The sequence below is a fragment of the Spirulina major PCC 6313 genome, from assembly GCF_001890765.1.
GTDB lineage: Bacteria > Cyanobacteriota > Cyanobacteriia > Cyanobacteriales > Spirulinaceae > Spirulina > Spirulina major.
The window spans coordinates 3384343-3845715 of the sequence record NZ_KV878783.1; the positions used below are offsets into that span (position 1 = coordinate 3384343).

Sequence of the window (461373 nt, forward strand, 5' to 3'; positions counted from 1 at the left end):
TCAAAGCTGGTGAGAATGCGATTTTCGGGTAAATCGGCATAGAGGCCGTGGTCTAGATCGAGGGGAGTGACGGGGCGCTTGAGTTCTTGGCTGAGGTGGTGGGCGAGGGTTTCGAGGGTTTGGGTGCGTTGGTTGGGTAAGGGGGGCTGGGCGGCGGCGAGGGTAAAGGTGCGATCGCGCAATGCCTGCGGCTCCAACGGACTAACAATCTCAAACGTACTAAAACTATTGCGTAAAATATGGGCAAACCCCCGCCGGACTCGATAATCCGTACTCTCGCCTTCTAGCTCTTGTAATTCTGCATCGAGTTCCCCTTGGGTTTTGCCCACGCAACATTCAAAACATTCTAGTTGTTCTGTGGCTAGGTCAAGAATCGCCGCACTTAACGGCAAGCGTTTCGGAATCACCGTTTCCCCATTAAACCGATAACTGAGTAAATCACTCGGCAGCATGACAGTTAATCCCCCAGAACAGTGGCGATCGCTCACCCCCATCGGGCCAGCCAAAATTAATCTTAGATCGTGATCCCGCAGTTGTCAGACCCCGACCGATCCCGCTCAAGGCCCAACGACCCATGCAATCCCGCCCCATGACCCAAGCCTCACCATTTCTCCTCTTTGCCCAACATGGCTGGGCCGATACTCACCACGCTATCCAAGGCCTCGCCCAATCCCTCGCCCCCCACGCCACAATCATCGCGCCCGACCTCGGCTGGTGGAAAACTTGGTGGCGGATTCACCCATTGATCGCCACGGTTGAACAGGCCGCGCTCCAAACCCTACGCACCCACCCCGATCACCCGTGGCGGATTATCGGGCATTCCATGGGGGGTTTGATTTGGTTGGAACTGCTTCAGCGTCATCCGGATTGGTGGAGTCGGGTGGAGGCGTTGGTGTTGGTGGCTTCGCCGGTGGGGGGGGCGGATTTGGGGCGGATACTCGATCCCTTCGGGTGGGGGCTTGGGATTGCGGCGGATTTGGGGGCAAATCGTCGCGCGATCGCCGCCCAGATTGCGGCCCAGATTCCCACCTTGAGCATCGCGGGGGATGTGGATGGGGGCAGCGATCGCACGGTGTTGGTGCAATCGACACAATTCAACCACGCAACGCAGCGGACGTTACCCCACGCCCACGCCCCCCTGAAAAATCACCCGGACTTAATCCCGCTCATTCACCAATTTTGGGCGCACCCCACGATCGCCCCCCTCCCTCCACCCAGCGACCACCACAGCGCGATCGCCCACCTACGCACCGTCCCCGGCATCACCGACGCTCACCCCCGCGATGCCACCCGCGCCCCAATCCAGCACCGGTTTCCCGACGGCTCCACCCTGCGACTCTGGCACAATCCCTTCGGAGTGCTCCATGTCTTCGTGTTTGATGCTGATGGGGATTATCAATACGGCGGGTTTGTGGGAAGGCGCGATCGCGCTGCACTACTCGCGACGGTGGATCACCTCACCTCGCTTTAAAACTGATAGTCAAATCGTTCTAAATCTGCTTGATAAATTTTGCCAATAATCGCCTTTGTGCGGGCAGAATAATAACTGCGATAATCCTGATTTGCCCCAGCCTTGCGTAAGTGCGGCACAGCGATCGGCTCAATCTGAAGGACATTGGTAATCTGTTGAATATCCTCGGCGAGGGTTTCAACACGCCCAATACAATCCATCTCTTCGAGTCGATATTTAGGGGGTGCATCTCACTTTGGCGAATAGTTGATATGTACTTACCTAGTTTTGGGCATCAGCGGTTAAGCTACCTCCCATAGCTACTCCCTGATTCAGATGACCCCAGAACAAAAGCGCCAACTCAAAGCCCACACCGATGCCATCGCTGCTATCCTGCTCGCTGATGCCAAGGCCAAATGCCCCGAACGCCTAGAAACCCTCGAAGGCATCGAACTGACCGTCCGCCAGCAGATTCAAGCACACGTCAGTCCTCAAGTCGGTATTTTTTTATCGTCGATGGCAGCGGCACCACAGCCGGAAAATCCCGCACCTTAACCAGTATCCTAGGGGATTTGGTTTTGACGGCAAATCAAGCGAGCTACTACCAAGTCAAAGCCTACAGCCGTTGGAGTCCTGGCTTTGAGCGCTGTTGCCTGCTCCTTAGTGGTGCTCAGTCTTACCAACGCGCCGCAGCAGATGTCGAGATCTTGACTGGACTGAAGATGTCTCGCAGCACCCATCAACGCCTAGTTCAGCGTCAAGATTTCCCTGACCTTGAGGTGAGTGAACCCAGTGAACCGGTCGAAGAGATGAGCCTTGATGGGGGCAAGGTTCGCTTGCGCACCCCCGAAGGAGAAGCCAGTGAATGGCGGGATTACAAAGCTGTGAATCTCCATGGGCATGGGGTTGCCGCCTTCTTCGGGCAGAATGAGGATTTAGTGGCTTGGCTCCAAACTCAACTCATGGCAAGCCTAGTGGTTTGCCTGGGCGATGGTCATCCTGGGATTTGGAATCTATTTGCCCAAATTGGAGCGCAGCAGAACCGACTGGAAATTCTCGACTGGTATCACTTGATGGAGAACTTAGAGAAGGTTGGGGGTTCAGCGGCTCGTTTATCCCGAGTCAGAGGCCATTTATGGCGAGGAGATGTTGAGCAGGCGTTGGCTGAGTTTGATGATTGGCAGCATCCACGAGTGGATAATTTCAGGGTCTATCTCAAGCGTCATTGCCACCGGATCGTCAATTACGACTACTACCAGTGCGAGGGGATCTCCATCGGGTCTGGGGCGGTTGAATCCACGGTGAAGCAGTTCTCAGGACGGTTGAAGCTGCCGGGAGCGCAATGGAAGCGGGAGAATGTGCCCCAGGTGTTGAAGCACCGCAGTGCCTATCTCAATGGAGAGTTCTCTAGGATGCCGTGGCTGGCATGAGTATATCTACTCATCGCCAAATTGAGATGCACCCATATTTAGGGTTATGAAACGAACTACAGTGATGAATGGCATTCCCTATCGTGTGAATAAATTGCTCCGTGGGAATGTCTTCTGTCACGATATGATGATGCACATCAGACCATTGCAAAAACTCCACAAAATCATCAAAGGTGGGAAAGAGTGATTTCCAAATTTCAGTTTTAATAAACATGCGATAGGCTGACACAATCCGAGCGTAGGGATTCCGAACAAATGTGAATTTATAGGCCTGCCGTTGAATATCCTGGGGGATAGCTTCCCATCCCGTGCGGGCCGGAAAGTTGCCCGGCCGAGCCGCACAGGAAATCACTTCGGGAATGGCTTCAAAGGTATGAATCAGAGATGTCCCCGCACATTTATGAATGTGCATAAAAATCCCTCGGATACGGGATCGATTTTGAGCAATCACTTCACTGCCAAGGGGAGGTAATTCTGGCTCTGGTGACCATGATTTGACGACGGCGCTGAGATTTCGAGAGAGGATCGGGGGGGTGATTTCTTTGAGGATGGCTTTATAGTGCTGGAGTGGCATGGTGAATGATAGATCTCGTGTTCAAGGCTAGATACAGAACTGAGTCGTTAATCTAAGCTGGGTCAGGAACGTGGACTCCTTGCCCGAAAACATTTACGCATTTTAACGTAAATGCTTTGTGATATTTCTGACCGTTACCACTGAGCACAGGGAGGTAGTTAGGGCAGTGAGCGAGAAGCTCGCGCTACAGAGAATTACCGCAATGGTAGTAGTTAGGGCAGCGAGCTAGAAGCTCGCACTACAGAGAATTACCGCAATGGTAGTAGTTAGGGCAGCGAGCGAGAAGCTCGCGCTACAGAGAATTACCGCAATGGTAGTAGTTAGGGCAGTGAGCGAGAAGCTCGCGCTACAGAGAATTACCGCAATGGTAGTAGTTAGGGCAGCGAGCTAGAAGCTCGCACTACAGAGAATTACCGCAATGGTAGTAGTTAGGGCAGTGAGCGAGAAGCTCGCACTACAGAGAATTACCGCAATGGTAGTAGTTAGGGCAGCGAGCTAGAAGCTCGCACTACAGAGAATTACCGCAATGGTAGTGTGAGCCTCTGGCTCACTCATGCCAGATGTCAGATTCATGCCAGATGTCAGATTCACGCCAGATGTCAGATTCACGCCAGATGTCAGATTCATGCCAGATCTCAGATTCACGCCAGATGTCAGATTCATGCCAGATTAGCAATTTAGGTTATGTCTAGTCTGAGTACAGGACAAACGTTGAAATGTACGGCGGCATCTTGATTTTGATGGGGTGGGAGCATCCTGCTCCCTATTTTGTCTGATCCCAGCGGGCAAGATGCCCGCACTACAACAGACTATGGATTTTTAGGGAGCGTGTTGAGTTTTGCTATTGTTCCACCCAACTACGAAATCATCAGGGTTTCAGCCAAAGCCTGATTGTTTGTCCTGTACTCAGATGTCTAGTAGCCGTTTTAGAAGAAGGGGCGAGAGGATGAGGGCGATCGCGCTGCCTTGATGGTGGCGGTGGATCACCTCATGTTCTGTGGAAAACGGATCGTCACGATCGCGCCACATTTGAATTTTTCAAAATGAAAAAATTATGAAAATACAGCGCATTGATCTGGCTTAAAGATGAAAGAAATATGAAAGATAGAGACCACTGATTACCCATTTTTTCAAAATGAAAAGAATATGAAAAAGAAAGGCAATTCCAATCATTAGAATTCGATATAATTTGAGGCAAGTTCATAATTCTTAAGTGTTGAATTAATTGCATGGAAGTCCTAACATTGTCACTCCTTGGGGTGGGTCTTGCTGCTGATGCGTTTACCGTTTCCGTCACCAGTGGCTTACTAATTCAGCGGATTAAACTGAACAAAGCTTTAAAAATTGCGTTGTTTTTTGGTGGCTTTCAAGCCCTGATGCCAATTTTAGGCTGGCTGATTGGGCTGAGTTTCCGGGAGTGGATTGTTGAAATTGACCATTGGGTTGTGTTTGGGGTCTTAGGCTATATTGGCGGCAAGATGATTTATGAAGCGGTGTGGGGTGACGATGAAACTGTGGCTTTTAATCCGCTGGAATTCTATACATTGCTAGGATTAGCGATCGCCACCAGTATCGACGCTCTCGCCACGGGTTTAGGGCTGGCCGTGATTCACACATCTATTTTTATGGCCGCCGCGTTAATCGGGATAATCACCTTTACCCTGTCGTTGATTGGTGTCTTTTTAGGCCATAAACTCGGAGATATTTTAAGCACGAAAGCGGATATTGTCGGGGGGGTAATTTTAATTGCCATTGGAGCGCGAATTCTGTGGGAGCATTTGGGACTGATCGCCTAGATCAGTCCCAAAGGGTGCGGCAATTTAGCCGGGGATGCCGTGACATTGGCGGAGTTGGCGGTTGAGCGCGTCCGGGGTGATGGAGGCGGGGAGACAGGTGAAGCCTTTGCACACCAGGGCGATCGCTTCTTCAGGCAATTCCGTATCAAGGCGATACAGGGCCACGGGCCAAAATTGGCGATTGAGATCGTGGAGTTGCTCAGGGCGCGATCGCACCGTCGTCCCATAAAGCCACCAATCCAACGCCCCGAACAAACTCGGACAGGCTGACGGCATCTCCTGAAGCACACCACTGAATGCTAAAAGTCCCTGCTCGGCTCGGTCTAGGTAGCGTGTCTCTTCGGTTAACACGGCCAACCGCACCAAGTTCGCCAACGCCACCCCATTGGCCGCCGGGGTGGCGTTGTCGATGTAGCTCCGTTCGCGAATGATCAAATCCTGATCAGCCCCGACGGCGTTAAAATAGCCCCCACTTTCTTCGCACCAGAGGGCGCGATCGAACTCAGCTTGCAGTGCGATCGCCGCCGTTTTCCAGTCTTCCTCTTGGCGCACTTGGTAGAGATCCAACAGGGCTTTAATCGTCAGGGCATAGTCTTCCGCTTGGGCAGGAACCGAAGCAACGCCGTGGTAATTCAAGCGGTAAAACTGTCCATCGAGCCATTGCGATCGCACCAAAAACCCCATCGCCTCAATGGCCAATAACCACGCCTGCTCATCCTCAAACACCGCCGCCACCCGCGCCAACCCGGAAATCATCAAGCTATTCCAGGCCGCGATCATCTTCGTATCGGTGACGGCGGGGATGCGTCCCGGCCAGGGGTGGGTTTTAGCGGCGTGGTTATCCGCAGCCGGGGGGAAGGTGGTGACCTGTTCCGGCGTGGCTCCGTAGCGGACGGTGAAGAGTTTCGTTAACGCGGCTTCAACGCTGGGGGAGAGTTCGCCGCCGTCGAGGCGTTGGAGGACGTTGAAACCTTCAAAATTTCCGGCCGGGGTGATGGTAAATTGGGCGGCGAGGCTGGTTAACTCTTCAGCGGTGAGAATCTGCTCAAGGTCAGCGTAAGACCAGACATAAAACGCCCCTTCTTCCGGTTCGGCATCGTCGGGGGTGCGGAAACTGTCGGCATCTTGGGCGGCGTAAAAGTAACCTGCGGGGGCGGTCATTTCGCGGGCGAGCCAGGCGATCGCCCCTTGGATGGCGCGGTGATAGGCGGGGTCTTGATGACCACTGCTCCAGAGGTTGGCGAGGTATTCGAGGATCTGCCCGTTGTCGTAGAGCATTTTTTCAAAGTGGGGCACTGTCCAAGTGGCATCGACGGTGTAGCGATGGAAGCCGCCCGCAACGTGATCACAAATACCACCCAGGGCGATCGCATTGCCGCGATGTTGGGCAGCGGCGATCGCGTCCCCTTGGCCCGCCAAGCGGCTCCCACTGGCCACCACCGCAGCATAGGGAATCATCGGAAAACTGGGCGTGCCGGGGGGGCTGTTTTGGAGGATGCGGGTGCAGGTGGTGATGCCGTGGTGGAGGAGTTCGGGGGTAAGGGGGGTGTCGGTGGTGGGGAGAAGGGTGGATTTTTTGAGGGCGCTATAGATGCGGCCGGTGACGGTACTAAGTTTCTCTTTGTCGTCACGATAAAAGGCAAGCAGGGCATGGAGTAGATCGAAAAAAGCGGGGCGACCGTAGCGGGCTTCGACGGGAAAATACGTGCCGCCGTAGAAGGGAATGCGATCGCTCGGTGTCAGCCAAATATTCAAGGGCCAACCGCCTTGGCCGGTCATCATCTGGAGGGCTTGCATATAGATGCTGTCAATGTCCGGGCGTTCTTCGCGATCGACTTTAATCGGCAGAAAGTTTTCATTCATCAAGGCAGCGATCGCCCCATCCGAAAACGCCTCCCCTTCCATGACCGTACACCAGTGACAACTGGAATACCCAATCGAAAGAAAGATCGGCTTATCCTCTTGCCTGGCCTTGGTTAACGCCTCCTCACACCAGGGCCACCAATCAATCGGATTATCAGCATGTTTGCGGAGATAGAGGCTTTGACTATGGGCAAGGCGATTAGACATCAGAACTTTAAAGAAAATTTACATTGGATGGTTCCGTGTTGCTGAGTGTATCGCATCTGTCCTTAGTCCCGTTCAGCCTCAGCCGGGAGAGGATGGGCGAGGGTGTGGCGCAGGGCTTGGCGGTGTTCTGGATGGGTGTAGAAGGATTGGAGACCTGACCAAGTGGAAAGGGCCGCGGTGCGATCGCGCTCCAACTGTGCCATCACCTCCGGTAAATCCCGGCGGCAATGTTTCACCTCAGCGGTTAAAAATGCCTCCAACACAAACCCATCTTGGAGATTACCCAGCACCGATTGAATCGCTTTGATCCGTTTGAGGTGAGTGGTGTAGTCTTCGCCGTAGAGGGGCTGAAAGAGTTCGAGTTGATAGCGCGTTTCCTTAGCCTGTTTGCGCAGATCGTGGAGTTGTTCCACTTCGGCGAGGGCTTGTTCTAGGGGTAAAAAGAAACCCGGATGGATTAAAAAATGACTCACTTGGGGCGCAAGTAAATCCGCCACCATGCCATTGATCGGCTGGGAGGCCAGGGGGGAATAGGTGGGATGGTCTAACCAAGTTTGGAGGGCTTTGCAGAGGTTTTGGTATTTGCCAGGGCGGGTTAGAGTGTGGCGCACGGTTTTGAACTGTTTGCGGTGATGGTGGCGGGTGGTTTTGGCGATCGCTTTTAACACCGCCTGCTCTGCGGGGGAACTCTCGCGAGCATAGCGGAGGAGAATCTCATTGAGCACATCTAGATCCCGTAACCGACCTAACACCCGCGCCACCTTGCTTACTGTGCGCCGCTGCACAATCTTCGGCAACTGCACCACAGGCGCGAACCCCGCCAAGGCCGATCGCAGCCGTCGCATTCCCACCCGCATCTGATGCACCGCTTCGGGATCTTTGTCTGTGATGACACCGGCTTCATGGCTGCGAATCTTGGTGCAATGGGTTGCGATCGCGCCGTAGGCCCAATCTCCCACGGTTTGGGCTGGGGTTGAGGTTGAATCATGCATGAATTATCGTCCTGTTCCATGGCAGACTATGCACCTCATCCTAACGATGAACTCGACCTCATTTCTCACAGCCAAGGCTTTTGCGTTTTTCTGCCCGCTTGCCCCTGTGACCATTCCGCCAGATCACCTGTTTTCGCCTTAAAATAGAAGCTTGAACACACTCTATGGAGTATAAATTGGGAAGAATGAAAAAAGTGGGTACTCATCTGGTTCTCGAAGCCTGGCAAGCGCCGGAATCACTGCTCAATGATCCTGACTGTATTCGTGGTGCATTGCTTGATGCGATCGCGGCAGGTGAGGCAACGTTGATCGATCTTTGTGTACACCAGTTTAGTCCCCACGGCGTAACCGCAACGGCCACCCTGGCCGAATCTCACATCGCGATTCACACTTGGCCAGAATATGGCTACTTTGCGGCTGACTTTTTCTTCTGTGGACAGGGTAAACCGACCCAGGCCGCAGACGTGTTACGCACTGCCATGCAGGCCCAAAAGGTCAGCATCCAAGAAATTGAACGAGGGTTTCCCACAGCATTATCCCAAGCTGACGCATCCTTGCAACCCCTCCAACTCAGCCACTAACGCCCCATCCTCGGCATCACAATCCCCATTGCTGCGGTCATTGTGAGTCCGACCCAGACCGAGACAAGGCGTGATGAGGGGGTGTCTTTCCTCATTTTTTGCAGAATCATGGATGTTATCGATCACGAGCCAGATTAGCGATCGCACCTCACCACCTCATCGCTCACCTCGCCCCCCAATTCCCGCACCAATTTCGGCAGATCCTCTTTTAAAAAGACGGTGACTTGACCGCTGTAGTTGATCCCTGTTTCCGTCTGCGCCATATCGAGCCAAAAGGCATAGCGATCGCCCAATCGCACCTCCCCATAATTGCCCTCCACCCCTGGCAACCCCAGCCGCCGCGCCGTATCAATCACCTCCGCCCGTGGGTAGGCGTAGATCAACGCCCCTTGGTGATAGTCCTGATACACATCCAAGCCGTAGATCATCCGTAACCCCAACTCCAGACGCTCCACCGGCACACCATTAACAAAATCCCGCAACACAAACGCCTCGGAACGAATCCGACCCCGGCGCGTGGGCGTGGCACAACTCCCCCGCGAGGCCACCCCCGATCGCCGTCCAGGGGGAAAAATCGACGCGGCAAACTCAAAGGTTTGCGACCCGCCATTGCTACGCCGCACCGACAGCCCATCCCCGATGGAGCCTTGTAAGGCCCCATTGCCCAGAATCCAGGCCGCGACGATTTCTGTCGGTTGGCCAGGCAGAGCCGCGCTAGGTAGACCATGCAGGCCGAGGCTGAGACTAGCCGGGAGTAAAGCAAGGCAAAGGCGACGAATCAGCATAGGACGGGTGATGAAGCAGGGCGATCTAATTATAGGCGGGAGATTGCGATCGCATCATCCGAAGGAGCGGGCAGTGAGAGTCCAACTCAATGCATCCAGGCAACCCACTTGGGTTTAATTTTGCCCTGCTAGCCTCAGCGTTTTGAGCCGCCCTTCTGGACCCAATGACGCACCCCAATCCCCAGCATGATTCCTAGGATTAATACCAACCAAAACGCGAACCCCGGTACAGTTTCCCAGCCACTGATTAAATTCATGCCAAAGATGGACGCTAAAGCGGTGACGGGAAAAAATAGGGCGGCGATGATATTGAGGCGATCGCTCGCCCCCAACGCCGCCAAACTTAGCTCGGTTTGCTCCTCAGCCCGACGGGCAATGCTGTAATTCATCGCATTATTGGTACTTTCGTATAACAGGGCCAGACTGCGATTAATCTCATAGGCCCAATCCCGGAGATCGATTAGATCCGGATCATCGGGGATGCCTTCCCGTGCCGCCTGCAATGTGCTGTAAAGATTCTCACTGGCACGACGCAGGGGAACGATGGTTTCTAAGAGGTGAAAAAAGTCGGCGGCAGTTTGGGCCTGGGCATAGGCATCGCTCAGAGCGTTTTCCGCATTGCTGTAAGCCTGCAAATGCTTAATCAAAGGTTGTAATCCATAGTGACCCCCACTACTTTGCCAGTGGCCGGAGGGCGATCGCCAACAAAATACCGCTCGTCGCTCCGACTCCTGGGCTTGGGGTGCAGTATGGAGGACTAAGAGCAAATGCCCTGCGGCTACCATGGCCCGCTGTTTTCCGGCCCTGCGTTGGCCCAAGCGGTTTTTGATTGTCGTCGGTAAGGCCCAAGAACTAGGAAGTTTACTCATTTTGATTAATCAATTCTGGGGTGCGATCGCTCCTCAAAACCCCCCACAGCTTGACGAGTCGCGACAAGTTGTGGGGGGTTTCTGCTCCAGGAATGGCAGGGGAGTTATGCGCCGAGCACTCGCAGGGCTTCGCGCACCATTTGGTTGGTGTAGCCCCATTCATTGTCATACCAAGTCATGATTTTGACTAAGTTGCCATCCACCACTTGGGTCATGGCGAGGTCAATGATCGAGGCATGGGCATCGCCGATGATGTCAGCGGAGACAATGGGGTCGGCACTGGCGGCGAGAATGCCGTGGTACTTGCCGGCCACTTCTTCGGTAAAGATGGCGGTGAGTTCTTCAACGCTGGTATCCCGTGTCGTCACAAAGGTCAGATCCGAGAGAGAACCGACGGGGGTGGGCACGCGCACCGCTACACCGTCGAATTTACCAGCATAGTGGGGGAGGACTTTGGTGGTAGCGATCGCCGCTCCGGTACTCGCCGGAACGAGATTCACCGCCCCCGCCCGACCCCGACGGAAATCCTTAGGATCATGGCGATCCACAATGCTTTGGGTAGCGGTGTAGGCGTGAATCGTGGTCATGATCGCCTTGGCAACCCCAATCCGCCGTTCCATAATCTCTGCCACAGGGGCAATGCAGTTGGTGGTACAACTGGCGGTGGAAAACATCGTGGCATCGGCCGGCGCTTCCGTGACCCCATGCACCACCATCGGCACTTCGGGGCTTTTCGTCGGCGCGGAGAGAATCACCCGTTTCGCACCTGCATCGAGGTGCTTTTGCAGATCTTCCCCCTTGATAAAAAAGCCAGTGCATTCAAAAACCACATCAATATCCAATGATCCCCAGGGAATCTTTGCCGGGTCTCGTTCACTAAAAATTTTGACCTCGCGCCCGGCCACGGTGAGGCTGTTTTCTCCACTGCTCACGGTTTTGGCGTAGCGACCATAAACGGTGTCGTAGTTGAGCAGGTAGGCAAGGTTATCGGGGGGGACGAGATCGTTAATGGCGATCAATTCCAAGCTGGGGATGTCTTGGATAATTTTAAAGAGGGCACGACCAATTCGGCCGAGTCCATTGATTGCGACTCTTGCCATAGCGAAATATACTCCAGTGTTTCAACTGTTCTCCCTTTAGCTTGGGGGGAAAGGTTGGGGAAGGGGTGAAACTCTTGGATTTGTTTCAGATTTGAGGGGCAGAATCATGCAGAATAATCAAGATGAAATGATCATCCTGCATATTAGACGACATTTTGTAACTTGGATGACAGTCGAGGCACGGACTGGGGGAGCTTAGGGGAGGTTGGCGATCGCACTCACATTCACCCGATTGATCTCGCGATACTCCCGCTTAAACAAACCCGTCAATACATTACCGGGGCCAATTTCCACCACGGTTTCCACCTGTTTTTCCACCAACGCGGCCATGATTTCGCGCCACCGCACTGAGCCGGTCATTTGCTGACTGAGACGGGTTTTGAGGACATCGGCAGCGGTGGCGGGGGTGGGGTCTACGTTGGAAAAAACCGGAATTTGGGCCGTTTGGAAGGTCACTGCATCAAGGGCGGCTTGAAACTTGGCGGCGGCGGGGTTCATCAGGGGCGAATGGAACGCACCGGAAACGGCTAAGGGCACGGCTCGCTTACTTTTCACCGTGGCAGCGATCGCATCTACGGCCGCCGGAGTTCCGGAAATCACCACCTGGCCGGCACTATTGTCATTGGCTAGCACCACGTCCGGATTGGCTGCGATCGCCGCTTCGAGGGCCCCACGGTCAAAGCCCAGCATCGCGATCATCTTGCCCCCCTCCGTCGCTGCCATCAATTCCGCCCGCTGCTTCACCAACTGCAACCCACTGGCAAAATCAAACACCTGCGCCCCATAGAGGGCAACATATTCCCCCAAACTATGCCCCGCCACAAAATCCGCTGTGCCTCGTTCGCGCAGCGCATCGACGAGCAACGCCTCAACGGTATATAAACAGGGCTGGGTATAGCGTGTGTCGCTCAGTTTCGCCTCATCCGCGCAGGCATCGAGCACCGACCAGCCGAGAATTTCCTCAGCGGCGGCTAATTTTTCCTGGGCGGCGGGTTGGTGGGTGAGGTCTGCCACCATGCCGACTTTTTGTGACCCTTGGCCGGGGAAGATCCATGCTGTTGTTGTCATTGGTTTTGCTGTTAATTAGGGTTTGAATTAAAGTGAATTACAGTGAATTACAGTGAATTAAATAATACGAAAAATTCCCATTGCAATGGTATTCATGGTGTCATGAATGCTGAGGGTAACTGTTGATGTCAGGTGGATCAAGGGAGACTGAATCGGGATTCAACGACCCCATTCAAAAATCGCCGCGCCCCAACTGAGACCTGCGCCGAAGCCCGCGATCGCTACCACCTGCCCCGTTTGAATCTTGCCCGATCGCACCGCACCATCGAGGGCCAACGGAATCGAAGCCGCCGATGTGTTGCCGTACTCATGAATATTACTAATCACGCGATCGCTGCTCATTTTCATCCGTTGGGCCACCGCATCAATAATCCGCTGGTTGGCTTGATGGAGAATCAACCAATCAATGGCCGTTGCATCGAGTTCCGCCCGGAATAAAGCCTTAGAAATCACGTCGGGAACCTTCGCCACGGCAAACCGATAGATCTCGCGACCGTTCATCGTGATCGGTTGGTAGCCGCCCAAGTCAATGGAAAAATCCGGCGTGAGGGGGGTCGTTTTGCCACCAAAGCCGAGGTTTAGGGTGTGGTTGAGGCGGCCATCGCTACAGAGTTCAACCCCCCGGAGGCGATCGCGCTCCTCATCCGCCTGCATCACCACCGCCCCCGCCCCATCGCCAAAGAGCACACAGGTGGTGCGATCGGTCCAATCCACCCAGCGCGACAGGGCATCCGCCCCAATCACCACCACCGTCTGATACAGACCCGTGCGGATAAATTGTGCCGCCGTCACCATCCCAAACACAAACCCCGAACAAGCCGCCGTCAGGTCGAACGCCACCGCCCGCGTTGCCCCCAACTCCGATTGAATCTTGCCCGCACTACCAAACAGATCATCCGGGGTCGAAGTCGCCAACAAAATCAAATCCACCGATTCCGGTGCAACATCCGCCATCGCCAACGCCTGCGCCGCCGCCTGGGTTCCCAACTCACTCAACCCCTGACCCGGTGCCAAAATATGCCGCTCCCGCATCCCCGTCCGCGAATGAATCCATTCATCCGACGTTTCCACGATCGCACTCAATTGATCATTGGTGAGGATCGCGTCCGGTGCCGCCGCCCCACATCCCGTTATCGCAACCCCAACCCCGGCTTGTTTCAAAACTCGTTACCCTCCATCACAACACACTGACCCGATTCACCATCGCCGATCCTGAATCATCTCCAGCATTAGGACGACGGTGGCTCACTGCTCGCCACCTGCTCCAGCCGCTGACTGTAATAGTCATGAATGCGGGCGAGCACCTGATTACGAATCGCCTCCTTCGCCAAGCGAATCGCGTTAAACACCGACGGCGCTTCCGAACTACCGTGGCCAATAATGCACACCCCATTCACCCCCAGGAGCAAACCGCCCCCATGTTCAGCATGGTCGATGCGTTGACCCACCCGCCGCAAATTCGGCCGCAGAATCGCCGACCCAATTTGCCCCCGGATGCCGTAGGGTAATTCTTCTTTTAGGGTTTGGATCAACACCCCGCCGATCGCTTCGGCAAATTTCAACAACACATTCCCCACAAAACCATCACAGACAATCACATCAAATTGCCCCGACAGCACATCCCGTCCTTCGGCATTGCCCACAAAATTGATCGCCGTGTTGGCCGCGAGTAATTCATGGGCCCGTAGCGCCAATTCATTCCCCTTTGACGGTTCTTCACCAATATTGAGGAGGCCGATTTTCGGATTTTCCACCCCCAGGGCACATTGGCTATAGACCGACCCCATCAGGCCAAACTGTTCTAAATATTTCGGGCGAGAATCCACATTCGCGCCCACATCTAAGATAATGGCTGATTTTCCCGGTAATAACGTGGGGAAAATCGCCCCAATGGCAGGACGATCAATGCCTTTAATTCGGCCTAGACGCAGCAACGCCGCTGCCATCACTGCCCCCGAATGACCTGCAGAGAAGACCGCATCCGCCCGGTTTTGTTTCACCAAGTCCATCGCTACATTGATCGAGGCCTTGGGTTTCCGTCGAACCCCAGTGGCCTCGTCATGCATTGAAATTACGTCCTCTGCCGCCACAATCTCGATCCGATCCGATCCGCCATGGGCTGTCAAGCATGCTTGAATTTTTTCAGGATCGCCAACCAAAAGGATCTCGGCATCTAATTCTTCAGCAGCGCGGACAGCACCAGCCACAATTTCATCGGGGGCATGATCGCCGCCCATTGCGTCAACTGCAATTCTTTCCCGTGTCGATGATTTCATTGGTTGGGTGTGATAGAAACCGTAAAGATTTTACCAGATTCAGATCCGGTGAGGTGCATGATTTTGCCGAGAATGGGGAAGAAGGGGGTGCGATCGCCGTCGGAATTCACGACGGATCGCCGTTGGATTCCGGCGGATTCACGGGAGAATTTGTCCAGGGGAAGGGGCAAGATCTGTCTAGAATACAAGACGGTCTGTGATTTATCTGGTGTTGAATCTTAAGGAGTCGTTCATGGGTCGAGTGATGATGGGTCTGGGTAGTGTGGTGTTGGCATTAGGGGTGGGGATGGTGGCCTGCTCACGTCCATCGGATCAGATTACTCAGAGGTTGGCGTGGCAAGCGGCTCCGTTTTTTCAACCCCCGGCTGAACCCGATGGCGTGGCCGAGGACTTGATGGCGCAGTACCTCCAACGGTTGCGGCAGCGGGGCATCAGTGAGACGACCCAGGGGATTTATTTGCAATCGGGGCTGACCCGGTTGGCGGTGCATCAGGGCACAATACCCCAATCGGCGGCCTCGCTAACGAAAGTGGCGACGACCTTGGCGGCGGTGGAGGAGTGGGGCTTGGCCCATCGCTTTGCGACGACGGTGTATGGCACAGGTTCCGTGGAAAATGGGGTGTTACGGGGGGATTTGGTGGTGGAGGGGACGGGGAATCCGTTTTTTGTCTGGGAGGAGGCGATCGCCGTCGGGAATGCCCTCAATGCCCAAGGCATTCGCCAAGTGACAGGGAATCTGGTGATTGTCGGGCCGTTTTACATGAACTACAAAACCCAACCCGAACAGGCGGGGGAACTTTTCCGGGTGGCGTTGACCCCGTCCCAATGGCCCCAAGCTGCCCAAACGGAATACAACCGACTGCCCCCCGGTACGCCTAAACCTCAGGTGCAATGGCAGGGGTCGGTGGTGGTGGCATCAACCGTGCCTCCGGCGACGATGCTGCTGCGGCATCAGTCGGTGAATTTGGGGAATATCCTCAAGCAGATGAATATCTACAGTAATAATGTGATGGCCCAGGTGTTGGCGGAAGCAGCGGGGGGCGCAGCGGGGGTGGCGCGAATGGCGGCGGCGGCGGCGGGTGTGCCCCAGGACGAAATTCAATTGATCAATGGCTCCGGGTTGGGGACGGCGAATCGGATTTCGCCCCGCGCCACGGTGGCGATGTTGCAGCGATTGGAGCAGGATTTGGCGGCCCAGGGGGCGGGGATTGCGGATCTGTTTCCGGTGGCGGGGCGCGATCGCCAAGGGACGATGCAAGACCGGAATTTTCCGCCGGGGACGCTGATTAAGACGGGGACATTAAACAGCGTCAGTGCCTTGGCGGGGGTGTTACCAACGCGCGATCGCGGCTGGGTGTGGTTTGCGATCGTCAATAACAATGGGCCAACGGTGGAATTTCGGGCCCAACAGGATCGCTTCTTACAAGATCTCTCCCAAGCCTGGGGTACAGCCCCCCTCACGGCTCAAGCCGCTGGCATTGCCGATGAAGCCCTCGGCGATCCCCTGCGCATTCAAACCGGAGCCGCCCTCCAGCCCTAGAGACCTGTCTTCGCGCTCATGGACACGCTCGAAATTGTCCGAATGGGGTTAAGATTGGGGGGAAATTGACGCGCGATGTCCGAGCCGCAGTACCTTAAGCAGAATGTTGATGGTCGAAGAACCTAATCTCTTTTGGTTTGGCGTATTTCTCTGGGTGGGAGGAACAGCCTTTTTTTTGAGTTTGATCGGGGGAAAGTCCGCAACGGCCCCCGTCGTTGACTTGGACTGTCAGTATGAGTTTGATCCGCTGCTGAGCGATCGCCTCAAACAGGCCAATATCCTCAGTTGGGCCCTCCTCCAACGCAAAGCCGGTCTCACCCCCAAGCACCTGCGCCAGTTGCGCCAAGGTAGTCTCGATCTGCTCAGTTTTACAGAACTGAATCGCTTGGCCCGTACCCTGAATTGGACCCTAGAAGAATTGCTCCAGGCCTACGGGGTGACGTTCCCCTCCTTGGGCAGTGCATTCCAAGAAGTGGCCAAACTCCACAGTCAAGGGCAGCAACTCTATAACGAAAAAACTGAACTCCAAGAGCAACTGACCCGCGCCCAAGCCGGCCTCACGGTGACCACCAATGATCTGGTCGCGGCCCAAGAGCGGATTCAGTTGCTCGAAACGGAGCTTGAACGCCGAGAACATCACTGGCAAACCACCCTCGAAGATGCCAATAATCAGGTGCTGCAACTCCAACAACAATGCCGCCGCCTCCGCACCGAAGTCCAGCAACAACGGGATCAACTGACAGTGGAGTTTCAGTATCAAATGTTCGAGGTGTTGCAGACGTTGCTGATGAATTTCCCAACGGCGACGGTGATGGCGGAAGCCAAACCCACGTTACCAGCGCGGAATGTGGTGGCGCTGTTCTCACCGTTGCGATCGCTCCTCCAACAGTGGGGCTATCAAGCGATCGGCGAGGCCTGGGGGCAAGTGTTTTATGACCCGCAATTGCACCAGCCCGACAGCCCCGATATTCGGGAAGGGGAATTGGTCTATGTCCGTTTCGTGGGCTATCGAGACGGCGATCGCATCCTCTGCCCCGCGAAAGTGAGCCGCACCCTCCCTCGCACCTAGTCCCATGACCCGCAACCCCTGGCACCATCACCTCATCAGCTTCCTGTGTCTTATCGTGCTGGGGTGGTTTGGGGTGCAGTTACCGGCCTTCGCCGCCACCTGTCGCCCATGGCAGGGTCACGAAATCTGTATTCTCCGCCTCAAACGGAGCGCGAAATATTACTGGGAATATCGCGCTCAGATCAGCATCGACGGTAACCAGCAACCCCCCACCCGCTACAATTGCCGCGATCGCACCCAAACCCCCAAGGGTCAACCCACCACATCGTTTACTGCCGAGAGCGCGGGCGCGTTCGTCTGCCACCTGATGCAACGATAATCTTGCCAGACCTGAGATCATCGCAGGGCAGGGGAGCCGTGAGCCAGAGGCTCACAATACTAAGGGAGTGCGCTTGTGTCGTGCGAGCTAGAAGCTCGCGACTCTGAATTTCAGCACCAAGAGAGTGGGAGCTTCTAGCTCGCTACTACAAACAGAAAAAGGAAGCAGTAAGCCAGAGGCTCACACTACAAAAAAACGTTCTCTTGTGTAGTGGGAGCTTCTAGCTCGCTACTACAAACAGAAAAAGGAAGCAGTGAGCCAGAGGCTCACACTACAAAAAAACGTTCTCTTGTGTAGTGCGAGCTTCTAGCTCGCTACCTTTGTTCTAGCTCGCTACCTTTGTTCTAGCTCGCTACCTTTGATGTCAGCATCTCGGATCGGGTAGAAGATCAGACGCTGATTGAATTCGCCCAATCCTTCGCCCAGAGGAGGGTTTTTTGGACGGTGGGCATGTCGGCGGCTTCGCAGTAGAGGCGCAGGACGGGTTCTGTACCGGAGAAGCGGATCAGGAGCCAACTATCATTAGCCAGCCGGAATTTATAACCATCGATGGCGAGGCAGTCCGTAACGGCTTGGCCGGCTACTTCCGTGGGGGTGTTGGATTGGAGTTCGGCGAGGAGGGCATTGCGCACGGCCATGCTGGCAAGGGGGAGGTCAATGCGATCGTAGGTGGAGGTGAAGCCGACGCTGGCCTGTAGTTGGGCGTAGCGATCGCCAATATCTTGCCCCGATTCCACCACCGCTTCGAGGACATAGAGCGCCGACAGCAAGGCATCGCGCTCCGGAATATGCGTGCCGTAGCCTACGCCGCCGGATTCTTCACCGCCCACGAGGACTTCCGCCGTGAGCATGCGATCGCCGATGTATTTATAGCCAATCGGCGTTTCATAGAGGGGAATATGATTCAACGCTGCCAGTTTTGGAATCAGATCCGAACCGCTGACGGTTTTGACAATTTCGCCGGTAAAGCCCTTGGTTTTGGAGAGATGATCCACCAAGATCGGGATCAAGACTTGGGAACTGCGGAAATTACCCTGACCATCCACGGCGGCAATGCGATCGCTATCCCCATCAAACACCAGCCCCACCCGCAACACATCCGGTTGATCGTGGGCGGATTGGCGAATGGCGCGGAAAATTTCCGATAAATATTTCGGCAACGGCTCCGGAGCACCACCGCCGAAGAGGGGATCGCGATCGCCGTTAATTTCATCAATAGCAATTCCCAACAGCCGCTCCAGCCCCGTAGCTGCCGCCCCATGCATCACATCCGCAAACACCCGCAACCGATCCGTTGCGATCGCCTCCCGAATCCGCGCAATATCCACCTTGCCCTGCAACGCCGCGCAATAGCTCGTCCAGGGGTCAAAGGTCATCAGCGTGCCAGGAGTGCGATCGCTCGGCAACGCCTCCCCTAAGCGTGCTTCGATTTGGCTGGTAATTTCCTGCGTCACCGAGCCACCAAAACAGCCCTTCACCTTCAAGCCCAAATACTTCGCCGGATTGTGGCTCGCCGTCAGCACGATCGCCCCCAAAGCCTGCTCCGCCTTCGCCGCCCAAGAAAAGGCCGGCGTGGGGGCGTAGCTCTCTGAGAGCATCACATCAAACCCCATGGCTTGGATCGCTTCGGCTGCCACCTGGGCAAAATCCTCCGCCATAAAGCGGCGATCGTACCCGACAATCACCAAGCGGGGATTAGCCACATCTCCATAATTGGCCACCAACACCTCCGCCGCCCAAGAGGCCACCGTTACCACCCGCTCCATAGTAAAATCTGCGGCGATTACCCCTCGCCAGCCATCGGTTCCGAACTTGATGGGATTGAGCGTGAAAGCCATGGTGTCTATGTCCTGAAGCGCTTGTAGTCCCTCGATTGTAGCTTGAATTCTGGGGGCTATTTTTCGGGGTCGGGAGGAATTCCCATCTGCCAATCCAGATTCACCAGAAAGGCCTGTAACCGCATCCGTTCAATAAATGGCCAGCCGCCACTTTCCTCCATGTCCCGCAGCAGGTTCGCCAATTCGTGGCGGTTGCCGGGCAAGTTGGGCAAGAAAAGATCATCGCGAATGCGGGCGTGGGTGGCACTGAGCGATCGCAAAATCATCAGCGTCGCCAAACTGTCCCCCGCCTGCTGATCCGCAAGCTGGGAGAGTTCCGCCTGAATGCGAGACAGTTCCGCTGCCAAAAACGAAGGGTCAAAAGGGTGATCCTGCTCCATACCTCACTCTAGATAACAAAAACGACATGAGCTGCTGCTCACCCAAATGATACGCTGAAGCGGATCAGGTGCGCTGACGCGGATCAGGTGCGCTGACACGAATCAGGTGCGCTGACACGAATCAGGTGCGCTGACGCGAATCAGGAAACGCGACACGCCCGTGTACAATGTGCTTTATTAAGACTTGCAGCAATGCAACTAGGGTAGGGCATACCCGAAGTAACGCTTGGGGAGAGACTCACCTCTGGCTTAGACGACGCAAGGAATCTAGGTTAAGCGATCTCGATGAGCCAAGAATCCCCGTGCGTTCACGCTGGGGAGTGTCAATCAAACGCTTTGAACAGGTGTTAACAGCGCCATGTACCTAAGAAGTTCAGATCGTCAGAATTCCACCCAAAATCGGCACTGTTTGACCGTCAGTAGACGGAATTAACGCCGACCAATACTAATGTTGAGCTTGTCATTAGGGTTCTGTTGATTCCGGTGGCTGTTCTGACCCCAATGTTGATCTGAAATTCCCGCTATTTTTTTTTGACGCAGAGATTGACGAAAACGAGGTTAATAATGAGGTATTATCGCGGACTACTGATTGCATTTTTTGCCCTCTGCTTAGGGTTCTTAACAGCCTGTAGCGATGGACCAGCCAATGCAACCAGTCAACAGTTAACGTATGACGACATTGTGAACACCGGCCTAGCCAATGGCTGCCCAGAACTCGATGAAACAGCACGGGGATCAATCCCAGTCGTGGCTGGCAAAGAGTATCTGATTTCTGCCATGTGCTTAGAGCCGAAAGAATATTTCGTCAAAGAAGAACCCACCAACAAGCGGGTGGAGGCAGAATTCATCCAAGGGAAGGTGCTCACCCGCTACACTTCTAGCTTGGATCAAGTGAGTGGTACTTTAACCGCTAGTGCTGATGGAGTGCTGACCTTTAAAGAGGAAGCCGGGATCGATTTCCAACCGATCACGGTTCTGCTCCCTGGGGGTGAACAAACGCCGTTTATGTTCACCATGAAAAGTCTGGATGCTAAAACCGAAGCAGGGTTTGATTCGGTGAATACATCGACGGACTTTGAAGGGGAATTTTTCGTGCCGTCTTACCGGGGTTCTGTGTTCCTCGATCCGAAAGGGCGTGGGGTTGCCAGTGGCTATGACAATGCGATCGCGCTACCTGCTGGTGCTGACAGTGACAGTTTCGAGCGGGCCAATGTGAAACGCTATGAAACCGGCCGCGGTGAAATGTCGTTGCAGGTCACCAAAGTGGATAGCGAAACCGGAGAAATCGCTGGAACCTTTACCAGTATTCAGCCCTCGGATACGGACTTAGGCGCAGATGATCCCGAAGAAGTGAAAATCAAAGGGAGTTTCTACGCTCAGGTTAGCCCGAAAGCGTAAGGGATTGACCCATTCATCAAACGTGATGCTGTGAAGCGATCGCTCCTAGGGGCGATCGCTTCACCTTTGAGAGGGCGGTGCCGGTTCCATGGGTTTCGGATGACTCTAATGCACAGGGGTTAATTTTTGTGGTGATTTTTATTTCTGTGGGAAAAATACGGTTGGCATTCGTCCAATCGAACCTTACACTAAGGTGATCAGATCTCACGGATGAATGCCTGTCAATCATCATTCAACACAGTCTAGGGTTTTGATCCACCTGAACTATCACCCTCACCTATTTCCTCACCTAATATTTAAATTTGATAACTCTTTTTTTCACTGCCGCGAGGCGTTAAACCCATGCCAACTAGTTCACGCACCCTCAAAGGAGATAGCCTTTCTCTATTACGGGCCTATCGCACGAACCCCGACCTCCAAACCCGGAATCGGCTCGTGCATCTCAACATTGGTTTAGTCCGTCGTGAAGCGCATCATTGGGTTGAGCGTTGCCCGGAAAGTTATGAAGACTTGCTCCAAGTGGGCTGTTTAGGCCTGATTCGTGCCATTGAACGCTTCGATGTCACGAAGGGTAATGCGTTCAGTTCCTTTGCGATCCCCTACATTCGGGGCGAAATTCAACATTATCTTCGCGACAAAAGCACCCCGATCCGTATTCCTCGCCAATGGCAAGAGATCTGGCGACGGGCGATTAAGGTTACCCAAGCTCTGCGGGTCGAGATGGGGCGACAACCGAGCGATCGCGACATTGCCGCCGCCCTCAACATTTCCCAGGCCCACTGGCAAGAAATCAAACTCGCCCACCAAAACCGCGAACCCCTTAGCCTCGACTGTCCCCTCGGCAGTCCAGAGGACGGCTCCTTTAGCCTAGGGGAGTTAGTGCCCGATCACCACTACCGCAGTTTTCAACTGGCCCAAGACGATCAAATCCGGTTACAGCAAGCCCTCGTGCAGCTTGAGCAGCGCACCCGCGATGTTTTAGAATTTGTTTTTCTCCAAGACCTGACTCAAAAAGAAGCCGCCGATCGCCTCGGCATCAGTGTGATTACGGTCTCGCGGCGCGTCAAAAAGGGAGTGGCGGCCCTGAAAGCCCTGATGAACAAGGCCTAAACTGCGGAAAATTCGGAGTCAACCGCCAACCCTGGGAACAGGTGATTTATACTCAAAACAAGTTTGGATGAAGGGTGGGAGTATCCTAAAGGGACAGAGAATCATCATGCGTAGACAGCTAGTTATTACCGGATTCACCGCCACAACCCTACTCCTAGGGGGGTGTGGGGTTTTATCTTCGCTGCCCTTTATTGGCGGGGGTGAGGATGAGGCCGCCGTCCCGGAGGCTGTGCCCATTGCCCCCCAAGCCGCTGAAAATTTTGAAGATCCCCTCGTGGCGGAAGGCGAACCGCCGCCGCCTCCAGCCGCTGGAGATAATGTGGCTGAGGGGTTGATTCCCCTCGCGGATGCGGATACGGTGGCAAAGCTGGGACAAACTCGACAAGGGCGGACAGACCCCTTCTCCACGATTCCAGTCACCTTAGAGTCTGTGCAGGATGGAGGCACGGTGGCCGTGCAAGCTCCTCTCGAAGAGAGTTTACCCAGAATTCCGTCGCTGCCTCAACTGCCCAATCCCCTCATTCCGCAAATTGGCCCGTTTGAGCGTCCTCCAACACCACCGAATCCGCCCAGACCCAGCGCCGATTTTCCGATTCCTTCATCACCCCAAAATCTTCCTTCATCGCCCCAAAGTATTCCGCCGTCAGAACCCTTTGCGCCGGATTTACCGGATTTGCCGGAGCCGACCCTCGCCCAGGGCCTTAATGTGACGGGGGTGGTAGTGAAGGCCGATGGGACAAAGTATGCGATCGTGGAAACCTCTGCCGGCAAGAGTACCTACGTGCGGGAAGGGGATTTTGTGGAAAATGGTCAGGTCTTGGTGAAGCGGATTGAATCCCGTAAGGGAGGAACCCCGCGAGTCGTGTTTGAAGAATTGGGCATTGAAGTGACCAAGTCTTTAGGTGAAGGGGGTGGACAGCCCACGGCCATGAGACAATTGCTGTCTCCTTTGGTGTTGTCAAGGGATAACGATCTGGTTTAAACGATCTGATAACGATCTGATTTAGATGTCATGATGCAAAAACGAGTGAGTTGTGCGGCGTTGCCTCTCGCAGTCTATCAAGAAGTGGCGGCGCAGTTGCGACAGTTGCCGGGTGTGGTGGCGGTGGAGTTGGAGCCGCAGGGGTCAATTCCGTTTGATTATGCCCAAAGCCAGGTTGCGGCGTTGCAGGTGACTTGGGGGGACGATCGCACTCCGAGCAGCGATCGCCAATGCCGCAGGATCTTGGACTACTACGCCCAAACCTTCGGCCCATGGCAGGAAGACGAAATCCCCTCAGGCTAGTGATCTGAGGGGGTGAGCGATCGCACCTGCCGCTGATCTAGTTGGGCAAACGAGGCGGCCCACCTTCGATATCCGGTTGTTCGGGTTCTGGAATCACGCGGGGGGCCGGTTGTCCGAGTTGAAATTCTCCTTCATACACCCGTCCGTTGGCATAGCGCATCCGCCCGATGCCGTGGGGCACACCGCGACGCAGTTCACCCGTGTAGCGATCGCCGTTGCCGTAGGAACAGGAACCACTGCCGCTGAGGGTGAAATCATTAAACTGCCCTTGGCAGCTTGTGCCATTGGGAAACGACAGCGTCCCATTACCATTGGGTTGTCCAGCCCAGAAATTTCCCGAAAAGCGAATGCATTGGACTTGGCCATTACGGCGCACACAGACATCATCGGTATATGTACCTTGGCCATGGGGCACACCATTGCGAAACAGACCATCATAGCGAGCACAGCGCAAATCACCGTTATAGTCCCGACATTTCCCATAGACCATCGAACCCCGCCCAGAGGGTAAGCCATCGACAACGCCACCATAGTAGCGATTGGCATATTCCGGTTGATTCCATTCAATCGAGACTAGATAGGGTTCGCCGGGAATCTGTTCGGTGACTTCGGTGGGGTTGGTGGTGCGGAAGATGAACAAGCCTGTGCCGTTGGGTAAGCCATTACGTACATCCCCTTGGTAACGGTTGTCGTTGCCGTAGATGAATTTACCTTTGCCGTGGGGTAACCCGTTGCGGAATTCGCCGTCGTAGATGGTTTGAAAGTTTTCGTTACTGGTTTCGGTGTCGTAGTAGTAGAACACGCCGCGCCCGTGGCGACGACCGTTGAGAATGTCACCCCGATAGTAACCATCAGAATATTGACAGATGCCATTGCCGGTGTAGCCCCGAAATTGGCCTTCGCAGCGAGCGCCGTCGGGGAGGGTGATGATGTATTGAGCTTGGGCGGCGGGGGGAGCGAGGAGGGTGGCGATCGCTTGCAAGCCCAACGTCGCTGCAACCCCAATACCAAGGGTTGTCAGACGTTGCAGAATGCTTGTTGTCCTGTGGGGAGTGGTGACCATAAACATTCCTGAACTCATGAAAATCTGTGGGTGAAGCCCGTCAATTGAAACTGACGAAAGGAAATTCAACCCTAGTCTAGCTTGGAATTTCCCAATCGGAACAGAGAAGACCAATACGGTAAGATGGGAAGATTATGAACGCCTTTAGAATAGTTTGATCGCGCATGGATATTAAGACCTTTATGGAGCAATGTGTGGGCAAGTGGTTTGCCCAACGCACCTGTTATCAACTAACCGAGAACCAGTCAGAGAGTGCGAAAGCGGAAGTCACCATGGCCTGGCTTGCGACCGATGCGGCTCCCATCCAAACCCTCTGCGCAAATGCGGCGATCGCCCCGGAAACCGTCTGGGGTGGCCTTGATATTCACTGGGATAATTCCGTTGATCCGGGGCAACCGAAACAAGTGGGCGGTACGGTGATGGCCTTCGCTGCCCCGAACGCCCCCAGCCCCAGCGGCCAACTGCTCCGGGCTGATCTAGCGGTGGGAACCTATGACCTCAGCGCAGATGAGGCACTCACTCTGACGGTGCAGGATGGCCCGCGCCACTACGAAGAGCGGATTTGGTTTGCCAGTGAAAATTTACGGTTTCGGACGGTGACGATCCAAAACGATGGGGTGATTTGCCAAGCGGCGTTTTACTCTGAAATTCGACGGATGCAAAGCTAGGATGACACGCTTGGTTGTTGCGACGGGAAATCCGGGTAAAATCCCTGAAATGTCGGTCTATCTGGCGGATTTGGGGGTGGATTTGGTGATGAAGCCGCCGGACTTGGAGATTGAGGAAACGGGGACAACGTTTCTAGAAAATGCGGCGTTAAAAGCGTCTCAGGTGGCTCTGGCGGTGGGAGACTGGGCGATCGCAGATGATTCGGGCCTCGCCGTTAATGCCCTCAACGGTGCGCCGGGTCTTTATTCCGCCCGCTACGGCAAGACCGATGCCGATCGCATCGCTCGCCTTTTGGCAGAATTGGGGGACAGAGAACAGCGATCGGCACAATTTATCTGTGCATTGGCGATCGCGGCTCCCGATGGTGCGATCGCCCTCCAGGCCGAAGGCATCTGTCCGGGGGAAATTCTCACCGCCCCCCAAGGCACAGGCGGCTTTGGGTATGACCCGATTTTTTATGTTCCCGACGTGGGCCTCAGTTTCGCCCAAATGTCCGCCGCCCAAAAAGACGCAATCAGTCATCGAGGCCGCGCCTTTCAAACCCTCCTCGCCCAATGGTCAACCCTGCCCTTTTCTAAGTAACACAGCAGGCAAGGGACTTAATGGAGGTTAACTATTTAATCCGGTAATTGAAAAAGGCTCTAAACCTCTAGCGAGCAAGATGCTCGCATTACGGAATTACCGGATTATTTCCGTAAGTTTCATAAAGCCCCTTGTTGCTCAGGCTCACTGTGATGAGTCCGACGACAAACGCCAGCCGGATTTGACCACTTGCCGACTGCGGGCGATCACGAGGGCATCGTCGCCCACATCTTCGGTAACCGTCGAACCGGCCGCGATCGTCACCTGTTCCCCCAAAACCAAGGGCGCGACGAGGACAGAATTCGACCCCGTTTTACAGCCATTGCCGATAATGGTTTGGTGTTTGTTCACGCCGTCATAGTTGGCGGTGATTGTCCCTGCGCCGATGTTGACGCGATCGCCCAGGATTGCATTGCCCAGATAGGACAAATGGGCGATGTTCGTTTTCTCGCCCACCTGGGTCTGCTTCAGTTCGACAAAATTCCCAATCCGGCAGCCTTGGCCTAATTCCACATGACCCCGCAAATGGGCATAGGGGCCGATCCGCGTTGCCGCCGCCACGGTGCTATCGGTAATCACGGAATACATCACCGTCACATTCTCGCCAATCTGGCTATTTTCAATCAAACTGCTGGGGCCAATCCGACAGCCTGCGGCGATCACCGTGTTGCCCCGGAGATGGGTTTGGGGTTCGATCACCACATCGGGGGCAAGGGTGACCGTGTCGTCAATGGTGATGCTGTCGGGGTTAATCAAGGTCACGCCCGCCCGCATCCAATCGTCTTTAATCCGCCCTTGGAGCATATCGGCGGCCTGGGCTAGCTGACGGCGATCGTTAATCCCGGTAATTTCTTGGCTATCCTCCACATCAACGGCCATCACTTGCGCCATCATCGCAAACACATCCGTCAGGTAATATTCCTGTTGATCATTTTCGTTGGAAAGTTTGGGCAAAATGGCGGCCAGTTGGGGCCAGTGGAAGCAGTAGACCCCGGCATTGATGCGGGGGTTTTGGCGCTGGGCCTCGGTGCAGTCCCGGTCTTCGATGATCTGTTGAACGTAGTTTTCGCCATCGCAAAACACGCGCCCGTAGCCTTTGGGGTTGACGAGTTGGGCGGTGAGGAGGGTGGCGCTGTTGCGGTGGGTGCGGTGGGTCTGGAGGAGGGTGGCAATGGTTTCGGGGCGGAGGAGGGGCACGTCACCATTGAGGACGAGGAGATCATCGTCTAGATCTGCAAGGGGGCCGAGAAGTTGCTGGATGGCGTGGCCGGTGCCGAGTTGTTCGGATTGCTCGACGAATTCGATCCCCGGCAAATGCTCAAGGGTGGTGCGGACGCGATCGCTCTGATACCCCACGATCACCAATTGCCGCGTTGGTTCCACCGCACGACAACTTTGTAACACCCGTTCCACTAAACTTTTGCCGCCCAAGGTATGGAGTACCTTAGGTAAATCTGACTTCATGCGTGTGCCGCGCCCGGCTGCCAAAATTGCTACCGCTACCATAGTTTTATCAAGACGAAATTTTAGGTACTGTGAATTTAAATGATTCCAGGAATCATTCACCCCAGATCGGGGCATTGAGGGCGAGAACGACAGGAGCCGGGATGATCCGACCCGCTACCCATATTCCACCCTTGATCGCGATCGCTGCTGATGCGGAGGATTCCTGATCCCCACAGCAAAGACCGTTCCCATTGTCTTGAAAAATGGCCCAATCGCCTAATCATCGATGGCATATTCTGACCTATTGCGCCTGTCTCAAGGCCAACTCAACACCTTCACCCAATGTCCCCGCCGGTATCAATACACCTACCATGAGCAATTGGGACGGCCCCTTGATCCCAATCGCCAGGAGAGTTTGACCTGGGGAAGTCAGTTCCACACCCTGATGCAGCAGCGGGAGTTGGGGCTACCGGTGGAGGGGATGTTTGGGCCCGATGATCCCCTCGGTGTGACCTATCAGGCGTTGTTGGCGAAGCTGCCGGAACTGCGGGAGTCCGATCCGAATGTTGTCCGGGAGGCGGAACACCGCCGGGTTTTGCAGTGGCCCGATGTGGTGTTGACGGTGGTGTATGACCTGCTGCTGGTGACGGCACACGAGGCGACGATTCTGGACTGGAAGACCTATCGGGATCTGCCGCCTCGTGAACAGGTGGAGCAGAATTGGCAAACGAAGCTCTATCCCTATGTGTTGGCGGCTACGTCGGACTATACACCGGAACAGATTACGATGACCTATTGGATTGTGGGGGATGCGGAGAATGTGCGATCGCACACCTTCCCCTACAGCACCGCTGCTTATCTCGCCACCCAGAACGAACTTCGCCACATCGTTGCCCAGTTGCTCACCGCCGAGGAGCAGTACCGTAACGACAATGCTCCCTTTGCGCAAGTGCCGGAAGCGAAGGGCCTGTGTCGTCGTTGCCCCTTTGTCCAATGTTGCGAACGTCAAGAAACCACAACATTTGCCCCCACCCAATGGCGAGAAATGATTCATAATAGTCCAGATATCTGAAGCCTGTCGCTAGCATCTACGGCTTTTCTTCTCGGTTACGACGTTACGAAAGGGGCAAGGGCATTCCCATTGACCCAAAGCAGTGCGATCGCATCAGGAGCACGACTTCCCAAGCTCGACCCCCATTCGGCACGAGTAAAGCTTTAGATTTTGTTCAGTATCCAGAATTTTTAATGCCGGATACTGGTAATAAGAGAAGGATTATTTTTAGCTACTTACCCCTGCTCTTGCCGGACTACCCATGACCACTGCTCCCAATGACCTCAGAGTTCTGACCAGTCTGCAATTCATTAGTGCCCTGATCGCGATTCCGATCAGCTTCTTGATGGGAGTGCAAAAAATCGCCCTGATTGTACTTGGTGAGGCAGTCCAATCGGGCACAGACTTGATGACCAATGCGGCACTGCTGAACCAGGGTGCGATCGCCCTGCTCTCGGTGGTGACGTTTTGTATGGGCATTGTGGCCCTGTATCTCAGTCTGTCCATCCAGCACAATAACCTCCGCTTTGCCCTCTACGGCACGATGATCACCCAAGCAGTGCTCTGTGGTGCGGAGTTGGCGAAGTTTGGGTTGGGGGTGCGGGGGAATTTACTAACGATTTTGCTGGCGATCGCAATTTTGGGGTATCTCTACAAACCCCAGTGGGCCAGCATTGCCAAAAGTTTTCGCCAAGGCACATTCCGTTTTCCTCAATCCCTGCAACTCGACTCTGCCCAACCCAATCCCCCCCAGGTTCCCACCACCAGCGAGCCCCTTGATCCCGAACTTGCCCAACAGAATGATTAGCGTGGAGCGTTTCACCCGATGGAAATCCCGGCTTGGTTAATCATCGCGGGGGTGGGGATTGCGATCGCCGGCAGCATGAGTCGGCTTTCCCTGCGGGATGTCCAGTGGTTCATGCGCCTGCGCCGTCCCCCTTGGCTCACCTTTGAACGCTTCATTCCCCTGATTTGGATCACGATTTTAATTTGTGGCGGCTGGTCGGCCTATCTCGTTTGGCAAACCATCCCCGGCACGGCCCAGGCCTGGCAACTCATGGCCGGATATCTGTTGCTCGAAGTCGTCATTATGGCCTACACCCCGGTGATGTGTCGCTGTCGGCGGCTCCTCATTGGGGTTGCCATTGGGGGCTTTGGGGTCGTGGTGGGGGTGGGTTTAACCATTGTGACCTGGCCGATCTCCCCGTGGAGCGGTGGGTTACTCCTGCCCTATCTGCTCTGGAGTCCTATCGGCACTTGGGTGACCTGGAAAATGGTGGCCCTCAATCCCGGTCAAGGTTAGCCTTGTTTTGCCCCGATCCAGGGGGTGGTTTGCCCTAGAAACATCTAGCCGCATTCTGGGTACAAACTGATACAGTTCTTAACAAAGATACTCAGGAATCCGGAAACGGTTTAATCTAAAAACTGACTCAAAATACTTATTGAATTCGTTTAATCCATCGGCATTGCGCCACCTAAGACAAATCAATCAGGTGTAAACAGACCTAAACTTTCAGTCTGATCCGGTGGCTCACCCCACCGAACCACCGAGGCTGACGTTGATTGTTCCACTTGAGATTAAGCGGATTGTCATTAAATACACCTGTGTAAAACCGTGGATAGGAGATAACTGAGCAGACTATGACGATTACGGCAAGTGGTGGAAGTTCTCTAGCCCGCCCGCAACTATATCAAACGGTTCCCACGTCGGCGATCGCGCAGGCTGAACAACAAGACCGTTTCCCCGATATGCGGGAACTAGGCGAACTCAAGGCGTTTTTCGATTCTGGAAATAAGCGAATTGCGATCGCGCAAACCATTTCTCAAAACGCAGAAATTATCGTATCGCGGGCCGCCAACCGCATTTTTACCGGCGGCTCTCCCATGTCCTTTTTGGAAAAACCCCCCTCAGATGATGCCGAAATGAGTCCCGCCAGCGGCACGACTTCAGAAGGCGCAGACCCCGGCACGCTCACTTTCGTCGAAAGTGGCGGCGGCAACAGCGTCCTCGACAGCATCAAAAACCTGTTCTTGAGCACGGGGAATAAAATCGAAACGCCCACCGGGTTTCGCACCATTCCGATCAGCAAATACGGCCCCCGCAACATGCAAAAATCCCTGCGGGATTTGTCCTGGATGTTGCGCTATGTCACCTATGCGATCGTGGCCGGTGACCCGAATATCATCACGGTCAACGTGCGCGGGCTGCGGGAAATCATCGAGAACGCCTGTTCGAGTGCCGCTACGATCGTGGCGATCCAAGAAATGAAGGTAGCCGCTCGCAAATACTTCGCAACCGATGAAGATGCGATCGCCCTCGTCTCGGAATACTTTGACGTGGCGCTCACTGAGTTTAAAGCCCCCCTCCCCTCGGACAAACTCCGTCAGCGGGAATCGGCCGATCAGCAAGGCTTGCAACTGCCCCAAAGCTACTTCAACGCCGCCGAACGTCGTCAAAAGTTTGTCATGAAGCCCGGTCTCTCCGCCTTAGAAAAAGGTGCGATCATCAAGGCTGCCTATCGGCAAATCTTTGAGCGGGACATCACCCGTGCCTACAGCCAATCCATTTCCTACTTGGAATCCCAGGTCAAAAACGGCGATATTTCCATGAAGGAATTTGTGCGCCGGTTGGCAAAATCCCCCCTCTATCGCAAGCAGTTCTTTGAGCCGTTCATCAACAGCCGCGCTCTCGAACTCGCCTTCCGTCACATCCTCGGTCGGGGCCCCTCGTCCCGCGAAGAGGTGCAGAGTTATTTTGCGATCGTCTCCGCCGGTGGTTTAGGTGCGCTAGTGGATGCCCTTGTGGACTCCCAAGAATACTCTGACTATTTCGGGGAAGAAACCGTGCCGTACTTGCGCGGTCTGGGTCAAGAAGCCCAAGAATGCCGCAACTGGGGAATGCAGCAAGACCTGTTTAACTACAGTGCGCCCTTCCGCAAAGTGCCGCAATTCATCACCACCTTTGCGAAATACGAGCAGCCCTTACCGGATCAGCACGTCTACGGTGCTGGGAATGACCCGCTGGAAATCCAATTCGGGGCGATTTTCCCGAAGGAAACCCGCAACCCCAACACCCGTCCGTCACCCTTCGGTAAGGATACCCGCCGGATTCTGATCCACCGCGGCCCGGCCACCAATAGCCAAGTGAGCAATCCAGGCGCACGGGGTGAGTTCCCCGGTAGCCTTGGCGCGTCGGTGTTCCGCTTAGATCAGTTGCCCACTGGGAAGAAAGGCGTTAGTGTCAAATATTCCGAAAGCAGCACCCAAAAATTCCTGAATGCGGCCTATCGCCAAGTGTTCGGTCGTGAACTCTATGCGGGTCAACGTTTGACGGTGGCGGAGATTAAGCTGGAAAACGGCGACATCACCGTGCGCGAGTTCATCAAGGCCCTCGCGAAGTCGGAAGTGTTCCGCAGTCTCTATTGGTCGTCGATGTATGTCTGTAAGTCGGTGGAATATATTCACCGCCGCCTGTTGGGTCGTCCGACCTATGGCCGTCAGGAAATCAACGCCTATTTTGATATCTGCGCCAAGCAAGGTTTCTATGCCTTGATTGATGCGATCGTTGATAGCCAGGAATACACGGAAGCCTTTGGGGAAGATACACTGCCCTATGAGCGGTATGTGACTCCGGCCGGGATGCAAATGCGGATGGCGCGTCCGGGGGCGCTGAAGCCCGACTTTGCGACGCAGGTGACGGCAGAAACAACGCCGCGCTTTATCGAACTGGGTCAGGTTGCTGCGAACCGGACGGCACCGGATGTCAATTTCCGGGTCAACCAAGGGGTGACGGCGCAACGTCAACAAACAAAGGTGTTCAAGTTGACGAACTTGAACGACAAAGTGGCGTTGAAGAATGCGATCGCTGCTGCCTATCGTCAAATCTTCGAGCGCGACCTCGCCCCCTACGTGATCCAAACCCAATTCACCGCCCTCGAAAGCAAACTCGGCAACGGCGAAATTACCGTCAAAGAGTTCATCGAAGGTCTCGGTCGCTCGGAACTCTACCTCAAGGAGTTCTACACCCCCTACCCGAACACGAAGGTGATCGAGTTAGGAACCAAGCACTTCCTCGGTCGTGCGCCCCTCAACCAAAAGGAAATCCAAACCTACAACCAAATCCTCGCCACCCAAGGCATCAGCGCCTTCATCGGAGCGATGGTGAACGGGATGGAATACCTGCAATTGTTCGGTGAAGATACCGTGCCCTACCGTCGTTTCCCGACGCTCCCGGCGGCGAACTTCCCGAACACCGAGAAGCTCTACAACAAGCTCACGAAACAAGACAGCGAAGTGGTTGTCCCCAGCTTTGAGCCGGTCGGCATCCGCTAACCCAAAATTCTCGATTTAACTCTAAACCCCCTCACTCCGAGGGGGTTTTTTGGGCTTTAAATGGGTGCAATGTTTCTTAAACCCGGCCGCTATAATACAAATTAATTAACTGCCGCACTTCTCATGACCCCACCGAAGCCATCAGCCCCCCCATCCAACACACCCGGCCTCTGGGTTCCGACCCCACCCCCCACTAATTTGATCTTTGAGGATGGAGTCCCTTTGGAAAGTAATCGTCACCGTCTTGCGATGAACCTGCTCATTGATTCAGTTTATGCCGCCCTTGCGCCCCGTGAGGATTTTTATGCTAGCGGTAATATGTTTGTCTATTACAGCTTGGCACAAATTAAAAACCGCGATTTCCATGGCCCGGATTTCTTTGTGGCGCTGAATGTAGACGGTAAAAAAGAGCGGCAAGGTTGGGTGGTTTGGGAGGAAGATGGTAAATATCCCGATGTGATTGTGGAGTTAATGTCACCTTCGACGGCAAATGTTGACCTAACGGCAAAGAAAGAAATTTACGAGCAACGGTTCAGCGCCAGCCATTATTTTGTGTTTGACCCGTTTGATCCGCAATCATTACAAGGTTGGGCGCTTCAAAATCGCCAGTATGTACCGTTGCAACCCAATGACAAGGGGTGGTTATGGTGTGAAGCATTGGGGTTATGGTTAGGAACTTGGCAGGGTCAAGTGTTGCAAGAAACAACGGATTGGTTGCGGTTCTATTTCCCTAACGAACAGTTAGTTTTACTGCCAATGGAACAGGAACGGCTCCGGGCAGAGCAGGCAGAGCAGGAGCTTGTGATAGAGCGAGAAAAACAAGATGCTTTACGGGCAAAGTTGGGGGAGTTGGGGGTTGATCCGGATGCGGTGTGAGGGCGATCGCTCCTCTCTGAGAGTTTGCCGGTAAGACCTCTTTACCCTTGATGCTCCTTGAGCATGTATCTACAATGTAATCACATTCTGCTTTGGGAATTATTGAAGGATGAGCACAGTGATTAGAACCCGAATTGTTAAAATCGGCAATTCCCAAGGCGTGCGTATTCCTAAACTGCTCTTAGAGCAAAGCGGTATTCAGACCGACGTTGAAATTGAAGTGGAAGGGGATCATCTCACGGTTCGCACTGCACGACGGTTAAGGACAGGCTGGGATCAAGCCTTTGCTGCCATGGCGAAAGAACAGGATGATGTTCTTCTTGATCAAGTGAACAGTACTGATTGGGAGCAAAGTCAATGGGAGTGGTAGTCAACCGTTTTGACGTTTTTTTGGGTTAATCTTGACCCCACAGTTGGCAGTGAAATTCAGAAAACACGACCCTGTGTGATCATCTCACCGAATGAGATGAACTGTTATATTGCTACCGTGATTATTGCGCCAATGACGACAAAAGGGAAAGTCTACCCGACGCGAATTGCCTGTCAGTTTCAGGGTAAGGATGAAAAAAATTGTTCTAGATCAAATCCGCACCATTGATAAGACTCGATTGGTTAAGAAGTTGGGTCAAATTAGTTCAGATGAGCAAAGCCAAGTTTTGGATACCTTAGCGGAGATGTTTGCCGAATGAACCAAGCAGGAAGAGATCGCCTCCCCCCGATCACCTCAACCCCAAGGGGCGATCGCAGCTTCAGCATCCCTGAAAACGTCTATATCATCGGCACAATGAACACCGCCGATCGCTCCATTGCCCTCGTTCCTTTCACGGCTGCGGATTGTTGCGATCGCACCTATGACCGCCTCAACGCGGCCTATGAAACCCCCCATGCCCACAGCATTGATCTCACTATCTACGATCGCACCCCGCATCGAGCGATCGCCGTCCTCGACACCAAATATAAAACCCCCGAAAAACCCAGCCACACCGACATTAACCAAATCCTCACCTACGCCCACGTTGCCCAGGAGAGCGTTTGGCCAGCAGGCCGGGGGGGTGGGGTTAGTCGATCGCGAGTTCGGGGGCGAGGATGGGGGAGGCGGCGTAACAGCCGAAGATTTTGAGGATTTCGGTGTATTGGGGGAGTTCGTGGAGGGCGGTGTGGAGGGATTCGGTGGATTGGGGGGTGTTGTTGAGGTCGATGAAAAAGAGATATTCACCGAGCGATCGCTTTGTGGGGCGCGATTCGATCCGGCTGAGGTTGATGTGGCGATCGGCGAAGACTTGCAGCGGTTTGGCCAATGCACCGGGAAGATTCGCCGCCGCACTGAAGGCCAGGGAAGTATAGTCCCCCGGTTCTCCCGGTTCGCGCCCCACAACCCAAAACCGGGTGCAGTTGTCGGGATAGTCGTTGATGCGATCGGCGAGGATGGGCAGGTCGTAGAGATGGGCAGCACGGGCCGAGGCGATCGCGCCCACCGTCGGGTCAGCGCGGAGACCGGCGAGGGCCTCGGTGGTGGAATTGCTGGCCAACTGTTGCGCCTGGGGAAGGTGACATTCTAGCCACCGCTGACATTGCGCCAAGGCCTGAGGGTGAGAATAGACCGTTTGAATCGCCTGGAAATCCGCAGCACAGGACACCAACACATGATGAATCGGGAGAATGAGAGCCTGTTGGATTTGCAGGTGTTCCAACTCCCAGAGGGTATCGAGGGTGACAGCCACGCTCCCCTGAATTGAGTTTTCCACGGGCACCACGGCGAGATCCACCTGTTGGGCAGCCACGGCTTTGAGGGTTTGGGCAATGGTGGGGTAGGGGCAGAGGATGGCTTCATTGCCGGTGTTTTGTTGGAGGCGATTGCGATAGACGATGGCGGCCGTTTCTGCGTTGGTTCCGGGGGGGCCAAGGTGAGCGATGGAAGGGGTCATGCGTCGAGTTCAACGGTGGTGTTTTCAGTGTATTACGAGTGCAGACGTAAAGCCCCCGTTTTCTAAACGGAGGAGTCTGTCAAGTTCCATTGGCCGATCAACGCCATGATCGGAGGGGCGGGGTCTGAAAGCCTGATTTTCCGGAATCATTCACCGAGTCGATACAATGAAGAGCATGACTCTGTTTGGGTCACTGTATTTTTGTTACTTGTATCCTTGCCCATGAGTACCGACTTTCTGTCCCATCTGAATCCTGCCCAACGATGCGCCGTTGAACATTTTTGCGGGCCGCTCCTGGTGGTGGCTGGGGCTGGGTCGGGCAAGACGAGGGCCCTGACCTACCGGATTTTTAACCTAATCCATGAGCATCATGTTCATCCGGAAAATATCCTCGCGGTCACCTTCACCAACAAGGCGGCACGGGAAATGAAGGAGCGGATCGATCGCCTCTTTGCGGATAAATTAGCCCACAAGCACCACAACAAGCCCCTGGATGCCCTGGAACCGGCGATCCAAACGAAGCTGCGATCGCAAGTCTACAAAGAAGTCATCAAACCCCTGTGGATTGGCACGTTTCACAGTTTGGCGGCGCGAATTTTGCGGCTGGATGTGGATAAATATCAGGACGAACGGGGCCGCACTTGGGGCAAAAACTTCACCATTTTTGACGATGCCGATGTGAATGGGGTGGTGAAGTCGATCACCACGAAACAACTCAATCTAGACAGCAAAAAATTCGACCCCCGCAAAATTCGCTACGCGATCAGCAATGCGAAAAATCTCGGCCTCTCGCCTGCCGAATACGCCAAGGAAAACCCCGACTATCGCGGGCGCACCATCGCGGAGGTGTACGAACTCTATCAGGATCAACTGGCGGCGAATAATGGTCTAGATTTTGATGATCTGTTGCTGATTCCGGTGCGCTTGTTTGAGCAAAACGAAAGTGTCTTGGGCTATTGGCACAAGCAATTTCATCACATTCTGGTGGATGAATATCAAGATACAAACCAGATTCAATACGATTTTGTTCGGCTCTTGACCACCAATGGGGAGACTAACCCGAAGGCGTGGGATTGGCGCGATCGCTCCGTGTTTGTGGTGGGCGACGCGGATCAATCGATCTATTCGTTCCGGATGGCGGATTTTCGGATCTTGCTGGGGTTCCAACAGGATTTTGGCGATGGTTTGCCCGATGAGTCCACCCAAACCATGGTGAAGCTCGAACATAACTACCGCTCCCGCGCCACGATTCTCTACGCGGCTAACGAGTTGATTGATCACAATAGCCAACGCATTGATAAAATTTTGCGGGCGACACGGGGCGAGGGGGAGCCGATCTACATTGCCAAAACCGACAATGAACAGACCGAAGCCCGCTTTGTCCTCGACCAAATGCACGGTTTGCGCTCGGATCATCCGGAATTGACCTGGGGCAGTTTTGCGATTCTCTACCGCACCAATGCCCAGTCCCGCGCCTTAGAAGATGCCCTGCGGGGGAAAATTCCCTACACGATTGTGGGGGGGTTGAAGTTCTACGATCGCAAAGAAATTAAAGATATGCTGGCCTATCTGCGGGCGATCGCCAACCCCGCCGACACCGTCAGCCTGCTACGAATTATCAACACACCGCGCCGGGGAATCGGGAAATCCACCCTGGAAAACCTGCAAAACGCCTCCCAAGAGTTGGGCGTACCCCTCTGGGAAATCCTCAGTGATGAAACCTCTGCCCAAACCCTAGCGGGCCGAGCGGCGAAACGGGTGCTGGAGTTTGTGGAATTGATCAAACGCTATCAAGGACAATTAGCCCACGACATCCCGGCGTTACAGTTAGCCCAAGGGCTGCTCAAGGATTCGGGCTATGTGGAAGACCTCCAACAGCAGGACACGGATGAGGCTAACAACCGGATCGAAAACCTCAACGAATTACTCAACGCTGTCGCCGAGTTCCAGGAGGAAAACGAAACCGAGCGGCTTCAAGATTTTCTTGAAAATGCCTCCCTCGCATCGGATCTGGACAATCTCCAAGATGAAACCGAAGCGGTGACCCTGATGACCCTCCATGCGGCGAAGGGGTTGGAATTTCCGGTGGTGTTTATGGTGGGGATGGAGCAGGGGTTGCTGCCCAATGCGCGATCGCTCCATGACCCCGCCTCCCTCGAAGAAGAACGCCGCCTCTGCTATGTGGGCATCACCCGCGCCCAGGAACAGCTATTCATGACCCATGCCCAAATGCGTCGTCTCTGGGGCAGTTCTGAAAGCTGTGTGCCGTCGCAGTTCCTCAGCGAATTGCCGGAAGAGTTTGTCAGCCAACCTGATCGCTTTCACCGCCGCCGCAAACCCAAGGCCGTTGATGATTCCCCCCCGAAGATTGATAATAATCCTGACAATTGGCTGGTGGGCGATCGCATCGTCCATGACCAATTTGGTGAAGGGGAAGTCACCCATGTGTTTGGCACAAAGCACAAGGTTCACCTAGGGGTGAAATTCCCCGGCATCGGCAAAAAGGTGATGGACCCCCAACACGCCCCCCTAACGCGGGTTTCTTAGTTCATCACTGCTAGGCAAGGGGCTTAAGCCCCCTTGTTAAGCCCCTTGTTCGGATTTCCAGGGGTGGAGGTGGGTTTTGATGGTGTGATAGTTAGCGTCAAGGTCGGGTTCGAGGATGAGGATGGCGGCGAGGCGGCGGGCGGTGTGGATGACGTGGACAAATTCGTCTTGTTTAAGGGGACGATCGATAATTTTTTCGGCGCGATAACTGAGCCATTTTTTGATGACTTGATAGCCGCCCAGGGTGTAGTGCCAAACGCGATCGGGGATGTTGCACCAGTAGGCGCGATCGTTCAGGTAAATATCGTAGGTGTGTTCGCCGAGGCGGGCGATGCGCTCTGAGCCGAGGGTGTCGCGTTCGGTGGGGGTGTAGGGGCGTTGGATGGCTTTGCCTTTTCCGGGCATGGTGGGTTTGCCGTTGCCGCCGTAGCCCCAGTTGGCAGTAAGGGCGAAGTCTTCGGGTTTGAGTTTTTCGCCGTGGGTGGTGAGGGGAACGGCGATGATTTTGAGGGGGTCGCTGGGGGTTTGGGTGACTCCGGGGACGGGGGTTTCGGGGTCGAGAAGGGCGGCGAGTTGTTGGCCGAGTTGGGCGGATTGTTGGAGGTGTTTTTTGTGGTTTGGTAGTGGAATTCGAGGCCAGTCTTGTTTAAGTGCATCGCCGTTTTCGGTGCGATATTGCAGAGAATAGAGAATAGCTACGCAATGAAAAAACAATGCTTCTGATGTGATGTCTAGCGATAAGTTACGCAGGTAAGCAATCGCATTAGGCGAATAATTCATGGTGAATTCACCATCGCCTAATACATGTTCTGAGCCATTTTGAAATAATCCCCCCCACACATCAGGAGGCGTTTTCAAAGGAAATAAGTTGGCTCCACGTTCAATAACATGTCCGGAAGTGAGAAGGCCAGAAATGCAAGGCGGATCAAAGTCTCTTCTGTGTTTTTGTGCTGCGGCCAACCATAAATTTTGATTTGATCGTTGGACTTCAAGATATTCTGTGCGCTTACGATCTAATAAGTCTGTGTTTGGTTCCCAGTACAGCCAACGCTTATCAAAAGGTCGATAGAGATACTCGACAAAAAATCCTTCCTCTATTCCTTGACTCAAGAGAAACTTACGAACATCTTTGGGATTAAAGGTTCGCGTCTCTTTCATAGCAATAGGATATTTACGTTCGATTTCACCGTCACTCTTCGTGCGATCAAAATACTCTTGTATTTTAAGCTCAAGTTGTTTTTTGTCGATGTCAACCAGAAAACTATCGCGGCTTGTTTTAACGCCAGGAAATGAGATCGGTAAGAGGTCAGTTAACAACGGCCAATCGAAATAGGCGGCGGTGACAGTTTTGGGTTTGAGGGGTAGACCGAGGGTAAGAGATGAGGTGATTTCTTGATAATTGGGTTTGGATTCTGTCAAACTTTCAGCCATTGCCTTACACCGTTCTACCGCACGCGCCTGATCAAAATCTCGATAAAAAATTTGGCTCGCTTGAGATTTTTTACCCTTCATCAGTAATGCGATCGCTGTTCCCACTCTGATACCCGCTGAAAATCCTGGAATTGCGAAAACAGTTTCACTCGTGCGGCCATCCGGTGAATATTCTGAAATGATGCGATCGCCGTGTAAATTATCAATCCAAACCCGATCAAAAACCTCTAAATACCGTTCCCGCATTCCCGTAAACGACAACCCATCCAACCACGAATAATTAGAAATAAAACAAACAATGCCCCGCTCCGTTTGCTCCACAATTCGCCGCTCCGCCATCCGGAAAAAGCGCACATACAGATCATTCAAACCCTGACCCTGGGGACGCGGCGCGTGCTTCGTTTCCCGATACGCATCCGATAACTCCCGCTCCTCATCCACCGCAATCCCCGCAAAACTGTTGTACGGCGGATTGCCAAGCACCACCAAAATCGGCTTGCTTTTTTTCACACTTTCCGCCGCATCCCGCTCCCGTTCCAACGCCGGAAAATTCGGAATCGGCAACGGCTCACCCTGCCGCCAACCCGTCAACGCATTCGTCAAGAAAATCCCCACCCGCTCCTGATCCTTGCCGTACAGTAATAGCGACTCCCCAAACTTGTGTAACAACAAACTCACCTGTAAATGCGCCACCACAAACGGAGCCGTGAGGATTTCAAAGCCAAATACCCGCTTTAAAACAATCTCCTTTAAACTTTCAGATGTTTCTAATGATCCCAACCCAGAATCCTCAGACTTTGCCCGTAGCGTCGCCGCAATGTGTTCAATCACCGCCACCAAATACGCCCCCGTTCCACAACAGGGATCGAGAATATACACCTCCTCACTCGCCAACCCATCCGCACAATTCAATTCCTCCCGTAAGACCCGATCCACCCGCGCCACCATATAGCGCACCACCTCCGGCGGCGTGTACCATACCCCTAACTCTTTACGCAAATCTGGATCAAACGCTTGCAAAAACGGTTCATAGAAATATTGCACCGCCTGACTATCATCAAACGTGCTGAAAAATTCCGATCGATTCACCCGATTAAGCGCCGCCGTTGCCCCATCTAAAATCGGAATTAAACCGAGTAATTCCAACGTTTCTGGATCACTCAAACGATGGAACAACATTTGCAAAATCGGCACACGCAAAAACCGCCACGATCGCTCCCAAGCAAACTCACCTTTTGACCCCTCGCGATGCCACAACACCCACGCCGAAAAAATGCCATAAAACAGCGTTTGCACCAAGGTAGATCGAAAAAAGCGATCGCCCCGTTCCGCTTCAAAATGAATCCCTAACGCCGTTTCAAAACTCTCGCGGATCATCTGAAGCGCAGGCAAATCCGGCTGTTGCTCGATCCGTACCCTGGCATCCCGCGCATAGGAGGCGAGAAACCACGCCACATCTTCCGGTGAGGCGATCGCCGCCGTGGACAACATCGCCCGTTGCAAATATTCCGTTAACGATTGCCCCCACTGGGTCGCCAATGCCCTCGGATTTTCGGCCAATTGCCAAAATTCCGCCTCGGTTTTCGCCAAACTGAAAAACTCTAACTCGACCTTTTCCCCATCCCCATCACACCCCACCAGCAAAAATTCGCGAAAATTCGTCACCAACACCTGACGGTATTTCAGCCAATAGTTATGAACTTGGCTCGATCGCGCCGTTTTTCGCACATTCGCGCCGATGCCCTTGGCCTCAATCACGCCACGTTCCGGGTTCGTCGGGTCTTGGGGGCGATCGCCCTCCTGCTGCCGAAACTGTGCCGCCGTAAACAGCCCCCCATCGGGCATCCCCGCCCCTTGATTGCTCAGGCCCGTAATACAGCGCACCTTGGGCTTGAGTTCTGCCCCCAAGCCATCGAGTAATTTCTGTAACGCGGGGTAGTGGGTGGTTTCCGCCACCGTTGCCCCCGTGGCCCGGTTGGCTACCAAATCCCGGATATATTGCTCAACCAACGACATCAGCGCATCCTCTCGGTGGGGTGTTCTCAATCAAACCTACACGAAAATTTGAATTATCATTATCGGCAATGCCTTAAGCTGCGATCTCCATGACCATCAACCCCTATCAATGGACAATCGAGCGCTATCACTAGGACGCGGCGAGAAGGAGCGATCGCTCCCCTAGCCTTTCCCGACCTGACCCTCTCCGTTGCCTCACTGATTCAGTCCTCATCATTCCCTATCCCCGTGGCGATCGGTGGGGGCCGGGGGATGTTTTATGATAAGAGCTTGACCCTGTTTGCGATCGCTGTTTCCTATGCCCACCACTGCCCCTCGACTGAATACCAACTTTCCCCTCACCGCCGTTGTTGGCCAAGAAGCGATCAAACTGGCGCTGTTACTCACCGCTGTTGATCCGGGCTTGGGTGGGGTAGCGATCGCGGGCCGACGCGGCACAGCCAAATCCGTGATGGCGAGGGGGATTCACAGCCTCCTGCCCCCCATCGAAATTGCCCAAGGCTCCTATTGCAACGCCGCCCCCGAACCCGGCGACGACACCGAAATCATCCCCTCCCCCTTCGTGCAAATTCCCCTCGGTGTCACTGAAGATCGCCTCCTGGGTTCCGTCGATGTGGAGCAATCCGTCCAACAGGGTCAACCCATCTTCCAGCCCGGCCTCCTGGCCCAAGCCCATCGCGGCGTGTTGTATATCGACGAAATCAACCTCCTCGACGACCAGATCGCCAACCAACTCCTCAGCGTCCTCACCGATGGCTGCAACCGGATCGAACGCGAAGGCATCAGCATCGAGCACCCCTGCCGCCCGATGTTGATCGCCACCTTCAACCCCGAAGAAGGCCCCCTGCGGGAGCATCTGTGCGATCGCATCGCCATCACCCTTTCCGCCGATGGGGTGCTCTCCCTGGATCAGCGCGTTACCGCCGTCGGCCAGGTCACCGACTACGCCGACAATCCCGCCAAATTTGCCGAGCAATACCACAGCGACAGCGACGGCATGAAAACCGATATTCTCCTCGCTCGTGAATACCTCAAAGAGGTGACGATCAGCCACGATCAGATTAACTATCTGGTGGAAGAAGCGATTCGAGGGGAAGTGATGGGTCATCGGGCGGAACTGTTCGCCGTGCGCGTTGCCAAAGCCGCCGCCGCCCTCGAAGGTCGCGATGCAGTGGCCGCCGATGACCTGCGTAAAGCGGTGGAATTGGTCATCGTCCCCCGCTCCACCGCCGCCAACCGGCCCCCGGACGACGAGATGCAACCGCCGCCGCCCCCACCGCCGCCGCCGGAGGATCAAGCCGATGAACCTGAAGATCAAGACGAAGACGACGACGACCAAGATGAAGACGACGAGCAACAGGACAACACCCCGGAAATCCCGGAGGAATTTGTTTTTGATATTGAAGGGGTGATCCTCGATCCGTCGGTGCTTTATTTTGCCCAAATGGCCAATAAACAGGGCAGCAGTGGCTCGCGGAGTATGATTTTTTCCGACGATCGCGGCCGCTATGTCAAACCCATGTTGCCGAGGGGGAAGGTGCGCCGCATTGCCGTGGATGCCACTCTCCGCGCCGCTGCACCGTATCAAAAGTCTCGCCGTCTTCGCAATCCGGGGCGCACCGTGATTGTGGAGCAGGGGGATTTGCGATCGAAACGTTTGGCGCGGAAGGCGGGGGCGTTGATTGTCTTTGTGGTGGATGCGTCGGGTTCGATGGCGTTGAACCGGATGCAGGCGGCGAAGGGGGCGGTGATGCGGCTCCTCACTGAAGCCTACGAAAACCGCGATCAGGTGGCGTTGATTCCCTTCCGGGGCGAACAGGCGGAGGTGTTGTTACCGCCGACGCGATCGATCACGATGGCGCGGTTACGGATGGAAAAACTGCCCTGTGGCGGCGGTTCGCCCCTGTCCCACGGGTTAACCCAGGCGGTGCAGGTGGGCACGAATGCGAAGATGTCCGGGGATATTGGCCAGGTGGTGATCGTGGCGATTACCGACGGGCGCGGTAATATTCCTTTGGCAAAGTCCCTCGGTGAGGAACTGCCGGAGGAAAAGCCGGATATTAAGGCGGAATTGCTCAATATTGCGGGCAAAATCCGCGCCACTGGCTTTAAGTTGCTGATGATTGACACGGAAAAGCGGTTTGTCGCCACTGGGTTCGGTCAAGAATTGGCCAAGCAGGCGGGGGGGAAATATTACCGGATTCCCCGTGCGACGGATCAAGCGATCGCATCCATGGCCCAAGATGCGATTTCATCGATGCGGTAATGCGCCTACCCGAATCTCTCCGGCTGTGTCTCCTCCGTCCAAACTACTGCTGATCCACAATGTTCTAATCTTGACCCAGTCTGCGATTGATCCCTCTCTCCGTCAGGGCAGTGGGCTAGAAGCTCGCACTACAGAGAATTTCAGCAATGGCAGTGTGAGCCTCTGGCTCACTCATACTCGTTCCAGACTCCCTTAAACTCTTTCCAGTTCTAACCCTGATTAACGATGCAAATACCCAACGATTTCGCGCTTTATACTCAATGGCTGGCCTACGCTACCGGGGCTTTTTTCCTGCTGATGCTCCTGGCATTTCTGTTGAAATGGGGGATTCGGTTTCGTCTTGTGGGGGCGACGGCTTTCACGGCGGTGCTGACCATTGGGGCGTTTGGCCTGAGTTTGGGGCTGTTTAGTCACACGGACATTCCGGGAGCCGTGCGCTATAACTTAGTCTATGACGATGCTGCGGCCCATGTGGTGATTGTGGTTGACCCGACGGTGACCCCAGAACAAGTAGAAGCAACCCTCCAACAGGCTGCCCTCGACATTGCACCCTTTGGCCGGTTGGGGAATAATGCTCAGGCGGTAATGGTGCGGGCGCGGACAGTGCTCCACCCAGAACCGGGGATCTCTCTCCCCCTTTACCTCGGCGAAGCGGTTAAATTATCTCAAGACCCTGATGCACTTGGCCGTGGCCAAAGTGAAGCGATCGCCATCCAACTCTATTCCGAAAATTTCGCCCAACTGCCCCCGGCCCCTGAACCCACTGATACTTAATTGAGGTGATTTCTCCCATGACTGATCCGACCTTGCACGCTGCACCTGTAACCCCCACGACCCGAACGGTGACCCCGTTGGCGATCGCACCGGCCCAGGTGTTGCGGGGCTGGGGGGCGATCGCGCAATCCGGGTCAGTCTTCGCCGCCTTGGGTCAGCGACCGCTGGTGGTGGGGGGCGATCGTAGCCTCGCCGCTGTGGAATCCCACCTTTTCCCCACCCTCACTACCCATAACCTCACCGTCACCACCGCCACCTATCACCCCGACTGTTCCGAAACCAGCCTCGCCCACTTGGAACAGGCCACAACCAACCATCAAGCCGACCTGATCATCGGAGTCGGCGGCGGCAAAGCCCTCGATGCAGCCAAACTCCTCGCCCATCGCTGTCACCTGCCGATCGTCACCCTGCCCACCTCCGCCGCCACCTGTGCCGCCTGGACAGCCCTCTCTAATATCTATTCCGATGCGGGAGCCTTTCACTACGATGTGGGCTTGCACAACTGCCCCAACGCCTTGATCCTCGATTACGACGTGATCCACACCGCCCCCACCCGCACCCTGGTGGCCGGCATTGGTGACGCGATCGCCAAATGGTACGAAGCCTCCGTCAGTAGTGGCGACTCTACCCACACCCTGATCATCGCCGCAGTACAGCAAGCGCGGATTTTACGGGATATTCTCTTTCAAAAGGCAGGCAGTGCGATCGCCAATCCCGGCAGCCCCGACTGGTGCGAAGTCGTCGATGCCACCGTCCTCCTCGCCGGGGTGATTGGCGGTCTCGGCGGGGCGCAATGTCGCACCGTCGCCGCCCACGCCGTCCACAACGGCTTGACCCACATCCCCGCCGCCCATCCCGTCCTCCACGGCGAAAAAGTCGCCTACGGCATCCTCGTGCAACTCCGCTTAGAAGAACAAGTGCAGCGCAGCCAACTGGCCCACAGTTCCCGCCAACAGCTTCTTCAGTTCTACCGCGATCTCGGCCTGCCCCAAACCCTCGAAGACTTGGGCTTAGGACAAGTGCCCCTCGATCAACTCCGGAATGCCGCCGAGATTGCCTGTCATCCTGATTCTGACCTCCATCACCTCCCCTTTCCGGTCACGTCGGATCAACTCCTCGCGGCCATGGTGGCCACCACCACCCTGTCATAAATTGAGCATCATTCAACGCCCTTAACCGCCAACTGGGAGTCCTCACGCCGAACGTTGAGGCTCAGGTTTTTCCAAAAGCGGGCTGATTGTAAAGTGTGATCAATTCGCCCCCTTTCACAGAGCACGAATACCTACGTGCGAGAGAGGCTTCAGCCTTTGCCCCCGATCCATCACTACAGTACTAGACATGAATGTAATGCTGATGTGGGGCTGACGGTGCGATCGCAAACCCGCCCCAACGGAGGCCCCCCACCCCAGATCACCGCATCCTCCCCCAAAGGCTGAAACGCTCGATAGATCAGCGATCGCAACCCTAGAACCAGGGTCAAGGCTAGGGCGTGATCCCTCAGGGCTGACCCTGATTCCGAGAATTTTGATTGTTTAGGTATTCTTATTAGTTCAGGGGGTGATTTTCTCTACCCATGAGATGGAATTTGCTATAGTAGCTCTCAACACAAAAATCGAGTGTTTGCTAACGCAAATTATTAATTTTTGTGTATGATGAGGTGTTTGTGTTCTCTAGCAATCCATTAACAATTGAAGGAGATTAAGATGAAAGTCAGATATCTGTTGAGTCTTGCCACCGTTGCAACTCTTGGCCTTGGTTTAGTAAGCTGTGCTGCCCCTGAAGCCCCCGCTGACGACGCGGAGGTTGAAGAAACTGCACCGGCAGAAGATGAAACCATGACCGACGAAGAACCCATGGAAGAAGGTGAAGCCATGGAAGAAGGCGAAGAAATGGAAGAAGGTGAAGCCATGACTGACGAAGAGCCCATGGAAGAAGAAGCCGAAGCTACGGAAGAGGGCGAAACCGAAGAGTAATCCGACTCAACCCTTCCATCCGACGCTCCTCACCGCCAAACCATAATTAATCACACGGTTTAAAAGCGAGAGGCCCCTAGGGGCCTCTCGCTTTTTGCCATCACCAGTATGAAGCTCAGATCTAATCGAGTTTTAAGTCCCAGGGGATTTGGGCATCTTCGGCGAGGTGGAGTGTGACCTGTTGAGCGCCGTAGCGGTTCAGGTGGCTGGGATCAGAAAAATAATCGTATTCGGTCTCCCATTGAGTGCCCAAGTCCCGGAAGGTGATGTCAGTGCGACGGGCGATCGCAGTCATGTAGTCAATAAATTGCGCCTCATATTCCCCCCGAATCGGGTCGAGGTAGTCCTGGGTCAGGGGCAAATTCACAAAAATTACCTCCACATGGCGGCGGTCTAAATAACGGAGCAAGCGACTCATCGCTTCATCCTGCTGACCCCGTAACTCGAAATCTTGATAGTCGTTGTCATAGGCACCGCTGACTCTGGGATGGTCACGGTAGTAGGTTTTAGGGTTGAAGCGGAGATCCAAGGCGAGGAAACCATCAGCGGTAATCGGTTCCTGGGTGGCAAACACCGCATCGGGATCGGCATTCTCTTCCAGTTCCTGCTGCATCACGGCCACCGGTTCGGCGAAATGCGTCCGCAGCCAGTCCCCCATTTCAGCCCGGTGGGGATACAGCGCCGACAGGGAACCGACTTGATCTTGCAGCCATTGATTGAGGTCTTGGTATTGGTGACTCAGGTGTTTTTGGAGTTCGCGGGGGGAGACGGCGGGGCGAATCGGGGCGGCGTTCTCTGTTGTGGTCGCGTTGGGAGGGAATTGGCCGCGCTCGATTTGCCCGTAGCCTTCGGATTGGGCGATCGCTTCAAAGGTCTGATCCGGACGACCACTATTAAACGCCCGCGCCCCATCCGCCCACAGCACCACCTGCGGCAACTGCTCCGGGGTCAAAATTTGCTGCAATAACAGCGACACCACCCGCGCTGTGGCTCCATTAATCCCAAAATTGAAAATATCCAAATCTTGGGGGGCTTGGGGGTTGGCCGCCAACAATTCACTGAGCACTGAGGGATCGATCCCCCGCATCGCCCGTGAACTGCCCACAATCAGAATATCCGGGGGGCCGGACTGCTGCACCCGTTCTTGATAGAGGGCGAGTTTTTCATTGAGGAGCCGATTATTAAAATCCGGATTTTCGGCCCGGGCGGCGGCCAAGATCGCACTGCTCACCGCACTGTGATGGGTTCCGCTGGCGAGATCTGTCTCTAACGATAAAACCGTTTCGCGATCGGAATAGGTATCAGCCGTGACCTGCACCGATCGCCCCCACCAGCGATCCACCTGATGGGTGAGCAAGAGGCCCACCATTGCCCACAGCAGCGCGGCTTTGAGGCCCTGTTGACCGTGCCAGCGGGTGGGGGCGGGCTGCCAGACGGCATCGGGGTGGGGGAGAAAGATCCCCGTGAGACAGCCGGCCCGGTGGAGGCGCGATCGCCACCGTTCCCAGCGGCCACCGTGGCGCGTCGTGGCCGTCACCGGCGGAGATTCTAGCGCCAAGGGAACCGAATCCGCTGCCGCTTCTCCCGCCGCCATCGATTCAAAATTCACCGCCTGACTCCAGAGGGGCGACGACTGTCCCGCCCGCCGACCGTAAATCCGTACCCCGGTAATGCCGTGAATGTGCAGATCCCGAATAAACGGCCCGACAAGGCCCGCCACCAAGGTTTGGCGCGGACAAACCACTGCTTCCGTCATCACATGGAGCAAATGACCGCGAAAACAAAGCTTCACCCGAATCCCTCCTGTGGCGAGAAACCCCTCAATATTCGGGTTGAGCAAGCGTTGTAACAAGAAGGTGAGCGCGACGGGGGACTGCTGCTGGGCGAGGGTGTGGGGGGAAACCGCCAGATCGGGGTCATGGGAAGCCGGGAGGGGTAACCAATTCACCCAAGCGGGATCGGCCTGGAGATGTTCGAGGTCAAGGGGGCTGTGGGGCTGGAGGAGGGTGAGTTTATGCTGGGGAATGCCGTAAATGGCGGCGGCTTTAATGCCTTGGGGGCGGATGGTTGTGAGGCAGTGGCTCACGCCTTTGATCGCTGGGTTGGCGTGGGGGATGGCGGTGGGGAGATTTTCCGAGGGGTGGAGGATGCAGAAGACATGGAGGGTGCTGTCTTGGAGGATGGCCCGGACTTGCAGGCCATCGGCGGCCACCTGTTGATTGAGGAGTCGGTTAATTGCCTGTTCGTCGCCCCATTGAGACCAATGGTGCAGGAGTTCTTTGGGATGGGTGAGATCCACTTGCAGCACCCAGTCGGGGACGGCTTCACCGCTGACCTGGGAGCGGATCACGGCTTCGCGGAAGCCTTCGAGTTCGAGTTCGCGCAGTTGTTGGGCGATAGGTTCGGCGATCAGGGACGGGTCGGGGCTATAGTCACAGCTACAGATCACCCAGAGGCGACGATGGGCGGTTTGGGGGTCGGGGGTTTCGCTGTCGTCGAGGTGGGGCAGTTTTTGGATCAGGACTTTGACGCTGACCCCCAAATGGGAGAGGGATTCACTGAGGTAGCGGGCGATCGCTTCCGGTGCGCCGGTGCGGGCGAGGCTTTCGTTGGAAATCAGCGCCACATCGCCCGGATGTGCCGCCGAGGTGGGGCGATCGCTGCCATGGAGGTCGGCTAAGATAATCGATTCAATCCAAGCTGGTCGCTCTTGGCCGGTGGCGCGGCCATAGAGAATGATTTTGTAAACCGGGTCTGCGGTCTTTTGAAAAAAGCGGTAAAAACTATCGGCATCGGTTTGCAGGGCAGCGGTGAGGCGCGGTACGAGGTGATGGGAGTCCGGCGCAACCTTGTTTTCGAGCAGGAGGTGCAGATTATTCCCCCGGAGCCGAATCCGCAGCCGCAGGGTGGAATCTTGGATGGCTTGGTGGAACCATTGGGAGAGCGAGGGTGGATTTTGGTTAAGGCGTGGCTGCTGGACATCCCACATGCGATCGCGATCCGTCAAAAAAAGAATACTGACTAAACGTTCCCAAGGGGTGAATGGGAATTTTCCATCAATCCCTTAGTAAAACATAATGCGGCGCAAGACAATGGCCAAGACACTCACCCCACAAACCATCGCCACCTGCCCCGGCAACATCCCCAAGGAATATTGAGTCACCCCCTGCAACAGCGTCACCCCACTCTGACGACTCAAATTCACCACCTGTAGCCCCACCTGATAGCCAATCCCCACCACATGAATCACCACCAACCCCGCCCCACTACTGAGGGCTAAGGTTTCTAAACGGGGCGGCCACCGAAAGGCCAACAGACCACAGAGCCACGCACCAGGGATGAAGCCCAAAATGTAACCAAAGGCCGGTTCTTGTAAATAGTCCAGACCGCCCCCTAGGGTAAAAATCTGGATGTTTTGGATGTTGAGTAAACCGAGGAGCATATAGGCCAACTGAGACCCCGCCGCCGCCCAGGGGCCGCCTAAGCAGCCCGTGAGCAACACCGCCCCCACCTGCCAGGAAATGCCCAAAGAGAAGGTGTTTAGGGCCGTGAGTTCCGGCGAGGTTGGGGTGATGATGTAGGCTTCGAGGAATGTGCCGCCGATGGTTAACCCCAGACCAATCAACCCCCACAGCAATTGCTGGAGGGGGGAGACGGGGCGCGATCGCCGTCCCAAGCCCGATCGCTTTTTCTGGGCAGGCTGGGGGCGACGACGCTTACGCGACGGGGGAGTATTCACCAGGAATGGGAGCTTCACCACCCTCTAAACCCAGAGCATCGAGCATGGCGTGATCTGTTTCGGGGGGCTGGCCGAGGGTGGTGAGGTAATGACCAATCAACATCGCATTGATCCCCGCTTTCAATCCCAAGGCTTGGAGATCCCCCATCACCGCTTCTCGGCCCCCGGCATAGCGCAGAATTTGATGGGGCAAGAGGAGGCGAATCAGGGCGATCGCATGGAGTGCCTCGTAGGGGTCGAGGTGATTTTGTTCCCCCAAGGGTGTCCCTTCGCGGGGATTGAGCAGGTTCAACGGCACAGATTCCACCTCTAACTCTCGCAGCGCGAGGGCGAGATCGATCCGGTCTTCCCAGCGTTCCCCAAGACCTAAAATCCCCCCAGAGCAGGCTTGAATCCCGGCAGCTTTCAGGTTTTGGATCGTGGCGACGCGATCGCGCCAAGAATGGGTGGTCACAATCTCCGGAAAAAAGGCTTCCGACGCTTCTAGATTGTGGTTGTAGCGCGTCACTCCCGCATCGCGCAGTTGTTGCGCCTGTTCCGGGGTCACTTCCCCCAACGCGCAGCAGGGCTTAATTGCCGTCGTCGCAATAATTTCGCGCACCGTCGCCAGCACCTCGGCAAACTCATTGGACTTGCTGTATTTCGGCCCGCGACCTTGGCTCACCAAACAAAAGCGTTTCGCCCCCGCTGCCGCCGCTGCTTTGGCTTGGGCGACAATTTCCGCTTGGGGCTTCAGGCCGTAGATCGGCGAATCCTCGCCGGGGTGGTGGGCGGACTGGGCACAAAAGCCGCAATTTTCCGAGCAGCCGCCCGATTTCACATTGACAATGCTACAGAGATCTACAGTATTGCCGCAGCAGGCTTGGCGCACCCGATCGGCGGCAGCGCAGAGGGTGAGAATATCCGCCTCGCCCTCTAGGTGGGTTAAGGCGATCGCTTCATCCCGGCTGAGGGATTCTCCCCCGATAATCCGATCCGTAAGCTGCGCCAGATGCGCGACAAGGGCCTCCCCAGTGAGGCGTTTGGGTTGGGTCGCTGTTGACTCGATTGCTTGAACCACGGTGTATCTCTTTCTCGTATAGGGCCAGATGTCCGGTCTTGAATCGTGAACAATTCAGTGAAGTGCTTGCAATTTTATCATCTCCTGTTAGATGCCCTAACTGAGATACGACAAAACGTTACGGCTGGGATGATCTCAAGGGAGGTCAACGTTAGATTAAGGGCAGAGGGGATGCGATCGCCCCCCGGTTAACCCATTGCACCGGGCAGCAAGGTCTAACCCCAAGGCGATGGGACGGAAGCGCGATCGCCCCCCTCAGAATGTTTTTGATTTTTTCAAGACATTTACAAAATTTTATATTATGATCAGGGGTTATATTATTTTTAATATTCAAAAATATAGTCATCCTTGCTACAGTTTAGATTCTGCAATTTTTGAGTTTCATTTCACTCACCTATCGTCATTCATTCACCCATCACTGCCGTGGTTTCTTCTCTTTCTCAGAATTCATCCCCGACAACAACTGCACCCATCCGCTGCACCGGCGCTTACGCCCTGCTCGATAGCCTAGTTCGCCATGGTGTGAAGCATATTTTTGGCTATCCTGGCGGCGCGATTCTGCCAATCTACGACGAAATTTACCGCGCCGAAGCTCGCGGCGACATTCAACATATTCTCGTGCGCCACGAACAAGGCGCATCCCACGCCGCCGATGGCTACGCCCGCGCCACGGGCCAAGTGGGGGTTTGTTTTGCCACCTCTGGCCCTGGGGCGACGAACTTGGTGACAGGAATTGCAACAGCGCACCTGGATTCGATTCCCCTCGTGGCGATCACCGGCCAAGTGCCCCGCAGTGCGATCGGCACCGATGCCTTCCAAGAAACGGACATTTGGGGAATCACCCTGCCGATCGTCAAAAATTCCTACGTGGTGCGCCGCGCCGAAGACATGGGGCGGATTATCGCCGAAGCGTTTCACATTGCCCGCACCGGACGGCCCGGGCCGGTGTTGGTGGATATTCCCAAAGATGTGGGCCTTGAAGAATTTGACTATGTGCCCGTCGAACCGGCCTCGATTCGTCTGCCGGGCTATCGTCCGACGGTGAAGGGCAATCCCCGCCAAATTAATGCCGCCATCCACCTGATGCAAAAGGCGAAACGGCCGCTGCTGTATGTGGGGGGCGGTGCGATTATTGCCGGGGCCCATGCGGAACTGAAACAGTTGGCCGAACAGTTTCAAATGCCCGTCACCACAACCCTGATGGGGATGGGGGCGTTTGATGAAAACCACCCGCTCTCCGTGGGGATGTTGGGGATGCATGGCACAGCCTACGCGAACTTTGCGGTGAGTGAATGTGATTTGTTGATTGCGGTGGGGGCGCGGTTTGACGATCGCGTTGCTGGCCGCCTCGATACCTTTGCCTCCGAAGCCCAGGTGATTCATATCGACATTGACCCGGCGGAAGTGGGTAAGAATAAAGCCCCTGATGTGCCGATTGTGGGGGATGTGAAGGTGGTGTTGCAACAGATTCTTAACCGGGTATCGGAGTTGGCGGTGAATCCGGATGGGGATCAAACGTTGCTATGGCGCGATCGCATTGACCACTGGCGCACCGATTACCCCCTGGTTGTGCCCCACCATCCCCACAGCCTCTCGCCCCAAGAAGTGATCGTAGAATTGGGTCACCAAGCCCCCTACGCCTATTTCACAACGGATGTGGGACAACACCAAATGTGGGCGGCCCAGTTCATCAACTACGGCCCCCGGCGGTGGATTTCCAGCGCGGGCCTAGGGACGATGGGCTTTGGGATGCCCGCCGCCATGGGGGTGAAAGTGGCACTCCCCGATGAGCAGGTGATCTGCATCAGTGGTGATGCCAGTTTCCAGATGAATCTCCAGGAATTGGGAACCCTCGCCCAGTACGACATCGCAGCGAAAACCGTGATTATTAATAACGGTTGGCAGGGCATGGTGCGTCAATGGCAAGAAACCTTCTACGGGGAACGCTATTCGGCCTCGAATATGCAGCAAGGCACGCCGGACTTTGTCAAACTGGCCGAAGCCTACGGGGTGAAGGGGATGCGTATTCACGATCGCAGTGAATTAAAAGATGCGATCGCGGAAATGCTCGCCTATGACGGCCCCGTCCTCCTCGATGCCCATGTGAAAAAAGACGAAAACTGCTACCCGATGATTGCCCCCGGTCAATCCAACTCCCAAATGTTGGGTCTGCCCCAAAAAGACAGCATCGATCAAGCGGTGGGCATCATTCACTGTAGCCACTGTGGCGCGAAAAACGTCAGCACCAATCGCTTCTGCCCGGAATGTGGCACAGCCCTCTAGCTCACGATTGGTCTGCCATTGAGGGGATACCCCATGCAATAAAGAGGAGAGCGATCGCGATCGCTCTCCCCCGGTTTACGCCGATTTTCTGCCGCGTCGCCCACGATGGAGAGAAAATCTCGCTAGAATCACAACGGAGAATCCCCCCTACCCCACGCAATCACATCCTATGGCTTTCCTGCGCTGGCACTGGCTTTTTTTAAGCATCCTCATCCTGGGGGTGAGTTGTCGTTCCGCAGCCGACTCCTCCAACGCCACCGATGCCGATCAGCCCCCCTTTCCCGACGGCGATGTCCCCATTGTGAGCCGAGAGCCGACCCCCCGCCCCAGTCCGCCCCGCCCTCCCGGTTCCCCCAGCCCCCAAGTTAGCCCCAGTCCCAGCCCAACACCCAACGACGATCGCCCCTGGATCACCCTCAACGGCAACGGTGTTAGCCTGTCCCTGCCCCCAGACTATGACGGCGGTAACCCCAGCCAAGACTTTCAACAACTCCAGCAAAAACTCAACGCCATCAACCCCAGCTACGCCCGCCGTTTTGCCAGCATCCAAGACAATCCCGAAAGCATCGCGCTGTTAGCCTTTGATCGCAACAGTAAAGAAGCTGAGTTTTTAACCAATGTCACCGTGGCCGTTGAGCGCGTCCCGACGGAAGTCTCGATGGAACAGTATGTCCAAGCCGCCGGTCAGCAATTGTCCCAAGCCTATAAAATCGAAGCGCAAGCCTTGCTAACCGTTGGAACCTATCCAGCCGGACAGATTGTTGGCACCATCGTTGCGGATAATGATGTTCCCGTGAAGCAATTGTTTTATTTAGTGCAGGCGGAAAACCAATTTTGGATTATTACCTATGCCACCACTGCGGCGGAATTTGAACAACGGTTGCCCACCTTTCAGCGAAGTATCCAAAGCCTTAAACTGTCGTCCTGAGCCTTCTGCCTTTTTTCTTCTGTTCTGATGCAACTGAAACACGTCATCATCATCTATAAAGCGGGTCATCCCCTCAGTAAAAAATGGGCGGAAACCTGTGCGCGACAACTCGAAGCTTTGGGAGCACAGGTGCTCGTTGGGCCAAGCGGCCCGAAAGACAATCCCTATCCGGTGTTTTTGTCGTCGATTAATCAGCGGATTGATCTAGGGGTGGTGTTAGGGGGAGATGGGACGACGTTGGCGGCGGCGCGACATTTGGCCCCGGTGGGAACGCCGATTTTGGCGGTCAATGTGGGGGGGCATTTGGGGTTTTTAACGGAGCCGTTTGAGTTGTTTCGCGAGACGGAACAGGTGTGGGCGCGGTTGATTGAAGATCGCTACGCGGTGCAGCGGCGGATGATGTTGCAGGCCTATTTGCTGGAAGGCGATCGCATCATGCCCACGGTGATCAGTGAGCAATTTCTCTGCCTCAATGAAATCTGCATTAAACCGGCCAGTGTGGATCGGATGCCCACCTCGATTTTGGAAATGGAGGTGGATGGGGAAATTGTTGATCAATACCATGGCGATGGGTTGATCGTGGCGACCCCCACCGGCTCGACCTGTTACAACGCTTCGGCCAATGGCCCGATTGTGCATTCGGGGATGGATGCGATCGCCATTACGCCCATTTGCCCCCTCAGCCTTTCGACGCGACCGATCGTGATGCCCCCCGGCTCGGTGATTAGCGTTTGGCCCTTGGGCGATGTGGATCTCTATACCAAACTCTGGACGGATGGGGTGATCGCCTCGCAGATTTGGCCAGGGCAACGGGTGAATATCAGCATGGCGGACTGCCAAGCCAAATTTATCATCCTGCAAAGTGATCAATCCTTTTACCAAACCCTCCGGGAAAAACTCCACTGGGGCGGCACTCGGATTCACTACGACCCAGGGGCAATGAATTAATCCCTACGGTTAAGGCTACTGCTGATACACAACGTTCTAAGGTTGACCTCGCCTGCGTTTAATTCCCCTCTGTCGTCAAGGCAGTGCGCTAGAAGCTCACACTACAGAGGATTCCAGGCAGGATAGTGTGAGCCAGAGGCTCACACATGCCCCCTCCAGATTCGTAACTTGGGTTATGGATCAGCAGTAGCGGTTAAGGGGAGGCGGCTGGAGGCTTGGGCTGTTGAGAGAGCAGATCCGTAGCAGCAGCGGCGGGGAGGGGTTTTGACCAGAGGTAGCCTTGGCCGAAGTCGCAGTGGAGCGATCGCAACCGTTCCGCATCCTCTGGGGTTTCAATCCCCTCGGCAATGATATCCATGCCCAAGGTATGCCCCAGGTCAATAATCATCCGCACGATCGCATCATCTTCGGCACTGTCGGCCATGTGACGCACAAAGGATTGATCCACCTTGAGGGTATCGAGGGGAAACCGCCGCAATTGGCTCAGGGACGAGTAGCCCGTGCCGAAATCATCCAAACTGAGCCGACAGCCCAAGGCCTTGAACCGCAACATTAAATCAATTGCCACGTCCACATTGCCCATCACCATACTTTCGGTAATTTCCAGCTTGAGGCAATGGCCCGGCAGTTCAGCCGCTATGATCCATTGGGCGAGACGTTCCACCACATCCCCCTGATCAAATTGGCGACTGGAGAGGTTAATGCTCATGATTAACCCGGCGTGGGGAAAGGTGCGCGTCCATTCTTGAATCTGGGCGATCGCGGTCTGACCGATCCAATCCCCCAGGGGCACGATCAACCCCGTTTCCTCCGCCAGGGGAATAAATGCCCCCGGTGCAATAAAACCCCGCTGGGGATGAATCCAGCGCACCAAGGCTTCAAACCCGGCAATCCGGTCGGTGGCGAGATCCACAATCGGCTGATAGTAGAGGGTGAATTCTTCAGCGGCGATCGCCCGCCGCAAATCCGCTTCGAGGTTAAACCGCTGCACCGTTTCCGCCTGCATCCCGGCACTAAATACGGCATAGCTGTTGCTGCCTTTCGCTTGGGCGCGATACATGGCGGTGTGGGCATCGCGGAGGAGATCCGCAGGGCGGTGGGTCTGTTGTGCGTTGGGAACGGTGATGCCGATGCTGGCGGCTAGGGAGGGGGGAAGGTGGGTTTGGAGGGTTTCAGCGGTGGCGGTGAGGGCGGCGGGATCGGCCAGGGGCAGGGCGATCGCAAACTCTCCTTCGCTGATCCGGGCGATCTGCGCCGTTCGTGGCAGATGGGTGCGGAGGGTGCATTCAATGCGTTGCAGGAGGCGATCGCTATGGTGGGGATCAAGACTACGACTGATCAACATCCAATGATCCAACGCCATCCATAACACCCCCACCGGAGCCGCACGGCGTAAGCGGGCCTCAAGCTGCCGTAGGAATGCGGCTTCATTGAGCAGTCCGGTCACGGGTTCATGGTTGGTGGTGTAAAACAGGCGGTGAGCCATGGCGACTAGCAGCGCCGTCCAGAACCCGGCGATCGGTTCCGCCACGGGAATCCAGACCCCTTGTCCCCAACAGACCCAACCCACCCCGATGAGCAGCACCGTTCCCAAGGCCCCCACCCCCACCAACACCGCCGGATGGCGCAGATACCAGGCGATCGCCCCCCCAAACACCACCCAAGCCCACAACCCGATCCACTCCCCCAGCGGCGAACTCCCCCGCCACGGACTGACCCGCCCCGCCAAGAGATCCAACAACTGCCGCACCATCTGCCCATGAATCATCACCCCCGACATCTGCACCTTCCCGGAACCTGACCGGTAGGGCGTAAAGCGCGCATCTTTTAAACTCGGAGCCACCGAACCGATCAGGATAATCCGGTCGCGAATCAGGTGGGGATCAACGTCTGTGGTGAGGAGGGTGGTGAGGGTGATCGTCGGGGCAACGGGTTGACGGCCAGCATAGTCGAGGAGGATTTGATAGCCGCGATGGTCAATCTGTTGATAGCCGCCGCTGGTGGCACTGAGGCGCGGCAAGTACACCTCGTTAATTTGCAACGCCTCAGGGGTGACTTGGATCGCAGGAGGAGCTATCGCCCCTAAACCCACCCGCAGCGCAAAGGAATAATAGTCGCGATCGCTCCCCGCCACAAACAACAAATTCCGACGCACCACCCCATCGGGATCTAACACCAGATCATTAAACCCCACCCGCTCCGGGGGAACCACCGCCGGAGCCGGAATCCCGTTGCTATTGTCCGTAATCGCGATCAGGTTCGGAGCCTGTAACTGCGCTGTCAAGGCAGCCGTACCGGGCGGGTGGAACAAGTCACGATACAGATCTAAACCGATCACCGTGGGGTCATGGCGTTGGAGACGGCGCAGGGCTTCGGCTAGCTGTTGATCCTTGAGGGGCCATCCATAGCGTTGCAAATCCGTCTCAGTGATCGTGACGATCAACAGACGCGCATCTAGGGGCGCATCGGGTTCGGCTTGGACGAATCGATCAAAAATCGCCAATTCCAACGGTTCCAGCAGACTCCAACGCTGCACCCCCTGATAGCCCACCGTGATCACCACACTGGCTATCAACACCGAACGACTCGCCACCCCCACCATTCGAGGCCACACCGGCAGCCTCGCCCCGCCCCAATGAATCAGAACATCCGGGCGGCTCAGGTGCTGTCGCAGTTGGTCGATCAACTTCGCCCCAAACTTGAAAAAAGGTGACATGGGATGAACAAAAAAAAGCAGGGACGATGCACTATGTTGTCTTAACGCATCTGAAATTTATAGAACCTACTGGCGTGACCCATATTAATCGGTGGGTTACGGCGGATTGCTGGGTTGCCGTGATAGTAGGATTTTAATCCGCCTAACCCACCCTACAATAACTACAATAAAGTAGCATTTTAGCTGTGCCATGATCGTAGGGTGCTGTGGTAGGAACGGCTAAAGCAACGCACTGAGGGCATCGAGTCCCAGATCTGTGAGGAGTTGGTTCCACTGGGCTTGTACCTGGGGATGGTCGGGATAGGTTTGGTAGAGGGCGGCGAGAATCGCGATCGCATCACTCCAATGTGCCCCCGCTTGCGCGATCGCCGCCTGGTTTAATTGGGTTGGAATATCCTCCTCCTGGATCTCAGCCAAATCTTGCGACCCCGCCACCCGTTTAAGCCAGCCCTCCACCACCAGATCTTGAGAGGGATCAGCTTCATCACACAGCACCGCAAAATACCAATGATAGGGCTGCTCCAAGGCCAAAACCGCCGCCGGAATCTCAATCCCCACCAAGGTTGCTGCCACCGGAACCGCTCGCCGCGTTTCATACAAAATCTGCCCCTCATCATCCAACACCAATAACTCCACTAGATGCTCTGCACCCAAACTCGGCATCACAAAATACAACATCGGCTCTGTGGCCGCCGTCACTCCCAAATTCGTCACCGGATTCAAGGCAATCAAGGGCCGCACCCCCCGCGCACAGCCGCCCCTCGTGCCGCCCCCCACTCGTTGGCCGGGAAATTCACTGCCGCTATTGTCCTCTGCCCATGCTGCCGTGATCGGCTGGGCGATCGGGACGCGGGGCGCAAGGGTCGGCAACACCACCCCCCCGATCACACATCCTCCAACGATGCCCCCTAAGATTGTCCGAATCATCATGTTGTGGTCTCCACTAAAGGCCATTGATGCTATTTCTATTCTGACCGTCTTCCTCATTGATTGCCCAGCATCTCCTTGAGTTGAGGATGATCCTTCGGCTCCCGCAGCCTATCCCTAGGACTCAAATCCTTGCGTCTGAGGCAGCCGGTTGTAGGATCAAAACAGAATCATTAAACAATGGGGCTTATGGAGAGTCAGCAATCCGGTATTTCCTGCCATGACGATGATGTCATCGCCTTTGGTGACAACACCTTTAAGGTGGGAAAGTTTCGTAAAGCGGTGCAAGACTGCTTTGGACATGATATTGGGTATGGCTTAATGGCGTTGCTCAAGAGTGCGGGGGTGGCGATCGAGGCGAGGGCCGTGAGTCCGACGGGAAATAAAGAAGATTTTGCGCAATGGTTCACCCAGGGGATCGCCTGTGAATTGCTGCAAACGGATACGCCAGGCTGGAAAAATGCGCGGGTGAAAATCACGATTGATATTGAGGTGATGCCGGCGATCGCGCCCCCGTCTCGCCCCAATCCCAACCCCCAAGCCTTTGATGAGTTTGAAGACCTCGAATTTGAACGCGATGTCACCCTCCATGCAGATGTGTGGTCGGATGGCTAAGCATTTGAGGGAATCGAGGCAGTGAGGCCAAAGGTGAAGGAAAAAGCCGCATTCAGTCAACCTCACGTTATCGTTTCCCCATCGAAAAACCTTGTCCCCTAAAATGGACCGGACTGGCATTTTTACGCGATCATGATTATTGGTGATCCTCTCTGTGTGTCGCTAACCCATGGGCTATTGCCTCAATCCATATTGTCCCTCTCCTGACGATCCTCGCAACCTTGAGAACGTCACCTGCCGTCATTGTGGTTCAGATCTGATCCTGTGCGATCGCTACCGTGTTCGGGGTTTACTGAGCGATCACAGCGGTTTTGCGAAGATTTTTGAGGTGTGGGACGGTACAACGGTCAAGATCCTTAAAGTCCTCAAAGCGGAACACAACACCAGCGAGAAAATTGTCAGCCTCTTTAAACAAGAAGCCCTCGTCCTCAGCCAACTCCACCACCCCGGCATTCCCCGCATTGATGACCACGGCTATTTTGAATATTCTCCCCGCGACAGTGCCTATCCGCTCCATTGTTTTGTGATGGAAAAAATTGACGGGCCAAATCTCAGCCAGTGGATGCATCAACAGGGTAATTTGCTGATCAGTGAATCCCAGGCTCTTGATTGGCTTGAACAACTCACCACCATCCTGCATTTAGTCCATCAAAAAAATTATTTTCATCGTGATATTAAATTGCAAAATATCATGATGCGCTCAACGGGTCAGTTGGTGTTGATTGACTTCGGGACAGCGCGGGAAATGACCTACACGTACCTCGCGAAAGCGGGTCAATCTGGCAATATTACGCGGGTCAGTTCGGCGGGCTACACCCCCCCGGAACAGCAGCAGGGCCACGCTGTCCCCCAATCGGACTTTTTTGCCTTGGGGCGTACGTTTGTGTATTTACTGACGGGGAAGACCTTAGAGGATCGCGATATTTACGACCCGCTTGCGAATGAATTTCGCTGGCGACACCATGCCCCGGATTTATCCCCGGCGTTCATGGCGTTTATTGATCAATTAATGGCCCATCGGGCGGCGGATCGTCCCCCGGATACTCAAACCATGCTGCGGCAGATTGTGGCGTTGAAGCGATCGCTCTCCCAGCCCGACAACTTCTTAGTTTCTGCCACCCCCCCCGCAGATCTGACCCGACTTCCGGAAACGGCGCTGCAAGTGTCCCCCGAAAGCCCCACCGTGCCCCAGGAGTCCCCGGATCGCCGGTCTTGGCCCTTGGGGTTAGGGATTGCGATCGCGCTCCTGTTGGGAGGCTACGGCAGTTGGCAGGTCTATCAAGTTGTGCAGTTGCCGACGATTACCCAAACCCTCCCCAGGGGTTTTACCGGCCATCAAAGTTTTATCAACAGTGTGACGATTAGCCCCGATAGTCAAACGGTGATCACGGGCAGCGCCGATAAAACGATTAAGGTGTGGGACTTGGCGACGGGGGCGATCCTGCGCACCTTGACCGGCCATGACAGTTTTGTCAATGCGATCGCCCTCAGTCCTGATGGGCAATTTTTGATCAGCGGCAGTGCCGATAAAACGATTAAAGTGTGGCAGATCAACACCGGACAATTGATCCGCACCCTGACGGGCCACACCAATTTCGTCGATACCCTCATCCTCAGTGACGACGGCCAAACCCTCGTCAGTACCGGCGCAGATCGCACGATCCGGATCTGGGATTGGCAACGCGACGCACCCCCCCAAACCTTAACGGGACATCAAGGGTTTATTAATGCCCTCGCCCTCAGTAGCGATGGGCGGACACTGATGAGCGGCAGTGCTGACCATCGCGTCAAGGTCTGGGATTTAATCACGGGCAAGGTGCGCCATACCTTAGAGGGTCACACGGGGTTTATTAATTGCCTGGTGGTGAGTCCCGATGGCCAGTGGGTGGCCAGTGGCAGCGCTGATAAAACCATTCGCATTTGGGATGTGAAAACGGGGCGGGTGCTGAAGGTGCTCAACGGTCATCAGGGCTTTGTGAATGATCTGGCGATCAGCCCCGATGGGCGGTGGTTGGTGAGCGGCAGTGCTGACCACCAGGTGAAGGTTTGGGACATGACCGATGGGACATTACACCACACCCTCACAGGACATCTCAGTTTTGTGAATCGGATCAAAATTAGCCAAGATGGCCGCTGGATTGTTAGTGCCAGCGCCGATCAGACGATTCGCCTCTGGAATTTGAAGACGGGGGATGCGATCGCCACCCTCACCGGCTACCCCCACCATATCAATGATTTTGCCATTAGCCCCGATGATCAATTTGTGGTGACCGGTAGTGGTGCGAGTCAACTGGCGATCTGGCCCGTGGAATTGTGAACAACATCAAAAAACAGGACGAGAGTGAAACCATCTCGCCCTGTTTTGGGGTGCTATGACGGGAACCAGACCGCGATCGCTAAGGCATGGGAATGTCCACCACCGGGCGATCAATGGAAATACTCAGGTCACTACTCGGAGCGGGGAGCGTGGGAATTTCCACCACCGGTTGATTAACGGCAATCATGAGGCTTGAGGAGGATGCATCCAGATTGCCGGGGTCGTTATGGGCTAAGCGGGGTGACAAGGGTGAACCGGAAAAGAAGAGCGACAAAGCACCCACCGCCGCCGCTGCGATCGCACCACCACCCCAAGCCCAGCGCGACCAAACCCGACGATGATCTTCCGCCTCAAACACACCAGCCAAGAGATCCTCGGTGGATTGTTGAGGGGCAGGAATGGGAAGGGTTTGCAATCCGTAGCGCAGTTTTTGGAGACGACGGTGCAGGTGTTGGGCTGTGGGGTCATCGGCAAGCCAGGTTTGAACCTCCTGACGTTCAGCAGGGGAGACCTCACCGTCGAGGTAAGCGCTGAGCAGTTCAAAACGATCGCGTTGGTGAATATCCATGGGGGACTCGAAATCAGAGGAATCAGAGGGTAAAGAATAGCGGTAGTTGGCAGCAGGTCGATCGTTATTGGTTGTCATGACAGTTCACCCCATTAATGGCTTGACAAATCCCTGATAGCTTGGTGTACATTTTATCCCGATTAACAGGCGATCGCGAGAAGAGCACCCAAAATAGTTAATCATCCGTGAGATACGGTGTTAATTCATCTTGTAACTTCAACCGCGCCCGCGCAATACGAGATTTCACAGTACCGAGGGAAACCCCCGTCATTGCTGCGATTTCTTCGTAGGGTAAGCCTTGAATTTCCCGGAGCACGATGGTAGTCCGAAAGGCATCGGGCAGATCTGCGATCGCCAACTGGAGTTTTTCGTAAAACTCCCGCGTTGCCAACTGGTCATCCGGTTGGGGAGCATCACAGGCAATCTCCCAATTCATTTCCCCATCATCAAAACGACGCGGCGCATCGAGAGACAACGGCGGAGCATTGCGTTTCCGTTTGCGTAATTCATCGTAAAACAAATTAGTCGCAATTCGACCCAGCCAGCCTTTAAACTTGCTCGGCTCTTTCAGACGACCAATATTACGATAAACCCGAATCCACACCTCTTGAACCAAATCCGCCCGGTCTTGCCAGTCCGGAGCCAGATGATACAAAATCCGTTCCACATGGGGTTGGTAGCGGCGCAGCAACTCCGAAAAGGCTGCCCGATCCGGCTTCGATCCACGCTGACACAGCGTAATCAGATCATAGTTAGGAAGTTTGTTAAGCGACACCGATGCTGAGGATGAATAAGCCTCAGGGGCTGACCATGTTGCAGAAATGGATTGACTCATGGATCTTGGGGAGAAGTAACATCTTACCCTTCCCTCCTCCTAGACCCACCGGATTCAGGAATGTTCCCCTCAACCCTGCCCAAAGTTCCGCCAAACGACTGAATCACCCCAGAGTATGGATTACGGGAAATTAACGAGACCGGCCGTTTAGTTCGGCGAAGTCGATTCGTATTGACGGGCGTGGGATTGCAGCAAACTCGTGACCTGCTGCAAGACATCGCCATTTTTGAAGGCTTGGCGATCGGGATTCGGATCAGGAACCTGAAGATTCTGGGAAATCGCCTCGTTAATCTGTTCCCGAATCAAACCGTGAAGCTCTTCTTTGGCTTTCCGCCGCTGATAGGTCGCCCCTTCTTCCGTGGTGGCATAGAGCGGCGGCAAACGATTGAGGGCATAGGCAGCAATATCCCCCACATCTAGGGGTGGATCAATACTCGCATCGAGTTCCGCCACCCGACTAATGGATTCACTTAAGACTAATTCTTCCATCACATTGATGAACTGTTTTCGGGGTACGGCGACGACTTCCCCGGTTAATAACGCGCCCATTAGACGATCAAGCGCCATGTACTCTTCAATGGATAACTCCGAAGCCGTATCACAAATACGGCCTACTTCTGCCTCCATGGTCGGGGTCAGATAGCCATCGGATAGGGCTTGTTCTACAATTCGTTCTATACTCATAACGTTAATCTATGCTGCTATTGCCGGCGGATGGGGGGGCTTTTTTGGGGTTCCCAAACGTGTCACCAAAGAGGGACAACACTAGGGTTCGGGGGGTCGTGAAGACAGTCACGGAATCGTTCAACTAATCTCTCTACTCTAACCCGTCATATCGCCACGGAACGGGATCAACCGCGATTCCATTGACGTAGAGTCCCCAATGGAGATGAGGGCCCGTTGAGGCTCCGGTACTTCCGACCGTGCCAATGGTTTGGCCGGCTTGGACAAAGTCCCCTTCGCGCACGCTGATGCTGTGGAGGTGAATCATAATACTGAGCACCCCTTGACCATGATCAATGCCGACGGTGTTGCCGTGAATCCGGAAACCGTTGGCTTCGCGATCGACGAGGCGGATGTAGCCAGGGGCGGGAGCGACGACGGGCGTGCCGGTGCTGGCGGCGTAGTCTACCCCACGATGGTAGTAGTCTTGGGCGAATTCGCCATTGTAGTAGCGCCGCACGCCGAAGATGGTGGAGACGCGGCCGCTCGTGGGGCGGGTGAAGGGGATGCGGGCGTTCCAATGTTTTTCGGGGGAAACGATCGCTTTAAAGGCAGCGACGCGATCGAGTTCGTATTGGGTTGCGCCATTACCGCCGCCGCGTAGCCACAGGCGTTGGGTGGGAAAGGAGCGGTTTTGGAGTTGGAGGGGAACGGTGCGGGTTTCGCCGTCGCCTTGGATTTGGAGGGTGCGCTGTCCGGGGCGATCGAGGGGGGAGGTGGGGAAAAAGGCGCGGTAGCGATCGCCCCCCAGGGGGAAGGCGGGTAAGGCTTGGCCCCCGATGGTGATTTGAGGCGGCTGGTCGGGGTTATCCACTGCCACAACAATCGAGACCGTTTCGCCCAGTTTGGGTTGGGTGGGGGTCACTTGTACCTCAAGGGCAAGGGCCGGGGCCACCCAGGTGAGCAAACTTGTCCAAAGGCTGGCGGTGAGGGCAGGAACAGAAAGGCGGGAATTCAGCATGGTGGGACGCGATCAATCCGGTAACTTAATGGACTCAATGCTGCATCGTAGAATCATACAATCAGCCCAGGGTAAAGGGGCGATTGTGGCGTTAATGGCTCAGGTTATGATGTGGCTAAAGCCCGATGATAGGCGATCGCCTGCCGCCAAATCACGGTCTGCTGACCACTGGATTCCGTCAGGCAGAGGCAATGCACATCCTGCCAGAGAATTGATCCGGTGATCGTATCTCCCGTCACAACCTTGACTTCAATCGTCTGCTTGTCAGCCGTCCATTGTTGAAGTTGACGAACGCTGGGAAACCCAGTTTCAAATTCAGCCATAATTACAATAATCTAAGGGCTAGCCCGGAAACAGTTGGAAGGATTCCTATGGCAATTGAGTTTACAAAATATCATGGTCTTGGCAATGATTTTATCTTAATCGACCATCGCCACAGTCCGACGTTGACGATGACACCGGCGGCAGCGATCGCCTTGTGCGATCGTCATTTTGGCATTGGGGCCGATGGTGTCATTTTTGTCCTACCCGGTCAAGATAACACCGACTACACGATGCGGATCTTAAACTCCGACGGTTCCGAGCCAGAGATGTGTGGGAACGGGATTCGTTGCCTGGCCCGGTTTATCGCTGATCTAGAAGGACTCGAACCCGACACAACGAAAACCTACCGCATTCACACCTTGGCCGGGTTAATTTGCCCAGAGTTGCAACCCGATGGCCAAGTGACCGTAGACATGGGCGAACCGCGTCTCCTCGCGGCGGACATTCCCACCCAATTAGGCGAGGCGGAGGGAAAAGCGATCGCCCAACCCCTCACCGTCGCCGGGCAAGATTGGATCGTCACCTGCGTCAGCATGGGCAACCCCCACTGCATCACCTTCGTGGATGATGTGGCCGCCATCCCCCTCAGCGAGATCGGCCCCCAGTTTGAACATCACCCCGTCTTTCCCCAACGCACCAACACCGAATTTATCGAAGTTGTCGCCCCGGATTATGTCAAAATGCGCGTCTGGGAACGAGGCGCGGGGATTACCCTCGCCTGTGGGACGGGAGCCTGTGCCGCAGTGGTGGCAGGGGTGCTGAACCAGAAATGCGATCGCACCGCCACCGTCGAACTCCCCGGCGGCAACCTTCGCATCCAATGGCATCCAGAAACTCACCATCTCTCCATGACCGGCCCCGCCGAAAAAGTGTTTACTGGCACATGGAACCGCATAGAATAGCCCTAATGTGGCCATCACAGTCGGATACTCCCGATTTCAACCCCATTTCATCCCCAGGAATACCGTCAAATTCCTTGGATAACACGTTTTCAGACCGACATTTTTTAGCTATTTACGGACAAACACCATGAGCGGCGGGATCTATCTCATTCAAGGAGACAACCAATTGGTTGCCATGGAAGAAAAACCCTACGATTCAGAAGCCTTGCTGCAAGAACTCCTGGAGCAATACCCCAATCTCCTGGGGGTTGATCAGGCGAATCATCACTTCAGTTCGCAATGGTTATTGATTAAACGCACCGGCAATATTCCCACCGATGACATGGGGGTCGAACGGTGGTCACTCAATCATCTGTTTCTGGACTATCAGGCCATTCCGACCTTGGTGGAAGTGCAGCACGAAGGCGAACGCCGTCCCCGCCGCGAAATCATCGGGCAAATGTTAGACTATGCCGCCAATGCGGTGGCCTATTGGCCCGTTGAGTCAATCTTGGATCAGTTTGAAGGGAATTGTCGCCGCCAAAACCGCGATCCGGAGCAGGTTTTTGAAGACTTCCTGGGGGAAAATGCTGATGAAGAAAAGTTTTGGCAGCAGGTGAAAACCAACCTTCAGGCGGGTAAAATCCGGCTGGTGTTTGTGGCGGATCACATTCCTCCGGCGATGCAGCGGGTGGTGGAGTTTCTCAACAAGCAGATGGACCCGGCTGAAGTCTTGGCGGTGGAAATCAAACAATACATCAGCCCGGAAAATGGTTTAAAAACCCTGGTATCCAAAATCATCGGACAAACCGCCGAAGCTCAACAGAAAAAAGCAAGCACCACCCGCGAGCGTCGTCAATGGGATAAAGCCTCATTTTTGGGCGAGTATGCGGCTCGATATGGGGAGGATGAAATGGCGTTGGTGCGGGAACTCTACGATTGGATTGGCTCCCATGCGGACGATCTGTATATTCAATGGGGGACGGGGGATGCCTATGGTGGCTTTGCGGCTCGGCTGACCTTTGCCTCGCCCTTGGGGGAACTGTTTGCGGTGGGGATTAATGGCACGCTGCAAATCGCGTCGGAATTATACGCGGCTACACCTCCGTTTAATCAAGAGGCGGAATGGCATGAACTGCGCAATCGCTTGAGTGCGATCGGGCTGGCTTTACCGACGAATCCGCTGGAGCGACGGTTACCAAATTTTCAACTTTCGACGTTACCGGATGAAGATGCCCTTGATCCGGTGTTAGATATGTTTGATTGGGTCTTGTCCAAAGTGAAGAATGCGGCCAGTCGTTAAGGAACGGGGGGCGGGTGTTGCTGAAATCCCTCGCTGCGTGGATGATAATGGGGGTGAACTGATCAAGGGTTGAGGGTGATGGTTTTGCGATCGCGCCGACGGCAAGGCGTTAGTGTCTTGATTGGAATTTTGATCCTTTGGGCCCTCGTGGTGACCGTCACTGTCTTACGCCTTGTTGTGCCGACCCCTGTTGCTGTGAATTCGTCTCAACTGCTCACTGACCCCTTTTTACAATTGCCCACAGCGGACTCGGTGCGGGTGGTTTGGCTGACGGAGTTTGAGGGTCAGGATCATCAGGTGTGGTATGGCGATCGCTTCCAACACCACCAAATGGCCACCACCCAACGCCTCAGCCGCCTCCGAGAAGATGCCGACTCTCCCCTGATCAACCCCCCACCGCGCCCCACCTTCCGCCCTGTGTGGCGACATGAGGCGCTGATTACTGGGTTAACCCCCGGCCCAACCGTGCCCTACTTTGTTCACAGTCAGCGCGAAGATGGTCTGGAGATCAAAAGCGATCGCTACACCCTCGCCGCCGCTCCCAAGCCCGGCACACCCCTCAAAATTCTCCTCACCTCTGACCATCAACTCAAATCCATGACAGCGGCGAATCTTCAACAGGTCACCGCCACCGTTGGGCCCGTGGATGCCGTTTTTCTGGCGGGTGATCTGGTCAATATTCCCGATCGCGCCTCGGAATGGTTCGACAGCAGTGCGGGTAATGCCTTTTTTGCCTGCCTCCAGGGCCGCGCCCACAGTGTGATTGAGCAAACGAACGGCAGCACCGTCACCTACACCGGCAGCGCCATCATTCAAAACGCGCCCCTGTTCCCCGCGCTGGGCAATCATGAAGTCATGGGGCGGTTTTCCATGGAGCGATCGCTCAACGACCAATATAACGACCCTTTCCCCCGCCCCCAAGCCGCCGAATTCTTTCCCCCTCCCGACACCGAAACCACCCGCGACCCCCACCTCCAAACCGCTTGGCTCAAAGCCCACAGCTACAACAGCGACACCTACGAAGCACTCTTTACCCTCCCCGAAACCAGTCCCGGCGGCCGCAAATACTACGCGATCAGCTTTGGGGATATTCGCCTGATCAGCCTCTATGTCACCAATATTTGGCGGCGACCTACCACAAAAGACGGCCCCGTCAGCCGCTACCGAGAACCCAGCGAAACCGCCCCCGACCCCGCCCAATGGAGCTACGGTCAACATATTTTTGAACCGATCACCCCCGACAGCGAGCAATACCGCTGGCTGCAACAGGAGTTAACCTCCCCCGCCACCCAGCAGGCAAAATACAAAATCGTGATGCTCCACCATCCACCCCACAGCCTCGGCGATAATATCATGCCCGCCTTCACTGACCCGCAGCCGGTGATTGAGCGCGACGGGAATGGTGCGATCGCTTCAGTGCGTTACGAATATCCCCTCGACCAAGACCACATCTATCAACACCTCGAACCCCTCTGGAACGCAGCCGGCATCGACCTCGTGTTTTACGGCCATTCCCATCTGTGGAATCGGTTCCAAAATCAGGCAGGCGTTAACTTTCTCGAATCCTCCAACGTCGGCAACACCTACGGAGCCTATCTCCCCGGCGGCAAGAAACGCCCCACCCCCGCCAATTACACCGAAACCTACATCGCCCAAGGCGACCCCAACGGCCTCCAGCCCATTTTCCCCACCCTCGCCCCCCTCCTCGACCCCGAAACCCAGCAGCCCCTCCCCTACATCGCCAGCAACACAATCACCGTCTTCAGCATCCTCGATACATCCAATGGCGCGATCAGCAGCTACCGATTCGACACCACCGATGCAGCGAGTCCCGTGGTGAAATTCGACGAGTTTGCATTAACGCCATGACCCTACTGCCGTAACACAGCTAAAATAAGGCTTTATTGTAGGGTGGGTCGGGCGGCTTAAACTCCCACTATCACTGCAACCCAGTAATCCGCCGTAACCCACCAATTAACTTGTGCCACGGCATGACGAGAATTGTGCATCTCGTAGGGGCATGGTCACCATGCCCTCTGACTTGGACGGCTGAATCATTCAAACTCAAAGTTTGCCGGAATTGGCTTGACCGATGAACTGTTCTAACGGGCAGATCGTGACCCATGATTCATAATTGAGATACTGATTTAACTCGCCACTGAGATACCAATCCCTGAGTTTCCAACCAGAACCGCCAAGGACGAGATAGGCTTTCTGGAAGTCAGGATGTTGCCGCATCGCTGCCATTAAACAAATGTAAGGATTCAGGTACTTGAAACGCAGTCACAGCAAGGCTTTCAAAATCGAGGTGAGTTCTAAACTAACAGTTCATTCTCAATAATTACGCAAGACTAGGGGTTACAGCCTTGTTTATTGAGAATAATAAAATAGCTCAAAATAGCTGAAACCCATACTGAGCAGTGCTTACAGCCAAATCCTCATGACCTGAATGCTTACAAACAAATCACCTCAAAGGGAACTTTTTGCTCGGCTGTGCCGCTGACCTGTTGCCACTTTAAGGAAATCAAAATCATCGCCTCATCCTTGGCCGCCACCACATCAACGTAATGTTTCCCGCCCCCCGGACGATGACCAATATTCACCTGAGTTTCGTAACGATAGCCCCCTAAATCCAGGGAGGGCAGTACCATGAATTCGAGGACTTGGCCGGTTTTAGTGTTGCGAGTCATGATGATTTAGCGGCTCAGGGGTTGGATATTTTTAAAGGCGAGCATTTCCTGGGCTGGGGTGCGATCGCCCGTGCAATTAATCCGCCGGGGAGCGGCTAGGGTTTGATAGGTAAAGCCCAAGGATTGATAGAGTTCGAGGATGCGATCGGTGGCTTGATTTGAGACAATCACCGGGCCGGGATGTTGGGCTAACCAAGTGGCAAGCCGCCCTTGATCGTCCCAGGTAAAGCCCCCTTGTGAATATTGACGAAAGGGAACATCATAGGGGGGATCGGCATAAATAAAATCATCCGGTGCGATCGCAATTTCAGAAAAATCTGTGTTGGTGAATGTCCACGGGGCTAACTTGGGTTTGTAGGGTTGAAAATCTTGGGTGTAATTAATCGTTTTGTAGCGTCCAAAGGGGACATTAAACCCGCCTTTTTGGTTGAAGCGACAGAGACCGTTATAGCCGGTACGATTTAAGTAATAAAATAATTCTGCGGCCCGTTTGGTGTGGGCTTTTTGAGCCTGAATGAGTTGATTAAATTCAATGCGCCGCTGGTAATAAAAATCGGAGCCATTTTGCATCGGGTTGTCAATGACGAATCCTCGTTGTAAGTGGCGGTAAAAGTTAATCGCGTGGGGGTTGATGTCGTTGAGGATTGCTTGTTGAGGATGGAGACCGAGGGCGATCGCTAAACCGCCGCAAAAGGGTTCAACGAGGCGATGCTCAGGGTGGAGTTGCCAATAGGGGAGCAGGTGAGGGATCAACCAACGTTTGCCCCCAGCCCATTTGAGGGGGGGTTTGAGGGGAGAGGGAGCGGGGGGGGAAGGTTGCGATCGCGTCACGAGACTCTATAGATGAATACAGGCAGACAATATTAGTACAGAACGCCTATTGTAATGGGAACAGGAGAGCAACTTCAAACTCAAGCAATCCATAGTGATTGGGCGAAGCGAATTGAATAGAGCAGGAGAATGAGGCCGGAAAAGCTCACGACGACGCGGGCGAGTTTGGGGTGATAGTGGAGCCAGATGCCAACGGCGATCGCAACGGTGACAATGCCGTAGGTGTGGCGTTCGAGGGAAATGGTGCGGCCATGGCTGAGGATGCCGAGGAAACTAAAGAAGCCGTACAGCAGGGCCGTGGCAGGAATTTCGGCTCGGTAGCGCCACAGTAGAGCCAAGCTACCGAGCACCATGCAGAGATTCAACAGGGGATCGCCGGCAACGAGCCAAGCGAGGACGAATAACGCGCCGCCTGCATAGACTCGCCCCTGAACGTGCGATCGCGCCACAGCCATCCCCAACCCGATCAACACTAACACCACCAGAGGATAGACCGGATCAGTGAATCCTGCGTCTCCGATATTGCCAGGGCCGAGGAAGACTTCGCCGAACATAATCAGCCAGCCCTGTCCATAGAACTGATCCGGTACAGCCCAGGCTTGCTGCACGTTGAGAAACGCCAGGGGATCGCCAAACTGAAGCCAACAAAAGAGGCTATACAAACCGGCCCCCAGTCCGGTACAGAGGGCAGCGAGATAGGCCCACCCCGTCCGCCGTTGACACCAGGCGGTGATCAGCAGGGCAGGGACGAGGGCGAGACCGGGAAGGCGGGCGGCGGTGGCGCAAGCTCCCCAGAGGGCAGTTTGGAGAGGATCGCGGCGATCGCAGGCGGCGAGGGTGGCGATACTGAAGGCCAGAAATACCGATTCGGTATAGACCACCGTGCCGAAGAGGGAAAAGGGACACCAAACGAGGACAATCACCGCCCAGCGAGCGATCGCCTCTCCTTTCCGCCCTTGGAGCCAACGATAAAGCAGGATCACACTGATTAAAAATGCCCCGTTTGTGACCAGCACACCGGCCACCTCAAAGGGGAATCCCAGCACCATAACGCCCCGAATCAACAGGGGCAACATCGGAAAAAATGCCACATTATGACCCTGGCCGTCGGCGATGTAGCTGTAGCCGGTGGTGGCGATGCTTTCGTAAAAGGTGCTATCCCAGGCGGTGAAGGCTGACCAGTGAAAGAGGGCCTGTTCGCCGCCGGGCGGGGCTTGGAGGAGGGGCGCAACCCCTAATAAGCCCAGCAAAATCCAGAGGCGACTGAGGCCCCACATGGCGACGGGGAAGGTGAGGGGATGGGTTTGCCGGGGGGGTACGGGGAGATCGCGGTTCATGGCGTGGGGGGGATGCTGACGATACCCGACCATTGCACCTGTTTTTCGTGGGTGCGACGATAGGAAAAAAAGAGGTGGGGCTGTTGATAGGTGCAACAGGGGGCGATCGCATAATGCGCTGCCGGAATGCCGAGGTCGGTTAATTGTCGTCGGATGATTTGGCGCACATCGAGGCGGACGCGGCCCGGTTGGGAGTCGGGGAGGAGGGCGGGTTCTGGTTCTGCGAGCAGGAGGGCGATCGCCTCGTCTGGGGCTAATCCGTCACACCGGTTTAAACTCGCGGCCACCTCTGCCCCCACATGGGTTGTGACTTGATACACTTCCCCCGCAATAGCCGGCCCCAGGGCAAAGCGTAAATCTGTGGTCTGGCTTCCCATGGCTACCATCTGCGCCACCGTTGCCGGCACAATCCCCAAGGCTGTCCCCCGCCACCCGGAATGAATGGCAGCGGTGCGGCCCGTGGTGCGATCGCCAATTAACACCGGCGTACAGTCCGCACTGGCCACCCAGACCGATTGGGCCGGGGTTTCCGTCACGGCGGCATCTCCGTCGGGGCGGTGTTCCGGGTGGGCAGCGATCGCGGTGGGGGTTAATACGGCTTTCCCATGAACCTGTTTGAGGCGATAGGCCGGGGCCGTGGGGTGTAGCATCGTCACTAACTCGCTCGGCGGTTGGGGCGCAAACGCCGTCGTAAAAAAACCATGGGGCCAAGCGGACAGAACCTCAGCGGTAAGGTAAGGCTGTCCGGTGGCTATAGTCTGCCACTGCCAACCAGGGGCATCATGGGCGGGGTCAGAAAAAGGCATGGCAGCATCATTCCGTAATCAACACGCCCTTGATTCTACCGCTTCGGTTTCGGAATCTTGCGAACGCTAGAGATATTCTGAGGCAACGATCATCGAGCCAATGCCGGAATTGGTGAGGATTTCCAAGAGCAGCGCATGGGGAACACGCCCATCGACGATATGAGCGGCTTTCACCCCTTGGGCGAGCGATCGCACACAACACTGCACCTTCGGAATCATCCCCCCCGCCACAATCCCATCCTCAATCAACTGCCGCGCCTGTTGAATATCGAGCTTTTCGTAAAGGGTTGACGGATCTTGATAGTCATGGAGAATCCCGGCGGTATCGGTGAGCAAAATCAATTTTTCCGCTTCGAGAGCCGCCGCAATCTCCCCCGCCACCGTATCGGCATTGATATTATGGGCCTGGCCATCATCATCCGCCGCCACACTGGAAATCACCGGCACATAGCCCGCATCCACCAACGTCTTAATCAGGTTTGTGTTCACCGTGCTTACTTCCCCCACAAACCCCACATCCGCCGCGCCCACATGACGCGCCCGAATCAAGTCCCCATCTTTACCACAGAGGCCCACTGCCTTGCCCCCGGACTGATTCACTAAGGACACAATTTCTTTATTTACCCGACCAACCAGCACCATTTCCACCACATCCATGGTGTCTGCATCGGTGACGCGCAACCCATCTTTGAATTGGGGTTCAATGCCCAACTTTTCAAGCCAACTATTGATCTCAGGGCCACCACCATGGACGACAATCGGACGAACCCCGACACAGGAAAGAAACACAATGTCTCGCACCACTTTATCTTTGAGGCTGCCATCTTTCATCGCTGCGCCACCATATTTAACAACAATGGTGCGCCCCGCAAAGGCTTGAATATAGGGCAGGGCTTCACTCAAGACCCGAACACGGGTGGCTTCTTCTTGTTTGAGATACTCGCTGTCGTTGCTCATGAAATTATGTTGCACAGGGGTTAGATAAAACAGGGCTAGGCCCAAATGTAGCGTTTACCGTGGAATGGGTCAGCAATGCAGCTACATTAACTACAGAATGGCGGCAGCATCGCGTCAAATCCTGATCGAGCCAGGAATTATGCACCATGTCAACGCTGAGCATTCGTTCAAAGACACATACTTGTTCTATCGGTTTTTTGCTGATGAAGTCTAGTGTCTTGTCTAGCTTAAAAAGGTGAGTTGTTATCCAGAGGGGTGAGCGGAGCCGAACCCCGGAGCACCAAACTTCGACTTCGCTCAGTCTTCCAGTTACTTGCCATCTGAGGCTAGACAGTCCACTAGTGCAGAGTCAAGAGTTAAGCTTCGGATCGTCTTGAATGTCCAGCGCTCAAGGTGACGGTGCATTACGCTTCGCCAACAGAATCTTACTGCCGGGCACGATGGGAATAACGACCAACGGGCACAATGGGGATAACACGCAGCGGGCACGATGGGGATAACGACCAACGGGCACAATGGGGATAACACGCAGCGGGCACGATGCCCGCACTCCTTAAATCCTTGGATATGACTGGAGTGGGAGCGTCTCGCTCCCTAGTGGTTCAATCGCGTCTCGCTCCCTAGTGGTTCAATCGCGTCTCGCTCCCTAGTGGTTCAATCGCGTCTCGCTCCCTAGCGATTCAATCGCGTCTCGCTCCCTAGTGGTTCAATCGCGTCTCGCTCCCTAGTGGTTCAATCGCGTCTCGCTCCCTAGTGGCTCAATCGCGTCTCGCTCCCTAGTGGTTCAATCGCGTCTCGCTCCCTAGCCAGTAGGGTGGGTTGGGCGGCTTAAAATCCTGCCATCACTGCAATCTAGCAATCCGCCGTAACCCACCTGTTCAGATGTGTTTTGCCACTACGGGGTTTGGTTGTAGTAGTCTTGGGTTCCTTTTGCGTCGAGGGCTTGGCCGAGGCGGTTGAGGGCGTGGACGTAGGCGGCGGTGCGCATGGAGATTTTGTGATCTTGCGCGATCGCCCAAGTGGCTTTGGCTTCGGCGACGATGCGGGTGGCGAGGCGATCGCGCACTTCCTCCGCCGTCCAATACAAGCCATTGCGATTTTGCACCCATTCAAAATAACTCACCGTCACCCCGCCCGCATTGACGAGAATATCCGGAAACACCAAAACCCCGTGGGCATCGAGAATCTGATCCGCTGCGGAGGTTGTCGGCCCATTCGCCACCTCAAAAATGTAGCGGGCGCGGATATCCGCAGCATTGGCGGCGGTGATTTGGTTTTCCAGGGCAGCGGGGATCAGCACATCCACATCGAGCTTCAGCAGGTCTTCGTTGCTGATGATCTCCTGCTCGCCCATGTCGCAAACCGTGTCATGGCAGTAAAGAGACTGGATGCTTTGGCGATCGCGCTTATAGGAACGAATTTTCGGAATATCGAGGCCCTGGGGCGCATAGATCCCCCCTTGGGAATCGCTCACCGCCACAATGCGATAGCCCGCCCCATCGAGCAAAGAGGCCAACGCTGCCCCCGCCTTCCCAAAGCCTTGGATCGCCACGGTGGTATTACTGGGATATTGCTCGAACAGGGGCAACAGCGTTTTAATCACATTAAACGCACCCATGGCCGTCGCGGTGTCGCGCCCTTCACTGCCACCGAGGGCGAGGGGTTTCCCCGTCACCACGCCGGGACTGGCTTTGCGTTTGATAATCGAATATTGATCCATCATCCAGCCCATCACCATGGCGTTGGTGTAGACATCAGGGGCGAGGATGTCAATATCCGGGCCGATGAAGTCAGCGATCGCATCCACATACCCCCGGCTCAACCGCTCCAACTCCTGGCGTGACAATTCCTTCGGGTTGACCGTAATCCCCCCCTTCGCCCCCCCAAAGGGCAAATTTAACAACGCACATTTAAACGTCATCCAAAACGCCAAGGACTGCACCTCATCCAACGACACATTAGGGTGATAGCGCACACCACCCTTCCCCGGCCCCCGCGTATCGTCGTAGCGCACCCGATACCCCTGGAACACCCGCAGCGAACCATCATCCATCCGCACCGGAATCGAAACCGTCAAACCCGCCTTGGGATACTTGAGGCGATCGAGGGCATCTTTCGATAACGTCACATACTGTAATGCCTTTTCTAAACGGCTACTGGCATCACTCAATAACGATAAAGGAGTGGGGTGGGAAACCGGAGTGGGAATCGTCATAGCTGTCCGGAAGTGAAAGGACTATAGTTCTATTAGACACGAGAAAAACAGTATAAAAATATACAAAAAATAAAACGTAATGTCTTTTTTAGATTTGCAATTTTCCCGCATACCTGACAGTTTTTGAGGAACGCGCAACAATGGTTAGCACAGGTGTTGACGAAACAGGGTAATCTCGATGGCTCACACGTCTAGCCCCGACAGGTGAGGGGATCTAATCTGAACCCCTGTTCCGGTTTCTAGCCTTAGGATCATGAAAAGACGATCAGGTGTGTTTGGGTGGTTTGAATCACAGCGTTTTCTGGGTTGGGTTAAACGAGTGAAGCCCTATGATGATTTTGATTGGAGTGTTGGCGGCCCTTTCGGCATCCGCTGCGGCTGGGATGCGCATTGCGTTGCCGCTCTTGCTCATTGGTTTGTTGCGTGGAGATTTGTGGGATAACGTCCCGATCTTGGCGTTAGTGCATCCCCAGGTGGTGGTGGGGGTGCTGACGAGTTGGTCTTTGTTTGAACTGTTGGGGTCGAAAAAACTGCTCGGCCAGCGGGTGAATCAATTGGTGCAGTTGTGGTTTAGTCCGGTGGTGGGGGCCGTGATGGCGATCGCCGCCCTCCAACTGACCCCGATCGAGATTCAACCCCTTTGGCCGATTGCGATCGTTGGGGGTCTATTGGCGTTTGTGCTGAAGTTGGTGCAGGTGGGTTGGTTTTTCCGGCTGCGGGGTTTGCCGCTGTGGGCCATTTTGCTCGAAGATGCGCTCTGTGTGTTTCTGGTCTTTTTTGCCTTTAACGCCCCACAACAGGGGGGACTAATCGCGATGCTCTTACTCTGGCTCTCCGTGCGCAGTTCGAGTGAATGGTATCGCTGGTATAAGAACAAAGGCAATGATCAGGACAAGGCGCGATCGCGCCCCATCCCATAAATTCCCCTAGCCTGCTCAAGATTGGGAGCATGACTCCCTGCAACCCATCTGAACCTCACCCAAATGATTAGAACTTTCTATAGTCCAATCGACAGACCAACCGTCCATTCCTTTGCATTTAATTCTTCAAATGAGTAATTTAATTCACCCCGCCGCCCCACTTCAATCGCATAGAAGTCAGATTTAGGAATATCAGGAATTTCAAAACTAAACACACACTGAACTAAGGATTCCTTTTGTCCAGACCCAGTATTACCAGTGGCTAAAATATTACCTTGTCCATCTCGGATTGTCACAGACATATTCGCTTCAATATCACTATATCCTCCACCACCGTAGCAATACTCATCACTCCCCTCAATATCAGAATCCACGAGCGTGAGAGAACCTTTAATCGTGTATTTTGGATTGACCAAAGGAATAGAAGGGAGAGAAACACCTTGTCCTGATGTTGCAACTTGGCTTGAGCCTTGATTTGAATTAGGGCTAACAACATTCCAAAAAAAGGATGTTGCTAAAAATGTTGCCAAAACAATGATGATTCGTTCCCCGTTTTGAGTTTGGAGGAAATCGACAACAGCTTCTAGAACTTCAGCAATTGTAAAATCAGCAACTTTTTTGGTTTGAGTCTTGCGTTGTGTGGTTGAACGGGTATAGGTTGGGCGTGTTTTTGTTGTTTTCTTGCTTGTGTTGGGGTTTGGATGAAGGTCGACCGTTGGTTCAATGCTAGATGGTGTTGGGGGTGATTGTAGAGTTTCAATCAGGTTAAATGAATCTTGCCAAAGATTTATTGTTTGGTTTGATAATCGACCACGGATAATCACTTTAGTGATGTTTTTAGGCTTGACTTTGAGTAATCCTTTTTTGACAAAATCAACGATTAATGATTGAGTCGGCGCATGTTTAGATTCCGCCACTAAGATTAAACATTCAGTGCTGAGAGACGCTTTAACAGAAATCCCCTTAGGCTCTAGAGTTTTATTGATAAGGGTTTCAATGGCTTGAATATTGCCTGCTTTTGCCTGTGTGAGCAATGAGTTTGACTCATTCATTGTTTTACGGTGTTGAAAAAAAATGGGGTTACACTGATAGCCTATTGGGTGATGCGATCGCTAATCCAATTTATAAAATGATCAGGGTTTTTACGATTGCTTTTGATTAGGGTTAGAGTTCGGTTTTGAGGAAGCGTTTGAGATCGGCGGAAATGGGGAGGCGATCGATTTCGTTGAGGAGGTGGGCGCGGGGTTCGGATTGGGCGCGATCGCGATAGACCGCCAGTAAAAGCTGCTCAATGCCTCCTTTTGTCAAGGCCTCGGTAATTAACCCCGTCACCCCCAGCAGCGCAATACCGCCCAACATTCCCCCTGGGCCCAGAAATGCCAACGCCGCCGTAATCGCTGCTGCGCCGCCCACCCCCGTCGTTGCCATCGTAATTACCAAAATAATCCCCGGTAATCCCAACGCGGCTACTTTTCTAACTACCTCATCCATCGTCTATTTATCCCATGCATTGCGGTGACGAGTCGGCACGGCGGAGAAGATTAGCCCGATCGCGCCGCCCCATAGAGTTATCGGGGGGGATTGATGGTTTTATGCAATTTGTTCGGGGACAGGGCGCGAGGCTTGGTAACGCGCACAGGCTTGAATGAACTGCTGGGGAAGGTGGGGAGTCGTGCCCCAATGCATATGGAGGTAGGAGGCGTGGACATTGGCTAAACTCCAGCCTTCGGGTTGGGGGGTGGCGTGGGGTGATAAGCCGGTGGAGTGGAAGAGGTTCGGCAGTTGTGACGAGGCAAGTTTGGAGTGGTGAAACTCATGCCCCCGAACGATCGCACCGGCTGGCATCAACGGGCTAGAAACTTGGGCGATGCCTTGACGGTAGCCGAGGGTGAGGGCGGAACTCATTAAGGTCGTGGCGGGGAGAATGCCGAGCATGGGCCAGGATTGTCCTTTGAGATCGACGAGGGCATCGCAGAGATACATTAAGCCGCCACATTCGGCATAGGTGGGAAGACCGGCTGCAATCAGCTTGTGGAGAGAGTGGCGGGCGGTGTGGTTTTGCGAGAGGGATTGGGCGAACAGTTCCGGGAAGCCGCCGCCGAGATAGAGACCGTCCACGTCATGGGGAAAGGGTTCTACCAGGGGACTCCAGGGGATGAGGGTCGCGCCGAATTGTTCGAGGAGTTCAAGGTTGTCGGCGTAGTAGAAGTTGAAGGCGCGATCGCGGGCGATCGCCACCTTAACCGGGGTAGAGGACAATGCTATCGGTGGGGCGGAACTGGGCGACGAGGGTGAACATTGCAAGAGGGGTAAGAGTTGATCCCAGCGGAAGGATTCGGTGGCGAGTTGGGCGAGGCGATCGAAGGTGCGGGGCAGATCGGGCAGTTCATCGGTGGGGACGAGGCCTAAGTGTCGATCCGGGAGGGTGATTTCTGCATGGCGACGCAGAACCCCCAAAATAGGGATATTCAGCGGCGCGATCGCTGTTTTGAGCAGTTCAAGATGGCGATCGCTCCCCACTCGATTCAAAATCAACCCAGCAATTTTCAAAGTCGGATCAAAAGAACAATACCCATGCACAATCGCCGCCACCGACCCCGACAGCCGACTACAATCAATCACCAACACAATCGGCACATTCAACAACCGCGCCCCATGAGCCGTGCTGGCGTAATCATTGGGGAGCAGCGACGCATCACCTTCCCCCTGCCAATCGCTGCGCAGTTGTACCCCGTCAAAGAGTCCCATCACCCCTTCAATGACGGCATAGTCAGCGGTGGCGGCATGGCGATCAAAACAGGTTTTGACGTAGGCGGGGGAGGTGAGAATTGGGTCTAAATTCCGGCAGGGGCGATCGGTGATTTTGGCGTGAAACATCGGGTCAATATAATCGGGCCCGACTTTGAAGGATTGAACTATTTTTTGCTGTTGGCGTAAATAACTGAGGATCGCCAAGGTGATCGTTGTCTTGCCGGAGTTGCTGCGATCGCCTGCAATAATTAATGCCATAACTCTGAATGACCCATCACGCTAGAAATGTCTTGAAATCCAGATAAATTTTGTTGTTTCGACATCGTTTCAGTTTGATTTTAATGCACGCTTAGAAGTCTCAAACCCGGTGCTTTACAGTCAGAAAATATTGATCATAGTTGATCACATTTTGTGAGGTTGCCATTGATAACGGCTGAGACTAATTTTCCCGGCGGGGGTAAATTCAATCCCTTCTTGTTCGAGTAAATGACGCTGCAAATAATCCGTACCGTGGCGCAAAACAGAATGAGACACTTCTCCTTTGGCATTAATCACCCGATGCCAGGGGATATTCTGCTCTGGCGTAATTCGATAGAGGGCATAGCCTACGAGCCGCGCTTGGCGGGGATAGTCCGCCAGTTCTGCGATTTGGCCGTAGGTGGCGACGTGCCCATAGGGAATTTGGCGAGTGATGGCGTAGATGCGATCGTAGGCGGTCATAGTTAAGGTCGTTAAAGTAGGGTGGGTTAGGCGGCTAAAATCCAGGCGATGACTGTAACCTAGCAATCCGCCGTAACCCACCAACGCCAATGTGCCAACCTAAAATTGACCGCTCAACGCATTGACGCAGCGATCGCAAATTGTCGGATCATCCGCTGCATCGCCGACGGTGGTGGAATAGTTCCAGCAGCGATCGCACTTTTGGCCCGCCGCCGTCGTGATCCCCACCGTGACGAGATCCGTGGCACTGTGATAGTCCAGCGCCGTAATCGCGTCGGCACTGTCTACGAGTTCCACTTGGGACGCGAGGAAGAGATAACGCAGGGCATCCACCCGGATCGCGCCGAGGGTATCACTGGGATTCAAGGCGCTCAACTGTTGGCGAAGATCTGCATCGGGCACAAATAGCAAGACTTTCGCTTCGAGGGATGCGCCGATCACCTTCGCGCTGCGGGCCTGTTCCATCACCTTGTTTACCTCATCGCGCAAGGCTCGGAATCGTTCCCATTTCGTCGCCAATTCCGGCTGTTGCCAAGCTGGATCGGTCTTCACCCAACCCGCTGCAAACACCGATTTTTCGGGAGCTGCGTAGGGGAGCGATTGCCAAATATCTTCCGCCATGTGGGAGAGGACAGGCGCGATCGCTTTGGCCAAATTCTCTAACGCCACAGCCAGCACCGTTTGACAACTGCGCCGACGCGGTGAATCGAGGGCGGAAATATAGAGGCGATCCTTGGCGATATCGAGGTAGAAATTCGACAAATCCACCACACAAAAGTTTTGCACTGTTTGGAAGAACTTAAAAAACTGATAGCTTTCAAAGGCAGCGGTCACATCAGAAAAGACGCGATCGATACAGTGCAACATATAGCGATCCAGTTCGGGTAAATCTTCATACTGAACTGCATCGGTTTGAGGGTTGAAATCGTGTAGATTTCCCAGTAAAAATCGGGCTGTATTGCGAATTTTGCGGTACACATCGGAAAGTTGTTTTAAGATTGTTTTCCCGATGGGAACATCAGAGGAATAATCCACCGACGACACCCACAACCGCAACACATCAGCACCATAGGGCGGCTCTTGTTTTTGATTTTTACCGCCATTAATCACCAGCATTGGGTCAACCACATTGCCGAGGGATTTACTCATTTTCCGCCCCTTTTCATCGAGGGCGAAGCCGTGGGTTAACACCGTTTTATAGGGGGCAATACCGTTGGTGGCGACACTGGTTAAGAGGCTGGATTGGAACCAACCGCGATGTTGATCGGAACCTTCAAGGTAAAGATCGACGGGATAGGTTAATTCCTCGCGGCGATCGGCTACTGCCGCCCAAGAGGAACCGGAATCAAACCAGACATCCATCGTGTCCGTGCCTTTGCGGTAGGTTTTGCCGTTGTTGCGATAGCTGGGGGGGAGGAGTTCCTCGACGGAGAGTTCCCACCAGGCATCGGAACCGCGCTCGGCGATGATTCCCTGCACATGGGCGATCGTGTCGGCGGTGAGCAGGGGTTCGTTGGTGGCTTCGTCGTAAAAAACGGGAATCGGAACGCCCCAACTGCGCTGCCGGGAAATGCACCAATCGGCGCGATCGCTCACCATCGGTGTGATCCGGTTTTGTCCCTGGGCGGGAATCCATTGCACCGATGCGATCGCTTTTAACGCCTGATCTCGGAACCCTTCCACCGACGCAAACCATTGTTCCGTCGCTCGGAAAATCGTCGGTTTTTTCGTCCGCCAATCGTAGGGATATTTATGCACATAGTCCTCGGCGAGGATCAGGGATTTTGCCGCTGTTAAGGCTTCAATGATTGCGCCATTGGCATCCTTGAGCACATTCAACCCTTCAAAGGGCCCAGCTTCGGCGGTCAAGATGCCGTTAGCATCCACTGGCGACAAAATCGGCAACCCGTATTTTTGCCCGGTGATGAAATCCTCTTGACCATGGCCGGGCGCGGTATGCACCAACCCCGTCCCGGATTCGGTGGTGATATAGTCGCCGCCGATGACGATGGGACTAGTGCGATCGTAGAGAGGATGGCGATAGGTGCAATGCTCTAGGGCTGCGCCTGCGATCGTGGTTTTGACCGTTAAGGGGGTGGCAAATTTCGCCGCCAAGGTTTCCACCAAGTCCGCCGCGACGAGCCAATAACGATGGCCCGATAGCGGTTGCTCTATTTCTACCACCGCATAGGTGAGGGCACTATTCACCGCCACGGCCAAATTTCCCGGAATTGTCCAGGGGGTCGTCGTCCAGATTGCTACGCCGAGATCCGGGAGAAACTCCCTCAGGGATTCAGCGGTGGGGGCGAGGTGGGTGATCGTAAAGGCGGCGTAAATGCTGCGGGAGGTGTGGCCTTCGGGGTATTCGAGTTCGGCTTCAGCGAGGGCAGTTTTAGAGCTAGGACTCCAATGCACCGCTTTTAAACCCCGGTAGATGTAGCCATTGAGGGCCATTTTGCCGAATACGCCAATCTGGGCGGCTTCGTATTCGGGTTTGAGGGTGAGATAGGGGTTTTCCCAATCGCCCCAAACGCCGAAGCGTTTGAACCCATCGCGCTGGGCTGCCATGGTGGCGATCGCAAAGTCCCGCGCCTTATAGCGCAGGGCTAGGGGGGTCATGGTTTTGCGTTCTTCGCGGTCAATGGTTTGAATAACTTTCAACTCAATGGGCAAGCCGTGACAGTCCCAACCCGGCACATAGCGGACTTTGTAGCCCTGGAGCAACTTATATTTATTAATAATGTCTTTTAAAATTTTATTTAAGGCGTGGCCCATGTGGAGCGCTCCGTTGGCGTAGGGCGGGCCGTCGTGGAGAATGAAGCGATCGCGGGGATTTTCCACCGCCAAGGTTTCGTAAATGCGTTCATCGTGCCAAAACTGTTGCAATTCGGGTTCCCGCTGCACCGCGTTAGCCCGCATATTGAAGTCTGTTTTCGGCAGGTTGATCGTGTCTTTGTAGCTCTTCGGTTCGGTCATGGGAGGTGAACAATACGCCTGATGCGTTTCAGTATCCCTTTATCTTAAAGGCCCGGATGAACTCTCTGGAATTTCACGGCAATTAAAGGCACAAAAACTCTCAAACTCTCGTGTCATGGCGGAGCCATGACATGGCATTCGGGCGGCTCTGCCGCCGATGGGGTGAGCCAATGGGAGGCAGAGCCTTCCTAACCAGCATGACCCGGCAGAGCCAGGTCACGAGAAGACAGCATGAGAAGAACGCTAGGTCACGAGAAGAACGCCTGGTTACGAGAAGGCGAGCAGGCAAGGGGCTTAGGCCCCTTGTTGCATTGCGGAGCAGGTTTAACGGCCGCCTTTGGGTTGGTTTTTTGCCTGTTCGAGGGCGATCGCTTTCATATTTTCCAATTCGTTGCGATTGGCCGCCCCTTCAATCGCCTTCACCGCCAAGTCTTGCACCTGTTTCTGGGCCGCGACCAACTGAGCCGTCAGAGCTTGAATCCGCTCGGTTTGGGATTGGATCGTCGTCTCCAACGCCCCAATGCGCAGGGTGTAGTTGCGTCGCTCCCCTTCGATTTCTTTTTGGCGGAGATCAGCCCGCACCTTCGCGTTATAAGTGCCAATTTTCCGGCCATTTTCCTGGCCATTTTTCTTGCTTTTCTCCAGTTCAGCGGGGAAAGCCTCGACCTTTGCCTTGGCTTCGGCGTGGGCGCGTTCTTGGTCGGCGATCGCTTTCTCCCGCTCCTCCCAGGTTTTTTGCTGGGCTTGGAGGGCTTCAGTTAACGCCAGTTCCCGCGCTTGGCAAGCCTGTTGATAGGTTTCAAGATCTAAGGTGCGTTCGAGTTGGAGGGCGTAGCGATATTCTTGCTGATCGCGATCGCGGGTTTTACGGGCTGTTTCATTACGATCTTTAAGCTGGCGTTGATGCTCTTCCTGTTCCTTTTGCCACGCCTGACAGAGAGCCACAAATTCTTGCTCAAGGGTTTCTTGGCGATCGCGAAATTCCGCCGCCAGGGTTTTTTCTTGTTCGTCGTAGGTGGTCAATAATGTCTCTAACGTGGTGTCATCCACATCAGTTAAATCGTGCAAGGTAGCCAGTTGCGATCGCCGCTCAGCAATATCATCCTGCAACATCGCCAACTGATTCGCCTCATTCAGCAATTGCTCCGATAAATGACTCACCGAGCGACTAAACCCCACCTGCACATCCTGTAAGTTTTTGATCGTTTTTTCAATGGTCGAAGGGGTATTCTGCACCTTAGAAATCTGCTCCGGTGCTTTGGCCGGACTCGCCACCACGGGCGATTTGGCCTGCGCCTTCGCCGCCACCTGTTGCGATCGCTTCAACTCCTCCGCCAGCGCCGCCTTTTCCTGTTGCAATTCTTTAAACGCCGCCAAAATCTCAGCTTTCGTATTTTTCCCATTCACAGCACGAGCCATAATCATTCTCTCCAAATAATGAATATCTAGGGGCAAAAAATGCCCATGAACCAATCGTCAAAAACAGGTCAATTTCTAACTAAATGCCTGCGTTGCCAAGGCTTGAGCTTGTTGATTAATGGTTTGTAACTGCGCCATCAAGTCGGCAATTTGTTCATTTTGGCGAGCGATCGTGGTTTCTAAGGACGTGAGTTGTAATTCATAGCCCTGCTGTTCCGCTGTCCATTCTTTTTCGAGTAAATCGGATTGCACTTTAGCCGTGCGTTCAGCCTCTTTAATCGCTTCAACTTTAGCCTCCTGCTCGGCGGTTTTTAAGCGTTCTTCGTAGCCGGCAATTTCTGCCTGTTGGGTGGCGAAGGTGGGCGCATTGGCGGTTAAAATCGCTTCCCGTGCGGCCCAATCTTTGCCGTTCGCCGCAGTTTGATCGGCAATATCCCGCTCCTGTTGGCGTTGACGTTCGTTAAATGCATCGAGGGCCACTTGGCGATCGCGCTCCAACTCATAGGTGTAGTCCGCTTCGGCTTGGCTCCGTTCGGCCAGAATCCGGGCCTGTTGTTCCTGCTGCTGCTGCTCAAACTCCGCCGCCTCACGCTGCCATTCCTTGCGCGTCTGCACCTGTTCCGCCTGCACCTTGTCCTGCTGCGCTTGGATTTGGGTGGCCAGTTGGGTGAGTTGGGCTTGATGTCCCTGACGCAGGAGATACAGCGCATCGGCCACCAATCGTACATTTTGCAAGTCAGCCCGCTGCGTCGTGGCAACCGCGATCGCTGTTCGGATCGTGGCGAGTTTAGCCGCTTCCGACCCCAGGCGATCCGCCAGGGCCGTAATCGATGCGCCAAACTCCAGTTGTAAGGTTGCCGTACCGTTAACGATCGCATCCGTGGTGTAGGTTGCTGCCTGGGTTAACAGGGCTTGATTATTGGCTTTTTCGGCTTCTTCCTCTTTTGTGGCCAGGGGAGAGGGAGACTGTTTTTGTTGTTGGCGGAGCGCTTGAAAGTCTTTCAGGATCTGGGCTTTGTCGGTGGGAGGGGCGACACTCATAGATTGAATTTTAAATCAACTTTCCTCTAGTCTAACCGTTGGTTGAAGATTACGTCAAGAGATTTTATACTGAAGTCATAGATCACCCCTCACGACCACAACCGCCCATGATAAACAAGAAATTTGGTCACCTAATTCGCCAAACCCGCAAAATCAAAGGCTACAGTCAACGGGAACTCGCCACCTTAATCAAAATCGACTTTACCTATCTCTCGAAGCTCGAAAACAACCGCGCCGAATACGCCCCCAAAGAAGACGTGATTCGCGGCCTTGCCCAAAAACTCGACCTTGATCCTGAAGAACTGATCTTCCTCGCCGGGCGCGTTCCCCAACAACAGGAAGACCTCCTCAGCAAGCATTACAAGGATATGCCGATGCTGTTCCGCCGCATTCGCAGCAACCCCGAATTTGCCCGGCAACTGTTCCAAGAGGCTGAAGAGTTGGAGTCTTAGAGTTGGAGTGTTAAAGACTGCGTCATGATTCGTCCGTTTCGTTTTTTGTCCAAGCATGAGATTGAATGCCGGGCCCTGGATGTCTTGACGGCGATGGGGTTGACGGTGCAGGATTTCCCCCTTGATAGCAGTGTGGTGGCGGAATTTTTGGGCTTAGATGTGGTGTGGGATGTGATTCCCGATGATGGTCGGGGGTTGATTGCGGCGCGGATTTTGCCCTTGGAGCGGTTGATTGAGATGAATGAATCGTTGCCATCGTTACAGGGGGGGCTGGGGGAATCGACCCTGGCCCATGAGATTGGCCATTGGGTGCTGCATTTGGATCAAGGAGCGATCGCCCGCGCCGAACGCCTCGCCCAACGGGGTCTTCACCTCAAGATTTCCCCCTTTCTCTGCCGTAATGCCACCGAAGCCGAGGGCATTGAATGGCAAGCGCAATATTTCGCCACTTGTTTATTAATGCCGCGTTTTGTGATGGAGGCGCGATCGCACCCCCAAGACGTGCAGGATTGGCGATCGCTCTACCAGTTCGCCGACAATATGGGCGTGACCATCTCCAACCTGATCCACCGCTTGAAAGATCTCGGCTGGATCACCGATGTGCCAGAATCGACCCAAACCCCTATTTTGAAACAATCATGACGAATCCTTGGCGTGGCTTTACCAATCAACCCTGGCTGGAACTGGCGAAGATTGCCGGTGTGACGCTCTTGGCGGTGATTGCGATCGAGTGGTTTATGGCCGGCTTAATCAGCCTGCAAAATACCGTGATTAACAGCTTTTTTATGGCGTTATTGAACCCGCCCCTAGGGTTCCTTGTGCCCTTCCTCGCGGTGTTCGGCATCGGTGTATTGGGGGTCTATTTTAGTGAACGGTGGCGACAACCCCTCTATCTCAATTCCGGGACGCTTTGGGCGTTGGTGCTCTGTTTGGTGGTGGCGTTGGGGCTGAAAAGTCTGTTGCCCTTGCCGATCTTTCAAATCACCCAATTGTCTCAACCGGCTTTGATCATGATTTTGCTCGGTGTGTTTGTTAAAGGCCGCCCCTATTGGTAACGGGAGAAAAATCTCCTCAAGGCGCGTCTACGGTGAAATCAATACAGGGACAGGATCATGATCAAAGCAGTCTTGGGGGGCATTGGGCTAGGACTTTTGGCGCTGGGGTGGCTCGGAACGCCGCCCGCGCTGGCGACCTCAGATTGTCAGCGGATTCGGGAAATTCGCGCGATCGCAATTCTCATCGGTCGTGATAGCCATGAATTAGCGCGTTTAGAAGCTGAAGCCTGTGGCCGGGGGCGTGTCTATCGACGGGAACGGCGCGATCGCCTCTCCGATGAATGCGTCGAACTCAGCACCATCGCCCAACTCGCCCAAGCCGCCGAAGGCCGCAGCCCCCTCGCCAATGCCGTCAACGGAGAACGCCAAGTAGCCTGCTTTTTCCCCACCCAAACCCGGCGCAGCTTCTGGCGTTACGCCAACGGCCAACTCGTGCAGCAAGGCTCAATCTGGTACTATCCCAACGGTCAACAGGCCAAATTCGGCCAACAGTGGTATTATCCCGACGGTCAAGCCGCCACATTTGGCTCAACCTGGAACTATCCCAACGGCGCAAGGGCAGTGTGGAGCAATCAATGGTACAGCCCCAACCAAACCCGCACAGACTTGCGATCGCTCCTCAGTGCCGCCTGTAGCCGCGTCAGCACCGACACCTGCGAAACGGCTTTAGAGGCGATCGCCACCCACCCCGAACCCCTCGCCCAAGTCACCGCCCTCAGCCTAATCTGGCAAACCGTCCGTTAATCGCGTGGCGCACAAAAAACCCAGCGTTGCGGCTGGGTTTGGTAGAACGTGAATTGTAGAGAGACAAAGGCAAGGTTTAGGCGATGCTGAGGCGACCCCGGTGAACGGAACGGAGGATGCGGTCAATGGCGCGGCGTTCGTCGTCTTCAATGGTGTCGTCGAGGATGGCAGCAAGGAGACCGTAGCGATCGCTCTTTGTGAGGGTTTTGGTTTCAGCCGCGTCAGCGAGGATAGCGGAGATGGAGCCGGGGAGGAGTTGGAGTTGGGGCATGGGTCTTGGGGTGTCTCTCTACAATTACTAGTATCCCGGTTTTGCGAGATATCTTCGGTGATAGGGTCACACCCCTCGTTGTGAACCTGCATACCTGCGGGACTGATGACGGTAACAGGAAAAGAGCGATCGCGCCCTGATTAAATCGTGATCTAGATCACGATTCGACCGCAGCAGAAACCCCACCGCCCTATTTCACATCCAATAAACCCTGTTCCTTTAACTTAGGATTGAAGCGAATTTGCATCGTCACGCCCCTCTGTTCCAACTGGCTCAGAATGTCCGCTTCTACTCGTCGCGCCACTGTTTTGAGCAGCTTGATTTGATCGCGCTCTTCTTGTTTAGAGAAACGCTCTTGCTCCTCAGGGGTCATCGCTCCCTTGGTATCGATGGGATTATGCCAGCGTTCTGACTCGTGATCATTACCGGGGGGAATGGTGCCATTTTCCGTGATCCAGGCTTGGCGAATATCTTCTAGAATCGTGCGACTGGGACGGTTGATCATGAAGCCTTTGAGCCAGTGACATTGCTCCGGGCACCGGACAAGATGTTGACGGAGACTCAGATAAATATCGCGGGAATAGTCTACGAGTTGTAGGACATTATCGGCGTCAAAAATGGCATAGACACCAATTTTTTGCTGCCATTCGTTGGCAATTTCGCCCCTTTCAAGGTAGGGCATGTAGTCAAGGCTGGTCAGGGTGGGAAGTTCTGAAGTCATGGGCAAGCAACGGGTAACCTGTTGATTTTGGCATAGTGCCTTGCATTCTAGGCCTGTTCGTGGGTTGATAGCATGTTGAGATCTGCTATCAAATACACTTGTGAACTCTTCTGCTGCGCCTCCGGATGCTCCGCCCCTCATGCCGTTGTCCCCATGGGTGTTTAATCTGGGCGTGCCGCTGGGGTTTGGCGCGATCGCGCTTCTCCTGATGCCGCTAGCGACGATGTTTCAGTTCGATTCCGATGAAGGCCAAGAGATGGTCAAAGCGTTGCTCTATAACCAAGGCTATCCCCTCAGCACGATTTGGAGTGATCAACCGCCGTTGTTAACGGTGACGTTGGCGGCGTGGCTCCGGGTGTGGGGAGATTCGATTATGGCGGGGCGATCGCTCATTCTCGGTTTTTCGATGGTGTTGGTGTGGGCCTTTGCGCAAGTGTTGCGGCGGGCGGTGGGCGATCGCTTTGCCCTGCTGGGGACGGGGTTGTTAATCCTGACGGCGAATTTTCTGCGGTTGAGTGTGTCGGTGATGATTGGGATGCCGTCACTGGCCTGTTTGATCCTGTCGCTCTATGCGATCGTGCGCTATCACGAGTCGCAGCGTTGGTACTGGGTGGCGATCGCCGGTCTCACCGCCGCCCTATCCTTGCAATACAAAATGTTCACGATTCTGCTCTTACCCCTATGGGGGCTGTATCTCTGGGCTGGCGGGGCTGCATTATCCTGGCAAGCCTGGTGGGAGCACCACCGCTGGGGACGGCTGTTGCTGTGGGGTGGTTGTCTCGGTTTAGCATTTTTAGGATTGGAATGGCTCTGGGGAATGTCGTTAGATGATGCCTTTCTGTTTCATGTCCAAGGGGATTTAAAAGCGGCCTTTGTCCAGGAACATAGCCTGCGGGATGTGGCGCTTTTTTATGCCCAGGAATTAGATCATGTCGGTTTAGCCTGTTTTGGCATCATGGCGCAGGTGAGGCGATCGCGCCGCCAACCGGCCCAACTCAACACCCTACCGCTCCTCTGGCTGCTGTGGGTGACGGTGTTTTTAATCAACCACAAACCGATTTGGTATCACCACGCCCTCCTGATCACTCTGCCTTTGGTGTGGCTCGCCACCCTCGGCCTCAAAATTTGCTGGACAACCCTGCACCAGCGGGCCCAGGGTTGGCAGCAGGTGTCCTGGCCCTGGGTGGCGATCGCCTTTGTCCTCGTTGCCATTCCCGTTAAACTGACGCTCTTACACCTCAACAATCACGACCTGCTCCAACGGGGCGCAGCCTATCGAGGGGCGATCGCGCAACTCCAGGCCGAACAACCCGCCCCCGATGCCTGGTTTTTCACCGACATCCCCATCTACAGCCTCTACACCCACCGCAACATCCCCCCGGAAATCGCGACCCTCTCCCGCAAACGCATCGCCGCCCAAGACTTCACCGCCGCCCAACTCCGCGACCTGATCGAAACCTACGACCTTCAACAATTCCTGATCGGCCGCTTCCCCATCGTCGAAGATTTTCTCCGCCAACTGTATCCCGATCGCCTCACAACCACTGACTATCCCACCGTTCGGTACTATCACTTGCAGCGCGACCCGTAGGGACATGATTCCCATGCCCTCCCACTGAGGCGCGATCGCGTCGGTTGACTCGTGAAGGGTTTGGAGACCAAACCCCTACGCAATGCCCCGGTTTTGCATGGGAATTAGGTCAGGGCCACCAAGTCTTTGCGAATCGATTTGTCGCTTTCATTCATCGGAGCCGAGAGCGCCTCTTCTAACTCGCTCCGTCCTAAACGCTGTTCCAGAATCGCCATCACCTCGCGGCCAAAATCATTAGGGTTCTGTTGCCAGGCTTGCAAACACACTTCCCCGAAAAACGAGCCGAGGGGTTCCGGGTTCCAAAGCAGTTTCCGCGCTGTCCAGGGCATCATGCTCATCGGGTCATAGTTACGTTTGATAATGCCTTGGTTGAGGGCATAGCCTTCGAGGTGGGTATGGGGTTGGAGGCCAATGAAGAAGATCGCAGGTTCGACCTTATCCGCCCCGAAGATGGCTTCGAGTTCGCGATGGTAGGCGATCGTTTGGCGGATCGTGTCAAAGGTTTCATCGATGACGTTAAATGAGTAGTTCACCGAAACCATATCTTGAAATCCCGCCGCTTTGAGGTCGCGGCAGTTTTGCAACACGGTGCGGAGGTTGTAGCCCATGCGCATTTTGCGCACGAGTTCCTGAGAGCCGCTGGTGATGCCGATTTCAAAGTAGTTCATCCCGGTTTGTACCATCAGATCGCAGAGTTCCGGGGTGAGGTTATCGGCGCGGATGTAGGCGGCCCAATGGATATCGGTCATGCCGGAAGCGACGATTTTTCGGAGCAGTTCAATGGCATCCTCGATGTAGCGGCGGGCGGGGATGAATTGGGCATCGGTGAACCAGAAGTTACGGATGCCGCGTTGATAGAGTTGGCGCATTTCGGCCACTACTTCATCGGCGGGGTTGATCCGCACTTGTTTGCCTTCGACGACGGTGTAGACGCAGTAGCAGCAGTTATGGGGGCAGCCGCGTTTGGTTTGGACACCGATATAGAAGTCGTCGGCTTGGAAATAATATTCAAATTCGGGCCAGATGGTGGCGATGTAGTCGTAGTGGCAGGCGGTTTTTTCGAGGGGGGTGGGGGCTTCGTGGATCATGCGATCGCGCGGTTCCGTTTCCCCGGCGATGTAGCACCGTTCCCCGGCAATGGAATCCCCCCGCAGCAGTTTTTCCAAGAGGGTTTCCCCTTCTCCCACGGAAATGATCGTACCTTTCGGTAACCGGTGCTGCATCTGTTCGTAAAAGACACTGACCGCACCACCGCCCACGACGGTACGAATATTGGCGTTATAGCGTTGGGCCCGTGCCATTCCTCGTTTAATCAAACGGTTGTTGCGCCAGAGTTCGCCGTAATAAGCCAAGGTCACTTTCAAGCCGCCCATCGCCCCCCGCAGCCGCAGCAGCGGATTTTTTGCATAGTAAAATTCAAAAGCAGTTTGCAGGGGATTGCCGCCGCGCCCGCCCACCGGGGCGTAGATTTGGATATCCCGCCAGGAGAAGACGAGCAACGTGGGTTGAAATTCATCAATGACGGCATCGAGGGATTGATCGAACTCCAGCGGGGGAACCGTGCCGAGGTCAAAGATGCGCTGCTCAATGTTCGGGAAACATTTATGCATGTGATCCGCCAAGTACACTACACCGATGGGAAAAATGGGGTTGCAGGGCAGGCGGACGTAGAGAATTTTTTCAGTGGGGTTGAGAGCAGCAGAGTGGGACATAGTAGGGGTGTGAGTTGAGTCCATAGGGGAAAGCATCCTGAGGGTGAATCTGGATCTTTGCTGAATGGGAGAGGGCGATCGCTGAGAATCTTTTACATAACTTAATTTAACGGGTTCGCCCCATCTCTTACAACCTCCCACGGAATCGCTGAATTCCGTAGTACCACGATTGACAGGGGTTCGACGCTATGGGTGAATGAACATAGGGCATTTCTGTCCGTGAAACACTCTGTAACATACATGACTAGACTCGGTGACCAGAAGGTCGTTAGGGGTTCTGCTTGTTTTTTTATTGGTAGTCGTGTTTACAACAACTCTTCAACTGAGAGTGTTAACGTAGAAATGTTAATGAATAGTAAATCTCTATATAGAGGGCCTGAATCGTTATGGCTCAGATTTTTGATCCTGTACCGAGTAGTGTTGATGATCCGACACTCTGTTGTTACGTCAACGCCACCAGCCAAATTCAAATTGCTCGGATTACCAATATTGAAAATTGGTACTTTGAGCGGGTTGTCTTTCCCGGTCAAAGGCTTGTTTTTGAAGCATTGCCTGGCGCACTTTTAGAAATACACACCGGCATGATGGCAAGTGCCATTTTGTCAGACACGATCCCCTGCCATAAATTGCGGGTTCATGCGGAAGACGGCGTGGACGCTCCTCCAGCACCCAATCTTGAAGCGGAAGCGGCTCAAGGTTCTGACCATGCTAGCCATAGTAACGAAGAACCTCTAACGGTTTAACGTTATTGCTGGTCTCATAATTAAAACTGTTTTAAATACTGGATTGAGTCTAATTGCCTTAGTCCAGTTTTTTAATGCAGACTGACCTAAATGATAAGGTGGAGAGTAGTGCGAAACCTGTCACCGGAAAGAGGGTCAATTGTGGATTTACCGTCCTTTTTATGGCTATGGAAGATTGCCGCATGGTCGATGGGGTTGTCCTTGACGGCATATTGCACGCTGGGCCTGAGCGGCCTATGGATGCGATGGGGGCGATCGCATCCAACCGCGCCCCTGTGGTTGCGTCCGCTCCATCTCACGATTGGGATCACACTGGTTCTGTTAGTGCTGCTACTGCTGTCCATCGGCATTGTGGGCACGTTGGGACAGTATGGTTCCCTGGGTCATTCTTGGCATTTGGGGGCGGGGTTGATCGTGGTGGCGCTGGTGTTAAGTTCGGCGGCGACGGGGTTAAATGTGGGACGGCGGCCCTGGGTGCGCCCCTTGCATCTCAGTATTAACGGGGTCTTGTTCGCCGGGTTTCTCTGGGTGTCGTGGACGGGCTGGGCCGTGGTGCAGAAATATTTACCAGGATCAACACTTTAAATGCTGTACTCGACCGAATCGCGGAATCCTGGCCTAGGCTTCTCAGGCTTTGTTAAGATACCTTTACGGTTTATCGTTGTTCACAAACATTATGATGCAAGCAATGTTCGGGGTTACGGTGGTGTTGGGTGAATTGCCTCTTGCGTTTACCGCTGTTTATGTGGTGGGATTTATCGCAGCGGTGGGGATTGGTTCGATCGCTTGGTATAACTCCAAGCGTCCGGCGGGTTGGGAAGGGCGCGATCGCCCTGATTTCGTGCCGAAAGTGAACGAAGAGGACGAAACCGCAGAATAATCCTCCCCTCAACCTCGCAAAGGATAGAGATGTGCTAAATCCTCACCGTTGATCCGATAGGCGGCCCCAAATCCCATCACAAAGCGGCCGCCCTGGGGGGTGAGACACACCAGTTGAAAATCCTCTAAACTCCGTAGGGTTTTGACCATTGCGCCAAACCGCGCCTCAAATTGATCAGCGATCGCCTCCCACTCCGCCGCCTCTCGTTCAATCACTGTGACCGTACAGTCATAGGTCAAGCGGCGACGGGCAAAAATTTGTTGGCATTGGGCTTCATCCTCAAGCCACATCACACTCGCCCGTTGAGTCGTCAGCATGTTTTGAGTATGAATCGCCAGACCACTAATCAACACATACACCTGACGAGCGGCATTGATCACAAACGGCGCATAACTGGCATGGGGGACCCCCGCCCCGCTCACCGTGCTGAGTACCAGGCTTTGGAACTGGTGGGGAAAATCAAGATACAGGCTTTGGGGGTCATCCGGGGAGGTCATCACGACAACAACATTAGAGCAACGGCACAGATCAACGCATCACCCGGCACAGGGCCGGGGGTTATTCCTCAAGTTCGAGTTCATTTTCCTGCCAGACCAACCCCGCATCATCATCTCCCTCGGCATAATCGGGTACGGTGTGGATGATGTAGGGGAGCGATGCACCAGCTAACCCCCGCTGAATCCGTTCGGGCGTACCGGAAAAGACTACAAACAGGGGGTAAACCCGCTCTGCCCCTTCACTGATCACATCTTCATAGCGGTGTGGCATCACCCATTCATAGTCTTTATCGAGGTGTATTTGGGTATTGCGCCACCGCATTAAGAGTTCAGAAAAGTCTTCCTGGGGACGATGGATGAAGACCAAAATTTCCACCCCCATTTTGATTTTCCATTCCGGATCACACATCAAAATGGCCAGGTCACAGTCCAAGATGCGGGCGGTGTTGGGGGTGTATTGGATCGATGATTGATTGGGTTTGGGGTGGCGAATCCGAGCAATGGGCAAGGGCAGGGGAATCACACTGTCGTAGGGTCGCCGCATACTCGGAATCATTTCGAGGTACGGGCGATGCTGTTTGAGGAGTGCGATCGCTGCATCCCGATTGCTATATTCCGCGAGCAGGGTTTCGTAATAATACGATTTCACAGGCATAAAAACTCCATTCAATTAGCCAAGTTCATCAAACACAGCAAACATCGGCAGATACATCGATAAAAGAATCACCCCCACCAAAGCTGCCACCCCTACCATCATGATCGGCTCAATCACACTGGTGAGGGCTTTGACAGACTGTTCGACTTCATCTTCATAAAAGTCAGCGACTTTCATCATCATGGAATCCAATTCCCCGGTTTCTTCACCAATACTGATCATCTGAATCGCCAAGGGGGGAAACACCGCCTCTTCTTCGAGGGCGACGCTAATCATCCCCCCCTGTTGAATTTCGGATTTGGCCCGTTCGATCGCATTGGCTACCACTTGATTGCCTGCCACATCCCGCACAATGTCCATACAGTTCAAAATGGGGACACCGGAACGGGTCAGCGTCCCGAAAATCCGGCAGAAGCGGGCGACGGCGGTTTTGGTGTTCAGGTCACCAACGAGGGGTGCTTTGAGGAAAAAGGCATCAATTTGTAAATGTCCGGCGGGGGTTTTGTAATAGATTTTGTAGGCGGTGGTGATGCCAAAAATAGAACCGAGAAAGACGGGCCAAAACCACCAGTCGTTCGCATCGGGGATGAATAAGTTACTCAAGATCAGCATGATCTGAGTGAGCAGCGGTAGGGTTGTTCCGAGGTCTTCAAAAATGCCCGCAAAAATGGGAATCAAAAAGATCGTCATGGCAAAGAAGACAATCACCGCCAAGGAACCCACCGCCATGGGATAGGTCATGGCGGATTTGATTTGGTTGGTGAGGCGCTGCATGTTTTCGAGCAAGACCGCCAGACGATCGAGAACTTGATCCAGCACCCCACCGGTTTCACCGGCATCCACCATGGCAACATAGAGTTGATCAAAGCATTCGGGATATTTCCGCATTGCTTCGCTGATGCTGACCCCGGCCTGCACGTCGGCACTGATGCCGGTGAGGGCTTTTTTGAGTTTGGGGTTGGGGCATTGGTCTTGCAGGATACTGAGCGATCGCACCATTGCCACCCCAGCATTGATCATCACTGCGAATTGCCGTGAGAAAACCGCTTTGTCTTTGACGGTGACGGAGGTTAATTTTTCCGACAGTTCATTGAGGTCAAACCCCATACCCGATCGCTCAATTTTGCCAATACTGGAATATTGGTTTTGGAGCATCATCCGAGCTTGTTCGGCTGAGGTCGCTTTGACCTTTTCTTTCAGCTTATTGCCTTTAGAATCTTGAACTTCAGCAGTGAACTGGGGCATGGCAGTTAATCCAACTCGCAAGAGTGACAAGGGTAAAATCAACGAAAAAGAAGCGATCGGGTGGGGGTTATCTCCCTAAGAGCCGCTGTAATTCATCAGGCTTGCTGCATTTTCCGGCCGCTTCTTCAAATGTAACCTGTTTATCTTTGACAAACTTGGCGAGGGCTTGCTCCATGGTTTGCATCCCCATTTTCATCCCGGTTTGAATCGAGGAATAGATCATGGAGGTTTTGCCGTCACGGATCAGGTTAGCGATCGCCGGTGTCACGATCATAATTTCCTGGGCCATACAGCGTCCATATTCCCCCGGTTTGGGGTTCGCCTTCGCCACCAAACATTGACTAAACACCGCCAGCAACGATTGCGACATCTGAGCGCGAATTTGGGGCTGCTGTTCCGGGGGGAACACATCCAACAGTCGGTCAATCGTCCCTGCTGCCGAGTTGGTGTGCAGTGTTCCCATCACCAAGTGACCGGTTTCTGCTGCCGATACGGCGAGGGCGATCGTTTCTAAATCCCGCATTTCCCCCACCAAAATAATATCGGGATCTTGGCGGAGTGCCCCTTTCAACGCATTGGAGAAACTTTTGGTATCTTCCCCTTTTTGGCGTTGATGAAAGAGACTTTTGATGTTGGGAAACACATATTCAATCGGGTCTTCCACCGTCAGAATATGCTCAGACCGGGTGCGATTAATCAGGTCAAGCATCGCCGCCATCGTTGTGGTTTTCCCCGATCCGGTTTGGCCCGTGACCAACACCATGCCCCGCGGCCGTTCGGTCATTTCCCGGACAATATCCGGCAGCCCCAACATATCAAAGTTCGGGATTTTAGACGATAGCGCCCGCATACAAGCTGCCCAACACCCCCGCTCTTTGTAGACATTGAGGCGGAACCGGGCTAAGCCTTTCACCCCGTAGGATGAATCTAGCTCCCAGTTTTGCTCAAGCTCCTTGCGTTGCTTGTTGTTGAGCATGCTGAAGATCAGCTTTTGACATTCTTGGGGAGATAGAGGCTCATCTCCAAGGGCAGGTTGAAGGTGCCCACTGATTCGGAAATAGAGGGGAGCACCGGCTTGAATATGGACATCAGAGCCGCCCATTTCAACCAGTTGTTCAAGGACATCTTCGATCATTAATTCCATAGTGGATGCTCCTTAGGCAGTCATTAGATTAAGAGTGTGGGGTACTCCTCACAACGGAGTGTGCCCAGGTGGGAGGATTTTTGTATCCCTTAGTCCGAAAAACGCGGGGTCATGCAGTAGGGACAATCGACCCATTCGGGCTGTAGTTCAGCCGCGCAGGTTGCACAGGTTAGACCACTCTTGCGCTTGGCCTTGAGTTCGGCTTCTAACCCGGCATCGGTGAAGGTGACTCGTTCGACTTCTTCGAGGGTGGTGTGGCCTTCTCTGACCAGGTTGAGGCTGTAGGCTAGCAGGGTTTTCATCCCTTCTTCTACGGCGACTTCTTTGATGCGATCGGTGGAGGCTCCGGCGTTGATCAGGGCTTGGAGATTTTCGGTCATCTTGAGCACTTCATAGACCCCGACCCGGCCTTTATAGCCAATGCCGCCGCATTTTTCGCAACATTTGTTGGCTTTGCGGTCTTCGATCGCGATTGTATTGGCTTTGTAAATGGTGATTTCGCCATCGGCAGCGGCGGTCATTCCATAGCGGGCCAATTCTTCGCGGCTGGGTTCGTAGGGCACGCGGCATTCACTACAGACGCGCCGCATCAGCCGTTGGGCCAGCACACCCAGGAGCGCCCCGGACACCATGAACGGTTCAACGCCCATTTCATCAAGGCGAGCGATCGCCCCTGCCGCGTCGTTCGTGTGCAGCGTTGTTAAGACCAAGTGACCCGTTAGCGCCGCCTCAATCGCCGTTTTCGCCGTTTCCTTATCCCGCGTTTCCCCCACCAGGATCACGTCAGGATCTTGCCGCAGGAACGATCGCAAAATTGACGCAAAATCCATCCCCTTTTCACGGATCACCTGCACCTGCGTAATCCCCGGCAAGGAATACTCAATCGGGTCTTCCGCCGTACTGATATTAATCCCCGGATCATTCCGTTCGGCGAGCACCGAATACAAACTGGTGGATTTCCCCGACCCCGTCGGCCCCGTTACCAAAATCAAGCCAAAGGGGCGACGGGCCATCTCCCGCACCAACTCTAGAGTCTCCTCATCACTAATTAACTTGTCTAACCCCAACTGCGTCGAAGAGTTATCCAAAATCCGCAGCACCACCTTTTCTCCGTACCGACTCGGCAGGGTACTGACCCGGAAGTCAATTTTGCGACCTTGGTACACCTGGCGGATTTTGCCATCCTGGGGCATCCGTTTTTCGGCAATATCCAACTCCGCCATAATTTTGAAACGAGCGGCCACGGCCCCCGCCACCTTTTTCGGAAAGGGCGGGAACGATTGTTGCAACACCCCATCTTTACGGAACCGGACTCGCAGGGTTTCTTCTTGGGGTTCAACGTGAATATCAGACACCCCATCTTGGAGGGCTTTAATCAAAATCTTTTTCACCAAGTTGACGATGGGAGCGCCATTAATATCATCTTGGCTGAGATCCTCTTCTAGCTCATCGGGGGCTTCTCCAAGGGCATCAAGGTCGCCCACAATGTCGGACACGTCGGCAGCTTTGGCGGCTTCTTGTTCTTTTTCGCGTTTGACTTGCTCATCGAGGTACTGATCAATGAGACGTTGATAGTCTTGTTCGGTAATCACCATCCGCTGAAGCGTAATCCCTCGCAGCACCCGCTTGAGATCATCTTGGGCTTCGAGATCATCGGGGTTGACCATCGCCACGAGGACGGAGGGGGGATCACCCTCACTTTTGCGGAGGGGGACGAGTTTGTGACGACGACAGATATCATCCGGCACCAGGGTTTCGATCAATTCGGCCATCTGGTTATTTTCGATCGCATTCACTTCCGGATCGATCGAATCTACGCCGTACAGAATCTTAAGCTCAAACAGTTGCTGCTTCTTGTACTGGCGTTGTAACTCTGGGGTGAGTTGGCGACCGGTAATCGTTTCAAGCACGTCTGTGAGGGGTCGCCCGGAACGACGGGTTTCCGTGAGCGCCTGTTTCATCTGTTCGCTTTCGATGTAGCCCGCTTGAATTAATTTATTTCCGAAGGGAGAAAAATCATTACGAACAGTGAGGGCCCGAGAGCGCCGGGAGATTCTCGATGAGGATTGGGTCATAGCCGAGTTCCGCTACTGGATGAAGAATGTCGAGGGGCGAGGTGAGTAAGGTTTGGATGTTGACGCAAGGATAACTCACCTATCTTGTTTTCCATTAAACCGTAGATATTCCCTGATCGGTAAATTCTTTGCGTGTCAATTCAGCATTGATGCTGTGGTTTTGTCAATGCGAAATTGGCGTATTTTCCAGGCCAGGATGGTTCTGTGGCGCGGGGAAATTCCAAGAAAATCTTGGGGGTCGGTAGAATAGCACAGAGGCCAAACGGTATGATGGTTCAGTGAGATCTGCAAACCTTGCCGCGTTGTGGCTTTGCTGCCGGCGTTCAATGCTGTTTAAACGTGGCGGACTGCCTCTTGAAGTTGATTTTTGTTTAAGTTTACGAGACCTCCTATGACAAACGACCCCAACCAGCCTGATGTGACGCTAGACACCCCTGATGGTGCTGATCCAACGGTTGCAGCGGATCATGCCATAGACGAGTTATCAACGCCTCCGGAGGGGGCTGATGCTGTGGCTGATGAGTTAGAGTCGGTGGCCACAGAACCGAGCGATGATGCTGTGGCAACGGAGCCAACGTTGTCGAGTGATCAAGTGCAGGCTGTGGAAGCGATGCAGTTTGAACTCGAATCGTTACGCCGTCAGCTTGCCCAACAGGCTCAACAATTGGAATCCCATAAGACGCAGGCGTTGAGAATTGCTGCGGATTTTGATAATTTCCGGAAGCGCACCCAGAAGGAAAAAGAGGATCTGGAGTATATGGCGAAGCGGACGACCCTGGCGGAGTTGTTGCCGGTGGTGGATAATTTTGAGCGGGCGCGATCGCACATCAAAGCCGTCACCGAAGGGGAAGCCACGATCCATAAGAGCTACCAGAGTGTCTACAAAAATCTCGTGGATATCTTGAAGCGGCTCGGTGTGGCACCGATGCGGCCTGAAGGGCAAGAGTTTGACCCGAATTTCCACGAAGCGATGATGCGACAGCCGACGAATGAATATGCCGAAGGGGCGGTGATGGAGCAACTGGTGCGGGGCTATCTCCTCCATGACCGGGTCTTGCGCCATGCTATGGTCAAGGTTGCGGCTCCCCCGGAACCTGAAAGGGTCGAGGAAGAGGCGATCGCCAACGACAGCGACGCAGAAACCGAATAAGTCACCGCCCATCGAGTGGTTCCACGCCACTCATTCCACTGTCTAGAATCCTCTCCGTGCAAAAAACACTTGCACAGAAGCGGATTCCCATTAAAATCAACATAAAGAATCAAGCCATTGTTGCGGACTGACTTCTTGATTTAGCATCTTGCACACTTCTACTGCCCAAGTGTCATGGGAAAAGTTATTGGTATTGACCTCGGCACAACGAATAGTTGTGTGGCGGTACTCGAAGGCGGTAAGCCCATCGTCATCCAGAGCACAGAGGGAGGGCGAACCACTCCCAGCATGGTCGGCTTTGACAAGTCCGGCGAGCGCTTAGTGGGGCAGTTAGCCAAGCGGCAAGCTGTAACCAACGCCGAAAATACGATTTACAGTATTAAGCGGTTTATCGGTCGGCGTTGGGATGACACGTCGGAGGAGCGATCGCGCGTTCCCTACATCTGTGTTCAAGGCCGCGACAGCACCGTAGACGTGGAAATTCGGGGCAAAAGCTACACCCCCCAAGAAATTTCCGCCATGATTCTGCAAAAGCTCAAAGCCGATGCCGAACAATTCCTCGGTGAAACCGTCACCCAAGCCGTGATCACCGTCCCCGCCTACTTCACCGATGCCCAGCGCCAAGCCACCAAAGACTCAGGCACCATCGCCGGCCTCGACGTGATGCGGATCATCAACGAACCCACCGCCGCCGCCCTCGCCTACGGCCTCGACAAACAAGACCAAGACCAACATATCCTCGTCTTTGACCTCGGCGGCGGTACGTTTGATGTGTCCGTCCTCCAACTCGGCGACGGTGTCTTTGAAGTCAAAGCCACCTCCGGCAACAACCACCTCGGCGGCGATGACTTCGACAACGTCATCGTGCAATGGATGGCCGATGAATTTCAAGTCAGCGAAGGCATCAACCTCCGGGGCGACAAAATGGCCCTCCAGCGCCTCCGGGAAGCCGCCGAAAAAGCCAAAATCGAGCTATCCACCGTCGGCAACACCTCCATTAACCTCCCCTTCATCACCGCCGACGAAACCGGCCCCAAACACCTCGAATGTGACCTCTCCCGCTCCAAATTCGAAGAACTGGCCAACGAACTGATCAAAGGCACGATCCTGCCCGTCAAACAAGCCCTCAAAGACTGCGACCTCACCACCAACCACATCGATCGCATCCTGATGGTCGGCGGCTCCACCCGGATTCCCGCCGTCGGCAACGCCATCAAACAATACTTTGGCGGCAAAGAACCCGATCGCTCCGTCAACCCCGATGAAGCCGTTGCCCTCGGTGCGGCTATCCAAGGCGGTGTCCTCGGCGGTGAAGTCGAAGACCTCCTCCTCCTCGATGTCACCCCGCTTTCCTTGGGGATTGAAACCCTTGGCGAAGTCTTCACCAAAATCATCGAGCGCAACACCACGATCCCCACCAGCAAATCCCAAGTCTTCTCCACCGCCATTGACGGCCAAACCTCCGTCGAAATCCACGTTCTCCAAGGGGAACGGGCCATGGCACGGGACAACAAAAGCCTGGGTAAATTTCTGCTCACCGGAATTTTGCCCGCCCCCCGTGGCGTGCCCCAAATCGAAGTCACCTTTGAAATCGACGTGAACGGCATCTTGCGCGTCTCCGCCCAAGATAAAGCCACCGGCAAAGAGCAAAGCGTGCGGATCACCAACACCGGTGGCCTCAGTTCTGCCGAAGTGGAACGCATGCGCAGCGAAGCCGAGCAATATGCCGAGCAAGACAGACGGCGGATGGAACTCGTCGAACTCCAGAACCAGGCCGACAGCATCACCTACACCCACGAAACAACCCTCAAAGACAACAGCGACCTGATTCGCGACGACCTCAAACAGCAAGCGGAGGCCAAGCGGGAAGCCCTCGCCCTAGCGTTTAAAGATCCAAGCTCCACCGTTGAAGTGGTGAAAACGCGCCTTGAGGAGTTTAAACAAGCGGTGTTAGCCGTGGGGACGGATCTATATAACCGGGCTAATCAAGGTGTGAGTGCTGAATTTGAAACCGTTGATGATGTACCCGCCGAAGCCCCCACAACCATAGACCCCGCCGAGCCTAGCGAACAGCCCACGCAAATCATCGCAGAAGAAGAGATGGAAGCCAGCGACGACGATGAATTTCGCTTCGAGTTTGATGATGATGATGCCACCTTAGCGGCAGATTATGAACCCGTGGATTAGGGGGCAGTGGGGCCGCTAATTTGTTAAAGTTTTATGTAGCGTTTTTTACTCATTCACCCGACGGATCCGTACCCTATGGCAGGCGATTACTATCAGACTCTTGGGATTTCCCGTGATGCAAATCAAGATGAGATCAAGCGAGCCTATCGTCGGCTAGCTCGAAAATATCATCCGGATGTGAATAAGGAACCCGGAGCCGAAGATAAGTTTAAAGAAGTCAACCGCGCCCATGAAGTGCTGTCCGATCCAGAAATCCGGGCTCGCTACGATCGCTTCGGAGAAGCTGGGGTCTCATCCGGCGGGGCGGGGGGCTACTCCGATTTTGGCGATATGGGGGGGTTTGCCGATATCTTTGAGACAATTTTTAGTGGTTTCGGCGGCGGTGGCAGTGCGGCAGGGGGAACCCAAGCCCGTCGTCGTAGTGGGCCGGTACGGGGTGATGATCTGCGCCTCGATCTCAAACTGCAATTCCGAGAAGCGATTTTTGGGGGTGAGAAAGAGATTCGGATTCCCCACCAAGAAAGCTGCAAAGCCTGTAATGGCACGGGTGCGAAGCCTGGCACGGGGGTGAAAACCTGCGGAACCTGTAATGGGACGGGGCAGGTGCGCCGCGCCACACGCACACCCTTCGGTAGTTTTGCGCAGGTATCGGTCTGCCCAACCTGTAACGGTGAGGGTCATGTGATTGAAGAAAAGTGCGAAAGCTGCGGCGGCGCGGGCCGGAAACAGGAGACGAAGAAACTTAAAATTACGATTCCCCAAGGGGTGGACAATGGTACACGTCTGCGGGTGGCTCGTGAAGGGGATGCTGGGGTGCGGGGCGGTACGCCGGGCGACCTTTATGTGTATCTGTTTGTTGAGGAAGATGCTGAATTTAAGCGCGATGGGATTAATATCCTGTCGGAGTTGCAGGTGAGTTATTTGCAGGCGATTCTCGGCTGTCGGATTCCGGTACAAACTGTCGATGGGGATGTGGAATTGACGATTCCGGCGGGGACGCAGCCGAATACGGTGCTGAAGCTGGACGATCGCGGCGTGCCCCAGTTGGGCAATCCGGTGAGTCGTGGTGATCATTTGATTACGATCAAGATTGCGATTCCCACGAAGGTTTCTGTCGAAGAGCGTGAATTGTTGATGCAGTTGGCGAAGCTGCGCGGCGATGCGACGGAAAAGGAGGGGGGACTTGAAGGGTTCCTCGGCAAGATGTTCCGGGGTTAGGGGGGCGATCGCATGACTCCGAACCCTAACCAACCCCTCGCCGCGTCTTTAGATCTGCGTGGCACGCCCTGCCCACTGAATTTCGTGCGCACGAAACTCCGTCTCGAACAGATGGCGGCGGGGGAAGTCCTGGAAGTGTGGCTCGATCCGGGGGAACCGATTGAACAGGTTCCCGACAGTTTAGTGATGTCAGGCTATACCCTCGAAACCGTCGAAGAGCGTGACGGTTTTTTCGCAGTTCGGGTGTTACGGGCGGTGGATGCGGATGACCACTGACCCGTCGCCGCGTTGGGCGGGGATGGTCGTTGCGAAGCAGGCCAATTTTTATCAGGTGCGGCTAGAGGGGGCGACCCCAGCCACCCTCCTTTGTACGCGCCGATCGCGCCTCAAAAAATTAGGACAGCGGGTGATGGTGGGCGATCGCGTCCAGATCGAAGACCCCGACTTCACCGATGCCCAGGGGGTGATTTGTGAGATCTTGCCCCGTCGCACTTGCCTCGATCGCCCTCCGATTGCCAATGCGGATCAGATTCTTTTGGTGTTTGCGATCGCCCAACCCAGTCTCGACCCCTGGCAACTGAGCCGCTTCCTGATCCAAGCCGAAGCCACCGGCATCGCGACCCAAATTTGTCTCAACAAATGCGATTTGGTTCCCACCACCGAGCAGCAGCATTGGCAAGCTCGTCTACAAGCCTGGGGCTATGATCCCCTCGTGCTCAGTGTGGAGCATCAAATCGGGCTCGACCAACTGGCCACCCAACTGGCGGACCGGGTTACCCTCTTTGCGGGGCCATCGGGGGTGGGAAAATCGAGCCTGATTCGCACCCTAATCCCCGATGTGGAGGTGCGCGTGGCGGAGGTGTCGGGCAAACTGCAACGGGGTCGCCACACAACGCGCCATGTGGAACTGTTTGAACTCACCACCGGGGGCCTGTTGGCCGATAGTCCCGGTTTTAACAAACCCGATTTGGTCTGTGCGGCGCAGCAATTGGCGGGCTATTTTCCCGAAATCCGCGATCGCCTGGCCGCCAACCCCTGCCACTTTAACAACTGCATCCACCACAACGAACCGCACTGCGGTGTCCGAGGCGAGTGGGAACGGTACGAGCATTATTTAAAATTTCTCGAAGAAGCGATCGCCGCCGAAACCGTCCGCCACCAACAACCCGACAGCGAAGCCCGCGTCAAAGTCAAAATCAAAACCGACGGTCAACGCACCTATGAACCCCGTCTCGAAAGCAAGAAATATCGCCGCACCTCTCGCCGCCACCGCCACCAAACCTTAAAAGATTGGGAAACTGAACTGAATCGGGAGGATTTGCCACCCACCTAAGTCCGCTCGTCTGCCTGGTTTGCATACTCTTGTACTAAAGACTACACTAGAACTCAACCCCAACTATTCCTATTGTCAAGACATATCCTGAGGTATCGATGGCCGCCATTACTAAAAATTCCGATAAAGACAAAGCCTTAACCCTAGTCCTCAATCAAATCGAACGTAACTTTGGGAAAGGCGCAATCATGCGCTTGGGAGATGCAACGCGGATGCGGGTCGAAACGATCCCCACCGGTGCTTTAACCCTCGACATCGCCCTCGGTGGCGGTTTACCCAAGGGTCGCATCATTGAAATTTACGGCCCCGAAAGCTCAGGGAAAACCACCCTTGCCCTCCACGCCCTCGCCGAAGTGCAAAAAAAAGGGGGCGTTGCTGCTTTTGTTGATGCAGAACATGCCCTTGACCCGGCCTATGCCTCTGCCCTGGGGGTGGATATTGAAAATCTCCTCGTTGCCCAGCCCGATAACGGCGAATCCGCCCTTGAAATTGTTGATCAGTTGGTGCGATCGGCGGCGGTGGATATTGTCGTGATTGATTCCGTGGCGGCCCTCGTGCCCCGCGCTGAGATTGAAGGGGAAATGGGCGATACCCAAGTGGGGCTTCAGGCTCGGTTGATGAGTAAAGCCCTGCGGAAAATTGCCGGGAATATTGGTAAATCGGAATCAACGGTGATTTTTCTTAACCAATTGCGGCAAAAAATCGGGATTAGCTACGGGTCGCCGGAGGTGACCACCGGGGGGAATGCCCTCAAGTTCTATGCGTCGGTGCGCTTGGATATTCGGCGGATTCAAACCCTGAAAAAAGGATCAGAGGGGGAATACGGGATTCGCGCCAAGGTGAAGGTGGCAAAAAATAAGGTCGCACCGCCGTTTCGGATTGCGGAGTTTGATATTATTTTTGGTTCTGGGATTTCGCGCACGGGCTGTGTGATGGATTTGGCGGAACAAACTAGTGTGGTTGTCCGGAAAGGGGCATGGTATAGCTACAAGGGCGAAAATATTGCCCAGGGTCGGGATAATGCGGTGAAGTATCTCGAAGAAAATGAAGCGATCGCCCAAGAGGTAGAATCCCAAGTGCGGGCGGCATTGCAAACCGGGGTGGAAGTGGCCGTCAACTCCATGAAGGGCAGTACCAGCAAGCGGGCGAAAGGCAGCAGCGATCAAGCCAGTTCCGCCCCAGGGGAAGAAGAATAAACCCCGTAATCGGGGCGATCGCAGCCTCGGCTTATCCCTCCTTCGGGTTGCGATCGCCCCCATAGCCCAGAGCGTCCCCATCGAGATCCTCCGCTGGGACTTCATGATCGTGAACCCGTCCCACAGTTTGGGATTCAAAAAAGCGATCTAGAATTTTGGATCGCTGCTGGGGATTGAACGTCTCCGAGGCAGAGATACCCTGCATCGGTTGAGCCACATGGTTTAACGATTCCGCCAGTTGATTCAGAAAAAAATCAGTGGATTTGCTTTGGGATCGAGACTGTCCATCGGAGGGAGGCGATCGCACCTCATCCCGTGCCACCAGCGGCGGAGAATAGGACAGCGGCAAGGTTTTCGTCAGTGCCCCGGCCAACTCTGGCTGAATCGGTGCTGCTGTAATCGCCTGATCACAGAGAAAAAACGAAAAGACAGTCGTCCCAATCCGAATCAGATCCCCTTCTTTTAAACGGAGGGGAACCTGTACCCGCTCATGGTTCAGGTAAGTTCCGTTGGTGCTTTCCAGGTCATGCAAAAAGAATCCTTGGGTTGCAATATATTGAATCGCCGCATGGTGCCGCGAGAGATGATCATCCAGTACGCAAATGGCATTCGTCTCAGCCCGACCCAGAGTCCAGACCCACTGTGGCTGCTCCAGTTTTTGGGTCGTGGTATTGAGCACATTGGTGAGCAAATAAACCTCCTCCGTGTCAATCAACCCCATCAAATAGGGAGTGCGGGGGGCAAGACTCCCAGAGTTGAGGGAATAGTTTTCGAGGTGCAGTAACTCATTGAGGAGATCAGGATGATGATCATAGAGGTTTTGAAAAACGTGATACAGGTTGAGGCGATTTTCGAGTTCCATAACATCATTCGGGATGGAATCTAGACAGGGACAGCATTACGAACGGGGCGATTGCGACGAAGAGCGGGTTTGTTTTTGCTCCACTTTATTCTCGTAGCGCCACAGCCACACCATTAGCGCCACAAGGCCACATTGCAGGGCTAGGTTAGGGATTGCCGCCGGTTTGGCCACCCCAGCGGCTAGTTGCGTCACAAAAATAAACGCCCCAATCAAACCAGAGGCACCAAACCCAACATAGATAAATCGCCGTAACCCTCGATAGGGTGCTTTGGCTTCGGCTTGCAACTGGGCATATTTTTCAGGACTGAGCGATCGCGGCTTAGGCATAGGTATCACTTGAACAAACTGGGGGTATTTTGGGGCATCCGTCCTTAAATTCTAATCGTTATTTGCAATGCCTAAATTCCTGCTATACTTAAAAACGCCTTGCCGATGTAGCTCAGTTGGTAGAGCACTCGATTCGTAATCGAAAGGTCGTCGGTTCAAATCCGTCCATCGGCTTTCTTTTCACCCGTCGTCACTGGAATCACCCCCAGAGGCAGCGGGCGTTTAGGGTTAGGTCATATTCATATCCCGCTGACCCACAAGCCAGTAGGTGGACATTTCCCCTTTCCCCTTGACTTGCAACGCGCCCCGAAAATCAAAGGTAAATTGATCTTGGAGGTGTTCATAGACCGCCTGAGTCACTTGAATTTTACCCGGTTCGCCCAAAGACTCCATCCGTGAGGCCACATTCACCGCATCGCCCCACAGATCATAGATGAATTTCTTAATCCCAATCACCCCCGCCACCACAGAACCGCTGTTAATCCCGATCCGAATTTGGAAAGGCTTTCCACTCGTGGCGGTGATTGTTTCGATCACCTTTTGCATGGCAAGGGCCATATTGGCGATCGCCTCCGCATGATCCGTCCGAGGTTGAGGCAAGCCCCCCACCACCATATAGGCATCCCCAATCGTCTTGATTTTTTCGAGGCCAAATTGCTCCGTTAATTGGTCAAAGGTCGAAAAAATATAATTTAGAAACTCCACCAATTCAATCGGCTTCATCTGGGCCGATAGGGGCGTAAACCCGACGATATCCGCAAAAAGAATCGTCACATTTTCAAACTGTTCCGCCAGGGAACCCGGTTGCTGTTTCAGTTGTTCTGCGATCGCCACTGGCAAAATATTAAGCAGGAGTTTTTCCGCCCGTTCCCGCTCAATCCGGAGGCGTTGCTCGGCTCGCTTGCGTTCTGTGATATCTCGAAAGCCCCAGACCCGCCCCACAATCTCATCCCCCACTTTTTGCGGCCGACTAAACCGCTCCAAAACACGGCCATCCCTAAATTCTAAAAGTTCAAAAGACTCCGCCGCCGGATGATTGTGGAGGTCTTGGATACGTTGAATAAATGCCCCCGGATCAACGACCTGCCGCGCTAGAGGCATTAAGCGATCGCTCTGATTCGGACTCATCAACACCTCCGGCGCAATATTCCACATCTCCAAGAAATTTTGATTATAGGCAACAATATTATCGGAATAATCCACCGCAATCACCGCATCAGTAATCGATTCAAGCACCGCTTTTTGCAGAGCCAAAGACTTTTCCAACGCCGCTTTAGCCGCCTTCCGCTCTGTAATATCCCGAATGATCATCAGCACCTCATTTTCCCCACTCACCACCGTGCGGATTTCTTGTTGAAACACCTTCTGATCGACAGTAAACGACACCTCATCAACCTGCATCTGCTTCGTCACAAGGGCTGAATTAATTGCCCTCAAAAATGCTTGAGTCACCTCCAGCGGTAACACTTCAGAGACATGCTTCCCAATGCGCTCCACATTGGTGCGCAGTTGAGGCATGAAATCCGGAGCCACTAAATAATCTAAGTACACCCCGTCGCTATTAAATCGAATCATGAGATCCGGAATCGCAGCCAAAATAGCCCGATTCTTATCTTCACTTTCTCGGAGTGCGATTTCTGCTTGTTCCCGTTCTCGGAGTGCTGCTTTTTGTGCCGTGATATTGCGGATCATAAACAATACTTCATCATCCCCATAGGGAACCACTCGCACCTCTTCATCTTGCCGTTGCCCATCCATCAAGATCTGTTGTTCATAAATCTGAACTTGACCACTTTCTAATGCTTGCTGAATGTGGTACAAATGCCGCTCGGCCACCTCCGGCAATAAAAACGTGGTGATATGTTCACCAACGGGATCAAAATCGCTGGGCAGGAGATTTTTGACACCGTAACTTTGCATAAAACCAAGATAAATTCCATCCTGATTAACACGAAACATCAAATCAGGAATTGCAGTCAGAATAGCGCGATTTTGAAATTCGCTTTGGCGGAGGGAGGCTTCAGATTTTTTGTAGTCTGTGATGTCACGAGCGACCCACACCACGGTATCTAGAGAAATGCGCGAAATATTACCTAAGCACCAAATTGTTCCTTGGGGTAAATCAATTTGATATTCAAAGCTGACGGGATTACCCGTTTCTAAAACCATCCGAATTTGGTTGAGAAAATAGTCAGCTTGTTGTTTGGGAAAAAAGTCATGGAGAGTGCGCCCCAAGAGTTTGTCTTTGGTGTGGATGAGCAAGCGGAAGTTGCCCGACGGAATGCGTTTATAGCGTCCGTTGTAGTCAAAAACGAGGACAAGTTCGGTCATGGCTTCAAAGAGGCCGCGCAGTTCGGCTTCTTTGGTGGCGAGGGTGGCGGTACGTTCGGCGACTCGTTCTTCGAGATCGCGGTTGCTGCGTTCTAGAACACTGAAGGAGCTTTGGAGTTGCTTGGCCATCATGTTGAAGGTGATCGCTAACTCCCCCAGCTCGTCATTGCGCTCAATGGGGGTGGGCTGCGTCCATTCCCCTTCGGCTAACTGCCGTGCTGATTGACTCAGGCGCAGAATGGGAGACGTGACCCAACGGGCGGTTAGAATTCCCACTCCTGTAGCGATCGCGAGGGCCACCAGACACAAGATCACCGTCATCTGGTTACTCTGCTGAATTTGCGCCATAAAGTCCTGCTCTGGCACCACCATCACCACCAACCAATCCAAGCCATGCTCATCCCGCAGGGGCAACACATTCACAAAGTGGGGTGTATCGGCAATCTCAAAGCGCAATTGTTGGGGGCGATCGATATTGCGCCAATTGCCAAACTCCGCCGTCAACGAAGTCGCCGCCCCACGAATCTGGGAAATTTCACTCGTCGTCGCAGGACGCTGCTCCTCCGTGTTGGGGATAAACGGTGATTCCTCTGTAGAGGAGGCGATCAGTTTACCCGCCCGATCGACAATGAACACTTCGCTTTGCTCGCTCATGTCCAAGCCCCGCAAAAACTGACTCAGTTGATCCAACGACAGATCAACCCCCAGCACCCCTTTTAAATTTCCCACCTCATCGTAAATCGGTTGGCTAGCGGTAATGCCAGGGGTTTGGGTGGACACAAAGAGATAAATATCGCTCCAAGCAGCTTGGCGGGTCTCGCTGGCTTTTAAAAACCAGGGACGCTGACTCGCATCGTAGGTTTTTGTTTCGAGTAATTCTTGACGATTGGCGCGGCTGTCGGTGTTGTAACGATAATAGTTCCCCTGCTTAAAGTTTTCCGTGAGGCGTAAAAAGGGAAACCCCTGCTCACTCCGGCCGGCGAGGACAATGCCCCCCTCAGGATTGCCCACAAAAACGGCCGTGATATCGTCAAAGGTTTGCAGTTGTTGCCAAAATTGGTATTCCAGATCACGAGTTTCGTTGAGATCAAGCAAGCCTAAGCGAATCGATTGGGCATTGGTTTGATTGATCTGATGGGGAACACTTAGCGCGGTGATCACCTCTTGCTCAATGCGATTACTGAGTTCATCAATGACTTGATTGGCTAGATCAGCCACGGCTTTCTGACCATTCCGAAACGAAAGATACCCGACAATTCCCACTGCCGCGAAAAGCTGTAGGACAAAGGGTAAAACCAGAACAACTCGCAGGGGAAGATGCTTCAAGGGATAAGAGCCAACTCGCAATAGCATCCGCAGCATTGACGTTAAAACCTGGTGACACTATCTCTATGTTTACAGGGCTTTGGGAACCTAGTCCGTAAATCTACAAGAATTCATGATCTCTCAGGTTTCCGTTCTTCAGTTCTCCAGGCCCGACTTGCCATTCTGTCGTGATTTTAACCAATTCCCATTAGAATAGAGGCCATATATCAGAATCTGACAATTCTTACGTTAATTTTTGGTTGATTTTTCAGAGTAAGCCCATGAGTATCACCACGGCGAGTGCCACTATGACCACGGGGCCTCTACAAGCACCCGTTCAAGATCGGCAAGTTGTTCGGAAACCGTACCCGAATTTCAAAGTGATTGTCCTCAATGATGACTTCAACACGTTTGAACATGTGGCCAGTTGTCTTTTGAAATATATTCCGGGGATGACGAGCGAGCAGGCGTGGCAGTTGACGGAGCAGGTGCATTTTGAGGGGCAGGCGATCGTGTGGGTTGGCCCTCAGGAACCGGCGGAACTGTACCATCAGCAATTGAGCCGGGCGGGGCTGACGATGGCTCCTCTTGAGGCGGCGTAATGGTGAAACCCGATAAAGGCCGCTTGGTGTGGAATCATTCGACCCATGTGCCGGGGTTGATTCCGGTGTTGGAGCGATTGATTACCCATGAGGGGATTCAAACGGTAACGCCGGGGGTGATTGGGCGGGTGCGGGGCCATTCACCGCAGTTGAAGTTACGAATTTCGGTGCCGATTCGGGGTGGGTTTAAGGCGATCGCCCGCTACGGCAAAACGGTGCAAGAAGTCTTTATTCTCACCACCCTCGAACAGTCTGCCCTCGAAGCGTCAATTCAAACCTGCTTACGACGTTAGGCAGCAGGGGCGGGGTTTAACGCCAAGACCGGTACCAGCGGGCGAGACGCTGGGGATTGATGCCGCAGGCGTAGCCGAGGATCATCAGTTGGTTGATGCCGGTGGTTTTGACCACGCCGAGGCGTTGCCAGCGGCGGGCGGAGGTGTGGACGGCGGCGGGGGCGATCGCAATTTTGCCCCGTTTCCCCATCTGACGCACCCACACAAAGTCTTCCATAATCGGCAGATCGGGAAATCCTCCCCATTGTTCAAAACGGGCTTTGGTGATAAACAGGCCTTGATCGCCGTAGGGGAGGGCGAAATAGTGCGATCGCCACTGCACCAACCGCTCCACCCAGCGCAAGGCGGGCCGCTCGTCCGCAATCTGTAATTGAAACGCCCCGACGATCACCCCCGGTTTGGCTAAGGTCATCTCGACCCAATGGGGAAAGTCGGGCGGCAATTGGGTATCGGCATGGAGAAACAGGAGAATGTCCCCGCTGGCTTGGCTGGCTCCGTAGTTCAGTTGGTGGGCGCGGCCGGGTTGGGGGGCGGTGAATACCGTTGCACCGTAGGATTGGGCGAGGGCGACGGTGCGATCGCCACTGCCCCCATCCACCACAATTACCTCTAGATTGGGCATCGCCACCAGGGGCGGCACGGTGAGCGGTAGGGTCGTGGCTTCGTTAAAAACAGGAATAATAATAGAGATCATGGCCTGTTGCGGCTGATCGCAGGCGTTCACGCCGGATTCGTCCGAGGGGGGCGATCCCGCTGATCCACCTGCTGTACATTTCACGAATTTTAGACAATGGGTATTGATTTTGACTCGGTGGGGATTGAGCCGTCAGCGGCGGTGGTGCGGTGGCGCGATCGCCTCCGGGCTGAACGAGCGATCGCGGTGATTCGCGCCCCGGACTATCACATCGGCATCGCCATGGCCGAAGCGGTGATCGCCGGGGGGGTGGGCATGGTGGAAATTACCTGGCAGAGCGATCGCGCCGCTGAGTTAATCACCCACCTCCGCGCAGCGTTTCCCCACTGTTGCATCGGCACAGGCACGATTCTCACCCCGGAACACCTCCACACCGCCCACCAGGCCGGGGCCGAATTCGTTTTCTCCCCCCACAGCGATCGCACCTTGATCGATCACGCCCAGACCCTCGACCTACCGATCATTCCCGGTGCGCTCACCCCGACGGAAATTCTCCAAGCCTGGCAATGGGGGGCGGCCTGCGTCAAGGTGTTTCCCGTCCAAGCCGTGGGCGGTGTGGACTATTTCCGCGCCATTCGCACCCCCGTTTGTGAGCCGTTGCTGATTCCCACCGGGGGCGTGACCTTGGCGAATCTGACGGATTTTCTCGCGGCAGGTGCGATCGCTGTCGGTCTCGCGGGGGATTTATTTCCCAAAGTGGCCCTCAATGCCCAGGATTGGCCCGCCATTACGCAACGGGCCCAAAAGCTGCGATCGCTCCTCACACAATGGCAGCACCAAAACCCTGAAAACCCCAGTCTCTAAGCGATCGCGCTGCCGTACCCTGGAATCATTCCGTTAAGCATTGTTGCCGATTGTGATAAATCACTAAAAACCGATCGGAATACTGGGGATTTATGGCAAGATAGCAAAATCACAGATTTGTGATTGAAGCTGTTCAGGAGATGATGCTCTAATGACCTTACAACTTGGTGATACCGTACCCGATTTTACTCAGGACTCCTCAGAAGGAGAAATTTCCTTTCATTCCTGGGCTGGCGACAGTTGGGTAGTTCTCTTCTCACACCCCGCCGACTACACCCCCGTTTGCACCACCGAACTCGGTGAAGTCTCGCGTCGCAAAGCAGACTTTGAAGCCCGCAACGTTAAAGTCATCGCCCTCAGTGTCGATGATGCCGAATCCCACAAAGGCTGGATCTGCGACATCAACGAAACGCAGAACACCACCGTTAACTATCCCATCTTGGCCGACGTGGACAAAAAAGTGTCCACCCTCTACGGCATGATTCACCCCAATGCCAACGCCTCTTTAACCGTGCGCTCTGTCTTTGTGATTGATCCTCAGAAAAAACTCCGCCTGACGATCACCTATCCCCCGGCCACCGGACGCAATTTTGATGAAATCATCCGCGTTATCGATGCGCTCCAACTCACCGACAACTATCAAGTTGCAACCCCGGTGAACTGGACAGATGGCGATGATTGTGTGGTTGTACCCACCATCCCCACCGAAGAAGCGAAGCAAAAATTCCCGAAAGGAGTAACAGAAGTGAAGCCCTATCTGCGGATGACCCCTCAGCCCAACAAATAATTCACGGCCTCACACCCTGAATTGATCCGAAAAAAGCAAGGGATTTTCAGCCCTTGCTTTTTTGGATTTTGGCGCAGCTTTCTAGCCTAAATTCTTCATGACGCTATATCAAAGCTCTGAAACACTCATCTCTAGGCCGTAGCGGGCAAGATGCCCGCACTACAACTCAGAAGGCAGAATAGGCCTGCTTGATGAATAATCTAGGCTAGGACTGCACCGATAGACTGCTACCACCGTGGACGGTTTTCACCCACTTCAAGCGTTTGCGGCGCACAGCCATGCGGGCGGTGGTGGCGGGCATCACTACGAGCCAATGGAACATGTAGGTATAACCTCGGATTAATTGGGTGATTAATAAACCAAGATTAGCGATCGCCGGCCGCCCTTGAATCCGAGTTAACCCGGTCATCCAACCAATGCCGATAAAGGTAAAGACCAGAGCCGAAAGGGGACTCAACACCGGAGCCTGGTGGCGCAAAATCACCATCAACAAGTCCGGAATCGCAGCGGTGGGGAGGAGATATTGCAAGACCACAAAACAGAGGAGATCCCAGGTTTTCAAGGCCCCCATCCGGTTTTGAATAATCAACCGCCAATAGTCGAGATAGCGTTGGTAACCCCCTTCGGCCCAGCGACTGCGTTGATGCCAGAGGGCTTTTGCTTGGGTCACGCCTTCTTCTGCGATCGCGGGACTGAGACAAAACCCGATATTCCAGCGATCGAGGTGGAGGCGAATCGTCAGGTCGAGATCATCGGTGATTGTTTCTTCGTTCCAATTGCCACAGCGCACTAGGGCAGAACGGCGCACAAATTGACCATTACCCCGCAGTTCGCCAATGCCGCCGATCGCAATTCGCTGCTGTTGAAAATAGCTATCCAGGCACATTTCTAAGTCTTGGCCCTTCGTCCAGAAATTTTCTGAAGCATTGGCGATCGCTTTGCGCACCTGCACCGCCCCCATTTGCTCATCGGCGAACATTGGCATCACATGGCGCAACAAATCCCGCCCCACCAGCGCATCGGCATCAAACACCGCAATCACATCGCGATCAATTTGGGGGATGATTTGGTTTAACGCACCGGACTTACCGCCGCCCGCATTGGGGGGACGATGCACCACCTGGAGTTGAGGAATTTCCTGGGCGAGGCGATCGAGAATTTCCGGGGTGCGATCGGTGCTGGCATCGTCGATGATCCAAACATCGTAGTGGGTTTGGGGATAGTCCACGGCACACAGTTGACGCACCAGACGTTCTACCACTGCTTCTTCATTTTTGGCCGCCACCACCAACGCCACCGACGACGCAGTGGCGAGGTGGTCATCGGTTAAAGGTTGGGGCTGGGCTTGGGGTTTTGCCAAGGTGAGGCGGAGAATATTCACCCCGATAATGCCCGTGAGTGCCACCACGAGCCAAATGCCCCAAGACACCAAATGAAGTGCGATCACACTACCCCAGATCATCATCAGGGTGACGGCGGCTTTCTTGCGTCGGCCAGCATTACCCCGGAAAAAATCGCTGCGAAAGTCTTCTTCATCGCTGTCGGGGTCTGACCAATCGGGCAAGATTGCCGCGAGGGGATCGGAATCGTCATTGGAATCAGGGGTTTGCCAAGGGTGTTCTGCCATTGTTTAACGCAATAAAAGGCATGATCCGGCAGGTTGATTGATTCAAACATCAAGGCGGGTAGCCGGTTTTAATGTCTTATTGTAGCGAGGGTTGTTACAATTTCTAGCGAAATCTTACGATAGGTGGCGTTTAGTCTCGATTACTCTAAGGCGAAATTGAGGGCAAGTGTGGCGCGTGGAGTCCTGAACAATCACCGACGGGAGAGGGCGCGATCGCACCCTCTCTACCATGAATTTTTAAATACAAAACTATTTTGATGAGGATTTTAAAACAACTATGATGATCCAAACTTGGGTGTGGACGGGGTGTTTAGGAGTCGGATCAATCCTGTGGGTTGAAATCATCCGCGATCTTTACCATTGGCTCGCCCATCAATGGCAACCCCTGTATAAACTCCACGGCTGGCATCATCGGGTGTTTCGTCCGGATTTATCGGTGATCAGCCCTGAGATCTATCGCCAAGCCCATTGGTATAACGATCTACCGGAATCCTTGGTGATGTTGCTGTTCAGCCTTGCGCCTTGGTGGCTGGCGTTGCAGTGGGTGTTGCCGTACCCTTGGCTGGCGGGAGTGGGGTCGCTCTATACGGGGGTGTTTTTGCTGGGGGCGATCGCACGGGGTGCGGGGGTTGCCTATGCCGATGAACTCACCGATCTCACCCATCGCCCTGGCCCCTTTCCCACCCATCCCGCCCCCTGGTTCGTCAATCGCACCTACCATTGGCGGCATCACTTCGACGACCAAAATGCCTATTTTTGCGGCACACTCACCCTCATTGACAAACTCATGGGTACAGCACTCTCCCTCAAAGGCAAACGCATCGCCGTCACGGGCGCATCGGGAACCCTCGGCCGGGCGCTCTTGCTACACCTCAAAGCACGGGGCGCGAAAGTGATCGCCCTCAGTTCTGGCACAACGCCGATTACCCTACCCGGTGAGACAGAACCGTTGCCCCTGGTGACGTGGCAAGTGGGCCAAGAAGATGACCTGCAAGCGCATTTGGAGAAAGTAGATATTTTGCTGCTCAATCATGGGGTGAATGTTCACGGGGCGCGAGATCAAGGGGCGATCGCAACCTCCTACGAAGTGAATGCCTTTTCTAGTTGGCGCTTGTTGGAACTCTTTTTAACCACGGTGACAACGAATAAAGCGATCGCCACCAAAGAAGTCTGGCTCAACACCTCCGAAGCCGAGGTCAATCCAGCTTTTAGTCCCCTCTATGAATTGAGCAAGCGCACCCTGGGCGACCTGATCACCCTGCGGCGGTTAGATTCCCCCTGTGTGATTCGTAAACTCATTTTGGGGCCGTTTAAAAGTGAGTTGAACCCGGTGGGGGTGATGTCGGCGGATTGGGTGGCGCGGCAAATTGTCGCCTTAGCGGTGCGGGATGTGCGCAATATTATCGTCACGATTAACCCATTAACCTATCTGCTCTATCCCGTGAAGGAGGTGGCGCGATCGCTCTACTTCCGGCTGTTCACGCGGTCGTCTGGGTAGCCCGGTTTTGCCCTCATTCCCGGCCCTTCTCCCATGGTCTACTGTCGCGGCACAGCTAAAATAGTGCTTCATCGTAGGGTGATTAGGTAGGGTGATTAGGTAGGGTGATTAGGCGGCTTAAAATCCCGCCATCACTTTAAAATCCCGCTATCACTACAATCCGACAATCCGCCGTAACCCACTGTTCAAAATATGTCGTGACACAAAAAGCATCCTCATTCTGAGCATTGACGCTGTACTAGTGGACTGTCTAGCCTCAGATGGCAAGTAACTTGAAGACTGAGCGAAGTCGAAGTCTGGTGCTCCGGGGTTCGACGACCCTCACCCCTCTGGATAACAACTCACCTTTTTAAGCTAGACAAGACACTAGTTGAGATTTTCAAGAAAGGTTTGCACATCGCCACTTTGATCCAAAATCAGCCGAATCTCTGCGGATTTTACCCCTTGGAGGGGTGACACAAACACTTCTCCGAGGCGGGGCATGGGAGTGCGGTTTAAATAGTCAGCCGATGTGGGGCCTAAGGGAATTAAGCGTTGAATTGAACCGTCCGGGTTGAGGCGCAGACGGTATTCAATGGCTTGGTTGAGGGTGTCGGGCGGTTGCCAGCGGGGTTGAAAATAGGCGCGGACTTCGCCGACTTGGGGAATGTCGTTGAAGGGGAGGGAGGATGAGTCGGCATTGGGGGCGGGGTTGGCGCGACTGGTGGCGGGGCGATCGCTGGCGTTGCGATCGCCTTGGGCGGGTGCTGTGGCGATGGAAGGGGTGGAGGTTGCGCCGAGGGGGGGGAGGTTAGCCGGCAGTCTTGGGGGCGTACTGGGAACTGGAGGGGGCGGAGACGATGGAGAGCGTTGGGGTTCTGGGGCTGAGGTTGCGGTGGATGATGGGCTGGTGTTGGCTTCAGACTGTGGGGAAGCAGAGGGGGGGTTAGAATTGCTAGCGCGAGAGGGCGCGATCGCCGACGGCGGCAAGGGGCGAGGGGGGCGATCCACTCCCGTAGGGGGGAGAACGGTGGTGAGGGTGTCTAGTTCGCCGGGAAGAGTGGGGGTGGCAAGGGGAGACGGAGCCGGATCGGGCGCGGGGGGCAAGACATCGCGGTCTGAATCTGACGACGCAACTTCGGGGGCGGTGGGTTCGGAGGAAATGACCGTGTTCGGGGCTTGGGAGGCATTGAAGTAGAGGGCGGCGGTGGTGAGGGCGATCGCGCCCACGGCCACCGCTGCGGCAGTTTTTGTCCAGGCAGGCAACAGGGCATCATCCGAGGGAAGAATGGGTAACTGTTGGAGTTCACCTTGGAAGGTTTCCAGCACCGTCACCAAGTCCGACAACTGGGTCACATTCAAATCCACCACCGGCTGCGAACTTTTCACCGTTTCGTGACCCACATAAAACTGATGCTGCAAAAGACTATGGGGAGTCAGGGTGAGATCTGCGCCGGGCATGGCGATCGCCTTGTTTTCCAGAGACAGGTGATGGGGCGCACTGGCAAGGAGCGTTTCCTGGACATAGGTTTGCACAACCGTACAAATCTGTTCTAGTTGGGACCCGTTCCCCCAGATTTTGATCGGCTCCGGTTCAGGATTGCGCGGATCATCGAGTTGGAGTTCAAACTGGAGATCCGTCACCACGGGGCGTTTTTGCCAGCGCGAGAGGGGCGATCGCAACGCAGTGATCACCAACGTACAAGTGGGCAGCGGATAGCGGCGAGTAAGCTTCAACATAAGTAGTCTGGGCAAAACATCCCCTTAGGATGCGGCTTGGTCAAAGAGGGCGAGCCAAAGGCGGCGATGGCCATTAGCCGTACTGTAAAACAACAGATCAATCAGTAACTTAAACGCTAATTGCATCAGACTTTCCGGCGAGGGCAACACCGCTTCATCCATCCGCTCTTGATAGGTATTACTGAACTGGTCGATATAATCCCCCAACAGTGCCGCCCGCGTCGGGTCTTTGTGCTGCTGGGTCATTTGTTCAAGCAGGGAGACACCGCGCCGGATGCGGCTGTGGTGCAGCGTCGCTAAGTGACAGATGATCAGCACGAGCGATCGCGCCTCCTCCACATCTAGCTTCTTTCGCCCTCCGGAGCTTTTGCGCTGAGGATTGGCCTGGCGCAACCGCCACAGGGCAACGCGATCGCCCACCATCGCCGTCAACCCCAACTCCTCCGCCGCCCGCAGCGTATCCTCCGACCCTGCCCCCGTCAACGCCTCTAGGGCCAACAGCAACAGATCCAAATGGGTCTTCATGTTTTCCAACTCCCCGCCCGCCAACTCGCGGCACAGGAGTAAATCAGACGCAGCCGTGGACACCTTAATTTCGGACTTCACAGGCACAAAACACAGAGCAGAAATGAACGATGGGCAATCCTGAGAAGACCCATTAATTGAAGTCTAAGGGATTGGGGTATGGATTGTTCGCGTGGTATAGTTTCTATTGTCATACTAAGTGATGATTCAACACCGCCCAGATCTGCAAGCCAACACAGTTGTGCAGCTTGGTCTGTCCCCACGGACTCCTGAGAGCGGGCAAAAGTTTCTACAGCATCTTCACGCAATACCATCACAAACACTGAGTTTCCATGAATTTGGTTGTTAAGCCCTGGGACTCTTGTCCATTCTTTAACGACAGCGATCAGCATCGAGGTTCCGCACAATTTTACGGTCAACCTAGTTTTGGATTGAATCGTTACCCCCAGCGCTTAGGGAGTGGATCTCCCTGTGATCCTACCGGAGAGAATTCATGAGTCAGGCACGCTCCAAAAAACTAAAGTTGATGGTAGTAGACGATGAACCCGATAATCTAGACCTGCTGTTTAGAACGTTTCGTCGTGACTTTAAAGTCTTTAAAGCAGATGGAGCCGTCAGCGCTTTAGAACTGTTAGATACCGAGGGGGAAATGGCCGTGATCATCTCCGATCAACGGATGCCGGTGATGAATGGCACCGAATTTTTAAGCAAAACCGTCGATCGTTTCCCCGAAACCATCCGCATCCTCCTCACTGGCTACACCGATGTAGAAGACCTCGTTGATGCGATCAACTCCGGTAAGGTGTTCAAATACATCACCAAGCCCTGGAATCCGGAGAACCTGAAGACCGTTGTTCAGCAAGCCTCGGAAACCTATCAAGTCCTCAAGCAGCGCACCAACGAACTCCGCCGCGCTCTCCGCCGCGAAGAAATTCTCAACGTCGTCACCAGCAGCATTCGCGAATCCCTCGATTACCAAAATATGTTGCGGGCGATCACCAAGACCATTGGCGAAAACTTTGTGGCCGCAACGACAATCCTCCGACCCGTTGAGGCCGGGGCTTTGCTCAATGAAACCTATGAATATCCAGAAGGTGCGATCGCCAGTGACCAAGCTCAAGACCTAATCGCCAAAGTCATCGACACCGGCCAGAGCCAAATCCTCGACAACAGCGAGCAAGAATCCGTCGAACTCGCCATCCCCCTCACCGTTCAACAACAAATCCTGGCAGTCATTTATCTCCACCATCGTGATGGCGATCATCTCCCCACCTCCAACGATGTCCAACTCCTGGAATCCGTCGCCGAACAAGCTGCGATCGCCATCTCCCAAGCCCGCCTCTACCAGCGCACCCAACAACAAGCCGAAAAAATGCGCGCCGAACTCGAAGTGGCCCGCCAAATTCAGCACAACCTCCTACGCCAGAGTTGGGGCGACACCGGCAGCGTCACCGTCCAAGCGAGTTGCTACCCCGCCCGCGAAGTCGGCGGCGACTTCTTTGAAGTCTACGTCCACCCCCAAGGCGATGTCTGGCTGGCCGTCGGCGATGTCTCCGGCAAAGGCGTACCCGCCGCCCTCTTCATGGCCAGCGCAATTTCCATCCTGCGTCGCGAACTCGCCCAAGAGATCTCCCCCGAACCCGAAACTGTCCTGCGCAACCTCAACACCACCATGAATGAAGACCTATTCAGTACCAACTGCTTCATCACCATGGTCATCGCCCGCTACCGACCCGGCGAACAATGCCTCGCCTATGCCAACGCTGGTCACATTTACCCCATGATTTGGCCCCATCACCAACTTCAGACCGACCTAAACTCCAGCCTTGAGCCTAATTACCTCAAAGCGCGGGGCATCCCTGTTGGTATTCTTCCCCAGTGGAAGGGTACAGTAGGAGAAATCACCCTCAATTCTGGGGATGTTTTTCTGCTGACGAGTGACGGGATCACCGAAGCCACGGTGTCCAAAAACCTCAATGACCAGTCCGAGGCCACACATCAAGGTCAGATGTTGATGCAGGAAGGACTCTGGTCATTGATCAAACAAAGCTCAAGTGCATTCAACCTTGATAATCTCTTGCAGTGCTTCCGTGAATACACCATCCAAGTCCAAGAAGACGACCAAACCATGCTCTCGTTGGAGGTTCTGTAACCCATGAAAACAGAACTACACATCCCCAGTGATTTAAAATTTTTGACCGTTGTAGAGCGCTGGCTCCTTGACTGTCTGGAACTCGAACTCGGCGACTCCGTCGAATGGCCCCGCCAGTCTAACCGTCTCCGTCTTGCCCTGGTAGAAGCCTACTCCAACGTCGTGCGCCACGCCCACCGGGAACAATCTCAAATCCCCGTGCTCCTGAGGCTTGAACTGAAAGAGCGCGATATTGCCTTAGAAATTTGGGATCATGGTACTGGGTATGACCTTGACACCTATCTCCCCCCCAGTCCTGAAGATCGTCAAGAAGGGGGATACGGTTGGCTGATTATGAACCGACTCATGGATAAAGTGGAATATCGCCTCCAAGTTAATGGCCAAAACTGCCTGAAGCTTGAAACGAGCTTATCTGCTTAGTGTCCTGCCCAGATGAGGCCCATTAAATAGCGCGACCTCAACCCCTTGAATACGACCCAATCTAGAAGACTCCTTTGTGGTCAGGATAAGGAGACTCCACTTTAGCGTGGCTAACGCCCCAAGGCAGAGTTGAGATTGTCGTTCAGCGTTGATCCCCGTTTTTGCCAGATCTTCAAAAAAAGCGTAGAGATGCGACACCGAGGCGTTAACATTTAGCAAACTGGTGTTAACAATTAGCAATATGAAAATCCTCTTCGTTGCTGCAGAAGTTGCTCCCTTAGCGAAGGTTGGGGGAATGGGTGATGTGGTTGGGACTTTACCCAAGATCCTTCGTCAATTAGGACATGATGTACGGATCTTTATGCCGTACTACGGGTTTTTGAATCAGATGCTCGACATCCCCGATGAGCCTTTGTGGTGGGGTGATGCGATGCTGCAAAAATTCGCGGTCTATGAGACGAAAATGTTGGATGGTGATGTGCCGCTTTACCTGTTTGGGCATCCGGCGTTTGATCCCCATCGGATCTACTACGGGGATGATGAAGAGTGGCGCTTTACCTTCTTTGCCAATGGTGCGGCGGAGTTTGCTTGGAATTATTGGAAGCCGGATGTGGTGCATTGTAATGATTGGCATACCGGGATGATTCCGGTGTGGATGCATGAAACACCGGATATTAAAACGGTGTTCACGATTCATAACATTGCCTATCAAGGACCATGGCGTTGGAAGCTGGAGCAGTTTGCTTGGTGTCCGTGGTATATGCAAGGCCATAACACGATGGCGGCGGCGATTCAGTTTGCGGATGTGGTGACGACGGTATCTCCGACCTATGCTCAACAGATCCAAACGCCTGCCTATGGGGAGCAATTAAATGGTCTGATGTCGTTTGTGAGTAGTAAGTTACGGGGGATTCTCAACGGGATTGATTTGGAGAGCTATAATCCGGTCACCGATCGCTATATTGTGGAAAACTTTACCACCGAGACGTTGGATCTGCGGGTGGAAAATAAAATCGCGCTACAAGAGGAGTTAGGTCTGGAAATTAATCCGGATCGCTTTTTGGTGGGGATGGTGACGCGCTTGGTGGAGCAGAAGGGGATTGACCTGATTATGCAGGTGATGGATCGCTTTTTGGCTTATTCTGATGCGCAGTTTGTGCTGTTGGGGACGGGCGATCGCTACTACGAAACCCAGATGTGGCATCTTGCCTCGCGCTATCCGGGTCGCACCTCGGTTCAGATCTTGTATAACGATGGGCTGTCGCGTCGGATCTACGCGGGTAGTGATGTGTTCTTGATGCCATCTCGCTTTGAACCCTGTGGTATTGCTCAAATGCTGGCGATGCGCTATGGAGCGATCCCGATTGTGCGGCGCACGGGGGGCTTGGTGGATACGGTGAGCCATCATGATCCGATGGGCGAGGCTGGTACTGGCTACTGTTTTGATCGCTACGAACCCCTGGATTTCTTCACCTCAATGGTGCGGGCATGGGAAGGGTTCCGCTATAAAGAGCAATGGCGAGCTTTGCAACAGCGAGCGATGCGGCAGGAGTTTAGCTGGGAAAGTTCAGCGCGAGAATACATCAAGATGTACAAAGAGATTTTAGGTCTTGATCCGATGCAACTGTTACCAGAAGAAAAGGTAGCGATGGGGATTATTGCCCCCACGCCCACGCCTACGGCTTCTCCGCAATCTCTCGTATAGTTGGCTGCTCTAAAACGGTGCTGATCTTGGCAAGGTAGGGGGCGATCGCTCCCTACCTTGCCCTTGGGGGATGATGTCAATGGCTAGCCTCCAGAGTGGCTAATGGGGATGGAATGAGTCGCATCCTGAGTGGCAATTAAGGCGTTTAAGTCGAGGGCAGCTTGATTGAGTTGGCGTGTACCAACGCGGGTTTGTCGAATCCCGGCTGCGGTTTCTTGAACCCCTTGATTGAGTTCACTCATAAAGGTTGCCACCTGTTGCGTTGCGATCGCTTGTTGTCCAATATTGAGGGAAATTTGGCGATTATTAATCACAATTTGATTAATGGATTCAGACACCTTTGCAAAGGTGCTGGCCGTATTTTGCGTCACTTGAATACTCGTTGCTACGGTTTGCGTGCCTGCCTGGGTCACAATCACGGTGGAGTTTGCCGCCGTCTGAATATCGGACACCAATGTCCGAATATCCTCGGCGGACTGCTTACTTTGATCCGCGAGCTTGCGAATTTCAGTCGCCACCACCGTAAATCCTTTGCCTTGTTCACCGGCGCGTACCGCTTCAACCGCTGCATTCAACGCCAGTAAATTAGTTTGATTAGCAATATCACTCACTAACCTTGAAATATTACTAATTTGATGGGCTTTGTCGTTGAGATTCGTGATCTGAGTCGCGATCGCCAACACTTGATTCTGTAATTCATGCATTTCTTGGAGAATATTCTCCGCTGAATGATTCCCCTGTTCAGCTAACGTCTGCACTTCTTCTGCGATCGCCATCGCCTGATCCGCTTGCTGGCGGGACTGCTGAGAAGACGTACTCAATTCATCCATCGTGGTGGTAGTCTCATTCACCGAGGCGGCTTGTTGATTTGCCGTCCGTTCTTGCTGTTCAATGGTTGTAGCAATTTCACTGGAAGACGAAACAATCGTTTGAGTTGATTGCAAAATTACATCACTCACTTGATTAACAATCCACCAAGCGAGAGCAAGGGCAATTCCACCCAATAAAACAGCACTCAGGATTAGCCCCAGCACCAACTGATTCAGGGCTTGTTCCGCCTCCGCTTGATAGTCCTCAGTCATCTGACGGATGCTTTGATCTAACTCTAGATCGAGCTGGGTCAATTCCTCTGTAAGTTGACGGCTAGATTCTAAACGGATCAAGTCAATGGCTTCTTTTTGCTGTTCCGCTTGACTCAGGCGGATCATTTGGTCTGCCATTTGGATATAGTCCGTGGTCAGACGATCAATCATCTGAAGACGGCTTACCTGGTCGGGGGTAAAATACTGACTCTCTTGCAGGTTTGTAATAGACTGATTAAATAAACGTTTTGCCTCAGAGTACTGACTTAAAAATCGGGGCTCTTGAATTAATAAATACCCCCGCACCGTCTGAATCAGCTTAGAAGTTGAGAGTTCTAATCGGTCTGATTCTTGTAGCAGTGTATCGGCATCATGGATAATCTCAAAAACATGAAAAACACGCTGCGCACTCATCCACCCAAACCCAGCAGCACCAAACAAAGCGAATATGGGTAGAGCATAGCCCACTAAGATCTTTTGTCGAAAGTTCAAAGATTTCAACATACTAATGATTGTACTCCGTGCATAGAGAGCAAATTTTTTTTAAGAACTACAGGTTGTGCAATTGACATAATCATGACATTAAAATCGAAAAAAATGTTCTGATTGCAGTGATCAGGATTCAGGCGATAATCTGATGGCTAAAACCGTGATGTGTTGAAGGAGATCACGTTATGGTTGACTGAAAAATAGGGTGCTCAATGCTGTGTGAGAAAAGAGACATCCAAACGTTGTGATTCTCCAGACTCGTGAGCGTTAAGGTCTCATGAATCAGAATCGTAGACTTGAGATCTGGATCACTGAAATTTTGAATCACAGAAAATTTTGCATCCTAGGTAGACTACAGTCTTCATTTTCCGCATGAATGAATCCGGATTTGTTGAGCACGCTCTCCTTACAGGATTCAGCGTATGATGGGGAAACTGGCTCTACTTTCTCCTCATCCCATGGCGCTTTCTTCTGTTGTGCGGGCGATCGCTCGCTCCCCACTGACCCAGGATTTTGTACAAAAATTGCAAAATCAGCAGACCCCCTTGCATCTCAATGGAGCGTCTCGTTTACCGAAAGGGTTGGTCAGTAGTGCGATCGCGCAAACGACGCAACGTAACTTACTCATTGTCTGTCCCACCCTCGAAGAAGCCGGACGCTGGGCGGCACAGTTGGAGGTGATGGGGTGGAAAGCGATCCGGTTTTATCCCACCTCCGAAGCCTCGCCCTATGAGTCCCTTGATCCGGAGTCGGAGATGGTCTGGGGGCAGTTGGTGGTGCTCAGTGAGCAGGTGTATCCAGAGGATGCAGCGGAATCCTGGGTGATTGTGACCACAGAGCGGGCGTTACAGCCTCATCTTCCCCCGCCGGAGTTGTTAAAGTCCCATCTGTGTAATGTGCAGACGGGGATGACGATGACGGCGAAGGCGTTGGATCATCAGTTGACGCAATTGGGATATCAGCGGGTGGCGTTGGTGGAAAGTGAGGGGCAATGGAGTCGGCGCGGGGATTTGGTGGATGTGTTCCCGGTTTCGACGGAATTGCCGGTGCGCTTGGAATGGTACGGGGATGAGTTGGAGCGGATTCGGGAGTTTGACCCGGCGACGCAGCGATCGCTCGATAGCATCCCCCGCCTCACCCTCACGCCCACAAGTTTTACGCCCCTCCTGGCGGAAACCCTCCAGGATCATCCCGATCTGCCGGTGGAGGAGCAAGAGGCGATCGCAAATGGCGACTATCCCCTCGGTTTGCGCCGCTACCTCGGCCTCGCTTACCCAGAACCCGCCAATCTCCTCGACTATTTACCCCCGGAAACCTTGGTGGTGGTGGATGAACCCGATACCTGCGCGGCCCACTGTGCCCGCTGGGTGGAGTATGTGACGGTGCAATGGCACGCCCACCCGCCCCAAGTGCCGCCCCTCCATCGAGATTTCGCCACGATTAGCACGGCGCTCCACTCTCGATTTTCAGCGATCTATCTCTCCGAGTTAGTGGTTGATGGGGTAGGGGTGAATCTGGCCAGCCGTGCTTTACCCACGACACCGCACCAGTTCGGGAGCTTGGCGGAATTGCTCCGGGGTCAGCGGGATGCGCCTGGGGGATTAAGTCTGAAGCAATATAATCAATGGTTGGTGTCGGCTCAACCCTCGCGGGCGGTGTCCTTGCTGCAAGAGCATGATTGTGTGGCGCAGTTTATTCCTAATCCCCACGACTATCCAGCGATTGAGCGTTTGCAGACGCAACGGAGTGCGATCGCCCTCAAATATTCCGGCCTGGCGGAACTCGAAGGGTTCATTTTACCCACCTATCGCCTCGTGGTGGTCACCGACCGGGAATTCTTCGGCCAGCACAGCCTCACCAGTCCCACCTACATTCGCAAACGGCGGCGGGCGGTCTCGAAACAAGTAGACCTCAATAAGCTCTCGCCGGGGGATTATGTCGTTCACCGCAGCCACGGGATCGGCAAGTTTTTACAACTCGAAACCATCGAAGGGCGCGACTATTTAGCCCTCAAATATGACGATGGGACGTTGCGTGTTCCGGCGGATTCGGTGGATAGTTTGTCGCGGTTTCAGCATTCGGGGAAACGTCCCCCAGAACTGAACAAAATGGCCGGGAAAACCTGGGAACGCACTAAGGCCCGCGTCCGCAAGGCGATTAAAAAAGTGGCGGTAGATTTGCTCGAACTCTACGCCAAACGCGCCAAACAAACGGGGTTTGCTTATCCTCCCGATGAACCGTGGCAAGGGGAGCTTGAGGATTCGTTTCCCTACCAACCCACCCCGGATCAACTGAAGGCAACCCAGGATGTGAAGCGAGATTTGGAGAGCGATCGCCCCATGGATCGCCTCGTTTGTGGGGATGTGGGGTTTGGCAAAACTGAAGTAGCGGTGCGGGCGATTTTTAAAGCGATCGTCTCCGGTCATAAACAAGTCGCCTTTTTAGCCCCGACAACGATTCTCACTCAACAGCATTACCACACCCTCAAAGAACGTTTCGCCCCCTACCCGATCCAAATTGGCTTGTTAAATCGGTTCCGCACCGCTTCGGAAAAACGAGAACTGCTCCAGCGATTAAAAAGTGGTGAATTGGATGTGTTGATCGGGACGCAGCAAATTTTAGGATCAAGTGTGCAATTTCACGATCTCGGCCTGTTGGTCATTGACGAAGAACAGCGATTTGGGGTGAATCAAAAAGAAAAAATCAAAGCCTTAAAAACTCAGGTTGATGTGTTAACACTCACCGCAACACCGATTCCGCGCACCCTTTATATGTCTCTATCGGGAATTCGGGAAATGAGTTTGATCACTACGCCACCCCCGTCGCGCCGCCCGATTCAAACCCATCTTTCACCCTATAATCCCGACGTAGTGCGCACGGCGATCCGGAATGAATTGGATCGCGGCGGCCAGACCTTTTATGTGGTGCCGAGGGTGGAGGGAATTGAAAGCTTGGCGGCGCAGTTGGTGGAAATGTTGCCCAGTGCGCGAGTGGCGATCGCCCACGGTCAAATGAACGAAAGTGACCTCGAATCCACCATGCTCGCCTTTAACAATGGTGAAGCGGATATCCTCGTTTGCACCACGATTGTCGAATCGGGGCTTGATATTCCCCGCGTCAACACAATCATTATTGAAGATGCCCAACGCTTTGGCCTGTCGCAACTCTATCAATTGCGCGGTCGGGTGGGGCGATCGGGGATTCAAGCCCACGCCTGGCTCCTTTATTCCGCCAATCAAACCCTCTCCGACACCGCCCGCAAACGCTTACGCGCCATTCAAGAATTTACCCAACTCGGTTCTGGCTATCAACTCGCGACGCGGGATATGGAAATTCGCGGCGTGGGCAATATTTTAGGTGCGGAGCAGTCCGGGCAGATGGCCGCACTGGGGTTTGATCTCTATATGTCAATGCTGCAAGAAGCCTTACAAGAAATTCGCGGCCAAGAAATTCCCAAGGTGGAAGATACCCAAATTGACCTCAAACTCACCGCCTTTATTCCCGCCGACTACATTCCCGACCTTGAGCAAAAAATGGCGGCCTATCGGGCCGTTTCGTCGGCAAACTCGCAGCGGGAACTAGCCCAAATTGAAGAAGCCTGGTACGATCGCTACGGCCCCATCCCGAAACCCGCCCTCCAACTCATCCAAGTGGTACGCCTCAAACAAATCGCCAAATCCCTTGGGTTCTCCCGAATTAAGCCCGATGGCCCCCAACATATCGTCCTGGAAACCCCCATGGAAGAACCCGCCTGGCGTTTATTGGATGAACATTTACCGAAACACTTGCGATCGCGCTTCGTCTACAGCCCGAAAAAAGTCACCGTCCGCGGCCTAGGTGTCCTCAAACCCGATCAACAACTCAGCAACCTCATTGAATGGCTCAGTAAAATTCAAGGGGGATTACCCAGTCCCGACGCGATCGGGAGTAGTCGTTCCTGAATGGGGAAGTGCGATCGTTCATAACAGAATAAGTATCACCCAGCAAAAAAGGGAACTCTTCAAGAGTTCCCTTTCGCTTAGGCTTTGAATCATGAGAGAACTGATGCTAGTTCTCTCACTTAAAATCAGACCTTATTCGGCAACCGGAGCATCATCCACCAAGCTTGCCTCGGTATCATCAGCGGCAGGCTCTTCAGCAACCGGCTCTTCAGCAGCAGGTTCTTCAGCAGGAGTGCTGAGGGACTCGATTTCAGAGTTGATCGCATCAACTTCTTCATCAGAGAGGCTTTCTAAACCCGTGATAGCAGCAGGCAGTTCACCGTCTTCAGCATCAGCCGATTCATCATCAGACTCATCGTCATCAGAATCATCAGACTCATCGTCATCAGACTCATCGTCATCAGACTCATTGTCATCAGAATCATCATCATCAGCATCATCGACATCATCATCAGAATCAGCATCATCATCGACATCATCGGCATCACTGATTTCAAGCGTGTCGATCAACTCGTATACTGCTTCAGCATCTTCCTCCGACAATTGACGGGTTCCAAACAATCCGGGGAACATCCGGCTGCCGGGGCCCACTTGTTCAAACGCACCCACACCCACATCACCTCGCAGGGCAACAAAAATGCGACGACCACCACGCTGAACGAACTTCACTTTGACGCGGCCGCTACGGTTGGAGCGCACCTTCAGATTAAAACTCCGAGCCGCAACCAACTCAAAATTGCTTTCCGACGCACCGGAAAAGATACTGATGACATTGCTGCTAGAGTTCACAAATTGAACATCATTTAACAGCGCCGCAATCAAAGCTTGCACGGCACTAGCCGAGACAGAACTACTCGTTACAAAATTCTCGCTACCACTTTCATCTGCGAAACGCCCCGTTGTCAGGTTAAAGACAATATTGATATTGCCAAACTTGATTTTGTTGATGAATGCCGCTTCACTCACATTTTGAACAGCCGAGAATTCACTGCTGCTGGTCGCTGCACGGTAGGTATCAATTTGGTAATTGGTAAAGCCGGTGCTAATTGCCGTTCCATTACCCACACCCGAAGCAGCCGCTAAAAGTGTCACATTACCACCCCCAGCCGTGTTCGCTTTAAAGCCATTTTCACCTTGCTGGAATTCCATCGTGGTATTCCGGCCTGAACCTTGAGCCGCAATTTGACCCGGCGCGAAGAGAGCAAAGATACCTTCCGTTTGACCATTGATTTTGTAGGTCGTGGGGTCAGTATCGTTCAACGTCCCTGTGCCACTGGTGGAGTTAACCTGAACATTACCCAAGGTGATATCGAGGAAGCCTGAATCTGCTTTGAGTTTAAAGGAGGTGCTATTACCATCACCAAAGGTGGCAACTTCAAAAGCTTGGTTAGCTTGACCAATGAACTGAATTTCGTTATCCGTCGGGTCTAAATCCGAACCCGATTCCGGTGTAACATTGCTGCCTTCAAACTTGAACTTGAGGTTACGGGGCAAGCTGTAGGGCGTTTGAACGACCGGAGAGGAGGATGAACGGAATTGCACATCTGAAGGTAGATTAATCACACCCGCCGTGAGATTTGCATTCAAGGAACCGATGGACATCCCACGGCCACTGCTCACACCCGGTGTGATAGTAACTTCACTCGAAGATGAAGTAATCGTTTTAGCCGTAGGAATGAAAAGCTGCGGCAAGTTATTCGCAGAAATCAGAGATCCCACAATCGGGTTACCGATTTGAGTGAAGTTCCCCACGTTATACGCCAGGGCGGTGTCCACTTGGGAGAACGGGATTAAGGAGCCATTGGCACTAAAGGCAATCCCGGACAGTTTTCCGGTGATCAAACCTGTATCCCCAGCCGTTACCGAATTACTGGTGTCTGCGTCAACGAATCCCCCTGTAGCGGTGGGGATAAACAGCGGATTGGTCAGAACCCCGTTCGGGCTGACAATCTGCATGTTTTGAATTGCCAAGTCGAAGAGGCTGATGTTTCCTGAATCGGGGATGAAGAAGCCGGCTGCACCGGAGACATTACCACCCGTGACACGAACTTGAGCTTCTGCCGCAGGAGCGACAGCAACGGCAGCCAAGCCACCTAAAAGACCTAAAGAAAGAGCGGTTTTGCGGGCAAATTTAGACATCATAATGAAACAAACTCCACGAATGAGTGACGGAAAGAATAGCAAGGGCTTCAGAGAAATTTAGTGAAATTCAGTGAATGGCCTGAGCTTAAGAGAGAGTGCGTAATCTTACGGATAAGGGTGAAATGTCCAAGATGATAACGAAACGGTGTTATTCCAGAAGTACGCGGACATTTTTGCGTTGTTATGACCTCTGACCAGAAAGGGAACCCAAAGGTTCCCCTTGTCCAAAACTTTTTTTGAGATTTCCGGAAATACTAGAAGCTAAACGTTGTGCGGACTGCGCCGATCAAAATATCATCATTAGACCCGTTATGGAAAGGGCTAATGAGCCAGATTAAGCCCGGCGTAATGCTGATATTGTTGGTAAGTTGCCAACGATAAAAGGCTTCAAGATGGTAAGTGGCTCCTTGTTGCCCACCAGCTGGCCCGAGCAAATTCCCTTCGTTAATGAAACTGGGGACATTGCGTCCTGTTTCCAGGTTGCTGTAGGAGATGCGGGGGGGCTGTCCGAAGTAAAGACCGAGTAAGTTACCATCACCACCGAGATCAGGGAAGTTGAGGAAGGTCATCCAGTTAAAGGTTTCGATCGTCCCTTCGGCCGGCAGGTAGTCGGATACGGTGTAGCCTGTCCAGCCACCGAAGGTGATGCTATCGGATGCTCGCCATTCTAGGGTTAACCCGTAGGCATCGGTGCTGATCGGCGCACGTCCATTGTTAAAGTTGGGAATCACTAAGAGATCGTCTCCGATACCTGCGCCTAGACGACCAAAGGGGTTGTAGGAGTTAATGTATTGGAGCGATATGTCAATATCACGGGTTGGGGCAGCGACAACTTGCAAGCCGAAGGTTGTGATGTTGGTGTCACCGCCAAATAAGACGCTGTCGGTGAGGGGATCATTGGATGAATAGGTTCCTTGTAAACTGAAACTGGGGTTAATTTGCCAGTCAAGACCTGCACCTAAACCGCTGCCACCGGTGGCGATGATCGGGTTCCGTTGGGCAAAGCGGGAGAGGGAGCCGCTGCCTTCGTTTTCGATGCGGTTGGTGCCTCGGAAGACGTTGACGGGGCCGATGCCTTTGGGGCCGACCATGACCGCAAGGTTATTGGTGACTAGATGGCGATAGTTGAGGTCGGATACTTGAACTTGGTTATCGGTATCGCCTTCGTAGGCAAGGCCAACGTAGCTAGCCAAGCTGTCGGTGAAGCGATCGGTGGTGCGTCCGTTTCCGGCGTTGAGGGTGGTGAGGAGGAGGCTGCGGGGGCTGAATTGGGTGAAGAGACTCAGATAGGTGGTGTGGATAACGTTGATGTTGTTTTCGGTGTCTTCAAAGGTGTTTCCCCCTAGGTTGAAGCTGCCTCGGCTGCGGCCTTGGAGGCCGATGGTGGTTTGGCCGAAGAGTTTGGTGGTGGTGGAGAATTGGTTGTCTTCGAGGAATTGGACGCGCTCTTCGAGGTCGTCAACTTGGGTGCTGAGGGTGGCGAGTTCGGTTTCAAATTCTTGGGTGAGACGGCGGAGGGATTCGAGGTCTGCTTGGGTGGCGAAGCGATCGCCAATTTCTGCGAGGGTTTGTTCAATCACCTGCATACAGGCGTTGAGGGCGGCGGCGAACTCGTAGCGGGAGAGGGCGCGATCGCCTCGGAAAGTGCTGTCGGGATAACCCTTGATGCAGTCGTAGCGATTGACTAAGTCCCGCAAAGCGGCGTAGGCCCAATCATTGGGAGAAATGTCCCGCAGTTCAAAGACGTTATTGACCTGAGCCATGGGGTCAGTGTCCACGTCTGCGGCGATCAGGATGGGAGCGGTGGTTGCGGTCGTGGTGAGATCTTGGGGGCTGTGGTTGGAAGATGCGGTGAGTTGAGCGGAGCGAGCCAGGGTCAAAACGGATGGTGTGGAGAGATCTGCTGGTAAAACTCCGGGGCTTTGGGCATCGAAAGCTAAGGCATCCGCGTTGGACTTCTGAGCCGAGATGGCGGCGGTGAGTGCGTCAACTGCGGGCTGGGTGGTGAAGGTATCTGGTGTTAACTGGCTGGTGGGGGCTGATTCTTTGTGAGCAGATTTGACGGTTGATTCTGCCAAGGCCATGGGTGCGGCACCTGAGCTTAACACTGTCAGTAACAGCGTCAGCGAGACGGTTTGGTCTAATGATTGTTTGGGTTTCACAGATAAATAACTCCTCAAGACACCTTAGTTATTAGTTGATAGTAAACAGGTTGATCAATCTTTACGCAGTTTAACGACACACCAATGATGATCATGACAGACCGAGAGAGATAGTATTACCCTGTTCATCCATCTAACTCGCTAGTCTACTGTATTCAATAATGATCCGGATAGGGTGCAATTAATGGGGATACATTTCAGCCATTGTGCGGATTCCTTAATTAGAATGTTTAAGATGTTGCGGATCGATCGCCATATTTAATCAGTAGCGCGATCGCAACACTCACTGCAAAAATTAACACAACACTGAGGGCAGAACCAAATCCCCAATTACGTGCTGCACCGAGAAATTGGTTATAAATCAGCCGTGAAAGGGTCATGCTCGATGCACCGCCGAGGAGTTCGGGATCAACAAAATCGCCGAGGCCGGTGATGAAGACGAGGAGGGAACCGGCGGCAATGCCGGGGGCGGTTTGGGGGATGGTAACTTTCCAGAAGGTTTCGAGGGGGTTTGCACCCAGATCGGCGGCGGCTTCGAGAAGTTGACGATCAAGTTTTTCGAGGGAGGCGTAGAGGATGAGCACCATGTAGGGCAGGTAACTATAGGCCATGCCGACGAAAACGGCGGGGGTGCGGTTGAGAATCTCAAGGCCGGGCAAGCCGATCGTACCGAGTACCGTATTCATCACACCCGTGGGCCGGAGGATGGTAATCCAGGCGTAGGTTCGCAGCAGGGAGGAAGTCCACAGCGGGAGGATGAAGCCGAGGAGGAGAAGGTTACGCCATTTGGGGGGGGCGATTTGGGCCAGCCAGTAGGCGACGGGAAAGCCCATCAGGAGACAAAGGAGGGTGGTGCCGGTGGCGAAGAGGAGCGATCGCAATATCACTTGGAGATTCACACCATCGAAGACGCGCCCATAGTTGGCCAAACCGCTGGGATTGACCACGTCCCCCGGTCGAATTCCCGGCACGAGACTCAGTTCAAAAATTACCAGGGTGGGTAGGACGAGCAGAAGAACGAGCCAAAGTCCGGCGGGGCCAAGCAGGACGGAGAGACCCAGCCAAGGCGTGGGGGGGGGAATGGGGGGAGATGGGGGAGGAGATGATTCAGGCATGGATCTAGGCTGTCGAAAAACGGACAGGGTTCTGCTCTCAAACCATAGCGCACGGTTTGGGGCTTGGCGGGAGGCGGGCCACATTACCAAAGCCAAGGAGTGGAAATTTAGCCAAAAATTATCGGGGCGATCGCAATCTGGATGCTAGGATGGTAGCCCGTTCTAGTACAAGTGTTGCAGGGGGCTGGATGGCAATTATCGCGTTAAAGGCTTGGTATCTCGATGGGTACGAACCCATTTCGGAGATCGTCCAACGGCCCCATGATCTACGGTTGAGCCGGAATAGTTTGTTGAAGTCTGGGCTGCGGGCGGATTTTCTGGATGATATTGAACAGGTGCAGCAAGCGGACTGGTTTCAACGCTACCTCGAAGGGGCGGAGGTGGAATTTTATATTGAGGGCAGCGGTGGCTATGCGATCGCCAACATTGATCTGCTCTCCCAGGAAATTTACTTCACCAAGCAGGTGATTAATGCCGTCCTTGACCCCGTTATTTTGCTGATTCTCGATCCCGACCAAGACGGCTCCCATTGGTTAGACGATGCCGTGCAAGCCTATGTAGATCGCCACCAAGCACGGCTGCGCGTACCGCTGCGGGTCGAAGTGCTGCCCCGACCGCCCCATGGTCAACCCTTGACCCTCACCCCGGCCCACCTGCGCCAAATTCGCAACAGCCTCCTGTTGTTGGTGGACGTGACCCCCTTACCGGGTCAAGCCTTGAATGGGGCAGTGGCCTTGGAGTTGGGCTATGCGATCGCCACCAAACGCCCCAGCCAACTCCTCACCCTTCACCTTTCCCCCCAGAGCGCACAATTACCGTTTGAATTACCCAAGCCACAGCAAATGCAGATGCGCGATCGCGCCGAACTCGATCAAACCCTTCACCCCTGGCTCGATCAAAGCCTCCAGCGTCTCAACCTTTTCACCTAGACACAACGGGAGGGGAACTTTCCCCCTAAAATAGTTCCGAAACACCGATTGCAGGAAAGTTGAAGGATTATGCCTCGTACACCCGATGAGTTTGCCGTTCACATCATGCTCACGTCTGGACACCGCGAAGAAGTGCGCTTCGCCTCCATTCAAGATTTTCAAAAGTGGTACAGCACCGAACTCTTACCCAAAGCGAACGATACCGGGTTGATTAGCGTTCCGATTAAGAACTTGCAGGGCGAATACATGGTGTTGCGTCCTAGTTGTGTGGCGGCGATTCGTGTTGAGCCAGTCTTTGGTGGCAGCGTCGATCGCGACTTTTAAAACCGTGAGAGCCTCCTGCCTACCAAGTGGGAACAGTCACCGCTTCAATCGTTGGGGATTGATGGTGGTGATTTGTTTTTTGGCCGGGGGTAGGGTAACATTTTGTAAATTTTTGCCAACCGATCCGAGGTGATGACCACTGTGCGGTTGTCGGGCTGGCACATGATGGCGTGAACTCTGTCACGTCAGGCAGTCACAATCACTAACAATCTCCCGATAGCCCCGTTGCAAGCCAGAGTGATCTGGCGGTGTGGTGTGAGTTTCAGTATTGAACGGGGTCAAGACCGGCTGCGATCGCAGTTCTCAAAAAACACGATTGGTTTTCGACATCACTGTATTCAACTCCTCCAAAATTTGTATGAAAAAGTTAATTGCTGGGTTTGTCCTGGGTTTAAGCCTTGTTCTCCTCATTCCTCACCTTGCGGTACAAGCCCGTCAGTCTCCGCCCCTCGAATGGGTCAACCCCCATCGCCAAGTGTCCGATCTGGGGTTTGATGAACAACTCTGGCGCAGCTACTACGGTGCGGGGGATAAAAATGCGCTGATCGCGTCGATTAACCACAGCCTGCGCTATCTCGATACGCCTTCTGCGGTTGAAGATTATCGTAATTACCCAATTCGCTGGATTACTCGCGATCGCACCCGCCGCTCCCTCCTTCGCTTCCGTGAACTCCTGCAAACGGCCCAAAGCCCCGAAGCTCTGCAAGCCGCCGTCAAGCGCGAATTCACCTTTTACAAGTCCGTCGGTTTGGATAATGAAGGCACGGTCTACTTTACGGGCTATTATGAGCCGATCTATCAAGCTAGCCGCATTCGCACCGATGAATATCGCTATCCCCTCTACAGCCGCCCGGCTGATCTCGCATCCTGGACAATGCCCCATCCGCCGCGCCGTCAGATCGAAGGCGTTGATGGCTTAGGCACTGACGGCATTTTGCGGGGCAATGAATTGGTGTGGTTACGCGATCGCCTCGAAGCCTATCTCGTCCATGTCCAAGGCTCCGCCAAACTCAAATTTCCCGACGGCAGCACCATGAGCGTCGGTTACCACGGCAGCACGGATTATCCCTATGTGAGCATCGGCAAACTGATGATCGCCGATGGACTCCATCCCCGCGACGGGTTCACCCTGCCGAAAATGAAAGACATTTTCCAAGCTCAACCGGATTTACTCTCGCGCTATCTCCCGCAGAATGACCGGTTCATCTTTTTCCAAGATACCAACGGCTCCCCCGCCACCGGCAGCTTAGGCGTACCCGTGACCGCCGATCGCTCCATCGCCACGGATAAAACCCTGATGCCCCCCGGTGCATTGGCCTTAATCCGTACCCAAATTCCCTACCCCGACGGGCGCGGCGGCACTCAACCCCAGTTAGTCAATCGCTTTGTCCTTGACCAAGACAAGGGCAGCGCGATTTTAACCCCTGGGCGCGTTGATGTGTACATGGGTTCCGGTGATGTGGCGGGCCAACGCGCCGGAGTCATGGGCTACCGTGGCGCACTGTATTATCTGATGTTGAAGGGGGCATAAGTTTCATCCAACACTGAAGCCTAACCGCAAAAAAAGCGATCAATCGCCGCTCTTCTTGGTCGTGCCATTGATCGCTTTTCACGTTTTGCTCAATCTTGAATTAGTCTGAACTGCACTGTGGATCGGGTGCTCGTTTGCCGATTAAGGTTTGGATCTGAAAGGGTTGCTCGGCGTGATCCGGGCGCACAACAATTTCCGTCGCATCGGGGGGCGTTTGATAGTCTCCCCAGGCATTGAGTCGCCAGAGTTTAGGGGCGCGATCGCCGCCAAACTCTGCATCAAGACAATAGGGATTCGTATCACCATGGATCAGTAACATGGGTTGATCAAAGGTGGCGGCGGTGGTGGTGAGTTGTGCGCGAATCTCGGCATAGGCATCGCAGTCTTGGGTTAATGCTGCCGTGCAAGGAGTCGGCGTATCGGCATCGGTGATGTCGGCTTGGGTCACAACGACGATCGCATCTGTGGGCTGCTCGTCTGCTGCTGCCAGTGCGGCATCTAACCAAACCCGATTAGCGTGATCCCGTGCTTCAACGAGAGCGATCGCGGCCTCAGGATCATCGAGGAGAATATCCCGCCGACCGTTATTCGTACCCACAATGTGCAGCGTCACGAATAACACCGAGCCGACCCGCCAGCGCGTATTTTCAGGAAAAAGGGGTTGGGTTTGATAGTCCCACTCGGCCGGAATCGTTAACGGTTGCGGGAAAAAAAGCTGACGAATTTTTGCTAACCGTTCTAATTCTGGCAGAGGGTGGGTGAGGGAGGCGCGATCGCAATCCGTCCATTCATTATCCCCCGGCGTATAAAACACTCGTCCCGGCAGCAAACTCAAAATATCATTACGGCTCGTCGTCAGTAACGCATCCGTACAAGACTCCCCCCCACTTTTAAAATCGCCATAATGCACCACAAACGGCACATCCGCCGCCTGCACCGCTCGCCGTAATGACGTGGTCATCGCATCCTGTTCTGCATCGGAATAGGGCAAATCCCCAATCGCCAAAAACCGAATCTCTTCCGCTGCCAATGCGGCTGAGGCCGATCCTAAACCCAGCGACACCGCCAACAAAAGCACTCTAATTTTCATCCTGTACTCCTCTGCCCTCAATCAACATTGTTCTCAAAGACTCGACGTTTCACCATGAATCGAGTCCCTTAACCATAACCACGTTTCTATAATTCCTGTGGATGGCGCGGGGGCAAGACAGCGATCGACCAACAGCAAAGGCATCAGCAAAACCAAACAAGGCAACTTTAGCCCAACTCTGAGTTTCTTCACCCCATCAACCAAAAAGCCCCCTCACGGAATGTGAGGGGGCTTTCTGATTCAGTTATTCAACCTAGCTCAAGAGCGTGTCAATTAACCGTTAATCGCAGGAGCGGTCAAAGCCACAGGCGCAGACTCAGCAGAAGCCAAATCTAAGGGGAAGTTGTGGGCATTGCGCTCGTGCATCACTTCAAAACCGAGGTTAGCGCGGTTCAGGATGTCCGCCCAGGTATTGATGACGCGACCTTGGCTATCCAACACAGATTGGTTGAAGTTGAACCCGTTCAGGTTGAATGCCATCGTGGATACACCCAAGGCGGTGAACCAAATCCCAATCACGGGCCATGCACCTAAGAAGAAGTGCAGAGCGCGGGAGTTGTTGAAGGAAGCATATTGGAAGATGAGACGACCGAAGTAGCCGTGGGCTGCAACGATGTTGTAGGTTTCTTCTTCTTGTCCGAATTTGTAGCCGTAGTTTTGGCTTTCGATTTCGGTGGTTTCTCGCACCAAGGAAGAGGTGACAAGGGAACCGTGCATGGCGGAGAACAAAGCACCACCGAAGACACCAGCCACACCGAGCATGTGGAAGGGGTGCATCAGGATGTTGTGCTCGGCTTGGAACACCAACATGAAGTTAAAGGTTCCGGAGATACCCAAAGGCATACCGTCGGAGAAGGACCCTTGACCCATGGGGTAGATGAGGAAGACGGCGGAAGCGGCGGAAACGGGTGCAGAGTATGCAACACAAATCCAAGGACGCATCCCTAACCGGTAGCTCAATTCCCACTGACGACCCATGTAGCAGAAGATGCCGATCAGGAAGTGGAAAATCACCAGTTGGTAAGGACCACCGTTGTACAGCCACTCATCGAGGGAAGCGGCTTCCCAGATGGGGTAGAAGTGTAAGCCGATCGCATTTGAGGAAGGCACAACAGCACCGGAGATGATGTTGTTGCCGTAGAGCAAGGAACCGGCCACGGGTTCACGAATGCCGTCGATGTCCACGGGGGGAGCAGCGATGAAAGCGATGATGAAGCAGGTGGTGGCGGTCAAGAGGGTGGGGATCATCAAGACACCAAACCAGCCCACGTAGAGGCGGTTGTTGGTGCTGGTGACCCATTGGCAAAAGCGTTCCCAGATGGAGCCGCTTTGTTGTGCCTGAATGGTTGTGGTCATGGTTAGATAATTGCGGTATGTGATAAATGTTGCGGGCTAACGGATGATAATTTGCTAAGCCGCTGAAATTACTATAACTGAATGTAACGCTTTGTAACAAACTTCTCAGGATTAGAATTTACGATCGCTTTCATAAGTTCCGATTATCGTTAGAGGCATAGGAGTGGATCATCATGTCGGGAATCAATGCTCAGGGGCGGTTAAGGCAGAATGCCACGTTATTGGCAGGGACGGCGGTTTTAGGGTTGGGGGCGATCGCCACCATGAACATCCCTGCTTTAGCTATGGGCGCGGGTATCGCCCATGGATTGATTGCGGATAACCTTAAGGCCTTATGGGGAAAGTTACGCGAGAGCAGTGATGTCTTGCGCAATGAGGATATTGCGAAGGCGGCGGGGCGGACGGTGGCGCGGGCGTTGGTGGAGGAGGTTGCGCCCCAGTATCGGGAGATTCGGGGGGTTTTAGAGGATTTTGCGGATCAAATTGAGGGGTATTGGGTGGAGTGGGCGGAAGCAAATCAGGAGGTGAAGCTGTTTGAGACGCTACGAGAGGATCACTTGCATCAAATTTTTAGCCAACCTCCAGAGCAGTTTAATGAGTATGCGGTGTTACCGGAGGTGGAATGGCGGGAGGTTGTGATTTGGTTGTTTGAGCGGGGGCGCGGGGAAAGGGTTTTACCGGCGGATCTAGAGAGTTATGACGATGTTATCGCTGCTTTAACGAAGGAATTAGCGGCTCACTTTAATAAACACCTGCGCCAAGTCCTCAAGGATGATGCGAGCAAGGGCGGGCGGGCGTTTGTGGGGATGTTGTTTGATCTCCATGGGGCGACGTTGGCGAAAATTGACGCGATTCGGGATTATTTACCGAAGTTGGCGACCCGTGAGGATGTTTGTCGGGCTTTGCAGCAATTAGAAACGGGGGTGCGGGATGAGTTGGTGCAAATTCGTGAGCTATTGCAGCAGTATTTAGAACCCAATCAGGCGCGTTTGCCGATTCCTCAAGATTGTGCCGCGATTATTGAGGAGAAAACGCAGGATTTTGTCGGGCGGCGTTTTGTGTTTCAGGCGATTCAGGATTTTTTACGGGACAGTCCGAAGGGCTATTTTGTCATTGAGGCTGATCCCGGTGTGGGCAAAACTGCGATTATGGCGCGATTGGTGCAGCTTTTTAAAGGGGGATGTTTAACCCATTTTAATATTCAATCTCAGGGCATTGTCACCCCTGAAAAGTTTCTCAGAAATATCTGTACTCAACTGATTCAGAGTTTTCATTTAAATGATGGCCGTTTACCGGAACAGGCTACAGAGGATGGCAATATTTTAGGGCATTTATTGGCAGAGGCGGCGAAGAAGCTTGGGCCGGGTAAAAAGTTGGTGGTGGTGGTGGATGCGTTGGATGAGGTGGATTCATCTCGACAAACGAGGGGGAGTAATCTGCTTTATTTGCCGGATGCTCTACCGAGTCAGGTTTATTTCATTGTGAGCAAGCGTCCACAGTCTTTAAGATTGCCGTCGAGTGACTATCTTTTCTCGTTTGATTTGATGCAGTATCCGGCGGAAAGTGCTAAGGATGCGCGGCATTATGCGGAAAAACGCTATGGGCGAAGTTCTCAGATTCAGGGTTGGGTGACAGCGCGGCAATTAACATCAGAGCAATTTTTAACGAATTTGGTGGCTCGTAGTGAAAATAATTTCATGTATTTGCGCTATGTTTTGAATGATATTGAGAAGGGACTTTATGAGAGTGAAAGTCTGGAGAGTTTGCCGCGAGGGTTGAGGTCATATTATCAGAAGCATTGGGAATTGATGGGGATGTTGGCTGACCCGTTCCCGATTGATAAGGTGCGCACGATTTATGTGTTGGCGTTGGTGCGGGAGGCGGTGTCTCGGCGATTGTTGGCGGAGTTGACGGAGTTGGCAGAATATCAACTGCGGCCGATTTTGCGGGAGTGGGAACAGTTTTTACGGTTGCAGTCGGTGGCGGGGGATACGCGCTACACGATTTATCATGCGTCGTTTAGTGATTTTCTGCGGGACGAGGCTGAGGAGTCGGGGGTGAATTTGGAGGATATTAAACGCCGCATTGCTGACAATTTCAGTAAAGGAGCGCCGCTATGATCACGGCTTTGGGTGAATGGTTAAGGGAGCAGGATGCGGAAAAGCGTTTACATTTGTTGCGCCACCAGCCGAGTTATTTTGCGGATGTGGGGGAAGTGGAGCGGTTGCGGGCTTGGCTGACGGATTTTGGTTTTTTGGAGCAGAAGTTGGAGGGGGTGGGGATTGTTGCGCTGATTAATGATTTTGATTTGGCGTTACCGTTGTTGTCGGGTGAGGAGCAGGAAACGTTAAGTCTAATTCAGCAGGCCTTGCGGCTGTCGGCTCATGTTTTAGAGCAGGATAAAACCCAACTGGCGGGGCAACTACTGGGGCGGTTATTGTCCTTTGAGCAGCCCGAAATTGTTGCTCTCTTGGCACAGGCTAAACCAACCCAGGAAAATCCCTGGTTTCGTCCCCTCACTGCCAACCTCACCCCACCCGGCGGGCCACTCATTCGCACCCTCACTGGGCATTGTGACTCGGTAATGGCTGTGGCCATTAGTGCTGATGGACAATGGGCAGTTTCTGGTTCATACGATAACACCCTGAAAGTGTGGAATTTAGCGACGGGGGAAGCGGAACATACCCTCACCGGTCATAGTGCCTTGGTACAAGCCGTAGCCATCAGTGCTGATGGGCAAAGGGCCGTTTCGGGTTCAGGTGATAACACCCTGAAAGTGTGGAATTTAGCGACGGGGGAAGCAGAACGCACCCTCACCGGTCATCGTAACCAAGTATCTGCCGTAGCCATCAGTGCTGATTGGCAACGGGCGGTTTCGGGTTCAGGGGATAAGACGCTGAAAGTATGGAATTTAGTGACGGGAGAAGTGGAACACACCCTCACCGGCCATAGTGAGGTGGTAATAGACGTAGCCATCAGTGCTGATGGCCAACGGGCGGTTTCTGGCTCATGGGATAACACCCTGAAAGTATGGAATTTAGTGACGGGAGAAGTGGAACACACCCTCACTAGTAGCTCACTGACAGTCGTAGCCATCAGTGCTGATGGTCAACGAGTGGTTTCCGGTTCACATGATAGGACTCTGAAGGTGTGGAATGTAGCCCCAGGAGAAGCGAAACAAGCAAAACGCACCCTCACCGGTCATAGTAACTCGGTAAATACCGTAGTCATCAGTGCTGATGGGCAACGAGCAGTTTCCAGTTCATGGGATAAGACCTTGATGGTGTGGAATTTAGCTACGAGGGAAGTTGAACGCACCCTTAACCTCACCGGTCATAGTGGCTCGATAACAGAGGTAGCCATCAGTGCTGATTGGCAACGGGCGGTTTCCGGCTCAATTGACAAGACCTTGCAAGTGTGGAATTTAGCTACAGGAGAACTAGAACGTATTCTCACCGGTCATCGTAGATCGATAACAGCGGTAGCCATCAGTGCTGATGGGCAACGGGCGGTTTCCGGTTCAGGGGATGATGTGTCCGGGTTAAGTGATGATATGAAGGTATGGAATTTAACCACAGGGAAAATAGAATATACTCTCAAAGGTCATAGTGGCAAGGTAGACTACACGATCAGCACCAGTTTTTATGGTGAACAGAAGATAGTTTACGGTTCAGTATTAGCCGTAGCAATTAGTGCTGATGGCAAAAAAATGGTTTCCGGTTCAAATGATAGAACCCTAAAGGTGTGGAATTTAGTAACAGAAAAAGTGGAACGTACCTTCACCCGCCGCCAAGCCTTCAGAAGGATTCTAAAGATGTGGAATTTGGCTACAGAGGAATCAACTCTAGTAGAGGAAGCAGAACATACCCTCACGGGTCATCGTGATTTTGTAACAGCCGTAGCCATCAGTGACGATAAGCAACGGGCGGTTTCTGGTTCACTAGATGAGACTCTGAAGGTGTGGAATTTAGTGACGGGGCAAAATGAACGCACCCTCACTGGGCATAGTGGCATGGTAACAGCCGTAGCCATCAGCGCCGATGGGCAACGGGCGGTTTCGGGTTCAGAAGATAACACCCTGAAACTGTGGAATTTAGCCACGGGGGAGGAAATCGCCAGTTTTACCGCTGACGCAGGGCCTAATGCTTGTGCTATTGCACCGGATGGGGTAACGGTCGTGGCGGGGGATGAGTCGGGGCGGGTGCATTTTCTGCGGTTGGAGGGGCTGTGAGCAACCGGGTTAGATCAGCCTGGGAAAAACCGGCAACCCTCAGCAACCTGCTTTCTAGACTGGCGTGGGGGGAAAGCGTTTCCTTCCCTCCCTCCGCATCACCAACCTGACAGCTATAATGGCGAAAAAACAACTGTCTGAAGAACGTGATGCAAATCACCTTCAACAAAGAACAAGAAGAATTTTTACCCAGTAAAGGCGAAAAACTTTTGTGCCTCCGGCAGGCTTACGCCAACGCCCCCACACCCATCAAATCCATAACCCGATTCCTCAATTAAATTAATCTCTATGTGAGCCATCATGAGTTTATCCCTGACACCAGAAATTGAACAACGGATTGCCCATCAACTAAATCGAGGAGGCTACCAGTCAGCAGATGAACTGATATTAGCCGCCTTGGAACTCTTAGATAAAAGAGAACAATATCTAGCCGAACTGCGCCAGCAAATCGAAATCGGGGCAAGCCAAATTCAACACGGAAAAGTTACAGAGGGAGAACTTGTATTTAATCGACTGCTGAACCGCTTACAGCAACAAACTGAAGATTCCTGATGGGAAATTATTCATTCTCTGATGCTGCCCTAGCCGACCTAGACGAAATTTGTGCATCCCTGTCGGCAATAAACCCAGACGTAGCGATTAGATTTTTTGAAAAAGTTCGGGATAAGTGCCGTCAGTTTGCTCAATTTCCCAACATGGGCAAAAACTACAGTCACATCAAAGCAAATCTGCGAGGTTTGATTGTGGAAAATTACATCATCTTTTACCTTCCACGGCCTGACGGCATAGATATTGTTCGCATCATTAATGGCTATCGAGACCTAGAATCATTGAATATTTGAAAATCTGCAACCGGGTTAGATCAGCTTGGGGAAAAACCGGAAGCCCCCAGCAACTCGGTTTCTAGACCGTCGTAGGGCGCAAGCAACCTCTAATTTCGTTAGAATCACCAAAAAATCCGAACACATTCACCCATGAAAATCACCAAAATCTCCGAAACTGGACAAATTATCCTTCCCCCAGAAATGCGCAAAAACTATCACTTAGCAATCGGGACAGAAATCATCCTGACTGATACAGGAAAAGGGATTTTAGTTCAACCTAAACCCCCCTTTCCTCCCACCACATTAAACGAAGTAGCCGGATGTTTACGGGTTCACACGTCTCCCAAAATCCTAGAAAAAATAGAAGCCGCCATTAGCCAAGGTATTCGGGAACAATGGCATGATTAGCATTGACACCAATATTGTAATTCGGCTTTTGACCCAAGATGATCAAGACCAATATCAAAAAAGTCTAGAACTTTTTCAAAACCCAGAAACTTTCATTTCTAACACGGTTATCCTAGAAACTGAATGGGTGCTGAGATTTGCCTATCAGTTCAAGCCCAATCAAATTTGTTCAGCATTACGAAAACTGTTGGGACTTCCCAATGTTTATTTAACTGACCCAATGTTAATTCATTAAGCTCTGCTCTGGCATAAAAATGGCTTGGATTTTGCCGATGTTTTGCATCTAGCCCAAAGTCAAGATTGCGAGCAATTCTACACATTTGATGAGAAATTTATTAAAAATGCCAGAGAGCAAACCAATTGTGAAGTCAAAAAAACAGGCGATTAATCGGATTACCTATAGCCCGGCCTATACTCTGGTTCCCACCTATGAATGCTTTAACCGTTGTGATTACTGCAACTTTCGGGTTGATCCGGGGGGGAATCAATGGCTGTCGGTGGAAGTGGCACGCGATCGCCTCCTCACCCTCCCAGCCCAAGGCGTGATCGAAATTCTCATTCTCAGTGGCGAAGTGCATCCCCGCAGCGATCGCCGCTCAGCCTGGCTCGATCGCATCTACGACCTGTGCGAGTTGGCGCTGGATTTGGGGTTTTTGCCCCATAGCAATGTGGGGATTTTGAGCGAGGCGGAAATGGTGCGGTTAAAAGCGGTGAATGTGTCGATGGGGTTGATGCTCGAACAAATCACGCCGCGATTACAACAGACACGCCATCGCCACGCACCGAGTAAAGACCCAGCAACCCGACTGCGCCACCTCGATACTGCCGGGCGGCTTCAGATTCCGTTTACGACGGGGTTGCTGTTGGGGATTGGCGAAACCGAGGCGGATTGGCGGGAGACATTGGCGGCGATCGCAACCTCCCATTACCAGTGGGGTCATATCCAAGAAGTGATTTTGCAGCCCTATAACCCCGGTTCGGGGGAAACCTATCGCGGCTTAGGCATCTCTGGGGCGCAAATGATTCGGGCTGTGGAGTTGGCGCGGGAGATGTTGCCGCCTGATGTGCAAATTCAAATCCCGCCGAACCTCATTGATACGCCTGACACCCTCCTCGCCTGCCTTGCGGCGGGAGCGCGGGATCTCGGTGGCATTGGCCCGATTGATGAGGTAAACCCAGATTATCGCCATCAACAGCTTGACGACTTGCGCGAACTGCTTGCCCGCAACGGCTGGCACCTGACGCGCCGCCTGCCGCTCTATCCAGAGGGCGATCGCTGCTTACCCAATTCCCTTAAACCCGCTGTGACGCGCTGGCGTGGCGCGATCGCTGAAGATCAACTCGATGCTTCCTACCAACTCATGGCAGACGATCAAGAGCGTGAAATAGAGACTTTCGCATGGGCTGAGGCATTGATCGGGGACAGTGAAACGTGAACCATGGTCGAGGCATTTCGGCTCATTCGTGCGACTAGTCATTGGCGTAGCGTAATCGTTGATATACCGTCGCCAAACCCGTCGCATCGCCCACATTTCCCGGAAACAACACCACCGGCAACTTCGGAAATTGCGGATGTTCCGCGCTAGTCGTCACCATGGAGCAACCGGGGAGAATCTGACCCAATAAGCGAGCCGATCGCAACCCCAGACCCACACTCAGCACATCATTCGACGTAATCCCCCCCTTGCTGATTAAAAAGCGCAATTCCGGCGGCAACCCCTGCACAATATCCATCAACAAGCCCGAAACCGCCTTACCAAAGTCGAGGCGCTGCTGAATGCTGTCAAACTGCAATTCCTCACGACTGGTATAGATTACAGGCGTTAGATTTTGCGTAAATGCTGTGGCAACTTGGGCTAATGCCTCCTGTTTTAAAGTTGCGCTTTGGGTGAAATCTTCTCGCATCCGGGCCACATCCACTTCAATCGGTGCCACGCCGTCAGCTTTGAGTAATTCCATCAATTGCTCGGTGGTTTTTTTGACGTGGGAGCCGACGATCACCGCGCCAGGTTTTTCGGTGCGGCCGTAGGTAGCCATGGATTCGGCGGCGATCGGTTGGGGGCCGAGTTTGGCGAGGGACGTGAGGAGACTGGCGGCACTGCGGAAGAGAAAGCGTTTGCCCTCGGCGGCGGCGTTGAGGAGTTCGGTGGCAAAGCGGTCAAAATCGGCTTGGGTTTCGCCATCCACGGCACAGCAGACATTCCCGGTGAGATTCATTAAACGATCTTGGCAGTGCGATCGCACTGCCTCCAGGTCAAACCGCTCCACCTGATCCGCCGCAATCCGTCCCCCGGTTTTTTCCGCCACATAGTCTGGCAAAAATGCGGTGCTATAGCCAAACACCGAATCCTTGGCGAATTCCGTCTCATGTACCGGGGTTTCCACGCCATTGATCAGCAAGTAATGGGTGCTGTTGCGGGTAATCCGTCCCCCTTCAAAAAATGCCGGGGTGAGGAAATGGGCATCAAAGGGGCCTAGTTCATCAGCGATCGCATCGGTTTCCACGGGGTAATGACCGCGCAGGGTGGAATCGGAGCGGCTCACCACTAAAAATTCAGTGACCCCTTCTGCATCGAGGGCAAGGCGGAGATTGTGGCAAACCTCGCGGGTAATGCGGGTGGCTTCATCGGGAGCGAGGGCGCGGGTATTGGTGAGCACGAAAAAAATCGGAGCGGCATCAGCCAACCCCAAGCGCAACGTATCCACATCCCACTGCATCAACAGCAGGCAACTGTGAACCGTTTGGGAGCCGGTGGGATCATCGTCAAGGACAATAATTTTGGGGCGGTTGGCAGCTTGGGCAGACATAGCGATCGCTTCTGAGGAGGGTTAATGTTACTGGTTAGCCTAGCGCGGGATGGGGCATTACTCACGGAAAATATTAATTTTTCGTTAAATTATGAAAAGACTGTTGGGAAATGGGTAAGTGATCATCGTTTGGTTAGCGTTGGCAAGTAGTGCTGCTTGGTTACTGAGTAGCTTAATCGGGGGCGGCAGTCCCCTGATTTTGATTCCCGTGATTAGCGCGTTGTTGGGCCCGGTGGTTGTGCCGCCGGTTTTGACGACGGGAATGTTGTTCGGCAATGGGCAACGGGTCTGGATTTATTGGCGGCAGATTGAATGGCGGGTGGTGGTATGGTGTTTGCCGGGGGCAACGGTGGGGGCGGTGTTGGGAGCGTTTGTCCTGAGCCGGACTCGGATTGAATGGCTGAGTTTGCTGTTGGCAATCTTTTTGTTGCTGTCGGTGCTGGGCTTGTTGCGCGATCGCCCCGACTCCAACTCATCCACCCTACCCCGGAACAAAATGGCCGCCTGGATGTTTCTGCCCCTGGGATTTTTCTACGCCTTCTTTTCCGGGCTGATCGGTTCTACGGGCCCGATTTTGCACCCCTTCTATCTCGGCTACGGCCTCAACAAGGAGGAAATGCTCGCCACGAAATCCCTCAATGTGCTGGGGGTGCATCTGGTGAAATTATTGGCCTATGGTCTGTTTGGGATTTTAAGTTGGCAGACCTTTGGCTATGGGCTAGTGATCGGAGTTGCCGCGTTGCCGGGAAATTATTTAGGGCAATGGGTACTGACGAAAATCAGTGATCAACAATTCCGGCGGTTGGTGGTGATTTTTATCGGTGCGAGTGGGCTGTTTCTGTTTTGGCAACAGCGGCAATTTTTGGGGTTTGGGTTTTAATCGCGGTCTGTGCCGCAGTTCGGCGTAGTTTTCCCTAGGGGCGTGACACACTTTAATTAATGGGTGGGTTACGGCGGATTGCTGAATTTCAGATATAGCAAGCGTTTAAGCCGCCTAACTCACCCTACAATCAAGCCTGACTTTAGTTGTGTCGTGACACTTGTTTTATGCGCGGGATTCAGGGGGAATATTGTGCGATCAGTTGGCTCACCTTGGTTTTGATTTCATCCCGAACCCGTCGAAAGGTGTCTAAGGGTTGACCATCGGGGTCATCGAGTTGCCAATCGGCGAAGAGGGGCCGTAAGACCCATGCTTCGGGCAAATCGACCCCACAACCACAGAGGGAAATCACCCCATCGTAGTTTTCGGGATTAAACGCTGTGAGCGGATCGGAGGTTTGATCGCGGATGTCGATCCCCAATTCGGCCATGACGGCGATCGCAGTGGGGTGAACTCGACTGGCCTCTAAGCCGGAGGATGTGACCTGAAGAATGCCAGCACCGAGGGTTTTCGCGAATCCTTCGGCCATTTGTGACCGGCAGGAGTTGCGCTTGCAGACGAACATGATGGTTTTCATCGTTTGTTTTTGGGTTGGGTTGAGAATAACGGAGGCGAAATTTCATGCCTTGCGCAGGTAACGGGAGTTGAGCCAGATCTTTCTGTCCCCCAAAGTGAACCTAGCGATCCGGTAGGGCCGTGACACAACGGGGATCGCAGAGGGTGGCTTTTTCGGGTTCACGGGGAAACCAGAAGGCCGTTTTTTTGCAAAATTCCACCAAAAGCAGCATCACCGGCACTTCAATTAAGACCCCGACGACGGTGGCTAGGGCAGCTCCGGAGTTGAGACCGAAGAGCATCACGGCGGTGGCGATCGCTACTTCAAAATGATTACTCGCCCCAATCAACGCCGCCGGAGCCGCATCCTCGTAGGACAGCTTCAACACCCACGCCGCCACATAGGTCAAACCAAAAATGATCGTTGTTTGCAACAACAGCGGCACAGCAATGAGGAGAATATGCAGCGGATGTTGAATGATTAAATCGCCTTTGAGGGCAAAGAGGAGAACCAGCGTGATCAACAGGGCGAGGGTGGAAATCGGCCCCAGTTTTTTCAGGAAAACCTGATCAAACCAAGGGCGGCCCCGATGACGGAGAATCCAGACGCGGCTTGCCATGCCTGCCGCGAGGGGTAAACCTACATAGATCAATACCGAAAAGACAATGGTTTGCCACGGCACGCTTAAATCATTCACCGCGAGCAACCATTTTCCCAAGGGCGCGTAGAGAAAAAGCATCGCCAAGGAGTTCACCGCCACCATCACTAGGGTGTGGCCTTGGTTGCTGTAGGAGAGGTAGCCCCACATCAAGACCATGGCGGTACAGGGGGCAATGCCGAGGAGGACCGCGCCGGCGATGTAGGAACTGGCGAGGGGGGTTTCTGTACCGCGAATCAGTTCGGTGGTGGTGAGGAGGGGGCGGAAGAGATTGCCGAGGAAGAACTGGGCGAAGAGCACCATGGTGAAGGGCTTGACGAGCCAGTTGATCACGAGGGTGAGGGCGACGGGTTTTGGGGTTTTGGCGGCTTTGACGGCTTGGGAAAAGTCGATTTTGACCATGATCGGGTACATCATGGCAAAGAGACAGAGGGCGATGGGAATCGAGACGTGATAAAGACTGAGCGCGTCGAGGGCGATCGCAACGCCAGGCAACAACCGCCCCAAGAGAATGCCCGCCCCAATACAGAGAAACACCCAAAGCGTCAGGTATTTTTCAAAGCGGTTGAGTTTGCCCCCGGCTTGGATGGCGGTAGGGTTGAGGCTGGGTTGAGGATTCATCACGCTCACATCAAAAAAAGTTGATGGATATAGCGTAACAGAAATACATCAAAAAAAGTTGATGAACTATGAATCACAATAGCGAGCGGGTTTCGGCGCGGTGGTGGGGCGAAATTGGGCGATCGCGGTTTCGAGTTGCGCGATCGCCTCACCATCGAGGCGGTAATAAACCCAACGGCCTTGGGAGCGAGATTGAATGAGACCCGCCTCTTTGAGGATTTTGAGATGGAAGGAGAGTTTTGACTGGGCAACGGCGAGGCGATCGCACAAGTCGCACACACATTGCTCTTCATCGCGCAGGATGGCCAGCACCTCCAACCGCAACCCATCGGACAGGGCATGAAAGCGATCGCGCAAGGTCGCTAAGGTTTGGGGATCAGTGGTGTTGAGCGTCATGGGGGGTTAACCTATTCTGTTACAAATCTTGAAGGGATGTGTCACAATAGCGACGTTGTGATCCTGTTTCATGACCCACTGTTGCGGTCTGTTCTGTTTCGCAACAGATATGAGGAAGCGATCGCAACTCTGCCCCCCCATTCAGCACCTGTGCGGAATAGTCACCCTTACTACCGTAGCTTGATTTATCCCTCACCACTGAGACTAGAGCCATGATAGACACGATCGTCACTGCTGCTATCCTCTCTGTGTCCACCAATCTAGATAATTTAGCGGTGGGGGTTGCCTATGGCTTTAAACGCTTAACGATTGGCTGGCTAGCCAATGGTGCGATCGCCTCCCTTTCCGGGATTAGCACCCTTTGTTCCATGAGTTTAGGGAATGAGATCGCCTCCCTCATTTCGCCTCAATGGGCACAATCCTTGGGGAGTTCGCTGTTAATTGTCATTGGGGTGGTGGTACTGGTGCAGTTTTGGCGATCGCGTCACGCGCCGATCTCGCCTGCTGATGCGCCTCCCGTTAACAATGGCATGAGTCTCCGCGATGCAGTGCTTTTGGGGTTAGCCCTCACCCTCAGCAACATCGGCACCGGCATCAGCGCCGGGATGACCCACCTTGATGTAGCAACAACCAGCAGCTTAAGCTTGCTTTCCAGTTTGGTGATGATTGGGGGTGGCGTGTGGTTGGGGCGACTTTTGACCCACCAATGGCAACGGTGTCGCCTCGATTGGTTAGCGGGTTTAGGGTTAATTCTCCTGGGCGTTTACGCATCCTGGGCTTAATCCCTTGCGATCGCCACCCCTCAATCCGCCTCGCCAATCAGGGTAAAGGCGGCCCAGTTGCGCGGGTCGGGATGGGTTTGCATGGTTTGTAACATGGCTTGGTGCAGGGCTTGGGCATTATTCCCCAAGCTTTCGCGCTGTTGATAAAATCGGGTCATCAGGTCAGCGGTGGGGGCATCGGGGACTTGCCAGAGGGAGACTAAAACGCTAGGAACGCCTGCTGAAATGAACGATCGCGACAACCCCACCACCCCATCCCCGGTAATCCGTCCCCGCCCGGTATCGCAGGCTGAGAGAACCACCAGATCGGCTTTTAAATCCATATCGAAAATTTCCTCGGCGGTGAGCAGGCCGTTCACTTCACCCGGTCGGGCTTCAAAGTTGGAGTCTGGAGCAAGGGCGATCGCACTTCCCATGCCGCGAATATCATCGAGTAGGCCATGGGTGGCGAGATGAATAATTTCTGCATTTTGCATCTGTGCAACCATGTTCGACGAGGGTGGCGTTTTAAGCTTGGGCGATGCGTTGGATTTGGGCGAGGTTGGGGGGGTGGATCGTGGCGTTTGGGTCGTCGGGGTTGAGGCGGCGGTGGAGGAGTTCGACGAAGGCGCGGGCGCGACCGCGTTCGGCGGTTTCGAGGGCGGCGGTGGTTTTGTTTTGCACGATTTGGGCTTTTTGGAGTTGGCGATAGGTGGTGGATTGTTGTTCAAAGATAGAAACTTTGTTGGCATCGTTATCGCCGAGGTCAGCGCGGATTGATTCGTAGATTTTAGCTGCGACGAGAAGTTGTTGTTCAGCTTCGGGAGGGCGATCGAGGTTTTGCAATGCAAGTCCTAAATTATTGAGGGAGTTCGCTTCCCCTCGACGATCGCTGATTTCCCGTGCGATTTCCAGAGACTGTTCCTGAAAAGCGATCGCCCGTTGGAACTGACTCAGGGAATCGTAAGCCAGACCCAAGTTGCCAAAGGAGATAGCTTCCCCTTGCCGATCGCCAATTTTCCGATAAAGTGCCAGGGCTTGCTCCCAAGACTTTGACGCGACACTAAATTGACTCGTCCGATACTGCTGAATTCCCTGCTGAAACAGCCGATCGGTTTCAGCCTGCCGCTCCTCCACCGTCTGCGCGATCGCAACCCCAGCCAACCCCGTCACCCCACCCGGCAAGCCCACCACTAAAAAACCTGCGATCAAACCGCTCCACACCTGCGCCGATAACCGCATCACGCACTGTTTCCTCTAAAGAATCAATAGAATTTGGAGTTAAACCGTCTTAATCGTCACATCCGCCGCCGCAATCTCACGAATAGCCGGAGAGCGATAGCCCAACATAATGCACGATTCCGGCACACCAAAATTCATCAATTGGTACGCAATTCCCGGCTCCGTAAAATCCCGTTGAATCCAAATTTCATCCACCTTAACCTCCACATAAATCGCACAACCAAACACGCGATCTTCCTCCTGCCAACCCACATTTAAAACCAGGTATCGCCCCTGTTCATCATCAAAAACCACCTGGGTTTCAATCGGTTGCATTGTCTCCCCAGACACAGCATTAACATAATTCAAAATAATTTGCTTAATGAGTCCCTTATAATTTAATGCTTCCATTCTAAAATAACCTCCTTAGTGGGATGAAAAATAATCAGTTTTACGGCAAATTCTCTTAACGAAGACTGAATAAAAGTGTCCGTGAAAAAATCTTGGTAGGCATCTCTGGGAACGGCAAGAAATAAAACACGATCGGGTTTTATCGTTTTCAGAGCTAGGCGATAGTTGAGAAACTGACCCAGGGCGAGATGGTATTCATGCAAATTCGAGAGACCAATAAAACTTTTGATTTCAACTGCAATTTTTTCCTCTGCTCTCATTGCGCTGATCGTTTGATGAGCCGCCAAATCGATCAACAGTAAGGATTCAGGTACTTGAAACGCAGTCACAGCAAGGCTTTCAAAATCGAGGTGAGTTCTAAACTAACAGTTCATTCTCAATAAGTACGCAAGACTAGGGATTACAGCCTTGTTTATTGAGAATAACAAAATAGCCCGAAATAGCTGAAACCCATACTGAGCAATGCTCACAGCCAAATTCCTGATTGACGGACAAAAGATTCAGTCAGGGGAGTAAGAAAAAGAGCAAAACTGGAATTCAAGGCGATAAGAGCGTTGCCGATGCTGAGGACGAGAAGCCATAGCCGGTTCAGGGTCAGAATTAGAAAAGAAAGCAACAAGCCGAATCAAGCGCCAGCCCTCAAGGAGAGCAGTACGAATCCACTCAAGACCGATACGAAAATAGCTATTGCCGCGAAACCAATGGGGGTCAACCCAGCGACGCTTGCCCGATTGGACAACCTCAAGACCCTGAGCTGAGACATAGAGAGTCGCCAGAGCCAGAATGAAGCAGAGACGGGAAAGAACACAAACTGAGCGAAGTTGGGAAGATTGGAGGTGCCAACCCCCAGACTGGTCATCGAGAAACGCCTCCTCGATATCAAACCGGAGACCATACTCAGCAAAAGTCTGGAGGTGGGTCGGTTCATCACTGACAACCGCCCAAAACTCGCCATTGACATTGTTGCGACCGAAAATGACATGAACCGGACCATACCATTCACCTTTGTGAAGTTTGACGTTGTGCCAGCAGAGGGCTTCACCGGGTTTGAGATGAAACGCTTTTGGTTGGCTCCAGCCCTTGGCAGAGTGCCAAAGCCAGGTATTGCTTTTGATGCGGATGCGATAATGCCAGCCGAAGGTGCGCACCAGCGTCATAGTCTCCGTCTGCACAAAGCCACGGTCAGCCAGCAGCACCACCTTCACCCCTTGCGGTAGGAGTCGAGCGACATCTTGGAGCAGTTCTCGGTAGGTGTTGGCGGCAACCGAGGCACTGGGATGAGCCAACACACGCCAGCCTAGGGGTAAAGCACGACCGCGATGCACCACAGCCACCCGAATCAGACAATACTCATCCCAAAATAGTGAGGTGTCTAAGCTCAGGTACATCACCTCATCCTGCCAATCGGCTAAGGCGGCTTTGATGATGGGTTTGTAGAGTCGATGAATATTGATGCGGCTATTGCCCAGCCAGCGTCGGACTCGCCGCTGTTTACTTTGGGCAAACAATCCTCGACAGGGCAGATACGGCAGCCATTTCGTGAGGTTGACTGCTCCGGTTTGGATGACGGCGATGACCATCCAGATGCAGGTAGTCAGGTGGCTCAGATGCGCCCAGGGGATGTCTTGACCCAACCAGGTTTTCAGGGCATTGTAAATTTGGGAGTTTTTTTCACAGTTCTCCAGAGTTTTGTTGTGGTAACTCAATTCTAGAGGACTGACTCCCATTTCTTAATTCTCTGTATTTCAGTCAGGGCAACCTCTTTAGCTATCCCTACCACTTCTTTTGTCAGTCAATCAGGCCAAATTCTCATGACCTGAATACTTACGATCAACATCCCAATTTGTGGACTAACTCGTAAAAATAACGGGTCGTCTGTAATCGTCCATCCCTCTTTTTCTAGTGCATTCCTAACAATAAAATGAAATCGATCTTTAGCCATTGTGGATCAGGTGAATAATAGCTAGATTTTTGAATTAGGGCATATTGGGCTTGCCCTTAGGTCGTAATCTCGCGGAGGATCGATTATTCCCCCGATTCTAACCAAAATGGGTTAGAATCACCCCACCCGGCAACCCCACAACCAAAGACCCGACAACCAAACCGCTAGACCCATACCGTCAAACCCCTCCGTTGACACCAACCCACTGGGCGCAAGCGTTGCGCCCCTACCTTGCCATTGTTGGGCTTCATGCTTCAAACAAGCCTACAATCCAAACCTTTGTCCCGTACTGAAGATCCAGGGCAACAAAATCCGTGCCGCTCTCCACTTGCCCTAGTGCCCTCCCCCCCTCCGCACCGATGCAGATTGATGCCCACAGTCTGTAGATAGTCGGAGCCGGTAAAGATGCACGCCAAGGTCTGGTTGACAGGCTGACGATTCCATAACTGGGGGGTGTTGTTCATGATCAGAGCGCCGGAATTTAGTATAAAATGTCACCAAGCCTGTCCTTTGTCTGACGCTCAATCCCCAAATTTTTGCACCATCGTCCGGGATTTAATGCCGCCTCCCCTCCATCCGCCTGAACTCGCTAGACTAAAGCAAGGTTGAGTGATCCCTCTCGCATATTTAGCGATCGCCTCACCCACCATGCCTCATCCCCAGTACCTCTGTCGTCAGCAAGGAGAATCCCCCTTCGGTGTTGCAACGTTTAAAGCAAGACTTTAAAAATGACCTGATCGCCGGTTTACTGGTGATCATCCCCCTCGCCACCACCATTTGGCTCACCCTGACGATCACGCGCTGGGTGATTGCCTTTTTGACGGAAATTCCCAAGCAACTCAACCCCTTCCAAGGGTTGCACCCAATCGTGAGCAATCTCCTCAATTTGCTCGTCGGGTTGGCCGTGCCGTTGGGGTGTATTTTGCTGATTGGGTTAATGGCGCGAAATATTGTCGGGCAATGGCTCCTGAATGTGGGGGAACGGATTTTGCAATCGATTCCCCTGGCGGGTTCTGTCTACAACACCCTCAAGCAAATCCTTGAAACCCTCCTCCAAGACTCGAAAACAAAGTTTCGGCGGGTGGTGATGATTGAATATCCTCGGCGGGGGGTGTGGAGTATTGGCTTTGTGACTGGGACATTAAGCGCGGCGCTCCAAACTCACCTCTCGGAACCGATGCTCAGTGTCTTTATCCCCACCACGCCGAATCCTACGTCAGGATGGTACGCCGTGATTCCGGAAGCGGAGGTGATTACTCTGCCGATTTCCATTGAAGATGCGTTTAAAGTGCTCATTTCTGGCGGGATCGTTAGCCCGCGCACCACGGATACGGCAATTCCCCTAAACGCCAAGCCGGTCTCATCGCCCCAATACGGTTCGGTGGCGGTGGATGCGGCCAACACCGTTGAGGCGGAACGTTCCGTTCTATCCCGTGATGAAGAACTGTATTCGCCGGGATCATCGTGATCCGTCTAGTCTCAGAGTTCGTTTTTCGGTAAACTGATGGATCGCGCCTTTGGTGCGACCTCTGCCGTGCCTATCTCCCAAAACCTATGTCAGCCCGCCAACAGCCTCGCCGCACTGCTCGTGAACTTGCCCTCCTGGGGTTAAGCCAAGCCAGCGGTAACGATGAAAAATTAGCCCAACAGGATCTGAGTAATTTAATGTTGGCGGCGGTGCGTACGTTGGTGAGTGACGTGCGGGAAACGTTGGAAACGGCGGGGATGGAGGTGCGCCGGGGGAGCGATCGCCTCAATAAAAGTGAAGTGCGGGCCCCCGATGTCCATAGTGCGCGGGTGATGGTGCGCGAAGGGTTGACGCTGGCGGAACAGGCGATTAATCGCTTGGGGGCAGCGTTGGATTTGCCGGAATTTATTAATTTGGCGAATCAACAAGTGGTGCGGGACTATGCCTTTGCGTTGGTGGGGACGATTAAGCGTCGTCGGGCCGAAATTAGTGCGGAGTTGGAGCGATCGCTTGTGGATTGGTCGTTGAGTCGGTTACCCCAGTTGGATCGACAAATTCTGATGATGGCGGTGGCGGAGATGCGCTACTTGGACGTGCCGGAGCGGGTAGCGATTAATGAAGCGGTGGAACTGGCAAAACGTTACTCCGATGAAGAAGGGGCACGGTTTATCAATGGGGTGCTCCGTCGCGTCACAAGCCATAAATACCCCGTTGCCTTCAATCCGGCGGCCACCCCCCCCTCAGAACCCCAGGCGGCTGACCCCGCACCGCTTCCGGCTGCCATCCCCCAGCCTGACCCCGTACCGGATCTTCCCCCTGCTCCAGAGATTACCCCGGATGTTGAAGCTCCCCCAGAGGCGATCGCACCCCCCACCGCCTTCCCCAGCCCGGAGGTAAAACCGATCCGCACAACGCCCCGCGCTGTCCCGGAGGCTTCCCCAGAAGCGATCGCGCCACCCACCGAGGCCCCCAGTCCTGGGACGAAACCCAGTCAAGAAATCCTCCGGGTTGACCCACGGCCCCCCTCAACCACCAAACCGACCCAAAAACCGATTTTAAAAGCCACCCCCAAGCCTCAACCCGCCTCAATTCCTAACCCTGGGCCGGCTAATCCGGACATTGTCCCCCCCGCGTCCCGCCCGGAGTCGGTTCCGGACAGGGCTGATGCCCTGGATTTAGATGAACTGATTGTGAATGAGGCGATCGCTGATCAGTCCGCCGCGCTTGAATCAGGTGGGAGTGATCCGGATATCGGTGCGATCGCGCTTGAATCGGATTTAGATGAACTGCTTGTCAATGAGGCGATCGCGCCTGAATCGGATTTAGATGAACTGGTTGGGGATGAGGCGATCGCCGAGCCGGAATTGACAGCCCCTGCCCCAGATATCGAGCCAGATATCGAGCCAGATATCGAGCCAGATACCGAGCCAGAGATAGAATTATCCCTCGACGCTGAATCCTGGCCCGACTTGCCGCCGAGTTTTTAGGATACGATTGTCTGGGTTGAAATCCCCACCTAACCAGCAAAATTTTTGAGGTCAAGTCATGGGACAGGGTATCACGCGGCGACAACTACTCTGGGGCGCGATCGCCCTCGGCAGCACTCAATTACTACTCACCCGCCCCAGCTTGGCAGCACGGCGAGCCAGAATCACCGTCAGCACCAGCCGCGAACTGTGGGACGCGATCGGCAGCGATCGCACCATTACCCTGCGCCCCGGTGTGTATGATCTCGTCTCCATTGCCGACACCCTCACGGAATCATCGCCCCACATCGCCTTTGAAGCGGTTTACGATGGCATCGAAGCCGTGATCCGCAATGTGCAAAACCTCACCATCATCGGCCCCAAAGACCACAGTGCCAAGATCTACACCCAGCCCCGCTACGCCGATGTGTTGCGCTTCGACAATTGCCAAGACATCACCCTCAAACGGATTGAGGCGGGGCATTGGCCCGATGAGGGGGATTGTAACGGTGCTGTGTTGCAATTCACAGACTGCGATCGCATCGAACTTGATGATTTAAAGCTTTTCGGCAGTGGAACCTACGGCATTTGGGCCGCGCGGACGAACGAACTCCACTGTCAAGATAGTCAAATCTATGAATGCACCTACGGCATCCTCTACCTCACCGCATGCGAGGACATTCACCTCGAAGACTGTCAATTTTTGAACAATCGCCAATACAACCTCGTTCACGTCGAACGCAGCCGCCAAGTGCAATTTGAAGATTGCCAATTCCGCAATAATCAAGTCCTCGCTCAATGGGATGCCTTTTTTAATGTCGTGGACAGTCCTGCCGTGACCCTCGAAGATTGCCAATTCATCAACAACAGCAGCACCAAATTAATGAATCAGCCGGGAGTATTGCGCCTCGATGATGTGCGGTTTACCGATAATACCTTCACCGATGTGTGAGACGCTGTTCAAAAGTCAAAATGACACAATCAGTGGATTAAATAGGGTGTGTTAACAAATCACCATAGTTGAAGTGGAGGCTTGGGGAGTGTAGTGATTGCAAGCGGGCGATCGCGACGAAACTGCGGGTCAAGGGGCGATCGCATTTCAGAAAAGCTCAATTGGAGGGTTGCAGGGTGGAAATTTTCCCGCATAATAGCCCTAGCAGAATTGTGGAAATCAGTATGGCAAGGATGTGGCAACTGTGGCAACAGGGCAGTTGGTTTGCAGTGGGTTTAATGGTGGCGGTGTTTGTGGCCTGTAGTTCCCCAGCAATTACGGAAATTCGGATTGGTGCGATCGCTCCCCTCACCGGCGATGTGGCCACCACCTCCGGCCAGCCCACCCTTGACGGCATTACACTCGCCATTCAACAGGTCAACGCCCAAGGCGGAATTCCCATCGATGGCACCCTGTACCCGATTACATTAGTGACCGCCGACGACCAAGACAACCCCAACCAAGCCGTCGCCGCCGCCAACCGACTGATCAACCAAGAAAATATCATCGCCCTCGTTGGCGTTCCCCTCAGCCGGATTGCGACCCCCGTCGCCAGCGTCGCCGAACAGGCCCAAGTGCCGATGGTCAGTTCCAAATCCACCAACCTCGACACCACCGCCGGAAAACTCTACAGTTTCCGCGCCACCTTCACCGACACCTTCCAGGGGCAAGTCCTCGCCACCTTTGCCGCCCATGAACTCAACCTCCAACGGGCCGCCATCCTCTACGACGTTGCCAGCAATTACAATCAAGATCTCGCGAAAATCTTCACCGCAGCATTCACCGCACGGGGCGGCAAAATTGTCGCGTCAGAATCCTATGTGACGGGGGAAAATAATTTTCAAGCCCAACTCAAAACCATTCGCGCCGCTGATCCAGAAGTGCTGTTTTTGCCCAACTATCCGGCAGAAGTGATCCTCCAAGCCCAGCAAGCCCGCGAGTTGGGGATTGAGGCGGTGTTGATTGGTGGGGATGCCTGGAGTGGGTTGGCGGAGGTGAGTGAGCCGAGTTTGGCGGGAGCCTATTACACCTCAGATTGGGTGCTGGATTTGGGTACGCCTGCCTCTCAAGCCTTTGTGGCGGCTTACCAAGCGGAGTATCAGCGGCTGCCGACTTCGGCGGCGGCGTTGGGCTATGATGCGGTGCAGTTGGTGATTGAGGCAATTCGGGCGGCGGATTCCCTTGATCCGGTGAAGATTCGCGATCGCCTCGCCGCCATCCAATACGTCGGTGTGACGGGTACCATTAAATTTTCTCGCACCGGCGATCCGATTAAAGGGGCGGCCATTATTCGCATTGATGGGGGCGATCGCGTGTTTGATCGCCTCGTCACCCCCGATTAAGGACTATTCTTAAGGGGTGAATCGTTGAGAAGTAGGATCGTCTCCCATGGTGATGCGGCGTTTGTTTGTGCCTCTGGTGTGTGTGCTGGGTTTGGGGTTAAATAGTTGCCGGTTAGCGGCCCAACTCGCCCCCACCGTTTTACCCGCGGCCCAACGGCCCGCCCCCCTCCCCCAAGACCCCCAAATCCCCGTCTACTTCAACCACAACACCGCCCAAGGGGCCAACTATACCGACCCCTACCGTCAAATCGAGCGGCCGGGGGATGATCTAGAAGGGGTGATTTTGCAAGAAATTGCACAGGCGCAGCAGTCCATTGATGTGGCGGTGCAGGAGTTGCGTTTACCCCGAATTGCCCAGGCCTTGGCAGCGAAACAGGCGGCGGGGGTGCGGGTGCGGGTGGTGCTAGAAAATACCTATAACCAACCCTGGCCGGAGAGCGAGCGATCTGGCCCCGGTCGCAGCAATACCGATGCTGAGATCGCGGCCTTGGCGGATCAGGATGGCGATGGCCAAGTGACGGCGGCAGAACTGGCCCAAAATGATGCGATTTTAATCCTGCGCAATGCCCGCGTGCCACTGATTGACGACACCGCCGACGGGAGTAAGGGATCGGGGTTAATGCACCATAAATTTGTCGTGATTGATGGGGCGACGGTGGTGACGGGTTCGGCGAATTTTACCCCCAGTGGAACCCATGGCGATTTAACCATGGCCGTGAGTCGCGGTAATGTGAATCATCTGCTGGTGATCCGCGATCGCGCCCTGGCCCAAGCCTTTCAACAGGAATTTAATCTGCTTTGGGGCGATGGCCCCGGCGGCCGTCCCGATAGCAAGTTTGGCTTGCAAAAACCGATGCGACCCGCCCAAACTTTCACCATCGGAGCATCCCGCGTCACGGTGCATTTTTCCCCCACCTCTCCCTCCCAAGCCTGGGAAATGAGCAGCAACGGCCTAATCGCCCGCACTCTCAGCGCCGCCAATCAGAGCGTGGATCTTGCTCTTTTTGTATTTTCTGAGCAGGCGATCGCCAACACCCTCGCCACCCGTCACCAACAGGGAACCCAAGTCCGCGTTCTGATTGACCCTAGTTTTGCCTTCCGTGACTTTAGCGAGGGGCTGGATCTTTTGGGCGTGACGCTCCTCAAGCAAGACTGCCAAGCAGAACCCAATAACCAACCCTGGGCCGCCCCGATTACCACCGTCGGCGTGCCCGCCCTGCCCCCCGGCGACAAGCTTCACCATAAATTTGGGGTGATGGATCGGCGGGTCGTGATTACCGGGTCGCACAATTGGTCAGCAGCGGCGAATCACAATAACGACGAAACAGTTTTAGTGATTGACAATCCTGCGATCGCGGCCCATTTTCAACAGGAATTTGACCATCTTTTTAAGGGAGCACAACTCGGCATCACGTCAGCCGTTGAAACTAAAATTCAAGAAGCCGCCCAAGCCTGCGGCGGGTGATTATAATTCTCAACGCTTTAAAATAGACCCAATCTAGAGCCAGTCTGGTGATCAATTATGAGTGTGATTCATTTCAGCTTAAAACCCCTCGTTGAGCACCTTAGCCATGAACAATTTTATGAATTGTGTATGGCGAACAAAGATGTTGCGATGGAACGAACGGTCACAGGAGAATTAATTATCATGCCCCCGGTTGGTGGTGAAAGTGGTGAAAAAGAAGCGGAATTGATTACAGATTTAGGAATTTGGAATCGCCAAACGCAACTCGGAAAAGTATTTAGCTCCTCAACAGTGTTTAAATTACCAAATGGTGGCGATCGCTCCCCCGATGCGGCATGGGTTCAACTCGAACGATGGAACGCCTTAACACCAGAACAGCGCAAACAATTCCCGCCCCTCTGTCCCGATTTCGTCATTGAATTGCGCTCAGACAGCGATCGCTTCAAACCCTTGCAAGACAAAATGCAAGAATATCTCGCCAGCGGTCTCAAGCTCGGTTGGTTGATTAATCCTCAGGGGCAAACGGTGGAAATCTATCGACCGGATCAAACTGTTGAGGTGATCAATTTTCCAGCCACTTTATCCGGTGAAACCGTGCTGCCGGGTTTTACGTTGACCCTTGATTAGGGCTGTTTTCAGCATCTATCACGACAAGACCAAATCATCCAACTCGCGGTAGTCGGGGAGGGCGCGATCGCCCAGCAGATAAAGCCTTGCGGGGCGATCGCACCTTTTTTGAATTTTAAAGTACGGAGTTTAGAGAAGCACTGACCCTCACCAAGATCGCAAAAATTAGAGTATTCACTGACATTTTTGTAAATAATTAATACAAGAGTATTCACTGACATTTTTGTAAATAATTGATACATTGAATAAAATTAAAGTTTATATTCGTTTTTATAAATACTTTTGTACTAGCAAGCATTTGAGGTCATTCAGGCTATCCAGTCGGCTGTACAGCATCCTTGTTTCACCACAATTAATCACCGCAATTTTTTAATCAAACATGATGAATCTTTCTGCCAAAGCAATGGTTTTTGGGAGCGCGATCGCTCTGGGTCTGATGCCCATGGATGCGGCACAGGCCTTTAATCTCGATTTAAATGGCACAACCTACGAACTCAGTACCATCACCGGCACATTCGATGAAGTTGCCGACCAATTAGCAACACAACCCTGGTGGGGCGACCTCGACCTAGCGATCTCCGCCGCTGAACAAGTGGGATTGGAGCTAGGTTCTACGGATGTCATGGTGCAAAGTTGCGATGTGGGTTATGAGGTGTCTTGTGATGAATCGCTGTACCAACTTGGTAATCTGTTCGCATTTAGTTTAGATGACGATCAAGGATTTAATGCAAAACAGTACTCAAATGAGATTTGGGAATATACCATTTATGAGCCTCATCCCTGTCGAGGCGGCTACACCCATGGCTGTGATGAAATCGAATATGTTTTCAACTTTTCTGGTAATGATGAAACAATCATCAACTATGAATATATGTTTGGTTGGGCTAGTGATTCTGATGCCTTTTCCGTCTCTGAATCTCGCTACTATTCAGACGAACCTACTCCCGACTTGACCTGGACATGGACGATCGCAACCTCCCTCGAAGACGATCCCCAGCCTGTGCCTGAACCCGGCATGATTGTGGGCTATGGTGCGTTGATTGGGCTTGGGATTCGTCTACGGCGGCGAGCGTCGTAAAGGATTCACGACACCACTAAATCATCCAACTCGCGGTAATCGGGGAGGGTGCGATCGCTGGGTTTGCCGTGGCGGAGGACGAGGCGATCGTGTTGCGATCGCGCCAACAATTCGCTATACCATCGCGCCGTAAAAATCACCAAATCCGCCGAGCGACCCGGTTCTAAACGATTCGCCCCCAAGCCCATACTGTGGGAAGGCTGATCATTCACCGCACGAATCCAATCACCATAGGGATAGTCCAGATGGGCGATGCGCACCGACTGCGTCCAGACTTCGAGCATATCGTGATCCCCAAAGCCATAGAAGGGGTCGCGGCAATTGTCGCTGGCAAATGATAGTGCAATCCCGGCTTGGCGGGCTTCGTGGGCCAATGTCACCCCACGCCAGCGGGGGGTAGTGCCATCGGTGCGGCGATCCTGGAGGAACAGATTGCACATCGGCAAGCTGACCAGATCAATCCCGGCATCACGCACAAGATTAAGGGTTTTTTCAACCTCATCGGGGGGCTGCATCGCGAGGCTACAGCAATGGCCGCAGAGAATGTGACCCTGGAACCGATGGCGCAGGGCGGCTTGGGCAACGTGCCGCAAACTCATGGAGGTGGGGTCTTTGGTTTCGTCAACGTGAAAATCTAACTGTTGGATCTGGCGATCGCTGGCCAGTTGAAAGACGGTATCGAGACGGGCATCAAGATCGGGATGGGGATAGATCACAGCCCCTAAGACTGCGCCCAGGTCGGCAATTTGATCTGCGACGGCCACCCCGGCTGGAGTGAGGAAATCGTCTAGGCCGACGAGGGAAACGAGTTGCAGGGTGATGCGATCGCGCCATGCCTCCCGCAGTTGAACAGCAACGGGTAAGCTAATCTCCGCCTGACCCCTGCCACAGTCGATATGGGTGCGGATCGCCGTCGTGCCGTGGGCCTCGCTACAGCGCAGCCCAAATTCCATCCGTCGCCGCACATCCTCGTGATGCCAATGGGTGGCGGCATCGGTGCGAGTGGCATGGAGGGCGCTGGTAAATGTGCCGTCGGGATTGGGCGATCGCTCCCAAATATGGCCCTTGTCGAGGTGGGTATGGCTATCCACAAACCCCGGTAACACCATGCGCCGCTCTAGATCCAATGTGGGCAAAGGATCAGAGGGAAGCACTGCGGCGGGTTGGAGGGCGACCAGTTGACCATCGGCAATGCAGAGATTGACGGGCGTTAAGCCCGTGCGATCGCCCCCATCGGGCCAATGGGCCGGGAGCAGTGTGACCGGACAATGGGCATTGAGTAACCAGTACCGGTCATGGTGAAGCACCACAGGATTAAGCATAGTGGGTGAGATCTCGATGGGATTCCTAGGATGAGGATGAACGAGATGGAACCGGGATAGTTGCAGGGGTTGGTGTGCTGACAGAGGGATTTAACGCCGCGATTAACTGCTCTTCACACCAGGCCAAGCCTTGATTGAGAGTGATGAATTGTTGACAAGTGGCGCTAGAGTCGAGCGCGTCGCCCCGTTTTAGCACGGTCACGAGATCATCAGTGAGACCAATATAGACTAAGCGGATGTCCTGTTGGGTGGCGAGTTTACGAATTTTGGTGAAATTGAGCGTCGCTGAGGAATCAATGCCGCTGACGAGGTGAAAATCGAGGACAAGGTAGCGTAGGGGTGGGGTCTGCTCAAGGCGATCGCGCACTGCTTCTAACAAATGATTGGCCCGGCCGAAAAAGATAAAGCCATGGAGTTGCAAAATATGGATGGCTTCACCGTGGCGATCGAGGATTTCCTGTTCCTCTGGGGTACGGGCGATCGCACTTTGTTGATGAATCCCGGAAAATTGATCACGGGTGGCATGAATCCGACTGTAGTTCACCACAAACAGCACCACCGACATCACTAACCCCACTAACACCCCTTCGAGGAATCCCACCTGGTTAATCACCACCATGATCAAGAGGATGGTTAAATAATCCGCCAAGGGAAGTTTAAACGCCGATTTGTAGATCCATTGAATGAGTAAATCAATGCCCAAATAGAGGAGCAAACTGCCGAGAATGGGTTTCGGAAAATAGGCGAGAAAATCTGATCCTAAAATGAGAACGAGGAGACAGGGAACCGTTTTAAAGACCCCGGCTAAACGATGATTGGCCTGCATTTTATGCACCAGCAAGGTGCTAGGCAGGGCTTGATTCCCGGCCATGCCACAGCCTAGCCCGGCGGCAAGGTTGGCTAACCCCACGGCTTGGAGTTCTTGGTTGATGTCAATGTCTTTTTCGACGGCTAATTCAATGCCGTTGTTGGTGAGCACTAAAGACAGCAAACTAATAAACATCAGAGTTGCGATCGCGCCCCCTTGCCCCACAATCACACCCCAATCCACCTGCTGTAACTCTTGCCAACCCAGAGGATGCCACAGCCCCCCTTGGGACGAGGATTGCAACAACCAACCCGCCTCGCGGGCCACATCGACCGGCGTTTGCGTCACCCACAGCGCCCCGTAGAACGTCAGCAACATCAACACCAAACTCCCCGGCAAAATCAGGTAATGGCCAATCTGTTTCGTGACCCCCAGCAAGGCCACGCCGAGGAACACCCCTACCCCCCAATGCCAAGCCAGGGTTGGCTGGATCAATTGGGGCAGCGTCGCCAGAGTCACCGGGAGATCACTCATCACCTGCACACCCCCCCGCACCAGGAGCAACCCCGTCCCCGCCATGAACCCCCCCACCACGGGATAGGGAATAAAACTCACGGCTTGGCCAAGTTTCAACCGCCCCAGGATGCATAAAAAGAGGCCCGTACAGAGGGAGCCAATGGCGATCGCCGCCACCACCGTCAGCACCATAATTTGGGGATCGTCCGCTGCCATTTGCGCGGCGATCGCCGCCGCCATCACCGCAAGCACTGCCGTTGGCGCGGCGAGGGGCGTGGCGATCATCCCCGGCAGAGAACTAAACAGGGCCACCATAATACTGATGGCGGCGGTGCTAAAAATGGCAATCCCAACACCCACATTCAGGTACGGGGTCAATGTCCCTGAAAAAATGAGGGCGGCGTAGGAAATGCCGCGAATAATCCCAATCATGCCGGTGACACCGCCCGCGATCGCACTCGATAGCAGATGTTTGGGGCGTAGCTCTGTGGCGATTGGGGCCGGTAAAGACCAAGGCGAGGAAGACGAAGTCATTAATCTGACAGGTGCTGATAGCGATTGTAAACAGAAGATGTGTTGCGGTGGGACGGTGTGGCCACCATCACCCGGGGAATGGCTTGGAAGGCTGTTTTTAGGGTGTCTAGTCCTGATTCTAGTCCATTGATTTGCTCGGAAAAGGTAGCTAATTGTGCTAATTGGGCGGTAAGTTCGGCATAGTTTTGTTGCGTTTTATGATGATTTTGATGGGAGTCTGCTTGATATTGGTGCAGGGTTTGGGTGAGGGCGGCCTGTTGCTCCTTGAGGACAGTTTGAGCCTCTTGGCTGTGGGCTTGGTGGTCGTGAAACTGCGATCGCACCTGATCGAGTTGAGCTTGTAACTGCGTCAATTGCACCTGAAGAGTCCCCCGAATCTGATCAAGCTGTGGGGCTATGTCCTGAAACTGCTGCTGCTGGGCGGTGAGAGCCTGCTGGATAATGACTTGCTGCTGCTCTAGGCGGTGTTCCGTTTGTCGCAGGGTTTCCGGCAGATGAGTGGTAATGCTTTGGATTTGGTGTTGGAGATCGGTCTGTTGCTGGTGCAGTTGATTGAGGTGGGTGTTGGTTTGGGTCAGTTGGCGCAGCAGGGCAGTCGGGCTATGGTGAGGATCGCGGGCTTGAGCGGTGAGCGATTCCACTTGACCTTGAAGGGTTTGGAGCTGGGCGGTAAGGGACTGAAGTTCGGTGGTGGTTTGGGTTTGGTGGGTATTCACCTGACTAAAACGCCGTTGGTGATCGTGCAGTTGGGCGTTGTGGTCTTGGGCTTGTTGATCGAGGATGTCCAATTGAGGCGCGATCGCCGCCCCTTGTGCTTCAACCGCTTCAACCTCCCCTTGCAGATGCTGGATCGTCTCAGTAAGCTGCTCTAGGGCTTGGGTTTGATGCTCCTGCTGCTGATGGAACTCGTGGCGAAGCTGCTCTAGGGCTTGGCGTTGCTCCGTCGCCTGGGCCATGATCGCTGGGTCTACTTGCTCCTGTAGCTCTGTCGGATTCAGCATCTGTTCGACATGATTAAGGCGTTGGCTCATTTGGCTGAGGGTCGCCTCCAATGGAGCCATGGGATCAGGGTTTTGGGCGACGGGTTCGGGCGGGATCTGGGCCTTGAACTGCGATCGCAGTTCCTCTAATTCCTGCTGGAGAGAGGCGATCGCCGCCCAGGGCAGATCCGGGGCAGACTCAGGCGCGATCGCCCGCTGCCATTCCGGCAGTTGAGCGTCACCCTCCCGACCGTTGAGGGGCGACATCTCCCGCTGCGCCGTCAAGCGTTGCACCTCAGCCCGCAATTGCGACAGTTGAAAGAGAAGATGCGATCGTTCTTGATCCGCCTGGGTAAGACACCCCATGATCCACTCCATCGCATCCGACAACGGTTCCTCCGGCGGCAACTGCGCCACCGGCCCAGACGCTTTCGGCGACAACTGCGCCACCGTCGGTTCAGGCTCAGGCAATGATTGCGCCGCTTGGAGTTCTGCAATCCGTCGTTTTTGATGCTGAACCGTCGTCCACATATGCCGGGCCCACGCCTCAAACTGCATCAATGCAGTTCCAGAGAGTTTATGTTCGAGTCGCACCGGCCCCAGACGAGAGAACCCAGAATTTGACAGTTGCCAACCGCAGACATGGCAACGCTCTACCCTGCCCTTGAGGTATTGAGCTTGACACACCGGACATTCCGCCATTTTGTCTTCTCTCCCGCATTCAAGTCATGCTTCAGCACTCAAGTCAACAATTGACCGTATCTAGACCAAGATATTAAGTACAAATTGGCCCTCTAGTGTACCGTGATTTCCCCGTCAACCTGGGCAGTCAATAAACTTCTGTGAAGCCTGTTTAATCGAACCCTAATCGTGTTCCAACTCGGTATTCTTTCCCGTTCAACCGGATGATATGGGTGCATCCCAGTTATGCAATCCCAGTTATGCAATCCCTCCTGCAATCCCTCCTGCAAACCTCTCCTGATGGAGAGGGCTTTTGGCTCCTTTCGCCTGCGGGAGAAGCGATGCCCTGAGCGATGTCGAAGGGGGCGGGGGATGAGGGTGCTCCCTGGCAAGCCATGGGAATCTGCAAAAGTGGGATGCACCCGATTACCTCTACAGCAATTCAAAATATTTCTAGTGGATTTCTGCACCATCGGCTCCCAAAAATGGGACGATATTGGGGGACATTTTTTCAATACTAGATATCCTTCACCGGGCGATCGCCCCGGCTAAAGAGGAAAAGTCCCCCCATTCCATCGCTCTACAATGAGGCGAAAACGTGTTAAATCCCGGTCAACAACTCTATACCAAGCTACGCCACGAAGTAGCAGAAACGGGTGTCTTTAAACCCGACTGGAAGCATCTCTTGCGCCGTCTAACACTGTACGGCACGTTGCATATCCTATCGTATCTCGGTCTATTTTTCTGTGCAGATAGTGGGTGGCGTTGGGCTGCCATTATCGGCTTGACAATCAGCAATCTTCAGTTTTATTTCCTTAGTCATGATGCCGGACATTATTCCCTCTCCCGCCATCGTAAGGTTAACCTCTGGCTCGGTGAAATTGGTGATACGTTCATCGCTGGCGGTAGTTTTCGCTTCTGGCAATACAAGCACAACTTGCACCATCGCTACTGTAATGATGAAGCCTTAGATCCGGATATGAAAGGGGATTTCATCAAATTCTATGTTGATGATCCCACTGAGCGCCCGGCTTGGATTCGTTGGATGGTGCGGCAGCAGTCCTATTTGTTGTGGGTGTTGGCAATGTTTCATAACTTTGAGTTCCAGCGTATTAGTTGGCTTTACATGCTCAAAAACCCCAAGCAATGCCGCATTGAATTTTTGCTCATCCCGCTTCATTTTGTGGTGTATTTAATCATCCCGATCGCACTGCTGGGTTGGCCGATGGCGTTGGTCAATTACGGAATTGTGACGATGATGTCCGGTTTGATCTTGGCGAAACTCTTTGCTGTGAATCACATTGGGATGCCGTCGGTATCAGGTGACCATGGCATGTCGTTTATTGAGCAACAAGTTGTGACATCCCGCAATGTGATAATTCCGCGTTGGTTGGACGATTACTTTGGGGGATTGAATTACCAAATTGAGCATCATTTATTTCCTTGGATTCCGATTAGTCGCTATCGGCAGATTAGCCCTCTGGTGAAGTCATTTTGCCAGCAACATGCGATCGCCTATGTCGAAGAAGACCTGATCGCCTCCCTGCGCAGTGTGACCCGCCATCTCGATCGGGTGGGACAAACGGAACGCTAAGGCCTAGGGGAATCGGACGATTTGCACCGCCCCGGCCCTTTGGCTGGGGCGGTTTGCCGTGGGGCGATCAAGATCCGCCTGGGTTGTTCTACGATGTGGGACGATGGCCGGATAATGGTCTGGATTATGCAATCTCCAAAAATTCATCCCCCATGCTGTCTGATCTGCCCCCCCTGACGACCCAAACCATTTGGGACATTGTTAATGATGTGGTCGATGATGCGATCGCCAATCAACTGGTCTGGCAAGCCCTCGGCTATCGCTATGACCCTGACCGCCAAGTATGGGACACCGAGGCGGTTGACCCCAGTTGGCGCGACGACTACCCCGAACCGCCGGACTTCATCGCCCATCGTCCCCCCACCGTCAAGCTCACCCGCTCCATCCCCCAACCCGATAAACAATTACTGAAAGAGGAGTTGGGTTTTAAGGGTTACAAGTTGGGCGAATTTGGCCCGCGCCAAACCCGTCGTGCCACCATTGCCAACTGGTTACTGAGTTACCGAAAACAACAAGCCGAAGCGGGATAACAGGATGCAGCAATCAAGGCCCTGCGGGGTCTTTGCTGCGATCGCCATTGCACAATTTTCAGACAACTCGTAGCCAATCAGACAAGACGAAATTAGGATCATGCGCTACGGTGCAACTATTGTTACAACCTGAGCACCCTCCAGACCGGTCTAGTGGGTTGGTGCAAACGTTCGTTATTTTATGAAACCGAGATTATGGTGACTGTTGCCACAAAACCATCCATCCAGCTAGTTGAATCTGCAACCCATGAGTTACTCGCATGGGCCCACGCAGTTGATCATTCCTCCCTCACTATCTTTGAAAAAGGCTTAAAACTTGCCACTCGTCTCGGTGCGCATTATCGAGAGGATGGACTTGTGGAAATTGGCTTTTGGACACCGCAACTGATGGCCCAAGTGATGCGGAAACTCGAAATTTATTTTGAAGTCCTCACCCCGATCAGTCCCATTGATGTCAGTGTGCCGGAACAGGTGGTGCAATTTCGACGCGATCGCCTCAACCTCATGCAGCAGGGTGAATTTCACTGGGGCGTGATTGAAGGAATGACCCCCGGCAACCAGGATCAAATCGGCTCGTTTTATTGGTTACGCTACATCGATCAAAACGAACAACTCCAAGCCATCCGTGATCCCCTGGCCCATTCACTTCCCTACGGCATCTTCGCCCCGGCGGAACTCTACGATGTCAACGCCTTACAGCGCGATCGCACCGACCTCGACTACATCCGGCGCACCAGCGCCTCCGCCCTCCCCGAAAGCGAAGGCATTCACCTCTCCGCCGGCACCAACCGCATTCCCCGCGTCCGTGCCCCCCGCAATATCCTGCAATTGCACATCGGCACCGCCTCCAAAGAAGGCACCTTCGCCGGCCTCACCCGCATCTACCAAACCATCTCCGACAAACTCGCCCAAGGGGAAACCCTCTCCCCCGTCGAAGAAGCCTACGTGGGCTATGATGCGGTGCAATTTTTACCCACCGAACCCACCATCGAATACCGCGACGAATACAGCCCCGAAAGTGAATTTTTCTCCTTCATTGGCGAAGACGATGGCATCATCGACATCGAACTGACCAAACCCAACACCCAAGATTGGGGCTATGATGTCCCGATTCTCGGCTCTAGCACCACCAACGCCGCCTTACTCAGCAGCCTCCGCCCCAATGAAGTGATTGACTTGATCAGCACGCTGCATAACTTTTCCACGGGGCCCATTCAGGTGATTTATGACCTGGTGTACGGCCATGCGGACAACCAATCGGAATTGTTGCTGCCCCATCAGTTCCTCAAAGGCCCCAATATGTACGGGCAAGACCTTAACCATCAACTCCCGATGGTGCGGGCGATTTTCCTCGAAATGCAGCGGCGGAAGATCAACACCGGAGCCGATGGCATTCGGGTGGATGGCGGTCAAGATTTCCGCTTCTTTAATCCTCTGTCGGGGCGGGTTGAATATGATGATGCTTACCTGCTTGCCATGAGTGATTTGGTGCAGGAAATCGAAGGATGTCAGCGTCTATTGTTCACGATCTACGAAGATGGACGACCCTGGCCCCAAGAAGGCTGGGAAGAGATTTCCACCTATCGAGAACTCGTGGAGTTAAAACCGGAGGCTTACCAATGGGGGCCGTTAATTTTTGCCCACAATACACCGACGCTGAATGATGTCTGGGAAAAAAAATGGCGGCGCGTGTGTGAGGTGATGTACGAAGGCGATCGCTGGATTACCGGCTGCGCCAACCACGACACCGTCCGACGCGGCAATCAAGTGGACACCAATGCCGATATCAACTGGCATTTAGGTAAAACCCTGCCGGAAGTGCTGCGCAAAGCCTACGACAATCCCGCCGTGACGTTGTGGGTCTACGGGTTTAGTCCGGGGTTGCCAATGGACTTTATCAACGCCACCCTGCACGCTCCCTGGATGTTCTTTCGGAATACCGATGAACGCTACGGAGTGAAGGTGGTGTCGGAAGAGGCGGGCTTTTTAGATTGGCAGGTGACCCCAGATCTGTTCAAGCGCAAACATGCGTTTCGTCGTCTCAAGTCCTTGGGCTTCAAGCATATTGAAGAGTTGCGTGAGTTTAGCCAAGCTCTCAATACGGTCATGGAGGAAAAAGACTACAACATTTCTGAAGTGGTCGAGGCCATTCGCCTCTGTGTGGAAGGGCGCGGTGATAGTTGCGAGATGCCTAAAATCAGAGGGTTACGCCGTCCGGGGATGTTGCGTTTTCTCAGTAAGATGGATCTCGATCGCCTGAAGCAGTTTGCCCGCTGGTTTATGGAAGATTGCTATGAGGTGTGTAATGTGAGTCATTATCCCCGGATGGTGAATGCGGCACAGACTTCCCATAATCTCAGTCTCCGCCAGTTCCGCCATCGCTATCCGTGGCTGCGTCATAACCTGTCGGGGACGGATCGGTTTAATAAGATGAGCAGCGAGAAAACGACGGTATTTTATGGGGTGCGGAGTAATCCGGAACGCCCGGATGAGCAGATCGCGATGGTGGCTCATATGGGGGGCAGTCCGACACAGATTAAGCTGGGCGATTTGCTGCAATTGGAGGGCAAGGATTGGGAGATGGCGATCGCGTCCCCCGGCCTAGAGATTAAGAACCTCGATGCCTTTGAGTTACAGGATACCCAAGGGGTCTTGCTCACCCAAAAGGAGATCACTTAAACCATGAAGCGGGATTACACGCCGTAGCGATCGCTCAACTCCGTCACCCAAGTTAAGGCCTGGGCGGGGCGACTGAATTGGTCGGGAAACTGCTCTTCAAGGCGTTGGGCAATGTCCCCCAAACTGTCCCCCGCCGCCATGGCTGCGAGGGCGACTTGGGCCATCTGTCCCGCCCCGCTGAGGTTGGGGCGATGGGTGTGGCGACGTTTGGCGAGGCTGGTGGGGTTGATGGGGTCGGCGTTGAAGGTGGTTTGACGAAAGGTGGTGCGGCGATCGCCTCGCGCGATGGTGCTGTGCCATTGCCAGAGGTAGCGTTGATTGACGAGATTGGCGCGAAGCTGAAGGGTGATGCGATCGCCCCGCTGCAAGTCCAGGGGTTCCGGCCAGGGAAAAAAAGCCTGACTGTAGATCAACGGCGGTTGATCGGGCCCATTACTAAACCCCACCCCCGCCCATAGGGTCGTATCAAACCACAGCCCCACCCCATGACAGCGGCAATCCGTCGTGATGTCCCACTGTAGATCCCCCTGGACATCGGGGCTTTGGAGTTGGGGATAGTCCAGCGTTGCCCACGGCTGGGACGGGACGAGACAATCTTCCGGACGTAGCCGCACCTTGCGCCAGCGGTTGATCACGTAGCGTTGAGCAGCGGAAAAATCAAACCCGTAGGGCTGACTCTGCCAGGGCGCATGATAATACTGGTGGTAAATGTCCGGGAGATGCACCAGCGTCGCCCAGAGCCGATCTGCTTGGGGAATTAAGACCCCATTTGGTGCAAGGTGGCGATCGCGCACCTCGATAATCGTTGCCAAATGGGAGCCAAACAGCGGCAACACCCCCCGCAGATCCGACACCACCACGTCGATCGGTTCTGGAAAATGGAGCGATCGCACATCCGCCTGATAGTATTCAATCACCGCACCATAGCCATTGGCCGCCGTGATTTCCCGCGCAATATCCACCACGCCATCGGGTTCCACCCCATAGACCCGCCGCGCCCCCAACTGCGCCGCCATCAAACTATGAATCCCCGTCCCCGTGCCAACATCTAGCACTACCATCCCCGGCTGAACCACGGCACTCAAGGCCTGATGGTAAGGGCCCATCCGCCCCGCATCCATCATCATTTCGCCGTAGCCAAAAATGCTATACATGAAACCAGATATAACATGATTCCGTCGTTAAATCGGGTCTGAATCATGCCGGGCTGATCCTGCACCATTCCTCCTTGTTCTGTTGCCTAATCCTCTATGACTCGCCTGTACGAACTCTTTCTCAAAGGGGGGCCAGTAATGTACCCCCTGCTGGTGTTATCGGTTTTCACTCTCTCCTGTGCGCTGGATCGGGTGTGGTTTTGGCTGCGGTTGTTGCGCCAAGAGGATCAGGTGGCGCAGCGGATTTTAAAAACGGCGGCGGTGGATTTTAAGGAGGCGAAGGCGATCGCCCAACGTTCCGACAGTCTGCCCCTGGGTCGGTTTCTCCTCGCGCCGCTCCGGCTCAATCGTCCCAGCCCGGAAACCTTTCGCCTCGCCATGGAAGCCGCTGGGGATAAGGAATTCATCAAAATGCGTCAGGGGGAAAAGTTCCTCGAAACCGTGGTGGCGGTGGCACCGCTGCTGGGGCTGTTGGGAACGGTGACGGGGTTAATCACGACCTTTAATAACCTCAATATTGGCGGCGGCGGCAGTGCGGCGGAAGCCTCCCAAGCGGCGGTGGGGATTGGGGAAGCGTTGATCACCACGGCGGCGGGGATGATTGTCGCGATCGCTGCCCTGCTGGTGTTGCGGGTGATGGTGTCGCTGCAAACCCAGCAAATGGACTATTTTGCCGCCGTGGGCAGCGAGTTGGAATTGCTCTATCGTCAAGTCTGGGAATTGCAGGGGGATGAGGCGCGATCGCAACCCCACCCCGCCGATCCCCCCGCTGAAGAATTGTCCACCCCTACCCCCAATTGAACCTGAAAACGCTAGTCTAGAGGGAATGTATTCTTGACCTGTGAAGACCCGGTATTGCCATGACACGCCGTAGCCGTCCCACCTACGATCGCCCCCCCCAACGGAACTATGATCGCCCCCCCGCTGGCCGTCCTAGTGGTGGCGGCAACAAAAAATTCTTCCAGAACTTCAACTACGGCACAGTCGCCCTGCTGGGGGGAGTCTTTATCCTGGGCATTGGGGCCGGGATGGCGTTAAGCCTCTCCCCCGGCGACAATATCGCCAACGTCGCCTCTCGCGAAGTGATCGATCGCAGTGCCCCCAACGCCGACATTTGCCTGCAATACGGCGCAAGTGCGATCGTCACCGATATGCGGGTGTTTGTCACCCTCAACCCCTTCAACGTCTACGTCACCCAACCCTTAATGCAGCCCGGCTGTGTCCTGCGCCGCAATAACTGGTCCCTGCTCCAACAACGCAAACTCATTTCCAACGAACAGGTCAACGACTGCAAAAACCGGATGAATACCTTCGGCTTTACCGGAACCCTCGAAAGCAACTCACCGGACATCTCCTGCATCTATCAAAATGATGCCGCCGGTAATCTCTTCCTCAACAAACCCGGCATGGTCGGCTCACCCCAAGAAACCGAAAACTTCTAACGCGGCACAGATCAACAGGGAAATCAGGTCGTTGTGTCTGGCTTACATCAAGGCCAAAGGCGGATCAATATGTTTCCGTAGGATCAAGCAATTGTAATCCGGGGCCGGACGAACATACAGATATTCATCGGTGAGATTGTGAATCCACCGCAGGCCTCGGCCGCCCTCTTTACTAAGATCATCTTCCTGTTGAATGACCTCTTGGATTTTGCCCTTGAGATCAAACGGTTTGCCTTGATCCCAAACCCGCATTTCAATGTAGTTCGGAAACAGCGTAAACCCCAGGGGAATCGGAGTCTGTTTCGGCAGATCTTTGTGGGCATAGCGCACAACATTGGTGAACCATTCCACGAGGGCCGTTTGAGATTGCCAGTAAATCATCGAGGATAGACGCGATGCTGCAAATTGCTCGAACCGATCGAGGAGGTGTTCTACTTCAGCGAGATCACTTAGTAGGCAAAAATGCATTTGTTGAATGGGTTGTTGTTGCCTCACCAAACTAATATGCGTTAGACAGCACCACTCTTTTTGTTAAACAAAATTAATACGGTGCGGATGATCAACTTGACATCGTACCAGAGGCTCCATTGACTTTGATAACGTAGATCTAACTTAATCACATCTTCAAAGTTACGAATACTAGAACGTCCGTTCACTTGCCATTCACCGGTCATGCCGGGCTTCACATCTAACCGCTGCCATTCCGGGATTTGGTAAGCCTCGACTTCTTCGGGAGTGGGGGGACGAGTGCCCACGAGGCTCATTTCACCCCGAACAACATTGAGAAATTGAGGGAGTTCATCGAGACTTGTGCGCCGGAGAAAGCGCCCAACAGTGGTGACACGGGGGTCATTATCATTTTTGAAAAAGGCACCGCTGGCTTGGTTTTGCACCTGCCGTTTAAGACGTTCGGCATCGGTACACATGGAACGAAATTTCCAGATCCGGAACCGTCGCCCCATCCAACCACAGCGTACTTGTCCAAAGAGGATCGGGCCGGGGCTATCGCGCTTGATTGCGATCGCGATCGGCACAAACAAAATCGCCGTAATACTCAAGCCCACTAACCCCCCCACAATATCCATGGAGCGCTTCAGCCAAGACCGCACGGAAGGATGGGTTTCCGGAGGAAGACCGTGGTTCACCACTGGCGGCGGCGCACCCTCCGGACGCGATTCAGCTTCGATCGTCAAGACTTTGTCTAGACTGGTCATCGCTAAGACGGCTCGCACCGGGGGTCTCACATTGCGCAACACTAGTTGAGCACCCTGTTCAGTGGTGGCCTTGAGATTACTAACTAAGGCACCAACACCACTACTGTCCATAAATTGAGTGGCTGTAAAATCTAGAATAATCCGTTCCGTTTGAGGTTGATCCTCTAAAAGCTGCTGGTATTGGGTTTTAAAGTCCACAGCTTCCAAGACACTGAGGCGCGGTGGAATATAGACGATGGGCGTATTGTCGGTGAAGATAACAGTGAATTTATCTTCCGGTGAATTGCTAGCCATTAGCGTCCTACAGCGAGATTCGGAACAATGATGATGGCGGCTATACTCAGGTTCTCAGGAGCATGACCGTATCCGGACAGTTTAACTGTGCTAACCCTGAAAATGGATGAGGATAACGGGCCATTGAAAGCTTGAGAGAGTGATGCAAGAGGCTGCATCCGTTGTTAGATTGGAGATAATCTCATCGAATCCCCCAATTTTAACAAAAATGTTGCGAAATTCCCCTTCTTCGCTGGCGCAGGGAGGGGATGGATCGCAAGCGGCATCCTCCTGCCCGATTCATCGTCTATTTTTGAGGTAGGACAAATCCAATGCGCCAAAATGGGTGCTCAGGGCCACATGAATATTTTCCATCGACTGCACGAGCCAGGGCACGCCCTCTTCTGTGGATGATTCGTAGTGACTGAACAAGATGGCGAAGCGTTTTTCGAGCGATGGCTTGACTTGGTGGCAGAGGAGGGTGATTTTGAGCAGCAACATGATGGTGGGGGTTGCGCCTAAGTTGGTGACGAGATCCACAAACACGTAATGATTCGGGCGTTGGGGACTTTCCACCACTAGGAAATTGAGGAGATGGCTAGAGGTGCGCAGTAGTAGGGTGTTGTTGGGTTTTTGCAGGTCGTAACGGGACAGGGTGCTTTGGAGTTTTTCGTAGAGCTTGTCGTTGAATTTGCGCTTGCCGTACCGGGGATCAATTGACGCAATTAGATATTCGTAGAGATCGTCTTTGAAGGTGCGGAAGGAGGGGGCTTGGAGGCTATGGGTGAGGAAGCTTTTGGCGAGGTCATCGGAGGTGAGATTACCCTGCACTCGACCGACGAAATGCCTGAGGGCGTAGTCCAGTTCGCGATCGCTCAACAGGGTTGGATTTTCCACCGGGTGAATAATCCGACCGCGCTTGTTGGCCTCCTGGAGACGCAGTTGATAGGTAACATAGTGGGACAGATCAAGCTCAAACTGCATTTGCAGTTGATCGCGAATGTGGCGCACGGTTTGCTGATGCTCGTAGCCGCTGTCTTGACTCAGCAAACAATGCTCGTAGAGATAGGGATAGCGGTTGATCAGTTGCCCCACAAGACGCTCGTTTTCGGCTTCGGTGGGGTCGTAGGGGCGGGGCCGTAGTTTGCCCTGATTGTCGCTGGTGTGCTTAATCACCGTTGCCAAACGTTGCAGGGTGACATACTGCTCAGTCTTGAGAAAATCATGCATTAATTGCCGGAGTCGGCGCGGGCCGCGGGCGTAGGTGTTCCCGACGGGCGGCACGAGTTTGAGTTGCTCCACGAGTTCCGGAATCACCCAGCGGGTGTTCGGTTGGACTTGCCAGCGATTGATCAGGATGTGACAGCAGCGATTGAGAAAGAAGGGAAAGGTTTGATCTGCGCCTTTTTCGATGGCGATCGCTTCTAAGGCTTGGCGCACGTCGAGGGGCTCGTAATGCCGTCCGCCAATAAAAAGACGACGAAACCGGTCTAGCAAGCTGTCCGGAGTTTCGGTTTGCACAGCATACAGCAGGTGGTCACACACCACCTGTTCATGATCGCCTGTTGAGGTTGGATAGGGATTGATCAACGCTGTCACCGAACGTATTCCTCCCTGTCAGTTATAACAAGTTCCGCTGAATTTTCCGACCGATGTTGCACAGCAAATAGTGATGACCCCCCCATTACCTGGGGTAATGAGGGGCAAGGGGGTAATTTGATCATAACCTTGGTTGTTGTGAATTCTGCTCCGCGCAACCACTGAAACTCTAGCCAGAATCCCCAAAGAATGCCTATTATGCTGGGCGATCGCGTTCTTGCGGACACGGGGTGCTCTAAAATCAGAAACTATCAAATAAGGATTTTGAGTCGAGATAAGGTTATGACGGTGGATCTCGCATTACGTCAACTGAACGCGATTTTAAACACCACAGCCACGGGCGCGATCGCTGACCGTCCGATCACAGGCATCACCACCGATACCCGCACCCTCGCACCGGGCAATCTGTTCGTGGCGTTGCAGGGGGAGAATTTTGACGGCCATGGGTTTTTAGGGATAGCCCAGGAACGAGGGGCGATCGCTGCCATTGTCCAAACCCCCGCCCCCGATCTAACCATTCCGCAATTTCCCGTCCCCAACACCCTCACCGCCTACCAAACCCTAGGGCGCTGGTGGCGACAACAATTCACAATCCCGATCATTGGTATTACGGGATCAGTGGGCAAAACCACCACGAAGGAATTAATCGCCGCCGTTCTGGGCCACTCTGGCAACGTCCATAAAACCCAAAAAAACTACAACAACGAAATCGGCGTTCCGAAAACCCTCCTCCAACTCACCCCAGAGCATGATTACGCGGTGATTGAAATGGCCATGCGCGGCCCCGGCGAAATCGCCGAACTCACCGAAATTGCGATTCCCACTATCGGTTTAATTACCAATGTGGGAACGGCGCACATTGGCCGCTTGGGGTCGGAACAGGCGATCGCCAACGCCAAATGCGAACTCCTCGCCACCATGCCCCGCCACAGCATCGCCCTCCTCAACGCCGACAATGCCCGCCTGATGCGCACCGCCCCCCAATTTTGGCAAGGCGAAACCCTCACCTACGGCCTCACCGCTGGCGATTTACACGGGGAACTCCTCAACCCCCACACCCTCCGCGTCCAGGGCCAAGACTTCCCCCTCCCCCTACCGGGAGAACACAACGCCTCCAACTACCTCGCGGCGTTGGCGATCGCTCAACTCCTCGGCCTCGATTGGCAACCCCTCCAAGCTGGGCTAGTGGTTGAGCTACCCGGTGGACGCTCCAAACGCATCGACCTACCGGGGGATGTGACGCTACTCGATGAAACCTACAACGCGGGCTATGAATCGATGGTGGCCGCCCTCCAACTCCTCAAAGCAACCCCCGGATCGCGCCACATTGCTGTTTTAGGAACGATGAAAGAACTGGGCGACGCGGCCGATCGCCTCCATCGCCAAGTGGGCCAAACTGCCGCAGACTTGGGCATTGATCAATTAATCGTGTTGGTGGATGACCCCGACGCGCAGGGCATTGTTGTCGGGGCGGGGTCTGTTCCCTGTCAGGTGTGCCACACTCACAGCGAGATTATTGATGTTTTAAAAACGATAATTAAAGGGGGCGATCGCATCCTCTTCAAAGCCTCTAATTCCGTCGGTCTGAGCCAAGTGGTCGCCCAAGCGCAAACCCTCAGCCCAAACCGCTAAACCGAACTATTGCGATCGTCGGCGCTCACGATGGAGGTGAATTCCCATCATGATTAGGGTGAACAAAATACCGACGGACGGATGGATCAAACCAATCAGTAAAGACGCTAAGTTTTCCGCGATAATCTTTTGTTGGGGAGTGAATTGGTAACGCATTAAGGAGTGTTGAATTCGATTACTCCTGTTGTAAAATTGCGTTGATCACCTCATATAACCCCCCAGTTTCGGAATCGCTAGGATTGAGTTGGGGTGAGAATTCGGGGAGTTTCGGGGAGTGGATTTTGTTTCGGAATTTGGAAAAGTTCTGAAACGTTGAAGGTATTTATTCCGAATGGGGGGCGAAAAATATTCAGAATGGAATTGATTGCGGAATCCATCCCCAATGTAGGGGCGAAAAATTTTTCGCCCTGGCTCAGTGGTTCCGGGTAAAATTGAGAGCGATAATCCAGCGATTTAAATCATGCCTAAGAGTTACGGGCCTGCGCCCAAGTCCCGCGCTTGGGAGTTAATTGAGGCGATTTTGCAGTTTTTGGATGATGGAGTGAAAACGCCGCCGGAACGGACACCGGAACGCCTCAAGGTGGAATGGAAGCGGGGGAATCGGTTACAGGTGACGACGACGCTGGAGGATTTGGCGGTTCTGCTCTATGGGAAGGATTGGCGGCAGCAACCGGACAAGGTGAAGAAGAATCGGCAGAAGGAATTGAGTGAGCGGATTCGGCATTATTTAGGGGAGTTTTTGGAGATTTGCGATCGCCATGGGGGCGGCCCTGGGGTGGCGGATTGGTGCATCACGTTGCAGCTCTGGGGGCAGGATCTGAAAACGAATCAGAAGGGGTTTGACGCGGCATGGCAGGAGAAGGCTCCGCCCAAGTCTCCCAGTCGGGGGCGGCGGACGACGGTGACGGTGGAGACGGAGGAGTTTGAGCCGGAAGCATCGGAGGAGCGGGAGCCGCAGTTGATTTTTAGTGAGGGGTTGCGGGCGGTTCCGGTGTGGGAGGGGCGGGATGAGGTGTTGGCGCGGTTGGCGGCGTTGGTGCAGGGTGAGGGCGGGCCGTCGGTGATGGTGGTGGCGGGCCAGGGGGGGATTGGCAAGACGAGTTTGGCGGTGAAGTTGATTGAGGCGGTGGCGGCTGGGTTTGAGCGGGTGTTGTTTTTCCGCTGTCAGGAAGGGACAACGTTTGATGATCTGGTGGGGTTTCTTTTGGGTCAGGGGTTTGGGGTGGATCTGGCGCAGTTGACGACTCCGGGGTTACAGATTGGGGCGGTGGTGCAGTGTTTGGCGCAGCGGTGTTTGGTGGTGGTGGATAATGTGGAGTCAATTTTGGCGGCGGAGGGTCATCGAGCCGTTTCGGCGGAGTTGGGGCGGTTGTTGAATGCTTGGGTCTATCAGCAGCATGGTTCGCGGGTGGTGCTGACGAGTCGGGAGGTTCCGGCGGATTTGGGGAATTTACGCTATGACGATTGGGAACCTGATCCAGAGTTGGTACAGATTGAGTATTTAGATGGGGTGACTGTTCCCGCAGGGGTGAAAATTCTTCAGGGCTATCAATCGCGGGATAAACTCGCGGATTTGGAATGGATTTCTCAACGGGTTGGCGGCCATGCCCTAATTTTGCAACAACTCGCGGCGATTGGTCGCAAGCAACCTGGTTATTTACGCAAGCATCCCGAAAAAGTGACCCGAAAAATTGAGCCAATTTTAGAAGAACAGTTAAACCGCCAATCCGAAGCGGCGCAGGTTTTGTTACAGAAAATGTGCCTGTTACAGACGGCCACCGATTTACAAGGGCTAACGTTCCTCCGCTTATACTCTGATCAATTATTCCCCGCACTACAGCAAGCCAGTGAACGAAATGAGCGGTTAGCCTTTGCAGATGAAGCACTAGAAGAGACCGAAAAAATCGTAAAAGCACTGGTAGACAGTAGTTTAGTGCAATGTCAGTTTGATGAAGAACGGTGCGAGATGCTGTATAGCTTGCACCAACTGATTGAGGAGTTTTTACAAACGCTACCCGTCCAGTTATGCGACTTTTTCCAACAGGTAGACAGGTTCTACAAGGAAAATCCTGGCAGCAAACGGTTGAAATCCCCAGATGAGACTAATGTTTTTGCTCTTGCTGTGTTGTTCAATCTCAATGTCGGTAATGAACGAGAACTCGCGGCGTTAGCTGAAGAGTTAATGCGTCGCTTGCTTCAATGGGGGCATGGTAGTCAAGTGGAAAGCCAGTTGATGCAAAACCCAGCGATCGCCAATGAAAGCGATGAAGTCGATGCCCTATTGGGTATGGGTATGTTTCATCGTGATTTAGGGAATTGGGATGAGGCTGAACGACTGTTTCAACAAGCTCTAGACATTGCAACCACCAATCATAATTCTGCTGGCATGGCGACCTCTTGGGCAAGTTTAGGATATATCGAGAACGTCCGAGGGAACTGGGATGAGGCCGAACGTCTCTATCGGCAATGTTTAGCCGTGGAAGAGGAATTGGGGGATAAATCCGGCATGGCGACCTCTTGGGCAAGTTTAGGATATATCGAGAACGTCCGAGGGAACTGGGATGAGGCCGAACGTCTCTATCGGCAATGTTTAGCCGTGGAAGAGGAATTGGGGGATAAATCCGGCATGGCGACCTCTTGGGCAAGTTTAGGATATATCGAGAACGTCCGAGGGAACTGGGATGAGGCCGAACGTCTCTATCGGCAATCTTTAGCTCTGCGAGAGGAATTGGGGGATAAATCCGGGATGGCTACCTCTTGGGGGGTGTTAGGAGACATCGAGCGCAACCGAGGGAACTGGGATGAGGCCGAACGTCTCTATCGGCAATGTTTAGCCGTGGAAGAGGAATTGGGGGATAAATCCGGGATGGCTACCTCTTGGGGGCTGTTAGGAGACATCGAGCGCAAGCGAGGGAACTGGGATGAGGCCGAACGTCTCTTTCGGCAATCTTTAGCTCTGCGAGAGGAATTGGGGGATAAATCCGGGATGGCTACCTCTTGGGGGCAGTTAGGAGACATCGAGCGCAACCGAGGGAACTGGGATGAGGCCGAACGTCTCTTTCGGCAATGTTTAGCCGTGGAAGAGGAATTGGGGGATAAATCCGGGATGGCTTCCTCTTGGGGGGTGTTAGGAGACATCGAGCGCAAGCGAGGGAACTGGGATGAGGCCGAACGTCTCTTTCGGCAATCTTTAGCCCTGCGAGAGGAATTGGGGGATAAATCCGGGATGGCGACCTCTTGGGGGTGTTTGGGTGAAACTGAATTAGGACGTGGGAACTTAGACCAAGCGGAAACCTTATTGTTAGAAGCTCTTGAAAAAATGCAAGAACTGGGGATGACTTGGCATATTGCCGAAACTAACTTTGATTTAGCCCTTCTCTACCGCCAACGCAACGACCCCGATCGCGCCCAACAGCATTACGCGATCGCCCACCAACTCTATACCCAACTCGGAGCCGCCAAAGACCTCGAACGCATCCAACAAGAATGGTAAAACCCCACCTAACCCCCAAAAACCCCTTTCCCCTCGTTTCCCCTCGTTACTTGGCTCTGCCAAGTAACGCCCTCCCGGAGGCTCTGCCTCCACCAAGCGGCAGAGCCGCCCAATGGCCATGCCATGGCAGAGCCATGGCACGAGCTAACCCAATTGATCAAGAACTGATTCATAGTAAATCAGAAATTCAATTTACTAAGATTGCAGAAGCTGCCGAATACCGTAAAACCCTCGCCAAAGAAAGCGATCGCCAAGAGTAGTTAAGCGATACACCCAGAAACCTGGTTGAGTCAATTGGCTCATTTTTTGCCCAGATCATCCCAAAAACCCAGTTTCTTTCTCCAAATCTGGCAAAACCTTACCTAACCCAACATCCCCCCATGAACCAAAAACTAATTCAATCCCTAGCCCAAATCATCCTTTCTTTATCCGATGAAGAACGGCAATCCCTAGATCATGAAATTAGCAAATATTCCGTCAGCCAAGAAATTGCTGAAATAGAACAAAAATTACAGGAATTTGAACAAAAATATCACATGAAGTCAGAGCATTTTTTCCAACAGTTTCAATCAGGAGAACTAGAAGATTCAGTCGATTTTTTTGAATGGAACACTTACTACGAAATGCTCTCCAATGCAAAAATAAAAGTCTCCTAAAAATTCATGAATTTAGCGCAATATATGACAAAAATCAAAAACAAACTCTCCGCCAGCAAAATTATTGCTACAATTGAAATTGTTGATGAACGAACCTTACGTGATCGCGGCTATTTTCGCGCACGCTTAATTCTCACAAATAGCGACTTCCTAGAAATCGCTGAATCTTTCACCCTTGAAAACAATCAACCTTCAACCTTAGATTATCGTTATCAGTGGATGGATTCATCAAAACAAATACTGAGAAAACGATGGGATAGCGTTAAACACTTTCCCGATTTACCAAATTTTCCCCATCATATTCATATTCATTCAGAAAACAACGTCAAACCTGGAAAATCTCGCAATATTTTAGAATTTATCGATTTTATGGAATCTGAACTGCATTAAGCAAATCGAGTTTAAAAACTAGAAACCGGGTTGCGTTAATTAACTCGTTTTCTGCCCAAATTTCCCCAAAAACTCGGTTTCTTAACCCTCGGTGCGGGGGAGATCAAACCGCTTCAGAGCCGCGATCGCATCGAGCCGTACCTTCACATCCATATCTCCCATTAACCGCACCCAAGAATCGATCACCACCGGGTCTAACTGCTCCCAAACCCAAGTTAAAACCCGCAGATGAAATTGTGAAAGCTGTCAGGGAAGATCAAGCACTAATTCATAGTAAATCAGAAATTCAATTTACTAAAATTGCAGAAGCCGCCGAATACCGCAAAACCCTCGCCAAGGGAAGCGATCGCCAAGAGTATTTCAAACAACCCAATTTTCTTTCTGAAAATAACTGTTATGACATTATCTGACCTTCTACCATCCGTTCGTCAACTCTCAATCATCGAGAAGCTAAAACTAATTCGGATTCTAGCCGAGGATCTAGAAGCCGCAGAGGATATCTCGCCCTTGGAACCCTTCAAAGTTTATGATTTACCAACCCCCTACAACAGCTTCGGGGCTGGTGCTGCACTCATGCAAGCCGTAGATTCAGCCGATATAGATAACCACGCGACATGATTGCTTTATATTATGGATAGATTTGTCGATCTACTGAAATTACGCCAGGTGATGTCACCCTGTCACCAAGCATAATCTGAAATTGACCATTACCATAAGTTTGATCACCCCAATCTTTAATCATTTGTTGTTGTTCAGAATTCAAAGAACTCCACGATGAAGTCAAGATAAAGAGAGTAGGCTTTTGTCCCCATTGATCTATTTTTGGGCGGTAGCCAGAACTTTGACCTAAACTATCAAACAATGAATTAGCCTCGGTATTAATACGATTGAGTTCAGCTTGTTCAGCCGCCTGTTGTTGAACAATTTCTCGATCCTCTGCATACTGAATGATTGAACCCAACCCATACAGGAATAGAATTACACCGATAACAAGCCCACGCTCCAACCAACTACGACGCTTCCACCATTCAACGACACTTGATAAGTTCATGGTTTTACATTGATAACTAGACTATGCTCAATATAGTAAGGTAATCGGCATTTAAATTGCACCCTAGTTTTTCTAAGCCCCTTTGTACAAGGGTTTCAGCGCAACTGGCACAATGTAGTTTGAATGCCGATCAGCTTAGCACTGAAAAGATCCAAAGACACTACCATTTTGCCATGCCACGAGCTAACAAAAAACTTACCCATCAAAACAAATTAACGCCCTCCCGGAGGCTCTGCCTCCACTAGGCGGCAGAGCCGCCCAATGGCCATGCCATGGCAGAGCCATGGCACGAACTAACCCAATTGATCAAGAACTGATTCATAGTAAATCAGAAATTCAATTTACTAAGATTGCAGAAGCCGCCGAATACCGCAAAACCCTCGCCAAGGAAAGCGATCGCGCCCAACACCACTACACCACCGCCCACCAACTCTATACCCAACTCGGAGCCGCCAAAGACCTCGAACACATCCAACAAGAATGGCAAAACCCCACCTAACTACCTATCGCCCATAACAACAGCATGAGGTCAATAAAAATGCAACAAACAATCAAAGCAATCCATGAAAACGGCATCCTCCGCCCACTTCAAAGCTTAGACTTATCCGAAGGGCAAGAAGTCGAGCTAGTGATTACATCACCCGATCAAATCGATCCCCGCCAAATGCTTCAACTAGCATCCGCAGTCTATCAAGAATTTTCCCCAGAACAAATTGACGACATTGAAAAAATTGCTCTAGATCGTCAAAACTTTTTTAAAGAATCAGTGAATTCATGACAACTTCTCCCGTACTCTTGGATACAGATATCTTGTCATCTTGTCATCTTGTCATCTTGTCATCTTGTATCTTGTTGGGTGCATCTCAATTTGGCGAATAGTTGATATGTACTTACCTAGTTTTGGGCATCAGCGGTTAAGCTACCTCCCATAGCTACTCCCTCATTCAGATGACTCCAGAACAAAAGCGCCAACTCAAAGCCCACACCGATGCCATCGCTGCTATCCTGCTCGCTGATGCCAAGGCCAAATGCCCCGAACGCCTAGAAACCCTCGAAGGCATCGAACTGACCGTCCGCCAGCAGATTCAAGAACACGTCAGTCCTCAAGTCGGTATTTTTTTATCGTCGATGGCAGCGGCACCACCGCCGGAAAATCTCGCACCTTAACCAGCATCCTAGGGGATTTGGTTTTGACGGCAAATCAAGCGAGCTACTACCAAGTCAAAGCCTACAGCCGTTGGAGTCCTGGCTTTGAGCGCTGTTGCCTGCTCCTTAGTGGTGCTCAGTCTTACCAACGCGCCGCAGCAGATGTCGAGATCTTGACTGGACTGAAGATGTCTCGCAGCACCCATCAACGCCTAGTTCAGCGTCAAGATTTCCCTGACCTTGAGGTGAGTGAACCCAGTGAACCGGTCGAAGAGATGAGCCTTGATGGGGGGCAAGGTTCGCTTGCGCACCCCCGAAGGAGAAGCCAGTGAATGGCGGGATTACAAAGCTGTGAATCTCCATGGGCATGGGGTTGCCGCCTTCTTCGGGCAGAATGAGGATTTAGTGGCTTGGCTCAAGACTCAACTCATGGCAAGCCTAGTGGTTTGCCTGGGCGATGGTCATCCTGGGATTTGGAATCTATTTGCCCAAATTGGAGCGCAGCAGAACCGACTGGAAATTCTCGACTGGTATCACTTGATGGAGAACTTAGAGAAGGTTGGGGGTTCAGCGGCTCGTTTATCCCGAGTCAGAGGCCATTTATGGCGAGGAGATGTTGAGCAGGCGTTGGCTGAGTTTGATGATTGGCAGCATCCACGAGTGGATAATTTCAGGGTCTATCTCAAGCGTCATTGCCACCGGATCGTCAATTACGACTACTACCAGTGCGAGGGGATCTCCATCGGGTCTGGGGCGGTTGAATCCACGGTGAAGCAGTTCTCAGGACGGTTGAAGCTGCCGGGAGCGCAATGGAAGCGGGAGAATGTGCCCCAGGTGTTGAAGCACCGCAGTGCCTATCTCAATGGAGAGTTCTCTAGGATGCCGTGGCTGGCATGAGTATATCTACTCATCGCCAAATTGAGATGCACCCCATCTTGTTATCTTGTCTGCAATTATGCGTCAGGATGCTGCTGTTCTTCTCAACGCAGAAGAGTATTTAATCAATCACCAAAAATTCACATTTTCGATGATTACTCGCTACGAAATTCTGCGCGGACTCAAGGCTAAAAATGCAACAAAACAACTCATCGCATTTGATCTATTTTGTCGAGTGAATATTGTTTTACCCCTGACAGATTCAGATCATTGTCAAAGCGTCTGATATTTATGCAGTCTTGAGAAAGCGCGGTGAAATCATCGGAGATGCAGATATTTTGATTGCATCTACTGCATTGGTAAATCAGCTAACAGTTGTAACCAATAATTATCATCATTTTCAACGTATCCCAGAACTCAAAATTCACAACTGGCGACAGAATTAGCCCCTCTTTCCCCTGCCACTCAAACTCGCCCTGGGAGAGATTTCAAGCCGGTAAGTCATGCTTGGCCCGTAACTGTGCAAACGCCTCATCGAGGGGAACACCCTGATTGACTGACAAAAGATCATGTTTGAATCCCGAAACCCCTTACCAGGAAAGGGGTTTAGCGTTAGAGAATTGGATGCCCCTGATCTTGAGCCATCTCGGTGTTGAGTACAGATCGGCAAAAGCCTTACCAGTCCTTGGTTATGCTTGCTTGCTAGGGTGATCGCTGAAACACCCAGGGGGTAAGGATTTCCAAAGTTTTGTCAGTCAATCAGGGGAACACCTTGCCCCTGCTCAAACTCCGCGACACTCTGGCGAATTCCTGCGACCGACTCCAACAGGGCCACACGGTCAAGCAACTGTTGATAACTTTCGGCATCTTGAACGACCACCGCCGCCTTTCCATTGACCGTCAATACCATCGGCGCTTGTGTCTCTTTTAAGGTTGCTAAAAATGCCTTGGCTCCACGCTGAAAGTCTGAGAGCGGATGGATGTGCCGAAGATTAACAGTCATGGCTCGGTTGAGTGAAAAACAGGATAATTCATGTTAATTAACTGTAAATCATTTGTCAAAAGCTACCCCCACCCTCCCAAACGCCGATAAGACGCGATCGCGCCCCTCGCCACCGTCGCCGCGCAAATACGCCATAATAGAAGGCTGATTATTGTGTTGAATTCGGATCGGCAAATGCCATGAATAAGGTCGTAGTGGGACTTTCGGGGGGCGTTGACAGTTCTGTAACTGCGGCGTTGCTCCATCACCAAGGGTATGAGGTGATTGGGTTGACCCTCTGGCTGATGAAAGGGAAGGGGCAATGCTGTTCCGATGGGATGGTAGATGCAGCCGCGCTCTGCGAGCAATTGGGCATTCCCTACCATGTGGTGGACAGTCGGGAGGTGTTTGAAGCCGAGATTGTGAACTATTTAGTGTCGGGGTATGAAGCGGGGATTACGCCGCTGCCCTGTTCCCAATGTAATCGGGCGGTGAAATTTGGCCCGATGGTGAATTATGCCCAGCAGGAATGGGGGTGCGATCGCATCGCCACCGGCCACTATGCTCGGATTCAATACGATGCGGGGAGCGATCGCTACCAACTGCGCCGCGCCGTCGATCTCAATAAAGATCAATCCTACTTCCTCTACGACCTCAGCCAGGAAATGCTCGCCCATACAATCTTTCCCCTCGGTGAAGTCACCAAAGAGGAAACCCGCCGCCTCGCCGCCCAATACAACCTCCACACCGCCGCCAAACCCGAAAGCCAAGACCTTTGTTTGATCGAGGCCCACGGTTCCATGCAAACCTTCTTGGATCAATATATCGGCCACAGCGAGGGCGACATTGTCACCCCCGACGGCACTGTGCTGGGCAAACATACCGGCATCCATCACTACACCATCGGCCAACGGAAAGGCCTCGGCATCGCCGCCCCCCATCCCCTCTATGTGATGAAACTCGATCCGGTCCGCAATCAGGTGATCGTCGGTAGCCGCGAAGAAGCCACCCGCCCCACCTGCACCGTGAGCCACGTCAATTGGGTATCCATTGCGCCCCCCACCGCCCCGATTCGCTGCCTCGGTCGGGTGCGCTATCGATCGCCCGCTGTGCCCGTGACGGCGATCCCCTTAGAGAGCGATCGCCTCAAACTCGTCTTTGATGACCCCCAATTCAGCATCACCCCCGGCCAGGCGGCTGTGCTGTATGATGACGACCTCGTTTTAGGGGGCGGGATTATTGAGCGATTTATGGAAGATAGTGCGGTAACGGGGTGAAGTGCGATCGCGCATCCCGATGCCCACAAAAATGAGGAATAACATTACAAAATATTAACGATTCACAACGAACGTCAACACAATGCCGCAAAATAAATCCGGAAGGTTGCTGGTGAACTGATTCACAGCATCTCAACCGAATATATCAAGCCGGTTTTAATCGAACCTGGTTAATTTTTTGTTGGAGGAATCCAAAGAATGAGTATCGTCACGAAATCCATCGTGAATGCTGATGCAGAAGCTCGCTACCTCAGCCCCGGTGAGTTAGGCCGCATCAAAGCATTCGTCACCAGTGGTGAAGCCCGTCTGCGCATTGCTCAGACCTTATCTGAATCTCGCGAACGCATCGTTAAAGAAGCAGGCGACAAACTGTTCCAACAACGCCCTGACGTGGTTTCCCCCGGTGGAAATGCTTACGGCGAAGAAATGACCGCCACCTGCCTGCGGGACTTGGACTACTACCTCCGCCTCGTGACCTACGGAGTTGTTGCTGGCGATACCACCCCGATCGAAGAAATCGGTTTGGTTGGTGCTCTTGAAATGTACAAATCCTTGGGCACTCCCGTTGCAGCCGTTGCCTTGGGCATCACCAAGATGAAGGAAGTTGCTTCTGGAATGATGTCTGCGGACGATGCTGCTGAAGCTTCGGCCTACTTCGACTACGTTGTCGGTGCAATGCAATAGAACGATGACCGGCTAGCGAGCGAGGCTCTCTAGTTTCATCTATCTATTTCATTGAAAGACTCTTAACTTAATCGATCCAGACTTAGGAAACAAACGATGCAAGACGCAATTACTTCTGTTATCAATTCTGCTGACGTTCAAGGTAAGTACCTTGACGGCTCCGCAATGGACAAGCTCAAAGGCTACTTCGCGAGTGGTCAACTCCGGGTTCGCGCCGCTGGCGTAATCAGCGCCAACGCTGCTGGGATCGTCAAAGAAGCTGTGGCTAAGTCCCTGCTGTACTCTGACATCACCCGTCCCGGCGGCAACATGTACACCACCCGTCGTTATGCTGCTTGCATTCGCGACTTGGACTACTACCTCCGCTATTCCACCTACGCGATGTTGGCTGGCGATCCTTCCATCCTCGATGAGCGCGTGCTCAACGGTTTGAAAGAAACCTACAACTCCTTGGGCGTTCCCGTGGGTGCAACGGTGCAAGCCATCCAAGCCATGAAAGAAGTGACCGCTAGCTTAGTCGGCGCTGACGCTGGCAAAGAAATGGGCGTGTACTTCGACTACATCTGCTCTGGCTTAAGCTAATTCACCGCGTCCGAACGCAAGGTTCGGATCATTGAGTTCGAGAGCTTAGTGAGCGAGTGCTAGGGTGAAAAGCTTGTCTATCTGGCTCAGGATGAGTTTTAACGATCTAGTATTGGCTGACGACCTCTCGAACTTTGGTGTATCAACACTGCACTTCACCCCTTTAATACGGAAAATTTGACCTATGCGTATGTTTCGAGTGACGGCTTGTGTTCCAAGCCAAACCCGCATCCGGACTCAAAGAGAATTACAGAATACATACTTTACTAAGCTGGTTCCCTATGACAACTGGTTCCGCGAGCAACAGCGGATCATGAAAATGGGCGGCAAAATTGTCAAGGTTGAATTGGCAACGGGCAAGCAAGGCACCAACACTGGTTTGAAATAACTGAATTGGGAATGGACAATTTAATTCCCGATTATAGGACGACCATCAGAATTGATGGTCGTTTTAGCTTGGCAAGATTGGTGGGGTACGGGCGGGGCGATCGCATCCAATTCTCGCCCACTAACGGCTCAAAAATAAATATCTGCTCACATCTGCCGCGCTTCACCCCCAAGAGAAATGATAGAATGGTCAATCTCTGTTGCAGTTGATCATTCATTACCTTTTCGATAAATTCATGACCATTACCCAAGACCGAAAACAGCAACTCATCGTCGAATACCAAGCCCACGAAACCGACACCGGCTGCTCTGATATTCAAATCGCGGTGATGACGGAACGGATTAATAATCTCACCACCCATCTCAAAACCAACAAGAAAGACCACTCCTCCCGTCGGGGTCTACTGAAGCTGATTGGTAAACGTCGCCGCCTCCTCAACTACATCCAATCCCACGACTATGCCCACTACCAAGAATTGATTGGTCGTCTCGGTATCCGTCGTTAACCCTCATTGCAGCAGCCTAATGTCTGAAGATTCTCAACGTAAGACCCTCCCGTTTGAGCCTCGTCGCAAGCGAAACAAGGCCGCGAAACCTGCCGCCCCCGTGGTCACGCCCGAAAGTCGCCAAGCGGCTTCACTCTCGGCTATTCCCGATGTGGTGAGCCGCCGGATGATTCGGCGCATGGCATTGTTTTGTGGCGTGCCTTCGGGGTTGGGGGTGGCCAGCTTTTTTATTTTTTACTGGGTGGTGAGCCATGATTGGTTTGATATCCCACCCTATGCCGTCTTTGCGGCAACCTTGGGGCTGTTTGGCTTGGGGGTCGTTGGGTTGAGTTATGGCATTCTGTCAACTTCGTGGGATGAAAACCGTGTGGGTGGCTGGTTGGGTTGGCAAGAGTTCACCCTGAATGCAAAACGGTTATTTGAGGCCTGGCGTGAGGCACGTCGCAGTACCCGGTCTGCCAAAAATCCAGACCCCTCTTGATGGGTCTAGCTCGCAATAACTGAGGGACTGAGGGGGGGGAGGGATTGCGATCGCCCCCCAATCTCCACAGAGCCACCCGCAGCGGTAATTCTGTAAAGACTTGAAAAGTCCGCCCGCTCCTGAAATGAAAATGGCACAATGGGCGGTAGAAAACCTATTTATTCTTGAACTCCTAAAGATTGGAAGGACTCTTAAATGATTGTTGTTATGCGCATCGGTTCACCGGAAGAAGAAGTGAATCGTCTCTGTGAAGGATTTGAAGAGTGGGGCTTGACTCCCGAAAAAATCGTCGGTAAGCACAAAGTCGTCATTGGCCTCGTCGGTGACACAGCGGATCTTGATGAACAGCAGATTCGAGAACGCAGCCACTGGATTGAAACGGTGCTGCGCGTTGAACGTCCTTACAAGCGAGCCAGCCGCGAATTCCGCCATGGTGAAGCCAGCGAAGTCTGGGTCAACACCCCTGACGGCAAAGTCGCGATCGGTGAGCATCATCCGGTGGTGGTGGTGGCGGGGCCCTGCTCCGTCGAAAATGAAGAGATGATCATCGCGACGGCGAAAGCGGTGAAGGCTTCCGGTGCTAAATTTCTGCGCGGCGGTGCCTACAAACCCCGCACTTCCCCCTATGCTTTCCAAGGTCACGGCGAAAGTGCCCTCGGCCTCTTAGCCGCTGCCCGTGAAGCCTCTGGTTTAGGGATTATTACGGAAGTGATGGATACGGCGGATGTGGAAAAAGTGAGTGAAGTGGCGGATGTGGTGCAAGTGGGCGCTCGCAATATGCAAAACTTCTCGCTCCTCAAGAAAGTCGGCGCTCAAGATAAGCCTGTTCTGCTGAAGCGTGGCATGTCCTCCACCATTGATGAATGGTTGATGGCGGCGGAATATGTGTTGGCGGCGGGAAATCCGAATGTGATTCTCTGTGAACGGGGTCTACGGACGTTTGACCGCTCCTACACGCGCAACACGTTGGATATTGCGGTGGTGCCAGTGCTGCGATCGCTCACCCACCTGCCGATCATGCTTGACCCCAGCCACGGCACGGGCAGTTCTGCCTATGTTCCGGCGATGGCGAAAGCCTGTATTGCAGCGGGAACCGATTCCCTGATGATCGAAGTTCACCCCAATCCGGCGAAAGCCCTCTCCGATGGGCCGCAATCCCTCACCCCTGAACGGTTTGCCGCCCTGATGCAAGAGCTATCCGTGATCGGTAATGCAGTGCAACGTTGGTCTGTACCAGAAGCAGCCCTAGTGTAAGCGTTAACAAAGTCCCCACAAAGCCCCCGCATTTTTAAATGTGGGGGTTTTGCTTTTGTTTTGCTTTTGTTTAGGTTTGTTTAGGCTTGATTCGTCAGAATGCAGGCAGATTGAGGGGGAAGGGTAATTTGATCCTCAGTTTGGGGCGCACCATAGACCACAGGCCAATTTTGCATTGCGGTGGGGCGTGGCATGGCGATCGCCTCCCGTCCCACATTTACCGCGATCAAGAGTTGAGCGGGGCCAAGACTGCGGGTAAAGGCGTAGAGGGAGCCGTTAGCCTCGACGACACGATAGTCTCCGGTGCGAAGGGCGGGGAAGCGATCGCGCAGGGCAATCAACCCTTGATGCTGGGCGAGTAATTCCTGATTCCACTCGGACTCTGGCGGAAAAACGCGCCGACAATCGGGGTCCATCGCTCCACTCAAGCCCACCTCATTGCCGTAGTAAATACAGGGTGCGCCGGGAAAGGTCAACATCAACAGCGTCGCTAACTGGAACGCCTGGGCATCTTCCCCCAACACTGTCAGGGCGCGGGGCGTGTCGTGGCTATCGAGTAAATTAAGCTGGGTGAGTTGAATTTCCCAGGGATAGATCGCGATCAGGGCCGCCATTTTGGCGGCGTATTGGGCGGCATCAATGGGCGGATACACGTCATAGTCCGGCAGTTCCACAACGGCGGGGTCAATGCGATCGCCCCCCACAAAGGCCAACGTCGGCCCCGTAAATAAATAATTCATCACCCCATCAAACTGCGTCCCATCCAACCACTGCCGGGAATCTCGCCACACCTCCCCAACAATATAAGCCTCTGGATTAATCGCCTTGACCCGCTGGCGAAACTCCTGCCAAAACCCCGGTGTTGTCACTTCAAACGGCACATCCAACCGCCAGCCATCAATCCCTTGGCGCAACCAATATTCCCCCACCCGCATGATGTATTCCCGCACATCGGGGTTATCGTGGTTGAACTGGGGCAGGGCACGATTGCCCACCCAGCTTGCATAGTTGGCCGGATAGTTGCCATCGTAGGCAGACAGGGGCCATTTTTTGACCTTAAACCAGTCGAGCCAGGGAGAATGGGGGCCGTTTTCTAAAATGTCGTTGAAATAGAAAAAACCGCGACTGGCATGATTAAACACGCCATCCAAGACGAGTTTGATCCCGCGTGCTTGGGTTTCTTTCCGCAACGCTCGAAAGGCGGCATCCCCGCCCAGGAGGGGGTCAACCTGATAGTAATCATGGGTGTGGTAGCGGTGGTTACAGGCGGACTGAAAAATCGGGGTGAAGTAGAGGGCGGTGATCCCCAAGTCCTGGAGATAGTCGAGCTTTTCTAAAACACCCCACAGATCGCCCCCTTTATAGCCCTGATCAGTGGGTGGACTTTGCCAGAATTCGAGAGCGCCGCGCCAAGACGATTGATGAGGGTGTTGGCCTTGGGCGAAGCGATCGGGAAAAATTTGGTAGAAAACAGCGTGTTTAACCCAGTCAGGGGTGTGAATCGCGATCGTCATAGAACTGATGATAAAATCCTCGGCTTGACTAGGCCAATCTTAGGGGGTATCCGCCGTCTGCCCAAATTTTGCCGTGGAAATCCCCGAAGAATCGTGACGCGATCGCCCCCTAGACCCTCAAAAAAGAGAGGCTTGAGCAACAAACCCCTCTTTTTCCAGCCCACATCGAGCCATGACCGGGTGGTGAATTCAGTCCACCGTTAGCGATTGATTTCTGCAAAGATAGCAGCGAGAATTTCGCCCGCACCCTGTTCTTTGAGCATGGCTGCAAGATTTGCCCCCAGTTGCTCCGCTTGCTCCACAGGACCGCTGATCGTGTTTTTGATCAACTGTTGACCGTCTAAACTCGCCACCATACCGACGAGGGTGAGGGTATCGCCTTCAATGCGGCTATTCACCCCAATGGGCACTTGGCAACCGCCTTCGAGTTCCCGCAATAGGGATCGTTCCGCGAGGGTGCAGGCTTTACTGGGGGCGTGTTCGAGGGCGGCGAGAATATCGAGGATTTCTTGATCACCATCACGACATTCAATGCCTAACGCACCTTGGCCGACGGCATGGAGGGAAATTTCACCGGGAATGACTTGATGGATGCGATCGCTCATCTCCAACCGCTCCAACCCCGCCACCGCCAAAATAATCGCGTCATATTCCCCATTATCGAGTTTCTGTAAACGAGTATTAAGATTGCCGCGAATATCCTTGAATTCCAAATGGGGGAAATGGTGGCGCAACTGTGCCAAACGCCGCAGCGATGACGTGCCAATCACCGTACCTGGGGGCAACGTGGCCAGTTGCTTATCCTGATGCTGGGCATGAACCACCAGCGCATCCGCCGGCTCAACCCGTTCTGTCACACAGCCCAACATCAACCCATCGGGCAAGCGGGTCGGTAAATCTTTGAGGGAATGCACCGCAAAATCAGCGGTATTGTTGAGCAAGCCGACTTCGAGTTCCTTGGTAAACAGACCCTTATCCCCAATTTTGGAAAGCGCCACATCGAGAATCTTATCCCCTTGAGTACTCATGGTTTCGACTTCAAAGGTGATGTGGGGAAAATGCTGTTCAAGTTGTGCTTTAACCCAATAGGTTTGCACCAATGCCAATTGGCTTTTCCGTGAGGCGAGGCGCACAGTGCGGGTGGGGGTTGAGACGGATGCGGTCATAGACTGTCAGCGTGAATGCGTAAATTGCAGTTGAATATTTGAGTTGCCTAACCTAGAGTATCGCAGGGATTACCCCCGCTGAAAATAGATTCAGAAAATTCCGGGGCATGGAATTTGAAAGAACAAGGAAAGGAGGGTAGAGCGTGTTGAGAAATTATCATGTCCAGATCAGCAGCCCCTCGCCCCGTGGGAGAGGGGTTTAGGGTGAGGGTCCTGAGTGAAAAAGCTGTAACCGTTGCGATCGCCCAACATTCATCGTTCTTTTTGAATAAAAGTTACGAAAAACAAAGGAATGTAAACAGAGGCACTCATTCTGTAACGTTGTCAACGAGTCATGATGATTTTAGACGGCAACAGATGCAAAATTTCCTATCATAAAAAGGGATAAATACAGCAGCATTGGCAATTTCCGATCCGCTTCGCGATCGCATCAATAGGGGCATAGTTATTCCCCTGCATCCCTATTGATGCATTCTCGCACGGCTTGTCCTGTGTTTTTGATCGGTAACCCTTGGGCTTGGTCATGTATTCATCCGTTCAGGAGGATGGATTGTTGCGATCGCACCCTATAAATGCCTCACACCCATCCACATTTGTTGATCACCCGAATCTCAGGAGCAATACTGAACGATGCACCAATTTTCTGCCTTTTGCCTCGGCCTATTGAGCGTAGCCACTGCCTCACTGCTGGGATCTGCGGCTCAAGCACAATCCGTATTTCCCACCATGGAGCCCACCAATTTGCACATCTTTGAAGGGGTTGGGTACGGCAACGACACCGCAGAGACCAATTGGGTGAACGTCCTCGAACCGGAACAAATGGGTAACCTCCAATGTATCGCCGTGGGCAACACCAACCAAGTGCGCTGCTACGGCGAACAAGACTACAACTTGACCATCCTGCCCGCCACCGCGACAATGCCGGGCATTAGTGAATTCAAAATTGACGACAAAGACGTTCATTTCCGGTTTGGGCATTCTGACCGCATTGGCGCTATGCTCCGCACCCATCCCTCAGAATCCAACACCAGTGCCATCTTAGAACTCGGCATTCAACTCGATTGAATCGTCCACACCGCAGCTTGAGCGAAAATGAGATCTCACGTTTAGATCTCATTTCCGTTCGTAATCGTGCTATGATCAGCAATGCGATATTCGGCGGCATAGCCAAGTGGTAAGGCAGAGGTCTGCAAAATCTTTATCCCCGGTTCGAATCCGGGTGCCGCCTTTTCATCATGCTTAGACAGTCACCAAAACCATCCCATCGCAACAAGAATGTTCTATAATTGTTGCCTTTGGATGTTGGTTGTTTCCAATGGATTACATTTAATGTCTGCATTATTTGTTCAGGATAAATTTAGTCAAAAAACAGACTACACTGGACTGTCTAGGCATATTTCGGATTGGCATTGCGGGAGATTGAACACCCATGAAACACACATTATCTGTCTTGGTCGAAGATGAGGCCGGAGTCCTGACCCGAATCGCAGGACTCTTTGCCCGACGGGGCTTCAATATTGAGAGCTTGGCGGTGGGCCCGGCTGAACAACTGGGCATTTCTCGGATCACCATGGTTGTACCCGGTGATGATCAAATTATTGAGCAACTCACGAAACAACTTTACAAATTAATTAACGTTTTAAAAGTTCAAGACATTACCCAAACGCCCTGTGTCGAACGGGAATTAATGTTGGTTAAGGTGAATGCTTCGGCCTCCAATCGGGCGGAAGTGATTGAACTCACTCAGGTTTTCCGGGCGCGAATTGTGGATATTTCCGATGAGACCCTCACGATTGAAGTGGTGGGCGATCCCGGTAAGCTGGTGGCGTTGATTCAAATGTTGAATAAGTTCGGCTTGCGGGAAGTGTCCCGGACGGGCAAAATTGCCCTCACCCGTGAATCTGGGGTGAATACGGAATATTTGAAGTTGCTCGAAGCCAAAGTTTAGGGGACTTCGCAGCGGATGTTCCGCCACTATCCGTATCGATCGGCGCTGCATGGGGACTGTCCCAGTTTGGCCGCGAACCATTGGCAACAGTGGGCTGCTGCCGCTGATTGTACTGTTCGATCAGGTTTGGGGAATTGTGATGCTGCGGTTTGTGATTCCTGGGGGCAAGGGTTAAAGCAACCATTTTGGCGAGGTGAGCAGAACGAGTTCCGCGTTGCCGATGGGGTTGCCGGTGGGGTTGAGGCGAAGGCCAATGATGCCGGCTTTTTTGACGGTGAGGCGATCGCTACTCTTTCCCCAGACCAGTTGCTCGGCCCATTGCCCCAGATCCGGTTGATGGCCGACGAGGGCGATCGCATTCAACGATTGCACCGTATACCAATTGACCCACAGATTAAGATCCCCCTCCGGTGCTAACGGGGGAAACAGATCAACACTGGGGGCCAGTCCTGCCTGTTGGAAAATCTCCGCCGTTTGATGGGCCCGCACCAACGGACTAGAGAGAAGCACATCCACGGTGATGCCCAACTGGACGAGTCGTTGGGCGACTTGTTGGGTTTTTTTGCGTCCCTTCTCCGTGAGGGGACGTTCGGCATCCTGAGAATAACGGGCGCGATCGGCGGCTATCCCATGACGAATCAGGTAAAGACGCATTTAACTCCGTTTGATGGACACCGGCAGCGGTTCCGATGCCCAAGCGGGATCGATGGCTTCCGGTGTAGGCAAGGTGACATAAAAATACAACAATCGCGTTAGGAAGGGCGACAGTTCCACGGTCGGAACAAAGGTGCGAATCCCACTGCGAAAGGTGGGGTTGCGTTTAGGGTTGGGAAGGTCGAGGGTGGGACGGGGTTTCACCGTTTGGGGTTGGCTCAGGAGGAGCAGGTTAGCCGTGGGGGGCATGGCGCGATCGCTGTCCTCACCTTCCCCATCGGATGAGGGCGCAACCTGAGACGGGGTGAGGGCTTCGGATTCCGTGGCTGCTTCTAGATCAACTACCGTTAGGCTCTCCGTTGTACTCTCAGTATCCTGCACTGCGTCGGGGTTAGACTCTAAATCAGGGGTTAACTCGAACTCAGCCCCTAACGGAATATCAGCCTCTACCTGAATGGTTGATTCATCCATTAACCCGTGTTCAAGGTCTTCTAATTCAAGGTCTGATGGTTCGGTGCACTCAGGTTCAGCACCCAGCGCGGCTGTTGAGTCTTGCCCATGGTCTAACCCAGCCCCCCATGGATTCCCGTCTCCGTTAACAGCCTCGCAGTCAATAGCGCGATCCGCTTCACCCATAAGGGCTTCACCAGAGGGATCAACGTCTTCTGGACGATCGGCGATCGCTGCGATCGCGCCCTCATTCAGGTCTGCGGGTTCCATTTCTGAGGATTCGCTCGTCTCATCGACCGCAGTGGGGGAGACTTGGGGCGGGGCCGTAACATCAAGATAGGCAAACGATCGCAATCGAGCGATCATCCCTTCACCATTGGCAGTCCCTGGGCCAATCTGGGCTAACTGTCGCCACCGTTGTACCCCAGGGGTGACGGGGGGAAGGGATACCGGGGGGGCGGATGGTGTGGTCGTAAACACGGGTAACTCGGCCGCCGCTGGTTCATTCACCGCTGCATCCGATTCAACACTGCTAATGTTCATGTACCATTCCGGCAATTTGCGGCAAATAATCCGCTCAAAATCCCCGGTGAAATGAGGAGAGGGCCGCCCCCGCTTTTGCCAAAGACTGAGAATATGCTCTACAGAAACGGCTTTATACCGTCCTTGGTAGAGGGCTTCGATAATCGCGGTGCGAATCCAATCCGCTTCGTAAGCATCAAGCCAATGGCCCATCCGTTCCGCCGTCGTGTGGGGTTTGGTGTCAAACCCATAGTGACTCAGCAGCATGATGGCTTGCGCGATGAGTGTCCGTCTGGCAGAACCGGGAATTGTCATGGGTGTCAAAGGGAGGCTAGGCGAGCAATCAAAACGAGGAAGTTGTTTCTTCTCTTCATGTTATACGGTATCTTCAAGTTTCTAAAGTGACACTCCCCGCAAAGACAGCGACGGGGATTCTTGGTTCATCGACCGGACTTAACCGAGCCGGATTGCTCCAACCCCGCCAGAGGTCTAATCTCCCCAAGCGGATAACTTCCCCTGTGCCCCACGGTAGTTAGTCCTAGGCACAGGATACCAACCCGCTTCACTATCGACTCAACCTGATACCGATCCCAGACTAACCCTTTTACGAATGTAAAGCGTAAAGCCCCCGTTTTCCAAACGGGGGATATAAGCGAAGGGCTGAATTTATTCAGCCGTGATACCGAGGTATCATAGCAACCATGAAAACGCTCAAGTTCAAGCTCTACCAGCATAAGCGGAATAGATACCTCAAGCGGACAATCAATGCCGCAGGGCGTATCTACAACCATTGTGTTGCCCTCCACAAACGGTACTACCGAATGTGGGGCAAGCACTTGAACTGCGCCCGACTGCAAAAACACATCGCCAAGCTTCGGAAACGGAACCCCTGGTGGTTGCAGGTGGGTTCTCAAGCCGTACAGGATATCTGCCAACGAATTGAGAAAGCGTATCAACTGTTCTTCAAACACAACAAAAAAGGCGTTCGCCTGCCAAACTTTAAGAAGACCCGAAAGTACAAATCCTTCACCCTCAAGCAAGCTGGGTACAAATTCCTCGGTGGCAACCGGGTCAGGATTGGGAACAAAGTCTATCAATATTGGAACTCTCGCCCCATTGAGGGCAAGGTCAAGACCGTGACGATTAAACGAACTCCCTTGGGAGAACTGTTCATGATTGTCACGGTAGATACCCTGTCAGAACCCCAAGTCAAAACCGAGACAGGTAACATTGCTGGTTTTGATTTTGGACTTAAGACGTTTCTGACCTGTTCTGAGGGATTCAAGATTGATGCCCCCTTGTTCTTCAAGCAGTCACTTAACTCGGTTCGCAAAGCGAGTCGAGAGTTGTCCCGTAAGCAAAAGGGTTCAGCGAATCGAGAACGTGCCCGATTGAACTTAGCCCGCAAGCATGAAGATATTGCCCATCGACGGCGGGACTGGTTTTGGAAGTTAGCCCATCAACTGACGAATCAGTTTGATGTGCTGTGTTTTGAAACCTTGAACCTCAAGGCGATGCAGCGGCTTTGGGGGCGTAAGGTGAGTGATTTGGCGTTTCGGGAGTTTCTGCAAATCCTGGAGTGGGTGGCGACGAAGAAGGGGAAGCGGGTGGTCTATGTTGACCGCTGGTTCCCTTCGAGCAAGACCTGTTCAAGTTGTGGTCATATTTTGGAGCATCTGGATTTAGAGACTCGCCATTGGCGGTGTCCCAGTTGCTCGACAGAGAATGACCGGGATGAGAATGCGGCGATGAATATTAAAGTGGCTGGGGCTTCAGCCATTGGGTTAGGTGATGTCAGACAGGCGTTGCCTGCTATTGCTGTTTGATCCCAGAATCCCCCGTTTTCTAAACGGGGGAGTAAGTCAACGTAAAGTAAAGCTTGTTCAGAAATCACCATGTCCAGATTAGCAGCCCCTCGCCCACGGGGCCTACTGCTTATGTATCACTCAGGTTGCGAGTCTGGAGCGAGTATGAGTGAGCCAGAGGCTCACACGACCTGCCTGGAATCCTCTGGAGTGCGAGCTTCTAGCTCGCTGTCCTGACGGAGAGAGGGATCAAGCGCAGGCTAGGTCAACCTGGGAAAGTTGTGTATCAGCAGTAGCCCCGTGGGAGAGGGGTTTGGAGTGAGGGTGATCAGTGAACACGCTGTCACGAGACAAAAATCATGATTCTTGCAGACCAAAACTGATCTGCTCCGATTCATAGTCCGGCGGTTCGATGTGAATCAACACCCGCACCGGGCCAAACCGTTCATCTAGAGCCTGTTCCACCGCTTCGGTAATCTCGTGGGCTGTTTCCACATCCTGAGCCTCAACAATCATGTGCATTTCGATAAAAACCTGCCGCCCCAACAAACCCCGTGAGGCAATGTCATGACAGTTCACCACCCCCGGCACCGTCATGGTGACTTGATAAATCGCTTCTGGTGCGATCGCAATCTCATCCACTAACCACGGCAAATTATCCCGCAGCACCTCCCAACCACTGCGAAACACCAACAACGCCACCGGAAACGCCAGCACAATATCCAACCACAGCAACTGCGGCAGATCCCACACTCGACTCTGCCACAGCCCAATCATCCCCGCCAGCACCACGATCGTCACCCACACATCACTCATCGTATGCTTCGCATCGGCAATCAACAGCGGGCTATCCAACCGCAGCCCCACCCGCCGTTCATAGAACGCCACAAAAATATTAATCCCCAACACCAGCAGTAATAACCACAACTCCCCCCCCGACACATTCACCGGACTCGCCCCCAGCCAAAGCCGCGTCACCGCCGAGCGCAGGATTTCAAAACAGGTAATGCCCAAAAATGCGGCAATTCCCAGCGCCCCCACCGCCTCAAATTTTTGATGACCATAGGGATGTTCGCGATCCGGGTGTGGGGAAGACCAGCGATTCGCCACAAGACCCAACACATTGTTGGCGCTGTCCGTCACACTGTGGAGCGCATCGGCTTGTAAACTCAACGACCCAGTCCAAAACCCCAGTCCGGCTTTAATCGCCATGACCAGGAGGTTAAAACCGAGGGTGAGGATCAACACGTAACGAACTTGATCCCGTGGGGATTGCATTACCATGATAAATATTCTGATCCGAAGCCAGTTTGTTGAAAATTGTCGCAGACTTCTGGGTCGATTTGCCCAGTGGGTGGATTCTGTGATTTACAGACGGACGTGATTCATGTTGTAATTTCCCTAACTTGAGCGACACCGTTTGCCGTCCCATCGAGTTTCTCGACTGCTATCTTTGATCGCTACTTTATTGGTTTCCAATGCCCCAACTGAAAATTAATTTACTCGAAGGCTCTGTTTCGTTCACTTGCCCGCCGGAAACGGTGCAGGCAATTCAAGAGGCGATCGCCTCCCTCATGCAAGATCTCAGAGCCAGTACTGTCAACAGCAGTAGCCCAGGGAAGCGTCCCAAGTCCAAACCCCCCCTCGACTATTGCCACACAGGAGAGGTCTTTCTCGAACTGTTTTGCAATCCCAATATCTACCCCAGTCCGTTTGCTGCCAAGGTTTTAGTGACCCTCCGTGATGATCGTATCCGTCTGAGTTCAGAGGCAGAACTGACACGCCTGATTGAGGATCTGAATCAATATTGTGAGCAACTCGAAGCCTAGAATCCGATCAAGGCTAGGGCGAAGATGAGAAGAAGTCACGCCGGCGCTTTGATGGCAGCCGTGTGACTTCTCCAAGGGGGGATAATTGAGTCCAGCTTGGTTGGTACTGGGTTGGGCTTAATAACTCTTCGCTGGCATGGTGTTGCGATCGCTAGACAGGGTCTGTCGGAGAATAATCGGCATCCGTTCAGAACCCAGATTAGACCGGGAGCTTAATCGTTGTCCCAAGATTGTGCGCCGATCAAGTCCACGATGCGATCGCGCAGCAAATATTCACACTTCGCCAACTCGCATTCCACATACACCCATTCGCGGGCAGGAATATGTTGGCACAGCACATAAATAGGTTGTTGGCGGCTCACCAAGCCCCGTTCGACCAATTGACGAGCTTCGTCTTGCAGCATTGAAACCGAATAGTGGAGCCCAGCATCATACTCTGCATCTGGAGTGGGAGCCGTTAATGTATTTACACTCATAATTCACCTTTAATAAGCCTTAGCGGTGGTATATCTAGAGCTAATTGGGTGGTGTAGTACGGAAAATTTTAGGTTTCCTACCCAGAGAAGCATCCTCATTCAGTATAGAGAGTTACAGATTAATTGCCCAGCTAGATAAGAATTCTAAAACACTGCTTCAATTTCAGTTATCTGTGTTACGAAAAACCCACAAAACACCGAAACCGAAGCACCATCAACCCAATTGCCCCATTAACGTGGATTTTGACAGCAGCAAGATCCTAACGGGATGATCAACGCCGATTCCCGCTTTGATTTTTGCTCTATTTTGCAGCCGACAGCAGTTTTGCAGGTTGATTATTCAAGGTGGAGAGGAAAAAGGGTTGAATTATAGATTAAGAGAGATTATATAAATTCATCTCCAATGCCCTGAATCATTGAACGGGTTTGATTTTGAGACGGAAAGAGGGTCTCAAGCACCATATGCTGTGCGCTTGGCATCTGACCGTAGGTAAATGCCCAAGGAAATTGGGGTGGACAGTCTTTCATCAGCCATTGGGCCAGATAAGGACTACCGTAAAGGATCGCGGCCCCGATCTTTTGGTCTCTTAATAAACCCTTAAGTTGTGTTTGAATGGCGGGGGCAAGGCTAGCGGTGCCGCGAAAGGGATTCCCCCGGATGAAGAGTTGGAGCAGGCTGGGGGTGTGGAGGGTGTCCCAGGGAAATTCGAGGAGTTGTTCGGGTTCGAGGCAGCGGAGTTGGTAGCCGTGGTGCTGGGGCAGGGCGATCGCCGGGGCGGTGCGACTGAGGAAGTCGCAGGTGAACAGGGAATGGGCGACGACAAAATTGATCGGTTGAGCGGCGGGTTCGGGGGCTTGGTATGCGTCGAGGGCGTGGGTGTGGAGGGAGTGGTGGAGGATGGTGTGGACGGTGGTTTGGGCGTGGGGACTGGCGAGGGTGGTGAGGCGATCGCTGATCATCCCGGTGGGTGGGGGGGCGAGTTTGGCTTTGGCGGCGGCGATGCGATCGGCGGTGGCGGCGATCTGAGCGGCGGGAATGCGTCCGGTTTCAACAGCGGCAGCGATGGCGAGGATTGCGGCTTCGGGGTCGGCGGGCATCAGGATAATATCGGCTCCGGCGGCCACGGCTTGCACGGCCACTTCTGCCGGGCTGGCCCAATTGGCCACGCCGCCCATCACCAACGCATCGGTGACGATTAAGCCTTCAAAACCCAAGGTTTGCCGCAGTTGGCCGGTGAGGATCGGGGCGGAGAGGGTGGCGGGGGCGGTGTCGTCCCAGGCGGGGATCAGGAGATGGCCGGACATGACACTATCGACTCCGGCGGCGATCGCCGCTTGGAAGGGGGGAAGTTCGACCTGCTGGAGGCGATCGCGATCGTGGGTCAGGCTGGGGAGGTGGAGGTGGGAATCCGTTTGGGTATCGCCATGGCCGGGAAAATGTTTGGCACTGGTGAGGACGGGGTATTGATGGCAGCCTTGGATGAAGGCAGCGGCTAAACGCCCGACGGTGGCGGGATCTTCGCCGAAGGCCCGCACGTTAATCACGGGATTGTTGGGATTGTTGTTCACATCCACCACCGGGGCTAAAATCCAGTTCACCCCGATGCTGAGGGCTTCGGCGGCGGTGATCGCGCCCATCTGGGTGGCCAATGGGTCAGCCTGGGCGGGGTCGGCGATCGCACTCAAGGCCATGGGCGGTGGGAACCAAGTCGCGCCCGCAAACCGTTGCCCCACCCCTTCTTCAATGTCGGCGGCAATCAGTAGCGGTGTGTCGGCCCAGGCTTGCAATTGCTCGGTACGAACGGCCACTTCCGTCACCGTTCCCCCCAGGAGAATCACGCCGCCGATCTGCCAATCGGTAATCCAGTGATGAAGTTGGGCGGCGGTGGCTTCCCATTGGGGGTAGGGGATTTGGTGGTCGAGGAGATGCCCCGATGCCCGGACGACGATCATTTGGCCAATTTGCGATCGCAAGCGTTCCCCATCCATCACACCACACCTCCAACGATGGGGATCAGCCTATCACAATTACACCCCATGCCCTGCCCTAACGCCGTTGCCACCAAATCACCCCCGCCATCATGAACCCCAACGCCGGAAACACAATCACCGCTAACCAGCCCAGTAACCGCGATTGCTCCACCGAAAGGATGATGCGGCGATTTTCTAAGGTTTTCGGACGAATCGAGAGCAACTGTTCATCCTCATCGGCCAGCCACTTGACGGAATTTAAGAACATATCGCCATTGAGTTGCTGCTCAAACCAGCCATTGGTCGCAAAGGTGGCATTACCAAACACCACCAGCCGCGCTTCGGGTTCTGCATCATCCTCCTCGTCCTCTTCATCCACCGTCTCCGCTTCCTCCGGGGTTTCGTCCTCATCGGCCGTTGCCGCTGCGTCATCGTCGATCGCATCAGCCTCCGGGCCCAGTTCCTCCCCCACCTCCAGCGGATCATCCAGGGAGAGCAGATCATTGTCCCGATCTAGCTCGGCCAAACGTTCCGCCACCCGATCCGCCTCCACCGGTTGGGTGAGGGCTACGCCCAGGTTTAAGGGGCCTTCGAGATCTTCATCGGGGTCAAACTCCAGGGTTTCCGAGGAGACATTTTGTTCCGCCCAACTTTCAGCACTGGTGATCGCCAGGGGGGTGGCGATCACATCGTCGGCATCGTCGATCCGGATGGCTTGGGCGAGGGGATAGAAGGAAATGCCGTTTTGGAAATCGAGGGTGATCGGGTGGCCGCCGTATTGGGTAACGATGGGGGTGGCGGGGCCGAGATTGGCGGCATTGCCCGCCCCAGAGGCATCAATTACCAAGCGGCCATCGAGTCGAATCCCCCAATCCGCGAGGAGGGGTTCAAGGCCGGAGAAGGTTTCCGGGTCGAGGAGGACGAAGACGCTGCCGCCTTCATTGAGATAGGTGGCGATCGCATCCACTTCCCCGGCAAACAAGGCCCGCTCTGGACTAGCCACCACGAGCACCGTAGTATCTAGGGGAATCTGAGTTTCTACGGCGAGATCTAAGGGGCTAACTTGATAGCCTTTTTCTTCGAGGCTGGTGACGGCTTGATAGAGTCCGCCTTCCACGGGGTCGAGGGGCAATTCACCATGACCTTGGAGAAAATAAACATGGGGTTGGCGATCGCGCAGAATCTTTTCAATGCCGTTGGTGATTTGCAATTCCGCCAGGGATTCCTCTTGCCGCAAGGTTTGGATCAACAGGGTTTTACGCCCATATTCCAAATGCACTTCCCCGATCACCTCCACCCCAAACCGATTCGCCGCCGATACCTCCGTGGCCGGGTCAGCGTAGACATAGCGAAAATTCGGGTTTAAGCGGCTGTAGTTTTTCAGTAATGTTTGATCAATCGAATCGGGAACTGGTTCAAAAATCCAAACGGTGAGGGGTTCGGCGAGGGACTTTACCAAGGTTTCGGTTTGGGGGGAGAGGGTGAATAGCTGGGTTTCTGTCATATCGACTTGAACCCCGTAGCGGACCGCCAACACATTCACGCAGCCCAGAATCACCACCATCGCCACCGTGGCCGCGATCGCATTCGTCCCCACCTGAGCAGAACGCCGTTGGGATAATCGGGACACAATCCCAAGACGCTGTTCCACCGCCACCAAGGTAATCAAGCTCCCCACGCCCACAAACAGGCCCGCGAGCAACCGCGAACCCTGACCTAATCCCAGAATGACGAAACCGGTGGTCAAGAGACAGGGGCCAACCCAAATCAGCAGGGATCGCCAAACTTTATGCTTGAGAAAAACGGGCAATTTCATAGGTTGAGAAGGAGGGCCTGAGCAGATAATGCGATCGCGAGGGTCTGATTCCGTTTCCGCTGCATTCTATCTATTATTCTGAAAAAATTGATGATCAAACTTTATACTCAGCATCACGGTGGCCAAGCTTGGCTAGAGCAGCAGCGGGGCAAACGTCCCCATTTTGCCTGTATCTTGGGCTTTACAGCAACCGGACTTCACCCCGGCATCTCTGCCGCCGGGGCAACACCCCAGGATCGTCAATATACCGCGATCGCTGATGCCGAGTTTTTGATCAACGGGCCCCACCCCACTCCCGCCTTTCCCTTGCCGCCGTTGGAGGTGGGAGCTTCGCCGGTGTTAATTACGCGGGCAGTGGTGGCGGGGTTGGGGGTTCCCCTGTCGTTATTCAATGCCGGATTGCCCCAACCTCCCGCCGTCCCCGCGATTGATCTGAGGGGGCAGAGTGCCGCCTGTGTGGCCACCGGGGCGGCACTACCGCTGGAAACGGTGCGCCATCTGTTGGATCAAGGTATGGCTTGGGGGGCCCGCTTGGGATCGTCGGATCATCCGCTCTGGATTGGGGAATGTGTGGTGGGGGGGACAACCACGGCCCTGGCGGTGTTGATGGGGTTGGGAATTGCCGCCGAGGGCAAAATCAACAGTTCCCATCCCCACTGCAACCATGGGCAAAAAGAGCAGATTGTGCAACAGGGGTTAGCGATCGCCGCCCTTGGCCCTGACCCTGATCCGCTGGCGGTGTTGGCGGCCGTGGGTGATCCGATGCAATGTGTGGCGGCGGGGATGGCGATCGCTGCCAGTCGGAGCGGGGGGGTATTGTTGGCCGGTGGCACGCAAATGTTGGCCGTCTATGCCCTGGCCCAAGCGATCGCCCCCACTCACCACCTACCGTGGAACCCAGAACGGATCGTAGTAGGCACAACGCGCTGGGTGGCCGAAGATCCCAGCGGTGACACCGTTGGCCTCGCCCACGCCATTGGCCCTGTGCCCCTTCTCGCCACCCAACTCAACTTTACCCACGCCAAAACCCCCACCCTCCGCGCCTATGAGCAAGGCTATGTCAAGGAAGGGGTGGGGGCAGGGGGAGCCGCGATCGCAGCAACGCTCTATGGTCAATGGGACAATGAAACCCTTGTGGCCGCGATCGACGCGATCGCCCACCGCGAGCGCACCAAATCCTAGCCCATGGCAATGCCGGGCGCATAGGCTTCATGCACTACGCCGGTTTGCGTACAACTCAGCAAGAAATAGTCACAGTGTGGGCATTGAATCTGAGCCGTGTGGTGTTGCATCGAATACAGCTTTTCCGCGTGACTTCCACAGTTTGGGCAGTGGACTTGCTGAACTTTCGCAAATTTAAACGGCGGGGGCACGGTCTCTTGAGAGTTGGGGGTCAGTACGGTCGATAAATTCATAATGTGTTGCTACACGAACGTGTAACTAAAGAAAATTGTTATAAAGTGCGGCTCGTCATTGGGCTTAATCTAGTGATTGATGGTGGGGCATCCAGGCAAAGTTATCATGGTTTCGTTGATCCCCAGTGGGTTTTAGTCGAATTTTGGCAATTCTCTAGATATTTCTCATGGTCATTCACAACACGAGTGAATTGCAGGATTCTTAAGGTTCTCTTTAGCCTTGGCTTCCCTAGGGGGTTGGCGGTTGGCGTTGGATGGTTCAAGGGCGATCGCCCTTGCATGGCTAGGTTGGGAGGAACCCAACCATTGCCCATTTCAGAATATCCAATTTTCCTGACATAAAATATCCATCGGACGCTAGATCTTCAAACCGTTTTTTGAGAGATTTTCCCCGGCAATCTCTATCAAAAGAGGGATGATCCCCACCCTCCTGGGCCAACTCTCCGGTATCGTAGAAACGATTGAAAACCCCGAAGACGAACGGTGAGGAGACGGTATGGCGATCGCATGGCACATGGTGAAATCCTACGAAGATATTCTGTATCACAAGTCCGATGGCATCGCTAAAATCACCATCAACCGCCCCCATAAGCGCAACGCCTTCCGCCCCAAAACCGTCATGGAACTCTACGACGCATTTAGTAATGTGCGCGAAGATCCCCGCATTGGCGTGGTGCTGTTCACCGGAGCCGGGCCCCACACCGACGGGAAATATGCCTTTTGTTCCGGCGGGGATCAATCCGTGCGGGGCGAGGGGGGGTACATTGACGAGGCCGGTACACCCCGGTTGAATGTCCTCGATCTCCAGCGGTTGATTCGCTCGATGCCCAAGGTAGTCATTGCCCTGGTGGCAGGGTATGCGATCGGCGGTGGCCATGTGCTGCATTTAATTTGTGATTTAACGATCGCAGCCGACAACGCCATTTTTGGGCAAACCGGGCCCAAGGTGGGCAGCTTTGACGGCGGCTTTGGCGCGTCCTATCTCGCCCGCTGCGTCGGTCAAAAGAAAGCCCGCGAAATTTGGTTTCTCTGTCGTCAATACAATGCCCAGCAAGCCCTGGATATGGGGCTGGTGAACCATGTCGTTCCCCTCGACGATCTCGAAGCCGAGGGCATCCAGTGGGCCTCGGAAATTCTCCAAAAAAGCCCGATCGCCATTCGCTGTTTAAAAGCTGCCTTCAACGCTGATTGTGATGGTCAAGCGGGGTTACAGGAACTCGCGGGCAACGCGACGCTGCTGTACTACATGACCGCAGAAGGAGCCGAAGGGAAACAAGCCTTTCTCGAAAAACGCCCCCCCGATTTTCGCCAATATCCCTGGCTACCCTAGTGGACTGTCTAGCCTCAGATGGCAAGTAACTTGAAGACTGAGCGAAGTCGAAGTCTGGTACTCCGGGGTTCGACTCCGCTCACCCCTCTGGATAACAACTCACCTTTTTAAGCTAGACAAGACACTAGTACAGCATCAAGGCTAAAAATTAGGATGCTTGTCGTGACACGACACCTGTTAATCGGTGGGTTACGGCGAATCGCTGAATTACTAGTGATAACGGGAGTTGAAGCCGCCTAACCTACCCTACTACACTATTTCAGCTAAAATAGTGCAGTAGAATTTTGATGTTTTTTTTGCATTGTAGAGAATTTCAGCGATTTTCTAATACACAGCTTTAGCTGAAACAGTCCACTATAATAAAGTAGTATTTTAACTTTGCCACGCCAGTAGGGTGCTGTTAGCGAAGCGTAACGCATCGCCACGTTGAGCTTTGGACATTCAAGAGATTGGGGAGGATACCGACACATCCTGCCCAATCTCAACGCTTTAATCCATGACGGTAACTCGCTTATGTGTCGCAATCAAACACAAACACCAAGCCGGGTGTAGCGAACCCAACGTGGTGTTTGATCGTGTTGTGATTATTTACGATCGCGAAACACACAGTTCAAGCTAGCTTGACAACGACACAGAAGACTCTTCGGGAACTTTTTGGGTGATGGGCATAGATACCGGATCAGAGACAGTGCAGTCGAGGGTTAAGGCATGTTCCAATTGACCGATCTCAATTTCTAAGTTAGGTGCTGCCGCGTTGGTAAAGGGATGAGAAGCCAAGCTACAAGCAGACCAACACCCTTTCACAGGGACACCTAATTGTGAGCAGGAACCACCCCTGCGTCCTTCGTGTTGATAGTAGCAACAGCAGCGGCAAGTCGAGGTCAAAAAAGATTTTTTATTCATTGGAGTGTTGGGGGCTAAAGAGGGGCAATGCGAAAATGGAGAGTAGTTATATGATGGATTTCAGTTTTATAAAAATGTGGAGTTGTAATAAATAGATACACAAAAAATGTGCTCTTTGTTCTTTCGTAACATTTGGTTAATTGAATTGCCCTTGACTAGGGTGTTCATAGTGGGGATCAAGAGAAACACCATTTGTTGAACGAGAGTTTGGAGAATCATTTTGTTCCACTACATTTAGATTAATCGTTTGATCTACATCTATTCTCAATCTTTAATATTTTCTTTACTGTTATTTTTTTCGCGTTTGTGGTATGTGGCGATCAAAGATAATCACCTTTCATCAATGAACTCAAAAATCAGGGTCATCCTTAATCGAAAAATGGACGGCTGAATGTGATGAAAATCACATTTTTGAGACTTTAGTCGCACAACAGGGATTCAGTCTTTTCCTTTGTCCCTACGACAATCTGAGGAAGAGTCCCAGTTCAATCCCCAGGGCTTCATGGCGCAATTCAGCAAAAATTGCTCAAACTGGCTTGATATCCAAGCAATTCTCGTTCCCCCAGAGCGCAGCAGGGCTTAACCCCCTCGATGGGATTGAATGATGGTGAGGCGGCGGCGATCGCTTCCGGTTCCGTAGGATGGCCGGTCGCGTTGCTCTCACTCGCAACCTATGATGAAGAAAGAAAACCAAACCCCCGGACTCCAGCCGGGAGTGAGCTTACACAATCAGGGTGTAGCCTCCGGTGTTTTCTTGTTGCGATCGCAACATTCTCCCCCTCATGCCCGTATCTCCCGTTTGCCCTTGGCTTCGGCTCGCCCTTGTGGGCAGTAGCCTAATCACGCTCCAGTCTCCCCCTAGTTTGGCCCAATCCATCACCCCCGCTGCCGATGGGACAGGGTCAGTGGTGACCCAAAGTGGGGATCTGTATCAGATTACCGGCGGCACGCTCTCCGGAGATGGGGCCAACCTGTTCCATAGCTTGGAGCAATTGGGACTGAACCCCAACGAAATCGCCCAGTTTCTGGCCCAGCCTCAGATTCAGAATATTTTGGCGCGGGTGACGGGGGGGAGTCCGTCGGTGCTTCAGGGGTTGGTGCAGGTATTGGGGGGTGGGGCGAATTTGTATTTAATCAATCCGGCGGGGATCGTGTTTACGCCTACGGCTCAGATTGATGTGCCGGGGTCGTTCACGGCGACGACGAGCGATCGCATCCAGTTCGGCGATCGCGCCTTCAACGCCACCGGAGCCAACAACTACAGCACCCTCACTGGCAACCCCACCGCCTTTGAGTTTCTCAGGGCGGAACCGGGTGCGATTCTGAATGAGGCGCAGTTAAGCAATCTCGACGGGGATATTAACCTGATCGGCGGTACGGTGATCAACCTCGGCACCCTCGAAGCCCCCAACGGCCAGATTACCCTCGCCGCCGTCCCCGGTCGCCGCACCCTGCGCATCACCCAAGCCGGAACAATCCTCGCCATTGAAATTCCCCTCAGCCAAGATTTGGCCACCCTCACCCCGGCATCGCTCCAATCCTTGCTGCAACTGCCCAGCTTCCAATCGGCCGATCGCGTCACCGTCGATGATCAGGGCGTGGTGCGGATTAGCGGGTCGGATCTGACGATTACGGCGGGAGATACAGCAATTTTAGGGATTACGAAGGGAAAAATGGTGCAGATTGCCGGGGCTGGGTTGATCGTCCCTGACCCTGACGCGGTGATCACCGCTGGGGAGACCTCCGCACCCACGGTGATTCACTTTGCCGAAAATCCTGATGATCCCAACGCCTTGGTGTTTCTTGATGCCACGGTTGCGGACTACCAATCCTTGCTCTACAAGGGCAAACCCGGCACCACAACCGTCGTGGTCACCCCGGATCAGTCGGGGATCGCGACCATTACCAACACCCTCGCCCCCCGCCAAGGGGTGGATGAATTGCACCTTGTCACAGAGGGCAACGCGGGAGAAATTTGGCTAGGGCGGGACTATGTGAGCGCGGCGAATGTGGCGGAATTTAGCCAGCAATTGCAGGCCTGGAGTGCGTCCCTGAGTGAGGGGGCGGATCTGCTGCTTTATAGCTGTTTTACGGCGTTGGGTTCCGTGGGGGATGCGTTGCTGGCGAGTTTGGCGGCGGCGACGGGGGCGGATGTGGCGGCTTCGACGGATGTCACCGGGAGCGCGGCCCTGGGGGGAAATTGGACGCTGGAAAAAACCGTGGGGACGGTGGAGGCCGGTGTGGCGTTTGAGGGGGATGCGATCGCCCTCTATCCCCATACACTCGACAACTTCACCGTCACCACAACGGCCGACTCCGGAACCGGCTCCCTCCGTGACATGGTTGACCGTGCCAATCTAACGTCGGGGGTGGACACCATTCGCTTTTTAGCATCCGTTCTCGCCAGTGAGATTTGGCTTACCAGTGGCCCCGTCAATATCGATACCACCGCCGATGGCCTCACCATCACCAACTTTTTACCAGGATCAATGCGCATCCGACGCGCATCCGCCTCTGATTTTCGTCTCTTCAACATCACCGGCCCCAATCCCGTCACCCTTGAAAACCTCACTCTCCGCTTCGGCAACGTGGGAGGCTCAGAAAATGGCGGCGGCATCCAGAGTACAGGCGGCGGTTCCCTCACCCTCAATCAGGTTACTCTCGAACGCAACACCAGCGCGAATAGCGGTGGCGGCATTTTCTCAGATGGCCCTGTCACTCTCAACAACAGCACGATCAAAGACAACGCTGCCGGAAACAGGGGCGGCGGGCTCAACGCCCCCACCGTGACGCTTAACAACAGCACCCTCATCGGCAACCGCAGCACCAACGACGGCGGCGGCATTGCCACCCAGATTCTCACTGCCACCGATAGCCGCATCCAAGGCAACACCAGTGACACAGACGGCGGTGGCATCGCCAGCAATACCAGTGGGATCTTGACCGGTACAGTGGTGAGCGATAATCAGGCACTCGGCAGGGGCGGGGGAATCTATAACAGCGGCACGTTCACCCTCAGCACCAGCACGATCAGCAGTAATACAGCCACCCATGGGGGAGGAGTTTGGTCTGACGGAGATTTGAGTGTGGTTGACAGCACAATCAGCAGTAACACCGCCACCCATGGGGGAGGCCTCTACAGTCTGGGCGGCCCCTTAGCCCTGAACAACAGCACCGTCAGTGGCAATCAAGCGAGTCAAAACGGCGGTGGCATTACGAATTCCGCTTTCCTGTCCCTTATCCACAGCACGATCGCTTTCAACACAGCCGATGCCGATGGGAATGGGTTGGGGGAGGGTGGGGGCCTGTATCAGTCTGCTGGCACGGCAAACATCACCAACACCATTGTGGTGAACAACACCGGGCAGAATGGCAACCTTTCCACCTTGTCCGGTTCTTGGGGCGGCAGTACGATCCAGTCCAGTTTGCTTGATAGTGATGCGGGGGCGAATGGCCTAACCTTAAACACCGGGTTGAATCAAAACATCATTGGGGTTGACCCAATGCTGTCACCGTTGGGGAACTATGGCGGGCCAACGCAAACCCATGCTCTATCCCCGACGAGCGTGGCGGTGGATGCGGCCCAAGGATCGCAATTAACTGATCAGCGGGGGGCCAGTCGGGTCGGGACACCGGATCTGGGGGCCTATGAGTCAATGCTTCAGATTACCCAGGCGGGTGGGGATCAGAGTGCGATCGTGGATACGGCGTTTGGCGCACCGCTGACGGTGACAGCGCGAGATGCGTTTCAGTTTCAGGGGGTGGCGGGGCTGAGTGTGACTCTGGAAATCCCAGCGTCGGGGGCGAGTTTGCAGACGATGTTAACGGGGGTGACGGGGGCAGATGGGACGGTGACGTTTAATCCGGTGGCGAATACGATCGTAGGCTCCTACACAGTTCAGGCCAGCATGACGGACTTGGGAATCAGTCCGCTGCCCTTTTCCCTGACTAATACACCCGCCAGTGCAGTGGCATTTACCGTCCAAGAAAGTCTCACCACGATGACGGCGGGCACGTCCCAAGATGTGACGGTGACGGCGTTGGATCTGTTTGGCAATGTGGATACGAATTTTAGTGATCCGTTGACCTTGAGTAGCACTGATCCCACCGCGTCCCAAATTACCGGGGGAAATTTGACCGCTGGAGCCGGGACATTTGAGGTCACGTTGCGCACGGCGGGGAATCAGACGGTGACGGCTACCAGTGGCGCGATCGCTGGAAATTCGGGTCAAATTTCGGTCACAGCAGCGGCTCCGAGTCAGTTAGCGATCGCTAGCGGTAACAATCAATTCACCTCCATTAACCAAGCCTTTCCCCAATCCTTAACGGTCAAACTGAGCGACCTGTTTGGCAATCCAATCAGTGGAAATTCGATCGAATTTGCCGCCCCCACGACCGGAGCAAGCGGCACCCCCCTCCTCATTTCGGTGCTCACCGATGCCCAAGGAATTGCCTTCACACCGTTGACGGCTAATCAAGAAAGCGGGGCATTTCAGGTGACGGCCACTGCGATCGCCAGTCAGTTAACAGCCATCTTCTCCCTGCTCAATACCCTCCCGATCGTTACATCAGTTCTCCCGTCGCTTTCTGTACCCTCGCCCGCGCTGCTTTTCAATTCCCCCCAACTCGGCCAAGTGCCACAGGGATTCAATAATCCACCGCTCCCACCTGCGAGTCTCCCCAATCGAAGCGGGCAACCATCCCAAGCTCCCCCCCTCGCACCCGGAGCACAGCCTGGACAGCCCCCGCAACCAGGGCGAGGGCTGCCCCCTGTGGCCGTTGCCCTCGCGCCCGATGTGCGTAACGCCCCGCCCCAAGTGGAACAACTGGAACAAGGGGTGAATCAACCCTTTATCCAACATCTGAACCTGACCACGTTCCCCCCGCCGCCCACGCCGCAACAGGTGCAAAACACCCTGCAAACCATTGAAAGCCAGACCCAAGAAAAGCCCGCCTTGGTGTATGCCTTTTTTAAAGCGCCGGGTTCAGACCCTGAGCCAAAGGAGCAGGCGGTATTGTGGCGATTGGATCACGCTTATTCACCCCAAGGATTGGAAGAATTGGTCGCGCCGAGCGGTGATCCGCAGCCAACGGATGAATTGGAATTGGTGGTGGTGATGGGGAATGGTACGGTGTTGCGGCGGCGAGTGCCGGAGGCGGTGCGATCGCAGGTGCTCACCACAATGCGACAACTCCGACGCACGGTGATCAACCCCGACAGTCAAGGCTTTTTAGGCCATGCACAAGTCCTCCATCAGTGGCTGATTGACCCGATTACAGCAGAGTTAGAGGCGGCAGGGATCACGAATTTAACGTTTATTCTCGATCATGGCCTCCGGTCGATTCCCTGGGCAGCCTTGCACGATGGTGAGCAGTTTTTGATTGAAAACTACAGCCTGGCGATCATGCCCAGTCTCTCCCTCACCGATACCGCCTACCGTCCCTTAAATCGACCGGACATTCTCGCCATGGGAGCCTCTGATTTTCAAATGCAAGCCCCGTTACCCGGTGTTCCCACGGAATTAGCCGCGATTACGAACACGATCGCCCAGAGTCAATCGTTTCTCAATGAAGGTTTTACCCTGGCAAACTTGCAAACTGCCCGCCAAGCCGAGGCGTTTCAAATCGTCCATTTAGCAACCCATGGCGAATTTCGCCCCGGCAGCCCGGACAATTCCTACATTCAATTTTGGCGTGAACGGCTTCCCCTCAGTGATTTTCCCAGTTTGCAGTTTAATAATCCGCCGGTGGATTTGTTGGTGTTGAGTGCTTGTCAGACGGCGGTGGGTGATCCAGAGGCGGAGTTGGGGTTTGCGGGGTTGGCGGTGTTGGCGGGGGTGCGATCGGTGTTGGGGAGTTTGTGGTCAGTGAGTGATGCGGGAACGTTGGGGCTGATGACGACGTTTTATCAGGAGTTGAGTCAGTTGCCGATTAAGTCGGAAGCCTTGCGACAAGCGCAGTTGGCGATGTTGCGGGGCCAGATTCGGATTGAAGCGGGGAGGCTGATCACGCCGTCCAGTCAGATTCCCTTGCCGCAGGAGCTACAGAGCTTGGGCGATCGCACCCTGACCCATCCCTATTTTTGGAGTGCTTTTACGATGATCGGGAATCCGTGGTAAGGCGGTGAGCTTGGGTCTAAAATTAACAAGCACATCCTTCCGTCGTGATCACCGATTACGGACTTCCCCGAACGTCAAACCATGCTTGATATTAAACAGATCCGCGAAAATCCCGATTTTGTGCAAGAGCGTCTCCACCGTCGGAGTGGGGAGTATGCGATCGCAACCCTCCTCCACCTCGACCAACGCCAGCGCGATCTGCAAACCACCCGCAACAACCTCCAAGCCCAAGGCAACAGCACCGCCAAACGGATCAAAGAAAAAATCCAAAGCGGGCTAGATCCCAACGGCCCCGAAATCAGCGCGATCAAAGCCGAAGGCAGCGCGATCAAGGCCGAACTCGCCAAACTCGACCCCCAAGAAAAAGCCCTCAAAGCCGAGATTGACACCCTCCTCCTCACCCTGCCGAATTTGCCAAGCGATCGCACCCCCATCGGAGCCAACGAAACCGAAAACGTCGAACGCAGCCGCTGGGGTGACGAATACAAACCCAACCTCGACCACCCCAAAGCCCATTGGGAGATCGGCGAAACCCTGGGCATTTTAGACTTTAAACGCGCCGTCAAAGTCGCCCAAAGCCGCTTTGTGAACCTGATCGGTTCTGGTGCAGCCCTCGAACGCGCCCTGATTAACTTCATGCTCGATCGCCAAACCGCAGCGGGCTACACCGAAGTGATGCCCCCGGTGTTGATCAACAGTGCCAGCCTCACCGGAACGGGGCAACTTCCCAAATTTGCCGAGGAAAGTTTTCGGTGCGGCGACGATGACCTCTGGCTCACCCCCACCGCTGAAGTGCCCTTAACGAACCTTTACCGCGATGAAATTCTCGATGCGGAGCAGTTGCCGATCCACCATTGCGCCTATACTCCCTGTTTTCGCCGTGAAGCCGGCAGCTACGGCAAGGACACGCGAGGCCTGATTCGCCTCCACCAATTCAACAAAGTGGAAATGGTGAAGATCGTCCATCCTGACCATTCCGAAGCGGAACTAGAGGCGATGCTCGGCAACGCCACGGCAATTCTCGAAGCGTTGCAGTTGCCCTATCGGATTTTGGAGCTTTGCACGGGAGATCTCGGATTCACCGCGACGCGCTGCTACGACGTAGAAGTGTGGATGCCGGAGGCGGGGGCCTATCGGGAAATTTCCAGTTGCTCGAACTGCTCGGATTTCCAGGCACGGCGGGCCAGTATTCGGTTTAAAACGCCGGGCCAAAAGGGGACGAATTATGTTCACACCCTCAATGGTTCCGGCTTAGCGGTGGGGCGCACGATGGCGGCAATTTTGGAAAATTATCAGCAACCCGATGGCAGTGTGACGATTCCTGAAGCGTTGCGCCCCTATTTCGGACGGGAGGCGATCGCACCGGTATAACTATTTCATACTCAATTCACCTCGCACCCTCCCCAATGCGGAACGGGTGTCCGGTTGAACGCCATTACGGAAATTTCGGGCCATGGTTGAATTGTTGGGGTTGTTTTTGGAAATCTTAGGGGTGTGGCAGCGATCGCGCCAAGCCCGTGTCACACATCCCAGCATTGACTACGAAAAAGCCTCCCAACCCAACTGCGACCCCTGGCGATGGCGCATCCCTAACCCAGACCTCGGCCTCACCCTCGACGACACCCCCCACCGCAGCACCATCCATCTCAAAACCCGCCGCACGTTTGGGGAACGTCTCGTCGTGCTCCTGGGCTACGGAATGATCCTGATGGGGCTTTGGTTCAGCGTTGAGACGTTGATCAGCACGGGGGATCTGAGGGGATTGTTCCTGATCTGGGTGGTGTTTGGGGGCTTTGGGTGGCTGTTTTGGCTGGTGGGCAGTCGGGTGAAACGGCTAGAACTCACGCCCGATCGCCTCACGGTGGTGATGACGTTGGGGTTTCACGGGGAAATGAAACGCCGCTATCGCTGTCGCCCTAGCCTCCAGGTGACGGGAGCGTATCAAAGTATCTTGACAATGGATCGGGGTCAGGATCTGCCGGATTTTAATCTGTTGATCCAACGGGGGCGGTTCGGCAATCGGGCAAAATATATCACTGCCTGCAATCAAACCCAAGGGTCTTGGTTAGTGGCGGGAATTCTCTTCTGGTGCGATGGGTGGCAGTGCGATCGCACTGCTACCGATCGCACCGCTACCGATCACACCGCTACCGATCACACCGCTACCGATCACACCGCTACCGATCACGACGAAACCCATTCAGGATGACTTACGGATCTTGGGCGATCGCTTTGCGGTAAAGCTGCTGAATCGTTTTGAGGATGGATTCAATTACCGACGGATGATGAGCATGATCGGGGTCGAGTTCTTGCAGTTGCAGCAAAAAGCGGGCTTCTTGGGTTTGCACTTCGCCGTCGCTGTAGATTAAGGCGCTGATCGCTTCGAGGAGAGTTTGATAGTCGTCGTGGGTGTAGCGATCGCCCAAATAGCTTTTCACCCAGAGATAACATTCCTGGGGCTGCACCGGCTTCACTTCCGTCAGCAATGCCTTAATTTCGGGATCATCTACCAGGCTATTTTCCGTGGCCATACGGTGTAGATGGTTGCGTTCTTCCGGTTGAATGACACCATCAATCCAGGCTGCTCCGATCAAAATCTTGAGGAGATCTTTGGTGCTGTGGAGTTGAGAAGCAGAGGTCATGAGGGGGTCATTCTTGGTTACAACCAAAAGGCAAAATTTTCAGCCCCATTTTAGCACTGGAGCCTATCAGACTCTGGGCCAATTGACCCTGCACCATGGCTAATGCAGAGTCAAGACTTAATCTTCAGATCGTCTTGAATACCCAAAGCTCAACATGACGGTGCTGCTTCGCTAACAGCACCCTACTGGCGGGCAAGATGGGCATAACGAGCAGCGAGCAAGATGCCCGCTGCTCGTTAAATCCTTAGCGATGACTGGAGTGGGAGCGTCTCGTTCCCTAGTTCAATCGTGACGGTGCGTTACGCTTCGCTAACAGCACCCTACTGGCGGGCAAGATGGGTATAACGAGCAGCGGGCAAGATGCCCGCACTCCTTAAATCCTTAGTCGTGACTTGATTCTAGTCGTTGTCTTCGGCGGCGGGAATGTCGTCTTCGGGGGAGGCAGTGGGTTTAAGTTGGGTGAGGAGGGTTAAGACGCGATCGCCCCGCTCAATAGAACGATCTTCAATGAACTGGACATTGGGCGTGCGGCGCAGGCGAATCCGTTGCCCCAATTCCCGCCGGATAAAGCCGGTGGAGGATTCCAACCCGGCCATGGTTTGTTCCCGCACAGCATCGGAGCCGTAGATACTGACGAAAATCTTGGCATGTTGCAAATCCCCCGACACGGCCACATCGGTGACGCTGACCATGCCAGCGCCGACGCGATCGTCTTTGATTTCATGACCTAAGAGTTGGCTAACTTCGCGTTTAATCAGGGATGAAACGCGAGATACGCGGCGACTGGTAGCCATGAGGAACTCCTCTCCTACTGAGCTAAAAAAAATCCGGTGGATTAACCCTTTCCTATGTCACTATACGGGATTCAGTCCCAACATCGCGCGGAGTGTAAAGAAGATGAAGCCCGATAAGCCGATGAGAATTCCGATTAAGGCGGTCAGCCGGAGCGGACTGCTGAACATGGGGCGAACCCATTGGTAGAGGGCAAAAAAGACCCCTAGGGTAAATGTCACAAAATAGCGACAGTAGCGGAGCACATTCTCAAAAAATTCTTGCATGGTAGCGATCGCACAACAAAGATGGGTTCCCTTAACTGGTAGCATTATCCACGTAATTTCGACAAGCAACAACGTTCACAGAGCGGGGAATTTAATCGCGTGGAACATCTTGGGTTTTTAGTGGCGGGCGGCTTACTGTCGGGTCTGTTGGCGGGTTTGTTGGGGATTGGGGGCGGTACGGTGCTCGTGCCGATCTTGGTGGCGCTGGGCTACGGGTACGATCCATCCGTGGCCACCAGTAGTTTAGCGATCGTGATGACCTCCCTGTCCGGAACCCTGCAAAACTATCGCATGGGCTTTTTAGATTGGCGACGGGTGATCGTCCTGGCGATTCCCGCGATCGCCACCGCCCAAATCGGGCCCTTATTGGTGGGTCAGATTCCCAATTTCGTCAAAGAAGCCGCCTTTGGACTGCTGCTAATCGCCACCATTTTTCTCGTCATGCTGCGTAAGCGACTGATTGCCCAGCAGAGCAGCGATCGCCCCAACCCCGCCCCCAACCTCCTCATCCCCCGCCTCAGCACCGGAGCCGCCGCCGGCCTCCTAGCCGGACTCTTCGGGGTTGGCGGTGGGGTGATCATGGTTCCGTTGCAAATGCTCCTGCTCAACGAACCGATCAAAACCGCCATCCAAACCAGCCTTGGGGTGATCGTCGTCACCGCCATCTCCGCCTGTGCGGGCCATGCCATCCAGGGCAATGTGTTAGGCATACCGGGATTAATTCTCGGTCTTGGAGGACTCGTCGGAGCGCAGATCAGTACCCGCTACCTCCCAAAACTGCCCGATCGCATCGTCAGTATGAGTTTTCGATCGCTTCTTGCCCTGCTGTCGCTCTACTTCTTTTGGCGTGCGATCGGCAGCTATCCCACCTAGGTTATGACGATTCTGATTCCTCAACCCAGCCCATGGTTATTGATTAGAAATAATCATTAAACGTCCACAATCTATTCGTCCGATCTAAATGTAATTAAAGTTACAGAAAAAACTGACGTACCCCTCCAAGATCAACACGTTTCTGTCGTGTTCTTTCTAGTTAGCACACCAGTCTGAGTGAGTCTGGCAATGGACTGAACTCACGTTCATATAGTGTTCAGGACTAGACTTTTAGTAATGAATCCGGTACTTTTATAGACTCAGTAACGACTCAGGATGATCGGGTCTTCCCAGAACGCAAGACAGGTGCTCCGGAGTGCTTTCTGGCTTGGCGTTGAATCCCATTCAACACCCTGGGAACTCCATTCGATGACAATCCTGAGCATTCCAGAAAATGACTGTGTTTCTTTAGATTCAGGAAAGTTTTGTAGTGATGTCCAAATCAACTCTGGTCAATTCTTTCTCTGCTCGCGAGAGAAGGGAGAGAGCGGCAGCAGGAAATTTGAAACCTGTGCAGCAACTGTTGCGCTGGTTTTCACCCTATTGGATTGCATGCATTCCACTAGTGGCGATCATCCTTGTGGTGTGGGATTCCGCTGCGTTTGCCCAACATGCCCTTGACCTTGACGAGCTGGATTTTGCCGATCCGGAAGTCATCAAAGGCACTCTAGACACCGTATTCATCCTAGCTTCAGCGATTTTGGTGATCTTCATGAACGCCGGTTTCGCCATGTTGGAAGCTGGATTCTGTCGCCAAAAGAACGCGGTCAACGTGTTGGCGAAAAACTTGATCGTTTTCGGCATTGCGGCGATCGCGTACTGGGCGATCGGCTTTGCCTTCATGTACGGTCAAGGCAACGGCTTTATCGGAAGCACGGGATTCTTCCTCCTCAGTGAAGACCCCGCCGACTACGGCTTAGACCCCTTCCCGGCAGGCTTGCCCATTTCGGCATCGTTCCTGTTCCAAGTGGCCTTTGCAGCGACGGCTGCCACCATTGTGTCCGGTGCTGTTGCCGAACGGATTCACTTCGTGTCCTTCCTGATTTTCGCGTTCTTACTCGTTTCCGTGTCTTATCCCATCACCGGCCACTGGGTCTGGGCTGGCGGTTGGCTCAGTGAAGCGGGCTTTAGCGATTTTGCCGGATCGACAGTGGTTCACTCCGTTGGGGGTTGGGCTGCGTTGATGGGGGCGGCCTTCCTCGGACCCCGGATCGGCAAATATAACGACAGTGGCATCAACGCCATTCCTGGCCACAACATGAGCATTGCGACCCTAGGGTGTTTGGTGCTGTGGGTGGGCTGGTATGGGTTTAACCCCGGTTCTGAATTGGCCGCTAGTCCTAACATTACCTACATCGCGTTGACCACGACCTTGGCAGCGGCGGCGGGTGGTGTGGCTGCGACGGCAACCTCTTGGCTCAAAGATGGTAAGCCTGACCTCTCGATGGTGATCAACGGCATCTTAGCGGGTCTGGTGGGAATCACCGCTGGCTGTAATGCGATTCCTTACACTGGATCTGTGATTACGGGTGCGATCGCTGGCGTGATCGTCGTCTTCTCCGTATCCATCTTCGATAGCCTCCATATCGATGACCCCGTGGGTGCAACCTCAGTTCACCTCGTTTGCGGGATTTGGGGAACCCTCGCCGTGGCAATCTTCGGCGGCGGTAACTTCGGTGCGCAAGTGATCGGGATTCTCGCCATTGGTGGCTTCACCGTTGTCTTTAGCTCCATTGTGTGGTTGGCGTTGAAATTCACCATCGGCATTCGGGTTAGTCCGGAAGATGAATTACAAGGTCTGGATATTAGCGAACATGGAATGGAAGCGTACAACGGTTTCGTGACCGAAACGGATACCTTTGCCAGTGGCCAAGCCATGGGCATTAGCGGTAGTTCCGAAGCTTAAAACCCATTCGATTGAACCCGCTTCCCTTTAATCTAGATGCAAAATCTGCGACTCTAGGTTAAAGGGAAGCCTTCGTTTGAGGCTAAAATTCTGTATTGTGTTTACTCCCCTTTTATATCGTTTGCTCCAATCTGCTCACCGTTGGGCTGCTTTTTCCCTCGCAGCGAACGTCCTCTTGCTCTTTGCCCTGTTCGCCGTCACTCAACGTCCGGTTGAACCCAAACTCGCCCTTGCTTCCTTGGCGGGTAGCTCTCAGCAGCTCCTGGCCAAGACCCCTGTGCCCACTCCCCACGATCGCAGCCATCGCCAAGCCCTGTCCTATCAGCAATGGGTGGATCTGCTGGCCCAGGAAGCCAGCGCCGCCGCCCAGAATCAACCCAATGACTTGATGGTATTAATGGGAGATTCCATCACCCTCTGGTTTACCCATGACCTGCTGCCCCCCGGCCAGACTTGGCTCAATCAAGGTATTTCGGGGGAAAAAACCCTAGGACTTTTGCGGCGCTTGCATTTGTTGGATCAAACTCGCCCCCAAGCGGTGTTTATGATGATCGGGATTAATGATGTGCTGTGGGATGTGAGTGATGCGACGCTGTTGGCCAATTCCCGGCTGATTATGCAGGATTTGCGCCGCCAACATCCCCGCAGCCGTGTGGTGGTGCAGTCGATTTTGCCCCATGCTGGTGCGTCTGCCACCTGGGAGGGGCGCGATCGCCTCCTCGCCATTCCCAATGGCCGCATTCGCCGTCTCAACCTCGAACTCGAACGCATTGCCGCCCAAGAAGGAGCGACATTCCTCAACCTTTATCCCCTCTTTGCCGATGAGCGCGGTAATCTAAAAATGGATCTCAGCACCGATGGCCTGCATCTCAACCGGGACGGCTATCGCGTTTGGTCTACGGCCCTGCAACTGTTCATCGGCCTCGAACTGGATCATACCCATCGCAAAACGGATTAAATCGTCTCTTTCATTCATGGATACCAAAACCTTTAAACGCACCCTCAACCACTCTGAAAACTACCACCGGAAAGGCTTTGGCCATCAGGATGAAGTCGCAGGGGTCATGGATCGCGAATACCAAAGCTCGTTAATTCAGGAGATTCGCGATCGCAACTACCAATTCCAACGGGGCGCAATCACCATTCATCTCGCCGAATCCTTTGGGTTTTGTTGGGGAGTCGAGCGAGCGGTAGCGATGGCCTACGAAACGCGCCAACATTTTCCCACCGAACGCATTTGGATCACCAACGAAATTATCCATAATCCGGGGGTGAATCAGCGGTTACGGGAGATGAATGTGGGCTTTATTCCCGTCGAGACGGAGGTCAAGGACTTTAGCGTTGTCGAAGCGGGGGATGTGGTGATTTTGCCCGCCTTTGGGGCCAGTGTGTCGGAAATGCAGTACCTCAATGAGGTGGGCTGTACGATTGTGGACACCACCTGCCCCTGGGTGGCGAAGGTGTGGAATTCCGTCGAGAAACATAAAAAGCGGGACTATACCTCGATTATCCACGGCAAATATCAGCATGAGGAAACGGTGGCCACGAGTTCCTTTGCGGGTAAATATTTGGTGGTGTTGAATTTGGCTGAGGCGCAGTATGTGGCGAACTACATCCTCAACGGGGGCGATCGCGCCGAATTCATGGCCAAATTTGCCAATGCCCATTCTGACGGGTTTGATCCCGATCGCGACCTTGACCGCGTCGGCGTGGCCAACCAAACCACGATGCTCAAAAGTGAAACCGAAGCGATCGGCAAACTCTTTGAGCACACCATGTTGCAAAAATACGGCCCCGTGGATCTCAATGCCCATTTCATGAGCTTCAACACGATTTGCGATGCTACCCAAGAGCGTCAGGACGCGATGTTTTCCCTCGTGGAACAGCCCCTCGATCTCCTCGTGGTGATTGGCGGCTTTAACTCCTCCAATACCACCCACCTCCAAGAAATCGCCGTCGAACGGGGCATTCCCTCCTATCACATCGATAGTGGCGATCGCATCGGCCCCGGCAACCGCATCGAACATAAACCCCTCGACACCGAGCTTGTGGTCACAGAAAATTGGCTCCCCGCTGGCCCGCTCCAGGTCGGCATCACCTCCGGAGCCTCCACCCCCGACAAATCCGTCGAAGCCATCATCGAAAAAATCTTCGCCCTCAAACCCTAAGATCACCCCATGGAACCGAGGAGCTAGGGGACTTCGGCAGCCTAGCTCCTCGGCAGAATCGGACTAATTAAAGGGACGGAACGGATCATCCTCGCGATCGTCGCCGAGGAGAGACTCGATCGTCTTCGCCCCTAATTGATTACCCTGCTGTTCGTAGAGATTTAACGCCGACTGCCAAGCTGTGATCGCTTCACGGCGACGTTCACGGGATTGGAGGGCAATCCCTAGGCGGTGAAAGCCCACAGGATTTTCCGGAGCCAACTGAGTCACCCGCCGATAGGCCACGATCGCAGGCAAATACGCCCGCTTTTGAAACAAGATATCCCCGATGCCCAACTGCGCCTCTGGGGTATCGTCCGCCATCGCCACGGCGCGATAGAAAATCTTCTGGGCTTCATCTTCATTGCCCTGTTCTTGCAAGACACTGCCGATTTGAACCTGCACCATCGGATTCCGGGGATCAATGCGAGCAGCTTGGTTAAAGGCTTGCAGGGCTTCGTCCTGTTGATTGGTCATGCCAATCAGGAAAATCCCCAACTGCATCCACAGGTTGGCATTTTGGGGGTAGCGTCGGGACGATTGACGCAGTAAATCAATCGCTTCTTGGGGGCGATCCTGTTCAAGGAGGGCGGTGGCCATCATGCCGTAGACATTGCCGTCTTGGGGATCAAGGGTAGCCGCCTGTTGATAAACTTGATAGGCTTCCCGGTGGCGGCCTTGGCGCATCATCACCACGCCAAGACCGAGATAACTATTGACATGGTTGCGATCGAGTTGGAGAATGCGGCGATAGGCTTGCTCGGCTTCGGTGTTGCGGTTGAGTTGGGCATGGCAGAAGGCGAGGGCATAGAGAAACGGAACGTTATTCGGCTCCAGGATCAGCGCATACTCATAGGCTTGGGCGGCGGCGTTGTATTGGCCCTGGAGGGTGTAAAGATAGCCAATGCCGGAATAAATTCTGGGATTGGTGCGATCGATATAGACCGCTTGTTGGTAGGCTTCGAGGGCGCGATCGAATTCTCCGGATTCGACGAGATCCCGCCCTTGCCGGAGATAATTATCAAGCTGCTCGTTGCGGGGGGTTTGACTAAAACCGGGCTGGGGCAGGAGTGTTAGCCCCATGACTAGGGTAAGGCTTGCGATCGCACGTCCCCACTGTTTCATACTGGTTCGACTGGTTCGACTAATCTGTTTCATGACTCCTCAACGGGATGAGGAGCCACCAATACCCCCCATCCATAACAGCTATGGTTCACCCACTAGGCAGCATGCTGCCGGTACCATTCAATTGTATTCGCTAAGCCTTGGCGAAAGTCAGTTTGAGCAACAAAATTGAAGGTTTCTTTCGCCCGTTGGGTATCCAGACAGCGGCGCGGTTGACCATTGGGCTGATCCGTTTGCCAAACAATCTCGCCCCTGAACTCCATCAATTCACAGATCAACTCCACCAGATCCCGAATTGAAATTTCCGACCCCGTTCCCAAATTCACCGGTTCCGGCGCATCGTACCCTTGGGTCGCCATCACAATCCCCCGCGCCGCATCGACGGAATAGAGAAATTCACGGGTGGGGCTGCCATCCCCCCAGGCAGGTAGTTGGGTATCCCCCCGCTGTTGGGCTTCGTGGACCTTGCGAATCAGCGCCGGAATCACATGGGAACTCGACGGGTCGAAATTATCTTCGGGGCCGTAGAGGTTCACCGGCAGTAGATAGATGCCATTAAAACCATACTGTTGTCGGTAGGCTTCGAGTTGCACCAAGAGGGCTTTTTTGGCAATGCCGTAGGGGGCGTTGGTTTCTTCTGGATAGCCGTTCCAAAGGTCGTCTTCTTTAAAGGGTACGGGGGTGAATTTGGGATAGGCGCAAATCGTGCCCACGCACACGAATTTTTCCACGCCGGCCTGATAGGCAGCGTGGATCAGTTGCGCCCCCATCATCAGGTTGTCATAAAACAATTCGGCGGGTTTTTCACGATTGAGGCCAATCCCCCCCACATGGGCCGCCAGGTGAATGATGATGTCTTGGTTTTGGACGACGGATTCACAGGCGGGCATTTGGCAGAGGTCGTAGTCGCGCGATCGCACCACCGTAATCAAATCTGCCTGCGCCCCCGCCGCCACCAACTGGGCCACCACTTGCTTCCCTAAAAAACCCGCCCCACCAGTGACGAGGACTCGCTTTCCGCTCAGTTCTACCATGATTAATCTCTTGCCTAGATAACGACAGACGGATGACCCTGTATCGTCTTCATCCAAACACAGCCAGAGTCATCCTCAAATTCCACTACTCCGTAACTGCACTGAGGACAGTGTGTGTTTGAATCTACCGCAGGGCCGTTAATCCACCGTCATACGGTTGTGATGGAGATAGGCTAAATCGGCCTTGAGTTGTTCGGTCACAACCCCCGTCGGTGGCTCTAGACCCAATGCCGTTAGATCCGCATCGACCATTAATTTCACCAATTCTTCAAAGGTGATCGACGGCTCCCAACCCAGTTGTTTTTTCGCCTTCGTACAGTCACCAATCAACAGATCCACTTCCGCCGGTCGCAGGTAGCGCGGATCAAACTTGACATAGTCTTCCCAATTAAGATTGACATGGCTAAAGGCAATCTCTAGGAATTGACGAATGGAATAGGTTTCATTGGTGGAAATAACGTAGTCATCGGGCTTGTCTTGTTGCAACATCATCCACATCGCCCGCACATAGTCGCGAGCATAGCCCCAGTCCCGCTTCGAGTCCAGATTCCCTAAGTACAGATCATCCTGTTGCTTGGCGACAATTCGGGCGACGGCGCGGGTAATTTTGCGGGTGACGAAGGTTTCCCCCCGACGGGGCGATTCATGGTTAAACAGAATCCCATTACAGGCGAACAGGTCATAGGATTCTCGGTAGTTAATCGTTTGCCAGTGGGCGTAGACTTTGGCGCAGGAGTACGGGCTACGGGGATAAAAGGGGGTTTCTTCACTCTGGGGCACATGTTGGACTTTGCCAAACATTTCTGATGACCCGGCTTGATAAAAACGCACTTCGGCACCGGTGCGCTGTTGGTAGTCTCGCATGGCTTCGAGGATGCGTAATGCGCCCATGCCGACGGCATCGACGGTGTATTCAGGTGCATCAAAACTGACACGGACATGGGACTGAGCCCCTAGGTTATAGATTTCCTGGGGTTGTACGGCTTCAATGATGCGCCGGAGGGTGGTGCCATCGGTGAGATCCCCGTAGTGCAAAAACAGGCGAGCATCTTCGTCATGGGGATCAACATAGAGATGATCAATCCGGTCGGTGTTAAATGTTGACGTGCGGCGGATAATGCCATGGACTTCATACCCTTTTTCGAGCAGAAGCTCACTGAGATAGGAGCCATCTTGACCTGTAATACCCGTGATCAGAGCTTTTTTGAGTTGCGTCATCGTATCGGCTTGTCCTTACATGCGTTCTGAGGTTGACTCTGCGGTTGAGAGTATTTTCTCTCTTCAACTTAGTAGAAATACAGAGATTTCGTGTGATCTGTCACTGACTTTTTTACGTTTGCTATCACTGCGAATGAAACTCGCTGAGGGCCGATGATGGGAAGCGGTGCGATCGCACCGCTTCCCTAATACGCACCATTGTTGCCCGGAAACAGAATCACACCGATGGTTTTCACAATAATGAAGAGATCCAAAACCCAATTATGGTGGCCAGAATAGTACACATCGATTTGAATCCGCCGTTGATAGGGAATGTCATTGCGGCCGGACACTTGCCACAGGCCGGTGATGCCCGGTTGTACCCGCAGCACTCGATCCATGTAGCGACCGTAGCGGGGCACTTCTTCCGGCACGAGGGGACGTGGGCCCACGACACTCATATCCCCTTTGAGCACGTTCCAAAATTGGGGCAGTTCGTCTAAGCTCGTCAGGCGGAGAAATTTACCGATGCGGGTGATGCGGGGATCTTGGCGGAGTTTGTAGTCGGATTCAAATTCTTGGCGCAGTTGGGGACAGTTGGACACCATCTCAGAGAGGAGGGTGTCGGCGTTGTTGACCATGGTGCGAAATTTGATACATCGGAAGGGTTTGTGATGCTTGCCGATGCGTTCTTGGCAGTAGAAGATGGGGCCGGGGGATGTGAGGGCAATGAGAGCCGCCAGTACGAGATAGAGGGGGGACAGGATGACTAGAATCGTGGCGGCGAACAGAATATCAAATACACGTTTTTGCCGTAATCGATTAAAGCGTTGCGATCGCGCCCGTTGGGACTGGGCCGATTGTTGATAGGTGGGGGATTTTGATGGTCGGCCTTTGGCCATCAACCCACGGATTAATTTGACGGAAACCAGTTGGCTTTCGGCGGTCATTGTACTCCTCTTCACATCACACCACGTAACTTTAAGCGATCGCTCAAGACAGTTCGACCGTCTAAGCTAGCTGAACTTTTCCCGATCCCCAGGACTCGATGGGGGCGAACGAGTGGCTGTATACCGATCAATACAGTCAAGATATCGCTGCTGAAAAACCGCTGGCGCAAACTGATGAGCTTGCTGCTGGCAGGATTCTGGTCGAATTTTGCCACAGATTTCCTCAAAAATTCTAACGGTTTTTACCAACGCCGCTACGGTTTGGGGGCCAAACAACAAACCGGTTCCCGTGGTGGGGGCGTGCCGAACGTCTTGCACGGTCTCTAAGGACCCACCCGCACCATAGGCAATGACGGGGGTTCCGCAGGCTTGGGCTTCCACGGGGGCAATGCCAAAATCTTCACAGGCGGCATAGACAAAGGCTTTGGCTTGGGCCATATAGGTGGCAACGGTGGCGTTGGATTGACTGCCGAGGAGTTGAATGTTCGGCTTAGCGATCGCCTCCAAGGCCCCCCGGTCCGGGCCATCTCCAATCACAATCAACGGTAACCCCAACTGATTAAAGGCCTCAACAATTAGTTTTACGCGCTTATAACTCACTAACCGGCAGACCGTCAGATAAAAATCCGCCTTTTGAGGTTGATAGGTGAAACGATCCAACTGCACGGGTGGGTAAATCACCTCCGCCTGACGACGGTAGCAGCGCCAAATCCGCTGGGCGGTGTGGTGGGAATTGGCAATGAAGTGATCCACACGGTTGGCGCTCAACACATCCCATTGGCGCAGGTAATGGAGGATGAGGCGGGTGGCAATGCCCGGCAAGCCACGACCAAGGCGACTGCTGCGCAGGTAATCAAAGGTGAGATCCCAGGCGTAGCGCATCGGGGTATGGCAGTAACAGATGTGGTGTTGTTGGGAATGGGTGAGGATGCCTTTGGCGACGGCGTGGGAAGAGGAGAGGATGACATCGTAGCCGCTGAGGTCGAGTTGTTCGATGGCGAGGGGCAGGAGGGGGAGGTATTTTTGGATGCCTTGTTTTGCCTTGGGAAAATGTTGGAGGAAGGTGGTTCCGATCGCTCGCTGATAGAGATAGCTTTCTGGGTTGGTGGATTCAAAATCGATCAGGGCGTAGAGATCGGCGTTGATGTGCTGCAAAATTTCACGAACCACAAGCTCTGATCCGCCCGTGGCGTGGGGGGTGAGCCATTCGTGAACTAGAGCAAATTTCATGGAGCGATCGCGCAGGGGACTAGATTAAGAATTATGAAGGAAAGTGGCAGGGGGGGCAAGGATTTATCGCTTCAGCCGAGGATTTCCCCCTAGTTCCGATGAGACGCGATCGTCGCCGTTTTCGTTGCATCGCCCTGCACAACATGCGCCAATGCAACCCAAACAAACGCCAGCACTACCCTAACCCGTGAGTGCTGGCGCTTATGGTCAATCAAAAACTAGTGCTATTGATTATGTTTAAGGTCTTTATCTAGGCTGACCCCATTTACATCAGTTATAGAGATTGCCAGATAATATCAGTGACATTTTGTTTCTTAATAATTTCTTTAGATTTTGCCAATGATCCAAAAACGTGAGCCAAAAACTGGGGTCAGTCGGCGGGATTGATCATGATTCAGGCTTGTAGAGAGTGACCCCTAATTTTTGCGTGAGCCACACCTCAAAATTCCGAATTGGGTACGATCGCGCCGCAATCAACGGATCAACCATCGGCTCCACCAAAATCGTAAACAGACCCAAGCGATTCCCCGCCAGGGCATCCGTGAAAAGGCGATCGCCCACCATCGCCACCGCCTCCGGCGGCAACTGCATCGCCTCCATCGCCTGGCGTAGCTTGCGCCGCGACGGTTTCCGCGCCCCCAGGATGTAGGGCAAATTCAACGACTCTGCAATCCCCCCAATCCGCGACTCACTGAGGTTATTGCTCACCAACCACAGCGCAACGTGCTGACGAATTTCCTCAATCCAAGCCACCACCTCCGGCGATACCTGCCGTTGTTTGAGGGGCACGAGGGTTTCATCCACATCTAAAATCAGGCCCTGGAGATGATGGGTTTTCACCACCTCCGGCGTTAACTCTAAAATCGTCCCCCCCAGTACCAAACTGGGGCTAAGTAAGTGATCCCATCGTCCATTGACCATTGTGTTTCTGTCCTGAATTCAGTGCGAATAATTAAGGCGGGGGACTGGGGAGCGATCGCCCCGCCCGAATCCGTTGGGTCGCGGCTTCATGCTCCTCTAAGGTGCGACTAAACACATGGGTGCCGTCATACCGTGCCACAAAAAAAAGATAGTCCGTCGCCACCGGATTCAGCGTTGCCACCAAACTCCCCTGGCCCGGACTCGCGATCGGCCCCGGCGGTATCCCCGGATTGAGATAGGTATTATAGGGCGACGGCGTTTGCACATCCGCCAAGGTGAGGGGTTGATCCGGGGTTTGCCGTCGTCCCAACACATATTCCACCGTCGGATCAGATTCGAGGCGCATCTCCTGCGCCAACCGTTGGCGAAACACCCCCGCAATGATCCCCCGCTCCTCCGCCACGCCCGCTTCTTTCTCCACCATGCTCGCCAAAGTTACCCATTCCAACAACGACAAACCGGGATCGGCCTGCTCTTGATAGAGAGGTAATGCTTTCTGCTCAAACCGTTGCAGCATGGTCACGATCACTGCTTGGGGTGTAGTTCCGTCTGGGGGTAGTTGGTAGGTGTCGGGGAAGAGGAAGCCCTCAACGGTGGTGATATCTGCCGGGAGCCAGGCAAACTGATCCCTAGGAACGGTTTGGGCAGCCTGGAGAAAGGTTTCGGCGGGGAAGAGTCCTTGGGATTCGAGGGCTTGGGCAATGTCGGTTAAGCGCCAGCCTTCGGGAATGGTGAGGGTGGATTGAAACACTTGCCCCGTCCAAATCGATTGCGCGATCGCCGTCATATCCTGACCCGGCGACAACACATATTGCCCCGCCTTAAAACTCCCGGCTTGATCCTGCAACGCCAACCAAAACGCCCAAATATTCCACGCCCACGCCGAATGAATCACCCCCGCCGCCTCAAGATCCGCCCCAATCTGGCGCGTTGATGTATCCGCAGGCACTTCCACCTGAATTTCCACCGGCTGATTCTCCGCCTCGATCATCACCGGCGACATCGCCCAGCGCCACCACTGGTAACCATGCCAGCCACTCAGCAGCAGCACCCCCGGCAAAATACCAAGGGGATACAACCACTGCGAGAATGAACTAAGCTTTTTCATGGGAGCCGCGATCGCCAAGGGAGATTAATGGCCCATCATAATCCTTTCTATTCTTCTTCTTCCTCTCGTTCCATTTCTTGAATGAGGAGTTCTCGCAGATGGGGCTGCAAGTCTTGGACTTCTTCAAAAGACAGGAGTTCAATTTGGCGATTTGGAGCGCGACGGGCAAACAGCAGGAGAGGATCGAGAGGTGTATAGATCTCGTATTTTTGATCGTTGTGGTAGAAATGCGTCAGGACTTGAAAATGCTCAGATTCCACCTGTCCATTATCCGTTGGCACTTCTAGGGTCAATTCCTCCACGACTTCCGGCAGTTCGCCCGACACGGTCAGGGTGTAGGCGGCGTAGTTCAGGGTGAGATTTTGCTCCGAGAGGACAGCTTTGGCATCAGCAAACACTTGCTCAATTTCCTCATCTTCTTCCACCCAGGCGGCATCGGCTTCATCATCATCGCTATCCCAAGCAATGATGGTCACGGGCGAGTCTACGGGTAAGAGAATCAAATACGTGTTACCGCTGTCTTTAAAGCTCTGCTCCACAGAACATTCTAGCGATCGCCCTGCTTCATCCAATAACGTCACACTATCGGGAATGGATGGGTCGTGATCAGAGGGAAATGGAGGGGACGGCATAGTCAATCCAGTGCGGCAACGAAAGGTAGCTCTCAGAATATCAAAAAAGGGGAAAGGGGCATACGCTTCAACGGGTGATCGAAGAACGTGGCTGGCTCGATGCTACCCGATTTCACCCTGGGCGTAGCATTGATGAGGATTGGATCTGACTCCGCCGCAGCCGGGACAATCTCAGGCTGGGACGATTACGGAGCGCGATCGGGTTGGATTAAGCTGGGTAGCCAGTTGCGGCTAAATTGGCAATCTTGGAGCATGGCTTCAGACAGGGCCGCATCTCGCGCATCGCTGGAATCAAATTGATAGTTGCCCGTTCGCGCTTGTTCGTAGGCGCGTGGGTCGGTCAAGAGGGCGAGGGTTGAGCGACGATAACGACAGAGGGCATAGACGGCTTGACGCTGGGGGTTTTTGAGGAGGAAGGCATTCATTTGGACGACACAGCGATCGCCCTCCCAGGCTCGCACCACACTTTCGATCGCCACATCCGGAATCAGCGGAAACCCGATCGCCGTTGCCGCCGGTTGGCAACGCGCCAGCCGATCCAAAAAGGGTACAGGGTCGAGATAGTCCCGCGCTACCGGATCAGCCGGGACAGGCCGCCCATTATCGAGGCAGATGCGGCGACCGTCGGGATCGATGTAGTACTCATCGCAGGGGGGATCATTGGCGATCGCACTGTGGGGATCGGCCAGAACACTGAGGAGAGCGATCGCGCTGCTGTATACAAGGGTGGCAACTGTTTTGGAAAACATAGCATTAACTCGTTGGGGATTCTGAATTAAGAAGACTCCATCCTCTGTAGTGCGGGCATCTTGCCCGCTGGGATTTAATCTTGCCCGCTGGGATTTAATCTTGCCCGCTAGGATTTAATCTTGCCCGCTAGGATTTAATCTTGCCCGCTGGGATTTAATCTTGCCCGCTGAGATTTAATCTTGCCCGCTGGGATTCAGACAAGACAGGGAGCAGGATGCTCCCACCCCCTGCACACTTCAAATTTTGTCGTACATTTCAATGTTTGTCCTGTGTTAAGAGACCTCTGACTCAACTTCTCAAATTTGATAACCGAGAGGACGGAGAATGGAAGGCACTTGGGCGGCGCGATCGCCTTGCAATTCTAAGGTCATGTCCTTCACCGCCCCCCCTGCACCACAGGAGGTTTTCAGGGTTTTGAGGAGGGCTTTGAGGGTCGCATCCGAGGTTTGAAAGCCGCTGATGATCGTCACGGTTTTACCTTTGCGGCCTTTGCGGGTGACTTGGATCTTCAGTTTTTGTTGCTGCGGGGGGAGATCGGGAGTCGCAGGGGCGATCGCCGCTTCGGTGCTAGGGGAACCGAATTCAGAATAGACGACACGATTTTTAGCAGGACGGGCAGCCATAGAGATGATTACAAGGAGAGGTGGTCTTCCTGATATTCTAGGGGGTGCTATCTCGCTTGAAGGAAGCCTTTTGCCATGCGCCTGTCTCAGATGCTTTTCGTTACGCTGCGGGAATCGCCAGCGGAAGCGGTGATTCCCAGTCATCAACTGCTGTTGCGGGCAGGCTATATCCGCCGCACCGGGAGCGGGGTCTATAGCTATTTGCCGTTGATGTGGCGGGTGTTGCGCAAGGTGTCGCAGATTGTGCGCGAAGAGATGGACGCGACGGGGGCGCAGGAATGTTTGTTACCCCAACTGCAACCGGCGGAACTGTGGCAAGAGTCCGGGCGTTGGGATACCTATACGAAAGCCGAGGGGATTATGTTTGCGTTCCGCGATCGCCAAGATCGCGATGTGGCCCTAGGGCCCACCCATGAGGAGGTGATTACGGCGATCGCCAAAGACATGATCCGCTCCTACCGCCAATTGCCCCAACATTTGTATCAAATTCAAAGTAAATTCCGCGATGAAATTCGCCCCCGCTTTGGCCTGATGCGCGGCCGTGAATTCATCATGAAAGACGGCTATTCCTTCCACACCGATGAAGCGAGCCTCAAAGCCACCTACGCCGACATGGATCGGGCCTATCGCAATATGTTCCGCCGTTGTGGGTTAGACTTTGTTGCCGTGGAAGCGGATTCCGGCGCGATCGGCGGGTCGGGGTCTCAAGAATTTATGGTCTTGGCAGACATTGGCGAAGACGAGGTGCTCTACACCCCGGATCAACGCTACGCCGCCAACGTGGAAAAAGCCACCTCGATTCCCCCCGATGCGATCGCCTCTCCCTTCACCACCTACGCAAAACGCCCCACCCCCAACACCGCCACGATCGCCACCCTGGCCGAGTTGGCCGACTGTTCCCCGACTGCGATCGTCAAAAATGTCCTCTATCAAGTCACCTACGACACCGGGTTAATCGTCTTGATTTTGGTGAGTATTCGCGGTGATCAGGATGTGAACGATGTGAAATTGCAAAACGAGGCGGCCCGGATGGCGGCGGACTTTGGCGCGAGTACGGTGCTGAGTGTGGACGTTCCCGATGCGGAGATGCAGCAAAAATGGGCGGCGCATCCCTTGCCCCTGGGCTATATCGCGCCGGATTTAGGGGATGACTACATCGCGAAAACGGCGCTGATTCATCCGCACTTTGTCCGCTTGGCTGATCCGACGGTGGTGGAGTTGAAAAACTTTGCCACAGGGGCCAATGAGGCGGGGCATCATGTGTTTGGTGCGAATTGGGGTGAACAGTTTGACCTGCCGAAGGTGGTGGATCTGCGCAAGGCGATGGCGGGCGATCGCGCTCACCATGACCCCAGCCAAACCCTCCAATCCGCACGGGGGATCGAAGTGGGCCACATTTTCCAACTGGGGACGAAATATTCCCAAGCCATGGGCGCAACCTTCACCAACGAAGCCGGGGAGGAAATGCCCCTGGTGATGGGTTGTTATGGTGTGGGCGTGTCGCGTCTGGCACAGTCGGCGGTGGAACAATGCCACGACAAGGACGGGATGATCTGGCCCGTGGCGATCGCCCCCTATCAGGTGATCATCGTTATTCCTAACATGAGCGATGCCGACGCAGTGGCGGCCGCAGAAACACTCTACGCCGATTGTGAAGCGGCAGGGCTAGAGGTGCTCCTCGATGACCGCACCGAACGCGCCGGGGTGAAGTTCAAGGATGCAGACCTAATCGGCATTCCCTACCGGATTGTAACGGGGCGATCGCTCAAACAGGGCAAAGTAGAAGTCGTCCAACGGGCCACAAAAGCAGCCCAAGAAATCCCCCTCGGTGATGTGGTGGCGACCCTGAAAGACTGGTACGAGGCAGCGATCGCTTAACCTCATGATCCGGTCATCAAGAGTTGCGAGATGACTACGTCGCAGGGTTTTCCTAACCCGTTGGGTTGCGGCGGATTTTGGTAGGCGCGATCGCTTCAGTACAATATAAGCAGTGAATGAGGTGCGCCAATGCAAACCCCAGCCCAAGCCTTCGTAACGACTCCACCACCAAACGCGGAACCCGCCTATGAGCAGCCACCCACCGAATTAGACATCTCTCACATCGTCACTGAGGATGAAACGCCCGTGGATAACCTGATCCAGGAAAAATTGCAACGTCTGCTTGTCCATTGTCTCTATCACGCTTTTCGCAGCGAGCAACCGTTTATTGCGATGGCTGATGTGGGGCTGTTTTCGGCACTCCATGGGCCGCCCCTCGTGCCCGATGTGATGCTCAGTTTAGGGGTAGAAATTGCCGCTGATTGGAGCCAGAAGCGCCATCGTTCCTACTTTATTTGGGAATTTGGGAAGCCCCCCGATGTGGTGATTGAAATCGTGTCCAATCGGAAAGGGCACGAAGGCGATCGCAAACTCAACGACTACAGCCGGATTGGGGTGTCCTATTATGTGGTGTTTGATCCGCTGGAATATTTGTCAGCACGGGTGTTGCGGGTCTATGGGTTGCGGGAAGGTCAGTACCATCTGTTTGATGATGCCTGGTTGCCGGGGGTGGGTTTGGGTTTAACCCTGTGGTCGGGTTCCTTCGAGGGGAAACAGTACGATCGCTGGCTGCGATGGTGCGATCGCAATGGGCAAATTCTCCCCACCGGCAGCGAGCAAAGTGCCCAAGAAGCCCAACGCGCCGAACAGGAAGCCCAGCGCGCCGATACCGCCGAAGCTAAACTCGCCGCCCTGATGGCCAAACTGGCCGCCCAAGGTATCGACCCCGATCAACTGGATCACCCCGCCTGAGCTACCCTAGATCCGTTGTTATCCAGGGCTAAACATGGCGAAACGACTGTGGATTACGGGGATTGGTGGGTTTTTAGGGTGGAACGTAGCAGCGATCGCCCCTCCGGATTGGGAACTCTACGGAACCACCCACCGCCCCGGCATTCAGCACCCCAACGCCGCGATCGCGACCCTCGACCTCACGGATCGCGCCGCCCTCACGGCCTACTTTGACCAGATCCGCCCCGATGCGGTGCTGCACCTCGCCGCCCTCTCCCGCCCCAACCACTGCCAAACCCAGCCCGAACGCTCCTACGCCGTCAACGTCACCGCCAGCGATTGGATCGCCGAACTCTGCGCCGCCCGTCAGATTCCGCTGCTTTTCACCTCTAGCGAACTCGTCTTTGACGGCCAACATCCCCCCTACGACGAAACCTCCCCCGTTTGCCCGATCAACCTCTACGGCGAGCATAAAGTGTTGGCCGAGCGGCGGATTCGCGATCGCTACCCCGCCGCCACCATTGCCCGGATGCCTGTGATGTTTGGCGTGCCGTCCCCCCAATCTGAAAGTTTCCTCCAACCCTTTTTGCGCCAACTCCGCAGCGGCGAACCCTTGCGCCTCTTCACCGACGAAATCCGGATGCCCGTCAGTGCCACCACCGCCGCCCAGGGTCTGTTTCTCCTCCTCGATCAACCGGGGGAATTGTTTCACCTGGGGGGGCGCGATCGCCTCTCCCGCTACGACATCGGCCAACTCCTCACGGAAATTTTCGAGATTCCCACTGCCCACCTCGTCCCCTGCCGCCAAGCCGATGTCACTATGGCCGCCCCCCGTGCTGCGGATCTCACCCTCGACAGTGGTAAAGCCTTCGCCCTCGGCTACAATCCCCCCTCGGTGCGATCGCAACTCTTGGCACTGCGTGATCAGGTGTGATGGGTGTCACCCCTAATTACTGAGAGGTATCACGGAGAAATGACAATGCGATCGTGCTTTCCCCGTGAGCAACATCATCAAAACCATCGACGCTGATCAGTGGCATGGGTCTGTCAATCCGGGAAAATACAGACATCAAGCAATCGGAGCATAACCCTATGAAATTCAGCCCGTCTAGTCCGACCAGTGCAGCCCGTCGCTACACCATTCGCACTGTTGAATTCCAAACCAGTCCCATCCTCAGACCCATGGACAAAACACGTTCACTCACAGACCGGATGGGTTTAGGGTTAAGCCGAAAACAGCAGGGGGTGCTGTAACTAGCCCATCCTCTCTTTCTTTTTCCAACATTGACTTACTCCCCCGTTTAGAAAACGGGGGATTCTGGGATCAAACAGCAATAGCAGGCAACGCCTGTCTGACATCACCTAACCCAATGGCTGAAGCCCCAGCCACTTTAATATTCATCGCCGCATTCTCATCCCGGTCATTCTCTGCCGAGCAACTGGGACACCGCCAATGGCGAGTCTCTAAATCCAGATGCTCCAAAATATGACCACAACTTGAACAGGTCTTGCTCGAAGGGAACCAGCGGTCAACATAGACCACCCGCTTCCCCTTCTTCGTCGCCACCCACTCCAGGATTTGCAGAAACTCCCGAAACGCCAAATCACTCACCTTACGCCCCCAAAGCCGCTGCATCGCATTGAGGTTCAAGGTTTCAAAACACAGCCCATCAAACTGATTCGTCAGTTGATGGGCTAACTTCCAAAACCAGTCCCGCCGTCGATGGGCAATATCTTCATGCTTGCGGGCTAAGTTCAATCGGGCACGTTCTCGATTCGCTGAACCCTTTTGCTTGCGAGATAATTCTCGACTTGCTTTGCGAACTGCATTGAGTGACTGCTTGAAGAACAAGGGTGCATCAATATTGAACCCCTCCGAACAGGTCAGAAACGTCTTGAGTCCAAAATCAAAACCAGCAATGTTACCTGTCTCGGTTTTGACTTGGGGTTCTGACAGGGTATCTACCGTGACAATCATGAACAGTTCTCCCAAGGGAGTTCGTTTAATCGTCACGGTCTTGACCTTGCCCTCAATGGGGCGAGAGTGCCAATATTGATAGACTTTGTTGCCAATCCTGACCCGGTTGCCACCGAGGAATTTGTACCCGGCTTGCTTGAGGGTGAAGGATTTGTACTTTCGGGTCTTCTTAAAGTTTGGCGGGCGAACGCCTTTTTTGTTGTGTTTGAAGAACAGTTGATACGCTTTCTCAATCCGTTGACAGATATCCTGTACGGCTTGAGAACCCACTTGTAACCACCAGGGGTTCCGTTTCCGAAGCTTGGCGATGTGTTTTTGCAGTCGGGCGCAGTTCAAGTGCTTGCCCCACATTCGGTAGTACCGTTTGTGGAGGGCAACACAATGGTTGTAGATACGCCCTGCGGCATTGATTGTCCGCTTGAGGTATCTATTCCGCTTATGCTGGTAGAGCTTGAACTTGAGCGTTTTCATGGTTGCTATGATACCTCGGTATCACGGCTGAATAAATTCAGCCCTTCGCTTATATCCCCCGTTTGGAAAACGGGGGCTTTACGCTTTACATTCGTAAGCACATGAGAGTTTCGGCCTGAGCAACCGGAACTCTTTTTTATGTTCCCTGGGCAGCCAAGACGGTTTTGGGGAGTAGTTCGCCTGTGGTGTTGAGTTGGCCAATGCCGAGGAATTGACCAACCCCGTCATGCACTTGCACGATCGCATCCTTCAACTCAGGGGCGATCGTCACAGTTTGGCCCTGGCACCAACGGCGGGCGGCATCGGGTTCCGGGGTGACAATGGGGAGATCGAGGATGATGGGGGGGGCGATCGCCCGGAAGGTTCCCGCCGCCACCTGGGCCGCGAGGGTCTCTAGATCAATCGCCTGATCCAGCGTTAACCCACAACTGCGGGTACGGGTCAGATGGGCCAAGGTTCCCCCCACCCCCAACGCCGCCCCCAAATCCCGCGCTATCGACCGGATATAGGTCCCCGCCCCGCAATCCACCTCCACCTCCACTTCGGGAAAGTCCCCCGGATAGAAGGCGATCGCGCTGATCCGCTCAATCTCCACCCACCGCGCCGGCACATCCACCACTTCCCCCGCCCGCGCCAACTCATACAGCCGTTTTCCATCTCGCTGAATCGCACTAAACGCGGGCGGAATCTGTTCAACACGACCCAGGAACGCGGGTAACTGCGCTTCAATGTCGGGTAACGTCACCGGTGAAGCGGGGGCTTGAGTCAAAATGTCCCCTTCGAGATCGTCCGTGGTGGTGGTCACGCCGAACCGAATTCGGGCGCGATAGCTCTTGCCCGTCGGTAAATATTGCAAGAGGCGCGTCGCGGTGCCGAGGGCGATCGGTAACACTCCCACCGCTGCCGGGTCGAGTGTGCCTCCATGACCCACTCGCTTTTGTCCCACAATGCGCCGCACCTTCGCCACGCAATCATGGGAAGTCCAGCCGGGGTCTTTATTCAAATTCAAAAAACCAAACACCATCACTGCCGGAAAAGAACGCCCCTAGCAGTATAGCGGGGTTGGGGATGGGGGGGAGGGGGCGATCGCCTCATCGTCGATTGGCATCGAATCGTAACGAATTGCAACTATCGTTGCGATCACGATCCTCACCATTCAAACGCACCGAACCCAACAATTGAAACTGAATTAACCCCACCATTTCACACCATAATTCCCTCGATTTACCATAATCCAGCCTGTGATTCAGCAATTCTAAGTATATTTGCCTGAGTAGAAACGCTCATGTTATGATCAAGACTGTTCAGATGATACAAAATCCTTAGTTAATCTAGGTTTAAAACAACGTGGAAAACCACAAGGGAAAACTCTTAGTGGTAGATGATGAACCTGCTGTGCGTCGCATTTTGCAGACACGCTTGACTATGGCAGGCTATGAAGTCATCACCGCTGCAGACGGAGACGAAGCAATCAAGCTATTCACGGCAGAAACCCCTGATTTGGTCATTTTGGATGTCATGCTTCCGAAAAAAGATGGCTATCAAATCTGTCAAACAATCCGCGAAGATTCCGATGTTCCTATTATTATGTTGACGGCTTTATCCGATGTCGCCGATCGCATTACCGGCTTACAATTGGGGGCTGATGATTACCTCGTAAAACCCTTTTCACCCAAAGAATTAGAGGCACGGATTAGCACAATTTTTCGCCGCCTGAAGCGTGGAGATTTTAAGGTCGATTATGACAGCGGTGTGATTAAAGCGGGTCATCTTTCAATTGATAGTAATCGGCGGCGGGTGTACTTAGGGGATGAACTGGTGCGCCTGACAGAAATTGAATTTAATATCCTTCAACTCCTCGTCAATCAAGCCGGTGAACCATTGTCGCGGGCTGCGGTTCTAGAGGCAATCTGGGGCTATACTCCCCGCCAATCAGGGGATCTACGCTTGGTGGATGTGCATATTTCCCGACTCCGCAGCAAGATCGAACTTGACCCGAAACAGCCGGACTACATTATTACGGAACGGGGTATGGGGTACTCGTTTCAGCGGTTTCCGACCTTGGCATCGGTGGCGACTGTTGACCATTAACACCGCCTTTGATGGGGGATATTGCTGTTCAGGATGACCCATGGGCTACTGTCGCCTGGTCTGGGTCACCGGCCTAAGAAGCTGATGGCTTTTGAGGGGGTCTATGAAGACGGTTCAATGGCGATTGTTAGGGCTAGCCGACGAGGAGGTTTTCTTCGGGATATTGCAATTGACTGGGGGGATGTTCGCCGACAATGGCAGCGATGAAGACGAGAATTCCCACCCGTCCTGTATACATGATCAAGATGATGATCAATTGACTAATGGCTGATAATTGAGCGGTGATGCCGGTGGACAGTCCGACGGTGGCAAAGGCGGATACGCATTCAAATAAAAGGTCAATAAACACGAATTTTCCGGACTCAATCAGGGCGAGGGCGGTGGTGGCGATCGCGATCGCAATTCCTGACCCCATCAAGACCGCGATCGCTTTTAAAATCAGCGATGGGGGCAAGGTGCGCCCATACATCACCACCTGCTCGCTGCCTCGGAGGGTGGAGCGGGTGCAGTTGAGCAAAATCCGCAGTGTTGTGGTTTTGATGCCGCCCCCCGTGCCGCTAGGACTCGCCCCAATCACCATAAAGCCGATGGTGATCAGCAAGGCGGCATCCCCCATTTGCCCAAAATCAATACTGTTAAAGCCGGCGGTGCGGGTGGTGACGGATTGAAAGGCTGCACCGAGGAAGGTTTCCGACCAACTCAAGCCGGCGAGGGTGTTGGGATTGTGGATTTCGGTGATCAGGTAGGCGATCGTGCCGAGGATTAAGAGGATCAAGGTGGTGCTGGTGACGACCTTGAAGTTGAGGGAGAGGCGGGCGGTGCGTTGCGATCGCAAACTCGTCAGCCACCCGTAGCCCTCAATAATCACCTGATAGCCAATCCCCCCAAAAATAATCAGGATCGAAATCGCCACATTCACGGCCCACACGCCGCGATAGGCCGTCAAACTGTCGCTAAACAAACTAAACCCCGCATTATTCCAGGCGCTGATGCTGTGGAAAATCGCCAGCCAAAGCCCCCGCCCTTGGCCGTAATCATCCACAAAGGGACGCAACATCAAAATAATCCCCCCCAACTCAAACATCAGCGTCGTCGCCACAATCGATCGCATCAAGTTGCGACTGCCCTGCACAAAGGGACGATCAAAGGATTCTTGAATGGCGAATTTTTGCCGGAGGTCAAATTTACGCCGTAGCACCAAGACCAGAAACGTGGTGGTGGTCATGTATCCCAACCCCCCCACCTGAATCAGCAACAAGAGAAATACCTGCCCCCAAAAGGAAAAATGGGTTCCCGTATCCACCACCGCCAACCCCGTCACACAGACCGCCGAAGTGGAGGTAAACAGGGCAACAAGGGGTGAATTCCACTGACCCTCAACGGTGGAAATGGGCAACATCAACAGCACCGTTCCCACGGCAATAACAGTAAGAAAGCCAAGGCAAATGGTACGGGCGATGGTCATAGGACTCCGAAAAACAGGGCGTGGAGAGGGTTCAGGCTCAGGAGGGGTGATGGGTTGCGCCGTTGGGGAGAGTGAACCCGATGGGCTGCACCCCGTCACGACTTTGAGGGACAGAATCCTCAGAGTATAAAGTATTCTCCCAGAATCAATGTCATGCTTGGGGTGAAGGTGGGAGTTTGCCTTGACGCAAAATAATACATTGTGTATTATTCTTGTAGCATCATGGCTTGATTCTCTAAAAATTCCCTCTAGACGCGATTTATCATAAATGTTACAATGCTTAACAGAAGCAAGCCGCTGTGAAATGAGTCCTTCGTCACAGTTCGGCGTTTGTTTTTTCCTTAGATTGGATCTTGTTGATCGTTGATTCCAGCGTCGTACTGAAATCTTCACCACATCATTTGTCACCACATCATCTGACTGTGCTGACCCAATCGATACTATTCACACCGACTGTTCCCCCTCTCCTCACATCTCACCCATTCTGCATTCGGTGAGGGTTTCCACTTCCTGTTAAATGTCTCTGTTGAGTTACCTTGCCCCAAGGTACATCATCCTCCTATTGTCGATAATCCTGCAAAGTCAAGCTGATGAAAACTGCTCACAACCCCACTGATCCTGTCCGTACCTACCTGCGTGAAATTGGGCGTGTCCCCTTGCTCACCCATGAAGAGGAAATTTTGCTCGCGAAACGGGTGCAAAAAGCGATCGCGCTCTATCAACTCAAAGATGCTTGTGAGGCCGAGCAAGAAGCGCCCCTGACCCTGACGGAGTGGGCCGCCCAGGCACAACTGTCTGAATCAGAATTGCAACGCACTCTGGAGTCTGGCGATGCGGCAAAGCGCAAAATGGTGGAAGCCAATCTGCGCCTGGTGGTGTCTGTGGCAAAAAAATACATCAAGCGCAATCTTGACCTGCTGGACTTGATCCAAGAAGGCACGATCGGGATGCAACGGGGGGTTGAGAAGTTTGACCCCACCAAGGGCTATCGCTTTTCTACCTATGCGTACTGGTGGATTCGGCAAGCGATTACGCGGGCGATCGCAGAAAAAAGCCGCACGATCCGTCTCCCGATCCACATCACCGAAAAACTCAACAAAATCAAAAAAGCCCAGCGCCAACTCTCCCAACAACTGGGACGCGCCGCCACCGTGGCGGAACTCGGCGAAGAATTGGATCTGTCCCCCAAGCAGGTGCGGGACTACCTGGAAAAAGCTCGCCATCCCCTGTCTCTGGATCTGCGCGTCGGCGATAACCAAGATACCGAACTGGGGGAACTCCTCGAAGACACGGGGCCGTCGCCGGAAGATTTTGCCACCCAATCCTCTCTACAAGGGGATTTACAAAAACTGATGGCGGATCTGACCCCCCAGCAGCAGGAGGTGTTAACCCTGCGCTATGGCTTGACCGATGGGCAGCCCTTGACCCTGGCGAAAATCGGGGCCCGCTTGGGGATCAGCCGGGAGCGGGTGCGCCAGTTGGAGCGGGAATCGTTGAAAAAACTGCGCCAGCGTAAGGTGCATGTGCAGGAGTACCTGGCGAGTTAGTTTGCGCCAGAGTTGGAAAAATGTGCAGTAGAGTGGGGGTAGGGACATAATTGAGTCTGAGTGCTGCGATCGCTGTTCTACCCCCGCCCCTACCCTTGTTGCTATTGTCCTAGGAGGATTCTTGTGAATCATAATCTCAATCCGGGTCAAGACTTTTCCGTCGAAACAGATGCTGCAAATAAGCTCTGGCACTACGTCCAAAGTCTCAGTCCGGAAATGATCGCCCAACTCTCCAAGCCCCAATCTTCGGAGGTCTTTGGTGTGATGGAGCGAAATATTGTGGGCCTGTTGGGGACGTTACCCTCAGATCATTTCGATGTGACGATCAGCACCAGCCGTGAACACCTCGGCCGCCTGCTGGCATCGGCAATCATGAGCGGTTATTTTCTCCGCAACGCGGAACAACGGATGACCTTTGAATCGTCCCTCCAGGGGATTCACAGTGAAACGGACGACTCAGACCGTTAAGGCGGGCGCAGATTTGACCCGCTGGCAGGCGGTTTGCGATCGCCTTCCCTACCCTCAGTTGCGGCGATCGCTCCTCACCTGGTATGCCCACAACGGCCGCACCCTGCCCTGGCGCGGTGAAACTGACCCCTACAAAATTTGGATCTCCGAAATCATGCTGCAACAGACGCAGGTAAAAACGGTGATCCCCTATTATCAACGCTGGTTAGAGCAATTTCCCACGATCGCCGCCCTCGCCGCCGCCGATCAACAACAGGTGCTGAAATGTTGGGAAGGCTTGGGCTACTATGCCCGCTGTCGCAATCTCCATAAGGCGGCCCAACAGATTGTGCAGCACCACGGCGGCCAGTTGCCGCTGCAACTGTCAGAAGTGTTAAAGTTACCGGGGATTGGTCGCACCACAGCGGGCGGCATCCTCAGTGCTGTGGCAAATCAACCGTTGGCGATTCTCGATGGTAATGTGAAACGGGTCTTAGCACGGCTGACGGCGTTACCGATGCCCCCAGGCAGAGCGATCGCCCCCCTGTGGGCCCTGTCCGAACGTTTAATTGATCCCGATCAGGGCCGCGATTTTAATCAAGGCATCATGGATCTCGGCGCGACCCTTTGCACCCCAAAGCAACCGGCCTGCCTGCTGTGTCCCTGGCGATCGCCCTGTCAAGCCTTCACCCATACCCTCCAAGATCAACTCCCCATGCGCGAAACCTCAGCCCCCCTCCCCCATAAAAATATCGGTGTAGCCGTCATCCATAACCCCCAGGGCGAAATCCTGATCGACCGGCGCAACGAAAGCGGTCTCCTCGGCGGCCTGTGGGAATTTCCCGGTGGCAAACTCGAAGCCGGTGAAACCATTCCGGCCTGTATCGAGCGGGAAATTCGTGAAGAACTGGCCATCGACATCGAAGTGGGAGAACACCTGATCACCCTTGACCATGCCTATAGTCATTTTCGCGTCACCCTCAACGTCCACTATTGCCGCCATCTCAGCGGTGAGCCGCAACCTCTCGAATCTCAAGAAGTGCGCTGGGTGGCGATCGCCGATCTCGATCAATACCCCTTTCCCAAAGCCAACAGCAAAATCATCGCCGCCATTCTCGCCCACCCCCCAACGCCTAGCCAGGCCCCCAAAGACAGGGTAGAATAGTCCATAAAGTTAACAAAAGTTTACAAAACCAACGATGGACGCACCCCAACCCTCGATCACCCCCCAACTCACCGAACCCAAATTCGGCTTCAACGACTATTCCGAACGCCTCAATGGCCGCGCCGCCATGATCGGCTTTGTCTTGACCCTCCTGATCGAAGCCCTCAGCGGCCAAGGTCTCCTCGCTTGGCTGGGTCTTCGCTAACCCCCCAGCGGTTCCCCCCAGGCGGGGATTGAAATCCCCGCCTGGGGGGAACCTGTTAAAACGGTTTCTAGAGTGGGCTTTAGCCCACTTTCGCTCTGAGCCAAGAATTTCAGTTCTTGGCGGATCTTCTCGCTCACTGCCCGATAAAAGCTGAAGGCACAGCAGCCTCTCAATCCGTCCTGCTGCGGGTGATCCATTAGACCATGTTTGGGGTGATCGCCTTTCTAAAGGGGATGTGCTAGGGGATTAGGCGCTACGCAGAACATCCCCCATTTGGAGCCGACCTTGTACCTGTCCCATTGCCACTAAGCCTTGCCGCTCTGTGATTCGGACCTGTGCCCCCCGATTTAAGGCACTCAAGACTTTGCCGACGGTTACTTCCGTGGGGGCAATGCCCACCAACAAGAGAGTGGCTTGACCTTGGGCGATGTTCACCACGACGGCGTTGGCGGCGGGGTTGGGTTGGTTGACGAAGAACATCGGCGCTGTTTCGTTTTGCGTTCCCGGTTTGGCTTCCCAGAGGGGTTGTTGTCGATAGCCGGGCGGTATGATCTCGCTGATGCGGGCGATCGCTCCCTGGGCATTGCTTTCTGTCTGCCAAAGGTGTTGGGTGAGGCGATAGGAAAATGCCCCCGCAATAAAGCCGGGCAATTGTTCATCGATGGCGAGTTGATGGCGTTGGGTGGCGGCTAAGACGACTCCCTTGGCGATGCCCCGTCGATAGCGTTGAACGAATTGATCCTGATTCCAGTCTAATCGTGCGAGCCAATCTTCCTGATAGGCTTTTTCTTGGGGGGTGATCGTGATTTTTTCAGTAACATCGCGCGATCGCACCGTAATATCGCGGGTCGCACCGCCGGAAAAACAACTATCTAAAACCGCCGTAAAGTTTTCGGTTTGGATCGCCGCCATTAATAAGAACAAGGTGTGTCCCATGATGTCATTGACCGTGCCGCCTAGGGTGGAATGGTAGTGCGTCAAAATGATGTGGGTTTGGTAAAGTAGAGGAATCGTTACCACTGCACTAAAACTATGGAATGTCGGCTCTGCGGTCATCCCAAAACCCACAAACACGGCAAAATGCCCAATGGTCATCAACGCTACTTCTGCCCTCACTGCCAGCAAACCTTTGCCGAGAGTTTTGACACCCTCTACTACTATCGCCATGTTACTCCGGAGCAGATTGAGCAAGTACTTCAAGCCCACAGTGAAGGCACTAGTGTCCAGTCAACAATCAATTGACGGATAGAGATGTTGTAATTTTAGCCTGGCATCAGCCGTTGTAAATCGCCAATCAATCCATGTTTCCTGATGATTGCGCTCGTCTTGCCAGGCATCCACTTCACGCTTGAGTGTCTCCTGATCAGGAATCCGGCGACTTAAGCACTGACGACTCAAAACACTCAGTTCAATCTCGGCCATATTCAGCCAACTGCCATGTTTGGGGGTATGGCAGAATTCCAATCGACTCAAGATGCGTTGTGCTTCTGCCGGTTCAAAGGCTTTGTAGAGTGAGGCCGGGGAATGAGTATTGAGATTATCCTGAATGACAATGATTTTTTGGGCTTGGGCGTAATCGATATCCACTAACGTTTTGAGCAAGTGGGCATAATCTACTGCGGTGCGACGCTCTGTGACCGTCACGCGCCGCCACCCAATCATCGGTTCACAGACCATAAACAGGTTGGCTGTCCCGTTGCGCTCATATTCATAATCCACCCCGTTCGGGCTGCCCCGGTTGAGCCGGAATGGGTAGGCGGGTTTCTTTGACTAACTGTTTGCTCGCTTCATCAATGCAAATCACAGGCATGTTTGGGGTGTAATCCGTCTGATAGACCGTCAAGACTGCCTCCATATGCCAGACAAACTCTGCGCTTTGGCTCGGTGGAATTACCCAACAGCTTTGTCGCCAGGGTTGGAGTTCGTTTTTTTTAGCAGTTGCCGCACGCTTTCATGGCTGATGTCATCGACATAGTCCAACTCCACCATCTGCTGTGCTAATAAACGTAACGTCCATCGCCCCTGACCTGCGGGCGGTTCACTACAGCACAACGCCACTAAGTGTGCCTCCGTTGTGCCATCCAACTTTCGGGGGCGACGGGGATGGGGACGAGGGCTTAAGGCTGCCTCTAGCCCCTCTTCGACAAATCGTTTCCGCACTCGCTCAATGGTTCTAAGGCTAATATCAAGGGCTTCTTTTATATCCTGATCTCGCCAACCGGGGGATTGCTGGCAATCGGCTTTGAGGAGAATTCGGGCATGATTGATCAGAGCCGCAGCTCGTTTCCCCGTGGTGACAATTTCCTGGAGGTTTTGTCGTTCTTCGTCGCTTAAGCGCACAACGTATTTTTTGACCATGTCAGCCTTGGTTGAGAAACTGACTTCATCTTACTCTTCTCACTCGGCACTATCTCTTTGACTAAGCACTAGCTTGCGAGGAGTCAGCCGCATCAGCGGATTAGCCTATAACACCGTGGTCAGTATTATTCGTGCCGCCAGTGCTAAAGCTTTGCTGGTTCATAACGACCAAGTGCAGGGCGTGGAAACGGAGGACGTGAGTGCTGATGAGATGTGGTCATTCGTGAAAAAAAAACAAACAATGCTTGCCCGAAGAAGTTGAAGTAGGCGATTGCTGGATTGCGATGAGTTTGGCAGATTCGAGCGGGTTAATCTTGACAGCACGAGTGGGGAAACACACCGATGAACTGATTGAAGAACTGGTGGTGAGCACGGAGGGAAAGACCCATTGCCAGCAATGGAATAGTGACAACTGGGGAGGATATGAGCGGGTACTGCCGCTGGAAATTGAGCACTACATTGGCAAAGACCAAACGCAACGGTTGGAGCGTACCAATGGAATTATCAGGCAGCAGACGGGTAGGTGGCATCGACGACAGAACAAGTTTGGCAAACTGTGGCAGCAGACAAAGGTGACGGTGCGTTTAATGGTGAGTTATTTCAACTGGATCTGGCGGCACAACGAGCAGGATTGACTGACCATCGCTGGAGTTGGCAGGATATCCTCTCCTTCCCCACAATAATCTAATGCACTACCTGGCAGTCATGAAAAATGTGGATTATGGGCCGGTGATGCAGGGATTAAGGATTAGCTTCTTTCAGTATATCCACGGATTTTTTAAGGTTGACTTTGCTGGACTGATGGCAACCTTTGGGGTTTCTGCTCTGCAACGATGCTGTCTTGCTTGATGGGTTGGCCCTATGGAGGGAGCGAGGTGCGATCGCGGGTCGGAAAATAGTACAGCATATTACACTGCCTAGGGATTAATCTTGTTAAGATTTGAAACAAAATCACCCCAACGCTCATGACTCACGCCCCTGAAACTGCAACTCCGCACCATGTCGTTATTGTGGGGGGAGGATTTGGCGGCCTCTATGCCGCGAAAGCCCTCGGCAATGCTCCCGTCAAGGTCACCCTGATCGATAAACGCAATTTTCACCTCTTCCAGCCCCTGCTCTATCAAGTGGCGACGGGAACCATCTCCCCGGCTGATATTTCGTCACCCCTGCGCCTCGTGCTCAACAACCATCGCAATATTCAGGTGCTCTTAGATGAGGTGACGGAGATTAACCCGGAGGCGAAGACGATCCATCTCCAGGATGGGGATTTGAGCTACGACAGTTTGATTGTGGCAACGGGGGTGAGTCACCATTATTTTGGCAATGACCATTGGGAAAACCACGCGCCCGGTTTAAAAACCGTCGAGGATGCCCTGGAAATGCGGCGGCGCATTTTCCTGGCCTTTGAAGCGGCCGAGAAGGAAACCGATCCGGCAAAGCGGCAGGCATGGCTGACCTTTGTGATTGTGGGGGGCGGGCCGACGGGAGTGGAGTTGGCGGGGGCGATCGCAGAAATTGCCCATAGCGCCCTCAAGCACGATTTCCGCACGATCGACACCACCCAAGCCAAAATTCTCCTCATTGAAGGCCTCGATCGCATCCTCCCCCCCTACCCCCCAGAACTCTCCGCCAAAGCCGCCGCCTCCCTGGAAAAATTGGGCGTGACGGTGCAAACACAATCCATGGTGACGGCGGTGGAATCGGGCTGTGTGCAGGTGCGCCAAGGGGAAACAGAATCGGCAATTCCCGCCCGCACGATTCTTTGGGCCGCCGGGGTGAAAGCGTCGGGCTTGGGTGCTGTATTGCGCGATCGCGCCCAAGCCGAACTCGATCGCGCCGGTCGCGTCATCGTTGAGCCGGATCTGAGCGTGAAGCACTACCCCGATATCTTCGTGATTGGCGATCTTGCCCACTATGCCCATCAAGGCGATCGCCCCCTCCCCGGCATCGCCCCCGTCGCCATGCAACAAGGCGAATACATAGCCAAACTGATCCCCGCTCGCCTCGCCGGAAAAACCACCCCCACCTTCCGCTACCTCGACCTCGGCAAACTCGCCGTCATCGGCCAAAACGCCGCCGTCGTCGATCTCGGCTTCGTCAAATTCTCCGGCTTCATCGCCTGGCTCATCTGGGTGTTCGCCCACATCTATTACCTGATCGAATTTGATAACAAACTGATCGTCATGCTCCAATGGGGTTGGAACTACTTCACCCGCGGCCGCGGCGCTCGCCTGATTACCGGCGAAAGCGTCCTCCCCCTGATTCGAGACCTCGACCCCCAAGAGCCACCCCTCTCCATCCCCCGTTAGTCCTAGCCCTGGAGGAAACTCCCCTCAGCGCAGACCGAAAAACCCCTCTTAATGACAAAATTAGCCAGATCCCGGCAAGCCCTCACCCTCGCCCTCTAGGAGAAGGGTTGGGCGTGAGGGCCATCAACTTTTGTCAGTTATTCCCGCAACAATTAGCCCCGGATGCGACAAGATGCCCCCGATTATTCAGCATCACTCTCGCTCTCAAGATCCAGCATGGCAATCATCGTTTCAAATTCAAAGCCGTCGAGCCATTGCACAATAGCAGTGCCCAACTCCCCACAGAGGGGGGGGAGTTGTTGCACCAGTTGATGGATTTCCTCACCATCCGCTTCATACACCGCTTGCTTAAGCTGCACCTGCCAAGCCGGTGGCATTGATTGAAATTGATTGAGGATGGGGTTTTGGGTGGGATCGTCTGAGGGGAATGAACGCCCTAAGTGGGGCGATGTGGTGGGGATTTCTTCATCTGCGTAGGTGTAGATCACGCCGAGATGGCGGGCCATGGTTTCAAAAATGATGGACTCTGTATAGGGCTTGCGCACTAGGCCATTACACCCCATCTCGAGCACTTGGGCTTCGTCGGCCACAAAGGCGCTGGCAGTCAAAACCACAATGGGCACGGGGTGGATCACTCCTTGGGATCGTTCTTGCTGACGGATGGCTTGGGTGGCCCCTAATCCGTCCAAGATCGGCATTTGTAAATCCATCCAAATGAAATCGGGTTGGATGGTTTGCCAGGCTGCGATCGCTTCTTCCCCTTGGGTCACCGCCGTCACCGTAAATCCCACCGTCGCCAACAGCGTCATCAACAAATCTCGATTTGTTTTGCGATCTTCCACCACCAAAATGTGATGGTTAGGCTGGTCTGGGGCCAGGCCAACTATCACGAGTGGTGTTTGAGCTAAGCTCGTACTTTCGCGGACTAACTTCAGCGGAATCGTGAACTGAAAAAGCGTGCCCTGTCCGACGGTACTCTGCACCGTAATCATGCCCCCCATCAACTGGACAAACTGTTGGCTAATCGTCAAGCCCAGCCCCGTACCTTCTTGATTATCCGTGCGCTTCAGACTTTGCACAAAGGGGTCAAACAGGTTATCCGTCTCCGTCTCGTTAATGCCACACCCGGTATCTTGAATCTGAAACTGCACCAGAATTCGCCCATTTTCTGAGGTTGAGAGTGTCTTGACGGCTAAACAGATCCAGCCTTGGGCGGTGAATTTAATCGCATTGCCGAGGAGGTTGATCAACACCTGGCGCAGCTTTTGTTCATCGGCTTCCACTTGTACCGGCAATTCTGGATCAAGTTCGAGGCGAAATTCTAACCCCTTTGAGGTGGCTTTCATGGCCAACATGGCACGCACACTGTTGAGGAGACGGGGCAAGTGAAAGGGTTGTTCATTGAGAGTGGTGCGCCCGGCCTCAATTTTGGCGAGATCGAGGATTTCGTTGATCACATCAAGGAGGTGTTTGCCGCTTTGGTTGATGGTGTTGAGGTAGTCTTTTTGGTCGGCGTTGAGGTTGGGGTCGCGGTTCATCAATTGGCTAAACCCCAAAATGGCATTGAGGGGGGTGCGCAATTCGTGGCTCATTTTGGCGAGAAACTGACTTTTGGCCAGGTTGGCTTCTTCGCTGCGGGTGGCTTCGCGGATGGCGGTTTCTTTGGCGGCGGTGAGTTCGGCTTCGGTGCGTTTTTGGAGGGTGATGTCGCGAATGATGGCGATCGCTTGATGATGGCTTAACTGCACGAGCCGCACTTCATAAAAATAGGTTTCCCCATCTAAGACCAGAGAATGGCTAAAACTCAGCATCGGTTGCTTGAGACTCAGTTGCTGGAGAGCCGTGCGAAATTGCTCGGCAACCTCAGTGGGTAAAAAGCTGTAGAGGGGTTTCCCAATCGGATCGAGCAAGGGCACGTAAACATCGTGCATGCTGCCGGGTTTGTAGTCCCGGATGATGCTGTCTTGGTCAAGCTGAAAAAATAGATCCGGAATAGCCTTCCGCATTTGGGCATTGGCTTCGAGCAAGGCTTGGGTGTTTGTGACTTGATCCTGCACTAGGGTTTGGCGATCGCGCTCAGCCGCTTCGTAGGTCTCACTCACCGCCACCAAAAACCGTCGCCATTCCGGAGGCAACGCCTCCAGGGAACCCAGATACTGTTGAATTTGATCTTCGAGCAGGCGATGCATAGGAATTACAAACAACCAGTAAACGCCGAGTAACAACACAAACTGCAAAAACTCACAAACCGTGTTTGAAAGGATGAGAGCCGGAAAAACCCGAATGTCGATGCCTCTGTATCCATAACACCCTTGATGTTGAGGATGATTCAGAGTCTTTCACCTGGTTGACTGACAAAATTAACCAGATCCCAGAAAGCCCTCACCCTAGCCCTCGCCCTTTGGGCTAATCCTGTAGGGGTTTGGAGACAGCCTGAGCCCCCTGCTTAACAAAGAAAAAACGTTCAATCGCAATAGCCAGGACTTTGACCCCTGGCAGTGGTTGCCTTCGAGAAGGAGCAAAGCCCACTAACTTCGTCAACGCCAGCGTAGCCTGTCGCAGGGAGTCAACAGCTTGGCCCGAGAGCTGATGCAACAACCTGAGTTCATCGGCATCAAAAAGCGTCTGAGCCGACTGTTCAGGGTCTTGACGCAAGGCATAAGTCAACCCGAGAAGCCGCCAAGCGACCACCGAGTAAAAAGTTAAGGCATTGACCAAGGTATGCACATCGTCAAATTGGAGCCGCTCCACATTTAACGCCCCAGACTTGAGAGTGAAGTGAAGCCGTTCAATGCGCCAACGCAGAGCATAGAAACGGAGGATGCGTTGGACATCCGCTGCCGTTGCCACCGGTAGACTGGTGAGCAAAGACCAGCACAGACTGTTGTCAGCGTCGAAGCAGTCCACCTGCGTTTTCCCATCGACACAAGCGACCTCGGTAGCCATAACCAGCGTAAGGGGCTGCGTCTTGTGGCGAGCGGGGCTCAAATCTTGACGCGGGTAGATGTAAACGGTTGCCGCCTGCAACTGCAAGGTCACGTCTACCGTTCGTCCCTTGCCCTCATACAGCCGCTCAATCTGCACTGAATACTGCCCGTAGTCGTCGAGCTGCTCAGCGACATCCGGCAATGGACAGACCGTTCCGGCGGCAGCCACTTCGACGCGGCGGGGTTGACACACCCGCACCAGCAAATCCACATTGGGCTCACGCTCAGCTTTGAAGAACTCGAAAATATCCCCTTCTCGGTCACAGATGACCACCCACCGTCGGTTTGACCCTTGGGCTTGTTGGTTGACCGCAACCAAGCCCTTGAACCACTTTTGAGATTCTTTTTGCGGCGACGGCCAATCTATCGCCCCCCCTCGCGTCCAGTACTGTTGATGGATTAGTCCTAGGGGCTGCCCCTCCTGCTCCATGAGCAACACATTGTGCTGCATCAGTCCCCGCACCTTACCCTGGATTCTCCCCAATCCCGACATCTGCGTCTGACCTGAGTAGTTGTAGTACGTTGTGTCCTGAGCCGCGATGAGATACTCACTCTCACTGGCTTGGACTCGGGCTTGGGTGGATGCCACGTGACCGGACAACATCGTTGCACTGTTCATGTCCTTGCGGGCAAACAAACCGGCCACTGTTTGCCTAAAGCTGTTGCCCATACAACTCGAAAAGGACAAGTTGGGTTTTTCGTAGGCACGTTCATAGGCTTGGTTCAGACTTTTTTTACCTGGGGGCGGAAGGCGTTGAGTTGGCTAAACTCTGACATCTCTACTGTGCTTACTCCTCATCATTTTGGGCATAGTCTAACCTCCATAGCCTTACTGGGCTTTATCTCTCAGGATATCTTCAACCCCCTAATACATATGACTTAGTAAAACCCCTACAGGATTAGGCCCTTTGGGAGAGGGAACTGGAACAATGGATCGGCTCCCCTCTCCCTCTGGGAGAGGGTTGGGGGTAAGGGCGATCAACTTTTGTCAGTCAACCAAGTCTTTCACTCATCCCTTCCATTTAATGGGTTTAATGCCGATTATCATAATCTTGATCGTGTGAATGCTAATGTGCTCTATCTTAATGCGATCAGCAGCCTCCCATGACTATCAGCAGACTGAGAATCCTCACGCCTTGCGGTCGGGAAGAGTGTCAATCTGTATAAATACGGCTGCACATTTCGGCGGGGGTCTGACGACGCACAAAAGACAGACGGTAAATTAATTACCGTCTGTCTTTTGCGTTGAGGGTCATCGAGACTTAACAAGGTCGCCATGAAGGGGAACCGACGATTCCCCTTCGTCATTCCCATTACATTGCCTGTGCCTGGCGTTGGGTCTCTTGATTGACGTAGCTTTGCCAGTAGTGCGAAAGTTCCTCCGCTTGGCGATGGGCCGAATCACAGAGCTGGTACATCCGACGCGGGCGACCCCGGCCGGTGACTTTTTTCCAGTAGCCGACAATGCTCTTTTCCCGTTCGAGGAATTTCAACGCACCGTACAAGACGGTATCTGAAAGCCGGTAGGTGGGATAGTCACGTTCGAGCAACTCGATCAACTCTGTACCGTAGGATTCATTGTTGAGCAACACCGAGAGAACATAGCACACCGCCAGTTCTCGGTTGAGATAATGCGGCGGAGGGTTGTTGAAAAAGGTGTAAATATCTTCAAAGTTCATAGATTTCACCATCGAAATTCCCAGTTAACTCATTCACAATCACCGTGGATACACCCTAACTGTGGTTTAGTCATCCTTATTGTCTGCGTTTTGGGTAGTGCATCCGTCCTGAGTATGAGCCGATCGCACAAGGAGGCTAAATCCATTGAGGGTTGATTCGCGTCAGGGTAGCGATCATCATGAGTGGAGCGATCGTGACGAGCAACGTTAGACAATAACAGCTATGAAACGGCATGATCTGCCACGCTCATGAGGGTTGAACCCTAGCCTTACCGCAACGTTATCCTTGACCTAGATTAAATTTAGGGGATGGGATGGCTTTTGGTTAAGGCTATTTTTCTACTTTCTAGAGTAGCAAAATTTAGTTCTGCGGAGAAAAACGACTCCACCGGACAGTAAGCCCTGAAGTATCGCCAATCTCCGCCCTTCTCAATGGAATTTTAAGCCTAGGCTGATCCAGCTTTCAGAGGTTTTTCCTTGGATCAGGAAAATTAAGGATTTTTCGATCGGAGGGGTTTGATCGGGGCGCGATCGCAGTCCCAATCGCCTCGCTTCTACTGATCGTGACGCTCGAAGATCACGGAAAGATTATTGGCGGGCATGGCGATCGCCTCCCGTCGTTGCAGACCTTCCCCATGGGCGATCGCTTCGACCTCTTCGAGGGCACGAATCCCCCAATCGGGATTAGCCGCCCGGAGGGATTGATCAAAGGCGATATTGCTGGGGGCGGCGACTTGTCCCCCTTGGAAAAACGGCCCGTACAGATACAAAATCCCCCCCGGTGGCAAGATGCGCCCCGCTCCGGCCAGGAGTCCGAGGGTGGCGGCCCAAGGCGCGATGTGGATCATGTTGATCGCCACGATCGCACGAATCGGATCATGCTCTAACTCTGCCCTCGTCAGTCCTGGGGGTAGCAAGCCGGTTTCAATTGACCAGGGGCGATCGCACACATCCAACGGAATCGGAGCGGTGAGGTTCGCAACCGGGCAAGCCTGTTGCCAAGCCAAAATGCTCGATCGCAGTTCCGGATTGGGTTCACTGCTCAACCACCGCCGGGGCGCGAGGGCGGGCGCGAAATACACCCCATGCTCGCCAGTGCCGCTGGCAATCTCTAACACCGTTCCCTGGGGCGGCAAGACCTGTTTAAGCACCTGCAAAATCGGATCGCGGTTGCGCTCTGTGGCGGGGGCATATTGACGGCGATCCAAACTAATATCCATGGGGTGATTACTCTGACTGGGGGCTTGATCGTTAGTATCGCATTCTGTTCATCGCTGTGAATAGCCAGCGATCGCAGCCTGTTGTCCTGAAATTGTGCTCGCTGTAACAATCCATAACACAATCCCAAGGGGGTTCAGGAGTTCCCTACAATAGGAAGTATTCTTCTGAGGCGATCAACAAACCATGACAAAAACTGTGGCGGAGTTTATGACTCCCACGCCCATTACGGTAACTCCACAAACCTCACTACGGGAGGCGATTCAGCTTTTGGCCGAAAAACAGATCAGCGGTCTGCCGGTGGTGGATGATGCTGGGACGTTAGTGGGGGTGCTGTCGGACGCGGATTTGATGTGGCAAGAAACGGGTGCTGATCCGCCGCCTTACATTATGTTTCTCGATAGTGTGATTTTTTTGCAAAACCCGGCCCGCTATGAACAGGAATTGCACAAATCCCTAGGGCAAACCGTGGGCGAAGTGATGACGAAAAAACCGATCACCGCTCAACCGGATCAAAGCCTCCGGGATGCGGCTCGGATCATGCATGAAAAGCATGTGCGTCGCTTGCCGGTGGTGGATGCCAACGGTCAGATCGTGGGGATTCTTTCCCATGGTGATATTATTCGAGCGATGGCAGCGAGTTAATTGCGATCGCTGTCTACTTCCATCATTGCTACCCTAGATTCTTTAATTTATGACTATTACCCGTGAATCCGTGCAGGCGCTGTTAAGTTCAGAGGAGTACAGCGATCGCATTCGTGGCTTAAATCATCTGCGTCAACTGGATCAGACCACTGGGTTTGAACTGATTCAACCCCTGATTACGGATTCTCAAGCGCGGGTGCGCTATGCAGCGGTGAGTCAATTGGATCATTTAGGGACGGTTGACCCCGCTGCGGCCTTGGTGCTGTTGCGCGATCGCCTCCAGCACGATTCCGAAGCCGATGTGCAGGCAGCAGCGGCCGATGCGATCGCCGCCCTCAAACTCACCGACGGCTTCGACGACCTCAAACAGGCCTACGAAACCACCACCGAATGGCTCCTGCAATTCAGCATCGTCGCCGCCCTCGGTGAAATGGGCGATCCCCGTGGCTTTGATCTCCTCGTTGATGCCCTCAAATCCGATCAATCCCTCCTCTACACCGCCGCCATCAGCGCCTTTGGTGAACTAGGCGATCGCCGTGCCGTCCCACTCTTACTTCCCTTCCAAAGTGATGACGACTGGCAAGTGCGTTACCGCATTGCCCAATCCTTAAACCGTCTCGGCGGCGACGAAGCCAAAACCGCCCTCGCCCACCTCGCCCAAGATTCCGTAGAAGTCGTTGCCAATGAAGCCCAGCGGGGTATTGCCGCCGATTAACAAAGCAAGGGGCTAAAGCCACCTTGCCCATCGCACGACAAGGCGGCTGCTGGAACTTAAGCACAGAATCCAGTCCTTCTTTGACGCTCTCCCCCCAACCCTGACGGGTATGGTCGGAGATTCCTGTTTTACAGACTCGTAGTGCGAGCATCTTGCTCGCCACAGATTGAAAGCATTTGCCATGACCGGATTAAATCGTTAACCTCCATCCGCCACCTTGCCGATCACCGAGAGGACAAGGCGGCTTTAGCCCCTTGTCTCTCGTGTTAACGCGCTTTATTCTTCCACCAACCACGCTTTACTGTGGGATTCCCAGGCGACAAGCTCATCCTCGCTAAACCACAGGGCGATTTCCCGCTGTGCCGTTTCGATCGCGTCGGAACCGTGGATCAGGTTGCGCCCGACTTGGATGCCGTAGTCGCCGCGAATCGTGCCAGGTTCGGACATCAGGGGATTGGTTGCCCCGATCAATTTCCGCGCCGATGCCACTACGCCATCACCTTCCCACACCATCGCCACCACCGGGCTAGAGGTGATGAAGTCTACCAAGCCTTGGAAAAAGGGGCGTTCTTTATGCACATCGTAATGTTGTTCGGCGAGTTCACGGGATACCGCCATAAATTTCAGGCCCACGAGGGTAAACCCTTTGGTTTCAAAGCGTTTGATGATGTCACCGACTAAGCCCCGTTGCACGCCATCGGGTTTAATCATCAAAAAAGTCCGTTCCATTGCACTCCCTCCTACAAAGAGATCAAGATCAAAGTCAATAACAAGTCCACAAGACAGAGTAGCGGAGAAGGGGTCATCGGGAAACTAGCCGCGTTTACGAGCGAGGGTTAAACCGTCGGCAATGGGCACGAGACTGAGGGAAATGCGATCGTCTTGGTGCAGTTGGGTGTTGAATTCGCGGATGGCGATCGTGCGGTGATCCTGTACGGCTGGATCGGCTACCCGCCCCGACCACAGGACGTTATCAATGGCCATCAATCCCCCAGGGCGCAGCAGGGCGAGGGCTTTTTCGTAGTAGTGGGGATAGTTGCGTTTGTCGGCATCGATGAAGGCAAAATCGAAGGTGCTGCCTTGGCCGGTGGCGAGGAGATAATCGAGGGTGTCGAGGGCAGGGGCGATGTGGAGTTGGATTTTTTCTGCAACGCCGGCCTGCTGCCAGTGGCGACGAGCGATCGCCGTCACCTCCCCATCCAGATCACAGGCCACGACACAGCCATCGTCCGGCAGCGCGAGGGCGATCGCTAAGGCACTGTAGCCCGTAAACACCCCAACTTCAAGGGTTTTCCTTGCTCCGATCAGTTCAACCAGGAGCGCCATAAATTGCCCCTGTTCCGGTGCAATCTGCATCCGAGCCATGGGGTGCTGGGCGGTCTCGGCGCGAAGTTGGGCGAGGCTGTCGGGTTCGCGGAGGGAGACTTGTTGTAAGTATTGATACAGTTGGGCATCTAAGCCCAGGGTTTTATGACTCATTTTGAATCTGCGGAGTGGATATCATCCCATGAGCTTGGCATAGTTTTGATTCTAAATTCAGCTTGAGGATTGTTCTACAGCAGGGTGGTGTCATGGTGGTTCTCACAAGCTAAGGATGACCGGGCGGTTCCGGATCTTGACGAGAAACAATCACCACGGGTCGCGTTTTGGCCGGTAGTCCGAGGTCAGCCAACCAAACTTCACCAGGTTTCGGGTTCATCAATTCAATCCAAAACTTCTTGTTCAATCTGACGACAACGAGCTAAATCCAGGAGATCTTGATCCGCAAGTTCTATGATTTCTGCGATCCATTGTTGGGCTTGTTCGGCGATCGCAGGTTGCCAGGTTTTGAGGCGATGATCGAGTTCTTGGGCGAGTGTATCCGTGCGGTTTTGGGTGGGACTTCTGTTTTAGGGTAGCATTTCGCTTCGGTTGCTATTTCGGCAATGGGCGATGCCTAACCGGGAATGCTGGGCTAGACTGGGGGCGTATTTCTATCGGCTGGGGAATGGTTGATGGCACGCGGCATCTGCTCGATAAGATGGTGGTGGCAAGCCGTATCCTTGCGTTACTCTAGTTTTTTACAAATGAACTGTCCCGCTTGTGTATGACAATTCTTGCAAATTTCTCATCGAAACCTATCCTGAAGACTTTGCCGCCTGGCTCATTGGTCAACCCGTTCCCCTCACCGAACTCAAACCCACCGAGCTAGTCAGCGAACCGATTCGCGCCGATTCCCTACTGTTGCAAGGGGACGATGTGGTGTTGCAGGTAGAATTCCAAACCCAGCCAGACCCCACCATGCCCCGTCGGATGGCGGATTATTTCCTACGCATCCAGAAGAAATTTCCCCAAAAACAAATCAAGCAAGTGGTGCTCTATCTGCGCACCAGCGGATCTCCCCTCGTCTACGAAACCCAATTCCAATCCCAAGGTATGACCCATTGTTTTGAGGTGGTGCGGTTGTGGGAGCAGCCCCAAGCATTGTTTTGGAATAGACCGGGTTTATTGCCTTTGGCGATTCTATCCCAGGGGGCAGAAACCGATGCGGTGGGTTTGCTCCAGCAGATTCAGCGTCGGCTGGGGGAAATCGTGACCGATGGGGGGATACGCAGCAATCTGGAAGCGGCAACAGGGATATTGGCGGGGTTAAAATTAGAAGCAGATCTCATTCAACAAGTTATGAGGAGCGGAGCCATGCGAGAGTCGACGTTTTATCAAGCGATCCTTGAAGAGGGTCGTCAAGAGGGTCGCCAAGAGGGTCGCCAAGAGGGTCGCCAAGAGGGGCGAAAAGAGGAGCGATTTAGCCTGCTCCGCAAAATTGTACCGTTTTTGCAAAGCTGTCGAGTTCCTGTTGAGCCGATCTTGAAGATGGCGGGGGTGACGCTGGAGGAGTTGGAACTGGGTGAAGGGTCTTCAGAGGATGAGGCAATGTAGAGGTTTGGCGATCGCACCAGTTCGCAGAGGCTAGACCCTAGCTTCGTTTCAGGCTCTTGATCCCCCCTGCCCCCCCTTTTTAAGCTAATCCTGTAGGGGTTTGGAGACAGCCTGAGCCCCCTGCTTAACAAAGAAAAAACGTTCAATCGCAATAGCCAGGACTTTGACCCCTGGCAGTGGTTGCCTTCGAGAAGGAGCAAAGCCCACTAACTTCGTCAACGCCAGCGTAGCCTGTCGCAGGGAGTCAACAGCTTGGCCCGAGAGCTGATGCAACAACCTGAGTTCATCGGCATCAAAAAGCGTCTGAGCCGACTGTTCAGGGTCTTGACGCAAGGCATAAGTCAACCCGAGAAGCCGCCAAGCGACCACCGAGTAAAAAGTTAAGGCATTGACCAAGGTATGCACATCGTCAAATTGGAGCCGCTCCACATTTAACGCCCCAGACTTGAGAGTGAAGTGAAGCCGTTCAATGCGCCAACGCAGAGCATAGAAACGGAGGATGCGTTGGACATCCGCTGCCGTTGCCACCGGTAGACTGGTGAGCAAAGACCAGCACAGACTGTTGTCAGCGTCGAAGCAGTCCACCTGCGTTTTCCCATCGACACAAGCGACCTCGGTAGCCATAACCAGCGTAAGGGGCTGCGTCTTGTGGCGAGCGGGGCTCAAATCTTGACGCGGGTAGATGTAAACGGTTGCCGCCTGCAACTGCAAGGTCACGTCTACCGTTCGTCCCTTGCCCTCATACAGCCGCTCAATCTGCACTGAATACTGCCCGTAGTCGTCGAGCTGCTCAGCGACATCCGGCAATGGACAGACCGTTCCGGCGGCAGCCACTTCGACGCGGCGGGGTTGACACACCCGCACCAGCAAATCCACATTGGGCTCACGCTCAGCTTTGAAGAACTCGAAAATATCCCCTTCTCGGTCACAGGTGACCACCCACCGTCGGTTTGACCCTTGGGCTTGTTGGTTGACCGCAACCAAGCCCTTGAACCACTTTTGAGATTCTTTTTGCGGCGACGGCCAATCTATCGCCCCCCCTCGCGTCCAGTACTGTTGATGGATTAGTCCTAGGGGCTGCCCCTCCTGCTCCATGAGCAACACATTGTGCTGCATCAGTCCCCGCACCTTACCCTGGATTCTCCCCAATCCCGACATCTGCGTCTGACCTGAGTAGTTGTAGTACGTTGTGTCCTGAGCCGCGATGAGATACTCACTCTCACTGGCTTGGACTCGGGCTTGGGTGGATGCCACGTGACCGGACAACATCGTTGCACTGTTCATGTCCTTGCGGGCAAACAAACCGGCCACTGTTTGCCTAAAGCTGTTGCCCATACAACTCGAAAAGGACAAGTTGGGTTTTTCGTAGGCACGTTCATAGGCTTGGTTCAGACTTTTTTTAACCCAAGTTTCTAGTGGGCACCTCGAAAAATAGAAAGATTTCATGAACCGAGCGCGAGAGGAGCAGGCTCTGCGCCAAACTAGAGACAAGGCAGACAGGAGCAGGGAACCATGGGTAAAGGCTTCGGCAGAATTGAGAAGCGGCGGCAGCAGCTAGAAGCACGCAAAGACAAGCTGCAAGACCTCAATGAGATGATACCGTGGCGGGACTTGGGGCAAGTGCTCGACCAACTGCCGCGCCCAGAACGAAAAAGCAAAGCGGGTCGCAAAGCCATCGACGTGGTGGTTCTGTTCAAACTCTTGATCTTGAAGCATCTCTACAACCTGAGCAACGAGGAAGTCGAGTACCAAGCGCACGACCGAGCCTCATTCCGCCGATTTCTGGGGTTGTCGGGAGAAGCAGAGATTCCGGATGCGACGACCCTAGACCGGTTTGAGCAACGGCTGAGAGAAGCCAACCTCATCGAGGAACTCTTTGAGCAGTTTGCCAGCTTCCTGCGAGGGAGCATCCCAGCTTGGAACTAAGTATTATTGCTTAGGACAAAAGCACCATTAAGATAGGCACAACGAAGGCGAAGAATGTGAGGAGCAGAAGAAGAAAGCCACTGAGCACCAGTCAGTTTGACACGGGCAGCAATGCGCTTCACGGTAGACTCAACAGACCCAGAACCAATGTCAAGTCCCAAAGACTGGTATAAGCAATAATTGACAAGACGGCGACGATGCTTGCGCAGATAAGCCCGAAAACACTGAGCAGGGTGATGTGGGAGGGGTTTGAGTATGGCTAAGACCTCATCGACAAAACCAGACCAGAGCAAAGCTTTCAGTCGCTCTAAGCAGCATTGCTTGGGGTCTATCTTGTAGAGATTTTCCATCAGATGATACCAGTCGAGGATTTCACGCCGTTGATACTCAGGAGCCAGGAGTTTGATCACGTTCCAAATGCCATCATGACCATCACCGATGCAGAGGACAACGGAACGGAGAGGTTGCCATTGCACCCAGTCAACTAGAGCCTGATTGTCCTGGAAGTAAGCTGCACAGACCGTATCGTGAAGACTCACCGCTTTGTAATTGCGCCAAACACAAGGGCCAGTTTCTGCCGTTCTCAAACGCATATTGCCCCCATCAACGCTTAAGGCTTTAACGGGCTGTTGGCTTTGAGCTTCGGGAATCTCGCTGCGCAACACCATCCTCTGGAGTACACTGTGCCCTACTTTCATCCCCATCATTAACTCAATATCCTGTTCTGCTTCCTGGTAGGATGATTTGGCACTGGCGGCTAGGCAGCATTTCCCCATGACTGGACTCACTTGGGTTCTTGGCTTCAATCCCAGCGTCCTCGCCCTCCGGCTTTTCACTTTGAGTTGACCGATGCAGGTTTTCACCTGTCGCCATTTTCCACTCTGGCTTTCGTTGCCGTCTGACAAAAAAATTCCCCGATTTCTGGGCCAACTGTGTCGACCATGTGTTTACGAGCCGCTAGTTCGATGCTCTCAAAGTCTTGCAGTTGCGCCTCTGGGGTGTCTTCTTTGAGAAGCTTAGCAACTTCTTTGAGATGGTATTTGAGTTTTCGTTCTTGGGCTGAGTTCATTGTTCTGTTTCTCTCTACTTTCCCATCTCTGTCAATACCAAGTATAAATACTCATGTCATAAGTGGGATGCTCCCTCCTGCGAGAGGCAGGGTATGAAGCGAAAGGGGGTCAAATCATTGATGCTACGCTGATTCCAGTGCCAATCCAGCGCAACAGTCGAGAAGAGAACCAGAAGATTAAACAAGGAGAGCTCCCGGAAGCCTGGCGAGAGCAGCCCCACAAACTGTCCCAGAAGGACAGGGATGCCCGCTGGACGAAAAAGAACGGCCAGAACCACTTCGGCTACAAAAACCACATCAATATCGATGCCAAGCATGGCTTCATCCGCCGCTATAGCATTACCGAAGCCTCGGTGCATGACTCCCAAGCCTTAGGTGCGGTGCTAGACCCGGACAATGGTGGCGACGAGGTTTGGGCGGATAGTGCTTACCGCGATGAGCAAGTGGAAGTCGGCTTGGAAGCCCTTGGTCATAGCAGTCAAATTCACGAACGAGCCTATCGCAACCGACCGTTGACAGAAGAGCAGAAAGCCTCCAACCGGAAAAAGTCCAAGACCCGCGCCAAAGTCGAGCATGTCTTTGGGTCTTGGGTGATGACGATGGGGGGCAAGTTAGTCCGGGCGGTCGGTCTAGCGCGAGTGCAAGCCCAACTGGGCTTCAAAAATTTGGTGTACAACCTCAAGCGCTATGTGTTCTGGCAACAGAAGTCTCGATCTCAGTCCCGGGTTCAGTGTGTCTAAAGGAAGGAATGGCGGTGAAAATGAGGCTAATTTCGCGCAAGACGTGAGACATTTGGGTCAAGGATTAATCTATAGCATCGTGCAGTCTTGAGCTGCGTCTTGCATTCCAGAATTGTCTTAAGAAAATCTTTTGTTCGAGGTGCCCTAGTGCTTAGTCAAAGAGATAGTGCCGAGTGAGAAGAGTAAGATGAAGTCAGTGTTCAAACCAAGGCTGACATGGTCAAAAAATACGTTGTGCGCTTAAGTGACGAAGAACGACAAAACCTCCAGGAAATTGTCACCACGGGGAAACGAGCTGCGGCTCTGATCAATCATGCCCGAATTCTCCTCAAAGCCGATTGCCAGCAATCCCCCGGTTGGCGAGATCAGGATATAAAAGAAGCCCTTGATATTAGCCTGAGAACTATTGAGCGAGTGCGGAAACGATTTGTCGAAGAGGGGCTAGAGGCAGCCTTAAGCCCTCGCCCCCATCCCCGTCGCCCCCGAAAGTTGGATGGCACAACGGAGGCACACTTAGTGGCGTTGTGCTGTAGTGAACCGCCCGCAGGTCAGGGGCGATGGACGTTACGTTTATTAGCACAGCAGATGGTGGAGTTGGACTATGTCGATGACATCAGCCATGAAAGCGTGCGGCAACTGCTAAAAAAAACGAACTCCAACCCTGGCGACAAAGCTGTTGGGTAATTCCACCGAGCCAAAGCGCAGAGTTTGTCTGGCATATGGAGGCAGTCTTGACGGTCTATCAGACGGATTACACCCCAAACATGCCTGTGATTTGCATTGATGAAGCGAGCAAACAGTTAGTCAAAGAAACCCGCCTACCCATTCCGGCTCAACCGGGGCAGCCCGAACGGGTGGATTATGAATATGAGCGCAACGGGACAGCCAACCTGTTTATGGTCTGTGAACCGATGATTGGGTGGCGGCGCGTGACGGTCACAGAGCGTCGCACCGCAGTAGATTATGCCCACTTGCTCAAAACGTTAGTGGATATCGATTACGCCCAAGCCCAAAAAATCATTGTCATTCAGGATAATCTCAATACTCATTCCCCGGCCTCACTCTACAAAGCCTTTGAACCGGCAGAAGCACAACGCATCTTGAGTCGATTGGAATTCTGCCATACCCCCAAACATGGCAGTTGGCTGAATATGGCCGAGATTGAACTGAGTGTTTTGAGTCGTCAGTGCTTAAGTCGCCGGATTCCTGATCAGGAGACACTCAAGCGTGAAGTGGATGCCTGGCAAGACGAGCGCAATCATCAGGAAACATGGATTGATTGGCGATTTACAACGGCTGATGCCAGGCTAAAATTACAACATCTCTATCCGTCAATTGATTGTTGACTGGACACTAGTTAGGGAAGAAGGCAGGAAAAGAGAATAAAATCCTCTCCACAGAAAGAAATATCGGAGAGGATGAAGATGATTGAGACAATTGTGGCACTGTATTGCGTGATTGACGACATCCTCACCGCCATCGGTCACCAGGAAGACTCTCGCCGTCGTATCAGCGACACAGAAGTCATCCTCACAGCCCTGGTCGCCGCTCGCTTCTTTGCTGGGAATCACCAACAGAGCCGAGACTATCTTGATGAACACGGACTCATTCCTGCAATGCTGAGTGCCTCACGGCTCAATCGCCGTCTGCATCTGGTCTCGGAACTGATGTACGAGTTGCAAATGCAGTTGGGACAAATCTGGATGGAGCTGAACACTCAAAGTCAGTATCGGCTCGACTCCTTCCCCGTACCCGTCTGCGACAACATCCGCATCCGACGCTCGCGTCTGTTCGGTGACGAGGAGTACCGAGGATATGTTGCCTCCAAGAAGTGCTACTTCTACGGCCTACGCATCCATCTGGTCAGCACGATTGATGGTGTTCCGGTGGAGTGGGTCTTCCTGCCGGGGTCGGCCAATGACGTGCGGGGATTGCGAACACTGCCATTGAATTTGCCCTCAGGCAGCGAGCTGTATGTTGATAAGGGCTACACCGATTATGTCGCTGAGGATAATTTAGCTCGGGCTGATGGTATCAAGCTGATGCCGCTGCGCAAGAAGAACTCCCAGCGAGCTGACAGTCCTTGTCTGGCTTACATCAAACAGACTCTACGTCATCCCATCGAGACCACCTTCAGTCAGCTGGTCGCCCGCTTTCCAAAACGGATTCATGCCGTTACGGCTGCTGGCTTTCTGCTCAAGGTTTCTTCTTTCATCTGGATGCATTCCCTTGAATCCACCTTTCTCTGACTGCTTCCTTCCCTAACTAGCAACTTGGGTTAGTAGAGGGTGTCAAAACTCTCGGCAAAGGTTTGCTGGCAGTGAGGGCAGAAGTAGCGTTGATGACCATTGGGCATTTTGCCGTGTTTGTGGGTTTTGGGATGACCGCAGAGCCGACATTCCATAGTTTTAGTGCAGTGGTAACGATTCCTCTACTTTACCAAACCCACATCATTTTGACGCACTACCGACTGCCATACCCTTTCTGTACCGTGTTCTGGGGTTAACTACTGTCACTCTCATCGCTGGCAGGACAGCCACTCCCGGTTTAGCCCAATCCATCATCGCGGCTCCCGACCGGACGGGAACAGAGATCCAGCAGGATGATCACCTCTACCGCATCCAAGGGGGGACATCAGCGGGGTCTAATCTTTTCCATTCTTTTGAACAGTTTGGATTAAAAGCCGGAGAAGTGGGGCAATTTCTCAGTCAGCCCGGCGTGACGAATATTTTGGGGCGAGTGGTGGGGGGAAATCCATCGATCATCCAAGGGGTGCTCCAAGTGATGAATCCCCAAGCGAATCTATACCTGATGAATCCGGCGGGGATTGTCTTTGGGGCGGGGGCAAGCCTGGATATTGGTGGGGATTTTTTCGCGACGACGGCGGATCGGATTGGGATTGGAGGGGGATGGTTTGAGGCGACGGGGCAGAACGATTACGCCGAGTTGGTGGGGAGTCCGCGCCAATTTGCCTTTGTGAACGCGGAGCCGGGGGGGATTCTCAACGCGGGGACTTTGGCGGTGGGTGGTGATTTGGGCTTGGTGGGGGGAACGGTGGTTAATACGGGGCAATTGTCCGCGCCCCAGGGTCGGGTGGTGTTGGCGGCTGTGCCGGGGACGAGTTTGGTGAATCTGTCGCAGCCGGGAATGTTGCTGAGTTTGGAGGTGGAGCAAGGGGCGATCGCATCGGGAATCACGCCGCTCGATCTGCCGCGTCTGCTGACCTGGGACGGTGTGACGGCTGAGGGAGTGCAGCGGGGCGATGTGGCGATCGCTGGCCCCATTTACGGCCAAACGGTGGATCTTCTCGCAGCGGGGCGAGTGTCCCCCAGCGATCCGGGTTTGATTCGCACCGGAGATGGCTCACTGTCGGCCCCCACCGTGACACGCTTCGCGACCGATCCGGATGCGTCCCTTTCTTACCTCTTGATTGACAGCGCGATCGCAGATTATCACCCCCTCCTCTACAACACCGCCCCCGGCACGATCGCCACGGTGATCACCCCAGACCAAGCCGGTGTGACCGTGGTGGGCGATCGCCTCTCGACCCTGGCGGCGGCAGGTCAAACCGTAGACTCCGTACAAATTTTCGCCGATGGCCAGGTCGGGAATTTTTGGCTCGGTCGTGATTTTGTCAGCGCGGCGAATGTGGCGGACTATCAACAACCCTTGCAAACCTGGGCCGCTGGCCTCGCCCCCGATGGGGATATTTTGCTCTATAGCTGCTTCACGGCCTTGGGAGTGGTAGGGGATAGGGTAAGGGCGATCGCACCCTTGGCCACTTCAAGCTCGAAGCGTGTGCCCTCAATACCTCTGGTTACCCAAGGGGCTAACACTTTCTCGGTGAGAGTTAAGCCCCCCATTGTGAATATTGCAAATTGCGAAGCCTTGACCCGTTTAGCCTTGGGGCGGTCACAATTTGGTATATCCTAGCCGAAATAATCAAGCTCAACTTCAAATAGTTTGGTGATTGTCCTGTGTTAGAAGTCTGTTTGTTTGCCACAGTGTTATGTGGATTTTTCGGTACGATCTTCCAGCCAGAGAGTGGCATGATCGAGATTAGCAACACGTCATGATGTTAGAAACTATTCTCTGGGTGCTCTGTCCCTTTGTAGCGGGCTTTGTGATCATGCTGCTGCCTCGCTTGGATCGCCTCTTGGCGGTGGTGGCGGGGTTGGTGTCGGTGGGGTTTGGGGCCCAGGCGTTAGGGATGCGATCGCCCCTCATTTTTCAACTCCTCGATAGCGCCGGGGTCACCCTCCAAATCGATACCTTGGGGGGCTATTTCATCCTCACCAATGCGGTGGTGACGTTGGCGGTGCTGTTCTACTGTTGGCAGAGCGATCGCACCTCGTTTTTCTATGCCCAACTGTTGATGCTCCACGGCAGTTTAAACGCCGCGTTCATCTGTGCCGACTTCATGAGCCTCTATGTCGCCCTAGAAGTGACCGGCATCGCCGCGTTTTTACTCATTGCCTATCCAAGGAGCGATCGCACCCTCTGGGTGGGGCTGCGTTACCTCTTCATCAGCAACGTTGCCATGCTGTTCTACCTCGTCGGCGCGGTGTTGGTGTATCAAACCCACCAATCATTCCAATTCGCCGGCCTGGTGGATTCGCCCCCGGAAGCCCTAGCGTTGATCTTCCTTGGCCTGCTGGCCAAGGGGGGAATTTTCGTCTCGGGCCTCTGGCTCCCCCTCACCCATTCCGAATCAGACACCCCCGTCTCGGCCATGTTGTCGGGGGTGGTGGTGAAAGCCAGTTTGTTACCGCTGCTGCGGTGCAGCTTGATCCAAGCCGAAATTGGCGCGATCGTGGCAACCCTGGGCATTGGAACCGCCCTCCTGGGGGTGGGGTTTGCCATGTTTGAACGCGATGCGAAACGAATGCTAGCCCTTTCGACCCTCTCCCAGGTGGGGTTTATCTTGGTCGCCCCGGAAATGGGGGGCTTTTATGCCCTCAGCCATGGCATGGCAAAATCATCGCTGTTCCTCTCCTCTGGCTCGCTCCCCAGTCGTGACTTTAAGGTGCTCCAACAGACTCCCCTGGCTCTATCCCTCTGGTTACCCTTAGCGATCGCCGGTCTCTCCATTTCCGGCTTTCCCGGCGTGATCGGGTTTGGCGCTAAGGTGTGGACGACCAAACAACTTCTGCCGTGGCAAGGCCTCTTGATGACCATCGCCGCCACGGGAACCGCCGTTGTGTTTGCCAAATTCCTCTTTTTACCCCGTGGGCCGTGGCAACCCCCCAAACCCAACTACCTCGCCGCCCAACTTCTCCTCCTGGGGGGGCTGGTGGCGGGCAATGGGTTCTATCTCAAGGCCTATACCCTGGCGAATCTGGGTAAAGCCCTGATCACGATCGCGATCGGGTGGCTCCTCTACTTCACCATCGCCCAGCGGCTAACGTTCAAGTTGCCCAACGTGGCCGAACAGTTCGAGCATTTAATCGGGGTGATGAGTTTGATGTTAGTCCTGTTATTCTGGATGGCGCTGGCGTGATTATCCCGCTCATGCACCTCGTATCGTGACACACGTTAATCGGTGGGTTACTGCTGATCCATAACCCCAGCAGCGATTCCACCCCGTCGGGGATTGAAATCCCCGCCTCACGCTGATTGGGAATATTGCAAATTGCGACATCTGGATCAATTCAGTCTTAGGAGGTCGCAATCTGGTGTATTCTAGCCGAAATGATTTAGCCTAGCTTCAGTCTTTCGGTGGGTGTCCTGTGTTAGAAGCCTGTATTTTTGCCACAATTCTATGTGGTTTTTTCGGTATTATCCTTAAAAAAAATTTCATGATGAAGATCATCGCGATGGACGTGATGAGCACGGGGGTGATCGCCTATTATGTGCTCGTCGCAGCTCGCAATGGTCTGTTTACGCCGATTGTGGGCAGCGCGGAGTCGGGCAACTATGCGGACCCTGTGCCCCAGGCGGTGATTTTAACGGCGATCGTGATTGGCTTTTCCATTCAGGCGTTGATGTTGGTGGGGGTGATGAAGTTGGCCCGCGATAACCCCCTGTTGGACAGCCGCGAGATTGAAATTAGCAACACACCATCATGATCGCAGCAACGATGCTATGGGTGCTCTGCCCCTTTATAGCGGGCTTTGTGATCATGCTGCTGCCTCGCTTGGATCGCCTCTTGGCGGTGGTGGCGGGGTTGGTGTCGGTGGGGTTTGGGGCCCAGGCGTTAGGGATGCGATCGCCCCTGAGCCTTCAACTCCTCGATAGTGCCGGGGTGACGCTGCAAGTGGATGCCTTGGGGGGCTATTTCATCCTCACCAATGCAGTGGTGACCTTGGCGGTGGTGTTCTACTGTTGGCAGAGCGATCGCACCTCGTTTTTCTATGCCCAACTGTTGATGCTCCACGGCAGTTTGAACGCCGCGTTCATCTGTACCGACTTCATGAGCCTGTATGTGTCCCTAGAGGTGACCGGCATTGCATCATTTTTGCTGATTGCCTATCCGAGAAGCGATCGCGCCATCTGGGTGGGGCTGCGCTACCTGCTGATCAGCAACATCGCCATGCTGTTCTACCTGATTGGCACCATTCTGGTCTACCAAACCCATCAATCCTTCCAATTCGATGGCCTGGTGGATTCGCCCCCAGAAGCCCTAGCGTTAATCTTCCTCGGCCTGCTGGCTAAGGGGGGAATTTTCGTCTCGGGCCTCTGGCTCCCCCTCACCCATTCCGAATCAGACACCCCAGTTTCGGCGATGCTGTCCGGGGCGGTGGTGAAGGCTAGCGTGTTGCCCCTGATGCGGTGCGGCTTAATTCAAGACGACATTGGGATGATCGTGGGACTATTCGGGGTAGGGACGGCGTTGCTGGGGGTGATCTGCGCCGTCTTTGAAAAAGACACGAAACGAATGCTCGCCTTTCACACCATTTCACAATTGGGGTTTGTTCTCGCTGCGCCAGCGGTGGGCGGCTTCTATGCCCTCAGCCATGGCTTGGTGAAATCGTCCCTCTTTCTCTCGGCGGGAACACTGCCCAGCCGCAGTTTTAAGGACTTAAAACAGACCCCGATTAATTTTTCCCTGTGGCTGATTTTAGCGATCGCTAGCCTCTCCATTGCCGGATTTCCCGGCCTGATCGGCTTCGGGGCCAAAGTGTGGACGGTGAAACATCTCCTCCCCTGGCAAACCTGGCTGATGAACATCGCCGCCGTGGGAACCGCCATTTCCTTCGCCAAATTCCTCTTTTTACCCCGTGGCCCCTGGCAACCCCTCAAACCCAGCTTCCTCGCCGCCCAGCTTCTTCTCCTGGGGGGACTGGTGGCCGGTAATGGGTTCTATCTTGAAGCCTACACCTTGGCAAACCTGGGTAAGGCTCTGATCACGATCGCCATCGGTTGGCTGATCTACCTTGGCATCATTCAACGGGTGACGGTGAAACTCCCCCGCGCCGCCGAACAGTTTGAACATCTGATCGGGGCGATGAGTTTGATGTTAGTGCTGTTATTTTGGATGGCGTTGGCATAATGGTTAATCTACTTTTACGACTGGGAATTTGGTTTTTACTCACCGCCGATCTAAGCGTGGCGAATATTTTGATCGGCCTTGTGGTGTCGCTATTGTTGCCGCGCTGCTTCACCGCCCACGAACCAATGCGGGAATGGCTGATCATTGCCTGGGAAACCGTGGTGGCACTCCCCCAAGCCTATTGGGAAGCCTGCCAGATGATCCTCTCGCCCCATCGCCATGAATCGATCACGATGGATCGGGTGCGTCCGAATCGCTCCCCTCGGCTCATCTTTCTTGATATCTTTTTAATCACATTCACCCCAAAAACCGTTGTCTTGAAATACCACCAAGCTGGTCAATATGAAGTCCATCGTGTGAGCGATCGCAAAACCCCATGAACCTCCTTCTTATCGCTATGACCCTGATCCTCCTCATCCCTCTGTACGAAGCGTGGCAGGATGATGATATCTGGCAAAAAATGCTAGCCTTTGCCAGCGTTGCCTCCAAAACTTCGATTATGATCCTCTGCATTTCCGTGCTGCGGGATGATTGGATGATTGGGGTGGTGGGGGTGATTATTCTCAGTGTGGGCAATGCGGGGTTTATGCTCCTAGCCCACCTGATCAAACGGATTACGCTGCAATGATCGCCGGAGGAAACAGCCCATGGTAACTGGATTAAGCTATCTCTGCATTGGGATTGGGGTGGTGTTTTGGCTGTGGGGAACATTGCCGCTGTTGGGCGATCGCTCCGTGTTGTTCAAATTGCATCCCCTATCGGTATCCGATACCCTCGGCTCGATGAGTATTGTGTTTGGGTTGTTGTTGAAAATTCCCCGCGAATGGCCCTTACTGATTTTGGCGCTGTTGTCTTTGGCGTTGTGGAATACGATGCTGAGTTATGTGATGGCCTATTGTGTCAGTCGGGAGGACAGCGATGATCACTAACCTACCGGAGGATCTCTATCTGCTGGTGATTGTGGCGCTTTTGCCCCTGTCGGCGATCATGCTCACGGTGCAGGTGAATCCCTACAATGCCCTGGTGATTCGAGGGATTTTAGGGGCGGTGGCGGCCCTGGTGTATTCGGTATTGGGGGCGGCGGATGTGGCCCTCACTGAAGCTCTCGTGGGGACATTGTTGGCGATTACGCTCTATGCGGTGGCGGTGCGATCGTCCTTGGTGATGCGCGTGGGTGTGCTCACGGCTGAGGTGGAGGCTGATCCGGAAAAGTTTGAGGCGATTTATGACCAAATCCGGGCGATGCTCAGTACACGCTATCTCCGTTTAAAAGTGCTGTCCTACGAAACCCGTGCTGATTTAGACGCAGCCTTGACGGTGAAAGAACTCCATGGCCTCTGTCTGCGATCGCCCTCTCCCCAGCCGGATCAACCCCCCTATGAGTTGACGATTCGACTGCGATCGCTCCACGACCTCCTCAGCACCGAACTCCCCCACCAAACCCCCCCCTTAACCCACCTGATCCCCCCTTCGTCCACCGATACCCCCGCCAAATCATCATGAAATGGGTCTACATTGTCGCCGGAATTGCTCTTTATATCAAAATGCTGATCCTGCCGAATCCCATGCTCTCGGTTGATCCGGCGGACATTGTCACCGCCGTTGCCCAAGAAAGCGGCATCCCCAATGTGGTATCGGGCATTATTTTCCGGAACCGTCTCTACGACACCATTTTTGAAGTAATTGTCTTCACGATCGCGATCATGGGTGCAAAATACCTCCTCGCGAACGAACAACCCTACCCCACCATCCACCAATTCACCGACCAACCCTCCGTCCTCCTCGCCCGCCTCGGCGCGACGATCGCCGCCCTGGTGAGTTTAGAGTTGGCGATTCGCGGCCACCTCAGCCCAGGGGGAGGTTTTGCCGCCGGAGTGGCCGGGGGAACCGCGATCGGCCTCGTCACGATTACCTCGTCATCCGATGCGATGGAGGCCCTTTATAAACGGTGGCGGGCGGCGACGTTGGAAAAACTGGCGGTGCTGGCATTTATTTTGATTGCGATCGCCACCCTCTTGGGCTGGAATGTCACCCACGGCGAATTTGGCGCTCTCCTCAGCGGGGGGACGTTGCCGCTGTTGAATATCCTCGTTGCCATTAAAGTCGCCCTCGGTTCCTGGGCGGTGATTCTGATCTTCATCCGCTATCGGGGGCTGTTGTAGCAGCGAACGAGACGCTGGCACAACCGAGGATCGATCCAACAATGGATTTTATGCACCCTGCGTCACCGTGGCGAGGCGCGATCGCCTATCCCCGTGGTGATGGAGATGCGATCGCCGCCCAACTGCACGCCCTAGGGATCACCCGACTCTACGACCACGGGACAAAGCAGATCGGGGCGCAGCGGGTGATTGGGCTGGGGTATTGTGGCGTGGTGATTTTGGGGGAGTGGCAGGGGCAGCGGGTGGCGGTGAAAATTCGGCGCAGGGATGCCCCCAAAGAGGATCTCAGTGCCGAAGCGACCCATTTGGCGGCAGCGAATCGGGTGGGGATTGGCCCGCGTCTTTGGGCGGCGAGTGCGGATTGTCTGGTGATGGCGTATCTGGATGGCTCGTCTTTACCTGCCTGGATGCGAGCACAGCCGGGGGCGATCGCACCGCTCCTAGAAACCCTCCTCCACCAAGCCCACCGCCTCGATCAAGCCGGGCTTGATCATGGTAATTTGCGCTGCGTCACCGACCATGTCCGCGTCCAAGGCTCTACGCCGGTTCTTCTCGATTTCAGCAGTGCCAGCACCCAGCGCCGCCCTGCCAATCTAACCACCCTCACCCAAGGCCTGTTTTGGGGCACAGCGATCGCCAACACGATCGCCCTCGGCCATCCCCTGCCGGAGCGAGATCGCCTCATTCCCCTCCTGAAACGCTACAAACACAACCCCAGCCCCGCCCATGCTGCCGCGATTATTGAAGCAGCGATCGCCCCGTCCTGAACCCCACCCAATACCCTTCTCCCGACGGGAGAAGGGTAGGGAATGAGGGCCGATACAACCGATTAAATGGTCTCCGGTTCGGGGGCGGGCGACCCAAACAACGTATTGGTAAACTTCACATACCAAGCGGCGGCTTGGACTTGAATGATGTAGCCCATGGCGATAATTAGGGCAATTTCGGAACCATCTTCCGGGCCAAAAACGGTAATCGCGATCGCTAGGGCAATGGATAGATTCCGCATCACCGTACCGTAGACGAGGGCGATCGCATCGCCGCGATCAAAGAACATTTTGCCCACCATTGTACTCAGGGTAAAATTCACCCCATAAATAATCGCCAAAGGCACAAAATACCCCACCAACGCCGCCGGATTATTCACAATCGCCGTCGCCTTCAACGCCAACGCCACAAACACAATGCCCAAAACTCCAACACTAGAAAACACCGGGAATTTTTTCTTGAGGTCTTTTTGATAGCGTTTTTCACCCCATGCCCGGATAATCGCCACCCGCGTCACCACCCCTAACAGCATCGGCAAAAAGACAATCGTCACAATCTGCTTAAACACATCAGCTAACGGAATTTCGACCACCGTTCCCATCAGCCACTTCGCATAAAATGGAGTAGCCAACGAGCCGATAATCAGTCCAATTACCGTCATTTGCACCGCTGCATTGAGATTTCCTTTCGCAAATCCTGTCCAAGAAATCGTCATGCCACTGGTGGGCAACAGCGACGTTAACAACAATCCCAAAGCCACCAACGGCTGATCCGCAAAAAAGAGTTTACCTAAGCCAAACGCCAAAAAGGGAATAATCGCAAAATTAATCAGTTGAGTCACCAATTGCAGCCGTATATTTCCGCCCATGAACACCTTCGCCACTTGCAGGTTAATCATCATTGGATAAACCATCAAAAAGGTGAGGGGAATAATCGTTGCTCGCAGAAACATCGGGTCAGTCACACTACCGAAAATTAGCCCTAAAACCATCACGGCGGGAATTGACCACACTAAATTTTTTTGTAAAGATTCAAAAAATTTCCACATCATACGGAATTTCGTTCATTTAATAAATAAAGGTTTCTAGCACCCTTCTCCCGCTGGGAGAAGGGCAGGGGATGAGGGCAGCCATGTTAAGCCGGGACGGGTTCGGCGACGGGGAGGCGATCGATCACGTCGCGCATCATGGTGCTGGCTTCGAGGGCAATTTCTTTGGCGGCGGGGCTGTGAACCATCAGGAACATCATGAGGGGATCAATGGCGGAGACTTCGACTCGGCCATCGTCATGTTCTTGAACCACGACATTGCAGGGATAGAGCACACCGGCTTTGTCGTCGGTTTCGAGCATCCGATGGGCAATGCCGGGATGGCACGCACCGAGGATTTGGTAACGACGGAAATTCACGTCTAATTTTTTCTTCAATGCCCCTTGGACATTAATTTCGGTGAGCACGCCCATCCCGGCTTCTTTCAGGGACTCGGTGACGGCGGCGCTGGCATCGTCAAAGCTGAGGGGAACAATTTTGCTGAAGTGATACATGGCGTTTGGTCTGTAACGTTTTATTTCTGACATGCTAATGCTACCATATTACTATTCAGTTAAGTAATTAATCAATAAAAATAATTATGGCTACAGTCGTTGTGATCGGGGCAGGACTAGGCGGTTTACCGACGGCCTATGAGTTGCGGCATTATTTATCGGCGGGACATCGGGTGGTGTTGGTGTCGCAGGAACCAAATTTTACGTTTATTCCGGGGTTGATTCGGGTGGCGTTAGATTTAAACCCGCTGGAGCATGTGCAGTTGGATTTGAAGAGGTTGGCCCAGCGGCATCGCTTGGAACTGGTGCAGAGTGGGGTGGTGGCACTTGACCCGACGCAGCAGCGGATGACCTTTGCCAATGGGGAGACGTTGAACTATGACTATTTAGCGATCGCCACTGGGGCCTCCCTCAATCTCGCCGCCATTCCGGGTCTTGGTCCCCACGGTGGCTATACCCATTCGGTTTGTACGCCGGATCATGCTGTGGCGGCGAGGACGGCATGGCGAGAATTTTTAGAGAATCCGGGGCCGCTGGTGGTGGGGGCTGCGCCGGGGGCGGGCTGTTTTGGCCCGGCCTATGAATTTATGTTGATGGCGGATTGGGAACTGCGCCGCCGGGGTCTACGCGATCGCGCCCCGATCACCTACATCACCCCGGAACCCTACGTGGGTCATTTGGGTGTATCGGGGATCAAAAATGCCGAGCGGCTCACCGCTGCATTGATGAAAAAACGCGGTATCCACTCGATCACCAATGCCGAAATCACCCGCATCGAACCCAACACCATCCACACCGCCGACGGCCAGAGTTTCCCCTTTGCCTACTCCATGATTCTGCCCTCATTCCTGGGCGCGTCCTTCATCCGTAACACCCCCTACCTGGGCAACGCCAAGGGTTTTATCTCGACCCATGCCGACGGTCGCCATCGCACCTTCTCGAATATCTATGCGCTGGGGGTGGCGGTGGAACTCAAACAACCGGATCAAACCCCTGTCCCTATTGGCCTGCCGAAAAGTGGCGAAATGACGGAGGCCATGGGCTTGGCGGTGGCCCACAATATCGCCGTGGAACTGGGGGAATTAAACGCACCACCGAGCACGCCCACCCTAGAAGCCCTCTGTTTTGCTGAGTTTGGCGATACGGGGATCGCCTATATGGCAGTGCCGGTGCTGGGTCATCCGAACCCGCAGGATCGCCGCTTTTCTGTGGCGATGCAGGGGCCCTGGGTGAATTGGACGAAAGCAGCGTTTGAGGCCTATTTCATCAAGAAAATGGAATGGGGTTTGGGTGTGCCGTGGTTTGAGCGGTTGGGGCTCAAGACGTTGTTTGGGGTGGAGTTGACGCGATCGCTCCCCAACTCTCCCCAAGCGAGTCAGGTGTGAGCCCACTGGGGCGATCGTGCCGGTCATGCGATCGCCCCAGTTGCAAGTCTGGCACTGATTGCACGAGTCTGGTACTGATTATCAGTGAGTCAGAGGCTCACACTACCCTGTCTGGAATCTGCTGTAGTGGGAGCTTCTAGCTCGTTGACCGGATAATTATCAGTGAGTCAGAGGCTCACACTACCCTGTCTGGAATCCGCTGTAGTGCGAGCTTCTAGCTCGTTGACCGGATAATTATCAGTGAGCCAGAGGCTCACACTACCCTGTCTGGAATCCGCTGTAGTGGGAGCTTCTAGCTCGTTGACCGGACTGAGAGGGGGGATCAAGGGACGGCAACATTCGGGGTGAGGTGTTGGAGATAGTCGAGGGTTTCTTGGGCTTCGGCTTCGTCGATGATGCTGAGGGCAAAGCCAACGTGAACTAGGACATATTGCCCCACTTCCACCTCTGGAACATAGGCGAGGCTGACCTCTTTGACCACGCCTCCAAAACTAATTTTGCCCAGACGTAGCAGCGGATCATCACCCGTCATGCTGATTACTTGGCCGGGAATTGCGAGACACATAAGCGGTTATGGGTAAGGGTGGATGGACGAAATTGAGAGGTTAGGGCAGAGAATCAGGCGGTTGTTGAGCCGTCCAGCGCCAGGTAGGCCGCCACTAGTTGACCCACGGCGATGCTGCCATCATGGGGGGGGAGTTGGTGGGGGATGTGGGGGCGAAACCCTCGGTGCTGGAGTTGGGCGATCGCCCCTTCGACGAGATACCGATTCTGAAAACAGCCCCCGGTTAACACCACATCTCTAATCCCTAGTTCTGCCGCACTGGTGACGATTACGTCAATTAAAGTATTGTGAAATTTTGCCGCCATGCGCTCCACCCCTTGCCCTGCACCGCGATCGCGCCACATCGCAGCAATCAACGGCCGCCAATCAAACCCCATCGCCCCAGAGTCCAGGGTTAAACGTCCCCACGGGTAGCGATCGCTCGTTTCACCCCGGTGGGCGGCAAACTCCAGCACCATCGCCCCTTGCCCCTCAAAGGTAGCGCGATCGCACAGCCCCAACAATGCCGCCACCCCATCAAACAACCGCCCCACACTCGATGTCAGCGGCGCATTCACCCCCTGGCGCACCCCCTGAAGCAAAAGCGTCTGGGTGGAGGGAGTAAACCCAGGACAAGGCGGGCAAGCCTCTTGCCACAATGCCCATAGCAACCCCAACGCACTGCGGCGCGGTTCACGGGCGGCGACATCGCCCCCCGGCAACGGAAACGGCAACCAATGCCCCCAACGTTGCCACCCTGCCCCATCGACCCGCAACAGTTCCCCGCCCCAAATCGTGCCATCCTCCCCGTAACCCGTGCCATCCCACGCCACCCCTAGCACGGGACGATCCCACAGTTGCGCGGTGGCAATAGCGGCTAAAACATGGGCGTGGTGGTGTTGCACCCGTTGCAGGGGGAGGTTGCGCTGGATGGCGTATTGGCTGGAAAGATAGTCCGGATGGCGATCGCAGACAATCCGTTCCGGTGTTGTCCCATAGAGAGATTGGAGGCTGGTAATCGTCTGTTCAAAGGCATCTAATGCCTCCGCATTACTCAGGTCGCCAAGATGTTGGCTGAGGATAATCTGACGATTGACGGTGAGGGCGATCGTGTTTTTTTGATGCGCACCCACGGCTAAGGTGGGGGGCATCCCTTGGGGCAACGGGGCAACGGGTAAGGGGGCATAGCCACGCGATCGCCGCACCATCACCACCTGTCCGGCCATCACCCGCACGATCGAATCATCCACGGGCCGCACAATGGGCCGATTATGCACCAAAAACAGATCCGCAATGCCCGCCAATCGCTCCAAGGCTGACTGTTCATCGGTGCAGATCGGCTCATCAGCGCGGTTGCCACTCGTGGCCACAACGGGATGTTGGTACTGGGCCAAAATGAGATGGTGCAATGGGGTATAGGGCAACATCACACCTAGGGTGGGGTTGTGGGGGGCAACGTTGGGCGCGATCGCTGCCTCGGAACGGCGCGACAGAATCACAATCGGGGCTTGGGGGGACTGTAACAAGGCCCATTCTTGGCGGGAAACATCACAATCCTGCCCAAGGCGTTCCCCCAAGGGATACATCAGGGCAAAGGGTTTATCGGGGCGTTGCTTGCGTTGCCGGAGTTTTGCCACGGTGCTGGCTTGCTCCGCCGCAGCGAGGAGATGAAACCCCCCTAGCCCTTTCACAGCGATAATTTGACCCTCCGCAATTTTGGCAACAACCGCCGCAATTGCCGCCGACCCTTGGGCCACAGGATGCCCTGATCGATCCCAGAGTGCCACGGTGGGGCCACAGATGGGGCAGGCGTTGGGCTGGGCATGGAAACGGCGATCGCCCGGATCATCATATTCCTGCTGACAGGCCGGGCAGAGTTTGAACCGGGCCATGGTGGTGTTGGGGCGATCGTAGGGGAGGGCATTGATGATTGTGTAGCGGGGGCCGCAGTGGGTGCAGTTGGTGAAGGGGTAGTGGTAGCGCCGATTTTGGGGGTCGAGGAGGTCAGCGACACAGGCGGAACAGGTGGCCAAGTCGGGTAAAACCAGGGTTGTTTTTGGGCCAGTGGTGGTGCTGGGGCGGATCTCAAACTGGGGGTCGCCTTGGGGGGGGAGAGGGGTCGCTTCTAGGCTATGGATGGTGGCATGGGGGGGAAGGGCGGCAGTGAGGTGGATGGGAAATTGATCGAGATGGGGGCGATCGCCTTCAATTTCAATGTCTACGCCTTGGGATGAATTTTGCACCCAGCCCGTTAAGCCGAGTTCCTGGGCGACGCGATACACACAGGGTCGAAACCCCACCCCCTGCACTACGCCTGTAATGGTTAACCGTTGTCGTTGTCTATCCACAGGCTGACCTCCTGCAATGCTGCTATCTTTGAGGATAACGAGGATCATCGCCCTCGTGTTCCACGGTCTGACCTTTGGCACAAGAAAACCCCCAGCAGGGTGCTGGGGGCTTTCGTTAGGGACGGGACTGACGGGGCTCGAACCCGCAACTTCTGCCGTGACAGGGCAGTGCTCTAACCAATTGAACTACAGTCCCTTGCTAAGCGAACTCTACTATAACGCGATATTTTTGAGCCTGTCAACCCTTTTTTTTGAGTTTTTTCGCTGGAGGGGATGCAGTGCGATCGCAAGGATGGGGGGGTTGCCATGGGGAATTCTGGACTGGGTTCAGATCGATCGGGTTTTGAAGATCCGATCAGAACACCGATAGAGCAACACCAAACAGAGTAAATGGATCGACCAGTGGGCGATCGCAAACCCCCAGATCAAACAAACGGCAGCACAAACCGCCGTCAACACCTGATAGACATCGTGGGTAATCCGCCGATGCAACCAAATATTACCCAAGGCAACCAGCAACAAAACGAGGGGCAAGAGGGGGAATGTCATAGCGAGCACCTATCACAACGGCAGGAATCAACTCGGAACGCGATCGCAAGCCTAAACCGTCATCACGACCGGTAACATTAGCCTCAACTGTATCATTAATTACAATTTGCCACGGGCAAAGATGACGAACAGGGACAGTGATAGTGATATTTCTTTGCATAACTGTAAGGATTCAGGTGGGGGGGGTTGACAAATCAGAAAAAACAGCTAGGTTAGCACAATGAAGCCCATCGAGATTCCCCCAGCCGTCGAACGAGAGCAACTGAGACAAGCATCATCAGAGGTGCTGGTGGAACTGGTGTTGCGGCAACAAGAGATTATTCAGCAACTAGTCTGGGAAATAGAGCGGCTCAAGAACAACGCCAACAGCGATAGCGAGAGTTCATCGAAACCCCCATCAAGCGACATCCACAAACGCTCAGAACACCAACCCCCAGAAAAAGAGCCACCAAGCCAAGGAAAGCGTAAACCCGGTGGGCAACCCGGTCATCAGGGAAAAACTCGCAAAGGGTTTGGCAGAATAGACCGCTACGAAATGGTGCGAGCGCAAGTGTGTGGGTACTGTGGGAGCCAAGAGTTGAGCCTAGTCCCCCGAAAAACGCGCCGCCATGAAGTAGCCGAGTTAATCCAACCCGCCATAGAAGTAGTGGAGTATGAGCAGCAGTGCTGCTGTTGTAGCCGATGTGGACAGGAAACATGGGGAGAGTTACCGCCGCCAGTGCTGGGAGGTCAAAGCTTAGGAGCCGGACTGCAATCCCTGTTGGTGTGGTTGGGGAACTACGCTCACATGAGCTATGAACAGCAGCAGGAATTCCTAGAGGAACTGGGGAATATCACCGTGGGAGTAGGGACATTACAAGCGACCAATGAAAGGGCATCCCAAAGCGTTAAGCCGACAGTAGAGGAACTGGGAAACTGGGTGAAACACCAAGACTATGCCCAAGTGGATGAAACACCATGGCTAGTCAAGGGAGTGAAAGAGTGGATGTGGGTAGTGTGCGGGGTGGGTTTTTGCCTCTTCCACGCCGCTGATACTCGTTCAAGGGCGGAATTAGAGACCCTATTAGGTCGAAGCTTTGATGGTGTACTCGTCTCTGATGACTTCAGTGTGTACAACGGTTATGAGGTGAAAGCCCAGCAGAAGTGCTTGGCTCATCTGAGGCGGCACTTCAAGAAAGTCTGCAAGCTCAGGCATGGAAAAAATCCAGAGTTGGCGAAGGCATTCCTGGATTTGATTGACACAGCCTTTGAGCAGCATCGTCAGTGGCGTGAAACCGAGGATGGGGCTGCCTATCATCAATGGGCGGCGGGCTTTATCTATGAGGTGAAGGCGGCTGTGGAGCATTGGCTCCCCCTGGCTGGGCATGAGGCGGGCTTGTTATTGCGCTCTCTACGCGATAAGGCAAATCAGTGGTGGTATTTCCTGTCCCATCCAGAAATTCCCCCGGATAATAATCGTGCGGAACGCTCGTTGCGGTTGGCTGTAACCAAGCGTAAGGTTTGTGGTGGCTCGCGTTCGATGGTAGGTTTTGCCCAGACGGCAAGGTTACTGAGTGTGATTCAGACTTGTCGGACTCAAGGGCGTTCGGTGTTGAGTTTCTTGAAACAAGCTTTGATGGCGACGGCTTCTCCTGAGCAAGTCTCCATGCCTTCCCTCATCCCTGCTACCTGAATCCTTACACCTGGTTGGGTCAAGACATCCCCTGGGCGCATCTGAGCCACCTGACTACCTGCATCTGGATGGTCATCGCCGTCATCCAAACCGGAGCAGTCAACCTCACGAAATGGCTGCCGTATCTGCCCTGTCGAGGATTGTTTGCCCAAAGTAAACAGCGGCGAGTCCGACGCTGGCTGGGCAATAGCCGCATCAATATTCATCGACTCTACAAACCCATCATCAAAGCCGCCTTAGCCGATTGGCAGGATGAGGTGATGTACCTGAGCTTAGACACCTCACTATTTTGGGATGAGTATTGTCTGATTCGGGTGGCTGTGGTGCATCGCGGTCGTGCTTTACCCCTAGGCTGGCGTGTGTTGGCTCATCCCAGTGCCTCGGTTGCCGCCAACACCTACCGAGAACTGCTCCAAGATGTCGCTCGACTCCTACCGCAAGGGGTGAAGGTGGTGCTGCTGGCTGACCGGGGCTTTGTGCAGACGGAGACTATGACGCTGGTGCGCACCTTCGGCTGGCATTATCGCATCCGCATCAAAAGCAATACCTGGCTTTGGCACTCTGCCAAGGGCTGGAGCCAACCAAAAGCGTTTCATCTCAAACCCGGTGAAGCCCTCTGCTGGCACAACGTCAAACTTCACAAAGGTGAATGGTATGGTCCGGTTCATGTCATTTTCGGTCGCAACAATGTCAATGGCGAGTTTTGGGCGGTTGTCAGTGATGAACCGACCCACCTCCAGACTTTTGCTGAGTATGGTCTCCGGTTTGATATCGAGGAGGCGTTTCTCGATGACCAGTCTGGGGGTTGGCACCTCCAATCTTCCCAACTTCGCTCAGTTTGTGTTCTTTCCCGTCTCTGCTTCATTCTGGCTCTGGCGACTCTCTATGTCTCAGCTTAGGGTCTTGAGGTTGTCCAATCGGGCAAGCGTCGCTGGGTTGACCCCCATTGGTTTCGCGGCAATAGCTATTTTCGTATCGGTCTTGAGTGGATTCGTACTGCTCTCCTTGAGGGCTGGCGCTTGATTCGGCTTGTTGCTTTCTTTTCTAATTCTGACCCTGAACCGGCTATGGCTTCTCGTCCTCAGCATCGGCAACGCTCTTATCGCCTTGAATTCCAGTTTTGCTCTTTTTCTTACTCCCCTGACTGAATCTTTTGTCCGTCAATCAGGTTCTCGGATTTTCTTGGGCATGGATGTGACTATTTGAGATTAAGCATGGATTGGGTTAATTGTTAGGTTTTCGGGGACGGCGGAGGATGCGCCAGAGGGAGAGGAGGGCGAGCCAGATGAGGGCGAAGGGGAAGGCGATTAGTAAGGATTCAGGTACTTGAAACGCAGTCACAGCAAGGCTTTCAAAATCGAGGTGAGTTCTAAACTAACAGTTCATTCTCAATAAGTACGCAAGACTAGGGGTTACAGCCTTGTTTATTGAGAATAACAAAATAGCCCGAAATAGCTGAAACTCATACTGAGCAATGTTTACAGCCAAATTCTCATGACCTGAATACTTACGGCGATTAAACCGAGAACACAGAGGAGAATGAATTGGACTGTGCCTTTTTGGGCAAAGGTGATCAGGCGTTTGAGCCATTGGGGATAGAGGGGAGCGTTGAGGGGAAGATCGAGGTCTTGATAGACTTGTTGCGCAGCAACCGCAGCCGCATAACCTTCTTCAATTCGTCCTACTTTCTGATAGTTCTGATAGCAAGCAGCTAAATTTTGAAGTGAAATTGCTTCGCCCCGTTTATCCTTGATTTGTCGTTCGATCACTAAGGATTGTTCGTAGTAGTCAATAGCTTTTTTGACCTCTCCTAAGGAATTGTAGGCATTGCCCAAATTGCCCAAGGAATTCGCTTCGCCCTTTTTATCCTTGATTTGCCGTGCGATCATTAACTGTTGTTCGTAGTAGCCAATGGCTTTTTCAATGTCTCTCAAGGAATAATAGGTATTACCCAAACCACCGAAGGAATTCGCTTCGCCTTTTTTATCCTTGATTTGCCGTGCGATTACTAAGGATTGTTCGTAGTAGTCAATGGCTTTTTTAACCTCTCCCAAGGAATAGTAGGCATTGCCCAAATTGCCTAAAGAATTCGCTTCGCCTCGTTTATCCTTGATTTGTTGTGCGATTACTAAGTGTTGTTCGTGGTAGTCAATGGCTTTTTTAACCTCTCCCAAAGATTGGTAGGCATTACCCAAATTGCCTAAAGAATTCGCTTCGCCTCGTTTATCCTTGATTTGTTGTGCGATCACTAAGGATTGTTCGTGGTAGTTAATTGCTTTTTCAACCTCTCCCAAGGAATCATAGGCATTGCCCACATTGCCCAAAGAAGCTGCTTCGCCTCGTTTATCCTTGATTTGCCGTGTGATTGCTAAACATTGTTCGTAGTAGCCAATGGCTTTTTTGACCTCTCCCAAAGATTTGTAGGCAAGTCCCAAACTACCCAAAGAATTCACTTCGCCTTGTTTATCCTTGATTTGTTGTGCGATTGCTAAACATTGTTCGTGGTAGTCAATGGCTTTTTTGACCTCTCCCAAAGATTGGTAGGCATTACCCAAATTGCCTAAAGAATTCGCTTCGCCTCGTTTATCCTTGATTTGCCGTGTGATCACTAAGGATTGTTCATGGTAGTTAATGGCTTTTTCAACTTCTCCCAAAGATTGGTAGGCATCACCTAAGCTACCCAAAGAAGCTGCTTCGCTTCGTTTATCCTTGATTTGCCGTGTGATTAGTAAACATTGTTGGTCGTAGTCAATAGCTTTTTCAACCTCTCCCAAAGATTGGTGGGCAACTCCCAAATTGCCTAAGGAAGCTGCTTCACCCTGTTTATCCTTGATTTGCCGTGCGATCGCTAAAGATTGTTTATGGTAGTCGATGGCCTTTTTATAGTCTCCCAAGGAATGGTGGGCAATCCCCAAACAGGTAAGCGAAGCTCCATAACGCCAGTGGGTGCGATCGCGCCACACCTCGATCAATGGTTCATAAAGCGCGATCCGTTCCTGTTGAAATCCTCGCAAATCAAGAAAATCATTGACCGATTCTCGTTGGCTTGCACCGTGATCAATCACATCAAAAGCCTGCTCATGTTCCCCAAGCTCACAGTGATGATGAAACAACTCTAGATAATCCTGAACTTCGGCTAATTCGCGATCGCGCTCCTCGAAAATGTCCCAGGGATAGGGCTTTTTCCGAGCGTCGTAATAGGCGATCGCCCAACGATGCAACGGAGCGCGATCCGTCACCTGTGCCAAGAGATACGATCGCACAAACGGCAACACCGTCACCCCCCCATTCGCCTGCTCCGTCAAAAGACCACGATTCACCAACCCCCAAAACAGCCCCGACTCTTCCACCGCCACCACATCCACCCCAAACGCCCCGCGCAACACCGCCAACCGCGTCAACACCTCCCGCTCCCGTGCCGACAACCGCCCAAAATTCGCCGCCAATACCGTTTTTAACTGCACCCGTTGATTCCGATGCTGCCCCTCCAACTGCGACAGCACCCCCCCAAACTCCGGAGCCTTCAACTCCTCAATTGACTTTTGCCGCTGCCACGACCCCTGACTATTCAGCAAGCCCGCCGCGAGCGTCAGCGTCAACGGATGCCCATCCACCAACCGCGAAAACGCCGCCAACTTACCCGGCTCCCGCTCCCCAATCCCCAACAAAGCCAACAACCGCGCCCCCTCCTCCAGCTCCAAACCCGGCAACACACACCACGCCGGACAAACTTGATCAAGCTCCGGCTCCTGCTGGGACGTGAGCAACACCTCACTGCGTCGCCCCCCATTCACCCATCGCTGCAAAAACGTGATGTATTCCCCCTGATTCAGCACCGATTCAAAATTATCCAACACCACCAAAAACCGCTCATTTTGCAACAGCGCGATCGCCTCATCACACAACGCCTCAAACTGCATCCGCTCCAAGGTATCGCGGGGAATCTCGCCCCACTGTAAGAGCGATCGCGCCACCGTCTCAAACTTGGGCGCAAGCCCCAAATCAAACCACCCTTTCCCCGCAAAATCATCCCGCTCCTCAAACAATTTCACCGCCAGCGTTGATTTCCCCATGCCTGCCATCGCAATAATCCCGGAGAGCTTCGTATTTTCATCCGTCAGCCAAGCGTTGAGTTTTTCCTGTTCTCGTTTCCGTCCTTGGAAATGGCGAAAATGGGGGCGCGATCCGATAGTAGATCGCGATTTGGCTTGGGGTTGGATGCTCTCCTTTAATGCTCGGATTTCTTCTTTAATCTCTCCTTGACCGTGTTTAAGTTCGTCTAGATCGTTTTTGAGATCGTGCCCAATCTGTGCCGCGATTTTCTGTAATTCCGCCACCTGATCCCGTTGCAGGGCCTCATATCGCGCCTGAATTTGATTCACCACATCCGGCGAAATTTCCCCAGTTCCCGCCACCTGCAACCCCTGCACCGTCCGCAAAATTTCCCCCAACAGCGAAAGCGTCATTCCTGCAAACGCCTTCCCCCCGGTTTCAAAATCCGCCTTCAACACCTCCCGCAACGCAAACGCAAAGGTATCTTGCAAATGCGCCGCCAAATCCGTCACGGTCTGCGGGCTGAGTTCAATTTCAACCGCAGGACAAAAATAGTGAGCGATCGCCGTTTTCCATTCCGACAGATCCAAAACAGCCCGCTGAGATTCGGGGTCAGTTAGCCATGCCGTGAGTTGATCTTCTTGAATGCCTTGGATTAATGTCTGGCCTGGGATAATCGGCTCGGCAAACGACGGCCACATTTCCGGTAAATCTTTGGCTAATTTTTTGAGTGCTTTTTCATCAACGTGCTTTAGGGCAAAATCCGAAACAGAGCGGGCGATCGCACTCCCCACCGCCTTCGTTAAATCATGATTACTCAGATCACCTTTTTTGCGACCATCAAGCCAATCCCCCAACGCATTCGCCGCCACACCCCCCGCGACACCACTACCCCCCGACCCCAAAGCCCCTAAAAGCGACGGTAAACCCGCACAGGACGCGCCCACCAACACTAACCCACTAAACACCGTCAACCGCAGTAATGACATCACGCCCTAGCCCAACTCAATCCTGCTTTTATGATACTGAGGATTAATGGTGTTAGGGTGGGCAATGCTCACCCCCTCTCCAAGCCCTGAAACCCTTGCTCAGTGGGCAATACCCACCCAGTCCTTTCAATTAGTACAGATGAACTATTAGAAAATGGAACGATAGAATACGGCTTTCAGCATCTGCTGTTTTGAATAGTCCATGATCAAGCCAAAAGATTACATTGAGTTTCAAAAATGTTCCAATTTTTTGAAATTGCAAACGTCTGAAACCCTTATTCTTTCGTTGTTTTAGTATAAAATTTTTGTACTAGTTGAAAGGGCTGGCAATACCCACCCTACTCAGCTTTTATGATATTATTGAGCATCATTATCCAAATTGGGTCAATTGTATGATTCTTTTGTTGGCTATTTTGTCGATTTTTTTATTGCTGATTATTGGTATTTTTGCTTTTTATTTGAAAGCGATCACTCAGCCCCAAAAAACAAAAAAAAGAGCCAAACATAGCCGCAAAGCTCATCGCAAAGGTATCGATTTTGCATTTCTGTCAATTCCAAAATCAACCAACTCTAAAATCGATTTAAAAGCGTTAACAACGCTAACTCATTCTCAGGAGGTTTCTAAACGACTCTTCAAGCAATGCTTACGCAAATATCCTGATCAAAGTCCTCAATGGTGTCTTGAAAAGTGCATTCTTGATCTAAGCCGAGATCGACGCTTTTAAATTCAGAAAGCTTCTTCCAAGCACTGGTTATGATTTTTTTAATGGTAGATAAATCTGAAATTAGAAAATCCCTAAAACTCCAAAGAATGCCGGGTTTCATAAACCGTATTGAGACAGTCTTTTAGATCATCGCCTGACCAGGTTCCGGCGTGTCTGAGCAACGAGCGACCCGAACGAGAACGAACACGGGGAGAGCGTTTTGGAGTTGGGGATTGATGGGGATCGAACAGTACCGTAACTCGCACCTGACACCCGGCCAGGGCCTCAGAGTGGCTGACGATTTCTTCCCAGGTTCCTTCGAGTTCTAGTGGTTGTGCTGTCATAACAGACCCTATTGCAATCGTATGGATTTATTATCGGTTACGCCTTACTTCGTGAGCATGATGTGGATGCCGTCCCATTCGGCGGGGGGTGGGGTTTCGAGGTAGCGATCGCAGCGATGGAGATACATCGTGGCGGGGCGATCGTGGGGGCGGAGTTCGGCGGCTTGTTGGAAGGAGGCGATCGCGGCTTGGAAATCGCGGCGGAGGTAATGGGTGCGGCCGCGATGGAACTGGTCTAAAAAGGCTTCAAGGTCCGGGTCGAGGTGGTTGGTGCGGTAGTCGATCACCTCGTAGATGGGGACAGCTTTGCTCTTGCCCTTCACCCGTGTCACATCCAGTTCGCGCACAATCAGGCGATCGCGCCCCCCACAGGCCGCATAGGTGGACTCACTGATCAAAATATCGCAGCCGTATTCCTTCGTCAGACTCTCTAAGCGCGAACTGAGATTCACCCCATCGCCAATTACCGTATAGTCCATTCGTTGGCGTGAGCCGATATTCCCCGCCACCACTTCCCCGGAACTGATCCCGATGCCAAAGCGAATTTGGGGTTCATGACTGTGGCGAGAGGGGGAAGCCTGCGATCGCTCCCGGTTAAACTCCGCCAAACGGTGACGCATATCGAGTGCCGACTTCACCGCCAGCCACGCATGATTTTCCTGCAACGGCAGCGGCGCACCAAACACCGCCATCAACGCATCCCCGATGAATTTATCCAGCGTGCCGCCGTGGTCAAACACCGATTCCACCATCGTTTCAAAATAACTGTTCAGCAGCGCCACCACCTTCGTCGCCTCCAGATTTTCCGTCAGCGTCGTATAGCCGCGAATATCCGAAAAAAGGATCGTCACATCCTTGCGTTCCCCAATCATCAAAAAATCATCCCCCGCCGCCATCACCTGATCCGCCACACTGGGGTTCATGTAGCGGTAGAGCGTCGATTTCATCCGCTTTTCACTACTAATATCTTCAAGAATCACCAATCCACCGCGCACATCGCCTTCCGGGTTAGTGAGGGGATTAACGGTTAAATTCACGCTGCGTTCAAAGGGCTTGAGGTCGGGATAATTCGAGGTGATGTATTGATCCGGAGTGCAGAGGGGATCGTTCCAGAGCACATAGGTGTCGGGTTGATCGGGGAGGGGAATCGCGAGAACGGAATTGAGTTCACCGAGGGAGCGACTGGTCGCGATCGCTGCCTTAATCGTCTGCTCCGGCACATAATGTTTTGCCCCTTGGTGCAAACTATCAATTAAGCGAAATTGCAGATGATCAATGGGGAAAATATCCCAGGCAAACCGCCCCACTAATTTGTATTCCCACAAGGGGCGAATCTTCTCATCATGAGTTTGATCCGGCAGCAGCCCCAGGAGTTCTAATGCCGCATCATTAATCGTCACAATCCGTCCATCTAAATCCGTTGAAATCACCGCATCCGACAGACTTTGGAGCATATCTTTTTGGTATTGTTTTTCCGTCAATACCGTTTCAAAGAGTTTGGCATTTTCCAAGGCGATCCCCGCTTGGATATTAAATGCCTGCATAAACTCTTCATCAGAACTACTAAAACTCCCGTCATTTTCTTTATTAATTAACTGCGTCACTGCGATCAATTCACCGTTGGAATTAAACACCGGCATGCAAAGAATACTTTGGGTGTAGTATCCCGTGCGGCGATCGGTGGAGGGGTCAAAGCGGGAATCTTGGTAGGCATCGGGAATATTGACGATCTGGCCCGTGGATGCCACATAACCGGCAATGCCTCGATTGGCGGGGATGCGAATTTCCAGGGTATCGGTTCCGTCGGCGGTGGCGACCTTACTCCAGAGTTCGTTGGTTTCTCGACTGAGCATAAACAGGGTGCTGCGATCGGCTTTCATCAGGCGGCGGGCTTGCTCCATCACCGATTTCAGGGTGGCATCGAGATCCAAGCTCTGCCCCAAACTGGAGGTGGCTTTCAATAATGCCGCTGCGCCCCGCTGATTGCGGGCAGCGAGATAGAAGGATTGGCAGGTTTCGAGAATAATCCCAATCGAGTCGGCAAAGTCGCGGAACCGCTGCTCATCCTCAGCATCGAACACTTGACCATCAACTTTATTAATCAACTGCACCACGGCCACCACTTGATTCGCGCTGCTGATGATCGGCATACAGAGCATGGTTTCGATGGTGTAGCCCGGAATCATGTCGATTTCGGGGCTAAATTGGGGGTGATCGGTGGCGTTTTCGATGTTGAGGGTTTCTTGGGTGGCGGCGACGTGGCCGGGAATACCCACATTGAAGGGAAGGCGAAGATGGCGCGAATCGGCTTGGTCGGTGTTGTCGAGTTTGGCCCACAGTTGACCCGCTTCGTTGTCAACGAGGAAGATCAGGGTGCGATCGGCTTGGAGGATTTGGCCGATTTTGAGGGTAAAGGCATCCATGACCTGCTCTAGCATGGTTTCTAGAGCTTCGTTGTTGATCATGTCCAAGGCCCGCAGGAATTGTTGAAATTCAGCGGTGATGAAGTCCAGCAGGCAGATGAATTCGTTGATCGAGAGGTCTTTAACGCGATCCGTGAGGATGCTGGTGCGGTTCAACTTGGTGAGTTGAGTGAGTGAGGCGAGGATACTGCCAGTATTGGTTAATGGCATAGTTTAGCTGTGAGGTAGCAACTTGCGTTAAAGACAGACTCTATTGTGGTTGATCATAACAACGATGTTGGGAGTCGTCTGTGTTTTTGGGGGAAAACTCGCGCCAATTTGTGAGGATTTGAGTATCATTCCGCCAGAAATAAACGATCGCTCCCCTCAAGGCTGATTTTGGGGCGTGGGGGAATTTGTGCAGCCCGGATGATGACCTGTGATGTTACTGTTGCAGTAAGCATTCATGCAGGATTGTCAACAGTAATTACACGAGTATCACAGTAGAGTATTGGGTATGTTTGGAGAGTACAGCGTTACAGTGGCAACGATCGCAACGGGTTTGATCGGATGGGGCGCGATCGCACCTCCCGCCGCTGCGGTTCGCCTCACGGGTTTATCGGTGTTTTCAGCCCATGGCGGCGGCGGGATTACCGGGGAACGGATCTGGGATACGAGCGCGGCAACCCCGTTTTGGGATGCGTGGCTGTCTCCGGTGGGGATGGCTGGGGAGTTTTTGAATGAGGGGGGCGATCGCACCCTAAACTACGACCTCACCCCCGGAACCCACGAGTTTCAAATTTTTGCCGATCCAGGCTGGAATTACCAACCCTCATGGTTTCCCTTGATGGGGTTGGGGTTATTTTTTAACGATGCGACGGATCAGCCCGATATTACCGCCATGCGCCTGATGCACCGCGCTGCCACAGATAATCCACCGGATGCTATTCCCGTGAGCGGGCTGATGTTTAACCTAGATGCGCCCCTAGGGACGACCAGTGGAGCCGGAACGCTTAGCGCGGAGTGGGGAACGGAGACGGTGAGCCTCACAGAATTTCAATGGTTTGAAGCGACGGTGTGGAGGCGCGATCGCGTTTCCCCCCACAACCCCACCCCCAACGGCAACCCCGACCAAATCGGTATTTTTACCCTCACCGTCACCGATCACAGCCTCCCCACCAGCGACCCCGAAAACACGGCACAAACCCCCGAAGGCAGCACCGTGCTAGGACTGATGGCGGTGGGGCTATTGCTGTGCTGTCAACGCCGCACATCTGCTCGATCTAAACACCCCTAATCCACACCGCCCTCGGCGTGACGCTGTTGCCAGATGAGACGCTGCACAGCCGCGATCGCCCCATTTAACTCATAGCTTTTCCGCTCCGGATGGGCTAAAAACGCCGCCTGTTCTTGCTGAATCATCGCCACATCCTGCTCCACTAACCCATTGAGTAAGCCCCGCGCCGAATTGAAGAGGCTATTTTTTACCCAACGGCGGAAGGGCACGGGTAATTTATGCAGCCGCCAAAAAGCATTTAAGGATGTGAAATGCACCAAATAGGCCCGCGTGTGGTGCTGATCCACCGGGCAAAAGAGGCAGTAAATCTTAAAATCATCCCCCAAGGTCGAAGCCCAATGGGGATAGCGATAACTGACGTGTAGCGGTTCCGGATGGAGGCGGCGCAGGGCTGGGATAAAGAGTTGAGACACTGACCAAATTTTGTCGATTTTGTAATAGCTTTGGGCTTCGTATTCGGCATCAACGCGATCGCTGTGGGCTTTGATATGTTGAAGCTGCGCCGATGCCCAGGCTTGGTAATTGTCGTGGAGGTGGCCATGGTACATATCCATCAGATTTTCAATCAGGTAGGAATAATGACCCGGACAGTCGATCGTCGTCCAAGAGGCGATGTAGTTGAGGTGATCCCATTCCGGGAGTCCCATGGGGGCGATCGCCGCTGCATCCCCGTCCCCCGGAAACAGCCAGATAAACCCGTCTAACTCCCGCACCGGATAGGTTTTGAGGCGACAAGTGGGGCGTTTTTGGGTGGCGCTGAGATAAGGGACATGGGTACAATGCCCCGTGCCGTCAAATTCCCAACCATGGTAAGCACAGGCGATCGCATCGCCCCGCACCTGGCCCGCACTGAGTTGCACCTGACGATGGGGACAGCGATCCTCTAGGGCCTGCACCTGCCCCCCACTGTCTCGATACAACACAATCGGTTGGCCCCAGAGGACAATCGGCCGCGGCTCAGTTGTCACCTCTTGGCTTTGCGCCACCCCATACCAATGGTTGAGATTAATGCCACAGGTGCGCAAGTCTTGCACCGTAAATGAGGCAGAACAAGCATCAGATCGCATCACGTTAACTCATCAAATTCTTTGCAAACTATATCAGGTTGGCTCAGGGGGGCGATCGCACCATCGCCCCTTTCTCAATTCCTGAAACACCTGAGCCATGAACCTCATGCAGGGCTTTATTATCAAAAAATCCTGATATTTCAAACTCGGCATTAAGCGCACTATGGAGCCGGTTCCCGGACTCAAACGCATGATTCAGCTCACCACAATTGAGCCACAATTCCCGCCAATAATACGGCCTGCCTTTATCCTGAAGCGATCGCGTTTGTGCCTGACCGCATCTCACCAGCCCAGCAAGTGGGTCAATCCGCATCAAGTCTGCAACAAGTATGGGCAGATCATAGGTAGAAACTAAATGTAAAGAAGTGTAAAATATGCCCATGATTCCCAAGTTTTTCACATTCTCTGTTTAGCTTGTTAAGTAGATTCTGTGTACCGAATCCTACCCATCTCTCTTTGGTCAGTTGCTATGGATACTCTCACGCTCGTTCCCAACACCGTCAAGCACCGCATTCGCCTCAGCGAGACCCTGTATGAGATTTACAGCAAAATTCATCGCGTCCACACCTTAACCAATGTGGAATATCAAATCCTCTACACCCTCAAACAAGATCAACACCTCAGCGAAGATCACCGCAACATGTTGACCCGGATTTTCTACACCCTCGAAAAGCACGACCGTTACTATCGCTCATCTCAGTGCTACGCCTAAAACATGCCTAGGCTTGTTGTTCTGTGCCCTTGCGATCGCTGCTGATGCGATCGGTCATCGTTGTCAGGGCTGTTTTGATCACGGTTAGCGAATGACCCGCAGTTGCTGTTCTCGGCGCGTGAGACTATCGCACAGCACTCGCACAATATACCCTTCAAGCTGATTCGCGAGGGTCGGATTTTCTAACTTCATCACCCGAAAGGCAGCTTGACTAAGGCCATAAAGCTGGGTTTCCACATCAGCGATCACGGTGGTAGAGAGGGGAGGTTTACCATAGAACCGCATTTCGCCGAGAATATTGCCGCCGGTGACGGTTTGCAGGCGTTTACTGCACCCCTCTTCAAGTTGCAACAAAACGCTCACCCGCCCGGATTCCACAAAGTAAAGATAATCACTGGCTTGCCCCTGTTGATAGATCACCTCTTCGGCGGCGACGGTTTTGGGTTCTAGATAGGACAAGAAGGGGTAAACCTGGGCGGGGGTGAGAAACATGTCGGTGAGGAGTGTGCCGAGGGGGATGCTGGGTTCATGGTGCTCGGTGGTACGGAGGAGGAGGTTTTCGCACCATTCCAAGCCGCGATCCATGTCGGCGAAGAGTTGGCAGGAGGGTTCGGGGAAGAGGGCGCATTGGGTTTGATCGAGGGCGATCGCTTGTCCCTGCTGGAGCGTCGCTTGGAATTCCGCCGAAACATTGGTAAAGACGAGGGTGATTTTTTCCTGTTGGGCAATTTTGAGGATTTTATTGCAACTGAGGACGGCAGAGGCATCAATGCCCGTCACTTGGCGAAAATCCAACAGAATAAATGTCACAGGCGGTGCGTTCTCCTGTTCAACGCGCCGCTTCACCTGATTGAGGAGATAGTTCGCCGTGCCGAAAAAGAGAAACCCTTGCAATTCCAAAATAAAGATTTGATCCCCGATCGCCCGCAACTGCACCAAGGCCGCCGGACTGCGTTCCACATTGCTGTGGGTCGTTGCACCGGAGAGCACTTCTTTGGCCACATCGACGCGGCTGTAGTCATACATAAAGAGAATGACCGCCAAAATAAACCCAATGACAATCCCCTGTAAAAACCCGATCGCATTGATCGCCACGAGAATCACCACGACGATCGCATAGTCCCAGCGCGGCAGGGTAGACCAGGATTTAATCAGCCATTTATCTAGCAATGCGACCCCCAGATAGAGGAGGAGACAGCCGAGGACGGGTTTAGGGAAATAGGAGAGGAAGGCCGAACCGAGACCGAGGACGGCAAAACAGGGGAGGGCGGCAATCACTCCGGTGAGGCGACTGTGACCACCGATGCTATGGACGAGGAGGGTACTGGGGAGGGCTTGGTTCCCGACCATGCCGCTGCCAAATCCGGAGGCGAGACTGGCGAGGCCAATGGAACGGAGTTCGGTGTTGAGGTTGAGGTCGCGCCCGACGACGAGTTCAATGCCGCTGTTGCTGAGGACGAGGGAGAGGAGGCTAATCAGGGCGACGGTGATCAGGCTGCCGGATTGCTGGGCGATCGCCCCCCAATCCACTGTGGCTAAATCCCCAAAGCCCACGGGCTGCCACAATCCCCCGGCCGGAAATGGCCCCAAGAGCCACCCCGCTGCACGGGCTTGATCAATGGGGGTATGGGTCAGCCAGAGGGCACAGTAAAACAGACCCATCAGGGCGATCAGCGTGCCGGGCATGACGAGATAATGCTTAAACCGATTCGACAGACCAATCAAGATCACCGCAAACAGCAACCCCACCCCCCAATATTGCCAAGTGCCATCGGTGCAGAGATCCGGCAGGGTGCGCCAGGCCAGGGGTTGATCGGTCGTGACTTGGACAAAGCCATCGACGAGGAGCCAGCCTGTGCCGGCCATAAATCCGCCAACGACGGGATAGGGAACGAGGCGAATGGCATCCCCCAGGCGGCAGAGTCCCAGGGTCAGGAGGAAACTGCCGGTGAGGAAGGAGGCGAGGGCGATCGCGACGGAAACCGTGAGGAAAATGGTGCGATCGCTCTCGCCGGCCATCTGGTCTGCCAATTGACCCGCCATCATCGCCAAAATGGCCGTGGGAGCCGCGAGGGGCGTGGCAATCATGCCCGGTAGCGTGCTCGTCAGGGCAGCAACGACACTGATCACCCCAGTGCTCAACACCGCCATACCAACCCCGCTCGATAGATTCACTCCCAAGGTGCCAGAAAAAATCAAAGCTGCATAGGAAATAGCACGAATCACGCCGATTAAACCGGTGACGAGGCCAGCGGTGAGGCTTGGGACTAAAATGCTGGGGTGTAAGGGTATCCAGCGTTGCCAGGGAGACTGGGCAGGGGTGGGGAGTGAAGTGGGAGACATCATGATCTTCGCGGGGTGGACTGTCTTTAAGTGTTGGGGAAATTGACAGGGGCGATCGTAGTCGTCTTTACGAAAATAGTGCGGGAGTCTGAAAGCCCCGTCAATGACAGGGTGCTCCGGCTGAGGAGGCGGGAGGGAGGAGCACAGCAAGGCGTGAGATTAGCAGGCGGGAGTCGTGCAGGGGATGGTAAAAAAGAGCGTTGTGCCTTCCCCTACGCAGGATTCGGCCCAAATTTCCCCCCCGTGACGCTCGACAATTTTTTGACAGGTGGCGAGGCCAATGCCCGACCCTCGGATCGAATCGTCATCCTGCTTGACCCGATGGAAGAGTTTAAAAATGTGATCGCACTCCTGGGCGGGAATGCCTTGGCCATTGTCTTGAATGCCAAATTGCCAGCATTGATCCACCTGTTGCCCCCAAATCCGAATCCGAGGCGACACACCGACACGGGAAAACTTGATCGCATTACTGATCAAGTTTTGAAAGAGTTGTAAGAGTTGTGAGGTGTTACCCACCAGGGTGGGGAGGGGTTCAATGTAGATTTCGGCTTGGCTATCGTCGATCGCCCATTGCAGATTGGCGATCGCTTCATTGAGAATGCTCGTGCAGTTCACCGGCATCACCGCATGGTTTTCCATCCCCACCTGGGCATAGGTCAAGAGATCATTGAGCATCTGATGGAGGCGATCGCCCGCCGTAATAATCTTATTCACATAGGCCAACGCCGGCGGCTCCAAGCGATTGCCAAATTGCAGTTTTAACAGCTTGGCAAATCCCACAATACTTTGCAGCGGTTGACGAAGATCGTGGGACACCATTGCCGTGAATTGTTCAAGGGCTTCGTTGGAGCGGGTTAACTCTTGATTCAACTGTTGCAGTTGCAGATTAGCCGCTTGCAGCGCCGCCGTCCGCTCATCAACTTTTTGCTCTAAAAATTGATTAATCTGGGTTAAAACCGTATTTTGTTCTTCGAGTTTAATATCTTGATTAAAACTGCGTAATGCCTCACGAACCGTGGTAACTAAATCGTGATTATTCCAAGGTTTTGTCATGTAGCGATAAAGATGCGCCTCATTGACCACATGGCCCACCGCATCGGCATCCGCCTGACCTGTGAGCATAATTTTAAGAATGCGGGGATTTTGGGCATGAATTTGAATCAGTAAATCATCTCCCTTCAGCCCCGGCATGATGTAATCAGCAATCACCACCGCCACCTGATATTGATCTTGGGTAAGCTCTTCAATCACTTCAAGAGCTTCTTGAGCATCTTGGGCGAGTTCAACCAGATAATCGGAGCCTAATGCCCGTTGTAATTCTGCTTGAACACTTTTGAGAATTGTTAGCTCATCATCAACACAAATGATGGCAAATTTATGAGTCATGTTGAGACAAAACAGAAGAAATTAGTAGTTTGAGATCGGACGCTTTCCAGGGTTTATGAAGGCACGAAATAAGATTCGCTTCTTCATAGGTGCGACGAATCGCCTGTTCATCCGCGTGCCCCGTCAACATAATGGTTGAAATCCCTGGATTGTAATGATGCACCCGAATTAAAAAATCATCTCCATTCATCCCTGGCATTAGCCAATCTGAGACCACCAAGACAATGCGAATTCCTTCTTGGCGAAGTTCTTCGATGATCTCAAAGGCCTCATCAGCACTTTCGGCAAATTCGCAGAGATATTGCGAATCACTTAAGGCTGAGCGGAGTTCAATTTCTAAACTTTTTAAGATGCTTACTTCATCATCGACACAGAGAATAGCAGCGGGGGAAGTCATGAATATTCAACCGGAGAGGGGTATGGAGCCATTGTCCAATGATCCTAACCTAATTGCCAAATAATCCCTAAAGCTTAGAGCGTTGTCCCTGTTGCCGCAGTAGGAAGGGGGCGATCGCCAACAGACTCAGCACAAAAATGATCATCAAAAACGGCCCCATCGACCCCTCCCCCAGGGCCGTTTTTCCCGTCACCCCCAGCCCAGTATAGAGAATCGTCCCCGGAATAATCCCCAAGCCCGTCCCCACCGCGTAAGCTCCCAAGGGAACCGGCGTTAACCCCAGCAAAAAATTCACCACATTAAACGGCGAAATCGGGAAAAAGCGCACCGCCAGTACAAACATCAACGGACGGTGTTGCACCGCCTGCCGCAACCAATGAAGGCGAGGATGGGTCCCAAACCGCTCCGTGACCCAATCATGGAGACAGTAACGCGCCAGACAAAAGGCCGCCACCGCACCGATCGTCCCCCCCAGCACCGAAAGCACCGTCCCCCAAACCCAGCCAAACACCAGGCCCCCCGTCACTGCCAAAACCGTACCCGGTACACCCATCAGCGTTAAGACTAGATGGGCCAACAAAAACAGCCCCACTCCTCCGCGTTCAATCATCGCCACCCACCGCTGATGATCTGCGATCCAATGGCGGACGGGGGTTGTGAACAGGAGCACCATGGCCACCCCGATCAGACTCCAAACAATCAGAATCAGCCAACGTTTGGCAGGGCGCATCGGGTTCATGGGGGTAGGGTGCTCATGGGGTGGGGCTTTGATCAGTGTGGGGGGTGGGTTCGCTTTCGATCTGTTCATCGAGAGCATGGCGGGCAATTTTCGTGACGTAGAGGGTGACGGCAACGGTGGCGATGAAGCCCACAATGCGGATGATCCATTGGGGGGTAGAAACCGCGTCAGAACGGGTTCCGAGGGTGGCGAGGCTACCGGCCAGAGAACCGATGTAGACATACATCACCGTGCCGGGCATCATACCAATCCAGGAGGCAAAAAAGTAGTCGCGGAGGGTGACTTGGGTGACACCGAGGCCGTAGTTGAGCAGGTTGAAGGGGAAAATGGGCGAGAGTCGCAGCAGTCCGACGATTTTCCAGCCTTCTTGGGCGACGGCGCGATCGATGGCTTTGAATTTGGGTTTGGTGTCGATCTGTTGGGCGACCCATTGCCGAGCGCCATAACGGCCGACGATAAAGGCGGCGGTGGCTCCGAGGGTGGCGGCGATGGAGACGTAGATGGAACCTTGGATCACGCCAAAGACGACCCCGGCCCCTAGGGTGAGAATCGAGCCGGGGAGAAAGAAGACGGTGGCAATGATGTAGATCAAGATGAAGGCGATGGGGGCGAAGGCTCCTAGTTCTTGAATGCTGTTGAGGAAGGTGACGAGGTGTTGTTGCACGTTGAGGGCTTTCGCGAGAATGATCAGGGCGGTGATCGCAAGGGTCGCGATCGCCCCTTTCGCCACGGTGATCACGGTTGTTTTACGGAAAAAGTCACCCATGGTTTTGTGCTGTAGTTGGGGTTGAAACGGCTAGAAGATTGCAACGATGCCACGGTTTTACAAGAGTGACCCCCCACAACTCGACCCACATCCTGCTGTGCAAGCATAGCAATAGTCGGCGGTTTGGATCGTTTCAATGGTGTTGAGACCCTGAGCGAGCAGCGTCGCCACGGTCAACGGTTGCCCATCGGGAAGCTGGGCCGGAACCCCTGCCATTTGGTTAAAGTCGCAATCGTAGACGTTGCCGTGATAATCGATGGACAGTTCCGTGCGACACATGAGATGTTCCACTGTGGCGGCGTTGTAGTGGGCGGCGAGGAAGTGGAGATAGTCGGTTTCTAAGCCCCGGCGCTGGAGGTAGTGCTGGGTGCGACCGATGGGGATGTTGGTGATGGTGAAGAGGTGATTAAATTCAATCCCGAAATGCTCGCGCAGATAGGTTTTGTAATCGGCTTCGAGACCTGCTTGGGCGGGGGGTAAGGAGAAGCGATCGCCCTGGGGCAAGCTTGGGTTATAGACCAAATCCAGCCCTAGGTTAGGATCACGACCATAACCCCGTTGGTTCAAAATCTGAATCGCCCGAATCGCCTCCTGATACACCCCTGCACCCCGTTGCTGATCCACATTTTTCTCTAAATAACAGGGCAAGGAGGCTACGATCCGCACCTGATGCTGGGCGAAATAGTCCGGCAAGTCTTCAAACCCCGGTTCAAACATAATCGTCAAATTCGATCGCACCAAGACTGTTTTTCCCGCTGCCCGCGCTGCTTCCACCAGGGGACGAAACCCGTAGTTTAATTCTGGTGCACCGCCGGTTAAATCCACGGTTTCGAGTTGGGGCGATCGCTTAATCAAACGGATCAACTGGTCACAGACTTCCGGAGACAATTCTTCGGTGCGATTGGGCCCAGCTTCAACGTGGCAATGGGTGCAGGCGAGATTGCAGCGGCGACCGAGGTTAATTTGCAACACCGTGATCGGCTGTTTGGTTAAGGGATGCGCGATCGCCTCCTCAAACGGGGTCACTTGCACAGCAGCAGAGATCGGGGATTGAACCATAACAAAAAAAGGGCATTCACTCTGGCTAACTTAACGTATCACTCGCTCACTGATGGTATTGAACCAAGATACTCTGAAATTTTCCTGAGTTTGCCATGAAAAAGAGGCATGGGGGTCATGCCTCTCCTCTCAAGTCAATCGAGAGTATTGCGAGCGTCGCGCTACTCGGTCAGAAGTTGAATATTGCTGAAGGTAAACACCTGGGTGTCGTGGCCTGCGGTGGCGATCGTGCGCTTCGACAGGATCATATAGTCGCCCACTGGGGTGTATTCATCTTCAAAATCGCTCTTGCCGCCCCGTTGTTCGCCCGTGGCGGGGTCGTGATAGACAGAATCGTAGCGGTGGGAGAGATAGCCACCCTCGGTTTGGTGGCTGCTGTGGGTGAAAATCGTAATCACTGTGCCGTGGATATGGCGATGCACCATCGTTACTTCATTGTCGCGGACTTTGTAGCGATCGCCCTCACCCTTGCCACTGATCAAAATTTCCACCGCCCCCGTTTCATCGGTTTCCCCGTAGGTAAAGGTATTTTCCCCATGAACTTGCTCAAAGGGATAGCGCACCCGGTGGATCGAGGTTTCCCACAATTGACCATGAATCGCCTTCTGAGCCGTTTCGTCTTCCACTTCAGAAACTTCCGCCTTCATATCCTTGCCCACTTTGGCCCGGCCGGTCACCTCTTGCCCACCCTTGCGATAGGTCACATCCGCCGTATAACCCGGAAACGTCTGATCCCACGTATACCGATTTTCATAGGCCGCTTGAAAGAGTTCGCGGGCTGAAACTTGTGTCGCAGTCATTCGATAATTATCTCCAACCTGTGAGTCGTGCAAAGTATCTGTTGATCAGGATACGGTGCAACGTGGGTACTTTGCCATGGGGGATAACCCCAACACAGCACCCCAAGACGCGATCGCCTTGGGGTTAGAACTTACGCCGCGAGACACGAAAACAAGGGGCTTAAGCCCCTTGTTGCAATGAAAATCTGAGCGATTGGCGAGAAATTCACGATCGCGTCTTGGGGTGCTGTCATGAAGCTCCACAGGACGAGCAAGCGGTGTGATGCTACCGTTTCATCTGTTGGGCTAATCCCATGAATTTCGCCATGCTCGGCCCCGGTCGCCGCTTCGAGAAGGTCTTCAGGGTTAACAGATAATCCGGCGCGAAGGTAACATCGGGCTGGGGTTCTGGTTTGGGGGCAGGTGCGGGCGGCGGGGTTACCGCAACAGGAGCGGGAGCAGCAGCGGGAGCGGGAGCAGGCACGGCGGCAGGTTCCGGGGTGCTAACAACGGCAGCCGGGGCAGCGGGTTCTGGCTCTTTGGCCTTGGGGGTTAACGGTGCGCTAGGCTGGGCATCATCGTCTTTGATCTCAAGATAAAAATCTTCACCTTTGCCGGTTAATTTTTTCAAAAAGCCAACCATGGGGATAGTCTCCGTGAACGACAGCAAGAAAGGGACAAGAGGCTAAACAAACATCCGGCGCGATGTCTGAAAAACGCTGCGACTTGTTCATATAATTTAATATATTAGATTAGTTTTGGTAATAATTCATCACAATTTCAGGGAAAAATCTCAGAATTTGGCAAGCCCCTTGCACCGATCGCCTGATGCCTCAGAATCAGAACAGATCCCAACGCTAAGCCGTCCCCCCAACACCACTGGCCACGCTTCCCTGAATCCTGAACCTTGACCCCCCCCACCCCCGCTGGTTTGCCCTAATGTACTCACTGGGCACTATATAATTTGGGTCATCTTTGGCGATCGCCCGCGATCGTTTCTGTTTTATAGATATAGGCGCGTATGAGAATTCCGGGTTGGCAACAGGTAACACTCCAAACCGTCCCCCTGTCTCGATGGCAGGCGGGAAGCTGGCTGTCGCGGGGGGTGGGTCTGCTGGGGATGTGGCGGACAAGCAGTTGGCTGTTGCGGTGGGCGGAACCGTTGGGGGTGCTGTTGATTGCGATCGCCCTCGGATTCGCGCCCTTTTTCGACACCACCTTAATCGGCGTGCTGTTGATCGCCTGCGGAGCCTACTGGGCCTTGCTCACCCTCGCGGAAACCGAACGGCTCGGCATGACCCCGATTCACCTTGCCATCGGTCTCTACTGGGGGTTAATGATCGTCGCGACGGCCTTTTCACCGGAAAAAAAGGTGGCCTTAGCCGGATTGATCAAATTCAGTCTCTTTTTACTGTTCTTTTTACTGGCGGCACGGGTGTTGCGATCGCCCCGCTGGCGAAACTGGCTCCTCACCGGCTATCTCAACCTCTCCCTGATCATTAGCGGCTACGGCCTCCGCCAAGCCATCCACGGCGTTGATCAACTGGCCACCTGGAATGATCCCACTTCCCCCCTCGCCGACAGCACCCGCGTCTACAGCTATCTGGGCAACCCGAATTTACTTTCGAGCTACATCATTCCTGCGATCGCCTTTAGCCTCGCCGCCTGCTTCATCTGGCGCGGCACAGTCCCCAAATTCCTCGCCCTCACCACCCTGATCGTCAACACCGCCTGTCTTTACCACACCGGCAGTCGTGGCGGCTGGATTGCCCTCATCCTCACCGCCGTCGTCTTCTTCCTCCTGCTGCGCTATTGGTTCGCCGACTTACTACCGCGCTTCTGGCGTAAATGGCTGATTCCCATGGTTTTCGGAACCTTTGCAGCCGCGTTAATGGCGGCGATTCTAACCGTCGAAGCCGTGCGCCTACGAGTGGCAAGCATCTTCGCCGGGCGGGGCGACAGCAGCAACAACTACCGGATCAACGTCTGGGAATCAGTGTTCAACATGATCGGCGACTATCCCCTTGTCGGCATTGGCCCCGGCAATGGCGTGTTTAAAAAGGTCTATCCCCTCTATGCCCGCGCTGGGTTTGAAAATGCCCTCGGAGCCTATTCCATCTTTTTAGAGCACATTCTAGAAATCGGCTGGTTCGGTTTCGCCAGCTTCCTGTTATTACTGATCGTCACTGTGGGCGAAGGCTTGCGCCACCTCAAAGCCCTCCGCGCCGCCCAAAACCTCCAAGCCTTTTGGCTGATGGCCGCCCTGGCCAGTGGGGTGGGTCTGCTCACCCAAGGGATGTTTGATACGGTGTGGTATCGCCCCGCGATTAATACGCTCTGGTGGTTAATGGTGGCGATCGTGGCGAGTTTTGCCCCTGCCAAAGATGCGATCGCACCTCAACCTGTCCAAGAGTAATCTCGTTTGGGGGGGCGATCGCAACTAGGTCAGGAGGTGAACCATGGGTGAGTTGAAAAAGTGGGAGATTGTGCGATCGCGCCTCGTATTTGATAATCCCTGGTGTCGCGTCCGGCGAGATGTAGTACGGCTCCCCGATGGCACAGAGATTGATGATTTTTTCGTGAATGTGCGCCCAGATATTGCCCTGGTGGTTCCCATTACCCCCGATGATCAGGTGATCTGTGTGCGGCAATATCGCCACGGCGTGCAGCAAATCCTGCTCGAACTGCCCGCCGGAGGCTTCGATCCGAGCCAAGAAGATAGCCAGATTGCCGCCAGGCGTGAACTCGAAGAAGAAACTGGCTACATCGCCCCCGATTGGCACAAACTCGCCACCTTCTACGACAATCCCGTCAAAGACACCAACGCCGTCCACCTCTTCCTCGCCCAAAACGCCCAACCCACCGGAACCCAAGCCCTCGACCCCACCGAAACCCTCTCGGTGGAATTAATTCCCCTGCACGAGATTGAACAGCATATTCGCGATGGGGAAATCTGCGTAGCGGGGACGGTAGCGGCGTTGTTTCTGGCATTGCGGTATTTATAGAATTGATGTGGTATGGCAATCCTAGTTGATCTGAAAACGCCTAGACCCGGAGAACAAGGGGCGCAGATCCCTTTGTCTGTTCACAAGTGTTGACCAGCCTCCACTCAATTTGCTCCATAAGCTGTCCCAGTCTTCGCGAATCACCGGGAGCCGCCAGACGGCCACAAGTCCAACCCAGCCAGGCGGGAGTTTGGCCGTCAACCCGCGCTCGAAATCGGAGTGACACATCCGTCAACTCACATTTGCGCCCCAACTTCTGGCCGTTCCAGTAGAAACGGAGTCTGTGACGAGCATGAGTCCCCATCTGAATCCAAGTCAGATGAACTTGATACACACCGGGCGGTAAGGCAAGATGAATGAGAGCTTGGGGTTCACTCCAGCGACAGGAGTGCCCTTGCCAAGATTCAGGTAAGTGAAAACTACAGATTTCAAGATTGGCAGGGGGGCGATCGCCAAAACAATAACGTCCAGAAGGAGGCAGCAAATTGTTCACTGCTGTGGCCGGTCGATCGGAGTGCAGGAGTCTAGCCGCAGCAGCATCAATCAATGCACGACAGTACATTCGCATGGCTTCAACACGCCGCGACGGACGCAAAAAAAGCGTCAGACGGAGCCAGTTTTTGGATTGCCAAACTTGAAAACGAGTCTGTAAAACGGCAGCTCGGTGACCCAGCAAAGCAATGATCCAGTGCTGTAAACAAGCCCAAACTGGAAAATACCAGATGGGAGTTTTCAACACCAAGAACAGTAGCAGCCAAGCATTCACCCGGAGATAATTGCTCCGCTCACTCCAGTAGGGAATGTAAGGAAAGAAGTCGGCAGCGGGATCAGTTGCCTGTTCCGTTAGAAAACGGGCATGACCTTGGATAAAGTCGGTTGTAAACTCCTCTAGCTCGGCGAAGTCCCCAATGTAGTAATGGTGTACGCAGATTTCTGGTGCATAACCTACAGTCAAACCCTTTTGATAGAACCGAGCTGCCAAGAGCCATTCGGCAAAATGTCCTAAATTTGCCTGAAAGCCACCCGATTCCTGCCAAGCGGTTTTGCGTACCACAAAGCATTGGTCAAGAATCTTGCGCCAGGGGTGTTCGAGCATCGCGTATTCAATGTCCGCCTCATACATATCCGCTTCCGCTTCGGACAGACGGTTATGGGTTTTTCGGATGGAGCGGGCACTAAATCCAGCCCAGTCGGGGTTGGCTGCTAAAGCTTGTTTGGCCAATTCCAGCACATTTGGCTCCGGCCAACAGTGGGATTCGGTAAAGAACAAAATATCTCCCGTAGCGATGGCCGCACCTTTGACACAAAGCCCCATGTCGTGATTGTCATTGGCGAGAAGGAGCTGATCCTGCTCTCGCAGAAGTCCCTGAATACGATCGAGGATCGATGGGCTGAGGTGTTCAGGCGCGACGACAATAAGCTCGAACTGGTTGGCAGGAAACGTTTGTTCTCCTGTCCAAGCCTGAAGGCAGCGTTCACTCTGGCCACGATGGAATTCGAGAGGGATAACAATCGAGAAGTCCATTACAGAAAGTTGTTACCAAAATTCATGGGTCTAAAGCCCCGTCCTGGAAGGACGGCTTTTTATGGTTTAGGATTAGCGTAGCGGATAGGGTAATCAACCGCTTTAAAAACCCGATGCTACCTAACCCGTAGCGACTGAACCTTGGCAATTGAATCTATGGGGTTCTACTTCATTGTTCTAGGCTTCCCTGCCAGTAGGTAAAAGATTCACAGGGACTAGACGAATCAGTTTTTGGCAAATATTGCTGCCAATCCAAACAAACTTTGGAGCAATCCAACTACGGTGGGGCACACCGAAAGTAACGCTTGGGGAGAGAACCACCTCTATGTAGGACTTCGCAAGGAATCCTAGGTAAGTGGACTCGGTGAGCCAAGAATCCCCGTGCCTTTAGGCCGGGGAGTGTCAACAGTGTTCATTGAGGAGATTGTGTTAGATAATCCAAATAATTGGATCATGCTAATCGCCTCATGACGACAAGCTCTCTAACTTCTGCTGATATTACCGCTTTTCGGCAACAAGGATTTCTAGGACCTTTCCGAGCGTTTGCGCCTGAGGATATGTCTGAAATCCGCAAGACTCTAACGGAAAAGGTGCTGCCTGTGCCGAGTGCTTACTCTCCCTATCCAACCCACTGCCGCCATCTGGACAGTGAAACGGTTTACCGTGTTTGTTCGGCTCCAAACATCCAAGCGAAGGTGCGATCGCTCTTTGGCTCCAACTTGATTCTTTGGTCTTCAGCAATTTTTGATAAGGCTCCTACCCAAGGGCACAGAGTGGATGTTTATCCCTGGCACCAGGATTTGTATAACTGGAATCTGGAACCGATGTTGAGCATGACAGCTTGGGTGGCAATCACGGCTGCTACTGCGAAAAATGGTTGCGTTGAAGTTATCCCTGGCTCACACCGCAAAATTATCCCACCTGTGAGAAATACCAATCCGAATAATAGTAGCCGTTTTAATGGGATGTCTGCCGATTCAGCCGAATTTGATGCCAGCGCAGCAGTACCTCTAGAGTTAGAACCGGGTGAATTCGTCCTATTCAATGAGAGAACTGTGCATGGTTCCCATCCCAATCGGAGTCGAAATCGTCGAATTGGTATTGGTGTCCGTATTACCATACCCTTGGTTAAAACCGATGATGCGTTTCCCTGTATTCCTCTCTGTGGGCAGGATGAGATGGGATTTAATGCGTATCAGGAACCGCCGCAGGGAGAACCGAGCGATCGCTGGGAGCAGACTCTTCAACTTGGCGATGCCTTTGAATTTGACCGTCCTGCCCCTGGACTGGGTTGGCATCTCCCCGAACGGGACGGAAAACAACATTTTGCTTGGACAGCGCAAGAAGACTGCTGGCTTGATTTACTGCCGGCCACAGGTGGCAAACGCAAGCTGCGCTGTGAAGCTCTGCATATGATCCGAGCAGAATGCTGGCAAAAGTTGGAGATTCAAGTCAACGAGAAACGGCTCCGGCTGCGTCAGTGCCAAGACGGCAGACTCTTCGTTGCTGAGGGTATCGTTCCGGCTGTAGAAGCAGGCAAACGACTGCGAGTAACACTACGGGTGAAGCATCCAACCCGTCCTTGTGATCTCAATCCAGAGAGTTCGGATAATCGCTTACTGGGTTTAGGCATCAGCCGAATTATCCTCATAGATGGAGAATAGCAACGCAACAATGCAGTTCGCTCAATCTCCATCATCAAGGTCAATTAAGATTACCAATCATTAATATCATGTTTCAACCTTGTTAAAATGATTATTTGGATTGCATCTTACCCTTGCTCAGGAAATAGTTTTTTCCGAATTTTGCTACATCAGTTTTCTGGATTTTCTACTTATACAAATTACGATAAAAAAACATCGATTTCACAAAACTTGAGATCCATCGTGGGCTATCAACCGCTGCCCATGTCTCAAGAAAAAATGCAGAATGCCTCTGAGCTTTTTTTTATAAAAACCCACGAGCTTCCCTCTGATCAATCTCCAGCTATTTATCTTGTCCGTGATGGTCGAGATGCTTTGGTTTCCTATGCTCACTATATCTTTGCAAATTATCCAGAGCAGATTTGCGATCGCACATTTGACCAAGTTCTCAGAGATTTAGTGATCAGTTCTAATCACGTTAGTGGTTGGTCTGGTCATGTACTTACCTGGACACAGCGTCAGGCTCCGACAATTATTCTACGCTTTGAATATTTAATTCAGCATCCCCATCCTCAAGACATTATTCACTACGCTCTTCAAAGATTGAATATCAATCAAGACATTATTAGTCAAGATGCAAAAATTCCTGAGTTTAAAGATTCAAAAAAAGAGTACCTTAGTTATTTTCGTAATGGACAAGTGGGTCAATGGTTGACAGAAATGCCGATGGATATCCAAGCAGAGTTTTGGAAGAAGCATGGGTATGCAATGCAAAAAATGGGCTACTCTCAGCATAGATCATTCCTTTCAATGGGAGTAGAGTTTTTTGAAGCTGAGAATTTTGTATCACAAAAAAATGAATATTTTATATTACCAACAAAAGCAATCAACAAATTAAAAACCGAGCTTATTGAGAAAGAAAAAACAATCCAAAATATGGCTTTTTTTCTCAAGCTCTCGCCTTCTTACTGGCTTGTTATTCATTTTCGTCCGTTCTTGAAGAGAAAATTACCAAAGAGATTAGTTACTTTCATTCGTAGAAATAAGAACCCTTTGTCTCTAGAACTACAATTTACACCGAGAAGCATCCGACTACCTCGCTCTTACTATTGTGTAAATAAGTCGATATCAAGCGACGAAATGCCCTGGATTTCAGTTGTGACACCTTCTTATAATCAAGTCCAATATATTTCAAAGACGATTGAAAGTATACTTCAGCAGAAGTATCCAAATCTTGACTACGTGATTCAAGATGGTGGTTCAAACGATGGCACAACTGAGATTTTAGCGCGTTATGCCCAGCAGGTTAGCCATATTGAATCTTCCCCTGATGGGGGACAAGCTCATGCTATCAATTTGGGATTTCAAAAAACCAAAGGTGAGATTATGGCTTGGCTCAATGCGGATGACATTCTACTTCCTGGTGCGTTACATTATGTTTCTGAGTTTTTCAGTAATAATCCGGGTGTAGATGTTGTTTATAGTCATCGCATTTTAATTAATGAGCAAGGTCATGAATTTAGTCGCTGGATCTTACCTCCCCATGACCATGAAATATTGAGTTGGGCTGACTATATCCCCCAAGAGACGTTGTTTTGGCGACGTGAAATTTGGAATAAAGTTGGAGGCAAAGTAGATCAGTCCTATCGTTTTGCCATGGATTGGGATCTATTATTGCGCTTCAGAGCGGCCGGAGCAAAATTTGTCCGCTTACCTCGTTTTCTTGGAGCATTTAGAGTCCACTCTCAGCAAAAAACTCAGGCTCTCTATGATGTGGGAGAGGAGGAAATGAATCGCTTGCGCTGGACTCAGCATGGTGAGACTGTATCGATCTTCAACGTTAATCAAAAAGTCAATCAATATTTACGGCGAGCGAACTGGTATCGTTTTCTGTATCAGATGAAATTACTAAGATATTGAGTCGATAGCGGTTTTCAAGAATATGAGGTACTACCCTCACCCGATATCCCTCTCTCTTGCTGAATGTGCCCAACCCTTATCCCCAAAACACGACCATGGCCCTGGTTACTGTGATTGAACATCCTCTTGTACAGCATAAACTCACCCTGATGCGCCAGGTGAACACCAGCACCGCCAAGTTTCGCACCCTGCTGAAAGAGGTGGGGATGTTGCTGGCCTATGAGGTGACGCGGGATTTGCCGTTGAAGTTGACGGAAATTCAAACGCCCCTGACGACGATGCAGGCTCCGATGTTGGCGGCGGATAAAAAACTGGTGCTGGTGCCGATTATGCGGGCGGGGCAGGGGTTATTGGATGGGATGTTGGAGTTGATGCCGTCGGCGAGGGTGGGGCATATTGGCCTGTATCGTGACCCGACGACCCATGGGGTGGTGGAATATTATGTGAAGTTGCCCCACGATATTGAACAGCGGGAGGTGTTGGTGATTGATCCGATGTTGGCGACGGGGAATTCTGCGATCGCCGCCGTCGAACGTCTCAAAGAATCCCACCCCCAACAGATTAAGTTCATTTGTCTCCTCGCCGCCCCCGAAGGCATCGCCGCCTTTCACGACCATCACCCCGATGTGCCCCTCTACACCGCTGCCATCGATCAGGGCTTGGATGAACAGGCCTACATTATCCCTGGCATGGGCGATGCGGGCGATCGCCTCTACGGGACAAAATAAGCTGGGGTGGGGAGTGCGATCGCCCCCCATCCACCCCCACCCAGGCGGCGAAATCCCCGTTTTCTATGACAATTTGCCCCTGCCATCATAAACTTGTCTTGGAGAGTCAACTACAGGCAGTCAAGAGGTTTTCCGTGAAACGAGTATTAGGAATCATATTGGGTGGCGGTGCAGGTACACGCCTCTACCCCTTAACAAAACTCAGAGCCAAACCCGCAGTGCCCCTCGCCGGAAAATATCGCTTAATCGATATTCCTGTGAGTAACTGCATCAACTCTGGCATTGATAAAATTTATGTTTTGACGCAATTTAATTCTGCGTCCCTCAACCGTCACCTCAGCCGAGGCTACAACTTTTCAAGCATTAGTGACGGTTTTGTTGAAGTCCTCGCTGCCCATCAAACCCCCGAACATCCGGACTGGTTCCAAGGAACCGCCGATGCGGTGCGTCAATACCTCTGGTTATTCCGCGAATGGGATGCCGACGAATACCTGATCCTCTCCGGTGACCACCTCTACCGGATGGACTACAGCGACTTCATTCAACGCCACCGCGAAACCGGCGCAGACATTACCCTTTCGGTGATTCCCATTGACGAGCGCCGCGCCTCTAGCTTCGGTTTGATGAAAATCAACGACAATGGCCGCGTTGTAGATTTCAGCGAAAAACCCACTGGCGAAGCCCTCAAAGCCATGCAGGTGGACACCACCACCTTGGGGTTAAATCCTGAAGATGCCCGCCAAAAACCCTATATTGCCTCCATGGGCATCTACGTCTTCAAAAAAGAAGTCCTCATCGACTTGCTCGAAAAATATCCCCAGCAAACTGATTTCGGTAAAGAAATCATTCCCGCTGCGGCGAGTGATTATAATTTGCAGGCCTATCTGTTCGATGACTATTGGGAAGATATCGGGACGATTGAGGCCTTCTTTGAAGCGAATCTGGCCCTGACGATGCAGCCCAAACCCGCCTTTAGTTTCTATGATGAAAAGGCTCCCATCTACACCAGGGCCCGCTATTTACCGCCGACAAAACTGCTCAATTGTGATGTGAAAGAATCGATCATTGGCGAAGGTTGCATCATTAAAGATTGCAGCATTAGTCACTCGGTTTTAGGAATTCGATCGCGCATTGAATCGGGCTGTAAAATTGAAGACTCCCTCTTAATGGGATCTGACTATTACGAACCCTTTACCGAACGTCAAAACCCCAATGAACCCACAAAAATTCCCATTGGGATTGGAGCGGGTTCAACCATTCGGCGGGCGATCGTTGATAAGAATGCCCGCATTGGTCAAAAAGTGCTGATCTTGAATAAAGACCGTGTGGAAGAATCCAACCGTGAAGATGAAGGTTTCTATATTCGGAGCGGTGTCGTGGTTGTATTGAAAAATGCGGTGATTCCCGATGGCACGGTAATCTAATTCCTTCAACCCCTCTCGATTAATCCCCTCGACATTGGGGCAAAACAGCAGCATAGTCACTGCTGTTTTTTTAATGGTGGGTTTAGGGAGGATTCACCCCTTGCTATACTCGGATAGAATGAGCAGTGACTGCTCGCCACTGAATGCGATCGCACCCTCCAAACAACCATGGCCCTACTCCCAAAATCCTTCCCCTCCGTCACATCCTCCACCGGCAAACGGATTAGCCTCTGGTTTGAACGGACGGTCGCGATTATTGCAGCCTTAAACTTTTTCCTCGTCCTGTTTGACCTCAGCTACATTCCCCTGCGGGATTTTTGGTTGCAAGGACGTGTGAAGTTTCTCAGTTTAAAAGTGGGTGACTTTGAATATAGCTTTCCCGAAGACCCGGTGACGGTGATGAGCTTACCCGTGACCCATTGGTATGACTGGGTTAAGGGCATTGAACCCTATCGAGATACCGACCGATATCTTGACGAATTTGAAATCTTAACAGAAAACCTAATTAGCTATAATCTCTACTCACCCCAGGTGCAACAATCCCTAAGCATTTTACGCACCCAAAGCGAAGATATTATCGACACAAATCCCTTCCAGGTTGCCAATAAAACCGGCACATTAGAGCGCATTAAAAACTTAATGCGTGACCATGTGGAAACAGACTCCGCCAAGGAAGCATTTCAAATATTCTGGAGTTTGGACTATTTAGAAGCAAATGATATTGGCGATCAATTAGATTTTTTTGAGCAAGAAATTCAGCCCTTGGTGGAAACTAATTACTTTCGGCCGGTGGGTGAAAATGGGGAGCCGGTGGATAATTTTGGTATTCTTGATTTTCCGTTTTCGGCTCTGTTTTTTGCAGAATTTATCGCCCGAACTTGGTTAATTAGTCGTCGTCGCAAGGGAGTGACCTGGTTTGATGCGATGCTGTGGCGTTGGTATGATGTGCTGCTGTTTATGCCCGTTCCCTATTGGATGAATTGGGCGCGATTATTGCGGATTATTCCGGTGACGACTCGTTTAAATCAGGCCAAACTGATCGATATGCACCAAATCAAAAAACAAGCCAGTCAAGGGTTTGTGGCGAGTATTGCTGAAGACCTCACGGAAGTGGTGGTGGTGGGCATTTTAAATCAGGTGCAAGGGTCGATTAAGCGGGGAGAATTTACGAATTTTCTATCTCAACAAAATGTCAATCCGTATATTGACCTCAACGATACCAATGAGGTGGCGGAAATTACCCGGTTGGTGGTGCAGTTGGTGGTGAATCAGGTGCTCCCGGCGATGCGGGACGATGTGGAGGCGTTGGTGGAATATAGCATTAATAAGGCGATCGCTGACACCCCAGGGGCCCAAGGGTTAGCCTCGGTGCCAGCGATCGCCGAAGCCCAAAAGAAAATGACCCAGCAAGTGGTACACAATCTATACGGCGTGCTCTACACCCAAATTCAACACCTAATCGAAGAAGACCCCGAATTTGATGCCTTACTCGATCGCATCGTGGCCACTTTCACCAAGTCCATGTCCAGCGAAATAACCGCCCAACAAAGTCTAGAGCGGATGGAATACCTGATGACCTCGTTGATTGAAGAGATCAAGGTGAACTATGTCCAACGTTTATCAGCAGAAGATATTGAGGCCTTAATGGATCAAACCCGTGCCTTGCGCCAAGTCACCCAAATCAATTGAACCCCGGCGAGATGGGGCTGTTCTCCGCAGTTGCAGCCGAAGAAACTCCACTTTGAGTTACGATCAAGCTTAATTCATTATCCTTCAACCCCAATCTAGCTATACCTTATGTCGTTTTTACGCTTCCTACAATTTGTCCTGGGCATCATTTGTGGCGTTGCGCTCTTAGGGATCAGTGGTGCTGCGGCGGGCTATTACTTTTTTAGTCGGATGTCGGTTAATCCGGAGCGTCCGATCTACAGCGAGGAGCGGGGCAGCACATCCACAGCGGAACCACAACCCACCGACGGCATTGTGCCTGAAACTGCGGCGGAAGCGCAATCCGATTCGGAGGCTGCTCCTGAACCGGCGCAACCTGTCGAAGCGGAAGTTCTTGAAGAGGGGGCCTATCGAGCACAAGTGACCTGGCCCGATGGGTTAACGCTGCGGGCGGAACCGTCCCTAGACGCAGAACAGATCGGGAGTTTGCTCTACGAAGATCCGATGATTGTGTTGGATACGACGGATGATGGTCTGTGGGAACGGGTGCGGATGCCGGGGAGCGATCGCCAAGGCTGGGTCAAGGCGGGCAACTCCGAACCGATCGAGGAAGACTAAGGGCCGTGAGTTCCAACGGCAGCAACGGGTGAGGGGACGCTCCTCAACAGGATAAACGACCCAGTGGTGCTACCTCCATAGCGAAATACACCACGGGGCACGGGGGATACATCGGCAAAGGTGGCCACGGTATCCGGATCTGAGGAGAGGGCGGCGGGGGGATTAGTGGAAGCCAGGGGAGCGGCTCGAAAAAACCACCACGCGGCTCCTCCGATGATGAGGGCGCAAATCCCCGCACTGAAGAGCAGGGCTTTTGTTTCGGTTGAGTGTTTCATGGGTGATTGCAACGTCTGAGGGATTCACAACAGCACGAACCCGATGATTTCCTCCCAAGGTTAGGGGCTGCGCCGCTCGGAATAGTAGGTGCTCTCACGTTCACCAAACCAGGCATAGCGATTGTCGCGCACTTGGTCATAGATGCGATCGCCCATGGGTTTCATCCCAGGGATATTCCGGTACATCTGCACAAATAGATCCCCCAAGGGCAAGAGGCGGGCGATTTCTTCAGCAGCCGCACTGCCCTGCCATTTGTGGTTCGGGTTTTGGGCATCCAGCAAAATCATCCCCAAAGCCCCACTTTGGCAGGCGATCCCCCACTGGGCGAGGGTCGCTTCGTCTTGCATGGGGGTGTAGTCAAAGAGATGACCGCGATCAAACTGTTCGAGGAGTTGCGTAAACGTGACGCAAAGATTGCAATTGCCGTCATAGATGACGTGGTATCGAGGATTAGCCATGAATTCATAAGGTGCGCTCCATCTCCGATCCTAGCGGGGATTGGCCGCAATCTGCTAAAGGGGCGATCGCGAGAGGCTCGCACATTGGATTTATCATTGACATTTCAGACGAAATCCGGATTGCATAGGCTGAGCAAGCGCACCCTGAGCTTGTCGAAAGGTAAACGGCGGGGCTATTCCCGACGAGAGGCTTCGCCAACGACAAGCTCAGTCCTCAATCTCGCCCTCTATGATCCGGATTTTTGACATCCTCCCCTCAGCGAACTTGACCCCGTATGCTAGGCTCAATCAACGAAGTTTAGATAATGTATGTGGCAGTATGTAACCCCTGGGATTCCGGATCAGCAGTTTGAACAACTGCCGGGAATTCCCCTCAGTAAGCGCGAGGTGCGCGTGTTGATCTTGTCAGCGTTGCGGATGGAGCCGGAATCGGTGCTGTGGGATATTGGGGCGGGGACGGGGACAATTCCGGTGGAGGTGGGGTTACTCGCACCCCAGAGCCAGATTGTCGCCATTGAACGGGATCAAGAGGTAGCGAATTTGATTCGGCGCAATTGCGATCGCTTCCAGGTCAAAAATGTGCAAGTGATCGAAGGCAGCGCCCCCGATTGCTTACCTGAAATTGAACCCCGCCCCACCCGCATTTGCCTCGAAGGAGGACGGCCCATCAAAGACATTCTCCATGCCGCTTGGGATGCCCTCGCCCCAGCGGGCCGAATTGTGGCCACAGTGAATAATCTGGAAAATCTCTACGCTATTTCCGAAGGATTGGCCACCCTGCAAGCCCGCCAAATTGAGGTGATTCAGTCAGCGGTGAATCGTCTCGAACAGCGGGGACTCCATCAAACCTTCGCGGCGGTGAATCCGATGTTTATTCTCAGTGGTGAGAAGTTCTGATGCCGTCTAAATACTGCTGCCACTTGGCCGCGAGGGGAATTTCAGTAAAGGGAATTAAAATTGGGGGGCGATCGCCCGTCATCACAAATTCCAGCATCGGCTTGCCCTTGCGGGGGAGTTCCCCCGTTACCCGTTGCCCATTCACTTGCAGATAAATCCCCACCACATCCCGCAGCGAAAACGATTGAGGATTCAGAATCCCGTTACGGGTTGGGTAACCCCAGGTGATGACCTCCGCCTTTTGACCCAAAACCGCATAAAGATCATACTTAGCCTGGTCAAACGCCTCAGCCCACTGTTGATAGGTATCAACCTTTTTCCACTCATTCCACCCCGCCCACGCTAGGCCGATAAAACCAACTAAAAGGGGCAACCATAATAATCCGCGTTCCATGGGCTGAATTCTCTACACTATTCAGGTACATCATTCACTCATCCTCGTTGTAACTCACCATGTCCTCCGTCACTCGCTCGCTCCAGAATGCCCTTAATGGTCAGGATCTCACCCCAGAGGAGGGGATACTGTTACTGTCCCAAACAGACCCGGCGATCCGTGAATCGATCCGCAGGGTGGCCGATCAACTGCGGCAACGACAAAGTGGCAACACAGTTACCTATGTGGTGAACCGCAACCTCAACTTTACCAATATCTGCGAGCAGCACTGTGGATTTTGTGCGTTTCGGCGGGATGTGGGCCAAGACGGGGCCTATTGGTTATCGTCGGAGGTGATGGGGGCGAAGGTGGCCGAAGCGGTGGCCCTGGGGGCGACGGAAATTTGTATGCAGGGGGGACTGAATCCGGAGGCGAAGATTCAGGGGTCGGCGTTGGCCTATTACGAAAATTTGGTGCGGTTAATTAAAGAGCCGTTTCCGGCGTTGCATCTCCATGCTTTTTCGCCCCAGGAGGTGGAGTTTATCGCGCGGCAAGATGGGCTGAGTTATGAAGCGGTGTTGCGGGTGTTGCAGGCGGCGGGGGTGGGGTCGCTGCCGGGGACGGCGGCGGAGGTGTTGAGCGATCGCATTCGTCAGATCATTTGTCCGGAAAAACTGGATACGGCCACTTGGCTCGAAATCGTCGGCACGGCCCACCGTCTCGGCATTCCCACCACGAGCACGATGCTCTGCGGCCATATTGAAACCCCCAGGGATGCGATCGCCCACCTCCACCACCTCCGCCAACTTCAAATCACCGCCCAAGCCTACCCCGCCCGGATCACCGAATTCATCGCCCTGCCCTTTGTCGGGGAACAGGCCCCCCCCGCCCTCCGCAAACGAGTGGGGCGCGATCAGCCCGATCTCACGGCTACCCTGCATTTCATGGCGGTGGCTCGGATTTACCTAGGGCGGTGGATTCCCAACCATCAACCCAGTTGGGTGAAGTTGGGCCTCGCCGGAGCGACGGAGGCGCTGCGCTGGGGTTGTAATGACATCGGCGGTACGTTGATGGAAGAACATATCACCACCATGGCCGGGGCGAAAGGGGGCACGGGTTTAACGGTGGAGGCATTGCGAGGGGCGATCGCCTCCATCGGCCGCCCGGCCCAAGAACGCACGACACTCTATCAACCGGGGCGCGATGCGATCGCCGCCCCCACCGCCGCCATCTTCCCGAACCCCGAAATTCCCGCTACAATGCGTTAGCAATGGTGATCAGTGTTCTTTAGATGACGGTCAACGGGTCGATCTTAAGCCTTGATTGTCCATCCCCCTTTTGCTCCTCCCCATTCTTAAACACGGTATTGGACTCCTGCTATTCTCCTGCTCCATCCTCCGCTGTCTCGGCTGCCGATGATCTCACCTGCCCCAGGGCGGCGATCGCCATTCGGCACGCCACCGCTGCTGACATCCCCCGCCTAGCTGAGGTACTCACCGACAGCTTTCACCCCCCGACCAGTGTGATGTTTTGGATGCAGCCCCTGATCCGCTTCGGCATTCAAGAAGATTTACGCGCTCGCTTCCGGGCAGATCTGCCCCAATATTGCTGTTTTGCGGCGGTGTCCCATCCCACGGAGCAAGTGATCGGTACGGTGGAAGTGTCCGTGCGCCCCCTCACCTGGCGACGCTATACCGTTGAATATCCCTACATTTCTAACCTGGCGGTGCATCCCCACTATCGACGGCGGGGGGTAGCGCGGCGCTTGCTGTTGGGCTGTGAACCGAAAGCGCGAGATTGGGGGTTTGAAGCCATTTATCTCCATGTGTTAAATCGCAACCAACCGGCACAGCAACTCTACCAAGGTTTGGGGTATCATATCGAGGACAGTGCCCCGAATTATGGGGGATGGGAGTGGTTTCAACCCCAGCGGTTGCTCCTGTACAAATCATTGCAATGTTCTGAGTAGATGGGGGTGCGTGGGGTATGTTACAGCTAGTCCTGAAGGGTTCTTTAGAGACCGATCGCGTTGGGTCTTTCTGTCCTTCTCTGGACATGGATCACTAAAATCCTGAACCGTTACCGGATTGGTGGGATTGACCATTTGTTTGACCCATGATGAATGCAACTCAGTCACCTCCGCCGTCTGATGCGATCGCTCAAGTTCTCACCGATTTGCGATCGCAAAAACTGCTCGTGGTGAATCAACGTCGCCGCAACGGTTTGATTATCTATAAGCAACATCACGCCGAATTTGCCGGGCCGGGGGCAGTGGTGGGCAGTGTGTTTGATACTGATGTGTTGAATGTGTTGCCGGTGGGCAATTGGTCTTTGTTGCCCCCGAAAGACCCCGAAGAACGCCAAAAAGCCTATTTAATGCGACGGCAATGGGTGAAACTGTTTAAACAGGTCACGGAAAACCCCATCCCCACCCAGCGCGTCCAAGCCATTCTCAATCAGTTTGAAAATTGGTTTGATGTGGAAACGGTGGCACAATTGCCCAATGAGGCGATCGCCGCCCTCGTGGGGGTTCTGCCCCAAACGGTGCATAAAGTTCGCAACCTCACGGAATGGTAAGTCTTCCCCCCATGAATAGCTATGAACTGCTGCGTCAAACCAATCGCATCCGGGTCAGTGACGGCGTGCTCCTGCCCGTGTTGCGGGACACGGAAACCGCTGCGCAAACCCTTGTGGTGATCTGGCCGCAACTGGGGGATTTTGACAGCCTTGAATACGCAACCTGGATTCAGCGCGATCGCGCCCATTTCCACCACGCCAACATTGCCGTGCGGGCCGTGGGCATTGGCGATCGCAACTCCGGCCAACGCTTCTGCGACTATACCGGCTTCCCCGCCGCCGAGCTTTTTGTCGATCCCGAAGCCCAACTCCACCGCGATCTCAACCTCTATCCCGGCTTAACTTTTAAAATTCCCGGCCTCTCCCCCGGCCAAAACGCCTGGCTGAATCTGCTGCTGATGTGCGCCGGGATTGGTAGTCCTGGCACGTTGCGGGAAGTGTGGCGCGGCTATTGGGGCGATCGCCACGGCCCCCAACTAATCCACGACGACGAACAGGTCAACGCGCCCCCCTTGCCCTCCTTTCGGGGGTCAGTCTTTAACCTAGCCGGGGGCAACGGCTTCCAGCGACCCTTTGAACTCGCCACCGTCCGCCTCCGCAACATGGTAGAGGTGCTCTCCCATTGGCGCACCTACGTCCCCGACTCCAGCTATCTCCCCCAGCGGGGCGCAACGTTTCTCTTTAACGCATCAGGAGAACTCGGCTACGAATATCGCGATCGCGGCATTTTGGGCTATGCCGCCGAAATGCGTCGCCCCCTCTCATTCTTGATCCCCACCCAAGGGCCAGCAGGGAATCGTTAGAATAATATCTCTCTGGCCAAACAACCCCAGCTAGACAGTCCCACTCAAAACGGTATCAACCCTTAATCGAACATCATGGTGGAAAAAATTCAAAAAACAGACCAAGAATGGCAAGCTCAACTCACCGCTGAACAGTTTAAAGTCACCCGCAAAAAAGGCACAGAACGAGCCTTCACGGGCCAATATCACAACAACAAAGCCAGCGGAACCTATAAATGCGTGTGCTGCGGCACACCCCTCTTTACCTCAGAGACTAAGTTTGACTCCGGAACGGGTTGGCCGAGCTTTTACGCGCCCATTACCGAAGATAATGTGGCCTATGAAAGCGATCGCACCCTGTTTATGGTCAGAACAGAAGTCCTCTGCGCCGCCTGCGATGCCCATCTCGGCCATGTGTTCAACGATGGCCCCCAACCCACCGGCAAACGTTACTGCATGAATTCCGCTGCCCTAGACTTTGAACCCCAAAGCTAGACCCGGTCAGCCCAACTCCCACGGAGATCCGTCCCACCCGCACCCCTGCCTTAAAACTCCCACTCCTCGCCGTCCGAGGCATCGGGAGTGTTTTTCGTGGGGTCACGGGGAGGGGGTGAACTTGGCTCCGGGTCTGGGGTGGCAGGTGGCGGCGTGATCACACGGTAGTTAGCATCATAAATGCCATCAGCGGGGCGATCGCGCTGGGTTGTGTCATTCCGTCGGGCTTCGGTGACGGGTTGCCGCGACTCACGGCGGGGCGTGGTGGGACGTTCCGGGGGGGACTCAATATCCCAATCATCCGCCTCACGTTCCCATTCCGGATCAAGGGGTGTTTCCCAATCCCCCTTGGCGGGGCGCGATCGCGAACGGCGCGGCGGCGGTTCTTCCACCCCAGCACGATAACGGGGCGCGACCGGAGGTTCAGGGGCCTTGACAATCGGCCGATAGCTGAGACCTTGGAGCAGAATACTGGTGATCAAGCCTGCCCCCAGGGCGAAGGCTAACCACAGGCCCAGAGGGAATGCGATCGTCGCCGTCCCAAACACCACCAACGGCAACGTCGGCGACCAATTCTGCACCACTACCATGGTCAATAGGCCAACTGCTGCTAAAAACACACCAATCCGCATGGGTTTTCTTCAATGCTTTGCCTTCCCAGTCTACCAAGACCCGCCACAATGCTTTGCCTAGGCCCGCAGGGTTCAGCCACTGCTCACGCATCACCCTCGTTGCAAGCCTGACTCACTCCTGCCCTGCCTGGAATCCTCTGTAATCAATCCGCCATCTGGTGTTGATTGCGGCCGCCGTTTTTGGCGCAATACATGGCGTGGTCGGCTTTATTGATCAGAACTTCTTCCGTCTCGCCATCTTTGGGAAATAAGCTGCTGCCAATACTCACGGTGACCCCCACTTCATGGTCTTCTAATTGGTAAGGCTGGGCGAGGGTGCTGATAATTTTTTCACTCACAATGCCCGTATCATTGTGCTTTTTAATCCCTGGGAGAATGACAGTGAATTCATCTCCCCCCAGGCGGGCGACGATATCACTGTCCCGCAGGCAATGGGTGATCCGTTTGGCGACGGCCTGAAGCAGTAAATCTCCCACATGATGGCCGAGGGAATCATTAACGGCTTTGAATCCATCGAGGTCGAGGTAGAGTAAGCCCACTAATTTACCGTTGTCGCGCCCCCAGTTGAGAGAGGCTTTGAGGCTTTCAAAGAACGATTTGCGGTTGGCGAGGCCGGTGAGGGAGTCGTAATAGGCGAGGCGTTGTAAGTGGGTCTGGGTTTTTTGGAGTTCGCTGTTGGAGCGGGTGAGTTCGGCGGTGGTGCGGCGCAGTTCTTCTTCAATCCGTTTGCGTTCGGTGATGTCGTGGATGACCCCGACGAGGAAGACGTTACCGGCAGCATCTTTATGGAGCGATCGCTTCGTCGCACTGAGGTAGGTAAGGCCATCGCTGCTGGTGTATTTTTCTTCCGTTTCGCGGGGGGTTTGATGTTCAAAAACCCAGGCCTCTTCCTGGTTAAACTGTTCCGACTCCACAGCGGTGAAAATTTCGCTATTGGTTTTCCCCAAAATTTGGCTGCGTTCATAGCCGCTGAAGTCACAAAAGGCTTGGTTAAAAATCATCCAGCGGTGGGTAGGGTCTTTGACAAAAATGGGGTCGGGAATGTTGTCGATAATGGAGCGGAGAAATTCGGTGGAGCGTTTGAATTCCTCTTCTTGGTAGGCGAGATAGCTCGTGAGGATAATCGCTGCACTGCCCATGCCGAGGAGGGGCGGCACAAGGGGAAGCCACCACCCCACGAGCAACGCCCCGTAGACGATGCTACCGAGCAGGGTGGCAGACCCCAGCAACAGGGTGGTATGGCCGAGGGGCGATCGCACTTTCCAGACAATCCCCCCACCAACCCCAGCCCACAGTAAGATCCAAAGCCATTCCGCTTCACCCCACCCAAATCGAATCAGCGATCGCCCATCGAGTTCGGCGCTGATCATTTGACTGATGAAATTGGCATGAAACTCCACCCCGGAAAATTGGGTGGGGGCTTGGAAAAGCTCGGCACTGTAGGGGCCGTTGAAATAGTCTTTAACACTGTTGGCGGTGTAGCCAATCAGAATAATGCGATCGCGCATCTGCTCCGCTGGCACGGCCCCCGTCATCACCTCCTCCATCGTGACGGTCTTGAACTGCGCCGGATTGCGGGGATTCACTACCACCTGATAACCCTGGGCATCGGCCCGCACATAGGGGCCATGGTTTGGCTCAAACCAATACACCGTCTGCTCACCCAGCCGACCCGGCGACAGGGCCGGTTGTCGTCCCCAACGGCGTTGTTCTGGCCCAGCGAGTAACCCTTCCCCCTGATTCGCCGCGAGATAGGCCTCGGCCACCCGCACCGAAAAACTCGTTTTGGCCTCGCCGTCTAGGTGCCAAAAGAAAATGCTGCGGCGAATCACCCCATCAGCATCAATCACCACGTTATTAAACCCCACCTGCTCCGGGGTGGCGGCGGGCGGGGGGTCAATGCCGATCTTCTCGTCGTCTTCGAGTTGCTCAATCACCACCAAATTCGGGAGGCGCTGGATGGTGTTCATCAGGCGATCGTGGCCCGGCTCCCGTGCTTCGCCCCGATAAATATCCAGGCCAATGACATTGGGCTGGGCGGCGGCAATGATGTCGAGCAGCGTCGCCACATCACCATCGGAAAGGGGATAGTCATATTTTTGCAGGTCGGATTCTTCCACCTTGACAATCATGATCCGATCTTCAGGGGCGGTGGCGGGGGGGCGCGATCGCACCAAGGCATCCCACACGGCCCATTCCCAGCCTTGCAAAATCCCCGTCCAACGTATCCCAATCACCAACAGGGTCACACTGCCGACAATCACAAACAGGCTCTGTTGTCGAAGGAGCCGAGAGGTAAACCGACGCAAAGGCTTCAGCATAGCAATGTCAAGATCGGAATGATCTATGGTGGGTTAATCGCGATCGCACCCCAAAATCCCCCATGGGACTACCGTATTGATCGTCAACAATGCACCCCGATCAGGGCATTCGATACTTAAAGTCCTGAGAGCCGGTGTATCCCGTCAGTGTCGCTAACTCTTCGAGGGGGCGGACTCCTGGATACAGGGTATCGTTAATCTTCCAAGCTGGATAACCTGTCACCCCATCGGCATCACATTTCGTCGGTTCTGGTTCAACCTGCGTGGCATCTTCGGCACATTCCACATAGGTCACCGCCGCAAAGGCTTCCTTCCCAAACAGCAGTTTTTGGTCAAAACAATGGGGACACCAATACGCCCCATACATCACAGCCCCCTGCTCGGTTAAATAGGCAGCAAATTCCTGTTCTGCCGGGCCAGAGGTGGTGCTAATCTCCCAGCCCACACCCGGTTCTGGTTGTTCTATAATCGCCGGGATGGTTTGCTTGGCCCCGGCTACGGCGGGACGATTCAGGTGCGAATAAATCCCCAAGGTCACCACTAGGGTCATCAACGCCGCGATGATTGCTGTGGTGATCAGTTGGCCCATATCGTCCCAATCGTGACCGAAGAGAGTGAAGCCGAACAGACTGAGGGAAAAGAGGGCCGAACCGATGCAGTAGTAGCAGGTCATTTGCAGCTTGAAAAACAAGACATACATCAGATAGCCACTAAAGACCATCATCGAGGTTGCCCCGACGAGGAGAAATAACCAAGTCCACTGCTCCACGCTTTCGCGGAATTTGGCCTTTTGGTCGGCATTAATCGCGTAGGGGAGGAGGGACGCGCTGCCCATGCTCAGATAGGCTAGGGCCCCAAAGAGGGACAGGGGCAAGCCGAAGACGGTGGCATAGGGGCTATCCAGGACACTGTTACAGCCTTGGGCGGATGCGGTGAAGTCTGCGGTGGAACAGATCACTGCGCCGCCGGTGAGCTTGGTGATAGTGAGATAAGCGGTTAAGCAAAAGCCCACGGTGGCGATCGCACCAATGATGAACCGTGACCATTTATGAATCCAAGGTTGAGAACGTTTACGCCGCATAGTGAAGTTGTGAACGGTGGAACATCAATAACGAGAGGTGTGGATGCCCTCTCTAGGGTATGGCTCACGGTTGACGAACCGATGACACGGATATGACAGTTTGAACGGTGCTGAGAATTGGGATTTTGTTGTTTAGTGTAGTGTGTTCGAGGCCTGGCTTGGGCTTAATTCAGGCCTGGCATAAAGTAGCGAAAGGCTTGTGATCCGGAGTAACCGGAGAGTTCGGCGAGTTCATCAAGACGGTGAATCCCCGCATAGAGTTCGCCATGGATTTCCCAAGTGGGATAGGACTCAAGACCGGCGGCGCGGCAGGTGTCCGGCTGGGCATTTTGGCCCCCTTCGGCACATTCAATGTAGGGAATTTGGGCAAAGGCGCGATCGCCAAACAGGAGCTTCTGTTCGCTGCAATGGGGACACCAGTACGCCCCGTACATTTTGGCCCCGGTGGCCTGGAGGTGTTGGGCGAGGGCAATTTCATCCGGGCCCGATTGGGTGACGATCTCCCAACCTTTACCGGGTTGGGGGCGAGTTTTTAAACTGGGGATCGCTTGGTGATCGCCGGCGAAAGCCACCGCCGGAGCGGGTTGATCCTGGGCGTAGGCTCCCAGGGTGGCCACCAGGGTTAACACCACGACAATCACCGCCGTTGAAAGTACCGAGCCGAAATCTTCCCCCTCCTGCCCCGCCAAACTCAGGCCGGCGAGGGTAAAGGAAAAGAGGGCCGAAGTGAGGCAATAGGGACAAAAACTATGGAGTTCAAATGTGAGCACACTGAGGAGATAGCCGCTCATCGTGGCCATAATCAGGGAGCCAATCAGCAACAGGGGCCAAGTTTTTCCCTCGATGCTGCGCCGTAAACTGCGTTTCTCGTCGGGGTCAATGGCTAAGGGCAGTCCAGCGGCGATCGCCATGCTCCCATAGGCCACACACCCATAGGCACTGAGGGGCACACCAAACAGGCGACCATAGGCACTGTTGAGCACATCATTACAGTCACTGCCGTTGGCGGTGACGGGACAGAGGAGGGTTTGGCCCGTGAGTTCTGCCCAGGTGAGATAGGCGGTGAGGAGGATGCCCAAGACCGCGATCGCGAGCATCAGGGGACGAGACCAGCGGGAAAGCCAAGATTCAGTCATGATCAAGATCTATGGAAATGCAACCAACAGCCTAGCTAATTTAAACCACTCTTAGGGCGCAATTTTCAGGGGAGTAGAGGCGATCGCCGTCTCAATCACCGGTTCCCGCGCCGCTTCCACAAACCCCTGCACCCGAATCGGATCGATCGGCTCATGAATCTGGCCGTGACGCTTCAGGGAACTGGCCACAATCACCCCATCCGCCGCCTGCATCAAGGTCGCCACATTATCCCAATCCGCCCCACTGCCGATTAACACCGGCGTGCCCTTCGCCGCGTTGGCCGCCAATTCCAAATCCTCCAAATTCGGCGGACTGCCCGTAGACCAACCGGAGAGAATCACCGCATCGGCCAAGCCCCGCTCGATCGTGTCCTGCACCGCCGTGGTGAGATTGGGCATTCCCAGAGGCCGGGCGTGCTTCACCAACACATCGGCAAAAATCGCCACCTCACTACCCAATTCCCGCCGATAGCGCAGCAGTTCATGGGCGTTGCCTTCGATAATGCCTTGATCTGTCGCCATCACCCCCGTCAACACATTGACGCGAATAAACGGGCATTGGCACACCGTCGCGATCGCCATGCCACTACGAGCATCATTGCGCAACACATTGATCCCCACCGGTACCATCACCAAATTCATGATTTGCTGCACCACCAGGGTCATCGCACTCACCACCGCCGGATCAACGTGATCCTTGGCAAAGGGAGCATCAAAAAAATTCTCGACAATAATGCCATCCACCCCACCCGCTGCCAAGGCGGTCGCCTCCTGTTCCGCACGGGCGATCACGGCTTTGAGATCACCATTCCAGCGGGGTGAACTGGGGAGGGGGAGCAGGTGAACCACGCCAATAATGGGATGAGGGGTAGAAAAGATCTGTTTTAAATCCACGTCCGTTTTGTCACTCGCCGCTAACGTACAAAGGGGTCATGCTGTTTCCCGATTGGGAAGAGCAGCCAGCGATCGCCACGCCAATCAGCGTAACCACACCGCCAAGGGAACACCAAGAGAAATAATCTCATCCAGATGATTTTATCGAGCCAGGGGATGATCGCAAATCCACAAACCCTCCCTGAAATATTCTATGCTTTCAATGGGCAGTCCATCAAAAGCATTGGATGGCCACCCCGATTTACCCCCCAATCCACCACCACGCACGTCACATTCAGTATGGGCCCCAAGCCAACCATTGCCATCTCTCATCTCGGCTGCGAAAAAAATCGGATTGATTCCGAACATATGCTCGGTCTCCTGGCTCAATCCGGGTATACCGTCGATGCCAACGAAGGCCTCGCCGACTACGTCATTGTCAACACCTGTAGCTTTATCCAGGCGGCGCGGGAAGAGTCCGTGCGCACCCTCGTTGAACTGGCCGAAGCGGATAAAAAAATTGTGATCACGGGCTGCATGGCCCAGCATTTCCAAACCGAACTTTTAGCAGAATTGCCCGAAGCAGTTGCAGTGGTGGGCAGTGCCGACTACCATAAGATAGTTGATGTTATTGAGCGAGTAGAATCTGGCGAACGGGTCACGGAGGTTTCCCAAGAGCCAACCTACATTGCTGACGAAACCACGCCCCGCTACCGCACTACAACCGAGGGAGTTGCGTATTTACGGGTTGCCGAAGGGTGTGACTATCGCTGCGCATTTTGTATTATTCCGCACCTGCGCGGCAACCAGCGATCGCGTTCAATTGAATCTATCGTCACTGAGGCGAAAGTTCTTGCCGATCAAGGCGTACAGGAGTTAATTTTAATCTCTCAAATCACGACCAATTACGGAACAGACATCTACGGCGAACCCAAACTTGCAGAATTATTGCAAGCGTTGGGAAATGTCGATGTGCCGTGGATTCGGATGCACTATGCCTATCCCACGGGTCTGACTCCCAAAGTCGTGGCCGCGATGCAAGCAACTCCTAACGTTCTGCCCTATTTAGACTTGCCCCTCCAACATTCCCACCCGGAAATTTTGCGGGCAATGAATCGGCCCTGGCAAGGGCGCATTAATGACGAAATTATGACCCGGCTGAAAACCGCCTTACCCAATGCGGTAATGCGCACCACCTTTATTGTTGGGTTTCCCGGTGAAACGGAGAGCCATTTTCAACACCTGTGCGAGTTTGTTGAACGCCATGAATTTGATCATGTGGGCGTTTTCACCTTCTCCCCGGAAGCAGAAACACCGGCGTATCATCTCCAAGACCAAGTCCCCCAAGACGTAATGGATGACCGACGCGATCGCCTGATGGCGATTCAGCAACCGATTGCTGCGCGTCGCAACCAAGCTGAAATTGGCAAAACTGTACCGGTCTTAATCGAACAAGAACATCCTGAGACCAATCTGTATATTGGGCGATCGCCCCGGTTTGCCCCGGAGGTTGATGGTCTTGTCTATGTCAACGGAGCCGCTCAGTTGGGACAAATTATCCCCGTCCACATCACCGATGCGGACATCTACGACCTCCACGGCACAGTCCGCTAAGCAAGCTGTGCCGGCCTTGATTGCACCTCCCTCCTTGACCCATGGGCGATCGCGTTACCGAATGCTGACCTCACCCATTCACAAATCAGGTTAAGTTTTTTAAACTAGACGGAAACCAAAGTAAGAATACTTATGACAATTTCTTTTGCAAGTCTTGGACTGTCAGAGCGTTGTGTTGAGCAACTCTCCGAGATCGGGTTTGAAACCCCCACGGACATTCAAGCACAAGCGATCCCCCAAATCTTGGCGGGCCGTGATGTGGTGGGTCAGTCCCAGACTGGAACCGGAAAAACCGCAGCCTATTCGCTGCCGGTGCTCGAACACATCGATCCGCAAGACGGAACAGTCCAAGCCTTGATTTTGGCCCCCACGCGGGAATTGGCTCAACAAGTCGCCCAAGCCGTAACAGATTTTGCAGTGAGTCGTCGTGTTCACGTCCTCACTGTCTGTGGGGGTCAATCCATCGAACGACAAATTCGGAGCCTGCAACGCGGTGCTCAGATTGTCGTCGGTACGCCTGGCCGGGTCATTGATCTGCTCGATCGCCAAAAGCTCAAGCTCGATACCCTCAAGTGGGTCGTCCTTGACGAAGCCGATGAAATGCTCAGTATGGGCTTCATTGATGATGTGATCAAGATCATGAAAAGCACCCCAGACACCCGAAAAACGGCGTGTTTCTCGGCCACCATGCCCCGTGCCATTCAAGATTTGGTGCAAAAATTCCTCAAATCCCCCGCCACCGTCACGGTCAAGCAGACCAATGAAGCTCCGATGCGGATTGAGCAACGGGTCTACATGATTCCCCGCAGTTGGACGAAAATTAAGGCGCTCCAACCGATTCTGGAAATTGAACAGCCAGAACGGGGCATTATTTTCGTGCGGACGAAGCGATCGGCGGCGGAAATCACTGTCAAGCTCCAAGGGGCTGGGTTGACCGTCGATGAATACCACGGTGACCTAAGCCAAGTGCAGCGGGAACGGTTGGTGCAACGCTTCCGGAATGGTCAGGTGCAGTTGGTGGTAGCCACGGATATCGCCGCGCGCGGCTTGGATGTGGAAGACCTCAGCCATGTGATTAACTACGATCTGCCCGATAGTGCGGAAACCTATATTCACCGCATTGGCCGCACGGGCCGAGCTGGGAAGACGGGGAAAGCGATTTCCTTGATTCAACCGATGGATCGTCACCTCCTGTCACGGATTGAGCGCCGTTTGAAACAGCGGATCGAAACGTCCCAGATTCCGACGCGATCGCTCGTTGAAGCGCGTCGCTTAGAGAAACTGAAATCCACCCTCCAAGAAACCTTGTCTGGTGAGCGGATTGCGTCGTTCTTGCCGACGGTGAAGGAGTTGAGCGCGGAATATGATCCCCAAGCGATCGCCGCTGCTGCTCTTCAAATGGTCTACGACCAATCCTGCCCGGCCTGGATGAAAACCGATTGGGATGTCCCCACGGACGACGGCGTGCAAAAACCGATTAAACGCGGTGGTGGTGGCGGTGGTGCCAATAAAGGGCGATCGCGCCGGCCCTACTCTGAAGGGAGTCGGTCGAAAAAACCCACCCAATGGTCTGGCAATCGGAAACGATCCCATGCGGCGCAATAAGATCGCCAAGATCGCCTAAAAAAGCGAGAAAATAAAAAAAGATGGGATAATAATGATCCCATCTTTTTTTTGTTAATCTGAATTCCTCAGAGGCTCACCGTGGTTTTAAGTCCTTCTGCCCCCGCGATTATTGACCCCTCACGCCATCAAGGGTGGCCGGGTCTGATCCGCCATTATCAAGAATTTCTCCCCGTCAGCGAGACAACGCCGGTGGTCACCCTTCACGAAGGGAATACCCCCTTGATTCCGATCCCGACGATCGCCGCAGAAATCGGTCGTCATGTCGCTGTCTACGCTAAATATGATGGTCTCAACCCCACCGGCAGTTTTAAAGACCGGGGCATGACGATGGCGGTGTCCAAAGCGAAAGAAGCGGGCGATCGCGCCGTCATTTGTGCCAGTACCGGAAACACCTCCGCAGCGGCAGCGGCCTATGCCTGCCGAGCGGGAATGAAAGCCTATGTCTTAATCCCCGATGGCTATGTGGCACTGGGTAAACTGGCGCAAGCCCTGCTATATGGGGCAGACGTGATCGCCATTGATGGTAATTTTGATGACTGTCTCACCCTAGTGCGGCAGTTGGCGGATCACTACCCCGTCACCTTGGTGAATTCCCTCAACCCCTACCGTCTCCAAGGCCAGAAAACCGCAGCCTTTGAGGTGGTGGATGCCCTGGGGGATGCTCCGGATTGGCTCTGTATCCCGATGGGAAATGCGGGCAATATTACCGCCTATTGGATGGGATTTTGTGAATATCACCAACGGGGCAAGAGTGGGCGCTTGCCGAGAATGATGGGGTTTCAGGCGGCGGGGGCGGCTCCGATGGTCACCGGTCACCTGTGCTCCGATCCCCAAACGGTGGCGACGGCGATCCGGATTGGGAATCCGGCGAATTGGGAAAAAGCGATCGCCGTTCAGGAAGCCTCCCAAGGGGACTTTAACGCCGTCACCGATGACGAAATTCTCCACGCCTATCGCCTCCTTGCGGGTCAAGAGGGGATTTTCTGCGAACCGGCCAGCGCCGCCTCCGTGGCGGGCCTGCTCCAATGCAAAGACCAAGTGCCCGACGGTGCGACGGTGGTTTGTGTGCTGACGGGGAACGGCTTAAAAGATCCCGATACGGCGATTCAAGCCAGCACCAACCAAGCCCACACCGGGATCGCCAATGATCTGAATACCGTGGCGCAGGTAATGGGGATGGCCTAAGCCCTCATCCCCGGCTCTGCTTCGATGAGGCTACTGCTGATCCACAACGTTCTAACGTTGACCTCGCCTGCGTTTAATCCCCCTCTGTAGTCAAGGCAGCGAGCTAGAAGCTCGCACGACAGAGGATTCCATGTAGGGGAGTTTGAGTCTCTGGCTCACTCATGCCCCCTCCAGATTCGTCACTTGGGTTATGTCTCAGCAGTAGCCCCCAAGGAGAAGGGAGTCTTAAGCCCTCTCCGGGGGGAGAGGGTTGGTGAGGATCGCTACTTCGCGGCGCGTTTGAGTTGGCGGAGGGTTTGGTAGATTTCCGGGAGGCGACTGTAGACCGCCGACACCTTGAGCCAGAGGGAGTTAGCGATCGCAGGACTGCCAGACACCACCTCCTTCGGGCCCACATCCCGATGCAGGCCAGATTGGGCCGTTGCGATCGCACCATCCCCAATCTTCACCTTGTTCGACACCCCCACCTGGCCCGCCAAGATCGCCCAATTGCCCACCGTCACCTGTCCCGATAGGCCCACCTGAGCCGACATCACCGCATGGTCGCCCACCGTGCAGTTATGGGCAATTTGCACCAAGTTATCAATCTTTGTGCCCGTGCCGATCTGGGTTACCCCCACCGAGGGGCGGTCAATGGTGGAATTACAGCCCACATCGACGCGATCGCCCAAAATCACCCGCCCCGACTGGTTCATCTTCACATAACCCTGGGGCTGGGGCACAAACCCGAACCCCTCCCCGCCAATCACCGCGCCGCTGTGGATGATGCAGTCAGCCCCGATCACCGTGCGTTCTTCGATCGTGCAGTTGGCATGAATCACCGTGCCCGCGCCGATCTCACAGTCGGGGTAGATCACCGTATTCGGGAAAATACAGACGCGATCGCCCAGCGTCACCCCCCGCTCAATCACCACATGGGCCCCGATCGCCACATCATCCCCCACCTGCACCGAGGGATCAAGCACCGCCGTCGGGTGGATTTGGGGCGCGAGTTGGTAGGGTTGGTAGAATTGAGCGATCGCCACAGCAAACAGCAAGCGCGGCTCCGGTGTCGCCACCCAAGCGATGCCCCGTGCCGTCGCCCGTGCCTGTAACCCCTCATCCACCGGCAAAATCAACACACTGGCCGCCGTCCTATCCACCTGCGCCGCAAATTTATCCCCCTCGATGTAGCTGATCGTTCCCGATGGTGCGGTTTCTACGGCCGCGACCCCGTTCAAGACCGGGTTACAATGGCTACCAAGCGAGAGGCTATCACTCTGCACCCAGTCCGCCTCAAAGCGTTCTAACAGTTCACTAAATTTCATTGCACAATTAGAGACAACAACAATGGCAGTTTCTCTCCAAAAAGGACAACGAGTTTCCCTCGAAAAATTGGCCCCCGGACTCAAAGCCGCCTTTATCGGCTTAGGGTGGGATGCTCGTTCTACCGATGGTCAACCCTTTGATTTGGATGCGTCGATCTTCCTCCTGGATGCCAACGAAAAACTCCCGTCAGACCGCCATTTCATTTTTTACAATAACCTGACTAGTCCCGATCCTGACCAATCCGTCAAGCACATGGGGGACAACCTCACCGGAGCCGGAGACGGCGATGATGAAGCGATGATCCTCGATCTGCGCAAAGTCCCTGAAAACATTCAAAAAATGGTGTTCACCGTCACCATCTACGAAGCCCCCCAGCGGGGCCAAAACTTCGGGCAAGTCCACAATGCCTTTGTGCGCCTGGTGAATGTGGAAACCAAAGAAGAAGTGTTGCGCTACGACCTCGGCGAAGACTATTCCACGGAAACCGCGATGATCATGGCGGAAATTTATCGCAAAGATGGGGACTGGCGGATGAATGCCGTAGGCCAAGGCTATCAAGGCGGCTTACAAGCCTTGCTCGATCGCTATAGTTAATCCGGGCGCGTTCAATCCCGGATGGGATCATCTGGATTGAGTGGCGATCGCTCCCATCCCTGGGGATGGGAGTCCTATTTTTCTTCTTTCACTTCAAAATCTCATGGGCATTAATCTCAAAAAAGGGCAACAAATTTCCCTCGTCAAAGAAGCACCCGGACTCACTCGCGTGCTGTGCGGCCTGGGCTGGGATGTGGCGAAAAAATCCGGTGGCTTGATGCAGTTGTTCAAAAATACAGCGGATCTTGACCTCGATGCGACGGTGATCTGCCTAGACGCGCAGAATAAATGCCGCACCCAAAACAACATTCCTAACATGGTGTACTTTGGCAACCTGCGCCATCCCTCCGGGGCCATTACCCATTTAGGCGACAATTTAACCGGAGCCGGAGACGGCGATGATGAACAGATTATCGTTGATTTGAACGCGATTCCGGCCGAGATTCAAACCCTGTTGTTTGTGGTGAATATTTATCGCTGTCGCGATCGCAAACAGGACTTCAGCCAAGTTAACAACGCCTTTGTGCGTCTCGAAAACAGGGAAACCCACAGCGAAATCGCCCGCTATAACCTCTCAGGTGCTGACTATCACGGCTCGACGGGGATGCTGATGGCGAAACTCTATCGCGAGGGGAATGGCTGGCAACTAGCGGCGATCGGTGATGGGATTCAGATCAACAACCTCAAAGATATCCTCAAGCAGTATTAAGAAAATGCAAGAACCAGAGCCGTTAACAGCATCATTAGGTTAAGTATGGAGAGTCAGGTGGTATCGTCTTGACCTGAGTACAGGACAAAAAATCAGGCTTGGGCTGAAACCCTGATGATTTCGCAGGTTGGGTAGAACAATCGCAAAACTCAACACCCTCCCTAAAAATCCATAGTCTGTCGTGCGGGCATCTTGCCCGCTGGGATCAGACAAAATAGGGAGCAGGATGCTCCCACCCCATCAAAATCAAGATGCCGTCGTATATTTCAACGTTTGTCCTGTACTCAGCGTCTTGACTACTCCGTGTGCGATCGCTGTCCGTCTATGGTGCTTTGGTTTCTTCTGCCTTGATCATCCCTCAATCGTAAGTCCTAGACTATGCCAGATCCTTCAACTCTAGACTCCGTAATTAAGAGTCCTGTGCTGCTTGTCAATCAATCCACTGCCCCTGTGATTGTGGTGGGGTTGCCCCGCAGTGGCTCCTCCTACCTTGCCCATGTTTTATCGTGCCTAGAGGGCTGGTTTGTCTTTGATGATTTGTATCCGTATCAAAAAGCAGCGGCATTGGGGATTTCGAGTCGGATGAACTTGGCGCAAAAGCCCAAACTTTTGCAAGACTATATCAACTCGATTACTTGGCAACTACGAGCCAAAATTAAACACGAAGCCACGTTTGATGTGCCGAACTTAACGTGGGACGATACCTTCGCCATGGAAGAGGCTGTCTTCACCGCCCTGGAGGGAAAAAATCCCCTCACCTGGCCCCAGGTTCTCGAAGAATGGATCACCCGCCTCTCTCTCCATGCCCAAAAGCAACGCTGGGGGTATAAAACGCCCCAAGATTTCCTCCATATGGATGAGTTAGCGACCTTGTTTCCGGGGGTGAAGTTTGTCTATATTTTGCGCGACCCTCGCAAAATGATGCGATCGTTTAAGAGCTTGCCCCGTGTCAAGACCCACGGCACGCAGGACGGGGAATCGCGCCAATATCATCCGATGGTGTATGCTCTCTATTGGAAAAAATCCTACGAGGCGGTGCAAGCGTTTCTGAAGCGCGATCGCGCCCCCGTGGAAACGATTAAATTTGAAGATCTCGTCAAAACCCCCGAAGCCGTCGCCGATTGCCTCGCCCGTTTTTTAGACACGCAAGTGGTGGGCAATGTTGTCCTTGAAAAAGGTAATTCTTCCTCGGATCAAGGCAAAAATAAAGAACTCACCGCGACAGAAATCTTGATTTGCGAAAAAATTGCCGGGGCTAGTATGGAGTCTGCCGGTTATGCCCTTACCCATCCGTTCCCTAAATTGAGCGATCTTTTTGATTTAATCGGTACATCGTTTGTCTTTGCCACCTATCAACTGCAACGGATGGTCAAAGACCCCAAAGCCCGCACCTCAATCTTGAGTTTCCTCAAAAGTTTAATCGGGAAAAAATAATCGCAGCAACTAGGGTGCAATGATTCGACTACTGATTGTGGATGATCAGTCCATTGTGCGGGAAGGCTTGAAAAGTCTCCTGCAAGCCCAGCCCGATCTTGAAGTGGTGGGGATGGCAGAACAGGGACAAATTGCGCTTGAGCAAGCGATCGCGCTCCGGCCCGATGTGGTGCTGATGGATATTCGGATGCCGATTATGGATGGGGTGGCGGCCACGGAGGCGATCCAGTCCCAGGCCCCGGCGATCAAGATTTTGGTGTTGACCACCTTTGATGATGATGAGTCCGTGAGTCGGGCGATCCGGGCAGGGGCAAAGGGGTATTTATTGAAGGATACGCCGTCGGATGAATTGGCCGAGGCGATTCGAGCCGTACAGCGGGGCTATAGTCACTTAGGGCCGGGCTTGCTTGACAAAATGATGGCCCATGCTGAACCGCCGACCCCCAAGCCCCCGCCGGAATTAGCGCAACTCACGCCGCGTGAATTGGAGGTGCTGGCGCTGTTGGGGGAGGGCTATAGTAATCGTGAAATTGCGAAGGCGCTGTATATTTCCGAGCGGACGGTGAAAAACCATGTTACCCATGTGTTAGGGCGGCTCCAGTTGCGCGATCGCACCCAAGCCGCCCTCTTTGCTGCCCAATTTCTCCGCTAGGGCCTTACTTGATTTGGAAAATAAACGTCACCTTGTCTTCTTTACCGAGGGCAATGCGATCGCCCGCCCGCAACCGATGGCGATTCCCCGGCAACAGCGGCGAATGGTTGATATACGTCCCGTTAGAACTGCCCACATCTTCGAGATAGTAGGCATCCCCCTCCATCCGAATATCCGCATGCACCCGCGACACCACCGCAGAATCCGGAAACCCCGACACATCAATATCCGGTGGAATCGGCCCCCCCGGCTTGCCCAGGTGAACCACCGCTAAATTTTGGGGCAGTTCGATCGGTGAATTCGTTTGAACATGGAGTAACTGAGCCGTTTGGAGTTGCAGTTGGGTGGCGGCACTGCCAACCGGGGGCGGTGGTGGCAGATCCGGCGGCGGCGGCGGCAGATCCGGGACATTGCTGCTCACATCCGGCATCGATTCCGGAAAGTCCAATTCAGGAACCTCCAACTCTGGGACTTCCAAATCGGGGGGTAAATCTGGCAAGGGGGGCGGGGTGTTGGCTTCGGGGGTCATGGTGGGAATGCTGGTCGCTTGTAAACTGAAACCACACTGGCCACAGAAGCTCGCATCAGACTGCACCGAAGCGCCACAGTTCGGGCAAGACGTGGTGCTAGGGAGAGGGGTGTAGCAGGCTTCGCATTGAGTCGCCCCCTCTGGATTTTGGTGACTACAGTTCGGACAAACAATCATAGGGCGTACAGGAGAGAGTAAATAAACCAAATCAACACGGAGGCGTTCCGTCTCTTACTACGACGTTGATGATTCACATTTCCGGATGGGAGTGATGCTCGCCCCGCTTCGGCCGAGGATTCCGGTGACGACTCCCAGCGATCATTGGCGTACTTCCTCAATCTTAATCGGGGGGATCAGTCCAAGGTCGGCTACAGGGGGAACGGTAAGAAAAATTTACGGCCTGCCGGGAAGGGCAACACCCTCAGCGGCGGCTTTGTCTAATAGCCAGATCGCCTCACCGGCCGGGTGAATCAGACGTGAGGGATAGTGGTTTGAGTCGTCTTCGGGGGCGAAGACGTGACCGAGGGCGGTTTGCTTGCTGGCTCCGGCGACGAGGAAGAGAATCAGATGGGCGCGATTGAGCAGGGGGACGGTGAAGGTGAGCCTTGGTTGGCCGTCTTTGTTGCCGACGGTGATGGCGCGATCGCACACTTGCAGCGCCTCGGTATGGGGAAACAGCGAGGCGGTGTGCCCATCATCACCCATGCCCAACAGAATGATGTCAAATTGGGGAAATTCTCCCGCCGGAGCTTGGAAAAAGTCGAGAATCTCTTGGTTATGCTGGGCGGCATCGGCGGCGGGGTCGCCGCTGTGGGTGGGCATCGGGTGAATATTTTCGGTCGGAATGGCCACATGATCGAGCCAGGCAGCGCGGGCCATGCCTTCATTACTATCGGGATGATCCGCCGGAACATAGCGTTCATCGCCCCAAAAGATATGCAGCCGTTCCCACGAGAGATCCTGCTGAGCGATCGCTTCATACAAGGGTTTCGGGGTGCTGCCCCCCGCGAGGGCGAGGGTACAGCGGTCTTGGTGGGCGAGGGTGTGACGAATGCGATCGCACACCAGCACCGCCGCCTGGGCCACCAACGCGCCTTTATCCGCCAACACTTGAATCGTCCGGGTCATAGCATTTCCACAAACAAAGTACAACTTTAGCCTAGAAGGACTCCCCGACCCCGTCCCTAAACTTTAGTGATTTCTTCGGAAGTGGCGCGAGGTCGGGGCAAGGGGCGCGATCGCCCTAGGGCGACACGGTACAATTAAGGAACTGACTAAATCCCTGATGCGGGCACATCATCAATTCAGTTTCTACCCCCACTGTTTTTTGGGAATCCTCTGAGTCTGAACGGATAAAACAGCGTGTGGATCTTCGTGATTTTACGGTTGGTGTTCGAGAGGTCAGCGCGGTAAATCTCTTAATGACTAGACCCAATTCTTTCCTTTGATTCAGAGCGCTGTCTCATCTTCCTCATTTTTGTCTCCCGCATCAGATTTTCTCACCCTCTACCCCTAACACCGCATGAGTCCTTCCCCTCCCTGTGCCTGTACACCAGAGACCTTCATGCCGTATCTGGAACGCTATGCCGCCCAGAATTTAACGGGTTGTCTCCGGATTACTTTTTCGCCAGCGATCGCCTTTGATTTGTATTTCAACCTGGGGCGTTTTGCCTGGGCCACGGGGGGCATCCATCCGATTCGGCGGTTAAAGCGACAGTTGATGCGTCATTGTGCCGATGCGATGGTCAGTTCGATTCAACTGCGTCCCGAAGATCGAACCGCAAACTGGGGCTATAATCTGCTGCTGATGTTGATGCGTCGGGGCTTGGTCAATCAACCGACATTGAATGAACTGATCCGATCGCTCACCCTAGAAGTCTTGTTCGATCTGTGGCAAGAGTTTACCCTGCAACCCCAGACCCAGCGTCCTCCGGCATCCTTAACCGAACAACCCGGTGTGCGTCCGTCGGAACGGGGCATCTTGCCTTCTCAGTCCACGCTTCACGTCCAATCCCTGGTCACTGAATCGTTAACCCAATGGCAGAGTTGGCAACAGGCGAACTTAACCCGCTGCTCTCCCAATCTTGCCCCCCAGATCCTTAACCCTCAAGCCTTGGCTCAGGTGGTTTCCCCCCCCGTCTATCAAAATTTTTCGCGCCTGATGAATAGTCAGCGCACATTTCGGGATATTGCCACCGTGATGCAGCAAGATCCGTTACGGGTAGCGCGATCGCTCAGTCCCTACATTCAGCAGCGACTCCTCGGCGTTGGCCCCCTCAGCGATCTGCCGATCTCGGCATTGTTCGCCCCCGTGACCCCCCCCACGCCTGCCGCGTCGAATCCTGCACCGTCGGATACTGTACCCCTCATCGCCTGCATTGATGATAGTCCCCACCTCTGTCATCTGATGGAGCAACTACTGACCGATGCCGGGTATCGATTCTTACCCATTAACGATCCGCTCAAGGCCCTGCCGCTACTCATCCAGTACAAACCGGATGTGATCTTCCTCGATTTGATGATGCCGATCGCCAATGGCTATGAAATTTGTGCCCAAATTCAGCGAGTTTCGGCACTAAAAAGCGTGCCCGTGGTGATCTTGACGGCTCAGGATGGTGTGGTGGATCGCGTCCGTGCCAAGCTTGCAGGGGCGACCACCTTTCTCAGTAAACCGATCGATGGGCCCCGGATTTTGGCACTCCTTCAGCAATTCAACCTCCAGGGATTGCCGACCTAGCTTGCATCACAATTCGTAACAGTTCCCAAGCTCTCACGGCAAAAACGAAAGCACCCCTCTAAAATAGCTCTAGGTGCTGACAATTTTGTGATTTCAATACTTGCTGACTCTGCCGACTCACGGGGAATGCCGCTATGACTGCTACATCTTCTAATCCCTACAGCACATCTGCAAACAGTGCTGCACCGCCAAACTCAGTATCCTCTTCCCCCTCGCCAGAACAGCCCTTGCGTGAGGTGCGGCAACAGGGGGGGCAGTTGCGATCGGCCCTGCGGGCGGCGAAGGATCGGGAGTCGTTATTGGCGATCGCCGTTGAACAAATTCGCCTCCAGCTTCAGGCTTCGCGGGCCCTGATCTACCAATTCACCACCCCATCCCAAGGCACGGTGATCGCCGAACATCTCGAACGGGGTTGGACTCCCACCTACAGCGAAACCCTCCCCGCCACCTTCTTTGGTGTGGATACCCAAGGGGAATACGATCAGCAGGAGGTGGTCAGCATTAAATATGTCGCCACCACGGATGTCACCCCCTATCAATTGCAACTGTTGGAAAAGTATCAGGTGCGATCGAGTGTGAGTGTGGTGATTCGGCTGCGGGGTGGGGCCTGGGGCCTCTTGGTGGTGCAGCAATGTAATGAAGTGCGCCCTTGGTCGCAGCAGGATATGGTGCTGCTTGAACAGGGGGCGACGGTGTTGGCGGCGCAGTTGATCGGCTACGAGGTGGACGAGGAGCATCAGCAGCAACTCCAGCGGGATGAGATTGTCCAAAAAGTGAGTGATCGCATCCGTCGCTCCGTAGACCTCAAAACGATTTTTCAAACCACCACCCAAGAACTGCGCCAACTCCTCAAGGCGGATCGGGTGGCTCTCTATCGGTTTAACCCCGATTGGACGGGTCAATTTGTCGCCGAATCCGTGGGGGCGGGCTGGGTGTCCTTGCTGCAAACGCCTCCCGACCCGGATTTGCTGCGGGACAATAGCGAAAATTGTAATTTGAACGTGATGGCCGGGGGGCGGGGCGGCAATATCAGCATTGGGGAGGTGCGCGATACCTACCTCGAACGCACCCAAGGCGGCCTCTATAGTCGCGGCGAGAAGTTGCGGGTGGTGAATGATGTCTACGCCAAAGGGTTTCCGGGCTGCTATTTAGAATTGCTCGAACGGATGCAGGCGCGGGCCTATCTGACGGTGGGGGTTTACCAAGGCGGGCAACTTTGGGGCCTGTTGGCGACCTATCAATGTAGCGGTGAACGGACGTGGCAGGATTGGGAAATTCGGATCGCGAGTCAATTGGCGGATCAATTGGGCGTAGCGTTGCAACAGACGGCCAATCTCCGGCAGCGGGATCAGCAGGCCGAGCAATTAAAGCAGGCAATTGAGCGGGAACGGGCGATCGCCAATGTCAACGACAAGATTAAACAGTCCCAAGACCCGGATACGATTTTCCGCACGGCGGTGAATGAGGCGCGGCGGCTGTTGCAGAGCGATCGCGTCGCCATCTATCGGTTTAACCCGGATTGGAGTGGCACGTTTATCGCAGAATCCGTGGGCAGCGAATGGAAAGCCCTGCTCAATGCCCAGGTAGCCGATGAGCGAATTTTAGAAGGCACAGACGACAACATCAACAGCGAAGGCTGCACGATCAAGGACATGAAAGTGCGGCAATTGGCGACCCTGGACACCTACCTGAAAGACACCCAAGGCGGGGCCTATCGCAAAGGGGAACAGTTCCGGGTCAGCAATGATGTGTATAACTCGAAATTCCCGGCGTGCTATCTCCAACTGCTCGAAAGTTTCCAAGCCCGCGCCTATATCAACGTGCCGATCTTCCTCGAAGATCAACTCTGGGGGTTAATGCCCTGTTATCAATGTTCCGGGCCGCGAGACTGGACGGATGACGAGATTAAATTGATGGTGAATTTGGGGTCGCAGTTGGGGATTGCCTTGCAGCGGGCGGCCTCCCTGGAAGCGGCGAAGGCCCAAGCGCGACGGCTCGAAGCGGCGGTGGAACGGGAGCGGGCGATCGCCAATGTCAGCGAAAAAATTAAACAGTCCCAAGAGCCGGAAACGATTTTCCGCACTGCTGTGGATGAAGCGCGGCAGTTGTTGGGGAGCGATCGCGTCGCCATCTACAAATTTAACACCGACTGGACGGGCAACTTTATCGCTGAATCCGTTAATCCCGGTTGGAAATCCCTCCTCAATGCCCAAGTGGTGGATGAGACGATTCTCGCGGGCACAGACAGCAACATCAACAGCACCGGCTGCACGATCAAAGACATGAAAGTGCGGCAATTGGCCACCCTAGACACCTACCTGAAGGACACCAAAGGCGGAGCCTACCGCAAAGGGGAACAGTTCCGGGCCAGTAATGACATCTATGCCTCGAAATTTCCCGACTGCTATATCCAACTGCTCGAAAGTTTCCAGGCCCGCGCCTATATCACCGTGCCGATTTTCCTCAAGGATAAGCTGTGGGGGTTGATGCCCTGCTATCAATGTTCGGGGCCGCGAGATTGGACGGACGAAGAGATTACCCTGATGGTGAATTTGGGGTCACAGTTGGGGATTGCCCTGCAACGGGCGGCGGATCTTGAAGCGGTCAAAGCCCAGGCGCAAAAACTCCAAGAAGCCCTCAACCGGGAGCGGGCCCTGGCAACGGTGAGCGACAAGATTAAAGACACTGATGATATCAATGCGATTTTCAGCATTGCGACCCAGGAAGTGCGATCGCTACTGAAAAGCGATCGCGTCGTGGTCTATCGGTTTAACCCGGATTGGAGCGGTGTGTTTGTGGCAGAATCCGTGGAACCGGGCTGGGTGTCGTTGATGGGCAAACAAGGCGAAGATCCCGAACTGCTGAAAGCGACGGAGCAGAACATCGACACCGTCGGCTGCACGATCAAAGATATGCGTATCCGTCAGATGGCCACGGAAGACACCTACCTGCGCGACACCAAGGGCGGCGCGTATCGCAAAGGGGCTAAGTTCCGTGTTAGCAATGACATTTACAAATCCAAGTTTCCCGATTGCTATATTCGCCTCTTGGAGACCTTCCAAGCCAAGGCCTATGTGACAGTGCCGATTTTCCTCAAGGATAAATTGTGGGGTTTGATGGCCTGTTATCAATGTGCTGCGCCCCGGACTTGGGAGGATGAGGAAATTAAGTTAATGGTGAGTGCCGGGTCGCAGTTGGGGATTGCGCTGCAACGGGCGGCGGATCTCGATGCGGTGAAGCAGCAGACCCAAAAACTGGAAAAAGCGATCGAACGGGAACGGGCGATCGCGCTAATCAGCGACAAAATCCGCCAATCCCAAGATGTGAGTACGATTTTCAAAAGTACGACCCGTGAGGCGCGGCAACTGTTCGAGAGCGATCGCGTCGGGATTTATCGCTTTAACCCCGATTGGACGGGGGAATTTGTCGCCGAATCCGTGGGCAGCAATTGGTTGAGCCTACTCAATTATCAAGTCGAAGATCCCAGCCTCTTAGAAAAAACCAAGGTCAATATTGATACCGAAGGCTGCACGATCAAACAAATGCAAGTGCGGCAAATGGCCAGTAAAGACACCTATCTCCAGCGCACGGAAGGGGGAGCCTATCGCCAAGGGGCAGCCTCGCGGGTGTGCAACGATATCTACGCCGCTGGGTTCCCGGACTGTTATCTGGAACTCCTCGAAGCGTTCCAAGCCCGCGCCTATATTACGGTGCCGATCTTTTTGGGCGATCGCCTCTGGGGATTAATGGCCAACTATCAATGTTCCGGGCCGCGCCAGTGGGAAAACGCCGAAATTCAACTGATGGTGCAGTTAGGCTCTCAATTGGGCATCGCGCTGCAACGGGCGGCGGATTTAACCCAACTGCGCCAACAAGCCCAGGAACTGGAAACCGCTGCGGCACGGGAAAAACTCGAACGCCAAGAACTCCAACAGCGGGCCCTGAACCTGCTGCGGGCGGTGCGGCCTGCCTTGGAAGGGGATCTCACTGTGCGTGCTCCCCTTTCAGAAGATGAACTCGGCACGATCGCCGATGTGTACAACAACACCCTGCAAAGTCTGCGGGGCATTGTGATTCAGGTGCAGGATGTGACGGCACGGGTGGCGGAAACCTCCAAGGGTAGCGATGTGCAGATTCGTCAACTGGCGGCCCAAGCCCAACGCCAAGCCCAGGAACTCAACCAAGCCCTGGCGGAAGTGCAAAAAATGGTCAACTTCAGCCAGGATGTGGGGGTGAATGCGGCGGCGATTGAACAGGCGGTGCAAAATGCCAACCAGACGGTGCATTCTGGGGATTCGGCGATGAATCGCACCGTGGAGGGGATTTTGGCGATTCGGGATACGGTGTCCGAGGCGAGCCAGAAGATCCGCGAGTTGAGTGAGTCGTCCCAAAAAATTGACCGGGTGGTGAACCTGATTAGTGATTTTGCGACCCAAACGCAGTTGCTCTCGCTGAATGCGGCGATTGAGGCAACGCGGGCGGGGGAATATGGCAAAGGGTTCGCGGTGGTTGCCGATGAGGTGCGATCGCTCGCCAATCCGCCAGTGCGACCTTGGAAATCTCCAACCTGGTGGCGGAAATTCGCCAACAAACCAGCGAGGTGATCAAAGTGACCGAAGCCGCGATTACCCAGGTGAGCGCGGGGACGAGCCTCGTGGAAGAAACGAAGGGAAACTTAACGGCGATCGCCGCTGCCACGGCCCAAATTTCCGAACTCGTCGAAAGTATCACCACTGCCACCACTGCCCAACTGGAGCAGTCCAAATCCGTCACCCAAACCATGCGTGAGGTGGCGGAAATTTCCGACAGCACCTCCGCTGAATCGGTGCAACTGTCCAACACCTTCCAAGACACCCTAACCACAGCCCAAACCCTCCAGGAGGTGGTGAAGCAATTCAAGGTCAATTAATCCGTGCTACTCAACTGTCCACTGCCAATGGTTCGCTATGAAAGAATGGGATCTGCATAAACTGGCCGATGGTGTCTGGTCATCGATTCGGGATTGGGACTATTTCCAGCGCGATGAAGTGGGCCAGCAGGTGGCGAAGGCGGCGGAAGCCCTGTTGCAGACTCCCACCCCCCAGAGTTCCACCTCAATCCCGATCGATGACGACGAAGACGACCCCGATGAGGAACTGAGCCGCCCCCCGCGATCGCAAAGCCACCCATCGCGTAGCTACCCATCCCAAAGCCACCCATCGCGTAGCCACCCATCCCAAAGCCACCCATCCCAAAGCCACCCATCCCAACCGATCGCCATTGAGGACGATGATCTGTTTAGGGATGGCCCGCGTCCACCGATCATCACGCCGCCGCCCCCTGTGCCATCGCCCCCCCCTCCGACCGATGATCTTTGGGGGGATGATGACCTGTTTGGGGATGGGGTGCAACCGTCAGAACCGGAGGCGATCGCTCCTGATCCCGTCCCTGCCGCAAGTTTTGAAATTGTGATTGATGAGAAGCCGGACGCGATCGCACCCGATCCCGCCGCAAGTTTTGAAATTGTGATTGATGAAGAGCCAGACGCGATCGCCCCTGATCCCACCCCAGCGCCGACTGCCGATCTCGGCTTAGAGGATCGCACCACCATCCCCATTGATATCCTGCCCCCAGAACTCTGGCCCCTGTCCCCTCAACCCAGCGACCCAGACCCCGCAGCCCAATCACCGCAAGACCTTGACCTCGAAATCCTAGCCGGATGGGGTAATGACTGGAGCGATACCCCTGATCCAGGCTCAGAACCAGAGGCAAGCTTTGAACCGCCGCCCGCATCTTTCCCCCCCGATGCGCCCGCCCTCCATCCTGACGAAATAACCGCCCCCAACCTAAGCCCGGAACCCTGGGCGGTGGATGATGCCTGGAGCCAAGGTGATGCAGAATTTGACCAAAATGCTGCAATATTAGCGAGTTGGGGTGATGGTTGGCCGGCGGCGGGCCCAGAGGAGGGCTTGAGTCCTAATTCTGATGATCTAGAGAATCTGCCAACCCTCAGCCCACCGCCGGAACTGAGCCAACCCCCCGCGCCGGAATTTCCCCCAGAGATGATCGCAGCAGAACAGGCGATCGCCCCCCCGGATCGAGAAGCCGATCCCTTCCCCGATTTTCCTGCCATGGATGAGATGGACTTCTCCCGTGAGCTAGATTGGCCCGACCCCGATGCCCTGGACAATCCATCGGCGGAAGACCTGTTTGGGAATGCGGGGCTGTTGTCCTTGGATGACCTGAGCTTAGAGGAACTTGATGGGTTTGATGCGTTTGAACCCACGCCCGCCCCAAAGCCAGAGGGTAACCCCCCACTCGAAGCCCCTGCCGACAGTCGCAACCCCGAAGGTTATCAATACTTCGTCACTGAAGCTCAGGATCTCTTAGTCACCCTTGAACAGGAGCTTTTGGCTCTGCACGCAGGGTCAAGTACGGCGGATATTTATAGTTTGATGCGGGTCACCCATACCCTGAAAGGGGCATCGGCGAATGTGGGCTGCGACACAATCACCACGATCGCCCACAACATTGAAGATGTGTTTCGGGCGATGCTGGCCCCCGAAGCGGTGATCGATCAAGAGTTGCAGGGGATGTTGTTTGAGGGCTATGAATGTCTGCGCTTGGCCTTGAGTGCAGAGTTGGGCCATGAACATAGCCAGGATGATGATCTGCTGAATCGGGCGGCGGATCTGTTGGCGCGGTTTCAGGTGAAATTGGGGGATTGTTTTAATCAGCAGCAACCGCTACCCAGTTCTGCGGAAATGGGGTTTGACTTGACCCAGTCGATTTTTGAGGTGGGGGTGCAGCAACGGATTGAAGAGTTGCAGGGGTTGATCGCCCAGAACCCAGACGGGACAGGGTTGGCTGAGGCCCTCCAAGGTCAGGCTGAGGTGTTCATTGGGTTAGGAGAATCCCTAGGATTGCCGGAATTTACGCGCCTGGCCCAAACGATTCAAGGGGCGATCGCCGCTCAACCGGATGCCATTCGTGCGATCGCAGCCCTGGCCCTTGCGGATCTGCAAACAGCCCAAACCCAAGTGTTAGGAGGCGATCGCACCCAGGGCGCAACCCTCAGCCCCGCCTGGCAACAGTACAGCCCCACGTTTTCCCCTCCCCCCTCCCCAACGGCAACGCCAGCAGATAACCCACTCCCCCCCATCGACGCGATAGATGATGCGGAGCCGGAACCCTCAGACCCCTCAACACTAGGTAACTCTGGCTTGCCGAGCTTGGATGACATTTTTGGGGTGGGTCTGATCCTGCCGGAGACGGGGACGAGGCAGGAGATGTCGGGTCTGTTTGAGGGGGATGGCTCCGATGATGGAACAGTGGATCAGCATGGGGTATCGGACGACGATCGCGAGACAGAAGCGATCGCACCCTCATACCCCGCCACCCCCGTCCCCGATCGCGTCACCCTTGCCAGTGACCTCTGGGATGAAGTCGTCCCCGCCTCCCAAACCAAAGCCCCACCCCCCCAAACCCCGCCCCAGACCCTCAGCACCGCGCCCCCCGTCTCGAAAACCCTCCGCATTGAACTCGACCAACTCGAACACCTCAATCATCTGGTGGGCGAACTCCTGATCAATCAAAACCAACTCGCCCTACGAGACGAGCAATTTCAAACCTCCGTCCAAAAACTCTCGGACTGGCTGCGCAAACACCGCCTCACCCTGGCTCAACTGCGCTCCACCCTCCCTAGTGAAACCAACTCCGCCACCGCTTCCCCCGTTCACCGCCTCCTCTACGCCGCCCTCGAAGAAACCTCCCAAATCACCCAAGCCACCGAGGACATGAATCTTTTGGTGCGCACCACCGCTTCCACCATTGAGCGCGAACAGCGGCTCTCGAAGCAACTGCGGGACAACATGGAAGCGGCGCGGATGATGCCAATTGAGGGGTTATTGAAGCGATTTCCGCCCATGGTGAAGCAGTTGTCCTTTGTGAATAAGAAGCCTGTGACCTTGACGGTACGGGGTACAGGGGTGCTGATTGATAAGACGATTACGGAGAATCTCTACGATGCGCTGCTGCATTTGGTGCGTAATGCCTTTGACCATGGGATCGAGTCCGTCGAAGCGCGGCGGGCGGCCGGAAAACCGGAGCAGGGCCAGATTGAAATCGCGGCCTATAACCAGGGCAACCGCACGATTATTGAGGTGGGCGATGATGGTCAGGGATTAAAGGTGGAGCGGATTTGTCAGCGGGCGATCGCCAATCATTTAATCACCAAAGCCGAAGCCGACGAGATTCGCCGCCAACCTCATCCTGAAGAACGTCTGCTGGATCTGCTCTGTACCCCCGGATTTTCCACCACCGACCAAGTGAGCGATCTCTCCGGGCGCGGCGTGGGGCTGGATGTGGTCAAAACCCAGTTGGCGCAAATTAAAGGTACGCTCCAAGTCCGGCGACGCAATGGTGTTGAGTCGGGCAATGGCGGCCAGGGTACGATTTTTTCGCTCCAGATTCGGGAATCGCTCCTCAGTGCGCGGCTGTTAATTTGCCAAGCGGGATCATCCGTGTATGGGTTTGTGTCGAACGAGATTGAACAGGTGCTGATTCCGGGGGAAAAGCTACGGTTTATTGCCGGCCAAAAGGTGCTCGATTGGAACCAAGAGGAAGCCGAATGCACCGTGCCGGTCTATGAATTAGCATCGCTGTTTAAATCCCCGGCCCGGTTAGCGGCGACGCAGCAATATTTAGCCTTGGCGGATCGGGGCGAACTTCAGCCGGTGCTGAGTACGCCGCAAAATATTACGCCGGTGCTGCTGTTGCGCACCACTGACGGTTTGATTGGGTTGGAGGTGCAGCAGGTGATTGAGGAATCGGAGTTGGTGATTAAGCCGATTTCCGATGCGATCGCCCCCCCGCCCTACCTTTACGGCTGTAGTATTTTGGCCGATGGCCGCCTCACCTTAGTGATTGACGGGGCGATGCTGGTGCAACATACCCAAAAACAGGGCATGCGGCTGATCCAAGAATCCTTGGCCCCAGCGCGATCGCAGCCCGCGATCGCTTCTACGGCCTTTTCCACTGAACAATTGGGTCTCTATATCCCCGACGCGCACCCCTCGGATCAAAACCCCATCCCCACCCCCGCCGACCCCGTGGAAACCGCCGCCCCCATTGTCACCATCCTCGTGGTGGATGATTCCCTGACGGAGCGGCAAACCTTGAGTTTGATGCTCAAACGCCACGGCAAGCGGGTAATTGAAGCCAAAGACGGTTTAGAAGCCTTGGAACAGTTGCGCAGTGGTCGTTCGGTGGATGCGATTCTCTGTGATATTGAAATGCCCCGGATGAATGGACTAGAGTTTTTAAGTGCAGCGCGGCAGGATCTCCAAGGGGCAAACATTCCGGTGCTGATGCTCACCTCCCGCAGTCGCGATCGCTTTCAAACCATCGCCCTCGAATTGGGAGCCGCCGCCTACCTCACCAAACCCTACATTGAGCAAGAAATTCTCACCACCCTGGACACCGCCCTTGGGAGAAAACGGCCATGAGTGACTTAGTGGACACCGAACGGATGCGGGTGATCGTGTTTACGGTGCATACCCATTCCTTCGCCTTGCCGATGAAAGCCGTGTTAAAAATCAGCCCACGCCCGACCCAACTCCACCAGGGCTTTGATGATGTGGGCTTGATTGAACTGGATGGCCAAACGGTGCGCCTCTTGGTGCTCGAACAGTCCTGGGCGGTCGATCCTCTACCGGATCATCCGTTTTTGATTTTGGTGCAGGGGGGATCGGATTGGATTTTGGGGATTCAAGTGGCGGAACTCCCCAACATGATGGAGTTAGACCGGGCTTCGATTCAAGCCATTCCCGAAGCCGCACGGAAAACTCCCCTGGGGTCACTCTGTCACTATGTCGCCCTTTGGCACGGAGAAAACGACACCCCGCAACCGATCTTCTTGCTGGATTTGGCGTTGACCTTGAAAGCCCATCACACGGAGGCCTAAAGCCATGACGACCCCTCCAGTGAGCGATCGCTGTACCCAACGCCTCCGCCACCACATGGCGCGACAGAATCTCCCCAGTTTTCGCCAGTTGGCCCAACAGGCGGGCGTTTCCCCCGCCACAATCCGGCAATTGCGGGCCGGTCAAGCGGCACGATGTCGCGGGGAAACTTTGGCAAAAATTGCGATCGCCCTCGATCTCACCGTCGATCAACTCCTGACCGAATGCAGCGAACTGCCCTTAACCCGTCCCACGCCTGCCCCGGCTCCCATGGACCCCAGTGATGCCCTCCACATCCTCGAACCCTGGCTCCTGCAATGGCCCACCGTCGTCGCCGCCGTCACCAAAAACCCCGACCTTCCTGCGAGTAAAATCATTCCCCTGGTCAAACCCCTAGAACGGCTGCTTGATCATTGGCAAGTGAAGGCGATCGCCCCCATCGGCAGCGAACAGCCCTACGACCCCACAATTCACGAACTCATGGACGGCACAGCCACACCGGGAGCGATCGTCCGCATCCGCTACGCAGGCTATTACCACGGCGAAGCCCTCCTCTACCGTGCGAAAGTTTCCCCCGTTGCGATCGGCAGCGCCCAGGGTTAATGTTTCTGGTCAGCGATACTCAAAACCATTACAGCCTGTTCACCCTCACCCCAAACCCCTCTCCCCCAGGGCTGCTGCTCATACACAACGTCCTAAGGTTAATCTCCCCTGCGTTTAATCCCCCTCCATCGTCAAGGCAGCGAGCTAGAAGCTCGCACTACGGAGCACTCATGTAGGGTGAGCCTCTGGCTCACTGCTGATTAACTGACTAACTAGATGGCTTGATGGCAGCGAGCGAGAAGCTCGCACAACAGAAGATTGCAGGCAGGGTAGTGTGAGCCTCTGGCTCACTCATACCCCTTCTAGATGCGTAGCTTGGGTTGTGTATAAGCAGTCTGAGTATAGGACAAAAGTTGAAATGGACGGCGTAATCTTGATTTTGATGGGGTGGGAATATCCTGCTTCCTATGTTGTCTGATCCCAGCGGGCAAGATGCCCGCACGACAGACTATGGATTTTTAGGGAGCGTGTGGGGTTTTGCTATTGTTCTACCCAACCTACGAAATCATCAGGGTTTTAGCCCAAGCCTGATTTTTTGTCCTGTACTCAGAGGCGGGTTAGGCTAACATTCCAAGGGCACTCTATTTTGAGGACTGTCAACTTAAGGTTTAGGGTTCGAGTTGGGCGGCGCAGATGCCCGCACCGAGGAGACCAACCTGGGGATTGAGCACCACGGAGATCCGCACCGGATCGAGCACCCCACTGACGCGGCCTTTTGCGTGATAGGCGGCCATGAATTCCCCGGCTTCGATCAGGGGGAGGAGTTTGGCGGCGATGCCGCCAGCGATGAAGAGGCCGCCGTAGGGGAGAAGTTTGAGGGCGAGGTTACCCGCTTCGGCTCCGTAGGCGGACATGAAGAGATCGAGGGTTTCGCCACAGAGGCGATCGCGCCCGTCCAAGGCGGCCTTGGAGATGATCGCGGCAGCATCGGCGTTGGGGCTGTTGAGTTGGGCGGTGATGTCGGCGGATTCCGGAACCATGAGGCGATCGCGCAAACAGGCGTAAATATCCACAATGCCCATGCCCGACACCACCCGCTCCACCGAGACCCGCTCTAGTTGGCGCACGGACTTGAGGTGGTTCAAGAGGGCATATTCCCGGTCGTTGCGGGGGGCGAAATCCGTGTGGCCGCCTTCGGTGGGGAAAACGCGATGTTTGCGTTGTCCGATGGGAATCACCACCGCTTCGCCGAGGCCCGTTCCTGCCCCTAGGACGGCGATCGGGGCACTGGGGTCTACCGTTCCCGCTTGCAAAACATGGAGTTCATCGGGCTGCAACCCCAGCACCCCGTAGCCAATCCCGGCAAAGTCGTTAATCAGCGCCACCTGATCCAATTGCAAATCCTGGCCAAGGCGATCGCCGTCCAGTTTCCAACTCAGGTTTGTGAGGGTGCAGGTATTGTTGTGGACGGGGCCAGCGATCGCAAAACAAGCATAATCAGGACGACTCCCATCCTCTTGATGACCCGCTGTGGCCAGAAATTCCTTCACGATCGGCACGAGATCTTCATAGTCAGCACTAATATAATGCTGCCGTTCCGATACCGGCTGAATCCCGGTTGCTGTGGGTTTAAAGAGTTGCAACAACGTCTTTGTGCCACCAATATCACCTGCCAGTAATAAGGTCATTCGTTCCCTCCGAAATCACTAAGATTAATCACTTAATTTGTTAGCTTATAGCGAATTGAAAAACGATGAGAACGCCACCTTCCCCTTTTTAAGGGGGATTGAGGGGGAGCTTTGTCCCTCGTGTTCATGGAAACCGCTATAACCTGTTCATTTTCTGAGCGGCTGTTTGACAAGTTAAACTCAGATCTAAATCATGAGCCTCACTCAATGGAAACGAGGGGCTTAAGCCTCTTGCCTCTCCACTCAAGACACTTTTTTTGAGCTAGAGGATGGGGCAGGGGATTTTAAGGCTTGGAATGTCGCTAATCCTGCCCCGATGATTGCAAAGGAAAACAGTGTGGTTAAAGTGCCGAGAGCATAGAGGGCGGGGGAGGTGACATTGGTGGTCATCCCAAAGATTTCGAGGGGGAGGGTGTTGTTTTCGCCGGAAATCAGGGAGGTGCGATTAAATTCGTCGTAGGAGAGGGTAAAACTGAGCATCCCCACCCCAATTAAACTCGGCGCAATCAGGGGCAAAACAATCTGACCAAAGGTTTGAAAATCACTCGCGCCCAAGTCTCGCGAGGCTTCTTCATAGGCTGGATTAAACCGATTAAAGACCCCCACCATAATCAAAAAGGCAAAGGGTAATGTCCAGGTTAAATGTCCCCCCAGGGCGGAACTATACCACTGCACATCCCAACCCAAGACATTGAAGAAAATCCCAATCCCCAAGGACACTAAAATACTCGGTACAATTAAGCTTGTAATTGTCAGGTAAAAGATAAAACGGGAGCCTTTAAATTTACGCCGAAAGGCCATGCCCGCCATCACACTAAATGCCACAGATAGGAGCGTCACAATGAGGCCGAGGGTGAGCGATCGCAAAAACGGTGTCACAAATTCACCGATCCGCTGTTCGCCAAACACCGATTGAATCCAATAAAAGCTAAATCCTCGCATCGGAAAGGTTAAATTCCCCTCTTCTCCTTGGAGGGAAAGCAGGAAAATCGCCGACATTGGGCCGTAGAGAAAGAGCACAAAAAGACTAAAGAATGCGCCGAGAATATAAAACGAAAGGGGGCGTTTCTGGGGCATTTTCTATAGTTCCTTACGAATATCAACGGTGCGGAGAATTGCGAAAACCATCATTAAGGTGATGATCAATAAAATGACGGCATTGGCGGCGGCTTGGGGGTATTGTAAACTGCCGATTTGGTTACGAATAGCATAGCCGACCGATGAGGCTTGACCGCCACTCATCAGGCGCACGGTGGTGAATTCGCCCATCACCAAGGTGACAATAAAGATTGATCCAATGGCAACACCGGGCAGGGAGAGGGGAAAAATGATTTCTTTAAAAACTTGCCAACTGGCAGCACCGGAATCAAGGGCGGCGGTGATTAAGTTGCGGTCAATGCGCACGAGACTATTAAAAATGGGAACCACCATAAAGAGGGTATAGAGATGCAGCATAGCCAAGACAACGGCAAAGTCAGAAAAGAGGAAGAGTTCTACGGGTTCTTGAACCAAATTAAGGTGCATCAGCAGTTGATTTAAGAGTCCTTCCCGACCGAGAAACGGTATCCAAGAAATCATCCGAATCACGTTAGAGGTAAAGAAGGGAATGGTGCAGACCACAAAGAGAATCACTTGCCATTTTAGGCTTTGGATATGGAAGGCTAAAAAGTAGGCAATGGGATAGGCGATCGCAAAGGCAAGAACCCAAACAATAGCGACAAATTTAAAGGTATTGAGATAGGTGCTGAGGTAAACCGATGAGGTAAAAATACTGCGATAGTTTTCAAAAATCAAAGCCGGGGTCATGGCGTAGCCGTTGAATTCCCAAAAGCTCACCACGACGATCGTTAAAATCGGAAAGACTAAAAAGAGTAAAAAAACCAGGAATTGTGGGGCAACTAAGAGATAGTTTTGGAGGGGTTTCCAAATTTTTAACATAGGGCGAGGTGAAACAGTAGCAAAGGGCTAGTATGCAGAATTTTAGATCAGACTGTTGTGATCTGTGCGACGGTTTCGGGGAATGCGCCGGCCTCCGGGGGGCGATCGCTGCGTTTCTTGGCGTGAATGGTCTGTGCTGGGGTGAATCGTTCTGGCTCAACTGTTATAACGGCTATAAAGATACGGCTTAGCTGTAGAGTTGACGTTGTTGATTGTTAGGTTGCACCATGGCCCCGATTCGATTGTTGCAGAATCCCTACTGTGGGCGGGGGGCGATCGCCCTGTTGCTATTGGCGTGGGGAGTTGGGCCCGCTAGCTTGGCGCAATCACTGCCGCCCCAGTCGGGCGAATCGATCCCTGTGCGGGAGTCTGACCCTTTACCTGCACTGCGGCAGAGGATTCAGATGGGCGATCGCCTCTTGATTCGTGTTCTGTCTGATCCTGCGCTCAACAGCGAACCGGTGGTGCTGAGTGATGGCACGGTGGAATTGCCCCGCTTGGGGGCGTTGACGGTGTTGGGGTTAACGCCAGCGGCGGCGGCGGCGCAAATTTCTAACGCCTATCAACGGTTAGGGCTGACGGATGGACAGGTGACGGTACAGGTTGACCGCCAAGATCGTGACCCTGCACCCTTGACAACTCCGTTTTTCGCGCCGTCGCCGCCGGTGCAGCGTCGCCCGAACCTCACCGCGCCCCCGGAACAAAGCTATACCTTGGGGGCGGGCGATCGCATCCAGATCCAAACCTTCCAACTGCCCCAATACAGCGGCGATCATGAAGTGCTGATCGATGGCACGATCCTTCTGCCCCAATTGGGCGCGTTTCGTGTCACGGGGTTGACTCCGACGGCAGCGGCAAGGGCGATCGCCGCTCGCTACGAACAAGCCCGCATCCTCCGCAATCCTCAGATCAATCTCGTCCTTGTCGAACCCCGCCCCTTCCAAGTAGCCGTAGCCGGGGAAATTAGCCGCCCCGGTTCCTATATTCTGCCCCGCCAAGGCACACAATTCCCCACCCTCTCCCAAGCCCTCCAAGCCGCCGGCGGCATCACCCAAGCCGCCAACCTCCACGCCGTCGAAATCCGTCGCACCACCACCCAAGAAATCCTCACCGTCAACCTCTGGCAACTGTTGCAAACCGGCGATCTTGGCGATGATCCCACCCTCCGCGACGGCGACACGATCCTGATCCCCACCGCCATCACCACTAACCTCGCTGAACTGTCCCGCCTCCGGGATGCGAATTTTGCCGCGAGTACCGATCGCCCCCTCAATATTGCCGTGATTGGTGAAGTGTTTCGCCCTGGCCCCTACACCGTGACGGGGGGAGCGCGTACCGGGGCGGCAGGCACACCCGGCGGAGCCAGCGGCCCCAGCAGTGTCCCGACGGTGGCGCGGGCCTTGCAGGTGGCGGGGGGGATTAAGCCCCAGGCGGATATTCGCAATATTCAATTGTTTCGACGCACGGGGAGCGGCGATCGCCAAACCCTCACCGTCAACCTGTGGGAACTGCTCCAATCCGGTAATGCGCTCCAAGATGTGCAACTTCAAGAAGGCGACACGCTCATTGTCCCCAAAGCCGAGAATCTCACCCCAGAGGAAACGGCTGCGATCGCAGCCGCCAGCTTCTCCCCCGACAGCATCCGCGTTAACGTCGTCGGCGAAGTCCAACGGCCCGGCTTAACCCAAGTCCCCCCCAACGCCTCCCTCAACCAGACCCTCCTCGCTGCTGGGGGGTTTAGCAATCGCGCCCGCCGAGGAACCATCGCCCTGATTCGCCTCAACCCCGACGGCACTGTCCTCCGCCAAATCATCCCCATCGACTTCGCCGAAAACGTCAACGATGCCACCAACCCCCCCCTCCGCAACGAAGACATCCTCATTGTCAGTCGTTCCGGCCTCGCCTCCTTCTCCGACACCCTCACCGAAGTCACCCGCCCCCTCAGCAGCATTTTGAATCTTTTCCTCTTCCCGCTGCGGGTGTTTGATGTCTTCGATAGCATTGGGGATTAAGAACACAGAATGGAGCGATCGTAGTGATATTTACGAAATTTGGGTTGATGTAGGGGCGTTGGCGTAAGCCTGCCGGAGGCACAAAAATTTTTCGCCCCACACCCCTTAATTTGCCGTTTTTCTCGCTCCTCCCTCAAGGCAAGTATTCCATCAATTGATGAGCCTCTGAATTGTGGGGGAATTCTTGCAAAATTGTGGTGAGGGTTTGGCGGGCTGCGTCCCATTGTTCGGCATTCATTTTGGCGTTGGCAATGCCTAATTGGGCTTGGAGACGGCTGCGGGTTGCGTCGGGGGAGAGATAGCGTAGGGCAGTTTCAAAGGCGGTGATGGCCTCCCTTAATTCCCCTAAACCGTTCAAACTTTCCCCTAAACCGATGTGGAATTGGGGCTGATTGGGCCAATTTTGCACTGCTTGACGATAAAGGGCGGCGGCTTCTGACCATTGACGGCGGCCAAGGTAGATTTCACCGGCCAAATCAAGGGCGATCGCCTCTTTTTCTTTTGCCCCCAATGTATCTAAACCCGTATGAAAACCCACGACTTTTCGCAAGGCCTCCAGGGCTTGACTCTCTTCCCCCTGCCACAGCAAAAATCTGGCCCAATCGTAATAACCCCAAATCAAATCGGGATCGAGGGCTAATGCTTTTTCATAGGCCGCTGCGGCATCACTAAACCGGCCTTCTTTCTCGTACAAAGGAGCGATGGCAAGATAGTTATAGGCAAAATCGGGATTGGTTTCAATGTTGCGTTCATAGATTTCTAAGCCCCGCAACCAAAACCCCAAAGCCGTTAACGTCGTGGCCAATTCGTACTGAGCATGGGCATGGATTTGATCCGGCGGGGTACTGATCGGCCCTCGGTAGCCGTTGCCCCGGATGCCCCCATCGGTAATCGGTTCCCCCAAAGGGGTATAGGTGCGATCGCCCAAACTGGGAACCACAAACCCATAGGTGGGTTGTAATGCCATGGCGGTGTGATAGGTTCCCACCGCCGCGAGGGTTTGCCCCCCCTGGATTTGGACTTGGGCCAGCTTAAACCGTAACCCGGTGGGGTTTTCCAGTTCTTCCGGTAGGGTGAGGGCTTGGAGATAGGCGGCGATCGCCCCTTCAAAATCTTCTAAACATAACAAAGCATCCCCCAGGGCTTCCGCTTCGGGGGCGGTTTGGGGGGAATGGGCAAGATTGCGCTGTTCCCAGCAAATGCCTGCCAAGGCGGGATCTTGACGGGGAATCGCCGCCACGGGTTGCCCCATCCCCCACAGGAATAACCCAGCGATCGCCGCTGCTTTGATCATGGTGCAATTTTTCAAACGCTAATAATGGAATTTTAGGGGAGAAGGGAGGGGTTGTAGCCCGTTTATATCATCGCAGAGCAAGACCACGAGGAAAGAGCAGGCCCAAGGCCACAGCATTCAGAATACAATTTCAGTAGATTGCGATCGCGTTTATCCATCATGCGTCATTGTCTGAATCCCGGTTGTTTGCATCCCTCTAATCCCGAAAATCACCAATTTTGTATCAAGTGTGGCCAAAAATTGCTTCTCCGGGAACGATATTGGGCCCAGCGAATTCTTGGCCAGGGTGGGTTTGGGCGTACCTTTCTCGCTGTTGATGAAGATAAGCCCTCAAAACCCTTTTGTGTCATCAAGCAACTTTTACCCCAAGCTCAAGGGACGGAAAACATCGCCAAAGCTGAGACATTATTCGCCCAGGAAGCGGAGCAATTAGAACAATTGGGGCATCATCCGCAAATTCCGGAGCTATTGGCCTATTTTACGGACAATGGTCAACAGTACTTAGTACAAGAGTTTGTTGATGGCGCGACGCTAGCGCAAGAATTAGCGGAAAATGGGGTATTTTCTGAGCAACAGATTCGAGAATTACTGATTGATTTATTGGGAATTTTAGATTTTGTGCATAGCAAAAATGTCATTCACCGTGATGTTAAGCCCGACAATATTATTCGGCGATCATCCAATCAAAAATTGGTTCTGGTGGATTTTGGTGCGGCAAAGGTCTTGCAGCAAGTTCAGCGCACCGTGACAGGAACGATTATCGGTGCAGCGGAATATTGTGCGCCGGAGCAAGCTATGGGCAAGGCCAAATTTGCGAGTGATTTATATAGTTTAGGGGTGACGTGTCTCCATCTACTGACGCGGATGAGTCCTTTTGATTTGTATGATTCTAATGAAATGGAGTGGGTCTGGCGCGATTTTCTCAGTGGGAATTCAATCAGTGATGAACTGGGTCAAATTTTGGATCATTTAATTCAGCAAGCTTCTAACAAGCGGGCGCGATCAGCCCAAGATGTTTTGCAACTGTTGCAACCTGCCCGCACTGGTGCTCATCCATCGCAAATATCCCAGACGATTCTATCTGAACCTGAAACCCAACAGTCACTTGTACAATCTCAACCGTCACAGATTCCGGCACGGTATCAACGGTTAGCGACACTGCTCAAGGCGGGGGATTGGCGGAGCGCTGATGCAGCAACAGCCAAGCAAATGCTGGTGGTGGCAAACCGTACAGAGGAAGGCTGGTTAAATCCTGAGTAAGGATTCAGGTGGGGGGGGGTTGACAAATCAGAAAAAACAGCTAGGTTAGCACAATGAAGCCCATCGAGATTCCCCCAGCCGTCGAACGAGAGCAACTGAGACAAGCATCATCAGAGGTGCTGGTGGAACTGGTGTTGCGGCAACAAGAGATTATTCAGCAACTAGTCTGGGAAATAGAGCGGCTCAAGAACAACGCCAACAGCGATAGCGAGAGTTCATCGAAACCCCCATCAAGCGACATCCACAAACGCTCAGAACACCAACCCCCAGAAAAAGAGCCACCAAGCCAAGGAAAGCGTAAACCCGGTGGGCAACCCGGTCATCAGGGAAAAACTCGCAAAGGGTTTGGCAGAATAGACCGCTACGAAATGGTGCGAGCGCAAGTGTGTGGGTACTGTGGGAGCCAAGAGTTGAGCCTAGTCCCCCGAAAAACGCGCCGCCATGAAGTAGCCGAGTTAATCCAACCCGCCATAGAAGTAGTGGAGTATGAGCAGCAGTGCTGCTGTTGTAGCCGATGTGGACAGGAAACATGGGGAGAGTTACCGCCGCCAGTGCTGGGAGGTCAAAGCTTAGGAGCCGGACTGCAATCCCTGTTGGTGTGGTTGGGGAACTACGCTCACATGAGCTATGAAAAGCAGCAGGAATTCCTAGAGGAACTGGGGAATATCACCGTGGGAGTAGGGACATTACAAGCGACCAACGAAAGGGCATCCCAAAGCGTTAAGCCGACAGTAGAGGAACTGGGAAACTGGGTGAAACACCAAGACTACGCCCAAGTGGATGAAACACCATGGCTAGTCAAGGGAGTGAAAGAGTGGATGTGGGTAGTGTGTGGGGTGGGTTTTTGCCTCTTCCACGCCGCTGATACTCGTTCAAGGGCGGAATTAGAGACCCTATTAGGTCGAAGCTTTGATGGTGTACTCGTCTCTGATGACTTCAGTGTGTACAACGGTTATGAGGTGAAAGCCCAGCAGAAGTGCTTGGCTCATCTGAGGCGGCACTTCAAGAAAGTCTGCAAGCTCAGGCATGGAAAAATCCAGAGTTGGCGAAGGCATTCCTGGATTTGATTGACACAGCCTTTGAGCAGCATCGTCAGTGGCGTGAAACCGAGGATGGGGCTGCCTATCATCAATGGGCGGCGGGCTTTATCTATGAGGTGAAGGCGGCTGTGGAGCATTGGCTCCCCCTGGCTGGGCATGAGGCGGGCTTGTTATTGCGCTCTCTACGCGATAAGGCAAATCAGTGGTGGTATTTCCTGTCCCATCCAGAAATTCCCCCGGATAATAATCGTGCGGAACGCTCGTTGCGGTTGGCTGTAACCAAGCGTAAGGTTTGTGGTGGCTCGCGTTCGATGGCAGGTTTTGCCCAGACGGCAAGGTTACTGAGTGTGATTCAGACTTGTCGGACTCAAGGGCGTTCGGTGTTGAGTTTCTTGAAACAAGCTTTGATGGCGACGGCTTCTCCTGAGCAAGTCTCCATGCCTTCCCTCATCCCTGCTACCTGAATCCTTACAATCCTGAGTCTATTGATAACTTTCCTTGTGAGGATTTACGTGCCATTGATCAGCTTTGGGTTCATTACAGCCAGGGACATTTTGGGTTTAGTGTTCAGAAGCAAATTTATCAATCTTTAGGCGGCATAAGGAAGTCTAATGCGAAGGTCTGGAATGGTTTTGGAGATGCAGTGGGTTGGCGAAAGGGTAGCACCTGGTTATACTACAAAGATTTAAAATTTAATACCTCATCTCCTGTTGGCCACCTCCCGATTGGGTTTGCGGATGTGTGGGGTCGAGTTTGGTTCGGTTTTTTTGTTTTGCGTTTTTTTGGTTTGGGTATTCTTCTCTCGCGTCGAGACTTGTAGACTGTAATCCATAAAAGCTAGAGACTTTTTTTAAGAATCATTAACCCGTTGATTTTTACGAAGCCATGCGGGGTCTGGCTTTTCAATACCTGGCACTGGAATTTCACAGCGAAGACTGAGGCGCGGATTGGGGGGAGGGAACCCAATTTGTCTCGCTAAAATGGAGAACACCATCACCACTCCCCCACCATGCCCAACACCATCACCATCGACATTCCCGACTACACCTATCAACGCCTCCTCCACACCGCCCAAGCCACCAAAAAAAACCTCACCGAAATTATCCTCCGCGTCCTCGAAATCGGTAGCCCTCCCGACTGGCAAGACATCCCCCCCGAATATCAAACCGATGTCGCCGCCCTCGATCGCCTCCCCGACCCCGACCTGTGGCAAATCGCCCGCAGCCAACAAACCCCCGACCAAATGCAGCGTTATGACGAACTTCTAGAACGCAACCAAGCCGGCACAATCACCCCCGCCGAACAACTCGAACTCAGCCAGCATCGTCAAGATGCTGAACGCCTGATGCTCTGCAAAGCCCAAGCCATAGTCCTGCTCCGCTGGCGAGGACATTCCATTCTGGATCTCCAATAAATGTCTCCCTACATTCCCACCGAACTGCGTCAACAGATTCGTCACCGTGATTTGGGACGTTGCTGCTACTGTCTAACCCGTGAGACGATTAGTGGCATTTCCCTGGCAATTGATCACATCCAACCCCAAAGTAAAGGCGGCAAATCTACTCTAGATAATCTATGTTTGTCTTGCCGCGTCTGTAACGAATTTAAGTCCAATCAAACTGAAGCCCAAGATCCCCTGACGGGTGAATCTGTCCCTTTATTTAATCCTTGTACCCAAAAGTGGAGTGAGCATTTTAGGTGGACTGTGAATGACACGATGGTTACAGGTAAAACAGCGATCGGACGAGTCACGGTGCAAGCCCTCAAAATGAATAACCCTGCTATTGTTTCGGCCAGACAACGGTGGGTCACAGTCGGTTGGCATCCTCCCGATGATATAGCGAATTAACTTCCCTCGTGTCATGGCTCTGCCGTGACACGCGCCTTGAGCGGCTCCGCCGCCTGGGGAACCCACGCAGAATATGACCAAATTTTGCGTCGGGGCTGAAGCGTGATGTGCGGCGGGGAATTGAGTGCGATCGCGTTCGGTTCAGTGCCTAACAGTGGATGGTTGCCAGAATGCCTACAATAAGGGTGTGTGAATCGACAGGCGCAATGGTACAAACTCCCGTATCCCCTCAACCCCTTTTCCTGGAATTGCCCCCAGACCTCGCCCTACAGGTCACGCCGGAACAGTTCGCCGCTCTGGCCGTGACCAATCGTGATCTCAGACTCGAACGCACTGCAACCGGAGCATTAATCGTGAACCCACCCACTGGCGGCATTTCTGGCAAACGGAATTTAAGTATCAGTATTCAATTAGGGAATTGGTCGGAAGCGAACGAGCAACGAGGTGAAGCATTTGACTCATCCACGGGGTTTGAATTGCCCAACGGTGCGAATCGTTCCCCCGATGCCTCGTGGGTGCGGCGCGATCGCTGGGATGCCCTCACGCGGGAACAGCAGGAGGGGTTTGTTCCCCTCTGTCCAGATTTTGTTGTGGAGTTGCGATCGCGCAGCGACAGTTTAAACACCACTCGCGCCAAACTCCAAGAATATCTCGACAACGGCACACAATTAGGCTGGCTCATCGACCCCCAAAACCAACGGGTAGAAATTTATCGCCCCGGTTGCGAGGTTGAAACCCTAGACTGCCCCGATATGCTCTCCGGTGAACCAATCCTGCCCGGATTTATCTTAAAATTGCAACGAATTTGGGCGTAAGGGGTTGGTGGATGTTGATGCAGCACGGTTTTCCCTGAAGTAGGCACATTGCCTAACTGAGATGCACCCCAGATAATTTCTGAACGAGGATAACACAATGACTTCAATACTGATCAAAAATAAAGTTCTGCAAGAGATAGACCTGATCCCAGAAGATAAGTTAGTTGATTTGTACAACTTCATTCACAATTTCAGACTAGGCTTAGAAAAATCACAAGAGACAAACAATAAACCCATTTCCGCCTTTGCCGGTTGTTGGCAAGATATGCCCGATGAAATATTTAATGATTTCACAACAGAAATAAAACAACGTTAACCCCTTGATCTTAGAAATTCTAGGTGTCTTAACCGCCTTGGCTAGTGCTATACCTGATCAATTTATTACCTGATATCGCCAATGACGATCGCCATTGCTGTTGAAAAGACCCCCCTTGCGGCTGATCCTTTGGGTGTTGTCCGAGTTGCGCAAACTCGTGTCACCCTTGATACTGTTGTGACGGCTTTCCTGGAGGGATGCACACCAGAGGAGATCACAGAGCAGTACCCATCATTACAACTGTCGGATATCTACCTCGTCATTGGCTACTATCTGAGGCATCAAGATGAGGTCAATACTTATCTGGCAGAACGTCAACAGCAGGCGTATTTAATCCGGCAAGAAATTGAACAACGTTTTAGCCCTGTGGGAATTCGCGATCGCCTCCTCGCCAGACGCAATCAATCTGGGATGCAACCACGCGATCCGCGAACCGCGTACCTATCGCCAATGAACTGCACCAAAGGGCGAAACACCTCCACCAGTTCCCCCCGGCTGACGGTTAAACAGGGGAAAGGGCGATCGCCATAATCTACCCCCACCTGTAACGGGAACACCGGCCCCGGCTCCAGGGAAATAAACCCACCGCCCGCCGCCTGCACTAGGGGCCAAACCCCCGCAATATCCCAAATTTTCGGCGTAGCCTCCACGCCCCCCAACGCAGCCCCACAGGCCACCAGGGAGATGTTATAGCTGGCCACACCGATCATCCGAATCTTGCAGGGGAAGGGCGCTTTTAAAATATCGGTACTGTGGGCGCAGAGATTAAACAAGAGGACATTCCATTCTGGATCTCCAATAAATGTCTCCCTACATTCCCACTGAACTGCGTCAACAGATTTGTCAGCGTGATTTGGGACACTGCTGCTACTGTCTAACCCGTGAGTAGATTAACTTACCGCGATCATCACCCCTTCACTTTCCTGCTTGAGACGATCCACCGTACAGATTGCATAGGTTCCGGGGTTAAGATTCACCGCCCGACTAGCCGCCGGGAGTAATTGCCGCAGCGTCCACCCCCCAGGAACCGCTTCGTAGATTGTCCAGCCCCACAGATCTTGATTTGCGGGCGCTTGCCACGACAATCGCCCCTTATCCGCCTTCACCTCCACCGGGATTGCGGGTCTTGTGCCCCCCGTCGCATTTAATACCGGAACGAGGGACGGATTTGGGTAGAGCTTTGATCGAAACATCTCGCGCACGTTTTGGGTATTTTCCAACAGGGGTTTGATGTTGTAGTAAATATTTCCCAAGGCCTTGCTTTTGTTCAAATCTCGCGTCAAATTTACCTGCCATTCAAACTCACTCACCGGCCATTCCGAATTATCCAGCTTCACCAAATTATTACCGGGGTAAATATGCGCCCCCTTGGGGTTATTTTCTGTCCACCATTTCAGCAAGACGGGATAGCTCTGCTGCACTTGGTCAATTTTCCAGTAGAGTTGCGGGGCGATGTAGTCTACCCAGCCTTGGGCGAGCCACTGTTTCGGGTCGGCATAGAGGGCGGCATATTGATCCAAACCTCTGATGCCTTCAGGTTGACCGGGGCGATAGATACCAAAGGGGCTGATCCCGAATTTAACGTGGGGCTTGGTGGCGCGGATGCCGGTGCTGAGGCGTTTGACCATTTTATTGACGTTATCCCGTCGCCAGTCGGCTAAACCGAGGGAGCCGCCGTTTTTGCGGTATTGGTCGTAGGTTTTGCTGTCGGGGAAGGGTTCGTCGGGTTTGGGGTAGGGGTAAAAATAATCGTCGAGGTGGATGCCGTCGATGTCGTAGCGTTTAACCACGTCGAGGATGACTTCATAGGTGCGGTTTTGGACGAGTTCACTGCCGGGGTCCATCCAGCGGCCAGAGCCGTAGTTATGGACTTCGCTGGGATAGACGGCATCGATGTGGGGCGGGGTGACGGGGGTGTTGCGGGAGATTTGGGCGCGGTAGGGGTTAAACCAGGCGTGAACTTCGATCGCACGTTTGCGGGCTTCTTCGATCACATAGGCGAGGGGGTCGTAGAAGGGATCGGGGGGTGTGCCTTGTTTGCCGGTGAGCCAAGCGCTCCAGGGTTCGCGGCTGGAGGCGTAGAGGGCATCGCCTTCGGGGCGGACTTGAAAAATGAGGGCGTTGAGGTTGAGGTTGACCATCGTATCAAGGATGGTGCGGAGTTCTTGCTGTTGGGTGGCGGTGGGTAAGCCTGCCCGCGAGGGGAAGTTAATGTTCCAAACCGAGGCGACCCACACGCCGCGAAATTCGCGCTGGTGGGCGACGGGGATTGCGTCGGCGCGGGGGGCTGGGGGTGCGGCGACGATCGCACTGGAGGTGATTTTCGGCATCTGGCCAAGCGATACCAGGGCTTGGTAGATCATGGCGCAGACTTCGCCCCTGGTGACGGATTGGTTCGGGCGGAGGCGTTTTAGATCGGGATAGTTCACCACTAATTCGAGGCGGGTGGCATATTTGGCTGCTGGTTCGCCGTAGCTGGGGATCTCGGCCCAGTCGGTATAGTATTGCGGCAAGAGGATGCGATCGACCCCCGACGGGGCCGGATCAAGGGCGTTGACCAGGGCGATCAGTACTTGGATTTTGGTGACTTCGAGATTGGGGCGAAATTCTCGATTGGGGAAGCCGGAGAGGATGCCCATTTGGTAGGTTTTCGCGATCGCATTCGCCGCCCAAAAACTCCCATTCACATCCACAAACTGAATCGGGTCGCGCACGAGGGGCAGCTTAAACACATTGGTCATCAACGCCGCAAACTGGGCCCGGTTGATCCGCTGATTGGGCCGAAACGTGCCATCGGGAAAGCCGCTGGTAAAATTCGCCTTGGCCATCGCTGCAATAAAGGGCTGTGCCCAATGGCCCGCCGTATCACTAAACTGCGGCTCCGGCGGTGCGATCGGCGTGAGGGTCAAGGTCACATCATAATCACCCACGGCTACACCCTTTACCTGTGCCGTGAGTTTGCCCGTGGCATCAACGCTCGCCTTGGTGGTGATGTTATCCATACGCCCTCTATCCGCATTTCTCTAGGCTCAAGTGTACACCGAGTTTTTGAGCATGGATGAGGCTTAAGCCCTCATCCCCAACCCTTAACCGCGCCACAAATATTTGCCTGTTTGCAAAGGGCGCGATCGCGCTGAAGCCCCAAACGCCTGGGATTCAAATCCCAGGCTCATAGCCCAAACCCGTTAAAACGGGTTCAAGGGTCTGCTCAGAACCGGTTGAACGGGTGATCAAAAGTGCCTGGAGTCGGCTAAAGCCGACTTACGCTATGAGCCAAGAACCTGATTGACTGACAAAAGAAGTGGTAGGGATAGCTAAAGAGGTTGCCCTGACTGAAATACAGAGAATTAAGAAATGGGAGTCAGTCCTCTAGAATTGAGTTACCACAACAAAACTCTGGAGAACTGTGAAAAAAACTCCCAAATTTACAATGCCCTGAAAACCTGGTTGGGTCAAGACATCCCCTGGGCGCATCTGAGCCACCTGACTACCTGCATCTGGATGGTCATCGCCGTCATCCAAACCGGAGCAGTCAACCTCACGAAATGGCTGCCGTATCTGCCCTGTCGAGGATTGTTTGCCCAAAGTAAACAGCGGCGAGTCCGACGCTGGCTGGGCAATAGCCGCATCAATATTCATCGACTCTACAAACCCATCATCAAAGCCGCCTTAGCCGATTGGCAGGATGAGGTGATGTACCTGAGCTTAGACACCTCACTATTTTGGGATGAGTATTGTCTGATTCGGGTGGCTGTGGTGCATCGCGGTCGTGCTTTACCCCTAGGCTGGCGTGTGTTGGCTCATCCCAGTGCCTCGGTTGCCGCCAACACCTACCGAGAACTGCTCCAAGATGTCGCTCGACTCCTACCGCAAGGGGTGTAAGGTGGTGCTGCTGGCTGACCGGGGCTTTGTGCAGACGGAGACTATGACGCTGGTGCGCACCTTCGGCTGGCATTATCGCATCCGCATCAAAAAGCAATACCTGGCTTTGGCACTACTGCCAAAGGGCTGGAGCCAACCAAAAAGCGTTTCATCTCAAAACCCCGGTGAAAGCCCTCTTGCTGGCACAACGTCAAAACTTTCACAAAAGGTGAATGGTATGGTCCGGTTCAATGTCAATTTTCGGTCGCAACAATGTCAATGGCGAGTTTTGGGCGGTTGTCAGTGATGAACCGACCCACCTCCAGACTTTTGCTGAGTATGGTCTCCGGTTTGATATCGAGGAGGCGTTTCTCGATGACCAGTCTGGGGGTTGGCACCTCCAATCTTCCCAACTTCGCTCAGTTTGTGTTCTTTCCCGTCTCTGCTTCATTCTGGCTCTGGCGACTCTCTATGTCTCAGCTCAGGGTCTTGAGGTTGTCCAATCGGGCAAGCGTCGCTGGGTTGACCCCCATTGGTTTCGCGGCAATAGCTATTTTCGTATCGGTCTTGAGTGGATTCGTACTGCTCTCCTTGAGGGCTGGCGCTTGATTCGGCTTGTTGCTTTCTTTTCTAATTCTGACCCTGAACCGGCTATGGCTTCTCGTCCTCAGCATCGGCAACGCTCTTATCGCCTTGAATTCCAGTTTTGCTCTTTTTCTTACTCCCCTGACTGAATCTTTTGTCCGTCAATCAGGCCAAGAACTTCAGCCCCAAACGCCTGGGATTCAAATCCCAGGCTCATAGCCCAAACCCGTTAAAACGGGTTCAAGGGTCTGCTCAGAACCGGTTGAACGGGTGATCAAAAGTGCCTGGAGTCGGCTTTAGCCGACTTACGCTATGAGCCAAGAACTTCAGTTCTTGGCGGTGTCGCATTCTTCACTTCACCGGGTTGGCTTCTCAGCGAGGAGGGGCTGAATTTTTGCGATCGCCTCCCGCAACACCGCCGGCGGATGCACCAGAGCAAAGCGCACATAACCTTCTCCCATCGCGCCAAAGCCCGCCCCCGGAGCCAGTGCCACCCCGGTTTTTCGCACCAGTTCCTGACAGAAGCCGATAGAATTGTCGCGCCAATGGGGGGGAAGTTGCGCCCAAATGTACATCGTGGCGGGGGGGGTGCTGACGGGCCAGCCGATCGCAGCCATCGCCTCCACCATCGCATCTCGGCGATCAGCGAAGGTTTTTACGGTGGTGCTGACGATCGCTTGATTCGCTTCGAGGGCAGCGATCGCGCCTCGCATAATGCCGCGATATTGATTAAAATCGATCACCGCCTTGACCTGACGCAACGCCCCGATCATCTCCGCGTTGCCCACGGCGTAGGCGATGCGGAAGCCGCCCATATTGTAGGACTTGGAGAAGGTGAAAAACTCGATGCTGCGGGTTTTGTCCGGGTCGGCTTGGAGCAACGACGGCGCGGCGGGGCTACCTTCAAAGACGAGATCGGCATAGGGGAAATCGTGGGCCAACATGAGGTCATGACGCTTACAAAACGCGATCGCAGTTTTAAAGAAGTCCAGAGACGCGATCGCCGTCGTCGGATTGTGGGGATAACTCAACACCATCAACCGCGCCTGCTGCAACACCTCCGCCGGAATCTCCTCAAATTGCGGCAAAAACCCCGCCTCAGCCCGGAGCGGCATCCTGTGAACCCGTCCCCCCGCCAGGGCCACACCACCAAAATGGGACGGATACCCCGGATCTTGCAGCAGGGCATAGTCCCCCGGATTCAACACCGCTAAGGGTAAATGGGCCGTCCCCTCCTGACAGCCAATCAGGGGGAGCACTTCGGTGTCGGGGTCGATGGGGATGCCGTATTTTGCGGTGTAATGGCGGGCGATCGCTTGGCGAAAGGGTTCCGTACTCTGAAATAGGGCGTAACCGTGGGTGCTGGGGTCATCCAGGGCAGATGCGATCGCCTCTAGCACCACCGGCGGCGTGGGTAGATCCGATGATCCCAACGACAGATCAATAATCGGCAAACCCTGCGCGATCGCCTCTCCCTTAGCACGATCCATATCTGCAAAAACATTCGACTGAAGCGAGCGAAGACGATGGGCAAATTCCATAATTCAGAGGGTTAATTCAGGGAACATGGTCGCAACAGGGCATGATTCACCATGCCCGCAAGATTAAACCGGATCTTCACATGATTAGAGATTTTGATCGAGAAATTCCACAATTTTGGGCCGGGTGATGGCCCCTTCATGGGATGCGATCATGGTCTTATCTTTAAAAATGCGCAGCGCTGGCACTCCTTCTACCGCACATTGCTTGACCGCTGCGGGGTTAGGATCTATTTCTAACTTGACCACCTTAAGGCGATCGCCATAGTCTGCGGCTATTTTCTCAATCGACGGCGACATCAGCCGACAGGGCCCACACCACGCCGCCCAAAAATAGGCGAGCACGGGCTTTTCCGCGTGCATCACCTCTTGGTCAAATTGATCATCTTGAATTGTGAGGACAGTACTCATTGTTTTTGGCGTTAAATCAGGTACGTTAACTAAAGAGATTCAAACAAAATCTGATCTTCCATACTAGGGGAGTAACACGGGACAAAACAAGCTAACCCCGATCCCCAGAACTGAAATTAAAACCGTAAGATAGCCAAATTTAAAATCAAGTCCATGACCCAGTCTCCCCCGTCTGCTCTTTGGCCTAATCCTGATTTAACCCCTGCTGCTTTTGTGGCTGCAACGGCAACCGTGCTGGGTCATGTGACGCTGGGGGCAGGGGCGAGTGTGTGGTATGGGGCGGTCTTGCGGGGGGATGTGGAGCGGATTGAGGTGGGAGCACATAGCAATGTGCAGGATGGGGCGGTGCTCCATGGTGATCCGGGGCAGCCGACGGTGTTAGGGGATTATGTGACGGTGGGGCATCGAGCGGTGATTCATGGGGCACAGATTGAGCGGGGCTGTTTGATCGGGATTGGGGCGATCGTGCTCAATGGGGTGACGGTGGGGGCGGGGAGTATTGTCGGGGCGGGCTGTGTGGTGACGAAGGATGTGCCGCCGCGATCGCTCATGGTGGGCATTCCCGCGAAACGGGTGCGGGAGGTGTCCGAGGCCCAAGCTGCGGAATTAATCGAGCACGCCCAACGCTACGAAACCCTTGCTCAGGCTCATGCTGGCACAGGGACAGATCTAGGATTTCACGCTTAGGGATTGGGATCATCCGAGGTTTCAGCCTCCTGCTCAGAGTCTGCGGATTCACCCGGAAAACGGCGGGCCAATTCTGCTTCAAGCTCCACCATCAGGGTTTCGAGTACTGGCTCGTCGAGGCTCTCGTAGGCGGCGGGTGGGGTGGGATCGGGTTCAAAAAAGAGAATTTTAATTTGTCCATCGCCAATGGCCAGCATCAAAACTTCGGTTTCTGGATCGTAGGCATCCAGGAGGCCGAGGACTTCTTGGAGTTGGTTGGCGACGTTTTTGTTGAGGGTTTCGACGGCGCGACGCGGACAGGTGACAAAGTGCGGTTGCGGTTGCAGGTCAATGCCGAGCACGTCGTTAGCTTCGGGGTTGGCGAGGTGAAAGCTCCAACTCAAGGCGGCAATTTGGGGCCGACAGTCCCGCGCAAATTGGTCGAGGCGGTGCTTCCACGGCTCGGAGTTGGTTTGTGGGGGACGAGAACCAAACATGGGCAAGGAGAATCGGGATAATTTTTACATTATCATGGGAGACCTGTTCTGGAGAGTTCACCCTTTAAGATGGGGGGAGAACGGTTGTTGAATCCTCTTGCAACGGGTTGTGATGCAAAAAAAACCTTGGCTCCTTTGGGTGGAATCGGTGGCGATCGCTGCCTCCATTTCCGGCACGATTACGGCGGCATTAACGCGCCAATTTCTCTATGCGGCAACCCCGTTGACGATCGCCCTGGGGTTAAATGTGTTGACCCATCAGCGATCGCACCAACGCCAACGGGAACTAGAAAACCAACTCGCCACCCTGCAAACCGAACTCATTGCCCAGGTGCAGGCGGAAATCCATCCGGTGAATCAGGCTGAACTAACATCGGTGCGCGATCGCATCACCGCCCTCGAACAGCAGAGCACCACCCTCCCCACCCAACTCGCCAGCCTGCAAGACAGGCTAGAGGATCAACTCGCCATCCTGACCACTCAAGATCAAGAGAATCAACGCACCCTAACGCACCTCACAACAACGGTTAACGATCTCAAAACTCACCTCGAAGCGGTGAGCCTTGACCCCTTGACGGCGACGGTTGAGCACCTCCAGCATCAGATCCAGCAGTTTCGCGATAGTTATGATCCGGCAGACTTTGGGACGATGAAAATGGTGGTGGAGGCCCTCAAAGCGCAGTTACGCACCCTGACCGATAGTGAAACCCATCGCTGGCAAAATATTGAACGCACCTTAACCACGCTTCAAGGCCAAGTGGATGGAATGACGACGATGGAGCCGGGTACGGTGGAATCGCTGCAAAGGGCGATCGCCACCCTCCAAGCCCAGGTGCAAGATCTCCCCACGCCCCCGGATTGGCAACCGGCGATCGCTGACCTGCAAACCACCCTCCAAGATCTGCAAACCCAATGGGATGAATTTCGCCAAACTCCGCCCCCTGCCCCCACCCTTGATCCCTGGGATGTTGCTGCTCCTCCTCCAGCCCCGCCACCGTCAGCCGTCCCCACGCCCACACCTCCCCCAGTTGCCAATTTTGACGATGATTTTGACGATGATGAGGCGTTTGATGATGAGTTAAATGCTGAATACGAGGCATTCCAGGCGGCGGAACTGGGTGAGTCTGCCGAGGTGAAGCCGGTGGAACAGTTGGGCCATGAACTCGAAACCGGGATTCGGGATTTAGGCGAAAATTTGTGGGGGTTTGGGCGATCGCTACGGGACACCCTGACCCGCCTCACCGATAGCGTCGATTTTCCCCACACTGACCCGGAAAGCCTGCAATCCTGGGCCTGTACCGCCACATTCCCAATGCCGAACACCACCCAAGGCGCGATCGCCATCAGCCCCCCAGGGGACGCGATCGCCACACGTCACACCGATGGCCATGGGGTGCTCGTCAATGTGGTGCAACAGGCGATCGCCCACACACTGCCCGTTGCACCCTTCACAACCCTGGCCTTTAGCCCCGACGGTCAACACCTCCTGATCGGTCACAACGACGGCAGCAGCACCCTCTGGCGGACTCAGGACGGAACCCAGCAACAGACCTTCCTCGGCCATCCCTTGCCGATCACCGCGATCGCCTTCAGCCCCCACGGCCGCACCTGTGCCACCGCCAGCGGCGATAAACTGATTCTGCTCTGGGATACCCAAACGGGCCAAACCCTGCGCCCCTTAAAAGGGCATTGGGATACGGTGATGAGCTTGGTGTTTAGTCCCGATGGCGAATGGTTAATCAGCGGCAGTCGGGATGGGACGGTGAAGCGCTGGGATGTGGCGACGGGGGATAAGGTGGCCAACGCGACCCCCGGCGGTACGGTGCAAACGGTCGCGATCAGTCCTGATGGACAGCAGGTGGCCAGCGGGAGCAGCGATCGCACCCTCTCCCTGTGGGCCGCCAACACCCTCAGCGAAATTCGCCACCAGCGCGGCCTCCAAGCCGTGAAACAGGTGGCCTATAGCCCCGATGGTCGCCTCTTGGCCACCGCAACGGGCAAGGTGATCACCCTCTGGTCAGTGGCCAACAGCGATCGCATCGCTATCCTCAACCATCCCCACCCCATCACCGCCCTGCAATTCACCCCCACCGGCCAGGAGTTAATCTCCGTCACCGCAGCGGGGGATGTATCCCGCTGGCAAAAACCTTAATTGAGGTGCGATCGGGGATCGCTCAAACCCGTTAATGAACGTTAAAAATTTAATCCGGTAATTGTGTAGGGTGGGCAATGCCCACCACAAGCCAGTTTTGGAGATCGTCTCTTACCGGATTATTTTCTTAAGCTCCATAAATCCCAGACTTTTAGTCACTTCTAGTCACACAAAAAAAGGGTTAACCCCCGATGAAGTTAACCCTTAAGGCGCTTTGGAACGCAAGTCAGGACTATTGGACGACCAGCTTAACATTGGCGTTGTTCAAGCCACGTTGCTGAACTTCCGACAGAGTCTTATTCACGGCGTACTTTTGGTTGATCGAGTTGATCAACTCGGTTTGATTATGCTTTTTCGCCACACCCCAGAGATCTGCAATCAGGTCGAACGTACCATCGCTGTTGGCAGACCAGCCGAGGTCATATTCACCATCGAGGACGGCAACCAAGTCAGCACGAACTTGTTGACCGTTGTAACCCCGAACATCAGCGTTGGTTTTGGTGGTAATACCGAGATCGCGCAACGAGTTTTGCAAGATTTCTGCGTCGGTGATCTTCGTACGTAAGGTGCTGAAATGAGACATGTTGGACTTCCTCTTGAAAATTAAAACGACAGTTAAGTTAGGAAAAGGATGCGATCGCCTCTGGCATGAGAATTTTAAGGAGTACAATCGCGTTGGTCTGGATCGGGCTGCTAGCACAGGGCTAGCCTTTGCTCCTTCCCGAAGGAAGAAGAAAGCTTGTTAAAACTCCAAGCGCTGATATTCAGCACTGGAGGCTGCCGCAGGTCGGGCACGTTGTCGCGCCCAATCACGAAGGGCTGTGACCTGCTCAGTCATGGTGCGAGACAGGGGCAAGGTTGCTTTGAGTGCCGCAATAATATCGAGTTGGGTAAACTCGCGGTCTTGGGCAAATGCCTCATACATCGCGGCAATAATTGCCTGCTCAATCTCTGCACCAGAAAAACCATCGGACATCTTCGCAAGCTGGCTGAGATCAAAGCGATCAATTTCAGTGCGCCGCTTGCACAGATGAATCTTAAAAATTAATTCCCGCTCTTCCGGGGTGGGAAGATCCACAAAGAAGATCTCATCAAATCGTCCCTTGCGGAGAAATTCTCCCGGTAACCGTTCAATGCGGTTCGCCGTCGCCATCACAAACACCGGGGACGTTTTTTCCTGCATCCAGGTGAGGAATGACCCAAAGATTCGGCTTGATGTACCGCCGTCGGAATCTGACGACCCGCTGCCACCGGAGAAGGACTTATCTAACTCATCGATGAAGAGAATCGCGGGGGAAATCGATTCAGCGGTTTTGAGGGCATTACGCAGGTTCGCTTCCGATCGCCCCACCATCGAGCCATCGTAGACTCGTCCCATATCCAAGCGCAGGATGGGTAAGCCCCACAACCGCGACGTGGTTTTAGCGATCAGGGATTTTCCACAACCGGGCACACCCAGAATTAACATCCCTTTGGGCTGCGGTAAGCCGTAGTCCCTTGCCCGTTCGCTGAAGGCGTTGGAGCGTTGGCGTAGCCAGTGTTTGAGTTCTTCTAGCCCGCCGATCGCATCGAGGGTTTCGTCCTCTTCGATGTATTCCAAAATGCCGTTGCGTCGAATCAGTTGCTTCTTTTCCGACAGGATGATTTCAACTTCCGCATCGGTGAGTTGCTGGGCTTTGACGTAGGCTTTGCGATAAACTTTTTCGGCTTCGTCCTTGGTGAGCCCCAAGGTGGCACGGACGAGCTTTTCTTGGACATCGGCGCTGGGAGGTTTAGCCCGATTGCGGTTCAGTTGCTGTTCTAAAACCTGGTGAAGTTCATCTGTGGTGGGCAGGGGAAAATCCAATACGACCACATCTTTTTCGAGTTCGATGGGTACGTCCTGGATCGGGGACATCAAGATCAGGATCTTTTCGGTGCCTTTGAATGCAGCGATCGCATCCCGTAACGCCCGCTTCACCCCTGCCCCAGAGATGAAATCATGGAGGTCTTTGAACACATAGAGTCCGGGTTCCCGTTGCTGGATGCTCCATTGGATGGCGGCTTCCGGCGAAATGGTGTTGCCTTGGGGAGTGTTGCGCGTTTGACCGTATTCGGTCATGCCCCGCGTCATTGTCCAGACAAACACTTTTTGGTGTTGGGTGTCGGCTTGGGCAATCTTAGCGATCGCCTGCTCCGCACGCTCTTCCTCAGGAGTGATGAGGTAGATCAGGGGATATTGAGCTTTGATGAGAATGCTCAGTTCTTCTTTCATCGTGAATCGACCTTTAAATGTTACGACTCGATGGGATCTCCCCTTGCGGTCGGTTAGCATTGCCAACCCCAACACCTAACAGGGAACGAGACTTTCCTCGCCGTGAGAATCAGCTTCGGACTGGATAGACGGGTGAGGGTTGCCCACTGCAATGTCATCGGGCAGTTCGTCTGTCAACACGGTGGGTTGATTTTGGAGGGACATTAATTCGTTATCCCGCTGGATCAGTGCGCTGCCACAATCCGGACAGGTATGAACCCGATGGGTTTGACCCCGTTGGCCACTAGCAGCTTCGATTTCTGCAACAGCTTCCGGATATTGCAGGTAGAACTGAATCGCCTTTTCCACGAGTGCGGACATGGACTCTTCATCAACGACAGATTTGATTTTGAGTCTACGGTGCATCTGCGGAGGTAAGTACAGAGTTACTTTCTGCTTGTCTTGCATCTTGATGCTCATAGAAGTTTTACCCGGGTATGCTATGCCATCGTAGGCGAAGGGTTTAGGGACTGTCAAGCCGCTAAGCTGTCATGACGGCATAATTGTTACATTCATTTACAATTGCCTTAAAGAACGGCAATACAGTCAATCTCAACTTTGACCCCTTTCGGCAGTTGCGCCACTTGTACCGTGGCACGGGCGGGGGCGGTGGCTTCGTTGAAAAAAGTGGCGTAAACCCCGTTCATGGTGGCGAAGTCGCCTAAGTCAGTGAGGAAGACGGTGGTTTTTACCACTTGCTCGAACGTTGCGCCCGCCTCGGCCAGAATCGCGGCGAGATTTTGCATCACCTGTTGCGTTTGGGCCGCTACATCATCGCCGCCCACCAAGTTCCCCGCTGCATTGAGGGGGATCTGGCCGGCGACAAAGAGAAATTGGCCGGTGGCGGCGATCGCTTGGTTATAGGGGCCAACCGGGGCAGGGGCTTGGTTGGTTTGAATGATTCGTTTTTCCATCAATAAGGGCGTTCCAAAAATGCGCTTCTTTTAGCCTAGAAGGGTGATCGAAGCTTCTGGGCGTTTCTGTTAAAGAACTTGATACTTCCGTAACGTCCGGTAACGTGGGGGACTGGGTTTGATGGCAATTGATCAGGGGTACGATCGCGCCCTCCTCTCCTGGTTGCACCGACGGAATCGCCCCTTAGAACCCCTCAGAGGATCGATATAATGACAAGGTTGATCTGCCGGGGATAATCACCTGCCTATGTCTCGACTGTGCCGTTTCGCGATCGCCAGTGACCTGCATATTGCCTTACCCCACACCATCGACCTCACCAAGCCCCGCTTTCACCTCGTCGAAGCCAGTGTGCCCGCCCTTGAGGCCATGCTCGCTCACCTAGAGCAATTGGATCTCGACTGCCTCTTCATTCCCGGAGACCTCACCCAAGACGGCGAGCGGGATAATCATCACTGGCTGATCGAACAGCTTCAAAAGGTGTCATTTCCGGTCTATGTGATTCCTGGCAATCACGACGTGGTCAAGCCCACAGGGAATGATGCGGTGATTGGGCTGGATGAATTTGCGGCCCTGTATCAACCCTTTGGCTACGACGATCCGCAACAGCTTTGGTATAGTCGCGAAATTGCGCCGGGGGTGCAGTTGGTGGGGCTTAATTCTAATCAGTTTGATGCGACTGGTTGGCAGTTGGGGTGTTTGGATCAACCGCAATGGGAGTGGCTGCGGGAGAATCTGCCCCAGTGGCGCGATCGCTTCGTGATCGTCATGATCCATCACAACATTGTCGAGCATATCCCCCAGCAGTCCACCCATCCCCTCGGCCGTCGCTATATGCTCGATGATGCCGCCCCCTTGCGCCACTACCTCAACGAGCAAGGCGTGCGCCTCGTCCTCACCGGCCATCTCCACATCCAAGACGTGGCCGAAGCAGACGGAATCACAGAAATTCTCACCGGCTCCCTCGTCGGCTATCCCCATCCCTATCGGGTCTTAGAACTTCATGACGATGGAATACACAAACGCCTAAAGATGAAGTCCTATCGACTGCGATCGCTCCCCGGTTGGGAGGATCTCCCTGCTGCCTCCCGCCAACGCACCCAAGAGAATTCATTTCCCTTTATGTCGCGGTTTGTCAGTTTGCCACCGTTGAATTTAAAAGGAGACGAAATGATCGCCACAGCCCATCAATTGCAATCCTTCTGGGCCGATATGGCCGAGGGCGATCGCACCTTCTCATTCCCGCAATTTCCCCCCCACGTCCGCTCAATGCTCGAAGCCTTCAGCGCCACCCACCCCATCGATAACAACGCCACATTGCGGTTTTGATCATGCTTGGCATTAACCGCTAGTGTCACGACATACCTTGAACAGTGGGTTACTGCGGATTGCTAAATTGCAGTAATAGCGAGGGTTTAATCCGCCCAACCCACCCGACAAAAAGCACTATTTTAGCTGTGCCATAATACGAGGTGTGAGCAAAGGACTAAAACTGTCCATCAAAAAAGGACGCTCACTGTAGCGTCCTGAGAACCATGAATGACAGATCGGGACTTGAGATGAACTCAAGCTATCTGGATTAGCCTTCCCATTTCTCGGCAACGAGTTCAGCCAAGTCCACAACGCGCTGAGAATAGCCCCATTCGTTGTCGTACCAGCCCACAACTTTTACCATATCGCCGCCCATCACCATCGTCAGACTGGCATCCGCGATCGAAGAGCAGTCAGTGCCGCGATAGTCACACGAGACTAATGGCAGGTCGTTGTACCCTAAAACCCCTTTCATCGGCCCTTCAGAGGCTTCTTTCAAGGCTTCATTGACTTGATCCACAAAGGTGGTTTTTTCCACTTGAACGACTAAATCCACAATGGAGACATTCGGAGTCGGCACACGCAGCGCGATCCCATTTAACTTCCCTTGCATTTCAGGGATGACTAAGGCCACAGCTTTAGCAGCACCAGTGGTCGTCGGCACAATATTTAGTGCGGCGGCTCTGGCACGGCGAAGATCGCGGTGACTTGCATCGAGCAAGCGTTGATCTCCGGTGTAGCTGTGGGTGGTGGTCATCGTACCTTTGATGATGCCAAAGCTGTCATGGAGAACTTTGACAATCGGGGCCATGCAGTTGGTAGTACAACTGGCGTTACTGACGACATTTTGCTTGCTGTGCTCATAGTCTTGGTGGTTGACACCCATCACAAACGTCCCGATATTGCCGCCTTTACCGGGAGCGGTGATCAGGACTTTTTTGGCTCCAGCCGCGATGTGCTTAGATGCACCCTCTTCACTCACAAAAACCCCAGTGGATTCAATGATGAGATCAATGTCCCATTCACTCCACGGCAGGTTAAGCGGGTTGCGATCGGATACACATTTAATCGTTTTACCGTTGACAGTCAGCGAATTATCATCGGCATCAATTTCTGCGTCTAGCTTCCCAAGCATGGAATCATACTTCAGGAGGTGAGCGTTTGTGCGGGGGTCGGAGGTATCGTTAATGCCTACGACTTCTAGCTGGGAGTTCTCACGTCCAAGCCAGCACCGAAGGAAATTCCGTCCGATGCGTCCAAATCCATTGATTGCTACTCTAATCACTGCGTCTTGCCCTCTGTCTCTAAGCTCAATAACATTAAACGAATCTTAATACCCCAAATCATATCGCAAAGGCTGGCCAATCCAGCGTCCACCTTCAGAAAAAGTTTGTGGACGTTGCGGCTGGGGACGGTCAATGGGGCATGGGGGGGGCTTGTGCCATCGCGTCACTTTTCAGGGGTGAAGAGGGGGGGTCTTCTGGAGTGGAGCGGTGGAGGACGACGGCATTAGAATGAAATTTCCTGACGACGAAAAATAGGGTGGGTAAATCCATAAATCAGGTGGTTTCGCCCATTGAGTGAGAAGATTAGGGGGCTAGTTTGCTACCTCTATGGTGTTGCATGGGAAAGGATGCGATCGCGTCTTGTAACCCGAAAAGATATCCCGATTATTCAGTATCGATATCAGGAGTGACAGGGCCGCATGATTCCTAGAAATTAATTCGGGGGTGCAACGAGTCAGATTTCTAACCCGTGTTATTGCCTAACCTGCGGCAAACCCTTTATAAAGAGGGGAAGATTCAAGAGATAAATTCGCTGAGATTCACAATTCTTGATAATATAGCGCGTGTTATCCCGGCGATAACGTTCGGTGTGTGGTGTGTAAGGAGAGTTAATGTCCAAAACAGTTGATTTTGAGGGAAAGCCCTTTCACTTTATCGGCATTGGCGGCATTGGAATGTCTGCCCTTGCGTACATCCTGGCTAAACGTTCGTTGCCAGTATCAGGATCAGATTTACGGTCTACCCATATTACCCAGCGGTTAGAGTCCGTCGGGGCACGTATTTTTAATCAGCAAGCCGCTGCCAATCTGGAGGTCTTTCACAGTCCGGTGCAGCTTCAGCCCGTGGCGGTGGGGGTTGGAGGGGTGGGTGTCTCGTCGAAGGGGATCAGTTCAGCACCATCGACCCCCGACCTCGGAGCACCCCAAGTGGTGTGTTCAACGGCGATTCAGGCCGAAAACCAAGAATATTGTGCGGCGCTGGATCGGGGCTATGCGATTTTTCATCGCTCCGATGTGTTGGCGGCGTTGGTGCAGGACTATGAAAGTGTTGCTGTGGCAGGAACCCACGGGAAAACGACCACTAGTAGTTTGGTGAGCTATCTGTTGTTGATGGCGGGTCTTGACCCAACGGTGGTTGTGGGCGGTGAGGTGGATGCGATCGGCGGCAATGCGCGATTGGGTCAAGGCCGCTACTTGGTGGCGGAGGCGGATGAGTCGGATGGTTCGTTGGTCAAGTTGAGTCCAGCGATTGGGGTTGTCACCAATATTGAGTTGGATCATCCCGATCATTATCAAGATTTGTCAGAGGTTGTTGATATTTTTCAGACCTTTGCCCGCCAGACTAAGGTGTTGATTGGCTGTGCAGATTGTGCAACGGTGCGTGAACAGTTGGCTCCGTCCATTACCTACAGTACTGACCCGAAACGTTCGGCGACCTATACCGTGTCGGAGGTGGTGTATGGGGCCGAAGGGACGACGGCAACGGTGTGGGAACGGGGGGTTGCTCTCGGCACAATGACGGTTCCGTTGTTGGGAGAACATAATCTTGGTAATGCTTTGGCGGCGATCGCAGTGGCGCGTCAGTTGGGCATTGAGTTTGGGGTGTTGGCCGCTGCGATGACTACGTTTGCTGGGGCCAAGCGTCGCTTTGAAGTGCGGGGTGTTGTCGATGGGATCACCTTGATTGATGACTATGCCCACCATCCCAGTGAGCTACAGGTGACCCTAGCGGCGGCTCAACTCCGGATTCAGGAACTGGTGAAGGGGAGCGATCGCCCCCGGATTATTGCCATTTTTCAACCCCATCGCTATAGCCGTACCTTGGCCTTTTTAGAGGAATTCACCCAGTCATTTCGGGATGCAGACGTGGTGATTGTGACAGATATTTACAGCGCCGGTGAACCGCCGAATCCTCAAATTACGGGTCAGATGCTTGCCGATGCGATCGCTGACCATCACCAACAGGTCATCTATCAGCCGTCGCTCCCTGAACTGAAAAGTTTTCTCCAGAATTTTCTCCACGCAGGAGATTTTGCCTTATTTTTGGGTGCAGGGAACCTGAATCAAATCATCCCCCAACTCTTACATAACGACGCAATCTAGAGTCCTGTAGACTCTTGTCTTAGTTCATCCCGTCAGGCTTCGCTCTCGTCCCGTCCTTACTTAGCGTGTCACCATATCCGGCCATGACCCTGTCTTCTGATCTTCCGTTGACAACGAAAACCTATATCTATCCCGGTTCAACCGCCTACACCCCCAAACCCATTTGGCTTGACGATGGCCAATGCCAAATTCGCCCCCACGTCACCCTAGCCAATTTCACCTCCTTTCGAGTTGGTGGGCCCGCAGAATGGTACGCTGCGCCCAAAACCCGCGAAGGACTGCAAGCCTGTTTCGCCTGGGCCCAGGATCGTAGCCTGCCCACTACGATCTTAGGCGCAGGTTCCAATTTACTGATTAGCGATCGCGGCCTACCCGGTCTTGTGGTCAGCACCCGCCATCTGCGCCTGAGTATATTCGATGATGAAACGGGTCAAGTGACCGCTGGGGCAGGGGAATTGATCCCCCGTTTAGCCTGGAGATCTGCGAAACGAGGCTGGCAGGGACTGGAATGGTCTGTGGGCATTCCGGGCACGGTAGGGGGAGCGGTGGTGATGAATGCCGGGGCGCACCAGGGATGTATTGCCGATTCCCTCGTCCAAGCCGATGTGCTCAACCCTGATGGCCACATTGTCACCTTACGGGCCAGTGATTTCCACTATCGCTATCGCCATTCGAGCTTACAGGGGGATAAGCGCCTGGTGTTGCAAGCCACCTTTCAATTACAACCCACTCAGGAACGGGCGATCGTGATGGAAACCACCAATGAAAACTTGCAAAATCGGAAAAATTCTCAACCCTATCATCTCCCCAGTTGTGGCAGTGTATTTCGGAATCCGGAATCTTATAAGGCGGGCTGGTTAATTGAACAAATTGGTTTGAAAGGCTTCCAGATTGGGGGGGCCCAAGTGGCTCACCGGCATGCCAACTTTATTTTGAATTGTGGCAATGCCAAAGCCCAGGATATTTTTGAAACAATCCACCATGTTCAACAGCAAGTTGAACACCATTGGTCTTTACGATTGCGGCCAGAGGTTAAGGTTCTCGGTGAGTTTCAGACGATCTGAGGGGTGCGGTCTCTCCGGTTCCGGGATTCGCGGACGGGACGGGAATACAGCTAGAACATCCAAGCGGTTGGGGCATCCACGGGGAGGGGAGGCGATGGTCAACCGATTCAGCCTGCTTTGCTGTTTGCACTCTCCCCCTCGCCGTTAGGTCGGAGAGTATGTCAAAATCGACAAGCAGAGACTGCTTAATGTTTCGACACCAATTACATAAAATTTGATATGACCCAAGGAAAAGGATTTGGTTTTGGTCTCGGTAAAATGAAGGAACTCACGGAGGCCTTCAAAAAAGCCCAACAGGTTCAGCAGGATGCCAAAAAACTGCAAGATGAACTAGAGCAAATGGAAATTGAGGGCCATAACGAAGCCGGTACGGTGACGGTCGTGCTGAGTGGCAATCAAGAGCCTCGTCGCGTCAATATTACTCCGGCGGCGCTTGAGGCTGGGGCGGAAACGCTTTCGGCGATGGTGTTTGAAGCGATGATGGATGCCTATGATAAATCGACGGAAACAATGCGCGGGCGGATGGAAGAATTGACGAGTGGGCTGAATTTGCCGGGGCTTTAGGGTCTGGGGCCTGTGGGGGGAGCGATCGCCGGCCCATTCCGTTTAATTCACGCGATCGCCCATGCAACTGTCAGGCTGAGGCATGATCCTCAGATCATGCCTTGTGTTTAACGGGACAGGATGAGATGAAACTTCGTGAAATGCTGCTGTGGGGGGGATTGCTCGTGACGGTGGGAGGAGCGATCGCGATCGGGGGGCTGGTCTATCGCCATCGGACGATAACCTATACGCCGCCGGAGCTTGAGGTGGTGGAGATTACGCGATCGCAACTCGAAGACCTGCTCATCCCCGTTAACTATGGCGGCTTAATTAACCAAAGTCTCGCCGGCGATGCCCCCAGTCTGCGCCGCTTGATCCGCCTCGCTCGCCATACCAACGGCGGCGGAGCCTATGGATTCGGGGCGGTGCTGGCGAAAATTGCGCTCCAGATCGGGGATCAAGACTTTTTTGCTGCGATTCAGCCTCTTTCGTCCCCAGAACTCGGCCGGTTGCACCACTTCCTGGGGGCTGGCTTTGAATATGGTGTGGCCCAGTCCGGTCTAGAGGATTTTGCTGACCAACTGCCCCAAACCTATACCTTGACGGCGGAACACGCTGGCATTGAGTAGACCCGGTTACGCCACAGAACTGGTGACGCGATCGCCCGTTTTAGAATCAAACCAATGAATCTTCGCCGGTTCGAGCACCACGGCAATATCCTGCTCATCCCACTCTTGATCGGGTGGAATCACCATCCGCACTTTGGTACTCGTTTCCGCCACTTGCACCGTGACCAACTGTTCCCGCCCGAAGTTTTCCACCAGGGTTACCTGACCGCGAAACGTGGGGGTTTCGTCTGCTTTGGCGAGGCGCAGATCTTCAGGACGGATGCCGAGGTCAATTTGCGATCGCTCCCCCACCTCGGTGGGCACAGGGATCGAAAATGCCCCCACCCGCGCCATGGAATTCTCACAATTCAACTCTAAAAAATTCATCTGCGGACTGCCCACAAACCCCGCCACAAACCGATTCGCCGGATGGGTATAGATGCGGCTCGGCGGGTCAAGTTGCTGCACGATCCCATCGAGGAGCACCGCCACTTTGCTCGATAGCGTCATCGCCTCGGTTTGGTCGTGGGTCACGTAGACCACGGGTTTATTTTGGGCGTTGAAAATCTGTTTCAACTCTTCGCGCACCTGTTCGCGCAACAGGGCATCTAAGTTACTCAAAGGTTCATCGAGCAAAAACACCTCCGGATTCCGCACCAACGCCCGCGCCAGAGCGACCCGTTGCCGTTGTCCCCCGGAGAGTTTGCCCGGTTTGCGATCGAGGAGATGGTTTAAACCCAACTTTTCCGACACCACCCCAATTCGCTGCTGAATTTCAGCGCTGGCTACCTTGCGAATTTTCAACGATGCACTGATATTTTCCGCCACCGTCATGTGAGGATAAAGAGCATAACTTTGGAACACCATCGCCATGTTGCGATCGCCCGGTGAGAACAGCGTTAAATCCTGACCCCCCACCTTCACCTGTCCCCGTGTGGGTTGATCCAGCCCCGCGATTAACCGCAGCAATGTAGATTTGCCGCAGCCCGACGGCCCCAACAGCGTCAAAAACTCGCCATCTTCGACAGTTAAGCTAATATCCTGCACCGGGATCACATTCGGGGCAAACTGTTTCCGTAAATGCTGTAATTCTAAACGCGCCATAATCCTTAAACTATTGTTAAAACTAGACTATCAACAGAGAGGTAAACGCCTCGCAACTCTATCCTTTCACCGCCCCAGCCGTAATCCCCTGGACAATTCGCCGTTGGAAAAAGAGCACCAACAGCACGAGGGGAATCGTTCCTAACACCGTGGCCGATGCGATCGGCCCGTAGGGAATTTCAAACACCGAAGCCCCCCCCAGTTTTGCCACCGCAATGGGAATCGTTTGCAGTTCCGATCGGGTGATAAAGGTCAGGGCAAAAATAAACTCATTCCACGCAAAAATAAAGGTTAAAATTCCCGTTGTCACCAACGCTGGAATTGTCATCGGCAAAACAATTTGCAGCAACATCGGAACGGTTTGATAACCATCAATTTTCGCGGAATCTTCCAAATCCTTGGGCAACTGTTGGAAAAAACTACGCAACACCAAAATCGTCAAGGGTAAATTAATCGCCGTATAGGGCACGATCAACGCCAGATAATTATTTCCTAATCCTGCTGCCTTGACAATTTCCAACAGCCCTAAAAACAAGAGAACATAGGGAAATAAACTCACCACCAGCACGATCGCCAGGACAACTTGCTCGCCCGGAATTTTCAACCGAGCCAGGGCATAGGCCGCCGGAGCACCCACCGCTAAACACACCACCGTAGACACCAACGACACAAAAAAACTATTCAAGATATAGCGTAAAAATTCATTTCCTAAGCTGAAATAATGGGCGATCGTTAATTGGTCACCGTTGGGAATATAAATCGTCGGAATCGCTGAAATTGCAGAATTTGTCTTCAACGATGTGAGAATCTGCCACAGCACCGGGGCGAGGCAAAAGAGCAACATCAACGCCACCCCAACCCAGAGCAAAATGCGCTGAGTGGGAATTTTTTTCGGGGGAGTTGTGGTGTTTTGAGCAGTCATGATGGTAAAAAAACAAGGGTCAGCAAAGCAGGATCGGGTGGGTGGATCATGGGTGCGATCGCTACGTTAATCCGGATCAATCCCCGGTGAGATTGACACGGGTTTTTGACAGTAACCCTGCCGTCAAAAGTACCGCCGCAATTAAGATCAAAAACGTCACCACCACCAACGCCGCCCCATAGCCAAAGTCAAGATAACGCCGCACCGTTGCATAGATATAGATCGACACCGTTTCCGTGGCCCCCGCTGGCCCGCCGCCGGTCATCACCTGCACCAAGTCAAAAATCCCGAAGGATTGCGCAAATCGGAACAAGAGCGCGATCAGAATCTGAGGCGCGATCAACGGCAGAGTGATGTGGCGAAAACTCTGCCAGGGGGACGCACCATCGATGGCATGGGCTTCGTAGAGATCGCCAGGGATGGATTGCAAACCGGCGAGGAGCAGGATGGCGATGAAGGGTGTGGTTTTCCAAACATCGGCGAAGATGAGGGCGAGCATGGCGCGGGTGGGTTCGCCGAGCCAGGTGATCCGCTCTTGAATGAAGCCGAGGCGAATCAAAATATCATTCACGACCCCAAACTGATCATTAAAAATCCAGGCCCAGGCCAACCCCATCACCGCCGTGGGTAAGGCCCAGGGAATGAGGGCGACGGTGCGCACGAGACCCCGGCCGCGAAAGGTTTGGTTGAGAATGAGGGCGAAGGCTAAGCCGATCAGCAATTCTAGGGTGATGCTGAAGGCGGTGAAGATGCTGGTGTTCCAGAGACTTTGCCAAAACCGACTATCCCCGATCAGGCGGCCATAGTTGGTGAGGCCGGCAAATTCGGCGTTGAGTTGCGTGCCGAGGTTTTGGGTGAAGGTGCTGAGCCAAAAGGCGCGGAGGATGGGATAGGCAAAGACCAGGGCCAAAATCATCAGGGCTGGGGTCATTAAAATCCAACCGGTGCGGCTTTCGCGTTGGCGGAGGGTGTCTTGGGTCATGGGCATGGTGGGGATGAACGGCAGGGATCTAGGGGGATGGGGGCGATCGCGCCTTACCCCGCCCGTCCCAAGAGGGCACGGGTTTCTTGGGCGGCAGCTTCGAGGGCTTCTGTGGGGGTTAGCTTATCCGTCAGGGCAGCACTGAGAAAGCGTTGGAGAATATCCGAGGCTTGGGCATATTGTGCGATCGGGGGGCGGAGGGTGGAGTTTTGCACCACGGCGAGCAAGTCCGGATAATGGGAATATTTCGCCACGATTTCGGGATCATTAAACAGTTCAATCCGGCTCGGCACATAGCCAGTCTCAAGAATATAGTCCCGTTGCGCGTCGGTACTGCTGAGGTACTCAATCACCCGCCAGGTTGCCTCTGGATGGCGCGATGTGGCTGAAATGCCAAACCCCCAACCGCCTTGACAAGCGCCACTCTGTTCCCCTGGCGCGTGAACCATCGGTTTAATCGCAAATTTACCCTGTAATTCCGACTCGGACGCGAGGGCAAACACGTAGGGCCAATTGCGCAAGAACGCCACATCGCCGCTTTGAAAGAGGCGGCGGGTTTCTTCTTCGGCGTAGGTGGTGACCCCTGGGGGGGAAATGTCGTTGTGAATCGTGGCGCGGAGAAATTCGAGGGCGGCGATCGCTTCTGGGGCATCTAGCCCCACTTCGAGGCTATCGGGATCAATCCAAAACGCCCCATGGCCTGCCAACACTTCCACAAACATCGCCGCAATCCCTTCGTATTGCTTCCCTTGCCACACATAACCCCATTGCACCGCGCCGCTCTCTTGCAGAGCTTGGGAAATGTCGAGAAGTTGATCAAAGGTGGCCGGGGGGTCGTAGCCCGCTGCCGCCAAAAGATCGGTGCGGTAGTAGAGCATTCCCGCATCGGAGCGGAACGGCATGCGATAGAGTTGCCCATCGTAGCGGCCACCGGCCACATCACCGGCCAGAAAGTCATCCAGTTGCGCCGCACTGACATATTGCTCCAGGGGGGCAAGCCATTGGGCGGCGGCAAATTTGGGAACCCACGCAATATCGAGATAGATCAAATCGTAGGGAGAATCCCCCAATAAAAAAGCGGAGGTGTAGAGATCTTCGACGAGGTTGGTGTCGTTGGGACCGGCGACAATGTCCAGTTTAATATCGGGATTTTGTGCTTCAAAGTTTGCTTTGAGGGGCTGCCATTGCTGGGCTTCGAGGGCCTGCATCATCACCCGCACGGTCACCGGCTGCTGACTGAAGACCGGTAGGATAAACACCTGCAAGGCGAGGATTACAGCACCCATGAGGATGATAAATCGGAGCCAGGGAGACTGTTTAAAGGGAACTATTCGCATGAAAAATGGAGCACTAATCGTGGTTTATCACGCCTGATTTCAAAGACTGCGCGATCGCTGAATCTAGGCCTACCTTAGACGCTGATCGCGCTGAACGTAATGCCCTTGCACAATTTCTCAACAAAATTTATCATCACATTTTGTGCTGATTTAGCCCCAATGCAGCGATCGCACCATCGCCTCCCAACCCAGACAACTGTTTTTGAGAATGAGGATTTGCTCACCATTTATCGAACCTTAACCTTATTTTTTTATAGTGAAAGCTTGTGGGCATCGAGTTTGAATCTGTGGTGTAGGGAAAGGTACAAATGGCATCATTGCAAGGGTCAAGTCTGTCACGGTGTGGAGCGATCGCCCGTCTCTTTTTGAAACTGGGGGTGATCGGGTTTGGCGGGCCAGCGGCTCATATTGCCTTGATGGATGAAGAAGTGGTAAAGCGGCGACGCTGGCTCACCCGCGAGCATTTTCTCGACCTCCTCGGAGCCACCAACCTGATCCCCGGCCCCAACTCCACAGAAATGGCGATCCATGTGGGGTTTAGTTATGGCGGCTGGCCGGGGTTGGTGGTGGCGGGGGTCTGTTTTGTCTTGCCGGCGGTGGTGTTAACGGGGCTGCTGGCCTGGGTGTATGTGGAGTTTGGCACAGTGCCCGCGATCGCGCCCCTGCTGTACGGGATTAAACCGGCCGTGTTGGCGATTATTGCCTCGGCCCTGTGGCGGTTAGGAAAAAAGGCGGTGAAGTCTCGCCCCTTGGGGCTAGTGGCGGCGGCGGTGATTCCCCTCTTGCTGTGGGGCGTGAATGAAGTCTTGGCACTGTTGATCGGCGGCGTGGTGGGGATGGTGTGGCTGCGGCAACCCCCAACTCCCCCAACGGAAAAGACCGCCTCGCTCTGGGTAGCAGCGGCCAATGGGCTAGCCTTAACCACGCGATCGGAGCTTGTCCAGGCCGCCGCCGCCACAACGGGGGCAACCCTGGGCCAGATTGCGCTGGTATTCCTCAAAGTGGGGGCGGTGCTGTTTGGGAGCGGCTATGTGTTGATCGCATTTTTGGAAGGGGAATTGGTGGGGCGCGGTTGGTTGACGCAGACAGAATTACTCGATGCGATCGCGATCGGTCAATTCACCCCCGGTCCAGTCCTCTCCACCGCCACCTTTATCGGCTATCTGATGGCAGGCGTACCGGGGGCTGTGGTGGCCACGGTGGGGATTTTCCTCCCCTCCTTTGGCCTTGTGGCGCTCCTCAATCCCTTAATCCCCAAATTGCGTCAATCCCCTTGGGCGGCGGCCTTTCTCGATGCGGTGAATGCGAGTTCAGTGGCGTTAATGGCGGTGGTGACGGTGCGCTTGGCGGGGCTGACCTTGTGGGGCGATGCGATCGCCCTGGGGATCACTCTCCTGGCAACGGTGGCGATTTTTCAGTTCAAAATTGGCCCGGTGTGGATCGTGTTGGGCGGCGCAGCCGTGGGGCTGCTGTCCCACGCGCTTGCATAGTCCATGACAGGATTTACAAATGATTAGTCCCTCCTACTTATGGAGCGTGTTGAGTTTTGCGATTGTTCCACCCAACCTACCAAATCATCAGGGTTTCAGCCAAAGCCTGATTTTTTGTCCTGTACTCAAACAGGCGTTACCTGGGTAACGCCTGTTTGATTCCTTCCCTAAATTCCTTCCTTAAACAATCTGTCGCATTAATGCAGAGCCTTAATGCTCAACATGGACACCGCGATAGATCAGTTTTTCAGTATGTTGCACGGGTGCTTGTTTGTCGTGGAATGTCACCTTAACACCGCGATACGTGCCCGTGTGGGCTACATCTTGGGTGTTGACTTTTTTGGTGTGGGCAGTGTAGCTGTGGCCGCGGTAAGAGAGTTTCATGGTGTCGCCTCCTATGATATGCAGAGAAAATATGAGGCGCGTTCCTTCAGAGTTTTGGGGCTCTTACTTCCGTCTCCGTTTGGAGATGAACGTTTTTGATTTCTGTATTCATTGTTACCGAATTCCCCCAAGCTGTCAAGAGGGGCGGCCCTAATTTTTGCGTCGCGAGCCTGCTTTAGGTGCTTTGCTGCAACCACTGCTGAATTGTGATTTCTGCGGCTCCAAAGACCTGCTTAAGGGTGAGCCAATGTTCGCGAGCCAGGATGATATCCTCAGCCTTGATTGCGGCTTCAACGTTGTAGGCGGTTTGGCTCAGGGCAGTGCAGCCAATATTGGCCGCAGCACCTTTTAAACCATGGGCTTTACATTGAGCATAGGTGAGATCACGACGGGCGATCGCACGCTCCAATTCTTCTAAGTCTATCCGGGTCTCACGGAGAAAAACTTCATACACCTGCGTAATGACGACGCGATCGCCATCGAGGAGATCAGCAAGATGATCCGCATCAAAGAGTTCCCGTGACCTCTTAGGCCGAGTCGGTGCAGAGGGGAGCCATTGATGGAGGATTTCGAGCAGTTGAGAGGGGTTAATCGGCTTGCTCAAATAGTCGTTCATGCCTGCATCCAAACATTTATCCCGGTCTCCTGCTAGGGCATTAGCCGTTAACGCAATGATCGGCACGTTTTGATACAAATCCCCGCCCTGGCCGAGCCGAATTTGGCGACTGGCTTCGTAGCCATCCATCATCGGCATTTGACAATCCATAAAAATGACAGTGTAGGGATGTTCAACGGTGGACTGGAGATGCTCTAAGGCAATCTTGCCATTACTAACCACATCCACCTCTAAGCCGTAGGTTTTGAGAAAGCCACGAAACACCAGTTGATTGACCACACTATCTTCGACCAGCAGCAGGCGGATATCCGGTGGCCACGTTGCCGGGGCGGGGACGGGGGGTGTGACGGGCGCAGGGGTGGATAGACAGCCAGGGTGATGGTTGAGGAGCAGGTCTTGCAGTTCCGACAGGAGCACCGGTTTAGAGAGGCACGCTTGTAGCCCTAGGTCGTGGATCAGGGTCGTGTTGCAGTTTTCGATAATGTCGGTCATCAGGATTAAGGTGATGCCCTGACCATGGGGATCATCTTTGAGGCGTTGGCCGAGGGTGATGCCATCGATGGAGGGCATTTTTAGGTCTAAAAAGGCGTACTGAATGGGGGATTGATCCCGATGACAGTGGGCGATCGCGTCTGGCTCATTCGTCGCCGTTAGCACCGTTGCCCCCCATTGCTCTAAATAAAACTGCAACAGGTTCCGACTATCAACATTGTCATCCACTACTAGAACGGTGATCCCGCTGAGATCCAACGCCGGGCGCGGTTGCGCTGGCTGCGCACTCCGCGCCAATGGTACGGTAAATTCAAAACAACTCCCCCGCCCTAGGGTGCTCTGAACCTGAATACTGCCCCCCATTAAGTCACATAACCGCTGACAAATGGACAGTCCTAGGCCTGTGCCGCTGTGCTGGCGGGTGGTGCTGGGGTCTACCTGGGTAAAGGGGTCAAACAGAGATGCGATCGCCTCAGCGGGAATGCCCATCCCTGTATCCCGAACCTGGGTAGTGAGCAGCAGTCTTGACCCGTCCGAGGTCACATGGCATTGCACGACGATCGCGCCTTGGTCGGTGAATTTAATCGCATTGTTGATTAAATTCGTGAAGATTTGACGCAGGCGATCGCGATCGCCGTAGACCTGCATCGGCTCCAGGGGCTGACAGTGGAGGACAATTTCTAACCCTTTGGCTTGGGCGCTGAGGGCCATGGTTTGGATGATACTTTCGAGCGTGGTATGAAGCTCAAAGTCGATGGGCTTTAGGGTGAGTTTGCCCGCATCCACTTTGGAAAAATCAAGGATGTCATTGAGGAGGGTCAGTAACGATTCCGCGCTGGATTGAGCGATATTGAGGTGCAGTTGTTGTTGGGAGGTGAGGGGATCATTTTTAAGCAGGGAGAGCATCCCTAGTACGCCGTTCATCGGGGTGCGAATTTCGTGGCTCATGGTGGCGAGAAAGTCGCTTTTGGCGCAGGCGGCTGCTTCGGCGGCGTTTTTGGCGGCGATCAGTTCCTGTTCAGCCCGTTTGCGATCGCTAATATCCGTCAGCAACGCATAATAACCCTCCACCACCCCCGTCGCCGAATAGTCCGGCACTAAAATCCCCGCCACAAAGCGATGGTGGTCGTCCCCGTAGAACAATTCAGCCTCATAGGATACCTGCTCTCCCGCCAAGACCCGTTCCACATTCTGCTGCACCTGAGCATACGCGGTCTCGCCGATCACCGTCCGTAAGCTTTGGCCCACAATCTCCTCCTTGCGGCGGTGAAACCAACGCTCATAGGTGCGATTGACAAAGCGATAGCGTTGGGATGCATCCACATAGGCAATACAGCCCGGAATGGAATCTGTGATCAGTTGCAAAAACTGGTTGCTTTTTTGGCGTTCGAGTTCTGCCTGTTTTTGTTGACTGATATCGGTGGAGACAATGCTAACTGACCAGGCTTTGCGTTCTGGATCCCACTGGGAATGGTTGGCTTGGGAAATCCAGCGCAGCGACCCGTTGCGATGATAGAGCCGATATTCATAGGTTCCGGATTGTTCGGCTTGAATATTGGCGAAAATCTTCGCCTCGATCGCCTGCCAATCTTCCGGCACAATCAATCCGATCCAGAGGGATTGATCCGCCATCAACTCGGCCGTTGTGTAGCCACAGAGTGCCTCGCTCCGGCCGGTAACATAGTCAATCGTCCAGACACAATGGGGCTCAAGCCAGAGATGGGTGATGATCGCATTGACATTATTGAGAATGCTGTTGAGTTTGGCTTCCGAGACTTTTTGGGCGGCTTCTAGGGCTTTGCGATCGCTGATATCCGTATCCACAACGGTCACATCCCAATAGCCCAAGTCCGGCTGCCACTGAACCCAACACTGAGCCAAAACCCAAACCCACCGTCCATCCGGACGGCGAAATCGATATTCCATCTGCTCGGTGCTCGTCCCCCGCTGGGCTAAGATTCGCGCCAAGGTGGGCGACACCACATCCCGCCAATCTTCAGGGTGAACACCTTGCTGCCAGAGGGTCGCATCGGGCATCAACTCAGCGACGGTGTAGCCAAAGATTGCCGCGCAATGGGGCGAAATGTACTCATGCTGAGTTGACCCATCTGGATAAAATCGTAGCCGGAGAATTCCAGCGATCGCAGTATCGAGGATGGCTTTCAGTTGTTGCTGCGATCCGGCGATCTCCGGGTTGAGGTGCTGATTATTGCTCTGGTTCACGCAATTCCCCAAATGCCTGCCACTCAAATGGTCTGCTGGTTGACTGACAAACGTTGATCGCCCTCACCCCCAACCCCTCGCCTTCTGGGCGAGGGGAGCCGATCCATTTTTCCAGTTCCTTCTCCCTAGGGGAGAGGGCCAGGGTGAGGGCTTTCCGAGATCTGGCTAATTTTGTCAGTCAACCAGGATGGTCTGTCCCATCATAATCTAGTTCTCGATCAGAATCTCACGACTTGAAACAGAACAAAATATAAATTATCTTGCGCCAAAATCATCATTTTATAACCCGCTATCACCCATTGGTAAACATGGGTTGTTTCACCTCAGTTTCACTGTAACTATTACGACTGCTTTGTTAAGATTCATCTATTTTTTGATTATTATTTTGTCGGATTTAAATGGGGGTTATAGGGACAGGGCTACGACCAATCCAGGGGCGATCGCGCCCCACTTCGATCCCAATTTTTCCGCCGCAGCCTGAGGATCTGGAAAGCAACCCCCTACAATATTGATTGACCATGGCCCGGCGTTGGCGGGCCCAACTCCACTAATCACCTTGCCAGGGATGCCATGAGCGAATCCACAACCACCCTCTACCGCGTTGGACAAACCGTCGTCCTCAACCAAACCCCGCCCTATTTAAAAACCGCTGACCCAATGCCGATGCTGCGGCCAGCGGATTTAATTACCGGGGCGGAACAGGGGGTCATTTTAGAGCGACGGCCGGGGAACTGTTGGGCGGTGAAGTTTGCGCGGGGGGTGTTTTTGCTCGATGAGCAGTATTTAGCGATCGCCCCCGATCCGGACAGCGAAGTCAGCACCGCCCCCAGCAAGGTTGAGGGTTAATCCCGACGATGCCACGGGTTTTTTCCATTTCTGTCCAGGCCGACCAAATCAGGTACAGAATTAATCCCCCGATGCCTGCGATAAACCATGCCGTCTCGTGATTCATAGTGCTGTTTTGTAATGGAGTGGGTGGATGCAACGTCGTACTTTTTTGACCTATGCGATCGCGTCTAGTTTAGCCGTCACCCTGCGGGGCACAGCCCAAGGAACCCGCAAACCTGCCAACGTCTTGATGATCTGCATTGATGACCTCAACGACTGGCTCGGCAGCCTCGGCGGCCATCCCCAAGCCCTCACCCCCAACCTCGATCGCCTCGCCCAACAGGGGATGCTCTTCCGCAATGCCCATTGCGCCATCCCCGCCTGTAACCCTTCTCGCGTCGCTCTCCTCACCGGCATCGCGCCCCATCGTTCGGGGGTTTACGACAGTCGCCACGATTGGCGGGCGGTGCTTCCGGAGGCGGTCACCCTGCCGGAACTGTTTCAACGCAGCGGCTATTGGCTGGGGGGTGCGGGCAAAATCTACCACGATCGCTTCCCCGACTGTACCCCCTGGGATGCCCTCTACCCCTACCCCTATTGGGAAAACGGCGATCGCCAGGCCGGAGCCTTTGGCCTCGATCCCCAGCCTTCTAACAGTCCCCTCAGCGGGATTCGCGGCGCGGGGGAATTTGATTGGGGGGCGGTGAATGGGGAGATGGTAGATGAGCGAGTCGCCGCCTGGACGGTGGCGCAACTCCAGGCACAGCGAGGCGAGCAACCGTTTTTCCTCGCCTGTGGGTTCTATCGTCCCCATCTGCCGTGGTATGTGCCCGCCCAATATTTTGAGCCGTTCCCCTTAGAAGACATTGTGCTCCCGGAGATTCGCGAGGATGATCTAGCCGATGTGCCGCCCGTGGGGGTTGCGATCGCCAATCGTCCCAGCAATGAACATCAGAAAGTCCTCGCCCGTGACCAATATCGCCAAGCGGTGCAGGGCTATCTTGCGTCGATCTATTTCATGGATGCGATGGTGGGGCGCGTTCTCGATGGCCTCGCCCAGAGCCGCCACCGTCAAAACACAATCATTGCCCTCTGGTCGGATCATGGCTGGCATTTGGGGGAAAAACTCCATTGGAAAAAGTTCGCCCTCTGGGAAGAGGCGACACGAGTGCCGTTAATTCTCTCAGTGCCGGGAATGGTTCCGGGGGTCTGCGATCGCGCCGTGAGCCTCCTCGACCTTTACCCTACCCTCGCCGACCTCTGCCAACTGCCCGACCCCCCACCCCTTGACGGCCAAAGCCTCGCCCCCCTCCTGATCAACCCCCAAACCCCCTGGGAACGGCCCGCCCTCACCCTCTGGGATGGACATTTTGCGGTGAGGAGCGATCGCTACCGCTACATCCGTTATCAAGACGGCAGCGAAGAACTCTACGACCACCAAACCGACCCCAACGAATGGATCAACCGCGCCAATGATCCCAACCTCGCCGCGATTAAAACTGCGATCGCCCCCCAGATTCCCACCACCCTCGCCGCTGTCGCCCCCGAAATCCCCCACCGCGCCTACGGTTGCACCCCCAGCAACACCACCTTCACCCCGCCCCCCTAACCCCAAAATTTTCGACCTTTGGCTACTAACGACCCTCCCGATTTTTCCCTAAGATAAAAAAACGCCTGCGTCCCCCTTGGAGAATTTAAAGCCCGTGTCTCCCCTTCCTCGCTATCCCGCCCTGATTAACAGTTCCATCATCGGCCTAGCGGCCAGCACCCTGGCCAGTCGTGAAATTCTCCATCGTCATGTTGAACAAACGTGTGATTGTGATGACGATCAGGACAGTTCGACTCAACTCGCCTCTCTGCATCGCTTTGCCGCCAAGGTTCGGACAAATCCCCTCTTACTAGAAAAACTAGGGCGACGGGTCTACGAACTCCTCGAAGCAGACCTCCAATATCAACGCGAACGCAATTGGACTTACGGGAAACGTTAAATGGCTGACAAAACCAAAGACTACGAACTAAACTACATCACCACCAATCGTTTCTATGTGGAGATGCAGGAAAAAAGTTATATCAGTGCCAGTTTTCAAGAATGTTCCGGAATTAGTTTCACCAATCAGGCGGATACCTTTTATGAAGGGGGCGTGAATAATCAGCAGCGGATTATGTTGGGCGATACTAGTTTTTCCGAAGTGACGCTCAAACGGGGACTGTGTAATGATGTGGCTTTTTTGGGCTGGGCTTGTCGGATGTTGACGGAACTGAATCCCACCAGTGACAAGAATGTCAGTGCCTATCGCCGCAATGTGAATATTTTGCTGTTTAACCAAGCGGGGGAAACGGTGCAGGTGTGGACGTTGATCGGTGCTGTGCCGGTGGGGTGGAGTGCGCCGAGTTTTTCGGCGGATTCGAGTGATGTGGCGATCGAGGAGCTAACCCTCGCCTATGAAGGGTTAAAGGTGATTGTGAAGACGAAGCCGTCCGGGGGAACGAGTGCCGGGGCGACGGTGCATAGTAACGGGCGCAAGGATGGATTTTTCTCCAGTAATTAACTGCTATGGCCAGCTTTCCCTTAGGACAACATCATGCGCTTGGGTTGCGATTTTTGCAGCCGAAACTCCTTAATCCGTTGGGGGGAATGTCCCTGGGAGTGTTGCGGCCTTTACCGACACTTGCGGCGGGGTTTGGGGCGATGCAAACCCTGTTCGATCCGGGACAACCTGCCGCTCCGTCAGAGTCTGCAACGGTGCAACGACGGCCAGCGAAACCGCAACCGTTGCCGGTTTCTACTCCGCCAGTTTCAGACTTGAATTCACCTCCAACTTCTTCAATGGTGCAGCCGCAGCGGGATACATCCCCGCCGCCCCCGACTACGCAGATTTCTCCCCCCTCTTCAGCATCAGGTACGCCACCGAGCGATCGCCCTTCATCCGCTGCTGATCTTCTCCAACGGATGAAAGAGAATGCCCGCATCGCCACGGGTAAAGAAGTAAAGCCCGATATTGCCATCCCTGCACCTTCAGAAGCATCAACCCCAACCCCGCCCCCAATCCAGCGTCAAAGCGACTCTCCAGCGCCCCGTCGCGAAATGCCACCGACAACGCCACCGAGCGATCGCCCCTCATCCGCTGCTGATCTTCTCCAACGGATGAAAGAGAATGCCCGCATCGCCACGGGTAAAGAAGTAAAGCCCGATATTGCCATCCCTGCACCTTCAGAAGCATCAACCCCAACCCCGCCCCCAATCCAACGTCAAAGCCAATCCGAAAACATCTCAACACCTCCACAACCTTCACCCACTCCATCGCCAACATCACCGTCAGACCTGGCTCAAAAAAAAAGTGATGCAGAACCCAAAGCCCCCAAAGGTCTATTCCAATCCCTAAAAAATGTTGCTCAACGCCTCATCCAGCCCAATCACACCCAAGCTCCTGACCCCCCTCAAAATACGGCAGCATCAAACACCACACCCAACACAATTCAACGACAAGTTTCTGAAAGTTCAGAGCCTGCGATCGCACCTGATACAGTTCAGCGAAAAGAAAGCGTCACCAGTTCTGGAAGCTCCACAAGTCCAACTGAATTAATTCAACGACAAGTTTCTGAAAGTTTAGAGCCTGCGATCGCACCTGAATCAATTCAGCGAAAAGAAAGTGTTACGAGTTCTGAGACATCACAAAATCCATCAGAATTAATTCAACGGCAGGTTTCTGAAAGTTCAGAGCCTGCGATCGCACCTGAATCAATTCAACGACAGGAAACCATTTCAAAAAATATAACTGAACCAATTCAACGGCAGGTTTCTGAAAATCCAGAGCCTGCGATCGCACCTGATACAGTTCAGCGAAAAGAAAGTGTTACCAGTTCTGAAAGCTCCACAAGTCCAACAGAATCAATTCAGCGACAGGTTTCTGAAAAGCTAGAGTCTGCGATCGCACCTAACACAGTTCAGCGAAAAGAAACTGTCACCAGTTCTGAAGGCTCCACAAGTCCAACGGAATCAATTCAGCGACAGGTTTCTGAAAGTTCAGAGCCTGCGATCACATCTGAATCAATTCAACCGGAATCAATTCAACGACAGGTTTCTGAAAGTTTAGATGCGATCGCACCTGATACAGTTCAGCGACAAGAAAGCGTTACGAGTTCTGAGACATCACAAAATCCATCAGAATCAATTCAACGGCAGGTTTCTGAAAATCTAGAGTCTGCGATCGCACCTAACACAGTTCAACCGGAATCAATTCAACGGCAGGTTTCTGAAAATCCAGAGCCTGCGATCGCACCTGATACAGTTCAGCGAAAAGAAAGTGTTACCAGTTCTGAAAGCTCCACAAGTCCAACGGAATCAATTCAACGGCAAGTTTCTGAAAATCTAGAGTCTGCGATCGCACCTGAATCAATTCAGCGACAAGAAAGCGTTACGAGTTCTGAGACATCACAAAATCCATCAGAATCAATTCAACGACAGGTTTCTGAAAGTTTAGATGCGATCGCACCTGAATCAATTCAGCGAAAAGAAAGTGTTACCAGTTCTGAAAGCTCCACAAGTCCAACTGAATCAATTCAACGACAAGTTTCTGAAAGTTTAGATGCGATCGCACCTAACACAGTTCAGCGAAAAGAAAGTGTCACCAGTTCTGAAGGTTTCACAAGTCCAACCGAATCAATTCAGCGACAGGTTTCTGAAAGTTTAGATGCGATCGCACCTGAATCAATTCAGCGACAAGAAAGCGTTACCAATTCTGAAAACTCCACAAGTCCAACGGAATCAATTCAACGACAGGTTTCTGAAAGTTTAGATGCGATCGCACCTGAATCGATTCAACGACAGGAAAGTGTCACCAGTTCTGAAAGCTCCACAAGTTCAACTGAATCAATTCAACGGCAAGTTTCTGAAAATCCAGAGCCTGCGATCTCATCTGAATCAATTCAGCGACAAGAAAGCGTTACCAATTCTGAAAGCTCCACAAGTCCAACTGAATCAATTCAACGACAAGTTTCTGAAAATCCAGAGCCTGCGATCTCATCTGAATCAATTCAGCGACAAGAAAGCGTTACGAGTTCTGAGACATCACAAAATCCATCAGAATCAATTCAACGACAAGTTTCTGAAAGTTTAGGGTCTGCGATCGCACCTGAATCAATTCAACGAAAAGAAACTGTCACAAGTTCTGAAGGTTCCACAAGTCCAACTGAATCAATTCAGCGACAGGTTTCTGAAAGTTCAGAGCCTGCGATCGCACCTGATACAGTTCAACGACAAGTTTCTGAAAATCCAGAGCCTGCGATCGCGCCTGATACAGTTCAGCGAAAAGAAACTGTCACAAGTTCTGAAGGTTCCACAAGTCCAACGGAATCAATTCAGCGACAGGTTTCTGAAAGTTCAGAACCTGCGATCGCACCTAACACAGTTCAACCTGAATCAATTCAACGACAAGTTTCTGAAAGTTTAGATGCGATCGCACCTGAATCAATTCAACGACAAGAAAGTGTTACCAGTTCTGAAGGCTCCACAAGTCCAACGGAATCAATTCAGCGACAGGTTTCTGAAAGTTCAGAGCCTGCGATCGCACCTGATACAGTTCAACCGGAATCAATTCAACGGCAAGTTTCTGAAAGTTCAGAGCCTGCGATCGCACCTAACACGGTTCAGCGAACAGAAAGTGTTACGAGTTCTGAGACATCACAAAATCCATCAGAATTAATTCAACGGCAGGTTTCTGAAAGTTCAGAGCCTGCGATCGCACCTAACACAGTTCAGCGAAAAGAAAGCGTTACGAGTTCTGAGACATCACAAAATCCATCAGAATCAATTCAACGACAGGTTTCTGAAAGTTCAGAGCCTGCGATCGCACCTGATACAGTTCAACCGGAATCAATTCAACGGCAAGTTTCTGAAAATCCAGAGCCTGCGATCGCACCTAACACAGTTCAGCGAACAGAAAGTGTTACGAGTTCTGAGACATCACAAAATCCATCAGAATTAATTCAACGGCAGGTTTCTGAAAATCCAGAGCCTGCGATCGCATCTGAATCAATTAGTATTACCAATTCTGAAAGCTCCACAAGTCCAACGGAATCAATTCAGCGGCAGGTTTCTGAAAGTTCAGAGCCTGCGATCGCACCTGAATCAATTCAACGACAAGAAAGTGTTACCAGTTCTGAAGGCTCCACAAGTCCAACTGAATCAATTCAGCGACAGGTTTCTGAAAACCTAGAGTCTGCGATCGCACCTGATACAGTTCAACCGGAATCAATTCAACGACAGGTTTCTGAAAATCTAGAGTCTGCGATCCACGCCCCTGATTACAAGTTCAGCGAAAAGAAAGTGTTACGAGTTCTGAGACATCACAAAATCCATCAGAATCGATTCAACGACAAGTTTCTGAAAATCCAGAGCCTGCGATCGCACCTGATACAGTTCAACCGGAATCAATTCAACGACAGGTTTCTGAAAATCCAGAGCCTGCGATCGCACCTAACACAGTTCAGCGAACAGAAAGTGTTACGAGTTCTGAGACATCACAAAATCCATCAGAATTAATTCAACGGCAGGTTTCTGAAAATCTAGAGTCTGCGATCGCACCTGATACAGGTCAACCGGAATCAATTCAGCGGCAGGTTTCTGAAAGTTCAGAGCCTGCGATCGCACCTGAATCAATTCAGCGACAAGAAAGTGTTACCAGTTCTGAAAGCTCCACAAGTCCAACGGAATCAATTCAGCGACAGGTTTCTGAAAGTTCAGAGCCTGCGATCGCATCTGAATCAATTCAACCTGAATCAATTCAACGACAAGTTTCTGAAAGTTTAGATGCGATCGCATCTGAATCAATTCAACCGGAATCAATTCAACGACAGGTTTCTGAAAGTTTAGAGCCTGCGATCGCACCTAACACAGTTCAGCGAACAGAAAGTGTTACGAGTTCTGAAAGCTCCACAAGTCCAACGGAATCAATTCAACGGCAGGTTTCTGAAAATCTAGAGCCTGCGATCGCACCTGAATCAATTCAGCGAAAAGAAAGTGTTACCAGTTCTGAGACATCACAAAATCCATCAGAATTAATTCAACGGCAGGTTTCTGAAAGTTCAGAGCCTGCGATCGCACCTGAATCAATTCAACGAAAAGAAAGCGTTACGAGTTCTGAGACATCACAAAATCCATCAGAATCAATTCAACGACAGGTTTCTGAAAGTTTGGATGCGATCGCACCTAACACAGTTCAACCGGAATCGATCCAACGGCAGGTTTCTGAACGTGGTGAAACGGTAGCTCCGGCGAATTTGCCTGAATCAATTCAGCGACAAAAGGAGGTGAAAAAAACTGCACCGTTGGGGTCGAGAAAAACGATCGCACGTTCCAGCTTGCCCAACATCCTTGATAAAATTGGCACATTTAGCCCCCTAAAGCGATCGCGCCCGGCCGCCTCAGCCCCCCCACCCGTGATTCAACGCAAACCCAAAACCCCCGCCCCCCCCGCCGTACCGCCATCAAATCGGGCAATCCCAGAATCCTGGTCAAGTATTACAGACCTCTTGCAAGCGAGTTCCGATTCAGCAGCGAGCACACCCACCCCCCTATCCAAAAACAACATCACCCCCCGCAAAAAACCATTGGGTAAGCGTCAACCCCTTAAATCAGACAGTCGTGCGACCAAAAATTGGAGCACCGTGCAAGGCGTAGTGCAAACCAAAGCCGAGCCAGCCGAGGACAATCGGAAAACCATTGAACTCACTCCCAAAGGCGTGAAAACCGTGACACCGCGACCCGTCCAGCGGATGATTCAGCGAGATGTAGATCCTGCGGCTTCCTCAGTCCCATCGGCAGAGACGACCTCAAAACAGAGATCGCCCACCGCCAAACGTCGCCAAGACCAAGGCGAAGCCGATCAGCTTGAACATTTGGCCGCTGCGATTTATGCGATCGTGCGCCAGCGCATCGCCATCGAGCAAGAACGCCACGGACGCGGCTACTCCGGTCGCCTACCCTGGTAAACCCCTGAAACACCATAAGGAGTCAGCACATGAGCAACAGCCCCATTCCCACCGGAAAACTAGAAAAAGCCATTTTGAAATCTGATGAAAGTGATGATATTGAATTTCAATTTAACCCCACCTCATTGAGTTTTAATCAATCCATCGATCTAGATGCCGAAACCGCCGCCCGCACCGAATCCGGTGATCCAAAAGTCAGTTTTAAAGGGCCTTGTAGCCGCACCTTAAGCATCTCTGACATTAAATTTGACACCTACGAAACCGGCGAAAATGTCATTGAAAAATACATCGGTAAATTTCTTAAAGCCCTAGACTTTGCCGAAAAAGGCGAAGCCAAAGGCAAACGTCCCCCCACCTACACCTTTATTTGGGGGCAAAATCAATACATTCGCCGCTGTTTCATTGAATCCCTTGACTTCGACATCACCCGCTTTTTAATTGACGGCACACCCGTTCAAGCCGTGATCAGTTCCCTCACCCTCACCGAAATTGAATCCGTAACCGCTAGCGGTTCCACCAATCCCTTTGGACGTGGCAGCGGGCCCAATCGCTAATCTGGTACGGATAGAATTTTTATGAATACCACCTATATTGCCCAAGCGACCCTCAAAATTAATGGCAGCAAAGCATCGTCCAAAATCATGGAAAGCTTACTGCAAATTTCCATTGAACAAAGCCTTCATCTACCGGCAATGTTCACCTTGATCATTCAAAACTCTCGCTATCCAGGTGATCCGGATGACAAGTTTTGGCAACATGAAACAGAATTTGAAATTGGGACAGAAATTGAAATCGGGTTTGTCGGAAGTACCACGGAAGATAAAGACTTTAGTGAAGTCGAAGAAGGCAGTGTCATTAAAGGGGAAGTCACAGCGATCGAAACCCAATTTACCACCGGCTCCCAAGCCCCGATCATCATCCGAGGCTATGACATTTCCCATCGTCTCCATCGTGGTCGCTTCAATCGTTCCTTTCAAGACACAACCGATAGTGACATTGTCAAAAAAATCATCGGTGAAGTCGGCATTACATCCAATACGATTGATGCGACCAGCCCCACCCATGAATATGTCTTTCAAGAAAATCAAACCAATATGGAATTTTTCCGAGAGCGAGCCGCCCGCAACGGCTATGAACTCTTTGTCCAAGATGGTAAATTGAATTTTCGTAAACCCAAATCCGAAGCCACGATCGAATTAGAATGGTTAAAGGATTTATATGATTTTCGGGTGCGGGTTTCTAGTGCAGAGCAGGTGAGTTCCGTCGAAGTACGCGGCTGGGACTATACCAAAAAAGAACCCATTGTTGCCACTAAAAACACCGATCAAGTTTTAACAGAAACAGACTACGGCAAGGGCAAAAAAACCAGCAGTAGTTTTAGTGGTAAGCCCACTAGTCCGAAGGTGATTGTGGTAGACAAACCGGTTTCTAGTACATCCGAAGCTGATAAAATTGCGCAGTCCTTAGTGGATGAACTGGGGGGAGAATTTGTCGTTGCGGATGCCCGTGCTGAGGGGAATCCGGACATCTGTCCCGGTAAGATTATTAAACTCAAGGACATGAGTAAATATAGTGGCAGTTATTACGTCACGGAAACCCGGCATTTATATGAGAATCGCATCTACATTACAGAATTTACGGTGCGAGGGTTGCGGGGGGGAGATTTACTAGCGATGTTATCACCGCCGACCCGTTTAAAGCCGGGTCAGACTTTAATGGTGGGGCAGGTTACGGATAATAATGATCCGAAAAAATGGGGTCGGGTGCGGGTGTGGTTTCCTACGCTCACGCCGAAAGAGGGAAAGGATGCCCATACGAGTTATTGGGCGCGGGTGGTGGCTATTGGGGCGGGTAAGGATCGGGGGTTTGATTGTTTGCCGGAGGTGGATGATGAGGTGTTGGTGGCGTTTGAGCATGGGGATATTCATCGGCCCTATGTGGTGGGGGGGGTGTGGAATGGGAAGGATGCACCGCCGACGGTGGTGACGGATAGTGTGGTGGATGGGAAGGTACGGTTACGCACATTTAAGACCCGCATTGGGCATCAGTTGCAGTTTGTGGAGGAGGATAAAGATAGTACTAAACAGGGGGTTTATGTTGATACGAAAGATAAGTATTATTTGCATTTCAATGATACAGATCAGTTTTTAGAGCTTAAAACTAAAGATGGACACCAAGTTTTACTGGATGATAAGAACCAAAAGATTCTAATTAAGAGCAAAGGAAGCCATCAAGTACTGCTAGATGATAAAGGCAAGAAAATTGAAATCAAATCTGGTGGTGGTCATCTCGTTAAGCTAGATGATAATAGCAAGAAAATTGAGATCACCTCTACAGGGGATATCAATTTAACGGCTGGAATGGGCAAAAATATTAATTTAGATGCAACGAAAATCAATCTGACGGGTAAGAGTGCGATTACCTTGAAGGTGGGGGGGAATTCCCTTGATATTCAGATGGCGAGTGTGACGTTAAAGTCGGCGGCAACGATGACAGTAGAGGGCTTAAGTACGACGATTAAGGGGACAGCATCTGTGGCGGTGTCGTCATTATCAATCAAGTTAGGGTAGGAGGTTTAAATAATGCCGAATTTAGTGACGATGGGGGCGATGATGCAGTGTGTGCCGTTTGGGGCAGCGCCGAGTAGTTTGATTGTGATTCCGAAGGGGACTCCGGTGACGGCTCCGGCGATGTTGGCGGCGACGGTGATGGATTTTGCGCCGATTGTGAATATTCCGCCGTTTGGGGTTTGTACGTCGTTGGCGAATCCGACGGTGGCGGCGGCGACGGCGGCGGCGTTGGGGGTGTTGACTCCGATGCCTTGTATTCCGGCAACGGTGGGGCCGTGGCAGCCGGGGGCGCTGAAGGTGAAGATTGGGGCGTTTGCGGCGTTGTCGGATACGTCGATTTGTAATTGTGCCTATGGGGGGGTGATTAAGATTACGATGCCGGGGCAGTTTATTACGACGGTGACGTGATGGGGGGAACGGATTGGGTGGGGGAGGTGTGGCGATCGCACCTCTCTTTAACCGCACAGATCACCCTGCCCTGTTTGCCGATTCAAAGCGAGGCGACCTTGGCGAAAGTGGCGGGGTTGGTGGAGAATTTCGGTAGTCCGTTGACGGTGGCGGAGCGGGAGCAACTGGGGGAGAGTTTGCATGAGTTGATCCTAACGAGTTTTCAATCCGGGCCAGGGGCGCGGCTTCAGGTGGAAATTACTCCCAACCCGCCGCCGGAAACGGGGATTACTTGCAATTTTCAGACGACGATCGCACCCCTTCCCCCTCCCTCTCCGCAGATGGAGGTTGATCCAACGGTGTTGGCTTGGGTGGAGCGATGTGCTCCGGGGGCGGCGATCGCGGTGATCGGGGCGGGTGCGGGTGACGGGGCGATCGCGCTGCGGCAGTGGGGTTACGCGGTGGAAGCCTGGGAATGGCGCGGGGATACGCCAGATCCAGCGGTAATTCAACAGGATCAAGATTTTTTCAACCCGTTAGCGCGGTTAACGCCGTCCCGGTTTGAATTGGCGATCGCGCCGGATCTCGTCGCCACCAGTTTGCGGAATCCCGACACCCTGCGGCTGCTGTTGGCGAAACTCTGTGATGGGGTGGTGTCGGGGGGGTATCTGCTGCTGGGGTTGTGGATTAGTGCGGTGGAGGTGGAGCCGGCGGTGCAGGAATGGGTGCAATGGTGCGGCGGGTTGATCGTGACCCAGGGGCAATTAATGACGCTCACGGCGGGATTGCCGATAATGTTGATGGAAGAACAGAGGGCGATCGCTCCTTCGCCCGCTCTTGATGCCATTGCTTTACCCGCCAGCCTCAAGCCCCAAATTCAACGCCAGTGGGTGATTTGGCAGCGGTCTTAACAGTTTCACTTTAGGTCCATGGTTGCGTAGACGATGTTCAAACGGAAACTTCCCCGCCCCCTGCGCTGGATAGTGGTCACCAGTGCGATCGCTGTCCTCACCTTTAACCTCCACCTCCTCGCACAACTCCACCGCGCCCACCAGGCCAGCCCCCAGCCCGAAGCGATCCTCGTCCTAGGGGGCGATTTTGAGCGAGAATATGTGGCCGCCTACTTTGCCCAAGAGCATCCGGGGTTGGATCTGTGGATTTCGTCGGGAATGCCCGAAGCCAAGTCCCGCGCCTACTTTGCCCAGGTGGGAGTAGACCCCCAGCGGCTCAATTACGATCGCCGTGCCGTCGATACCGTCACCAACTTCACCACCATGGGGCCAGTTTTCCACGCCCAAAACATCCGCCATCTTTATCTGATTACGTCAGATTTTCACCTCGGTCGCGCCCGCTTTCTCGCCTATCTCATCTTTGGCCATTACGGCATCACCGTCACCCCGATCGCCGTGCCCACCCAAACCCCCAATGAATCCTGGTGGGAAATTGTCCGGGATGGAGGGCGCGGCGTATTGTGGATCTTGACGGGCTATACGGTGGAAAAAACGCGAGGATGAAAAAGCGCAGGTGGTGGCTGGGGGGTGGATTGCTAGGGAGTGCGATCGCATTGGAACTGATCCTGCGCTGGGGATTTGGCTTAGGCAATCCGGTGCTGATTATGGCTGATCCTGAAACCGGCTATCGTTTCTTGCCTAATCAAGCCGTCACCCGTTTCGGCCATCCCATCGCCTACAATAACTACTCCCAACGCTCCGACCCCGTGCAGCAGCCCAAACCCCCCGAAACCCTGCGGATTTTGATGACGGGGGATTCCGTGCTCAATGGCGGCACGGTGATGGGTCAAGATCAGATCATTTCCGAGCAACTGGAAGCCCAATTACAGAGCGCGGACGTGAATGCGGAAGTGCTGAATGCGTCGGCGGGGTCGTGGGGCATTGGCAATCAATGGGGCTATTTACAACAGTTTGGAGCCTTTGACAGTGATTTGCTGATTGTGCAGATCGGGAGTCATGACCTGTTCCAGCCGACGAGTATAGGCGATCGCGTCGGGGTGGATGTGAATTATCCCGATCGCAAACCCCTGTTAGCCCTGCAAGAAGTGTGGCAACGGTACGCCTATCCTGCGATCGCGCAACGCTGGGGCCTGCCCCTCTCCACCGAAATCCCCCCCACCACCACAGATTTCACCACCCAATGGGAGCAAAACCGAGCCATCTTAGGGGAAATCATCGCCTGGAGCCGATCGCAAAATATCCCCCTCTGGGTCTTGTTCACCCCCAACCGAATCGAACTAATCCCAGACCCCCTACCGCCCCTCTACAAAGCCGAATTTTTCCGCTACCTCTACGCCGAAAATATTCCGGTGCTCGATCTCCATCTGGCTTGGCAGCTCGTCCCCCGCGCCACCGTTGCCACCTATTACCGCGATTCTGTTCACCTCACCCCGGCCGGTAATGCAGCGATCGCATCCCTGATCACCCAAACCTTACAAAACACCCTCCTCCTCTCCCGACCCAAACCCTAATACTGGCGTGAGTGAGCCAGAGGCTCTCCCGACCCAAACCCTAATACTGGCGTGAGTGAGCCAGAGGCTCACACTACTTTGCTGTTGTCTTGATGTAGTGCGAGCGTCTCGCTCGCTGCTCTGATGAGTAGTGCTGTGGAATGTAGTGCGAGCGTCTCGCTCGCTGCTCTGATGAGTAGTGCTGTGGAATGTAGTGCGAGCGTCTCGCTCGCTGCTCTGATGAGTAGTGCTGTGGAATGTAGTGCGAGCGTCTCGCTCGCTGCCCTGATGAGTAGTGCTGTGGGGCGAGGCTGTTTTAGGGTTGAGGCTGCGAGTTCTAGGGTTTCAGAATGTGATTAAGCAACGCCGCCCCGCCAAACCGCACTACATCGGTGCAGAATCGCCCGGTTTCGGCCGCCACTTGGGCGATCGCTGTTTTCGCGGCGGCCTCGTCTAAATGACCCGTATTGAGGGCGATCGCCGCCACCCGCACCGAGGCAAACGCCCCCGCCCCCCGCGCCACCGTCTCGTAAAGCTCAATCACCTCCGGCAGCGGCGGAATCGGCACATCGGGGCAATTGTGGATCACCTCCTGACCCGCCCGATGGACAAGGATTAAGCCCGTGGGTTGACTGCCGCGCAGCAGCGGTAGCGTCGCCGTCGAGCCGGGATGCAAGAGCGAACCTTGACCCTCGATTAAGAGCAGATCACAGCGCGACCCTAAATCCAGCACCGCTTGTTCCACCGCCCCCGCCGCAAAATCCACCCGCACCGCATCGAGGGGAATCCCTTCCCCCACAATCATCAAGCCCGCCTGACCCGTCGCCACAAATTTCGTCTGTATCCCTTGGGCCAATGCCGCCCGCCGCAGTTCCAACCCCGCCGACATTTTCCCTACCGCCATATCCGTCCCCACCGTGAGCAACCGCTGACAGGAGAGCGATCGCGCCCGTCCCATCCCAATCCCCAACCCCGGCGGCTCCTGGCGAATATCCCAAATCCACTGACCTTTTTGAAGACGGCTCCCCGGCAAATCCTCCACCATCGACATGATTGGCGTATGCAGCCCATTCACCACCGAAAGCCCCGCCACAATCCCCAACTTCACTTCCTCTAACCACGCATCGGGCAGTTGACCCCCGGACGGCGCAACCCCAATCAGCAAAATATCCGGTTGGGCGGCCAGTGCCTCGGTGACGGAAGCCACGATGGGAATCTCGTGGGGGATGCCGGTTAACTCAGAGAGGGATTCCCCGGCACAGTCGTGATCGATCAGTGCCACCACCTTGGCCTCCCCGTAGCGCAGGAACGCCAAGCCTGTTTTACCGCTGCGATCGCGAATCCCCCGATGGAGCAGAACGGCCACCCGATGCTGTGCTGTGAGATGTTCCATAGAAAAGGACGAAAACAAACTAAATAATCCATTGTAAAGGCGGATCAATCGCCCCTCAGCCAGCGATCGCACACTGTCCAGGCTGGGAGTTGCCCAGTCTACTGAGAATCTATTTCATTATTTTTGGGCTACGTTGCGATCGCACCACCCCAGAATTTTCATTAAGCTCCCCTTTAAACAGAATTGAAAAAAGCATTAAACCTTCTTAGCGTTCTCTTAATATTGCCCTAGTACGGTAATTTCAGGCGCGATTAAACCATCTGCAAGCGAGTTTCAAGCGAATACCATGGCCGTGAAACCTGCGATCGCCTTCGGTTCATACGATGGTCACTATCTATCAACGCACTCAGCAGTTTTTCATTAAACCTGTAGGCTAGTTGATAGATATTCTCATTTGTTGGTACTATAGCAGAGCGCTCAGAGCGATCGCGGCAGGTCGGTAGACCAGCCCCGTGGTTCTAGAGCCTATCGCCCCTATCGTTCAGACCATTTTTTTTGAGGAGTGATGAATTGACCATGACCACATTTCATCGGCTTTCGAGCCGTGCAACACCGATTCTGCTAGGGTCAGTCCTGCTGATGGCTCAGCCCCTCGCCGCTGAAGCCCAAACCCATCAAGACCTTTTCGACCAAATCCAAACCTACAGCGAAGAAGGCAATTCCATGCTCGGTCAGGGCGTGGGCGCATCCCAATTTAGCGACGTTTCCCCCAATGACTGGGCCTTCCAAGCCTTAGACGATCTCGTGCGTCGCTACGACTGCTTGAAAGGCTATCCCAACGGCACATTTCGCGGCGATCGCGCCCTCTCCCGCTATGAATTTGCCGCCGGTTTAAACGCCTGCCTCCAGCAAATAGAACGCCTCATCGCCGAAACCACCGCCGACTTCGCCACCCGCGAAGACCTCGAAACCATGCGTCGTCTCATGGAAGAGTTTGAAGCCGAACTCGCCATGCTCGGCACGCGGGTCGATAACCTAGAGTCTCGCGTTGCCTTCCTCGAAGACAACCAGTTTTCCACCACCACCAAACTCGACGGGGAAGTGATCTTCGCCCTCAGCGGCCTGTTTCCCAACGATGATCGCTACGACACCACTGGCAATGGGGTCACAAATCGCGACTTTTCCGACAACATCGTTTTTCAACATCGCACCCGCCTCAACTTTGATACCTCCTTCACCGGACGCGATCGCCTCCGCACTCGCCTCCAAGCCCGCAACGTCTCCGACTGGAGCATTGATGGTCGCGTCACTCGCGAAGCCCGCTGGGGATTCCGGGGCGACAATGAAAATGCAGTGGAAGTGGATGTCTTGTCCTATCGTTTCCCCGTGGGCAGCAAAATCACCGCGCAAATCTTCGCCAACGGGGTAGGCATGGATGATTTCCTCTCCACCCTGAACCCCTTCGATTCGAGCGGTGGCGGTTCCATTTCCCGCTTTGGGCAGCGCAACCCCATTTTGCGCACCGGTGGTCAACAGGCCGGGGCTGGGTTTGCCTATAAGGTTAGCGATGCCTTGACCTTCTCGGCTGGCTATACCGCCGATAATGCTGCTGATGCCGCCCAAGGTTTGTTTGGGGCAGACTACGCCCTCGGTGCTCAACTTCAATATGAGAACGACACCTTCGGGCTAGGCCTAACCTACATCAACTCCTACACCAAAGACGGCGGCCTCAACCATGACACCGGTAGCTTACCCTCGAACCTCGACGGCAATACCCCCGTTGTGGCGAACAACTTCGGTATTGAAGCGTTAGTCACGCCCAGCGATGCCTTTTTTGTCGGCGGCTGGGTTGGTTTTAGTGACGCGGTGATTATTGGCCAAGCTGAAGCCGATGTGTGGAACTACGCCCTGACCTTGGGTTTCCCGGATTTAGGGGGCGAAGGAAATCTGCTCGGTTTTGTGGTGGGTCAACAGCCCCGTTTGAGTGGTTCAGAGTTGCCGGTGGCGAGTCTGACGGCGGGTGATTTCGGTGCGTTGGGTTTAGGCGCACGGGAAGATCGCGATCTGGGCTACCACATCGAAGCGTTCTATAAATGGCAACTGACGGAGCACATTGATATTACGCCCGGTGTGATCTGGCTGACGAATCCGGGTCATAACAGCACGAACTCGGATGTGATTGCCGCAACGGTGCGGACACGCTTCAAGTTCTAGGACTACAACTCACACAACACAGAAGGCTGAAGCGGTGAAGTGACGACTCACCGCTTTTTTTGGGAGCTTAGGGGAGTTAAAAGTCGATGCTGGGGAAGTGGGGTTTGTGGTAGAAGTTGGCCATGTCGTCGAATTGATAGAGTTCGGCTCTGTGGCTGCTGAGGATTTCCGGGGTGTTGCCGATCCAGCGATCGTTAAAGGCCATCAGGGTTTCACAGAGGCGATCGCGATCCAACTCCTCGGACACTTGGGAGAAATAGCCCAGAGGAATATGGGCAGTAAAGGGATATTGTTGCTCAATGCCGAGGGCGATTAACCCGGAGTTTTGATACACCGCCCGCCGCAGTTGCAGCATCTTGTGATAGGACAATTCATCGATGGACACGAGTGCCACGGCGATCGCCCTCGGTCGCACCAAAAGACCCACCAGTTGCAATTCAATCGGGCCACGTTCGGGGACGGATTTTTGATATTCGCTAAAACTGTGGGTGAGGCGATCGCACAATTTCCCCTCAAACGCTTCGCCATGGGTCGCCACGGCGTGCTGATAATTTGAATCCCAAATTAAATCTGCGACGGTTAAGTGAAAGCTTTCCACCGGCACCGGCAGCAACAGCCCCGGCTCCAATTGGGCGACGATTGCCTGTTGGGTGGTGACGAGATGGTCATAAAACGTCTGATTGCGCGGATCTTGATGTCCTGGTGTGTTGATCGTGTAGCCCGGAAAGGGAACCGGCTGGCCGTGATTAAACTTTGGAGATTCTTGTATATGTTGAACTTGGTTACGATAGGTTTCAGGGAGTGTGAGTTTTGCAACTCTGTTGAGATAAGCCTGATAGGTTTCGTCCACGTTGGTCTGCCTTGAAGGTCTGTCTAGATCCGATTCTAGCCTGTGGTATGCCTATCTACTTGTTTTGGGGTGAAGATGATTTTGCGATGGGGAAAGCGATCGCCAAACTTCAAGATGCGGTGCTTGACCCCAATTGGCTCTCCTTCAACACCGACAAACTCACCGCCGACACCAGCGAAACAATCATCGACGGCCTCAACCAAGCGATGACCCCCCCCTTTGGCATGGGGGGCCGCTTCGTCTGGCTGGAAAATACCACCGTTTGTCAAACCTGCCCCGAAGCCCTCCTCAACGAACTCAAACGCACCCTGCCCGCCGTTCCCCCCACCTCCACCCTCCTCCTCACCAGCCGCAAAAAACCCGACGGTCGCGCCAAATCCACCAAACTTTTACAAAAACACGCCGAAATCCGCGAATTCGCCCTCATCCCCCCCTGGCGCACCGACGACCTAATCCGCAACGTGCAGCAGGTGGCGCGAGACATGAACCTCAAGCTCACCCCCCGCGCTGTGGAACTCCTGGCCGAATCCATCGGCAACAACACGCGCCAACTCTGGAGCGAATTGGAAAAGCTGCAACTCTTCGGCGGCAACACGAGCCAACCCATCGACGATCGCGCCGTCGCCCAACTGACGATCGCCAACACCCAAAACAGCCTCCAACTGGCCACCGCCATTCGGGATGGCAAAACCGATCAGGCCGTGGGGTTAGTGGCAGAGTTATTAAACCTCAATGAACCGCCCTTGCGCATTGTGGCGACGCTGATCGGGCAGTTCCGCACCTGGTTATTAATTCGGGTGATGATCGAAAGCGGCGAACGGGATGATAGTGCGATCGCAAAATTCGCCGAATTGGGCAATCCGAAACGCCTCTATTTTCTCCGCAAGGAATTGAATGCGATCGCCGCCCCCCAACTCCTCCAAACCCTCCCCATCCTCCGCGACCTGGAACTGGGTCTGAAACGCGGCGCAAATCCAGCGGAATTTCTGCCAATGAAGGTGGTGGAATTGTGTTTGGTCTGTCAACCTGCACCGCGCCACAGCCCAGCACGGCGGCGATAACTAAGCACGGGAGATGAGCCAGGTTTCGAGGTCTGCGATCGTTTGAAGATCAAAAATATCCTCACCCAAAGCGGCAATGTCTTCCGAGGTCAGGATGAAAACTTGCTGTTCAAGGGATTCAGGAATGATGCCAAACTTACGAGTCAGTTGACGCAGAATTAAAGCCTGTTGCCCTTCCTGTCGTCCCTCCTCACGACCTTCCTCACGCCCTTCCTCACGCCCTTCCTCACGCCCTTCTCGACGCACTGTATTCATCACATTATTCCAGTCGCGATAATATTTCAGGCTGTTTTCATAACGGCTTTGTTCTGAACGGGAGAGGTTCGCGAATTCTGCCGCTTCAAACAGTTGATTGAAAATGGGGTTGGCTTGGAGGAGATCGGGGCGATCGCTCAATTCCGATAAATGCCGCAGCACAAATAACCACTGATCGAGAGGCGTTTCTAATTCCTCCAACGGTTTGAAAAATTTCGGCAGTTCAATATAGATAAACTGTAATTTGTTGTGAAAGGGGCGGCAATGCTGATCTTTGAGGGTAATGATGTGAATCAGTTCCTCATCATCTTGGTGTTCATCAAAGACAAAATCGAGAATACCCACCGTGTAGACCGGACATAACTGATAATTCCAGTACCCTTTTTCCGCTTGCTCTTGAATCGGGAATGATGCGTAGTAAATACTGCGATCTTTAAAATAATCTTGCTTGACCTTTTGGATTTCAACAATAAAGCGTTGACCATCGCTGGCTTGACAATAAATATCAAAAATGGCCTTGCGGTCTACGGGCGTATTTCCCAGGTTTTCGGTGTTTTTATAGGTGAGGTCTTGAATTTGGTGGTGGGGCGGCAGCAGGGTATTGAGGAAGTCAATCACGATCGCTTTATTCGCTTCTGTGCCAAAGATGCGTTTAAAGCCAAAGTCGGTGAGGGGGTTGATGTAGCGGGGATAAGCCATGACAGGTTAAGAGCGCTCTAGTGATTAGTGTAGCTGTGATGGGCGCAACGGTTGCGCCTTCTGGATGAGCAGGGGTGCGATCGCGCCCCTCTCGCTATATTGCAAACATCGTTAATACCTGCGCTCTCGCGATGCAAATCGGGTTTGGTAGAATTTAATGCAGAGCTAAACCGGAGTTGCGCCCATGACCCTTGCCCTTGATCAACTATCCTCTAATCCTTTGATTTCTTGGGATACGTTTTGGGCTGAGTATGGAGAAGATAGCCGCTACGAATTGATTGATGGAGAGGTGTTTGATTTGGAGCCAACGGGTCAGCATGAACAGGTGGTCGCGTTGATCGCCGCGAAACTTTGTGTCCAAATTGAGCAATTGGGTTTGCCGTGGTTTGTGTTGCAGCAGGGGATTTTGTGGCCGATGGAGCAGGGCATGACGGCGTTTCGGCCCGATGTGGCCGTAGTGGATCGGCGGGAATTGGGAAATGAGCCTTTTTGGGCGAGTCAATCGTTGTTAATGTTGGGGTCTTCGTTGCCCTGGGTTGCGGAAGTTGTGAGCAGCAATTGGCAGAATGATTATGCACGGAAGCTGGAAGATTATGCCACGTTGGGGATTCCTGAATATTGGATTGTGGACTATGCGGGTTTGGGGGGAACGCGGCACATTGGCCGGCCAAAACAGCCTACATTATCTGTCTGTCATTTAGTGGAAGGAGATTATGAAATTGAGCAATTTCGGGGCAATGATCGGGTGATTTCGCCCACATTTCCAGGTTTAGCAGTGACGGCGGCTGAGGTGTTGGGAGCGAGGGTTTAGCCTAGAAAAGTTACCGGGCGTGAATGTGAATTAGTCAAGATGGTGCGTCAGTCGTTAAGCTGCTCTTTTCATCATGATGTCATCCCTCTGACGCACCCTACGTTTCCTGTAAACTTGGGTTAGAATTGAACGGGTTACAGTTCACCCCTCATTCGGAGAAGTCTACTGATGGAAAAGTTAATCTTTTTTATCCATGGTGTCGCAGTTCGCAATTCAAATTATGCCGAACCACTGCCTACGCTCATTAAGAATGCTCTCAATGAGCGCAATAAAGAATTACCCTACATATACAAAGGCTTTTGGGGTAATTACTCTAGTGAAATGGATGAATTTTGGACATTGATTGATAGGGATTTTACAAAAAAAACACAACAAAATCTTGGCTTTGATCCAGTGAAGTATCAGAAAGCAAGGCGAGGTTTACAGTCTAGATTTGTTGGCGATATTTTTAGCTACCTCAACACAGATATTGGTCAACAAATTCGCAGAGCAATTTATAGCCAACTTAATCAAATTCTAAATACTCATGTCAATATACGTGAGATCTACTTTGTGACTCACTCCTTCGGCACGGTTATTCTTTGGGATATTTTATTTTCAAAACGTTTTTCATCTAGTGATCCTGCATCAGATATACAAGCACTTTTAAGGAATCGAATTTCTTTACAAGGAATTGTGACAATGGGATCGCCTATCGCCATGATCAATATGGCATTAGGAACAACTCCATCAAATATTCAGGACAGTTTGCGTTATTATTCTACTAGGACTGGTAAACCACTCTGTTGGTTAAATTTTATTGATATATCTGACAGAATTGCCTATCCAGTCTGCCCTTTATTTCAACAAGTTGATCATACGCTAATCACAGTTGAAGATATTTTTGATGGCAAGGAAAACTATCTGGAAAAGGTTGCTAATAAAGTCGATAACACCGTGCAGTTTTTGATTCAAAAAAATGCTGACTTACAGGAAGCAATTGCTATGCTTTCTGACATTTTTGATATGCCTACTACTCGTCCGAACTACTTTGAAAAGTCTATCATTATACGAGAGGGAATTAATGTATTGCCTGGTATTATTAGTACACCTACTGCACATTCCAGCTATTTTAAGGATTCCACCATCGCACATCGGATCGCAACAATGATCTATCCACAGAATACCGGGAGTTGCTCACAAAATACAAGAAAAATAGCCCAAGATACTTTAGAGAAAGTCATAGCCCAAGATACTTTAGAGAAAGTCATTTTTCATCTAAATCGAGTTCCAGGCATGACCAGGGTTAACAGTGAATTTCAACAAAAAGCATCACAAAAGCTAAACTTCACTGATGAGGTTGTAAATCAATTCAACATCAGAGACAATTCAAGAAATACTTGTGGTTTTTTAGTTCTTACTCGCAATATTATCCAAGTTCATCATGTTGCTGTTTTTGATTATAGCCAAGCCATTCAATTCTTCGGCTATGTTGGATTGATTCATGGTGAAGGCTTGTGTAATGCAGTTAGGAGCATTCAAGCCAAGTTCGACATCAGATAAGTTATTACAACGTCCTAGACTTCCACCGCACCGCGATCGCCGCCGGCCTCCTCGACACCCGTCTGCAAACCGATGCGATCGGCGGGGTCATTCGCTCCCGGCTTTAGTTTTTTCTATCCATTCCACCCAATCACCATGAACCCAAACCGTCAAATCATCCCCACCGTCCGAATCACCTCGATGCGCGATTCACAACCATCCGCACAACGAAAGCACGACCCCCAAACCCCCCTCGAACGCCTCGCCACCCTCGAACAAATCCGCCGCGAATACCACCAATGGAAATACCATGCTGAACCTAGACTTCAAAGAGTTTATTCAATCACTCAACGCTAACGCCGTTCGCTATCTTGTCATTGGTGGCTATGCTGTTGCGTATCATGGTCATGCCCGCTATACCAAAGACATCGATATTTGGGTCGATATGAGCCAAGATAATGCAGAGCGGATGATTCAAGCTTTGACAGACTTTGGTTTTGGCTCTCTTGGTTTAGAAGCACAAGATTTCACCGTTCCTGATCGCGTTGTTCAATTGGGTTATCCACCCAGTCGGATCGATATTATTACAACCCCAGACGGTATCGACTTTGAGGCCTGTTACAGTCAACGCATCATGGTAGACATTGCCGATACAACTGTGAACTTTATCGATCTTGAGAACCTTCGGAAAAATAAAAAAGCCTCTGGACGTTTACAGGATTTGGCAGATCTCGAAGCCTTATCCGATGACTAAATTCACCCTCGCTGCCGGACTTCCCGACACCCGCCTCCGCTCCCACCCCCTCAGCGACGCGATCCGCTCCCGGCTTTAGGCTCAGACAGCCTGTTTTTTGACCCCTTCACTTAGCTGCCATGAATCCCATTATCCTCACCACCCACATCGGCCCCAACGGGCGACTATACATCGACCTCCCCACCGATTTTCAAAACACAGACGTTGAAATTGCGCTCACCTTTCAGGCCATCCCCCCCGCTAACACCTGGCAAGACAACTTTTTCACAGAAGTCATCGGGGGTTGGGCAGGAGAACCCCTACAACGCCCCAACCCCCTCCCAGACGAACAACGCCACCCCCTCACCTTCGGCGAATGACTTACGAGATTAGTTCATGAGTGGGCTTTAGCCTACTTTCGCTATGAGCCAGGGATTTGAATCCCTGGCGGGGTCGGTATCATATTCCCAGACACCCACCTGCAAACCGATGCGATCGGCGGGGTCATTCGCTCCTGGCTTTAGGCTCAGACAGCCTGTTTTTTGAACCCCTGAACATTAGCTGCTATAAACACCATCATCCTCACCACCCACATCGCACCCTATGCCGAGATCATCGCCCAGTTTCCCGACCTCCCGATCACCGACTACCGCAACCATCTGATCGTCCCCGGACTGATCGATACCCACATTCATTTCCCCAAATGGAAATGATCGCCGCCTACGGTGAACAACTCCTCACCTGGCTCAACACCTACACCTTCCCCACCGAAGCCCAGTTCCAAGACCCCGCCTACGCCGCCACCGTCGCCGATCGCTTCATCACCAAACTGCTACGCAACGGCACCACCACCGCCCTCGTTTTCGCCACCGTCCACCCGGAATCCGTCGAGGCGTTTTTCACTACCGCCCAAGCCCGCCGCCTCCGGATGATCTCCGACAACGTCCTGATGGATCGCCATGCCCCGGACAATTTGCGCGACACCCCAGCCCAGTCCTACCACGACAGCAAAGCCCTGATCGAAAAATGGTATGGGTGCGATCGCCTCCTCTACGCCGTCACCCCCCCGCTTCGCCGCCACCTCCTCCCCGGAACAGTTGCAGGTCGCCCGCCAACTCCTCGCCGAATTTCCCGAAGTCTACCTCCATACCCACCTCGCCGAAAACACAGACGAAGTAGCCTGGGTGCAAGACCTCTTCCCCGATCATGATGGCTATTTAGATGTGTACGATCGCGCCATCCACGCCACCCACATTTTGGGCGATCGGGCTCCCCTGAGGGAATAACCCCCCCTTATTCCATCTCATTGCGCCACTCTACTGCACTGAATTGCTGCCAATTCCGACGGGGTGGGAAATGAGTTGCCCACCAAAATATCGGTAAATTTGTCATCGCAACGGCTCCAAACATCGGGTCAGCATTGGGGCGTTGATCCGGTGCAGCAAGAGATTCCGAGAGAATGCGGAAATCACTAATATCAGAATCAAAAAATGGAGGTTCAGTAAAGACAATTCCTTCCCCATCTATTGCATGGACATTTTCTTCAGTCCAGTCTAAATAGGTGGGACTATCATACTGAATGGGTCGGTGAAATGCATTGTTTTGAATGGTGATTTCTTGTAATTTTGTGCCATCACTTAAATAGTCATCACTGTACCCAATGTCAAAATACTTATTCACTGAAAAAATATTGTTTCTGACCACAACATTTTGTATGTTGGTGCTGTAAAAATAAATTCCACCTGTAACCCAATAGGGCAACTCACTTTCACCCTGACCATAGCCATTATGATGGATGGTATTATGTTCAATTAAAATATCTTTGCGCAGATTATCATCATGCCACCGCCCAAAAATGATACCCGACCCTAAATTATCTGTAATGATATTATGGTGCAGATAAATCCCTTCCATTAGGGGCCCGCCCTCGGCGGCCAAGGCAACCCCAACCTTACAAGATTTAATAAAGTTAAACGCAATCTCTAGATCACCCAGTCGTTCAAAATAACAATCAACATAAATTCCTTGGCTTCCACCGTTATGGAGATAGTTATGGTGAACATAGCCATGGCGAGAACTATCTTTGCAGTCAATGAGTTCTTTGTCACAATGACTAATTTCATTGTATGCGAGTTCAAAATAGTCCACCGCACCCACACTTAAGGCTTCATGCGCACCTTTACGCCGTCGCTCTTCATTGGGTTGTAGCCATTGCAATTCTGGGTTATTAGCCCCAACAATTGTGTTACCAATGGCCCGTAAGTGGTGACAGCGTTCCGATTCCAGCACGGGAAAACCTGCCCCGAATAAAATACCGCAGGAAAATGTATCCTGCGTTGTATTCCCAAAAACATCAATGTGATGACTGCGACGGACTGCAATGCCGGCACTGTGCGATCGCACCACGGTTAACCCCATCACACGAACATGATGTTGTTGGTCAATTAAGATCGCACCTTGTTCGGGCGGATAGGGGCGATCGCCCACGCCCCACGGCCCGACTTCGACTGCATCTGCATTAATAATGGGGGTTTCACCGGGATAGTTTTGAATGGTGATCCATGCGCCATCCGTGCCGGAGGATTGCCATTCAATTGGGGTTGTGATTTCATAGACTCCATCGCGAAGGAAGAGAGCATCACCAGGTTTTAAACGTTGGCTGGCATGGTCCAAGCTTGCCCAAGGTCGGTTGATCGTGCCGGAGTTGCGATCGCTCCCGTCAGGCGCAATAAAAAATTGAGTGGGTCGGCGAAATAAGCCTTGGGCTTGGGTCGATTGGGGTAAAAGTTGGGATGCGATCGCGGTTCCGCCTGCCCCTAACAGTCCGGCAAGAAAAGTCCGTCGTTGCAGCCATCGGAGAGATTGTTTCATGAATGAGTATGATGATAAAAATGCTAAAGAATACTATCAGGATCAACGCCGAGTTCTTTGAGTTTAGCGATGAGTTTTTGATTTCGAGTTTGCTCTTGTTCAGCACGTTGGCGCTCCTGTTCAGCGCGTTGGCACTCCTGTTCAGCCCGCTGGTGTTCCTGTTCAGCCCGCTGGCGTTCCTGTTCAGCCCGCTGGCGTTCCTGTTCAGCCCGCTGGCGTTCCTGTTCAGCCCGCTGGCGTTCCTGTTCAGCGCGTTCTTCACCATTGAGGAGCAAATGACCTGCTGCATCCCACCAGCGCAGCCAGGGTAAATCCATGCCTTGATAGACCCCCGGCCAGATGCCCAACTCTACCCCTAACTCTTCAATGGGAAAATGACCGCGCTCATTAGCCGAGAGCAGATGATATTTGTTTTTCTGCAAGACGTAGACTTCAACGCTGGCTTTTTTGACTTCATAAATGGCGTAGTAGGCCGGACGAATCGCCGTTTCATAGACCCAAAATTTACCCGTCCAAGGGGTGCGGTCGCGCTCCTCCGCTCCCGTCCCGGATACAAATTCGATCACAATTTGCGGGGGAATAATTTCCTGCCAGAGGACATAGGAACGGCGGGCTTGTCCATCTAAGGCGGGTGGCACATTGCCCACATAAAACCAGTCCGGTGCTTCTGCACCACGTTGGGGCGGATCGGTGAGCCGCCAATAGATGCCGCTGTCTTGACCAATGCAAAATTGGCCATCGGGATGCACCCGATTTAAGACAGGGTAAATGGAGTCGGTGAGGAGCAGACTTTGGGGATGTTCCTGAAAATTTTTCACGAACGTACCATCCTCGCAGGGCAGTTGATTGTGATCCGGTAACGGAGTAAACGCATCGATCGCAGTCATGGGTCGGCGTTGAATCGGGTTGAATAGACCCATCATAACGTGAGCCTAAACATCATCAAGGGTCATGCTTTGGAGCAGCGATGTTGATCAAAAAAGGGCGGATTCAGGAGAATCCACCCTCTTGATTTATGGGCAGTTAGTGACTAACTGCGATTGGTAATGAGCAATTAACCAAGGACGGCTTTCGCTTTTGCCACCACGTTTTCAACGGTGAAGCCGTATTCTTGCATGATTTTGCCGCCGGGAGCCGATGCACCGAAACCATCGGTACCGATGGAGTCACCGGCAGAACCGACGTACCGGGCCCAGCCGAAGGTTGTGCCTGCTTCCACAGACAGGCGCTTGGTGACGACACTGGGGAGGACGGATTCTTTGTACTCGGCGCTTTGTTCTTCAAAGAGCGTCCAGCAGGGCATCGAGACGACGCGGACTTTCGTGCCTTCGCTGGTGAGTTTTTCAGCGGCTTCCACACAGAGGCTCACTTCAGACCCCGTTCCGAGGAGGAGGAGATCCGGCGTACCGTCGCAGTCCACCACGATGTAGGCTCCTTTGGCCACAGCATCAACGCTGGTGCCGGGGAGGTTGGGAACCCCTTGGCGGGTGAAGGCGAGGGCGCTGGGGCGCTTGCGGTTTTGGACAGCCACTTTGTACGCACCAGAGCATTCTTTGCCGTCGGCGGGACGGAAGGTGAGCAGGTTGGGAATGATGCGCAGGGATGCGATCGTTTCCACGGGTTGGTGGGTGGGGCCGTCTTCACCGAGGGCGATGGAATCATGGGTGAGGACGTAGATCACGCCAGCTTCAGAGAGAGCCGAGAGGCGCATCGCACCGCGCATATAGTCAGCGAAGACCAAGAAGGTGGCGCAGTAGGGGATCAGCCCAGAATTATGGAGGGCGATGCCGTTACAGATGGCAGCCATGCCGTGCTCGCGTACCCCGAAGCGGAGGTTGCGGTTTTCGTAGCCACCTTTTTGGAAGTCGCCGGAGCACTTCAACTCGGTGAGGTTGGAGTGGGTCAAGTCCGCCGAACCGCCGATCAGTTCGGGGAGGTTGGGGGCGAGGGCGTTGAGGCAGGTTTCGGAATGTTTCCGGGTGGCGAGGGCTTTGTCTTCGGGGCTGGGGGCGGGGAGGTCTTTGTCCCACCCTTCGGGGAGTTGACCGCTGATCATCCGTTCAAATTCGGCGGCTTCGGCGGCGTATTTGGTTTTGTATTGCGCGAAGGTGGCTTCCCAGGCGGCTTGGTCGCTGGCACCGCGATCCACGGCTTTGCGGAAGTGGGCGATCGCATCTTCGGGCACTTCAAATTCGCCGTAACTCCAACCGAGGTTTTCGCGGGTGAGTTTGACTTCGTCGGGGCCCAGGGCAGCACCGTGAACGCCGGCGGTGTCGGCTTTGTTGGGGGAACCAAAGCCGATGGTGGTGGTGACTTTGATCAGGGTGGGTTTGTCGGTGACGGATTTGGCGGTTTCGATCGCTTTAGCGATCGCATCTAAATCCGTATTGCCATTTTCCACATGGATCGTATGCCAGCCGTAGGCTTCAAAGCGAGCGCAGACATCTTCCGTGAAAGAAATATCCGTGGAACCATCAATGGAAATATGATTGTCATCGTAGAAGGCGATCAGCTTACCCAAGCCCCAGTGACCAGCGAGGGAACAGGCTTCCCCGGATACCCCTTCCATGTTGCACCCATCCCCCAAAATCGCGTAGGTGTAGTGGTCTACGATCGTGGCATCGGGCTTGTTGAATTTCGCAGCGAGGTGGGCTTCAGCAGCGGCCAAACCAACAGCGTTACAAATCCCTTGGCCGAGGGGGCCGGTGGTGACTTCTACGCCTTTGGTTTCAAAGTTTTCCGGGTGACCGGGGGTTTTTGATCCCCATTGGCGGAATTGTTTGATGTCGTCGATGGTGACGCTGTCGTAGCCGGTGAGGTGGAGCATGGCGTATTGCAACATGCAGCCGTGACCGGCGGATAATACGAAGCGATCGCGGTTAAACCACTGGGGATTTTTCGGGTTATAGCGCATAAAGCGATCCCACAGCACAAACGCCATCGGTGCTGCACCCATGGGCAGTCCGGGGTGTCCGGAATTCGCTTTTTGGACCGCATCAATCGCTAAAAAGCGAATCGAATTAATGCAAAGTTCTTCAAGAGATTGACTAGCAACAACCATATTGTCTAATGATAGGATGTGAGTAAAACGACGGCCTGCCAGGCCAGCATCGGGCTTGAGCAGTTGGGACGGGATCGCCTCAATGCCAAGTCTTATCATCCCATCTAGGGATCGCTCTCGCAAGGGTTTATTTAGAATCCGCTGAGGTGGGGGATCACTGTGGCGGGGCGGCTTGCAACAGTTCATCCAGGGTCACGAATGCCCCGATTAGCCTGAGACGAAACTGGCGGCGATCGGAGGGTTGGGCTGAATATTTGGCGATCGCCACAGAATCACAGTACAACGGAGGAACGAGTGCTTCATGTTCTGTGCATTTCATTACCGACCCCCTCTATGTCTTCTATTCCGTTTGTGGATCTTTCGTTTCAGCATCAACCCCTTGAGGCTGAATTTGAGCAATGTTTTAAAACGGTGATGGCGCAAGGAACCTTCATCTTGAAGGCGGATTTAGCGGCCTTTGAAATGGCTTTCGCCACGGCATCGGGGTCAGTCCATGGGGTGGGGGTTGCGTCAGGAACAGATGCGATCGCCCTCGGCCTGCGAGCCTGTGGCATCGGCCCAGGGGATGAAGTCCTCGCCCCCGCCAACACCTTCATCGCCACCCTGATCGGCATTCTCCGCACCGGAGCCACCCCCGTTTTAGTGGACTGCGACCCAGACACCGCTTTGATCGATCTTGATGCAGCCGCTGCGGCCATCACCCCCCGCACAGCGGCGATCGTCCCGGTGCATCTCTATGGCCAAATGGTCGATCCGGATGCCCTTTGCACCTTGGCCACCGCCCATCATCTCCTGTTATTTGAAGACGCAGCCCAAGCCCACCTCGCCCAGCGGGGAGGACGCACCGCCGGGAGCCTAGGCACAGCCGCCGCCTATAGTTTTTATCCCAGTAAGAACCTGGGGTGTTTTGGGGATGGGGGGATGGTGATCACCGCCGATGATGCGATCGCTCGCACCGTCCGCACCTATCGCAACTATGGCGCAGCGGAAAAATACGTCCACAGCGATTGGGGCACCAATAGCCGCCTTGATAATCTCCAAGCCGCCATCTTAAATCAGAAACTCCCCCACCTCAAAGACTGGAACGCCGTCCGCAACAAAATCGCCCAACAATACGACCACGGCCTTGCCCCCCTGGCTGCCCACGGCATTCGCCCCCTCGTCAACGCCAGCGGAGCCGGACATATTTATCACCTCTACGTGATCCGTGTTGATGCAACCGCACGGGTGAATCGGGATCAATTGCGCGATCGCCTCACCGCCCAAGGCATCCAAACCGGCATCCATTACCCCATCCCCTGCCACCTCCAACCCGCTTACCATCCCCTCGGCTACCAAGCCGGAAACTTCCCCCACGCCGAACACCTCGCCCAATCCATCCTCTCCCTACCCATGTATCCCGGCCTCACTCCTGCTCAAATCCAAACCGTGATCACGGCCATTCAAACAGCCGTCACCGCTTGATCGCAGCCCAGCCCGCCACGAGTCTCCCGTGCCCCACCTCTTGATTCTGTCCCTCCATTTGACCCTATGACTGACACCCTCACCCCCAACCCCCATCGCCTCCAGCGCCATTGGTTTTATGGTCTCCTCTTGGCGTTGCTCGCCGCCCTCTATACGCCGCTGCTGTGGCATTGGATCGATGGCTGGCTCAACAAAAGCATCAGCATCGAGCATGAATATTTCAGCCATGCCTTAATCGGCTTACCCTATGCCGCTTATCTCACCTGGGACTATCGGAAAAAATGGCACGCGCTGCCCGCCGTGACCCACCCGGCTGGGTTGGGCCTGTTGGGGTTGGGGGCGTTGCTCTATCTGTTCGGTACAGGGGAAATGATTGGCTGGTCATTGCCCATCGTGTTAACCGGCCTGTGTTTAAGTTTGAAAGGCGTGCCGGGTCTGAAATTGCAAGCCTTTCCGCTCCTCTTCGTTTGGTTCGCCACCCCCAATGCGATTCCCTATCTCCTCTCGTCCTCGACACTCCCTCTCCAAACCCTGATCGCGGGAACGGCTGGGTTTATTTTGCAAGTGTTGGGGGTTCCGGATGTGTCGGTGTCAGGGATTTACATCACCGTGCAAGATCATTTGGTGGAAGTGGCTCCCTATTGCGCCGGTTTAAAAATGCTGTTTACGAGTCTCTATATTGGCGGGATTTTGTTGCATTGGACGGGAACCTGGCGATCGCGCCCCAAAGTTCTCAGTTTCTTCGCCGGAACCATTGTGATCAGCGTCCTGATTAATATTTTGCGCAACACCATCCTCACCTACCTCTACGGCATGGGCCATTACAACGCCTTCGACTGGACACACGAAGGCCTCGGTGGTGACTTAATCTCTCTGGTCATGCTGCTTTTGGTGATCGTGTGGCTCGATGGCATTGAACGGATCACGAACTATTATCAGCAGGGCAATGGGGGCGGCATCATTAACTACGGGGGCCTGTTGCCGGGTCAATCCGATCGATCGGGACGGTCCTAATGGCAAAACTCAAGCCCGTGAAACAATCCCCCCAGTCCCCCCCTCGATCCCGTGGGGTGATTACTGGGGTATTGCTGGTGATGTTCCTGGCTGGGTTCATCCTCAGCAGCACCGGCCAACGGTTCTGGCAGGAACTCCCACCCGTGCCCAATCTGGGAGCGTTGCGAGAACTCCGCAATACTGGCCTTGCGGTATCAGGGTGGACGAGTCCGGATCAAGCGAAGCTGCGGGTGGGCAGCCATGATTGGTCTGTGCAAACCCTCGAAGTGCCTGGGCAGCGGGTGGGGCTGTTAATGTTGTTTCCCCAAACGGGGCCGAAGGAAACGCCGGGGGTGGAATGGTCGGATGTGGATGGGTTTTATCAGTGGCAACCGGACAAGGTGCGATCGCTCACCTTCCACACCGAAGACCCCGCCGCCACCGTCCATGCCCGCATCTTCATCGCCCGCGACTCCGAAAAGACTCGCATTGTCTCCTCACGGCAAACCGTAGCTGTCGCCCAATGGTATGCCTTTGCCGACGGGGGGCATTTTTCCACAGCCCAGTGGTTTTGGCGCGATCAATGGGCCCAGTTACGGCATCAGCGCGTGCCCTGGATCGCCGTCAGCCTCCGCCTTCCCGTTGATCCGAGTAGCACCCTTGAAGATGTCACGCCCCAGGTAACTGAACTCTCTCAAGCAATTCAAACCAGCCTGATGACCCTGATGAACCAACCGACGGGTTAAATCGGGGCCAGGGATGATGCGAGGCCCCGCCTTAACCCACCTGGGGGATTAGACACAAAAAAGAGACGTGGGGAAATACGTCTCTTTTTTACATTCTCGTAATGAATAAGATTCATTAAGGGAAGGAATTGCTTTAACCCTAACAAGTCTTACAGCTCGTTGCCAACCTTTCGTGAGATTTTCAGTATTTTTGCGCCTAGGGTTTGCACGGAAGCCGAGAAATCACGGATGGATTTCCCGGCTGAGGTGAGGATTAGGCCTCGTTTGCCTTGGCGAGGACGGCATCGCGTACTTTATCGGGGACTTCTTGGAGATGATCCGGTTCCCAATGGAAAAAGCCCACGCCGAGGGTGAGCGATCGCAACTCCACAATAAAGTCCTGCATCTCCGCCTGGGGTAGGTATGCCGTCACATTGTCCCAATTTTGCCAGCCGTCGAGGGCTTCATAGCCGAGGATCTGGCCCCGTCGCCCACTCACCAACTGCAACACCTTCGCGGTGAACCCATTGGGAGCCGCCACCTGAATCGTCAGCACTGGCTCCAACAGCACCGGGCTACAGTTTGGCATTCCCTCCGTCATCGCAATCCGCGCCGCCTGCCGGAACGCCTGCTCTGAACTGTCCACACTGTGGTACGACCCATTACTCAAATTCACCGCCACATCCACCACGGGGAAACCCAACGGCCCTTGGTTCAGGTACTCCCGTACCCCCACTTCCACCCCCGGAATATACTGTTTCGGCACAACGCCCCCCACAATCGAATCCGTAAATTGGAAGCCTGCGCCCCGTTGCTGGGGTTGAATGTCGAGGAACACATCCCCAAACGCGCCATGGCCGCCGCTTTGGTGCTTGTAGCGACCGTGGCTGGTGGTGGCTTTGCGGATCGTTTCTTTGTAGGGGATTTGGGGGAGTTGGGTGGTCATCGGCAGGTTGAACTGACGTTTGAGGCGATCGAGGGCTACCTGAAGATGAATTTCACCTTGACCCCAGAGGATGATTTCGCGGGTATCACCGTGCTGTTCCCAATGGAGGGAGGGGTCAATTTCGATCAATTTATTGAGCGCACCGCTGAGTTTTACCTCATCTTTGCGGTGTTCGGGCATGATCGCGAGGGCATAGACCGGGGCGATCGCTGTCGCCGTCGGTAACGCTTGCGCCGCACCACTGCTTAACGTGTCGCCGGTTTGGGCCGTTTCCAACCGCCCCAACGCCACCAATTCCCCCACATGGGCCGCATTCACCGGGTTTTGCTGACTGCCCATCAGGTGATAGATGCCGCCGACGCGCTCACCATTCAGGGTCATGCCGTCGGTGATCGTCCCCTGCCAAATCCGCACCAGGGAGAGTTTGCCGCTGTTGCCGTAGTAGGTTTTCAGGACTTGGGCGATCGCCTCCCCATCCCCCGTCGTTTCCAAGCCGCGCCGCTGGGCCGTCACCGTCGGATCAGGGGTTTCCCGCACCAGGGCATCCAACAAGGGCCGCACCCCATAGTCCTGTTCCGCAATCCCTAAAAACACCGGCACAATCAAATCCGCACTCAAATCTTGCTTCAGATCTCGCAAAATTTCATCCTTCGAGGGCGGGATATCTTCGAGCAATTCTTCGAGGAGATGATCGTCAAATTCCGACAGGGTTTCGAGCATTTCCTCACGAGCCGCCCGCTCTTCGGCTTGCAGTTCCGCCGGCAGTGGAACCGGATCAGCCGCCTGCCCCAGATGGTAGTGATAGGCCTGTTCGTCGATCAGGTCAATATAGCCGATTAAATCCAGGTTCTTCCGAATTGGGTATTGTTGCGGCACCAGGGGCCGACTGGAGACCGACTTCAACGCCTGGAACAGATCCATCACACTATCCCGGCAGCGATCGAGCTTATTAATAAACACCAGATGGGGAATTTCCCAATCATCTAAAAATTTGAACAGTGGCGCAAGGGTGAGCACCTTGGCCACATCCGCTTCACAGACCACGATCGCAGACCCTGCCCCCACCAGCGCATTGTAGGTATCTTGGGCAAATTCAATCGAGCCTGGACAGTCTAAAAAATTCAATTCCGTCTCGCCGTCGGTGGTCCTCGCCACCGATACCTCAACGCTCATGCTCCGGGCTTGGGCTTCGGGGGTGCTGTCGCTAATGGTGTTGCCGTCTTTAATGCTACCTTTGCGGGCGATCGCACCACTGACCGCCAAAATACTTTCAAGTAATGTCGTTTTACCACTGGAATAGGGGCCAACAATGGCCACATTACGCATCCGGTCAAGATTTCTAGTCATAGGAATACCCTTGGATGAAACGAGGGTTGAGGATGAATTAGACCACTGAGAATCAACCATTTATCTCCCCAGAACACCGTTCCTAGAGAGTGAATCACCCAGTCTGCAAACCCTAAAAACACTGATGACGAGGCTTAATCCATGACGGTGATTATCTTTAGCAACCTCAACAGCTTTATGGGCAGGCAAGGGGCTTAACTTCCCTGGTTGATGAAGTCCAAGACTGAGAAGTGATTGAGGATTGCTATGGATTAGTGAGGGAGTGATTGCAATGGAATTCAACCCCAGGATGGATATGCAAACTTAAACAGTTGCATACTTTGAGCCTATCGTGTTTGAGTTAAGAATTACCATTTTAATCCCATCTTTGAAGGTAAAGTTTAGGTTCGTTCATGTCCTGTTACGGGTTAATTGAATTTTGGTCAAAAAATGTAACGAAACCACGATACTAATCCCTCACTGTGCAATCTCGATTGGCGCTCTTGCTCCTGCGATTGATGGGGATTTTTAGATTGGCCGGGCGAGGATGTCAACGGCAACGGATCGGGCCTGCGGTTTAAGCCCGGTGCGATCGCTCACGAAAAAAGTAACCGAGGAGGTAAAGGGAGCCGCAGAACACCAACCGCGAACCGGAGGATTGACCGGCGGCAGTGAGGGCGGGGAATAGATCCCCGTGACAATGGCAGGCGGCGAGGTTGGGGCAAACATCAAGAGCAAGGGTTTGGAGAGTGTCCGGGGAGGCGGTGAGGTGGTCGGGAACGGGCACAAGGTGGAGACTGTCGCCCTCCCGCAGCAGGGCCGTTAAGATGTCGCGATGGTCTTTGGTGGCGAGCATTCCCATCACCCAGGTGGTGGGTTGGGGTGGGGTGAGGCCGTCGAGATAGGTGCGCAGGGCTTCAGCGGCGGCGGTGTTGTGCGCTCCGTCTAAGAGGATGTCGCGGCCCTGCCAGTGATCCCACTGTAAGCGGCCCGGCCATTGGGCTGATCCCATGCCTTGGATCAGGGCGGCATCGGGAATGTTCCAGCCTTGCGATCGCAACTCCTGCACCGCCGCCACCGCCAAGGCTGAATTTTGTAACTGCACATCCCCCACGAGGGAAACGGGGTAATCAATCCCCTGCCACGTTGCCCAACCGGGCTGCGCAGCCCAGTGGGCCGGCTTGACCCACTGGGTCGGACAGGCTAAGGCTTCGGCCCGTGCCGCGATCACGCGATGGGCTTCGGGGGGGAACTGTCCCAACACCGCTGGCCGTCCAGGTTTGAGAATCCCGGCCTTTTCGCGGGCGATATCGGCCAAGGTGGGACCGAGGCGTTGCCAATGTTCGCGGGTGAGGGAGGTAATGACGCTGACCAGGGGGCGATCGCACACATTCGTCGCATCCAAGCGCCCCCCCAATCCCACCTCCATCACCGCCACATCCACCCGCTGCTCCGCAAAATAGAGCCAGGCCGCCGCCGTCACAATTTCAAACACCGTCGGCGGTTCGGCATCGGGATCAATGGCCGCCATCACCCGTCCTAGGATGGCATCAAGCGCCTCAAGGGTAATGAGTTCTCCCTGACACCAAAACCGCTCCGGCCAATCCACCAAATGAGGGGAGGTGTAGCGACCGACGCGATCGCCCGCCGCCGTGAGCACCGCTGCTAAATAGGCACAGACGGAGCCTTTGCCATTGGTGCCGCCGACGTGAATGATCGGCAGGGTGAGGTGTGGATCGCCCAGGCGATGGAGTAGGTGCTGGATGCGGTCAAGACCGAGATTCACCCCAAAGGTTTGATAGGGGCGGAGGCGGTCGGTGATCGGGGAGTGCAGCATGGGAAAAGATTTAGAGGAATAAAAATTTTGGTAAATGCCGTGGAAAGACGAGGGACTCCTTAGCCGCGATTCAATAAGATGTTAGGTAACAGGCCGTTAATACCGACTGAAAATTGTAATTGATTCAGGGATTAACGGGATCGGTTAGGGTGCGTTGCTCTGACTCCTTGCTCTCTCCTCTAACTATATTTTGCTACCTGCGCCTATGCCCTCCTCTCAGCCATTGATCTGGGGTGAACTCACCCTCAATCGCGAGACGCAAAGGGTCACCTATCACGGCCGATCGATCACCTTGACCCCGACGGAAAGCCGTTTGCTGGAGTTGTTTTTACAGCAGCCGAGTCAAGTGCAGTCCTATCGAGCGATCGCGAAACATCTGTGGTCGTTGGATGACTTTGCCGCCGATGCCCCCATTGCCATGCAGCTCAAACAACTGCACCATCGCCTCGCGATCATTAGTGTGCCCGAAGTGATCAGCGCGGTCTATGGCATTGGGTATCGTCTGGAGGATCTGCCCACCCATGGGAAGGGGGGAGAACCTTCACCGATGCTCGAACTGCTCTGGCGCAACCATGCCCCCCAAATTCACGATCGCCTCGCGCAACTCGAAACCGCCAGCACCGCCCTAGCCCAACAGCAGTTAACCCCAACCCAGGCCGCCGCCGCCCAAGCCCTCGCCCATCAATTAGCCGGCTCCTTGGGGGTGTTTGGCCTGCAACAGGCCTATGGATGGGCCCAACAGCTTGAACGCCACTGGCAGGACTGGCAACAGACTCAGCAGACATCCCCCGATGCGATCGCTCAACTCCTGAAGCAATTACAAACCACCGTCGGCACGCTCTCCCATACCTACGGTGTCGAGGTGGAACCGCTGGCCCCATCCCCCACCGCCGCCGCCAAACCCCCCAACCATGGCACAGTGCTCCTCGTAGATAGTGACGGGCTGCTCACAACCCGGCTCCAAGCGCAGGCCAAGCAGTGGCACTTTCAGCTTTATAGTGCTCCGGATTCCGAGGCGGCGGAGGTGATGCTTCAACGCCATGAGCCGGATATTGTGTTGCTGGATTTGGCCATTTCCGGGGAGCCGAACGGGGGATTTACACTGCTGAAATCGTTGCAAAAACGCTATCCCCGTCTGCCGATCGTGGTGTTTAGTGCGGAGGATGATTTAACGGTGCGGGCGGCAGTGGCGGCCTATCCTCCGGAGGTGATGACCGCGAGCCATTCTGTGTTTTTGTCGAAATCTGCCACGCCGGCGGAGGTGTTTGATGCGATCGCGACGATCCTCCAACCGAAGCAGATTCCCCAATCTCAAATCCTGATGGTGGATGATGATCCATTAATCCTCGACCATTTGCAATTGTTGTTTAGTCAATGGGGATTCACCGCCACCCCCCTCCATGATTCGCGCCATTTCTGGAAGACCCTGGAGGCCACTAACCCCGATTTGCTGATTTTGGATCTGCAAATGCCCCATTTTGATGGAATTCAACTCTGTAAAGTGGTGCGCCAAGATCCCCACTGGCAGGGGTTGCCGATCCTGTTTCTCAGCAGTGCGTGCGATCGCGACACGATCCGCCAAATTTATCAAAGCGGAGCCGATGACTACATTGCCAAACCCGTCCATGACGCAGAACTCTCGACCCGTGTTTTCAACCGCCTTGAGCGGATTCAACTGTTGCGCAGTTGTGATGAAACCGACTTCCTCACCGGCTTAATGAATCGTCGCTGGGCCTCCCAAGCCATGCAACGTTATTTCCGCCTCGCCCAACGCTATCAACATCCCCTCTCCGTGGCCTTGGTGAACATTAACGGTTTCCAACAGATTAACAATCGCTATGGTCAACGCATTAGCGATCGCCTCCTGCATCAATTGGGCGAACTCCTGCAACAAAACTTTGAGCCGGAGGATGTGATCTCCCGTTGGGGTGGCGATGAATTTATGGTGGGATTGTACGGACTGACTAAATCCCAAGCCTTGGTGAAAATGAATTATCTCCTCGCAGCGGTGCGTCAAACTCCCTTCTTGGGGTTCGATAAGGTGGAAATTTATCTGACGCTCCGGGTCGGCATTGCCACCTATCCCGATGACGGAGAGGATGTGCCGAGTCTGTATCAACAGGCAGATTTGGCCCTCTATCGGCAGCGGGTCGAGGCGTAAGACAAGATTAAAACAAGATCACGGCATGAAAATTCTAATCGTCGAGGATGATGCACGGATTCACCAAGCCCTGCGAGAGGCCCTAGAGGATCAGCGTTATGTGGTGGAGGTGGCTGAAGATGGGGAATTGGGCTGGGACTATCTGCTGACGGGGGTGTTTGATGTGGTGGTGTTGGATGTGATGCTGCCGAAGTTGGATGGGGTGAGCCTCTGTCGGCGGCTGCGCGATCGCGGCGATCGCACTCCGGTGTTGATGTTGACGGCACGGGATACGAGTCGGGACAAGGTAATGAGCTTGGATGGGGGAGCCGATGACTATGTGGTGAAGCCCTTTGATTTGGCGGAACTGTTGGCGCGGATTCGGGCTTTGGTACGGCGAGGCGCGATCGCCCACACGCCGATCCTCACCTGGGAACACCTCCACCTCGATCCCCGCACCTGTGAAGTCCGCTACGCTCAAAAACACCTCACTCTCACCCCCAAGGAATACGGCTTGCTGGAACTATTCCTGCGCCACGGCAGCCAGGTGTTGAGTCGGGCGATGATTCTCGATCATCTCTGGGCGTTTGAAGATATGCCCGGCGAAGAAACGGTTAAAGTACATTTGCGGAGTGTGCGCCAAAAATTAAAGCAGGCGGGTGCTCCGAGTCAACTGATTGAAACGATTTATGGTTTGGGCTATCGACTTAATCCGAATCTCTGAAGCTCCGCTGCGGCAATGGCGCGATCGCTTTTTTATCTCCTACGTGGCGATTTTGGCGACCTTGTTGGGGATTTTTTCCACGGCGATCTATCACGTGGTGGCCCGCGATCGCAACCATCAACTCAACACCCACCTCACCCAACTGGCCGAAACCGCCGCCCACACCCTCGACATCGTCAAACATGAATACGCAGAACTCGCCCACGCCGATCAAGACGACGAAGACGATGATGATGAAGACGACGAAGACGACGACGATGATTATGCCACCTACGCCGCCACCCTCCCACGCCATGCCGACGGCAGCCTTCGCCCCATCTCCCTCAACCGGTTAATGGGCAAATACGAAGCCGCCTCCATCCTTGACCTCCCCCAACTCAACCGTCCCCAAAATCTTCAGGGCGTGGAATGGTACGACGAACACCGCCGCCTCATGGTGCGCGAAGGGAGCCTGTTTCCAGCGCAGCCCTTCCCCCACCCGCGCCAAATTTCCGGGTCATTCACGCAAACGGGACAACTGCGCACAGTCATTTTGCCCGTCTACCGCAATGGGGCCAAGCAGCCCGGTGCGCCCCTAGTGGGGTATATCCGGGCGAGTGAATCCACCGCCGCCTTGACTGCGGAACTGGATCGCTTGCGGTGGGGCTTGGGGTTGGGGGCGGTGTTGATGACGGGGCTGGCGGCGGTGAGTGGGATTTGGTTGACGCGCCAAGCCCTGCGCCCTGTGGTGCAAAGCCTGACCCGGTTGCAGCAGTTCACTGCCGATGCGTCCCATGAGTTGCGCAATCCCTTAACGGCGATTCGGGCTTCGGTGGCGGTGATGCAGTCCCACCGGGAACGGGTCGATCGCGCTGATTGGGGCAAGTTAGACGCGATCGCCACCGCATCGGCCCAGATGAGCCACTTGGTCGATGACTTGCTCCTGTTGGCACGGATGGATCAACAGTGGACGGAAGCCCCCTCCTGGCGGCGGGTGGCGGTGGATGAAATTCTCGAAGATCTGGTGGAGTTTTGGAGCGATCGCGCCGCCCAAGCCCAGATCACCCTCACTGCCCACCTCCAGCCCAACATCCTGATGCAGGGCAACCCCGACCAACTCCATCGTCTCTTCAACAACCTGATCACCAACGCCCTCACCTACAGCCCCGCCGGCAGCCGCGTCACCGTCACCCTCACCCACGACTCCCTAAATGCGATCGCCATGATCCAAGACACTGGCATCGGCATCGCCCCCCAGCATCTCCCCTACATTTTCGATCGGTTTTGGCGGGCTGACCCCTCCCGCACTCCCCAGGATGGCGGCAGTGGTTTAGGACTAGCGATCGTTCAGGGCATCGTCCATCAACATCGCGGCAAAATCACCGTCCAAAGCACCCCCCAGCAGGGTAGTTGTTTTCGCGTCGAACTACCCCTGGGGTAGTCTATGCGATCGCCAACACCACCTTGCCCGTCGTCGATCCCGTTTCAATTGCCCGGTGCGCCGCTGCCGCCGCCGCGAGGGGAAAATGCTGCGCCACATGAATGCTTAATTGACCTTGATCAAACCATTGCCCACATTGCCGCAAAATCTCGCCGTGATACCGTTGGCCCGCCTCATCTCCGGACAACATCGGCGTTAACATCAATTCAAGACTGATCCGATGGTTGCGTTTGCGGGCTTCCTTGAAGCTGCCCTGATGGTGATCCGGCTCCAAAATGGTCACCAGATCACCATAGGTGCGCACCGCCGGAACCGTTTCAAAAAACGTCGCACCGCCCACCGTGTCAAAGGCCACATCGACCCCGGTTCCCTCAGTCCAAGCCAGCACCGCCGCTGTGACATCGGTTTGGGTATAGAGAATCGGCTCATCAGCCCCCAACTGCCGCACCAGCCGCGCCTTGTCCAGAGTGCTCACCGTCGTACAAACCCGCGCCCCCCGTAACTTCGCCAACTGAATCGCCACATGGCCTACGCCCCCGGCTCCAGCGTGAATGAGCACCGTTTGATTGGCGGTGAGGCGGGCGCGATCGTAGAGGGCTTCCCAGGCGGTGATCAACACCAAGGGAGCCGCCGCCGCCTCTAAAAAACTCAACCGCTTCGGCTTCGGGGCCGCAAAATGTTCCGGAATCACCGCATATTCGGCATAGTTGCCCGTTCCGGATACCCCCAAACCGCCGCAGCAGTAATACACTGCATCCCCCGGCTTAAACTGGCTCACGGCACTGCCCACCGCCTCCACAACCCCCGCCCCATCGCAGCCTAAAATCGCGGGCATCTGTTCCGGGTAGAATGTGCCGCGCTGTCGCAGCTTGGTGTCAATGGGATTCACCCCCGCCCCGTGGAGTTTGATCAGGAGGTGATGGGGTTGGGTGATTTCGGGCGTGGGAACCCGGTGGAGTTGCAACACGTCGGGTTGTCCAGGTTGGGAAAATGTAACCGCTTGCATGGTGTGTATTCTTGGGTGCGATAAGACGGGAGGGGGTGCGATCGCCCAAAATTCACGATCGCAATGTCGCTTCAGCGTTGAGTATTTCTATGGCTGGAGTGATTGTAAAGTAAAACGTCGCCCCTTCTCCCACCACCCCCTTAGCCCAAATTTTACCGCCGTGGCGTTCGAGGATGCGTTGCACAATGGTTAAGCCAATCCCCGTACCCTCAAATTCACTTTGGGAATGCAGCCGCGCAAAGGTATGAAACAGCTTATCCGCATAGGACATATCAAAGCCAGCACCATCATCTTGGACAAAAAAGATGGGAACCTGCGCTGAGATTTGACGTTGGCTATAGATATCCGGGTCACGGCATTGGCCAAATTGAATTTGAGACTGCGATCGCTTACTGGTATATTTCCACGCATTATTAAATAAATTTTCTAAAGCAATCCGTAAAAGCGATTCATTCCCCTGCACGGTTAAATTCGGTTCCAGAATAAACGTCACCTGCCGATCTGGTGCATTCATTGTTAGCTCTGCGGAAATTTGTTGCGCCAGGGTGCTTAAATCCACCGTGGCTAGGGTTAATTCCATCCGAGTTGAACGGGAAAGTTGCAAAAGATCATGAATTAGTTGCCGCATTCGACCACAAGAATTCTGAATTTGAACGAGATAGTCTTGGCCTTCCTCATTTAAAACATCACCATATTCTTCCCGCAACATTTGATTAAAAAATTCAATGTGAGAAATAGGCGTTCGTAAATCATGGGACACAGTGCGAGAAAAAGATTCAAGTTCGTCATTAACATTTTCGAGTTCAATGGTGCGCTGCTGGAGAGAAACATTTAACGCCTTGATCTGTGCTTCTGCCTTTTTTTGCTTGGTGACATCGCGCCCCACACAAACAAAGTCTTGGGTATCATCTTCCGTTTCAATCACACCGCAGGAAAAAGAGACATACAGCACCTGTCCATTCCGTTGCCGACAGATCACCTCTGCTTGAAACTTTAACTGTCCTTGGGCTAAATTACCGAGAAAGTTTTGATCATCGACGAGCTTACTAATGGGTTGATTAATTAACTCATAGTCCTCATAGCCAAAGAGTTTTTGTGTGGCGGCATTAATCGTTTTGATCACTCCTGATTTTGTGGTGACGACTAAGGCATCAGCCATGGAGTTGATGATTTGAGTGATGTAGTTTTTGGCGGTTGCTAATTTTTTGAGGAGGAGTTGAGCTTCATTCGCACTTTGAATCAGGCGTTGTTGAAAGAGCATCCGCTCCGTAGCGTTATTTAATAAAATAATTAGCTTGGCAGGATAGCCGATGGTGCGCTTGTGGGGATAGACACTGATATAAAGGTCAAAATAAAGGGGAAACTCGGTCTCTGAAAAACGAGCAATGCCTGAAATTTCATACCCTTCATGGCGATAGTTCAAGATCTCCGCGAGGATGAGTTCTAAGCCTGCAACTTCTGGAAAACTATCCCGAATATCAATACCTTCTTGAATGGTGGTGTCGTCTTCGGCATAGCGCTGTACACCGTTGGAATATTCCTGGATGGTGAAGGTGTGGTCTAGGATCACGTAGTCTTGATGGGTGATCGGGGGTTGCAGGAGGGGGTTTTGGAGATGGCTTTGGGTATCAATGAGCACATCACTGAGCATTTGTTGCATCATGTTGGCTCGATCAATAATTTGATTGAGATAAGCGGTGGTGCTTGGTTCGAGGGGAACGTGACGGGGTTCAGCGAGGAGAGTATTAAGCTGTTTGCGAATCTGGATTAAGGTTTGGCGGAGGTGATGACTGGCTAGATAGGGAAATTGACTGAGGGCGGTGCTTTTGAGGTTAACGTTGGAGTTTGAGGGGCCGGGGCGATTTCCCAGTTTGGCGAGGGGATTGGCGGTTGTGGTGAGGGGGCGGCGTTGGAGATTGTGTTCGATGACTTTGAGGCGCAGCTTTTGTTCTGTGGGGGGGGCAGTGCGGAGGAGATAGTCGTTGACACCGCAGTTGAGGAGAGTTTGGAGGTGTTGGGCGTTGATGTGATCGAGGACGGCGATCAGGGTGGTGTAGGGGTGGGTTTGACGAATTTTGCGGCAGAGGTTGGCGGCTTGATCGCTCAACTCGTCTGCCTGGAGGAGAATGAGGGGATAAAATGGAGGGGCTGGCGGCGGACAACCGTGGGATTGAACGGTGATGTGATGCCGATTGGATCGCATTAATTCGATGAGCGATCGCATGGCAGCATCGTCTCCAATCACTAACACCTGCATAGCTTTTTCCTCGTGTGACAACCCAATTTGTAAATATGCAGTAACCCTGATGCGATGCGCCTACCTTCTATCATAGAAAGCATCGAGTCTGAACGAATACTACAGAGTGACGTAAATCCCTGTGACGTTGCAAAACTCAATAAAAATCCTATGCGTTCCGGAATCAATCGCACCCCCTTATGATCGTGCTGACGGATGATTTGTTGTTGAACTACACCCGCTGTACTCGTCGGGCTTACCTGACGGTTTATGGCGATCGCAGTCAGCGCACCGCCGATAAAGAATTTGTCCTCAAACTGCGCCGCGAACATCAGCGCCTCGTACAAGACCACCTCACTGGACAAACCGTGGTCACACCGGACTACGCACCGGGGGATTGGCAAGCGGGTGCGGAGCAGACGGAACTCCTTATGGCCCAAGGGGTTGAACAGATTCACCGAGGTATTTTGTATTGGGATGCTCCCCTGAGCACCTTAGATAGCTTAACAACGACACCGCAAGCGATTACAGCAGTGGGACGGCCGACTCTCTTGGTGAAGCAGACAGGCTCTTCTCGCTTTGGGGACTGGTGCTATCGCCCGGTCAATATCAAGTTAGGGAAACGTCCTAAGTCTGAATACAAAATTGTCGCTGCCTTTCAGGCCATTTTGCTGGCCCATGTGCAAATCATGCCCCCTACTCTGGCGCAATTAATCTTGCGTGATGGTGGAACCTATTGGGTGGATTTGGCCCAGTGGGAAGGGAAAGTGTGGGAGGTGATCTTGGATTGCCTGACCATGCTGGGGGCGGAGGAGATTCCGGAGGTGTTTATTTCGCGGCAGCGGTGCAGTTTGTGCCCGTGGTATGACCATTGCCATCAGGAGGCGGCAGCGTCTCAACATCTTTCGTTAGTGCCTGGGGTCACCCCCTCGCGCTACAGTGCATTGCAGGCCGTGGGCATTACAGAGTTGGCGCAATTGGCCCAACTTGATCCCCAATGTTTGCAGCCTGAGGTGGATCGGCCGATCGCCGCTCAAATGCAACAGCAGGCGTTAGCGTTGGTGGACGATCGCGCCCTACCTACCCCAGAAGCGATGGTGCGATCGCAAACCTTCCCCCCCCTCGCCCCGATTGAACTCTATTTCGACCTCGAAGCCGAACCCGATCGCAACGTGGATTTTCTCTTCGGCGTGCTCTGTGTCAACCATGTTAAACAAACCGAAACATTTCACGGCTTTTTTGCGGAAAAACCCGAAAATGAACCCCTAATTTGGCAGCAATTTCTCGCCCTCCTCCATCGGTATCCCACTGCCCCCATCGTGCATTTTTCTGCCTACGAAGTAGAAACGATTAAACGGTTAACAAAACGTTATCGGATGTCACAGCATCCCCTCAAAACCCTTTTACCCCGTTTCATTGACGTGCATGATTGGCTGCTGAAATTAGCCGTGCTCCCCGTCGAAAGTTATTCCCTCAAATCCGTTGCCAAGTGGCTTGGATTCACCTGGCGGGATGAAGGACTCAGCGGGGATCAAACGGTTTGCCTATATGAAAAATGGCTAGAAGCAGGGGATCAAGACGCTTTAGCAACCATTATTCGCTATAACGAAGACGATTGCCGCGCCACCCATAAATTACGACTGTGGCTGACAGAATGGCAGCGATCGCTACACAATCTTTGAAGGAATTAAGCCCCTCAAGGGTTGATTTTGCGCCTCAGGTTGTCCGCTTTGATTAAAGTTATGCGTAAGGATTCAGGTGGGGGGGGGGTTGACAAATCAGAAAAAACAGCTAGGTTAGCACAATGAAGCCCATCGAGATTCCCCCAGCCGTCGAACGAGAGCAACTGAGACAAGCATCATCAGAGGTGCTGGTGGAACTGGTGTTGCGGCAACAAGAGATTATTCAGCAACTAGTCTGGGAAATAGAGCGGCTCAAGAACAACGCCAACAGCGATAGCGAGAGTTCATCGAAACCCCCATCAAGCGACATCCACAAACGCTCAGAACACCAACCCCCAGAAAAAGAGCCACCAAGCCAAGGAAAGCGTAAACCCGGTGGGCAACCCGGTCATCAGGGAAAAACTCGCAAAGGGTTTGGCAGAATAGACCGCTACGAAATGGTGCGAGCGCAAGTGTGTGGGTACTGTGGGAGCCAAGAGTTGAGCCTAGTCCCCCGAAAAACGCGCCGCCATGAAGTAGCCGAGTTAATCCAACCCGCCATAGAAGTAGTGGAGTATGAGCAGCAGTGCTGCTGTTGTAGCCGATGCGGACAGGAAACATGGGGAGAGTTACCGCCGCCAGTGCTGGGAGGTCAAAGCTTAGGAGCCGGACTGCAATCCCTGTTGGTGTGGTTGGGGAACTACGCTCACATGAGCTATGAAAAGCAGCAGGAATTCCTAGAGGAACTGGGGAATATCACCGTGGGAGTAGGGACATTACAAGCGACCAATGAAAGGGCATCCCAAAGCGTTAAGCCGACAGTAGAGGAACTGGGAAACTGGGTGAAACACCAAGACTACGCCCAAGTGGATGAAACACCATGGCTAGTCAAGGGAGTGAAAGAGTGGATGTGGGTAGTGTGCGGGGTGGGTTTTTGCCTCTTCCACGCCGCTGATACTCGTTCAAGGGCGGAATTAGAGACCCTATTAGGTCGAAGCTTTGATGGTGTACTCGTCTCTGATGACTTCAGTGTGTACAACGGTTATGAGGTGAAAGCCCAGCAGAAGTGCTTGGCTCATCTAAGGCGGCACTTCAAGAAAGTCTGCAAGCTCAGGCATGGAAAAAATCCAGAGTTGGCGAAGGCATTCCTGGATTTGATTGACACAGCCTTTGAGCAGCATCGTCAGTGGCGTGAAACCGAGGATGGGGCTGCCTATCATCAATGGGCGGCGGGCTTTATCTATGAGGTGAAGGCGGCTGTGGAGCATTGGCTCCCCCTGGCTGGGCATGAGGCGGGCTTGTTATTGCGCTCTCTACGCGATAAGGCAAATCAGTGGTGGTATTTCCTGTCCCATCCAGAAATTCCCCCGGATAATAATCGTGCGGAACGCTCGTTGCGGTTGGCTGTAACCAAGCGTAAGGTTTGTGGTGGCTCGCGTTCGATGGCAGGTTTTGCCCAGACGGCAAGGTTACTGAGTGTGATTCAGACTTGTCGGACTCAAGGGCGTTCGGTGTTGAGTTTCTTGAAACAAGCTTTGATGGCGACGGCTTCTCCTGAGCAAGTCTCCATGCCTTCCCTCATCCCTGCTACCTGAATCCTTACGTCAAGACGGATTAATAGGTAGTGCATTAGATTATTGTGGGGAAGGAGAGGATATCCTGCCAACTCCAGCGATGGTCAGTCAATCCTGCTCGTTGTGCCGCCGTGCTCTTGTAGCGACTGTGCTGCCAGATCCAGTTGAAATAACTCACCACTAAACGCACCGTCACCTTTGTCTGCTGCCACAGTTTGCCAAACTTGTTCTGTCGTCGATGCCACCCTACCCGTCTGCTGCCTGATAATTCCATTGGTACGCTCCAACCGTTGCGTTTGGTCTTTGCCAATGTAGTGCTCAATTTCCAGCGGCAGTACCCGCTCATATCCTCCCCAGTTGTCACTATTCCATTGCTGGCAATGGGTCTTTCCCTCCGTGCTCACCACCAGTTCTTCAATCAGTTCATCGGTGTGTTTCCCCACTCGTGCTGTCAAGATTAACCCGCTCGAATCTGCCAAACTCATCGCAATCCAGCAATCGCCTACTTCAACTTCTTCGGGCAAGCATTGTTTGTTTTTTTTTCACGAATGACCACATCTCATCAGCACTCACGTCCTCCGTTTCCACGCCCTGCACTTGGTCGTTATGAACCAGCAAAGCTTTAGCACTGGCGGCACGAATAATACTGACCACGGTGTTATAGGCTAATCCGCTGATGCGGCTGACTCCTCGCAAGCTAGTGCCTTCACTGTGGGCTTGAAGTACTTGCTCAATCTGCTCCGGAGTAACATGGCGATAGTAGTAGAGGGTGTCAAAACTCTCGGCAAAGGTTTGCTGGCAGTGAGGGCAGAAGTAGCGTTGATGACCATTGGGCATTTTGCCGTGTTTGTGGGTTTTGGGATGACCGCAGAGCCGACATTCCATAGTTTTAGTGCAGTGGTAACGATTCCTCTACTTTACCAAACCCACATCATTTTGACGCACTACCGATTAATAGTGAACATCGTCTAGTTTACAAAATCGCAGAAGATACCCTCATTATCGTGTCTTGTCGCCTCCATTATCAATAACCTCAAAATAGAACTGAAATGATATAGCAATTTCTAGAGCCATGCGGTACAGAGATCCCCCTCAATCCCCCTTAAAAAGGGGGAAGTAAGATTCTCATGAGTCGCGAAAACGCTATAGAAAATCTCCCACCCACCCAAACCCCATCTGCCCGTGAACTAGCCGGTGATTTAGTTGGTTGCTTAGAAAGTCCCGAAGACCTCTCCAATAATCCAGATTATTTTCAAGGATTTGGTGAATGAACTACACCCTTACAATTCAATGGTCAACAGATGATCAGTGCTTTGTTGTTTTTCTGCCTGACTTTGCCGATACCGTCCTGCAACCCGTCACCCACGGCGAAACCTACGAAACCGCCCTCAAAAACGCCCACGAAGTTATTCAGCTCCTGATCGAAACTGCCCAAACCGAAGGAACATCCTTACCCCACCCCCAAACCGCTTAACTTAAATCACGCCCCCATGCAAAACACCCCTAACATTGACGAAACAATCCTCGCTGAAGCCCTCGCCCTCAGCAACAACCAAACCCCCGAAGATGTGCTTAAAACCGCCCTCCAAGAATACATTCAACGCCGCCGCCAACTTCAAATCATCGAACTTTTCAACACCATCGACTACGATCCAGACTATGACTATAAACAGCAGCGTCATGTTTGCTTTGAAACAAGGTTTAACGCCTAGCGGTAGAGCTACAATTCATCTGCTAATAATTCTGGATCAAAGAGCTTGCGCGTTAACTGAGGGCGGCTTCGGATTGTTCGAGGATGCTTTGCCATTCTTGGATGAGGCGGGGGGGAATTTTGAGGATGAAGAGGCTTTGGGATTGGGTGGGGACGGAGAGGAGACAGGGGATGGCGGGGTCGAGGTCGGGGATGATGCTGGTGATGTCGTATTGGGCGACGTTGTCGGGAATTTCGCTCGGATCGCGCTTAATTTTGGTGGAGACGTTGGGGAGTTGGAAGCGTTTGCCGAGGGAGGTTTCGAGGATGAGGGGTTGCTCGTGGTCGAGGGGAGTAAGGTCAGGAAAGCCAACGATCCTCAGGAGAACGGGATCGCGGTGGTCGCCGTAGGTGTGGGTGAAGGCGATCGCTTGCCAGGTTTGCCGATTGAGGTCGCGGATGCTGGCTTTGGAGCGATAGAGCATCCGACCGGGGGCATCGATGTGGGTATACAGATCCGCCTGGGCGGGGGCGCTGAACCCGAAGCTGATGCAACAGAGGAGGAGCGCGATCGCTGACCCACGACGCAGCAGGCGAAATAAAGCATTGAGGTGAGACGTGAGGTTAACCATGATTCAGAGAAAAAATGTAGAACTGGGGCGATCGCGCCCCAAAGGTCAGGATTTTAGTTGAGTTGGGGGATTAATTGGACATCTTAGCCAATGCTGCCTGGGCTTCGGGGACGAAGACTGCATACATGCCGCGCAGATCACCGGCTTGGAAATCGTAGGCGAGGTCTTGGGGATAGTTGTTCTTGACGAAATCCGGGCGGCTGGCTTTCGCGCCGTGGCAGGCGAGACAGGTGGCTTCAACGTTGATGCGGCGATAGTAGCGGGTTCCGGGTTCGCCGTTGATGGTTTCGGTTTGGACGAAGCTGATCAAGTCGGGGTGGGTCTCGAAGGTGGTCAGGGCGGCGCGGGCGGTGTCGGTGTCGGGGGCGTGGGCGGGGTTACGGTAGCGGCTGGCGATTTGCTTGACCTGCCAGGGGTGGGTTTCGTTGAGTTGCTTGGCTCGCATCCCGACGGGTTTGCAGACTTCTTTGAAGGTTTCGACGGTGGGGGGTTCGGTGCGGTCTTCGAGGGTGGAGGCGAGTTGCGATCGCATTTGGTCTAACTGTTCAATTTCCTGGACGACCTGGCCGAGTTCGGCGGGGGCAGGGGTTGCCCAAGCGGGGGCGGTGAATCCTAGGCTGAGGAGGAGGATGAGGCTAAAGCGCAGGAAAATGCGTTGAATAATCATGAGAAGTACGCTGATGTTTCAGTTTATTAATTATATAGCTAATCAAGAATATAAATGATATACAGTTCACATTAATTAAAAACAACCCCGTTAAAATTAAGTGAGGAATCGTTATTGATCGCGCCGCATCCCTAGGCATCGGGGCGCGATCGCGCCCCTTCTTCTGTCTTGCTGACTTGCTATGACCCTCACCCCTGGTCTGAACGCCCTAAAACAAAAGGATTATCCAAGGGCGATCGCGCTCTTGACCCACTATTGCGATCGTCACCCCGACCCCCAGGCCGTGGACTACTACAAAGCCCAAATCGGTCTGTGCCAAGCCTATCGCGCCACGGGCAAGATTCAACCGGCCCTAGACTGCTGCACCCGACTGCAAGCCAGCCCCTATCCGAAGGTGCAACAGTGGGCGGCTCAACAACGCCAAAGCCTGCACCGCCCCAAGCCGGAACAGGCCCTGCTCACCACCTTGCAGCAGGCCATGGATCAAGGGGATTACACCACGGTGATCACCCGTTTGGCCAAGACGCATTTTCCCCCCTCCTCCACGGCGACGAAACTAAAGTGCTTGCTGATCGAAGCCTATGAACAGAACGGCCAGCGGGAAGACGCGATCGCCCACAGCCAAGCCCTGCTCACCGACCCCGATCCGAAGCTGCAAAATTGGGCGCAACAGACCCTAGACCGTCTCGCGGCAGCGTCAGCAGCTCAAGCCTCACGTCCGCATCAGGGATGGCGGTGGCTGGGTTGGGTGGCGGTTTTGGGTGTGGTGGTGGGAGGGGTGGTGGGAGGGGTGGGGCGGTGGTTGCCCATGGAAAGGCAGGTTTCAGGATGGTCTGCGGATGTTGCGTCTTCACCCACGCCGATGACAGTGGAGCTGCCGACGCAATCGGATTGGCAACTGAGTCAATCGGCCCAGCGGTATACGTTGGCGTTTTCTCCGGCGGTGCGCAGCGAAATCATCCGCCAAAGCCAACAGGGACGCAATGCCAACGCGCCCCAGGTCAACGAGGAGAATACCTATTACGAAATTTACGGGCAGACGGCGGCGGATCTGCTACAGGAAATTCCGCTGCGGAGTCCACGCATGGATCACTACAGCGGCAAAACAGCGATCGCAACGGCAGCCCTGAAACCCAGTTGGAAATACGAATTTGTGCGGGTGGGGGCGGATTTTTGTGCGATCGCCACGGTGGAAACGATCGCGGATGTGGTCTATACCTTCCCGAAATGGGTGGACTATGACCAAGCCGATCGCCGCTTGCAACAACGCTGGGATATCTTTTTAAACGCCGTCACGCGCCATGAGCATCGACATCGCGATATTTTAATCGAAGCCTTGGTGCAAGCAGAACCCGCGATCTTAGCCCTCGAACCCCAGCCCACTTGTGAGCAAGCCGTGACCCAAGCCAACGCCGTGATGCATAACTTAATTAACCAATCCAACGAAAAACAGCACCACTTTGATGCCACGGATGATCACCCGGATTATTATGCGTTGCGGAGTCTAATGGTGGAAGAATGGCGCGATCGCCTGCCTTAACCCATTGATTAACCAAGATTCTAGGCCATACAAAAAATGGGAAGGACGATTCCCAAGCCCAGGGGGAGAATTTCAGGACGATCGCTGCCCCGCTGGAAGCAGAAATCGTTAAGATGGTGTCTAAGCAGGCATTGCCTGTGGTGAACCATCCACCCTTTTTCGTCTTCGGTATTTGCTATGACTGCAACTCAAACCCCTCAAAAAGGTATTCTGCTCTCCGAAACTGCCCTCGAACATCTGCAACAATTGCGATCGCAGCAAGGTCGCGATCTGTGCCTGCGGGTCGGTGTGCGTAATGGTGGCTGTTCGGGAATGTCCTACGCGATGGATTTTGAGACGGCTGAGAATATTCGCGAGGATGATGAAGTCTATAACTACAACGGCTTCCGCATTATCTGTGATCCCAAAAGTCTGCTGTATATCTACGGAATGCAGTTGGATTACAGCAATGCCCTCATCGGCGGCGGCTTCCAGTTTACGAACCCCAACGCCAACCAAACCTGCGGCTGTGGCAAGTCTTTCGGGGTGTAGGCCGTAACCCACAGAACGGTGTACACTAAGCGATCGCGCTGATGTGCGAAGACGTTGCCTAACGATTGGAACTATGCCAGATTCTGTAACCTCACTCTATGACAGTGGCCTAGAACGCTACCAAGCGGGGGAAGGCCCGGAAACGCTAATCCCGGTGTTTCGTGAAATTTGCGATCGCAGTCGCAAAAATCCCGCCGCTTGGTCAAGCTTGGCTTGGCTGTATCTCCTGTCCAACAAGGGCGAACAGGCCCTCAGCGCGGCCCAAAAAGGGATTAAGCTTGACCCCAACGCCCCCCAAGCCCGGATCAATCTCGCCCTAGCGATGTTGGAAACTGGCAAAACGGGGGTGCGAGATCATGTGGAGGCCGCCAAAGACATGATGGCCGCTAGCTCCGAAATCCGCCAAGATATCATCGACAATATTGAAGATGGCTTGGGCCGTAAGCCTGATTGGAAAGCGTTGCAACGTCTGAAAAAATGGCTAACGGAGTAAGGTTTAAGGTTTTGCGATCGCGCCTCTGTTCCCTTCTGACACATTAAAATGGCTCCGAAGCAATCGCTCATTGGGCTAAAAGCCAGCCAATTCCGCCACCCCCTCGACCAAGATGCCACCCAGTCACTTCAACAAGTGCCGGGCTTGGATATTGCCATTCGGGCGATGTTGGGGCCGGTGGTGGAAGAATTCATGTTCATCAACAATGTAGCCGCCAGTGTGCAAGTCGGGCCGCAGCAATTGCCGCAGCTTCATGATCTTCTCCTCGAAGCCTGCGAAATCCTCGATGTGGAGTCGCCCCAACTCTATGTCAAGCAGCACCCCACCCCCAACGCCTACACCCTGGCGATGCGGGGCAAGCGGCCCTTTATTGTGATTCATACGGCGTTAATTGACCTGTTGACCTGGGAAGAGGTGCAGGCGGTGATTGCCCATGAGTTGGGGCATTTGAAATGTGAGCATGGGGTCTATATGACCTTGGCGAATGTGATGGTGCTGGCGGCTTCGATCGTGCCGACGTGGGGAGCGTTGTTGACCCAGGCATTGCAGGATCGGATGTTGGAATGGTCGCGCTGTGCGGAGTTGAGTTGCGATCGCGCTGCCCTTCTCGCCTGCCAAAACCCCGATGTGGTGATGTCGGTGTTGATGAAGTTGGCGGGCGGTTCACCGCGTCTAGCTCCGATGTTGAACCTGGATGCTTTCGTTGCCCAAGCACGGGACTATGATGCGATCGCCACCCACGAAATCGGCCACCTGCTGCGATCAGCCCAAGTCCAGCAGCTAACCCACCCCTTCCCCGTACTCCGCGCCCGCGAAGTTCAACGCTGGGCCAAATCTTCTGATTATCAGGCCTTGCTGGAATCGAATCGAGGGGGCTATAATGGCAAAGCATCAAATACGGGTGAGTGGCGGAATTGGTAGACGCACCACACTCAAAATGTGGCGGCTTCGGTCGTGAGAGTTCGAGTCTCTCCTTACCCATGACAAACGCGACTTAAGATCAATAACCTTAAGTCGCGTTTTTTGCAATCCTGAAATTCTCTGGCGTGCGAGCTTCTCGCACGCTACCCTGATCAGGGGAGGCGGACGATACCACATAATCCGCGATAGCAGGAGTGAGCCAGAGGCTCACACTACTACCTGAAATCCTCTGTAGTTCGAGCTTCTCGCTCGCTGCTCTAGATTTGGCCGCAGTGAGCCAGAGGCTCACACTACTACTACCTAAAATCCTCTGTAGTTCGAGCTTCTCGCTCGCTGCTCTAGATTTGGCCGCAGTGAGCCAGAGGCTCACACTACTACTACCTGAAATCCTCTGTAGTTCGAGCTTCTCGCTCGCTGCCCTGAATCCTGCCCTGAATCCTGCCCTGAATCCTGCCCTGAATCCTGCCCTGAATCCTGCTCCGATCCTGCCCTGAATCCTGCTCTGATCCTCAATAGCCCACAGGGAGAGGGACGTTGAGACCCTTGAGCACTACTGGATAAATTTTTACCCTTCAATAGCCCCTTGTTGGCAAAAATCTAGGCTTTACAATTAATGAAGGAGGGCAACATCAGCAAATTCGTCGCGATCGCCCTACCCCGTTCAAGGTAATGTCTGCGGCGAAGCGATTGCGGCCATCAAAAATCTTGAAGTTTATTTCCTCTGTTTAGGGCATATTAGGTTCCCAGGCTCAAGACGGTTAAGATCAAAGAATAAAAAGTAGTTATTCATACAGATTTTTGAATGTCATTATGTATAAAAGTGCCCTCCCGATCGCGCCCGTGGATCTGCAAGCCGCCATTATTCGTGACCCCTTAACCGTGACCTGCGACACCCCCTTAATGGAGGCGATCGCAACCATGAACCAATCCCACAACTACTGTGCCCACGATCTCGCCGCACGGGAAGCCGCTTGGCGACAGGAGGCGCGATCGAGTTGTGTGTTGGTGTTAGCAAACGAGCGCGTTGTGGGAATTTTCACCGAGCGGGATGTGGTGCGTCACTGTGCAGCGCAACAGGACTTGACCCATTGGACGATCGCCCAAGGGATGCAGTCGCCGGTCATGACCTTACCAGAGACGGAATTCACCGATGTGTTAGTGGCCATCAATCGGTTGCAACAGCATCACATCCGCCATTTACCCCTCGTGGATGCCGCCGGTCGCCTCTCCGGACTCCTCACCCATGAGAGTCTGCGGCACACCACCCGCCCCGTGGACTTGTTACGCTTACGGCAGGTGCATGAGGTGATGAGTCCGGCGGTGATTACCGCTGCGCCGGGGGTGTCGATGTTGACGATCGCGCAAATCTTGGCGCAGCATCGGGTGAGTTGTGTGGTGATCGTGGCCACCCAAGGGGAGGGAGACGCAGCGATCCAGCGCCCGGTGGGGATGATCACGGAGCGGGATGTGGTGCGGTTTCGCAGCCTTGAGGTAGATTTGGCCCATTGCACCGCTGCCACGCTGATGAGCCAGCCTGTGATTGAAGTGCAGACCGAGGATAGTCTGTGGCATGTGCAGACGGTGATGGAAGAGCATCAGGTGCGGCGGGTGGTGGTGACGGACGATCGCGGTGAGTTGCAGGGTATTGTCACCCAGAGCAGTTTATTAAATGTCCTGAACCCCATTGAACTGTTCCATTTGGCCGAGATGCTCGAAGCCAAGGTCAAGCGCCTCGAAGCCGAAAAAATGACGTTGTTAGAACAGCGGGCCAGCACCCTAGAGCAACAAGTGCAGGCCCGCACCGCAGAACTCAGCCACAAAGCTGAACAGGATCGGATTCTCAATGCGATCGCCCTCCAGATTCGCTCCTCGTTGGATTTACAAACCATCCTCGACACAGCAGCGGCCCAGATTCATCAGCTTTTGCAGTGCGATCGCGTCACGATGTGGCAAATGGATGACCAATACCATACCCGCGTTGTGGCCGAAGCCACCGATTCCCCCGACTGGCTTGTGGGGGCAGATATTTTCGATGAATGTTTTGTCGAATCCCTCACCGAATCCTATCGCGAGGGCAAGATTCACATTGTGCCCGATATTGAAACCGCCGAGATAGCCCCATGTCACCGAGACTTGTTGCGGCGCATCTATACCCGCGCCAAAGTGATGGTGCCGCTGTTGTGTAATGACCAATTGTGGGGTTTTTTGAATGTGACAGAGCGGGACTTTCCCCGCCAGTGGCAACCCGCCGAAGTGGAACTTCTGCAAGCCCTCTCGGTGCATTTAGCGATCGCCATTCAACAGGCCACCACCCATGCACAGTTACACCAAGAATTACACGATCGGCAACAGGTCGAACAACGCTTAAACGACGCGCAAAAACTCGCCAAAGTGGGCAGTTGGGAATACGATGTGCAGGTGGGTAACCTGTCGTGGACGGCAGAAGTGGCACGGATTTTTGAGCGCGATCCCCAGGATTTTAATTCAGCCCAGGGTGTGTTTTTTGAGGCAGTCCACCCGGACGATCGCGCCCTAGTTTGGCAAGCCTACGACTATCATTTACGCGAGCAACACCCCTACGATATTGTCCATCGTCTTTGGATGCCCGATGGACGGGTGAAATATGTTCACGAACAATGTGAAACGGATTATGCCGAGGATGGGACACCCTTGCGATCGCGGGGCATGGTGCAGGATATCACCGACCGTAAAGAAGTCGAAATCGCCCTCGCCACCCTCAACACCGAACTCGAAACCCGCGTCCAAGAACGCACCCAACAACTCCGCGAACAAGATCTTCAACTCCAAGAATTTTTAGAAAATGCCAATGATTTAATTCAAAGTGTGCGCTTGGCGGATAGTCATTTTGAATTTGTCAATCAAACCTGGCTCAATACCTTAGGCTATACCGCCGCAGAAGTGGAAAACCTGACTATTTTTGATGTGCTCCATCCGGATCATCATGACTCTTGCCGGGCGATGCTCACTGAAATTCAAGCGGGCGATCGCTGCTCCCTTGACCGGATGGAATTACTCTTTCTCACAAAAAATCGCCGAAAAATCGTTGTCGAAGGAAGTATTAACTGTCGCTATGAAGGTGAATATCCGGTGGCTGCCCGTGCCATTTTTCGCGACATTACCCAACAGAAAAACATCCTCGAAGCCCTCCGAGACAGTCAAAAACGGTATCAACGCCTCGTGGATGATATTGGCAGTAAATTTCTTATTTTCAGCCATACCGGAAAATTAGGGCGCTTGACCTATGTCAGCAGCGGTTGCGAAGCGATTTTTGGCCAAGATCGGGCGGATTTACTGGGTCAACCCTGGTTAGAAGCGGTGCAATGGCTCCCAGAGAGCCACGCCCAGAGCCACGCCATCCTCAACGATTTTTTCCAACATCCGCAACAGTCCCAACCCCAACAATGTGAACTGCAATTTCGCCACCCTGACGGCCAGATCCGGACGATCGCGCTCCACCAACATCCGGTGCGGGATGAGGCCGGGACATTAATCGCCGTCGAAGGGATTGCCGAAAATATTACCGCCCAAAAAGCCGCCGCCATTCACCTCCAAAACCTCAACTATCGTCTCCAGATTGCGCTACGGTCTGTGGCGATGGGGATTTGGGATTGGAATATCCAAAAGCAGAACCTCACCTGGGACGATCGCATGTTTGAAATCTACGGCATTCAGGCAGACGACTTTACAGGACAGGTGGACTACTGGCACGACATCCTGCATCCGGACGATCGCGAGGCCACCCTGGCGAAAATTCAACAGGCATTAACAGGGGTGTGCGAATTTGTCGATCAATTTCGGATTGTGCAGCCGACGGGCGAGGTGCGCTGGATCGATGCCCATTCGCTGATTCAACGCGATGCCCAGGGGAAGGTTACCCACATGGTCGGGACGAATCTTGATGTGACTGAGCAGATTACGGCGGAGCAGGAACGCCAAACCCTCTTACAAGAATTGACGAATTTTAAATCTGCCATTGATCAAGCGGCGATCGTGGTGATTACAGATACCAACGGGACGATCCTCTATGCCAATGATCGGTTTTGTGAGCGATCGGGCTACACCCAGGCGGAGGTGATTGGGCAAACTCATCGTTTGGTGAAGTCGGGCTACCATCCGCCGGAATTTTTTGGGGAACTGTGGGAGACAATCTGCCAGGGGCGAGTGTGGCGGGGGGAGGTGTGCAATCGTACCAAGGCGGGGGAACAATATTGGATGGATACAACGGTTGTGCCGTTTTTGGATGATCAGGGCGCTCCGGTACAGTATCTGGCGATTCGGTTTGACATTACGGCGCGAAAAGCGGCGGAAGTGGAGATTCAGCTGCAATTGGCGGCGATCGAGGCGGCGATCGATGGGATTGGTGTGCTGCAAGGGGATATCTACATCGCGGCGAATGATGCCCATCTAACGCTGTTTGGGTTAACGGAATCGTCGGATCTGATCGGGAAACCCTGGCAGATGTTGTACGACCCGGAAGAGATCCGACGGTTTCAGCGGGAGGTGTTTCCGGCGCTGAGACGCGATCGCGCCTGGAAGGGGGAAGCGATCGCGAAACGCACAGATGGGTCTACCTTTGTCGAAGAATTATCCCTCACCCTAACGGCAGAAAACTTGCTGATCTGTGTCTGTCGAGATGTGACGGAGCGCAAACAGGCCGAGCGCATTGTCCGCCAGCAAGCCCAAAAGGATCATCTCTTAGCCAGCATTACCCAACAGATGCGATCGTCCTTGAGTCTGGCGGATGTGCTCAATACGACGGTGCAGGAGGTGCATCAAGTGTTGCAATGTAGCCGGGTGCTGGTCTATCGGGTGTTTCCCTGGGGAAATGGAGCCGTGATCGCAGAATCCGCCCTGCCCGGTTGGTCGCGCTTGCTGGATCGGGAGTTTCCGGAGGAGGTCTTTCCGAAGGAAAACTACGATCGCTATGTGCAGGGGCGGGTGTTTGCCCTCGAAGATCGCGACGCTCAACCCCAACAGGTCTTACCCTGTTTGGTGGAATTCCTCACGGAAATTCAGGTGCGGGCGAAGTTGGTGGTTCCCATCGTGCAACAGGACAGCCTGTGGGGGTTGATCATTGCCCATCAATGCGATCGCCCCCGCGTTTGGCAAACCTGGGAAATTGACCTCCTGCGCAAAATCGGCGATCAATTAGCGATCGCCATTCAACAGGCGGATCTGTTTGAACAGGTGCAAGCGGAACTCCTCGAACGCCAACAGGCCGAACAAAAACTCACCGAACGCAACCAAGAACTCGCCCTCTCCAACCAAAAACTCGAACGGGCCACCCGCCTCAAAGATGAATTTCTTGCCAATATGAGCCACGAACTACGCACCCCCTTAAATGCCATTTTAGGCATGACCGAAGGCCTCCACGATCAGGTGTTCGGTGCGATCGCCCCCGCCCAAACCAAAGCCTTACACACCATTGAACAAAGTGGCACCCATTTACTCTCCTTAATCAACGATATTCTCGACCTCTCTAAAATTGAAGCCGGGCAAGTTCAACTCGATTGCAGTCCCACCGCGATCGCGCCCCTCTGCCGTCAAAGCTTGAGCTTCATCAAGCAACAAGCCTATAAAAAGAAAATCACCCTCAAAACCCACATTCCAACACATCTTCCACACATCACCCTCGATGAACGCCGAATTCGTCAAGTCTTGATTAACTTGCTCAATAATGCCGTGAAATTCACCCCCGACGGCGGCAGAATCACCCTCACCGCAACCATTGTGACCGTCACGGATCATCATCATGAATCGATGATTAAATTAGCCATTCAAGATACCGGCATTGGCATTGCAAAGGATGATTTATCCCGTCTATTTCAACCCTTTATCCAAATTGATAGCGCCCTCAATCGCCAATATAGCGGCACGGGTTTAGGCTTGGCCCTCGTGCGTCGGATTGTGGAATTACACGGGGGCTATGTGGAAGTGGTTAGTGAAGTGAATCAAGGCAGTTGTTTTATGATTTATCTGCCGGGTTTAGTCGCCGGAACGGAGGAAACCCTGGCGCAACTGAACTCGTTCGCCCCAGGGCACACCGACTCTCCAACCCATCCCCATCAACCGGTTGTGACCCCGCTGATTCTATTGGCGGAAGATAATGAGGCGAACGTTTTGACTCTATCGGGATATTTAGAAGCGAAGGGCTATCAGCTTATTTTTGCGAAGACTGGAACCGAAGCGATCGCGATCGCCCAAGCCGAACAGCCCGACATTATTTTGATGGATATTCAAATGCCGGGCATGGATGGCTTAGAGGCGATCCATGCGATTCGGCAGGATGCAACAATTGCGACGATTCCGATTATTGCCCTCACCGCTTTGGCCATGACGGGCGATCGCGATCGTTGCCTCGCCGCCGGAGCCAATGCATATCTCAGTAAGCCTGTAAAATTACGCAATCTCATCACAATGATCCAGGATTTACTAAAATCTTGATTTTTTGTTGTAACATAGATGAAAAATAAGCAGCCTAAAGCAGTGAATACACAAAAAGCCATAATCAATGTTTCTAAAATCACGTTTGATTGTTCTTTTCTGTGAACGTCCGCCGTCTTTATCCTGAGCTATTGACGATCTCTTAACATCGTCATTCTGCATCTCAGTTTGTAGTGATAGTCCATAGCAATTCTATTGAATTCATGAACAAGCAAGGGGCTCAAGCCCTTTGTTGATGAGAAGATAAGATCTCCGATTGATTTAGGATCGCTATATAGCGGATTGCGAAAAGATGAGAACGCGACTTCCCCCTTTAAAAGGGGGATTGAGGGGGATCTTTGTACCGCAATTTTATGAAAACCGCTATAGATACATCTCACGCTTGCAAGTGTTTCAGATCACCCACCATTCCCCCTCCTTGGCGGTAATCTTTAAGTATTTTCCCTCCTTGGAGGGGTGCGCGGCAGTGCGGGGCGGATTCAAGGTTGCTTAACTGAGATCCACCCCATAGTTTTAGAGGCTGTTTGAAAAGTTAAACTCAGATCTAAATCATAAGCCTCGCTCAATGGGAACAAGAGGCTTAAGCCCCTTGCCTCTCTATTCAAGATACTTATTAAACACCCTCTTAGCATCATATTAATATTAATATTAATTGATTGAGTGTAGTAATACATTGGTAGCAATACACTGGTAGCAATACATTAATAAACAGAATGGAGAAAGCACCTATTCCCCTGAATGAAACTGCGCGTCTGGCAGCCCTACGACGATATCGGATTCTCGATACATTGCCCGAAGTAGAATATGATGACATCACCCGTTTAGCCAGCGTTTTATGTGGTTCTTCTACGGTGCTGATTTCCTTGGTCGATTTCAATCGGCAATGGTTCAAATCACGGGTGGGTTTGGATGTGACCGAAACAGCACGTGATATTTCGTTTTGTGGTCATGTGGTGGCTAGTGGCACGATGCTGATCATCCCCGATGCCACCGAAGACATCCGCTTTTGTGATAATCCCCTGGTCACCCAGGCTCCCCATATTCGGTTTTATGCGGGTGCTCCGCTGCGTACTAGAGAGGGGCTGATCTTGGGAACCCTCTGCCTGATTGACTATGCCCCCAAAACCCTAAGCTCAGAACAGATCGAACATCTTCAATCCCTCAGTCGTCTTGCGATGCGACAGCTTGATCTCCGGTTGGCGGCAAAATGTTCAGAGCGTTTGGCGGCGGTTGTCACCTCTTCCAATGATGCGATCATCACCCAGGCCCTTGATGGCACGATTGACACCTGGAATCCCCAAGCGGAACACCTTTTCGGCTACTCGGAACAGGAGATGATCAATCAATCCTTGGGGATTGTGTTGGGGCCGCAGGGGTGGGGGGTGGAACCCACGTTGGTCAATGCCGTTCTTCGGGGCGAAGCATTACAGCGGTTAGAAACGACGTTTTATCATCGGGATGGTGAGGCGATCGCGGTATCGGTGACGCTCTCGCCCCTGCGCAATTCCAATCAGCACATCATCGGCACAGCAATGATTGTGCGGGATATTCGCAAGCCCAAACTTGCAGAACAACAACTGCAAGCGATGCACGCCAAACTGCTGCGAAGCACGGGGCTGAGAAATGAGGTGCTGACCAATATCAGTCATGAATTGCGCACATCGATGAGTGCCATTCTTGGTATGACGCAGGGATTACAAGATCAGGTTTTTGGCCCGATCAACACGATCCAGAGCCGAGCCTTGGAGGCGATCGCCCAGGGTAGTCAGCATCTGCTCTCCCTGATTGAAGACATTCCGAATCTGGCCAATATTGAATCTGGGCAGATGGAGATCACCGTCGCTCCGACAGCGATCGCATCCCTCTGTCGTCAGAGCATGACCATCGTTCAACAACAGGCCTACGCCAAGGAACTTCAGCTTGATCTACAACTGTCACCCAACCTGCCCCCCGTCCTGCTCGATGAACGACGCATCCGGCAAGTCTTGATCAACCTCCTCACCAATGCGGTGAAGTTTACACCCCCCGCCGGAACCATCACCCTCACCGTCCACGAACTCCGCCCCCTGACCCCCGCCCCCGCTCAACCTGATGGCCCGGATCATTGCCTCCAAATCACCGTCAGTGACACCGGCATCGGCATTGCACCGGAACACCGCGACACCATTTTGCAACCCTTCACCCAACTAAACCCAAAACGACAACAGACGGGCCTAGGACTGGGGTTGTCGATTGTGCGCGGGATTGTGGAGTCCCACGGGGGAGACCTTCAGATCGCCAGCGAATTGGGCCAGGGGAGTGCGTTCACCCTGACGCTGCCGGTACGATTAGCCACCCCTACCCCCACGCCTCCCCCCTCGATGATCGAGACGCTCCTCGCCGCTGCGACGAACAAAGCCCCGCTCATTCTCTTGGTAGAAGACAATGAAGCCGACATTATGACCCTGTTGGGCTATTTGCAGGCGAAGGGCTATCAGTTGCGGGTGGCCAAAACGGGACTCGAAGCGATCGCGATTACCCAAGCCGAACCGCCCGATATTATTTTGATGGATATTCAACTCCCGGAGATGGATGGCTTGGCAGCGATGCAGCAGATTCGCCAAAATCCCACCCTGGCGAATGTGCCAATCATTGCGTTGACGGCCTTGGCGATGGCGGGCGATCGCGATCGCTGCCTCGCCGCCGGAGCCAACGCCTACCTGAGTAAACCCGTACGCCTCCGCCATCTGATCGCCACCATTGAGGGTCTCCTCGCGGTGGCATTGTCCTGAGGGTTTGGATCGCGCTGTGATGGTCGGAAGGGGTTGCCTGGCCTGCGATCGCGCCCCATTCATCCTGATCAGAGTCTACAAAGCTTGATAAGTTAAGAAAGGGTGTAATCACAAAACCATCCACCATTCGAGACTTAGCAGGCAATGCACAACACCACGATCCTCATTGTTGATGATGAACCCGATAACTTTGATGTCATTGAAGCCCTCCTCGAACATCAAGAGTATCAACTTCATTACGCCCCCAATGGTCAAGCCGCCATTAATGCGTTACCGATCTTAAATCCGGGCCTCATTTTATTAGATGTGATGATGCCAGAACTAGATGGCATCGAAGTCTGTCGCCGGATCAAAAGTATGGCCCGCTGGTCAAATATTCCGATTATGATGGTAACAGCGTTAGACAGTAAAAAAGACTTGGCGCAATGTTTAGATGCGGGGGCTGATGACTTCATTAGTAAACCCGTGAATGCCCTCGAACTCCGTGCTAGGGTGCAATCACTGCTCAGAATCAAAGCCCAATACGACCAAATTCAAGAATTTTCCCAAGTTCAAGAACAAACCATTCAACTCCTCAAAAAAACCCTCCATGAATTGCGCGGTAACTTAGCCCGCAGCCTCTCCCACGAACTCAATACCCCCCTCAACGGTATTCTCGGAACCCTCGATCTACTCCGCTACGACCTTGCCAATATGGAACCGAGTGAGATTGAAGAACTCCTCGGTTGGATTCATGAATCGGCCTGTCGTCTTGAACATCTAACGAATAAATTTCTCGTTTACCTTGAATTAGAACTGGCATCTACCTATCAAAAACCCTTGTCGCTGGATGATTCTGGTTTTAACTTGGCTTTGCTGAGGGGTCATATCCAAGACCGCGTGCGCCGGGCCGATCGCACTGCGGATTTAACCCTGGTTTGTCCTGAACAAGATATTTCCTTTTCAGAACGTTATTTTATGATTCTCTTAACAGAATTAGTCGATAATGCCTGTAAATTTTCCGAACACGGCCAGCCCATTCAGATCACCATTGATCCCCAACCCGATGCTGTCACCCTCACGGTTCAGGATGCGGGGCGCGGCATGACCCCCGAACAACTGCAACGGATCGACGCTTTGGTACAGTTTGACCGTCAACATTATGAGCAGCAAGGGGTTGGCCTGGGGCTACGCATTATCCAAAAAATTGCGGAGTTGGGCAACGCTCCCCTGCGAATCACCAGCGATCTCCACAAAGGCACACAGATTCAGATCACTTTTCCCACCTTGGCGGCTGAGTCTGTGGCCATACCCTAAGGGTTGAGGCGGGTTAGGATGTCTTTACGGGGGCGATCGCGCCCCCTTCCCCTTGTCCTTTCCTTGCCCATGTCCCCCTTCGATCAAGAACGTCTCCTCTTCACGCCCCAACCCCCCGATGATGATGCGATCGCGCTGATCTTCGCCTTCCCCAATGACTACACGATTGGGATCACCAGCCTCGGCTATCAGTTGGTGTGGGCCAGTTTTGCGCTGCGATCGGATGTGGATGTGCGGCGGTATTTTTTGGATGTGCAGGAGCCGTTACCCTCGGCGGTGGAACTGTTGGGGTTTTCTCTGTCCTGGGAGTTGGACTACGGCAATATTTTGACGATGTTGGAACGGTTGGGGATTCCCCTCCATGCTGAGGCGCGGGACAATTCCCATCCCCTCGTGTTTGGTGGGGGGCCGGTGTTGACGGCCAACCCGGAACCCTTTGCGGCGTTTTTTGATGTGATTTTGCTCGGCGATGGGGAGGCGGTGCTTGATCCCTTCATCGCTGCCTATCAGGCGGTGCGGGGGTGCGATCGCGCCACCCAACTGCGCCACCTCGCCCAAGTGCCCGGCCTCTATATCCCCAGCCTCTACCACGTCACCTACAGCGACCCCGACGGGCCGATCGTTGCGATCGCCCCCATTGATCCCGATATTCCTGCCGTTGTTACCAAACAAACCTACCGCAGTAACACCCTTTCCGCCTCCACCGTCGTCACCGAAAACGCCGCCTGGGAAAATATCTATATGGTGGAAGTGGTGCGCAGTTGCCCGGAAATGTGCCGCTTTTGCCTGGCGAGTTACCTCACCTTGCCGTTTCGGACGGCGGATCTCACCGGGTCGCTGATTCCCGCCATTGAGCAGGGGTTGCAGGTGACGCGCCGCCTCGGTCTGTTGGGGGCATCGGTGACACAACACCCGGAATTTAGCACCCTCTTGGACTACCTCAGTCGCCCGGCCTATGCCGATGTGCGGTTAAGTATTGCCTCGGTGCGGACGAACACGGTAACGGAACAGTTGGCGCAGACCTTGGCGGCCCGGGATACCCGCTCAATTACGATCGCGGTCGAAAGTGGTTCCGAACGGCTGCGGGAGATTATCAATAAAAAACTCACCAACTCAGAAATCCAACAGGCCGCCGCCAATGCTGCCGCTGGGGGACTGAAGGCGATCAAGTT

General features: G+C 53.7%; 408 protein-coding genes, 4 tRNA genes, 18 pseudogenes and 1 riboswitch (2 of these 431 cut by a window edge). Of the genes and pseudogenes, 241 read left to right on the forward strand and 189 right to left on the reverse strand.

Annotated features, from left to right (window positions below):
* On the reverse strand, positions 1-452 hold the 5' portion of the coding sequence (locus tag SPI6313_RS14885; protein ID WP_072623161.1) for a DUF790 family protein. It extends 784 nt beyond the left edge of the window; 452 of the gene's 1236 nt are visible here — the first part of the coding sequence; it begins with the start codon at positions 450-452; the stop codon falls past the left edge of the window.
* A gap of 122 nt (positions 453-574) precedes the next feature.
* On the opposite strand from SPI6313_RS14885, the gene SPI6313_RS14890 reads away from it, so the two are divergent.
* Complete coding sequence (locus tag SPI6313_RS14890; protein ID WP_217650621.1) at positions 575-1471, forward strand: alpha/beta fold hydrolase; 897 nt, start codon at positions 575-577, stop codon at positions 1469-1471.
* Here SPI6313_RS14890 and SPI6313_RS14895 read toward each other — a convergent pair.
* Entirely contained in the window at positions 1468-1671 is a 204-nt protein-coding gene (locus SPI6313_RS14895; RefSeq protein ID WP_072621712.1) for a hypothetical protein, read from the reverse strand. The genes SPI6313_RS14890 and SPI6313_RS14895 overlap by 4 nt on opposite strands.
* Positions 1672-1786: 115 nt before the next feature.
* On the opposite strand from SPI6313_RS14895, the gene SPI6313_RS14905 reads away from it, so the two are divergent.
* A protein-coding gene (locus tag SPI6313_RS14905; protein WP_139276657.1) for an ISKra4 family transposase occupies positions 1787-2880 on the forward strand; the annotation gives its coding sequence in 2 pieces (ribosomal slippage) (positions 1787-1952 and positions 1952-2880; 1095 coding nt in all).
* A 10-nt stretch (positions 2881-2890) separates the two neighbouring features.
* Here the strand turns inward: SPI6313_RS14905 and SPI6313_RS14910 are convergent.
* Positions 2891-3454 (reverse strand): sulfotransferase family 2 domain-containing protein, encoded by a 564-nt coding sequence (locus SPI6313_RS14910; RefSeq protein ID WP_072621715.1) that lies wholly within the window; start codon positions 3452-3454, stop codon positions 2891-2893.
* 534 nt (positions 3455-3988) lie between these two features.
* On the opposite strand from SPI6313_RS14910, the gene SPI6313_RS25405 reads away from it, so the two are divergent.
* Positions 3989-4135, forward strand: a complete 147-nt coding sequence (locus SPI6313_RS25405; RefSeq protein ID WP_084669049.1) for a hypothetical protein — start codon at positions 3989-3991, stop codon at positions 4133-4135.
* A 225-nt stretch (positions 4136-4360) separates the two neighbouring features.
* On the opposite strand, the gene SPI6313_RS24800 is transcribed toward SPI6313_RS25405, so the two are convergent.
* Entirely contained in the window at positions 4361-4483 is a 123-nt protein-coding gene (locus SPI6313_RS24800; protein ID WP_281248410.1) for a hypothetical protein, read from the reverse strand.
* 200 nt (positions 4484-4683) lie between these two features.
* Here SPI6313_RS24800 and SPI6313_RS14915 point away from each other — a divergent pair, with 200 nt between their 5' ends.
* A complete protein-coding gene (locus SPI6313_RS14915; RefSeq protein ID WP_072621716.1) occupies positions 4684-5250 on the forward strand; it encodes a manganese efflux pump MntP in 567 nt (188 codons plus the stop codon).
* Positions 5251-5274: 24 nt separating this feature from the next.
* Here the strand turns inward: SPI6313_RS14915 and SPI6313_RS14920 are convergent, their stop codons facing one another.
* Both SPI6313_RS14920 and SPI6313_RS14925 read right to left on the reverse strand, forming a co-directional pair.
* Positions 5275-7320: a thioredoxin domain-containing protein gene (locus tag SPI6313_RS14920; protein WP_072621717.1), complete on the reverse strand. Its 2046-nt coding sequence runs from the start codon at positions 7318-7320 to the stop codon at positions 5275-5277.
* Positions 7321-7382: 62 nt separating this feature from the next.
* The gene (locus SPI6313_RS14925; RefSeq protein ID WP_072621718.1) at positions 7383-8312 is read right to left on the reverse strand and encodes a CHAD domain-containing protein; all 930 of its coding nucleotides are present in this window, start codon (positions 8310-8312) and stop codon (positions 7383-7385) included.
* Between the two features lie 185 nt (positions 8313-8497).
* Between SPI6313_RS14925 and speD the strand changes: the two genes are divergently transcribed.
* The gene (speD, locus tag SPI6313_RS14930; RefSeq protein ID WP_072621719.1) at positions 8498-8893 is read left to right on the forward strand and encodes an adenosylmethionine decarboxylase; all 396 of its coding nucleotides are present in this window, start codon (positions 8498-8500) and stop codon (positions 8891-8893) included.
* Positions 8894-9027: 134 nt separating this feature from the next.
* On the opposite strand, the gene SPI6313_RS14935 is transcribed toward speD, so the two are convergent.
* From SPI6313_RS14935 to SPI6313_RS23610, 7 genes are all read right to left on the reverse strand, one after another.
* A complete protein-coding gene (locus SPI6313_RS14935; RefSeq protein ID WP_072621720.1) occupies positions 9028-9678 on the reverse strand; it encodes a hypothetical protein in 651 nt (216 codons plus the stop codon).
* Between the two features lie 134 nt (positions 9679-9812).
* Entirely contained in the window at positions 9813-10547 is a 735-nt protein-coding gene (locus SPI6313_RS14940) for a CorA family divalent cation transporter (protein ID WP_072621721.1), read from the reverse strand.
* Positions 10548-10651: 104 nt separating this feature from the next.
* Positions 10652-11647: a type I glyceraldehyde-3-phosphate dehydrogenase gene (gap, locus tag SPI6313_RS14945; protein WP_072621722.1), complete on the reverse strand. Its 996-nt coding sequence runs from the start codon at positions 11645-11647 to the stop codon at positions 10652-10654.
* A gap of 195 nt (positions 11648-11842) precedes the next feature.
* The gene (gene fabD, locus SPI6313_RS14950) at positions 11843-12715 is read right to left on the reverse strand and encodes an ACP S-malonyltransferase (RefSeq protein ID WP_072621723.1); all 873 of its coding nucleotides are present in this window, start codon (positions 12713-12715) and stop codon (positions 11843-11845) included.
* A 159-nt stretch (positions 12716-12874) separates the two neighbouring features.
* A complete protein-coding gene (locus SPI6313_RS14955; protein ID WP_072621724.1) occupies positions 12875-13876 on the reverse strand; it encodes a beta-ketoacyl-ACP synthase III in 1002 nt (333 codons plus the stop codon).
* A gap of 68 nt (positions 13877-13944) precedes the next feature.
* Complete coding sequence (gene plsX, locus SPI6313_RS14960; RefSeq protein ID WP_072621725.1) at positions 13945-14991, reverse strand: phosphate acyltransferase PlsX; 1047 nt, start codon at positions 14989-14991, stop codon at positions 13945-13947.
* Positions 14988-15161, reverse strand: a complete 174-nt coding sequence (locus tag SPI6313_RS23610) for a hypothetical protein (protein ID WP_175551154.1) — start codon at positions 15159-15161, stop codon at positions 14988-14990. Before SPI6313_RS23610 ends, plsX begins: the two co-directional genes overlap by 4 nt.
* Before the next feature lie 62 nt (positions 15162-15223).
* On the opposite strand from SPI6313_RS23610, the gene SPI6313_RS14965 reads away from it, so the two are divergent.
* The 3 genes from SPI6313_RS14965 (at position 15224) to SPI6313_RS23615 (ending at position 17919) form a co-directional block, all read left to right on the forward strand.
* Complete coding sequence (locus tag SPI6313_RS14965) at positions 15224-16531, forward strand: D-alanyl-D-alanine carboxypeptidase (RefSeq protein ID WP_084669050.1); 1308 nt, start codon at positions 15224-15226, stop codon at positions 16529-16531.
* Between the two features lie 109 nt (positions 16532-16640).
* The gene (gene grpE, locus SPI6313_RS14970) at positions 16641-17600 is read left to right on the forward strand and encodes a nucleotide exchange factor GrpE (protein WP_217650622.1); all 960 of its coding nucleotides are present in this window, start codon (positions 16641-16643) and stop codon (positions 17598-17600) included.
* 4 nt (positions 17601-17604) lie between these two features.
* Positions 17605-17919 carry a hypothetical protein gene (locus SPI6313_RS23615; protein WP_072621727.1) on the forward strand — a complete coding sequence of 105 codons (315 nt, stop codon included), beginning with the start codon at positions 17605-17607 and terminating at the stop codon, positions 17917-17919.
* A 389-nt stretch (positions 17920-18308) separates the two neighbouring features.
* Here SPI6313_RS23615 and SPI6313_RS14980 read toward each other — a convergent pair whose 3' ends face one another.
* Both SPI6313_RS14980 and SPI6313_RS14985 read right to left on the reverse strand, forming a co-directional pair.
* Positions 18309-19757: a phosphoglucomutase/phosphomannomutase family protein gene (locus SPI6313_RS14980; RefSeq protein WP_072621728.1), complete on the reverse strand. Its 1449-nt coding sequence runs from the start codon at positions 19755-19757 to the stop codon at positions 18309-18311.
* 56 nt (positions 19758-19813) lie between these two features.
* On the reverse strand, positions 19814-20137 hold the full coding sequence (locus tag SPI6313_RS14985; RefSeq protein ID WP_072621729.1) for a hypothetical protein: 324 nt from the start codon (positions 20135-20137) through the stop codon (positions 19814-19816).
* A gap of 564 nt (positions 20138-20701) precedes the next feature.
* On the opposite strand from SPI6313_RS14985, the gene psbO reads away from it, so the two are divergent.
* From psbO to SPI6313_RS15005, 4 genes are all read left to right on the forward strand, one after another.
* Positions 20702-21535 (forward strand): photosystem II manganese-stabilizing polypeptide, encoded by an 834-nt coding sequence (gene psbO / locus SPI6313_RS14990; protein ID WP_072621730.1) that lies wholly within the window; start codon positions 20702-20704, stop codon positions 21533-21535.
* A 342-nt stretch (positions 21536-21877) separates the two neighbouring features.
* Positions 21878-22645 carry an RNA polymerase sigma factor SigF gene (locus SPI6313_RS14995; RefSeq protein ID WP_072621731.1) on the forward strand — a complete coding sequence of 256 codons (768 nt, stop codon included), beginning with the start codon at positions 21878-21880 and terminating at the stop codon, positions 22643-22645.
* A 106-nt stretch (positions 22646-22751) separates the two neighbouring features.
* Positions 22752-23627: a hypothetical protein gene (locus tag SPI6313_RS15000; RefSeq protein ID WP_072621732.1), complete on the forward strand. Its 876-nt coding sequence runs from the start codon at positions 22752-22754 to the stop codon at positions 23625-23627.
* A 30-nt stretch (positions 23628-23657) separates the two neighbouring features.
* Positions 23658-23930 (forward strand): hypothetical protein, encoded by a 273-nt coding sequence (locus SPI6313_RS15005; RefSeq protein ID WP_072621733.1) that lies wholly within the window; start codon positions 23658-23660, stop codon positions 23928-23930.
* A gap of 37 nt (positions 23931-23967) precedes the next feature.
* Here the strand turns inward: SPI6313_RS15005 and SPI6313_RS15010 are convergent, their stop codons facing one another.
* Positions 23968-24993: an MORN repeat-containing protein gene (locus tag SPI6313_RS15010; RefSeq protein WP_175551155.1), complete on the reverse strand. Its 1026-nt coding sequence runs from the start codon at positions 24991-24993 to the stop codon at positions 23968-23970.
* Between the two features lie 164 nt (positions 24994-25157).
* Between SPI6313_RS15010 and SPI6313_RS15015 the strand changes: the two genes are divergently transcribed.
* Together SPI6313_RS15015 and rdgB are read left to right on the forward strand one after the other, a co-directional pair.
* Entirely contained in the window at positions 25158-25661 is a 504-nt protein-coding gene (locus tag SPI6313_RS15015; RefSeq protein WP_072621735.1) for a phycobiliprotein lyase, read from the forward strand.
* Between the two features lies 1 nt (position 25662).
* The gene (rdgB, locus tag SPI6313_RS15020) at positions 25663-26244 is read left to right on the forward strand and encodes an RdgB/HAM1 family non-canonical purine NTP pyrophosphatase (protein ID WP_072621736.1); all 582 of its coding nucleotides are present in this window, start codon (positions 25663-25665) and stop codon (positions 26242-26244) included.
* Between the two features lie 144 nt (positions 26245-26388).
* Here rdgB and glmU read toward each other — a convergent pair whose 3' ends face one another.
* Positions 26389-27750 carry a bifunctional UDP-N-acetylglucosamine diphosphorylase/glucosamine-1-phosphate N-acetyltransferase GlmU gene (gene glmU, locus SPI6313_RS15025; RefSeq protein WP_072621737.1) on the reverse strand — a complete coding sequence of 454 codons (1362 nt, stop codon included), beginning with the start codon at positions 27748-27750 and terminating at the stop codon, positions 26389-26391.
* A 226-nt stretch (positions 27751-27976) separates the two neighbouring features.
* Between glmU and SPI6313_RS15030 the strand changes: the two genes are divergently transcribed.
* From SPI6313_RS15030 to SPI6313_RS15065, 8 genes and pseudogenes are all read left to right on the forward strand, one after another.
* Positions 27977-28762, forward strand: a complete 786-nt coding sequence (locus tag SPI6313_RS15030; protein ID WP_072621738.1) for a PD-(D/E)XK nuclease family protein — start codon at positions 27977-27979, stop codon at positions 28760-28762.
* A gap of 241 nt (positions 28763-29003) precedes the next feature.
* Positions 29004-29549, forward strand: a complete 546-nt coding sequence (locus SPI6313_RS15035; protein ID WP_072621739.1) for a hypothetical protein — start codon at positions 29004-29006, stop codon at positions 29547-29549.
* Between the two features lie 18 nt (positions 29550-29567).
* Positions 29568-30044: a TspO/MBR family protein gene (locus tag SPI6313_RS15040; protein WP_072621740.1), complete on the forward strand. Its 477-nt coding sequence runs from the start codon at positions 29568-29570 to the stop codon at positions 30042-30044.
* A 338-nt stretch (positions 30045-30382) separates the two neighbouring features.
* Positions 30383-33073 carry a phycobilisome rod-core linker polypeptide gene (locus SPI6313_RS15045; RefSeq protein WP_072621741.1) on the forward strand — a complete coding sequence of 897 codons (2691 nt, stop codon included), beginning with the start codon at positions 30383-30385 and terminating at the stop codon, positions 33071-33073.
* Positions 33074-33295: 222 nt separating this feature from the next.
* A complete protein-coding gene (locus tag SPI6313_RS15050) occupies positions 33296-33949 on the forward strand; it encodes a Uma2 family endonuclease (protein WP_245788802.1) in 654 nt (217 codons plus the stop codon).
* A 109-nt stretch (positions 33950-34058) separates the two neighbouring features.
* Positions 34059-34319 carry an AbrB/MazE/SpoVT family DNA-binding domain-containing protein gene (locus SPI6313_RS15055; RefSeq protein ID WP_072621743.1) on the forward strand — a complete coding sequence of 87 codons (261 nt, stop codon included), beginning with the start codon at positions 34059-34061 and terminating at the stop codon, positions 34317-34319.
* Positions 34307-34638 (forward strand): annotated as a pseudogene (locus SPI6313_RS23620) (type II toxin-antitoxin system PemK/MazF family toxin). Before SPI6313_RS15055 ends, SPI6313_RS23620 begins: the two are co-directional and overlap by 13 nt.
* Positions 34635-35069, forward strand: a complete 435-nt coding sequence (locus SPI6313_RS15065; RefSeq protein WP_072621744.1) for a hypothetical protein — start codon at positions 34635-34637, stop codon at positions 35067-35069. Before SPI6313_RS23620 ends, SPI6313_RS15065 begins: the two are co-directional and overlap by 4 nt.
* Here the strand turns inward: SPI6313_RS15065 and pheA are convergent.
* Complete coding sequence (gene pheA / locus SPI6313_RS15070; protein ID WP_072621745.1) at positions 35008-35874, reverse strand: prephenate dehydratase; 867 nt, start codon at positions 35872-35874, stop codon at positions 35008-35010. The genes SPI6313_RS15065 and pheA overlap by 62 nt on opposite strands.
* 222 nt (positions 35875-36096) lie before the next feature.
* Here pheA and pcrA point away from each other — a divergent pair, with 222 nt between their 5' ends.
* A complete protein-coding gene (gene pcrA / locus SPI6313_RS15075; RefSeq protein ID WP_072623164.1) occupies positions 36097-38421 on the forward strand; it encodes a DNA helicase PcrA in 2325 nt (774 codons plus the stop codon).
* Positions 38422-38457: 36 nt separating this feature from the next.
* Here pcrA and SPI6313_RS15080 read toward each other — a convergent pair whose 3' ends face one another.
* Positions 38458-41868 (reverse strand): type ISP restriction/modification enzyme, encoded by a 3411-nt coding sequence (locus tag SPI6313_RS15080; RefSeq protein ID WP_072621746.1) that lies wholly within the window; start codon positions 41866-41868, stop codon positions 38458-38460.
* Between the two features lie 298 nt (positions 41869-42166).
* Here SPI6313_RS15080 and bchD point away from each other — a divergent pair, with 298 nt between their 5' ends.
* The 3 genes from bchD (at position 42167) to SPI6313_RS15095 (ending at position 46059) form a co-directional block, all read left to right on the forward strand.
* Positions 42167-44134: a magnesium chelatase ATPase subunit D gene (gene bchD, locus SPI6313_RS15085; RefSeq protein ID WP_072621747.1), complete on the forward strand. Its 1968-nt coding sequence runs from the start codon at positions 42167-42169 to the stop codon at positions 44132-44134.
* A 225-nt stretch (positions 44135-44359) separates the two neighbouring features.
* Complete coding sequence (locus SPI6313_RS15090) at positions 44360-44908, forward strand: Ycf51 family protein (protein ID WP_072621748.1); 549 nt, start codon at positions 44360-44362, stop codon at positions 44906-44908.
* 17 nt (positions 44909-44925) lie between these two features.
* Complete coding sequence (locus SPI6313_RS15095) at positions 44926-46059, forward strand: iron-containing alcohol dehydrogenase family protein (RefSeq protein WP_072621749.1); 1134 nt, start codon at positions 44926-44928, stop codon at positions 46057-46059.
* 173 nt (positions 46060-46232) lie between these two features.
* On the opposite strand, the gene SPI6313_RS23625 is transcribed toward SPI6313_RS15095, so the two are convergent.
* Positions 46233-46388, reverse strand: a complete 156-nt coding sequence (locus SPI6313_RS23625) for a hypothetical protein (RefSeq protein WP_175551156.1) — start codon at positions 46386-46388, stop codon at positions 46233-46235.
* A gap of 223 nt (positions 46389-46611) precedes the next feature.
* On the opposite strand from SPI6313_RS23625, the gene SPI6313_RS15100 reads away from it, so the two are divergent.
* The gene (locus tag SPI6313_RS15100) at positions 46612-46881 is read left to right on the forward strand and encodes a hypothetical protein (RefSeq protein WP_139276660.1); all 270 of its coding nucleotides are present in this window, start codon (positions 46612-46614) and stop codon (positions 46879-46881) included.
* Positions 46882-47002: 121 nt separating this feature from the next.
* Here the strand turns inward: SPI6313_RS15100 and SPI6313_RS15105 are convergent, their stop codons facing one another.
* Genes SPI6313_RS15105 through bioB form a run of 3 tightly spaced genes read right to left on the reverse strand, consistent with a single transcriptional unit; the run spans position 47003 to position 51680 of the window.
* Positions 47003-49888, reverse strand: coding sequence for a hypothetical protein (locus SPI6313_RS15105; RefSeq protein ID WP_084669052.1), 2886 nt, complete (start codon positions 49886-49888; stop codon positions 47003-47005).
* Between the two features lie 57 nt (positions 49889-49945).
* On the reverse strand, positions 49946-50620 hold the full coding sequence (locus SPI6313_RS15110) for a biotin transporter BioY (RefSeq protein ID WP_217650623.1): 675 nt from the start codon (positions 50618-50620) through the stop codon (positions 49946-49948).
* Positions 50598-51680, reverse strand: a complete 1083-nt coding sequence (bioB, locus tag SPI6313_RS15115) for a biotin synthase BioB (protein WP_072621751.1) — start codon at positions 51678-51680, stop codon at positions 50598-50600. Before bioB ends, SPI6313_RS15110 begins: the two co-directional genes overlap by 23 nt.
* Before the next feature lie 423 nt (positions 51681-52103).
* Here bioB and ilvB point away from each other — a divergent pair, with 423 nt between their 5' ends.
* From ilvB to SPI6313_RS15130, 3 genes are all read left to right on the forward strand, one after another.
* Positions 52104-53963: a biosynthetic-type acetolactate synthase large subunit gene (gene ilvB / locus SPI6313_RS15120; protein WP_072621752.1), complete on the forward strand. Its 1860-nt coding sequence runs from the start codon at positions 52104-52106 to the stop codon at positions 53961-53963.
* A 169-nt stretch (positions 53964-54132) separates the two neighbouring features.
* Entirely contained in the window at positions 54133-54891 is a 759-nt protein-coding gene (locus tag SPI6313_RS15125) for a hypothetical protein (protein WP_072621753.1), read from the forward strand.
* 27 nt (positions 54892-54918) lie between these two features.
* Positions 54919-55839: an NAD(+) kinase gene (locus SPI6313_RS15130; protein WP_072621754.1), complete on the forward strand. Its 921-nt coding sequence runs from the start codon at positions 54919-54921 to the stop codon at positions 55837-55839.
* Positions 55840-56032: 193 nt separating this feature from the next.
* Here the strand turns inward: SPI6313_RS15130 and SPI6313_RS15135 are convergent, their stop codons facing one another.
* Together SPI6313_RS15135 and SPI6313_RS15140 are read right to left on the reverse strand one after the other, a co-directional pair.
* Positions 56033-58555, reverse strand: coding sequence for a putative bifunctional diguanylate cyclase/phosphodiesterase (locus tag SPI6313_RS15135; protein WP_084669053.1), 2523 nt, complete (start codon positions 58553-58555; stop codon positions 56033-56035).
* A 219-nt stretch (positions 58556-58774) separates the two neighbouring features.
* Positions 58775-59485 (reverse strand): DUF928 domain-containing protein, encoded by a 711-nt coding sequence (locus tag SPI6313_RS15140; RefSeq protein ID WP_175551157.1) that lies wholly within the window; start codon positions 59483-59485, stop codon positions 58775-58777.
* 186 nt (positions 59486-59671) lie between these two features.
* On the opposite strand from SPI6313_RS15140, the gene SPI6313_RS15145 reads away from it, so the two are divergent.
* Positions 59672-60097 (forward strand): KGK domain-containing protein, encoded by a 426-nt coding sequence (locus SPI6313_RS15145; RefSeq protein WP_072621756.1) that lies wholly within the window; start codon positions 59672-59674, stop codon positions 60095-60097.
* Positions 60098-60266: 169 nt separating this feature from the next.
* Positions 60267-62414, forward strand: coding sequence for a serine/threonine-protein kinase (locus SPI6313_RS15150; protein WP_072621757.1), 2148 nt, complete (start codon positions 60267-60269; stop codon positions 62412-62414).
* A gap of 79 nt (positions 62415-62493) precedes the next feature.
* Here SPI6313_RS15150 and SPI6313_RS15155 read toward each other — a convergent pair whose 3' ends face one another.
* The 5 genes from SPI6313_RS15155 to SPI6313_RS15175 form a co-directional block, all read right to left on the reverse strand.
* On the reverse strand, positions 62494-62982 hold the full coding sequence (locus SPI6313_RS15155) for an anti-sigma factor family protein (RefSeq protein ID WP_139276773.1): 489 nt from the start codon (positions 62980-62982) through the stop codon (positions 62494-62496).
* A 175-nt stretch (positions 62983-63157) separates the two neighbouring features.
* Positions 63158-63817 carry a sigma-70 family RNA polymerase sigma factor gene (locus SPI6313_RS15160; RefSeq protein ID WP_072621759.1) on the reverse strand — a complete coding sequence of 220 codons (660 nt, stop codon included), beginning with the start codon at positions 63815-63817 and terminating at the stop codon, positions 63158-63160.
* 147 nt (positions 63818-63964) lie between these two features.
* The gene (locus SPI6313_RS15165) at positions 63965-64501 is read right to left on the reverse strand and encodes a late competence development ComFB family protein (RefSeq protein WP_072621760.1); all 537 of its coding nucleotides are present in this window, start codon (positions 64499-64501) and stop codon (positions 63965-63967) included.
* 133 nt (positions 64502-64634) lie between these two features.
* Positions 64635-65501, reverse strand: coding sequence for a M23 family metallopeptidase (locus SPI6313_RS15170; protein ID WP_072621761.1), 867 nt, complete (start codon positions 65499-65501; stop codon positions 64635-64637).
* A gap of 104 nt (positions 65502-65605) precedes the next feature.
* Positions 65606-65824, reverse strand: a complete 219-nt coding sequence (locus tag SPI6313_RS15175) for an Hfq-related RNA-binding protein (RefSeq protein WP_072621762.1) — start codon at positions 65822-65824, stop codon at positions 65606-65608.
* 48 nt (positions 65825-65872) lie between these two features.
* Here SPI6313_RS15175 and dapF point away from each other — a divergent pair, with 48 nt between their 5' ends.
* The 3 genes from dapF to SPI6313_RS15190 all read left to right on the forward strand — a co-directional run bounded on the left by dapF (position 65873) and on the right by SPI6313_RS15190 (position 69878).
* A complete protein-coding gene (gene dapF, locus SPI6313_RS15180; RefSeq protein ID WP_072621763.1) occupies positions 65873-66727 on the forward strand; it encodes a diaminopimelate epimerase in 855 nt (284 codons plus the stop codon).
* A 127-nt stretch (positions 66728-66854) separates the two neighbouring features.
* A complete protein-coding gene (locus SPI6313_RS15185; RefSeq protein WP_072621764.1) occupies positions 66855-68009 on the forward strand; it encodes a hypothetical protein in 1155 nt (384 codons plus the stop codon).
* Positions 68010-68087: 78 nt separating this feature from the next.
* Positions 68088-69878, forward strand: coding sequence for a metallophosphoesterase family protein (locus tag SPI6313_RS15190; RefSeq protein ID WP_072621765.1), 1791 nt, complete (start codon positions 68088-68090; stop codon positions 69876-69878).
* A 195-nt stretch (positions 69879-70073) separates the two neighbouring features.
* Here the strand turns inward: SPI6313_RS15190 and SPI6313_RS23630 are convergent, their stop codons facing one another.
* The 7 genes from SPI6313_RS23630 to SPI6313_RS15230 all read right to left on the reverse strand — a co-directional run bounded on the left by SPI6313_RS23630 (position 70074) and on the right by SPI6313_RS15230 (position 76845).
* Positions 70074-70247 (reverse strand): hypothetical protein, encoded by a 174-nt coding sequence (locus tag SPI6313_RS23630; RefSeq protein WP_217650624.1) that lies wholly within the window; start codon positions 70245-70247, stop codon positions 70074-70076.
* A gap of 215 nt (positions 70248-70462) precedes the next feature.
* Positions 70463-70699 carry a PD-(D/E)XK nuclease superfamily protein gene (locus SPI6313_RS15200; RefSeq protein ID WP_139276661.1) on the reverse strand — a complete coding sequence of 79 codons (237 nt, stop codon included), beginning with the start codon at positions 70697-70699 and terminating at the stop codon, positions 70463-70465.
* 6 nt (positions 70700-70705) lie between these two features.
* Complete coding sequence (locus tag SPI6313_RS15205; RefSeq protein ID WP_072621767.1) at positions 70706-71530, reverse strand: DNA adenine methylase; 825 nt, start codon at positions 71528-71530, stop codon at positions 70706-70708.
* 80 nt (positions 71531-71610) lie between these two features.
* Complete coding sequence (locus SPI6313_RS15210; RefSeq protein ID WP_072621768.1) at positions 71611-72867, reverse strand: mannosyltransferase family protein; 1257 nt, start codon at positions 72865-72867, stop codon at positions 71611-71613.
* On the reverse strand, positions 72864-73673 hold the full coding sequence (pgeF, locus tag SPI6313_RS15215) for a peptidoglycan editing factor PgeF (protein ID WP_072621769.1): 810 nt from the start codon (positions 73671-73673) through the stop codon (positions 72864-72866). The genes SPI6313_RS15210 and pgeF overlap by 4 nt, the downstream gene beginning before the upstream one ends.
* Before the next feature lie 66 nt (positions 73674-73739).
* Positions 73740-74630 carry an acetylglutamate kinase gene (argB, locus tag SPI6313_RS15220; RefSeq protein WP_072621770.1) on the reverse strand — a complete coding sequence of 297 codons (891 nt, stop codon included), beginning with the start codon at positions 74628-74630 and terminating at the stop codon, positions 73740-73742.
* 895 nt (positions 74631-75525) lie between these two features.
* Positions 75526-76845 (reverse strand): Glu/Leu/Phe/Val family dehydrogenase, encoded by a 1320-nt coding sequence (locus SPI6313_RS15230; RefSeq protein ID WP_072621771.1) that lies wholly within the window; start codon positions 76843-76845, stop codon positions 75526-75528.
* A gap of 329 nt (positions 76846-77174) precedes the next feature.
* On the opposite strand from SPI6313_RS15230, the gene SPI6313_RS15235 reads away from it, so the two are divergent.
* The gene (locus SPI6313_RS15235) at positions 77175-77765 is read left to right on the forward strand and encodes a DUF4126 domain-containing protein (protein ID WP_217650625.1); all 591 of its coding nucleotides are present in this window, start codon (positions 77175-77177) and stop codon (positions 77763-77765) included.
* Positions 77766-77842: 77 nt separating this feature from the next.
* Here SPI6313_RS15235 and SPI6313_RS22395 read toward each other — a convergent pair whose 3' ends face one another.
* The 7 genes from SPI6313_RS22395 to SPI6313_RS15270 form a co-directional block, all read right to left on the reverse strand.
* A complete protein-coding gene (locus SPI6313_RS22395; protein WP_139276663.1) occupies positions 77843-78817 on the reverse strand; it encodes a hypothetical protein in 975 nt (324 codons plus the stop codon).
* Between the two features lie 112 nt (positions 78818-78929).
* Entirely contained in the window at positions 78930-79256 is a 327-nt protein-coding gene (locus SPI6313_RS15245; protein ID WP_072621772.1) for a hypothetical protein, read from the reverse strand.
* 99 nt (positions 79257-79355) lie between these two features.
* The gene (locus tag SPI6313_RS15250; RefSeq protein ID WP_072621773.1) at positions 79356-80774 is read right to left on the reverse strand and encodes a cobyrinic acid a,c-diamide synthase CobB; all 1419 of its coding nucleotides are present in this window, start codon (positions 80772-80774) and stop codon (positions 79356-79358) included.
* 144 nt (positions 80775-80918) lie between these two features.
* Positions 80919-81236 carry an MGMT family protein gene (locus SPI6313_RS15255; RefSeq protein ID WP_072621774.1) on the reverse strand — a complete coding sequence of 106 codons (318 nt, stop codon included), beginning with the start codon at positions 81234-81236 and terminating at the stop codon, positions 80919-80921.
* Between the two features lie 99 nt (positions 81237-81335).
* A complete protein-coding gene (gene ileS / locus SPI6313_RS15260; protein ID WP_072621775.1) occupies positions 81336-84212 on the reverse strand; it encodes an isoleucine--tRNA ligase in 2877 nt (958 codons plus the stop codon).
* 324 nt (positions 84213-84536) lie between these two features.
* Positions 84537-85631, reverse strand: coding sequence for a coiled-coil domain-containing protein (locus tag SPI6313_RS15265; protein WP_072623170.1), 1095 nt, complete (start codon positions 85629-85631; stop codon positions 84537-84539).
* A gap of 75 nt (positions 85632-85706) precedes the next feature.
* On the reverse strand, positions 85707-86672 hold the full coding sequence (locus SPI6313_RS15270) for a coiled-coil domain-containing protein (RefSeq protein WP_072621776.1): 966 nt from the start codon (positions 86670-86672) through the stop codon (positions 85707-85709).
* A 107-nt stretch (positions 86673-86779) separates the two neighbouring features.
* Here SPI6313_RS15270 and SPI6313_RS15275 point away from each other — a divergent pair, with 107 nt between their 5' ends.
* From SPI6313_RS15275 to SPI6313_RS15290, 4 genes are read left to right on the forward strand one after another with little or no spacing between them, the layout of a single operon-like run.
* Complete coding sequence (locus tag SPI6313_RS15275; RefSeq protein WP_245788807.1) at positions 86780-87124, forward strand: helix-turn-helix domain-containing protein; 345 nt, start codon at positions 86780-86782, stop codon at positions 87122-87124.
* A 24-nt stretch (positions 87125-87148) separates the two neighbouring features.
* A complete protein-coding gene (locus SPI6313_RS15280; protein ID WP_072621777.1) occupies positions 87149-87766 on the forward strand; it encodes an ImmA/IrrE family metallo-endopeptidase in 618 nt (205 codons plus the stop codon).
* Entirely contained in the window at positions 87763-88179 is a 417-nt protein-coding gene (locus tag SPI6313_RS15285) for a hypothetical protein (protein ID WP_072621778.1), read from the forward strand. The genes SPI6313_RS15280 and SPI6313_RS15285 overlap by 4 nt, the downstream gene beginning before the upstream one ends.
* Before the next feature lie 57 nt (positions 88180-88236).
* Positions 88237-88923 carry a hypothetical protein gene (locus SPI6313_RS15290; protein ID WP_072621779.1) on the forward strand — a complete coding sequence of 229 codons (687 nt, stop codon included), beginning with the start codon at positions 88237-88239 and terminating at the stop codon, positions 88921-88923.
* 76 nt (positions 88924-88999) lie between these two features.
* Here SPI6313_RS15290 and SPI6313_RS15295 read toward each other — a convergent pair whose 3' ends face one another.
* Positions 89000-89194, reverse strand: coding sequence for a hypothetical protein (locus SPI6313_RS15295; RefSeq protein WP_072621780.1), 195 nt, complete (start codon positions 89192-89194; stop codon positions 89000-89002).
* Positions 89195-89384: 190 nt separating this feature from the next.
* Positions 89385-89915, reverse strand: coding sequence for a GIY-YIG nuclease family protein (locus tag SPI6313_RS15300; protein WP_072621781.1), 531 nt, complete (start codon positions 89913-89915; stop codon positions 89385-89387).
* A gap of 100 nt (positions 89916-90015) precedes the next feature.
* On the opposite strand from SPI6313_RS15300, the gene SPI6313_RS15305 reads away from it, so the two are divergent.
* Positions 90016-91506, forward strand: a complete 1491-nt coding sequence (locus tag SPI6313_RS15305; protein ID WP_139276664.1) for an ArnT family glycosyltransferase — start codon at positions 90016-90018, stop codon at positions 91504-91506.
* A gap of 104 nt (positions 91507-91610) precedes the next feature.
* Here the strand turns inward: SPI6313_RS15305 and SPI6313_RS15310 are convergent, their stop codons facing one another.
* A complete protein-coding gene (locus SPI6313_RS15310; RefSeq protein WP_072621783.1) occupies positions 91611-93218 on the reverse strand; it encodes a photosystem II high light acclimation radical SAM protein in 1608 nt (535 codons plus the stop codon).
* Between the two features lie 386 nt (positions 93219-93604).
* Here SPI6313_RS15310 and SPI6313_RS15315 point away from each other — a divergent pair, with 386 nt between their 5' ends.
* The 3 genes from SPI6313_RS15315 (at position 93605) to psb35 (ending at position 94841) form a co-directional block, all read left to right on the forward strand.
* Positions 93605-93961, forward strand: coding sequence for a DUF1830 domain-containing protein (locus SPI6313_RS15315; RefSeq protein ID WP_072621784.1), 357 nt, complete (start codon positions 93605-93607; stop codon positions 93959-93961).
* Positions 93962-94102: 141 nt separating this feature from the next.
* Positions 94103-94546, forward strand: a complete 444-nt coding sequence (locus SPI6313_RS15320) for a DUF4079 domain-containing protein (protein ID WP_072621785.1) — start codon at positions 94103-94105, stop codon at positions 94544-94546.
* Positions 94547-94640: 94 nt separating this feature from the next.
* Positions 94641-94841, forward strand: coding sequence for a photosystem II assembly protein Psb35 (gene psb35, locus SPI6313_RS15325; protein ID WP_072623172.1), 201 nt, complete (start codon positions 94641-94643; stop codon positions 94839-94841).
* A gap of 8 nt (positions 94842-94849) precedes the next feature.
* On the opposite strand, the gene SPI6313_RS15330 is transcribed toward psb35, so the two are convergent.
* The 5 genes from SPI6313_RS15330 to SPI6313_RS15350 all read right to left on the reverse strand — a co-directional run bounded on the left by SPI6313_RS15330 (position 94850) and on the right by SPI6313_RS15350 (position 100457).
* Positions 94850-95338: a HugZ family pyridoxamine 5'-phosphate oxidase gene (locus tag SPI6313_RS15330; RefSeq protein ID WP_072621786.1), complete on the reverse strand. Its 489-nt coding sequence runs from the start codon at positions 95336-95338 to the stop codon at positions 94850-94852.
* Between the two features lie 61 nt (positions 95339-95399).
* On the reverse strand, positions 95400-95993 hold the full coding sequence (locus tag SPI6313_RS15335) for a hypothetical protein (protein WP_072621787.1): 594 nt from the start codon (positions 95991-95993) through the stop codon (positions 95400-95402).
* Between the two features lie 15 nt (positions 95994-96008).
* Positions 96009-97238: a type II secretion system F family protein gene (locus SPI6313_RS15340; protein ID WP_072621788.1), complete on the reverse strand. Its 1230-nt coding sequence runs from the start codon at positions 97236-97238 to the stop codon at positions 96009-96011.
* A 67-nt stretch (positions 97239-97305) separates the two neighbouring features.
* Positions 97306-98382, reverse strand: coding sequence for a type IV pilus twitching motility protein PilT (locus SPI6313_RS15345; RefSeq protein WP_072621789.1), 1077 nt, complete (start codon positions 98380-98382; stop codon positions 97306-97308).
* Between the two features lie 89 nt (positions 98383-98471).
* Positions 98472-100457, reverse strand: a complete 1986-nt coding sequence (locus SPI6313_RS15350; protein ID WP_072621790.1) for a GspE/PulE family protein — start codon at positions 100455-100457, stop codon at positions 98472-98474.
* 391 nt (positions 100458-100848) lie between these two features.
* Between SPI6313_RS15350 and grpE (SPI6313_RS15355) the strand changes: the two genes are divergently transcribed.
* The 6 genes from grpE (SPI6313_RS15355) to recA all read left to right on the forward strand — a co-directional run bounded on the left by grpE (SPI6313_RS15355) (position 100849) and on the right by recA (position 107541).
* On the forward strand, positions 100849-101607 hold the full coding sequence (gene grpE, locus SPI6313_RS15355) for a nucleotide exchange factor GrpE (protein ID WP_072621791.1): 759 nt from the start codon (positions 100849-100851) through the stop codon (positions 101605-101607).
* A 174-nt stretch (positions 101608-101781) separates the two neighbouring features.
* Entirely contained in the window at positions 101782-103794 is a 2013-nt protein-coding gene (gene dnaK / locus SPI6313_RS15360) for a molecular chaperone DnaK (RefSeq protein WP_072621792.1), read from the forward strand.
* 75 nt (positions 103795-103869) lie between these two features.
* The gene (dnaJ, locus tag SPI6313_RS15365; protein WP_072621793.1) at positions 103870-105012 is read left to right on the forward strand and encodes a molecular chaperone DnaJ; all 1143 of its coding nucleotides are present in this window, start codon (positions 103870-103872) and stop codon (positions 105010-105012) included.
* Positions 105013-105024: 12 nt separating this feature from the next.
* Positions 105025-105288, forward strand: a complete 264-nt coding sequence (locus tag SPI6313_RS15370) for a sulfurtransferase TusA family protein (protein WP_072621794.1) — start codon at positions 105025-105027, stop codon at positions 105286-105288.
* Positions 105272-106345: a small ribosomal subunit biogenesis GTPase RsgA gene (gene rsgA / locus SPI6313_RS15375; RefSeq protein ID WP_072621795.1), complete on the forward strand. Its 1074-nt coding sequence runs from the start codon at positions 105272-105274 to the stop codon at positions 106343-106345. The genes SPI6313_RS15370 and rsgA overlap by 17 nt, the downstream gene beginning before the upstream one ends.
* 98 nt (positions 106346-106443) lie before the next feature.
* Positions 106444-107541, forward strand: coding sequence for a recombinase RecA (gene recA, locus SPI6313_RS15380; protein ID WP_072621796.1), 1098 nt, complete (start codon positions 106444-106446; stop codon positions 107539-107541).
* 31 nt (positions 107542-107572) lie between these two features.
* Here the strand turns inward: recA and SPI6313_RS15385 are convergent, their stop codons facing one another.
* Together SPI6313_RS15385 and SPI6313_RS15390 are read right to left on the reverse strand one after the other, a co-directional pair.
* The gene (locus SPI6313_RS15385; protein WP_072621797.1) at positions 107573-108403 is read right to left on the reverse strand and encodes an FHA domain-containing protein; all 831 of its coding nucleotides are present in this window, start codon (positions 108401-108403) and stop codon (positions 107573-107575) included.
* Between the two features lie 36 nt (positions 108404-108439).
* Positions 108440-108730 (reverse strand): DUF3493 domain-containing protein, encoded by a 291-nt coding sequence (locus SPI6313_RS15390; RefSeq protein WP_072621798.1) that lies wholly within the window; start codon positions 108728-108730, stop codon positions 108440-108442.
* A gap of 101 nt (positions 108731-108831) precedes the next feature.
* Here SPI6313_RS15390 and SPI6313_RS15395 point away from each other — a divergent pair.
* A tRNA-Thr gene (locus SPI6313_RS15395) sits at positions 108832-108904 on the forward strand.
* A gap of 54 nt (positions 108905-108958) precedes the next feature.
* Here the strand turns inward: SPI6313_RS15395 and SPI6313_RS15400 are convergent.
* Positions 108959-112387 carry an adenylate/guanylate cyclase domain-containing protein gene (locus tag SPI6313_RS15400; protein ID WP_175551158.1) on the reverse strand — a complete coding sequence of 1143 codons (3429 nt, stop codon included), beginning with the start codon at positions 112385-112387 and terminating at the stop codon, positions 108959-108961.
* Between the two features lie 260 nt (positions 112388-112647).
* On the opposite strand from SPI6313_RS15400, the gene clpS reads away from it, so the two are divergent.
* Together clpS and SPI6313_RS15410 are read left to right on the forward strand one after the other, a co-directional pair.
* Entirely contained in the window at positions 112648-112968 is a 321-nt protein-coding gene (gene clpS, locus SPI6313_RS15405) for an ATP-dependent Clp protease adapter ClpS (RefSeq protein ID WP_072621800.1), read from the forward strand.
* Positions 112968-113261: a DUF2103 domain-containing protein gene (locus tag SPI6313_RS15410; RefSeq protein WP_072621801.1), complete on the forward strand. Its 294-nt coding sequence runs from the start codon at positions 112968-112970 to the stop codon at positions 113259-113261. The genes clpS and SPI6313_RS15410 overlap by 1 nt, the downstream gene beginning before the upstream one ends.
* Before the next feature lie 16 nt (positions 113262-113277).
* Here the strand turns inward: SPI6313_RS15410 and SPI6313_RS15415 are convergent, their stop codons facing one another.
* Positions 113278-114039 carry a TIGR04283 family arsenosugar biosynthesis glycosyltransferase gene (locus tag SPI6313_RS15415; RefSeq protein ID WP_217650628.1) on the reverse strand — a complete coding sequence of 254 codons (762 nt, stop codon included), beginning with the start codon at positions 114037-114039 and terminating at the stop codon, positions 113278-113280.
* Between the two features lie 12 nt (positions 114040-114051).
* On the opposite strand from SPI6313_RS15415, the gene SPI6313_RS15420 reads away from it, so the two are divergent.
* Positions 114052-114759, forward strand: a complete 708-nt coding sequence (locus tag SPI6313_RS15420; protein ID WP_072621803.1) for a bifunctional 4-hydroxy-2-oxoglutarate aldolase/2-dehydro-3-deoxy-phosphogluconate aldolase — start codon at positions 114052-114054, stop codon at positions 114757-114759.
* 151 nt (positions 114760-114910) lie between these two features.
* The gene (locus SPI6313_RS15425; protein ID WP_072621804.1) at positions 114911-115546 is read left to right on the forward strand and encodes a peroxiredoxin; all 636 of its coding nucleotides are present in this window, start codon (positions 114911-114913) and stop codon (positions 115544-115546) included.
* A 205-nt stretch (positions 115547-115751) separates the two neighbouring features.
* Here the strand turns inward: SPI6313_RS15425 and SPI6313_RS15430 are convergent, their stop codons facing one another.
* Positions 115752-117173 (reverse strand): glycosyltransferase family 2 protein, encoded by a 1422-nt coding sequence (locus tag SPI6313_RS15430; RefSeq protein WP_072621805.1) that lies wholly within the window; start codon positions 117171-117173, stop codon positions 115752-115754.
* 280 nt (positions 117174-117453) lie between these two features.
* Between SPI6313_RS15430 and SPI6313_RS15435 the strand changes: the two genes are divergently transcribed.
* Positions 117454-118671, forward strand: coding sequence for a bifunctional sterol desaturase/short chain dehydrogenase (locus tag SPI6313_RS15435; RefSeq protein WP_072623173.1), 1218 nt, complete (start codon positions 117454-117456; stop codon positions 118669-118671).
* A gap of 366 nt (positions 118672-119037) precedes the next feature.
* Here the strand turns inward: SPI6313_RS15435 and SPI6313_RS15440 are convergent, their stop codons facing one another.
* Together SPI6313_RS15440 and SPI6313_RS15445 are read right to left on the reverse strand one after the other, a co-directional pair.
* Positions 119038-120390 carry a DUF4335 domain-containing protein gene (locus SPI6313_RS15440; RefSeq protein ID WP_072621806.1) on the reverse strand — a complete coding sequence of 451 codons (1353 nt, stop codon included), beginning with the start codon at positions 120388-120390 and terminating at the stop codon, positions 119038-119040.
* 24 nt (positions 120391-120414) lie between these two features.
* A complete protein-coding gene (locus tag SPI6313_RS15445) occupies positions 120415-120996 on the reverse strand; it encodes a DUF3038 domain-containing protein (RefSeq protein WP_072621807.1) in 582 nt (193 codons plus the stop codon).
* A gap of 412 nt (positions 120997-121408) precedes the next feature.
* Between SPI6313_RS15445 and SPI6313_RS15455 the strand changes: the two genes are divergently transcribed.
* The 3 genes from SPI6313_RS15455 to glgA all read left to right on the forward strand — a co-directional run bounded on the left by SPI6313_RS15455 (position 121409) and on the right by glgA (position 125192).
* Complete coding sequence (locus SPI6313_RS15455) at positions 121409-123067, forward strand: SpoIIE family protein phosphatase (RefSeq protein ID WP_072621809.1); 1659 nt, start codon at positions 121409-121411, stop codon at positions 123065-123067.
* A gap of 3 nt (positions 123068-123070) precedes the next feature.
* Positions 123071-123487 carry an ATP-binding protein gene (locus SPI6313_RS15460; protein WP_072621810.1) on the forward strand — a complete coding sequence of 139 codons (417 nt, stop codon included), beginning with the start codon at positions 123071-123073 and terminating at the stop codon, positions 123485-123487.
* Positions 123488-123728: 241 nt separating this feature from the next.
* A complete protein-coding gene (gene glgA / locus SPI6313_RS15465) occupies positions 123729-125192 on the forward strand; it encodes a glycogen synthase GlgA (protein WP_072621811.1) in 1464 nt (487 codons plus the stop codon).
* Positions 125193-125275: 83 nt separating this feature from the next.
* On the opposite strand, the gene SPI6313_RS15470 is transcribed toward glgA, so the two are convergent.
* On the reverse strand, positions 125276-126778 hold the full coding sequence (locus SPI6313_RS15470) for a methyl-accepting chemotaxis protein (RefSeq protein WP_072621812.1): 1503 nt from the start codon (positions 126776-126778) through the stop codon (positions 125276-125278).
* A 443-nt stretch (positions 126779-127221) separates the two neighbouring features.
* On the opposite strand from SPI6313_RS15470, the gene mfd reads away from it, so the two are divergent.
* Entirely contained in the window at positions 127222-130704 is a 3483-nt protein-coding gene (gene mfd / locus SPI6313_RS15475) for a transcription-repair coupling factor (protein ID WP_072621813.1), read from the forward strand.
* Between the two features lie 132 nt (positions 130705-130836).
* On the opposite strand, the gene SPI6313_RS15480 is transcribed toward mfd, so the two are convergent.
* From SPI6313_RS15480 to SPI6313_RS15490, 3 genes are all read right to left on the reverse strand, one after another.
* On the reverse strand, positions 130837-132846 hold the full coding sequence (locus SPI6313_RS15480) for a hypothetical protein (RefSeq protein ID WP_139276665.1): 2010 nt from the start codon (positions 132844-132846) through the stop codon (positions 130837-130839).
* Between the two features lie 254 nt (positions 132847-133100).
* Positions 133101-135008, reverse strand: coding sequence for an iron uptake porin (locus SPI6313_RS15485; RefSeq protein ID WP_072621815.1), 1908 nt, complete (start codon positions 135006-135008; stop codon positions 133101-133103).
* Positions 135009-135238: 230 nt separating this feature from the next.
* The gene (locus tag SPI6313_RS15490) at positions 135239-136123 is read right to left on the reverse strand and encodes an ABC transporter permease (RefSeq protein WP_072621816.1); all 885 of its coding nucleotides are present in this window, start codon (positions 136121-136123) and stop codon (positions 135239-135241) included.
* Positions 136124-136311: 188 nt separating this feature from the next.
* On the opposite strand from SPI6313_RS15490, the gene SPI6313_RS15495 reads away from it, so the two are divergent.
* From SPI6313_RS15495 to mltA, 3 genes are all read left to right on the forward strand, one after another.
* Positions 136312-137052 carry a hypothetical protein gene (locus SPI6313_RS15495; protein ID WP_072621817.1) on the forward strand — a complete coding sequence of 247 codons (741 nt, stop codon included), beginning with the start codon at positions 136312-136314 and terminating at the stop codon, positions 137050-137052.
* A gap of 69 nt (positions 137053-137121) precedes the next feature.
* Positions 137122-137376, forward strand: coding sequence for a hypothetical protein (locus SPI6313_RS15500; protein WP_072621818.1), 255 nt, complete (start codon positions 137122-137124; stop codon positions 137374-137376).
* 358 nt (positions 137377-137734) lie between these two features.
* Positions 137735-138907, forward strand: coding sequence for a murein transglycosylase A (gene mltA / locus SPI6313_RS15505; protein WP_072621819.1), 1173 nt, complete (start codon positions 137735-137737; stop codon positions 138905-138907).
* Between the two features lie 100 nt (positions 138908-139007).
* Here mltA and SPI6313_RS15510 read toward each other — a convergent pair whose 3' ends face one another.
* Both SPI6313_RS15510 and psbA read right to left on the reverse strand, forming a co-directional pair.
* Positions 139008-139997, reverse strand: a complete 990-nt coding sequence (locus tag SPI6313_RS15510; protein WP_139276666.1) for a hypothetical protein — start codon at positions 139995-139997, stop codon at positions 139008-139010.
* A 273-nt stretch (positions 139998-140270) separates the two neighbouring features.
* Positions 140271-141353 carry a photosystem II q(b) protein gene (gene psbA, locus SPI6313_RS15515; protein WP_072620625.1) on the reverse strand — a complete coding sequence of 361 codons (1083 nt, stop codon included), beginning with the start codon at positions 141351-141353 and terminating at the stop codon, positions 140271-140273.
* A gap of 173 nt (positions 141354-141526) precedes the next feature.
* Here psbA and SPI6313_RS15520 point away from each other — a divergent pair, with 173 nt between their 5' ends.
* From SPI6313_RS15520 to cofG, 7 genes and pseudogenes are all read left to right on the forward strand, one after another.
* Complete coding sequence (locus SPI6313_RS15520) at positions 141527-143473, forward strand: ATP-binding protein (protein WP_072621821.1); 1947 nt, start codon at positions 141527-141529, stop codon at positions 143471-143473.
* Positions 143470-145584, forward strand: a complete 2115-nt coding sequence (locus SPI6313_RS15525) for a WD40 repeat domain-containing protein (protein ID WP_072621822.1) — start codon at positions 143470-143472, stop codon at positions 145582-145584. Before SPI6313_RS15520 ends, SPI6313_RS15525 begins: the two co-directional genes overlap by 4 nt.
* A 300-nt stretch (positions 145585-145884) precedes the next feature.
* Positions 145885-146136, forward strand: coding sequence for a type II toxin-antitoxin system ParD family antitoxin (locus SPI6313_RS15530; RefSeq protein ID WP_072621823.1), 252 nt, complete (start codon positions 145885-145887; stop codon positions 146134-146136).
* Positions 146136-146426, forward strand: coding sequence for a type II toxin-antitoxin system RelE/ParE family toxin (locus tag SPI6313_RS15535; protein ID WP_072621824.1), 291 nt, complete (start codon positions 146136-146138; stop codon positions 146424-146426). The genes SPI6313_RS15530 and SPI6313_RS15535 overlap by 1 nt, the downstream gene beginning before the upstream one ends.
* A 132-nt stretch (positions 146427-146558) precedes the next feature.
* Positions 146559-146816, forward strand: coding sequence for an AbrB/MazE/SpoVT family DNA-binding domain-containing protein (locus SPI6313_RS15540; RefSeq protein WP_072621825.1), 258 nt, complete (start codon positions 146559-146561; stop codon positions 146814-146816).
* Positions 146809-147204: pseudogene (locus tag SPI6313_RS25145) on the forward strand (type II toxin-antitoxin system VapC family toxin). The gene SPI6313_RS15540 and the pseudogene SPI6313_RS25145 overlap by 8 nt, the downstream one beginning before the upstream one ends.
* The gene (cofG, locus tag SPI6313_RS15550; RefSeq protein ID WP_084669061.1) at positions 147158-148252 is read left to right on the forward strand and encodes a 7,8-didemethyl-8-hydroxy-5-deazariboflavin synthase subunit CofG; all 1095 of its coding nucleotides are present in this window, start codon (positions 147158-147160) and stop codon (positions 148250-148252) included. Before SPI6313_RS25145 ends, cofG begins: the two are co-directional and overlap by 47 nt.
* A 34-nt stretch (positions 148253-148286) precedes the next feature.
* Here the strand turns inward: cofG and SPI6313_RS15555 are convergent, their stop codons facing one another.
* Positions 148287-149624 (reverse strand): four-carbon acid sugar kinase family protein, encoded by a 1338-nt coding sequence (locus tag SPI6313_RS15555; protein WP_072621827.1) that lies wholly within the window; start codon positions 149622-149624, stop codon positions 148287-148289.
* A gap of 118 nt (positions 149625-149742) precedes the next feature.
* On the opposite strand from SPI6313_RS15555, the gene SPI6313_RS15560 reads away from it, so the two are divergent.
* Positions 149743-150504 carry a sulfite exporter TauE/SafE family protein gene (locus SPI6313_RS15560; protein ID WP_072621828.1) on the forward strand — a complete coding sequence of 254 codons (762 nt, stop codon included), beginning with the start codon at positions 149743-149745 and terminating at the stop codon, positions 150502-150504.
* 178 nt (positions 150505-150682) lie between these two features.
* Here the strand turns inward: SPI6313_RS15560 and arsC are convergent, their stop codons facing one another.
* From arsC to SPI6313_RS15575, 3 genes are all read right to left on the reverse strand, one after another.
* The gene (gene arsC / locus SPI6313_RS15565) at positions 150683-151081 is read right to left on the reverse strand and encodes an arsenate reductase, glutathione/glutaredoxin type (protein WP_072621829.1); all 399 of its coding nucleotides are present in this window, start codon (positions 151079-151081) and stop codon (positions 150683-150685) included.
* A gap of 100 nt (positions 151082-151181) precedes the next feature.
* Positions 151182-152339, reverse strand: a complete 1158-nt coding sequence (gene arsB, locus SPI6313_RS15570; RefSeq protein WP_072621830.1) for an ACR3 family arsenite efflux transporter — start codon at positions 152337-152339, stop codon at positions 151182-151184.
* Positions 152340-152405: 66 nt separating this feature from the next.
* On the reverse strand, positions 152406-152735 hold the full coding sequence (locus tag SPI6313_RS15575) for an ArsR/SmtB family transcription factor (RefSeq protein WP_072621831.1): 330 nt from the start codon (positions 152733-152735) through the stop codon (positions 152406-152408).
* A gap of 212 nt (positions 152736-152947) precedes the next feature.
* Between SPI6313_RS15575 and SPI6313_RS15580 the strand changes: the two genes are divergently transcribed.
* Positions 152948-153517: a manganese efflux pump gene (locus tag SPI6313_RS15580; protein WP_072621832.1), complete on the forward strand. Its 570-nt coding sequence runs from the start codon at positions 152948-152950 to the stop codon at positions 153515-153517.
* A 20-nt stretch (positions 153518-153537) separates the two neighbouring features.
* On the opposite strand, the pseudogene SPI6313_RS24045 reads toward SPI6313_RS15580, so the two are convergent.
* From SPI6313_RS24045 to SPI6313_RS25150, 6 genes and pseudogenes are all read right to left on the reverse strand, one after another.
* Positions 153538-154026 (reverse strand): annotated as a pseudogene (locus SPI6313_RS24045) (CHAT domain-containing protein); the annotation flags it as partial.
* Positions 154025-154738 carry a tetratricopeptide repeat protein gene (locus SPI6313_RS24050; RefSeq protein ID WP_072621834.1) on the reverse strand — a complete coding sequence of 238 codons (714 nt, stop codon included), beginning with the start codon at positions 154736-154738 and terminating at the stop codon, positions 154025-154027. The gene SPI6313_RS24050 and the pseudogene SPI6313_RS24045, both read right to left, overlap by 2 nt.
* A 39-nt stretch (positions 154739-154777) precedes the next feature.
* Positions 154778-155128 carry a XisI protein gene (locus SPI6313_RS15595; protein WP_072621835.1) on the reverse strand — a complete coding sequence of 117 codons (351 nt, stop codon included), beginning with the start codon at positions 155126-155128 and terminating at the stop codon, positions 154778-154780.
* Complete coding sequence (locus SPI6313_RS15600) at positions 155116-155457, reverse strand: element excision factor XisH family protein (protein ID WP_072621836.1); 342 nt, start codon at positions 155455-155457, stop codon at positions 155116-155118. The genes SPI6313_RS15595 and SPI6313_RS15600 overlap by 13 nt, the downstream gene beginning before the upstream one ends.
* 171 nt (positions 155458-155628) lie before the next feature.
* Positions 155629-156855, reverse strand: a complete 1227-nt coding sequence (locus tag SPI6313_RS23635; protein WP_175551102.1) for a transposase — start codon at positions 156853-156855, stop codon at positions 155629-155631.
* Positions 156856-156980: 125 nt separating this feature from the next.
* Positions 156981-157070, reverse strand: a pseudogene (locus SPI6313_RS25150) (element excision factor XisH family protein); the annotation flags it as partial.
* Between the two features lie 697 nt (positions 157071-157767).
* On the opposite strand from SPI6313_RS25150, the gene SPI6313_RS15615 reads away from it, so the two are divergent.
* From SPI6313_RS15615 to SPI6313_RS15645, 7 genes and pseudogenes are all read left to right on the forward strand, one after another.
* Entirely contained in the window at positions 157768-158538 is a 771-nt protein-coding gene (locus SPI6313_RS15615) for a DUF502 domain-containing protein (RefSeq protein ID WP_072621837.1), read from the forward strand.
* An 86-nt stretch (positions 158539-158624) separates the two neighbouring features.
* Positions 158625-159239, forward strand: a pseudogene (gene nusB / locus SPI6313_RS25155) (transcription antitermination factor NusB); the annotation flags it as partial.
* Positions 159240-160083: 844 nt separating this feature from the next.
* A complete protein-coding gene (locus tag SPI6313_RS15625) occupies positions 160084-160956 on the forward strand; it encodes a right-handed parallel beta-helix repeat-containing protein (protein ID WP_072621839.1) in 873 nt (290 codons plus the stop codon).
* Between the two features lie 224 nt (positions 160957-161180).
* On the forward strand, positions 161181-162338 hold the full coding sequence (locus SPI6313_RS15630) for an ABC transporter substrate-binding protein (protein ID WP_084669063.1): 1158 nt from the start codon (positions 161181-161183) through the stop codon (positions 162336-162338).
* 46 nt (positions 162339-162384) lie between these two features.
* Positions 162385-163803 (forward strand): phospholipase D-like domain-containing protein, encoded by a 1419-nt coding sequence (locus tag SPI6313_RS15635; protein WP_072621840.1) that lies wholly within the window; start codon positions 162385-162387, stop codon positions 163801-163803.
* Between the two features lie 57 nt (positions 163804-163860).
* Positions 163861-164430 (forward strand): Uma2 family endonuclease, encoded by a 570-nt coding sequence (locus tag SPI6313_RS15640; protein WP_072621841.1) that lies wholly within the window; start codon positions 163861-163863, stop codon positions 164428-164430.
* A 379-nt stretch (positions 164431-164809) separates the two neighbouring features.
* Positions 164810-165508 (forward strand): hypothetical protein, encoded by a 699-nt coding sequence (locus tag SPI6313_RS15645; RefSeq protein ID WP_139276667.1) that lies wholly within the window; start codon positions 164810-164812, stop codon positions 165506-165508.
* A gap of 5 nt (positions 165509-165513) precedes the next feature.
* On the opposite strand, the gene SPI6313_RS15650 is transcribed toward SPI6313_RS15645, so the two are convergent.
* The 3 genes from SPI6313_RS15650 to SPI6313_RS15660 are packed head-to-tail and all read right to left on the reverse strand — an operon-like array spanning position 165514 to position 170370.
* On the reverse strand, positions 165514-166830 hold the full coding sequence (locus SPI6313_RS15650; protein WP_072621843.1) for a cytosine deaminase: 1317 nt from the start codon (positions 166828-166830) through the stop codon (positions 165514-165516).
* Between the two features lie 25 nt (positions 166831-166855).
* On the reverse strand, positions 166856-168688 hold the full coding sequence (locus SPI6313_RS15655) for a SulP family inorganic anion transporter (protein WP_072621844.1): 1833 nt from the start codon (positions 168686-168688) through the stop codon (positions 166856-166858).
* The gene (locus SPI6313_RS15660) at positions 168688-170370 is read right to left on the reverse strand and encodes a hypothetical protein (protein ID WP_139276668.1); all 1683 of its coding nucleotides are present in this window, start codon (positions 170368-170370) and stop codon (positions 168688-168690) included. Before SPI6313_RS15660 ends, SPI6313_RS15655 begins: the two co-directional genes overlap by 1 nt.
* A 577-nt stretch (positions 170371-170947) precedes the next feature.
* Between SPI6313_RS15660 and SPI6313_RS15665 the strand changes: the two genes are divergently transcribed.
* From SPI6313_RS15665 to gghA, 3 genes are all read left to right on the forward strand, one after another.
* Entirely contained in the window at positions 170948-171943 is a 996-nt protein-coding gene (locus SPI6313_RS15665) for a fatty acid desaturase family protein (RefSeq protein WP_072621846.1), read from the forward strand.
* A 155-nt stretch (positions 171944-172098) separates the two neighbouring features.
* On the forward strand, positions 172099-172473 hold the full coding sequence (locus tag SPI6313_RS15670) for a DUF1823 family protein (RefSeq protein WP_072623175.1): 375 nt from the start codon (positions 172099-172101) through the stop codon (positions 172471-172473).
* Positions 172474-172671: 198 nt separating this feature from the next.
* Entirely contained in the window at positions 172672-175152 is a 2481-nt protein-coding gene (gene gghA, locus SPI6313_RS15675) for a glucosylglycerol hydrolase (RefSeq protein WP_217650797.1), read from the forward strand.
* Between the two features lie 14 nt (positions 175153-175166).
* On the opposite strand, the gene SPI6313_RS15680 is transcribed toward gghA, so the two are convergent.
* On the reverse strand, positions 175167-176306 hold the full coding sequence (locus tag SPI6313_RS15680; RefSeq protein WP_072621848.1) for a 50S ribosomal protein L11 methyltransferase: 1140 nt from the start codon (positions 176304-176306) through the stop codon (positions 175167-175169).
* Between the two features lie 96 nt (positions 176307-176402).
* On the opposite strand from SPI6313_RS15680, the gene SPI6313_RS15685 reads away from it, so the two are divergent.
* Together SPI6313_RS15685 and SPI6313_RS15690 are read left to right on the forward strand one after the other, a co-directional pair.
* On the forward strand, positions 176403-177107 hold the full coding sequence (locus tag SPI6313_RS15685) for a MotA/TolQ/ExbB proton channel family protein (protein ID WP_072621849.1): 705 nt from the start codon (positions 176403-176405) through the stop codon (positions 177105-177107).
* 59 nt (positions 177108-177166) lie between these two features.
* Entirely contained in the window at positions 177167-177748 is a 582-nt protein-coding gene (locus SPI6313_RS15690; protein WP_072621850.1) for a DUF3172 domain-containing protein, read from the forward strand.
* 42 nt (positions 177749-177790) lie between these two features.
* Here the strand turns inward: SPI6313_RS15690 and SPI6313_RS15695 are convergent, their stop codons facing one another.
* The 3 genes from SPI6313_RS15695 to SPI6313_RS15705 form a co-directional block, all read right to left on the reverse strand.
* Positions 177791-178216 carry an ATP-binding protein gene (locus SPI6313_RS15695; RefSeq protein WP_084669064.1) on the reverse strand — a complete coding sequence of 142 codons (426 nt, stop codon included), beginning with the start codon at positions 178214-178216 and terminating at the stop codon, positions 177791-177793.
* A 41-nt stretch (positions 178217-178257) separates the two neighbouring features.
* Positions 178258-179256 carry an anti-sigma factor antagonist gene (locus SPI6313_RS15700; protein ID WP_072621851.1) on the reverse strand — a complete coding sequence of 333 codons (999 nt, stop codon included), beginning with the start codon at positions 179254-179256 and terminating at the stop codon, positions 178258-178260.
* Positions 179257-179535: 279 nt separating this feature from the next.
* The gene (locus tag SPI6313_RS15705; RefSeq protein WP_245788816.1) at positions 179536-180834 is read right to left on the reverse strand and encodes a hypothetical protein; all 1299 of its coding nucleotides are present in this window, start codon (positions 180832-180834) and stop codon (positions 179536-179538) included.
* 282 nt (positions 180835-181116) lie between these two features.
* Between SPI6313_RS15705 and SPI6313_RS15710 the strand changes: the two genes are divergently transcribed.
* Positions 181117-182466, forward strand: coding sequence for a UDP-N-acetylmuramoyl-tripeptide--D-alanyl-D-alanine ligase (locus SPI6313_RS15710; RefSeq protein ID WP_072621852.1), 1350 nt, complete (start codon positions 181117-181119; stop codon positions 182464-182466).
* Between the two features lie 6 nt (positions 182467-182472).
* Here the strand turns inward: SPI6313_RS15710 and SPI6313_RS23640 are convergent, their stop codons facing one another.
* Positions 182473-182622, reverse strand: a complete 150-nt coding sequence (locus SPI6313_RS23640; protein WP_175551160.1) for a hypothetical protein — start codon at positions 182620-182622, stop codon at positions 182473-182475.
* A gap of 304 nt (positions 182623-182926) precedes the next feature.
* Here SPI6313_RS23640 and SPI6313_RS24805 point away from each other — a divergent pair, with 304 nt between their 5' ends.
* The 6 genes from SPI6313_RS24805 (at position 182927) to SPI6313_RS25160 (ending at position 187623) form a co-directional block, all read left to right on the forward strand.
* Entirely contained in the window at positions 182927-185959 is a 3033-nt protein-coding gene (locus tag SPI6313_RS24805; protein WP_072621853.1) for a tetratricopeptide repeat protein, read from the forward strand.
* Positions 185960-186093: 134 nt separating this feature from the next.
* On the forward strand, positions 186094-186219 hold the full coding sequence (locus SPI6313_RS24810) for a hypothetical protein (protein ID WP_281248419.1): 126 nt from the start codon (positions 186094-186096) through the stop codon (positions 186217-186219).
* Between the two features lie 120 nt (positions 186220-186339).
* Positions 186340-186615: a hypothetical protein gene (locus SPI6313_RS15720; protein ID WP_072621854.1), complete on the forward strand. Its 276-nt coding sequence runs from the start codon at positions 186340-186342 to the stop codon at positions 186613-186615.
* Between the two features lie 6 nt (positions 186616-186621).
* Positions 186622-187005, forward strand: a complete 384-nt coding sequence (locus SPI6313_RS15725; RefSeq protein ID WP_072621855.1) for a toxin-antitoxin system TumE family protein — start codon at positions 186622-186624, stop codon at positions 187003-187005.
* A gap of 236 nt (positions 187006-187241) precedes the next feature.
* A complete protein-coding gene (locus tag SPI6313_RS23645; RefSeq protein WP_175551161.1) occupies positions 187242-187415 on the forward strand; it encodes a hypothetical protein in 174 nt (57 codons plus the stop codon).
* Complete coding sequence (locus tag SPI6313_RS25160; protein ID WP_072621856.1) at positions 187402-187623, forward strand: hypothetical protein; 222 nt, start codon at positions 187402-187404, stop codon at positions 187621-187623. Before SPI6313_RS23645 ends, SPI6313_RS25160 begins: the two co-directional genes overlap by 14 nt.
* 10 nt (positions 187624-187633) lie before the next feature.
* Here the strand turns inward: SPI6313_RS25160 and SPI6313_RS15735 are convergent, their stop codons facing one another.
* Complete coding sequence (locus SPI6313_RS15735; protein WP_072621857.1) at positions 187634-188056, reverse strand: hypothetical protein; 423 nt, start codon at positions 188054-188056, stop codon at positions 187634-187636.
* 283 nt (positions 188057-188339) lie between these two features.
* Between SPI6313_RS15735 and SPI6313_RS15740 the strand changes: the two genes are divergently transcribed.
* From SPI6313_RS15740 to SPI6313_RS24060, 4 genes and pseudogenes are all read left to right on the forward strand, one after another.
* Entirely contained in the window at positions 188340-188555 is a 216-nt protein-coding gene (locus SPI6313_RS15740) for a hypothetical protein (RefSeq protein WP_072621858.1), read from the forward strand.
* A 39-nt stretch (positions 188556-188594) separates the two neighbouring features.
* Positions 188595-188834 (forward strand): antitoxin family protein, encoded by a 240-nt coding sequence (locus SPI6313_RS15745; RefSeq protein ID WP_072621859.1) that lies wholly within the window; start codon positions 188595-188597, stop codon positions 188832-188834.
* A gap of 170 nt (positions 188835-189004) precedes the next feature.
* Positions 189005-190099, forward strand: a pseudogene (locus tag SPI6313_RS15755) (ISKra4 family transposase).
* 46 nt (positions 190100-190145) lie between these two features.
* The gene (locus tag SPI6313_RS24060; protein WP_217650630.1) at positions 190146-190364 is read left to right on the forward strand and encodes a PIN domain-containing protein; all 219 of its coding nucleotides are present in this window, start codon (positions 190146-190148) and stop codon (positions 190362-190364) included.
* A 465-nt stretch (positions 190365-190829) separates the two neighbouring features.
* Here the strand turns inward: SPI6313_RS24060 and SPI6313_RS15765 are convergent, their stop codons facing one another.
* Positions 190830-191081 carry a type II toxin-antitoxin system Phd/YefM family antitoxin gene (locus tag SPI6313_RS15765; protein ID WP_072621861.1) on the reverse strand — a complete coding sequence of 84 codons (252 nt, stop codon included), beginning with the start codon at positions 191079-191081 and terminating at the stop codon, positions 190830-190832.
* A gap of 179 nt (positions 191082-191260) precedes the next feature.
* Here SPI6313_RS15765 and mnmA point away from each other — a divergent pair, with 179 nt between their 5' ends.
* The 7 genes from mnmA (at position 191261) to aroF (ending at position 196231) form a co-directional block, all read left to right on the forward strand.
* On the forward strand, positions 191261-192337 hold the full coding sequence (gene mnmA, locus SPI6313_RS15770; protein WP_072621862.1) for a tRNA 2-thiouridine(34) synthase MnmA: 1077 nt from the start codon (positions 191261-191263) through the stop codon (positions 192335-192337).
* Between the two features lie 198 nt (positions 192338-192535).
* A complete protein-coding gene (locus SPI6313_RS15775; RefSeq protein ID WP_072621863.1) occupies positions 192536-193021 on the forward strand; it encodes an allophycocyanin subunit alpha in 486 nt (161 codons plus the stop codon).
* A 96-nt stretch (positions 193022-193117) separates the two neighbouring features.
* Positions 193118-193603 carry an allophycocyanin subunit beta gene (gene apcB, locus SPI6313_RS15780; protein WP_072621864.1) on the forward strand — a complete coding sequence of 162 codons (486 nt, stop codon included), beginning with the start codon at positions 193118-193120 and terminating at the stop codon, positions 193601-193603.
* A gap of 184 nt (positions 193604-193787) precedes the next feature.
* Complete coding sequence (locus SPI6313_RS15785) at positions 193788-193991, forward strand: phycobilisome linker polypeptide (RefSeq protein WP_072621865.1); 204 nt, start codon at positions 193788-193790, stop codon at positions 193989-193991.
* Positions 193992-194226: 235 nt separating this feature from the next.
* Positions 194227-194496, forward strand: a complete 270-nt coding sequence (gene rpsO, locus SPI6313_RS15790) for a 30S ribosomal protein S15 (protein ID WP_072623178.1) — start codon at positions 194227-194229, stop codon at positions 194494-194496.
* Positions 194497-194515: 19 nt separating this feature from the next.
* Positions 194516-194977: a PAM68 family protein gene (locus SPI6313_RS15795; protein ID WP_072621866.1), complete on the forward strand. Its 462-nt coding sequence runs from the start codon at positions 194516-194518 to the stop codon at positions 194975-194977.
* Positions 194978-195172: 195 nt separating this feature from the next.
* Positions 195173-196231 (forward strand): 3-deoxy-7-phosphoheptulonate synthase, encoded by a 1059-nt coding sequence (gene aroF, locus SPI6313_RS15800; RefSeq protein ID WP_072621867.1) that lies wholly within the window; start codon positions 195173-195175, stop codon positions 196229-196231.
* 80 nt (positions 196232-196311) lie between these two features.
* Here aroF and SPI6313_RS15805 read toward each other — a convergent pair whose 3' ends face one another.
* Together SPI6313_RS15805 and hemC are read right to left on the reverse strand one after the other, a co-directional pair.
* Entirely contained in the window at positions 196312-197739 is a 1428-nt protein-coding gene (locus tag SPI6313_RS15805) for an alpha-amylase family glycosyl hydrolase (RefSeq protein WP_072623179.1), read from the reverse strand.
* A gap of 206 nt (positions 197740-197945) precedes the next feature.
* Positions 197946-198911: a hydroxymethylbilane synthase gene (gene hemC / locus SPI6313_RS15810; RefSeq protein ID WP_072621868.1), complete on the reverse strand. Its 966-nt coding sequence runs from the start codon at positions 198909-198911 to the stop codon at positions 197946-197948.
* Between the two features lie 726 nt (positions 198912-199637).
* Between hemC and SPI6313_RS15815 the strand changes: the two genes are divergently transcribed.
* The 3 genes from SPI6313_RS15815 (at position 199638) to ilvN (ending at position 200859) form a co-directional block, all read left to right on the forward strand.
* Positions 199638-199976, forward strand: a complete 339-nt coding sequence (locus tag SPI6313_RS15815) for a hypothetical protein (protein ID WP_175551162.1) — start codon at positions 199638-199640, stop codon at positions 199974-199976.
* Between the two features lie 92 nt (positions 199977-200068).
* Positions 200069-200139 (forward strand) — tRNA-Cys (locus tag SPI6313_RS15820).
* A gap of 201 nt (positions 200140-200340) precedes the next feature.
* Complete coding sequence (gene ilvN, locus SPI6313_RS15825) at positions 200341-200859, forward strand: acetolactate synthase small subunit (RefSeq protein ID WP_072621870.1); 519 nt, start codon at positions 200341-200343, stop codon at positions 200857-200859.
* 171 nt (positions 200860-201030) lie between these two features.
* Here ilvN and sixA read toward each other — a convergent pair whose 3' ends face one another.
* Both sixA and SPI6313_RS15835 read right to left on the reverse strand, forming a co-directional pair.
* A complete protein-coding gene (sixA, locus tag SPI6313_RS15830; RefSeq protein WP_072621871.1) occupies positions 201031-201513 on the reverse strand; it encodes a phosphohistidine phosphatase SixA in 483 nt (160 codons plus the stop codon).
* Entirely contained in the window at positions 201514-202752 is a 1239-nt protein-coding gene (locus SPI6313_RS15835; RefSeq protein ID WP_072621872.1) for a hypothetical protein, read from the reverse strand.
* Positions 202753-203186: 434 nt separating this feature from the next.
* On the opposite strand from SPI6313_RS15835, the gene SPI6313_RS15840 reads away from it, so the two are divergent.
* Positions 203187-204311 (forward strand): RNA-guided endonuclease InsQ/TnpB family protein, encoded by a 1125-nt coding sequence (locus tag SPI6313_RS15840; RefSeq protein WP_072621873.1) that lies wholly within the window; start codon positions 203187-203189, stop codon positions 204309-204311.
* A 336-nt stretch (positions 204312-204647) separates the two neighbouring features.
* On the opposite strand, the gene cdf31 is transcribed toward SPI6313_RS15840, so the two are convergent.
* Entirely contained in the window at positions 204648-205574 is a 927-nt protein-coding gene (gene cdf31 / locus SPI6313_RS15845) for a CDF family zinc efflux transporter Cdf31 (protein WP_072621874.1), read from the reverse strand.
* A 194-nt stretch (positions 205575-205768) separates the two neighbouring features.
* Between cdf31 and SPI6313_RS15850 the strand changes: the two genes are divergently transcribed.
* Positions 205769-206119, forward strand: a complete 351-nt coding sequence (locus SPI6313_RS15850) for a hypothetical protein (protein ID WP_072621875.1) — start codon at positions 205769-205771, stop codon at positions 206117-206119.
* 212 nt (positions 206120-206331) lie between these two features.
* Here the strand turns inward: SPI6313_RS15850 and SPI6313_RS15855 are convergent, their stop codons facing one another.
* The 3 genes from SPI6313_RS15855 to SPI6313_RS15865 all read right to left on the reverse strand — a co-directional run bounded on the left by SPI6313_RS15855 (position 206332) and on the right by SPI6313_RS15865 (position 210382).
* Entirely contained in the window at positions 206332-206595 is a 264-nt protein-coding gene (locus SPI6313_RS15855; RefSeq protein ID WP_072621876.1) for a DUF4327 family protein, read from the reverse strand.
* Between the two features lie 384 nt (positions 206596-206979).
* Entirely contained in the window at positions 206980-208584 is a 1605-nt protein-coding gene (locus SPI6313_RS15860; RefSeq protein WP_072621877.1) for a glycoside hydrolase family 3 N-terminal domain-containing protein, read from the reverse strand.
* Positions 208585-208642: 58 nt separating this feature from the next.
* Complete coding sequence (locus tag SPI6313_RS15865) at positions 208643-210382, reverse strand: GldG family protein (RefSeq protein WP_072621878.1); 1740 nt, start codon at positions 210380-210382, stop codon at positions 208643-208645.
* 90 nt (positions 210383-210472) lie between these two features.
* Between SPI6313_RS15865 and cobT the strand changes: the two genes are divergently transcribed.
* Positions 210473-211564: a nicotinate mononucleotide-dependent phosphoribosyltransferase CobT gene (gene cobT / locus SPI6313_RS15870; protein WP_175551163.1), complete on the forward strand. Its 1092-nt coding sequence runs from the start codon at positions 210473-210475 to the stop codon at positions 211562-211564.
* On the opposite strand, the gene SPI6313_RS15875 is transcribed toward cobT, so the two are convergent.
* Positions 211561-211797: a hypothetical protein gene (locus SPI6313_RS15875; RefSeq protein WP_245788821.1), complete on the reverse strand. Its 237-nt coding sequence runs from the start codon at positions 211795-211797 to the stop codon at positions 211561-211563. The genes cobT and SPI6313_RS15875 overlap by 4 nt on opposite strands.
* 496 nt (positions 211798-212293) lie before the next feature.
* Here SPI6313_RS15875 and menB point away from each other — a divergent pair, with 496 nt between their 5' ends.
* Positions 212294-213127 carry a 1,4-dihydroxy-2-naphthoyl-CoA synthase gene (gene menB / locus SPI6313_RS15880; RefSeq protein ID WP_072621880.1) on the forward strand — a complete coding sequence of 278 codons (834 nt, stop codon included), beginning with the start codon at positions 212294-212296 and terminating at the stop codon, positions 213125-213127.
* A gap of 615 nt (positions 213128-213742) precedes the next feature.
* On the opposite strand, the gene SPI6313_RS25410 is transcribed toward menB, so the two are convergent.
* Positions 213743-213904 carry a hypothetical protein gene (locus SPI6313_RS25410; protein WP_217650631.1) on the reverse strand — a complete coding sequence of 54 codons (162 nt, stop codon included), beginning with the start codon at positions 213902-213904 and terminating at the stop codon, positions 213743-213745.
* A gap of 908 nt (positions 213905-214812) precedes the next feature.
* Between SPI6313_RS25410 and SPI6313_RS15890 the strand changes: the two genes are divergently transcribed.
* The 3 genes from SPI6313_RS15890 to SPI6313_RS15900 all read left to right on the forward strand — a co-directional run bounded on the left by SPI6313_RS15890 (position 214813) and on the right by SPI6313_RS15900 (position 222358).
* Positions 214813-220149, forward strand: coding sequence for a CHAT domain-containing protein (locus SPI6313_RS15890; RefSeq protein ID WP_139276670.1), 5337 nt, complete (start codon positions 214813-214815; stop codon positions 220147-220149).
* An 81-nt stretch (positions 220150-220230) separates the two neighbouring features.
* The gene (serS, locus tag SPI6313_RS15895) at positions 220231-221520 is read left to right on the forward strand and encodes a serine--tRNA ligase (RefSeq protein ID WP_072621883.1); all 1290 of its coding nucleotides are present in this window, start codon (positions 220231-220233) and stop codon (positions 221518-221520) included.
* Between the two features lie 82 nt (positions 221521-221602).
* Positions 221603-222358, forward strand: coding sequence for a hypothetical protein (locus tag SPI6313_RS15900; protein ID WP_072621884.1), 756 nt, complete (start codon positions 221603-221605; stop codon positions 222356-222358).
* 1 nt (position 222359) lies between these two features.
* Here SPI6313_RS15900 and SPI6313_RS15905 read toward each other — a convergent pair whose 3' ends face one another.
* The 3 genes from SPI6313_RS15905 to SPI6313_RS15915 form a co-directional block, all read right to left on the reverse strand.
* Positions 222360-222791 (reverse strand): tellurite resistance TerB family protein, encoded by a 432-nt coding sequence (locus SPI6313_RS15905; protein ID WP_072623181.1) that lies wholly within the window; start codon positions 222789-222791, stop codon positions 222360-222362.
* Positions 222792-223189: 398 nt separating this feature from the next.
* Entirely contained in the window at positions 223190-223585 is a 396-nt protein-coding gene (gene rbfA, locus SPI6313_RS15910; protein ID WP_072621885.1) for a 30S ribosome-binding factor RbfA, read from the reverse strand.
* Positions 223586-223645: 60 nt separating this feature from the next.
* Positions 223646-223849: a DUF751 family protein gene (locus SPI6313_RS15915; protein WP_072621886.1), complete on the reverse strand. Its 204-nt coding sequence runs from the start codon at positions 223847-223849 to the stop codon at positions 223646-223648.
* Between the two features lie 99 nt (positions 223850-223948).
* Between SPI6313_RS15915 and SPI6313_RS15920 the strand changes: the two genes are divergently transcribed.
* From SPI6313_RS15920 to SPI6313_RS15935, 4 genes are all read left to right on the forward strand, one after another.
* Positions 223949-224722, forward strand: coding sequence for a sulfite exporter TauE/SafE family protein (locus SPI6313_RS15920; protein ID WP_072621887.1), 774 nt, complete (start codon positions 223949-223951; stop codon positions 224720-224722).
* Positions 224723-225152: 430 nt separating this feature from the next.
* Positions 225153-226628 (forward strand): ammonium transporter, encoded by a 1476-nt coding sequence (locus SPI6313_RS15925; protein WP_425443098.1) that lies wholly within the window; start codon positions 225153-225155, stop codon positions 226626-226628.
* Positions 226629-226725: 97 nt separating this feature from the next.
* Complete coding sequence (locus SPI6313_RS15930) at positions 226726-227586, forward strand: GDSL-type esterase/lipase family protein (protein ID WP_245788825.1); 861 nt, start codon at positions 226726-226728, stop codon at positions 227584-227586.
* A 16-nt stretch (positions 227587-227602) separates the two neighbouring features.
* On the forward strand, positions 227603-228796 hold the full coding sequence (locus SPI6313_RS15935) for a 4-hydroxy-3-methylbut-2-enyl diphosphate reductase (protein WP_072621889.1): 1194 nt from the start codon (positions 227603-227605) through the stop codon (positions 228794-228796).
* A 63-nt stretch (positions 228797-228859) separates the two neighbouring features.
* Here the strand turns inward: SPI6313_RS15935 and SPI6313_RS15940 are convergent, their stop codons facing one another.
* The 10 genes from SPI6313_RS15940 to SPI6313_RS15985 all read right to left on the reverse strand — a co-directional run bounded on the left by SPI6313_RS15940 (position 228860) and on the right by SPI6313_RS15985 (position 238405).
* Positions 228860-229993: a tetratricopeptide repeat protein gene (locus tag SPI6313_RS15940; protein WP_084669066.1), complete on the reverse strand. Its 1134-nt coding sequence runs from the start codon at positions 229991-229993 to the stop codon at positions 228860-228862.
* A 62-nt stretch (positions 229994-230055) separates the two neighbouring features.
* Positions 230056-230994, reverse strand: a complete 939-nt coding sequence (locus SPI6313_RS15945; protein WP_072621891.1) for a GDP-L-fucose synthase family protein — start codon at positions 230992-230994, stop codon at positions 230056-230058.
* 138 nt (positions 230995-231132) lie between these two features.
* Positions 231133-232212 carry a GDP-mannose 4,6-dehydratase gene (gene gmd / locus SPI6313_RS15950; RefSeq protein ID WP_072621892.1) on the reverse strand — a complete coding sequence of 360 codons (1080 nt, stop codon included), beginning with the start codon at positions 232210-232212 and terminating at the stop codon, positions 231133-231135.
* Positions 232213-232397: 185 nt separating this feature from the next.
* Positions 232398-233141: an undecaprenyl-phosphate galactose phosphotransferase family protein gene (locus SPI6313_RS15955; protein WP_072621893.1), complete on the reverse strand. Its 744-nt coding sequence runs from the start codon at positions 233139-233141 to the stop codon at positions 232398-232400.
* Positions 233142-233207: 66 nt separating this feature from the next.
* Entirely contained in the window at positions 233208-234371 is a 1164-nt protein-coding gene (locus SPI6313_RS15960) for a glycosyltransferase (RefSeq protein WP_072621894.1), read from the reverse strand.
* Between the two features lie 387 nt (positions 234372-234758).
* Positions 234759-235292, reverse strand: a complete 534-nt coding sequence (locus tag SPI6313_RS15965; RefSeq protein WP_072621895.1) for a YqeG family HAD IIIA-type phosphatase — start codon at positions 235290-235292, stop codon at positions 234759-234761.
* 31 nt (positions 235293-235323) lie between these two features.
* Positions 235324-236400 (reverse strand): endolytic transglycosylase MltG, encoded by a 1077-nt coding sequence (gene mltG / locus SPI6313_RS15970; RefSeq protein WP_072623183.1) that lies wholly within the window; start codon positions 236398-236400, stop codon positions 235324-235326.
* Positions 236401-236447: 47 nt separating this feature from the next.
* Positions 236448-237032: a DUF3727 domain-containing protein gene (locus tag SPI6313_RS15975; protein WP_072621896.1), complete on the reverse strand. Its 585-nt coding sequence runs from the start codon at positions 237030-237032 to the stop codon at positions 236448-236450.
* 185 nt (positions 237033-237217) lie between these two features.
* Complete coding sequence (locus SPI6313_RS15980) at positions 237218-237781, reverse strand: hypothetical protein (RefSeq protein ID WP_072621897.1); 564 nt, start codon at positions 237779-237781, stop codon at positions 237218-237220.
* 297 nt (positions 237782-238078) lie between these two features.
* Complete coding sequence (locus tag SPI6313_RS15985; protein WP_072621898.1) at positions 238079-238405, reverse strand: translation initiation factor; 327 nt, start codon at positions 238403-238405, stop codon at positions 238079-238081.
* Positions 238406-238480: 75 nt separating this feature from the next.
* Here SPI6313_RS15985 and SPI6313_RS15990 point away from each other — a divergent pair, with 75 nt between their 5' ends.
* From SPI6313_RS15990 to SPI6313_RS23650, 4 genes are all read left to right on the forward strand, one after another.
* The gene (locus SPI6313_RS15990; RefSeq protein WP_072621899.1) at positions 238481-240283 is read left to right on the forward strand and encodes a proline--tRNA ligase; all 1803 of its coding nucleotides are present in this window, start codon (positions 238481-238483) and stop codon (positions 240281-240283) included.
* A 129-nt stretch (positions 240284-240412) separates the two neighbouring features.
* Positions 240413-241195 carry a Uma2 family endonuclease gene (locus SPI6313_RS15995; protein ID WP_072621900.1) on the forward strand — a complete coding sequence of 261 codons (783 nt, stop codon included), beginning with the start codon at positions 240413-240415 and terminating at the stop codon, positions 241193-241195.
* Positions 241196-241229: 34 nt separating this feature from the next.
* On the forward strand, positions 241230-242108 hold the full coding sequence (locus tag SPI6313_RS16000) for an SDR family oxidoreductase (RefSeq protein ID WP_072621901.1): 879 nt from the start codon (positions 241230-241232) through the stop codon (positions 242106-242108).
* Between the two features lie 158 nt (positions 242109-242266).
* Positions 242267-242428: a hypothetical protein gene (locus SPI6313_RS23650; RefSeq protein ID WP_175551164.1), complete on the forward strand. Its 162-nt coding sequence runs from the start codon at positions 242267-242269 to the stop codon at positions 242426-242428.
* Between the two features lie 70 nt (positions 242429-242498).
* On the opposite strand, the gene SPI6313_RS16005 is transcribed toward SPI6313_RS23650, so the two are convergent.
* Positions 242499-243623, reverse strand: a complete 1125-nt coding sequence (locus tag SPI6313_RS16005) for an RNA-guided endonuclease InsQ/TnpB family protein (RefSeq protein ID WP_072621902.1) — start codon at positions 243621-243623, stop codon at positions 242499-242501.
* 136 nt (positions 243624-243759) lie between these two features.
* On the reverse strand, positions 243760-244644 hold the full coding sequence (gene truB / locus SPI6313_RS16010; RefSeq protein WP_072623184.1) for a tRNA pseudouridine(55) synthase TruB: 885 nt from the start codon (positions 244642-244644) through the stop codon (positions 243760-243762).
* A 326-nt stretch (positions 244645-244970) separates the two neighbouring features.
* On the opposite strand from truB, the gene rpaB reads away from it, so the two are divergent.
* On the forward strand, positions 244971-245714 hold the full coding sequence (gene rpaB / locus SPI6313_RS16015) for a response regulator transcription factor RpaB (protein WP_072621903.1): 744 nt from the start codon (positions 244971-244973) through the stop codon (positions 245712-245714).
* Between the two features lie 133 nt (positions 245715-245847).
* Here rpaB and SPI6313_RS16020 read toward each other — a convergent pair whose 3' ends face one another.
* Entirely contained in the window at positions 245848-247179 is a 1332-nt protein-coding gene (locus tag SPI6313_RS16020; protein WP_072621904.1) for a TrkH family potassium uptake protein, read from the reverse strand.
* 590 nt (positions 247180-247769) lie between these two features.
* Between SPI6313_RS16020 and SPI6313_RS16025 the strand changes: the two genes are divergently transcribed.
* The 4 genes from SPI6313_RS16025 to SPI6313_RS23655 all read left to right on the forward strand — a co-directional run bounded on the left by SPI6313_RS16025 (position 247770) and on the right by SPI6313_RS23655 (position 250543).
* A complete protein-coding gene (locus SPI6313_RS16025) occupies positions 247770-248726 on the forward strand; it encodes an RNA polymerase sigma factor, RpoD/SigA family (protein WP_072621905.1) in 957 nt (318 codons plus the stop codon).
* A 123-nt stretch (positions 248727-248849) separates the two neighbouring features.
* Positions 248850-249194: a DUF760 domain-containing protein gene (locus tag SPI6313_RS16030; RefSeq protein WP_072621906.1), complete on the forward strand. Its 345-nt coding sequence runs from the start codon at positions 248850-248852 to the stop codon at positions 249192-249194.
* Between the two features lie 58 nt (positions 249195-249252).
* Positions 249253-250338 (forward strand): A/G-specific adenine glycosylase, encoded by a 1086-nt coding sequence (gene mutY, locus SPI6313_RS16035; protein ID WP_072623185.1) that lies wholly within the window; start codon positions 249253-249255, stop codon positions 250336-250338.
* 34 nt (positions 250339-250372) lie between these two features.
* On the forward strand, positions 250373-250543 hold the full coding sequence (locus SPI6313_RS23655) for a hypothetical protein (RefSeq protein WP_175551165.1): 171 nt from the start codon (positions 250373-250375) through the stop codon (positions 250541-250543).
* A gap of 246 nt (positions 250544-250789) precedes the next feature.
* Here the strand turns inward: SPI6313_RS23655 and SPI6313_RS16045 are convergent, their stop codons facing one another.
* Positions 250790-251599, reverse strand: a complete 810-nt coding sequence (locus tag SPI6313_RS16045) for a hypothetical protein (protein ID WP_139276671.1) — start codon at positions 251597-251599, stop codon at positions 250790-250792.
* Here SPI6313_RS16045 and SPI6313_RS23010 point away from each other — a divergent pair.
* Positions 251576-251770: pseudogene (locus SPI6313_RS23010) on the forward strand (IS1/IS1595 family N-terminal zinc-binding domain-containing protein); the annotation flags it as partial. The gene SPI6313_RS16045 and the pseudogene SPI6313_RS23010 overlap by 24 nt on opposite strands.
* Here SPI6313_RS23010 and SPI6313_RS23015 read toward each other — a convergent pair.
* Positions 251771-252901, reverse strand: a pseudogene (locus SPI6313_RS23015) (IS630 family transposase).
* A gap of 67 nt (positions 252902-252968) precedes the next feature.
* On the opposite strand from SPI6313_RS23015, the pseudogene SPI6313_RS24490 reads away from it, so the two are divergent.
* Positions 252969-253589: pseudogene (locus SPI6313_RS24490) on the forward strand (IS1 family transposase); the annotation flags it as partial.
* 277 nt (positions 253590-253866) lie between these two features.
* Positions 253867-255210, forward strand: a complete 1344-nt coding sequence (locus SPI6313_RS16075) for an NAD(P)/FAD-dependent oxidoreductase (protein ID WP_072621911.1) — start codon at positions 253867-253869, stop codon at positions 255208-255210.
* A 182-nt stretch (positions 255211-255392) separates the two neighbouring features.
* On the opposite strand, the gene SPI6313_RS16080 is transcribed toward SPI6313_RS16075, so the two are convergent.
* The 4 genes from SPI6313_RS16080 to SPI6313_RS16095 form a co-directional block, all read right to left on the reverse strand.
* Positions 255393-257399, reverse strand: coding sequence for a PAS domain-containing sensor histidine kinase (locus SPI6313_RS16080; protein WP_139276672.1), 2007 nt, complete (start codon positions 257397-257399; stop codon positions 255393-255395).
* A gap of 217 nt (positions 257400-257616) precedes the next feature.
* Positions 257617-258867 carry an IS4 family transposase gene (locus tag SPI6313_RS16085; RefSeq protein WP_072621913.1) on the reverse strand — a complete coding sequence of 417 codons (1251 nt, stop codon included), beginning with the start codon at positions 258865-258867 and terminating at the stop codon, positions 257617-257619.
* 643 nt (positions 258868-259510) lie between these two features.
* The gene (locus SPI6313_RS16090; RefSeq protein WP_072621914.1) at positions 259511-259876 is read right to left on the reverse strand and encodes a helix-turn-helix transcriptional regulator; all 366 of its coding nucleotides are present in this window, start codon (positions 259874-259876) and stop codon (positions 259511-259513) included.
* Between the two features lie 554 nt (positions 259877-260430).
* Positions 260431-261096 (reverse strand): DUF938 domain-containing protein, encoded by a 666-nt coding sequence (locus SPI6313_RS16095; RefSeq protein WP_072621915.1) that lies wholly within the window; start codon positions 261094-261096, stop codon positions 260431-260433.
* A 184-nt stretch (positions 261097-261280) separates the two neighbouring features.
* On the opposite strand from SPI6313_RS16095, the gene SPI6313_RS16100 reads away from it, so the two are divergent.
* Together SPI6313_RS16100 and nblB are read left to right on the forward strand one after the other, a co-directional pair.
* On the forward strand, positions 261281-261739 hold the full coding sequence (locus tag SPI6313_RS16100) for a CBS domain-containing protein (protein WP_072621916.1): 459 nt from the start codon (positions 261281-261283) through the stop codon (positions 261737-261739).
* 49 nt (positions 261740-261788) lie between these two features.
* Positions 261789-262454, forward strand: a complete 666-nt coding sequence (nblB, locus tag SPI6313_RS16105; RefSeq protein ID WP_072621917.1) for a phycobilisome degradation protein NblB — start codon at positions 261789-261791, stop codon at positions 262452-262454.
* Positions 262455-262730: 276 nt separating this feature from the next.
* Here nblB and ndk read toward each other — a convergent pair whose 3' ends face one another.
* The 3 genes and pseudogenes from ndk to SPI6313_RS16120 form a co-directional block, all read right to left on the reverse strand.
* Positions 262731-263183 (reverse strand): nucleoside-diphosphate kinase, encoded by a 453-nt coding sequence (ndk, locus tag SPI6313_RS16110; protein ID WP_072621918.1) that lies wholly within the window; start codon positions 263181-263183, stop codon positions 262731-262733.
* 84 nt (positions 263184-263267) lie between these two features.
* Positions 263268-263933: a class I SAM-dependent methyltransferase gene (locus tag SPI6313_RS16115; RefSeq protein ID WP_072621919.1), complete on the reverse strand. Its 666-nt coding sequence runs from the start codon at positions 263931-263933 to the stop codon at positions 263268-263270.
* Between the two features lie 121 nt (positions 263934-264054).
* A pseudogene (locus SPI6313_RS16120) lies at positions 264055-264153 on the reverse strand (type II toxin-antitoxin system PemK/MazF family toxin); the annotation flags it as partial.
* 383 nt (positions 264154-264536) lie between these two features.
* On the opposite strand from SPI6313_RS16120, the gene SPI6313_RS16125 reads away from it, so the two are divergent.
* Positions 264537-265370 carry an Rpn family recombination-promoting nuclease/putative transposase gene (locus SPI6313_RS16125; RefSeq protein WP_072621920.1) on the forward strand — a complete coding sequence of 278 codons (834 nt, stop codon included), beginning with the start codon at positions 264537-264539 and terminating at the stop codon, positions 265368-265370.
* A gap of 84 nt (positions 265371-265454) precedes the next feature.
* Here SPI6313_RS16125 and SPI6313_RS16130 read toward each other — a convergent pair whose 3' ends face one another.
* Entirely contained in the window at positions 265455-266705 is a 1251-nt protein-coding gene (locus tag SPI6313_RS16130) for an IS4 family transposase (RefSeq protein WP_072619200.1), read from the reverse strand.
* A gap of 177 nt (positions 266706-266882) precedes the next feature.
* On the opposite strand from SPI6313_RS16130, the gene SPI6313_RS16135 reads away from it, so the two are divergent.
* Positions 266883-267296: a transposase gene (locus SPI6313_RS16135; RefSeq protein WP_072621921.1), complete on the forward strand. Its 414-nt coding sequence runs from the start codon at positions 266883-266885 to the stop codon at positions 267294-267296.
* On the opposite strand, the gene SPI6313_RS16140 is transcribed toward SPI6313_RS16135, so the two are convergent.
* The gene (locus SPI6313_RS16140) at positions 267293-268159 is read right to left on the reverse strand and encodes an ISKra4 family transposase (protein ID WP_072621922.1); all 867 of its coding nucleotides are present in this window, start codon (positions 268157-268159) and stop codon (positions 267293-267295) included. The genes SPI6313_RS16135 and SPI6313_RS16140 overlap by 4 nt on opposite strands.
* Entirely contained in the window at positions 268156-268365 is a 210-nt protein-coding gene (locus SPI6313_RS16145; RefSeq protein WP_072620590.1) for a hypothetical protein, read from the reverse strand. The genes SPI6313_RS16140 and SPI6313_RS16145 overlap by 4 nt, the downstream gene beginning before the upstream one ends.
* A gap of 62 nt (positions 268366-268427) precedes the next feature.
* Here SPI6313_RS16145 and SPI6313_RS16150 point away from each other — a divergent pair, with 62 nt between their 5' ends.
* The 3 genes from SPI6313_RS16150 (at position 268428) to SPI6313_RS16165 (ending at position 271354) form a co-directional block, all read left to right on the forward strand.
* Positions 268428-269105 carry an IS5 family transposase gene (locus SPI6313_RS16150; protein ID WP_072621923.1) on the forward strand — a complete coding sequence of 226 codons (678 nt, stop codon included), beginning with the start codon at positions 268428-268430 and terminating at the stop codon, positions 269103-269105.
* Positions 269106-269321: 216 nt separating this feature from the next.
* Positions 269322-270451, forward strand: a protein-coding gene (locus SPI6313_RS22410; protein ID WP_139276586.1) for an IS630 family transposase whose coding sequence is annotated in 2 segments (ribosomal slippage) — positions 269322-269739 and positions 269739-270451 — 1131 coding nt in all. Because the reading frame shifts where the segments join, the coding sequence is not laid out codon by codon here.
* 78 nt (positions 270452-270529) lie between these two features.
* Positions 270530-271354 carry an IS982 family transposase gene (locus SPI6313_RS16165; protein ID WP_072623186.1) on the forward strand — a complete coding sequence of 275 codons (825 nt, stop codon included), beginning with the start codon at positions 270530-270532 and terminating at the stop codon, positions 271352-271354.
* 35 nt (positions 271355-271389) lie between these two features.
* On the opposite strand, the pseudogene SPI6313_RS23025 reads toward SPI6313_RS16165, so the two are convergent.
* A pseudogene (locus SPI6313_RS23025) lies at positions 271390-271509 on the reverse strand (IS1/IS1595 family N-terminal zinc-binding domain-containing protein); the annotation flags it as partial.
* Between the two features lie 158 nt (positions 271510-271667).
* Here SPI6313_RS23025 and SPI6313_RS16175 point away from each other — a divergent pair.
* From SPI6313_RS16175 to SPI6313_RS16220, 10 genes are all read left to right on the forward strand, one after another.
* Complete coding sequence (locus SPI6313_RS16175) at positions 271668-273038, forward strand: two-partner secretion domain-containing protein (protein WP_281248452.1); 1371 nt, start codon at positions 271668-271670, stop codon at positions 273036-273038.
* A 139-nt stretch (positions 273039-273177) separates the two neighbouring features.
* Positions 273178-274605 carry a cation:proton antiporter gene (locus SPI6313_RS16180; RefSeq protein WP_072621925.1) on the forward strand — a complete coding sequence of 476 codons (1428 nt, stop codon included), beginning with the start codon at positions 273178-273180 and terminating at the stop codon, positions 274603-274605.
* 229 nt (positions 274606-274834) lie between these two features.
* The gene (locus SPI6313_RS16185; RefSeq protein WP_072621926.1) at positions 274835-275173 is read left to right on the forward strand and encodes an NADH-quinone oxidoreductase subunit K; all 339 of its coding nucleotides are present in this window, start codon (positions 274835-274837) and stop codon (positions 275171-275173) included.
* On the forward strand, positions 275170-276597 hold the full coding sequence (locus SPI6313_RS16190) for a cation:proton antiporter (RefSeq protein WP_072621927.1): 1428 nt from the start codon (positions 275170-275172) through the stop codon (positions 276595-276597). Before SPI6313_RS16185 ends, SPI6313_RS16190 begins: the two co-directional genes overlap by 4 nt.
* Positions 276597-276977 (forward strand): Na+/H+ antiporter subunit E, encoded by a 381-nt coding sequence (locus SPI6313_RS16195; protein WP_072621928.1) that lies wholly within the window; start codon positions 276597-276599, stop codon positions 276975-276977. The genes SPI6313_RS16190 and SPI6313_RS16195 overlap by 1 nt, the downstream gene beginning before the upstream one ends.
* Complete coding sequence (locus tag SPI6313_RS16200) at positions 276974-277225, forward strand: hypothetical protein (protein ID WP_072621929.1); 252 nt, start codon at positions 276974-276976, stop codon at positions 277223-277225. The genes SPI6313_RS16195 and SPI6313_RS16200 overlap by 4 nt, the downstream gene beginning before the upstream one ends.
* Positions 277226-277244: 19 nt before the next feature.
* Positions 277245-277526, forward strand: a complete 282-nt coding sequence (locus tag SPI6313_RS16205; RefSeq protein ID WP_072621930.1) for a monovalent cation/H(+) antiporter subunit G — start codon at positions 277245-277247, stop codon at positions 277524-277526.
* Positions 277516-278100: a DUF4040 domain-containing protein gene (locus SPI6313_RS16210; RefSeq protein ID WP_072621931.1), complete on the forward strand. Its 585-nt coding sequence runs from the start codon at positions 277516-277518 to the stop codon at positions 278098-278100. Before SPI6313_RS16205 ends, SPI6313_RS16210 begins: the two co-directional genes overlap by 11 nt.
* Positions 278097-278759, forward strand: coding sequence for a Na(+)/H(+) antiporter subunit B (locus tag SPI6313_RS16215; protein WP_072621932.1), 663 nt, complete (start codon positions 278097-278099; stop codon positions 278757-278759). Before SPI6313_RS16210 ends, SPI6313_RS16215 begins: the two co-directional genes overlap by 4 nt.
* A 41-nt stretch (positions 278760-278800) precedes the next feature.
* On the forward strand, positions 278801-279526 hold the full coding sequence (locus SPI6313_RS16220) for a hypothetical protein (protein ID WP_072621933.1): 726 nt from the start codon (positions 278801-278803) through the stop codon (positions 279524-279526).
* Positions 279527-279588: 62 nt separating this feature from the next.
* On the opposite strand, the gene SPI6313_RS16225 is transcribed toward SPI6313_RS16220, so the two are convergent.
* Positions 279589-280575 (reverse strand): bile acid:sodium symporter, encoded by a 987-nt coding sequence (locus SPI6313_RS16225; protein WP_072621934.1) that lies wholly within the window; start codon positions 280573-280575, stop codon positions 279589-279591.
* An 86-nt stretch (positions 280576-280661) separates the two neighbouring features.
* Positions 280662-281069 carry a DUF302 domain-containing protein gene (locus SPI6313_RS16230; protein WP_072621935.1) on the reverse strand — a complete coding sequence of 136 codons (408 nt, stop codon included), beginning with the start codon at positions 281067-281069 and terminating at the stop codon, positions 280662-280664.
* An 86-nt stretch (positions 281070-281155) separates the two neighbouring features.
* On the opposite strand from SPI6313_RS16230, the gene SPI6313_RS16235 reads away from it, so the two are divergent.
* Positions 281156-282454, forward strand: a complete 1299-nt coding sequence (locus SPI6313_RS16235; protein ID WP_072621936.1) for an NAD(P)/FAD-dependent oxidoreductase — start codon at positions 281156-281158, stop codon at positions 282452-282454.
* 322 nt (positions 282455-282776) lie between these two features.
* Here SPI6313_RS16235 and SPI6313_RS16240 read toward each other — a convergent pair whose 3' ends face one another.
* From SPI6313_RS16240 to SPI6313_RS16255, 4 genes are all read right to left on the reverse strand, one after another.
* Positions 282777-283019 (reverse strand): HypC/HybG/HupF family hydrogenase formation chaperone, encoded by a 243-nt coding sequence (locus SPI6313_RS16240; protein WP_072621937.1) that lies wholly within the window; start codon positions 283017-283019, stop codon positions 282777-282779.
* Positions 283020-283072: 53 nt separating this feature from the next.
* On the reverse strand, positions 283073-285346 hold the full coding sequence (hypF, locus tag SPI6313_RS16245) for a carbamoyltransferase HypF (RefSeq protein WP_245788829.1): 2274 nt from the start codon (positions 285344-285346) through the stop codon (positions 283073-283075).
* Between the two features lie 122 nt (positions 285347-285468).
* Positions 285469-285542 (reverse strand) — tRNA-Asp (locus SPI6313_RS16250).
* Positions 285543-285673: 131 nt separating this feature from the next.
* Entirely contained in the window at positions 285674-285895 is a 222-nt protein-coding gene (locus SPI6313_RS16255) for a hypothetical protein (protein ID WP_072621939.1), read from the reverse strand.
* 220 nt (positions 285896-286115) lie between these two features.
* Here SPI6313_RS16255 and tnpC (SPI6313_RS16260) point away from each other — a divergent pair, with 220 nt between their 5' ends.
* Positions 286116-287567, forward strand: a complete 1452-nt coding sequence (gene tnpC, locus SPI6313_RS16260; RefSeq protein WP_072621940.1) for an IS66 family transposase — start codon at positions 286116-286118, stop codon at positions 287565-287567.
* Positions 287568-287581: 14 nt separating this feature from the next.
* Positions 287582-288466: a transposase gene (locus SPI6313_RS24070; protein ID WP_217650635.1), complete on the forward strand. Its 885-nt coding sequence runs from the start codon at positions 287582-287584 to the stop codon at positions 288464-288466.
* A 579-nt stretch (positions 288467-289045) separates the two neighbouring features.
* Here the strand turns inward: SPI6313_RS24070 and SPI6313_RS16270 are convergent.
* Positions 289046-292609: a tetratricopeptide repeat protein gene (locus tag SPI6313_RS16270; protein ID WP_072621941.1), complete on the reverse strand. Its 3564-nt coding sequence runs from the start codon at positions 292607-292609 to the stop codon at positions 289046-289048.
* 392 nt (positions 292610-293001) lie between these two features.
* On the opposite strand from SPI6313_RS16270, the gene SPI6313_RS16275 reads away from it, so the two are divergent.
* A complete protein-coding gene (locus tag SPI6313_RS16275; RefSeq protein ID WP_072621942.1) occupies positions 293002-293334 on the forward strand; it encodes a hypothetical protein in 333 nt (110 codons plus the stop codon).
* Between the two features lie 71 nt (positions 293335-293405).
* Here the strand turns inward: SPI6313_RS16275 and SPI6313_RS16280 are convergent, their stop codons facing one another.
* Both SPI6313_RS16280 and SPI6313_RS16285 read right to left on the reverse strand, forming a co-directional pair.
* The gene (locus tag SPI6313_RS16280; RefSeq protein ID WP_072621943.1) at positions 293406-293657 is read right to left on the reverse strand and encodes a hypothetical protein; all 252 of its coding nucleotides are present in this window, start codon (positions 293655-293657) and stop codon (positions 293406-293408) included.
* 44 nt (positions 293658-293701) lie between these two features.
* The gene (locus SPI6313_RS16285; protein ID WP_072621944.1) at positions 293702-296290 is read right to left on the reverse strand and encodes a GAF domain-containing protein; all 2589 of its coding nucleotides are present in this window, start codon (positions 296288-296290) and stop codon (positions 293702-293704) included.
* Positions 296291-296576: 286 nt separating this feature from the next.
* Here SPI6313_RS16285 and SPI6313_RS16290 point away from each other — a divergent pair, with 286 nt between their 5' ends.
* Entirely contained in the window at positions 296577-297356 is a 780-nt protein-coding gene (locus SPI6313_RS16290) for a hypothetical protein (protein WP_072621945.1), read from the forward strand.
* Here the strand turns inward: SPI6313_RS16290 and SPI6313_RS16295 are convergent.
* Both SPI6313_RS16295 and SPI6313_RS16300 read right to left on the reverse strand, forming a co-directional pair.
* The gene (locus tag SPI6313_RS16295) at positions 297353-298423 is read right to left on the reverse strand and encodes an aromatic ring-hydroxylating dioxygenase subunit alpha (RefSeq protein ID WP_072621946.1); all 1071 of its coding nucleotides are present in this window, start codon (positions 298421-298423) and stop codon (positions 297353-297355) included. The genes SPI6313_RS16290 and SPI6313_RS16295 overlap by 4 nt on opposite strands.
* Positions 298424-298466: 43 nt before the next feature.
* Positions 298467-298805 carry a hypothetical protein gene (locus tag SPI6313_RS16300; RefSeq protein ID WP_072621947.1) on the reverse strand — a complete coding sequence of 113 codons (339 nt, stop codon included), beginning with the start codon at positions 298803-298805 and terminating at the stop codon, positions 298467-298469.
* An 87-nt stretch (positions 298806-298892) separates the two neighbouring features.
* On the opposite strand from SPI6313_RS16300, the gene SPI6313_RS16305 reads away from it, so the two are divergent.
* Positions 298893-299135 (forward strand): hypothetical protein, encoded by a 243-nt coding sequence (locus tag SPI6313_RS16305; protein ID WP_072621948.1) that lies wholly within the window; start codon positions 298893-298895, stop codon positions 299133-299135.
* A gap of 84 nt (positions 299136-299219) precedes the next feature.
* On the opposite strand, the gene SPI6313_RS16310 is transcribed toward SPI6313_RS16305, so the two are convergent.
* From SPI6313_RS16310 to SPI6313_RS16340, 7 genes are all read right to left on the reverse strand, one after another.
* A complete protein-coding gene (locus tag SPI6313_RS16310) occupies positions 299220-301481 on the reverse strand; it encodes a SulP family inorganic anion transporter (RefSeq protein ID WP_139276678.1) in 2262 nt (753 codons plus the stop codon).
* Positions 301482-301637: 156 nt separating this feature from the next.
* A complete protein-coding gene (locus tag SPI6313_RS16315; protein WP_072621950.1) occupies positions 301638-302864 on the reverse strand; it encodes a sensor histidine kinase in 1227 nt (408 codons plus the stop codon).
* Entirely contained in the window at positions 302854-303261 is a 408-nt protein-coding gene (locus SPI6313_RS16320) for a response regulator (protein ID WP_072621951.1), read from the reverse strand. The genes SPI6313_RS16315 and SPI6313_RS16320 overlap by 11 nt, the downstream gene beginning before the upstream one ends.
* Positions 303262-303328: 67 nt before the next feature.
* The gene (locus SPI6313_RS16325) at positions 303329-304000 is read right to left on the reverse strand and encodes a TVP38/TMEM64 family protein (RefSeq protein WP_175551167.1); all 672 of its coding nucleotides are present in this window, start codon (positions 303998-304000) and stop codon (positions 303329-303331) included.
* Between the two features lie 13 nt (positions 304001-304013).
* The gene (locus tag SPI6313_RS16330; protein ID WP_084669070.1) at positions 304014-304766 is read right to left on the reverse strand and encodes a TVP38/TMEM64 family protein; all 753 of its coding nucleotides are present in this window, start codon (positions 304764-304766) and stop codon (positions 304014-304016) included.
* Positions 304767-304823: 57 nt separating this feature from the next.
* Positions 304824-305825, reverse strand: a complete 1002-nt coding sequence (arsS, locus tag SPI6313_RS16335; RefSeq protein WP_072621952.1) for an arsenosugar biosynthesis radical SAM (seleno)protein ArsS — start codon at positions 305823-305825, stop codon at positions 304824-304826.
* 161 nt (positions 305826-305986) lie between these two features.
* Positions 305987-306625: a DUF3386 domain-containing protein gene (locus SPI6313_RS16340; protein ID WP_072621953.1), complete on the reverse strand. Its 639-nt coding sequence runs from the start codon at positions 306623-306625 to the stop codon at positions 305987-305989.
* 55 nt (positions 306626-306680) lie between these two features.
* Between SPI6313_RS16340 and SPI6313_RS24815 the strand changes: the two genes are divergently transcribed.
* The gene (locus SPI6313_RS24815; RefSeq protein WP_281248421.1) at positions 306681-306806 is read left to right on the forward strand and encodes a hypothetical protein; all 126 of its coding nucleotides are present in this window, start codon (positions 306681-306683) and stop codon (positions 306804-306806) included.
* An 84-nt stretch (positions 306807-306890) separates the two neighbouring features.
* On the opposite strand, the gene SPI6313_RS16345 is transcribed toward SPI6313_RS24815, so the two are convergent.
* Complete coding sequence (locus tag SPI6313_RS16345) at positions 306891-307247, reverse strand: hypothetical protein (RefSeq protein ID WP_072621954.1); 357 nt, start codon at positions 307245-307247, stop codon at positions 306891-306893.
* A 378-nt stretch (positions 307248-307625) separates the two neighbouring features.
* On the opposite strand from SPI6313_RS16345, the gene SPI6313_RS16350 reads away from it, so the two are divergent.
* A complete protein-coding gene (locus tag SPI6313_RS16350) occupies positions 307626-309020 on the forward strand; it encodes an IctB family putative bicarbonate transporter (RefSeq protein WP_072621955.1) in 1395 nt (464 codons plus the stop codon).
* Between the two features lie 43 nt (positions 309021-309063).
* On the forward strand, positions 309064-309609 hold the full coding sequence (locus SPI6313_RS16355) for an NUDIX hydrolase (protein ID WP_175551168.1): 546 nt from the start codon (positions 309064-309066) through the stop codon (positions 309607-309609).
* 40 nt (positions 309610-309649) lie between these two features.
* Here the strand turns inward: SPI6313_RS16355 and SPI6313_RS16360 are convergent, their stop codons facing one another.
* Entirely contained in the window at positions 309650-310924 is a 1275-nt protein-coding gene (locus tag SPI6313_RS16360; RefSeq protein WP_139276680.1) for a glycosyltransferase family protein, read from the reverse strand.
* Positions 310925-311601: 677 nt separating this feature from the next.
* Between SPI6313_RS16360 and SPI6313_RS16365 the strand changes: the two genes are divergently transcribed.
* From SPI6313_RS16365 to SPI6313_RS16395, 6 genes are all read left to right on the forward strand, one after another.
* Positions 311602-312798, forward strand: coding sequence for a phytanoyl-CoA dioxygenase family protein (locus tag SPI6313_RS16365; RefSeq protein WP_072621957.1), 1197 nt, complete (start codon positions 311602-311604; stop codon positions 312796-312798).
* 87 nt (positions 312799-312885) lie between these two features.
* The gene (locus SPI6313_RS22415) at positions 312886-314697 is read left to right on the forward strand and encodes a glycosyltransferase (RefSeq protein WP_084669071.1); all 1812 of its coding nucleotides are present in this window, start codon (positions 312886-312888) and stop codon (positions 314695-314697) included.
* 95 nt (positions 314698-314792) lie between these two features.
* Complete coding sequence (gene upp, locus SPI6313_RS16380; protein WP_072623191.1) at positions 314793-315425, forward strand: uracil phosphoribosyltransferase; 633 nt, start codon at positions 314793-314795, stop codon at positions 315423-315425.
* 134 nt (positions 315426-315559) lie between these two features.
* Entirely contained in the window at positions 315560-316849 is a 1290-nt protein-coding gene (locus SPI6313_RS16385) for a glucose-1-phosphate adenylyltransferase (protein WP_072621958.1), read from the forward strand.
* A gap of 168 nt (positions 316850-317017) precedes the next feature.
* Complete coding sequence (locus SPI6313_RS16390; RefSeq protein WP_072621959.1) at positions 317018-318538, forward strand: hypothetical protein; 1521 nt, start codon at positions 317018-317020, stop codon at positions 318536-318538.
* A 108-nt stretch (positions 318539-318646) separates the two neighbouring features.
* On the forward strand, positions 318647-319135 hold the full coding sequence (locus SPI6313_RS16395; RefSeq protein ID WP_072621960.1) for an SH3 domain-containing protein: 489 nt from the start codon (positions 318647-318649) through the stop codon (positions 319133-319135).
* Here SPI6313_RS16395 and SPI6313_RS16400 read toward each other — a convergent pair.
* Positions 319132-319410, reverse strand: coding sequence for a hypothetical protein (locus SPI6313_RS16400; RefSeq protein ID WP_072621961.1), 279 nt, complete (start codon positions 319408-319410; stop codon positions 319132-319134). The two genes, SPI6313_RS16395 and SPI6313_RS16400, sit on opposite strands and share 4 nt — an antisense overlap.
* Before the next feature lie 60 nt (positions 319411-319470).
* On the reverse strand, positions 319471-319869 hold the full coding sequence (locus SPI6313_RS16405) for a thiol-disulfide oxidoreductase DCC family protein (RefSeq protein ID WP_072621962.1): 399 nt from the start codon (positions 319867-319869) through the stop codon (positions 319471-319473).
* A 309-nt stretch (positions 319870-320178) separates the two neighbouring features.
* Between SPI6313_RS16405 and cbiT the strand changes: the two genes are divergently transcribed.
* A complete protein-coding gene (cbiT, locus tag SPI6313_RS16410) occupies positions 320179-320766 on the forward strand; it encodes a precorrin-6Y C5,15-methyltransferase subunit CbiT (protein ID WP_072621963.1) in 588 nt (195 codons plus the stop codon).
* Here the strand turns inward: cbiT and SPI6313_RS16415 are convergent.
* Positions 320747-321160: a hypothetical protein gene (locus SPI6313_RS16415; RefSeq protein ID WP_072621964.1), complete on the reverse strand. Its 414-nt coding sequence runs from the start codon at positions 321158-321160 to the stop codon at positions 320747-320749. The genes cbiT and SPI6313_RS16415 overlap by 20 nt on opposite strands.
* Before the next feature lie 59 nt (positions 321161-321219).
* On the opposite strand from SPI6313_RS16415, the gene cofH reads away from it, so the two are divergent.
* The 5 genes from cofH to msrB all read left to right on the forward strand — a co-directional run bounded on the left by cofH (position 321220) and on the right by msrB (position 324993).
* Complete coding sequence (gene cofH / locus SPI6313_RS16420) at positions 321220-322407, forward strand: 7,8-didemethyl-8-hydroxy-5-deazariboflavin synthase subunit CofH (RefSeq protein ID WP_072621965.1); 1188 nt, start codon at positions 321220-321222, stop codon at positions 322405-322407.
* A gap of 98 nt (positions 322408-322505) precedes the next feature.
* Positions 322506-323108 (forward strand): GNAT family N-acetyltransferase, encoded by a 603-nt coding sequence (locus SPI6313_RS16425; RefSeq protein ID WP_072623192.1) that lies wholly within the window; start codon positions 322506-322508, stop codon positions 323106-323108.
* 146 nt (positions 323109-323254) lie between these two features.
* Positions 323255-323716, forward strand: a complete 462-nt coding sequence (locus SPI6313_RS16430) for a hypothetical protein (RefSeq protein WP_217650636.1) — start codon at positions 323255-323257, stop codon at positions 323714-323716.
* Between the two features lie 11 nt (positions 323717-323727).
* Positions 323728-324519 (forward strand): peroxiredoxin-like family protein, encoded by a 792-nt coding sequence (locus tag SPI6313_RS16435; protein WP_072621967.1) that lies wholly within the window; start codon positions 323728-323730, stop codon positions 324517-324519.
* A gap of 75 nt (positions 324520-324594) precedes the next feature.
* Complete coding sequence (gene msrB / locus SPI6313_RS16440) at positions 324595-324993, forward strand: peptide-methionine (R)-S-oxide reductase MsrB (RefSeq protein WP_072621968.1); 399 nt, start codon at positions 324595-324597, stop codon at positions 324991-324993.
* 50 nt (positions 324994-325043) lie between these two features.
* Here msrB and SPI6313_RS16445 read toward each other — a convergent pair whose 3' ends face one another.
* The 5 genes from SPI6313_RS16445 to btpA all read right to left on the reverse strand — a co-directional run bounded on the left by SPI6313_RS16445 (position 325044) and on the right by btpA (position 331057).
* The gene (locus SPI6313_RS16445) at positions 325044-325625 is read right to left on the reverse strand and encodes a LapA family protein (RefSeq protein ID WP_072621969.1); all 582 of its coding nucleotides are present in this window, start codon (positions 325623-325625) and stop codon (positions 325044-325046) included.
* Between the two features lie 143 nt (positions 325626-325768).
* Positions 325769-327946 (reverse strand): CHASE2 domain-containing protein, encoded by a 2178-nt coding sequence (locus SPI6313_RS16450; protein ID WP_072621970.1) that lies wholly within the window; start codon positions 327944-327946, stop codon positions 325769-325771.
* A gap of 100 nt (positions 327947-328046) precedes the next feature.
* On the reverse strand, positions 328047-329027 hold the full coding sequence (locus tag SPI6313_RS16455) for a vitamin K epoxide reductase family protein (protein ID WP_072621971.1): 981 nt from the start codon (positions 329025-329027) through the stop codon (positions 328047-328049).
* Positions 329028-329191: 164 nt separating this feature from the next.
* Positions 329192-330163 (reverse strand): vitamin K epoxide reductase family protein, encoded by a 972-nt coding sequence (locus SPI6313_RS16460; protein ID WP_072621972.1) that lies wholly within the window; start codon positions 330161-330163, stop codon positions 329192-329194.
* 51 nt (positions 330164-330214) lie between these two features.
* Positions 330215-331057, reverse strand: coding sequence for a photosystem I biogenesis protein BtpA (gene btpA / locus SPI6313_RS16465; RefSeq protein ID WP_072621973.1), 843 nt, complete (start codon positions 331055-331057; stop codon positions 330215-330217).
* A gap of 279 nt (positions 331058-331336) precedes the next feature.
* On the opposite strand from btpA, the gene rimO reads away from it, so the two are divergent.
* The 3 genes from rimO to thrC all read left to right on the forward strand — a co-directional run bounded on the left by rimO (position 331337) and on the right by thrC (position 335461).
* Positions 331337-332650, forward strand: a complete 1314-nt coding sequence (gene rimO, locus SPI6313_RS16470) for a 30S ribosomal protein S12 methylthiotransferase RimO (RefSeq protein ID WP_072623193.1) — start codon at positions 331337-331339, stop codon at positions 332648-332650.
* Positions 332651-332782: 132 nt separating this feature from the next.
* Entirely contained in the window at positions 332783-334255 is a 1473-nt protein-coding gene (locus SPI6313_RS16475) for a DEAD/DEAH box helicase (RefSeq protein ID WP_072621974.1), read from the forward strand.
* Between the two features lie 99 nt (positions 334256-334354).
* Entirely contained in the window at positions 334355-335461 is a 1107-nt protein-coding gene (thrC, locus tag SPI6313_RS16480; protein WP_245788833.1) for a threonine synthase, read from the forward strand.
* A 263-nt stretch (positions 335462-335724) separates the two neighbouring features.
* On the opposite strand, the gene lpxD is transcribed toward thrC, so the two are convergent.
* Positions 335725-336768 (reverse strand): UDP-3-O-(3-hydroxymyristoyl)glucosamine N-acyltransferase, encoded by a 1044-nt coding sequence (gene lpxD / locus SPI6313_RS16485; RefSeq protein ID WP_072621975.1) that lies wholly within the window; start codon positions 336766-336768, stop codon positions 335725-335727.
* A 22-nt stretch (positions 336769-336790) separates the two neighbouring features.
* On the opposite strand from lpxD, the gene SPI6313_RS16490 reads away from it, so the two are divergent.
* The 4 genes from SPI6313_RS16490 (at position 336791) to SPI6313_RS16505 (ending at position 340158) form a co-directional block, all read left to right on the forward strand.
* Positions 336791-337363: a TerD family protein gene (locus SPI6313_RS16490; RefSeq protein WP_072621976.1), complete on the forward strand. Its 573-nt coding sequence runs from the start codon at positions 336791-336793 to the stop codon at positions 337361-337363.
* Between the two features lie 103 nt (positions 337364-337466).
* Complete coding sequence (locus tag SPI6313_RS16495) at positions 337467-338072, forward strand: TerD family protein (protein ID WP_072621977.1); 606 nt, start codon at positions 337467-337469, stop codon at positions 338070-338072.
* Between the two features lie 378 nt (positions 338073-338450).
* On the forward strand, positions 338451-339506 hold the full coding sequence (locus tag SPI6313_RS16500; protein WP_084669073.1) for a sulfotransferase family protein: 1056 nt from the start codon (positions 338451-338453) through the stop codon (positions 339504-339506).
* 19 nt (positions 339507-339525) lie between these two features.
* On the forward strand, positions 339526-340158 hold the full coding sequence (locus SPI6313_RS16505) for a response regulator (RefSeq protein WP_072621979.1): 633 nt from the start codon (positions 339526-339528) through the stop codon (positions 340156-340158).
* Positions 340159-340162: 4 nt separating this feature from the next.
* On the opposite strand, the gene SPI6313_RS16510 is transcribed toward SPI6313_RS16505, so the two are convergent.
* Together SPI6313_RS16510 and pgl are read right to left on the reverse strand one after the other, a co-directional pair.
* Positions 340163-340864, reverse strand: coding sequence for a double zinc ribbon and FHA domain-containing protein (locus SPI6313_RS16510; protein WP_072621980.1), 702 nt, complete (start codon positions 340862-340864; stop codon positions 340163-340165).
* Positions 340865-341080: 216 nt separating this feature from the next.
* Positions 341081-341815 carry a 6-phosphogluconolactonase gene (pgl, locus tag SPI6313_RS16515; RefSeq protein WP_072621981.1) on the reverse strand — a complete coding sequence of 245 codons (735 nt, stop codon included), beginning with the start codon at positions 341813-341815 and terminating at the stop codon, positions 341081-341083.
* A gap of 394 nt (positions 341816-342209) precedes the next feature.
* On the opposite strand from pgl, the gene SPI6313_RS16520 reads away from it, so the two are divergent.
* From SPI6313_RS16520 to SPI6313_RS16545, 5 genes and pseudogenes are all read left to right on the forward strand, one after another.
* Positions 342210-343424: a response regulator gene (locus tag SPI6313_RS16520; RefSeq protein WP_084669074.1), complete on the forward strand. Its 1215-nt coding sequence runs from the start codon at positions 342210-342212 to the stop codon at positions 343422-343424.
* 134 nt (positions 343425-343558) lie between these two features.
* Positions 343559-348333 (forward strand): annotated as a pseudogene (locus SPI6313_RS16525) (GAF domain-containing protein).
* Positions 348334-348370: 37 nt separating this feature from the next.
* Positions 348371-352909 (forward strand): response regulator, encoded by a 4539-nt coding sequence (locus SPI6313_RS16535; protein WP_072621985.1) that lies wholly within the window; start codon positions 348371-348373, stop codon positions 352907-352909.
* Positions 352906-353367, forward strand: a complete 462-nt coding sequence (locus SPI6313_RS16540; protein WP_072621986.1) for a chemotaxis protein CheW — start codon at positions 352906-352908, stop codon at positions 353365-353367. Before SPI6313_RS16535 ends, SPI6313_RS16540 begins: the two co-directional genes overlap by 4 nt.
* Positions 353368-353371: 4 nt before the next feature.
* On the forward strand, positions 353372-353968 hold the full coding sequence (locus SPI6313_RS16545) for a helix-turn-helix domain-containing protein (RefSeq protein WP_072621987.1): 597 nt from the start codon (positions 353372-353374) through the stop codon (positions 353966-353968).
* Positions 353969-354576: 608 nt separating this feature from the next.
* On the opposite strand, the gene SPI6313_RS16550 is transcribed toward SPI6313_RS16545, so the two are convergent.
* From SPI6313_RS16550 to SPI6313_RS16560, 3 genes are all read right to left on the reverse strand, one after another.
* Positions 354577-355596 (reverse strand): glucokinase, encoded by a 1020-nt coding sequence (locus tag SPI6313_RS16550; protein WP_072621988.1) that lies wholly within the window; start codon positions 355594-355596, stop codon positions 354577-354579.
* Positions 355597-355839: 243 nt separating this feature from the next.
* A complete protein-coding gene (locus SPI6313_RS16555; protein ID WP_072621989.1) occupies positions 355840-356673 on the reverse strand; it encodes an ABC transporter permease in 834 nt (277 codons plus the stop codon).
* Between the two features lie 3 nt (positions 356674-356676).
* Positions 356677-357534, reverse strand: a complete 858-nt coding sequence (locus SPI6313_RS16560) for an ABC transporter permease (RefSeq protein WP_072621990.1) — start codon at positions 357532-357534, stop codon at positions 356677-356679.
* A 32-nt stretch (positions 357535-357566) separates the two neighbouring features.
* Between SPI6313_RS16560 and SPI6313_RS23660 the strand changes: the two genes are divergently transcribed.
* Entirely contained in the window at positions 357567-357725 is a 159-nt protein-coding gene (locus tag SPI6313_RS23660; protein WP_175551170.1) for a hypothetical protein, read from the forward strand.
* A gap of 36 nt (positions 357726-357761) precedes the next feature.
* Positions 357762-359546 carry a polysaccharide biosynthesis/export family protein gene (locus SPI6313_RS16565; RefSeq protein ID WP_072621991.1) on the forward strand — a complete coding sequence of 595 codons (1785 nt, stop codon included), beginning with the start codon at positions 357762-357764 and terminating at the stop codon, positions 359544-359546.
* Between the two features lie 133 nt (positions 359547-359679).
* Here SPI6313_RS16565 and SPI6313_RS16570 read toward each other — a convergent pair whose 3' ends face one another.
* On the reverse strand, positions 359680-360840 hold the full coding sequence (locus SPI6313_RS16570) for a tetratricopeptide repeat protein (protein ID WP_072621992.1): 1161 nt from the start codon (positions 360838-360840) through the stop codon (positions 359680-359682).
* Positions 360841-360999: 159 nt separating this feature from the next.
* Between SPI6313_RS16570 and SPI6313_RS25170 the strand changes: the two are divergent.
* The 9 genes and pseudogenes from SPI6313_RS25170 to SPI6313_RS25180 form a co-directional block, all read left to right on the forward strand.
* Positions 361000-361047: pseudogene (locus SPI6313_RS25170) on the forward strand (hypothetical protein); the annotation flags it as partial.
* A 33-nt stretch (positions 361048-361080) separates the two neighbouring features.
* Positions 361081-362100 (forward strand): protein kinase domain-containing protein, encoded by a 1020-nt coding sequence (locus SPI6313_RS16575; protein ID WP_245788836.1) that lies wholly within the window; start codon positions 361081-361083, stop codon positions 362098-362100.
* Positions 362101-362153: 53 nt separating this feature from the next.
* A pseudogene (gene tnpC / locus SPI6313_RS16580) lies at positions 362154-363604 on the forward strand (IS66 family transposase).
* 53 nt (positions 363605-363657) lie between these two features.
* Positions 363658-363960, forward strand: coding sequence for a GUN4 domain-containing protein (locus SPI6313_RS25175; protein ID WP_425443128.1), 303 nt, complete (start codon positions 363658-363660; stop codon positions 363958-363960).
* A gap of 189 nt (positions 363961-364149) precedes the next feature.
* Positions 364150-364554, forward strand: coding sequence for a hypothetical protein (locus SPI6313_RS16590; RefSeq protein WP_072621993.1), 405 nt, complete (start codon positions 364150-364152; stop codon positions 364552-364554).
* On the forward strand, positions 364555-364989 hold the full coding sequence (locus SPI6313_RS24495; protein ID WP_072621994.1) for an HNH endonuclease: 435 nt from the start codon (positions 364555-364557) through the stop codon (positions 364987-364989). It abuts the gene before it with no gap.
* Between the two features lie 206 nt (positions 364990-365195).
* Positions 365196-365804: a Uma2 family endonuclease gene (locus SPI6313_RS16600; RefSeq protein ID WP_072621995.1), complete on the forward strand. Its 609-nt coding sequence runs from the start codon at positions 365196-365198 to the stop codon at positions 365802-365804.
* 97 nt (positions 365805-365901) lie between these two features.
* Entirely contained in the window at positions 365902-366120 is a 219-nt protein-coding gene (locus tag SPI6313_RS16605) for a hypothetical protein (RefSeq protein WP_072621996.1), read from the forward strand.
* Positions 366121-366201: 81 nt separating this feature from the next.
* A pseudogene (locus tag SPI6313_RS25180) lies at positions 366202-366528 on the forward strand (DUF433 domain-containing protein); the annotation flags it as partial.
* Here SPI6313_RS25180 and SPI6313_RS16615 read toward each other — a convergent pair.
* Both SPI6313_RS16615 and SPI6313_RS16620 read right to left on the reverse strand, forming a co-directional pair.
* A pseudogene (locus SPI6313_RS16615) lies at positions 366522-366893 on the reverse strand (inositol monophosphatase family protein); the annotation flags it as partial. The pseudogenes SPI6313_RS25180 and SPI6313_RS16615 overlap by 7 nt on opposite strands.
* Before the next feature lie 117 nt (positions 366894-367010).
* Positions 367011-369122 carry a glycoside hydrolase family 10-like protein gene (locus tag SPI6313_RS16620; protein WP_084669077.1) on the reverse strand — a complete coding sequence of 704 codons (2112 nt, stop codon included), beginning with the start codon at positions 369120-369122 and terminating at the stop codon, positions 367011-367013.
* A 352-nt stretch (positions 369123-369474) separates the two neighbouring features.
* Between SPI6313_RS16620 and SPI6313_RS23035 the strand changes: the two genes are divergently transcribed.
* Genes SPI6313_RS23035 through SPI6313_RS23045 form a run of 3 tightly spaced genes read left to right on the forward strand, consistent with a single transcriptional unit; the run spans position 369475 to position 370715 of the window.
* A complete protein-coding gene (locus SPI6313_RS23035) occupies positions 369475-370002 on the forward strand; it encodes a hypothetical protein (protein WP_072620930.1) in 528 nt (175 codons plus the stop codon).
* Positions 369971-370288 (forward strand): transposase, encoded by a 318-nt coding sequence (locus tag SPI6313_RS23040; RefSeq protein WP_139276682.1) that lies wholly within the window; start codon positions 369971-369973, stop codon positions 370286-370288. Before SPI6313_RS23035 ends, SPI6313_RS23040 begins: the two co-directional genes overlap by 32 nt.
* Positions 370233-370715, forward strand: coding sequence for a hypothetical protein (locus SPI6313_RS23045; RefSeq protein WP_072621997.1), 483 nt, complete (start codon positions 370233-370235; stop codon positions 370713-370715). The genes SPI6313_RS23040 and SPI6313_RS23045 overlap by 56 nt, the downstream gene beginning before the upstream one ends.
* 207 nt (positions 370716-370922) lie before the next feature.
* Here the strand turns inward: SPI6313_RS23045 and SPI6313_RS16635 are convergent, their stop codons facing one another.
* Both SPI6313_RS16635 and SPI6313_RS16640 read right to left on the reverse strand, forming a co-directional pair.
* Positions 370923-372107 carry an LL-diaminopimelate aminotransferase gene (locus tag SPI6313_RS16635; protein WP_072621998.1) on the reverse strand — a complete coding sequence of 395 codons (1185 nt, stop codon included), beginning with the start codon at positions 372105-372107 and terminating at the stop codon, positions 370923-370925.
* A gap of 84 nt (positions 372108-372191) precedes the next feature.
* Positions 372192-372515 (reverse strand): thioredoxin family protein, encoded by a 324-nt coding sequence (locus tag SPI6313_RS16640; RefSeq protein WP_072621999.1) that lies wholly within the window; start codon positions 372513-372515, stop codon positions 372192-372194.
* Positions 372516-372668: 153 nt separating this feature from the next.
* Between SPI6313_RS16640 and SPI6313_RS24820 the strand changes: the two genes are divergently transcribed.
* Complete coding sequence (locus SPI6313_RS24820; protein WP_072622000.1) at positions 372669-373202, forward strand: gamma carbonic anhydrase family protein; 534 nt, start codon at positions 372669-372671, stop codon at positions 373200-373202.
* Here the strand turns inward: SPI6313_RS24820 and ccmS are convergent.
* A complete protein-coding gene (gene ccmS, locus SPI6313_RS16650; RefSeq protein ID WP_072622001.1) occupies positions 373199-373678 on the reverse strand; it encodes a beta-carboxysome assembly chaperone CcmS in 480 nt (159 codons plus the stop codon). The genes SPI6313_RS24820 and ccmS overlap by 4 nt on opposite strands.
* Positions 373679-373790: 112 nt before the next feature.
* On the opposite strand from ccmS, the gene SPI6313_RS16655 reads away from it, so the two are divergent.
* Positions 373791-375830 carry a WD40 repeat domain-containing protein gene (locus tag SPI6313_RS16655; protein WP_072622002.1) on the forward strand — a complete coding sequence of 680 codons (2040 nt, stop codon included), beginning with the start codon at positions 373791-373793 and terminating at the stop codon, positions 375828-375830.
* A 232-nt stretch (positions 375831-376062) separates the two neighbouring features.
* Here SPI6313_RS16655 and SPI6313_RS16660 read toward each other — a convergent pair whose 3' ends face one another.
* The 4 genes from SPI6313_RS16660 to SPI6313_RS16675 form a co-directional block, all read right to left on the reverse strand.
* The gene (locus SPI6313_RS16660; RefSeq protein WP_072622003.1) at positions 376063-376413 is read right to left on the reverse strand and encodes a DUF1257 domain-containing protein; all 351 of its coding nucleotides are present in this window, start codon (positions 376411-376413) and stop codon (positions 376063-376065) included.
* A 159-nt stretch (positions 376414-376572) separates the two neighbouring features.
* Positions 376573-378084, reverse strand: a complete 1512-nt coding sequence (gene ycf46, locus SPI6313_RS16665; protein WP_072622004.1) for a stress-responsive protein Ycf46 — start codon at positions 378082-378084, stop codon at positions 376573-376575.
* Positions 378085-378159: 75 nt separating this feature from the next.
* Positions 378160-378531 carry a slr0373 family blue light stress response protein gene (locus SPI6313_RS16670; protein ID WP_072622005.1) on the reverse strand — a complete coding sequence of 124 codons (372 nt, stop codon included), beginning with the start codon at positions 378529-378531 and terminating at the stop codon, positions 378160-378162.
* A 119-nt stretch (positions 378532-378650) separates the two neighbouring features.
* Positions 378651-379037 (reverse strand): Rid family detoxifying hydrolase, encoded by a 387-nt coding sequence (locus tag SPI6313_RS16675; RefSeq protein ID WP_072622006.1) that lies wholly within the window; start codon positions 379035-379037, stop codon positions 378651-378653.
* Between the two features lie 247 nt (positions 379038-379284).
* Here SPI6313_RS16675 and SPI6313_RS16680 point away from each other — a divergent pair, with 247 nt between their 5' ends.
* Entirely contained in the window at positions 379285-380364 is a 1080-nt protein-coding gene (locus SPI6313_RS16680; protein ID WP_072622007.1) for a metallophosphoesterase family protein, read from the forward strand.
* 250 nt (positions 380365-380614) lie between these two features.
* Here the strand turns inward: SPI6313_RS16680 and SPI6313_RS16685 are convergent, their stop codons facing one another.
* A complete protein-coding gene (locus SPI6313_RS16685; RefSeq protein ID WP_072622008.1) occupies positions 380615-381631 on the reverse strand; it encodes a type I glyceraldehyde-3-phosphate dehydrogenase in 1017 nt (338 codons plus the stop codon).
* A gap of 612 nt (positions 381632-382243) precedes the next feature.
* Between SPI6313_RS16685 and murC the strand changes: the two genes are divergently transcribed.
* The 4 genes from murC to SPI6313_RS16705 all read left to right on the forward strand — a co-directional run bounded on the left by murC (position 382244) and on the right by SPI6313_RS16705 (position 385970).
* The gene (gene murC / locus SPI6313_RS16690; protein WP_072622009.1) at positions 382244-383734 is read left to right on the forward strand and encodes a UDP-N-acetylmuramate--L-alanine ligase; all 1491 of its coding nucleotides are present in this window, start codon (positions 382244-382246) and stop codon (positions 383732-383734) included.
* An 83-nt stretch (positions 383735-383817) separates the two neighbouring features.
* Complete coding sequence (gene murB / locus SPI6313_RS16695) at positions 383818-384798, forward strand: UDP-N-acetylmuramate dehydrogenase (protein WP_072622010.1); 981 nt, start codon at positions 383818-383820, stop codon at positions 384796-384798.
* Between the two features lie 219 nt (positions 384799-385017).
* A complete protein-coding gene (locus SPI6313_RS16700) occupies positions 385018-385362 on the forward strand; it encodes a YbaB/EbfC family nucleoid-associated protein (RefSeq protein ID WP_072622011.1) in 345 nt (114 codons plus the stop codon).
* Between the two features lie 125 nt (positions 385363-385487).
* Positions 385488-385970, forward strand: coding sequence for a hypothetical protein (locus SPI6313_RS16705; protein WP_139276683.1), 483 nt, complete (start codon positions 385488-385490; stop codon positions 385968-385970).
* Between the two features lie 6 nt (positions 385971-385976).
* On the opposite strand, the gene SPI6313_RS16710 is transcribed toward SPI6313_RS16705, so the two are convergent.
* From SPI6313_RS16710 to SPI6313_RS16725, 4 genes are all read right to left on the reverse strand, one after another.
* Positions 385977-387053, reverse strand: coding sequence for an ABC transporter ATP-binding protein (locus tag SPI6313_RS16710; RefSeq protein WP_072622013.1), 1077 nt, complete (start codon positions 387051-387053; stop codon positions 385977-385979).
* Between the two features lie 58 nt (positions 387054-387111).
* Positions 387112-387975 (reverse strand): carbohydrate ABC transporter permease, encoded by an 864-nt coding sequence (locus tag SPI6313_RS16715; protein ID WP_072622014.1) that lies wholly within the window; start codon positions 387973-387975, stop codon positions 387112-387114.
* Positions 387976-388051: 76 nt separating this feature from the next.
* Entirely contained in the window at positions 388052-388957 is a 906-nt protein-coding gene (locus SPI6313_RS16720; protein WP_072623196.1) for an ABC transporter permease subunit, read from the reverse strand.
* Positions 388958-389010: 53 nt separating this feature from the next.
* Positions 389011-390294, reverse strand: a complete 1284-nt coding sequence (locus tag SPI6313_RS16725) for an ABC transporter substrate-binding protein (protein ID WP_072622015.1) — start codon at positions 390292-390294, stop codon at positions 389011-389013.
* 308 nt (positions 390295-390602) lie between these two features.
* Here SPI6313_RS16725 and chrA point away from each other — a divergent pair, with 308 nt between their 5' ends.
* Positions 390603-391784, forward strand: a complete 1182-nt coding sequence (chrA, locus tag SPI6313_RS16730) for a chromate efflux transporter (protein WP_072622016.1) — start codon at positions 390603-390605, stop codon at positions 391782-391784.
* Positions 391785-391994: 210 nt separating this feature from the next.
* Here the strand turns inward: chrA and SPI6313_RS16735 are convergent, their stop codons facing one another.
* Both SPI6313_RS16735 and SPI6313_RS16740 read right to left on the reverse strand, forming a co-directional pair.
* The gene (locus tag SPI6313_RS16735; RefSeq protein WP_084669078.1) at positions 391995-392168 is read right to left on the reverse strand and encodes a DUF4278 domain-containing protein; all 174 of its coding nucleotides are present in this window, start codon (positions 392166-392168) and stop codon (positions 391995-391997) included.
* Positions 392169-392203: 35 nt separating this feature from the next.
* Positions 392204-392262: riboswitch (Glutamine riboswitch) on the reverse strand.
* Positions 392263-392343: 81 nt separating this feature from the next.
* Positions 392344-395499, reverse strand: a complete 3156-nt coding sequence (locus SPI6313_RS16740) for a response regulator (protein WP_072622017.1) — start codon at positions 395497-395499, stop codon at positions 392344-392346.
* Positions 395500-396069: 570 nt separating this feature from the next.
* Between SPI6313_RS16740 and sipA the strand changes: the two genes are divergently transcribed.
* The 12 genes from sipA to SPI6313_RS16815 all read left to right on the forward strand — a co-directional run bounded on the left by sipA (position 396070) and on the right by SPI6313_RS16815 (position 409755).
* Complete coding sequence (sipA, locus tag SPI6313_RS16745) at positions 396070-396345, forward strand: regulatory protein SipA (protein WP_072622018.1); 276 nt, start codon at positions 396070-396072, stop codon at positions 396343-396345.
* Positions 396346-396478: 133 nt separating this feature from the next.
* Complete coding sequence (locus SPI6313_RS16750; protein ID WP_072622019.1) at positions 396479-397936, forward strand: sulfatase; 1458 nt, start codon at positions 396479-396481, stop codon at positions 397934-397936.
* A 94-nt stretch (positions 397937-398030) separates the two neighbouring features.
* Positions 398031-398315 carry a hypothetical protein gene (locus SPI6313_RS16755; protein WP_072622020.1) on the forward strand — a complete coding sequence of 95 codons (285 nt, stop codon included), beginning with the start codon at positions 398031-398033 and terminating at the stop codon, positions 398313-398315.
* A complete protein-coding gene (locus SPI6313_RS16760; protein ID WP_072622021.1) occupies positions 398316-398876 on the forward strand; it encodes a phage tail protein in 561 nt (186 codons plus the stop codon).
* A gap of 5 nt (positions 398877-398881) precedes the next feature.
* Positions 398882-402868, forward strand: a complete 3987-nt coding sequence (locus tag SPI6313_RS23050) for a hypothetical protein (RefSeq protein WP_139276684.1) — start codon at positions 398882-398884, stop codon at positions 402866-402868.
* Between the two features lie 650 nt (positions 402869-403518).
* Positions 403519-404316 carry a hypothetical protein gene (locus SPI6313_RS16785; RefSeq protein ID WP_072622026.1) on the forward strand — a complete coding sequence of 266 codons (798 nt, stop codon included), beginning with the start codon at positions 403519-403521 and terminating at the stop codon, positions 404314-404316.
* A 29-nt stretch (positions 404317-404345) separates the two neighbouring features.
* Positions 404346-404870 (forward strand): CIS tube protein, encoded by a 525-nt coding sequence (locus SPI6313_RS16790; protein ID WP_072622027.1) that lies wholly within the window; start codon positions 404346-404348, stop codon positions 404868-404870.
* Between the two features lie 21 nt (positions 404871-404891).
* A complete protein-coding gene (locus tag SPI6313_RS16795; protein ID WP_072622028.1) occupies positions 404892-406886 on the forward strand; it encodes a VgrG-related protein in 1995 nt (664 codons plus the stop codon).
* Between the two features lie 12 nt (positions 406887-406898).
* Positions 406899-407294 (forward strand): DUF4280 domain-containing protein, encoded by a 396-nt coding sequence (locus SPI6313_RS16800; protein WP_072622029.1) that lies wholly within the window; start codon positions 406899-406901, stop codon positions 407292-407294.
* Entirely contained in the window at positions 407294-408184 is an 891-nt protein-coding gene (locus tag SPI6313_RS16805; protein ID WP_072622030.1) for a hypothetical protein, read from the forward strand. Before SPI6313_RS16800 ends, SPI6313_RS16805 begins: the two co-directional genes overlap by 1 nt.
* 33 nt (positions 408185-408217) lie before the next feature.
* On the forward strand, positions 408218-408787 hold the full coding sequence (locus SPI6313_RS16810) for a YdcF family protein (RefSeq protein ID WP_072622031.1): 570 nt from the start codon (positions 408218-408220) through the stop codon (positions 408785-408787).
* On the forward strand, positions 408784-409755 hold the full coding sequence (locus SPI6313_RS16815) for an SGNH/GDSL hydrolase family protein (protein WP_072622032.1): 972 nt from the start codon (positions 408784-408786) through the stop codon (positions 409753-409755). Before SPI6313_RS16810 ends, SPI6313_RS16815 begins: the two co-directional genes overlap by 4 nt.
* Before the next feature lie 316 nt (positions 409756-410071).
* On the opposite strand, the gene SPI6313_RS16820 is transcribed toward SPI6313_RS16815, so the two are convergent.
* Positions 410072-411127 carry an N-acetyltransferase DgcN family protein gene (locus tag SPI6313_RS16820; RefSeq protein WP_072622033.1) on the reverse strand — a complete coding sequence of 352 codons (1056 nt, stop codon included), beginning with the start codon at positions 411125-411127 and terminating at the stop codon, positions 410072-410074.
* A gap of 516 nt (positions 411128-411643) precedes the next feature.
* Between SPI6313_RS16820 and SPI6313_RS16825 the strand changes: the two genes are divergently transcribed.
* The gene (locus SPI6313_RS16825; protein WP_072622034.1) at positions 411644-413281 is read left to right on the forward strand and encodes an iron uptake porin; all 1638 of its coding nucleotides are present in this window, start codon (positions 411644-411646) and stop codon (positions 413279-413281) included.
* A 76-nt stretch (positions 413282-413357) separates the two neighbouring features.
* On the opposite strand, the gene SPI6313_RS16830 is transcribed toward SPI6313_RS16825, so the two are convergent.
* Positions 413358-414131: a DUF1868 domain-containing protein gene (locus SPI6313_RS16830; protein WP_072622035.1), complete on the reverse strand. Its 774-nt coding sequence runs from the start codon at positions 414129-414131 to the stop codon at positions 413358-413360.
* 47 nt (positions 414132-414178) lie between these two features.
* Between SPI6313_RS16830 and holA the strand changes: the two genes are divergently transcribed.
* On the forward strand, positions 414179-415192 hold the full coding sequence (holA, locus tag SPI6313_RS16835) for a DNA polymerase III subunit delta (protein ID WP_072622036.1): 1014 nt from the start codon (positions 414179-414181) through the stop codon (positions 415190-415192).
* Here the strand turns inward: holA and SPI6313_RS16840 are convergent, their stop codons facing one another.
* Positions 415193-416146 carry an Rpn family recombination-promoting nuclease/putative transposase gene (locus tag SPI6313_RS16840; protein WP_072622037.1) on the reverse strand — a complete coding sequence of 318 codons (954 nt, stop codon included), beginning with the start codon at positions 416144-416146 and terminating at the stop codon, positions 415193-415195.
* Between the two features lie 184 nt (positions 416147-416330).
* On the opposite strand from SPI6313_RS16840, the gene SPI6313_RS16845 reads away from it, so the two are divergent.
* From SPI6313_RS16845 to SPI6313_RS25185, 6 genes and pseudogenes are all read left to right on the forward strand, one after another.
* Complete coding sequence (locus tag SPI6313_RS16845; protein WP_072622038.1) at positions 416331-416957, forward strand: Uma2 family endonuclease; 627 nt, start codon at positions 416331-416333, stop codon at positions 416955-416957.
* 168 nt (positions 416958-417125) lie between these two features.
* Positions 417126-418499, forward strand: a complete 1374-nt coding sequence (locus SPI6313_RS16850) for a hypothetical protein (protein ID WP_072622039.1) — start codon at positions 417126-417128, stop codon at positions 418497-418499.
* Between the two features lie 135 nt (positions 418500-418634).
* Positions 418635-418835, forward strand: coding sequence for a hypothetical protein (locus SPI6313_RS24085; protein ID WP_217650638.1), 201 nt, complete (start codon positions 418635-418637; stop codon positions 418833-418835).
* A complete protein-coding gene (locus SPI6313_RS16860) occupies positions 418789-419232 on the forward strand; it encodes a hypothetical protein (protein ID WP_072622041.1) in 444 nt (147 codons plus the stop codon). Before SPI6313_RS24085 ends, SPI6313_RS16860 begins: the two co-directional genes overlap by 47 nt.
* A gap of 119 nt (positions 419233-419351) precedes the next feature.
* The gene (locus SPI6313_RS16865; protein WP_072622042.1) at positions 419352-419591 is read left to right on the forward strand and encodes a hypothetical protein; all 240 of its coding nucleotides are present in this window, start codon (positions 419352-419354) and stop codon (positions 419589-419591) included.
* A gap of 273 nt (positions 419592-419864) precedes the next feature.
* Positions 419865-420440, forward strand: a pseudogene (locus tag SPI6313_RS25185) (amidohydrolase family protein); the annotation flags it as partial.
* A 64-nt stretch (positions 420441-420504) separates the two neighbouring features.
* Here SPI6313_RS25185 and SPI6313_RS16880 read toward each other — a convergent pair.
* The 4 genes from SPI6313_RS16880 to SPI6313_RS23665 all read right to left on the reverse strand — a co-directional run bounded on the left by SPI6313_RS16880 (position 420505) and on the right by SPI6313_RS23665 (position 425462).
* On the reverse strand, positions 420505-422082 hold the full coding sequence (locus SPI6313_RS16880; RefSeq protein WP_072622044.1) for a right-handed parallel beta-helix repeat-containing protein: 1578 nt from the start codon (positions 422080-422082) through the stop codon (positions 420505-420507).
* Between the two features lie 23 nt (positions 422083-422105).
* Positions 422106-422969 (reverse strand): Uma2 family endonuclease, encoded by an 864-nt coding sequence (locus SPI6313_RS16885; RefSeq protein ID WP_072622045.1) that lies wholly within the window; start codon positions 422967-422969, stop codon positions 422106-422108.
* Positions 422970-423136: 167 nt separating this feature from the next.
* Positions 423137-425143, reverse strand: coding sequence for a transketolase (gene tkt / locus SPI6313_RS16890; protein ID WP_072622046.1), 2007 nt, complete (start codon positions 425141-425143; stop codon positions 423137-423139).
* 154 nt (positions 425144-425297) lie between these two features.
* Complete coding sequence (locus SPI6313_RS23665) at positions 425298-425462, reverse strand: hypothetical protein (RefSeq protein WP_175551171.1); 165 nt, start codon at positions 425460-425462, stop codon at positions 425298-425300.
* A gap of 14 nt (positions 425463-425476) precedes the next feature.
* Here SPI6313_RS23665 and SPI6313_RS16895 point away from each other — a divergent pair, with 14 nt between their 5' ends.
* The 3 genes from SPI6313_RS16895 to SPI6313_RS16905 all read left to right on the forward strand — a co-directional run bounded on the left by SPI6313_RS16895 (position 425477) and on the right by SPI6313_RS16905 (position 428346).
* Positions 425477-426607, forward strand: a complete 1131-nt coding sequence (locus SPI6313_RS16895) for a DegT/DnrJ/EryC1/StrS family aminotransferase (protein WP_072622047.1) — start codon at positions 425477-425479, stop codon at positions 426605-426607.
* 66 nt (positions 426608-426673) lie between these two features.
* Complete coding sequence (gene crtB / locus SPI6313_RS16900) at positions 426674-427621, forward strand: cyanoexosortase B (protein ID WP_072622048.1); 948 nt, start codon at positions 426674-426676, stop codon at positions 427619-427621.
* Positions 427622-427638: 17 nt separating this feature from the next.
* Positions 427639-428346: a cyanoexosortase B system-associated protein gene (locus SPI6313_RS16905; RefSeq protein ID WP_217650640.1), complete on the forward strand. Its 708-nt coding sequence runs from the start codon at positions 427639-427641 to the stop codon at positions 428344-428346.
* 253 nt (positions 428347-428599) lie between these two features.
* Here SPI6313_RS16905 and SPI6313_RS16910 read toward each other — a convergent pair whose 3' ends face one another.
* Both SPI6313_RS16910 and SPI6313_RS16915 read right to left on the reverse strand, forming a co-directional pair.
* The gene (locus SPI6313_RS16910) at positions 428600-430618 is read right to left on the reverse strand and encodes an elongation factor G (RefSeq protein WP_072622050.1); all 2019 of its coding nucleotides are present in this window, start codon (positions 430616-430618) and stop codon (positions 428600-428602) included.
* 556 nt (positions 430619-431174) lie between these two features.
* Positions 431175-432434, reverse strand: a complete 1260-nt coding sequence (locus SPI6313_RS16915) for a bifunctional folylpolyglutamate synthase/dihydrofolate synthase (protein ID WP_072622051.1) — start codon at positions 432432-432434, stop codon at positions 431175-431177.
* Positions 432435-432639: 205 nt separating this feature from the next.
* On the opposite strand from SPI6313_RS16915, the gene SPI6313_RS16920 reads away from it, so the two are divergent.
* The 3 genes from SPI6313_RS16920 to SPI6313_RS16930 are packed head-to-tail and all read left to right on the forward strand — an operon-like array spanning position 432640 to position 436718.
* On the forward strand, positions 432640-434595 hold the full coding sequence (locus tag SPI6313_RS16920) for a response regulator (RefSeq protein ID WP_084669082.1): 1956 nt from the start codon (positions 432640-432642) through the stop codon (positions 434593-434595).
* 25 nt (positions 434596-434620) lie between these two features.
* Entirely contained in the window at positions 434621-435298 is a 678-nt protein-coding gene (locus SPI6313_RS16925) for a response regulator transcription factor (RefSeq protein WP_072622053.1), read from the forward strand.
* On the forward strand, positions 435264-436718 hold the full coding sequence (locus SPI6313_RS16930) for a sensor histidine kinase (RefSeq protein WP_072622054.1): 1455 nt from the start codon (positions 435264-435266) through the stop codon (positions 436716-436718). Before SPI6313_RS16925 ends, SPI6313_RS16930 begins: the two co-directional genes overlap by 35 nt.
* A gap of 1 nt (position 436719) precedes the next feature.
* Here SPI6313_RS16930 and SPI6313_RS16935 read toward each other — a convergent pair whose 3' ends face one another.
* Together SPI6313_RS16935 and SPI6313_RS16940 are read right to left on the reverse strand one after the other, a co-directional pair.
* Complete coding sequence (locus SPI6313_RS16935; RefSeq protein WP_072622055.1) at positions 436720-437724, reverse strand: zinc-dependent alcohol dehydrogenase family protein; 1005 nt, start codon at positions 437722-437724, stop codon at positions 436720-436722.
* 52 nt (positions 437725-437776) lie between these two features.
* Positions 437777-439981 (reverse strand): sensor histidine kinase, encoded by a 2205-nt coding sequence (locus SPI6313_RS16940; protein ID WP_072622056.1) that lies wholly within the window; start codon positions 439979-439981, stop codon positions 437777-437779.
* A 179-nt stretch (positions 439982-440160) separates the two neighbouring features.
* On the opposite strand from SPI6313_RS16940, the gene SPI6313_RS16945 reads away from it, so the two are divergent.
* Both SPI6313_RS16945 and tnpC (SPI6313_RS16950) read left to right on the forward strand, forming a co-directional pair.
* Positions 440161-441642: a TM0106 family RecB-like putative nuclease gene (locus SPI6313_RS16945; protein WP_217650641.1), complete on the forward strand. Its 1482-nt coding sequence runs from the start codon at positions 440161-440163 to the stop codon at positions 441640-441642.
* A gap of 122 nt (positions 441643-441764) precedes the next feature.
* Positions 441765-443216, forward strand: coding sequence for an IS66 family transposase (gene tnpC, locus SPI6313_RS16950; protein WP_072619710.1), 1452 nt, complete (start codon positions 441765-441767; stop codon positions 443214-443216).
* A gap of 34 nt (positions 443217-443250) precedes the next feature.
* Here tnpC (SPI6313_RS16950) and SPI6313_RS22430 read toward each other — a convergent pair.
* Positions 443251-444080, reverse strand: a pseudogene (locus SPI6313_RS22430) (IS1 family transposase).
* 65 nt (positions 444081-444145) lie between these two features.
* Between SPI6313_RS22430 and SPI6313_RS25415 the strand changes: the two are divergent.
* From SPI6313_RS25415 to SPI6313_RS16975, 4 genes are all read left to right on the forward strand, one after another.
* Positions 444146-444226 carry a type II toxin-antitoxin system YoeB family toxin gene (locus SPI6313_RS25415; protein WP_072623198.1) on the forward strand — a complete coding sequence of 27 codons (81 nt, stop codon included), beginning with the start codon at positions 444146-444148 and terminating at the stop codon, positions 444224-444226.
* 96 nt (positions 444227-444322) lie between these two features.
* Entirely contained in the window at positions 444323-444466 is a 144-nt protein-coding gene (locus SPI6313_RS23670; RefSeq protein WP_175551172.1) for a hypothetical protein, read from the forward strand.
* Positions 444463-444669 (forward strand): type II toxin-antitoxin system HicB family antitoxin, encoded by a 207-nt coding sequence (locus SPI6313_RS16970; protein ID WP_072622057.1) that lies wholly within the window; start codon positions 444463-444465, stop codon positions 444667-444669. The genes SPI6313_RS23670 and SPI6313_RS16970 overlap by 4 nt, the downstream gene beginning before the upstream one ends.
* Positions 444670-444685: 16 nt before the next feature.
* Positions 444686-444907, forward strand: a complete 222-nt coding sequence (locus SPI6313_RS16975; protein WP_072622058.1) for a type II toxin-antitoxin system VapB family antitoxin — start codon at positions 444686-444688, stop codon at positions 444905-444907.
* Between the two features lie 52 nt (positions 444908-444959).
* Here SPI6313_RS16975 and SPI6313_RS16980 read toward each other — a convergent pair whose 3' ends face one another.
* Positions 444960-445517, reverse strand: coding sequence for a DUF3122 domain-containing protein (locus SPI6313_RS16980; RefSeq protein ID WP_084669083.1), 558 nt, complete (start codon positions 445515-445517; stop codon positions 444960-444962).
* Between the two features lie 70 nt (positions 445518-445587).
* Complete coding sequence (locus tag SPI6313_RS16985; protein ID WP_072622059.1) at positions 445588-446184, reverse strand: Tll0287-like domain-containing protein; 597 nt, start codon at positions 446182-446184, stop codon at positions 445588-445590.
* A gap of 181 nt (positions 446185-446365) precedes the next feature.
* Here SPI6313_RS16985 and SPI6313_RS16990 point away from each other — a divergent pair, with 181 nt between their 5' ends.
* From SPI6313_RS16990 to SPI6313_RS17030, 9 genes are all read left to right on the forward strand, one after another.
* On the forward strand, positions 446366-447724 hold the full coding sequence (locus tag SPI6313_RS16990; RefSeq protein WP_072622060.1) for a DUF922 domain-containing protein: 1359 nt from the start codon (positions 446366-446368) through the stop codon (positions 447722-447724).
* A gap of 177 nt (positions 447725-447901) precedes the next feature.
* Entirely contained in the window at positions 447902-448255 is a 354-nt protein-coding gene (locus tag SPI6313_RS16995) for a HesB/IscA family protein (RefSeq protein WP_072622061.1), read from the forward strand.
* Positions 448256-448328: 73 nt separating this feature from the next.
* The gene (locus tag SPI6313_RS17000; RefSeq protein ID WP_072622062.1) at positions 448329-448748 is read left to right on the forward strand and encodes a tetratricopeptide repeat protein; all 420 of its coding nucleotides are present in this window, start codon (positions 448329-448331) and stop codon (positions 448746-448748) included.
* 48 nt (positions 448749-448796) lie between these two features.
* Positions 448797-449669, forward strand: coding sequence for a M48 family metallopeptidase (locus SPI6313_RS17005; protein ID WP_072622063.1), 873 nt, complete (start codon positions 448797-448799; stop codon positions 449667-449669).
* A tRNA-Leu gene (locus SPI6313_RS17010) sits at positions 449648-449729 on the forward strand. The genes SPI6313_RS17005 and SPI6313_RS17010 overlap by 22 nt, the downstream gene beginning before the upstream one ends.
* Before the next feature lie 750 nt (positions 449730-450479).
* Positions 450480-456134 (forward strand): PAS domain S-box protein, encoded by a 5655-nt coding sequence (locus tag SPI6313_RS23065; RefSeq protein ID WP_072622064.1) that lies wholly within the window; start codon positions 450480-450482, stop codon positions 456132-456134.
* A 713-nt stretch (positions 456135-456847) separates the two neighbouring features.
* Positions 456848-458905, forward strand: coding sequence for an ATP-binding protein (locus SPI6313_RS17020; protein ID WP_072622065.1), 2058 nt, complete (start codon positions 456848-456850; stop codon positions 458903-458905).
* Positions 458906-459049: 144 nt separating this feature from the next.
* Positions 459050-460201, forward strand: coding sequence for a hybrid sensor histidine kinase/response regulator (locus SPI6313_RS17025; protein ID WP_072622066.1), 1152 nt, complete (start codon positions 459050-459052; stop codon positions 460199-460201).
* A 69-nt stretch (positions 460202-460270) separates the two neighbouring features.
* Positions 460271-461373, forward strand: the 5' portion of a protein-coding gene (locus SPI6313_RS17030) for a radical SAM protein (RefSeq protein WP_072623200.1). It continues 502 nt past the right edge of the window; 1103 of the gene's 1605 nt are visible here — the first part of the coding sequence; it begins with the start codon at positions 460271-460273; the stop codon falls past the right edge of the window.

Excerpts from the sequence above, each read along its gene's own strand:
- SPI6313_RS14890 (WP_217650621.1), top strand. The coding sequence starts at position 575 with ATGCAATCCCGCCCCATGACCCAAGCCTCACCATTTCTCCTCTTTGCC.
- SPI6313_RS14895 (WP_072621712.1), bottom strand. The coding sequence starts at position 1,671 with ATGGATTGTATTGGGCGTGTTGAAACCCTCGCCGAGGATATTCAACAG.
- SPI6313_RS14910 (WP_072621715.1), bottom strand. The coding sequence starts at position 3,454 with ATGCCACTCCAGCACTATAAAGCCATCCTCAAAGAAATCACCCCCCCG.
- SPI6313_RS24800 (WP_281248410.1), bottom strand. The coding sequence starts at position 4,483 with ATGTGGCGCGATCGTGACGATCCGTTTTCCACAGAACATGAGGTGATC.
- SPI6313_RS14915 (WP_072621716.1), top strand. The coding sequence starts at position 4,684 with ATGGAAGTCCTAACATTGTCACTCCTTGGGGTGGGTCTTGCTGCTGAT.
- SPI6313_RS14920 (WP_072621717.1), bottom strand. The coding sequence starts at position 7,320 with ATGTCTAATCGCCTTGCCCATAGTCAAAGCCTCTATCTCCGCAAACAT.
- SPI6313_RS14925 (WP_072621718.1), bottom strand. The coding sequence starts at position 8,312 with ATGCATGATTCAACCTCAACCCCAGCCCAAACCGTGGGAGATTGGGCC.
- speD (WP_072621719.1), top strand. The coding sequence starts at position 8,498 with ATGAAAAAAGTGGGTACTCATCTGGTTCTCGAAGCCTGGCAAGCGCCG.
- SPI6313_RS14935 (WP_072621720.1), bottom strand. The coding sequence starts at position 9,678 with ATGCTGATTCGTCGCCTTTGCCTTGCTTTACTCCCGGCTAGTCTCAGC.
- SPI6313_RS14940 (WP_072621721.1), bottom strand. The coding sequence starts at position 10,547 with ATGAGTAAACTTCCTAGTTCTTGGGCCTTACCGACGACAATCAAAAAC.
- gap (WP_072621722.1), bottom strand. The coding sequence starts at position 11,647 with ATGGCAAGAGTCGCAATCAATGGACTCGGCCGAATTGGTCGTGCCCTC.
- fabD (WP_072621723.1), bottom strand. The coding sequence starts at position 12,715 with ATGACAACAACAGCATGGATCTTCCCCGGCCAAGGGTCACAAAAAGTC.
- plsX (WP_072621725.1), bottom strand. The coding sequence starts at position 14,991 with ATGAAATCATCGACACGGGAAAGAATTGCAGTTGACGCAATGGGCGGC.
- SPI6313_RS14965 (WP_084669050.1), top strand. The coding sequence starts at position 15,224 with ATGGGTCGAGTGATGATGGGTCTGGGTAGTGTGGTGTTGGCATTAGGG.
- grpE (WP_217650622.1), top strand. The coding sequence starts at position 16,641 with ATGGTCGAAGAACCTAATCTCTTTTGGTTTGGCGTATTTCTCTGGGTG.
- SPI6313_RS23615 (WP_072621727.1), top strand. The coding sequence starts at position 17,605 with ATGACCCGCAACCCCTGGCACCATCACCTCATCAGCTTCCTGTGTCTT.
- SPI6313_RS14980 (WP_072621728.1), bottom strand. The coding sequence starts at position 19,757 with ATGGCTTTCACGCTCAATCCCATCAAGTTCGGAACCGATGGCTGGCGA.
- SPI6313_RS14985 (WP_072621729.1), bottom strand. The coding sequence starts at position 20,137 with ATGGAGCAGGATCACCCTTTTGACCCTTCGTTTTTGGCAGCGGAACTG.
- psbO (WP_072621730.1), top strand. The coding sequence starts at position 20,702 with ATGAGGTATTATCGCGGACTACTGATTGCATTTTTTGCCCTCTGCTTA.
- SPI6313_RS14995 (WP_072621731.1), top strand. The coding sequence starts at position 21,878 with ATGCCAACTAGTTCACGCACCCTCAAAGGAGATAGCCTTTCTCTATTA.
- SPI6313_RS15000 (WP_072621732.1), top strand. The coding sequence starts at position 22,752 with ATGCGTAGACAGCTAGTTATTACCGGATTCACCGCCACAACCCTACTC.
- SPI6313_RS15005 (WP_072621733.1), top strand. The coding sequence starts at position 23,658 with ATGATGCAAAAACGAGTGAGTTGTGCGGCGTTGCCTCTCGCAGTCTAT.
- SPI6313_RS15010 (WP_175551155.1), bottom strand. The coding sequence starts at position 24,993 with ATGGTCACCACTCCCCACAGGACAACAAGCATTCTGCAACGTCTGACA.
- SPI6313_RS15015 (WP_072621735.1), top strand. The coding sequence starts at position 25,158 with ATGGATATTAAGACCTTTATGGAGCAATGTGTGGGCAAGTGGTTTGCC.
- rdgB (WP_072621736.1), top strand. The coding sequence starts at position 25,663 with ATGACACGCTTGGTTGTTGCGACGGGAAATCCGGGTAAAATCCCTGAA.
- glmU (WP_072621737.1), bottom strand. The coding sequence starts at position 27,750 with ATGGTAGCGGTAGCAATTTTGGCAGCCGGGCGCGGCACACGCATGAAG.
- SPI6313_RS15030 (WP_072621738.1), top strand. The coding sequence starts at position 27,977 with ATGGCATATTCTGACCTATTGCGCCTGTCTCAAGGCCAACTCAACACC.
- SPI6313_RS15035 (WP_072621739.1), top strand. The coding sequence starts at position 29,004 with ATGACCACTGCTCCCAATGACCTCAGAGTTCTGACCAGTCTGCAATTC.
- SPI6313_RS15040 (WP_072621740.1), top strand. The coding sequence starts at position 29,568 with ATGGAAATCCCGGCTTGGTTAATCATCGCGGGGGTGGGGATTGCGATC.
- SPI6313_RS15045 (WP_072621741.1), top strand. The coding sequence starts at position 30,383 with ATGACGATTACGGCAAGTGGTGGAAGTTCTCTAGCCCGCCCGCAACTA.
- SPI6313_RS15055 (WP_072621743.1), top strand. The coding sequence starts at position 34,059 with ATGAGCACAGTGATTAGAACCCGAATTGTTAAAATCGGCAATTCCCAA.
- SPI6313_RS15065 (WP_072621744.1), top strand. The coding sequence starts at position 34,635 with ATGAACCAAGCAGGAAGAGATCGCCTCCCCCCGATCACCTCAACCCCA.
- pheA (WP_072621745.1), bottom strand. The coding sequence starts at position 35,874 with ATGACCCCTTCCATCGCTCACCTTGGCCCCCCCGGAACCAACGCAGAA.
- pcrA (WP_072623164.1), top strand. The coding sequence starts at position 36,097 with ATGAGTACCGACTTTCTGTCCCATCTGAATCCTGCCCAACGATGCGCC.
- SPI6313_RS15080 (WP_072621746.1), bottom strand. The coding sequence starts at position 41,868 with ATGTCGTTGGTTGAGCAATATATCCGGGATTTGGTAGCCAACCGGGCC.
- bchD (WP_072621747.1), top strand. The coding sequence starts at position 42,167 with ATGCCCACCACTGCCCCTCGACTGAATACCAACTTTCCCCTCACCGCC.
- SPI6313_RS15090 (WP_072621748.1), top strand. The coding sequence starts at position 44,360 with ATGCAAATACCCAACGATTTCGCGCTTTATACTCAATGGCTGGCCTAC.
- SPI6313_RS15095 (WP_072621749.1), top strand. The coding sequence starts at position 44,926 with ATGACTGATCCGACCTTGCACGCTGCACCTGTAACCCCCACGACCCGA.
- SPI6313_RS15100 (WP_139276660.1), top strand. The coding sequence starts at position 46,612 with ATGAAAGTCAGATATCTGTTGAGTCTTGCCACCGTTGCAACTCTTGGC.
- SPI6313_RS15125 (WP_072621753.1), top strand. The coding sequence starts at position 54,133 with ATGGCTTTCCTGCGCTGGCACTGGCTTTTTTTAAGCATCCTCATCCTG.
- SPI6313_RS15130 (WP_072621754.1), top strand. The coding sequence starts at position 54,919 with ATGCAACTGAAACACGTCATCATCATCTATAAAGCGGGTCATCCCCTC.
- SPI6313_RS15135 (WP_084669053.1), bottom strand. The coding sequence starts at position 58,555 with ATGTCACCTTTTTTCAAGTTTGGGGCGAAGTTGATCGACCAACTGCGA.
- SPI6313_RS15140 (WP_175551157.1), bottom strand. The coding sequence starts at position 59,485 with ATGATGATTCGGACAATCTTAGGGGGCATCGTTGGAGGATGTGTGATC.
- SPI6313_RS15145 (WP_072621756.1), top strand. The coding sequence starts at position 59,672 with ATGGAGAGTCAGCAATCCGGTATTTCCTGCCATGACGATGATGTCATC.
- SPI6313_RS15150 (WP_072621757.1), top strand. The coding sequence starts at position 60,267 with ATGGGCTATTGCCTCAATCCATATTGTCCCTCTCCTGACGATCCTCGC.
- SPI6313_RS15155 (WP_139276773.1), bottom strand. The coding sequence starts at position 62,982 with ATGGATATTCACCAACGCGATCGTTTTGAACTGCTCAGCGCTTACCTC.
- SPI6313_RS15160 (WP_072621759.1), bottom strand. The coding sequence starts at position 63,817 with ATGAGTCAATCCATTTCTGCAACATGGTCAGCCCCTGAGGCTTATTCA.
- SPI6313_RS15165 (WP_072621760.1), bottom strand. The coding sequence starts at position 64,501 with ATGAGTATAGAACGAATTGTAGAACAAGCCCTATCCGATGGCTATCTG.
- SPI6313_RS15170 (WP_072621761.1), bottom strand. The coding sequence starts at position 65,501 with ATGCTGAATTCCCGCCTTTCTGTTCCTGCCCTCACCGCCAGCCTTTGG.
- SPI6313_RS15175 (WP_072621762.1), bottom strand. The coding sequence starts at position 65,824 with ATGGCTGAATTTGAAACTGGGTTTCCCAGCGTTCGTCAACTTCAACAA.
- dapF (WP_072621763.1), top strand. The coding sequence starts at position 65,873 with ATGGCAATTGAGTTTACAAAATATCATGGTCTTGGCAATGATTTTATC.
- SPI6313_RS15185 (WP_072621764.1), top strand. The coding sequence starts at position 66,855 with ATGAGCGGCGGGATCTATCTCATTCAAGGAGACAACCAATTGGTTGCC.
- SPI6313_RS15190 (WP_072621765.1), top strand. The coding sequence starts at position 68,088 with ATGGTTTTGCGATCGCGCCGACGGCAAGGCGTTAGTGTCTTGATTGGA.
- SPI6313_RS23630 (WP_217650624.1), bottom strand. The coding sequence starts at position 70,247 with ATGCGGCAACATCCTGACTTCCAGAAAGCCTATCTCGTCCTTGGCGGT.
- SPI6313_RS15200 (WP_139276661.1), bottom strand. The coding sequence starts at position 70,699 with ATGACTCGCAACACTAAAACCGGCCAAGTCCTCGAATTCATGGTACTG.
- SPI6313_RS15210 (WP_072621768.1), bottom strand. The coding sequence starts at position 72,867 with ATGAACCGCGATCTCCCCGTACCCCCCCGGCAAACCCATCCCCTCACC.
- pgeF (WP_072621769.1), bottom strand. The coding sequence starts at position 73,673 with ATGCCTTTTTCTGACCCCGCCCATGATGCCCCTGGTTGGCAGTGGCAG.
- argB (WP_072621770.1), bottom strand. The coding sequence starts at position 74,630 with ATGAGCAACGACAGCGAGTATCTCAAACAAGAAGAAGCCACCCGTGTT.
- SPI6313_RS15230 (WP_072621771.1), bottom strand. The coding sequence starts at position 76,845 with ATGACGATTCCCACTCCGGTTTCCCACCCCACTCCTTTATCGTTATTG.
- SPI6313_RS15235 (WP_217650625.1), top strand. The coding sequence starts at position 77,175 with ATGATGATTTTGATTGGAGTGTTGGCGGCCCTTTCGGCATCCGCTGCG.
- SPI6313_RS22395 (WP_139276663.1), bottom strand. The coding sequence starts at position 78,817 with ATGAATGAGTCAAACTCATTGCTCACACAGGCAAAAGCAGGCAATATT.
- SPI6313_RS15245 (WP_072621772.1), bottom strand. The coding sequence starts at position 79,256 with ATGGATGAGGTAGTTAGAAAAGTAGCCGCGTTGGGATTACCGGGGATT.
- SPI6313_RS15250 (WP_072621773.1), bottom strand. The coding sequence starts at position 80,774 with ATGGCATTAATTATTGCAGGCGATCGCAGCAACTCCGGCAAGACAACG.
- SPI6313_RS15255 (WP_072621774.1), bottom strand. The coding sequence starts at position 81,236 with ATGACCGCCTACGATCGCATCTACGCCATCACTCGCCAAATTCCCTAT.
- ileS (WP_072621775.1), bottom strand. The coding sequence starts at position 84,212 with ATGACCGAACCGAAGAGCTACAAAGACACGATCAACCTGCCGAAAACA.
- SPI6313_RS15265 (WP_072623170.1), bottom strand. The coding sequence starts at position 85,631 with ATGGCTCGTGCTGTGAATGGGAAAAATACGAAAGCTGAGATTTTGGCG.
- SPI6313_RS15270 (WP_072621776.1), bottom strand. The coding sequence starts at position 86,672 with ATGAGTGTCGCCCCTCCCACCGACAAAGCCCAGATCCTGAAAGACTTT.
- SPI6313_RS15275 (WP_245788807.1), top strand. The coding sequence starts at position 86,780 with ATGATAAACAAGAAATTTGGTCACCTAATTCGCCAAACCCGCAAAATC.
- SPI6313_RS15280 (WP_072621777.1), top strand. The coding sequence starts at position 87,149 with ATGATTCGTCCGTTTCGTTTTTTGTCCAAGCATGAGATTGAATGCCGG.
- SPI6313_RS15285 (WP_072621778.1), top strand. The coding sequence starts at position 87,763 with ATGACGAATCCTTGGCGTGGCTTTACCAATCAACCCTGGCTGGAACTG.
- SPI6313_RS15290 (WP_072621779.1), top strand. The coding sequence starts at position 88,237 with ATGATCAAAGCAGTCTTGGGGGGCATTGGGCTAGGACTTTTGGCGCTG.
- SPI6313_RS15295 (WP_072621780.1), bottom strand. The coding sequence starts at position 89,194 with ATGCCCCAACTCCAACTCCTCCCCGGCTCCATCTCCGCTATCCTCGCT.
- SPI6313_RS15300 (WP_072621781.1), bottom strand. The coding sequence starts at position 89,915 with ATGACTTCAGAACTTCCCACCCTGACCAGCCTTGACTACATGCCCTAC.
- SPI6313_RS15310 (WP_072621783.1), bottom strand. The coding sequence starts at position 93,218 with ATGTCCCACTCTGCTGCTCTCAACCCCACTGAAAAAATTCTCTACGTC.
- SPI6313_RS15315 (WP_072621784.1), top strand. The coding sequence starts at position 93,605 with ATGGCTCAGATTTTTGATCCTGTACCGAGTAGTGTTGATGATCCGACA.
- psb35 (WP_072623172.1), top strand. The coding sequence starts at position 94,641 with ATGCAAGCAATGTTCGGGGTTACGGTGGTGTTGGGTGAATTGCCTCTT.
- SPI6313_RS15330 (WP_072621786.1), bottom strand. The coding sequence starts at position 95,338 with ATGACCTCCCCGGATGACCCCCAAAGCCTGTATCTTGATTTTCCCCAC.
- SPI6313_RS15335 (WP_072621787.1), bottom strand. The coding sequence starts at position 95,993 with ATGCCTGTGAAATCGTATTATTACGAAACCCTGCTCGCGGAATATAGC.
- SPI6313_RS15340 (WP_072621788.1), bottom strand. The coding sequence starts at position 97,238 with ATGCCCCAGTTCACTGCTGAAGTTCAAGATTCTAAAGGCAATAAGCTG.
- SPI6313_RS15345 (WP_072621789.1), bottom strand. The coding sequence starts at position 98,382 with ATGGAATTAATGATCGAAGATGTCCTTGAACAACTGGTTGAAATGGGC.
- SPI6313_RS15350 (WP_072621790.1), bottom strand. The coding sequence starts at position 100,457 with ATGACCCAATCCTCATCGAGAATCTCCCGGCGCTCTCGGGCCCTCACT.
- grpE (WP_072621791.1), top strand. The coding sequence starts at position 100,849 with ATGACAAACGACCCCAACCAGCCTGATGTGACGCTAGACACCCCTGAT.
- dnaK (WP_072621792.1), top strand. The coding sequence starts at position 101,782 with ATGGGAAAAGTTATTGGTATTGACCTCGGCACAACGAATAGTTGTGTG.
- dnaJ (WP_072621793.1), top strand. The coding sequence starts at position 103,870 with ATGGCAGGCGATTACTATCAGACTCTTGGGATTTCCCGTGATGCAAAT.
- SPI6313_RS15370 (WP_072621794.1), top strand. The coding sequence starts at position 105,025 with ATGACTCCGAACCCTAACCAACCCCTCGCCGCGTCTTTAGATCTGCGT.
- rsgA (WP_072621795.1), top strand. The coding sequence starts at position 105,272 with ATGCGGATGACCACTGACCCGTCGCCGCGTTGGGCGGGGATGGTCGTT.
- recA (WP_072621796.1), top strand. The coding sequence starts at position 106,444 with ATGGCCGCCATTACTAAAAATTCCGATAAAGACAAAGCCTTAACCCTA.
- SPI6313_RS15385 (WP_072621797.1), bottom strand. The coding sequence starts at position 108,403 with ATGGAACTCGAAAATCGCCTCAACCTGTATCACGTTTTTCAAAACCTC.
- SPI6313_RS15390 (WP_072621798.1), bottom strand. The coding sequence starts at position 108,730 with ATGCCTAAGCCGCGATCGCTCAGTCCTGAAAAATATGCCCAGTTGCAA.
- clpS (WP_072621800.1), top strand. The coding sequence starts at position 112,648 with ATGAGTATCACCACGGCGAGTGCCACTATGACCACGGGGCCTCTACAA.
- SPI6313_RS15410 (WP_072621801.1), top strand. The coding sequence starts at position 112,968 with ATGGTGAAACCCGATAAAGGCCGCTTGGTGTGGAATCATTCGACCCAT.
- SPI6313_RS15420 (WP_072621803.1), top strand. The coding sequence starts at position 114,052 with ATGGGTATTGATTTTGACTCGGTGGGGATTGAGCCGTCAGCGGCGGTG.
- SPI6313_RS15425 (WP_072621804.1), top strand. The coding sequence starts at position 114,911 with ATGACCTTACAACTTGGTGATACCGTACCCGATTTTACTCAGGACTCC.
- SPI6313_RS15430 (WP_072621805.1), bottom strand. The coding sequence starts at position 117,173 with ATGGCAGAACACCCTTGGCAAACCCCTGATTCCAATGACGATTCCGAT.
- SPI6313_RS15435 (WP_072623173.1), top strand. The coding sequence starts at position 117,454 with ATGATCCAAACTTGGGTGTGGACGGGGTGTTTAGGAGTCGGATCAATC.
- SPI6313_RS15440 (WP_072621806.1), bottom strand. The coding sequence starts at position 120,390 with ATGTTGAAGCTTACTCGCCGCTATCCGCTGCCCACTTGTACGTTGGTG.
- SPI6313_RS15455 (WP_072621809.1), top strand. The coding sequence starts at position 121,409 with ATGAGTCAGGCACGCTCCAAAAAACTAAAGTTGATGGTAGTAGACGAT.
- SPI6313_RS15460 (WP_072621810.1), top strand. The coding sequence starts at position 123,071 with ATGAAAACAGAACTACACATCCCCAGTGATTTAAAATTTTTGACCGTT.
- glgA (WP_072621811.1), top strand. The coding sequence starts at position 123,729 with ATGAAAATCCTCTTCGTTGCTGCAGAAGTTGCTCCCTTAGCGAAGGTT.
- SPI6313_RS15470 (WP_072621812.1), bottom strand. The coding sequence starts at position 126,778 with ATGTTGAAATCTTTGAACTTTCGACAAAAGATCTTAGTGGGCTATGCT.
- mfd (WP_072621813.1), top strand. The coding sequence starts at position 127,222 with ATGGCGCTTTCTTCTGTTGTGCGGGCGATCGCTCGCTCCCCACTGACC.
- SPI6313_RS15480 (WP_139276665.1), bottom strand. The coding sequence starts at position 132,846 with ATGATGTCTAAATTTGCCCGCAAAACCGCTCTTTCTTTAGGTCTTTTA.
- SPI6313_RS15490 (WP_072621816.1), bottom strand. The coding sequence starts at position 136,123 with ATGCCTGAATCATCTCCTCCCCCATCTCCCCCCATTCCCCCCCCCACG.
- SPI6313_RS15495 (WP_072621817.1), top strand. The coding sequence starts at position 136,312 with ATGGCAATTATCGCGTTAAAGGCTTGGTATCTCGATGGGTACGAACCC.
- SPI6313_RS15500 (WP_072621818.1), top strand. The coding sequence starts at position 137,122 with ATGCCTCGTACACCCGATGAGTTTGCCGTTCACATCATGCTCACGTCT.
- mltA (WP_072621819.1), top strand. The coding sequence starts at position 137,735 with ATGAAAAAGTTAATTGCTGGGTTTGTCCTGGGTTTAAGCCTTGTTCTC.
- SPI6313_RS15510 (WP_139276666.1), bottom strand. The coding sequence starts at position 139,997 with ATGAAAATTAGAGTGCTTTTGTTGGCGGTGTCGCTGGGTTTAGGATCG.
- psbA (WP_072620625.1), bottom strand. The coding sequence starts at position 141,353 with ATGACCACAACCATTCAGGCACAACAAAGCGGCTCCATCTGGGAACGC.
- SPI6313_RS15520 (WP_072621821.1), top strand. The coding sequence starts at position 141,527 with ATGTCGGGAATCAATGCTCAGGGGCGGTTAAGGCAGAATGCCACGTTA.
- SPI6313_RS15525 (WP_072621822.1), top strand. The coding sequence starts at position 143,470 with ATGATCACGGCTTTGGGTGAATGGTTAAGGGAGCAGGATGCGGAAAAG.
- SPI6313_RS15530 (WP_072621823.1), top strand. The coding sequence starts at position 145,885 with ATGAGTTTATCCCTGACACCAGAAATTGAACAACGGATTGCCCATCAA.
- SPI6313_RS15535 (WP_072621824.1), top strand. The coding sequence starts at position 146,136 with ATGGGAAATTATTCATTCTCTGATGCTGCCCTAGCCGACCTAGACGAA.
- SPI6313_RS15540 (WP_072621825.1), top strand. The coding sequence starts at position 146,559 with ATGAAAATCACCAAAATCTCCGAAACTGGACAAATTATCCTTCCCCCA.
- cofG (WP_084669061.1), top strand. The coding sequence starts at position 147,158 with ATGCCAGAGAGCAAACCAATTGTGAAGTCAAAAAAACAGGCGATTAAT.
- SPI6313_RS15555 (WP_072621827.1), bottom strand. The coding sequence starts at position 149,624 with ATGTCTGCCCAAGCTGCCAACCGCCCCAAAATTATTGTCCTTGACGAT.
- arsC (WP_072621829.1), bottom strand. The coding sequence starts at position 151,081 with ATGAAAACCATCATGTTCGTCTGCAAGCGCAACTCCTGCCGGTCACAA.
- arsB (WP_072621830.1), bottom strand. The coding sequence starts at position 152,339 with ATGAATCCTCAACCCAGCCTCAACCCTACCGCCATCCAAGCCGGGGGC.
- SPI6313_RS15575 (WP_072621831.1), bottom strand. The coding sequence starts at position 152,735 with ATGACGCTCAACACCACTGATCCCCAAACCTTAGCGACCTTGCGCGAT.
- SPI6313_RS15580 (WP_072621832.1), top strand. The coding sequence starts at position 152,948 with ATGATAGACACGATCGTCACTGCTGCTATCCTCTCTGTGTCCACCAAT.
- SPI6313_RS24050 (WP_072621834.1), bottom strand. The coding sequence starts at position 154,738 with ATGCGGTTATCGGCGCAGGTGTGGAGCGGTTTGATCGCAGGTTTTTTA.
- SPI6313_RS15595 (WP_072621835.1), bottom strand. The coding sequence starts at position 155,128 with ATGGAAGCATTAAATTATAAGGGACTCATTAAGCAAATTATTTTGAAT.
- SPI6313_RS23635 (WP_175551102.1), bottom strand. The coding sequence starts at position 156,855 with ATGGGAGTCAGTCCTCTAGAATTGAGTTACCACAACAAAACTCTGGAG.
- SPI6313_RS15625 (WP_072621839.1), top strand. The coding sequence starts at position 160,084 with ATGGGACAGGGTATCACGCGGCGACAACTACTCTGGGGCGCGATCGCC.
- SPI6313_RS15630 (WP_084669063.1), top strand. The coding sequence starts at position 161,181 with ATGGCAAGGATGTGGCAACTGTGGCAACAGGGCAGTTGGTTTGCAGTG.
- SPI6313_RS15635 (WP_072621840.1), top strand. The coding sequence starts at position 162,385 with ATGGTGATGCGGCGTTTGTTTGTGCCTCTGGTGTGTGTGCTGGGTTTG.
- SPI6313_RS15640 (WP_072621841.1), top strand. The coding sequence starts at position 163,861 with ATGAGTGTGATTCATTTCAGCTTAAAACCCCTCGTTGAGCACCTTAGC.
- SPI6313_RS15645 (WP_139276667.1), top strand. The coding sequence starts at position 164,810 with ATGATGAATCTTTCTGCCAAAGCAATGGTTTTTGGGAGCGCGATCGCT.
- SPI6313_RS15650 (WP_072621843.1), bottom strand. The coding sequence starts at position 166,830 with ATGCTTAATCCTGTGGTGCTTCACCATGACCGGTACTGGTTACTCAAT.
- SPI6313_RS15655 (WP_072621844.1), bottom strand. The coding sequence starts at position 168,688 with ATGACTTCGTCTTCCTCGCCTTGGTCTTTACCGGCCCCAATCGCCACA.
- SPI6313_RS15660 (WP_139276668.1), bottom strand. The coding sequence starts at position 170,370 with ATGGCGGAATGTCCGGTGTGTCAAGCTCAATACCTCAAGGGCAGGGTA.
- SPI6313_RS15680 (WP_072621848.1), bottom strand. The coding sequence starts at position 176,306 with ATGTATAGCATTTTTGGCTACGGCGAAATGATGATGGATGCGGGGCGG.
- SPI6313_RS15685 (WP_072621849.1), top strand. The coding sequence starts at position 176,403 with ATGACTCGCCTGTACGAACTCTTTCTCAAAGGGGGGCCAGTAATGTAC.
- SPI6313_RS15690 (WP_072621850.1), top strand. The coding sequence starts at position 177,167 with ATGACACGCCGTAGCCGTCCCACCTACGATCGCCCCCCCCAACGGAAC.
- SPI6313_RS15695 (WP_084669064.1), bottom strand. The coding sequence starts at position 178,216 with ATGCATTTTTGCCTACTAAGTGATCTCGCTGAAGTAGAACACCTCCTC.
- SPI6313_RS15700 (WP_072621851.1), bottom strand. The coding sequence starts at position 179,256 with ATGGCTAGCAATTCACCGGAAGATAAATTCACTGTTATCTTCACCGAC.
- SPI6313_RS15710 (WP_072621852.1), top strand. The coding sequence starts at position 181,117 with ATGACGGTGGATCTCGCATTACGTCAACTGAACGCGATTTTAAACACC.
- SPI6313_RS23640 (WP_175551160.1), bottom strand. The coding sequence starts at position 182,622 with ATGCGTTACCAATTCACTCCCCAACAAAAGATTATCGCGGAAAACTTA.
- SPI6313_RS24805 (WP_072621853.1), top strand. The coding sequence starts at position 182,927 with ATGCCTAAGAGTTACGGGCCTGCGCCCAAGTCCCGCGCTTGGGAGTTA.
- SPI6313_RS24810 (WP_281248419.1), top strand. The coding sequence starts at position 186,094 with ATGGCACGAGCTAACCCAATTGATCAAGAACTGATTCATAGTAAATCA.
- SPI6313_RS15720 (WP_072621854.1), top strand. The coding sequence starts at position 186,340 with ATGAACCAAAAACTAATTCAATCCCTAGCCCAAATCATCCTTTCTTTA.
- SPI6313_RS15725 (WP_072621855.1), top strand. The coding sequence starts at position 186,622 with ATGAATTTAGCGCAATATATGACAAAAATCAAAAACAAACTCTCCGCC.
- SPI6313_RS25160 (WP_072621856.1), top strand. The coding sequence starts at position 187,402 with ATGACATTATCTGACCTTCTACCATCCGTTCGTCAACTCTCAATCATC.
- SPI6313_RS15735 (WP_072621857.1), bottom strand. The coding sequence starts at position 188,056 with ATGAACTTATCAAGTGTCGTTGAATGGTGGAAGCGTCGTAGTTGGTTG.
- SPI6313_RS15740 (WP_072621858.1), top strand. The coding sequence starts at position 188,340 with ATGGCACGAACTAACCCAATTGATCAAGAACTGATTCATAGTAAATCA.
- SPI6313_RS15745 (WP_072621859.1), top strand. The coding sequence starts at position 188,595 with ATGCAACAAACAATCAAAGCAATCCATGAAAACGGCATCCTCCGCCCA.
- SPI6313_RS15765 (WP_072621861.1), bottom strand. The coding sequence starts at position 191,081 with ATGACTGTTAATCTTCGGCACATCCATCCGCTCTCAGACTTTCAGCGT.
- mnmA (WP_072621862.1), top strand. The coding sequence starts at position 191,261 with ATGAATAAGGTCGTAGTGGGACTTTCGGGGGGCGTTGACAGTTCTGTA.
- SPI6313_RS15775 (WP_072621863.1), top strand. The coding sequence starts at position 192,536 with ATGAGTATCGTCACGAAATCCATCGTGAATGCTGATGCAGAAGCTCGC.
- apcB (WP_072621864.1), top strand. The coding sequence starts at position 193,118 with ATGCAAGACGCAATTACTTCTGTTATCAATTCTGCTGACGTTCAAGGT.
- SPI6313_RS15785 (WP_072621865.1), top strand. The coding sequence starts at position 193,788 with ATGCGTATGTTTCGAGTGACGGCTTGTGTTCCAAGCCAAACCCGCATC.
- rpsO (WP_072623178.1), top strand. The coding sequence starts at position 194,227 with ATGACCATTACCCAAGACCGAAAACAGCAACTCATCGTCGAATACCAA.
- SPI6313_RS15795 (WP_072621866.1), top strand. The coding sequence starts at position 194,516 with ATGTCTGAAGATTCTCAACGTAAGACCCTCCCGTTTGAGCCTCGTCGC.
- aroF (WP_072621867.1), top strand. The coding sequence starts at position 195,173 with ATGATTGTTGTTATGCGCATCGGTTCACCGGAAGAAGAAGTGAATCGT.
- hemC (WP_072621868.1), bottom strand. The coding sequence starts at position 198,911 with ATGACCGCATCCGTCTCAACCCCCACCCGCACTGTGCGCCTCGCCTCA.
- SPI6313_RS15815 (WP_175551162.1), top strand. The coding sequence starts at position 199,638 with ATGGAGCCCACCAATTTGCACATCTTTGAAGGGGTTGGGTACGGCAAC.
- ilvN (WP_072621870.1), top strand. The coding sequence starts at position 200,341 with ATGAAACACACATTATCTGTCTTGGTCGAAGATGAGGCCGGAGTCCTG.
- sixA (WP_072621871.1), bottom strand. The coding sequence starts at position 201,513 with ATGCGTCTTTACCTGATTCGTCATGGGATAGCCGCCGATCGCGCCCGT.
- SPI6313_RS15835 (WP_072621872.1), bottom strand. The coding sequence starts at position 202,752 with ATGCTGCTGAGTCACTATGGGTTTGACACCAAACCCCACACGACGGCG.
- SPI6313_RS15840 (WP_072621873.1), top strand. The coding sequence starts at position 203,187 with ATGAAAACGCTCAAGTTCAAGCTCTACCAGCATAAGCGGAATAGATAC.
- cdf31 (WP_072621874.1), bottom strand. The coding sequence starts at position 205,574 with ATGGTAATGCAATCCCCACGGGATCAAGTTCGTTACGTGTTGATCCTC.
- SPI6313_RS15850 (WP_072621875.1), top strand. The coding sequence starts at position 205,769 with ATGCCCCAACTGAAAATTAATTTACTCGAAGGCTCTGTTTCGTTCACT.
- SPI6313_RS15855 (WP_072621876.1), bottom strand. The coding sequence starts at position 206,595 with ATGAGTGTAAATACATTAACGGCTCCCACTCCAGATGCAGAGTATGAT.
- SPI6313_RS15860 (WP_072621877.1), bottom strand. The coding sequence starts at position 208,584 with ATGGATGGGGAACGCTTGCGATCGCAAATTGGCCAAATGATCGTCGTC.
- SPI6313_RS15865 (WP_072621878.1), bottom strand. The coding sequence starts at position 210,382 with ATGAAATTGCCCGTTTTTCTCAAGCATAAAGTTTGGCGATCCCTGCTG.
- cobT (WP_175551163.1), top strand. The coding sequence starts at position 210,473 with ATGATCAAACTTTATACTCAGCATCACGGTGGCCAAGCTTGGCTAGAG.
- SPI6313_RS15875 (WP_245788821.1), bottom strand. The coding sequence starts at position 211,797 with ATGAATTTATCGACCGTACTGACCCCCAACTCTCAAGAGACCGTGCCC.
- menB (WP_072621880.1), top strand. The coding sequence starts at position 212,294 with ATGGCGATCGCATGGCACATGGTGAAATCCTACGAAGATATTCTGTAT.
- SPI6313_RS15890 (WP_139276670.1), top strand. The coding sequence starts at position 214,813 with ATGCCCGTATCTCCCGTTTGCCCTTGGCTTCGGCTCGCCCTTGTGGGC.
- serS (WP_072621883.1), top strand. The coding sequence starts at position 220,231 with ATGCTTGATATTAAACAGATCCGCGAAAATCCCGATTTTGTGCAAGAG.
- SPI6313_RS15900 (WP_072621884.1), top strand. The coding sequence starts at position 221,603 with ATGGTTGAATTGTTGGGGTTGTTTTTGGAAATCTTAGGGGTGTGGCAG.
- SPI6313_RS15905 (WP_072623181.1), bottom strand. The coding sequence starts at position 222,791 with ATGACCTCTGCTTCTCAACTCCACAGCACCAAAGATCTCCTCAAGATT.
- rbfA (WP_072621885.1), bottom strand. The coding sequence starts at position 223,585 with ATGGCTACCAGTCGCCGCGTATCTCGCGTTTCATCCCTGATTAAACGC.
- SPI6313_RS15915 (WP_072621886.1), bottom strand. The coding sequence starts at position 223,849 with ATGCAAGAATTTTTTGAGAATGTGCTCCGCTACTGTCGCTATTTTGTG.
- SPI6313_RS15935 (WP_072621889.1), top strand. The coding sequence starts at position 227,603 with ATGGATACCAAAACCTTTAAACGCACCCTCAACCACTCTGAAAACTAC.
- SPI6313_RS15940 (WP_084669066.1), bottom strand. The coding sequence starts at position 229,993 with ATGAAACAGATTAGTCGAACCAGTCGAACCAGTATGAAACAGTGGGGA.
- SPI6313_RS15945 (WP_072621891.1), bottom strand. The coding sequence starts at position 230,994 with ATGGTAGAACTGAGCGGAAAGCGAGTCCTCGTCACTGGTGGGGCGGGT.
- gmd (WP_072621892.1), bottom strand. The coding sequence starts at position 232,212 with ATGACGCAACTCAAAAAAGCTCTGATCACGGGTATTACAGGTCAAGAT.
- SPI6313_RS15955 (WP_072621893.1), bottom strand. The coding sequence starts at position 233,141 with ATGACCGCCGAAAGCCAACTGGTTTCCGTCAAATTAATCCGTGGGTTG.
- SPI6313_RS15960 (WP_072621894.1), bottom strand. The coding sequence starts at position 234,371 with ATGAAATTTGCTCTAGTTCACGAATGGCTCACCCCCCACGCCACGGGC.
- SPI6313_RS15965 (WP_072621895.1), bottom strand. The coding sequence starts at position 235,292 with ATGGTCAATGGACGATGGGATCACTTACTTAGCCCCAGTTTGGTACTG.
- mltG (WP_072623183.1), bottom strand. The coding sequence starts at position 236,400 with ATGAAAAAGCTTAGTTCATTCTCGCAGTGGTTGTATCCCCTTGGTATT.
- SPI6313_RS15975 (WP_072621896.1), bottom strand. The coding sequence starts at position 237,032 with ATGCCGTCCCCTCCATTTCCCTCTGATCACGACCCATCCATTCCCGAT.
- SPI6313_RS15980 (WP_072621897.1), bottom strand. The coding sequence starts at position 237,781 with ATGTTTTCCAAAACAGTTGCCACCCTTGTATACAGCAGCGCGATCGCT.
- SPI6313_RS15985 (WP_072621898.1), bottom strand. The coding sequence starts at position 238,405 with ATGGCTGCCCGTCCTGCTAAAAATCGTGTCGTCTATTCTGAATTCGGT.
- SPI6313_RS15990 (WP_072621899.1), top strand. The coding sequence starts at position 238,481 with ATGCGCCTGTCTCAGATGCTTTTCGTTACGCTGCGGGAATCGCCAGCG.
- SPI6313_RS15995 (WP_072621900.1), top strand. The coding sequence starts at position 240,413 with ATGCAAACCCCAGCCCAAGCCTTCGTAACGACTCCACCACCAAACGCG.
- SPI6313_RS16000 (WP_072621901.1), top strand. The coding sequence starts at position 241,230 with ATGGCGAAACGACTGTGGATTACGGGGATTGGTGGGTTTTTAGGGTGG.
- SPI6313_RS23650 (WP_175551164.1), top strand. The coding sequence starts at position 242,267 with ATGAAATTCAGCCCGTCTAGTCCGACCAGTGCAGCCCGTCGCTACACC.
- SPI6313_RS16005 (WP_072621902.1), bottom strand. The coding sequence starts at position 243,623 with ATGAAAACGCTCAAGTTCAAGCTCTACCAGCATAAGCGGAATAGATAC.
- SPI6313_RS16020 (WP_072621904.1), bottom strand. The coding sequence starts at position 247,179 with ATGACCATCGCCCGTACCATTTGCCTTGGCTTTCTTACTGTTATTGCC.
- SPI6313_RS16025 (WP_072621905.1), top strand. The coding sequence starts at position 247,770 with ATGAAAACTGCTCACAACCCCACTGATCCTGTCCGTACCTACCTGCGT.
- SPI6313_RS23655 (WP_175551165.1), top strand. The coding sequence starts at position 250,373 with ATGGACGCACCCCAACCCTCGATCACCCCCCAACTCACCGAACCCAAA.
- SPI6313_RS16045 (WP_139276671.1), bottom strand. The coding sequence starts at position 251,599 with ATGACCGCAGAGCCGACATTCCATAGTTTTAGTGCAGTGGTAACGATT.
- SPI6313_RS16075 (WP_072621911.1), top strand. The coding sequence starts at position 253,867 with ATGACTCACGCCCCTGAAACTGCAACTCCGCACCATGTCGTTATTGTG.
- SPI6313_RS16080 (WP_139276672.1), bottom strand. The coding sequence starts at position 257,399 with ATGCATCGCCTGCTCGAAGATCAAATTCAACAGTATCTGGGTTCCCTG.
- SPI6313_RS16085 (WP_072621913.1), bottom strand. The coding sequence starts at position 258,867 with ATGGGCAACAGCTTTAGGCAAACAGTGGCCGGTTTGTTTGCCCGCAAG.
- SPI6313_RS16090 (WP_072621914.1), bottom strand. The coding sequence starts at position 259,876 with ATGAACTTTGAAGATATTTACACCTTTTTCAACAACCCTCCGCCGCAT.
- SPI6313_RS16095 (WP_072621915.1), bottom strand. The coding sequence starts at position 261,096 with ATGGATATTAGTTTGGATCGCCGTCAATATGCCCCCGCCACAGAGCGC.
- SPI6313_RS16100 (WP_072621916.1), top strand. The coding sequence starts at position 261,281 with ATGACAAAAACTGTGGCGGAGTTTATGACTCCCACGCCCATTACGGTA.
- nblB (WP_072621917.1), top strand. The coding sequence starts at position 261,789 with ATGACTATTACCCGTGAATCCGTGCAGGCGCTGTTAAGTTCAGAGGAG.
- ndk (WP_072621918.1), bottom strand. The coding sequence starts at position 263,183 with ATGGAACGGACTTTTTTGATGATTAAACCCGATGGCGTGCAACGGGGC.
- SPI6313_RS16115 (WP_072621919.1), bottom strand. The coding sequence starts at position 263,933 with ATGAGTCATAAAACCCTGGGCTTAGATGCCCAACTGTATCAATACTTA.
- SPI6313_RS16130 (WP_072619200.1), bottom strand. The coding sequence starts at position 266,705 with ATGGGCAACAGCTTTAGGCAAACAGTGGCCGGTTTGTTTGCCCGCAAG.
- SPI6313_RS16135 (WP_072621921.1), top strand. The coding sequence starts at position 266,883 with ATGGGTAAAGGCTTCGGCAGAATTGAGAAGCGGCGGCAGCAGCTAGAA.
- SPI6313_RS16145 (WP_072620590.1), bottom strand. The coding sequence starts at position 268,365 with ATGAACTCAGCCCAAGAACGAAAACTCAAATACCATCTCAAAGAAGTT.
- SPI6313_RS16165 (WP_072623186.1), top strand. The coding sequence starts at position 270,530 with ATGATTGAGACAATTGTGGCACTGTATTGCGTGATTGACGACATCCTC.
- SPI6313_RS16180 (WP_072621925.1), top strand. The coding sequence starts at position 273,178 with ATGATGTTAGAAACTATTCTCTGGGTGCTCTGTCCCTTTGTAGCGGGC.
- SPI6313_RS16190 (WP_072621927.1), top strand. The coding sequence starts at position 275,170 with ATGATCGCAGCAACGATGCTATGGGTGCTCTGCCCCTTTATAGCGGGC.
- SPI6313_RS16195 (WP_072621928.1), top strand. The coding sequence starts at position 276,597 with ATGGTTAATCTACTTTTACGACTGGGAATTTGGTTTTTACTCACCGCC.
- SPI6313_RS16200 (WP_072621929.1), top strand. The coding sequence starts at position 276,974 with ATGAACCTCCTTCTTATCGCTATGACCCTGATCCTCCTCATCCCTCTG.
- SPI6313_RS16205 (WP_072621930.1), top strand. The coding sequence starts at position 277,245 with ATGGTAACTGGATTAAGCTATCTCTGCATTGGGATTGGGGTGGTGTTT.
- SPI6313_RS16210 (WP_072621931.1), top strand. The coding sequence starts at position 277,516 with ATGATCACTAACCTACCGGAGGATCTCTATCTGCTGGTGATTGTGGCG.
- SPI6313_RS16215 (WP_072621932.1), top strand. The coding sequence starts at position 278,097 with ATGAAATGGGTCTACATTGTCGCCGGAATTGCTCTTTATATCAAAATG.
- SPI6313_RS16220 (WP_072621933.1), top strand. The coding sequence starts at position 278,801 with ATGGATTTTATGCACCCTGCGTCACCGTGGCGAGGCGCGATCGCCTAT.
- SPI6313_RS16225 (WP_072621934.1), bottom strand. The coding sequence starts at position 280,575 with ATGTGGAAATTTTTTGAATCTTTACAAAAAAATTTAGTGTGGTCAATT.
- SPI6313_RS16230 (WP_072621935.1), bottom strand. The coding sequence starts at position 281,069 with ATGTATCACTTCAGCAAAATTGTTCCCCTCAGCTTTGACGATGCCAGC.
- SPI6313_RS16235 (WP_072621936.1), top strand. The coding sequence starts at position 281,156 with ATGGCTACAGTCGTTGTGATCGGGGCAGGACTAGGCGGTTTACCGACG.
- SPI6313_RS16240 (WP_072621937.1), bottom strand. The coding sequence starts at position 283,019 with ATGTGTCTCGCAATTCCCGGCCAAGTAATCAGCATGACGGGTGATGAT.
- SPI6313_RS16255 (WP_072621939.1), bottom strand. The coding sequence starts at position 285,895 with ATGACATTCCCCCTCTTGCCCCTCGTTTTGTTGCTGGTTGCCTTGGGT.
- tnpC (WP_072621940.1), top strand. The coding sequence starts at position 286,116 with ATGAAGCCCATCGAGATTCCCCCAGCCGTCGAACGAGAGCAACTGAGA.
- SPI6313_RS16270 (WP_072621941.1), bottom strand. The coding sequence starts at position 292,609 with ATGTCATTACTGCGGTTGACGGTGTTTAGTGGGTTAGTGTTGGTGGGC.
- SPI6313_RS16275 (WP_072621942.1), top strand. The coding sequence starts at position 293,002 with ATGATTCTTTTGTTGGCTATTTTGTCGATTTTTTTATTGCTGATTATT.
- SPI6313_RS16280 (WP_072621943.1), bottom strand. The coding sequence starts at position 293,657 with ATGACAGCACAACCACTAGAACTCGAAGGAACCTGGGAAGAAATCGTC.
- SPI6313_RS16285 (WP_072621944.1), bottom strand. The coding sequence starts at position 296,290 with ATGCCATTAACCAATACTGGCAGTATCCTCGCCTCACTCACTCAACTC.
- SPI6313_RS16290 (WP_072621945.1), top strand. The coding sequence starts at position 296,577 with ATGTTTGGAGAGTACAGCGTTACAGTGGCAACGATCGCAACGGGTTTG.
- SPI6313_RS16295 (WP_072621946.1), bottom strand. The coding sequence starts at position 298,423 with ATGCGATCTGATGCTTGTTCTGCCTCATTTACGGTGCAAGACTTGCGC.
- SPI6313_RS16300 (WP_072621947.1), bottom strand. The coding sequence starts at position 298,805 with ATGGGCATATTTTACACTTCTTTACATTTAGTTTCTACCTATGATCTG.
- SPI6313_RS16305 (WP_072621948.1), top strand. The coding sequence starts at position 298,893 with ATGGATACTCTCACGCTCGTTCCCAACACCGTCAAGCACCGCATTCGC.
- SPI6313_RS16310 (WP_139276678.1), bottom strand. The coding sequence starts at position 301,481 with ATGATGTCTCCCACTTCACTCCCCACCCCTGCCCAGTCTCCCTGGCAA.
- SPI6313_RS16315 (WP_072621950.1), bottom strand. The coding sequence starts at position 302,864 with ATGACTCATAAATTTGCCATCATTTGTGTTGATGATGAGCTAACAATT.
- SPI6313_RS16320 (WP_072621951.1), bottom strand. The coding sequence starts at position 303,261 with ATGACTTCCCCCGCTGCTATTCTCTGTGTCGATGATGAAGTAAGCATC.
- SPI6313_RS16325 (WP_175551167.1), bottom strand. The coding sequence starts at position 304,000 with ATGAACCCGATGCGCCCTGCCAAACGTTGGCTGATTCTGATTGTTTGG.
- SPI6313_RS16330 (WP_084669070.1), bottom strand. The coding sequence starts at position 304,766 with ATGGGTGACTTTTTCCGTAAAACAACCGTGATCACCGTGGCGAAAGGG.
- arsS (WP_072621952.1), bottom strand. The coding sequence starts at position 305,825 with ATGGTTCAATCCCCGATCTCTGCTGCTGTGCAAGTGACCCCGTTTGAG.
- SPI6313_RS16340 (WP_072621953.1), bottom strand. The coding sequence starts at position 306,625 with ATGACTGCGACACAAGTTTCAGCCCGCGAACTCTTTCAAGCGGCCTAT.
- SPI6313_RS16345 (WP_072621954.1), bottom strand. The coding sequence starts at position 307,247 with ATGGTTGGCTTTTTGAAAAAATTAACCGGCAAAGGTGAAGATTTTTAT.
- SPI6313_RS16350 (WP_072621955.1), top strand. The coding sequence starts at position 307,626 with ATGAGAATTCCGGGTTGGCAACAGGTAACACTCCAAACCGTCCCCCTG.
- SPI6313_RS16355 (WP_175551168.1), top strand. The coding sequence starts at position 309,064 with ATGGGTGAGTTGAAAAAGTGGGAGATTGTGCGATCGCGCCTCGTATTT.
- SPI6313_RS16360 (WP_139276680.1), bottom strand. The coding sequence starts at position 310,924 with ATGGGGCTTTGTGTCAAAGGTGCGGCCATCGCTACGGGAGATATTTTG.
- SPI6313_RS16365 (WP_072621957.1), top strand. The coding sequence starts at position 311,602 with ATGACGACAAGCTCTCTAACTTCTGCTGATATTACCGCTTTTCGGCAA.
- SPI6313_RS22415 (WP_084669071.1), top strand. The coding sequence starts at position 312,886 with ATGATTATTTGGATTGCATCTTACCCTTGCTCAGGAAATAGTTTTTTC.
- upp (WP_072623191.1), top strand. The coding sequence starts at position 314,793 with ATGGCCCTGGTTACTGTGATTGAACATCCTCTTGTACAGCATAAACTC.
- SPI6313_RS16390 (WP_072621959.1), top strand. The coding sequence starts at position 317,018 with ATGGCCCTACTCCCAAAATCCTTCCCCTCCGTCACATCCTCCACCGGC.
- SPI6313_RS16395 (WP_072621960.1), top strand. The coding sequence starts at position 318,647 with ATGTCGTTTTTACGCTTCCTACAATTTGTCCTGGGCATCATTTGTGGC.
- SPI6313_RS16400 (WP_072621961.1), bottom strand. The coding sequence starts at position 319,410 with ATGAAACACTCAACCGAAACAAAAGCCCTGCTCTTCAGTGCGGGGATT.
- SPI6313_RS16405 (WP_072621962.1), bottom strand. The coding sequence starts at position 319,869 with ATGGCTAATCCTCGATACCACGTCATCTATGACGGCAATTGCAATCTT.
- cbiT (WP_072621963.1), top strand. The coding sequence starts at position 320,179 with ATGTGGCAGTATGTAACCCCTGGGATTCCGGATCAGCAGTTTGAACAA.
- SPI6313_RS16415 (WP_072621964.1), bottom strand. The coding sequence starts at position 321,160 with ATGGAACGCGGATTATTATGGTTGCCCCTTTTAGTTGGTTTTATCGGC.
- cofH (WP_072621965.1), top strand. The coding sequence starts at position 321,220 with ATGTCCTCCGTCACTCGCTCGCTCCAGAATGCCCTTAATGGTCAGGAT.
- SPI6313_RS16430 (WP_217650636.1), top strand. The coding sequence starts at position 323,255 with ATGATGAATGCAACTCAGTCACCTCCGCCGTCTGATGCGATCGCTCAA.
- SPI6313_RS16435 (WP_072621967.1), top strand. The coding sequence starts at position 323,728 with ATGAATAGCTATGAACTGCTGCGTCAAACCAATCGCATCCGGGTCAGT.
- msrB (WP_072621968.1), top strand. The coding sequence starts at position 324,595 with ATGGTGGAAAAAATTCAAAAAACAGACCAAGAATGGCAAGCTCAACTC.
- SPI6313_RS16445 (WP_072621969.1), bottom strand. The coding sequence starts at position 325,625 with ATGCGGATTGGTGTGTTTTTAGCAGCAGTTGGCCTATTGACCATGGTA.
- SPI6313_RS16450 (WP_072621970.1), bottom strand. The coding sequence starts at position 327,946 with ATGCTGAAGCCTTTGCGTCGGTTTACCTCTCGGCTCCTTCGACAACAG.
- SPI6313_RS16455 (WP_072621971.1), bottom strand. The coding sequence starts at position 329,027 with ATGCGGCGTAAACGTTCTCAACCTTGGATTCATAAATGGTCACGGTTC.
- SPI6313_RS16460 (WP_072621972.1), bottom strand. The coding sequence starts at position 330,163 with ATGACTGAATCTTGGCTTTCCCGCTGGTCTCGTCCCCTGATGCTCGCG.
- rimO (WP_072623193.1), top strand. The coding sequence starts at position 331,337 with ATGGGCCCCAAGCCAACCATTGCCATCTCTCATCTCGGCTGCGAAAAA.
- SPI6313_RS16475 (WP_072621974.1), top strand. The coding sequence starts at position 332,783 with ATGACAATTTCTTTTGCAAGTCTTGGACTGTCAGAGCGTTGTGTTGAG.
- lpxD (WP_072621975.1), bottom strand. The coding sequence starts at position 336,768 with ATGAAATTTAGTGAACTGTTAGAACGCTTTGAGGCGGACTGGGTGCAG.
- SPI6313_RS16490 (WP_072621976.1), top strand. The coding sequence starts at position 336,791 with ATGGCAGTTTCTCTCCAAAAAGGACAACGAGTTTCCCTCGAAAAATTG.
- SPI6313_RS16495 (WP_072621977.1), top strand. The coding sequence starts at position 337,467 with ATGGGCATTAATCTCAAAAAAGGGCAACAAATTTCCCTCGTCAAAGAA.
- SPI6313_RS16500 (WP_084669073.1), top strand. The coding sequence starts at position 338,451 with ATGCCAGATCCTTCAACTCTAGACTCCGTAATTAAGAGTCCTGTGCTG.
- SPI6313_RS16505 (WP_072621979.1), top strand. The coding sequence starts at position 339,526 with ATGATTCGACTACTGATTGTGGATGATCAGTCCATTGTGCGGGAAGGC.
- SPI6313_RS16510 (WP_072621980.1), bottom strand. The coding sequence starts at position 340,864 with ATGATTGTTTGTCCGAACTGTAGTCACCAAAATCCAGAGGGGGCGACT.
- pgl (WP_072621981.1), bottom strand. The coding sequence starts at position 341,815 with ATGACCCGGACGATTCAAGTGTTGGCGGATAAAGGCGCGTTGGTGGCC.
- SPI6313_RS16520 (WP_084669074.1), top strand. The coding sequence starts at position 342,210 with ATGAGTCCTTCCCCTCCCTGTGCCTGTACACCAGAGACCTTCATGCCG.
- SPI6313_RS16535 (WP_072621985.1), top strand. The coding sequence starts at position 348,371 with ATGAAAGAATGGGATCTGCATAAACTGGCCGATGGTGTCTGGTCATCG.
- SPI6313_RS16540 (WP_072621986.1), top strand. The coding sequence starts at position 352,906 with ATGAGTGACTTAGTGGACACCGAACGGATGCGGGTGATCGTGTTTACG.
- SPI6313_RS16545 (WP_072621987.1), top strand. The coding sequence starts at position 353,372 with ATGACGACCCCTCCAGTGAGCGATCGCTGTACCCAACGCCTCCGCCAC.
- SPI6313_RS16550 (WP_072621988.1), bottom strand. The coding sequence starts at position 355,596 with ATGACCTTATTACTGGCAGGTGATATTGGTGGCACAAAGACGTTGTTG.
- SPI6313_RS16555 (WP_072621989.1), bottom strand. The coding sequence starts at position 356,673 with ATGCCCCAGAAACGCCCCCTTTCGTTTTATATTCTCGGCGCATTCTTT.
- SPI6313_RS16560 (WP_072621990.1), bottom strand. The coding sequence starts at position 357,534 with ATGTTAAAAATTTGGAAACCCCTCCAAAACTATCTCTTAGTTGCCCCA.
- SPI6313_RS23660 (WP_175551170.1), top strand. The coding sequence starts at position 357,567 with ATGCAGAATTTTAGATCAGACTGTTGTGATCTGTGCGACGGTTTCGGG.
- SPI6313_RS16565 (WP_072621991.1), top strand. The coding sequence starts at position 357,762 with ATGGCCCCGATTCGATTGTTGCAGAATCCCTACTGTGGGCGGGGGGCG.
- SPI6313_RS16570 (WP_072621992.1), bottom strand. The coding sequence starts at position 360,840 with ATGATCAAAGCAGCGGCGATCGCTGGGTTATTCCTGTGGGGGATGGGG.
- SPI6313_RS16590 (WP_072621993.1), top strand. The coding sequence starts at position 364,150 with ATGCCCAACACCATCACCATCGACATTCCCGACTACACCTATCAACGC.
- SPI6313_RS24495 (WP_072621994.1), top strand. The coding sequence starts at position 364,555 with ATGTCTCCCTACATTCCCACCGAACTGCGTCAACAGATTCGTCACCGT.
- SPI6313_RS16600 (WP_072621995.1), top strand. The coding sequence starts at position 365,196 with ATGGTACAAACTCCCGTATCCCCTCAACCCCTTTTCCTGGAATTGCCC.
- SPI6313_RS16605 (WP_072621996.1), top strand. The coding sequence starts at position 365,902 with ATGACTTCAATACTGATCAAAAATAAAGTTCTGCAAGAGATAGACCTG.
- SPI6313_RS16620 (WP_084669077.1), bottom strand. The coding sequence starts at position 369,122 with ATGGATAACATCACCACCAAGGCGAGCGTTGATGCCACGGGCAAACTC.
- SPI6313_RS23035 (WP_072620930.1), top strand. The coding sequence starts at position 369,475 with ATGGGAGTCAGTCCTCTAGAATTGAGTTACCACAACAAAACTCTGGAG.
- SPI6313_RS23040 (WP_139276682.1), top strand. The coding sequence starts at position 369,971 with ATGTCGCTCGACTCCTACCGCAAGGGGTGTAAGGTGGTGCTGCTGGCT.
- SPI6313_RS23045 (WP_072621997.1), top strand. The coding sequence starts at position 370,233 with ATGTCAATTTTCGGTCGCAACAATGTCAATGGCGAGTTTTGGGCGGTT.
- SPI6313_RS16635 (WP_072621998.1), bottom strand. The coding sequence starts at position 372,107 with ATGGAATTTGCCCATCGTCTTCGCTCGCTTCAGTCGAATGTTTTTGCA.
- SPI6313_RS16640 (WP_072621999.1), bottom strand. The coding sequence starts at position 372,515 with ATGAGTACTGTCCTCACAATTCAAGATGATCAATTTGACCAAGAGGTG.
- SPI6313_RS24820 (WP_072622000.1), top strand. The coding sequence starts at position 372,669 with ATGACCCAGTCTCCCCCGTCTGCTCTTTGGCCTAATCCTGATTTAACC.
- ccmS (WP_072622001.1), bottom strand. The coding sequence starts at position 373,678 with ATGTTTGGTTCTCGTCCCCCACAAACCAACTCCGAGCCGTGGAAGCAC.
- SPI6313_RS16655 (WP_072622002.1), top strand. The coding sequence starts at position 373,791 with ATGCAAAAAAAACCTTGGCTCCTTTGGGTGGAATCGGTGGCGATCGCT.
- SPI6313_RS16660 (WP_072622003.1), bottom strand. The coding sequence starts at position 376,413 with ATGTCTCATTTCAGCACCTTACGTACGAAGATCACCGACGCAGAAATC.
- ycf46 (WP_072622004.1), bottom strand. The coding sequence starts at position 378,084 with ATGAAAGAAGAACTGAGCATTCTCATCAAAGCTCAATATCCCCTGATC.
- SPI6313_RS16670 (WP_072622005.1), bottom strand. The coding sequence starts at position 378,531 with ATGCAAGACAAGCAGAAAGTAACTCTGTACTTACCTCCGCAGATGCAC.
- SPI6313_RS16675 (WP_072622006.1), bottom strand. The coding sequence starts at position 379,037 with ATGGAAAAACGAATCATTCAAACCAACCAAGCCCCTGCCCCGGTTGGC.
- SPI6313_RS16680 (WP_072622007.1), top strand. The coding sequence starts at position 379,285 with ATGTCTCGACTGTGCCGTTTCGCGATCGCCAGTGACCTGCATATTGCC.
- murC (WP_072622009.1), top strand. The coding sequence starts at position 382,244 with ATGTCCAAAACAGTTGATTTTGAGGGAAAGCCCTTTCACTTTATCGGC.
- murB (WP_072622010.1), top strand. The coding sequence starts at position 383,818 with ATGACCCTGTCTTCTGATCTTCCGTTGACAACGAAAACCTATATCTAT.
- SPI6313_RS16700 (WP_072622011.1), top strand. The coding sequence starts at position 385,018 with ATGACCCAAGGAAAAGGATTTGGTTTTGGTCTCGGTAAAATGAAGGAA.
- SPI6313_RS16705 (WP_139276683.1), top strand. The coding sequence starts at position 385,488 with ATGAAACTTCGTGAAATGCTGCTGTGGGGGGGATTGCTCGTGACGGTG.
- SPI6313_RS16710 (WP_072622013.1), bottom strand. The coding sequence starts at position 387,053 with ATGGCGCGTTTAGAATTACAGCATTTACGGAAACAGTTTGCCCCGAAT.
- SPI6313_RS16715 (WP_072622014.1), bottom strand. The coding sequence starts at position 387,975 with ATGACTGCTCAAAACACCACAACTCCCCCGAAAAAAATTCCCACTCAG.
- SPI6313_RS16720 (WP_072623196.1), bottom strand. The coding sequence starts at position 388,957 with ATGACCCAAGACACCCTCCGCCAACGCGAAAGCCGCACCGGTTGGATT.
- SPI6313_RS16725 (WP_072622015.1), bottom strand. The coding sequence starts at position 390,294 with ATGCGAATAGTTCCCTTTAAACAGTCTCCCTGGCTCCGATTTATCATC.
- chrA (WP_072622016.1), top strand. The coding sequence starts at position 390,603 with ATGGCATCATTGCAAGGGTCAAGTCTGTCACGGTGTGGAGCGATCGCC.
- SPI6313_RS16735 (WP_084669078.1), bottom strand. The coding sequence starts at position 392,168 with ATGAAACTCTCTTACCGCGGCCACAGCTACACTGCCCACACCAAAAAA.
- sipA (WP_072622018.1), top strand. The coding sequence starts at position 396,070 with ATGAGCGAATCCACAACCACCCTCTACCGCGTTGGACAAACCGTCGTC.
- SPI6313_RS16750 (WP_072622019.1), top strand. The coding sequence starts at position 396,479 with ATGCAACGTCGTACTTTTTTGACCTATGCGATCGCGTCTAGTTTAGCC.
- SPI6313_RS16760 (WP_072622021.1), top strand. The coding sequence starts at position 398,316 with ATGGCTGACAAAACCAAAGACTACGAACTAAACTACATCACCACCAAT.
- SPI6313_RS23050 (WP_139276684.1), top strand. The coding sequence starts at position 398,882 with ATGGCCAGCTTTCCCTTAGGACAACATCATGCGCTTGGGTTGCGATTT.
- SPI6313_RS16790 (WP_072622027.1), top strand. The coding sequence starts at position 404,346 with ATGAGCAACAGCCCCATTCCCACCGGAAAACTAGAAAAAGCCATTTTG.
- SPI6313_RS16795 (WP_072622028.1), top strand. The coding sequence starts at position 404,892 with ATGAATACCACCTATATTGCCCAAGCGACCCTCAAAATTAATGGCAGC.
- SPI6313_RS16800 (WP_072622029.1), top strand. The coding sequence starts at position 406,899 with ATGCCGAATTTAGTGACGATGGGGGCGATGATGCAGTGTGTGCCGTTT.
- SPI6313_RS16805 (WP_072622030.1), top strand. The coding sequence starts at position 407,294 with ATGGGGGGAACGGATTGGGTGGGGGAGGTGTGGCGATCGCACCTCTCT.
- SPI6313_RS16810 (WP_072622031.1), top strand. The coding sequence starts at position 408,218 with ATGTTCAAACGGAAACTTCCCCGCCCCCTGCGCTGGATAGTGGTCACC.
- SPI6313_RS16815 (WP_072622032.1), top strand. The coding sequence starts at position 408,784 with ATGAAAAAGCGCAGGTGGTGGCTGGGGGGTGGATTGCTAGGGAGTGCG.
- SPI6313_RS16820 (WP_072622033.1), bottom strand. The coding sequence starts at position 411,127 with ATGGAACATCTCACAGCACAGCATCGGGTGGCCGTTCTGCTCCATCGG.
- SPI6313_RS16825 (WP_072622034.1), top strand. The coding sequence starts at position 411,644 with ATGACCACATTTCATCGGCTTTCGAGCCGTGCAACACCGATTCTGCTA.
- holA (WP_072622036.1), top strand. The coding sequence starts at position 414,179 with ATGCCTATCTACTTGTTTTGGGGTGAAGATGATTTTGCGATGGGGAAA.
- SPI6313_RS16840 (WP_072622037.1), bottom strand. The coding sequence starts at position 416,146 with ATGGCTTATCCCCGCTACATCAACCCCCTCACCGACTTTGGCTTTAAA.
- SPI6313_RS16845 (WP_072622038.1), top strand. The coding sequence starts at position 416,331 with ATGACCCTTGCCCTTGATCAACTATCCTCTAATCCTTTGATTTCTTGG.
- SPI6313_RS16850 (WP_072622039.1), top strand. The coding sequence starts at position 417,126 with ATGGAAAAGTTAATCTTTTTTATCCATGGTGTCGCAGTTCGCAATTCA.
- SPI6313_RS24085 (WP_217650638.1), top strand. The coding sequence starts at position 418,635 with ATGAACCCAAACCGTCAAATCATCCCCACCGTCCGAATCACCTCGATG.
- SPI6313_RS16860 (WP_072622041.1), top strand. The coding sequence starts at position 418,789 with ATGCTGAACCTAGACTTCAAAGAGTTTATTCAATCACTCAACGCTAAC.
- SPI6313_RS16865 (WP_072622042.1), top strand. The coding sequence starts at position 419,352 with ATGAATCCCATTATCCTCACCACCCACATCGGCCCCAACGGGCGACTA.
- SPI6313_RS16880 (WP_072622044.1), bottom strand. The coding sequence starts at position 422,082 with ATGAAACAATCTCTCCGATGGCTGCAACGACGGACTTTTCTTGCCGGA.
- SPI6313_RS16885 (WP_072622045.1), bottom strand. The coding sequence starts at position 422,969 with ATGACTGCGATCGATGCGTTTACTCCGTTACCGGATCACAATCAACTG.
- tkt (WP_072622046.1), bottom strand. The coding sequence starts at position 425,143 with ATGGTTGTTGCTAGTCAATCTCTTGAAGAACTTTGCATTAATTCGATT.
- SPI6313_RS23665 (WP_175551171.1), bottom strand. The coding sequence starts at position 425,462 with ATGAAATGCACAGAACATGAAGCACTCGTTCCTCCGTTGTACTGTGAT.
- SPI6313_RS16895 (WP_072622047.1), top strand. The coding sequence starts at position 425,477 with ATGTCTTCTATTCCGTTTGTGGATCTTTCGTTTCAGCATCAACCCCTT.
- crtB (WP_072622048.1), top strand. The coding sequence starts at position 426,674 with ATGACTGACACCCTCACCCCCAACCCCCATCGCCTCCAGCGCCATTGG.
- SPI6313_RS16910 (WP_072622050.1), bottom strand. The coding sequence starts at position 430,618 with ATGACTAGAAATCTTGACCGGATGCGTAATGTGGCCATTGTTGGCCCC.
- SPI6313_RS16915 (WP_072622051.1), bottom strand. The coding sequence starts at position 432,434 with ATGCTGCACTCCCCGATCACCGACCGCCTCCGCCCCTATCAAACCTTT.
- SPI6313_RS16920 (WP_084669082.1), top strand. The coding sequence starts at position 432,640 with ATGCCCTCCTCTCAGCCATTGATCTGGGGTGAACTCACCCTCAATCGC.
- SPI6313_RS16925 (WP_072622053.1), top strand. The coding sequence starts at position 434,621 with ATGAAAATTCTAATCGTCGAGGATGATGCACGGATTCACCAAGCCCTG.
- SPI6313_RS16930 (WP_072622054.1), top strand. The coding sequence starts at position 435,264 with ATGGTTTGGGCTATCGACTTAATCCGAATCTCTGAAGCTCCGCTGCGG.
- SPI6313_RS16935 (WP_072622055.1), bottom strand. The coding sequence starts at position 437,724 with ATGCAAGCGGTTACATTTTCCCAACCTGGACAACCCGACGTGTTGCAA.
- SPI6313_RS16940 (WP_072622056.1), bottom strand. The coding sequence starts at position 439,981 with ATGCAGGTGTTAGTGATTGGAGACGATGCTGCCATGCGATCGCTCATC.
- SPI6313_RS16945 (WP_217650641.1), top strand. The coding sequence starts at position 440,161 with ATGATCGTGCTGACGGATGATTTGTTGTTGAACTACACCCGCTGTACT.
- tnpC (WP_072619710.1), top strand. The coding sequence starts at position 441,765 with ATGAAGCCCATCGAGATTCCCCCAGCCGTCGAACGAGAGCAACTGAGA.
- SPI6313_RS23670 (WP_175551172.1), top strand. The coding sequence starts at position 444,323 with ATGAGTCGCGAAAACGCTATAGAAAATCTCCCACCCACCCAAACCCCA.
- SPI6313_RS16970 (WP_072622057.1), top strand. The coding sequence starts at position 444,463 with ATGAACTACACCCTTACAATTCAATGGTCAACAGATGATCAGTGCTTT.
- SPI6313_RS16975 (WP_072622058.1), top strand. The coding sequence starts at position 444,686 with ATGCAAAACACCCCTAACATTGACGAAACAATCCTCGCTGAAGCCCTC.
- SPI6313_RS16980 (WP_084669083.1), bottom strand. The coding sequence starts at position 445,517 with ATGGTTAACCTCACGTCTCACCTCAATGCTTTATTTCGCCTGCTGCGT.
- SPI6313_RS16985 (WP_072622059.1), bottom strand. The coding sequence starts at position 446,184 with ATGATTATTCAACGCATTTTCCTGCGCTTTAGCCTCATCCTCCTCCTC.
- SPI6313_RS16990 (WP_072622060.1), top strand. The coding sequence starts at position 446,366 with ATGACCCTCACCCCTGGTCTGAACGCCCTAAAACAAAAGGATTATCCA.
- SPI6313_RS16995 (WP_072622061.1), top strand. The coding sequence starts at position 447,902 with ATGACTGCAACTCAAACCCCTCAAAAAGGTATTCTGCTCTCCGAAACT.
- SPI6313_RS17000 (WP_072622062.1), top strand. The coding sequence starts at position 448,329 with ATGCCAGATTCTGTAACCTCACTCTATGACAGTGGCCTAGAACGCTAC.
- SPI6313_RS17005 (WP_072622063.1), top strand. The coding sequence starts at position 448,797 with ATGGCTCCGAAGCAATCGCTCATTGGGCTAAAAGCCAGCCAATTCCGC.
- SPI6313_RS23065 (WP_072622064.1), top strand. The coding sequence starts at position 450,480 with ATGTATAAAAGTGCCCTCCCGATCGCGCCCGTGGATCTGCAAGCCGCC.
- SPI6313_RS17020 (WP_072622065.1), top strand. The coding sequence starts at position 456,848 with ATGGAGAAAGCACCTATTCCCCTGAATGAAACTGCGCGTCTGGCAGCC.
- SPI6313_RS17025 (WP_072622066.1), top strand. The coding sequence starts at position 459,050 with ATGCACAACACCACGATCCTCATTGTTGATGATGAACCCGATAACTTT.